General features: G+C 69.9%; 366 protein-coding genes, 1 tRNA gene and 36 pseudogenes (1 of these 403 only partly in view). 186 read left to right on the plus strand and 217 right to left on the minus strand.

All coding sequences use genetic code 11. The annotated features are described in order from the left end of the window. From SY2F82_RS15675 to SY2F82_RS15685, 3 genes are all read right to left on the minus strand, one after another. A protein-coding gene (locus tag SY2F82_RS15675) for a phosphatase PAP2 family protein (protein WP_200419687.1) crosses the window boundary here: on the minus strand, positions 1 to 1,918 show its 5' portion. Its footprint begins 5 nt before the window's first position; 1,918 of the gene's 1,923 nt are visible here — the first part of the coding sequence; its start codon is at positions 1,916 to 1,918; its stop codon lies beyond the left edge, outside the window. A gap of 196 nt (positions 1,919 to 2,114) precedes the next feature. Then, positions 2,115 to 3,224 carry a Gfo/Idh/MocA family protein gene (locus SY2F82_RS15680; RefSeq protein WP_200419688.1) on the minus strand — a complete coding sequence of 370 codons (1,110 nt, stop codon included), beginning with the start codon at positions 3,222 to 3,224 and terminating at the stop codon, positions 2,115 to 2,117. Positions 3,225 to 3,327: 103 nt separating this feature from the next. Beyond that, positions 3,328 to 4,506 carry an ROK family transcriptional regulator gene (locus SY2F82_RS15685; RefSeq protein ID WP_200419689.1) on the minus strand — a complete coding sequence of 393 codons (1,179 nt, stop codon included), beginning with the start codon at positions 4,504 to 4,506 and terminating at the stop codon, positions 3,328 to 3,330. 224 nt (positions 4,507 to 4,730) lie between these two features. Here SY2F82_RS15685 and SY2F82_RS15690 point away from each other — a divergent pair, with 224 nt between their 5' ends. The 4 genes from SY2F82_RS15690 (at position 4,731) to SY2F82_RS15705 (ending at position 9,723) form a co-directional block, all read left to right on the plus strand. Next, positions 4,731 to 6,053 (plus strand): extracellular solute-binding protein, encoded by a 1,323-nt coding sequence (locus tag SY2F82_RS15690; protein WP_200419690.1) that lies wholly within the window; start codon positions 4,731 to 4,733, stop codon positions 6,051 to 6,053. A 123-nt stretch (positions 6,054 to 6,176) separates the two neighbouring features. After that, positions 6,177 to 7,088: a carbohydrate ABC transporter permease gene (locus SY2F82_RS15695; RefSeq protein ID WP_200419691.1), complete on the plus strand. Its 912-nt coding sequence runs from the start codon at positions 6,177 to 6,179 to the stop codon at positions 7,086 to 7,088. Next, positions 7,085 to 7,987 (plus strand): carbohydrate ABC transporter permease, encoded by a 903-nt coding sequence (locus tag SY2F82_RS15700; protein WP_200419692.1) that lies wholly within the window; start codon positions 7,085 to 7,087, stop codon positions 7,985 to 7,987. Before SY2F82_RS15695 ends, SY2F82_RS15700 begins: the two co-directional genes overlap by 4 nt. Positions 7,988 to 7,989: 2 nt before the next feature. Next, positions 7,990 to 9,723 (plus strand): hypothetical protein, encoded by a 1,734-nt coding sequence (locus SY2F82_RS15705; RefSeq protein ID WP_200419693.1) that lies wholly within the window; start codon positions 7,990 to 7,992, stop codon positions 9,721 to 9,723. Positions 9,724 to 9,774: 51 nt separating this feature from the next. On the opposite strand, the gene SY2F82_RS15710 is transcribed toward SY2F82_RS15705, so the two are convergent. Further along, on the minus strand, positions 9,775 to 10,467 hold the full coding sequence (locus SY2F82_RS15710; protein WP_200419694.1) for a nucleoside/nucleotide kinase family protein: 693 nt from the start codon (positions 10,465 to 10,467) through the stop codon (positions 9,775 to 9,777). A gap of 301 nt (positions 10,468 to 10,768) precedes the next feature. Between SY2F82_RS15710 and SY2F82_RS15715 the strand changes: the two genes are divergently transcribed. Together SY2F82_RS15715 and SY2F82_RS15720 are read left to right on the plus strand one after the other, a co-directional pair. Then, on the plus strand, positions 10,769 to 11,506 hold the full coding sequence (locus SY2F82_RS15715; RefSeq protein WP_200419695.1) for a beta-phosphoglucomutase family hydrolase: 738 nt from the start codon (positions 10,769 to 10,771) through the stop codon (positions 11,504 to 11,506). After that, complete coding sequence (locus SY2F82_RS15720; RefSeq protein ID WP_200419696.1) at positions 11,503 to 13,860, plus strand: glycoside hydrolase family 65 protein; 2,358 nt, start codon at positions 11,503 to 11,505, stop codon at positions 13,858 to 13,860. The genes SY2F82_RS15715 and SY2F82_RS15720 overlap by 4 nt, the downstream gene beginning before the upstream one ends. A 59-nt stretch (positions 13,861 to 13,919) precedes the next feature. On the opposite strand, the gene SY2F82_RS15725 is transcribed toward SY2F82_RS15720, so the two are convergent. The 5 genes from SY2F82_RS15725 to SY2F82_RS15745 form a co-directional block, all read right to left on the minus strand. Further along, complete coding sequence (locus SY2F82_RS15725) at positions 13,920 to 15,662, minus strand: RICIN domain-containing protein (protein ID WP_200419697.1); 1,743 nt, start codon at positions 15,660 to 15,662, stop codon at positions 13,920 to 13,922. A 64-nt stretch (positions 15,663 to 15,726) separates the two neighbouring features. Next, a complete protein-coding gene (locus tag SY2F82_RS15730; RefSeq protein ID WP_200419698.1) occupies positions 15,727 to 16,560 on the minus strand; it encodes a carbohydrate ABC transporter permease in 834 nt (277 codons plus the stop codon). Then, entirely contained in the window at positions 16,557 to 17,540 is a 984-nt protein-coding gene (locus SY2F82_RS15735) for a carbohydrate ABC transporter permease (RefSeq protein WP_200419699.1), read from the minus strand. The genes SY2F82_RS15730 and SY2F82_RS15735 overlap by 4 nt, the downstream gene beginning before the upstream one ends. Before the next feature lie 45 nt (positions 17,541 to 17,585). Next, positions 17,586 to 18,845, minus strand: coding sequence for an extracellular solute-binding protein (locus tag SY2F82_RS15740; protein WP_200419700.1), 1,260 nt, complete (start codon positions 18,843 to 18,845; stop codon positions 17,586 to 17,588). A 56-nt stretch (positions 18,846 to 18,901) separates the two neighbouring features. Further along, positions 18,902 to 20,851 (minus strand): glycoside hydrolase family 127 protein, encoded by a 1,950-nt coding sequence (locus tag SY2F82_RS15745; RefSeq protein WP_200419701.1) that lies wholly within the window; start codon positions 20,849 to 20,851, stop codon positions 18,902 to 18,904. A gap of 251 nt (positions 20,852 to 21,102) precedes the next feature. Here SY2F82_RS15745 and SY2F82_RS15750 point away from each other — a divergent pair, with 251 nt between their 5' ends. From SY2F82_RS15750 to SY2F82_RS15760, 3 genes are all read left to right on the plus strand, one after another. Beyond that, positions 21,103 to 22,122 carry a LacI family DNA-binding transcriptional regulator gene (locus SY2F82_RS15750; protein WP_200419702.1) on the plus strand — a complete coding sequence of 340 codons (1,020 nt, stop codon included), beginning with the start codon at positions 21,103 to 21,105 and terminating at the stop codon, positions 22,120 to 22,122. Positions 22,123 to 22,367: 245 nt separating this feature from the next. After that, a complete protein-coding gene (locus SY2F82_RS15755; RefSeq protein WP_200419703.1) occupies positions 22,368 to 24,767 on the plus strand; it encodes a PP2C family protein-serine/threonine phosphatase in 2,400 nt (799 codons plus the stop codon). A gap of 117 nt (positions 24,768 to 24,884) precedes the next feature. Further along, entirely contained in the window at positions 24,885 to 26,651 is a 1,767-nt protein-coding gene (locus SY2F82_RS15760) for an MOSC domain-containing protein (protein ID WP_200419704.1), read from the plus strand. Between the two features lie 19 nt (positions 26,652 to 26,670). Here the strand turns inward: SY2F82_RS15760 and SY2F82_RS15765 are convergent, their stop codons facing one another. The 4 genes from SY2F82_RS15765 to SY2F82_RS15780 all read right to left on the minus strand — a co-directional run bounded on the left by SY2F82_RS15765 (position 26,671) and on the right by SY2F82_RS15780 (position 29,060). After that, the gene (locus SY2F82_RS15765) at positions 26,671 to 26,883 is read right to left on the minus strand and encodes a nuclear transport factor 2 family protein (protein WP_200419705.1); all 213 of its coding nucleotides are present in this window, start codon (positions 26,881 to 26,883) and stop codon (positions 26,671 to 26,673) included. Between the two features lie 119 nt (positions 26,884 to 27,002). Continuing rightward, complete coding sequence (locus SY2F82_RS15770) at positions 27,003 to 27,308, minus strand: DUF1232 domain-containing protein (protein WP_200419706.1); 306 nt, start codon at positions 27,306 to 27,308, stop codon at positions 27,003 to 27,005. Positions 27,309 to 27,430: 122 nt separating this feature from the next. Then, entirely contained in the window at positions 27,431 to 27,817 is a 387-nt protein-coding gene (locus SY2F82_RS15775; RefSeq protein WP_103843473.1) for a hypothetical protein, read from the minus strand. 322 nt (positions 27,818 to 28,139) lie between these two features. After that, positions 28,140 to 29,060, minus strand: coding sequence for a MurR/RpiR family transcriptional regulator (locus SY2F82_RS15780; RefSeq protein ID WP_236041474.1), 921 nt, complete (start codon positions 29,058 to 29,060; stop codon positions 28,140 to 28,142). A 208-nt stretch (positions 29,061 to 29,268) separates the two neighbouring features. Here SY2F82_RS15780 and SY2F82_RS15785 point away from each other — a divergent pair, with 208 nt between their 5' ends. From SY2F82_RS15785 to SY2F82_RS15795, 3 genes are all read left to right on the plus strand, one after another. Further along, positions 29,269 to 29,658 carry a hypothetical protein gene (locus SY2F82_RS15785; RefSeq protein WP_200419708.1) on the plus strand — a complete coding sequence of 130 codons (390 nt, stop codon included), beginning with the start codon at positions 29,269 to 29,271 and terminating at the stop codon, positions 29,656 to 29,658. Between the two features lie 340 nt (positions 29,659 to 29,998). Beyond that, positions 29,999 to 31,012 carry an alpha/beta hydrolase gene (locus tag SY2F82_RS15790; protein WP_200419709.1) on the plus strand — a complete coding sequence of 338 codons (1,014 nt, stop codon included), beginning with the start codon at positions 29,999 to 30,001 and terminating at the stop codon, positions 31,010 to 31,012. 113 nt (positions 31,013 to 31,125) lie between these two features. Further along, entirely contained in the window at positions 31,126 to 32,160 is a 1,035-nt protein-coding gene (locus SY2F82_RS15795) for a helix-turn-helix domain-containing protein (protein WP_200419710.1), read from the plus strand. Positions 32,161 to 32,164: 4 nt separating this feature from the next. Here the strand turns inward: SY2F82_RS15795 and SY2F82_RS15800 are convergent, their stop codons facing one another. Beyond that, on the minus strand, positions 32,165 to 33,904 hold the full coding sequence (locus SY2F82_RS15800; RefSeq protein ID WP_236041478.1) for a cholesterol oxidase substrate-binding domain-containing protein: 1,740 nt from the start codon (positions 33,902 to 33,904) through the stop codon (positions 32,165 to 32,167). Between the two features lie 134 nt (positions 33,905 to 34,038). On the opposite strand from SY2F82_RS15800, the gene SY2F82_RS15805 reads away from it, so the two are divergent. Beyond that, positions 34,039 to 35,022 (plus strand): aldo/keto reductase, encoded by a 984-nt coding sequence (locus SY2F82_RS15805; protein WP_200419711.1) that lies wholly within the window; start codon positions 34,039 to 34,041, stop codon positions 35,020 to 35,022. 60 nt (positions 35,023 to 35,082) lie between these two features. Here SY2F82_RS15805 and SY2F82_RS15810 read toward each other — a convergent pair whose 3' ends face one another. Beyond that, positions 35,083 to 35,334, minus strand: a complete 252-nt coding sequence (locus tag SY2F82_RS15810) for a hypothetical protein (protein WP_200419712.1) — start codon at positions 35,332 to 35,334, stop codon at positions 35,083 to 35,085. 285 nt (positions 35,335 to 35,619) lie between these two features. Here SY2F82_RS15810 and tgmA point away from each other — a divergent pair, with 285 nt between their 5' ends. Next, positions 35,620 to 35,811 (plus strand): putative ATP-grasp-modified RiPP, encoded by a 192-nt coding sequence (gene tgmA, locus SY2F82_RS15815; protein WP_200419713.1) that lies wholly within the window; start codon positions 35,620 to 35,622, stop codon positions 35,809 to 35,811. A 13-nt stretch (positions 35,812 to 35,824) separates the two neighbouring features. Next, positions 35,825 to 36,786: pseudogene (gene tgmB / locus SY2F82_RS15820) on the plus strand (ATP-grasp ribosomal peptide maturase). A 79-nt stretch (positions 36,787 to 36,865) separates the two neighbouring features. Here tgmB and SY2F82_RS15825 read toward each other — a convergent pair. The 3 genes from SY2F82_RS15825 to SY2F82_RS15835 all read right to left on the minus strand — a co-directional run bounded on the left by SY2F82_RS15825 (position 36,866) and on the right by SY2F82_RS15835 (position 40,924). Then, the gene (locus SY2F82_RS15825; RefSeq protein ID WP_200419714.1) at positions 36,866 to 38,488 is read right to left on the minus strand and encodes a serine/threonine-protein kinase; all 1,623 of its coding nucleotides are present in this window, start codon (positions 38,486 to 38,488) and stop codon (positions 36,866 to 36,868) included. 114 nt (positions 38,489 to 38,602) lie between these two features. Next, positions 38,603 to 39,877 carry a 4-hydroxybenzoate 3-monooxygenase gene (locus SY2F82_RS15830; RefSeq protein ID WP_236041479.1) on the minus strand — a complete coding sequence of 425 codons (1,275 nt, stop codon included), beginning with the start codon at positions 39,875 to 39,877 and terminating at the stop codon, positions 38,603 to 38,605. A gap of 75 nt (positions 39,878 to 39,952) precedes the next feature. Then, the gene (locus tag SY2F82_RS15835) at positions 39,953 to 40,924 is read right to left on the minus strand and encodes an LLM class F420-dependent oxidoreductase (RefSeq protein WP_200419715.1); all 972 of its coding nucleotides are present in this window, start codon (positions 40,922 to 40,924) and stop codon (positions 39,953 to 39,955) included. 191 nt (positions 40,925 to 41,115) lie between these two features. Between SY2F82_RS15835 and SY2F82_RS15840 the strand changes: the two genes are divergently transcribed. Next, positions 41,116 to 42,555, plus strand: a complete 1,440-nt coding sequence (locus SY2F82_RS15840; RefSeq protein ID WP_200419716.1) for a serine hydrolase — start codon at positions 41,116 to 41,118, stop codon at positions 42,553 to 42,555. Here the strand turns inward: SY2F82_RS15840 and SY2F82_RS15845 are convergent. From SY2F82_RS15845 to SY2F82_RS15855, 3 genes are read right to left on the minus strand one after another with little or no spacing between them, the layout of a single operon-like run. Next, a complete protein-coding gene (locus tag SY2F82_RS15845; protein WP_200419717.1) occupies positions 42,552 to 42,902 on the minus strand; it encodes a UBP-type zinc finger domain-containing protein in 351 nt (116 codons plus the stop codon). The genes SY2F82_RS15840 and SY2F82_RS15845 overlap by 4 nt on opposite strands. Next, a complete protein-coding gene (locus tag SY2F82_RS15850) occupies positions 42,899 to 44,359 on the minus strand; it encodes an ATP-binding protein (protein WP_200419718.1) in 1,461 nt (486 codons plus the stop codon). Before SY2F82_RS15850 ends, SY2F82_RS15845 begins: the two co-directional genes overlap by 4 nt. Before the next feature lie 22 nt (positions 44,360 to 44,381). Further along, entirely contained in the window at positions 44,382 to 46,061 is a 1,680-nt protein-coding gene (locus SY2F82_RS15855) for an FAD-dependent oxidoreductase (RefSeq protein ID WP_200419719.1), read from the minus strand. A gap of 134 nt (positions 46,062 to 46,195) precedes the next feature. Here SY2F82_RS15855 and SY2F82_RS15860 point away from each other — a divergent pair, with 134 nt between their 5' ends. Next, entirely contained in the window at positions 46,196 to 47,065 is an 870-nt protein-coding gene (locus SY2F82_RS15860) for a universal stress protein (RefSeq protein ID WP_200419720.1), read from the plus strand. A 13-nt stretch (positions 47,066 to 47,078) separates the two neighbouring features. On the opposite strand, the gene SY2F82_RS15865 is transcribed toward SY2F82_RS15860, so the two are convergent. The 4 genes from SY2F82_RS15865 to SY2F82_RS15880 form a co-directional block, all read right to left on the minus strand. Beyond that, on the minus strand, positions 47,079 to 47,834 hold the full coding sequence (locus tag SY2F82_RS15865) for a dienelactone hydrolase family protein (RefSeq protein ID WP_200419721.1): 756 nt from the start codon (positions 47,832 to 47,834) through the stop codon (positions 47,079 to 47,081). Between the two features lie 88 nt (positions 47,835 to 47,922). Next, complete coding sequence (locus SY2F82_RS15870; RefSeq protein WP_200419722.1) at positions 47,923 to 49,182, minus strand: DUF4032 domain-containing protein; 1,260 nt, start codon at positions 49,180 to 49,182, stop codon at positions 47,923 to 47,925. A gap of 245 nt (positions 49,183 to 49,427) precedes the next feature. Beyond that, the gene (locus tag SY2F82_RS15875; protein WP_200419723.1) at positions 49,428 to 51,935 is read right to left on the minus strand and encodes a SpoIIE family protein phosphatase; all 2,508 of its coding nucleotides are present in this window, start codon (positions 51,933 to 51,935) and stop codon (positions 49,428 to 49,430) included. A 112-nt stretch (positions 51,936 to 52,047) separates the two neighbouring features. Beyond that, entirely contained in the window at positions 52,048 to 53,982 is a 1,935-nt protein-coding gene (locus SY2F82_RS15880; protein WP_236041481.1) for a long-chain fatty acid--CoA ligase, read from the minus strand. Between the two features lie 187 nt (positions 53,983 to 54,169). Between SY2F82_RS15880 and SY2F82_RS15885 the strand changes: the two genes are divergently transcribed. Continuing rightward, positions 54,170 to 54,535: a cupin domain-containing protein gene (locus SY2F82_RS15885; RefSeq protein ID WP_200419724.1), complete on the plus strand. Its 366-nt coding sequence runs from the start codon at positions 54,170 to 54,172 to the stop codon at positions 54,533 to 54,535. Positions 54,536 to 54,671: 136 nt separating this feature from the next. Here SY2F82_RS15885 and SY2F82_RS15890 read toward each other — a convergent pair whose 3' ends face one another. Further along, entirely contained in the window at positions 54,672 to 55,622 is a 951-nt protein-coding gene (locus tag SY2F82_RS15890) for a TauD/TfdA family dioxygenase (protein WP_200419725.1), read from the minus strand. A 248-nt stretch (positions 55,623 to 55,870) separates the two neighbouring features. Here SY2F82_RS15890 and efeU point away from each other — a divergent pair, with 248 nt between their 5' ends. Both efeU and efeB read left to right on the plus strand, forming a co-directional pair. Continuing rightward, complete coding sequence (efeU, locus tag SY2F82_RS15895) at positions 55,871 to 57,985, plus strand: iron uptake transporter permease EfeU (RefSeq protein WP_200419726.1); 2,115 nt, start codon at positions 55,871 to 55,873, stop codon at positions 57,983 to 57,985. Between the two features lie 68 nt (positions 57,986 to 58,053). Beyond that, the gene (gene efeB / locus SY2F82_RS15900; protein ID WP_200420026.1) at positions 58,054 to 59,334 is read left to right on the plus strand and encodes an iron uptake transporter deferrochelatase/peroxidase subunit; all 1,281 of its coding nucleotides are present in this window, start codon (positions 58,054 to 58,056) and stop codon (positions 59,332 to 59,334) included. A 23-nt stretch (positions 59,335 to 59,357) separates the two neighbouring features. On the opposite strand, the gene SY2F82_RS15905 is transcribed toward efeB, so the two are convergent. The 5 genes from SY2F82_RS15905 to SY2F82_RS15925 all read right to left on the minus strand — a co-directional run bounded on the left by SY2F82_RS15905 (position 59,358) and on the right by SY2F82_RS15925 (position 64,905). After that, positions 59,358 to 60,377: an LLM class flavin-dependent oxidoreductase gene (locus tag SY2F82_RS15905; protein ID WP_200419727.1), complete on the minus strand. Its 1,020-nt coding sequence runs from the start codon at positions 60,375 to 60,377 to the stop codon at positions 59,358 to 59,360. 117 nt (positions 60,378 to 60,494) lie between these two features. Then, positions 60,495 to 61,310 (minus strand): ABC transporter permease, encoded by an 816-nt coding sequence (locus tag SY2F82_RS15910; RefSeq protein ID WP_200419728.1) that lies wholly within the window; start codon positions 61,308 to 61,310, stop codon positions 60,495 to 60,497. Then, positions 61,307 to 62,245, minus strand: coding sequence for an ABC transporter ATP-binding protein (locus tag SY2F82_RS15915; protein ID WP_200419729.1), 939 nt, complete (start codon positions 62,243 to 62,245; stop codon positions 61,307 to 61,309). The genes SY2F82_RS15910 and SY2F82_RS15915 overlap by 4 nt, the downstream gene beginning before the upstream one ends. Positions 62,246 to 62,332: 87 nt before the next feature. Then, positions 62,333 to 63,697, minus strand: coding sequence for an FAD-dependent oxidoreductase (locus SY2F82_RS15920; protein WP_200419730.1), 1,365 nt, complete (start codon positions 63,695 to 63,697; stop codon positions 62,333 to 62,335). A 104-nt stretch (positions 63,698 to 63,801) separates the two neighbouring features. After that, the gene (locus SY2F82_RS15925; RefSeq protein WP_200419731.1) at positions 63,802 to 64,905 is read right to left on the minus strand and encodes a PP2C family protein-serine/threonine phosphatase; all 1,104 of its coding nucleotides are present in this window, start codon (positions 64,903 to 64,905) and stop codon (positions 63,802 to 63,804) included. Between the two features lie 121 nt (positions 64,906 to 65,026). Between SY2F82_RS15925 and SY2F82_RS15930 the strand changes: the two genes are divergently transcribed. Beyond that, a complete protein-coding gene (locus SY2F82_RS15930; protein WP_236041483.1) occupies positions 65,027 to 66,085 on the plus strand; it encodes an NAD-dependent epimerase/dehydratase family protein in 1,059 nt (352 codons plus the stop codon). 18 nt (positions 66,086 to 66,103) lie between these two features. On the opposite strand, the gene SY2F82_RS15935 is transcribed toward SY2F82_RS15930, so the two are convergent. Together SY2F82_RS15935 and SY2F82_RS15940 are read right to left on the minus strand one after the other, a co-directional pair. Continuing rightward, a complete protein-coding gene (locus SY2F82_RS15935; RefSeq protein WP_236041485.1) occupies positions 66,104 to 67,564 on the minus strand; it encodes a C40 family peptidase in 1,461 nt (486 codons plus the stop codon). Positions 67,565 to 67,874: 310 nt separating this feature from the next. Beyond that, positions 67,875 to 72,272 (minus strand): HAD-IC family P-type ATPase, encoded by a 4,398-nt coding sequence (locus SY2F82_RS15940; protein ID WP_200419733.1) that lies wholly within the window; start codon positions 72,270 to 72,272, stop codon positions 67,875 to 67,877. A 186-nt stretch (positions 72,273 to 72,458) separates the two neighbouring features. Here SY2F82_RS15940 and SY2F82_RS15945 point away from each other — a divergent pair, with 186 nt between their 5' ends. Next, positions 72,459 to 72,842: a hypothetical protein gene (locus SY2F82_RS15945; protein ID WP_200419734.1), complete on the plus strand. Its 384-nt coding sequence runs from the start codon at positions 72,459 to 72,461 to the stop codon at positions 72,840 to 72,842. Between the two features lie 82 nt (positions 72,843 to 72,924). Here SY2F82_RS15945 and SY2F82_RS15950 read toward each other — a convergent pair whose 3' ends face one another. The 3 genes from SY2F82_RS15950 to SY2F82_RS15960 form a co-directional block, all read right to left on the minus strand. Then, the gene (locus SY2F82_RS15950) at positions 72,925 to 73,062 is read right to left on the minus strand and encodes a hypothetical protein (RefSeq protein ID WP_200419735.1); all 138 of its coding nucleotides are present in this window, start codon (positions 73,060 to 73,062) and stop codon (positions 72,925 to 72,927) included. Between the two features lie 165 nt (positions 73,063 to 73,227). Then, the gene (locus tag SY2F82_RS15955) at positions 73,228 to 74,892 is read right to left on the minus strand and encodes an alkaline phosphatase family protein (protein WP_200419736.1); all 1,665 of its coding nucleotides are present in this window, start codon (positions 74,890 to 74,892) and stop codon (positions 73,228 to 73,230) included. A 191-nt stretch (positions 74,893 to 75,083) separates the two neighbouring features. After that, the gene (locus tag SY2F82_RS15960; RefSeq protein WP_200419737.1) at positions 75,084 to 76,265 is read right to left on the minus strand and encodes a PP2C family protein-serine/threonine phosphatase; all 1,182 of its coding nucleotides are present in this window, start codon (positions 76,263 to 76,265) and stop codon (positions 75,084 to 75,086) included. Between the two features lie 179 nt (positions 76,266 to 76,444). On the opposite strand from SY2F82_RS15960, the gene SY2F82_RS15965 reads away from it, so the two are divergent. Next, positions 76,445 to 76,924, plus strand: coding sequence for an SRPBCC family protein (locus SY2F82_RS15965; RefSeq protein ID WP_200419738.1), 480 nt, complete (start codon positions 76,445 to 76,447; stop codon positions 76,922 to 76,924). Between the two features lie 63 nt (positions 76,925 to 76,987). Here the strand turns inward: SY2F82_RS15965 and SY2F82_RS15970 are convergent, their stop codons facing one another. The 8 genes from SY2F82_RS15970 to SY2F82_RS16005 form a co-directional block, all read right to left on the minus strand. After that, positions 76,988 to 78,181: a hypothetical protein gene (locus SY2F82_RS15970; protein WP_236041487.1), complete on the minus strand. Its 1,194-nt coding sequence runs from the start codon at positions 78,179 to 78,181 to the stop codon at positions 76,988 to 76,990. Positions 78,182 to 78,371: 190 nt separating this feature from the next. Then, entirely contained in the window at positions 78,372 to 79,457 is a 1,086-nt protein-coding gene (locus tag SY2F82_RS15975) for a YihY/virulence factor BrkB family protein (protein ID WP_200419739.1), read from the minus strand. Positions 79,458 to 79,608: 151 nt separating this feature from the next. Beyond that, positions 79,609 to 80,850, minus strand: a complete 1,242-nt coding sequence (locus tag SY2F82_RS15980) for a cytochrome P450 (protein WP_200419740.1) — start codon at positions 80,848 to 80,850, stop codon at positions 79,609 to 79,611. Positions 80,851 to 80,903: 53 nt separating this feature from the next. Further along, positions 80,904 to 82,298 (minus strand): NAD(P)/FAD-dependent oxidoreductase, encoded by a 1,395-nt coding sequence (locus SY2F82_RS15985; RefSeq protein ID WP_200419741.1) that lies wholly within the window; start codon positions 82,296 to 82,298, stop codon positions 80,904 to 80,906. Then, on the minus strand, positions 82,288 to 82,533 hold the full coding sequence (locus tag SY2F82_RS15990) for a ferredoxin (RefSeq protein ID WP_200419742.1): 246 nt from the start codon (positions 82,531 to 82,533) through the stop codon (positions 82,288 to 82,290). Before SY2F82_RS15990 ends, SY2F82_RS15985 begins: the two co-directional genes overlap by 11 nt. A 154-nt stretch (positions 82,534 to 82,687) precedes the next feature. Continuing rightward, the gene (locus tag SY2F82_RS15995) at positions 82,688 to 83,365 is read right to left on the minus strand and encodes a hypothetical protein (protein WP_200419743.1); all 678 of its coding nucleotides are present in this window, start codon (positions 83,363 to 83,365) and stop codon (positions 82,688 to 82,690) included. A 101-nt stretch (positions 83,366 to 83,466) separates the two neighbouring features. Beyond that, entirely contained in the window at positions 83,467 to 84,087 is a 621-nt protein-coding gene (locus tag SY2F82_RS16000) for a hypothetical protein (RefSeq protein WP_374707170.1), read from the minus strand. A gap of 61 nt (positions 84,088 to 84,148) precedes the next feature. Beyond that, the gene (locus tag SY2F82_RS16005) at positions 84,149 to 84,850 is read right to left on the minus strand and encodes a hypothetical protein (protein WP_200419745.1); all 702 of its coding nucleotides are present in this window, start codon (positions 84,848 to 84,850) and stop codon (positions 84,149 to 84,151) included. Between the two features lie 325 nt (positions 84,851 to 85,175). On the opposite strand from SY2F82_RS16005, the gene SY2F82_RS16010 reads away from it, so the two are divergent. Then, positions 85,176 to 85,862 carry a hypothetical protein gene (locus tag SY2F82_RS16010; protein ID WP_200419746.1) on the plus strand — a complete coding sequence of 229 codons (687 nt, stop codon included), beginning with the start codon at positions 85,176 to 85,178 and terminating at the stop codon, positions 85,860 to 85,862. Positions 85,863 to 85,962: 100 nt separating this feature from the next. On the opposite strand, the gene SY2F82_RS16015 is transcribed toward SY2F82_RS16010, so the two are convergent. Continuing rightward, on the minus strand, positions 85,963 to 86,451 hold the full coding sequence (locus tag SY2F82_RS16015; RefSeq protein WP_200419747.1) for a universal stress protein: 489 nt from the start codon (positions 86,449 to 86,451) through the stop codon (positions 85,963 to 85,965). Between the two features lie 335 nt (positions 86,452 to 86,786). Between SY2F82_RS16015 and SY2F82_RS16020 the strand changes: the two genes are divergently transcribed. Then, positions 86,787 to 87,638: a hypothetical protein gene (locus SY2F82_RS16020; RefSeq protein ID WP_236041489.1), complete on the plus strand. Its 852-nt coding sequence runs from the start codon at positions 86,787 to 86,789 to the stop codon at positions 87,636 to 87,638. Positions 87,639 to 87,669: 31 nt separating this feature from the next. Here SY2F82_RS16020 and SY2F82_RS16025 read toward each other — a convergent pair whose 3' ends face one another. Both SY2F82_RS16025 and SY2F82_RS16030 read right to left on the minus strand, forming a co-directional pair. Further along, a complete protein-coding gene (locus tag SY2F82_RS16025) occupies positions 87,670 to 88,680 on the minus strand; it encodes an ABC transporter permease (protein WP_200419748.1) in 1,011 nt (336 codons plus the stop codon). Between the two features lie 83 nt (positions 88,681 to 88,763). Then, entirely contained in the window at positions 88,764 to 89,798 is a 1,035-nt protein-coding gene (locus SY2F82_RS16030; RefSeq protein ID WP_200419749.1) for a substrate-binding domain-containing protein, read from the minus strand. A gap of 213 nt (positions 89,799 to 90,011) precedes the next feature. On the opposite strand from SY2F82_RS16030, the gene SY2F82_RS16035 reads away from it, so the two are divergent. Continuing rightward, complete coding sequence (locus tag SY2F82_RS16035) at positions 90,012 to 90,773, plus strand: ATP-binding cassette domain-containing protein (protein WP_200419750.1); 762 nt, start codon at positions 90,012 to 90,014, stop codon at positions 90,771 to 90,773. 24 nt (positions 90,774 to 90,797) lie between these two features. Here SY2F82_RS16035 and SY2F82_RS16040 read toward each other — a convergent pair whose 3' ends face one another. Further along, positions 90,798 to 91,988: a PP2C family protein-serine/threonine phosphatase gene (locus SY2F82_RS16040; protein ID WP_236041491.1), complete on the minus strand. Its 1,191-nt coding sequence runs from the start codon at positions 91,986 to 91,988 to the stop codon at positions 90,798 to 90,800. Positions 91,989 to 92,368: 380 nt separating this feature from the next. Between SY2F82_RS16040 and pip the strand changes: the two genes are divergently transcribed. The 5 genes from pip to SY2F82_RS16060 all read left to right on the plus strand — a co-directional run bounded on the left by pip (position 92,369) and on the right by SY2F82_RS16060 (position 97,799). Continuing rightward, entirely contained in the window at positions 92,369 to 93,331 is a 963-nt protein-coding gene (gene pip / locus SY2F82_RS16045; RefSeq protein ID WP_200419751.1) for a prolyl aminopeptidase, read from the plus strand. Between the two features lie 97 nt (positions 93,332 to 93,428). Beyond that, positions 93,429 to 93,779, plus strand: coding sequence for a class I SAM-dependent methyltransferase (locus SY2F82_RS38835; RefSeq protein WP_236041493.1), 351 nt, complete (start codon positions 93,429 to 93,431; stop codon positions 93,777 to 93,779). Beyond that, entirely contained in the window at positions 93,776 to 93,988 is a 213-nt protein-coding gene (locus SY2F82_RS38840) for a hypothetical protein (protein WP_236041494.1), read from the plus strand. Before SY2F82_RS38835 ends, SY2F82_RS38840 begins: the two co-directional genes overlap by 4 nt. 56 nt (positions 93,989 to 94,044) lie before the next feature. After that, positions 94,045 to 95,337, plus strand: coding sequence for a site-specific integrase (locus SY2F82_RS16055; RefSeq protein ID WP_236041496.1), 1,293 nt, complete (start codon positions 94,045 to 94,047; stop codon positions 95,335 to 95,337). 371 nt (positions 95,338 to 95,708) lie between these two features. After that, a complete protein-coding gene (locus SY2F82_RS16060; protein WP_236041498.1) occupies positions 95,709 to 97,799 on the plus strand; it encodes a site-specific integrase in 2,091 nt (696 codons plus the stop codon). A 65-nt stretch (positions 97,800 to 97,864) separates the two neighbouring features. On the opposite strand, the gene SY2F82_RS16065 is transcribed toward SY2F82_RS16060, so the two are convergent. After that, positions 97,865 to 99,283: a hypothetical protein gene (locus SY2F82_RS16065; RefSeq protein ID WP_200419753.1), complete on the minus strand. Its 1,419-nt coding sequence runs from the start codon at positions 99,281 to 99,283 to the stop codon at positions 97,865 to 97,867. Positions 99,284 to 99,466: 183 nt separating this feature from the next. On the opposite strand from SY2F82_RS16065, the gene SY2F82_RS16070 reads away from it, so the two are divergent. Then, positions 99,467 to 100,093, plus strand: coding sequence for an NUDIX hydrolase (locus SY2F82_RS16070; protein WP_200419754.1), 627 nt, complete (start codon positions 99,467 to 99,469; stop codon positions 100,091 to 100,093). Positions 100,094 to 100,132: 39 nt separating this feature from the next. Here SY2F82_RS16070 and SY2F82_RS16075 read toward each other — a convergent pair whose 3' ends face one another. The 4 genes from SY2F82_RS16075 to SY2F82_RS16090 form a co-directional block, all read right to left on the minus strand. Beyond that, entirely contained in the window at positions 100,133 to 100,927 is a 795-nt protein-coding gene (locus SY2F82_RS16075; protein WP_200420031.1) for a polysaccharide deacetylase family protein, read from the minus strand. 191 nt (positions 100,928 to 101,118) lie between these two features. After that, positions 101,119 to 101,952: a DUF1206 domain-containing protein gene (locus tag SY2F82_RS16080; RefSeq protein WP_200419755.1), complete on the minus strand. Its 834-nt coding sequence runs from the start codon at positions 101,950 to 101,952 to the stop codon at positions 101,119 to 101,121. A 126-nt stretch (positions 101,953 to 102,078) separates the two neighbouring features. Continuing rightward, positions 102,079 to 102,426, minus strand: coding sequence for a DUF1330 domain-containing protein (locus tag SY2F82_RS16085; RefSeq protein WP_200419756.1), 348 nt, complete (start codon positions 102,424 to 102,426; stop codon positions 102,079 to 102,081). 147 nt (positions 102,427 to 102,573) lie between these two features. After that, positions 102,574 to 102,903 carry an antibiotic biosynthesis monooxygenase gene (locus SY2F82_RS16090; RefSeq protein WP_200419757.1) on the minus strand — a complete coding sequence of 110 codons (330 nt, stop codon included), beginning with the start codon at positions 102,901 to 102,903 and terminating at the stop codon, positions 102,574 to 102,576. A gap of 172 nt (positions 102,904 to 103,075) precedes the next feature. Between SY2F82_RS16090 and SY2F82_RS16095 the strand changes: the two genes are divergently transcribed. Then, positions 103,076 to 103,804: a DUF1345 domain-containing protein gene (locus SY2F82_RS16095; protein ID WP_200419758.1), complete on the plus strand. Its 729-nt coding sequence runs from the start codon at positions 103,076 to 103,078 to the stop codon at positions 103,802 to 103,804. Positions 103,805 to 103,845: 41 nt separating this feature from the next. On the opposite strand, the gene SY2F82_RS16100 is transcribed toward SY2F82_RS16095, so the two are convergent. Then, positions 103,846 to 104,691, minus strand: a complete 846-nt coding sequence (locus SY2F82_RS16100; RefSeq protein WP_200419759.1) for an alpha/beta fold hydrolase — start codon at positions 104,689 to 104,691, stop codon at positions 103,846 to 103,848. Between the two features lie 179 nt (positions 104,692 to 104,870). Next, the gene (locus SY2F82_RS16105) at positions 104,871 to 105,596 is read right to left on the minus strand and encodes an alpha/beta fold hydrolase (protein WP_200419760.1); all 726 of its coding nucleotides are present in this window, start codon (positions 105,594 to 105,596) and stop codon (positions 104,871 to 104,873) included. Between the two features lie 384 nt (positions 105,597 to 105,980). On the opposite strand from SY2F82_RS16105, the gene SY2F82_RS16110 reads away from it, so the two are divergent. Then, the gene (locus SY2F82_RS16110) at positions 105,981 to 106,832 is read left to right on the plus strand and encodes an NmrA/HSCARG family protein (protein WP_200419761.1); all 852 of its coding nucleotides are present in this window, start codon (positions 105,981 to 105,983) and stop codon (positions 106,830 to 106,832) included. A gap of 188 nt (positions 106,833 to 107,020) precedes the next feature. Continuing rightward, positions 107,021 to 109,894 carry an AAA family ATPase gene (locus tag SY2F82_RS16115; protein ID WP_200419762.1) on the plus strand — a complete coding sequence of 958 codons (2,874 nt, stop codon included), beginning with the start codon at positions 107,021 to 107,023 and terminating at the stop codon, positions 109,892 to 109,894. Here SY2F82_RS16115 and SY2F82_RS16120 read toward each other — a convergent pair. Further along, positions 109,818 to 112,580, minus strand: a complete 2,763-nt coding sequence (locus SY2F82_RS16120) for a BREX system ATP-binding domain-containing protein (RefSeq protein ID WP_200419763.1) — start codon at positions 112,578 to 112,580, stop codon at positions 109,818 to 109,820. The genes SY2F82_RS16115 and SY2F82_RS16120 overlap by 77 nt on opposite strands. A gap of 212 nt (positions 112,581 to 112,792) precedes the next feature. Here SY2F82_RS16120 and SY2F82_RS16125 point away from each other — a divergent pair, with 212 nt between their 5' ends. Further along, complete coding sequence (locus SY2F82_RS16125) at positions 112,793 to 113,704, plus strand: AraC family transcriptional regulator (protein ID WP_200419764.1); 912 nt, start codon at positions 112,793 to 112,795, stop codon at positions 113,702 to 113,704. A gap of 54 nt (positions 113,705 to 113,758) precedes the next feature. Here the strand turns inward: SY2F82_RS16125 and SY2F82_RS16130 are convergent, their stop codons facing one another. Next, the gene (locus tag SY2F82_RS16130) at positions 113,759 to 114,814 is read right to left on the minus strand and encodes a helix-turn-helix domain-containing protein (protein WP_200419765.1); all 1,056 of its coding nucleotides are present in this window, start codon (positions 114,812 to 114,814) and stop codon (positions 113,759 to 113,761) included. A gap of 349 nt (positions 114,815 to 115,163) precedes the next feature. Here SY2F82_RS16130 and SY2F82_RS16135 point away from each other — a divergent pair, with 349 nt between their 5' ends. Then, positions 115,164 to 116,153: an alpha/beta hydrolase gene (locus SY2F82_RS16135; RefSeq protein ID WP_200419766.1), complete on the plus strand. Its 990-nt coding sequence runs from the start codon at positions 115,164 to 115,166 to the stop codon at positions 116,151 to 116,153. A 15-nt stretch (positions 116,154 to 116,168) separates the two neighbouring features. On the opposite strand, the gene SY2F82_RS16140 is transcribed toward SY2F82_RS16135, so the two are convergent. Next, positions 116,169 to 116,675 (minus strand): helix-turn-helix domain-containing protein, encoded by a 507-nt coding sequence (locus SY2F82_RS16140; protein WP_200419767.1) that lies wholly within the window; start codon positions 116,673 to 116,675, stop codon positions 116,169 to 116,171. A 107-nt stretch (positions 116,676 to 116,782) separates the two neighbouring features. On the opposite strand from SY2F82_RS16140, the gene SY2F82_RS16145 reads away from it, so the two are divergent. Further along, positions 116,783 to 117,481, plus strand: coding sequence for an SDR family oxidoreductase (locus SY2F82_RS16145; RefSeq protein WP_200419768.1), 699 nt, complete (start codon positions 116,783 to 116,785; stop codon positions 117,479 to 117,481). A 33-nt stretch (positions 117,482 to 117,514) separates the two neighbouring features. On the opposite strand, the gene SY2F82_RS16150 is transcribed toward SY2F82_RS16145, so the two are convergent. Next, positions 117,515 to 118,354: a helix-turn-helix transcriptional regulator gene (locus SY2F82_RS16150; RefSeq protein WP_200419769.1), complete on the minus strand. Its 840-nt coding sequence runs from the start codon at positions 118,352 to 118,354 to the stop codon at positions 117,515 to 117,517. A gap of 103 nt (positions 118,355 to 118,457) precedes the next feature. Between SY2F82_RS16150 and SY2F82_RS16155 the strand changes: the two genes are divergently transcribed. From SY2F82_RS16155 to SY2F82_RS16165, 3 genes are all read left to right on the plus strand, one after another. Further along, complete coding sequence (locus tag SY2F82_RS16155; protein ID WP_200419770.1) at positions 118,458 to 119,165, plus strand: SDR family NAD(P)-dependent oxidoreductase; 708 nt, start codon at positions 118,458 to 118,460, stop codon at positions 119,163 to 119,165. A 217-nt stretch (positions 119,166 to 119,382) separates the two neighbouring features. Then, entirely contained in the window at positions 119,383 to 120,654 is a 1,272-nt protein-coding gene (locus tag SY2F82_RS16160; protein ID WP_200419771.1) for an MFS transporter, read from the plus strand. A gap of 184 nt (positions 120,655 to 120,838) precedes the next feature. Beyond that, the gene (locus SY2F82_RS16165) at positions 120,839 to 121,720 is read left to right on the plus strand and encodes an LLM class F420-dependent oxidoreductase (protein ID WP_200419772.1); all 882 of its coding nucleotides are present in this window, start codon (positions 120,839 to 120,841) and stop codon (positions 121,718 to 121,720) included. 263 nt (positions 121,721 to 121,983) lie between these two features. Here the strand turns inward: SY2F82_RS16165 and SY2F82_RS16170 are convergent, their stop codons facing one another. The 3 genes from SY2F82_RS16170 to SY2F82_RS16180 form a co-directional block, all read right to left on the minus strand. Beyond that, entirely contained in the window at positions 121,984 to 122,958 is a 975-nt protein-coding gene (locus SY2F82_RS16170) for a serine protease (protein ID WP_308437768.1), read from the minus strand. Positions 122,959 to 123,131: 173 nt separating this feature from the next. Further along, positions 123,132 to 123,821 carry a GAF and ANTAR domain-containing protein gene (locus tag SY2F82_RS16175; RefSeq protein ID WP_200419773.1) on the minus strand — a complete coding sequence of 230 codons (690 nt, stop codon included), beginning with the start codon at positions 123,819 to 123,821 and terminating at the stop codon, positions 123,132 to 123,134. Between the two features lie 401 nt (positions 123,822 to 124,222). Next, positions 124,223 to 124,585 (minus strand): STAS domain-containing protein, encoded by a 363-nt coding sequence (locus tag SY2F82_RS16180; protein WP_200419774.1) that lies wholly within the window; start codon positions 124,583 to 124,585, stop codon positions 124,223 to 124,225. A gap of 170 nt (positions 124,586 to 124,755) precedes the next feature. Between SY2F82_RS16180 and SY2F82_RS16185 the strand changes: the two genes are divergently transcribed. Continuing rightward, positions 124,756 to 125,235, plus strand: a complete 480-nt coding sequence (locus SY2F82_RS16185) for an ATP-binding protein (protein ID WP_200419775.1) — start codon at positions 124,756 to 124,758, stop codon at positions 125,233 to 125,235. 364 nt (positions 125,236 to 125,599) lie between these two features. Further along, on the plus strand, positions 125,600 to 126,445 hold the full coding sequence (locus tag SY2F82_RS16190; protein WP_200419776.1) for an MBL fold metallo-hydrolase: 846 nt from the start codon (positions 125,600 to 125,602) through the stop codon (positions 126,443 to 126,445). Between the two features lie 11 nt (positions 126,446 to 126,456). On the opposite strand, the gene SY2F82_RS16195 is transcribed toward SY2F82_RS16190, so the two are convergent. Continuing rightward, positions 126,457 to 127,275, minus strand: a complete 819-nt coding sequence (locus SY2F82_RS16195) for a polysaccharide deacetylase family protein (RefSeq protein ID WP_236041500.1) — start codon at positions 127,273 to 127,275, stop codon at positions 126,457 to 126,459. A 458-nt stretch (positions 127,276 to 127,733) separates the two neighbouring features. Between SY2F82_RS16195 and rpmG the strand changes: the two genes are divergently transcribed. The 6 genes from rpmG to SY2F82_RS16225 all read left to right on the plus strand — a co-directional run bounded on the left by rpmG (position 127,734) and on the right by SY2F82_RS16225 (position 130,478). Then, positions 127,734 to 127,898: a 50S ribosomal protein L33 gene (gene rpmG, locus SY2F82_RS16200; RefSeq protein WP_200419777.1), complete on the plus strand. Its 165-nt coding sequence runs from the start codon at positions 127,734 to 127,736 to the stop codon at positions 127,896 to 127,898. Positions 127,899 to 127,945: 47 nt separating this feature from the next. Continuing rightward, a complete protein-coding gene (locus SY2F82_RS16205) occupies positions 127,946 to 128,206 on the plus strand; it encodes a type B 50S ribosomal protein L31 (RefSeq protein WP_200419778.1) in 261 nt (86 codons plus the stop codon). 43 nt (positions 128,207 to 128,249) lie between these two features. Further along, entirely contained in the window at positions 128,250 to 128,372 is a 123-nt protein-coding gene (gene ykgO, locus SY2F82_RS16210) for a type B 50S ribosomal protein L36 (protein WP_028801377.1), read from the plus strand. Between the two features lie 519 nt (positions 128,373 to 128,891). Beyond that, positions 128,892 to 129,251, plus strand: a complete 360-nt coding sequence (locus tag SY2F82_RS16215; RefSeq protein WP_200419779.1) for a hypothetical protein — start codon at positions 128,892 to 128,894, stop codon at positions 129,249 to 129,251. A gap of 195 nt (positions 129,252 to 129,446) precedes the next feature. Next, the gene (locus SY2F82_RS16220; protein ID WP_200419780.1) at positions 129,447 to 129,929 is read left to right on the plus strand and encodes a flavin reductase family protein; all 483 of its coding nucleotides are present in this window, start codon (positions 129,447 to 129,449) and stop codon (positions 129,927 to 129,929) included. Positions 129,930 to 130,055: 126 nt separating this feature from the next. Continuing rightward, positions 130,056 to 130,478 carry an Hsp20/alpha crystallin family protein gene (locus SY2F82_RS16225; protein ID WP_200419781.1) on the plus strand — a complete coding sequence of 141 codons (423 nt, stop codon included), beginning with the start codon at positions 130,056 to 130,058 and terminating at the stop codon, positions 130,476 to 130,478. A gap of 86 nt (positions 130,479 to 130,564) precedes the next feature. Here the strand turns inward: SY2F82_RS16225 and SY2F82_RS16230 are convergent, their stop codons facing one another. Continuing rightward, a complete protein-coding gene (locus tag SY2F82_RS16230) occupies positions 130,565 to 131,032 on the minus strand; it encodes a helix-turn-helix domain-containing protein (protein WP_200419782.1) in 468 nt (155 codons plus the stop codon). A gap of 91 nt (positions 131,033 to 131,123) precedes the next feature. Between SY2F82_RS16230 and SY2F82_RS16235 the strand changes: the two genes are divergently transcribed. The 4 genes from SY2F82_RS16235 to SY2F82_RS16250 all read left to right on the plus strand — a co-directional run bounded on the left by SY2F82_RS16235 (position 131,124) and on the right by SY2F82_RS16250 (position 136,875). Continuing rightward, entirely contained in the window at positions 131,124 to 131,618 is a 495-nt protein-coding gene (locus tag SY2F82_RS16235) for a PaaI family thioesterase (protein WP_200419783.1), read from the plus strand. A 202-nt stretch (positions 131,619 to 131,820) separates the two neighbouring features. Then, complete coding sequence (locus SY2F82_RS16240; RefSeq protein ID WP_236041502.1) at positions 131,821 to 134,112, plus strand: FUSC family protein; 2,292 nt, start codon at positions 131,821 to 131,823, stop codon at positions 134,110 to 134,112. 317 nt (positions 134,113 to 134,429) lie between these two features. Then, positions 134,430 to 135,626: a cytochrome P450 gene (locus SY2F82_RS16245; protein WP_200419785.1), complete on the plus strand. Its 1,197-nt coding sequence runs from the start codon at positions 134,430 to 134,432 to the stop codon at positions 135,624 to 135,626. Between the two features lie 535 nt (positions 135,627 to 136,161). Continuing rightward, a complete protein-coding gene (locus tag SY2F82_RS16250) occupies positions 136,162 to 136,875 on the plus strand; it encodes a CAP domain-containing protein (protein ID WP_200419786.1) in 714 nt (237 codons plus the stop codon). Positions 136,876 to 137,020: 145 nt separating this feature from the next. On the opposite strand, the gene SY2F82_RS16255 is transcribed toward SY2F82_RS16250, so the two are convergent. The 10 genes from SY2F82_RS16255 to SY2F82_RS16300 all read right to left on the minus strand — a co-directional run bounded on the left by SY2F82_RS16255 (position 137,021) and on the right by SY2F82_RS16300 (position 146,106). Then, the gene (locus tag SY2F82_RS16255; protein ID WP_236041504.1) at positions 137,021 to 137,560 is read right to left on the minus strand and encodes a hypothetical protein; all 540 of its coding nucleotides are present in this window, start codon (positions 137,558 to 137,560) and stop codon (positions 137,021 to 137,023) included. Next, positions 137,557 to 137,826, minus strand: coding sequence for a hypothetical protein (locus tag SY2F82_RS16260; RefSeq protein WP_200419787.1), 270 nt, complete (start codon positions 137,824 to 137,826; stop codon positions 137,557 to 137,559). Before SY2F82_RS16260 ends, SY2F82_RS16255 begins: the two co-directional genes overlap by 4 nt. A gap of 157 nt (positions 137,827 to 137,983) precedes the next feature. Then, on the minus strand, positions 137,984 to 138,343 hold the full coding sequence (locus SY2F82_RS39510) for an AzlD domain-containing protein (protein WP_308437771.1): 360 nt from the start codon (positions 138,341 to 138,343) through the stop codon (positions 137,984 to 137,986). Between the two features lie 306 nt (positions 138,344 to 138,649). Next, positions 138,650 to 138,934, minus strand: coding sequence for a hypothetical protein (locus SY2F82_RS16270; protein WP_200419788.1), 285 nt, complete (start codon positions 138,932 to 138,934; stop codon positions 138,650 to 138,652). A gap of 254 nt (positions 138,935 to 139,188) precedes the next feature. Next, a complete protein-coding gene (locus SY2F82_RS16275; RefSeq protein ID WP_200419789.1) occupies positions 139,189 to 139,737 on the minus strand; it encodes a GNAT family N-acetyltransferase in 549 nt (182 codons plus the stop codon). Between the two features lie 174 nt (positions 139,738 to 139,911). Continuing rightward, the gene (locus SY2F82_RS16280) at positions 139,912 to 140,421 is read right to left on the minus strand and encodes a YrdB family protein (protein WP_308437769.1); all 510 of its coding nucleotides are present in this window, start codon (positions 140,419 to 140,421) and stop codon (positions 139,912 to 139,914) included. 115 nt (positions 140,422 to 140,536) lie between these two features. Beyond that, entirely contained in the window at positions 140,537 to 142,687 is a 2,151-nt protein-coding gene (gene helR, locus SY2F82_RS16285) for an RNA polymerase recycling motor ATPase HelR (protein WP_200419790.1), read from the minus strand. 36 nt (positions 142,688 to 142,723) lie between these two features. Beyond that, a complete protein-coding gene (locus tag SY2F82_RS16290; RefSeq protein ID WP_200419791.1) occupies positions 142,724 to 143,935 on the minus strand; it encodes a glycosyltransferase in 1,212 nt (403 codons plus the stop codon). Positions 143,936 to 144,109: 174 nt separating this feature from the next. After that, positions 144,110 to 145,447, minus strand: a complete 1,338-nt coding sequence (locus SY2F82_RS16295; protein WP_200419792.1) for an MFS transporter — start codon at positions 145,445 to 145,447, stop codon at positions 144,110 to 144,112. After that, positions 145,444 to 146,106, minus strand: coding sequence for a transcriptional regulator (locus SY2F82_RS16300; protein ID WP_200419793.1), 663 nt, complete (start codon positions 146,104 to 146,106; stop codon positions 145,444 to 145,446). The genes SY2F82_RS16295 and SY2F82_RS16300 overlap by 4 nt, the downstream gene beginning before the upstream one ends. Before the next feature lie 117 nt (positions 146,107 to 146,223). On the opposite strand from SY2F82_RS16300, the gene SY2F82_RS16305 reads away from it, so the two are divergent. Beyond that, the gene (locus SY2F82_RS16305) at positions 146,224 to 147,126 is read left to right on the plus strand and encodes an aminoglycoside phosphotransferase family protein (RefSeq protein ID WP_200419794.1); all 903 of its coding nucleotides are present in this window, start codon (positions 146,224 to 146,226) and stop codon (positions 147,124 to 147,126) included. Positions 147,127 to 147,247: 121 nt separating this feature from the next. Here the strand turns inward: SY2F82_RS16305 and SY2F82_RS16310 are convergent, their stop codons facing one another. Continuing rightward, positions 147,248 to 147,583: a hypothetical protein gene (locus SY2F82_RS16310; protein ID WP_200419795.1), complete on the minus strand. Its 336-nt coding sequence runs from the start codon at positions 147,581 to 147,583 to the stop codon at positions 147,248 to 147,250. 269 nt (positions 147,584 to 147,852) lie between these two features. Here SY2F82_RS16310 and SY2F82_RS16315 point away from each other — a divergent pair, with 269 nt between their 5' ends. Next, the gene (locus SY2F82_RS16315; RefSeq protein WP_200419796.1) at positions 147,853 to 148,797 is read left to right on the plus strand and encodes an aminoglycoside phosphotransferase family protein; all 945 of its coding nucleotides are present in this window, start codon (positions 147,853 to 147,855) and stop codon (positions 148,795 to 148,797) included. 205 nt (positions 148,798 to 149,002) lie between these two features. On the opposite strand, the gene SY2F82_RS16320 is transcribed toward SY2F82_RS16315, so the two are convergent. Further along, positions 149,003 to 151,405 carry an excinuclease ABC subunit UvrA gene (locus SY2F82_RS16320; protein ID WP_200419797.1) on the minus strand — a complete coding sequence of 801 codons (2,403 nt, stop codon included), beginning with the start codon at positions 151,403 to 151,405 and terminating at the stop codon, positions 149,003 to 149,005. Between the two features lie 584 nt (positions 151,406 to 151,989). Between SY2F82_RS16320 and SY2F82_RS16325 the strand changes: the two genes are divergently transcribed. Then, the gene (locus tag SY2F82_RS16325) at positions 151,990 to 152,349 is read left to right on the plus strand and encodes a hypothetical protein (RefSeq protein WP_200419798.1); all 360 of its coding nucleotides are present in this window, start codon (positions 151,990 to 151,992) and stop codon (positions 152,347 to 152,349) included. 115 nt (positions 152,350 to 152,464) lie between these two features. Here SY2F82_RS16325 and SY2F82_RS16330 read toward each other — a convergent pair. From SY2F82_RS16330 to SY2F82_RS16340, 3 genes and pseudogenes are all read right to left on the minus strand, one after another. Then, a pseudogene (locus SY2F82_RS16330) lies at positions 152,465 to 152,662 on the minus strand (GTP cyclohydrolase I); the annotation flags it as partial. A 352-nt stretch (positions 152,663 to 153,014) separates the two neighbouring features. Then, positions 153,015 to 153,572: a DoxX family protein gene (locus SY2F82_RS16335; protein WP_200419799.1), complete on the minus strand. Its 558-nt coding sequence runs from the start codon at positions 153,570 to 153,572 to the stop codon at positions 153,015 to 153,017. 130 nt (positions 153,573 to 153,702) lie between these two features. After that, complete coding sequence (locus SY2F82_RS16340; protein WP_200419800.1) at positions 153,703 to 154,440, minus strand: metalloregulator ArsR/SmtB family transcription factor; 738 nt, start codon at positions 154,438 to 154,440, stop codon at positions 153,703 to 153,705. A 231-nt stretch (positions 154,441 to 154,671) separates the two neighbouring features. Between SY2F82_RS16340 and SY2F82_RS16345 the strand changes: the two genes are divergently transcribed. Both SY2F82_RS16345 and SY2F82_RS16350 read left to right on the plus strand, forming a co-directional pair. Next, positions 154,672 to 155,499 carry a ZIP family metal transporter gene (locus SY2F82_RS16345; protein ID WP_200419801.1) on the plus strand — a complete coding sequence of 276 codons (828 nt, stop codon included), beginning with the start codon at positions 154,672 to 154,674 and terminating at the stop codon, positions 155,497 to 155,499. Positions 155,500 to 155,824: 325 nt separating this feature from the next. Next, positions 155,825 to 156,415, plus strand: a complete 591-nt coding sequence (locus SY2F82_RS16350) for a hypothetical protein (protein ID WP_200419802.1) — start codon at positions 155,825 to 155,827, stop codon at positions 156,413 to 156,415. A gap of 213 nt (positions 156,416 to 156,628) precedes the next feature. Here SY2F82_RS16350 and bla read toward each other — a convergent pair whose 3' ends face one another. Then, positions 156,629 to 157,546: a class A beta-lactamase gene (gene bla / locus SY2F82_RS16355; RefSeq protein ID WP_200419803.1), complete on the minus strand. Its 918-nt coding sequence runs from the start codon at positions 157,544 to 157,546 to the stop codon at positions 156,629 to 156,631. A gap of 130 nt (positions 157,547 to 157,676) precedes the next feature. Between bla and SY2F82_RS16360 the strand changes: the two genes are divergently transcribed. After that, positions 157,677 to 158,681: a LysR family transcriptional regulator gene (locus tag SY2F82_RS16360; RefSeq protein ID WP_200419804.1), complete on the plus strand. Its 1,005-nt coding sequence runs from the start codon at positions 157,677 to 157,679 to the stop codon at positions 158,679 to 158,681. Beyond that, complete coding sequence (locus tag SY2F82_RS16365) at positions 158,678 to 159,613, plus strand: serine hydrolase (protein WP_200419805.1); 936 nt, start codon at positions 158,678 to 158,680, stop codon at positions 159,611 to 159,613. The genes SY2F82_RS16360 and SY2F82_RS16365 overlap by 4 nt, the downstream gene beginning before the upstream one ends. 264 nt (positions 159,614 to 159,877) lie before the next feature. On the opposite strand, the gene SY2F82_RS16370 is transcribed toward SY2F82_RS16365, so the two are convergent. Continuing rightward, the gene (locus tag SY2F82_RS16370; RefSeq protein WP_200419806.1) at positions 159,878 to 160,828 is read right to left on the minus strand and encodes a hypothetical protein; all 951 of its coding nucleotides are present in this window, start codon (positions 160,826 to 160,828) and stop codon (positions 159,878 to 159,880) included. Positions 160,829 to 160,998: 170 nt separating this feature from the next. After that, positions 160,999 to 161,499, minus strand: a complete 501-nt coding sequence (locus SY2F82_RS16375) for a hypothetical protein (protein WP_200419807.1) — start codon at positions 161,497 to 161,499, stop codon at positions 160,999 to 161,001. Between the two features lie 287 nt (positions 161,500 to 161,786). On the opposite strand from SY2F82_RS16375, the gene SY2F82_RS16380 reads away from it, so the two are divergent. The 7 genes from SY2F82_RS16380 (at position 161,787) to sbnA (ending at position 171,710) form a co-directional block, all read left to right on the plus strand. Then, the gene (locus SY2F82_RS16380; protein WP_374707166.1) at positions 161,787 to 162,335 is read left to right on the plus strand and encodes an RNA polymerase sigma factor; all 549 of its coding nucleotides are present in this window, start codon (positions 161,787 to 161,789) and stop codon (positions 162,333 to 162,335) included. A 7-nt stretch (positions 162,336 to 162,342) separates the two neighbouring features. Beyond that, positions 162,343 to 163,095 carry an anti-sigma factor gene (locus tag SY2F82_RS16385; protein ID WP_200419809.1) on the plus strand — a complete coding sequence of 251 codons (753 nt, stop codon included), beginning with the start codon at positions 162,343 to 162,345 and terminating at the stop codon, positions 163,093 to 163,095. Positions 163,096 to 163,466: 371 nt separating this feature from the next. After that, positions 163,467 to 165,938: a Pls/PosA family non-ribosomal peptide synthetase gene (locus tag SY2F82_RS16390; RefSeq protein ID WP_236041508.1), complete on the plus strand. Its 2,472-nt coding sequence runs from the start codon at positions 163,467 to 163,469 to the stop codon at positions 165,936 to 165,938. After that, positions 165,935 to 168,523 (plus strand): amino acid adenylation domain-containing protein, encoded by a 2,589-nt coding sequence (locus tag SY2F82_RS16395; protein WP_200419811.1) that lies wholly within the window; start codon positions 165,935 to 165,937, stop codon positions 168,521 to 168,523. Before SY2F82_RS16390 ends, SY2F82_RS16395 begins: the two co-directional genes overlap by 4 nt. Positions 168,524 to 168,543: 20 nt before the next feature. Then, the gene (locus SY2F82_RS16400) at positions 168,544 to 169,548 is read left to right on the plus strand and encodes a TauD/TfdA family dioxygenase (RefSeq protein ID WP_200419812.1); all 1,005 of its coding nucleotides are present in this window, start codon (positions 168,544 to 168,546) and stop codon (positions 169,546 to 169,548) included. Then, a complete protein-coding gene (gene sbnB / locus SY2F82_RS16405; protein WP_200419813.1) occupies positions 169,545 to 170,615 on the plus strand; it encodes a 2,3-diaminopropionate biosynthesis protein SbnB in 1,071 nt (356 codons plus the stop codon). Before SY2F82_RS16400 ends, sbnB begins: the two co-directional genes overlap by 4 nt. 51 nt (positions 170,616 to 170,666) lie before the next feature. Further along, positions 170,667 to 171,710, plus strand: a complete 1,044-nt coding sequence (gene sbnA, locus SY2F82_RS16410; protein WP_200419814.1) for a 2,3-diaminopropionate biosynthesis protein SbnA — start codon at positions 170,667 to 170,669, stop codon at positions 171,708 to 171,710. 54 nt (positions 171,711 to 171,764) lie between these two features. Here sbnA and SY2F82_RS16415 read toward each other — a convergent pair whose 3' ends face one another. The 3 genes from SY2F82_RS16415 to SY2F82_RS16425 form a co-directional block, all read right to left on the minus strand. Further along, positions 171,765 to 172,502, minus strand: coding sequence for a 4'-phosphopantetheinyl transferase (locus tag SY2F82_RS16415; RefSeq protein ID WP_200419815.1), 738 nt, complete (start codon positions 172,500 to 172,502; stop codon positions 171,765 to 171,767). A gap of 157 nt (positions 172,503 to 172,659) precedes the next feature. After that, entirely contained in the window at positions 172,660 to 173,538 is an 879-nt protein-coding gene (locus tag SY2F82_RS16420) for a YegS/Rv2252/BmrU family lipid kinase (RefSeq protein WP_200419816.1), read from the minus strand. Between the two features lie 61 nt (positions 173,539 to 173,599). After that, the gene (locus SY2F82_RS16425; protein WP_200419817.1) at positions 173,600 to 175,195 is read right to left on the minus strand and encodes an FAD-binding oxidoreductase; all 1,596 of its coding nucleotides are present in this window, start codon (positions 175,193 to 175,195) and stop codon (positions 173,600 to 173,602) included. A 117-nt stretch (positions 175,196 to 175,312) separates the two neighbouring features. On the opposite strand from SY2F82_RS16425, the gene SY2F82_RS16430 reads away from it, so the two are divergent. Together SY2F82_RS16430 and SY2F82_RS16435 are read left to right on the plus strand one after the other, a co-directional pair. Further along, positions 175,313 to 175,912 (plus strand): TetR/AcrR family transcriptional regulator, encoded by a 600-nt coding sequence (locus SY2F82_RS16430; RefSeq protein ID WP_200419818.1) that lies wholly within the window; start codon positions 175,313 to 175,315, stop codon positions 175,910 to 175,912. Continuing rightward, positions 175,909 to 177,507, plus strand: coding sequence for a glycerol-3-phosphate dehydrogenase/oxidase (locus tag SY2F82_RS16435; RefSeq protein WP_200419819.1), 1,599 nt, complete (start codon positions 175,909 to 175,911; stop codon positions 177,505 to 177,507). The genes SY2F82_RS16430 and SY2F82_RS16435 overlap by 4 nt, the downstream gene beginning before the upstream one ends. Positions 177,508 to 177,548: 41 nt before the next feature. Here the strand turns inward: SY2F82_RS16435 and SY2F82_RS16440 are convergent, their stop codons facing one another. Further along, the gene (locus tag SY2F82_RS16440) at positions 177,549 to 178,739 is read right to left on the minus strand and encodes an MFS transporter (RefSeq protein WP_200419820.1); all 1,191 of its coding nucleotides are present in this window, start codon (positions 178,737 to 178,739) and stop codon (positions 177,549 to 177,551) included. A 54-nt stretch (positions 178,740 to 178,793) separates the two neighbouring features. Here SY2F82_RS16440 and SY2F82_RS16445 point away from each other — a divergent pair, with 54 nt between their 5' ends. After that, complete coding sequence (locus SY2F82_RS16445) at positions 178,794 to 179,549, plus strand: helix-turn-helix transcriptional regulator (RefSeq protein WP_200419821.1); 756 nt, start codon at positions 178,794 to 178,796, stop codon at positions 179,547 to 179,549. Between the two features lie 152 nt (positions 179,550 to 179,701). On the opposite strand, the gene SY2F82_RS16450 is transcribed toward SY2F82_RS16445, so the two are convergent. The 7 genes from SY2F82_RS16450 to SY2F82_RS38860 form a co-directional block, all read right to left on the minus strand. Continuing rightward, entirely contained in the window at positions 179,702 to 181,954 is a 2,253-nt protein-coding gene (locus SY2F82_RS16450) for an FUSC family protein (protein ID WP_200419822.1), read from the minus strand. Between the two features lie 235 nt (positions 181,955 to 182,189). Next, the gene (locus tag SY2F82_RS16455; RefSeq protein ID WP_236041573.1) at positions 182,190 to 183,491 is read right to left on the minus strand and encodes a VWA domain-containing protein; all 1,302 of its coding nucleotides are present in this window, start codon (positions 183,489 to 183,491) and stop codon (positions 182,190 to 182,192) included. A 71-nt stretch (positions 183,492 to 183,562) separates the two neighbouring features. Beyond that, the gene (locus tag SY2F82_RS16460; protein ID WP_200420037.1) at positions 183,563 to 184,420 is read right to left on the minus strand and encodes a MoxR family ATPase; all 858 of its coding nucleotides are present in this window, start codon (positions 184,418 to 184,420) and stop codon (positions 183,563 to 183,565) included. Between the two features lie 245 nt (positions 184,421 to 184,665). Further along, on the minus strand, positions 184,666 to 185,124 hold the full coding sequence (locus SY2F82_RS16465) for an SRPBCC family protein (protein WP_200419824.1): 459 nt from the start codon (positions 185,122 to 185,124) through the stop codon (positions 184,666 to 184,668). A 604-nt stretch (positions 185,125 to 185,728) separates the two neighbouring features. After that, positions 185,729 to 185,941 carry a hypothetical protein gene (locus tag SY2F82_RS16470; protein WP_200419825.1) on the minus strand — a complete coding sequence of 71 codons (213 nt, stop codon included), beginning with the start codon at positions 185,939 to 185,941 and terminating at the stop codon, positions 185,729 to 185,731. A 650-nt stretch (positions 185,942 to 186,591) separates the two neighbouring features. After that, positions 186,592 to 186,762, minus strand: coding sequence for a hypothetical protein (locus SY2F82_RS38855; protein WP_236041510.1), 171 nt, complete (start codon positions 186,760 to 186,762; stop codon positions 186,592 to 186,594). A 10-nt stretch (positions 186,763 to 186,772) separates the two neighbouring features. After that, the gene (locus SY2F82_RS38860) at positions 186,773 to 187,174 is read right to left on the minus strand and encodes a hypothetical protein (RefSeq protein ID WP_236041512.1); all 402 of its coding nucleotides are present in this window, start codon (positions 187,172 to 187,174) and stop codon (positions 186,773 to 186,775) included. Between the two features lie 246 nt (positions 187,175 to 187,420). Between SY2F82_RS38860 and SY2F82_RS16480 the strand changes: the two genes are divergently transcribed. Continuing rightward, complete coding sequence (locus SY2F82_RS16480) at positions 187,421 to 187,984, plus strand: dihydrofolate reductase family protein (protein WP_200419826.1); 564 nt, start codon at positions 187,421 to 187,423, stop codon at positions 187,982 to 187,984. Between the two features lie 58 nt (positions 187,985 to 188,042). On the opposite strand, the gene SY2F82_RS16485 is transcribed toward SY2F82_RS16480, so the two are convergent. The 6 genes from SY2F82_RS16485 to SY2F82_RS16510 all read right to left on the minus strand — a co-directional run bounded on the left by SY2F82_RS16485 (position 188,043) and on the right by SY2F82_RS16510 (position 191,614). After that, positions 188,043 to 188,519, minus strand: coding sequence for a hypothetical protein (locus SY2F82_RS16485; protein WP_200419827.1), 477 nt, complete (start codon positions 188,517 to 188,519; stop codon positions 188,043 to 188,045). A gap of 45 nt (positions 188,520 to 188,564) precedes the next feature. Beyond that, entirely contained in the window at positions 188,565 to 189,377 is an 813-nt protein-coding gene (locus tag SY2F82_RS16490) for a transposase (protein ID WP_200419828.1), read from the minus strand. Then, the gene (locus tag SY2F82_RS16495) at positions 189,286 to 189,972 is read right to left on the minus strand and encodes an ISL3 family transposase (RefSeq protein ID WP_200419829.1); all 687 of its coding nucleotides are present in this window, start codon (positions 189,970 to 189,972) and stop codon (positions 189,286 to 189,288) included. The genes SY2F82_RS16490 and SY2F82_RS16495 overlap by 92 nt, the downstream gene beginning before the upstream one ends. Positions 189,973 to 189,978: 6 nt before the next feature. Then, on the minus strand, positions 189,979 to 190,161 hold the full coding sequence (locus SY2F82_RS16500; protein ID WP_200419830.1) for a hypothetical protein: 183 nt from the start codon (positions 190,159 to 190,161) through the stop codon (positions 189,979 to 189,981). Between the two features lie 282 nt (positions 190,162 to 190,443). Beyond that, positions 190,444 to 190,803: a nuclear transport factor 2 family protein gene (locus SY2F82_RS16505; protein WP_200419831.1), complete on the minus strand. Its 360-nt coding sequence runs from the start codon at positions 190,801 to 190,803 to the stop codon at positions 190,444 to 190,446. A gap of 25 nt (positions 190,804 to 190,828) precedes the next feature. Continuing rightward, entirely contained in the window at positions 190,829 to 191,614 is a 786-nt protein-coding gene (locus SY2F82_RS16510) for an SDR family oxidoreductase (protein WP_200419832.1), read from the minus strand. A gap of 99 nt (positions 191,615 to 191,713) precedes the next feature. Here SY2F82_RS16510 and SY2F82_RS16515 point away from each other — a divergent pair, with 99 nt between their 5' ends. Both SY2F82_RS16515 and SY2F82_RS16520 read left to right on the plus strand, forming a co-directional pair. Further along, a complete protein-coding gene (locus tag SY2F82_RS16515) occupies positions 191,714 to 192,232 on the plus strand; it encodes a helix-turn-helix domain-containing protein (protein WP_200419833.1) in 519 nt (172 codons plus the stop codon). Between the two features lie 252 nt (positions 192,233 to 192,484). After that, positions 192,485 to 192,604, plus strand: a pseudogene (locus tag SY2F82_RS16520) (AraC family transcriptional regulator); the annotation flags it as partial. A gap of 141 nt (positions 192,605 to 192,745) precedes the next feature. Here SY2F82_RS16520 and SY2F82_RS16525 read toward each other — a convergent pair. Both SY2F82_RS16525 and SY2F82_RS38865 read right to left on the minus strand, forming a co-directional pair. Then, entirely contained in the window at positions 192,746 to 193,375 is a 630-nt protein-coding gene (locus SY2F82_RS16525; protein ID WP_200419834.1) for a TnsA-like heteromeric transposase endonuclease subunit, read from the minus strand. 206 nt (positions 193,376 to 193,581) lie between these two features. Continuing rightward, positions 193,582 to 193,785, minus strand: coding sequence for a hypothetical protein (locus SY2F82_RS38865; RefSeq protein ID WP_236041574.1), 204 nt, complete (start codon positions 193,783 to 193,785; stop codon positions 193,582 to 193,584). Here SY2F82_RS38865 and SY2F82_RS38870 point away from each other — a divergent pair. Next, positions 193,684 to 193,983, plus strand: a complete 300-nt coding sequence (locus tag SY2F82_RS38870) for a hypothetical protein (protein WP_236041583.1) — start codon at positions 193,684 to 193,686, stop codon at positions 193,981 to 193,983. The two genes, SY2F82_RS38865 and SY2F82_RS38870, sit on opposite strands and share 102 nt — an antisense overlap. A gap of 569 nt (positions 193,984 to 194,552) precedes the next feature. Here the strand turns inward: SY2F82_RS38870 and SY2F82_RS16535 are convergent. The 3 genes from SY2F82_RS16535 to SY2F82_RS16545 all read right to left on the minus strand — a co-directional run bounded on the left by SY2F82_RS16535 (position 194,553) and on the right by SY2F82_RS16545 (position 197,002). Next, positions 194,553 to 195,485, minus strand: a complete 933-nt coding sequence (locus SY2F82_RS16535; protein ID WP_200419835.1) for a hypothetical protein — start codon at positions 195,483 to 195,485, stop codon at positions 194,553 to 194,555. Then, on the minus strand, positions 195,482 to 195,838 hold the full coding sequence (locus SY2F82_RS16540) for a PadR family transcriptional regulator (RefSeq protein ID WP_200419836.1): 357 nt from the start codon (positions 195,836 to 195,838) through the stop codon (positions 195,482 to 195,484). The genes SY2F82_RS16535 and SY2F82_RS16540 overlap by 4 nt, the downstream gene beginning before the upstream one ends. A 240-nt stretch (positions 195,839 to 196,078) precedes the next feature. Next, complete coding sequence (locus tag SY2F82_RS16545) at positions 196,079 to 197,002, minus strand: alpha/beta hydrolase (protein WP_200419837.1); 924 nt, start codon at positions 197,000 to 197,002, stop codon at positions 196,079 to 196,081. 195 nt (positions 197,003 to 197,197) lie between these two features. Between SY2F82_RS16545 and SY2F82_RS16550 the strand changes: the two genes are divergently transcribed. The 4 genes from SY2F82_RS16550 to SY2F82_RS16565 all read left to right on the plus strand — a co-directional run bounded on the left by SY2F82_RS16550 (position 197,198) and on the right by SY2F82_RS16565 (position 200,654). Then, positions 197,198 to 198,076: a helix-turn-helix domain-containing protein gene (locus SY2F82_RS16550; RefSeq protein ID WP_200419838.1), complete on the plus strand. Its 879-nt coding sequence runs from the start codon at positions 197,198 to 197,200 to the stop codon at positions 198,074 to 198,076. Continuing rightward, on the plus strand, positions 198,073 to 198,465 hold the full coding sequence (locus SY2F82_RS16555; RefSeq protein WP_200419839.1) for a DUF2255 family protein: 393 nt from the start codon (positions 198,073 to 198,075) through the stop codon (positions 198,463 to 198,465). Before SY2F82_RS16550 ends, SY2F82_RS16555 begins: the two co-directional genes overlap by 4 nt. Positions 198,466 to 198,852: 387 nt before the next feature. Next, a complete protein-coding gene (locus tag SY2F82_RS16560) occupies positions 198,853 to 200,052 on the plus strand; it encodes a hypothetical protein (protein WP_200419840.1) in 1,200 nt (399 codons plus the stop codon). An 11-nt stretch (positions 200,053 to 200,063) separates the two neighbouring features. Further along, positions 200,064 to 200,654, plus strand: a complete 591-nt coding sequence (locus tag SY2F82_RS16565) for a hemerythrin domain-containing protein (RefSeq protein WP_200419841.1) — start codon at positions 200,064 to 200,066, stop codon at positions 200,652 to 200,654. 394 nt (positions 200,655 to 201,048) lie between these two features. Here the strand turns inward: SY2F82_RS16565 and SY2F82_RS16570 are convergent, their stop codons facing one another. Then, positions 201,049 to 202,218, minus strand: a complete 1,170-nt coding sequence (locus SY2F82_RS16570; protein WP_236041513.1) for a glutamate--cysteine ligase — start codon at positions 202,216 to 202,218, stop codon at positions 201,049 to 201,051. 358 nt (positions 202,219 to 202,576) lie between these two features. On the opposite strand from SY2F82_RS16570, the gene SY2F82_RS38875 reads away from it, so the two are divergent. Both SY2F82_RS38875 and SY2F82_RS16575 read left to right on the plus strand, forming a co-directional pair. Continuing rightward, the gene (locus tag SY2F82_RS38875; RefSeq protein ID WP_236041514.1) at positions 202,577 to 202,882 is read left to right on the plus strand and encodes a hypothetical protein; all 306 of its coding nucleotides are present in this window, start codon (positions 202,577 to 202,579) and stop codon (positions 202,880 to 202,882) included. A 196-nt stretch (positions 202,883 to 203,078) separates the two neighbouring features. Then, positions 203,079 to 204,794 (plus strand): SpoIIE family protein phosphatase, encoded by a 1,716-nt coding sequence (locus SY2F82_RS16575; RefSeq protein ID WP_200419843.1) that lies wholly within the window; start codon positions 203,079 to 203,081, stop codon positions 204,792 to 204,794. A gap of 44 nt (positions 204,795 to 204,838) precedes the next feature. On the opposite strand, the gene SY2F82_RS16580 is transcribed toward SY2F82_RS16575, so the two are convergent. Continuing rightward, positions 204,839 to 205,744, minus strand: coding sequence for an NAD(P)H-binding protein (locus tag SY2F82_RS16580; RefSeq protein ID WP_200419844.1), 906 nt, complete (start codon positions 205,742 to 205,744; stop codon positions 204,839 to 204,841). An 86-nt stretch (positions 205,745 to 205,830) separates the two neighbouring features. Beyond that, positions 205,831 to 206,877 (minus strand): hypothetical protein, encoded by a 1,047-nt coding sequence (locus SY2F82_RS16585; protein ID WP_200419845.1) that lies wholly within the window; start codon positions 206,875 to 206,877, stop codon positions 205,831 to 205,833. Between the two features lie 206 nt (positions 206,878 to 207,083). Between SY2F82_RS16585 and SY2F82_RS16590 the strand changes: the two genes are divergently transcribed. Beyond that, positions 207,084 to 207,536 (plus strand): MarR family winged helix-turn-helix transcriptional regulator, encoded by a 453-nt coding sequence (locus tag SY2F82_RS16590; RefSeq protein WP_200419846.1) that lies wholly within the window; start codon positions 207,084 to 207,086, stop codon positions 207,534 to 207,536. A 218-nt stretch (positions 207,537 to 207,754) separates the two neighbouring features. Here the strand turns inward: SY2F82_RS16590 and SY2F82_RS16595 are convergent, their stop codons facing one another. Then, complete coding sequence (locus SY2F82_RS16595; protein WP_200419847.1) at positions 207,755 to 208,312, minus strand: hypothetical protein; 558 nt, start codon at positions 208,310 to 208,312, stop codon at positions 207,755 to 207,757. A 243-nt stretch (positions 208,313 to 208,555) separates the two neighbouring features. Then, on the minus strand, positions 208,556 to 209,221 hold the full coding sequence (locus tag SY2F82_RS16600) for a hemerythrin domain-containing protein (RefSeq protein WP_236041518.1): 666 nt from the start codon (positions 209,219 to 209,221) through the stop codon (positions 208,556 to 208,558). A gap of 176 nt (positions 209,222 to 209,397) precedes the next feature. Here SY2F82_RS16600 and SY2F82_RS16605 point away from each other — a divergent pair, with 176 nt between their 5' ends. Both SY2F82_RS16605 and SY2F82_RS16610 read left to right on the plus strand, forming a co-directional pair. Then, on the plus strand, positions 209,398 to 210,459 hold the full coding sequence (locus tag SY2F82_RS16605; protein WP_200419848.1) for a type III polyketide synthase: 1,062 nt from the start codon (positions 209,398 to 209,400) through the stop codon (positions 210,457 to 210,459). Between the two features lie 21 nt (positions 210,460 to 210,480). Then, positions 210,481 to 211,059: an isoprenylcysteine carboxyl methyltransferase family protein gene (locus SY2F82_RS16610; protein WP_200419849.1), complete on the plus strand. Its 579-nt coding sequence runs from the start codon at positions 210,481 to 210,483 to the stop codon at positions 211,057 to 211,059. 193 nt (positions 211,060 to 211,252) lie between these two features. Here SY2F82_RS16610 and SY2F82_RS16615 read toward each other — a convergent pair whose 3' ends face one another. Then, positions 211,253 to 211,792, minus strand: coding sequence for a hypothetical protein (locus tag SY2F82_RS16615; protein ID WP_236041520.1), 540 nt, complete (start codon positions 211,790 to 211,792; stop codon positions 211,253 to 211,255). Between the two features lie 189 nt (positions 211,793 to 211,981). Next, positions 211,982 to 212,962 (minus strand): alpha/beta fold hydrolase, encoded by a 981-nt coding sequence (locus tag SY2F82_RS16620; RefSeq protein WP_200419850.1) that lies wholly within the window; start codon positions 212,960 to 212,962, stop codon positions 211,982 to 211,984. Between the two features lie 280 nt (positions 212,963 to 213,242). Between SY2F82_RS16620 and SY2F82_RS16625 the strand changes: the two are divergent. Together SY2F82_RS16625 and SY2F82_RS16630 are read left to right on the plus strand one after the other, a co-directional pair. Continuing rightward, positions 213,243 to 217,416, plus strand: a pseudogene (locus tag SY2F82_RS16625) (beta-galactosidase). A 192-nt stretch (positions 217,417 to 217,608) separates the two neighbouring features. Beyond that, positions 217,609 to 218,115 carry a molybdenum cofactor biosysynthesis protein gene (locus SY2F82_RS16630; RefSeq protein WP_200419851.1) on the plus strand — a complete coding sequence of 169 codons (507 nt, stop codon included), beginning with the start codon at positions 217,609 to 217,611 and terminating at the stop codon, positions 218,113 to 218,115. A 17-nt stretch (positions 218,116 to 218,132) separates the two neighbouring features. Here the strand turns inward: SY2F82_RS16630 and SY2F82_RS16635 are convergent. After that, a pseudogene (locus tag SY2F82_RS16635) lies at positions 218,133 to 218,429 on the minus strand (RICIN domain-containing protein); the annotation flags it as partial. Continuing rightward, a complete protein-coding gene (locus tag SY2F82_RS16640) occupies positions 218,362 to 218,817 on the minus strand; it encodes an ATP-binding protein (protein ID WP_236041522.1) in 456 nt (151 codons plus the stop codon). The pseudogene SY2F82_RS16635 and the gene SY2F82_RS16640, both read right to left, overlap by 68 nt. 211 nt (positions 218,818 to 219,028) lie before the next feature. Here SY2F82_RS16640 and SY2F82_RS16645 point away from each other — a divergent pair. Together SY2F82_RS16645 and SY2F82_RS16650 are read left to right on the plus strand one after the other, a co-directional pair. Continuing rightward, positions 219,029 to 219,310 (plus strand): annotated as a pseudogene (locus SY2F82_RS16645) (winged helix-turn-helix transcriptional regulator); the annotation flags it as partial. A 211-nt stretch (positions 219,311 to 219,521) separates the two neighbouring features. Continuing rightward, positions 219,522 to 220,175 carry a response regulator transcription factor gene (locus tag SY2F82_RS16650; RefSeq protein ID WP_200419852.1) on the plus strand — a complete coding sequence of 218 codons (654 nt, stop codon included), beginning with the start codon at positions 219,522 to 219,524 and terminating at the stop codon, positions 220,173 to 220,175. Here SY2F82_RS16650 and SY2F82_RS16655 read toward each other — a convergent pair. The 4 genes from SY2F82_RS16655 to SY2F82_RS16670 all read right to left on the minus strand — a co-directional run bounded on the left by SY2F82_RS16655 (position 220,153) and on the right by SY2F82_RS16670 (position 225,201). Continuing rightward, positions 220,153 to 220,557 (minus strand): LytTR family DNA-binding domain-containing protein, encoded by a 405-nt coding sequence (locus SY2F82_RS16655; protein ID WP_200419853.1) that lies wholly within the window; start codon positions 220,555 to 220,557, stop codon positions 220,153 to 220,155. The genes SY2F82_RS16650 and SY2F82_RS16655 overlap by 23 nt on opposite strands. A 159-nt stretch (positions 220,558 to 220,716) precedes the next feature. Beyond that, entirely contained in the window at positions 220,717 to 222,240 is a 1,524-nt protein-coding gene (locus SY2F82_RS16660) for a DUF4118 domain-containing protein (RefSeq protein WP_268980392.1), read from the minus strand. Between the two features lie 382 nt (positions 222,241 to 222,622). Next, on the minus strand, positions 222,623 to 223,426 hold the full coding sequence (locus tag SY2F82_RS16665; RefSeq protein ID WP_200419855.1) for a phosphatidate cytidylyltransferase: 804 nt from the start codon (positions 223,424 to 223,426) through the stop codon (positions 222,623 to 222,625). Further along, entirely contained in the window at positions 223,423 to 225,201 is a 1,779-nt protein-coding gene (locus tag SY2F82_RS16670) for a histidinol-phosphate aminotransferase family protein (RefSeq protein ID WP_200419856.1), read from the minus strand. The genes SY2F82_RS16665 and SY2F82_RS16670 overlap by 4 nt, the downstream gene beginning before the upstream one ends. 302 nt (positions 225,202 to 225,503) lie before the next feature. Between SY2F82_RS16670 and SY2F82_RS16675 the strand changes: the two genes are divergently transcribed. From SY2F82_RS16675 to SY2F82_RS16685, 5 genes and pseudogenes are all read left to right on the plus strand, one after another. Next, positions 225,504 to 226,241, plus strand: a complete 738-nt coding sequence (locus SY2F82_RS16675) for a flavodoxin family protein (RefSeq protein ID WP_200419857.1) — start codon at positions 225,504 to 225,506, stop codon at positions 226,239 to 226,241. A 207-nt stretch (positions 226,242 to 226,448) separates the two neighbouring features. Further along, on the plus strand, positions 226,449 to 227,606 hold the full coding sequence (locus SY2F82_RS16680; protein WP_200420042.1) for a low temperature requirement protein A: 1,158 nt from the start codon (positions 226,449 to 226,451) through the stop codon (positions 227,604 to 227,606). Positions 227,607 to 227,625: 19 nt separating this feature from the next. After that, positions 227,626 to 227,817, plus strand: a pseudogene (locus SY2F82_RS38885) (phytanoyl-CoA dioxygenase); the annotation flags it as partial. Continuing rightward, positions 227,790 to 228,160, plus strand: a pseudogene (locus SY2F82_RS38890) (hypothetical protein). The pseudogenes SY2F82_RS38885 and SY2F82_RS38890, both read left to right, overlap by 28 nt. Positions 228,161 to 228,382: 222 nt before the next feature. Continuing rightward, positions 228,383 to 229,939, plus strand: a complete 1,557-nt coding sequence (locus tag SY2F82_RS16685) for an oxidoreductase (RefSeq protein WP_200419858.1) — start codon at positions 228,383 to 228,385, stop codon at positions 229,937 to 229,939. 341 nt (positions 229,940 to 230,280) lie between these two features. On the opposite strand, the gene SY2F82_RS16690 is transcribed toward SY2F82_RS16685, so the two are convergent. Further along, on the minus strand, positions 230,281 to 230,913 hold the full coding sequence (locus tag SY2F82_RS16690; RefSeq protein ID WP_200419859.1) for an ABATE domain-containing protein: 633 nt from the start codon (positions 230,911 to 230,913) through the stop codon (positions 230,281 to 230,283). 306 nt (positions 230,914 to 231,219) lie between these two features. Here SY2F82_RS16690 and SY2F82_RS16695 point away from each other — a divergent pair, with 306 nt between their 5' ends. Continuing rightward, entirely contained in the window at positions 231,220 to 232,152 is a 933-nt protein-coding gene (locus SY2F82_RS16695; protein ID WP_200419860.1) for a 2-dehydropantoate 2-reductase, read from the plus strand. Between the two features lie 143 nt (positions 232,153 to 232,295). Here the strand turns inward: SY2F82_RS16695 and SY2F82_RS16700 are convergent, their stop codons facing one another. The 3 genes from SY2F82_RS16700 to SY2F82_RS16710 form a co-directional block, all read right to left on the minus strand. Further along, positions 232,296 to 236,393, minus strand: a complete 4,098-nt coding sequence (locus tag SY2F82_RS16700; protein WP_200419861.1) for a discoidin domain-containing protein — start codon at positions 236,391 to 236,393, stop codon at positions 232,296 to 232,298. 601 nt (positions 236,394 to 236,994) lie between these two features. Continuing rightward, on the minus strand, positions 236,995 to 237,186 hold the full coding sequence (locus SY2F82_RS16705) for a hypothetical protein (protein WP_200419862.1): 192 nt from the start codon (positions 237,184 to 237,186) through the stop codon (positions 236,995 to 236,997). Positions 237,187 to 237,415: 229 nt separating this feature from the next. Beyond that, the gene (locus tag SY2F82_RS16710) at positions 237,416 to 238,255 is read right to left on the minus strand and encodes a patatin-like phospholipase family protein (RefSeq protein WP_200419863.1); all 840 of its coding nucleotides are present in this window, start codon (positions 238,253 to 238,255) and stop codon (positions 237,416 to 237,418) included. Between the two features lie 140 nt (positions 238,256 to 238,395). Between SY2F82_RS16710 and SY2F82_RS16715 the strand changes: the two genes are divergently transcribed. Next, positions 238,396 to 239,052 (plus strand): TetR/AcrR family transcriptional regulator, encoded by a 657-nt coding sequence (locus SY2F82_RS16715; protein WP_200420043.1) that lies wholly within the window; start codon positions 238,396 to 238,398, stop codon positions 239,050 to 239,052. Between the two features lie 86 nt (positions 239,053 to 239,138). Here the strand turns inward: SY2F82_RS16715 and SY2F82_RS16720 are convergent. Together SY2F82_RS16720 and SY2F82_RS16725 are read right to left on the minus strand one after the other, a co-directional pair. Further along, positions 239,139 to 239,909 (minus strand): annotated as a pseudogene (locus tag SY2F82_RS16720) (alpha-mannosidase); the annotation flags it as partial. Between the two features lie 294 nt (positions 239,910 to 240,203). After that, the gene (locus SY2F82_RS16725) at positions 240,204 to 241,532 is read right to left on the minus strand and encodes a glycoside hydrolase family 3 protein (protein WP_200419864.1); all 1,329 of its coding nucleotides are present in this window, start codon (positions 241,530 to 241,532) and stop codon (positions 240,204 to 240,206) included. 340 nt (positions 241,533 to 241,872) lie between these two features. Here SY2F82_RS16725 and SY2F82_RS16730 point away from each other — a divergent pair, with 340 nt between their 5' ends. Both SY2F82_RS16730 and SY2F82_RS16735 read left to right on the plus strand, forming a co-directional pair. Continuing rightward, complete coding sequence (locus tag SY2F82_RS16730) at positions 241,873 to 242,106, plus strand: WhiB family transcriptional regulator (RefSeq protein ID WP_200419865.1); 234 nt, start codon at positions 241,873 to 241,875, stop codon at positions 242,104 to 242,106. 512 nt (positions 242,107 to 242,618) lie between these two features. Further along, positions 242,619 to 243,077, plus strand: a complete 459-nt coding sequence (locus SY2F82_RS16735) for a PPOX class F420-dependent oxidoreductase (protein WP_200419866.1) — start codon at positions 242,619 to 242,621, stop codon at positions 243,075 to 243,077. A 73-nt stretch (positions 243,078 to 243,150) separates the two neighbouring features. On the opposite strand, the gene SY2F82_RS16740 is transcribed toward SY2F82_RS16735, so the two are convergent. The 4 genes from SY2F82_RS16740 to SY2F82_RS16755 form a co-directional block, all read right to left on the minus strand. Further along, a complete protein-coding gene (locus SY2F82_RS16740; RefSeq protein ID WP_200419867.1) occupies positions 243,151 to 244,032 on the minus strand; it encodes a restriction endonuclease in 882 nt (293 codons plus the stop codon). Between the two features lie 855 nt (positions 244,033 to 244,887). Further along, positions 244,888 to 245,376: a DUF6882 domain-containing protein gene (locus SY2F82_RS16745; protein WP_200419868.1), complete on the minus strand. Its 489-nt coding sequence runs from the start codon at positions 245,374 to 245,376 to the stop codon at positions 244,888 to 244,890. A gap of 246 nt (positions 245,377 to 245,622) precedes the next feature. Next, a complete protein-coding gene (locus SY2F82_RS16750; RefSeq protein WP_200419869.1) occupies positions 245,623 to 246,030 on the minus strand; it encodes a GNAT family N-acetyltransferase in 408 nt (135 codons plus the stop codon). Positions 246,031 to 246,142: 112 nt separating this feature from the next. Continuing rightward, positions 246,143 to 246,763 carry a LysE family translocator gene (locus SY2F82_RS16755; protein ID WP_200419870.1) on the minus strand — a complete coding sequence of 207 codons (621 nt, stop codon included), beginning with the start codon at positions 246,761 to 246,763 and terminating at the stop codon, positions 246,143 to 246,145. Positions 246,764 to 247,320: 557 nt separating this feature from the next. On the opposite strand from SY2F82_RS16755, the gene SY2F82_RS16760 reads away from it, so the two are divergent. The 3 genes from SY2F82_RS16760 to SY2F82_RS16770 all read left to right on the plus strand — a co-directional run bounded on the left by SY2F82_RS16760 (position 247,321) and on the right by SY2F82_RS16770 (position 252,372). Beyond that, complete coding sequence (locus SY2F82_RS16760; protein WP_200419871.1) at positions 247,321 to 250,737, plus strand: serine protease; 3,417 nt, start codon at positions 247,321 to 247,323, stop codon at positions 250,735 to 250,737. Positions 250,738 to 250,797: 60 nt separating this feature from the next. Beyond that, positions 250,798 to 251,127, plus strand: coding sequence for a trypco2 family protein (locus SY2F82_RS16765; RefSeq protein ID WP_200419872.1), 330 nt, complete (start codon positions 250,798 to 250,800; stop codon positions 251,125 to 251,127). Between the two features lie 309 nt (positions 251,128 to 251,436). Further along, positions 251,437 to 252,372 (plus strand): LysR family transcriptional regulator, encoded by a 936-nt coding sequence (locus SY2F82_RS16770; RefSeq protein ID WP_200419873.1) that lies wholly within the window; start codon positions 251,437 to 251,439, stop codon positions 252,370 to 252,372. Positions 252,373 to 252,562: 190 nt separating this feature from the next. On the opposite strand, the gene SY2F82_RS16775 is transcribed toward SY2F82_RS16770, so the two are convergent. The 15 genes and pseudogenes from SY2F82_RS16775 to SY2F82_RS16850 form a co-directional block, all read right to left on the minus strand. Continuing rightward, positions 252,563 to 254,422, minus strand: a complete 1,860-nt coding sequence (locus tag SY2F82_RS16775; RefSeq protein WP_200420044.1) for an RICIN domain-containing protein — start codon at positions 254,420 to 254,422, stop codon at positions 252,563 to 252,565. 225 nt (positions 254,423 to 254,647) lie between these two features. Next, positions 254,648 to 255,064: pseudogene (locus SY2F82_RS39885) on the minus strand (sugar ABC transporter substrate-binding protein); the annotation flags it as partial. A 2-nt stretch (positions 255,065 to 255,066) separates the two neighbouring features. Then, positions 255,067 to 255,285, minus strand: a pseudogene (locus SY2F82_RS16785) (LacI family DNA-binding transcriptional regulator); the annotation flags it as partial. 782 nt (positions 255,286 to 256,067) lie between these two features. Next, entirely contained in the window at positions 256,068 to 256,799 is a 732-nt protein-coding gene (locus tag SY2F82_RS16790; RefSeq protein ID WP_200419874.1) for a FadR/GntR family transcriptional regulator, read from the minus strand. Beyond that, positions 256,774 to 257,826, minus strand: a complete 1,053-nt coding sequence (locus tag SY2F82_RS16795; protein WP_236041527.1) for an aldo/keto reductase — start codon at positions 257,824 to 257,826, stop codon at positions 256,774 to 256,776. Before SY2F82_RS16795 ends, SY2F82_RS16790 begins: the two co-directional genes overlap by 26 nt. A 57-nt stretch (positions 257,827 to 257,883) precedes the next feature. Further along, entirely contained in the window at positions 257,884 to 259,101 is a 1,218-nt protein-coding gene (locus SY2F82_RS16805; RefSeq protein WP_236041529.1) for a sugar kinase, read from the minus strand. Beyond that, the gene (locus SY2F82_RS16810) at positions 259,098 to 259,727 is read right to left on the minus strand and encodes a bifunctional 4-hydroxy-2-oxoglutarate aldolase/2-dehydro-3-deoxy-phosphogluconate aldolase (RefSeq protein WP_200419875.1); all 630 of its coding nucleotides are present in this window, start codon (positions 259,725 to 259,727) and stop codon (positions 259,098 to 259,100) included. The genes SY2F82_RS16805 and SY2F82_RS16810 overlap by 4 nt, the downstream gene beginning before the upstream one ends. Beyond that, positions 259,724 to 260,485 (minus strand): SDR family oxidoreductase, encoded by a 762-nt coding sequence (locus SY2F82_RS16815; RefSeq protein ID WP_200419876.1) that lies wholly within the window; start codon positions 260,483 to 260,485, stop codon positions 259,724 to 259,726. The genes SY2F82_RS16810 and SY2F82_RS16815 overlap by 4 nt, the downstream gene beginning before the upstream one ends. 1 nt (position 260,486) lies before the next feature. Continuing rightward, positions 260,487 to 261,527: a zinc-binding dehydrogenase gene (locus SY2F82_RS16820; RefSeq protein ID WP_200419877.1), complete on the minus strand. Its 1,041-nt coding sequence runs from the start codon at positions 261,525 to 261,527 to the stop codon at positions 260,487 to 260,489. Then, positions 261,524 to 261,958 (minus strand): RbsD/FucU domain-containing protein, encoded by a 435-nt coding sequence (locus SY2F82_RS16825; RefSeq protein ID WP_200419878.1) that lies wholly within the window; start codon positions 261,956 to 261,958, stop codon positions 261,524 to 261,526. The genes SY2F82_RS16820 and SY2F82_RS16825 overlap by 4 nt, the downstream gene beginning before the upstream one ends. Continuing rightward, the gene (locus SY2F82_RS16830; RefSeq protein WP_200419879.1) at positions 261,949 to 262,851 is read right to left on the minus strand and encodes an amidohydrolase; all 903 of its coding nucleotides are present in this window, start codon (positions 262,849 to 262,851) and stop codon (positions 261,949 to 261,951) included. Before SY2F82_RS16830 ends, SY2F82_RS16825 begins: the two co-directional genes overlap by 10 nt. Then, entirely contained in the window at positions 262,844 to 264,169 is a 1,326-nt protein-coding gene (locus SY2F82_RS16835) for an L-fuconate dehydratase (protein ID WP_200419880.1), read from the minus strand. Before SY2F82_RS16835 ends, SY2F82_RS16830 begins: the two co-directional genes overlap by 8 nt. A gap of 92 nt (positions 264,170 to 264,261) precedes the next feature. Continuing rightward, entirely contained in the window at positions 264,262 to 265,305 is a 1,044-nt protein-coding gene (locus tag SY2F82_RS16840; protein WP_200419881.1) for an ABC transporter permease, read from the minus strand. Beyond that, on the minus strand, positions 265,298 to 266,860 hold the full coding sequence (locus SY2F82_RS16845; protein ID WP_200419882.1) for a sugar ABC transporter ATP-binding protein: 1,563 nt from the start codon (positions 266,858 to 266,860) through the stop codon (positions 265,298 to 265,300). The genes SY2F82_RS16840 and SY2F82_RS16845 overlap by 8 nt, the downstream gene beginning before the upstream one ends. A gap of 46 nt (positions 266,861 to 266,906) precedes the next feature. Then, on the minus strand, positions 266,907 to 267,971 hold the full coding sequence (locus tag SY2F82_RS16850; protein WP_200419883.1) for a sugar ABC transporter substrate-binding protein: 1,065 nt from the start codon (positions 267,969 to 267,971) through the stop codon (positions 266,907 to 266,909). A 468-nt stretch (positions 267,972 to 268,439) separates the two neighbouring features. Here SY2F82_RS16850 and SY2F82_RS16855 point away from each other — a divergent pair, with 468 nt between their 5' ends. The 3 genes from SY2F82_RS16855 to SY2F82_RS16865 all read left to right on the plus strand — a co-directional run bounded on the left by SY2F82_RS16855 (position 268,440) and on the right by SY2F82_RS16865 (position 272,668). Further along, on the plus strand, positions 268,440 to 270,674 hold the full coding sequence (locus tag SY2F82_RS16855) for an alpha-L-fucosidase (protein WP_200419884.1): 2,235 nt from the start codon (positions 268,440 to 268,442) through the stop codon (positions 270,672 to 270,674). Between the two features lie 243 nt (positions 270,675 to 270,917). After that, entirely contained in the window at positions 270,918 to 271,370 is a 453-nt protein-coding gene (locus SY2F82_RS16860) for a hypothetical protein (RefSeq protein WP_200419885.1), read from the plus strand. Between the two features lie 44 nt (positions 271,371 to 271,414). Continuing rightward, the gene (locus SY2F82_RS16865; RefSeq protein WP_200419886.1) at positions 271,415 to 272,668 is read left to right on the plus strand and encodes a glycoside hydrolase family 27 protein; all 1,254 of its coding nucleotides are present in this window, start codon (positions 271,415 to 271,417) and stop codon (positions 272,666 to 272,668) included. 191 nt (positions 272,669 to 272,859) lie between these two features. Here the strand turns inward: SY2F82_RS16865 and SY2F82_RS16870 are convergent, their stop codons facing one another. Then, the gene (locus SY2F82_RS16870) at positions 272,860 to 273,810 is read right to left on the minus strand and encodes an expansin EXLX1 family cellulose-binding protein (protein ID WP_200419887.1); all 951 of its coding nucleotides are present in this window, start codon (positions 273,808 to 273,810) and stop codon (positions 272,860 to 272,862) included. Positions 273,811 to 274,322: 512 nt separating this feature from the next. Between SY2F82_RS16870 and SY2F82_RS16875 the strand changes: the two genes are divergently transcribed. From SY2F82_RS16875 to SY2F82_RS16900, 6 genes are all read left to right on the plus strand, one after another. Beyond that, positions 274,323 to 277,193: a glycoside hydrolase family 3 protein gene (locus SY2F82_RS16875; RefSeq protein ID WP_236041532.1), complete on the plus strand. Its 2,871-nt coding sequence runs from the start codon at positions 274,323 to 274,325 to the stop codon at positions 277,191 to 277,193. Positions 277,194 to 277,326: 133 nt separating this feature from the next. Then, the gene (locus SY2F82_RS16880; RefSeq protein ID WP_200419888.1) at positions 277,327 to 278,310 is read left to right on the plus strand and encodes an acetylxylan esterase; all 984 of its coding nucleotides are present in this window, start codon (positions 277,327 to 277,329) and stop codon (positions 278,308 to 278,310) included. Between the two features lie 229 nt (positions 278,311 to 278,539). Then, on the plus strand, positions 278,540 to 279,940 hold the full coding sequence (locus SY2F82_RS16885; protein ID WP_200419889.1) for a GH1 family beta-glucosidase: 1,401 nt from the start codon (positions 278,540 to 278,542) through the stop codon (positions 279,938 to 279,940). Continuing rightward, positions 279,937 to 282,216, plus strand: coding sequence for an alpha-xylosidase (gene yicI / locus SY2F82_RS16890; protein WP_200419890.1), 2,280 nt, complete (start codon positions 279,937 to 279,939; stop codon positions 282,214 to 282,216). The genes SY2F82_RS16885 and yicI overlap by 4 nt, the downstream gene beginning before the upstream one ends. Before the next feature lie 109 nt (positions 282,217 to 282,325). Next, complete coding sequence (locus tag SY2F82_RS16895) at positions 282,326 to 283,318, plus strand: phosphotransferase family protein (RefSeq protein WP_200419891.1); 993 nt, start codon at positions 282,326 to 282,328, stop codon at positions 283,316 to 283,318. Between the two features lie 60 nt (positions 283,319 to 283,378). After that, on the plus strand, positions 283,379 to 283,927 hold the full coding sequence (locus SY2F82_RS16900) for a GNAT family N-acetyltransferase (RefSeq protein ID WP_200419892.1): 549 nt from the start codon (positions 283,379 to 283,381) through the stop codon (positions 283,925 to 283,927). A 149-nt stretch (positions 283,928 to 284,076) separates the two neighbouring features. Here SY2F82_RS16900 and SY2F82_RS16905 read toward each other — a convergent pair whose 3' ends face one another. Continuing rightward, positions 284,077 to 284,628 carry a hypothetical protein gene (locus tag SY2F82_RS16905; protein WP_200419893.1) on the minus strand — a complete coding sequence of 184 codons (552 nt, stop codon included), beginning with the start codon at positions 284,626 to 284,628 and terminating at the stop codon, positions 284,077 to 284,079. Positions 284,629 to 284,862: 234 nt separating this feature from the next. Next, on the minus strand, positions 284,863 to 285,726 hold the full coding sequence (locus tag SY2F82_RS16910) for a PhzF family phenazine biosynthesis isomerase (protein WP_236041535.1): 864 nt from the start codon (positions 285,724 to 285,726) through the stop codon (positions 284,863 to 284,865). Between the two features lie 91 nt (positions 285,727 to 285,817). Between SY2F82_RS16910 and SY2F82_RS16915 the strand changes: the two genes are divergently transcribed. The 4 genes from SY2F82_RS16915 (at position 285,818) to SY2F82_RS16930 (ending at position 289,691) form a co-directional block, all read left to right on the plus strand. Next, on the plus strand, positions 285,818 to 286,705 hold the full coding sequence (locus SY2F82_RS16915; RefSeq protein ID WP_200419895.1) for a LysR family transcriptional regulator: 888 nt from the start codon (positions 285,818 to 285,820) through the stop codon (positions 286,703 to 286,705). 122 nt (positions 286,706 to 286,827) lie between these two features. Then, positions 286,828 to 287,973 carry a molybdopterin-dependent oxidoreductase gene (locus tag SY2F82_RS16920; protein ID WP_200419896.1) on the plus strand — a complete coding sequence of 382 codons (1,146 nt, stop codon included), beginning with the start codon at positions 286,828 to 286,830 and terminating at the stop codon, positions 287,971 to 287,973. Next, positions 287,970 to 288,374: a hypothetical protein gene (locus SY2F82_RS16925; protein WP_200419897.1), complete on the plus strand. Its 405-nt coding sequence runs from the start codon at positions 287,970 to 287,972 to the stop codon at positions 288,372 to 288,374. Before SY2F82_RS16920 ends, SY2F82_RS16925 begins: the two co-directional genes overlap by 4 nt. 264 nt (positions 288,375 to 288,638) lie before the next feature. Further along, entirely contained in the window at positions 288,639 to 289,691 is a 1,053-nt protein-coding gene (locus SY2F82_RS16930; RefSeq protein ID WP_200419898.1) for an NAD(P)-dependent oxidoreductase, read from the plus strand. Between the two features lie 100 nt (positions 289,692 to 289,791). Here SY2F82_RS16930 and SY2F82_RS16935 read toward each other — a convergent pair whose 3' ends face one another. After that, positions 289,792 to 290,904, minus strand: a complete 1,113-nt coding sequence (locus tag SY2F82_RS16935; protein ID WP_200419899.1) for a sensor histidine kinase KdpD — start codon at positions 290,902 to 290,904, stop codon at positions 289,792 to 289,794. Further along, positions 290,894 to 291,619, minus strand: a complete 726-nt coding sequence (locus SY2F82_RS16940) for a response regulator transcription factor (protein WP_236041537.1) — start codon at positions 291,617 to 291,619, stop codon at positions 290,894 to 290,896. Before SY2F82_RS16940 ends, SY2F82_RS16935 begins: the two co-directional genes overlap by 11 nt. Positions 291,620 to 291,732: 113 nt before the next feature. Between SY2F82_RS16940 and SY2F82_RS16945 the strand changes: the two genes are divergently transcribed. The 6 genes from SY2F82_RS16945 to SY2F82_RS16970 all read left to right on the plus strand — a co-directional run bounded on the left by SY2F82_RS16945 (position 291,733) and on the right by SY2F82_RS16970 (position 297,899). Further along, positions 291,733 to 292,452, plus strand: a complete 720-nt coding sequence (locus SY2F82_RS16945) for a glycosyltransferase family 2 protein (protein WP_200419901.1) — start codon at positions 291,733 to 291,735, stop codon at positions 292,450 to 292,452. Then, positions 292,449 to 293,102 carry a DUF2064 domain-containing protein gene (locus SY2F82_RS16950; RefSeq protein WP_200419902.1) on the plus strand — a complete coding sequence of 218 codons (654 nt, stop codon included), beginning with the start codon at positions 292,449 to 292,451 and terminating at the stop codon, positions 293,100 to 293,102. The genes SY2F82_RS16945 and SY2F82_RS16950 overlap by 4 nt, the downstream gene beginning before the upstream one ends. A 116-nt stretch (positions 293,103 to 293,218) precedes the next feature. Further along, complete coding sequence (locus SY2F82_RS16955) at positions 293,219 to 293,962, plus strand: class I SAM-dependent methyltransferase (protein ID WP_236041578.1); 744 nt, start codon at positions 293,219 to 293,221, stop codon at positions 293,960 to 293,962. Further along, positions 293,959 to 295,446 (plus strand): glycosyltransferase 87 family protein, encoded by a 1,488-nt coding sequence (locus SY2F82_RS16960; protein WP_200419903.1) that lies wholly within the window; start codon positions 293,959 to 293,961, stop codon positions 295,444 to 295,446. The genes SY2F82_RS16955 and SY2F82_RS16960 overlap by 4 nt, the downstream gene beginning before the upstream one ends. Positions 295,447 to 296,075: 629 nt before the next feature. Beyond that, the gene (locus SY2F82_RS16965; RefSeq protein WP_200419904.1) at positions 296,076 to 296,879 is read left to right on the plus strand and encodes a DUF6042 family protein; all 804 of its coding nucleotides are present in this window, start codon (positions 296,076 to 296,078) and stop codon (positions 296,877 to 296,879) included. Between the two features lie 228 nt (positions 296,880 to 297,107). After that, positions 297,108 to 297,899 (plus strand): amidohydrolase family protein, encoded by a 792-nt coding sequence (locus SY2F82_RS16970; RefSeq protein ID WP_236041538.1) that lies wholly within the window; start codon positions 297,108 to 297,110, stop codon positions 297,897 to 297,899. 280 nt (positions 297,900 to 298,179) lie between these two features. Here the strand turns inward: SY2F82_RS16970 and SY2F82_RS16975 are convergent, their stop codons facing one another. Next, positions 298,180 to 298,620: a MarR family transcriptional regulator gene (locus SY2F82_RS16975; protein ID WP_200419906.1), complete on the minus strand. Its 441-nt coding sequence runs from the start codon at positions 298,618 to 298,620 to the stop codon at positions 298,180 to 298,182. Beyond that, positions 298,617 to 299,111, minus strand: coding sequence for a MarR family winged helix-turn-helix transcriptional regulator (locus SY2F82_RS16980; protein ID WP_200419907.1), 495 nt, complete (start codon positions 299,109 to 299,111; stop codon positions 298,617 to 298,619). The genes SY2F82_RS16975 and SY2F82_RS16980 overlap by 4 nt, the downstream gene beginning before the upstream one ends. Positions 299,112 to 299,397: 286 nt before the next feature. Here SY2F82_RS16980 and SY2F82_RS16985 point away from each other — a divergent pair, with 286 nt between their 5' ends. Further along, positions 299,398 to 299,676: a GlsB/YeaQ/YmgE family stress response membrane protein gene (locus tag SY2F82_RS16985; protein WP_200419908.1), complete on the plus strand. Its 279-nt coding sequence runs from the start codon at positions 299,398 to 299,400 to the stop codon at positions 299,674 to 299,676. A 345-nt stretch (positions 299,677 to 300,021) separates the two neighbouring features. Here SY2F82_RS16985 and SY2F82_RS16990 read toward each other — a convergent pair whose 3' ends face one another. Next, positions 300,022 to 300,801 carry an NAD(P)H-dependent oxidoreductase gene (locus tag SY2F82_RS16990; RefSeq protein WP_200419909.1) on the minus strand — a complete coding sequence of 260 codons (780 nt, stop codon included), beginning with the start codon at positions 300,799 to 300,801 and terminating at the stop codon, positions 300,022 to 300,024. 138 nt (positions 300,802 to 300,939) lie between these two features. On the opposite strand from SY2F82_RS16990, the gene SY2F82_RS16995 reads away from it, so the two are divergent. After that, positions 300,940 to 301,776 (plus strand): helix-turn-helix transcriptional regulator, encoded by an 837-nt coding sequence (locus SY2F82_RS16995; protein WP_200419910.1) that lies wholly within the window; start codon positions 300,940 to 300,942, stop codon positions 301,774 to 301,776. 272 nt (positions 301,777 to 302,048) lie between these two features. Next, positions 302,049 to 303,029: a DUF5996 family protein gene (locus SY2F82_RS17000; protein ID WP_200419911.1), complete on the plus strand. Its 981-nt coding sequence runs from the start codon at positions 302,049 to 302,051 to the stop codon at positions 303,027 to 303,029. An 86-nt stretch (positions 303,030 to 303,115) separates the two neighbouring features. On the opposite strand, the gene SY2F82_RS17005 is transcribed toward SY2F82_RS17000, so the two are convergent. Further along, positions 303,116 to 303,313, minus strand: a complete 198-nt coding sequence (locus SY2F82_RS17005) for a transposase (protein ID WP_200419912.1) — start codon at positions 303,311 to 303,313, stop codon at positions 303,116 to 303,118. Between the two features lie 326 nt (positions 303,314 to 303,639). On the opposite strand from SY2F82_RS17005, the gene SY2F82_RS17010 reads away from it, so the two are divergent. Both SY2F82_RS17010 and SY2F82_RS17015 read left to right on the plus strand, forming a co-directional pair. After that, entirely contained in the window at positions 303,640 to 304,098 is a 459-nt protein-coding gene (locus SY2F82_RS17010; protein WP_200419913.1) for a MarR family winged helix-turn-helix transcriptional regulator, read from the plus strand. A 328-nt stretch (positions 304,099 to 304,426) separates the two neighbouring features. Beyond that, entirely contained in the window at positions 304,427 to 305,050 is a 624-nt protein-coding gene (locus SY2F82_RS17015) for a hypothetical protein (protein ID WP_200419914.1), read from the plus strand. A gap of 602 nt (positions 305,051 to 305,652) precedes the next feature. Here SY2F82_RS17015 and SY2F82_RS17025 read toward each other — a convergent pair. Further along, a complete protein-coding gene (locus tag SY2F82_RS17025; protein ID WP_200419915.1) occupies positions 305,653 to 306,384 on the minus strand; it encodes a dienelactone hydrolase family protein in 732 nt (243 codons plus the stop codon). A gap of 197 nt (positions 306,385 to 306,581) precedes the next feature. Here SY2F82_RS17025 and SY2F82_RS17030 point away from each other — a divergent pair, with 197 nt between their 5' ends. Continuing rightward, on the plus strand, positions 306,582 to 306,803 hold the full coding sequence (locus tag SY2F82_RS17030) for an RICIN domain-containing protein (RefSeq protein WP_268980395.1): 222 nt from the start codon (positions 306,582 to 306,584) through the stop codon (positions 306,801 to 306,803). A 703-nt stretch (positions 306,804 to 307,506) separates the two neighbouring features. Here the strand turns inward: SY2F82_RS17030 and SY2F82_RS17035 are convergent. Beyond that, on the minus strand, positions 307,507 to 308,769 hold the full coding sequence (locus SY2F82_RS17035; RefSeq protein ID WP_200419916.1) for a SpoIIE family protein phosphatase: 1,263 nt from the start codon (positions 308,767 to 308,769) through the stop codon (positions 307,507 to 307,509). Positions 308,770 to 309,357: 588 nt separating this feature from the next. On the opposite strand from SY2F82_RS17035, the gene SY2F82_RS17040 reads away from it, so the two are divergent. Further along, a complete protein-coding gene (locus tag SY2F82_RS17040; RefSeq protein ID WP_200419917.1) occupies positions 309,358 to 310,071 on the plus strand; it encodes an SDR family NAD(P)-dependent oxidoreductase in 714 nt (237 codons plus the stop codon). Positions 310,072 to 310,103: 32 nt separating this feature from the next. Then, the gene (locus tag SY2F82_RS17045) at positions 310,104 to 310,475 is read left to right on the plus strand and encodes an SgcJ/EcaC family oxidoreductase (protein ID WP_200419918.1); all 372 of its coding nucleotides are present in this window, start codon (positions 310,104 to 310,106) and stop codon (positions 310,473 to 310,475) included. 453 nt (positions 310,476 to 310,928) lie between these two features. Here the strand turns inward: SY2F82_RS17045 and SY2F82_RS17050 are convergent, their stop codons facing one another. The 5 genes from SY2F82_RS17050 to SY2F82_RS17070 all read right to left on the minus strand — a co-directional run bounded on the left by SY2F82_RS17050 (position 310,929) and on the right by SY2F82_RS17070 (position 317,093). Further along, positions 310,929 to 311,873: a C45 family autoproteolytic acyltransferase/hydolase gene (locus SY2F82_RS17050; protein ID WP_200419919.1), complete on the minus strand. Its 945-nt coding sequence runs from the start codon at positions 311,871 to 311,873 to the stop codon at positions 310,929 to 310,931. 102 nt (positions 311,874 to 311,975) lie between these two features. Continuing rightward, on the minus strand, positions 311,976 to 313,106 hold the full coding sequence (locus tag SY2F82_RS17055) for a serine hydrolase (protein ID WP_200419920.1): 1,131 nt from the start codon (positions 313,104 to 313,106) through the stop codon (positions 311,976 to 311,978). After that, entirely contained in the window at positions 313,103 to 314,974 is a 1,872-nt protein-coding gene (gene asnB, locus SY2F82_RS17060) for an asparagine synthase (glutamine-hydrolyzing) (RefSeq protein ID WP_200419921.1), read from the minus strand. The genes SY2F82_RS17055 and asnB overlap by 4 nt, the downstream gene beginning before the upstream one ends. 39 nt (positions 314,975 to 315,013) lie before the next feature. Continuing rightward, positions 315,014 to 316,309 (minus strand): radical SAM protein, encoded by a 1,296-nt coding sequence (locus SY2F82_RS17065; RefSeq protein WP_200419922.1) that lies wholly within the window; start codon positions 316,307 to 316,309, stop codon positions 315,014 to 315,016. Beyond that, a complete protein-coding gene (locus tag SY2F82_RS17070; RefSeq protein WP_200419923.1) occupies positions 316,290 to 317,093 on the minus strand; it encodes a hypothetical protein in 804 nt (267 codons plus the stop codon). Before SY2F82_RS17070 ends, SY2F82_RS17065 begins: the two co-directional genes overlap by 20 nt. Before the next feature lie 537 nt (positions 317,094 to 317,630). Between SY2F82_RS17070 and SY2F82_RS17075 the strand changes: the two genes are divergently transcribed. After that, complete coding sequence (locus SY2F82_RS17075; protein ID WP_200419924.1) at positions 317,631 to 318,386, plus strand: HAD family hydrolase; 756 nt, start codon at positions 317,631 to 317,633, stop codon at positions 318,384 to 318,386. Positions 318,387 to 318,413: 27 nt separating this feature from the next. Here SY2F82_RS17075 and SY2F82_RS17080 read toward each other — a convergent pair whose 3' ends face one another. The 4 genes and pseudogenes from SY2F82_RS17080 to SY2F82_RS17095 form a co-directional block, all read right to left on the minus strand. Next, complete coding sequence (locus SY2F82_RS17080) at positions 318,414 to 319,163, minus strand: helix-turn-helix transcriptional regulator (protein WP_236041541.1); 750 nt, start codon at positions 319,161 to 319,163, stop codon at positions 318,414 to 318,416. Between the two features lie 788 nt (positions 319,164 to 319,951). Further along, positions 319,952 to 322,144 carry a catalase/peroxidase HPI gene (gene katG / locus SY2F82_RS17085; RefSeq protein ID WP_200419926.1) on the minus strand — a complete coding sequence of 731 codons (2,193 nt, stop codon included), beginning with the start codon at positions 322,142 to 322,144 and terminating at the stop codon, positions 319,952 to 319,954. Between the two features lie 247 nt (positions 322,145 to 322,391). After that, positions 322,392 to 322,954, minus strand: a pseudogene (locus SY2F82_RS17090) (arginine decarboxylase); the annotation flags it as partial. Between the two features lie 188 nt (positions 322,955 to 323,142). Further along, complete coding sequence (locus SY2F82_RS17095; protein ID WP_200419927.1) at positions 323,143 to 324,036, minus strand: helix-turn-helix transcriptional regulator; 894 nt, start codon at positions 324,034 to 324,036, stop codon at positions 323,143 to 323,145. 257 nt (positions 324,037 to 324,293) lie between these two features. Between SY2F82_RS17095 and SY2F82_RS17100 the strand changes: the two genes are divergently transcribed. Beyond that, positions 324,294 to 325,757 carry an MFS transporter gene (locus tag SY2F82_RS17100; RefSeq protein WP_200419928.1) on the plus strand — a complete coding sequence of 488 codons (1,464 nt, stop codon included), beginning with the start codon at positions 324,294 to 324,296 and terminating at the stop codon, positions 325,755 to 325,757. A 419-nt stretch (positions 325,758 to 326,176) separates the two neighbouring features. Here the strand turns inward: SY2F82_RS17100 and SY2F82_RS17105 are convergent, their stop codons facing one another. After that, positions 326,177 to 327,079 (minus strand): helix-turn-helix transcriptional regulator, encoded by a 903-nt coding sequence (locus SY2F82_RS17105; protein ID WP_200419929.1) that lies wholly within the window; start codon positions 327,077 to 327,079, stop codon positions 326,177 to 326,179. Between the two features lie 133 nt (positions 327,080 to 327,212). Between SY2F82_RS17105 and SY2F82_RS17110 the strand changes: the two genes are divergently transcribed. Continuing rightward, the gene (locus SY2F82_RS17110) at positions 327,213 to 328,499 is read left to right on the plus strand and encodes an MFS transporter (protein WP_236041543.1); all 1,287 of its coding nucleotides are present in this window, start codon (positions 327,213 to 327,215) and stop codon (positions 328,497 to 328,499) included. 81 nt (positions 328,500 to 328,580) lie between these two features. Beyond that, the gene (locus SY2F82_RS17115) at positions 328,581 to 329,624 is read left to right on the plus strand and encodes a zinc-binding dehydrogenase (RefSeq protein ID WP_200419930.1); all 1,044 of its coding nucleotides are present in this window, start codon (positions 328,581 to 328,583) and stop codon (positions 329,622 to 329,624) included. Positions 329,625 to 329,793: 169 nt separating this feature from the next. Here SY2F82_RS17115 and SY2F82_RS17120 read toward each other — a convergent pair whose 3' ends face one another. Next, on the minus strand, positions 329,794 to 330,711 hold the full coding sequence (locus SY2F82_RS17120) for an NADP-dependent oxidoreductase (protein WP_200420049.1): 918 nt from the start codon (positions 330,709 to 330,711) through the stop codon (positions 329,794 to 329,796). A 277-nt stretch (positions 330,712 to 330,988) separates the two neighbouring features. On the opposite strand from SY2F82_RS17120, the pseudogene SY2F82_RS38905 reads away from it, so the two are divergent. Further along, positions 330,989 to 331,477, plus strand: a pseudogene (locus SY2F82_RS38905) (AAA family ATPase); the annotation flags it as partial. A gap of 191 nt (positions 331,478 to 331,668) precedes the next feature. Then, positions 331,669 to 331,938 (plus strand): beta-galactosidase small subunit, encoded by a 270-nt coding sequence (locus SY2F82_RS17130; protein ID WP_236041545.1) that lies wholly within the window; start codon positions 331,669 to 331,671, stop codon positions 331,936 to 331,938. A 297-nt stretch (positions 331,939 to 332,235) separates the two neighbouring features. On the opposite strand, the pseudogene SY2F82_RS17135 reads toward SY2F82_RS17130, so the two are convergent. Beyond that, positions 332,236 to 332,674, minus strand: a pseudogene (locus tag SY2F82_RS17135) (ricin-type beta-trefoil lectin domain protein); the annotation flags it as partial. A 555-nt stretch (positions 332,675 to 333,229) separates the two neighbouring features. Between SY2F82_RS17135 and SY2F82_RS17140 the strand changes: the two are divergent. From SY2F82_RS17140 to SY2F82_RS17150, 3 genes are all read left to right on the plus strand, one after another. Next, complete coding sequence (locus SY2F82_RS17140) at positions 333,230 to 334,783, plus strand: alpha-L-arabinofuranosidase B (RefSeq protein WP_200419932.1); 1,554 nt, start codon at positions 333,230 to 333,232, stop codon at positions 334,781 to 334,783. 147 nt (positions 334,784 to 334,930) lie between these two features. Next, positions 334,931 to 336,487 (plus strand): alpha-L-arabinofuranosidase B, encoded by a 1,557-nt coding sequence (locus SY2F82_RS17145; protein WP_200419933.1) that lies wholly within the window; start codon positions 334,931 to 334,933, stop codon positions 336,485 to 336,487. A gap of 715 nt (positions 336,488 to 337,202) precedes the next feature. Further along, positions 337,203 to 337,322: transfer RNA gene (locus tag SY2F82_RS17150), tRNA-OTHER, on the plus strand. Positions 337,323 to 337,351: 29 nt separating this feature from the next. On the opposite strand, the pseudogene SY2F82_RS17155 reads toward SY2F82_RS17150, so the two are convergent. Next, positions 337,352 to 337,848, minus strand: a pseudogene (locus SY2F82_RS17155) (transposase); the annotation flags it as partial. A gap of 37 nt (positions 337,849 to 337,885) precedes the next feature. Next, a complete protein-coding gene (locus SY2F82_RS17160) occupies positions 337,886 to 338,503 on the minus strand; it encodes a TetR/AcrR family transcriptional regulator C-terminal domain-containing protein (protein WP_200419934.1) in 618 nt (205 codons plus the stop codon). Positions 338,504 to 338,570: 67 nt separating this feature from the next. On the opposite strand from SY2F82_RS17160, the gene SY2F82_RS17165 reads away from it, so the two are divergent. The 3 genes and pseudogenes from SY2F82_RS17165 to SY2F82_RS39895 form a co-directional block, all read left to right on the plus strand. Continuing rightward, a complete protein-coding gene (locus SY2F82_RS17165; protein WP_200419935.1) occupies positions 338,571 to 339,833 on the plus strand; it encodes a beta-ketoacyl synthase in 1,263 nt (420 codons plus the stop codon). Then, a pseudogene (locus SY2F82_RS39890) lies at positions 339,830 to 340,184 on the plus strand (leucine zipper domain-containing protein); the annotation flags it as partial. The gene SY2F82_RS17165 and the pseudogene SY2F82_RS39890, both read left to right, overlap by 4 nt. A 70-nt stretch (positions 340,185 to 340,254) precedes the next feature. Beyond that, positions 340,255 to 340,443: pseudogene (locus SY2F82_RS39895) on the plus strand (ATP-binding protein); the annotation flags it as partial. A 57-nt stretch (positions 340,444 to 340,500) separates the two neighbouring features. Here the strand turns inward: SY2F82_RS39895 and SY2F82_RS17175 are convergent. Further along, entirely contained in the window at positions 340,501 to 341,028 is a 528-nt protein-coding gene (locus SY2F82_RS17175; RefSeq protein WP_200419936.1) for a DinB family protein, read from the minus strand. 759 nt (positions 341,029 to 341,787) lie between these two features. Here SY2F82_RS17175 and SY2F82_RS17180 point away from each other — a divergent pair. From SY2F82_RS17180 to SY2F82_RS17195, 4 genes and pseudogenes are all read left to right on the plus strand, one after another. Continuing rightward, positions 341,788 to 342,528, plus strand: a complete 741-nt coding sequence (locus SY2F82_RS17180) for an alpha/beta hydrolase (RefSeq protein ID WP_200419937.1) — start codon at positions 341,788 to 341,790, stop codon at positions 342,526 to 342,528. A gap of 531 nt (positions 342,529 to 343,059) precedes the next feature. Further along, positions 343,060 to 343,771 (plus strand): annotated as a pseudogene (locus tag SY2F82_RS17185) (molybdopterin-dependent oxidoreductase); the annotation flags it as partial. A gap of 321 nt (positions 343,772 to 344,092) precedes the next feature. Beyond that, positions 344,093 to 344,590, plus strand: coding sequence for a VOC family protein (locus SY2F82_RS17190; protein WP_200419938.1), 498 nt, complete (start codon positions 344,093 to 344,095; stop codon positions 344,588 to 344,590). A 307-nt stretch (positions 344,591 to 344,897) separates the two neighbouring features. After that, complete coding sequence (locus SY2F82_RS17195; protein WP_236041549.1) at positions 344,898 to 346,181, plus strand: hypothetical protein; 1,284 nt, start codon at positions 344,898 to 344,900, stop codon at positions 346,179 to 346,181. Positions 346,182 to 346,573: 392 nt separating this feature from the next. On the opposite strand, the gene SY2F82_RS17200 is transcribed toward SY2F82_RS17195, so the two are convergent. From SY2F82_RS17200 to SY2F82_RS17210, 3 genes are all read right to left on the minus strand, one after another. Then, positions 346,574 to 346,984 (minus strand): hypothetical protein, encoded by a 411-nt coding sequence (locus SY2F82_RS17200; RefSeq protein ID WP_200419939.1) that lies wholly within the window; start codon positions 346,982 to 346,984, stop codon positions 346,574 to 346,576. A 154-nt stretch (positions 346,985 to 347,138) separates the two neighbouring features. After that, the gene (locus SY2F82_RS17205) at positions 347,139 to 350,297 is read right to left on the minus strand and encodes a DUF1349 domain-containing protein (protein ID WP_200419940.1); all 3,159 of its coding nucleotides are present in this window, start codon (positions 350,295 to 350,297) and stop codon (positions 347,139 to 347,141) included. Positions 350,298 to 350,518: 221 nt separating this feature from the next. Then, complete coding sequence (locus SY2F82_RS17210; RefSeq protein ID WP_200419941.1) at positions 350,519 to 351,283, minus strand: FadR/GntR family transcriptional regulator; 765 nt, start codon at positions 351,281 to 351,283, stop codon at positions 350,519 to 350,521. Between the two features lie 127 nt (positions 351,284 to 351,410). On the opposite strand from SY2F82_RS17210, the gene SY2F82_RS17215 reads away from it, so the two are divergent. From SY2F82_RS17215 to SY2F82_RS17245, 7 genes and pseudogenes are all read left to right on the plus strand, one after another. Beyond that, on the plus strand, positions 351,411 to 352,526 hold the full coding sequence (locus SY2F82_RS17215) for an enolase C-terminal domain-like protein (protein WP_200419942.1): 1,116 nt from the start codon (positions 351,411 to 351,413) through the stop codon (positions 352,524 to 352,526). Between the two features lie 153 nt (positions 352,527 to 352,679). After that, positions 352,680 to 354,047, plus strand: coding sequence for an ABC transporter substrate-binding protein (locus tag SY2F82_RS17220; RefSeq protein ID WP_200419943.1), 1,368 nt, complete (start codon positions 352,680 to 352,682; stop codon positions 354,045 to 354,047). A 12-nt stretch (positions 354,048 to 354,059) separates the two neighbouring features. Then, positions 354,060 to 354,980: a carbohydrate ABC transporter permease gene (locus SY2F82_RS17225; protein ID WP_200419944.1), complete on the plus strand. Its 921-nt coding sequence runs from the start codon at positions 354,060 to 354,062 to the stop codon at positions 354,978 to 354,980. 77 nt (positions 354,981 to 355,057) lie between these two features. After that, positions 355,058 to 355,942 carry a carbohydrate ABC transporter permease gene (locus SY2F82_RS17230; RefSeq protein WP_200419945.1) on the plus strand — a complete coding sequence of 295 codons (885 nt, stop codon included), beginning with the start codon at positions 355,058 to 355,060 and terminating at the stop codon, positions 355,940 to 355,942. A 4-nt stretch (positions 355,943 to 355,946) separates the two neighbouring features. Then, complete coding sequence (locus SY2F82_RS17235; RefSeq protein ID WP_200419946.1) at positions 355,947 to 356,279, plus strand: L-rhamnose mutarotase; 333 nt, start codon at positions 355,947 to 355,949, stop codon at positions 356,277 to 356,279. Positions 356,280 to 356,294: 15 nt separating this feature from the next. Further along, positions 356,295 to 356,807 (plus strand): annotated as a pseudogene (locus tag SY2F82_RS17240) (aldo/keto reductase); the annotation flags it as partial. Positions 356,808 to 357,224: 417 nt separating this feature from the next. Continuing rightward, a pseudogene (locus SY2F82_RS17245) lies at positions 357,225 to 357,399 on the plus strand (transcriptional regulator); the annotation flags it as partial. A gap of 201 nt (positions 357,400 to 357,600) precedes the next feature. Here SY2F82_RS17245 and SY2F82_RS17250 read toward each other — a convergent pair. Beyond that, positions 357,601 to 359,055 carry an amino acid permease gene (locus SY2F82_RS17250; protein WP_200419947.1) on the minus strand — a complete coding sequence of 485 codons (1,455 nt, stop codon included), beginning with the start codon at positions 359,053 to 359,055 and terminating at the stop codon, positions 357,601 to 357,603. Between the two features lie 741 nt (positions 359,056 to 359,796). Between SY2F82_RS17250 and SY2F82_RS17255 the strand changes: the two genes are divergently transcribed. Next, on the plus strand, positions 359,797 to 360,531 hold the full coding sequence (locus SY2F82_RS17255; RefSeq protein WP_200419948.1) for a FadR/GntR family transcriptional regulator: 735 nt from the start codon (positions 359,797 to 359,799) through the stop codon (positions 360,529 to 360,531). 71 nt (positions 360,532 to 360,602) lie between these two features. Then, the gene (locus SY2F82_RS17260) at positions 360,603 to 362,072 is read left to right on the plus strand and encodes an APC family permease (RefSeq protein ID WP_200419949.1); all 1,470 of its coding nucleotides are present in this window, start codon (positions 360,603 to 360,605) and stop codon (positions 362,070 to 362,072) included. A 496-nt stretch (positions 362,073 to 362,568) separates the two neighbouring features. On the opposite strand, the gene SY2F82_RS17265 is transcribed toward SY2F82_RS17260, so the two are convergent. Both SY2F82_RS17265 and SY2F82_RS17270 read right to left on the minus strand, forming a co-directional pair. Continuing rightward, positions 362,569 to 363,177 carry a DJ-1/PfpI family protein gene (locus tag SY2F82_RS17265; protein ID WP_200419950.1) on the minus strand — a complete coding sequence of 203 codons (609 nt, stop codon included), beginning with the start codon at positions 363,175 to 363,177 and terminating at the stop codon, positions 362,569 to 362,571. Between the two features lie 376 nt (positions 363,178 to 363,553). Then, a complete protein-coding gene (locus SY2F82_RS17270) occupies positions 363,554 to 364,033 on the minus strand; it encodes a helix-turn-helix domain-containing protein (RefSeq protein ID WP_236041550.1) in 480 nt (159 codons plus the stop codon). A gap of 59 nt (positions 364,034 to 364,092) precedes the next feature. Here SY2F82_RS17270 and SY2F82_RS17275 point away from each other — a divergent pair, with 59 nt between their 5' ends. Then, positions 364,093 to 365,544, plus strand: a complete 1,452-nt coding sequence (locus SY2F82_RS17275) for an MFS transporter (RefSeq protein WP_200419952.1) — start codon at positions 364,093 to 364,095, stop codon at positions 365,542 to 365,544. Between the two features lie 115 nt (positions 365,545 to 365,659). Here SY2F82_RS17275 and SY2F82_RS17280 read toward each other — a convergent pair whose 3' ends face one another. Beyond that, complete coding sequence (locus SY2F82_RS17280) at positions 365,660 to 366,718, minus strand: zinc-dependent alcohol dehydrogenase family protein (protein ID WP_200419953.1); 1,059 nt, start codon at positions 366,716 to 366,718, stop codon at positions 365,660 to 365,662. 313 nt (positions 366,719 to 367,031) lie between these two features. On the opposite strand from SY2F82_RS17280, the pseudogene SY2F82_RS17285 reads away from it, so the two are divergent. Then, a pseudogene (locus tag SY2F82_RS17285) lies at positions 367,032 to 367,178 on the plus strand (IS5/IS1182 family transposase); the annotation flags it as partial. A gap of 416 nt (positions 367,179 to 367,594) precedes the next feature. Here the strand turns inward: SY2F82_RS17285 and SY2F82_RS17290 are convergent. From SY2F82_RS17290 to SY2F82_RS17300, 3 genes and pseudogenes are all read right to left on the minus strand, one after another. Continuing rightward, positions 367,595 to 368,008, minus strand: a pseudogene (locus SY2F82_RS17290) (transposase); the annotation flags it as partial. Positions 368,009 to 368,253: 245 nt separating this feature from the next. Next, on the minus strand, positions 368,254 to 368,805 hold the full coding sequence (locus tag SY2F82_RS17295; protein ID WP_200419954.1) for an SMI1/KNR4 family protein: 552 nt from the start codon (positions 368,803 to 368,805) through the stop codon (positions 368,254 to 368,256). A 202-nt stretch (positions 368,806 to 369,007) separates the two neighbouring features. Further along, positions 369,008 to 369,559 (minus strand): YciI family protein, encoded by a 552-nt coding sequence (locus tag SY2F82_RS17300; RefSeq protein WP_200419955.1) that lies wholly within the window; start codon positions 369,557 to 369,559, stop codon positions 369,008 to 369,010. Here SY2F82_RS17300 and SY2F82_RS39900 point away from each other — a divergent pair. Further along, on the plus strand, positions 369,558 to 369,983 hold the full coding sequence (locus SY2F82_RS39900; protein WP_200419956.1) for a hypothetical protein: 426 nt from the start codon (positions 369,558 to 369,560) through the stop codon (positions 369,981 to 369,983). The genes SY2F82_RS17300 and SY2F82_RS39900 overlap by 2 nt on opposite strands. 189 nt (positions 369,984 to 370,172) lie before the next feature. Next, entirely contained in the window at positions 370,173 to 370,412 is a 240-nt protein-coding gene (locus SY2F82_RS17310) for an NPCBM/NEW2 domain-containing protein (protein ID WP_200419957.1), read from the plus strand. Positions 370,413 to 370,755: 343 nt separating this feature from the next. Here the strand turns inward: SY2F82_RS17310 and SY2F82_RS17315 are convergent, their stop codons facing one another. The 4 genes and pseudogenes from SY2F82_RS17315 to SY2F82_RS17330 form a co-directional block, all read right to left on the minus strand. Next, positions 370,756 to 372,027, minus strand: coding sequence for a helix-turn-helix domain-containing protein (locus SY2F82_RS17315; RefSeq protein WP_200419958.1), 1,272 nt, complete (start codon positions 372,025 to 372,027; stop codon positions 370,756 to 370,758). Between the two features lie 226 nt (positions 372,028 to 372,253). Continuing rightward, positions 372,254 to 372,373 (minus strand): annotated as a pseudogene (locus tag SY2F82_RS17320) (transposase); the annotation flags it as partial. A 55-nt stretch (positions 372,374 to 372,428) separates the two neighbouring features. Beyond that, a complete protein-coding gene (locus tag SY2F82_RS17325; protein ID WP_200419959.1) occupies positions 372,429 to 372,851 on the minus strand; it encodes an SRPBCC family protein in 423 nt (140 codons plus the stop codon). 28 nt (positions 372,852 to 372,879) lie between these two features. After that, a complete protein-coding gene (locus tag SY2F82_RS17330; protein ID WP_200419960.1) occupies positions 372,880 to 373,251 on the minus strand; it encodes a VOC family protein in 372 nt (123 codons plus the stop codon). Positions 373,252 to 373,414: 163 nt separating this feature from the next. Here SY2F82_RS17330 and SY2F82_RS17335 point away from each other — a divergent pair, with 163 nt between their 5' ends. The 4 genes from SY2F82_RS17335 (at position 373,415) to SY2F82_RS17350 (ending at position 375,825) form a co-directional block, all read left to right on the plus strand. After that, positions 373,415 to 374,230 carry a helix-turn-helix domain-containing protein gene (locus SY2F82_RS17335; protein ID WP_236041552.1) on the plus strand — a complete coding sequence of 272 codons (816 nt, stop codon included), beginning with the start codon at positions 373,415 to 373,417 and terminating at the stop codon, positions 374,228 to 374,230. A gap of 598 nt (positions 374,231 to 374,828) precedes the next feature. Then, on the plus strand, positions 374,829 to 375,326 hold the full coding sequence (locus tag SY2F82_RS17340) for a hypothetical protein (RefSeq protein ID WP_200419961.1): 498 nt from the start codon (positions 374,829 to 374,831) through the stop codon (positions 375,324 to 375,326). 98 nt (positions 375,327 to 375,424) lie between these two features. Next, on the plus strand, positions 375,425 to 375,655 hold the full coding sequence (locus SY2F82_RS17345) for a hypothetical protein (RefSeq protein ID WP_200419962.1): 231 nt from the start codon (positions 375,425 to 375,427) through the stop codon (positions 375,653 to 375,655). Then, positions 375,652 to 375,825, plus strand: a complete 174-nt coding sequence (locus SY2F82_RS17350; protein WP_200419963.1) for a hypothetical protein — start codon at positions 375,652 to 375,654, stop codon at positions 375,823 to 375,825. The genes SY2F82_RS17345 and SY2F82_RS17350 overlap by 4 nt, the downstream gene beginning before the upstream one ends. A 371-nt stretch (positions 375,826 to 376,196) precedes the next feature. Here SY2F82_RS17350 and SY2F82_RS38930 read toward each other — a convergent pair. The 3 genes and pseudogenes from SY2F82_RS38930 to SY2F82_RS17360 all read right to left on the minus strand — a co-directional run. Continuing rightward, positions 376,197 to 376,422: pseudogene (locus tag SY2F82_RS38930) on the minus strand (transposase); the annotation flags it as partial. A 491-nt stretch (positions 376,423 to 376,913) separates the two neighbouring features. Continuing rightward, complete coding sequence (locus SY2F82_RS17355) at positions 376,914 to 377,150, minus strand: hypothetical protein (RefSeq protein ID WP_200419964.1); 237 nt, start codon at positions 377,148 to 377,150, stop codon at positions 376,914 to 376,916. Positions 377,151 to 377,781: 631 nt separating this feature from the next. After that, entirely contained in the window at positions 377,782 to 378,654 is an 873-nt protein-coding gene (locus SY2F82_RS17360) for a trypsin-like serine protease (protein WP_200419965.1), read from the minus strand. A gap of 204 nt (positions 378,655 to 378,858) precedes the next feature. On the opposite strand from SY2F82_RS17360, the pseudogene SY2F82_RS17365 reads away from it, so the two are divergent. Then, positions 378,859 to 379,945 (plus strand): annotated as a pseudogene (locus SY2F82_RS17365) (IS630 family transposase). A gap of 32 nt (positions 379,946 to 379,977) precedes the next feature. On the opposite strand, the gene SY2F82_RS17370 reads toward SY2F82_RS17365, so the two are convergent. Together SY2F82_RS17370 and SY2F82_RS17375 are read right to left on the minus strand one after the other, a co-directional pair. Further along, positions 379,978 to 380,778 carry an inositol monophosphatase family protein gene (locus SY2F82_RS17370; RefSeq protein WP_200419966.1) on the minus strand — a complete coding sequence of 267 codons (801 nt, stop codon included), beginning with the start codon at positions 380,776 to 380,778 and terminating at the stop codon, positions 379,978 to 379,980. 24 nt (positions 380,779 to 380,802) lie between these two features. Next, positions 380,803 to 380,964 carry a hypothetical protein gene (locus SY2F82_RS17375; RefSeq protein ID WP_200419967.1) on the minus strand — a complete coding sequence of 54 codons (162 nt, stop codon included), beginning with the start codon at positions 380,962 to 380,964 and terminating at the stop codon, positions 380,803 to 380,805. Between SY2F82_RS17375 and SY2F82_RS38935 the strand changes: the two are divergent. Next, positions 380,911 to 381,223: pseudogene (locus SY2F82_RS38935) on the plus strand (hypothetical protein). The gene SY2F82_RS17375 and the pseudogene SY2F82_RS38935 overlap by 54 nt on opposite strands. Positions 381,224 to 381,232: 9 nt before the next feature. Here SY2F82_RS38935 and SY2F82_RS17380 read toward each other — a convergent pair. Both SY2F82_RS17380 and SY2F82_RS17385 read right to left on the minus strand, forming a co-directional pair. Further along, positions 381,233 to 381,417: pseudogene (locus SY2F82_RS17380) on the minus strand (ATP-binding protein); the annotation flags it as partial. A gap of 31 nt (positions 381,418 to 381,448) precedes the next feature. Beyond that, a complete protein-coding gene (locus SY2F82_RS17385) occupies positions 381,449 to 382,105 on the minus strand; it encodes a hypothetical protein (RefSeq protein WP_200419968.1) in 657 nt (218 codons plus the stop codon). Between the two features lie 1,181 nt (positions 382,106 to 383,286). Between SY2F82_RS17385 and SY2F82_RS17390 the strand changes: the two are divergent. Then, positions 383,287 to 383,490: pseudogene (locus SY2F82_RS17390) on the plus strand (IS5/IS1182 family transposase); the annotation flags it as partial. A 29-nt stretch (positions 383,491 to 383,519) separates the two neighbouring features. Here the strand turns inward: SY2F82_RS17390 and SY2F82_RS17395 are convergent. Beyond that, positions 383,520 to 383,773, minus strand: a pseudogene (locus SY2F82_RS17395) (GNAT family N-acetyltransferase); the annotation flags it as partial. Positions 383,774 to 383,800: 27 nt separating this feature from the next. Between SY2F82_RS17395 and SY2F82_RS17400 the strand changes: the two are divergent. The 3 genes from SY2F82_RS17400 (at position 383,801) to SY2F82_RS17410 (ending at position 387,672) form a co-directional block, all read left to right on the plus strand. After that, a complete protein-coding gene (locus SY2F82_RS17400) occupies positions 383,801 to 384,328 on the plus strand; it encodes a hypothetical protein (RefSeq protein WP_200419969.1) in 528 nt (175 codons plus the stop codon). Between the two features lie 1,327 nt (positions 384,329 to 385,655). Then, a complete protein-coding gene (locus SY2F82_RS17405) occupies positions 385,656 to 386,528 on the plus strand; it encodes an endo alpha-1,4 polygalactosaminidase (RefSeq protein ID WP_236041553.1) in 873 nt (290 codons plus the stop codon). A 283-nt stretch (positions 386,529 to 386,811) separates the two neighbouring features. Further along, entirely contained in the window at positions 386,812 to 387,672 is an 861-nt protein-coding gene (locus tag SY2F82_RS17410) for a restriction endonuclease (RefSeq protein WP_200419970.1), read from the plus strand. Positions 387,673 to 388,105: 433 nt separating this feature from the next. On the opposite strand, the gene SY2F82_RS17415 is transcribed toward SY2F82_RS17410, so the two are convergent. Next, positions 388,106 to 389,311: an Ig-like domain-containing protein gene (locus tag SY2F82_RS17415; protein WP_200419971.1), complete on the minus strand. Its 1,206-nt coding sequence runs from the start codon at positions 389,309 to 389,311 to the stop codon at positions 388,106 to 388,108. Positions 389,312 to 389,917: 606 nt separating this feature from the next. Between SY2F82_RS17415 and SY2F82_RS17420 the strand changes: the two genes are divergently transcribed. Then, entirely contained in the window at positions 389,918 to 390,733 is an 816-nt protein-coding gene (locus SY2F82_RS17420) for an SDR family NAD(P)-dependent oxidoreductase (protein ID WP_200419972.1), read from the plus strand. Between the two features lie 277 nt (positions 390,734 to 391,010). Then, on the plus strand, positions 391,011 to 391,664 hold the full coding sequence (locus SY2F82_RS17425) for a class I SAM-dependent methyltransferase (RefSeq protein WP_200419973.1): 654 nt from the start codon (positions 391,011 to 391,013) through the stop codon (positions 391,662 to 391,664). A gap of 62 nt (positions 391,665 to 391,726) precedes the next feature. On the opposite strand, the pseudogene SY2F82_RS17430 reads toward SY2F82_RS17425, so the two are convergent. Continuing rightward, a pseudogene (locus SY2F82_RS17430) lies at positions 391,727 to 392,197 on the minus strand (transposase); the annotation flags it as partial. A gap of 1,087 nt (positions 392,198 to 393,284) precedes the next feature. Between SY2F82_RS17430 and SY2F82_RS17435 the strand changes: the two are divergent. Beyond that, a complete protein-coding gene (locus SY2F82_RS17435; protein ID WP_200419974.1) occupies positions 393,285 to 393,680 on the plus strand; it encodes a VOC family protein in 396 nt (131 codons plus the stop codon). Positions 393,681 to 394,018: 338 nt separating this feature from the next. Here the strand turns inward: SY2F82_RS17435 and SY2F82_RS17440 are convergent, their stop codons facing one another. Next, a complete protein-coding gene (locus SY2F82_RS17440; RefSeq protein WP_200420053.1) occupies positions 394,019 to 395,188 on the minus strand; it encodes a cytochrome P450 in 1,170 nt (389 codons plus the stop codon). A 97-nt stretch (positions 395,189 to 395,285) separates the two neighbouring features. Between SY2F82_RS17440 and SY2F82_RS17445 the strand changes: the two genes are divergently transcribed. After that, the gene (locus tag SY2F82_RS17445; protein ID WP_374707171.1) at positions 395,286 to 395,759 is read left to right on the plus strand and encodes a transposase; all 474 of its coding nucleotides are present in this window, start codon (positions 395,286 to 395,288) and stop codon (positions 395,757 to 395,759) included. Here the strand turns inward: SY2F82_RS17445 and SY2F82_RS17450 are convergent. The 14 genes from SY2F82_RS17450 to SY2F82_RS17520 all read right to left on the minus strand — a co-directional run bounded on the left by SY2F82_RS17450 (position 395,753) and on the right by SY2F82_RS17520 (position 409,119). After that, positions 395,753 to 396,106, minus strand: coding sequence for a hypothetical protein (locus SY2F82_RS17450; protein ID WP_200419975.1), 354 nt, complete (start codon positions 396,104 to 396,106; stop codon positions 395,753 to 395,755). The genes SY2F82_RS17445 and SY2F82_RS17450 overlap by 7 nt on opposite strands. A 229-nt stretch (positions 396,107 to 396,335) precedes the next feature. Further along, positions 396,336 to 396,482 (minus strand): hypothetical protein, encoded by a 147-nt coding sequence (locus SY2F82_RS17455; protein ID WP_200420058.1) that lies wholly within the window; start codon positions 396,480 to 396,482, stop codon positions 396,336 to 396,338. Positions 396,483 to 396,551: 69 nt separating this feature from the next. Then, complete coding sequence (locus SY2F82_RS17465) at positions 396,552 to 397,019, minus strand: SUKH-3 domain-containing protein (protein ID WP_200419976.1); 468 nt, start codon at positions 397,017 to 397,019, stop codon at positions 396,552 to 396,554. A gap of 340 nt (positions 397,020 to 397,359) precedes the next feature. Continuing rightward, positions 397,360 to 398,616, minus strand: coding sequence for an amidohydrolase (locus SY2F82_RS17470; protein WP_200419977.1), 1,257 nt, complete (start codon positions 398,614 to 398,616; stop codon positions 397,360 to 397,362). Beyond that, positions 398,613 to 399,353 carry a trimeric intracellular cation channel family protein gene (locus SY2F82_RS17475; RefSeq protein WP_200420054.1) on the minus strand — a complete coding sequence of 247 codons (741 nt, stop codon included), beginning with the start codon at positions 399,351 to 399,353 and terminating at the stop codon, positions 398,613 to 398,615. Before SY2F82_RS17475 ends, SY2F82_RS17470 begins: the two co-directional genes overlap by 4 nt. 453 nt (positions 399,354 to 399,806) lie before the next feature. After that, positions 399,807 to 400,442: a maleylpyruvate isomerase N-terminal domain-containing protein gene (locus SY2F82_RS17480; RefSeq protein ID WP_200419978.1), complete on the minus strand. Its 636-nt coding sequence runs from the start codon at positions 400,440 to 400,442 to the stop codon at positions 399,807 to 399,809. 429 nt (positions 400,443 to 400,871) lie between these two features. After that, positions 400,872 to 401,312, minus strand: a complete 441-nt coding sequence (locus tag SY2F82_RS17485; protein ID WP_200419979.1) for a VOC family protein — start codon at positions 401,310 to 401,312, stop codon at positions 400,872 to 400,874. Positions 401,313 to 401,776: 464 nt separating this feature from the next. Next, the gene (locus SY2F82_RS17490; protein WP_236041554.1) at positions 401,777 to 402,559 is read right to left on the minus strand and encodes a phosphotransferase enzyme family protein; all 783 of its coding nucleotides are present in this window, start codon (positions 402,557 to 402,559) and stop codon (positions 401,777 to 401,779) included. Between the two features lie 319 nt (positions 402,560 to 402,878). Next, a complete protein-coding gene (locus tag SY2F82_RS17495) occupies positions 402,879 to 404,114 on the minus strand; it encodes an epoxide hydrolase family protein (protein WP_200419980.1) in 1,236 nt (411 codons plus the stop codon). A gap of 628 nt (positions 404,115 to 404,742) precedes the next feature. Continuing rightward, a complete protein-coding gene (locus SY2F82_RS17500; protein WP_200419981.1) occupies positions 404,743 to 405,216 on the minus strand; it encodes a diadenosine tetraphosphate hydrolase in 474 nt (157 codons plus the stop codon). 830 nt (positions 405,217 to 406,046) lie between these two features. After that, on the minus strand, positions 406,047 to 407,666 hold the full coding sequence (locus SY2F82_RS17505; RefSeq protein ID WP_200419982.1) for a cytochrome P450: 1,620 nt from the start codon (positions 407,664 to 407,666) through the stop codon (positions 406,047 to 406,049). After that, entirely contained in the window at positions 407,663 to 407,950 is a 288-nt protein-coding gene (locus SY2F82_RS17510) for a hypothetical protein (protein WP_200419983.1), read from the minus strand. The genes SY2F82_RS17505 and SY2F82_RS17510 overlap by 4 nt, the downstream gene beginning before the upstream one ends. Before the next feature lie 207 nt (positions 407,951 to 408,157). After that, positions 408,158 to 408,589: a hypothetical protein gene (locus SY2F82_RS17515; protein WP_200419984.1), complete on the minus strand. Its 432-nt coding sequence runs from the start codon at positions 408,587 to 408,589 to the stop codon at positions 408,158 to 408,160. A gap of 59 nt (positions 408,590 to 408,648) precedes the next feature. Next, positions 408,649 to 409,119 carry a hypothetical protein gene (locus SY2F82_RS17520; RefSeq protein WP_200419985.1) on the minus strand — a complete coding sequence of 157 codons (471 nt, stop codon included), beginning with the start codon at positions 409,117 to 409,119 and terminating at the stop codon, positions 408,649 to 408,651. A 356-nt stretch (positions 409,120 to 409,475) separates the two neighbouring features. Between SY2F82_RS17520 and SY2F82_RS17525 the strand changes: the two genes are divergently transcribed. Beyond that, positions 409,476 to 409,673, plus strand: a complete 198-nt coding sequence (locus SY2F82_RS17525; RefSeq protein ID WP_200419986.1) for a hypothetical protein — start codon at positions 409,476 to 409,478, stop codon at positions 409,671 to 409,673. 531 nt (positions 409,674 to 410,204) lie between these two features. Here SY2F82_RS17525 and SY2F82_RS17530 read toward each other — a convergent pair. Both SY2F82_RS17530 and SY2F82_RS38950 read right to left on the minus strand, forming a co-directional pair. Further along, a complete protein-coding gene (locus tag SY2F82_RS17530) occupies positions 410,205 to 410,501 on the minus strand; it encodes a hypothetical protein (RefSeq protein ID WP_200419987.1) in 297 nt (98 codons plus the stop codon). 54 nt (positions 410,502 to 410,555) lie between these two features. Further along, the gene (locus tag SY2F82_RS38950) at positions 410,556 to 410,996 is read right to left on the minus strand and encodes a DUF6233 domain-containing protein (RefSeq protein WP_236041556.1); all 441 of its coding nucleotides are present in this window, start codon (positions 410,994 to 410,996) and stop codon (positions 410,556 to 410,558) included. Between the two features lie 305 nt (positions 410,997 to 411,301). Here SY2F82_RS38950 and SY2F82_RS17540 point away from each other — a divergent pair, with 305 nt between their 5' ends. The 9 genes from SY2F82_RS17540 to SY2F82_RS17580 all read left to right on the plus strand — a co-directional run bounded on the left by SY2F82_RS17540 (position 411,302) and on the right by SY2F82_RS17580 (position 424,518). Beyond that, on the plus strand, positions 411,302 to 412,300 hold the full coding sequence (locus SY2F82_RS17540; protein ID WP_200419989.1) for an aldo/keto reductase family protein: 999 nt from the start codon (positions 411,302 to 411,304) through the stop codon (positions 412,298 to 412,300). Between the two features lie 257 nt (positions 412,301 to 412,557). Next, the gene (locus SY2F82_RS17545) at positions 412,558 to 413,580 is read left to right on the plus strand and encodes a LacI family DNA-binding transcriptional regulator (RefSeq protein WP_200419990.1); all 1,023 of its coding nucleotides are present in this window, start codon (positions 412,558 to 412,560) and stop codon (positions 413,578 to 413,580) included. A 72-nt stretch (positions 413,581 to 413,652) separates the two neighbouring features. Further along, positions 413,653 to 415,332 carry an ABC transporter substrate-binding protein gene (locus SY2F82_RS17550; protein ID WP_200419991.1) on the plus strand — a complete coding sequence of 560 codons (1,680 nt, stop codon included), beginning with the start codon at positions 413,653 to 413,655 and terminating at the stop codon, positions 415,330 to 415,332. A gap of 94 nt (positions 415,333 to 415,426) precedes the next feature. Beyond that, positions 415,427 to 416,404 carry an ABC transporter permease gene (locus SY2F82_RS17555; RefSeq protein ID WP_200419992.1) on the plus strand — a complete coding sequence of 326 codons (978 nt, stop codon included), beginning with the start codon at positions 415,427 to 415,429 and terminating at the stop codon, positions 416,402 to 416,404. Positions 416,405 to 416,418: 14 nt separating this feature from the next. Then, positions 416,419 to 417,339 carry an ABC transporter permease gene (locus tag SY2F82_RS17560; RefSeq protein WP_200419993.1) on the plus strand — a complete coding sequence of 307 codons (921 nt, stop codon included), beginning with the start codon at positions 416,419 to 416,421 and terminating at the stop codon, positions 417,337 to 417,339. A 3-nt stretch (positions 417,340 to 417,342) separates the two neighbouring features. Then, on the plus strand, positions 417,343 to 418,296 hold the full coding sequence (locus tag SY2F82_RS17565) for an ABC transporter ATP-binding protein (protein ID WP_200419994.1): 954 nt from the start codon (positions 417,343 to 417,345) through the stop codon (positions 418,294 to 418,296). Next, positions 418,293 to 419,336, plus strand: a complete 1,044-nt coding sequence (locus tag SY2F82_RS17570) for an ATP-binding cassette domain-containing protein (protein ID WP_200419995.1) — start codon at positions 418,293 to 418,295, stop codon at positions 419,334 to 419,336. Before SY2F82_RS17565 ends, SY2F82_RS17570 begins: the two co-directional genes overlap by 4 nt. Next, complete coding sequence (locus SY2F82_RS17575) at positions 419,333 to 420,865, plus strand: glycoside hydrolase family 32 protein (RefSeq protein ID WP_200419996.1); 1,533 nt, start codon at positions 419,333 to 419,335, stop codon at positions 420,863 to 420,865. Before SY2F82_RS17570 ends, SY2F82_RS17575 begins: the two co-directional genes overlap by 4 nt. Positions 420,866 to 420,951: 86 nt before the next feature. After that, entirely contained in the window at positions 420,952 to 424,518 is a 3,567-nt protein-coding gene (locus SY2F82_RS17580) for a GH32 C-terminal domain-containing protein (RefSeq protein WP_200419997.1), read from the plus strand. A gap of 130 nt (positions 424,519 to 424,648) precedes the next feature. Here SY2F82_RS17580 and SY2F82_RS38955 read toward each other — a convergent pair whose 3' ends face one another. Then, positions 424,649 to 425,023, minus strand: a complete 375-nt coding sequence (locus SY2F82_RS38955; protein WP_236041585.1) for a hypothetical protein — start codon at positions 425,021 to 425,023, stop codon at positions 424,649 to 424,651. A 100-nt stretch (positions 425,024 to 425,123) separates the two neighbouring features. Here SY2F82_RS38955 and SY2F82_RS39515 point away from each other — a divergent pair, with 100 nt between their 5' ends. Together SY2F82_RS39515 and SY2F82_RS39905 are read left to right on the plus strand one after the other, a co-directional pair. Then, positions 425,124 to 425,282 (plus strand): hypothetical protein, encoded by a 159-nt coding sequence (locus tag SY2F82_RS39515; protein WP_268980398.1) that lies wholly within the window; start codon positions 425,124 to 425,126, stop codon positions 425,280 to 425,282. Beyond that, positions 425,281 to 425,424 (plus strand): annotated as a pseudogene (locus tag SY2F82_RS39905) (XRE family transcriptional regulator); the annotation flags it as partial. The gene SY2F82_RS39515 and the pseudogene SY2F82_RS39905, both read left to right, overlap by 2 nt. 40 nt (positions 425,425 to 425,464) lie before the next feature. On the opposite strand, the gene SY2F82_RS17595 reads toward SY2F82_RS39905, so the two are convergent. Then, complete coding sequence (locus SY2F82_RS17595) at positions 425,465 to 426,523, minus strand: NAD(P)/FAD-dependent oxidoreductase (RefSeq protein WP_200419998.1); 1,059 nt, start codon at positions 426,521 to 426,523, stop codon at positions 425,465 to 425,467. A gap of 327 nt (positions 426,524 to 426,850) precedes the next feature. Here SY2F82_RS17595 and SY2F82_RS17600 point away from each other — a divergent pair, with 327 nt between their 5' ends. Then, the gene (locus SY2F82_RS17600; RefSeq protein ID WP_200419999.1) at positions 426,851 to 427,135 is read left to right on the plus strand and encodes a hypothetical protein; all 285 of its coding nucleotides are present in this window, start codon (positions 426,851 to 426,853) and stop codon (positions 427,133 to 427,135) included. Positions 427,136 to 427,263: 128 nt separating this feature from the next. Here SY2F82_RS17600 and SY2F82_RS38965 read toward each other — a convergent pair. The 3 genes and pseudogenes from SY2F82_RS38965 to SY2F82_RS17610 all read right to left on the minus strand — a co-directional run. Beyond that, a pseudogene (locus tag SY2F82_RS38965) lies at positions 427,264 to 427,410 on the minus strand (ISAs1 family transposase); the annotation flags it as partial. Further along, complete coding sequence (locus SY2F82_RS17605) at positions 427,389 to 427,823, minus strand: transposase domain-containing protein (RefSeq protein ID WP_236041581.1); 435 nt, start codon at positions 427,821 to 427,823, stop codon at positions 427,389 to 427,391. The pseudogene SY2F82_RS38965 and the gene SY2F82_RS17605, both read right to left, overlap by 22 nt. A 61-nt stretch (positions 427,824 to 427,884) precedes the next feature. Next, positions 427,885 to 428,168 (minus strand): annotated as a pseudogene (locus SY2F82_RS17610) (IS110 family transposase); the annotation flags it as partial. 196 nt (positions 428,169 to 428,364) lie between these two features. On the opposite strand from SY2F82_RS17610, the gene SY2F82_RS17615 reads away from it, so the two are divergent. From SY2F82_RS17615 to thrS, 3 genes and pseudogenes are all read left to right on the plus strand, one after another. Beyond that, positions 428,365 to 429,981 (plus strand): flavin monoamine oxidase family protein, encoded by a 1,617-nt coding sequence (locus SY2F82_RS17615; RefSeq protein ID WP_200420000.1) that lies wholly within the window; start codon positions 428,365 to 428,367, stop codon positions 429,979 to 429,981. A 12-nt stretch (positions 429,982 to 429,993) separates the two neighbouring features. After that, a pseudogene (locus tag SY2F82_RS17620) lies at positions 429,994 to 430,215 on the plus strand (Tn3 family transposase); the annotation flags it as partial. 179 nt (positions 430,216 to 430,394) lie between these two features. Further along, entirely contained in the window at positions 430,395 to 431,630 is a 1,236-nt protein-coding gene (gene thrS / locus SY2F82_RS17625; protein ID WP_200420001.1) for a threonine--tRNA ligase, read from the plus strand. A gap of 12 nt (positions 431,631 to 431,642) precedes the next feature. On the opposite strand, the pseudogene SY2F82_RS38970 reads toward thrS, so the two are convergent. After that, a pseudogene (locus tag SY2F82_RS38970) lies at positions 431,643 to 432,113 on the minus strand (site-specific integrase); the annotation flags it as partial. A 107-nt stretch (positions 432,114 to 432,220) separates the two neighbouring features. Here SY2F82_RS38970 and SY2F82_RS17635 point away from each other — a divergent pair. Then, positions 432,221 to 432,727: a hypothetical protein gene (locus tag SY2F82_RS17635; protein WP_200420056.1), complete on the plus strand. Its 507-nt coding sequence runs from the start codon at positions 432,221 to 432,223 to the stop codon at positions 432,725 to 432,727. On the opposite strand, the gene SY2F82_RS17640 is transcribed toward SY2F82_RS17635, so the two are convergent. Both SY2F82_RS17640 and SY2F82_RS17645 read right to left on the minus strand, forming a co-directional pair. Continuing rightward, a complete protein-coding gene (locus tag SY2F82_RS17640; protein WP_236041561.1) occupies positions 432,669 to 433,475 on the minus strand; it encodes an IS5 family transposase in 807 nt (268 codons plus the stop codon). The two genes, SY2F82_RS17635 and SY2F82_RS17640, sit on opposite strands and share 59 nt — an antisense overlap. Positions 433,476 to 433,753: 278 nt before the next feature. Then, positions 433,754 to 434,577, minus strand: a pseudogene (locus tag SY2F82_RS17645) (IS5 family transposase). Between the last annotated feature and the right edge of the window lie 50 nt (positions 434,578 to 434,627).

Below are 434,627 nucleotides of genomic sequence, written 5' to 3' on the forward strand. Positions count from 1 at the left end.
GCTTCAGCAGCCGTACGGCCAGCCCGTCCGCCGTGCACACGGGGACCGCCCGGTAGGCGTCCGACGCCACCGTGACGCGCCCGAACTGCCCGCGCAGCGACCCTGTCGCGATCACCGGGACGGTGGCGCCCGACGCCGGCGGCCGGTGCTCGTCCAGGCGGAGCGTCAGCACGCTGTCGCGGTCGAGCACCACGCGCCGCTCGACCGTCAGCGCCGCCTTGTGCCCCGCCCGCAGCGTGACGTCCAGGGCCGCCCCGGCCGCCTGCGTGTAGGAGCCGCGTACCCGTGCGGCGCCGGTCACCTCCAGCGTTCCGCCCGTCACCCGTACATCACCGTGACCCAGCGCGCTCCGCGAGGCGGCGACCAGGGTGCCGTCCTCGACGACGGTGCCGCCCGTGTACCGGTTGTCCCCGGTCAGGGTCAGGGTCCCGGTGCCGCGCTTGGTCAGGCCGCCCTGTCCGCCGATGTCGTTGCGCCAGCTGTCGTGCGCGCCGAACCCGCCGTCGGCCGCGTCCATCGTCACGCGCACGTCCGTGTCGAAGGAGCCGTAACCGTCCGCCGCCGCGAACAGGTTGAGCCGCCCCCACTGCTCGAAGCCGTCCAGCAGCACATAGCCGGAGGGCAGCGCGGTCGTCCGCAGCACCTCGCGCCGCTGCGCCGCGTCCAGGTACGGCAGCCGCGTCTCCAGCAGCACCTCGGCGCCCTTGGGCACGGTCAGGTCGCTGTGGCGCCCGTGGCGGGTCAGCACATAGGTCAACCGGGGCCCGACCGCACGGGCGTTGGTGTCCCGGTCGGCGTACGGGTCGGTGTCCGTGGCCGCCGAGTGCGCGTAGGCGTAGAGCGTGTCGGCCGTCGCGCCGGTCTTCTCCTGGAAGTAGGCGAGGGCCTGGGCGCGTGCGGCTGCCTTGAGGCCGGCGTTGGCGGGGTCGGCGAGCGTGGCGGCGGCCAGGGCGGTGGCCATGATGCGTCCGCCGATCACGTCGACGGTGGAGTGCATGCCTGCCACGATCCGGGTGTGGCTCAGTTCCAGGGCGCGGGTCACCAGCTCCTGGAAGCGCTCGGGGACCGCGTACGCGTAGGCCAGGCCCGCCAGGTGGAAGGCGTTGGTGTGGCCGCTGGGGAACCCGCCGTCGTCGGTCGGGGACGTGCTGCGCTGGCGCAGCAGCTGGGGAGCGACGACGACGTCGGACTCGTAGACCGGGTAGCCGAGCGCGTCCATCCTCCCGGTGTCGACGACCTCGCTGTCCTCGTTCATGCGCCATGGACGCGGGTACTGGTAGGCGTACTTGGCCGGGTTGCCGGACGCGTAGGGCCCGCGCAGGGTGTCGACCAGCTCGGCCACCTTGCCGAGCGCGGAGTCGTGGGAGCCGGCGCCGAGCGCGGAGCCCGCAGGGGCGTCGGTGGGCACGGCGTCGTCGATCTTGGCCGGCGGCGTGCCGTCCGGCGCGCTCGTGATCGACGTGACCGCCTTGGCGCCCGCCTTGTAGAGGTCGGCCAGCGGGCCCAGGCCGGCGATCATCGCGTAGCTCTGGTGCTGCCGGTCGTAGAGGAACGCCTCCTTCGCCTGCGCGTCGGTGCGGGCGGAGGTGATCCGGGCGCAGTAGCGCATGTTGGCCCGCAGCACCTCGGGCATCAGGGGAGTGCCGGTGTTCCAGGCGCCGCCCGTCTTCCACACGGTGCTCATGCCGCCGAGAACGCGGACGACCGCGTTGGTCTCGGGGGTGAGGTGGGCGAGCACGTTCGTCCGGTAGTCGTCGACGAACGCGGCGGGGCTCGTGGCCGCCTTGGCGTCCGCCGCGGCGAGCCAGCCGGCGAAGGTGGGCGCGGCCAGGAGCCCCGCCGAGGCACCGAGCGAGGTCTTGAGGAAGCCTCGGCGGTTGACGGACGAGGTGGTGTGGTGCCCGGCGGGTGACGGCATGCGTGAGCCTCTCTTCAGTTCTTCGGCGGTGCGGTCGGCATGGGAAGTGGCGTGCGAGCGCGTGCGACTCGTGGGCGGCTCGTGAAGGCACCCGAGTCAACTGATGCGTACGAGCGAAGATCCACGGTCGAGTCGTGTCCCGTCGGCGAGAGTTCGCCGACCGGGACGTGTCCTGTACGTGAACGAGGCCGATCCGTCAGCCGGAGCCGACACGGCTGCCGGCCATGCTGTCGTAGAAGGGCGTACCGGGAGAGACGTCCGAGGGCTTCACCGGGCGGTCGGCCGCGGCGGACGCGTAGATACCGGCCACCAGTGCGAGAGTGCGCCGGGACTCTTCGAGCGGCACGGGCGGTGGGGTGCCGTCGCGCAGGGAGGACAGCACCTTCGCGAACTGGGCCCAGTGCCCGCTCCGGGAGTTCTGCGCGGCCGCCTCGTCCCCGCCGCCGGTCAGGCCGGCCTGCCACGCGGCGAGCACGTCGTCATGTCCGGGTGCCGGCGTCACACGCCAGTCCTCGTCCCGGTACCCGTACAGGTGCGTCACCTCCACGGTGGCGTGCTCGAAGTCGTAACGCAGGTACGACTCCTGCCGCGGCGAGAGGGCGCTGTTCACCACGGAGGCCACGGCTCCGTTGGAGAACGTCACATGGGCCAGCGAGACGTCCTCGGTCTCCGTACGGCGTGCCTGCGTCCTGGTGACGGCCCGCACCTCGGTCCAGTCGCCGAGCAGGTCCAGCATCATGTCCATCTGGTGGATGCCGAGCCCCATCGTGGGGCCGCCGCCCTCGGTGTCCCACCGGCCGCGCCAGGGCACGTCGAAGTACGCCTGGTCGCGAAACCACGTGGTGTGACAGACCGCCAGCAGCGGGCGGCCGAGCAGTCCCGAGTCCACCAAGGCCTTGAGCCGGGCCTGGCCCCGGCCGAAACGGTGCTGGAACACGGTCGCGAACCACGGCGGCTCGCCCACGGCGGCGGCGATCTCGTCGAGTTCCCGCAACGACAGCGCGGGTGGCTTCTCCACCAGCACGCTGGCCCCGGAGCGCAGGCAGGCCAGTGCCTGGTCGCGGTGGAGTCCGGGCGGTGTGCACAGATAGACCAGGTCAGGGCGGGACCGGGCGAGCAACTCGTCGATGTCGTCGTAGCCGGCCGGTGACCCGTGCTGGGTCAGGAAGGCGTCCAGCCGGGTCGGGTCGGTGTCCGCCGCAGCCACGATCGTCGCGGCGACCGGACCGGGGGACGTGAGCGCGGCCGCGTGATCCATGGCGACGTCGCCGGTACCCACCACCGCAATCCGTATCATTTCGTCCATCACTCACGCTCCATCCTGGTTCGGCTGGTGGTAGGAAGTAGGGCTGTCCCGCTGCCGGCGGCGCGCCCGCCCGGTGACGTCCGGGCGTCCCACGCAGACGGCGTCATGCGAGGTACGTCGCGGAACGGGCGTGTTCGATCGTCAGCGCGCTCACGCCGGTGATCGCCGCGTCGAAGCCGAGCTCGCTCACCGCTATCCGCGGCACCCAGGGGATCCGGCCGACGAGGCGCCTGGTCAGCTGCTCCGCGGACTCCTCGCTGTACTGTGCGAACGCGCCGGCGAGCACGATGACCTGGGGCGAGAGCACGACCGAGGTGGCGACGAGGGCGAGGGCGATCGAGTCGAAGAACTCGTCGCGGGCCCGCGCGGCCTCGCTGTCGCCCTCCCGGCAGCAGGCCATCATCGCGCGGAACGCGGGACCGATGCGCTTGCCGTGCAGGCCCTCCCGGGCGGCGAACGGAAGCACCTGCGCCGCCAGGGTCGACTCGACGTCGCCCTGTTCCGTGAAGTAGCGGGCGAACGATGCGCTGGACGTCAGCAGGAAGCCGATCTCACCCGCGGCCGACCGGTGCCCACGGTAGAGATGCCCCTCGTTGATTATCCCGGCGCTCAGTCTGGCGCCCAGCACGAGCGCGACGGCACTCTGTGCGTTCGCGAGGGCTCCGCCGGTCCACTCGCCGTAGGCGGTCGCGTTGGCGTCGTTCTCGATGTGGATCGGCAGACCGCACCGTGCCGAGACGATGTCGGCGAGCGGCACTTCCTGCCAGTCGAGTTCGACCGCCTTCGACACCACCCCCGCGTGCACGATGCCGGGAACCGTGATGCCGATGGCGACGATCGGCGCTGTCACTCCCGTCTCCGGGGAGGTCAGCCGGTCGACGAGGTGCAGCAGCCCGTTGATGCGGGCGGCGCCTGCGTCCCGGCCGTCGAGGTCGAAGGTGTGGCTCTCCTCGTACAGCGTGGTTCCGCCCAGGTTGACCACGCGTCCCCGTGCCGTGTACTCGGTGACGTCGACAGCGACGATCGCGCGGGCCGACGACGCGAATCGCAGCAGCGTCGAGGGCCGGCCGACTGAGGAGCGCACCTGTCCCGCGAGTTCGACCGAGCCTTCCTCTATGAGCGCCGAGCACAGGCGTTCGATGGTGGCCGAGCCGAGCCCGGTGCGCTCCTGGATGTCACGTCGAGACAGTGGTCCGTGCTCGCGGAGTACGTCCAGGATCGCGGTCCGGTTGATCTCGGTGACGTGCCGAGTTGTCGCGGTGCGCGGCGCCCGTCGTTTCACAACCCTCCCCAATAGCCATCGGACTGAGGATAAGTCTCGTCCGCTCGTTTCTCGGCTGTGGCCCGGAGACTATCAGCCCCCCGCTGCGCGACAAGAGCGCCAGATGTGCACATGAGATGGCGCCAACCCTTGTGGGTATTCAATCACAGTGATAGGAAACGGGAACCTGCTACTGCCAGCGGCCGGTGGCCTGCTCCGTCCGCTCCGACGAAAAGGGATCGAAGATGACCAGTGTGGGTGTGCGGCGCTCCCGCCGACTCGGCCGCGGCGGCATACGCCGCGTGATTCCCCTCGCTGCCGTGGCCGCGGCAGGTGCCCTTCTGCTCTCCGCCTGCGGGTCCGGGTCCGGCTCGGGCGGGAACTCCAAGTCGCTGACGTTCTGGATCTCAACGGTTCCGGGGCAGGACGCGGGCTGGAAGAAGCTGGTGACGCAGTACAAGAAGGAAGCCGGCGTCGACGTCAAGCTCGTCAACATCCCCTACGACGGCTACACGACGAAGCTGCACAACGCCGCGCAGGCGAACTCCCTGCCCGACGTGGCGGCCGTGCCGGCGCTGGACCCGATCTGGTCGAACAAGCTGATCGACCTCAGCTCCATCGCCAACAACAAGAGCTACAACATCAACGCCAACTTCCTCGCCAAGGACTCGTCCGGGAAGGTGCTGTCCATCCCCTCGGACGTCACCGCGTCCGGACTGTTCATCAACGAGACGCTGTTCAAGAAGGCCGGCGTCTCCTTCCCGACCTCGCCCCAGAAGACCTGGACCTGGACCGACTTCATCGCGGCGGCGAACAAGGTCCGGGAGAAGACCGGCGCCAAGTACTCCCTGGCGTTCGACCAGTCGCCGTCCCGGCTCCGCGCCATGGTGTACGAGATGGGCGGGAAGTACGTCCACGCGGACTCCTCCGGGAAGTTCTCGGTGGACGACGCGACGAAGAAGGCCGTGAACACCTTCGTCGGATGGAACGACGACAAGACCATGCCGAAGTCGGTGTGGACCAGCGGCGCCGACCCGTCGGCCATGTTCCAGAGCGGTGACGTGGTCGCCTACTGGTCCGGCGTGTGGCAGGTTCCCGCCTTCGCGGAGAACATCAAGAAGTTCGACTGGGCGAGCGTCCCGACTCCCGCCCAGCCGGTGCAGGCCAGCGACGTCAACAGCGGCGGCATGATGGTGGGCTTCAACAACAACGGCGCCGCAGCCACCGCCGCGCAGAAGTTCATGTCGTGGATCTACGAGCCGGACCACTACCGCGAGCTGTGTGAGGCCTCCGGGTTCCTGCCGGTCGAGAACGGTCTGAACCCGAAGTACCCCTTCACCTCCGAGGCGGCGCAGGCGGCGTTCAAGCTGTACAACGAGGAGATCCCGCTCTACGCCCCGATCTCGGGTTACTTCAACAACGCGCAGACGGCCTGGGTGCTGAAGGGCAAGAACCTCACCACCGACCCGACCAAGACGGAACTCGGCAAGGCGATCAACGGCCAGCAGTCGGCCGACAAGGCCCTGGACAACATCGTGGCCGGCTACAACCAGCAGGTCGGCGGCTGATCGCAGGCCGACGGGCCCGGGCGGCGGGGTCGGGACACCGCCGCCCGGCGTTGGGCGCCCGCTGATGCCGGGCTCATGGCGTGAGCCCACAGGAACCCATTCCACCAGCACGGAGTCAGGAAGATGACAATTAGCGCTTCGGACGTGTCCGCGAGCCCGCCCAGGAGACGCAGCAAGTACACCCTCGCGCCGCTCGTCCTCATCGCGGCCAATGTCGTGCTCTTCGCGCTGTTCTTCGTCTGGCCTGCGGTGATCGGGCTCGTCTACTCCTTCACGAACTACACGGGCGTGGGAGTGTTCCAGTGGGTCGGACTGGACAACTACCACAACCTGTTCGGGGACTCCACGTTCTACGACGCACTGACCCGGACGCTGCTGTACACCGTCCTCTTCGTCCCGCTGAACTTCGCGCTCTCGCTGCTCGCCGCCAACCTGGTGGTGAACAAACACGCCAAGGGCTCGTCGGTCGCCCGCGTCATCTTCTTCATCCCGTGGCTGCTGTCGCCCATCGTCGTGGGCGTCCTGTGGCGGTGGCTGTTCGGTGAGAACTTCGGACTGGTCAACTACGTCATCGAGAAGCTCGGCGGGTCCGCCGTTCCGTGGCAGTCGAATGCGGACCTGTCGCTGCTGGTGGTGGTGATGGCGGCATCCTGGATGTGGACGGGGTTCACGATGCTGCTGTTCATCGCGGCGATCAAGAACGTTCCGGTGTCGTACTACGAGGCGGCCTCGCTCGACGGCGCCGGCCCGTGGCGCCAGTTCATCAGCATCACGCTGCCGAGCATCGCGCCCACCTCGTTCATCGTCATCCTGCTCAACACGATCAACGCGATGAAGGAATACCCGGTGTTCGTCGCCCTCAACAACGGCGGACCCGGATCGTCGAACAACCTGCTCGTCCAGTACATCTATGAGACCGGCTTCAAACGCGGCCAGATCGGCTACGCGAGCGCAGCGTCATTCGTGCTGATGCTCATCCTGATGGCCGTCGCGATCATCCAGCTGATCGTCAACCGGCGGGTGGAGAACCGATGACAACCACAGACATGCCACGCCCGCTCGACGCCGATGCGAAACAAGCGGTTCCAAGGAAGCGACCGCGCAACGCGGTCGGCGGTGGGCTCCGTCGGGCGGTGCCCGCGACGACACTGCTGTGGATTCTGGCGTGCCTCTACGGGTTGCCGGTGCTGTGGTTCATCCTCAGCGCCTTCAAGCCGTCCAGCGACCTGTTCTCCTATCCGCTGACGCTGGTCCCGCACAACCCCACCCTGTCGGGGTTCAGGGCAGCGTGGGACAGCGCCAACTTCTCCCAGTACTTCATCAACACGGCCATCGTGTGCGTGATCACGACGATCCTCACGCTGGGTGTCAGCTGCTGCACCGGCTACGCGCTGGCCAAGTACGACAACATATGGCTCAAGGCCTTCTTCCTGTGCATCCTGGCAACCACGATGCTGCCGGGCGAGGTCATGCTCGCCCCGGAGTTCCTGGTGGTCCGCAACCTCGGCCTCTACAACTCTTTCGCCGGCATCATCCTCCCGGCCGTGCTCACCGCGACCGGATGCTTCATGTTCCGCCAGTTCTTCCTGACGGTTCCCGACGAACTCGTGGAAGCCGCACGCATCGACGGTGCCCGAGAACTGTCGATCTTCGTGCGGATCATGGTGCCGCTCTCCCGGCCCATCATGCTGACCCTCGCCATCCTGTCCTTCCAGTGGCGGTGGAACGACTACATCTGGCCGCTGCTGATGCTGAACGACCCCAACAAGTTCACCGTGCAGATCGGCATCCAGAGCATCGTCGGCGCGCAGAACGTCAACTGGTCGGTACTGCTCGGCGCATCGGTCATCTCCATGATCCCGCTGATCGTCATCTTCCTGGTCTTCCAGCGCTACGTCATGGGCGCCGACATCAACGCCGGACTGAAGGACTGACCGTGCAGATCACGCTGGACCGCGAGTTCGTCCGCGAGGTGGCCCGCGCCGCCGACCGGCAAGCCCTCCCGTTGACTGCCCGCCCGGACGAAGAACCAGCCGGCCTGGCCCATCGCGGTCTGGCGCGCCGGGTGAAGACACTGCTCGCGGCGTACCGTTCACCCGACTCGGCACTGCACGGCAGCGAGCGGGCCGTCGCCGCCACGATGACCCACCTCGCCGCTCTCATGGCGCTGCAGACCCCCTCCGGCCTCTTCGCCGGCGGGGACAACGTGCAGTCACCCCCGGATTCCGCGTTCACCATCAACGACGTGTGCGACGCGCACGTCCTCGCGACGGGCGCGGGGCCGGAACTGCGTGAGGCCTCCGCCGCCCTCGCCGAGATCGCCGGCGCGGCCGCCGAAAGCCTCCGGACAGGCGGAGTCCACACCCCGAACCACCGGTGGGAGCTGTGCGCGGCGCTGGCCCGGCTGCACCGGTCGTTCCCCGACGGCCGGCTGCTCGACCGGATCGAAGCGTGGCTCGCCGAGGGCGTCGACATCGACGCGGAGGGCCTGTTCTCGGAGCGGAGCGCCAACTACGCGGCCCACGTGTCCAACCCGTCGCTGCTGCTGCTGGCCGACGTCCTCGGCCGCACCGACCTGCGCGACGCCGTCGAACGCAACCTCACCGCGACCCTGGACCTCATCCGCCCGGACGGCACGGTGGAAACCGTCCACTCGCGGCGGCAGGACCAGAACCAGCCGTTCCCGCTGGCGCCCTACCTGCCGCACTACCGGCTGCTCGCGATCCGCACCGGCCGGGGCGACTTCAGCCGGGCGGCGCGGCTGGCGGCAGCCTGCGGCATCGACGACCCCAACCTGCTCGCCGAGACCATCCTGACCCCGGACCTGTGCCGCGCGCTGCCGGCACCGGCGCCGGAGACCCTTCCCCGCGAGCGGTACATCGCCACGGCGCGCCTTGCCTCACGCGCCTCCGCTGCTGCGCACACCGTCGTGTACGGCGGCTCCGACGTGCCCGAGTACCGCCGCATTCGCTCGGGCCTCGCCAACAATCCGACCTTCCTGCGGCTGTTCGCGGGCGACGCGATCCTCGACGCGGTCCGGCTCTCGCGGGGATTCTTCGATATGGGGCCGTTCCGTGCCACGGGCATGCAACGCCTCGCCGACGGCCGGTACCGGCTCACCGAAACCCTGACCGCCGCCTACTACCAGCCGCTTCCGCCGACCGAGCGGCGATCCGACGGCGCCTACCGGATGGCGGACGAGGGACGTTTCTCGGCTGCGATGGCTTTCCAGGACCGGCCGCGGGACGAGGTCGCGCTGACGACCGGCATCGACGTGGACCTTCGAGAAGACGGTGCCGACCTACGGATCGACATGAGCGGACCACGGGTGCCGTGGGCACTCGAACTCACCTTCCGGCCGGGAGGCGAACTGCACGGTGCCGTACCGATCGGCGACAGACACTGGTGTCTCACGACCGGACCGATGACCTACCGGGCGGGCGACAGTGAGATCCGCGTCGAGGTCGGCGTCCACGCCGGGGAGCCGCTCGCAGAGCCGGAGCAGACCGACATCCTGCGGTACGACCCGGGTCAGGACTACACGTTGCTGGGCGGAACCGATGCGACGACCGGGGACCGGGTCTATGTCGGCGGACACGGCCCGCAGACATTGAGCGTCGCACTGCGGGCTCGCCGACCCGACCTTGTCGTGCGACCTCAACGCCGTTGACCTGGTAGCCGGCTCCGGAGGTCCTTCCAGGGCCGGCGCGCTCGCACGGCGTCAGGGGCGGCGTGACGGCTCCCGGCCCGACCCTGCCGGGGGCGCCCCGTAGGGTGCCGGCAGGGCCGTCCCCGGCACGATCAGGTCGGCGCGGTCCCGGGTCGCCGCGATCAGATCCGCGTTGTGCTGGTCGGTGCCCAGCACCCAGGCCACCGCCGCGTCGTGCTCCTTGCCGAACTCCTCGTGGCGGGCCACCAGTCGCCGGATGCGCTCCTGCTCGTCGATCTCGCAGAACCACACCTCGTCCAGGTAGGCCCGTACGCGTGCCCACGCCCCCGTACCCAGCAGCAGGTAGTTGCCCTCGGTCACGACCAGCCGCGCCGACGGCGGCACCGGGATCGCCCCCGCGATCGGCTGCTCCAGCACGCGTTCGAAGCCCGGCGCGTACACGATCTCGCCCTCCCGCTCCTCGTGCAGGCGCCGCAGCAGCGCCGCGTACCCGGCCGCGTCGAACGTGTCGGGCGCGCCCTTGCGGCCGCGGCGGCCCAGCCGGTCGAGTTCCGCATCGGCCAGGTGGAAGCCGTCCATGGGGACGTGCGCCGCCCACGGCGGCCCGTCGCCGTTCAGCTCACGGACCAGGTGCTCGGCGAGCGTCGACTTGCCGGCCCCCGGGCTGCCGCAGATGCCGAGGACAGCTCGGTGGCCGGGGCGGGTCAGGGCCGCCGCCCGCTTCAGGAGGTCGTCGAAGTTCATCGTCCCGTCATTGCACCAGAGGTCGCGCAGGATGGCGAGACCGGGGTACGGGGCGCGGGGACCGACCGGCCGTCGAGTCACCGGTGTACGTGAGGGACCGCCGGGAAGGCGCGTACCGGTCGCGGACGCCCTGGAGTACCTGCACGCGCTCGGCCGCGCCCACACCGGCGTGCGGTTCACCCGGACCTGACGCCGGGTCCGGCAACGGCGTCGTGCTGCACGCCCGCCGACGGAGTGTCGACAGGGCGCAATGTGGCACTCGCCACCCTCTGCCCGGCGTTCATGAGGGAAGGTGGCTCCTATGACGAAGCTCGGTCTTCCGGACGGTATCCAGGCCTGCCTCTTCGATCTCGACGGGGTCATCACCAAGACCGCCGTCGTCCACGCGACCGCGTGGAAACAGACGTTCGACGACTTCCTGCGTGCGCGGGACGGGGCCGACTTCCGCCCCTTCGACGACAGCGACTATGACGAGTACGTCGACGGACGGCCCCGCGCCGACGGCGTCCGCACCTTCCTGGCCTCCCGCGGCATCCGGCTACCGGAGGGCGCCTCCGACGACCCGCCCGACCGGCAGACCGTGCACGGCCTCGGCAACCGCAAGAACGAGCTGCTGCTGGAGCTGATCCGCACCCGCGGGGTCGAGGCGTACGACGGCACCATCCGTTACATCGGTGCCGCACGGGCCGAGGGCCTGCGCACGGCCGTGGTCTCCTCCAGCGCCAACTGCCGTGACGTGCTGCGGTCGATCAACGCCGAACACCTCTTCGACGTACGCATCGACGGGGTCGTGGCCGCCGAACGGCACCTGCCCGGCAAACCGCACCCGGACACCTTCCTCGCCGCCGCACACGACCTCGGCGTGGAGCCCAAGGCCGCCGCCGTCTTCGAGGACGCGCTCGCGGGCATGGACGCCGGACGCTCCGGCCACTTCGGATACGTCGTCGGCCTGGACCGCGTCGGCCAGGCGGACGCGCTGCGCGCCCACGGCGCCGACGTCGTCGTACCGGACCTGGTGAACCTGGGGGAGTGGTCGTGATCACGCACAACTCGTACACCGTCGAGCCCTGGACCCTGCGTGAACGCGGCCTGAACCTGGACGTGCTGCCCCAGAGCGAATCGGTGTTCGCGCTGTCCAACGGGCATGTCGGCTGGCGCGGCAACCTCGACGAGGGCGAACCGCACGGACTGCCGGGCAGCTATCTCAACGGCGTCCACGAGACCCACCCGCTGCCCTACGCCGAGGCGGGCTACGGCTATCCCGAGTCCGGGCAGACCGTCATCAACGTCACCAACGGCAAGATCATCCGGCTGCTCGTGGACGACGAGCCCTTCGACCTGCGCTACGGCCGGCTGCGCTCCCACGAACGCGTCCTCGACCTGCGCACCGGACTGCTCACCCGGACCTGCGAGTGGACCTCACCGGCAGGCTCCACGGTCCGCGTACGCTCCACCCGGCTGGTCTCCTTCACCCAGCGCGCGATAGCCGCCGTCGCCTACGAGGTGGAACCGGTCGGCAAACCCGCACGGATCGTCGTCCAGTCCGAGCTGGTCGCCAACGAGCAACTGCCCGGCCGTGACCGCGACCCGCGTGCCGCGATCGTGCTCGAGTCGTCGCTGGAGGCCGAGGAGAACTTCGCGAAGAGCACCCGTCTGCGGCTGGTGCACCGCACCCGGCGCAGCGGCCTGAGGGTCGGCGCCGCCGCCGACCACGTCGTCACCGGCCCCGACCCCACCACGACCGAGAGCGAGGCGACCGACGACCTCGCCCGCCTCACCGTCGCCTCCGCACTCGACCCGGGTCAGACGCTGCGGGTGGAGAAGTTCGTCTCCTACGGCTGGTCCGGCACCCGGTCCCTGCCCGCGATCAGCGACCAGGTGGACGCGGCGCTCGCCGCCGCCGCCGGCGTCGGCTGGTCGGGGCTCGTCGCCGAGCAGCGGGAGTACCTGGACGAGTTCTGGGCGCGCTCGGACGTCGAGATCGACGGGGACGAGCAGATCCAGCAGGCGGTCCGCTTCGCCCTCTTCCACGTCCTTCAGGCCGGGGCCCGTGCCGAGCAGCGCGCGATCCCCGCCAAGGGACTGACCGGCTCCGGCTACGACGGGCACGCCTTCTGGGACACCGAGATGTTCGTGCTGCCCCCGCTCACCTACACCTCGCCCGGAGCCGTCGCCGAAGCGCTGCGCTGGCGGCAGAACACCCTGCCCGCGGCCCGCGAACGTGCCGTCCAACTGGGCCTGCGGGGCGCTGCGTTCCCGTGGCGGACCATCGACGGCTCCGAAGGTTCGGCGTACTGGCCGGCCGGTACCGCAGCGTTCCACGTCAACGCGGACATCGCCGACGCCGTCGTCCGCTACGTCGCCGCCACCGGCGACGAACGCTTCGAACGCGACACCGGACTCGAACTCCTGGTGGAGACGGCCCGGCTGTGGCGGTCGCTCGGTCACCACGACCACCACGGCACCTTCCACATCGACGGGGTGACCGGCCCCGACGAGTACAGCGCCATCGCCGACGACAACACGTACACCAATCTGATGGCCCGCGCGAACCTGCTGGCCGCCGCCGACGTGGTCGAGCGGCATCCGCGCCGCGCCGGGGAACTGGGCGTCGACGACGAGGAGGCCGCGGCCTGGCGGGACGCCGCCGAGGCCATGCACATCCCGTACAACCAGGATCTCGGCGTCCACGAGCAGCACGCCGGGTTCACCCGCTACCAGCGCTGGGACTTCGCCTCCACCGGCGCCGACCAGTATCCGCTGATGCTGCACTTCCCGTACTTCGACCTGTACCGCAAGCAGGTCATCAAGCAGGCCGACCTGGTGCTGGCGATGTACACGTGCAGTTCCTTCTTCGACGCGGAGCACAAGGCGCGCAACTTCGCCTACTACGAACCCCTCACCGTCCGCGACTCGTCGCTGTCCGCCTGCTGCCAGGCGGTCATGGCGGCCGAGACGGGCCACATGCGGCTCGCCTACGACTATCTGCACGAGGCCGCGCTGATGGACCTGCACGACCTGGAGCACAACACGCGCGACGGTCTGCACATCGCCTCTCTCGCCGGCACCTGGATGGCGCTCGTCGCGGGCTTCGGCGGCATGCGCCACCACGGGCAGCGGATCGCGTTCGCCCCGCGCCTGCCGGAGAGGTTCGGCCGCCTCGCCTTCACGCTGCAACTGCGGGGCCGCCGACTGCGGGTGGAGATCGGCCGCGGCGCGGCCACCTACACGCTGCAGAACGGCGACCCGCTGACCATCCACCACCACGGCGAGCCGTTCACGGTCGACGCCGACAAGCCGCAGACCCTGGACATCCCGCCGCTCAAGCCCCGCCCCGCACCGGACCAGCCACCGCACCGGCGCCCGAACCACCCGGATGCGAACGAGGGCTGAGGCCGCACGCGCCGCTGCTCACCATGCCGTCCGGCACGGTGAGCAGCGACTGCCCGGACTCAGCGAGAGGTCAGCTTCCACAGGTGGTCGGCGGTGCCGTTGTCGGACCACTGCAGAACCTGCGCGCCGGAGGACGTGCTCATGTTGTTCACGCCGAGCAGGAGACCGCTGTTGTAGTTGGCGATCTTGTAGTAGCCGTCGCCGGACGGGACGAGCTGCCAGAGGTGGTCGTCCGTGCCGTTGTCGCCCCAGATCAGGGCCGTGCCGCCGTTACTGGTGCTCATGCTCTGGATGCCGAGCAGCAGACCGCTGGACTGCTGGACGATCTTGTAGAGGCCCCGGCCCGCGGACACCAGGGTCCAGTTCTGGTCGGTGCCGGTGGTGGAGGTCGCCTGGACCACGGACGTGCCCTGTGCGGTGCCCGCGCTCTGGGTGTCCAGGGCCAGGCCGCTGTTCTTGTTGGTGATCTGGTAGCGCCCGGCCAGTGAGGTGGAGGTGCCGGTGGGCGTGACGACGATGTGGTAGCCGTCGGACGCGTTCATCGTCACCGGCACCGTGATCGAGCCGTTCGAGACCGTGTAGTCGGTGTCGGAGATGGTGATCGGGCCGGACACCGCCGTCGTGCGGCCCTTCGAGGGCGTGTACTCCAGCTTGACGTGGACCGTGCTGCCGAAGGCCGACAGAGAGTTCAGGCCGTTGATCGTCACCGCACAGGAGCCTGTGCAGCCGCCGGCGACGACGCTGATCTGGTTGCCGGAGCCGTTGAGGGAGGCGATGCCGTCGATGCCCGTCTGGGCCGGGGGCGTGGTGACGAGCATGTTGCCGGACATGTCGCCGTACCACTTGTACGCCCAGTACGCGCCGTTGGGGGAGCCACCGGTGTCGGTGAGGGTGTCGCCGAGGGTGCCGTAGTGGTTCCAGAAGGCGAGCTCGGCGTCGTGCACACCGGCCCGCTCGAACTTGGCGACGTACCCGATCAGCGGCCCGGGCACGCCGACCTCGCTCGTGGTGCCGTACTCCTCGATGGCGATCGGGCGCGGGCTGATGCCGAGGCCGGACTCCAGGGCGCGGTACGCCGACACGTGCGCGGCGATGTTGCCCGACCCCTGCAACTCGTGCCAGGAGATGATGTCGGGTACGGTTCCGGAGGCCTTGGCGTCGGTGAGGAACTGGCTCATCCAGCTCTGGTTCCAGGCCGAGTAACTCGGGCCCTGGACGGGGGTCTTGGTGTCCTTGCTGCGGACCTCCCTGTACGTGCGGGCCCAGCCTGCGTCGAACGCCCCCGCGTTGGTGGTGTCCCAGGTCCAGTCGGGCTCGTTCCACAACTCGTACGCGGCGATGTCGGTGGCACCCGACGCCTGCACGGAGGCGACCTGCTTGTCCACGGCCGACAGCCACTCGCTCCAACTGACCCACTTATAGGGGAAGTTGGGGTACCAGTCCGGCATGCGGACGACGACCTTGGCGCCGGCCCGCGCGGCCTTGGGCGCCACGACCAGCGCGTCCCCGGCGGGCTTCGGCTCACCGTTGGGCAGCTGGGAGCCGCCCGGCGCCATCTGCACGAACGTGTTCGGCTTCAGCGGGGTGACCAGGCTGTCGGCGGGGGTGGTGTCGTCGGCGAGGCCGTAGAGGCTGCCGGTGGCGACGTGGGTGACCGGGCGGAGGGTCTGGTTCGCGTTCACCACCAGGGTGGTCGAGGACGTCGGGGACGCCTGGACGGGGGCGGCGGTGGCGAGGCCGGCGGCGAGGACGGCTGTGCCGACGGCGGCGGTCAGGCCGACGCGTCTGCGAGTGCGGCTCATGAGATTCTGGCTCCTGAGGAGAGGGAATCGGGGGGATGTCCGTCCTGGTCCGTCCTGTACGGACTCAGTCCTTCACCGCGCCCGCGGTGACACCCGCGGCCACGTAGCGCTGTGCGAGGACCAGCAGGACGGCTGCGGGGATCGACGCGACGACGGCGGTGGCCATGATCGCGTTCCATTCCTGGTTGTTGTTGCCGATGTAGTGGTAGATGCCGAGGGTGATCGGGCGCAGATCGCCGCCGCCGTCGAGGGTGTTGGCGAAGACGAAGTCGGACCAGGCCCACAGGAAGCTGAAGAGCGAGACGGTGACCACGGCGTTGCGGCTCACCGGGAGCACCACGGACAGGAAGGTGCGCCAGGTGCCGGCGCCGTCGATGCGGGCCGCGGCGATGAGCTCACCGGGGATGCCCGACATGAACGCCGTGAAGATCATGACGCCGAAGGGCACGGCGATGGTGGAGTCCGCGACGATGAGCCCCCACCAGGAGTTGAGCAGCCCGAGGTCGAGGAAGATCCCGTAGAAGCCCATCGCCATGACGATGCCCGGGATCATCTGTGCCACCAGCAGGGCGAGACCGAGGAAGCCGCCGCCCCGGGGCCGCAGCCTGGCCAGCGCGAAGCCGGCCGGGGCGGCGAGGACCAGGGTGAGGACGACCGTGCCCAGGCCGATCAGCAGGCTGGTGCCCAGGTACGGCATCTGGTCGTTCAGAACGGCCCGGTAGCCCTCGAAGGTGGGGTGCAGCGGAAGGAGGTCGGGCGGGCTCTTGCGCATGTCCTGCTGCGGGGTGAGGGACACGTTCAGCATCCAGTACACCGGGAACAGCATCACGGCGGTGAGCAGGACGCCGATGACCGTGTAGAGGCGCGAGCGCCGGGCGGAACCGCGGTGGGCGGTCATGCTTCCTGCCTCCTCTGGACGCGGATGTACAGCAGCCCGAAGACGAGGGCGATGAGGATGAGGATGTTGCCGACCGCGGCCCCGGGGCCGAACTTCGGCAGCAGCGTGCCGAAGCCCAGTTGGTAGGACCACGTCGCCAGGGTGGACGAGGCGTCGCCGGGACCACCCTTGGTCATGATCCAGATCAGGTCGAACACCTTGAGGGTGTAGACGAGACCCAGCAGCAGCGTGATCGCCGACACCGGACGCAGCAGGGGGAAGGTGACGCGCCGGAACTGCTGCCAGGCACTCGCCCCGTCCAGCGACGCGGCCTCGTACAGCTCGGCCGGGATGTTCTGCAGACCGCTGTAGAGGATGACCAGGTTGAACGGGATGCCGATCCAGATGTTGGCGATGACGACCGAGGTCAGCGCCCAGTCGGGGGAGTTGAGCCAGTCGACCGGTGACACGCCGACGAGGTGCAGGGCGTAGTTGATGACGCCGGACTCGCTGTTGAACATCCACGACCAGGTCGACGCCGACACGATCAGCGGCAGCAGCCACGGGATCAGGAACAGGGCCCGGAGCGTGCCGGCCAGCCGGAAGTGCCGGTTGAAGAAGACCGCGAGGGCGAGTCCGGCGGCGTACTGGAAGGCGATCGACACGAAGGTGAAGATCATGGTGTGACGCATGGCCGGGCCGAACGTCGGATCGTCGAGGACGGTTCTGAAGTTGTCCAGCCCGGAGAACGGCGCGTCGCCCGCCACGAACGACCGGACGGTGTAGTCGCGCAGGCTCAGGTCCAGGTTGCGGTACAGCGGGTAGAGGTAGAAGGCGGCGAGGTAGACGACCAGCGGGGCGAGGAAGGCCAGCGCGGTGAGCCGGCTCCTGCGGCGCTGACCGCGCCGCAGCGCCGACGAGTCCTTCCCGTGGGTGGCGCCGGTCGCCCCGGACCTGGCCGGGGACCGCTGGGAGCGGCGGTCGACGCGGGCGATGGTCATGCGAACTCCTGGATGCGGGTGGGTCCGGGGCGGCGGTGCCGGGGGTCAGCTCTTGCCCTTGGCGGCGGCCGTCTGCGCGGTGTCGAGGGCGTCCTTGGGGCTCTTGCTGCCGGACAGGGCGGACTGCACGGCGGTCCACATCGGCTGGGAGATCGTCGGGTACTTGGTGCCCAGACCGCCGCTGGTGCGGCCACGCGCCGCGACCACCGCGTCAACCCACGGCTTCAGCAGGGGGTTCGCCTTCACCTGCTGGGCCTGGACCTCCTGGGTGGGGGCGACGTACATCAGGGTGTTGTCCGTCGACAGCAGGTTGGCGGAGCTGGTCAGACACGTGACGATCTTCTTGCTGACGTCGTAGCGGGAGCTGTCCTTCTGCACCGGGACGGTGACGAACTCGCCGCCGGTCGGAACGGGTGCCGAACCGCCGTTCTGCCCCGGGATGCTGATGACCCCGTACGGGAAACCGGCCTTCGCCGCGTTGCCGAGCTGCCAGGTACCGTTCTCGCCGAACGCGTAGTCGCCCGTGGCGAACTCCTGCCAGCTGGTGGTCTGGGTGTTCTGCAGGACGTCCTTGGGCGCGTAGCCCTCGTCGACCCACTGCTTCCACAGCGACAGGGCGGCGACGCCCTTGGGCGAGTTGAGCTGGGTGAGGTCGCCGCCGGCGCCCCAGAACCACGGCAGGAACTGGAAGCTGCCCTCCTCGGTGTTGATCGCGGAGAACGTGACGCCCTTCTTGCCGGCCGCCTTCACCTTCTCCAGGGCGGCCGTCAGGGACGCCCAGTCCGTGATGGAGGCGGGGTCGACGTGGGCGGCGGACAGGACCTTCTTGTTGTAGTACAGGGCGAGCGTGTTGGCGCCGATCGGAACCCCGTAGGGGGAGCCGTCGATGGTGCCCGCGCCGATGATGTTCTTCTGGATCGCGGACGTGTCCAGGCCGAGGTCACTGGTCTTGTTGAGGATCCCCGCCTCCACCAGCGTGGAGACGACCGGGTTGTCCACGAGCATCACGTCGGGGGCGTTGCCCTGCTGCGCGGCCAGCAGCGCCTTGTTGCCGAGGTCCGTGGTGTCCATGCCGGTGCGCTTGACCTTGACCCCGGCGTCGCTACCGCACTTGGTGACGAGCTCGCCCCACGCCGAGGAGGCGTCGAACTGCGGGTACGGGTCCCAGAAGGTGTAGGTCGCGCCCGATTTGCCGGACGAGGACGAGGACGAGGAGGAGCCCGAACCACCGCCGCAGGCGGCGGAGGAGGCGAGGGTGCCGATCACGGCGACGGCGGCGAGCAGGGTGCGGCGGGTGTGTCTCACGGGTGACCTCGATGTCTTGGGGTGTGGCGGGCTGGGGGACGGGAGGAGGAGCGCGCTCAGGAGGTCGGCAGCCAGACGCGCATGCTGCCGTCCTGGCGGTTGGCCCAGGCGTAGTAGGGGATCGCGGTCAGCTCCAGGGGCTCACCGGCCGAGGGGTCCCCGGCGCCCTCCGCGGCCCGGTACGGCCACCAGCCGGCGTCGGGGATGTGCCGGCGGTACCCGGCGGCCACGACGGTGGTGACTCCGCCGAGCAGGTCCGGGCGGTGCTTCACGGCGAGCGGGCGGGTGGTGTCGAGGACGACGTCGTCCAGGCCGCCGCCGGCGTGGTCGACCTGCTCCAGGCAGTACACGAGCGGCCCGCGTTCGATCGCCACACAGCCGCGTACGGCGTCCACGCGCGGGTCGCCCGCGGTGAGACGGGGTTCGAGGGCGAGTTCGAGGACCACCTCGTCGCCGGGCGCCCAGGTGCGCTCCAGCAGCAGCCAGCCGTCGCTCACGGGTGCGTCGGTCTGGTCGTACGCCGTGTCCCCGACCCTGACCCGGTATTCGCGGCACCACTGCGGGATGCGCAGGGACAGCGTCCAGGGCCGCTCCTCGGGGGTCTCCTCGACGGTCAGGGTGATGGTGCCGTGCCAGGGGTAGCCGCTCTCGGCGTTCACGGCGACCGGGGTGCCGTCGATGTCGCCCGCGTAGCGCCCGGCGACGTACTGGTGGATCTGCAGGCCGTCCGCGTCCGTCGAGGTGAGGTAGTGCTCCAGGGAGGCCAGCAGCCGCATGACGTTCGGCGGGCAGCAGGCGCAGCGGAACCAGCGGGTGCGGCGGGCCGACTGGTCGCCGCCGGTGTCGGTGTGGCCGTCGCGGACCTGCAGCGGGTTGACGTACAGCCAGCGCTCGCCGTCCAGGGAGACGCCGGCCAGGAAACCGTTGTACAGGGTGCGCTCGATCAGGTCGGAGTAGCGGGCCTCGCCGGTGAGCAGGGCCATGCGCCAGCTCCACTGGACGGAGGCGATGGCGGCGCAGGTCTCGCAGTAGGCGCGCTCGTTGGGCAGCTCGTACGGGTCGCCGAAGTCCTCCTTGTCGTGGTGGGCGCCGAGGCCGCCGGTCACATGGGTCTTGGTGGCGGTCATCGCCTGCCACACCCGCTCGGCGGCGGCGCGCAGTTCGGCGTCCCCGGTCTCGGTCGCCAGGTCGGCCGCGGCGGCGAGCAGGTAGAGCTGGCGTACGGCGTGCCCCTCGACGTCGGTGGCCTCGCGCAGCGGCACGCGGTCCTGGCAGTACGCCTCGCCGCCGAGCAGGCCGTGGCCGTGGCGGTCGACGAAGTAGGCGGCGAGGTCCAGGTAGCGGCGTTCGCCGGTCTCCCGGTAGAGCTCCACCAGGGCGGTCTCCACCTCGGGGTGGCCGTCGATGCCGTCGATGGGCTTGCCGCTGCCGGGCGGACCGAAGACCGAGTCGATGTGGTCGGCGAAACGACGGGCCACATCGAGCAGTTCGGTCCCTCCGGTCGCCCGGTGGTGGGCCACCGCGGCCTGGATCAGATGGCCGGCGCAGTACAGCTCGTGGCCCCAGCGCAGGTCCTCGTAGCGCTTGCCGCCCTCGCGGAGCTGGAACCAGGTGTTGAGGTAGCCGTCGGGCTGCTGGGCATCGGCGACCAGTGCGGCGATCCGGCTCACCACGTCGGCGAGTTCATCGTCGTCCTCGTGCGTCGTCCGCTGGGCGAGCTGCCAGGAGGCGGCCTCCAGCCACTTGTAGACGTCGGAGTCCTGGAACGGGTACGTGCCCTGGAACTCGCCCTCGGCGGTGCCCGCCACCACCCGCAGGTTGTGCAGGTTTCCCGCCGACTCCAGCAGGTGGGGGCCCTGCGGGATGGAGGTGCGTGCGTTGACCTCGCGCCGGACGTGCCAGAAGCCCTCGCGGATGCCGACAGCGGCGGGCCGCAGCGCGGTGTGGGCTCCCGGACCTGGGCGGACCGGGCCCGGGGAGGGCGGGGTTGTGCGTGTGCGGGGCATGGTTCTCCGGGGTGCGTCGCGGGACGGGAGCAGCCGGCGCGGTCGCTTCGGCTGCGAGGAGACAAGAGGACGAAGAAGCGAAGCGGTGCCTGTTTGAGCAACCGTTTTTCTGCGGTGAAAGTAGTGGACGGAAGCAGGCGATGGTCAAGAGGAATGACGCGATATTTTTCCGTTTGCTCACGGGCTGGCGCGGAGGCCCGCGCTGCTGTCAGGATGATGTGCACCATTACCCCCGAGGAAAAGGTTTGCCCGTGACCTCTGCTGCAGGCATCCCCTCCGCCGGCCGGGCCAAGCTCGCCGATGTCGCCGCCCTGGCGGGTGTCAGCGTCGGCACGGCGTCGAAGGCGCTGAACGGCGGCGGCAGGATGCGTCCGGAGACCAGGCAGCGCGTGCTGGACGCGGTGGAAGCACTGGGGTTCCGGCCCAACCAGCACGCCCAGAGCCTGCACACCGGCCGCAGTTGGACGGTCGGACTGATGACGACGGACGGCATCGGCCGGTTCAGCACCCCGGTGCTGCTCGGCGCGGAGGACGCCCTCGGGGCCGGAAAGATCTCCGTGCTGCTGTGCGACACGCGCGGCGACGCCATCCGGGAGCAGCACCATCTGCGCAACCTGATGGACCGCCGGGTCGACGGCATCATCGTCACCGGCCGCCGCACGGACCCCCGCCCCCCGCTGACCGGTATCGAGTCGGTCCCCATCGTCTACGCGCTCTCGCCGTCGACCGACCCGGCCGACACCTCGGTGGTCTCCGACGACCGGGGCGGGGCACACCTCGCCGTCGACCATCTCCTGGCCACCGGGCGTACCCGGATCGCGCACGTCACCGGCCCGGAACACCACGCGGCGGCCCGCGACCGGGCCCGCCACACCATCGAGCACCTGGAGCGCTTCTCGCTGGAACTGGCGACCGGGCGGGTCCACTTCGGCGAGTGGAGCGAGGCATGGGGCCGCCGCGCCGCCGACGCCGTCCTGCGCACGGCACCGGACACCGACGCCTTCTTCTGCGGCAACGACCAGATCGCCCGGGGCGTCACCGACACGCTGCGCGAACGCGGGGTGAGCGTGCCCGGTGGCATCGCGGTCGTGGGCTACGACAACTGGGACACCATGGCCCTGGCCAGCCGCCCGCCCCTGACCACCATCGACATGAACCTCGCCGAGATCGGCAGGATCGCCGCCCTGCGCCTGCTGGAGGCCATCGACGCGGAACCGGCACCGGGTCTGCACACCGTGCCGTGCCGGCTGGTGGTGCGCGAGTCCAGCTGAGAGTCACTGGCTGCCCGGCAGTGACCGCTGACCTGCGCTGACGAGCCATGAACGCCTACCCCTGGGGCCCCTGCGGCACACTGAACCAAATTCGCCTCTTTTGCGATACTTAGGCCAATTGAGCCGATTAGGCCATTTGTCCATAAGGTGATGATTCGGTGACACATAGAGAGCAGGCCGAGGGACTGCCGTTCCATGAGCCCGCTGTGTCCGGTGTCCGCGCCGTGGCTCAGGGAGCGGCCCTGATGACTGCCGCGTTCGGCGTGGTCGGCCTGTCCGGCTGGGTCTTCGGCATCGGCGTGCTGAAGAGCGTGCTGCCCGGCGTCGCCGCGTCCATGAAGCCGAACACCGCCGTGGCCCTGCTGGCGCTGGGCCTCTCCGTGTCCATGGTGGCTCGCCGACCCCTGACGCCGCGGAAGATCAACGCGGCCCGTTCCGCCGCGGTCCTGGCGGCCGTGATCGGCGGGCTCACCCTTCTCGAGTACCTGACCAAGGTGAACGCAGGCGTCGATCAGCTCCTCTTCAGGGATGACACCGCGCGAGTGGCGACCGGGGCACCTGGACGGATGGCACCGAACACGGCCGTGGCACTGACGCTCGGGAGCGTGGCGTCACTGTGCGCGAGCACCTTCCGACTGCCCGCCTGGACGAGTCAGATCCCGGCCCTGGCCGTTCTCACCCTGGGCATGCTGCGGCTCTACGGCTTCGCCTACGCCGTGCCTCAGCTGGAGCGGTTCGGTGGTTACACCGGCATGGCCCTGCACACCGCGCTGGCCCTGGTGCTGCTCGGCATCGCCGCCTTCCTGGCCCGGCCGGACGAAGGCCCCGCGGGACTGCTGATGAACGCGGGCACCACGGGCGCCCTGGGCCGCCGGCTGTTCGCCACCATCCTGGTCGCGCCGCCGCTGCTGGGCTGGGGCGTCCTGGCCGGTGAGGACGCAGGTCTGTACGGGAGGCGTCTGGGCACCGCGCTGCTGGTGTGCGGCCATGTGATCGTGTTCGCCGTGGTCGTCTTCGCCGCCCTGGCCGTCGGCCGGCGCATCGAGGTGGCGCACGCGCGTGCCGAATATCAGGTGCGGCAGAACGAACTGCTCCAGGCGTTCATGGACCACACGCCCGCGGTGATGTTCATCAAGGACCTGGACGGTCGCCTGCTGGCGCTCAACACGAAGTTCGAGGAGAGCATGGGACTGTCCCGCGAACGGATACTGGGCCGGCGGGACCAGGAGGTCCTGCCGCCGGACGTAGCCCGTCACGCACGGGCTGCCGACCTCGACATGCTGGCACGGGGCACCCCCGTGCAGCGGCAGGAGCATTTCGACCTGCCGGTAGGGCCACGGGACTTCCTCGCCACCGTGTTCCCGCTCAACGATCCGCACGGCGCGCCCTATGCCGTGGCCGGTGTGCTCACCGACATCACCGAACGGGTCGCGGCCCAGCGCGAGGTGGAGCGGGCCAACCGGCGCTTCCTCGCGCTGCTCGAATCCGCACCCGACGCCACCCTGATCACGGACGGCGACGGTGTCATCGTCATGGCCAACGCACAGGTGGAGCCACTGTTCGGCCGTGCGCCGGCCGGCGTCGTCGGCACCAAGGTCGAGGACCTGGTGCCCGGCCCGCAGCGCCCAGTGCACAGCGCGCTCCTGCGCCGGTATCTGCAGCTGCCCGACCCGAAGCCGACGGTACTGGACACAGGCCTGTACGGGCTGCACAGCGACGGCAGTGAGTTCCCCGTGGAAGTCAGCATCAGCACCTTCCAGGCCGAACAGGAAACCCTGGTCTTCCTCACCGTTCGGGACATCACCGAACGCAAGCAGGCCGAGGCCGAACGCGCCGCGCGCTACGAGCAGCAACGACGCATCGCCTACACGTTGCAGCACAGCCTCATGGGCGAGCCGCCCCGCCTGCCGCACCTGCCCAGCGCGCACCGGTACCTGGCGTCCGTCCAGGACCCCGGGGTCGGCGGCGACTGGTTCGACATCATTCCCCTGGACCAGAAGCGCACCGGCGTCGTCATCGGCGACGTGATGGGCCGGGGCCTGGACGCGGCGGCCGTCATGGGCCAGCTGCGTGCCGCCGCCCATGCCCTGGCCCGCACGGGTATACCGCCGTGGCGGCTCATGACCGGGCTGGACGCGTTCGTCGACGACCTGGCGGACCAGCTCGTCACGTGCTGCTACCTCGTGATCGACCAGGGCGCCCGAGAGGTCACCCTCTGCTCGGCCGGGCACCTGCCGGTCATCGCAGTGAACCCCGAAGGCTCCACCCGCCTGCTGCGGGCACCGGTCAGCGTGCCGCTGGGCGTCAACGATTCGTGTGGCAGCGGGCTGTCGTTCCAGGAGACGACCCATCGGCTGCCGCCGGGCAGCACACTCGCCCTTTACACCGACGGACTGGTCGAGAGGCCCGGCACCGACATCGACGCCCAGATCGATGTCCTCGCCCACACCCTCGGCACGGCGCTGAAGGGCGCTCCGGCCGACCCGGAGATCCTCGATGAGGCCGCGGCCCGGCTGGTCGCGACCCTCATTCCGGACACGGCCGCCCATGACGACGACGTGACGCTGCTCCTGATCGGCGTGCCCGAGCCGGACGGGACCAGCGTAGGTCGGATCACAGGGGAAGGTCGGGACCGCCCCTCCTGAAAGGGTGCCGGCCGCCTCCGAACCGCTGCTGCAACGACCTGGGTCGCCATCCGGATTGCGAAGCATTGGTGCGGGGCTAGCGTGGCAGGGAGCGAGAACCCGCGAGGGAGATGCGCTGTGGCCACGTTGATCTCCGTGAACGTCGGAATGCCCAAGGACGTCCCATGGCAGGGATCCACTGTCCACACCGGCGTGTGGAAGGAATCCGTCACCGGACCCAGAATGGTCCGGCGCCTCAACGTCGACGGTGACGGACAGGGCGACCTGAACGGGCACGGTGGCGAACAGCGTGCCGTACTGGTCTACCAACTCGACTCCTACCGGTACTGGCAGGATCGACTGAAGAGGGACGACTTCACCTACGGGCAGTTCGGCGAGAACTTCACCGTCGAAGGAATGTCGGACCAGGAAGTCTGTATCGGCGACCGGTACCGCATCGGCGGCGCGATCTTCGAGGTCACGCAGCCCCGGGTGACGTGCTACCGCGTGGGGCTGCGCATGGCGGAGCCGCGCATGGCCGCGCTGCTCGTGTCCCATCACCGCCCGGGCTTCTACATGCGCGTCCTCACCGAGGGGCAGGTCGAGGCCGGCGACGAGATCGTGAAGGTCGCCGACGGTCCCGAGAAGATGACCGTCGCAGAGATGGACGCACTCCTTTACCTGCCGGGCCACTCGCGCGCGCAGCTCGAGCGCGGACTGCGCATCCCCGCGCTGAGCCCGGGGTGGAAGACCTCACTGCACGACTTGCTCGAGAGCGTGGACGGCCCGACCACGGGCAATCGAGGCCTGACCGGTGCCGCGACGAGTCCGCCACCCGCCTGGCCGGGGTTCCGTCCCCTGAAGGTGGCCCGCATGGAGCCGGAGAGCAGCAGCATCTTCTCCCTGGTCCTCGCTTCGCCGGAGGGCGATCCCCTGCCGCCGGCCCGGCCCGGGCAGTTCATCACGCTGCGGCTCCAGCCGACGCCCGAGAGCCCGCCTCTCATCCGTACCTACTCACTCTCCGGCCGGCCGGGCGCGCCCGAGTACCGGATCAGCGTCAAGCAGGAACCGCACGGGGCCGCCAGCGGGCACCTGCGCCACCACGTCAGGGCAGGAGATGTCCTCGACGTCGGTGCACCACGAGGCACCTTCATTCTTGCCGAAGGCGACAACCCGGTCCTGCTGGTCTCCGCCGGCGTGGGAGCCACTCCGGTCCTCGCCATGCTGCACGCCCTTGCCGAAGCCTTCTCCCGGCGCCCGGTGTGGTGGCTGCACGGAGCGCGGGACGGTGCCAGCCAGCCCTTCGCGCGGGAAGTCCGCGCGCTGCTGGAACGCCTGCCCGACGCTCACTTCCACGTTTCGTACAGCCGCCCCCGCGCCGATGACCGACTCGGTTTGGACTACACGGCCGCGGGCCGGCTCTCGGCGGAGCGCATAGGCGGACTCGGCCTCCCCGCTGACGCCGACGCCTACCTGTGCGGACCTGCAGCCTTCATGGACGATCTGTCCCAGGCGCTGGGAGGGCTGGGCATCGCGCCGGACCGCATCCACACCGAGGTCTTCGGCACTCTGTCCGCCGTCCGGCCGGGAGTGGTCGCAGGGGCCGCTCGCGCCCCTCACCTGCCCGCTCACCCGCCCGGCGCGGGCACAGGGCCGACGGTCTCGTTCGCGCGCAGCGGCATCACGGTGCCCTGGGACCCTGGCTACGGCACCCTCCTCGAGTTGGCGGAGGTGTGCGATGTGCCCACCCGGTGGTCGTGCCGCACCGGCGTCTGTCACACCTGCGAGACTGCCGTGCTGTCCGGGCGCGTCGACTACGCGCCTGAACCGATCGACGCCCCCGCTGAAGGCAACGCGCTCATCTGCTGCTCTCGGCCTCCGGTGGACCTGGTCCTGGACCTGTGACCGGCAAGGGCCCGGGTCCTCAACCGGCGTAGGCCTCGAACACCTTGAGGGTGTCCTCGTAGAGGTACATCTTGACGATCTTGTCGCCTGCCACCTGGAGGTGCATGGCGATGGGCATCTCATAGGTTCGGCCCGTGTTCTTGGCGACACGAGTGAAGCGTCCCAGCATGACCGCGTGATCGCCGTCGACCAAGAGGTACCGGGTGGTCCATATCGCCGATCTGTATGACATGAGGCGCCGCGTTCCAAGGAGACGCCCGGCGCAGATCGCCTCCGGGGATCAAGTCGCACGTCCTGCGGCCACTCGTCCTACCGCCGCCACGGCGCGGACGGCGCCACCCCGTCGCCCCGTCAGTCGGGCAACCTGCCGCCGTCGCGCCAGGGTTCGTGTGCCGGTACGGCGGCCCGCATCGACCTCAGCGCCAGCAGCAGGACGCCGATGTCGTCCAGGTACACGGGATCCGGCAGCAGGTCGGCGGGGAGTACCAGGTACAGGACCGCGCCCCAGAACAGCCAGCGCGGGCCGGTGGGCAGTCCGGCACGGCGCAGGTCGCGGCGCGTGCGGACCAGCCGTCGCAGCAGGGCGAGGGCCACGCCGAGCAGGGCCGCCGCGAGTACGGCGGCGACGGCGAGCGCGGCCCAGGTCGTGGAGTCCATGCGCAGCTCCGGGCATCCGTAGGAGTCGTCCTCTCCTACGGATGCCCGCTTCGCGGTGGACTGTGCGCGTGCCGGGCCGAACGCCCCGGACGGCGGCGGGGACAGGCCGTCGTGACGGTGCGTCAGTGTCCGGGGCGAGCCAGGTTGCTCTCCATCAGGGCCTGGCTGACGGCGCGTACGCTGCGCGCGATGTGCTGCAACTGCATGACCTCGGCGGCGTACATCCTGATCGTGTGCTCGATGACCGACTCCGGCAGACCGAGAGCCGGCAGCTCCGCGCGGGCCGTCTGCAGCGCGGTGCGGGCCACCCGCACCTCGTTCTGCACCTGGATCTGGGCGTGCCGGGCGAGCAGGACCGGGTGGCGGATCAGGGCCGGGTAGCTGGCGTAGCGCGCGGGCACGAGCTCCCGCAGCCACTTGGCCGCCGACCGCTCCCAGTCGTAGCTGCCGGGGGTTTTGACCTGGCACGGCCAGTCCGAGCTGATCGGCGAGTACGTCGTCAAGGCCATGATGCTTCGCTTCCGGGTCACGTCGGCTCAGGGTGCTGCGGCGACTTCGGGGGCGGCTCCGGCCTAGGGGAGGACCGGAGCCGCCACCAGGGATGCCCGCGCAGCGGGGCCCGGCCGGACACCCGGAGCCCGTGGGTAGGAGCGGACGACTCCGGTTGTCCGTACGGCGCGTCCCGGCTGTCCCGGTCCGCGATCCGCGAGAAGTATTTATATATACCTGCGGATACGCAAGGACATGAAAAAATTCATGTTCTCTTTGGGGCAAGAGATCCTGTTTGAGCGGATCCTTGGTCCGGCGCCCTTGGTCCGGCGCCCGGGCCGGTCAGTCCTTGAGGAAGAACTGGTGCTGGTCGGCGATCTGCTCGTACTCCTCCAGGCGGGCCTGCGTCCGCTCCGGATCGGCGTCGGTCATCGCCTGCAGCAGCGCCGCGGCCATCAGACCGGGGGCGGCATAGGAGTCGAACACCAGGCGGGAGCCCGTGCCGGTGGCGAACACGACGTCGGCCTCGTCCGCGAGCGGACCCAGTCCCAGATCCGTGATCAGAGCGACCTTGAGCCCCGCGCTGCGCGCCACCCGGACCGCGGTCAGGCTCTCCTGGGCGTGCCGGGGCATCCCGAAGGCCAGCACCCAGGTGCCGCCGGCCTCCCGCGACTGCAACATCGCGTCGTAGGCGACGGTCCCGCCGCGCGTCACCAGCCGTACGTCGGGGTGGATGCGCCGGGCCCCGTAGGCGAAGTACTCGGCGAGGGAGGCTGAGATCCTCAGGCCCATCACGGTCAGGGGAGTCGACTCGGACAGCGCCCGCCCGATCCGGATCACCTGGTCCGGGTCGGCGAAGTCCCGGCGCAGGTTCTCCAGGTTCTCGATCTCGGCGTCCACGGCCGCCTGCAACTCGTTGGCGCGCTGCTCCGCCGGAGTGCTTGGGCTGCCCAGGGTGCCCAGGGCGATGGACTGCAACTTCTCCCGCAGCGCCGGGTAGCCGCTGAAGCCGACGGCCCCGGCGAAACGGGTCACCGAAGGCTGGCTCACACCCACCCGCTCGGCCAGATCCGTGATCGACAGGAACGCGGCCTCGGTGATGTGCTCGATCAGGTACTGGGCGATCCGGCGGTGCCCCGGGGACAGCCGCGGACCGTCGAACAACTCTCTGAGCTGGGACGTCGGGCTGGCACCCGCTTCCGGGGCCGTCTTGCCCGCAGTGATCGCAGATGACTGCGCGCGTGCCTGCTGCGGCGATGGCACCGGACCTCCTCCGTCGTGTCCCGAGGCCTTCAACATAGCTCACGGACGGCGCTGACCAGGGGGCTTACCGCCCATATCGCGGACTGCTCCCCGACAGGCGGGCCGGGGACACGCGCCGTACCGTCGTGCATGGGCCCCATGGGGCGGGGTACCCGCGTCGGCCGTCCGGTCGGCCCATCGGTCTGCCATCGCGAAGAGAGGAGCGGCCGTGAACGCGTCCGAAACGCACGCACCACAGGTCGAAGTAGTGGTCAGCGACTGCTCGGCGACGGACGCCGGGAACCTGTTCGCCGAACTGTGCCGGCAGTTCGGCTCGGACCGCGCCGCCGAGGAGGCGCCCCACGAGGCGCACACCTCCCGGCCCACGATGTGGACCGGGACGTTCGACACATCGGCCACGCGCGGGACGGCCGAGCGCCCGTCGCCGCCACCGCCGCTGTCCGGTCCGGTCAAGGCCGAGCTGCAGGGCGAGCCCAGGGCGGTGGAGCGACTGCGCCGTGCCCTGGACGAGCTGTACGCCGTCCACCAGCTCGGCGTCGTCGCCGGGGATCAGGAGATCGACGTCGAGCTGCGGCTGGAGAGCCGGACGCGGCCCTGAGCGTCATATCCGATCGCCACTCAGAGCCGGATGCGTCCCTGAGCGCCACATCCGGGCGGCGTGCCGGCTCCGCCGCAGGGCACCAGTAGGGCGGGCGCGGACGGGACAGGACCGTCCGCGGTTGCCCTCTGTCCGAGGCTGCCCTATTCGAGGCTGCCCTCTGTCCGAGGCCTGCCCACTCCGCAGCCGCCCCCGTGCTCGGCACCGACGGCTCGTTCCAGGTGCCGCCCCGCCGTTCGGCGGGGGATTCCCGCCGAACGGCGCGTGCCGCGGCGGCGGGGCGGCGGGCACCATGAACCGCACTGGCCACAGGGGCGTGGCCACGACGCGAGGAGCAGCCATGACCGCCGAGCCGACGACCTCCACGGCACCCGCAGACGCCGAGCCCGTCTTTCCGCCGCCGCCCTTCGACCCGGAGCTGGCGGCCGCACTCGAACTGATGGGCGAGCAGTTGGCGCCGGGCTTCCCGCCCGAGGCCATCCCCGAGGTGCGCGCCGGCATGATCTTCCCGCCGCCCTCCGACGACGAGCTGCGCCGCGGCGGCGCCTTCGAGGTGGAGGAGCGGACGGTGCCGGGACCGCCCGGCGCGCCCGACATCTCCCTGCTCATCTGCCGGCCCACGGGTGCGACCGGCCCGCTGCCGGCGGTCTACCACGCGCACGGGGGCGGGATGATCCTCGGCACCAACCGGTTCGGCGTGGACGAGGCGCTCGACTGGGCCGAGGAGCTGGGGCTGGTCGTGGTCTCCGTCGAATACCGGCTGGCCCCCGAGCACCCGCACCCGGCCCCGATCGAGGACTGCTACGCGGGCCTGAAGTGGACCGCCGAGAACGCCAAGGAACTCGGCGTCGACCCCGAGCGCATCATCGTCGCCGGCGGCAGCGCGGGCGGCGGCCTCACCGCGGCGCTGGCCCTGCTCGCACGCGACCGCGGTGGCCCCGCCCTGCTGGGCCAGATGCTGATGTGCCCCATGCTGGACGACCGCAACGACTCCGTCTCCGCACACCAGATGGCTGGGCGCGGCGTATGGGACCGCACCGCGAACGCCACCGGCTGGGGCGCGCTCCTCGGCGACGCGCGCGGCGGCCCGGACGTCTCCCCGTACGCCGCCCCGGCCCGCGCCACCGATCTGTCCGGCCTGCCGCCCGCCTTCATCGACGTCGGCTCCGCGGAGACCTTCCGCGACGAGGACGTCAGCTACGCCACCCGTATCTGGCAGGCGGGCGGACGCGCCGAACTCCATGTGTGGCCCGGCGGGTTCCACGGCTTCGACGGCTTCGCCCCGCAGGCGCCGCTCTCGCAGGAGGCCCGAGCGGCCCGGTTGCGCTGGCTGCGGCGGCTGCTGAGCGCCTGACCGGGGCCGGTGCCCCTCCCCGGCGGGGCGAGCGGTCCGCCGCGCCGGGGAGGCGGCGGCGGATCCGGCCCCGGAGCTTGGCAGCCGCCGTGCTCGCCCGCAGGATGGTGGCCGTGAAAGAGCTGGCAGGACGGCTCGCGGCGCTCGATCCCGACGCGGGCGCCGCGCTGCGCGTCATCGCGTACTTCGACCGCCTGACGGAGGAGCGTGCGGGCCTGGAGGCCCTGGTGCGCGGCGCCGCGGTCCTGTCCGGCAGCCCGGCCCGGCTGGTCGACGAACGGCGCGGCGTCCGCGTCCGTGTCGAACCCGGCGGGCGCCGCCACGACACGGCGGACCCGCCCGATCCCGCCTGGCCGTGGGCGCGCCTGGCGCCGGGTTCCGATGTCCCTGCGGACGGCCCGGAGCAAGCCGGGCTGTGGCTGGAGCACCCCGGCCCGGCCGACGGCGTCCACGCCATGATCCTGGAGCGGGCCGTGGCGGCCGTCCGCCTGGTCCTGGACCGCACTCGGGGCCGGGCACCCGCCGACGACCCGGCGCTCCTGGAGACGCTGTTGGACGCCTCCGCGCCGCCCGCCGTACGGCTGAGCGCGGCGGCCCGGCTGGGACTCCACGCCGAACAGCGGGTACGGGCCGTCGCACTGTACGGCGGCGGCGCCCGCGTCGAGCCCGCCGGCACCGTGCGAGGGCCGGCGGGCCGGGAGCCGCGGGCCGGCATAGGTCCCGCCGTTGCGCCCGTACGGCTGCCCGAGTCCTGGGCCGCGGCCCGCACCGCGCTCCGCTTCACCGCCGAGGGCACCGCGCACGACCCCGGCCCGCGCACCGTCCACGCGGACGACCTGGGCGGGCTCGCCCTGCTCGCCGGGGCGGTCGGCCCGGACACCCCGCCGATCCCGGACCTGCTGGCGCTGGAGCGTGCCGTCGCCGAGGCTCCGTGGGCCGCCGTGACCCTGCATGCCGTGGCGTCCGCGCCCAGCCTGCGGTCCGCCGCAGCGGAGCTGACGGTGCACCACTCAACGCTGCAGGAACGCCTGGCCCAGCTGGAGCATGTCCTCGGCTGGGACGTGCACGCCCCGCACGGCCGACTGCGCCTCCAACTCGCCCTGGCGGTACGGAGACTGCGGCGCCCCTTGCCGGAGACCGCCGGCTGACCGCCTAGGCGAACAGCCGGTCCAAAAAGGCGTTGCCGAACACGCGGTGCGGGTCGAGCCGGGAGAGCACCTCGGACGTCTGGGCCCAGGACGGCCCGTCGCCGAACGAGTCGGGCACGGCGCCGTGCAGCACGTCCGGGTCGGACCACGCCGACTGGTCCGTGTACGCCCACCCCTTGGACCACTCCACGCGCACGAGGCCCACCCCACCGTCGTAGGTGCCGAGCAGGAACCGCTCCAGCTCCCGGCAGAACTCCTCCGCGTAGGGCGTGCCCGGCAGGGTGAGCACGTCGAGCCAGACCGCCGTGTCCCACTCGGGGTGATCGGCGCGCGGCCGCAACGCCGACAGCGACGGGGCTCGGGCGCCGGTGAGCCCGATGTCTGCGGGATCGTCGAGGCCCGTCACGCGGATCTCGACCTGGCCGTTGACCGGGAAGCGCCCGCGCGCGGCGTACGCGGTGAGCCGTTCCCGGTAGAAGGAGGTGAACTCGTGGACGACGCGCTGCACCCCGTCGCGTGAGGTGAGGACCGCGTAGCCGTTCGCGGTGACCCGCAGCGTCGTGGGTCTGATGTACAGCAGCGTGTTCTTGGACGGCCCCCACAGGTCCGCGGAGAGCGTGGCGGTCAGGCCGAGCACGGCGGCGTCCAGCTGCGCGTTGCCCAGCTCGGGCGCGAGGTACCAGGCGGCGTCGGACACCATCCGCCCCGCGAGGTCCGCCACGAGTGTGGGCACGTGGTCGGAGAACGGATAGTTGTACGGCGATGTCACCGGCCGTGAGGTGAACGGGCGCCGCGGGGCGACGCTCCACACCTTCAGCCAGGGGAACTCCGTGAAGGCAAACCAGATCGCCTCCGCCCGGCCCGTCTCGTCCAGGAACCGCGCGAACGTCCGTCCGTCGCTGCCGGGCGCCGCGAAGAGCTCGGCGGCCGGGACGTCGGTGCGGCTGACGCAGCGCAGATCGGTGTTGACGCCCACGCGCAGCACCACCTCGGTGACCAGGGCACGGCCGAGATGGGTGAGCAGCGCGGCACCTTCGCTCTCGTCGCGCCGGTACGTCCGCAGGACGTAGGCGTCACTGCTCTCGTCCCACACCACCGCGGTCAGGGACAGTACGAGGTTGCTCAGTGAACCGTAGGTGTGCCCGGGCAGCCGGTGCTCGCCGTGGGCCGGGACCGCGGTGCCGTGGGCGTCGATGGCCAGGGCACCGCCGAGGGTCAGGTCGCCGGGCGCCGGTGCCGCGGTCAGGCCCAGGCCGTGGTCCTCCAGGAATCCGAGCAGGGCCTCGAGGGTGACGCCGGTGCCGGCCCGGACGGCGGCGGGATCGGTGGACTCCAGCGACAGCCCCGTGAGATGGGCGGCGGTGTCCAGGAGCAGTACGGGCGACCCGGCCCCCGTGCCGGCGGGGATCGTCAGGGGCGACCAGCCGTGGGAGCAGCCGCGGGCGCGGACCGTCCAGCCCTGCCGCCGGGCCCAGTTGACCACGTCCACGACCTGTCGCGCGTCCGCCGGCGCACAGGCCCACAGTCCGTCGGCGGTGATCTCCCCGACCCAGTTGCGGTATGCCGTGCGGTACAGGCCGACGTCCGGCGGGAAACCGGGCAGCTCGTCAGCTGCGGCTGTGCCCTGCGTCAGGGCCGGGGAGGCGGCGGCCAGCGAGGCGGCGGTGAGCAGGAAGCCCCGGCGCGTCCAGGAGGCTTCCGCTCCGCCCATGGTGGGAGGGGGACCGGCTGGTGGTTCGGTCATGTCGCCCACCGTAGGCGGCAGTTGACACGTGTCTCCCTCCTGTCACATCAATTCACCCGTATGGGTGATTGAGGTGTATCCGGTGTGGGAGGGGCGTTCTGGGTGCGGCGGGGTGCGGATGACACACTGACCGCATGGAAGAGCGAGAATTCCGCAGGTCGGGGCAGCACGCCTCGGTGATCGGCCTCGGCACCTGGCAGCTGGGCGCCGGCTGGGGCGACGTCGACGACAAGGCCGCCCACGAGGTGCTGGAGGCGGCGGCCGAGTCCGGGGTGACCTTCTTCGACACCGCCGATGTGTACGGCGACGGGCGCAGCGAACAGGCCATCGCCGCCTTCCTGCACGGCAGGCCGGACCTGCACGTGTTGGTGGCGACCAAGATGGGCCGCCGCGTCGACCAGATCCCGGAGAACTACGTCCTCGACAACTTCCGGGTCTGGAACGACCGCTCCCGCCGCAATCTCGGCGTCGACCGCATCGACCTGGTGCAGCTGCACTGCCCGCCGACGCCGGTCTACTCCTGTGACGAGGTGTACGACGCCCTGGACACCCTGGTCGAGGAAGGCCGTGTCGCCGCCTACGGAGTGAGCGTCGAGACGTGCGAGGAGGCGCTGACCGCGATCGCCCGCCCGAACGTGGCGAGCGTGCAGATCATCCTCAACCCGTTCCGCATGAAGCCGCTGCGTGAGGTCCTCCCGGCCGCGCGGGAGGCCGGCGTGGGCATCATCGCCCGGGTGCCGCTCGCCTCCGGCCTGCTGTCCGGCAAGTACACCAAGGACACCGTCTTCGCCGCGAACGACCACCGTTCCTTCAACCGGCACGGTGAGGCCTTCGACCAGGGCGAGACCTTCTCCGGTGTCGACTTCGCCACCGGTGTCGAGGCGGCGGCCGAGTTCGCCGCGCTCGCGCCCGAGGGCTGCACGCCGGCCCAGCTGGCCCTCGCCTGGATCCTCCAGCAGCCAGGCGTGACCACGGTCATCCCCGGCGCGCGCTCCGCGGACCAGGCCCGCGCCAACTCGGCCGTCGCCAAGCTGCCCCCGCTGCCGCGCGAGACGCTCGACGCGATCCGGGACCTGTACGACCGGCGGATCAAGGAGCAGGTCGAGGGCCGCTGGTAGCCGCCCGCCGCGTCGGCTTGTTCCGCCCTCACGCCCTCACGCCCTCACGCCCTCACGCCCTCACGCCGTCAGGGCGGAACGGGTCGCGCGGGATGCGCCGCGCGCGGCGGCCCGGACCCGGTAGACGGTCTTCGACCGGTCGACCACCGGGTCGCCGAGCACGATCCGACCCGCCGCGCGCAACGCGTCGCACTCCTCGGTCGGCAGGGCCACGGGACGGCCGTCGGTCTGCCAATAGCCGTACCGGTGGCGCCCGTTGCCATGCACTGTCAGGAAGACCGCCAGACGCTGGTCCATGATCAGGCGCAGCACTTCGGCAGCACGGGAACTGAGCCGAGGGCGCGTCATGGTCGGTCAGCCTTTCCGGGGCAGGGCGGTGATCTCCCGCCGGGCAGGCGAGATGATCTTTACACCGCATTGTTGCCGAGGGCACTGACAGCGCGCATCCGGCGTACCGGGGACGCCCCTTGACGTCACGGGGTTGCGTCTCGGGTATGTGACGACCTTCACCCTCATGTGTCGGAAAGTGATGAATTCCTTACCGGGGGGAGACGTAAAGATTTGGGAAGTGGCAACCCAAGACCGTGGAGGTTTCCCGTGCGACCGTTCACCCTCAACTACGCCGTGCCCAGGGGGGTTCAGGCCACGGTGACGCCGTACCGCTTCGACGCCTCGCGGCAGTTGAACGTGCTTCCGGACGGTCGCCCCGCCGTCAATGACCGTGCACTGCTGCTGGCCGCCGGCACGACGACGTCGACGGCGGGTTCCCAGACGCACTTCGACGACTGACGGCACGGACCGGATGACGGTTCTCATCCTCACGTCGGAGCAGGACGTGACGGCCGACATGGTGGTGGCCGAGCTGCACGAGCGGGCTGTGCCCGTGATGCGCCTGGACCCCGCCGACCTCCCCGGCAGGGCGGTGCTGTCGGCCGACTACGCCCACGGAGACTTCGACGGCCACCTCTCGGTGGGCGGGCACGTCCTGAGCATGGGCGGCCTGCGCTCGGTGTGGGTACGCCGGCCCGGCGAACCGGCCGCCCACGCCGCGGAGCCCTCGACCTGGCTGACCGCGGAGACCCGCCAGGCCCTGTACGGCATGCTGTACTCGGCGTCCACACGGTGGATGAACCATCCCCGCAACGCCGAGCAGGCCCGCTACAAGCCGTGGCAGCTGCGGATCGCCCACCTCAGCGAGTTCGCCGTGCCGCCGACCGTCGTCACCACGGCGCCGCGTGTGGCTCAGCAGTTCGCCGAGGAGCACCGGGACGTGGTGGTGAAGTGAAGTCGGCGTCGGGGCCGCCGCCGGACGACCCCGAACTGGCCCTGCCGACGACGCTGATCGGCCCGGACGCCGACTTCTCCGCGGTCGCGGCCGGACCGGCCCTGCTCCAGCGCTACATCCCCAAGCGCGCCGACATCCGGCTGACCTGCGTCGGCGCGCGCCTGTTCGGCGCCCGCAAGAGAACGGCGCCCGGACAGGTGGACGGCCGGTACGGCGACACCGAGTACTCCTGGGAGCCCACCGTGGTGCCCGACCGCATCGTGAAGTCGGTCCACGAGTACCTGGCACTGGCCGGCCTCGCGTACGCGGCCTTCGACTTCGCCGAGGACGGTGAGGGCGTGTGGTGGTTCCTGGAGTGCAACCAGGGCGGCCAGTTCGGCTTCATCGAACTTCAGACCGGCCAGCCGATAGCGGAGGCGATCGCCCACTGGCTGGCCCGGCGCGTGCCCGACCGGCGGCCTTCGGAAAGCCGCTGGTAGCCGTGGAACCGAGGGACGGAGCGGATCCGCACCGTTCAGCCGCGCCGCCCCGTTCTCCTGCGGGCCCCCCGAGGCCCGCTCACTGTGCCGGCGGCCGGAACGTTCTCAGGAACACGTCCAGTGCCTGCTCGTCGGTGGTGCTCTGCGCGTCCGCCGCCGGGGTCGTCCAGCGCAGGGAGCAGCCGCGGCCGTCGCCGAGCAGGAAGCCCCGCCCGAAGGTGCGCACCCGGACGCCGTCCACTGTGGACAGCCACACCATGTCGGCGCCCTTGTGGCCCTGATAGGTCACGGCGCGGATGTCGCCCACCCGTGTGTAGTCGGCGTACGTGCTCTTCAGGGAGGGCTCCAGCTTCCGCCACACGGCGACCGGATCCGTACCGAGCCGCACGCTGTAGGTGACTGCCAGCGTGCGAGGGTCCCCGCTCGCGCCGAACGTCACCCGGTAGGTGCCCTCGGCGGCCTTGAGGGTGTCGATGGGCTTCCATCCCCGGGGCAGGTCGATGGAGAAGCCCTCCGGCGCGTCGTAGCGGCGGAAGGTCGTCGCCGGCTCCCTGGTGGTGGGCGACGACGACGGGGGCGCGGACGGTGCCGGTGCACTCGTCATGGGAGGGAGGGTGGTGCCGTCGGGGTCGTGCCCGGACGGCGCGGCCGGCCGCGAGGGCGCGACGGAGCGCGACGGCTCCGTCCCGGTCGCCGACGGCCCGCCCCCTTCCGAGCCGACCGCCGCGACGAGGATCGCGACCGAGGAGGCCACGAGCACGAGCCCCGCTCCCACGACCACCGACCGGCGTACGGCCGGTCTGCTCCATGCCCGCCCCGCCCGGTGGGCCACCAGCCACGCCCCCCTCAGGCGAGGCATCAGTGTCTCCTGCGTGGGCTCGTCGAAGTCGTCGTTCACGATGCGCACCAGGGAGGCACGCACCGCGGGCTCCGGGACCCGCTCCAGGGCGTCGCGGCGCAGCAGCCCAGTGATGGCCGGGGCCAGCGGCCCGGCGCTCAGCGGGGGGCGCAGCGGCAGCCGGTCCACGGCGCGCAGCGTCGCCTCGGCCGGGCCGCGGTCCCGGACCGGCGGACGGCCCTCCACCATCGCGTACAGCAGCGCTCCGAGCGCCCACTGGTCCGCCGCCGGCCCGGCGCTCGAGCCGCGGGCCTGTTCGGGGGAGGCGTACGACGGCGCGGTGACCCGCTGGGTGACGGACGATCCGATCAGTCCGAACCCGGTCACCACGACCTGGCCCCCCTCCTGCACGAACACCTGTCCGGGACTCAGGTCCCCGTGGGTGACGCCCCGCCGGTGGGCGGCCTCCAGGACGTCGAGGATCCCGAGTCCGATGCGGGCGGCACGCACGTGGTTCAGGGGCCCGCGATCGAGGATCTTTCCGAGGGGCGTGCCGTCGATCCGTTCCGCCACGGTCCACAGGACACCGTTGTCGTCCACCACGTCGAGGACGGTGGCGATCCGGCCGGGGCACAGCGACTCCATGGCCTCCGACTCGCGCAGGATCCGGGCGATCGTGCGGCGCGAGGTGACCTCGGGCCGCAGCGGTGCGAGCCGCGACTCGGTGAGGGTGACCGGCCGTGCGAAGTCCACGTCCTCGCCGAGCCAGACGGTGCGCCCCTTCTCCCGGTGGACGACTTCGAGCGTCCGGTACCGTCCGGCGATCAACTCCCGTGTGGAGGCCTGCCCGTGGTCCATCGTCATCCCTCGCAGCGCACCGGACTCTCCCTTTCCCGGATGTACGGCGGACGTGACGGTGGGTGTTCAAAGAAAGGCGATTTTCTACGAGCCGGTTTTCCCCGGCCCGCCATGCACCGCTCACACGTGCGAAAACGAGTCCCCTTGCCTACTGGTCGGTAGTTTACCGTCGGTTACCTTCGGGGTCGCGCCGATGTACGACTCGGCGAACGCGGCCGCCGCCGCGGGGGAGTGGAACAGCCGTCGCAGCCGGGCGATGGCCTTGCCCGCACGGAACGGATCGCCCGACGAGGGCCCGTGCAGCAGCTCCGCGAACCACTCGGAGAACTCCTGGTACTGCCACACGCGCCGAAGGCAGGCCGCCGAGTAGCCGCGCATGCCGCCGGTGTCGCCCGTGCGGTGGTAGGCGATGAGCGCGTCCGCGAGCAGCAGCGCGTCGTGCAGCGCGAGGTTCATGCCCTTCGCGGCGATCGGAGCGACCAGGTGCGCCGCGTCGCCCGCGAGGAACAGCCGCCCGTGCGCCATGGGCTGGACCACATGGTTGTGCATGTCCAGGACGCGCTTCTCGATCAGCCGCCCCTCGGTCAGCGGTGGCGCCCCGGCGACGGACAGCCGTTCGCGCAGCTCGGACCAGACACGCTCGTGCGGCCAGTTCGCCGGGTCGTCGCCGGGCGGCACCTCGAGGTAGTAGCGGGTGACCTGCGGGCTGCGCGCCATGTGGGCGGCGAAACCGCGCGGATGGACCCCGAAGACCACGCAGTCCGACGACGGCGGGGCCTCGGCGAGCAGCGCCAGCCAGCCGACCCCGTGGTCGAGCCGCGCGAGGTGCGCACGCTCCGGCGGCAGAGCGGCCCGGGTGACCCCACGGGCGCCGTCGCAGCCGGCGATCACCTCGCATGCGATGCGCCGGTGCTCACCGGAGTCCGGATCCGTGTACGACACGGACGGCTCGTCGGTGTCGACTCCGTGCACCTCGACGTCCCGCACACCGAACCGTATGTCGCCCCCTTTGACGTCCGCGTACTCGTGTACGAGGTCGGTGACGAGCAATGGCTGCGGGTAGACGAAGTGGTGGTGGCCGGAGATCTCCGTGTACGGGAACCGGAGCCGCTCACCGTCGACGCGGAACTCGCACTCGCTGTGCGTCTGCGCCGTCTCCAGCAGTCGCCCGGCCAGCCCGTGCCGCTCCAGCGCCCGCACGGCCCACTCCTCGAGGAACCCCGCCCGGGGCCGCTGTTCGATGAACTCCCTGCTCGCCTGCTCCAGGACGACACAGTCGACGGAGGCGTCCCGCAGGAGGTTGGCGAGCGTCAGCCCTGCGGGACCGGCGCCGACGATGACGACGGGAACGCGCGGCTCGGGCGGGGAAACGGGGGCGGGGGAGAAGTCGATCACCCGGTCATTATGGCGGTGTACCGTCAACCCCTCCCGCGGCACCCGTTACGCCTGCCCGCCCCCGCGCTTGCGGCCTCAGCGCAGGGCCTCCCGCAGGGCCGGCAGAAGCTCCTTGCTCGACCAGTCGATGTACTCCGGCTGCGACTCGCCACCGATCTGCACCAGCGCGATCTCCGTGAACCCGGCCTCGGCATAGGGCCGTACGGCCTCCACGAAGTCCGCCGGGTCGTCGCCGCACGGAACGGAGGCGGCCACGTCGTCGGGCGTGACGAACTGGGTGGCCGACGCGAACGAATCCGGATGCGGCAGCTCGGAATTGACCTTCCAGCCGCAGCCGAACCAGCGGAACTGCTCGTGCGCCCGCCGGATCGCCGCGTCCCGGTCCCGGTCGTAGCAGACCGGCAGCTGCCCGACTCGCGGCTTGCCCTCGCCGCCGTGCCGGTCGAAAGCGGTCAGCAGCTCCTGTTTCGGCTCCGTGGCGATGACCAGGTCGGCGAGCCGGCCCGCGAGCGCACAGGATCGCTCGCCGGAGACGGCGACACCGATCTGCGGCGGCTCCTCCGGCAGGTCCCACAACCGCGCCGAGTCCACGCTGAAGTGCTTGCCCCGCCGGCTGACGTGGCCTCCGCCGAACAGGTCGCGGATGATGCCGACCGCCTCTTCCAGCATCTCGTGCCGCACCTCGACCGAGGGCCAACCCCGGCCCACCACGTGCTCGTTGAGGTTCTCTCCGGCGCCGAGCCCCAGCCGGAAGCGGCCCTGCGACAGCAGCTGCATCGTCGCCGCCTTCTGGGCCACCACCGCCGGGTGGTAGCGGACGGTCGGACAGGTCACATACGTCATCAGCGGGATGCGCGAGGTGGCCTGGGCGGCGGCGCCCAGCACGCTCCACGCGTACGGCGCGTGGCCCTGCTCCCGCAGCCACGGGAAGTAGTGGTCGGAGGTCACGGAGAAGTCGAACCCGGCCTCCTCGGCCCGCACCACATGGTCGACGAGCTCGCGCGGGCCCGCCTGTTCGGTCATCATCGTGTATCCGATTCGCACCATAAAGCGCGGGTTCCCGGTTGGGCGGGACGAAAACTGGCCAAGGGGGTCCGTGCGACGGCACCGTGGACACCCGCGGGGCGGACGCGGAAGGATGGCGGATACAGCGATCAGTCGTCCGGTCGGCAAGCGTGGTCAGCGGTCCTGACCGGCAGTTGTCCGATCGCCGCCGAGACCGTGCAGGAGGCCGCCCGATGAGTGCCCGCCCGTTGCCCGTCGGCACACCCGCGGAGGAAGGAGTCGACGCCCGTGGCATCCAGGCGTTCCTCGACGCGGTGGAGACGGCGCCGGACATCGAGCCGCACAGCCTGATGATCCTTCGCCACGGCCGTCTGGTGGCCTCCGGCTGGTGGGCGCCGTACACCGCCGACCGCCCCCACCTGCTGTACTCGCTCAGCAAGAGCTTCACCTCGACCGCCGCCGGGCTGGCCGTCGCAGAGGGCCTTCTCGACCTCGACGCGCCCGTGATCTCGTACTTCCCCGAGTTCGAGGCTGACATCACCGACCCGCGCAGCCGCGCCATGCTGGTCCGTCACGTCGCGTCCATGGCGAGCGGACACCTCGCCGAGACCTGGACCGAGGCGCTGGCACACGACCGTGCGGAGCCCGTGCGCGGCTTCCTGCTGATCCCGCCGGACCGGGACCCCGGCACGGTCTTCGCCTACAACCAGCCCGCGACGTACACGCTCGCCGCGATCGTGCAGCGTCAGTCCGGACAGTCACTGACCCAGTACCTGCGCCCGAGGCTCTTCGACCCGCTCGGCATCGGGGAGGCCGCCTGGGTTCAGCATCCGCGAGGCCGCGACCTCGGATTCACGGGGCTGCACGCCGCCACGGACGCGGTCGCCCGCCTCGGCCAGCTGTACCTCCAGGACGGCGTCTGGGAGGGCAGGCGCCTGCTGCCGTCGTCCTGGGTGACGCAGGCGACACGCCCGCACATCGCCACCGACGGCTTCAGGGCCGGGGACCCCGTGCCGGACTGGCAGCAGGGATACGGCTACCAGTTCTGGGGGTCACGGCACGGGTACCGGGGCGACGGGGCGTACGGCCAGTTCTGCGTCGTCCTGCCCGAGCACGACGCGGTGATCGCGACGACCGCGGCGACCGAGCAGATGCAGCAGCTGCTGGACGCGATGTGGCGCCACCTGCTGCCCGCGCTCGGCCCGGCCCCGCTGACCGGCCGCGACGACGAGGACAAGGCACTCCAGCACCGCCTCGAACGCCTCGCGCTGCCCCCGGTCGCGGCGGACGCCGCACCCGGACTCCGGTCGGCGATCCGCCTGACACCGCACGGCGGCCACTGCCCGGAACAGCCGACGTTGACGGCGGTCGAGGTCACCCACGAGGACGGCACCTGGAGGATGACCCTGGTCGAAGGCGAGGACCGCCTCGCGCTCCGCCTTCCGGGCTCCGCCTGGGCCATCGAGGAGGACCCGCTTCCCACCGCGACGAGCGGCGGCTGGACGACCCCGGACACCCTGAGCGCCGATGTCCTGTTCCTGGAGACCCCGCACCGCCTGACGATCACGGGCACGCCCGGCACGGGCACGTTCACGGCCCACTGGCACACCTCACCGCTGCACGTGGGGCCACTGAACCGGCACCGGGCGCCCCGAGCGGGAGGGGCCGCCTAACCGAGCGTCTCCATCCAGTTGGCCGGGACCCTCCCCCGCGGTCCCGGCGCCGGCTGGTCCTCGGGGTGACAGGCAGGAGGAGCCAACTCGGGCCCGGCCTCGTACAGCTCGGACGTCTCGTAGTTCCAGAACCAGTTCTCGCCCGGCTCGAAACTGCGGATCACGGGATGCCCGGTGGCATGGAAGTGCGCGGTCGCGTGCTTCGCGGGCGAGTCGTCGCAACACCCGATGTGCCCGCACTGCGCGCACCGTCGCAGATGGAACCACCATCCGCCCGCCGCGTCGCACTCCACGCACCCGGTGCCGCTCGGCGGAACGCTCGGGTCGATCCCCTGCACTGTGGTCATGACGACGCCTCCGGTGCTGTCTCGGAATCCACGGCAGTGAGTGGCAGCCGTACCTGGAACCGCGTGTCGCCCGGCTCGGACCGCACGCTCAGGCTGCCGTGGTGCTTGTTGACGACGATGCGCCAGGAGATGTCCAGGCCGAGCCCGGTTCCCTGGCCGACCGGCTTCGTGGTGAAGAACGGGTCGAAGATACGGTCGCGGATCTCCTCCGGCACGCCCGGTCCCGTGTCGCGGAACTCCACGAGCAGCCGGTCGTGGTCGAGGGCCGTCCGCACGGTCAGCGTGCCCTCCCCGCCCGCGTCGTTCATGGCCGACACCGCGTTGTCGATGAGGTTGGTCCACACCTGGTTCAACTCGCCCGGGTAGGCAGGGATGTTCGGCAGGGAGCGGTCGTAGTCCTTGACGACGGTGATCCGCTTGCCGATCTTCCCGGACAGCATCATCAGGGTGCTGTCGAGGAGTTCGTGCACATCGGCCGTCCGGTACGGCGCCCGGTCGAGCTGCGAGTACTGCCGGGCCGCGTTGACGAGCGTGGACACCCGGGTCGTGGAGTCCTCGATCTCGTTCATCAGCAGCTCGGTCTCGACCGTGTAGTTGAGCCAGCGGACCGCGCCCTCCAGCGTCCGCTCGTCGACGGCCGCCGCGACCTGGTCCAGCCAGTCGGTGTCGAGTCCGGCCTGCACGAACGTCGGCGCGAGCTGCCAGCCGCCGTCGATACCGTGGTCGTCGAGCCAGTCGGTGATCGCGTCCTCGCGGTCGGAGGCCTCCACCGGGCTGACCGGCGTGGCCTTGGCGACCTGTTCGGCCGTCCGCTCCTGGATCTCGACCAGTGTCAGCAGCGCGTCCGGCTCGTAGCGTCCGGCGGCGATCACGCCCAGCTTGTGCCGCATCCCGGCGACCCGCTCGCGCAGCGCCGAGGTGGCGCGCACGGCCGCCGCGGCCGGGTTGTTCAGCTCATGGGTGAGACCGGCGGACAGCGATCCGAGCGCCAGCAGCCGCTCCCGCTGGTTGATGACCTGCTGGGTGTTCTTGGAGCCGAAGAACAGCCCCTCCAGCAGGTGCACAGCCATCGGGAACCAGTCCTGCATGATCGAGGCGAACGTCTCCGCGGGCAGGATGAAGAACCGCGAGGGTTCGGTGACCCGCATCGAGCCGCCGTACGACGCCGCGGCCCGGTCGCCCAGATACGCCTGGAAGGCGCCCGCGTACACACCGCGCTGCGACGTCCGGTTGACCTCCACGTCGTCGGCGCCGACCCGCCGCGACAGCACCACCGTCCCTTTGAGGAGGACGAAGAAGCAGGTGGCGGGCTCGCCCTCGGTGTAGACCGGGCCGGGGTCGAACTCCTCCACCCGCCCTTCCCGGCACAGCCGCGCCAACTGCTCGTCGTCCAGCTTCTCGAACAGGAAGAGCGTCTTCAGCTCCGCCCGGTCGCACGCCATCGGCCGGCCGCCCATCACCGCTCCCCGCGTCGTGGGTTCATGACTGCTCCAGATACCGGTGGACGAGCATCACGGCCATGGCACCCTCGCCCACCGCGGAGGCCACCCGCTTGGCGGACTCGGCGCGCGCGTCGCCCGCCACGAACACACCCGGGACGCTGGTCTCCAGGTGGTACGGGGGCCGGTCCAGCTCCCAGCCCTTCGGCGGCTGCCCGTCGCTCGTCATGTCGGGGCCGGTCGGGATGAACCCCTTCTCGTCCCGCAGCACGGTCCCTTCCAGCCAGTCGGTCAGCGGGGCGGCCCCGATGAACACGAACAGCCACTGCGCGTCGACGAGTTCGGTCTGTCCGGTCGCCACGTCCCGCAGAGTCAGCTTCTCCAGATGGTCCGAGCCGTGCGCCGCGTCCACCACGGTGCGGGTGCGGACGTGGATGTTCGGAGCGTCGTTGATCTGCTGGATCAGATAGTGCGACATCGACGCCGACAGCGACTCCCCGCGCACCAGGAGGTTGACCGACTTGCAGCCCCGGGACAGGTACATCGCCGCCTGGCCCGCCGAGTTGGCGCCACCGACGATGTACACGTCGTACCCGGAACAGGCGGGGGCCTCCGTCAGCGCCGAACCGTAGAACACCCCGCACCCCGTCAGTTCGGCGAGCCCCGGCGCCTGGAGCTGCCGGTACGACACGCCGGTCGCCAGGATCACGCTGTGCGCGCCGATCGCGGTCCCGTCCGAGAACCGCACGATCCGGGCGGCACCGTTGACCTCGAGAGCGGACACCTCCCGCGCGGTGAGGATCTCCGCGCCGAACTTCTTCGCCTGCCGGCGAGCCCGGTCCGTCAGTTGCGCGCCCGACACACCGTCGGGGAAGCCGAGGTAGTTCTCGATCCGGGAACTCTGCCCGGCCTGACCGCCGGTCGCGGACCGCTCCACGAGCAGCGTCCGCAGCCCCTCCGACGCCCCGTACACCGCCGCCCCCAGCCCGGCGGGCCCGCCGCCTATCACGACCAGGTCGTAGAACTCCGAGGTCGGCGTCGTCGCCAGGCCCACGTGCGCGGCCAGTTCCGGGTCCTCCGGCTCGACCAGCGGCGTGCCGTCCGGGGTGACGACGAGCGGCAGCCGCTCCCCGTCCTGCCCGGCCGCCGCCAGCAGCCGCTGCCCCTCCGGGGTCTCGACCGAGTACCAGCGGTAGGGCACCTGGTTGCGGGCCAGGAACTCCCGTACGTCCGAGGAGCGCGCCGACCAGCGGTGGCCGACCACCTTCGTGGTGGGAACCGGCCGGTAGTCGGAAGTCCGCCATGCCTCCAGCAGATCGTCCAGGACCGGGTAGAGCTTCTCCTCGGGCGGGTCCCACGGCTTGAGGAGATAGTGGTCGAGGTCGATCACGTTGATCGCGTCGATGGCCGCGTTGGTGTCCGCGTACGCCGTCAGCAGCACCCGCCGGGCGCCCGGGTAGACGTCCAGGGCCTGTTCCAGGAACTCGATGCCGTTCATCTGCGGCATCCGGTAGTCGGCCAGGATCACCGCCACCAGGTCGCCGCGCAGCTTGAGCTCCCGCAGCGCCTCGAGCCCGCTCTCTCCGGACTCGGCTCGCACGATGCGGTACGACTCGCCGTACCTGCGGCGCAGGTCGCGCGCCACGGCACGCGACACCCCGGGGTCGTCGTCCACGGTCAGGATGACGGTCCGTCCAGCTGCCCCCGCAGCCTGTGCCATAAGGTCTCCCGCCCCGAGCTCATCCACGTCTCGGCCATCGTATGTTCGATCGTCCGGTTTCGCTCCTGAACCCGGTGAGCACCTGACCGGTGGCATGATCACCTCCACCGGAGCAGCGACAGGAAGGCAGCACCATGACCCGCCCGATCACCGTGGGAGTGGACGGATCGCCGGAGAGCGTCGCCGCGGCGGCCTGGGCGGGCCGCGAGGCCGTGCGCCGGGGCCTGCCGTTGAGGATCGTGCACGCCTGGCAGTGGCAGGCCCTGGACGTCGCCATAGCGGCCGACGAGGACGCCCAGGCCGGGTGGGCCCGGGAGGTCGTGGACGCGGCCCGGGGCACGCTCACCGAGCGGCACCCGGAGCTGACCGTCACCGCCGAGGCGCTCCAGCAAGCGCCCGTCGATTCGCTGGTCGACGAGGCGGCCACGGCCGAACTGCTGGTGCTGGGTTCACGCGGGCACGGCGCGGTCGTCGGGTTCCTGATCGGCTCCGTCGGCCAGCAGGTGATCGCCGAGTCCACCCGGCCCGTGGTGCTGGTCCGCGCGGGCGACCGGCCCGCCGCCGAGGCGGCGGGCCGCGACATCGTCGTGGGACAGCACGGAGGGCCGGACGACAGCGCGCCCGCGCTCGCCCTCGCGTTCGAGACGGCCGCCGCCCGGGGCGCGGCCGTTCGCGTCGTACGGGCCTGGAGCCTGCCGCCCGTGTTCGCCTACAGCCCCGGCTCGCTCAAGCTGCTCGACGAGGCCGGTGGGCTGGAACAGTTCGAGAGGAAGGCGCTCGACGAGGCGCTGCGCCCCTGGCGGGACCGCTACCCCGACGTGCCGGTGACCGAGCACGTGGAGATGGGCAGCGCCGCCCAGGTGCTGCTCTCCGCGGCCGGCGACGCCCAGCTCGTGGTGGTGGGACGCCGTGCCACCCGGGCCGTGGGTCCCCGCATCGGATCGGTGGCGCACGCGCTGCTGCACCACGCACCCTGCCCGGTGGCGGTGGTACCGCCCGCCTGAGACGGTCTCTGACTCACAGGGCGCGGTCGAACAGGGCCAGCAGCTCCCGCCAGTGCCGTTCCGCCGCCTCGGCGTGGTAGCTGGAGGTGTCCTCCTGGGTGTAGCCGTGCGGGGCGCCCGGGTAGACCTCGCAGCGGTGGCGCACACCCGCGTCGGTGAGCGCCTTCTCCAGCCGCTCGATCTGCACGGGCGGCAGGGAGTGGTCCTGGTCGGCGTGTCCGAAGTAGGCCTCCGCGGTGATGCGGTCGGCCACCAGATGGGGGCTGTCCGGCTTGTCGGTCGCCAGCTGCCCGCCGTGGAAGCCGGCCACGGCGGCGACCCGCTCCGGATGCGTGCCGGCGGTGCGCAGGGCCAGCCGGGCGCCCATGCAGTAGCCGGTCACACCGACCGGGCCGTCGGCGGCCTGCGGGCAGTCGGCGAGCCGGCGCAGATAGGCTTCGGCGTCACGCTCGGCCCGCTCGGGCGTCACCGACCGGATGAGCGGCATGACCTTCTGGAAAAGCTCCGGACGTGCGTCCGTGTCGATGAAGGCGGGCAGCTCGACGACGGGCGCCCGGCCGTGGCGGTAGAAGACGTTGGGCACCAGCACCGTGTAGCCGTGCCCGGCGAGGCGGTCGGCCATCTTCTTCAGGGACGGGCGCAGTCCGAAGGCGTCCATGTAGAGCAGGACCGCGGGGTGGGGGCTGTGGTCGTCCGGGTGGGCGAGGTAGGCGTCCGCCGTGCCGTCCTCGGTGGGGATGTCCACGGACGTTCCACGGGTGGCGGTCATGTGTGGTTCTCCTGCCTGTCGACGTCCGGCCGGCGACGACCCCGGCCGGGCCCTGCGATCATCATCGCAACGCCGGTCGTCGGGTCGCTCAGGAGGGTCGAACGGGACCGTCCTCCTCTTCCTGCGGATCGGCCAGCGTCTCGCGGACCCTGGGCAGGATGTTGTCCACGTAGTCCTTCACGGCGACGTCCAGACCGATGTCGTGCTGGGCCCGCTCCGACAGATACCACCGGTGTTCCAGCAGCTCGTGGTACAGCTCCGCCGGATCCATCGCCCCCCGCAGCTCCGGCGGCACCGCGCGCACGGTGGGCCGGAACACGTCCCGCACCCACCGGTGGGCGAGCACCTCGGGCCGGGCGGCGAGGGGGTCGCCAGGCGCGTAGTCGTCCTGGGTGGCCATCCAGCTCTCCAGGTCGTTCAGCAGCCGCCGCGCCTGGTTCTCCTCGGCGTCGAGGCCGGTCAGCCGGAGCAGCTGCCGCTGATGGTGCCCGGCGTCGACGACCTTCGGCACGAAGGTGACGGTGTCGCCGTTGGAGGAGTGCGAGATCTGCATCTCCGCCACGTCGAACCCGAGGTCGTTCAGACGGCGGACACGGCGGTCGATGTAGTGGTGCTTGCCCGCCGGGTACACGGAGGTGCGGGTCAGCTCGTCCCACAGACCGGAGTACCGCTGGCAGATCTCCATGCCGAACTCGATCGGATCGACGGACGGGTGCAGTGCCCCGGAAGCCTCCAGGTCGAGCAGTTCACCGCTGATGTTGACGCGCGCCAGATCGAGGTCGTACTCCCGCTGCCCCGGGCTCAGCCGGGGGTGCAGATCGCCGGTCTCGGCGTCCACCAGGTACGCGGCGTAGGCGCCCGCGTCGCGCCGGAACAGGGTGTTGGACAGCGAGCAGTCCCCCCACGCGAACCCCGCCAGATGCAGCCGGACCAGCAGCACGGCCAGCGCGTCCATCAGCCGGTGCATGGTCGCGGGCCGCATGGTCGTCTCGAACATCGAGCGGTACGGCATCGAGCCGCGCAGATGCCGGGTGATCAGCACCGACTCGAGGGGCTCGCCGTCCTTGCCGGTACGGCCGGTGACCACGGCGAGCGGGTCGACCGCCGGGATGCCGAGCCGGTCGAGGTCCCGCAGCAGCTCGAACTCGCGCACCGCGGGCCGCTCGGCGAGCTCCTTGACGGCCACCACCTCCGAACCGGCGCGCGCGTAGCGCACCACGTGCCGGGAGATACCGCGGGGCAGCGGCACGAGGTAATGCTCCGGCCACTCCTCCAGGGGCAGCTGCCACGGCAGTTCGAGCAGGAGCGCGGGGTGCTCCGGATTGGTCGCGCTGATCTGCAGAGCCATCGATGAACTGTCCTCGCCTCACGGTCGGCCGACGTACCAAGGAGCATCACCGCACCAGCACGGCACCGGAGTCAACAGGCGGCCGGATCTTGGACGGGAACGTGCGGTGGCGGCCGGCCGCGTTCGGTCGGTCCGCCCGCAGGGGCGGCGGGGGCGAGGCCACCCCGGCGCCCACCGGCACGGACAGAGCCCCGCACCACCCGCGTGCCGGGTTACGGCGCGCAGGGGCCACGACCGGTCGGAGCCTACGACGCACCGTCGCCCCCACCCCGCCGCGCCGCCAGCAGCAACGCGATGTCGTCGGGCCGGTCCGCCGCGCGCCGCGCCCGGTCCGTGAGCCGGTCCGCGACCTCCGCCAGGGTGAGCCCCGCCCGCCGGTGAGACGCCTCCCACTCCTGCGCCAGCGCCGCACGCAGTTCACCGACACCCTCGTCGATGTCCGCCCCCGGCCGCTCGACCAGCCCGTCCGTGTACAGCGCCAGCACGGCGCCCGGTTCCAGCCGCAGCCACGTCACCGGATACCGGGCCTCCGGGTCCACTCCGAGCACCACCCCACCGGGCAGGTCCAGCACGTCCGCACGCCCGTCCGGGTGGCCCAGCAGCGGCTGCGGATGCCCGGCCCGTGCGGCCCGCGCCGCCCCCGTGACCGGGTCGAGACGGATGTAGCAGCAGCTCGCGAACTGCCCCGGGTCGAGTCCGATGAGCAACCGGTTCGTTCCGCTCATCACCTGGTCCGGAGAATGGTCGCCCAGTGCGAACGCCCGTACCGCGCTGCGCAGTTGACCCATGGTGGCCGCCGCCTGCACCCCGTGCCCCTGCACATCTCCGATGACCAGGGCGAGACCGTCCCCGGCCTCCACCACGTCGTACCAGTCGCCGCCCACGTCCATGCCCTGCGTGCCCGGCAGATAGCGCCCCGCGGTCTCCAGCTGGGGGTGCCTGGACAGCCGCTGCGGCAGCAGGGCCTCCTGCAGACCGCGGGCCAGGGCCGCCTCGGAGTCGTAGCGACGGGCCCGCTCCAGGGCCTGCGCGATCAGCCCGGCGAGCGCGGTGAGCACCGTGCGCTCCTCCGAGCTGAAGGTCCGCGGCCGTTCGAAACCGAGGATGCACGAGCCGACCGGCCGGCCGGAGGCGATCAGTGGCAGGAAGGCCCGCGAGCCGACATCGGCGTCCAGCGGGATGCCCGGATAGGCGGCCTCCAGCTGCTGCATCGACTCGAAGAACAGGGGACGGCCCGTGGTGAGGGTCTCGACGCCCGGCAGTTTGGCGTCCAGTGCCACCCCTTCGAACTGCCCGAGGAACCTCGGCGGGAAGCCGGTCTCCCAGGCCAGGTACAGACGCCGCTCGTGCAGCAGGTAGATGGCGAGATGGCGCCCCCCGAACGCGGGCAGCAGCTCCCGCATCACCACCTCGGACACCTGGCGGGCTGTCAGCGCCTCGGACAGCGCGATCGCGAGCACGATGGGGCGGTACACGGGGGCCAGCGCACCCTGCGCGCCGAGCGTCCCCGCGGCGGTCGTCGCCGCCGTCTCCTCCACCGAGGCCGCCTCCGCCGTGTGCCCGAGCGGCACCACCCGGCAGGTCACGACGTCGGGGCCGGGATAGACGGACAACGTGAGCCAGTCGCCGTCCCGCTCTCCGTGCGGCCCGGTCGTGGGGCGCTCGACCTGGAAGTGCACCGGCTCGGACGACAGCAGCGCCGCCCGCAGATGGTCCTCGTAGGCGGGCCGGTCCAGCCATGGCACGGCCTCCAGCAGCGGCCGGCCCACCAGTTCCGCCGGCGGCCGCCCCAGCAGGTCGGCGGCCCGCGGGTTGATGTAGGTGATCAGGCCCAGCCGGTCGAACGCGAACACCCCGTCCGGGAGCAGGTCCGTGGCGCCCTCCGCCGCCGGGCCGGGTCCCGGATCGATGACGAGACCGCCCACCCGGTGCTTGCCGTGCTCCGGCCCCTCCGTCCAGAACTCCAGCAGCCGCTCTCCACCGTCCTCGGCCCGCACCCGCAACGGCCGCACCGGCGAGCCGCCGGCTGCCGTCTCGCGCAGCGCGGACAGCACCAGGTGCGCGTCGTCGGGGGAGACGGCGCGGGCGAGCGCCTCCGGGGACCGGACGACGTCGTACGCGGAGCCCGCCGCCAGCCCCCGGAAGCTGTCGTCCGTGGTGACCGTACCGTCGGCCGGGTCCCATACGAAGTGCCCGATGCGGCCCTGCGGCCGGCCGGCCACGGGCGGTCGTACGCACAGCGACGGCCCGTCCCACACCACCGGGTCCCCGCCCGCCTCCAGGGTGGCCAGGGTGTGGCCCAGCCGGTCCGCTATGGCCGTCAGCCGGCCCCGGTCGGGCAGCGCCTCGGTCGCGGACGGCGCCGGGGGCCGCAGCACCGTCAGCACACCGTACGTAGTGGCACCGGCCCGCACGGGCACGTACACCGAGCCGAAGCGGAACGGCAGCCCGGCGGACAGCTGCGGATAGCGCCGCATCGTCTCCGTGGCGTCGCTGAGCACCACCTGCACGCCCCGGCGGTATGCGTCGGCGACGGGGAACGGCCGGTCCTGGTGCAGCCGCGACCACGGTCGGAAGAGTTTCGAGGGCAGCCCGGAGAGCACGGCCAGGCGCAGCACACCCGGCGTGCCGGAGCGCAGGTACACGCCGCACGCCAGACCGCCCACGGCACGCAGCGCGTCCACCACCGCGCGGGTCAGCGCCGTGGCCGGCGTCCCGAGTGCGCTGCCCGTGTCGTCGATGCTCCCTCGCATCGGTCTGCCCTCGTCCCCGGCCGTCGGGTCCGTACCACAGTCAGCATGCGCCGCCCCGTCGTGCGCGCGCATCCCGGCGGACCGGCGGCCCGGGAAGCGGTCACGGAAGCGGTCACCGCACGCGCCGGAACACGTCGTCGGAGTCGTCCCACGTGGGCAGCTCCTCCGGCCGCCGCTCCCGTGGAACGCGTGACGCCGACTGGTACATGGCGTCGATCTCGACCGCGTACCGGCGGGCGATGGCGTCCCGGCGCAGCTTCATCGACGGCGTCAGCAGCCCGTTCGCGACGTCGAACGGCTCGGGCAGCACCCGGAAGACCCGGATCGACTCGGACCGCGACACCGTGCTGTTGGCGGCGGCCACGGCGCGCGCGATCTCCTGCCGCAGCGCGTTCTCCTCCCGGGCGTCCCGGCCCTCCCGGCCCGGGGTGTCCCCGCGCGTGAACAGTGCGCCGCGCCAGTGCGCCACGAACTCCGGGTCCAGGGTGATCAGGGCGCCGACGCAGGGCCGGTTGTCGCCCACGACGACCGCCTGGTGAATGAGCGGATGCACCCGCAGGCGCTCCTCCAGTGCCGCCGGGGCCACGCTCTTGCCGCCGCTCGTGACGATGATCTCCTTCTTGCGGCCCGTGATGGACAGATACCCCTCGGAGTCCAGCCGCCCGATGTCTCCCGTGGCCAGCCAGCCGTCGCGCAGCGCCGTGCGGGTGCCGTGGTCGTCGCCCACATACCCCTGGAACACCGACGGGCCGCGAACCAGGATCTCCCCGTCCTCGGCCACCCGTACGTCGACGCCGGGAAGCGGGCGCCCCACCGTGCCGGACTTCTCCCGCCCGATCGGCTGCGCGGTGATGCCTCCACTGGTCTCGGTGAGCCCGTACCCGTCGTGGACGAGGATGCCGATGCCCGCGAAGAAGAGGGCGAGTTCGCGGTTCAGGGGCGATCCCCCGGACACCGCCCCGCACACCCGCCCGCCCAGCGCGGCGCGCAGCTTGCGGTACACGGCCTTGTCGTAGAGGGCGTGCTGCAGCCTCAGGTCGAAGCCGGGGCCGGGCCCGGTGCCCAGCCGCTGCCGCTCGGCCGCGAGCGCGTAGTCCTGCGCGGTGCGGACGGCCCGCTCGAACAGGGCGCCCCGGCCCGCCTGCTGGGCGGTTTGGAGGAACTTCTTGTACAGCTTCTCGAAGACGTACGGCACCGCGTACAGGTATGTGGGCCGGAACGTCAGCAACGACGAGGCCAGGGCCTCGGCGGCCAGTTCGGGTTCGTGGCCCATGAGGATGCCGCCGCGCAGACACAACTGCTGGAGCATCAGCCCGTACACATGCGAGAAGGGCAGGAAGACGAGGATGGAGGGCTGCTCACCGGGCGGTGCCGCGATGTGCCGCCAGCCTGCCAGCAGCGTGTCGCAGGGGCTCGCCAGGTTGCGGTGGCTGAGCGCGCACCCGCGGGGGTGCCCGCCGGTGCCGGAGGTGTAGGCGACGATCGCGGTCGACTCCGGCAGCACGATCCGGCGCAGCGAGTCGACTGTCGTGGCCGGGACCGGACGACCGCGCGCCACGAGATCGTCCAGCGCGCCCACGTCCAGTTGCCAGACGTGGCGCAGCCGGGGCAGCGAGCCGCACACCGACCCCACGGTCATCACGCCGTGCTCGTCCTCGACGACTACGGCGACGCAGCCGGCGTCCCTCAGGATCCACTCGACCTGCTCGTGCGAGGAGGTGGGATAGACCGGCACCACCTCCGCGCCGATCGCCCACAGCGCGCAGGCGAGCAGAGTCCACTCGTACCGGGTGTGCGCCATGATGGCCACGCGGTTGCCGGGGCGGATGCCGGAGGCGACGAGTCCCCTCGCCAGATCGACCACTTCGTCCCGTAGTGCGGCCGCCGTCATGGGAATCCAGGATCCGTCGTCGCTGCGGCGTGCCACCAGGGGAAGGCCCGGGTTCCGGCTCGCCGTGTCGAAGACACTGTCGGCGAGTCCGCCCGTCATCACGGGCCCTGACACCGGGTCCGGGGCGGCCGGACGGGCGTTCCCAAAGTCGCGCATGCGCCGCCCCCCGAGGCTTTCCTGCTTGATCGCCGATGGTTGCGGCATCGGCGGTGCTCGAATGTAGCCCAGGTTTCCGCCGGACGTGCCGGAAACGGCGACGAACCCGCCGGTCCCGCTCTGGCGGTGCCGGACGGACGGGCGGACGATGAAGTGGAAGGAGCCGTTCACTGCGGAGGGAGCGGTCATGCTCGAGGTGAAGGCAGCGGACAAGCCTGACGAGCGGCGTGATTTCCCCCGGGGTCACCTGGAGGCCGTCCATCTGACCGGACTCGACTTCGCGGTCGGGACCTTCGAGCCCGGCTGGCGCTGGTCGGAGTCCGTCGCCCCGATCGCCGGCACACAGAGCTGCCAGTTCCACCACAACGGCTATGTCGTCCGGGGGCGGATGCACATCCGCATGGACGACGGGGCCGAGGAGGAGCTCGGACCCGGCGACGTCTTCGTGTGCTCGGCCGGGCACGACGCGTGGGTCGAGGGCGACGATCCCGTCGTGGTCCTGGACTTCGCGGGTCCCATGGCACAGGACTACGCGAGGGCGGACGGCGGATAGCGGCGCAGGGAGAAGGCCTGCGGGGATCCGCCGCGCCGTACGAGGGCGCGTCCTCGCCGGGTATGGCCGCGCCGCATCCGGGGTGGGTCCCTCGCCGAGTGCCGGCGTGCCGGGTGAGTTTCCGGGTGCCGCCACGTCACCAGCGGCCGGGTTCCGTACCGGTGATCGGGGACGAGGGCCGGCCGTCCGGGCCGACCGGGACGTCCCCGGCGAGCATCACCCGGTGCATGATCCGGGGATGCTCGGGGCCGACGAGGTCGCTCGGGGCCAGATGAACGGTGGCCCGGTTGTCCCAGAAGGCCACGCTGCCGGCCTCCCAGCGGAAGCGGACCGTGTACTCCGGGCGCGTGGCCTGCTCCAGGAGCATCTGCAGGATGTGCGCGCTCTCCGCACGTGAGAGGCCGAGGATCTGCTCGACGTAGTAGCCGTTCACGAACAGCACCCGTTCGCCCGTCTCCGGGTGCACCCGCACCAGCGGATGCTCCGTGGCCACCTGGTGGTCCAGCAGATGACGCAGGTACGCGTCGTCGCCGGGCCGAGGCTGGTATCCGACGCCGAGCCGGTGTTCGGCGCGCAGGCCGTCGACGAAACGCCGGACGGGCTCCGACAGACTCGCGTAGGCGGCTGCGAGGTTGGACCACTGGGTGTCCCCGCCGTACGGGGGCACGCTCTCGGCGCGCAGGATGGTCGCGGCGGGCGGATCGACGCGGGCGCCGTGGTCGCAGTGCCAGCCCCGCAACAGCGAGTGGCGCCTGCGCCGCAGCCACTCGTCGTGGTCCATGCCGTAGCGCCCGCCCAGCTCCAGCCGGTCGGCCGTGGTCTCCACCTCCGGGACGTCCCGCGGTGAGGCGCTGCCGCGCCTGCCCAGGACGACGGGCTCGCCGAACCGCCGGGCGAGCGCGACGTGCGCCGAGTGGTCCAGTTTCTGGTCCCGGAAGAACACCACCTTCCAGCGCAGCACGGCCGACCTGATCGCGGAGACCGCCGCGTCCGGCAGGTCGCCGGCCAGGTCGACCCCGCTGATCTCGGCACCGATGTGGCCCGCGACGGGCCTCACCTCGACCTCGGTACCACTGTCCGTCGTCATACGGGCTCCGTCCGTGGTGGGTCAGGACCTCACGGGGCAAGCATTCCCCGTCGCCGGCTCGTGCGAAAGATCACACAGGCTGCGTACGAGTGACCCGTCAGCCCTTGCCACGTCGGTGCTTTTACCGTCCCATTGCCGTCCCATGGGCAATTGGCGACACAGCGGTCGTCATGATGGTTCGGCATTGGTAAGGCATGCCTTCGCTAACCTGCACGACCGACGGCGGGGGGCATGCCGGGGAGGGCCGCATGTGGGATGACGCGTTTCCGAGCTTTCTCATCGGACTGAGGGAAGGGCTCGAAGGCGGACTCATCGTCTCCATCCTCGTCGCGACCCTCGTGAGAGCCGGTGCGAAGTCCCGGCTGCCCCAGGTGTGGACCGGCGTCCTCGCCGCGATCGCGCTCGCGATGAGCTTCGGCGCGGTGCTGACGTTCACCGCGGCATCCCTGTCCGCGACCGCCCAGGAGGCGTTCGGCGGCACCCTCAGCGTGATCGCCGTCGCGTTCGTCACCGCGATGGTCTTCTGGATGCGCCGCTCCGCCCGCAGTCTCTCCGGCGAGATCAAGGAGAAGGTCACCGGCGCGCTCGCGATGGGCGCCGGCATGCTGATCCTCACCTCGTTCCTCGCGGTGGGCCGCGAGGGCTTGGAGACGGCTCTGTTCCTGTGGACCACGGCGCGCGCGGCTGGGGAGTCGGCGGGTCCGATGGCGGGCGCCGGCATCGGCCTCGTCCTCGCGGCCGGCCTGTGCTGGGGTCTGTACCGCCGCGTCCTGAAGATCAACCTGACCAGGTTCTTCACCGCGACCGGCGCCGTCCTCATCGTGATAGCCGCCGGGGTGCTGGGCTACGGCCTGCGCGATCTGCAGGAGGGCGGGGTCCTGCCCGGCGGCACCGCCTATGCCGTGGACCTCGGCGGCAGCGTCGACGCGGGCTCCTGGTACAGCACCCTGATCCAGGGCGTGTTCAACCTGACGCCGACGATGACGTGGCTGCAGGTCGTCGCCTACGCCGGATACCTCACCGTGGTGATGACGCTGTTCGTACGCGGCGTGCGCGGGGCCGGGGTCACGGCCACCGCGGCGAAGCCCGCGGCGCCCGACCGGGCGAAGCCCGTGGCGAAGGCCAAGGAGGACGTGAAGGCGCGGGAGGACCGGCCGGGGCCCGCCGCCAAGGCGCCGCAAACCCCGTCCGACGCCCCGGCCCGCCGCCGCCCCGCCTGGGCCGTCCCCGTCGCCGTCGTCGCCGTCCCCTCCGTCGTGGCCGGGCTGATCGTGGCCGTCAGCGGCTCCAAGCCCGCCGGCACCCAGACCGTCGCCGTCTCCGAGACCGAGTGCGGCAAGGGCTTCAGCGCGCCCGAGCCCGGCCGGCAGACCTTCCAGATGCACAACACCGGCGACAAGACCTCCGAGGTGTACCTGGTCGACCCGGCCAGCAACGCGGTGTACGGCGAGATCGAGGGCCTCGCCCCCGGCACCACGCGCGACCTCGTCGCCACCGTCGCGGGCGGCAGCTACGCCTGGCGCTGCGTGCCCACCGGTGGCAAGGCCGTCACCTCCAAGGCGGTTCGTGTGAGCGGCGGCGCCGGCGCCAAGGCCGTCGTCCCCGTCTCCGAGAAGGACCTCGCCGCGCCCCTGGCCGCGTACCGGACGTACGTCGAACAGGGCCTGGCCACGCTTGTGACCCAGACCCGCAAGCTCAGCGACGACATCGCCGCGGGCCACCTCGACGCCGCCCGCGCCGACTGGCTGACCGCCCATCGCACCTACTCCTCGCTCGGCGCCGCCTACGGCACCTTCGAGGACTTCGACCAGAAGATCAACGGCCGCCCCGACGGCCTGCCCGGCGGGGTGAACGACAAGGACTTCACCGGCTTCCACCGCCTGGAGTACGGGCTGTGGCACGGCCAGTTGGCGGACCGGCTCAAGGCTCCCGCCCAGCAGCTCGCCGACGATGCCGCCGGACTGCGGAAGGCGTTCCCCACCCAGACCTTCGACCCGGGCGACCTGCCCCTGCGTGCCCACGAGATCCTGGAGAACACCCTCCAGTTCGAGCTGACCGGCCACGCCGACCAGGGCAGCGGCACCGAACTGGCCACCGCGGAGGCCAACCTGGCCGGCACGCGCGAGCTCCTCACCGTCCTCAGGCCGCTGCTGACCACCCGTGCCCCGAAGCTGCTGCCCGCCGTGGACGCGGACATCGCCCGGGTGCAGAAGCTGCTCGACGCCGCCCACCACGGCGACTCCTGGACCCCCGTCGACCGGCTCGACGAGACCGCCCGTGACCGGCTGAACGGGGCCACCGGACAGCTCCTCGAGGACCTCGCCCCCATTCCGGACCTGCTCGAGATCCGGAAGTCCGCCTGATGGGCCAGCAGCGCGCCGCCAACGCCCGTACCGAAGCCGAGAACGCACACGCCGAAGGGAACCCCTCCATGCCGTCCGCCGAAACGCCCGCCCCCCAGGGCGGCTGCCCCGCCGGTCACGGTCGCCGTTCCTTCGTGAAGACGGCCCTGGGCGCAGGGGCCGCGGGCGCGGTCCTGGCGGGCGGCGGCCTCGCCCTCGGCCAGGCCGGCACCGGCGAGGCGCACGCGGCGGACGACACGAACGCCACGAAGGTCCCCTTCCACGGCGCCCACCAGGCGGGCATCATCACCCCCGCCCCGGCCGCCGCCACCTTCGTCTCCTTCAACGTCATAGCCGAGGACCGCAAGGGCCTCACCGACCTGCTGCGGACGATCACCGAGCGGGCCCGCTTGCTCACCTCCGGCGGCACTCCGGAGGACCTCGGCGTGGGTGCGCCGCCCTCCGACAACGGCATCCTCGGCCCCGAGGTCCCCGCCGACGCGCTCACCGTCACCGTAGGGGTCGGCGCCTCTCTGTTCGACGACCGCTACGGCCTCGCCAAGGCCAAACCGCGCCGCCTCACCCCCATGCGCACGTTCCCCAACGACAGCCTGCAGCCGGCCGAGTGCCACGGTGACCTGTCGCTGCAGATCTGCGCCAACCGGCAGGACACCGTGCTGCACGCGCTGCGCGACATCGCCCGGCACACCCGCGGCGCCATGCAGATCAAGTGGCGCATCGACGGCTTCCAGAACACGCCCCGCCCGAGCGGCGCCCAGCGCAACCTGCTCGGCTTCAAGGACGGCATAGCCAACCCCGACGTCACGTCGTCCCGCGAGATGAGCCGTCTCGTCTGGGTCGACGAGGGACAGGGCGAGCCCGCCTGGGCGACCGGCGGCAGCTACCAGGTCATCCGCATCATCCGGATGCTCGTGGAGTTCTGGGACCGGGTCTCGCTGACCGAGCAGGAGAAGATGTTCGGCCGCCGCAAGGACACCGGCGCCCCGCTGGACGGCGCCCAGGAGACCGACGTCCCCAACTACGCCAAGGACCCGCAGGGCACGGCGATCCCGCTCGACGCCCACATACGGCTCGCCAACCCCCGCACCGCGAAGACCGACAACTCCCGCATCCTGCGCCGCGGCTACAACTACGACCGGGGCGTCGACGGCGTCGGCAACCTCGACATGGGGCTCGTCTTCTGCTGCTACCAGCAGGACGTGCAGCGCCAGTTCGAGGCCACCCAGACCCGGCTGATCGACGAGCCCCTCGTGGACTACATCTCCCCGACCGGCGGCGGCTACTTCTTCGCCCTGCCCGGTGTGAAGGACTCCTCGGACTGGCTCGGGCGGGGGCTCATGTCCGCCTGACGGTCCCCGCCGCCACCGGGTGGTCAGCCGGCCGGCCGCCAGCCCAGTGCCGGCCCCAGGCGCGTCGCCATGTCGGTGAGGATCTGCACGTAGTCCTCGTGCTCGAAGGTGAACGGCAGGGCGAACGCCACTTCGTCCACCTCACGGAACGCGGCGTGAGCGTATAGCTGTTCGGCTATCCGGTCGGACGGTCCCACGAGGTCCGGCGCGAACATCATCCGCGCCGGGCCCTGCGGCGTCGCCGTGCGCGGCAGCCGCTTCGCCGCGTACGCCTCGTACTTGGCGCGCTGCTCCGCCGTGGCGCTGTCGGTGGGGATGACCACCAGACCCTGTGAGACGCGGGCACGCTCACCGTCCGGGTGGTGGGCGCGGAACGTGCGGATGTGGGAGAGCTGCACCTCGGCGAAGTCCTCCGACTCCTCCGCCTTGACGACGCTGGAGGTGAGCAGGTTCATCCCGTGCTCGCCCGCCCACTGGACCGAGCGCAGGCTCCCGCCGCCGTACCACAGGCGCCTGCCCAGGCCGGGGGAGTGGGGCTGCACGCGGTTCGAGAACACTTCGAAGCCCGTGACGCCGCTGAAGTCGCTGGCGGGCTTGCCGCGGACGAAGTCCAGCAGCCGCTGCACCCTCTCGTAGGTGAAGTCCTCGACGTCGGCGGTGTCCGGGTAGAGCGCCTGCTTCACCTGCTCGTAGTGCATCGGCGGGCCGACGCTCACACCGGGGTTCAGTCGGCCCCCGGAGAGGATGTCGACCGTCGCCAAGTCCTCGGCGAGGCGCAGCGGGTTCTCCCAGCCGAGCGGGACGACCGCGGTGCCCAGCTCGATCCGGCTCGTGCGCTGGGAGGCCGCCGCCAGCACGGCGACGGGCGAGGATATGCCGTACTGCAGATGCCGGTGCCGCACCCACGCGCTGTCGAACCCCAGCCGCTCACCCAGTTCGATGATCTCCAGCGTCGACTCGTGCCCGCGGCCCGGATCCGCCTCGTCGAACAGGCCGATGGTCAGGAAGCCCAGCTTCCGCAGCGGTTGCGAGGTCGGCGGCACAGGGCTTCCTCCAGGGTCCGTGGCATGTCTGCCGTACGCCGGTGCTGTGTCCGATTCTCGCAAGTGATCGTTGCACGCACGTGAACGAGCAGGTGAGAACGGTCCGGGCACATGGCATCAGGCGTCGCGGCGCCGGAGCGTCACCGCCGCCCCGGCCAGCGTCGCCAGCGCGTACAGGCAGAACACCGCGAACCCGGCCCACGGCGCCAGGGTGTGCGGCTGCTGCTGGACGTGGATGAGACCCTGGCCCGCCGTGCTCGGCAGGTACGGGTTGATCACGTCGAGCCAGGTCGACGGCAGCGCCTGGGCGAGCACGGGAAGCACCAGCAGGACGGCGAAGAGGGTGGCGATCCCGCCCGCCGTGTTGCGGATCAACGCACCGAGCGCCACCCCGATCAGACCCACGACCGTCAGATACAGACCCGCGCCGAGGACCGCGCGCAGCACGCCCGGAGCGCTCAGCGAGGTTCCCAGGTGACGACCGGACAGCGCGGCCTGACCCAGCAGGAAGGCGGCCAGCGCGGCCCCCGTCATCAGCACCCACGCCACCACCGCGTACACCAGGGCCTTCGCCCACAGCACCGGAAGGCGGCGCGGCACCGCGGCCAGCGAGGCGCGGATCATGCCCGTCGCGTACTCCCCGCTCATCACCAGGACCCCCAGCACGCCGACCGCCAGCTGGGCCAGGAAGAAGCCGCGCAGACTGACCAGCGTCGGATCGAAGGCGAACCGCTCCTGCGGCGGCAGCTCGTCCCAGCGGTGGGCGGTGAAGTAGCTGAACACACAGCCGAGTCCGACCATCGCGACGACGGCCGCGAGGAGCGTGAACAGGGTGGACCGCAACGACCGCAGCTTGATCCACTCCGAGCGGATCACCCGCAGCTGGGTGACCTCGCCCCGCTCCGCGGCGGGGATCACCGATGCCGTCGTCATGCCGCACGTCCTTCCGCGCCGACCAGGTGCGCCGCCGGCGTCCGGTACTCCACGGCGTCTCCCGTGAGTTGCATGAACGCCTCCTCCAACGAGGCCTGCTGCGGCGTGAGTTCGGCCAGCGCGATACCGTGCTCGGCCGCGATCCGCCCGATCCGCTCACTGCCGAGCCCGGTCACCGTCAGCACGCCCGGTTCCTCGGCCGTGACGGACACGTCCGGGCCGGCCAGCAGACCGTGCAGCCGCTCCGCCTCCTCGGTGCGGACCCGCACCACCTCACCGGCGGCCCGCGCGACGAACTCCGCGACCGACGTGTCCGCGATCAGCCGTCCCCGCCCGATCACGATCAGATGCTCGGCCGTGAGCGCCATCTCCGACATCAGATGTGAGGAGACGAGGACCGTACGCCCCTCGGCGGCCAGCGCCTTGAGCAGATCGCGGATCCACCGGATCCCCTCCGGATCGAGGCCGTTGACCGGCTCGTCGAGGATCACCGTCGCCGGGTCGCCGAGCAGCGCCCCGGCGATGCCCAGCCGCTGCCCCATGCCGAGGGAGAAGCTGCCGACCCGCTTCCGTGCCACCGCGCGCAGTCCCACCAGGTCGATCACCTCCTCGACCCGGCGCCGGGAGATCCCGTGGGTCGCGGCGAGCGCCAGCAAGTGGTGGTGGGCACTGCGCCCGGTGTGCACCGAGCGCGCCTCCAGCATGGCCCCCACCTGGTGCAGGGGCGCCCGGTGATCGGCGTAGTGCCTGCCGTTGACCACGGCCCGGCCGGAGGTGGGCGCGTCCAGCCCGAGCAGCATCCGCATGGTCGTGGACTTGCCGGCGCCGTTCGGCCCCAGGAACCCGGTCACGATGCCGGGCCGCACGGTGAAGCTCAGGTCGTCGACGGCGGTGCGCTCGCCGAAGCGCTTGGTGAGGGAATGGGCCTCGATCATGCCCTCCACCCTCGTACGACCGCGCCCGGCTGTCGCGCGGGACTGCTCCGGCCGGATGCCGGGCCGCTTCCGCCGTCGTGCGTGCGTCTATGCGCCGCTCTCGCGGAGCATGTCCTCCCGCTCGACGATCTTCACTCGTTCCCGGCCCTGGGGTTCACCGAGCGCCTTCTCCGCGGCGTCCAGGCGGTACCAGCCCTCCCAGGTGGTGAAACGGACGTTCCGCTCGGCGAGGAACGCGTCCACGGCCTCGGGTGCGGGCGAAGCCGGCGTGTGCAGACGCCCGTTCGCGTGGTCGTCCAGCAGGTTGGCCACCGTCTCGTTGGCGTCGCCCTTGGTGTGGCCGATGAGGCCCACGGGGCCGCGGCGGATCCAGCCGGTCACGTACGTCGACTGCAGATGCGTGCCGCCGTCCTCGACGACCCGCCCGCCCTCGTCCGGGACCGTGCCCGACTCGACGTCCCACGGCAGCTTCGGCAGGGGGTCGGAGAGGTAGCCCACGGCACGGTAGACGGCGGTGACGTCCCAGTCCCGGAACGTACCGGTCCCCTTGACGTTGCCCGTGCCGTCCAGGGCCGTGCGCTCGGTACGCAGGCCGACCACGCGGCCGTCCTCGCCGAGGATCTCGGTCGGGGACTCGAAGAAGTGCAGGAACAGCTTGTGCGGCCGGTCGCCGACGTCGCGGATGGCCCAGTTCTCCAGCGTCTTGGCGACCATGTCGGCCTGCTTGTTGCCGCGCCGGGTGGCGATCGAGCCCTCGTCGTAGTCGATGTCCTCGGGATCGACGACGACCTCGATGGTGGGGGAGTGGTCCAGCTCGCGCAGCTCCATCGGGCTGAACTTCGCCTGGGCCGGGCCACGGCGGCCGAAGACGTGGATCTCCAGGGCCTTGTTCGCCTTCAGGCCCTCGTGGACGTTCGGCGGGATCTCGGTGGGCAGCAGCTCGTCCGCCGTCTTGGCCAGGACGCGGGCCACGTCCAGGGCGACGTTGCCGACGCCGAGGACGGCGACCTTCTCGGCTTCGAGCGGCCAGGTCCGCGGCACGTCCGGGTGCCCGTCGTACCAGGAGACGAAGTCCGCCGCTCCGTAGGAGCCGTCGAGGTCGATGCCCGGTATGTCGAGGGGTCGGTCGGCCATGGCGCCGGTGGAGAAGATCACGGCGTCGTAGAAGGCGCGCAGGTCGTCCAGGCTGATGTCGGACGGGTACGTGACGTTGCCGAACAGGCGGATCTGCGGCTTGTCGAGCACCTGGTGCAGGGCCGTGACGATGCCCTTGATGCGCGGGTGGTCGGGGGCGACGCCGTACCGGATGAGGCCGAACGGGGCGGGCATCCGCTCGAAGAGGTCGATGGACACACCGGGTTCGGCGGCCACCTCGGACTTCAGCAGGGCGTCGGCGGCGTAGATGCCGGCGGGACCGGCTCCGACGATGGCTACCCGCAGGGGGCGGGGCATGATCAGGTTCCCTTCGAGCGGGGATGGACGGCTCGTCGGGAACCCTAAGCTAAGGCAATCCTAAGTTGGTACGCGGGTCCGCTCTATGACCCCATAAGGCGGGCTTATGGCTTCGGCTCTGGGGCCAGCAGGAGCATCGTCACATCGTCGCGGACACTGCCGCAGTGTTCCACGAGATCGGTCCACACGCGCTCGGTCATGACCTCGGGGTCGTCGTCGGCGAGGCGGGGAAGCCGGTCGATCAGTGGATAGAACGCGCCGGTGGAGTCCCTGGCCTCCCAGATGCCGTCGGAGGCCAGGAAGAGCCGGTCCCCCCTCCGGATCGGGCAGGTGGTCTCGTCGTACCCGCCTGCCTGGGGCAGGCCGAGCCCGAGCGGTGTTCCCGGTGTGACCCGCACCTCTGTGGCCTTGCCGTCCTGGAGCAGAACCGGTGCCGGACTGCCGCAGACGATGATCCGTACCGTACGGGCGTCGGGGGCGAACTCGAGCAGCACCACGGTCGCGAACAGCTCCCCGAGCCGGGCGTCCCCCGAGTCCACCAGGAGCCTGCGGTCGAGGCACGCGGCGACCGACGGCAGGTCGGGCTGGTCGAGGACGGCCTCCCGGAACGCGCCGAGCAGTGACGCGACCGTCGCCACGGCCGACAGTCCGTGACCCTGCACATCGCCCATCACCGCCCGTACCCCGGCGCGGCCCGCGCGTACGTCGTAGAAGTCGCCCCCGACGAGCGTCCCACGCTGCGCGGCCCGGTAGAGCCCGGTGCAGCGGACCGGTCCGACCCGCGGCGGCAGCGGGGGTGCGACGGCGCGCTGGGCGGCCTCGGCGACGGTGCGTTCGAGGTCGAGCTGGGCGTCACGGCGGCTGCGCACATACGACACGAACACGCTCAGCAGCGCCACGAAGCTGATGGTGAGCAGGTCGGTGTTGCCGGGGTGGTCGAGATGGAAGACCCGGACGTGCTGCAGGGCGATGACCAGGACGCCGAGCGCGGCGGTCGTCAACGGCCCGTAGGACAGCACGGCGAGCGGCGGAATGGCGCCGAGCAGGAAGCCGATGTCCAGGGGCTCGGGGGCGACGAGCGTGGCGACGCACACGACGATCAGCAGCACCAGCGGCAGCGCCCGCACCGACCGCGGGGGCGGCGCCCCGCGCAGCCAGCTCCGGCCGTCCGCCTCCCGGCGCCCCGGCACGGCACGCACGCTTCGCACACCTCAACGCTCCTACGCCGAGCGGCCCGCCGCACGTCGGCGCAGGGCCTCGTGCATGTGCCGGGCTGCGCGTATCGTTCCGCCGTCCGGTGCGTCAGGGCAGGCGTCGAGAGGTGACAGCGTGAGCGCGGACGGGGCGAGGACGGCTGTGGTGACCGGCGGCAGCGGATTCGTCGCAAGCCATCTGGTCCGACGGCTGCTGGAGCGGGAATACCAGGTGCACGCGACGGTACGCAGCGCCGCGCACCCGGCCAAGCTGCTGCCGTTGCACAGGCTCCAGCAGGAGTTCCCCGGCCGGCTGGCCCTCGTCGAGGCGGACCTGCTCCGGCCGGGCTCCTTCGACGAGGCGATGAGCGGCTGCCGTGTGGTCTTCCACGTCGCGTCGCCGTTCCGCATGCCGGAGAAGATCAAGGACGGCCACAGGGACATGGTCGAACCGGCCGTGGACGGCACCCGCAACGTGCTGGCGAGCGTGGAGCGGACCGCGACCGTCGAGAGGCTGGTCCTCACGTCCACCGTGGGCGCGATCTTCGGCGACTACATCGACGTACTGGCCATGGACGACCGGACACTCTCCGAGAAGTACGTCAACACCACCAGCACGGTGGAGAACAACCCCTACCACTACGCGAAGACGCTCGCCGAACGGGAGGCCCGGGCGGCGGAGGCGGCCCAGAGCCGCTGGCGGATGGTGTCGGTGAACCCCGGCCTGATCCTCGGCCCGTCACTGACCCCCGCCTCGGAATCCGGCAGCCTGTTCCTGCTCGACGAGCTGTTCAAGGGCTACTTCTTCTACGGCGCCCCCGACTTCAGTTTCACCACGGCCGACGTCCGCGACGTGGCCGACGCGCACATCGCGGCCGCGGAGCGCCCCGCGGCGAAGGGCCGGTACATCGTCGCCGCCGAGACGATGACGTCCTTCCACGAGATGTCCCGCATCATCCGCACCCGGTACCCCCGCGACCTGCGCCTGCCCCGTACCGCGCTGCCGCACTGGCCGGTACGCGTCCTGGGCCCGGCCTTCGGCCTGAGCCAGGACTACATCCGCAAGCACCTCGGCATCCGCTTCCGCGTGGACAACAGCAGGAGCGTGCGGGAACTGGGCATCACCTACCGCCCGATCGAGGAGACGCTGCTGGACCACTACGAGACCTGGCGACGGCAACGCCGGGCACGCTGAGGTCGGGGCGCCCCGGCCTCAGGCGGGCCGTACCGCCCCGTGGATCGCCGACTGGCCGGCGTAGTGGAGGGACTCCTCACGGATGTAGGCTCCCGGGCCCGGCGCGTGGATCATCATGCCGTTGCCGGTGCAGATGCCGACATGGCCGGCGCCGTCATGGAAGAAGACCAGGTCCCCCGGCTGGAGAGCGGTGAGGGAGACCGGCGTGCCCGTGGCCGCCTGGTCGGGAGCGGTGCGGGGGAGCACGACCCCGGCGGCCTTCCAGGCGGCCTGGGTCAGGCCCGCGGCGTCGTAGGAGTCGGGCCCGGTGGCACCCCACACACACGGTTTGCCGATCTGCGCCCGGGCGAAGGCGAGCGCCTTCGCGGCCTTGGTGCCGTACCCCGTGTCGGACAGGCCGACGAAGGCGTCGGCGACCGGAAGCGCGGGGACGGCGGGCGCCGGGACTGCTCCGGGTGCCGTGGCGGCGAACGGGGCCGTGGCGGCGAGGGTGTCCGGACCGGTGAGCGGCATCGAGGCGGCCGGGACGGGCTCGGTGGCCGGCGGTGCCGGCATGGTGAAGGCGGTCGTGGGGGCCGGGCCGGGCCCGGTGGCCGGCGGCGCCGGCACGGCGAATGCCGTGGATGTGACTGGGCTCGGCGTGGTGGCCGGGGGCGCCGGCACGGCGAGCGCGGTCGACGTGTCCAGGGACGGCGCGATGGGCGACGGGCCCACGGCAGAAGGAACGGAGGTGAGGGCGAGGTCCGCAGCCGGGGACATACCCGGCAGGACCGCCGCGCCTCCGGCCGTCTGTCCCCGCTGCCAGGCCTGCCCGCTGTCACCGAGCGCTTGCGGCGTGCCCCAGCCGCCACCCGCCGGGCCCTGCTGCGCCGCGTGCCGGTCCAGCATCTCCCGGGCCGCGGCGAGCTTGCGCCGGCTCCGCTCCTTGGCGGTGGTCGGCGTGGAGCGTCCCGACTCGGCGGGAGCCCCCGGCAGGGCCCGCGGCGTCTCCTGCCGCGACGCGGGCGCGTCAGGCAACGTGGCCATGGGACCGGCCGTCAGCTCGGCCACCGGCCCGGCCGTCAACTCCCTGACCGTCCGGTCCGACCCGGAAGCCGGTCCGGCGGTCAGTTCCCGCACCGGCCGGTCCGCGTTCGCCCGCTCGAGGGCGGGCAGTTCGTCCCCCGGCCGCCTCGCCGGGATCACGGGCCCGTCCCCGGCCGCCCCGTCCGGCATCCTGTCCGTCGGCAGCACCGCCGGGACGGTCGGACCCAGCTTCGCGCGCGCCGCGTCGAACCACTCCCGGACGACGTCGTCGAGCGCGGGATCGCTGTGCCTGCGCTGTCTGCCGAGGACCGGGTCGGTGCGCCTGCGGGTCCCCGTCGACATCGCGCGGGTCGCGTTGAAGTTCCCGGTGGCGGTCTCGGCCCGGTCGTAGAGGCTCTGGATCCGCCGCTGGACCTCGTCGCGGCTCGGCCCCTCGGAGTCGCGCTGCGCCATGGGGACGTACTCCTTCCGTGCTCCGCCTGCCGGGTCGGCCGTGCAGCGCCCCCAGGCCGTTCGGGGCGCTGGGAGAAGGTTCGGGCTGGAGGCTCCGGAAGGCGTGCCCTGTGGCCCGTGCCCTCGGCGGAGGCCGTGCGACCCGGCGACGTTCGCCGGAGGGAGTCGTGCGGCCTGCCGGACAACCTAGCCAACTTGTGTGCCTCGCGTGAAGATTGAGCCGCGAAATGTCCGAGACGTCGGTGTGATTTTCATCTTGTCGTTCATGAAAAGGTTTTGACGTTCCGGAAGGTGTTCTGTCGGCTACCGTCTACGCCCTGACGAGGGGCGGCAGCGGAAGCGCGGTCCGGATCCGGCCGATCAGCGGCGGCAGGAACAGCGAACTCACCGTCGCCGCCGCCGCGGTGGACAGCGCGATGCCCCAGGCGAGCGGGCCGAGCGGCGTGCAGCCGAAGAACTGGCTGAGCACCGGTGTCTGCACCACGGCCGCCAGCGCCGCCAGCGACCCGAGAGAGGAGCCGACGATCGCCCCGCTCCGGCCGCCGGCCAGCAGCGTCTGCCCGAGCTGTGTGCCCACCAGCGCGACGAGGGCGACCGTGCGGGCGCGCACCGCGCGGCCCGTGAACCGGGCGACGATCCAGGCGGCGGTGGCACCGAGGGCGGTGGCGACGGCCCGGCACACGGTCTCCTCGGTCAGGGCCGTGCCCAGGGAGACCTCCGGTCCTTCGTGCAGCATCCGCTCGGCGGCCTCGGGGCGCGGCGGGCGCAGGGCGACCGCCATGGCCGGCGCCAGGTCCGTGAACAGGTTCACCAGCAGAAGTTGACGGGCTGTCAGAGGAGAGGTCCCGGTGGCGGCCGCGCCGAGGAGGGTGAAGGCGATCTCGCCCAGGTTGCCGCCGACCAGGATCGCCAGCGCCTGCCGCACGGACGCCCACATGGCGCGGCCCTCCACCAGCGCGGCGAGCACCGTCTCCAGCCGGTCGTCCGTGACCACCAGGTCGGCCGCCGCGCGCGCCGCCGGCGTGGCGCGCGTCCCGAACGCGATGCCGACGTCCGCGAGCCGGATCGCGGGCGCGTCGTTGGCGCCGTCCCCGGTCATCGCGACGGTGCGTCCCAGGCGCTGGAACGCCTGCACCACGCGCACCTTGTGCACAGGGGTACCGCGCGCGACGACCCCGACATCGGGCAACAGGGCGTCGAGTGCCCGGTCGTCCAGGTCGTCGAGTTCGGTGCCGGTCACCACCCGCCTGCCGTCCAGGACGCCCAGTTCGGCGGCCATCGCGCCGGCCGTGCCCGGGTGGTCCCCGGTGATCATCACGATGTGCACCCCGGCGTCCACCAGGTGGCGCACCGCCTCGGCGGCGGTGCCGCGCACCCGGTCGGCGAAGGCGAGGAACCCGACGAAGTCCAGCCCCCGCACCGTCTCGTCGCTCAGCTCCTCGCCGGCCGCACCCCGCAGCTCCGCGACCGCGAGGATGCGATGGCCCTCGGCCGCCAGCTTCTCGCCGGCGGCGAGCACGTTCGCGCGTTCCCGCTGGTCCAGCGGCCGGCCGCCACGGGTGGCGCAGCGCTCGACCACCTCCTCCGGCGCGCCCTTCACCGACAGGATCCGGCGTTCCCCGAACCGGCCCATCGTGGCGTGGAAGCCGCGGCTCGGCTCGAACGGCAGACCGGAGACACGCCGCCAGCCGGGCACGTTCGTCGTCCGTCGCACGCCCGCCTCCTCGGCGCCGGCGGTGACGGCCCCGTCCGTGGCGTGCTCGAATCCGGCACCGCCATGCGGGTGAGGGGTGGCCCGCAACGCGGCGGCGAGGACGGCGCGTTGCTCGTCGCCGAGCGACTCCAGGGGCCGGCTGTCGCCGTCCGCCGAGACGGCGACGAGGGAGATCCGTCCGTAGGTGAGGGTTCCGGTCTTGTCGAAGCACAGGACGTCGGTACGGCCGGCCGCCTCGATCGTACGGGGATCCCTGACCAGGGCGCCCCGTGCGGAAAGCCTGCGGGCGGAGGCGAGTTGGGCCGCCGACACCAGGAACGGCAGTCCCTCCGGGACACTGGCCACGGCCAGCCCCACGCCCGCGCCCACCGTCTCCCGCGTCGAGCGCCCGCGCAGCGTTCCGGCCACCATCACCGCGGCGGCCGAGCCGAGGGCCACGGGCAGTGTGCCGCGGGTGATCCGTGCCAGCCTGCGCTCCACCCCGACGGCGGGCGCGGCCGCACCCCGGCCCATCACCGCGGCCCGGCTCGCCTCCGTCGCCGTACCGGTCGCGACGACGACCGCGCGGCAGCGGCCGGCCGCGACGGTGGTGCCCTCGTACACCATGGACGTGCGCTCCGCGACGTCCGAGGCCAGCACCGGCGAGACGGCCTTGGCCACCGGCAGCGACTCGCCGGTGAGCGCCGACTCGTCGGTCTCCAGGTGGTGCGCCTCCAGCAGGCGCGCGTCCGCGGGTACGACGTCGCCGGCGCTCAGGACGACGACATCGCCGACGACCAGCTGATGGGCGGGCACAGTGGTCTCCCGCTCGTTCCGCAGCACCCGGGCCATCACACCCGACTCGCGGCGCAGCCGGGCCACCGCCCGGTCGGTCCGGTAGCGCTGGAACCCGCCGACGAGTCCGGACACGGCGGTGACCGCCACGATGACGACGGCGTCGAGGACGGCGCCCACCGACGCCGACATGGCCGCCCCGGCACCGAGAACGGGCGTGAGCGGGTTGGCCATCTCGGTGAGGTACGCCCGCACGGGCGACGACGTGGGGGCTTGCTCGCCGGGTGCGGTGCCCCGCGCCTGCGCCTCCTCGTCCGTCAGCCCGGCCTCGGCGCTCCCGGTCCGCTCGAGCACGGTGCCCGGGTCCATCGCGTGCCAGGGGCCACGGGAGGCGGCGGTCACCGGCGAGGGCCGCCGCAGCAGGCGTACGGCCGACCAGACTCCGGTCCAGGTGGCGAGGGCGCCCGCTACGTTGAACGCCGTCACGCCGCGCGCCGCGGGCCGCCCCGACCGCCCGGCCAGCGCCGCCGTCGCGCCGACGGCGGCGGCCGCCTCGGCGATCCGGACCCCGCGCCGCGCACTGTCGCGGGCACCGCGGCAGGCCCGCACGATGACGACGGCCGCCGCCGGATCGGCGTCCACGTAAAGATGCGCGCCCCAGGGCGGCGTCCCGTCCGGGCCGGCGACACCGACCCCGACATCGGCCGCGCTCAGGGCCGCCCGGTCCCGGGAGATCAGCAGCACGCCTTCTCCCTCACGCTGGAGGTCCCGGACGCAGTCCACCAGTCGTTCGTCCGCCGCGCGCACCGCGTCGGCCTCGCGTACGGCCGGGTCGGCGGCGTGCGTCCCGGCGGCCACCACGTGCAGCTTGGCGGCATGCGCCGTGGGGACGAAGGTGCCGGCGGCGTCGTGCATCTGCGGCACCGCACTGATCACGGCGAGCAGCCGCCGCCCGTGTGCCAGCCCCAGCACGAGCCGTGCCCCGCCGCGGTGCAGCCGATCCCGCTCGCGCGCTCCGGTGCGCCCCTGCAGGGACAGCTGCTCGACCGGGCCCAGGGCCCATTCGCCGTCACGAGCCGGCTTCTCGGGCGCGGAACCGTCGAAGAGCCGGTGGGCCCGCGCGGCGAGGTCGCCCACGGGCGCGTCGTCGTCGAGGGGCACCAGATCGGCCAGCACATGGGACCCGGTGGCCAGAACGCCGGTGTCGAGGAGCACGGTGCCGATACGGTCCAGCCGGCGCAGCGCACCGGAGTCCGCCACGAGAACGCCCTTGCGGGCCAGGCCCCGGCCGAGGGAACAGGCGAAGCCTTCGCGGGCCAGCAGCGGTGCCTTGGGGATCGCGGCGAGCGCACCGCCGGCGGCCCTGGCCGGGCGCCGGGTGACCAGCAGCGATCCGGCGAACGACGCCGCCGCCACCAGGACGGCCTGGTCGGCGTAGCGCTCGACCGGCCCCGGCGGCAGCGGTGTCTCACGGGGCGGTGGGGCGGGCATCGGGCCATGGGACCCGGCAGCGGAACTGCCGGCCAGGCGGGGCTCGGCCGCGGCCCAGGCGGCGGCTTCCGCGTTCGCCTCCAGCACCCGCAGGGTGTGCCGGACGGTGTCCACGACGACCCCGACCACACCTCCGGAGCCCGCATGGCCCACCGCCGCCAGCAGGGGCAGCAGCAGATTGGCGTTGTCGGTGCCGATCGCCCGGTCCACCATCGCCCGAAGCCTCGGGTGGACGTCGATGAGCGGGATGAGGGCCGTGACCGACGACGGGAGTGGCGCCCGGCGGGCCAGACCCGTTACGGCGGCCAGGGGGGCGGCCGCCACCTGAACCGCCACGGCCAGGGCCGCTCGCCGGGTCGTGCGGCCGGAGGCCGGATGGTCGGGCAGCGGGTGCTCGAGCCCGTGGGCCTTCTCCACCTCCTCGACTGCGTCGATCAGGGCCGGCACCAGCTCCTCGAGGTCGAAGGAGTCGTCCGTGCCGACGACGGCATGCCCCAGCACGGTGTTCACCACGGCCCAGGTCACGCCCGGCAGCCCGGTGAGCCGCCGCTCCACCTCCTCGGCCAGCTTCGCGGCCGAGGCATGGGGCAGCTCACCGTGGCTCAGGCCGCGTACGGCGATGTGGAGACGCCCTTCGAATCGGCGTACCCGTTTGCGTGTGCCGTCCCACAGCGAGGCGGTGGCGGAGGTCACGACGGACCGCAGCAGTCGCCGTCCCGGCAGTGCCACAGCGCATCACCCGCTCCCTGCGGCCCGACACCCGCTCCGAATGACGCGAGTAGCCGCAAACCGCCTACTTCAACCGAAATACTGACAAACCTCCTATTTCCACCAGATCGCACAGCGCACGCCGGGCGAAGCGCGCGAGAATTGAAGTGGCACACCACACCGACTCCGTGAGAGGAGGACAGGGGGATGGCCAGAACAGCGGCAACGACACCGCGTGAAGAGACCCGGAAGCAGCCGGCGGAAACCCATACGCACGAGGGCGGTGGCCTGCACCTTCACACGCGTACGGTGCACCCCTCGCTGAGGATTCCGTACATCACGAGGGACGACCTGACCAGCACCGCCAGGGAGGCGACGTCGCGGATGCCCGGCGTACCGTCCGGCAAGGACCTCGTGTTCTACGGGGGGCTGACCGCGATGGCGGTCGCGGGGGCGCTGGAATGGCCGGTGGCGCTGGCCGTCGGCGGGGCCACCTGGCTGCTGCGCGGCGGCAGGACGGGCGAACGGGGCGCCGAAACGGCGGCCGGGCACAACGGTGGAAGCCGTGCCTCGGCGAGGCGGACGGCCTGATACGACCCGGCCCACGGCGCCCGGCGGCACCGCCGCCGGGCACCGACGCCTGTCGGCGGCGGACCGTGGCGGTCGTCGTGCGTCAGGCGGCGGCCGGTGTAGTGGCCGCGCGCTGGTGCCGTGCGTATGCGGCCCACAGCTGCCATACAAGGCGCAGGATGAGCGCCTCGGCCAGCGCGGCGCCGATCTTCGTCGCCACTGCTACAAGAATCTGGCCCATGTCGGTCGACTTTCTGTGCTCGGATGCGGGTGTCCGATATCCGACAATGCAGGCCTTTCTGTGGCGACGGGTGCCATAGAGGAGCACTTCTGATGTCGCTTGGGTGAACAAACGGAAAACGTCCCCGGGTGGGGCCGCGGACACCGCGACCCCGCCCGGTCCCCGTCAGCGCGTCGGCAGCACGCGGGTGTGTTCGACCCGTACCGCGTCCAGGGCCTCGGGATTCAGCCCGAGCAGCCGCAGGATCGTGGGCGCGATCTGCGTGGTCTCCACCGAGCCGCCGACCCGCACACCCTGCGGGGCGCCGGCGCCGGAAACGACGAGCGGGACGTCCAGGTCGTCGGCGTGGGCGCCCCCGTGTTCGGCGATCTTGCCCTTGCCGCCGGTGTACACGACGCCGTACTGCGTGGTGCCGAACAGGTCCGGCACACGCGCGTCGCCCGGCCGCACGTGGAAGTAGCGGGCGGCCGCCGCACCGGCGTACAACGTCTTCAGCCCGCTCGCGGTGAAGGGCTTGGCCGTGCCGTCGATCCCGTTGCCGATGCCGGACCGGGCGAGCAGGTACGCCTTGGCGAAATCGGTCGCGGCCGTGGACCGGTCGGCGAGCCACAGGAGCATCGCGTCGTCGTCCACGGCGTGCGCGACCAGGTCGCCGGCGCCCGGATGCGCGGCCTTCCACGCGGCGTTCAGGCCGTCGAGGAGCGGACCGTCGTCGATCCGTGTCAGCGCCTTCGGGTCGGTCGGCGACTGCCCGTGCTTGGCCGACAGGATGACCGTCGTACTGCCGTCCAGGTGCCGCTTGCGGAGTTCCGCGAGGAACGCCCCGACCTCCTTGTCGACGAACGCCAGGTTCTTCACCAGAAGCGGGCCGGGCACCCCCTTGGCCAGGTAACCACCCGTCAGACCGTCGGAGCCGGGCAGCTTCTGGGCGGTCGACACGGACTGGAAGTTCATGCCGAAGACCGCCGGGGTGCCCACCGTGTGCGTGCGGCTGTGGTCGTAGCCGTCGATCTCGTTGAGGACGGCCCGCACCTTGTAGTCGTCGTACTGCTCGGTCGCCGCGTTGTCCTTCGTCCAGTCGTCGCCCGCCGGATAGCCGGTCGCCGCGCTGTTGACCTCGGGGGCGAACAGGTCCTGGACACCGGTGCCGGAGGGCCCGTCCAGAATCTCGTACGCCACGTGCTTGTCGGACCAGGCGGTGCGCAGCCCCGCCGTGCGGGCCACGTCGAAGACCGTGTTCACCTTCAGGTAGCTGTGCGGGTAGACGGGCTTGCACGTCTTCGGGTCGACCGGCAGCTTCGACGGGTCGATCAGCGAGCGGGCGTCACCGGTCATGTCCAGGATGCTGCCGGGCAGTCCGGCCAGCCCCTGTCCGGCGTCCAGGGAGTCCTTGTTCCGGTCGAGGTCCTCGGTGAGGTCCACCTCGGCGCCGGGCTCGGCACCCGTGCAGCTGGTGGTCCCCGCCGGGAGGAGGGCGTTGCTGTAGGTGTCGTCGTAGTAGACGCCCGTGGTGCCCGGATTCCCGCCCGTGAGCTGGCCGATCATGCCGGGGAACGAGTCGGAGGGGACGGTGGTCCTCGCGTGGGTGTACTCCACGCCGCCCGTGGCGAGCCGTGCGAGCGCCGAGTCGGGGTGGTGGGCGACGTACCAGGCCAGGTCGGACTGGTGCAGGCCGTCGACCGACAGCAGCAGGACATGCCGGGCCGCGGCGCCCGCGCGGGCGACGGGGGCGTGCGCCGAGGCGGGTGCGGTGGCCGTGGCGGTGAGCGCACCGACGGCGGCGAGTGCGGCGGCGACCGCCGTGACGGGACGGGCAGGACGTCTGAACAAGGGGTTCTCCTCGAGCTGTACGGAGCAGGGGGAAGTCTGCGGACCGTGCACCGATATCGGAGGGGGAGAACGTGTACGGAAGGGGACTTCCGCACCGTGCCCAGCCCAAGAAACGCAACGGTGCGCGCAAAGTGGCGAAGGGCAACTGCCGGGCGGGTCCTGCGGCGCGCCCCCTTCACCCGTCGTCCGTTTCACCCGTCCGTCCGCGGTCCCGGGCGGTGACGGAAGCCGTCGGCATGGATGATCCGCCCCTGGCGGCTGCCCCGGTGGGTGACCGGGGCGCGTTGCAGGGCGACGAGAGCGGCGTCGTCGTCGAGGCGCCCGCCGGCATGGGCGAGGAGGTCGCGCCGGACGTGGTGCAGCAGCGTCTCGGGGCCGGCCTGCGTCCACTGGGCGACGCGATCCGCCAACGGATAGAAGCGGTTGAGGGCATCGCGCGCCTCGATCACGCCGTCGGTGTACAGCAGGAGGGTGTCACCGGGTTCGAAGGAGAACACGTCCAGTGTGTATTCCGCCGGCCGCCCGCCGATGCCCATCGGCGGAGCGGGGTGCACGCTCGGCACGGTGACGACATGCCCGGGACTGAGCAGCAGCGGCGGGGGGTGCCCGCAGCTGGTCATCCACGTCATCGGGTCCGTGTCGGAGACCTCCATCAGCAGGGCGGTGGCGAACCGTTCCCCGAACTCCTCGGGGGGTTCGAAGTCGGCGAGGTACCGGGTCACGCTCTGTTCCAGGGAGGCGGCCAGCTCCAGCAGTGAGGCCTGCCGGTGGGCGGCCTCCCGGAACGCACCGAGCAACAGGGCGGCCTCACCGATCGCCGACAGGCCCTTGCCGCGCACATCGCCGATCAGGACGCGCACCGCGGCGTCGGTGCGGGTCGCCGCGTACAGGTCGCCGCCGATCTGTGCCTCGTCCTCGGCGGCCAGGTACAGGCAGGCGACCCTCAGGGGGCCGATCTGCTCCGGCAGCGGCCACAGCAGGACGTGCTGCGCCGCCTCGGCCACGGATCTGACCTGGGCCAGCTGAGCGTGGTGCCGCTCGCGGATCGCGCCGTAGATCACGGTCAGCGTGGACAGCACGGCCAGGGTGACCAACTGCACGATGTGGTTGGTGGTGGTCAGCCCGCCGTGCAGAACGGCGATGACGAACTGTGCCGCCACCGCCAGCGCCCCGACGAGGCCGGTCAGCCGGGGGCCGGCGAACGACAGGGTGAGCGCCGGGGCGATCACCAGTGCCGGTCCCAGGTGGATGTCCGTGGGGGAGTGGATGTCCACCACCGTGATCACCACGATGAGCGCGATCGGGAGCAACAGCAGCGCATGGCTCGAGTGCCACAGCTGCCGCCGGCCGGGCAGGCCCAGACGGGGACCCATGCCTTCCACCCTGCCTCGCCGCCGGTGGGGCGGCCACCGCGTGCCGCTCACTTTGCCCCGCGTACCGATGTCATCCCGCAGCGGTAAAGGGACGGATCTTGGGTACCCGCCGCAATGTGCCGAGATCCATGCGGCGGGCCGACACCCCGCTGCGGTCGATCAGTGAGAAGGAGGCGCAGATGAGCACGGTCAAGGAAACGGTCGAAGTCGAGGTTCCGGTTCGCACTGCCTACAACCAGTGGACGCAGTTCGAGGAGTTCCCGAACTTCATGGAGGGCGTCGAGGAGGTCACGCAGCTAGACGACCGCCACAACCACTGGACCACCAAGATCGGCGGAGTGCGGCGGGAGTTCGACACCGAGATCGTCGACCAGCTTCCCGACGAGCGGATCACCTGGCGTACCACCAGCGGCGACACCCGGCAGAAGGGTTCGGTCCGCTTCCAGCGCCTGGACGACACCCACACCCGCGTGGAGCTCGTGATGGATGTCGAACCCGGTGGAGCCGCGGAGAAGACCGCGGACATGCTGGGAGTGATCGACCGGCGCGTCAAGGGAGACATGCGCCGCTTCAAGGAGTTCATCGAGCAGCGTGGCGGCGAGTCCGGCGCCTGGCGCGGCCGCATCCAGCCCGGTGACGCCGGTGGCCCGTCCATCTGACACCGTCCACCCCCCAAAGCGCCTCGGTCGCCTCCCGGGCGGCCGGGGCGCTTTGCGTGCCGGTCAGCCGAGCGTCGCCTCCGGCTCGCCGCGGGTCGCGTCCCGGCTCCGCTGCGCCGGGGGCGTGGTCGGCCGTCGCGGCCGACCCCGGCCGCGGGAGCGCCGGTCGCCTCGGTCGCGTACCGGCCAGAAGAGGACGTACGCCGTGGAGACGGCCACGAAGCCCAGACGGATCAGACCGCGGGCCGAGTCGTCGGGCACGACGAACACACTGCCGTACAGGGTGAGCAGCGCGATCCAGCTCCACCAGGGGACGAGGCGCCGCTGGCCGATCACGTCCCACAGCAGCGTGCCCAGCAGGACGGACGCGGTGTAGTACGTGTAGACGCTGGGGTCCAGCACGATCCGCGCGTTGGCGCCGAGCAGGACCACCGCGGCCCAGCGGCCGCGCCAGACGGCGACACAGCCGAGCGTCAGACCCACCACGGCCTGCGCGGGGCGGTCCCAGGGTGGTGTCTGGGGATCGCCGACGCCGAGCCAGCGCAGCGCGGACGCGGGCTGGTTGGGGATGGTGAAGTGCGCCGCGGCCATCGTGTGCGGGGAGCCGATGAAGAACGGCAGCCAGACGACCGCGACCAGGCCTGCGCACCACAGACCGGCCCGCAGCCACTGGTGTCTGGGCAGCGCGAGCAGCAGTGGCAGGAAGGCCAGCGCCGTCGGTTTGGAGTCCATGGCCAGGGCCATGAAGACGCCGGTCCCCGCCGCGTTGCCGAGGGTGACCGAGCGTACGGCCAGGGCGGTGAAGAACAGCGCGAGGACGTCGTCGAGGTGCCCGAAGCGGACCGACACCTCGATCCACATGGGGATGAAGGCCAGGCCCGCGATCAGCACGCGCTGCCGCAGCCGCTGGTGGTTGGTCCCCGTGCCCAGGAAGTACGAGGCGGCGCTGCGTCCGGCGAGGACCAGGATCACCAGGCCGAGCGCGGACATCAGGGCAGCGGCCAGGAACTGTCCCACGTCGTCGGGGAACGGGTTGAACACACCCGCCACCAGGAAGCTGAACGGGCCCATCTGGAGCTCGGGGTGGTGCGCGTACAGGTTCAGACCGCCGTCGCGGCCCGTGCCCTGAAACAGCAGCTTCCCGCCCTGCTGCAGATAGTGCCAGGAGAATCCGCCGTGCCGCTCCACCACGGCGAACCAGACGATTGTCCAGGCGGCGAGCAGCACCAGGTGCACCCGCTGACTGATGACCGGCACGGCCCTTCCTTTCGGCTCCTGTCCCCAGCGGCCGATCGGCTCCTGTCCCCTGCGACCGACCGGGAACGCCACGGTCCCCGAAGGAAGATGATCGAAGCGGTCCGGGGGTTCGCTCCCTTCCGACATCCGCGCGCGAACTTCCGAAACGACGGGCGGGCAACAGTGCTCTCCCGGCGGGCCGAACCGTGCTTCAGTCCACGCGGCGCCGGTCCTCGTCGTCCCACGCGCGGGTGTCCCGTGGCTCGGTGTACGGCTCCTGGTCGGGGGGCAGGCCGCCGGCGATGGCCCTCTGCCGCGCGGTCTCCGCGTCGAACTCCAGGCCCAGCAGGATCGCCAGATTGCCCATCCACAGCCACACCAGGAAGACGATGACGCCCGCCATGGTGCCGTAGGTCTTGTTGTACGAGGAGAAGGCGGCGACGTAGACCGCGAACCCACCGGACGCGCCCATCCAGAGCACCAGCGCCAGCACGCTGCCCGGTGTGATCCACCTGAGGCCGTGGACCTTGGCGTTCGGTGTGGCCCAGTACAGGATCGCCAGCATGATCGTCACCAGGGCGACGAGGACGGGCCACTTGGCGATCGACCACACCATGAGCGCCGTGTGCCCGATCCCCAGTGCCGTGCCCACCTGGTGCGCCAGTCCACCGGTGAACACCACGATCAACGCGCTCGCCAGGGCCAGCACCATGAGCACGGCGGTGACCGCCAGCCGCAGGGGCAGGACCTTCCACAGGGGCCGGCCCTCGGGGATGTCGTAGACGGCGTTCGCGGTGCGGATGAAAGCGCCGATGTAACCCGACGCCGACCACAGCGCCAACGCCAGGCCCACGAACGCCATCACGGACCCGGCGCCGCTGTGTCCCTGCAACTGCGCCACGGCCCGGGTGATGACGTCCCGGGCCGCGCCCGGGGCGAACTGTTTGAGGTTGGCCAGCACCTTGTCGGTCGCCGACCGCCCGGCGATGTCCAGCAGGGACACCAGCACCAGCATGGCCGGGAAGAGGGACAGCACCCCGTAGTAGGTCAAGGCCGCGGCCCGGTCGGTCAGTTCGTCGTTCCCGAACTCGCGCAGCGTGCCCCTGAGCACCGCCCACCACGATCGCCGGGGCAACTCGGTCGGCGCGTCCGGGGCCTTGTGCTCCACCTCCGGGTCCGGTCCGGGCGGCGCGGCGGTGGAATCCGCGGCGGGCCCGGTACGGTGGTCCGCCGCCCACCGTCGGTGGCCATGGCGCGCTCGGTGATCCTTGTCTTCTCGTTTCAGCAGGCGAGTCATGGGTCGGCGGGTAACCCGACCGCGCCAGACCACTCCGCCGGCACGGCCGACGGCAACTGTCGGACGCCCCCTGGGGCCTCTCGTTTGGATCATGCCGGGCTCGCGGGGCCTGGCACCGCGCCCTGATCCGTCCTGATCCAAACGAAAGACCCTAGGGACGCAGACCCTCGAAGCCGACGGCCAGATGGCGCGGCCCGCGCAGCACCGCGTTCTGCCGGTAGGGCGGCGGGTCCTCGAGGAGACGGGGATCGTCGAGTCTGCGGGCCAGTTCGGACAGCGCGATCTGCGCCTCCAGCCGAGCCAGCGGAGCACCGAAACACGCGTGGATGCCGCTGCCGAAGCCGAGGTGCTGGATGTCGCCCCGGTACGGATCGAACCGGTCGGGGTCCTCGAACCGCTCCGGGTCCCGGTTGCCCGCGGCCAGGACGAGCCAGATCCTCGAACCCTTCGGAATCGTCACCCCGCGCACCTCGATGTCCGCGATACAGGTCCGCTGCGGCACGAGCTGCACGGGAGGCTCGTAACGCAGCAGCTCCTCCACGATGTTCACGGCCAGGCCCGGGTCGTCGCGCAGTTTGCGCAGGAACTCGGGGTACCGCAGAAGGGTGAGCATGCCGTTGGTGATCAGGTTGACCGTCGTCTCGTGGCCCGCGATCAGCAGCAGCACCGACGTGCTGAGCACCTCCATGGTCGTCATCGGGCCGTCGGGGCCGTGGCTCGTCACCAGTTCGGACAGCATGTCGTTCCCGGGTTCCCTCCTCCGCTGCTCGACCAGCTCCGCCAGATACAGGCCCAGTTGCACCCGCGCCTCCCGCGTGGACTGCAGCCGTTCGGCCTCGTTCTCACCCGTCTGCGTCTGCGGATCCAGACTGGCGACGATCGGTTCGACCCAGGCGCGAAAGCGCGGTTCGTCCTCGCGCGGTACCCCGAGCAGCCTGCAGATGACGGTGACCGGGAAGGGGTACGCGAACTGGTCCACCAGATCGATCTGCCGCGCGTCCCCGAAGCCGTCGATCAACCCGGTGACGATCCCGGCGAGCTCACCGCGCATCGCGTCGATCCGGCGGGGGCAGTGCGGAGGCCCGAAGGACCGGTTGGCGATCCGCCGCAGCCGGTCGTGCTCCGGAGGGTCGAGGCGGATGAAGCTCGGCGGCAGCCCCGTCTCCTCCGCCCCGACCCCTTCGTCGGCTCCCGCCGCGGCGAGGTTGCCGGCGTCCGAGCTGATCCGCGGGTCATGCAACAGGCCCAGGATGTCCCAGTACGAACCGACGAGGTAGGGACCGCCGTCCTCCTCGTGCAGCACCGGAGTCCTCCGGAGCTCCTCGTACAGCGGATAGGGGTTCGCGCGGTTGGCGTAATCGGTGATCCGGTGCAGGAGCGAGGCGTGCGTCATGAGTGGTCCTAGGCGTGAAGTCCGTCAGGGCGGGGGGCGCGGGACCGTGGCGGTCAGTGGCGGGCCGGGGTGAACACCAGACGGCGGTCGCTCGGCGAGTAACCGCTGAGCGTCACGGTCGGGCCGTGCGTCGGCAGGGACGGGTCGGGGAAGTCGGCGGGCACCGGCTGGCGGCCCTCGGGACGGCGGTCGACCGTCGGGAACTCCAGCGGGAACGGCGTGGCCGTCTCGATCAGCCGCTCGTAGAACTGGAGCCACCGCGTGTTGTCGAAGCTCACCGCGGCGATGACCCGGCCCTGGTAGCCGTACACCCCGACGAACCGGCGCTCGGCCAGCGATCCTTGGGCGATCATGATCTGCTCGCCCATGGACGGGACGCCGACCGACTTGATGTTCACACCGAACTGCGACGACCAGAAGGCCGGCACCCACACGTGCGGACGCCGGTCCGCACCGCTGCTGATCATGTTGTGGGCGGCCACCTCGGCCTGTGCGACGGCGTTGCCCCAGTGCTCCAGCGACAGGAACTGATAGCCGAACAGCGGATGCGGAGAGCGGGCCACGTCGCCGGCGACGTAGACGTCGTCGGTCACGATGCCCCTGAAGTCGAAGGCCCGGCAGCCCGCGTCGGAGGCGATGCCCCGGGGCCCCGCACCGAGCCCGGAGCCCTCCAGCCACTCGGTGTTGCGGGTCGCGCCGAGGCAGACGACCACGACGTCCGTCTCGACGACGCTGCCGTCGGACAGATGGGCGGCCCGCACCCGACCCATCGAGTCGCCCTCCAATGCGGTCACCATGACGCCGGTCCGCAGGTCCACACCGTTCTCCCGCTGCAGCTCCGCGGCCACCGCGCCGATCACCCCGCCGAGGGCACCCACCAGCGGTGCGCCCCCGCGCTCCGCGAGGGTCACCGCGACGCCCTGCGCCCGGCAGGCGGAGGCGATCTCCGAACCGGTGAATCCGGCGCCGATGACGAACACCCGGCGCGGGGAGGCCTGCAGCCTCCGCAGCAGGGCGGCCGCGTCGTCACGCGTGCGCAGTACGAAGACACCGTCCAGCTGGGCCTCCGACTCCTTCGGCCAGGGCCGGGCACGCACACCGGTGGCGATCAGCAGCCGGTCGTACTCCACCTCGTCCCCGTCGGCCAGCCGTACCCGTTTGGCCGTCATGTCGAGGCCGGTCGCCGCGACACCCAGGCGCCACTTGGCGTCGATCTCGATGCGCCGGGGCAGGTCGGTGCGGTGCGGTGACGCCTTGCCGAGCAGGACCGCCTTCGACAGCGGCGGCCGGTCGTACGGCTCGTACGGCTCGTCACCGATCATGGTGAGCGAGCCGGCGAAGCCCTCAGCGCGCAGCGTCTCGGCGGCCCGCAGCCCCGCCAGTGAGGCCCCCACGATGACGATCCGGCCCTCGCGCCTGAGCCATTGAAGGAAGTCCTCAGCGGGCATGGGACGTCTCCCGCCCGGCCTCGGCGGGCTCCTCGCCCACATCGTCCAGCCCGTCGGCCAGGATGGCCTGCACCGGGCAGGCCGCCACGGCGCGCGCCAGCCTCTCCCGCTGCCCCTCCTCGGCGTGGGGGTTGTAGACCAGCGACTCCTCGCCGTGCAGGGCGAAGACATCGGGTGCGAGGAACGCGCACTGTGCGTATCCCTGGCACCTGTTGAGATCGACGACAAGCCTCATGAGCTCTCCGCCCCTTCGGCGGCCAGGTCCGCGGGGCGCCGCTGCTGCGCGGCGGAACCGTCGGACGGCGGTCAGCTCCCCCACGCCAGCATCGCCGGACCGGACGGCGCCGCGCCCGCCGGGGCGCGCCGAAGGAGTGACCGGCCGGCGCCCGCTACGACACCGCGGTGGTGCCTGGCCGGGGGCTGCGGCCCGCAGCGAAGAGGAAGGCGCCGACGAGGAGCGACCACCCTGGGAACACCAGCTCCGACCAGGGCACACCGGCCGGGACGAACAGCAGTGTCAGGAAGGTGAGGAAACCCAGCAGACTGAGCCACCGCGGCAGGAGTCTCAGGCGATGGCAGATGACCGACGTGGAGCAGGTGAAGACCGCCGCCATCCGCGTCGCGTACTCGGTCAGCAGCGTGTACGCGAAGTGGCGGCCGAAATTCCAGGCGGGCAGGCCGGGAGTGCCGCCGGGCGCGTCCGTGGTGGCCAGCACGCCCGCGGCGGCCGCGGCCGCCCCGAACAGCGTCGCCACGAAGACCAGCCCGCTGCCGAGGAACACGGTGGCGAGGAACTGGTCCTCGGCCTCACCCATACGGGCCCGCAGCGCCCCCATGAACCACAGGAAGCAGATACCGGCCAACGGCACCAGCGCGAGCGCCGCCTTCACCGCGCTGCGCCGCGTGGGGTCCGTGAGCCCCTGCAGGGTGACCGACTCCGCGCCCTGGGGGATCGACAGCCGGATCAGCACCATGGCCGCCGCGAGCAGCAGCGCGAACACGACTCCGGCCAGCCCGGCGGCCCGCGGGGTCTGCAACGCCCGCTGCCCCGCCCAGGTCTCGGTCATACGCGGCTCACTCCTTCCGGTGCCCCTGGCACCAGCAAGCCGCCGTGCGGGAAGGCTCGCCACCAGGACGCGTCCGAACGGCAGATCGTCCTCGGCGAGGCTCACCTCCTGTCCCGCACGTCGACGGCGTCGAGCACGGCGTCGGCCACCTCGACGACCGGCCGGCCGTCACCCACGTCGAGCCGGATCAGCCCGAGCCTGTCGACGGCGTCGAGGACGATGTTCTGAAAGCGTTCGGAACGGGCCACGAACTTGTCCATCACAAGCCGCTCCGACGGCGTGGCCGCGTCGTACTGCCCGGCCGCGTGCACCCGCGCCCGTACGACGGACACGTCCGCGGTGAGCCATACCGCGCCCGTGCCCGAACCCGTGCCCGAACTCAGCAACCGCGCCACGTGATCGGGCAGGAGCGCCGACCCCTCGAGAACCAGTCCGGGCCCGGTGCCGTCCTCATCGGCATGGGCCGCGATCAACTCCTCGACGCGAGGCCGGAGTCGCTCGTAGTGACCGAGCACGCACTCGGTCAACTCCTCGACCGTCAGGGCCGCGTAGTGTTCGGTGACATGCGCCGGCACCTCCCGCTCCGGAGTCCGCCACGGCCTTCCCGGGTGCCGCGCCAGCCCGTCCGTCGATCGGTACGCGAACCCGAGTCCGTCCGCCAACTCCCGGGCGACAGTGGACTTCCCGACATTCGAGGTCCCGCCGATCAGCAGCACACGCATCACACCCATACCGGCGACCCCAGCGATCGCCGGAAGGTGGCACGAGCCATACCGGGAGGCCTCAGCGGTCCTGCTCCGCCCCGTCCTCGGCCTCGCTCGCCGTGGTCGGTTCGGTGGCGTCCGGTGTGGTGTAGAAGACAGCGGTTCCCTGCTTGGTGCGCTGGGCGTGCTTCTTGGCCACGAGCCCTTCGAGCGTGGACCGCACGACGGTGGTCTTGATGCCACGCTCGGGGTGGGCCTTGCCGAGCGCGTCGGCGACCTCCGCGGCGGAACGCGGCTCACTCTGCTCGCTGAGGTGGGCGCGCACGAGTTCGACCAGCGTGGGCTGGCCCGCCTTCGTCGCCTCCGTCTTGGCGGTCGCCGTCTTGGTGGTCTCAGCCTTCGTGGCTTCCGTCTTCTTGCCCGCGGCCTTCTTGCCGGCGGTCTTCCGGCCCGTCGTACGCGTCTGCCCGGCGGCGGCCTTCTTCTTCGCCTGTGGCTGCCTGCCCGTACCGGATCCGGCAGGGGACTTCTTCCGCGGAGCGGGCACCGTGGCGCTGTCGGGCGCGGCGACGGGCTCTACGGGTGCCGTCGGAATACCGAGTGCGTTCTGCATGGTCACCAGCACCGCGTGGTCGTGCTGCAGCGTCGCCAACTGCTCCTGCAGGGCGGTGATTTCGGCACTGATGCGTTCCTGCTCCTTCACGTTGCGCTCGAGATCGCCGGCCACTTGGGCGGCGTACTGCGATGTCAGTTCGGAAGTCGCGGTCGTGGTCTCGGACATGGCGTGACTCACCTTTCTCGCCTACGGCGATGTTGCTGCACAGTGTCCCCCCGGTGCACAGATGGTACGAGCGAGAGGAGCTCCTTGTTCCTCGGTTGGTTTGTCCGTCGTCACCGGCGGGGTGCTGACGCCTCATCAGCGCTGGATGCCGGCGCTCAAGTGGGCGCTCAAGGTCTGCTGCCCCCATGGACAAATGATGAACCGTTACTCCGACAGGGTTGTTCGTCATATGGTCGGTATGTCGAATCGATCCGTATTCGCGGCGATATGTAACTTCAGTCTCGCATCGGTTCACAGCCGACGTGTCTGAGACAGGAGAAGTGACATGGCAACGCGTTCCACTGCAGTGACCGCCGCGATCGCGGCTGGTGCGGCCCTGGTGGCCACCGGTATCACCTACGCCTCGGCCGCCTCGGAGCCCGCCCGCTCGGCCGCGGTCGTCCAGCAGGCCGCCGCCCTCGAAGGCAACGGGAACAACAACAACAACGGGAACAACAACAACAACAACAACGACAACAACAACAACAACGGCAAGGGCAACGAGGGCCACGAGCACCACTACCGGCACCACCACCACCACCGCCACTACCTCGGCAGGATCCACATCAACGAGCGGGACTACCCGGCCGTCGTGGACGGCTGCGTCACCATCGTGAGCGGCCTCGGCTCCAACAGCCTGAACATCGTCAACGACAGCCACAAGACTGTCGAGGTGTTCAGCGGGGTCACCTGCGACAACGGCGCTCCCATCGCCATCGTCGGCCCGTGGAGCCAGAGCGACGGCGTGCATCCCCGGCGCGTACACGGTGGCGTGAAGGTCAAGCACGGCGTGGTGGGCAGCTTCCGAGTGATCTGCGACCGCCGCGGCGGCGGCTACGGCTACGGTGACGGTGACGGTGACGGCGACGGCTACGACCGCTGCAACTACGGCCGCGACCACGACCGCGACCACGACAACGACCACGACAACGACCACGACAACGGCCACGACAACGGCCACGACTGGGACTGACCGAGTCACCGCCTGTCATGGAGAACGAGAACCCCGGCCCGCCGGAATCGGGCCGGGGTTCCGGTCTGTCCGGGCCTCGGTGACACGGTGACTCGCTGAGTCAGCGATGAGGCGGTGGAGGCGGCGGCAACTCCGTCGACGGGGCCTCTTCCGGCCACACCAGCAGAACAGGACAGGGCGCGTGGTCGACCACGAAGCGAGTGGCGGGGCCGAGGCTGTGCGGGCCGAGCCGGGAACGGTCGCCGTCCCGTGCGCAGATCAGCAGATCCGCACCGGTGGCCTCCTCGACGACCTTCCGCTCGGTACGGCCATGGGTGAGGACCTGGCGGGCCGGGCGCCCCAGACGCCGCGCCGCGGCATCCAGCAGGCTCCGCGCGGCCGACTCCGACAGCCCCTCGATGCGGTGCCCGGGATCTCGCTCGGGACGACCACGGCCGAGGAGCCCGGCGAACGCGCCGTGCGCCGTCTCGGCGACCGTGTCGTCGCGCACGTACAGCAGCACGATCTCCTCGCCGGGGGCGGCGCGGCCGAGCGCGGCGTCCACACAGGCGGGCCAGGTCCCTTCGGTGATCCAGACGACGGCGCTCATGGGCGGCTCCGGTGTGGCGTGGTGGGTCGGGTGCCGATCGTGTGCAGAATCCCCACGACGCCGAGGGGCGGCAAGAAGCCCGGCCGGAAAGGCCACCGGCCCGAACCGCCCACCGCGACACGGGGTCCGCAACCCGGCATCACCGGGACGGGAGGCTAGATTTCAGACCCGTACAATTGTGCGCTCTGGGGGCGTTGGGGGGGAAGTCCTTGCGTCAAGGGGTGGAAAGGCCTCACAACCGTGCCGAGGACCACGGCACACGGGGCAGCGGACCACACGGCGGTAGGGCGCCGTCCGCCACAGGCGACGGCGCCTGGAACGGAGCGGCCGTCGCAGTGCGCCGGTTCGCGCTGTTCATCGTGCGCACGGTGCGGGGTGAGTGGCACGGTATCGTCGTCGATCCGGTACGGCAACTGCTGCGGCGCGGGCTGTCCGGGCTCGTGCTGGCCTTCGTCGCGGCCTTCGGTGTGATCTTCTTCCACGCGGTCGCGCAGCATCCGACCGGCGCGGCGGCGGTACGGCTCCTGGGCGGCGTCTACGCCGATCTGCCGCTGTGGCTGGCCCTGTTGCGCACCCCCGTGTCGCTGTACGTCCCGGCCCTGGACCTGCCGGTCTGGGCCGGCATCACCCAGCTGTTCCTCGCCTTCGCCCTGGCGGAACTGGCGTTGGGCCGCGCCCGCACACTGGCCGTCGCGTACGCGACCACCCTCGCCGGCACCCTCACCGTACGGGTGATGATCGCGCTGGGGCCGGGCTGGTGGGGGCTGGGACTGCCGCCCGAGATCGGGCGGGTACTCGACACGGGACCGTCCGCCGCGGTCGTGGGCCTGTTCACCTACCTCTCCGTGGTCCGGCGCGCCCCCATCGTGTTCACGCTCACCGGCGGGTCGATGGTGTGGGAGTCCATCGTCATACCGAACCTGGCCGGCCGGGAGCACCTGATAGCGGTGGCCGCGGCGATCGCCCTGGGACTGCTCCACGGACACGGCCGCAGCCTGCGACGACGGGTGTGGTCGGTACTGCGGATCGGGAGCGGGCCCGCCAAGGAGCCGGTGCAGGGCGACGGCGAACGTACCATCACCGCACCTCCCAGCCCGTATGACGAGCCGTCAGCTGTGAAGCTGCCCCAGCAGCGCGCGCTCACCGGTTCGTCGAACTCGATGGACACACCGACCGGAACACCTTGACGTCCCTCAACCGGCCGTGACGCGCCCGGCATCACCGCGGGCCGCTCCTGCGGAGGATCTGGTCCACACCGACCGCCACGACGACGAGGGTTCCGGTCGCCACATCCTGGTAGAGACTGTCGATACCCGCCTGGGTGAGTCCCGAACGCAGCACATTGACGATGAGCGCCCCGATGAGCGTGCCGATGACGCTTCCGCGGCCGCCGAAGAGGCTGGTGCCGCCGAGGACGACCGCGGTGATGGTCTCCAGGTTTGCCGTCTGGTACGAGTTGGGGTCGGCGTTCGGGATACGGCCGAGGGACTGCCAGGCGGCGACGCCGTAGAGCAACCCGGCCGTGACGTAGACCGAGAGGACCGTGCGCCGTACGTCGATGCCGGTCAGGCGGGCGGACTCCGGTGCGTTGCCGACGGCGTAGATGTGCCGGCCCCACGCGGTCTGGGTGAGGACGTACCAGAAGAACCCGTACAGGCCCACGAGCAGAAAGGTCCCCCAGGTGAGGAACACACCGCCGATGCCGAGACGGTTGCCCCAGAAGAGGAGCAGGCCGGAGGTCACCGGATAGCTGCGGGACTGCGAGTACAGTCTGGCGACGGCGTAGACGACGGTCAGCGCCCCCAGCGTCACGATGAAGGGCGGCAGGCGCAGCCGGGACACGAGCAGCCCGTTCGCCAGTCCGACGAGGGTCGCCGCGACCAGGCCGAGCACCAGTGCCGTCACGGGGTTGCCGCCGTCGAAGGCCAGTTTGGCCATGACGATCGTGGCGAGCACCGCGATCGCGCCGTTCGCGAGGTCGATGCCCGCGGTGAGGATGATCAGTGACTGGCCCAGCGCCAGTGTGCCGACCACGATGGACTGCTGCAGCACCAGCGACAGGTTCTGCGGTGTCAGGAACGTCTCCGTGGTGACCGCGAACGCCACCACGGCGACGACCAGAGCCGCCAGCGGACCGATGGCCGGCGTGCGAAAGGCGTACCGGAGCATGTCCCGCGGCCGGGGGCGCGCATCACCGCCGGCGGCGTGGGTGGTGACGGGTGACCTCATGTGCTGTTCCGATCCCTTCGACCCGCTCGGTGAGTCGGTGACTGGGTGACTGGGTGACTGGGTGACTGGGTGACTGGAGTACGTCATCCCCAGCAGTTCTGGAGCCCCCAGGCCGTGCTCTGCGAGGGCACACCGCGCACCGACCTGTCCGTGATGAGCACCGTGCCCGTGTCCGTGAAACCGGACGGCCTCTTCCCGCTCTTGGCGAAAGCGACCACCGCGTCCACTCCGTCGGTCGCCATCCTGACCGGGAACTGCATGACGGTCGCCGCGAGAGTGCCCGCCTTGACGTCACGGACCCCGTCACATGAGCCGTCGATGGAGCCGATGGTCACCTGGCGGGTCAGCCCCCGGTCCGTGACGGCCTCGTACGCGCCTCCCGCCACCGGCTCGTTGATGGTGTAGATGGTGTTGACGTCGCTCGCGCGCAGCAGCAGGTTCTCCGTCGCGGCCTGTGCCGTGTTCCGGTCGCCGTTGGCGTTCGCCTGGCCGATGAGCGCCGGTGAGCCGTCCTTGAGCCCGAAGCCGTCGAGGAACCCGTCGTGGCGGTCCTGGCTGACCTCCGAGCCCGGCGTGCCGTCCAGCATGAACACCTTGGGAGCCCGGCCGGCGAGCACCGCCTTGAGATACGCCCCCTGCAGGCGGCCGGCCTTGAAGTTGTCCGTCGCGTACGTGGCGTCGACCGCGTTCTCCGGCTGTGTCGCGGTGTCCAGCGCGATCACCATGATGCCCTGCCGACGTGCCTCCCTGATCGCGCCCAGGATTCCCGTCGTGTTCGAGGGCGTGATGAGAATGCCCTTCACGCCGCGCGCGATGAGGCTCTCCACCGCGTTCACCTGTCCCTCGTTGTCCCCGTCGAACTTGCCGGCGAGAGCGATCAACCGGGCGTCGTTCCTGTGCGCCGCGGCCGTGGCGGCATGGCGCAGCGCCACGAAGAACGGATTGGCCTCGGTCTTGGTCACCAGGCCGATGGTGATCTGGTGCGCCCCCCGGCCACCGCTGCCGTTCGCCGCGCCGCAGGCGACGGCACCGCTCACCAGCGCCCCCGCCACAAGGAGCGTCACCCCTCGCCGGCGGCGCCGCCGGGTGCGTTCGTGGCCCGCACGGTCGTGTGCCATGGGTCAGCCCTCCTCCGGCCGGAGCCGGCGTCACACGAGCCTCTGTGACCTCCATCATGAGCCGAGATTATTAGTAAATGCGCAGATAACGGGTATTCGGCGCTCTTGCCCCTCCAAGCCTTATCCGTCCTGAAAGGGGCCATGGCTCGGATACCCTGGTGATCAGTCCGGCCGTACGGCGTCACCCCGCCGTACGCAGAAGGTGAGGTTCATGTGACTGAGCCGCCTCTGCTGGCGCTGCGCGGCATCTCCAAGCGGTTCGGCGCCGTCCAGGCACTCAAGGACGTCGAGCTGGAGGTCCACAGGGGGGAGGTCGTCGCCCTCCTGGGGGACAACGGCGCGGGCAAGTCCACTCTCGTCCGGATCATCGCGGGCGTCGTCACCGCCGACCAGGGCGTCATCGAGTGGGAGGGCCAGGCCGTGCAGATCAGGACGCCCCGGGCCGCCCGCCACCTGGGTATCGCGACGGTGTACCAGAACCTGGCCCTGTGCGACGGCCTCGATGTCGCCGAGAACCTCTACCTCGGACGCGAACAGAGGCGCCCCGGCGCCCTCGGCCGTCTCCTGCGGCTGATGGACAAGGGCGGCATGCGCAGGGAGGCACGGCGGCAGCTGGACGCCATGGGCATCCGCGTCCCCGACATGCGCACCCCGGTCGCCTCCCTGTCGGCAGGCCAGCGGCAGACCGTCGCGATCTCCCGAGCACTGCTCGGCGAACCGAAGGCCGTCCTCCTGGACGAGCCGACCGCGTCACTCGGCGTCCAGCAGGCAGGCCACGTGCTCGACCTGGTCGACGAACTGCGCGAGCACGGGGTCGGTGTGATCCTCATCAGCCACAACATGGGAGACGTCAAGGCCCTCGCGGACCGTGCCGCGGTGCTGCGGCTCGGCTGCAACAACGGCTTCTTCCATGTGCCGACCACCCCCCAAGACCGGATCATCTCCTCGATCATCGGCGTCACCAGCAGCCCCTGACCGGCCACCGCGACGGCGCGACGGTCACCGCCGGTGCGGTCCGCTCTCCCCGTGGAGGTCACCGGGAAGGCGGTAGGCGGCGAGGGCGGCGGTGTCGTCGTCGAGGGTCGCGTCGCTGTAGGCCAGCAGATCCTGGTGCAGACGGTCGAGAAGTTCACCGGGAGGCAGAGCGCCCCACGACCGGACCCGCTCGGCCAGCGGGTAGAACGCCCCCGTACGGTCGCGTGTCTCCGTCACGCCATCGGTGTACAGCAGCAGCTGCTCGCCGGGACGGAACGGGCTCACCTCCACGTGGTAGTCGTCCCCGACCAGAACGCCGAGGTTGATGGGCGGTGAGGGATCGGCCGAGTCCAGCTCGGTGACCCCGTTCGGGCCGATGAGCAGGGGAGGGGGGTGGCCGCAGTTGACGATGCGGACCATGGGCTCGTGATCGGGGACCTCGGCGAACACCGCGGTGACGAAGCGCTCCGCCACTTCGCTGCCCGCGAGCTCCGTGGCCTTGCGGGTCATGCTCCGCTCGACCCGGCGCGCCACCCCGGCCAGGTCGGGTTCGTCATGGGCGGCCTCACGGAAGGCGCCGAGCATCGTGGCGGCCGTCTCCACCGCCACCAGGCCCTTGCCCCGGACGTCACCGATGAGGAGGCGGACCCCGTGCGCGGTGGGCACCGCTTCGTACAGATCACCACCGATCCGCGCCTCCGCGGCGGCGGACAGGTACAGCGTCTCGATCGACACCTGCCCCAGGCGCCGCGGCACGGGGCGCAACAGCACCCGCTGTGCGGTTTCGGCCACGGACCGTACGGTGGCGAGCGTGCGCTCCCGACGCGTCCGGCTCGCGGCCATGATCGTGCCGAGGAGGCCGACCAGCACGGTGGAGATGTACGAGGCCACGTAGTGGCGCTCCCACAGATACCCCACGGCGCGGCCCGCGCAGCACGGGGTGCCGGCCAGCAGAGCCTCGAACCCGACGGCGAAGACCGTGACGGCGGCGACGGCGGCGGGGCCGTGGGCGTACGCGGCGACCACGGGCAGGGCGATCAGCAGGAAGCTCACCGGCCACTGCACCGGAGTGACCGGCTCGAGCACCAGGACGCCCGCGACGTAGATCGCCGGCAGCCAGCGCAGCCACACAGGCGGACGCGGCATCTGCAGGCCGGTGCTGCTGAGCCGCGGCGCCCGGCGGCTTTCGGCCTCCCGGCGCGCCGACCACCTCATCGCACCCTCCCGTCGGCACGGAACAGGGGCGGCGGACATACCGCGCAACCGGGCCGGCGCGCGAGGGCGCCTCGCAGGACCGGGCCGCAGCCCGGGCGGATCCCTTCACACGGCCTGTTCACGAGAACTCCTGGCAGAGCCTGATCAAGACCACGGGCTCGGTGCGGCTCGACAGAGCCATCCGACGACCGCTCGGGCGGGGCATACCCGGATCTTCAGTGCAATCCTAGACGTTGTGATCCGTGCGAGGGATGCCGAGCCGCACCGCGCAGAACGGCAGGCCGGCGGAAACCGCTCGGCGCGGACCGCCCGGTCGTGGTGCCCCGAAGGCGCGGGAAAAGGGGGAGCGACAGTGCCCTCGCAGGCCTTACGGTGCTGCGATGGGGTTGTATCCGGAGATCGAACCGTACGACCACGGCATGCTCGACGTCGGTGACGGCAACCGCGTCTACTGGGAGGTCTGCGGAAACCCGCGCGGCAAGCCCGCGGTCATGCTGCACGGTGGTCCCGGTTCGGGATGCGGGGCGGGATACCGGCGGTACTGCGATCCGGCGGCGTACCTCATCGTGCTGCTCGACCAGCGCGGCTGCGGCCGTTCCACCCCGCACGCGAGCGCGTACGGCACCGACATGAACGTCAACACGACGTCCCACCTCATCGCCGACCTGGAGCGGCTGCGGCGGCACCTGGGCATCGAACGATGGCTCGTCTGGGGTGTGTCATGGGGCTCCGTGCTCGGGCTCCGCTACGCGCAGACGCACCCGCAGGCGGTGTCGGAACTGGTCCTGACCGCGGTCGCGACCGGCTCGAACCGGGAAGTGGCCCTGCTCACCAGGGGACTGGGGCGGTTCTTCCCGGACGCCTTCCAGCGCTTCCTGGCCGCGCTGCCCGAGGAGGACCGGGAGGGAAACCTCGCGGCGGCCTGCAACCGGCTGATCGAGTCACCGGATCCCGAGGTACGGTCCCGTGCGGCGCGGGCATGGACCGACTGGGAGACGGCGACGATCCCGGCGCCGCCGCGCTCGGTCGAGCGCTACGAGGACCCGGTCTTCCGCATGGGCTTCGCCCGCACGGTCACCCACTACTGGGGCAACGACCACTTCCTGGGCGACGGCAACGACGAGGGCGTCGTCCTCCGCGACGCCCCCCTCCTGAAAGGCATTCCCGGCACCCTGGTCCAGGGCAGTCTGGACTTCGGCAATCTGCTCGGCACGGTATGGCGGCTCCACCACGCCTGGCCGGACAGCGAGCTGATCGTGGTGGACGACGTGGGGCACACGACGGGGGCACCCGGCATGGTGGACGCGTTGGTAGCCGCGACGGACGCCTACGCACACCACTGACCGTGCCGCGCGCCGCCCCCCGGTCGCGGGACCAGCTCGCTCCGCTGTCACGCCCTGCCCTTTGACGCTGGCCCGCGCGCCGGGAAAGGACGGCACCGTGGACGCCGAACCGACGAACTCGGCAGCCTGGACCACCTACGGGGCCCATCATCTGGCCAGGGGCACGCATGTGCCCGAAGTGGACCGCCTCGCCTGGGGTTTCTGGCCGAGCGGTCCAGGAGCGGAGGTCCTCGGCGACCTGCGCGGCCGACGCGTCGCGGACCTCGGGTCGGGCCTGGGCAAGCACGCCACGCACCTGGTCCGGGACCACGGGGCGGTCGTCGACGCGGTCGAGGCCTCGCCCACCCAGCACCAGCGGGCCACCGCCCGCTACGGCCGGTTGCCGGGGCTGACCCTGATCCTGGCCGACGCCGTCGACCACCTGCGCAGGCGGAGCCGTACGACGTGATCTACTCCATCCACGGCTTCGCCTACGTCGAACCGCGGCGCATGCTGCCCGCCGTCGCGGCCGCGCTCGCTCCGGGCGGCCGTCTGGTGTTCTCCGTCCTGCACACCGACTCCGACGGCCACGGACCCTGGAGCACCGTCGCCCCCCGCCCGGAAACCCTTCCACTGGCCGGCGGCGGCCGGCTCACCGTGCAGATGTGGGTGTGTTGACCGAACTAACTCACGCGTCTTCGCAGGTCAGTTGAGGTTTCTGCTAGCTTCCCTCCATGCCCGGTGAGCAACGTCCCGGAAGGGACCTCAAGAGGTTTGTCCTGCCCGAGATCGGTCAGTTACTGGAGACGGGAGACCCCTGGGCGCCCTGCCAGCTGCTAGACCCGCTCGGGAGGCCCGTCGAGCCGGCCACTGTGTACTTCAAGGATCTGATCGCAGCAGACTGTTCGCCGCTTACGCCGCGCTCGTACGGCATGGACCTGCTGCGGTGGTGGCGCTATCTGTGGGCATTCGGGCTCGAGTGGGATCGCGCTACACGTGAGGATGCCCGGGACTTCACATTGTGGATGAAGCTCGCGGACAAGCCAGTACGCGTCCACTGGCGTCACCGTGGCAAGGACCCCTCTGAGATACCCCCGCCGTCCCGGGCTGGTCGGCCGCTGCCGGGGACACCGAACCCGGTGACCGGGAAGCCCACCATCGGCAAGAAGTACGCCCCCAGTACCCGGGCACACTTCGAGACGGTCCTGCGGTCGTTCTACGAATTCCATTTAGAGCGCAACACCGGATCACTGCTGGTCAACCCGTTTCCTCTCGTTCGCAATCGGCGCTCAGCCCGAGCCAACGCCCACCACAACCCCGAGAAGGAACACAAGAAGCAGCGCACCGGCCTCTACCGACCCACGGTGCCCAAGCGGATCCCACGCCGCATCCCCGACGACAAATACGCCGAGGTCTTCGCCGGTCTTCGCTCGCACCGCGACCGGGCTCTGCTGGCCTTTTGGGTCGCCACCGGCGCCCGCGCCGAGGAACTCCTCACCTCCAAGCAAGGCGACGCGATCGTGGGCCAGCAAACCATCGGTGTGATCCGCAAGGGCTCCCGTGAGTACCAGGAACTGCCCGCTACACCCGACGCGTTCGTCTGGCTGCGCCTCTATCAAGAGGACGCCTGGAAGAAGGGCGTCCTGCGAGGACGCAATCAGCCGCTGTGGTGGACCCTGCGCCGCCCGTGGAGGCCCTTGGAGTACGACGCGGCCCGCATGATGTTCAACCGCGCTAACGAGCTCCTGGGATCCAACTGGACCCTCCACGATCTGCGGCATACGGCGACGTTCCTCATGCTCGACGACCCGTCCATGCCTCCGGCCTACGTGCAACACATCCTCGGCCACAAACACCTGGCGACGTTGGACATCTACAACCGCCCCACCAGGGACGATGTCATCGCGGCAGGTCTCGCCCACCACGCCCGGCAGCAGCAACGACGCGACAGCCCGCCAGCGGCTCTGCCCTCGCCGACCTACAACCCCGATTCCCTCAGCGTCTTGTTCGGAGGCCCACTCACGTGACGAACCTCCTGGTCGCTTCGGATGCCCCAGCACCGGCCAAACTGAGCGGCGAGGAAGCAGCGGCCCTGCTGCGGGCGTTTCCACCTCGTCCCCGTGTGAGTTCCTGGCCGGCAACTGAAGGCTCCCGCGAAGCCGTCCTCGACCGACTCCAGCGGCCTCCCTTCCGGGCATCGACCCCAAGTGCACAGACGTCCCGGATGGTAGGCGCCCGTCTACTGCTGGGCTGGCTGGAGACCTTTCCGGGCTACACATGGCAGCAGCGATGGGAGACCAGTCCTGCCGCGGCCACATACGCCGGCTGGATCGACGGCGTCGTCCAATGGGCTTTGGCTCAGGGGAGGAGGCCCCGACGCGACGCAGCGTCCTCTGGCATGCTGGCTCTGATCAGTGCGGACATCATCCGACCCAGCCTGGAGTGGCTCTCCTCCAACGCCTCGCGTCACCTTCGGCATACCGTGCAAGCAGCGCGCGATCCGGAGGGATTCGCCCGACTGTCGGCCCAGATTCCCGCACGCGAACTGGCCACGTCCCCCGCCTCGGAGGCCCTGAAGGCCATCGCCACGATCATCGCGGCCCAAGGCGGCGGCGTCGACGACATCGTCGTCGGCGACCTGCTCGCCCTGGTCCGAATCAAGGCGAGCCAGAATGCCCAGACCAGCGCCGTCCTTCGTGCTTACACGTGGCTCCGCGGCCGCGGCCAGTTCCCGACCGACGCCCCGGCCACTCTTCACAACCTCGCGATCCGAAGCGGCCAGGTTGGGCCGGCAGGTCTCGTCGACCGATATTCCTTGCGCTGCAGGCCAGTCCGCAACCTCCTCGTCGACTACCTCACCGAGCGGCAAGCCGCGCTGGACTACACCAGCTTGAAAGTCCTGGTCAGTCACCTGGTGGGCGCATTCTGGGCTGATCTTGAACACCACCACCCGGGCATCGACAGTCTTCGGTTGCCGACGGAAGTGGCCGACGCCTGGAAGGCCCGCATCGCGGTGAAGACCACGCGCCGGCGTCAGCCGGACGGAACCATGGTCAAGATCACCGAGCCGCGGGTCAGCGCGGCGATGGTGAAGATGAGCGTGCGGGCGTTCTACATGGACATCGGAGAGTGGGCTCTCGACGAGCCGGAGAGGTGGGGTCCTTGGGCCGCGCCGTGTCCGATCAGCGAAGGCGACTGCGGCACCAAGAAGATGGAGCAGGAGAGGAAGACCAGGTCAGATCGCCGTACCCGTGAGCGGCTGCCGGTCCTGCCACAACTCGTCCGAGCAGCTGAGCGCCGCCTCAAGGAGGCCAAGGCCCGGCTCGACGCCATCGACGCCGCCCCGCTGGGGAGCACGGTCACCGTCATCGGTGAGACCTTCATTCTCCCGCAGAGCTCGCGTCGGACTGACGGGCGCCCCGGACGCGTTTGGGACGAACACGGGAACCGCAGAAACCCCCGCGCAGAAGAGAAACAGGCATTCTTCGCCTGGGCAACCATTGAGATCCTCCGGCACACGGGAATCAGGATCGAGGAGCTTCTGGAACTCAGCCACCACAGCATCATCCGGTACAGACTTCCCACCAACGGGGAAATCGTTCCGCTCCTTCAGATCGCCCCTTCGAAGACAGAGAAGGAACGTCTCCTGCTGATCAACCCGGAGCTTGCAGACGTTCTCAGTGCTCTAGTCACCCGGGTGAGGCAGCCAGATGGCAAGATTAAGTCCATCCCCACTTACGACATGCATGAAAATACCTGGAATCCTCCCATGCCTGTTCTCTATCAATGGGAAGTCAGTAGTGAACAGCGTCCCGTCTCTGGCGGGTTCATCCGCAAGGCGCTAAACGACACCCTTGAAGCATCCGGACTTCTTGACAACAATGGGGAGCCGTTGCACTTCCAGCCGCATGACTTCCGGAGAATCTTCATCACCGATGCCATCCTCAACGGCCTGCCACCCCATATCGCCCAGGTCATCGCAGGCCACGACAGTATCAGCACGACGATGGGGTACGCCGCCATCTATCCCTCGGACGTCATCGAGGCCCATCGCGCATTCATCGCTCGGCGTCGCCAGATGCGACCGACAGAGGAATATCGGGCGATCTCTCGCGAGGAGTGGGATGAATTCCTAGGGCACTGGGAGCGGCGGAAACTGGCCCTCGGTGAATGTGGCCGCGCCTACGGAACGGACTGCGCACATGAGCACGCTTGCGTCCGCTGTCCAGTTCTCATCGTTGGTCCCGACGAGAGGCCAAGGCTGGAAGAGATTTGCGAAAATCTTAGCGCTAGAATCGCCGAAGCTGAAAGGGAAGGTTGGATCGGAGAAGTTGAAGGTCTATCCGCCAGCCTCTCGGCAGCAGAAGAGAAGATCGCATTGCTAGACGCGAGACATCAACGCCAAGAATCTGCCGTATTCCTAGGAATCCCATCCCTCGATCAGCTCGCCGCCCGCACGAGCGAAACTGATAAAACGACCGAGCCATAGGGCCGCAAGCTTCGGCTAGCCCTCACAGGAGACGACATGGGAGGGACCGCTATGAATTGAATATTTCAACCCTCGTCCGGCTGCGAGCCCTGCGTGTCACGCCAATGCACCATTCCGTCAACGAAAAGTTCAACGCCCGCTTGGATCATTCCCAGAATCCTTGGAAGGTGGGAAACGAAGTCGGCGGGCTCATTGAAAAGCATTTCCGTTGACGCAGAGGCTCTTTTTATCTCTGAGTCAAAGACGATCCGCACCCCCTTGCGGCTAAGCGCCACCAAGTTGGAAAGTACCAGCACCACCTCCTCTTCCTCGTCTTGGTTCACTGTCCAGAAGTCGGGATAAATGACCCGGTAGTAGGTGACGTCGTCAGGGTCTCTAGGTACGGCGTATTTTGAGCCGTTAATTTCGAATGTGATGAGATTCCCGGAAACCTGTGGCTCGTACCCTTGCTGTCGAAGGAGCTCGGCACACTCATTAACATTCTGTTCGATGGAGGGGGTTACTTTTCCCTTTCTGCGCTTCGGCGTGGATTTTTGGGTTGAGTCCGCCGCTGCCGGCGTGAATTGCCTTCCCGCCCTCTCAATGAAAGCTACCTCGCCGCCGGGCCCCATCAGCTCTGCCTGAAGAAGGTTGATGCGCGCTTCTCTCATCTCGAATGGCTTCGCCGCAAGTCCGCTTAGTTTGAACTTGATGATGCTTTCCAGAATTTCCAGGGGGGCAGTGACAATAGTCTTCAGTCTGGCATTCTTGTACTTCATGCGATGAGTCTTCAGGTGGCAGGTATGCATGTAGAGCAATTCGTCAAGTTCATCCTTCAATTCTTGGAGGGATGAAGCTTGGACTGCCGTCTTTCGCATCCATCGGTGAAGAGAGGCTAGAGTGCCTATGGCTTCTTCGTCATCACGGAATTCCAGGATGGATTCAATGGGGGTGTCTTGCGAGGGGACAGGAAGGGCATTAAGGGTAATCTCTGCTACATCCGCAGGAGTCAGGCCGCTTCCCTCTCCTGGTCCTGTAGAGGACAAGATCGGCACAGCGTTGAGTCCCTCGAGACGGAGCTGGATGGCGGTCAGTCTCGCCCGGGCATCAATTTTGCGGCTCTCAACCGATTGAGCCTTTTCTTGTTCCTTGGCGCTTCGCAGTTCCCCCTTTGTTCGTTCTACCAATTCATTCAGTCCCGGCGGGCCGGGCAAGTTCAGGTGAATCGGTGTCGACTCTTCAACTGCCAACAGGTATTCGAGAAGTTCTTCCTCGTACTGCTCGCTGATCTCCTCTGATGGCATCCTTAGTTGGAGGATGCCTCTTTCCTGGAGGTATCGTATGTCGGCGATGCTCCGCTGCACATCTAGATCAGGCGCCATTGCGTACGCATCGAGGGCGGCTTCAACACTGTTCATTACAATGGAATCGAAAAGTAGCAAGTAGTGCTTGGGTATATCCGGATAAATTCCAACTACGGCTACGGGGCGTCCGGCTTGTGTCATAGTCGACTCCTGCTCGCGCCTAGCTTCCGAGACAAAATTGACGACTCAAGGCCATTTTAGGAGCGCATAGCAAGGCAGGCGATTCGATCTCGAGGCCGGCACGCACGCGCGACCACGGGTCAGGGTTGCGCTCGGATTCGCGCGCAACCGACGCGGCACCCTAGCGCCCTTGGTTCGGAGAAGGTGCTCGCCCCGGAGTTGTGGGAGGACCTCCTGGAGGAGCACGGCCTGATCGTCGAGCGGGTGGACATCCTGAACGCGCCGCCCGCGGACGGCAGTCCGGTCTCCTGCAGCGTGTTCCACGCACGTCGGCGCACCCGGGTCACCAGCCGGCCCCGCACCAGTACCCCGCCCCCGCCGAACACCGCCCTCGGGGTGGGAGCGATCCTTCACTCGCCCCACGGCGTTCTGCTGGGCCGGCACCGGCGACGCACCTGGGAACTGCCCGGCGGAACCGTGGAGTCGGGTGAAACCCTGACCCGGACCGTCGTCCGCGAGGTGAGGGAGGAGACCGGCTGCACGGTGCGGGAGGAGGACGTCGTACTGCTCGGCATGCTCCTGGACGACGTCGGGGATGTGGTCAGGGCGACCGTGGCCGCCGTGGTGACCGTCTGGGACGGAGAGCCCGCGGATCAGCCTGGGGAGCCGGTCGGCGACTGGCGGTGGTGGCCGCTCGACCGTCTCCCGAACGGCCTGTTCGTCCCGAGCGCCCAATGCCTCACCGCATGGCGCCCCGAGCTGCCGATCGACCATCCGCCCGCTCGCTTCCACCCGCTGGGCTCCAACGGCACGCCGTCGATGGCCGGTTGAGAAGCGGCAGACTCGGACTTCCCGTCGCGTGGGCGGCGTTCAGCGGACGGGGAAGCCGAAGGAGTATCCCTGCTGCTTGAGCCACGGCAGGAGCTGGCGCAGGGCGGCCACGGTCTGGGAGCGGCCCCCGCCCGCGTCGTGGAAGAGGAGGGTCGGACCGTTGTGGATCTCGCTTTTGACGGTGGCCACGATGGCGGCGGTGCCGGGACGCTCGAAGTCCTTGGAGTCGACGTTCCAGCCCAGTGGCCGCATTCCGTGGGATGCGGCGAGATGGCGGCTGTAGGGCGTGAAGGCGCCGCCCGGGGCCCGGTAGTACTGCGGCCGAACGCCCCCCGACGCCTTGGTGATCGAGCGTTCGGCGTCCAGTATCTGCTGCGACTGGTAGGCCTCGGACTTGGTGTTCATGGTGGTGTCGTGGGAGACCGTGTGGTCACACAACCGGTGCCCGGCCGCCACCACCGCCTTGACCAGGTCCGGGTGCGCCTCGGCCTGCGTGCCCACCATGCAGAACGTGGCCTTCACTCCGTTGTCCCGCAGCACCTGGAGCACCTGCGGCGTCCACACGGGGTCCGGCCCGTCGTCGATGGTGATGTTGACCGCGTGGGTGCCCCGGTCGGAGGCGTGGACGATGTCCGCGGACACCGGCGTCCCCGCGGCGCCCCGGTCCGGGGCGTTCGGCGCGGAGGGGCGCACCAGGACGTCCGTTCGCGCGCCGGGTTCCCCGGCGGGGCCGGCCTGCGCGGTCCACACCGAAGTGGCGGTGGCCACCGCCGTCACGCCGACCGCCGCCGCGAGCACCCGCCCGTACCATCCCCGTCCGCCACGCCGCGCCATGTCCGCCCCGCTCCTCTTCGTCCCTGTGGTCATGTGCACTCATCAGGACGGAGGAAGACCGGTGCAGGATCCGTCTGTTACCGATCACGGACAATTCCGCGGGCATTTCACGACAGAGCGGCGGCGACCATCAGGCCACGGATCCAACTGCCTTGTCTCCCCGGCGACTCCACGACAGGGAGAGCCGACGCTCAGACCCTGCGCCAGCGCGCCAGTGCGAAGGAGAAGAGGCCGAACAGCACGACCCCGGCGGCCACGAGCACCAGCAGCCACGGACCGAACGGGGTCTCGGCGAACGACCGCAGTGTGTCGTCCAGCCCCTTGGCCCGGTCGGGCCGGTAATCGACCGCGGCGCGGAGCGCGAAGGCCCCTGCCACGGCGAACACCAGTCCGCGCGCCGCGCCTCCGCCCACGCCGGCGATGTCCACCAGTCGCCTCAGACCCGGGGACATCTCGCCGAGCCTGAGGTCCTTGTGGTACTTGCGCCGGACGGCCCGGACCCCGATCCAGACCCCCGCCACGACGATGCCGACCGCGACGGCGCCCACGATCCACTGACCGGCGGACACCCCCAGAGCCCTCGCCGTGACGTCCCGGGACTGCTCGTCGCTGGATGAGCCACCCGTGCCGGAACCGGTCGCGAACGACAGCACGGAATAGGCGACGAACGCGTAGAACACGCACCGGACCAGCGCCAGCAGCCGTTTCCTCACCTTGCGGCCGTCCGGCCCGACGGCGCCGAACAGCGACTCGGACAACCGCCACACGGCCATGCCGACGAGCCCGATGCCCAGCGCCCACAGCAGTACGGCACCGAACGGCTCCTGCGCGATCTCGGCGAGCGCGCCGCTGCGGTCGGCCTGCCGGCTGCCGTCGCCGAACGCGATCCGCAGCGCCAGCACGCCGACCAGCACGTAGATCACTCCCCGGGCGGTCAGCCCCGCCCGGGCAGCGGCCTGCGTCAGTGAGCCGACCTCGCCCCCGGCCCGCATCCGTCGGGTATGGGCCATGGCACTCGTGTTCATCTCGACCTCCCCGAATCCGTGTGCCCCCGCCCCGCGTCGACACACCGGGGCGGTATTCGCGTCGGGGAGGAGCGGCGGATACGGAGGGGAGGTGAATCCCGATCGCACGCACCTCCGTTCCCCTGTTCAGGGGGTGCGCATGGCTTCCCGCATCGTCCGTGCGGTGCCGGCGGGGTCGTAGGTGTCACTGACGCCGTCGACCAGGATGATGTCGCCGTCGATGTGCCGGGAGCGCAGCGGTGCGATCTCCTGGTACGCGGGGGAGTCCCACCAGGCCCGGGCCTCTGCGAGGCCGGGAAAACCGATGACGACCACGTGTCCGGGCCAGCTGCCCTCTTTCACCTCGTGCTGTGTGGCGTGTACGAGGAACCGGCCGCCGTAGGGGGCGAAGGTGGCGGTGATGCGCTCGATGTACTCGGCGATCTCCGGGTGCGGGGCGGCTTCCTGCAGGTGGGCTATGACGTAGGCGGTCATGGCGTCCTTCCGGTCGGCCGGGCTCCGTACGCCGACGATCGTGGCATGCGCTCCGCTCCGGGTCGATGACCTCAGAGGTAAGCGGCCCTGGCCGGCGGCGTGTGCCTGCCGTCCAGGGCCGGTGACCACTTTCCCGCCGGTGCCGGCCTACGCGCTCTTGGGCGCCGCCTGCTGTACGACCTCGAAGGACCACAGCGTGGACCCGCTCGCCGCCGGCCTGGGGCGTTCGCCCCCTGCCGCGTCACCGCCCTGGTGGGCCGCCTTCATGGGGCCCTCCATCCAGGCCTGGAACGATTCCTCGTCCCGCCACCGGGTGTAGACGAGGTAGTTGTCGGTGCCTTCGACCGGCCTGAGGAGCTCGAACCACTCGAACCCGTCGGAACTCTCCACGGCGTGGGCCCGGGAGGCGAAGCGCTTCTCCAGCGTCTCCCGCTGCTCTGCGGGGACGGTCAGTACGTTGATCTTGACTACGCTCATGGTCCCATCCTGCCGCAGGCCGGCCGGCGGACGCGGAGCGGCTCGTGGCGCTCACGCGGACGGTCGGTGGCACGCCGCGCGCCCCAAGGCGTGCAGGTCCACTACGGGGCTTGTCCTCGCGCCTGGCGGGTGCCCCTGATCGGTCTCGTCGCCGTGACGTCACACTGGGGTCGTGAACGAAGAGTCAAGGGCCCTGCACGAGCGACTCGCCCGGTTGGAGGAACTGCTCACCGCGGCGCGCCAGGAGCCGGCCTGGCGCCGGCCCACTCGTGACGAGTCGCGCTGGGCCGTCAGCGCGGCGGTGCTCGCCGCGGTCACCCTGCAACTCCTGCTCCCCGAGCGGCTGGCCTTTCGGCCGGTGTGGCTCCTGCCCACGCTGGAGCTGCTGTTGCTGATCGTGCTGCTGTGGGCCTTCCGGACCGGTACGCGACGGGGGGCCTCGCTGCTGCGCGCGGGCGGGCTGGCGCTGGCCGCCCTCGTCAGCGTCGCCAACGGCTGGTCGGCGGCGCTGCTGATCCGGGGGCTGGTACGCGGTACCGAGGGCAGTGATGCCAGGGCGCTGCTGATGACGGGGGCGGGCATCTGGCTGACCAACGTCATCGTTTTCGCTCTGTGGTACTGGGAGTGGGACAGGGGCGGGCCGGCGGCCCGGGCCGCCGGACACCACGACTACCCGGACTTCCTCTTCCCCCAGATGCAGAGCGGGGAGTTGGCGCCGGCGGACTGGGAACCGGCGTTCGCCGACTACCTCTATGTCTCCTTCACCAACGCGACCGCCTTCAGCCCCACCGACACCATGCCGCTGTCCCGCTGGGCCAAGCTGCTGATGGCGTCGCAGGCATCGATCTCGTTGCTCACCGTGGCGCTGGTGGTGGCACGGGCGGTGAACATCCTCAGGTGAAGCGGCATCCTGGCCGGGGAGGCGGTGCGGGAGCGATGCGCTCAGCGCGTCGAGCGGACCGCTCTCAGGATCAGCTCGGTGACGGGGCTCGGATCGCTCACGGCGACCGCGTGCGGCGCGCGGACCCTGATGGTGTGGGCGCCGGCGCGTTCGGCCATCCACTGCTCGGCCGCCGGCGGGATGTTGCGGTCCTCGCTGGCCACGAGGTACCAGCTGGGGATCTTCTTCCAGGCGGCGGCGGTGGCCTTCTCCTGGAGCGCGGCAAGGGCGATGGGACGCTGTCCCACGGCCATCACCTGAGCGGTCGTGATCGGCACACCGGCCGCGAACTGCTCCCGGAAGAGCTTCTTCACGATGACCAGTTCCTCACCCTGCCCGCCTCCGGGCAGCGGGTAGTACTGGGCCGCGGTGGCCTGCGCCAGAGTGCTGCCGGGATACTTGTCGGTGAGCTCCAGCGCGCTCTCGCCGACCTCCGGCACGAAAGCGGCTATGTAGACGAGCGCTTTGACCCGGGGGCGGCCGGCCGCGGCGAGGCTGATGACCGATCCGCCATAGGAGTGGCCCACCAGCACGATCGGGCCCGGAACGCTGTCCAGCACACTGCCGATGTAGGCGGCGTCGCTCGTCAGCCCGCGCAGCGGCACTGCCGGTGCCAGGACGTGGTGGCCCCGCCGTTGCAGCCGTTCGACGACGGCGTTCCAGCTGGAGGCGTCGGCGAACGCGCCATGGATCAGGACGATGGTGGGTCTGCCCTCGTGCGGGTGCGGACGGGCCGGCCCGTCGGCCGCCGCCGACGAAGCCGAGAAGGCGGGCCCGGCGGTGCCCAGGGCGGCCGCGCCGGCCAGGAGGGAGACGGTGACGGTACGGCGGGAGATCGGTGCGTTCATCCTTCACTTCCTCGTGTGGTGGCAGGGTTCCTCCCCCGGGCGGGTGGACGCGCGCGTGTGAGCGCTGCCGGCCAGGGGGAGTCGGCGTCGGCTTCAGTTCGGTTCCGGACGGCCGATGGCCGCCGGGCAGCCGACGGGTGTGGCCCGCGGCCGAAGGGCGGCCGGGACGCCGGTAAGCCCTACTGAGCGGTGGCCCGGACCGCCTCGACGATCAACTCGGTGACACGCCGGGGATGGGCGAGCATCACCAGGTGCGAGGAGTCGACCTCGATCGTGGTCATACCGGCCCGCCGGTAGCCGTAGCGCTCCACGTCGGGGTTGATGGTGTGGTCGGAGGAAGCGACCAGACCCCACGAGGGCTTGGTCTTCCAGGCCGCCACCGGCGCCTTCTCGCTGAACGCCTGTGCTGCCAGCGGGCGTTGGGAGACGGCGAGGACGGCGGCGAGGCGGGGGTCGACGTCCGCTGCGAAGATGGCCGGGAACCTGTCGATCTCGACCGACACGTCGGTGCCGGGCGTGGACGAGCCCTCGACCGGGAACGGGGTGCGGACGAGCGCCTTGGCCAGGTCGGAATCGGGGAACCGTCCCTGGAGTTCGCCCAGGCTCTCGCCCTCCTCCAGCGCGTAGCCGGCCAGGTACACGAGCGCCCGGACGTTGTCCTCGGCGCCGGCGACGGTGATGACCGCACCGCCGTAGGAGTGTCCCACCAGGACGACCGGGCCCGGTATGTGGCGGACGAGCGTGGCGATGTACTCGGCGTCACCGAGCAGGCTGCGGTTGGGCACCGCCGGGGCCACCACGTCCAGGCCGTGGGCGATCAGTTCGGGGATGACACGGGCGTAGCTCGACGCGTCGGCGAAAGCACCGTGGACCAGGACGACGGTCGGGCTGCCGGAATCGGTCATGGATGACTCCTTGTCGATGGTGGTGACCGGTCGATGTGCCCGATGCCGGGACGGGCGTGATGTCCGATGGGGCGGGCTAGCGGATCACCAGGGCATGAGAGGTCCGGGGAGACGGCGGCAAGAGAGGGGTCCGGGGACGGCGGGTGCCCCGTGCCAGGAATGCCGCCGTGGGGACCCGTCGATGGTTCCGAGCCGGCGGAGAGCCGCCGGCGCCAACGCAAAGGTATGGAGGAGCGGCACATGCTTTTTGCCTGTCCGTGCACGAGGTCTGACCTGTCCGCGTCTGTCGGCCCGGGCTGAGCGCGTCGTGCGGGGCGGATGGATACCGTGGAGTTCCCGGCCAGTGATCAACTGCCGAGTGTGTCCCCGAGAAGGGAGTTCCCGATGGTCGACGAGCCGATCCTGGTGCTTGCCGCGACCGGTGGCCAGGGCAGGGCGGTGACCGAGGCCCTGCTCGCCCGAGGGGCCGGGGTCCGGGCGCTGGTGCGGGATCCCGCGCGCGGCGCCGCGCGGGAACTGGCCGACCGGGGCGCCGAAGTCGTGGCGGGGTCCCTGAGCGACCGCGCGTCACTCGCCGCGGCCATGCGCGGGGTGGCCGCGGTGTTCGCGTTCACCACTCCCTTCGAGGCCGGTTTGGAGGCCGAGGTGGCCCAGGGGCTGGCGATCCTGGCCGCCGCGCACGAGCAGCGCGTGCCGCATCTCGTGTTCAGCTCGGTGGCCGGGGCGGACCAGGAGAGCGGGGTGCCGCACTTCGACAGCAAGGCGCGCATCGAGGCCGAGCTGGTTTCGGGCGATGTGCCGTACACGATCCTCGGGCCGACATACTTCTACGACAACGCGCTGGGCGGAGCCGAGCGGATCCTCGGCGGGGCGCTCGACCTGCCGCTGCCGTCCGACCGGCCGTTGCAGCAGCTCGACCGCGCCGACCTCGGTGCCTTCGCGGCCGAAGTGCTGCTGAACGCCGGCCCGTACACAGGGCACCGCATCGAGCTGGCCAGTGACGCCCCGACGCCCGCCGACATGGCGGCCGCGCTCGGTACGGCCCTGGGACGCGAAGTCCGCCATGTGCCGGTCCCGCTGGCTGCGGTGGGCGATCCGGACATGCACGCGATGTGGACGTTCCTGAACGGGCCCGGCTACCAGGTCGACATCCCCGCCCTGCATGACGCCCATCCCGGCATCTCCTGGACCGGCTTCACCGACTGGGCGCGCCGCACGTTCGCGGGCGCCCGCTGAGGGGACCCCGCACGCTCACAGATCACGAAGTATGCCCTGATGTCTTTCATGGTTGAATGACCGTCCGATGCCCGGACCGGGACCTACGCGTCAGGTGCCGGAGCGGGTCCGGAGGCCGGGCGGTGGAGCGGCGCGGGCGTCGCGGTGGTGAAGAGGGCGGGGTAACCGAGGTCATGAGCGGTGCGGGCATGCCCGGTGACCGTGCGGCCGAACCGGTCCTGGCCGGACGGGACACCCATGTCGAGGCCATCCGCGCGGCCCTGGCGGACATCGCCTCCACCGGGACGTCGGTGCTCCTGCGCGGCGATCCCGGCATGGGAAAGACCGCACTGCTGAAGGTGGCCGAGGCCGAGGCCCGTCGCGCCGGTCTGCGCGTCCTGCGGATGACCGGCGCCGAAGCGGAGTCCGGCCTGCCGTTCGCCGCCCTGCACCAGGTGCTCTGGCCGCTGCTCGACGACGCGCAGACTCTCGCGGAGGAGCAACGCGACGCACTGGAACGGGCCTTGGGCGTACGCGAGGGCGCACCTCCCGAGGGCTTCACGGTGGCGGATGCCGCCCTTTCCCTGCTCGCCCACGCCGCCGCCCGCCGACCCGTCGTCGTACTCCTGGACGACCTGCAGTGGGCCGACCCGTCCAGCACCGCCGTGTTCGGGTACATCCAGCGGTATCTCGCTCCCCTGTCCGTCGTCGTCATCGGGGCGAGACGGCACCTGACGGTCGTGGCCCGGCGGGATCCGGTCCCGGCCCGGGAAGAAGGGAACGACACCGAGGGGCTGCCGGGCCGGGTGCTCGACCTGGAGCCACTGGACGAGCGGCAGGCCGAACTGCTGCTGAGCACCCTCCACCCGCACCTGCCCGACCAGGCGCGCCGCCGGGTGGTGCGCGCCGCCGGGGGCAACCCGCTCGCGCTGCACGAACTTCCGGTGCACATGCGGGCGGTGGCCGCGGCCGGCCCCGCCCATCTGGCAGACCCACGGGCAACCGGCGTCACCGAGCTGTTCGACGAGCTGCCCCTGGGCGAGCGCCTCGGGCGCCTGTACGAGGACAAAGTGCGCGCCCTGCCGGACGGCACCCGGCGTCTGCTGCTGGTGGTGGCACTGGGCGGCTCGTTCGCGCAGCACGTCCGCGTGCTGCGCGGCCTGGCGGACCGGGCGGCGGGAACGTCCTGGACACAGGTCCGGGACGAGATGCACGCCTCCGGCCTGGCCCACGCCGACCCGACGTCGGACCGCGTGGCCTTCCACCATCCGCTGGTGCGTGCCTGCCTGGTGCACCTCGCCTCGCCGGCCGACCGCCGGGCGGCCCACCGGCTGCTCGCGGACGCCCTCCCCGTGCGGAGCCCGCGGCGGATCATGCACCTGGCGGCCGCCGCCATCGGCACCGACGGCGAGCTGGCCGCGCTGGTGCACGCGGAAGCCGACGCCATGGCCGCCCAGGGCGGACCCGCCGAGGCGGCGGGAATGATGGCGCGCGCCGCGGGTCTCAGCCCGGACGCGGTGAGCCGGACGGCGCGCCTCGTCGCCGCCGCGGCGATGGCGGCACGGGGCGGACGGCTGCGCCTGGCGGCCGAACTCGTCGCCGAGGCCGAGACCGAGGCCCGCCCGGGAAGGCCCGAACCCGCCGACCTGTACGCCTTCGCCGTCGCCTGCACCAGGCTCCAGCTGGACGCCGACCCGGCACCGGCGATCGAATTGCTGCCCGAGGTCCTGGACCGGCCGGCCGCGCTTGTTGCCGGGCAGCAGGGCGCGGCCCTGCTCGAACCGCTGCTCTTCCTGCTCCTGGTCGTCGCCGTGCACACCGGGGACGAGCGGGCGTGGGCCGCCTGTGAACTCCGGGTGGCGGACGCCTGCGAGCCGGTGGTGCTGTGCCGGCAGGCATGGTCCGGCCCCTCCCGCGCCGTCCACGACGTGCCGCGCCGGCTGCGCGCCGCGGTCGCGGCTCTGCCCGAGCACCGGGAGACCCCCGCTGCCCGGCTCCTGCTGTGGACGGCCGCCGCCGTCGACGCCGTCGGCGACCACGACGAGTTGTGGAGCCGCTTCGGGGGCCGGCACGCGTACGCCTCCCAGGCCTTCGTCGACATCGTCCGCGCCCACGACGACTTCCTGCACGGCCGCTGGGACGCGTCCCTCGAGATCTCCCGCCGGGGCGCCGAGACCTCCGGTGCCTGCGGGTACGCGTTCAACGAGACGCTGTTCCGACTGAACTCGGCGCAGGTTCTGGCCGCCCGTGGGGACCGCGCCGGCCTCGCCGCGCTGGAGACCGCCATCGAGCCCTCGGCCCGCGAGCGGCGCCTGCGCCTCGTCACCGAGCGCCTGCAGGCGCTCGAGGTGGTGTGTGCGCTCGGCCACGGCCGGACCGACGAGGCATGGCAGCATGCGCAGACCCTCACCCCGCCCGGGACCGTCCCGTCCCGCGCTCCCTGGTTCCATCTGTCGCTCGTCGACTGGGTGCAGGCCGCGGTCGACAGCGGACGGAGGGCGGAGGCCCGGCGCCACCTGCGGGCGGTGGATGCGGCCGGAATCGCCCGCACGTCCCCCCACCACAGCTTCCTGGTCGCGGTCGCCGAGGCCCTCGCCGCCGACGACGAGGAGGCGGAGCAGCGGTTCGAGACCGTGTACGCCCTCCCGGGCGCCGACACGTGGCCCTTTCCGCTCGCCCGGGCCCGTCTGGCGCACGGCGCGTGGCTCCGGCGACAGGGCCGACCCGGGCCCGCCGCCGCTCACTGCGAGGCCGCGCTCGGCGCCTTCACCCGCCTCGGTGCCACACCCTGGGCCGCACAGGCGTCCCGGGAACTCGACGCGGTGAACGGGAGCAGCCGAACGCCCGACGACGGAACCGGACACCACCCCCTGCTGTCCGCGCGGGAGCTGAGGATCGCCGAACTGGCCGCCGAGGGCCTGACCAACCGTCAGATCGCCGAGCGGCTCGGTCTGTCACCGCGTACGGTCGGCGCCCATCTGTACAAGATCTTCCCCAAGCTGGGCGTCACGACTCGCGCAGGAGTGGCCCGTGCGCTGGAGGAGACCCGGGAAGCGCCCTGGCCAGGGCAGCGCGCGAAGTGATGCCGAGTTTGGGGAAGATCCGGTAGAGGTGCGCCCCGATCGTCCGGGGCGACAGGTGCAGGGCGGCGCCGACCTCCTTGTTCGTCAGGCCGGTGGCGACCAGCCGGGCGATGCGCAGCTCCTGGGGCGTGAGCGCGTCGGCGTCGTTCTCCGCGGTCCCGGTGGAGCGGCGGACGGCACGCAGCTCGGCCCGGCACTGCTCCACCCAGGGGGCGGCCCGCAGCTCGCGGAAGGTGCGGAAGGCGCTGCGCAGCAGCTCCTCCGCCTCCGCCCCGCGCCCCCGCCGCCCCAGCCAGGAACCGTGCGCCAGCCGCAGCCGAGCCAGCTCGAAGACCCATCGACCGGCGCCCGGCACGGCGTAGGCCGCCGCGTAGGCCGCGTCCGCCGCGTCGTCGTCGGCCGTCAGCGCGCTCGCCGCGGCCAGCAGGAAGGCGTGGTGGGCGGAGACGCCGTCCATCCGTGCCGCTCGCCCGGCCGCCACCCGGGCGAGCGCCTCCTCCCGCCGGCCGCAGCGCAGGCTCGCGACCACGAAGTCGAAGAAGGGCAGGTGGAACCGGCCCGGTCCGCGCGGCAGGGAGCCGGGCGGCATCATGCGCCGCAGTCGGTCGTACGCATCCTCGTGCCGGCCGTGCGCCAGGGCGACGAGGGCCTCCAGGTGGTCCAGACGGTCCGTGACGAAGTGCATCCGGGCCCGGGACGCGGCCGGCTCGATGCGCTCCCGCACCGCGCTCAGCCCCTGCTCGTCACCGCGGCCCGCAAGGAAGTGCGCGTGATAGAGCCTGAAGAGCAGGGCGTTGCAGTGGTAGCCGAGCTCCTCCGCGGTGTCGGCCTCGCGCGCACAGTCCTCGGCGGCATCCCAACGACCCCGCAGGAACGCCTGATGGCACCGCGCCTTCGCGACGGACCCCGAAGTGGCGTAGGCGTGTTCCCCGCCGAAGAGCCGCAACAGGTTCGCGTCGGCACCGTCCACCGCCGACGCCGCCCACAGCAGCAGCCAGGCGTTGCCCGTGTCGCGCCCGGCCGCCCGGCGCGTCACCATGGCCCGCAGCTCCGCCTCCGCACCCTGCGCCGTGCGCGGCGGGTCCGCCCAGGCGCGGTGGCACAGGCGGGCGGCGGGGGAGACGTGCTCCCGGTACCGCTCCAGCGTCTCCCACCCCCGGGGGTCGCTCGTGTACGCGGAGGCCAGCAGCAGTTTGAAGAACATCTGTTCCACGAGGTCGTCCCGGGCCGACGCGCCGGGGGCGGTCAGCGCGGCCAGAGCCCCCGGCAGCAGTGAGAACGACGACGCGAAGTCGACGTGGTGGCTCTGGTCGACGTACACGACCGCATAGGCGAACAGCGGTGCGACGTCCCCCGGCACCGGTCCCCGCTCGATCTCCTTCACCAGCCGCGCCGCGTACGCCAGGCGCCCGCCCCGGGCCGACATCACGGCCGCCCAGGTCAGCCGTCTCACCCGGTTCTCGGGGTCCACGCTGAGAGCCGCCGCGCGGTCGAGGAGCAGCGCCCCTTCCGCGTCGCCACCGCGCAGCGCGATGCGCGTGCCGGCATCCTGGAGCCGCGCGGCGAGGCGTTCCGCCGGTCCCTCGGCGGCGGAAGCCTCGTGCAGCAGCCGGCGCGGGTCTTCCTCGGGCAGCCGCTCCGCCAGCGACCGATGGGCGGCCCGCAGCTGCGACCGGGAGGCGGAGGCGATCACGGCGCTGCGCACCAGCGGATGCCGGAACACCAGCCGCCCGGTGTGGTCAAGACGCGCCAGCCCGCCTGCCTCGATCGGTTCGAGGACCCCGTCCGTGCCGTCCTGACCCGGCGCCGGCTCCCGGATCACACCGCTCCCGCCCGCGGGGCCGTCCAGCGCGGCGACCAGCAACGCCCTCGCCGCCTCCGCGGGGAGCGAGCGCAGCCGTCGTACGAAGAGCGCTTCCAGCCGTTGTCCGAGGGGCAGCCGCTCCGGCAGCGGCACGATGCCCTCGCGGTGCTCCCGCGCCAGCTGGCCGGGCAACTCGGCCAGTGCCAGAGGGTTGCCCGCAGCCTCCTCCATCACCCGCTCGGCGGTGGCGGTTGCCAGCCCCGGATGCCAGCGCCGCAGCAGCGCACGGCAGTCGTCACCCGACAGCGCCCCGAGGTCCACCGGGTGCGCGGGCCATCCGTCCAGCGCCGAGCCGTCGGGGCGGCCGGCGCACACCATGACGGTCCGCAGGCCGGTGATCCGCTGGTGCAGGAACAGGAACACCGCGGCACTGGAGGAGTCCACCCAGTGCAGGTCGTCCACCAGGATCAGCAGCGGACGGCGGCGCGCCTCCTCCGCGAGCAGAGCGAGCGCGGACGCTCCGACCATGAACCCGCCGGGGGGAAGTCCCTCCCGCAGTCCCAACGCCCCTTCCAGCGCGGCCCGTTGCGGCCGGGGCAGCGCCCGGGAGTTCTCCAGCAACGGCCGGAGCACCTGGTGCAGTGCGCCGAAGGCGATGCCGACCTCCGCCTCGCTCCCCGCTGCCCGCAGGATCGTGAAGCCACTGCGCTCGGCGCGTGCGGCCGTCCAGTCCAGCAACGCCGTCTTCCCGATGCCGGCGTCGCCCCGCAGCACCGTCGCCGAGCCGCCCGCCGAGGACCGGGCCCGCTCCAGGGACCGCTCCAGCAGCGCGCGCTCGCGCCGCCTGCCGACCAGCGCCGTGTCGCCGGGACCCCTCTCCACGACTGCCCCTCCTCACCCTCGGACAGCATGGCACGCCGGTGTTGCCTCACAGCGCACGGTTGTTGTCCCGGTGGGAAGAGACGGCCCGCTCCACCGGCTTTTTGCACCGGACACCCGGAGGCTGAAGTCCGTGGACTCGCTCCGGTGCGAGGCCCCGACGCCGGAACCGACCCGGCACCCGTGGGAACGGAACGCTCGGACGAAGGGGCCCCATGAGCCTGACACCCGTATCCGCCGGCACCGGCGGCACCCGCAGCACCCGCCGCGCCGACGGGCGTACAGTGCGCGCCCTCGGCTTTCTTCAGGTGCGCACCGTCCGGGGAGCGGCACAGAGCTACGTCCACCGCCCCGACGACGGAGCTCCCGAATCCTGTCTGCTGCTGGGCCTCCACGCCTCCGGCCGGGCGAGCCTCGTCCGTCGGGGAGCCGCGGAGGCGTGTGGGCCCGACGACCTCTTCGTCTGCGACGGAACCGAGCCGTTCACCCTCCACGAGGCGGAGGACTTCACACTGCACCTGGTGCGAATCCCTCGTCGCGCCCTCGCGCTCACCGACCACCAGGCACGGGTGCTGAGCGATCGGGCGCCCTTCACGGACGGCGCGGTGGCGCCCCTGCTCGGGCCTCTTCTGCGGGAGCTCGTCGGCGCGCTGCCGGAGTACTCGTCCCGCACGGCGCACCATCTGGCGGGCACCGTCGCGGAGTTGGTCACCCTGCTGGCCGTCGAGAACGCCGATCCCGGACCACACGATGAGCGGGAGGGCCGCCAGTCCCTGATCCGGCAGGTGCGCGCCCACGTCGACTCGAACCTGTGGGACCGGGAGCTGACCCCCGCCGGCGTCGCCGCGGCCCAGCACGTCTCGATCCGCTATCTCCACAAGCTCTTCGAAGGCCATGACTGCACGGTCGGCCGGTGGATCCAGCACCGCCGTCTGACGGAGGCACGGCGGGAACTGGCCCGGCCGGGACGGAACGACACCACGGTGTCGGCGGTCGCGAGGCGCTGGGGGTTCGCGAGCGCCACGCACTTCAGCCGCAGCTTCCGCGCGGCGTACGGGGTGTCGCCCAGCGACTGGCGGGACGAGAGGACCCGGGCGTCCCGAGGGCCCGGGAACGCCGACGGTTGACCGGAGCCGGGGCGGACGGTCGTGGGCGGGCCGTCCCCGGTCTGGGACGGCCCGTCAGGAGGCCCGCGACGGCCGGGCCGGAGCGGCGACCGCGCAATCCGGTCCGCGCTCACGAGCCGTCTCCCCACCGGCGGTTGCGGTCGTATCGGCCGCGGCCGCGCCCGCCAGACGGCGCCACTGCTGCGGCGAATGCCCGTGGACGGCCTTGAAGGCACGGCTGAAGTGCGCCGCGTTGCGGAAACCCCAGCGGGCCGCCACCACGGAGATGGACGGACTCACCCGTCCGCGCCGAGCGAGTTCCCGAGCACACTCCTCGACCCGCCGGCGCAGGATCAGCCTGCCCACGGTGACACCCTCGCCCTCGAAGAGGCGATGCAGATAGCGCACCGAGATCAGGTGCGCGCCGGCGATGCGCTCGGCCGACAGCTCGGGGTCGTCCAGATGCCGGTCGATGTACTGGCGGATGGTGACGACCAACTGGTGGCGCCCTGTCCGAGGGGTCTCCGCCTCCGCTTCCTCGGTCAGCTCCTCGACCAGGGCGGCCACCAACTCGGTCACGATGCCTCCGAATCCCTCTGCCACGGCGGGGGGCGTCCGTGCGGCGGACTTTTCCAGGTGCCGCAGGACGAGTGGCAGCAGCGCCGCCACTCCGCCCTTCGGTGTGAGGGCACGGGCGGTGACGGAGCGCAGGAGCGCCGCGTGGAGGTGCAGGGCGTGAACGGGCACGCGGAAGAACAGCATCCGCGCGTGGTCCCGGTGCTCGACCGAGAAGGGCCGGCGCAGGTCGATGAGCGCCAGTTGCCCGCTCTCCACGTGGGCGCCCCGCCCGTCCTGGGCCAGGCGCACGGTCCCGTTCCGCGGAGCCAGCAGGGCGACGGCCTCCGAGGCGTCCTGGGCGATGGAGCGGGGCCCACGGCTGAGGCGGAGCTCCAAGGCCTCACAGGCGACCAGGCGCACATAGCCGAAGTGGTGCAGGGTCACCGAGCCGCTCGCCGGGGCGTCCTGCCGGGTGTGCTCGAGGACCGGCGCGAGCCATCGCGAGACGGCGGCTCCCACATCGGTGGATGTGCCGGTCCCCGGCGAGGCGGGCGTCCCGGGTAGAGCGCTCACGACGACTCCCTTCAGCCGTCCCGTAATCGGTGTGCGGTGCGCGGGAGGAGACGGCCGCCGGTTCCACGCCCCGTCCGGCAAGTCTCAGACGGTGACCGGGGGAGTCGGTAGGTCATATGACTGCACTTCGCTCGTGCGCGGGGAGGAAGGACCGGAGGGCACCCGAAGTGTGCACGCAGCGGCACGGGTGAGTGCGGTCGCCCATCCCGCACGCCGACAACGTTGGCCTAGGGTGTGTCCCGCGTGCCGGTAGAGCCGCTTCCGGCACCGAGCGCCTGCCTGCCCGGCCGTGGGTGCGGAGCCGCTCCGAGCACGGCCCCCGATTCGCACCCCCCACGCAGGAGCTCCCGTGGAAGAAGACGTTCCGGCCTTTCGGGCGACGCCGGTTCTCGAACGACGGGCGCGTGCTTTCGTCGAGACGTACGCCTGTCCCACGGCCTCGGACTCCGACGCCGCCGCCTCCAGGGCGCGTATGGCGGCCCTGTGGAGCGGCGGCGGCCGTGACGAGCCCGACGTCGAGGAGGAGTGGCTCGCGCTGCCCGGTGTCGAAGGCGGGCGGATACGGGTGCGGATCCTCCGCCCCGCCGGCAGCGACGAGCCTCTGCCGGTGGTGCTGTACCTGCACGGCCTCGGCTGGATGCTGACCGACGCCTACGCGCACCGCAACCTGGTGGCGGACCTGGTTCTGGGAGCGGACGCCGCCGTGGTGGTGCCCGAATACGACGTGTCGGCCGACGCACGGTATCCGGGTGCCGTCGAGCGGGCCCACACGGTCGCCGGGTGGATCGCACGCCATGGCGCTCAATGCCGGCTGGACGGGACCAGGATGGCGGTCGTCGGTGTCAGCGCGGGCGCCCATCACGCGGCGGCCCTCACCCTGGTGGCCCGACGGCGCGGCGGACCGAGCCTGCGTCACCAGGTGCTGGTCTGCCCGGTGACCGACGCGGCGATGGACACCCCGTCCTACCGCCAGTTCGCGGACGGGTACTTCCTGGGGCGTGCCGCCATGAGCGGTTACTGGGAGCACTACGCGCCGGACCCGGAGACCCGGACGCAGGACATCGTCTCCCCGCTGCGCACACCGACTCACCGTCTGCGGGGCCTGCCGCCCGCGCTCGTCCTCACCGCCGAGGCCGATGTGCTGCGCGACGAAGGCGAGGCGTACGCGGCGCGACTGAGGGAAGCGGACGTCCCGGTCGTGTCGGTCCGCTATCACGGCACGGTCCACGGCTTCGTCCTGTTCGACCTGCTCCGCGGCACGCTCGCGTCCAGAGCGGCCCGCATCCAGGTGACGGACACCCTGCACGCCGCCCTGCACGCCGCCCTGCACACGTCCTGAGCGCGCCGCCCGCCCTCACCCGGCGTGCTGAGCGTCGCGTTGTTCGCGCGTGCGGATCAGGCCGGGGCCGGCGTCGAGGACCGAGTCCTCGAAGGTGACCTCATGTCCGTCCTCGCACTGCAGGACGGCGTGCACGGCGGCGCCGCACTCCTTGTGGCGTACGACCACCGGGGGTCCCTGTTCACCCGCCGCCCAGGTGTCGCCCCACTGGCGCAGCGCCACGAGCACAGGCAGGAAGTCGCGGCCCTTCTCGGTGAGTTGGTAGGCGTACCGGGTCCGCTGGCCGGGTTCCCGGTAGGGGACGCGCTCCAGGAGCCCGGCGGCGGTCAGTTCCTTCAGGCGCGCCGCGGTGGCGGGCTCGCCGATGCCCACACGCCGTGCGAAGTCGTCGAACCGGCGTGTGCCGAAGAACGCCTCGCGCATGATCAGCAGCGCCGTCTTGGTGCCGACGATCTCCAGGGCGCGGGCGATGGAGCAGTTCGCCATCGACCAGGCGTCGCGTTCCGTCAGCAGATCGCTCATGTCTCACCCTCTCACCTGACTTGCGTCCAGCTTAGCCAGGGGATAGCGTCGTAGCTAACTTCTGAAATCGTTAGTCAGCCGAGGGCGTCCGCGCCTTGGGAGGAATCATGGACATCGGCAGCGCAACCGCTCTGGTCACCGGAGCCAACCGCGGGCTCGGCAGGGCCCTCGCGCAGGAGCTGGTCGCGCGCGGTGCGACCGTCTACGCCGGGGCCCGACAGCCCGACCAGGTCGATCTGCCCGGCGTGAAGGCGATCCGGCTCGACATCACCGACCCCGCCTCCGTCGCCGCGGCGGCCGAGCAGGCCCGTGACGTCACCGTGCTGGTCAACAACGCCGGCACCTCGACCGGTGCCGATCTGCTCACCGGCAGCTGGGACGCCGTCCGACTGGAGACGGAGACCCACTACCTGGGCACCCTGCGCATGATCCGGGCCTTCGCCCCGGTCATCGAGGCCCGGGGCGGCGGGTCGATCCTCAACATCCTGTCCGTCCTGTCGTGGATCAACCTGCCCACCGTCGGCGCCTACTCCGCAGCCAAGGCGGCGGAGTGGAGCATGACCAACGCACTGCGCCAGCAGCTTGCGCCGAAGGGCATCACCGTCGCGGGACTGCACGTCGGCTACATGGACACCGACATGGCCCGCGATGTGACCGCACCCAAGAACGACCCGGCGGACGTCGCGCGCACGGCCGTGGACGGCATCGCCACCGGCGCCCACGAGATCGTCGTCGACGACCTCAGCCGCCGGGTGCAGGCGGGCCTCGCCGGAGGCGTCGCGGCCCTCTACCCGCAGCTCGGCTGACACACGGGGAGAGGGCGACGCCGCCGAGGACCGCTATCCGGCGAGTGTCTGCGTGCCCAGCACGGTGAGCAGCGCCAGGCGCTCGGCGTCCTCGGTGCCCGGCTCGGCCGTGTAGACCATGATGCGCAGATCGCTGCCCGCCACGGTGAGCACGTCGCAGTCCAGCGTCAGGGCGCCGACGTGCGGGTGGTCGATGATCTTGCGCGCGGCCTCGTGGCGGCCGACGGCTCCGGAGTCCCACAGCTCGGTGAACCGGTCGCTGCTCGTCCGCAGATCCCCGATCAGCCGTCGCAGGCGCTGGTCGGCCGGATAGCGGGCGGCGGCCGCACGCAGATCGGCCACCAGGGCCGCCTCGAAGGCACGCAGCGACTCCGGGGTGTGCCGGGCGCGGCTGCCCGGTCCGACGAAGTGCCGCCACACGCTGTTGCGCTCGTTGCCCCGCCAACCGGACGGGTCACCCATCAGGGCCGCGTACGGCGGATTGGCCATGAGCAGCGTCCAGGTCGCGTCGTACACGGCGACCGGCGTCCCGGTGAAGCGGTCCACCATCCGCTGGACGCTCGGGGTCAGATACGTGGGGACCGTGTCCGGGCCGGGTGGGACCAGTCCCGCGAGACGGAAGAGGTGGGCGCGCTCGTCGCCCGACAGCCGCAGGGCCCGGGCGAGGGCGTCGACGACCTGCGTCGACGGGTTGGAGGCGCGGCCCTGTTCGAGGCGCGTGACGTAGTCGACGGAGATGCCGGCCAGCATGGCCAGCTCCTCACGGCGCAGCCCCGCCGCACGCCGCTGCCCGCCCGCGGGCAGCCCCGCCACCTCGGGCGAGACCCGGTCGCGCCAGCGGCGCACCGCCCTGCCGAACTCCGCCGTCGCCATGCCGACCAGTGTGCCCCCGCGCCGCCCGGTGTGCCTGGTACCAGTAGTCCCAGGAACACGGGACGCCTGGCTGACCGCGCCGCCCGCCCGGAACCTTGGGGGCATGACGACAACACTGATCACCGGGGCCAACAAGGGCCTCGGACACGAGACCGCCCGTCGGCTGCTCGCCGCCGGCCACACCGTCTACATCGGCAGCCGGGACGCCGACCGCGGACGCCGCGCCGCCGAGCGCCTGGGCGCGCGGACGGTCCTCATCGACGTCACCGACGACGCGTCCGTCGCGGCCGCCGCCAAGGCCATCGAGGCCGACGGCGGACTGGACGTGCTGGTCAACAACGCCGGCATCGAGTTGCGCGGCGAAGCCAACACGGTCACCGACGCCGCGGGAACCACCGCCGACCTGATGCGGCGCCTGTTCGAGACCAACGTCTTCGGGCTCGTGCGCGTCACCCACGCGTTCCTGCCCCTGCTGCAGCGGTCCACCGCGCCGGTCGTGGTCAACGTCAGCAGCGGCCTGGGCTCGCTCACCCGAGTCGCCACCCCGGGCACGCCGGCGTACGCCTACCCCGGTGTCGCCTATCCGACGTCGAAGGCCGCGGTCAACATGATCACCGTGCAGTACGCAAAGGCGTTCCCGAACATGCGGATAAACGCGGTGGAGCCCGGCTACACCGCGACGGACCTGAACGGCAACACGGGCACGCAGACCGTCGAGGAGGGCGCCGAGATCATCGTCCGGATGGCACAGGTCGGGCCCGACGGCCCCACTGGAGGGTACTTCGACGCTGCTGGACCTCTTCCCTGGTGAGTGCGCGTCACCTTGCCGGTGCCCTGGAGACCGGCCGACTCCGGGGCACCGCCCGCGCGGGAGATCTGAACTCCTCGACAAGACGGCCGTTCCCGCCTCCGGGCAAGACGGCGGCCGTCCACCTTTTGTGCAATCGTGGCCGGTGCTTTGCTGCCCTACCGTTGTCCTGCTCTGCCACTCGTGCCTAGCCTCGCCTGCGGACTGCGGGAGGGTCGTCATGCTGAAGACCGTCAGAGACCAGGCAGCCGGGCTCACCAAGGACCAGCGCCATGCCTTCGTCGCCGCCTATCTGGGCTGGGCGATGGATGCCTTCGACTACTTCCTGGTGGTTCTCGTCTACAGCGAGATAGCCAAGGATTTCGACGTCTCCCTCACCGACATGGCCTTCCTCACCACCGTCACGCTGGTGATGCGTCCGGTCGGTGCCGCGCTGTTCGGCCTGTGGGCCGACCGTCGCGGTCGCCGCATCCCGCTGATGACCGATGTGGTCTTCTACTCGATCGTCGGCTTCGCCTGCGCCTTCGCGCCGAACTACACCGTGCTGCTGGTGCTGCGCCTGCTGTACGGCATCGGAATGGGCGGCGAGTGGGGTCTGGGCGCGGCACTGGCCATGGAGAAGATCCCGGCGGCCCGGCGCGGTTTCTGGTCGGGCCTGCTGCAGAGCGGGTACTCCCTGGGCTACCTGCTCGCCGCCGTCGCGTTCTTCGTCATCGAGCCCGCCTTCGGCTGGCGGGGACTGTTCGCCTTCAGCCTGCTGCCCGCCCTGGTCGCGCTGTGGGTGCGTACCAGGGTCGAGGAGAGCGAGGTGTGGGAGAAGAGCGTCCGGCTCAACCGCACCCCCGCGTACCAGGTGTTCAAGAACCCGGCGGTGCTGCGGCGCTTCCTGTACCTGGTGGCGCTGATGACCGCCTTCAACTGGATGTCGCACGGCACCCAGGACATCTACCCGACCTTCGTCAAGAAGGGTCTGGGCCTGTCCGCGAACACCTCGATCGCCATCGCCGTGGTCTACAACATCGGCGCCATCCTCGGCGGTGTGCTGCTCGGCGCCTACTCCGAGCGACTGGGTCGCCGCCGTACGATCATGATCGCGGCGACCGGCGGCCTGCTCGTCGTGCCGTTCTTCGTGCTGTCCACCAGCGTCGGCTGGCTGATGCTGTCCTCCTTCCTGATGCAGGTGTGCGTGCAGGGAGCCTGGGGCGTCATCCCGGCGCACCTGACCGAGATGAGCCCGGACTCCATCCGGGGCTTCTACCCGGGCGTCACCTACCAACTCGGCAATCTGATCGCCGCCCTCAACCTGCCGATCCAGGAGGCCCTCGCCGGACGCCACGGCTATCCGGCGGCGATGGCATGGACCATCCTGCCGACCCTGGCCGTGGTCATCCTGCTGAGCGCGGTCGGCAAGGAGGCCAAGGGCATCCGGTTCGGCACCACCGGCGCGCAGACCCCGGCCGACTCGGCGGCCGACGCCCCGCGCCGGCCCTGACGCGCAGGCGCATGCACACGGCGCCGGGCCCGCGCCGCCGTCGCCGCCGGGCGCGCCGCAGAGTCACCGAAGGCGCCCGCGCACGGCCTTTCGACACGCCCGATGGCCTTGACTTCGAGAACACTCGAAGATCTAGTGTCGCCAGGGTCGAGGACGTCGCGGGTGACTGTGAACGGAGACGGACATGCACGTGGGCGTGCACATCAACCGGTTCGACCACCCGGAGGGCGGCGGCGCGCTGCGCGACGAGCTGGCCGCCGCGGGTGCCGCGGCGGAGGCGGCAGGCGTGAGCTGGCTGTCGGTCATGGACCACTACTTCCAGATGGAGTTCAACGGCGGAGCCGAGGCGCCCATGCTGGAGGCCTACACCACGCTCGGATACCTGGCCGCCCGGACCTCCACGGTGCGGCTCGGCGCACTGGTCACCGGGGTCACGTACCGTCATCCCGGACTCCTCGCCAAGATCGCCACGACCCTTGACGTGCTGTCCGGCGGCCGGGCCACGCTGGGGATCGGGGCCGCCTGGTACGACCGCGAGCACCATGGCCTGGGCGTGCCGTACCCGTCGCTGGCGGAACGCTTCGAGCGGCTCGAGGAAACCCTGCGCATCTGCCTGCAGATGTGGGATCCGGAGAACAACGGTCCGTTCGAGGGCCGGTACTACCAGCTGGCCGAGACGCTGTGCGTGCCGCCGCCGGTGAGCTCCCCGCGCCCGGAGATCCTGGTCGGCGGCGGGGGCGAGAAGAAGACGCTGCGGCTGGTCGCCCGCTACGCGGACGCCTGCAACCTGTTCGCCACCACCCCGGAGGAGGTGGCGCACAAGCTCGACGTGCTGCGCCGCCACTGCGACGACGCCGGCCGCGACTACGACATCATCCGCAAGACGGTGACGTACTCGGGAGAGCCGGCCACCGTCGGCGACGTGGACGGCTTCACCAGCGACATCTCCGGCTACACCAAGCTCGGCATCGACACGGTGATCCTCGCGCCCCGCACGGGCACCACATCGCCGTGGATGGAGACCTTCGTGGCTCCCGCCGTGCGACGGCTGGCCGAGCTGGACTGAGGCGTCGGCGGACGTCGGGAGCCGTGCGAAAGCCGTACGAACCCCGGGCGTTGGGCCGTATGCGTTCCGGTCGTGGGACCGGCGGTACTCGACCGGGCACCGGACGGCACGGGCGACCCCGGACAGAAGGGGCGGGACGGCGTGTGACCTCCCCAGGAACACGCCGCCCCACCACCTGCGCCTGAGCGGCTACCCGCGCTGGTCTCGTTCATTCCTCCCCCTGGGCATCATTTGAACGCCCGTACGCTTCGCCCCTCGGAGGTTCAGTTGCCGCTGGACGCCGCTTCCTGGTAGAGGTTCTGGACGCTCTGGCCGAAGGCGACGCTGTAGGAGACGTCGGCGCTGTCGCCGCCCTGCTCGTAGCCGCCGATGACTCCCATGACCGTGCCCGGGCTGTCGCCCGTGACCCAAGGGCTGCCGCTGGTGCCGCCGGTCATGCCGGTGCAGTAGATCTCGTTCTGGGTGCTGCTGAACGAGGAGATGTGGTTGGTACAGGTCACCGGGTCCTGTGACGTCGCCGGGTAACCGGTGAGGGTGACACGACCGCCCGTACCCTCGCCGATGCCCAGGGTGTAGCCGCCGACCACCGACTGGATCGTGCGCCCGTCGAGTGGTGCGACCACGGCGAACGCCACATCGTCGTCCGGGCTGGAGTCGTCCGTCCACGCGGCGTCGACGACGACGCGCTGCAGATGCCACACACCGTAGGGAGCGACACCGTCGTGGTACGCGGGGACGAAGACGTCCGACGTGGAGCCGAGGCAGTGCGCTGCGGTCACGATCAGGTCCTCGCCAGGGCTGTTCACCACGCTCGCCGTGCAGTGATGCGACCCGCTCAAACCGCTGCTGTCGAACAACGCCCCTACTTGCCGGGGCACTTGGGGACCCGTGACCGTCCGTGAGACACCCAGGGGAGGCGCCTGGAGAGAGGGGGACGCGGTGGCGTGCGGCGAAGACCCGGCGGAGGCGGCGGAGGGGGTCGGCGAAGCGGTCGCCTTCCGATCGGCGGGGGACGGCGGCTGGTGCCCCCCGCCGCTGGAACGCCGCGGTGAGGTCGCGGTCCCCTTGGCCTTCGCGGCGTTCGCGGCGTTCAGGCCGAGGATCTTGCCGGCGGCCGCGGCGCCGCTGGTGCACCCCACAAGGCATGCGACGACACAACCCAGGATCAACGCCGGTCTGCGATACCGGGCGCGTCCACTGTGTTGCCTGCCGCCGTCCGCCGCCCCCTGCATCGTCATGCGCTCGTCCTCGCTTCCCTCGCCGTCTGCCCCCTGGTACCCCGACTTGCCGCTCCTGTGCAGGAGAATCGGGTCTCCCTGTGATGCCCGGATGGGAGACGGATGGGAATCGGATGAACTCGGCCGTGAGGCCGCCGATCTCGTCCCCGCGCAGGGGAGCCGATCGGGCCGGGTCAGGCAAGAGCGCCCTTCTCGCAGATCTGCCGCGCGACCTCACGCACTTTGATGTTCTTCTCCTGCGAGAAACGGCGAAGCACGTCGAACGCCTGCTCCTCGGTGAGGTGGTGGCTGCCCATGAGGATGCCCATGGCTTCGCCGATCGTGTGGCGCGTGGCGACGGCCTGCTCCAACTGTGCGTGGGTGCGGGCGCTGGAGAAGGCGACCGCGGCGTGGGAGGCCAGCAGCCACCCGGCGGTCTCGCTGGCCTCGGTGAACGCGCCAGGCCGGCGGGAGTAGAAATCCAGTGCGCCGAGGTCCTCGTCCTCGGTGAACAGCAGGAAGCCCATGATGCTGCCCACCCCCAGCTCGCGCACCTGTGGGGCGTAGGCGGGCCAGCGTGCATGCTCCTCGGTGACGTCGGCGATGCGGAAGACCCTCTCGCCTTCGCGGGTGCGCGCGGCGTCGAAGCAGGGGCCCTCCTGGAGGCGTTCCTGAAGCCGGTCGCTGTGGAGGACCAGGTCGTCGGTGGGGGCCAGCGACAGCACCCGTTTGCCCTGCAGGAGCAGGATGCCGGCCGCGTCGCATCCCTCCACCAGCTCGATGGCCGAGGCGGTGATCCGCTCCAGGGTGGCGTCCACCGAGTCCTGAGCGAGCAGGTCCCGCGCCATGGAGGCCATCTGCTGCGCGAACGTACGCCAGTCCATACCGCCCTCCAGGCTGTCGATGACTTCGGCGCGCCCCCGGCCGGCCGCGGATCCGGGCCGGACACCGCAGTGACGAGCACCGGCTCCGGCAGTGCCCGCATCACGCCCTCTCCCGCCACACTAGAGCGTCCGCCTGGCATAACGCCGTCTCCCCGGCGCGCCCCGGTTCGCGTCGCACCGGGGGGCCGGAGTGCTCTCCAGGTCTGCATCGGTGGCGATCTCCGAGGGTCGGCGCGCACCGGTGACCGCATGCGCGTGATCATCGGCGACGTCAGAGGAAAGGGACTGGCCGCGGCCGGGGAGGCGGCCACGCTGCTCGGCGCGTCGGCTGGTGCCGTCGGCTCACCGGTCCGAGGCGGTGGCCGCTTCGGCGCAACACCGGCCAGGTGGGAGCGTGCCTGTCACGCGTCCAAGGCGGCGCGGAGGGTGGGGTGGAAGTCGATGAGGGAGTCGAGACCGACCAGCTGCAGGACGCGCAGGACGGGTTGCCGAACGCCGGCCAGGCGCAGCCAGCCGCCCTCTCCGTGGGCCTGCTGGGCGGCGATGAGGGCGGTGATGCCGCCGGAGTCCAGGAAGGTCACGCCGCTGAAGTCCGCGACGGTCCGCGGCGCGGCCGTGCCGGAGGGAGGCGTCAGGGCCTGACGGAGAGAGCTGACGGTGTTGTGGTCGATCTCGCCTTGCACCGTGACCACGGTGACTCCGTCGACGAGAGCGCTGGTGATCGACAGGCGGTTCGGTTCTGCCAGTTCGTCGGTGTCTGTCACACGTCCCTCGACAACGCTCGGTGATCTTCAAGCCAGTGCTTCCCCGCAGATGCTGCCCCAAGATGCTACGGGGGATGCTCTCGAGGAGCCGCCACTTGTGTGCGGCAGGTCTGTACGGCCCGGGAGTGGGTATACGCGGCCGTGTGAACGGGGTAGCGAAGGTGATTCGGATGGAACCAGATGTCCTCGGGGAGGACCGGATAGCGCCACAGCGTGAGTATGTGCACATCACGGCCGCCTTGGAGGGCGATGGTGCCTGCATCGCCGAGGCCCGCCATCTGGCGGCCGACTTTCTCGCCCGGGCGGAGGCCGTCCATGGGGTGCCCGTGCCGGAGCGCACGGTGGATCTGACCCAGCTGGTGGTCAGCGAGCTGGTCACCAATGCCCGGAAGTACGCACCCGGTCCCGTGCTGCTGGAGGTGCGGATCGCCGACGGGGCGGTGGAGGTGGAGGTCTGGGACAGCGATCCGGTGCTGCCGGTGGCCCGGGCGGCCGACCCCGGCCGGGTGGGCCAGCACGGCTTGGAGATCGTGATGGCCGTCGTGCAGGGGTTCGAGGCACGACGGGAACCGGTCGGCAAGCGCATCACCGCCAGGATCGCCCTGCCGGACGAGCCGGTCGCCGACATCGTCGGACGTCACGCCCGATAGGCCCGATCACCGCCCCGGCCTGCCCCCGGGTCGCACCGTCGGCCGGAGTGGCGCCGGCAGAGCGCCGCCGGCCATCGCCCCGGCGCCCGGCTGCTCAGTGGCCGCCTTACGTCCGCCCGCGGCTGTACACACTCCATGGCCGGCCGCGGGATTCCACCGACCAAGGTCCGACCACGGAGGGCAGCCGTCCCGCAGGCCCGGGTGCACGCCGGGCCTGCGGGACGGCCGGCCCGGCGGCACGCCGCACGGTGTCGGACGCCTGGGAGGGGTACTCGGCACGAACCGGCGTCCGCAGGCGGGGGAGGACCACAGGCAGTGATACGGGAGACGGAACCGCTCCGCGATTCCGTCGGACGGGGCGGTCATGACCAAGGCCACTGATGATGCGGTCGAGATCCATTTCATCGGCAACGCAACTGTCCTGCTCCGCTACGGGGAGCTGACCCTCCTGACGGACCCCAATCTCCTGCACCGCGGCGAGTACGCCTACCTCGGGTACGGGCTGGTGAGCCGCCGCCTCACCGAACCGGCCCTCGATGCCGCCGCACTGCCGCGCCTCGATGCCGTGGTCCTCTCCCACCTCCACGGAGACCACTGGGATCGCAGGGCCCGACGGCACCTCGACCGTTCCCTCCCCGTCGTCACCACCCCCCACGCCGCGCGCCGCCTCAGGACCGTGCACGGGTTCCGCCGGGCGGGAGGACTGCGGACCTGGCAGAGCTGTACGCTCGGGCGCGGTGACGACCAGGTGCGCATCACCGCGTTGCCCGGCCGGCACGCAGGCAACCCGGTGCTGCGCCGCCTGCTTCCGCCGGTGATGGGCAGCATGCTCGAGTTCGGTCCCCCGCGCGGACCTGTCCGGCTGCGGCTGTACGTGTCGGGAGACACGCTCCTGTTCGACGGGCTCGACGCCATCGCCCAGCGCTTCCCGGCCGCCGATCTCGCCGTGCTGCACCTCGGCGGCACCCTCCTGCCGGGTGGCTTCCTGGTGACCATGGACGGCGCGCAGGGAGCGGAACTGGCCCGGCGTCTCCAGCCCCGCCTGCTCCTGCCCGTCCACTACGGCGACTACACGGTGATGCGCTCGCCGCTCGCGGACTTCCTCGCCGCGATCGCGCACGCGGGGCTGGGTGATCGGCTCGTCCGCTGCCGTCATGGACAGCGAGCGCGGGTGAGCGCGGCGAAGGACGAGGCTCCTGCCGTCTTCTGACGCGGCGTCGTTCAGCGACCGGCCGGTGGCTGGATGTAGTCCTCCAGGCGCGCCACGGCGAATCCCTGCTCCTGGATGCGCTCGAGGAGATTGCGGAACATCTCCGTCATGCTCGCGCCCTTGAGCTCCTTCGGACCCCGGAAGTGGGCCAGGATGATGTCCCCGGGGCGCAGCTTCTTGTCCGCCTCCTGGTACTGCATGTTCTTGATCTGCATGGACTCCCGCCACCAGACGATCGCCCGCGGCCCGCACTCACCCACCGCGATCCGGGTGTTGAGGTTGTACGCGCCGTAGGGCGGGCGGAACAGCAGGGGCGCGGTTCCGTACTGCTGGGTGAGGATCTTCTGGTTGCCGCAGACCTCTTCCTTCTGCCGGGCCGGCGGGAGGGTGTTCATCACCGGGTGGTGCAGGGTGTGGTTCTGTATGTGGTCACCCATGGCCTGCAGCGGCTTGAAGTACGCGTAGTCGGACTTTATGGCGTCGTTCGTCAGGAACAGCGTGATCGGGACCTTCAGGTCCCGCATCATCTGTATGAACCTGGGGTCCTTCTCCTGGCCGTCGTCGACGGTGATGAAGACGACCTTCTGCGAGGTCGGTATGTGGGTGAAGACCGGGACTGTTCCGGTGGCGGAGAGTTTCACGGGCTTGTCGACCGGAGGCTCGGGGGTCGCGGGCAGCGGTGTCAGGCCCCACTTGTGCCAGGCGTCGGCGGCGGCGCGCGGCGTGCTGCTTGCGCTGCCCCCGGTGGGGGCGGGCTGCGACGACGTGGGGGCCGCTCCGACCCCCTGTGCGTCGCCCGCGCCGCAGCCTCCGACGGTCAGGGCCGCCACGACCGCTCCCGCCAGTGTCCCGTGGAACCTGCCCCGCCCGCCGCGCCGCTTCACCGCGCGTCCCCCCACACCTGCCGTGTCCTCACTGCCTGTCGCTGTGTATGAGTACCTGGCGGCACGAGCGGTTCCTTCAACGCCGGGGTTCGTCCGGAGACCGGCCGGGGCCGTCGGCCCGGCCCCGGCACCTTTGGGAGGCAAGGGCAGCCACTCGACCGGGGCTCGGCGAGCGAGCTGAGCAGGGGGCGAGCGACGCCGGAGGAGGAGTCGGCCCCGCGTGAACGTCCCGTTCAAGGGCGTTTTCCCAGGTCAGGGAGATGGCGGCCATGTTGGAGGCTCCGGCGCGGACACGAGCGCGCGCGGTGGGCGGCGGCGGGAATGCGTGAGCGGGTCCGCTTGTTGCAGGAGGCAGCTGACATGCTCGGGCCAAATGTCCGGGGTGTGAGCGAAAGGAGGACCTCATGGCACGCACCAACGCGCGTCCCGTCGTCAGGCTGAAGTCGACAGCCGGGACCGGTGTCACCTACGTGACGCGCAAGAACCGTCTCAACGACCCCGACCGGCTCGTCCTGCGCAAGTACGACCCGGTGGTCGGCCGGCACGTCGACTTCCGAGAGGAACGCTGAACCACGCCTCCGCCCCCTGGGCGGTGGACCACGAGGAGGTACACCCCATGAGGCCCGACATCCACCCCGACTCCCGCCCGGTCGTCTTCCGCGACCGCGCCGCGAACGCCTCGTTCCTCATCCGCTCGACCGCGCACTCGGCCCGGACGACCGAATGGGAGGACGGCCGCATCTACCCGCTGATCGACGTGGAGATCTCGTCGGCCAGTCACCCGTTCTACACCGGCACCTCGCGCGTCGTGGACACCGCGGGCCGCGTCGAGCGTTTCGAACGCCGCTACGGCCGCGCGGCGGCGGCCCGCCACTGACCGCGGCCGCGGTTCCGGTTCCGCGCAGAAGGAGAGACCCGTCATGAAGGTGCGCAAGTCCCTGCGCTCACTGAAGTCGAAGCCCGGCGCCCAGGTGGTCCGGCGACGCGGCGTGACCTTCGTCATCAACAAGAAGGACCCGCGCTTCAAGGCCCGCCAGGGCTGACCGCCTGCCACGGAGAGAACGATCGGCCCGGCCCGCAGCGGGCCGGGCCGATGCGCGTTCCGGGGCGTGGCCCGGCCGGGCGCTGGCGGACCTTCCGCGTCGACCGGATCCCCCCGCGCATTCCCCACCGCGTGCCCAACCGCCGCCCGAGGTGCCCGGCTGATCCAGGGGCTCCGGGGGTCCCCCGAACGCAGGCTCTCGATCCGTTACGGACGGGAATGGGCTGATCGGGGGAGCGCGGGCGGCACGGCGGTCCGGAGCGTCTGGCGTGGTGGGCGGCTTCCCCGCTGGCCAGGGCGCGGTGGGAGCGGAGGCGGATCCGCGGTCCTGGTTCCCGAGCGGGTCATTGGCACCTACAAGGGAGCGTTACGGATATGTCGGCGTTTTGTAACGCGAACGGTGTGGTTGATCTCGCGGCGATGAAGCCCGCCAGAGTGGCGGCCTCGGCACCCAGCCGGGATCTCGGATGCACACCGGCCCCGATCGGGGGGTGTGCGCAACGCCAGAAGGGACAGCTCCATGTCTGTTTCTCGTACCGCTCTTCGGCTCATCGCCGCGTGTGTGGCATCGGGCGCCCTCGTGGGAGCGGCCGCCCTGCCCGCCCTCGCCGACGGAGGCAGTCACGTCCGTGAGCAGGGGAGAAGTTACGCTCACAGCGACCGCCTCGACACCGTCCGCGACCACGACCGCGGTTACAGGCACGGCCACGGCCACGGCCACGATCACTTCCGCGGCTGGGACCGGGACTACGGCCGTCACCACGGCTGGTACGGCGACCGTCACCACGACCGTCGTCTGGGTGACTGGCTTCGCGACCACGGCCGGCACCACGGCTGGTACGGCGAGCGGCATCACGGCCACCACCCGCACCACCGCTAGGACATGACGCCACCTGGGCCCGCGGGGGTGTGGTGGGCGACTCGCTCATCGACAGCCGGTCAGGCGGGCCCAGGCGGGGGATCGCGATCGAGACAGACCTGTGAGCCGAGGGAGAAGAGGGGCACCCGTGGGGTGACCTCGTGCCGGGCGTCGGCGGCGGGTGTCGGTCGGGTGCACTGACGGGAGTGATGGGACATGGCGGACGTCGACGCGTTCATGAGCCGGCTGAACCCCGAGATGTGCGTCGTCACGGCCGCGGCGGGCGAGGAGCGGTCGGGGTGTCTGGTCGGCTTCTCCTCGCAGTGCTCCATCCGGCCGGTGCGGTTCGTGGTGTGGCTGTCCAAGGTCAATCACACCTATGGCGTGGCCCGCGACGCGGAATGCCTCGCCGTCCATCTGCTGACCAGCGACCAGCACAAGCTGGCGGCTCTGTTCGGCGGGGAGACGGGCGACGAGGTCGACAAGTTCTCGCAGGTGCGCTGGACGCGGGGGCATGGTGGGGCGGTCGTCCTGGAGGACGCGGCGGCCTGGTTCGTCGGCACCGTCGAGCGATGCGTCGACGGTGGCGATCACGTCGGCTTCGTCCTCGAACCAGTGCAGTGCGGTCGGCGGGCCGACGGCCCCTTGCTGCGGCTCGGCGACGCCCTCCACATCAGTCCCGGTCACCCGGTGGACTGACCGTCCCGGCCGTTCTGCCGACGAAAAAGTTGAGCCGACAGGTGTCAACTTCTCGGTGGGTGCGGTATATCGGAAGTGAAGAAGGAGAAGCGGAACAGCAGGAGTACGCACGAAGGAGGGATGCAGATGCTGATGCGGACGGATCCCTTCCGCGAGTTCGACCGGCTCGCCGAACGGGTCTTGGGCACGGCCGCCCGCCCCGCCGCCATGCCGATGGACGCCTGGCGCGAGGGTGACACGTTCTGTGTGGAGCTGGATCTGCCGGGCGTGACGCCGGAGTCGATCGACCTCGACGTCGAACGCAACGTCCTGACCGTGAAGGCCGAGCGCAAGCCGGCGTACGGTGAGGACAGCGAAATGGTGATCATCGAGCGGCCTGCGGGGACGTTCAGTCGGCAGCTGTTCCTCGGCGAGACCCTGGACACCGAGCGGATCGACGCCTCCTACGAGGCGGGCGTCCTGAAGCTGCGGATCCCGGTCGCCGACCAGGCGAAGCCCCGGAAGATCGCCGTCAGCGGCGGCGGTGAACGCAGGGAGCTCAAGAGCTGATCCGAGGCGAACTCCCTTCGCCGGTCACAGCGGCAGGGTCCGGACGGCGAGCCCGGACCCTGCCGTCATGCTCGTCACGCTCCCGGTCAGGTCAGTGCGCGCGCTGAGGCGCCGGGCCGTGTGTAAGCCTGTCGCGGGCTGAGAGGCCCGTGATCGCCTGTGCAGATGACGACGGCTTCCAGGGGTTCGCCGCAGTCGCGGTGGCGGACCTCCAGGGGCGGTCCCTCCGGGTCCGCCGTGTAGCGGTCGCCCCACTGTTTGAGCGCGATCATCACGGGCCACAGATCCCAGCCCTTGCGTGTGAGCCGGTATTCATGGCGGGTGCGGTGGCCCGGCTCGCGGTACGGGACGGTGACCAGGATCCCGGCCGCGACCAGTTTGCGCAGCCGGTCCGACAGGACCGCATCGGACAGCCCCACGTGGCGGCGGAAGTCGTCGAAGCGGCGCACGCCGTTCATGGCGTCGCGCAACACCAGCAGCGACCACTTCTCGCCGATCAGGTCCAGGGTGCGCTGGACCGTGCAGTTCTCGGGGCTCGTCTCCAGCCAGGTCATAGGGCCATCGTAGGCTGGCTTCGCCATTGACAGCCAGGTGTGGCGCTGGCTAACTTTCCTTTCTGAAGCCAGCACGGGGAAGGAAGCGCTCATGACGAGGTCACGCACGTTCGAGTGGAAGGACCCCAGCGTCTCCGCTGCCGCGGTCGGGCAGGAGAGCGGGCTCGACTTCCTTCGCAGCGTGCTCAGCGGGCGTCTGCCTGCCCCGCCCATCGCCGCGACCCTCGGCTTCACCCTGGAGGAGGTCGAGTTCGGCCGTGCCGTCTTCGCCCTGGAACCGGGGGAGGAGCACTACAACCCCATCGGCAGCGTCCACGGCGGCGTCTACGCCACCCTGCTCGACTCGGCCGCCGGTTGTGCCGTGCAGTCCGTCCTCCCGACAGGCATGGGCTACACCTCGCTCGACCTGAGTCTGAAATTCCTGCGCCCGATGACCGTCGACACCGGCAAGGTCCGCGCAGTCGGCACCGTCCTCAACCACGGCCGCCGTACGGCCCTCGCCCAGGCGGAGCTGTTCGACCCCCAGGACCGCCTGCTCGCCCACGCCACCAGCAGCTGCATGCTCTTTCCCGTCACCCCCAGTTAGAGCCTCGGCGGTCGGCAAGCGCACGGTGAGCGCGCCGTCGGGCGCGCCGCCCGGGCGCTTCGTTTCGAGTGCGGCTCCTGGTGATCGCGGAGGCCCCTCCGGGCCGATGAGGCCCAGGGGTCGCGCTCGTATGGCTTTGCCCGGGCGGACCCGTCACCCTGAAGGCGGGCGGACACCTCGTCGAGTGGAGGTGCGCGGGCACGTGCGTACACCTGGCCGAACCCGGCTCCCTCCGGCCGCAGCGTGGCTGCGTGCCCGCGATCCCGACCTGGCCGCGACCCGTCGCGCCGGGCGCACCGCGATCGTCATGCCCGCGCTGTTCGCCCTGTGCGGCCAGGTGATCGGGTCGCCGACGATGGCTGCCTTCGCCGCGTTCGGCTCGTTCTCGATGCTGCTGCTCGTGGATTTCAGCGGCCCGATGGTGCAGCGACTACGGGCGCACCTGGGTCTCGCGGTGGCCTGGGCGGTACTCGTCTGCCTGGGCACGCTCGTCGCGCACCAGACCTGGCTCGCGGTGACCAGCATGGTGGTGATCGGCTTCCTGGTGCTGTTCGCCGGGGTGGTCAGTTCCGTTCTCGCCGGCACGTCGACCGCCCTTTTGCTGGCCTTCGTCCTCCCCGTGACGTCCCCGGTGCCGCTGTCGCAGCTGCCCGCCCGGCTCGCCGGAGCGGGTCTGGCAGCGGCCGCAGCCATGATCGCGGTCTGTCTTCTATGGCCTCGGCCCACCATTGATCCGCTCAGCGCGCCGGCGGCCCGCGTGTGCCGCGCGGCGGCGGCGCAACTGCGCACGGACGCCTCTCTGCTGGCCGGCGGCCCGGACGCGCCCAGCGGCACGAAGTGCCGGGCCGTCGCCGACGAGGCCGCGACCGCGGCGGCCGACCTGCGCGGTGTCTTCGACGCCACCCCCTACCGGCCCACAGGCCTGTCCGTCGGCTCCCGTGCCGTCGTTCGCCTGGTCGACGAACTGACCTGGCTCAGCAGCATCCTGGCCGACAGCGCACCCCCGCTCGACGACCGCCCGGCCTGCGACGTCGACGCCCGTGCCGTACGTCGTGCCGCCGCCGCGGTTCTGGACGAGGCGGCCGACCTGCTCGACGCGCCGCGCAACGCTCCGGACGGGTTGCGCACCGCGGCCGGCGACCTGCGTGCGGCCATGGCCCGGATGGAGCGCAACGCCACTGCACGACTGCCCGTCCACCACGCGGGAGCCGGTACGCCCGCACAGGTGCACCCCGTCATCGGGGCCCTGGACCTGTCCTTCCGTGCGCAGGAGCTGGGTTTCGCGACGCTCCAGATCGCCGACAACGTCGACCTGGCCTCGGCCGCCGAGCGCCGCAGCTGGCCCGAGCGTCTGCTCGGGCGCGAGCCCGGTGCCGTCGCCAGACCGCTGGTCGCGGCCCGCGAGCGGGCCGCCGCGCACCTTCAGCCGCAGTCCGTCTGGTTGCACAACAGCCTGCGGGGCGCGATCGGCCTGGGCATCGCGGTCGCTCTTGCGGACCTGATCAGCGTCCAGCACTCCTTCTGGGTGCTGCTGGGCACCCTGTCGGTGCTGCGTTCCAACGCCCTCAACACCGGACAGAACGCGCTCCGCGCCGTCGGCGGCACGATCGCGGGATCGATCGTCGGGGCCGGACTGCTCCAGCTCATCGGACAGCACGGCACGGTGCTCTGGTTCTTGCTGCCGTTCGCCGTCCTCCTGGCCGGCATCGCCCCCGCGGTCATCTCGTTCGCCGCCGGTCAGGCCTCCTTCACCATCACCCTCGTCGTCCTGTTCAACATCGGCCAGAACCCCGACTGGCACATCGTGCTGCTGCGCATCGAGGACATCGTGATCGGCTGCGCCGTGAGCGTGCTGGTCGGCCTGTTCTTCTGGCCACGCGGCGCCGCGGCGGCCGTGGAGCGGGCCCTCGCCGAGGCGTACACGGACAGCGCCCGTTATCTGGCGGGCGCTGTCGAGTACGCCGTCGGCCGCTGCGGCGGCGGTGTCCCGTCGGCGGAGTTCGCGCTGCAGGAGGGTCGCGAGGCCGCCGCCGCGGCGCGACGGCTCGACGACGCCTTCCGCACCTACCTCGCCGAACGCGGGCAGAAGCCGGTGCCGCTCGCAGACATGACCACCCTGGTCACCGGCATCGTCGGACTGCGCCTCGCCGCGGACGCGGTTCTGGGGCTGTGGCAGCGTGCCGCACAACCGCACGGCGAAGCCGATCGGGCGCAGGCACGCCTCGTTCTCCTGAGCGCCGCCGGAAGGGTCTCCGGCTGGTACCGGGACCTGGCCGCCGGTCTGGGCCGGGACGGCTCCGTCCGCGATCCGCTGCCGCGCAACCCCACGGCCGAGGCGCAGTTGGTCGATTCCCTGCGCCGCGACCTCAGCGACGAGCACGGGCGGGCCACGGACACGGCCGTCCGCATCATCTGGACCGCCGACCACCTCGACGCCGCGCGCCGCCTGCAGCCGAGCCTGGCGGCAGCGGCGCGGCCGGGCAGCGCGTCCTGACCGAGGACGAGCCGTTCCGGCTCGGTTCCGCCCTGCGGCCTTCGCCGAAAGCCGGTCCGTCCGGCGGCGGTACCGGCTACAGTCGGCGGGCGGTCGGGTGTTGATCCGAGGGGGGCGGACGATGACCGGAAGCATGATGATGCGATGCCCGGCGCGGACCGGGGTCCGGGTCCGGGCGACCGGCCGGCGACTCCTTGCACTCGCCGTTCCGCGCGCCGTCGGACACCGGCGGCTTCCGACCCGGCAGGCCCCCCGGGGCGCGTTCCTGCGGCGCCGCCCGGCCGGACTTCCGTCCCTGCCAGTGAGGTGGTACCTCGATGAGCATCGTTGACCTCGCCGCGCTCGGCGAGTCCTTCACCCGCGACCCCTACTCCGTGTACGCCCGCTTACGGGCCCAGGGCCCGGTGCACCGCATCCGGATGCCGGAAGGGGGCGCGGAGGCCTGGCTGGTCGTCGGATACGAGGCCGGACGCGCGGCGCTGGCGGACTCCCGGCTCTCCAAGGACTGGAGCAAAGCGTCCCCCTCTCTGCCGCTGGGGGCCGTCTCGTCCGGCCCGCACATGCTCAGGGCCGATCCGCCGGACCACACCCGGCTGCGCAAACTGGTCGCCCGCCAGTTCACCGCGCGCCGGGTGGAGGAACTCGCGCCGCGCATCCAGAAGACGACCGATGCGCTCCTGGACCGGATGCTCGCCGCCCCCGACGGGCGCGCCGACCTCGTCGAGGCACTGTCCTTCCCGCTGCCCATCTCCGTGATCTGCGAACTCCTCGGCGTTCCGGACCTCGACCGCGACTCCTTCCGGAGGTGGTCGAACGATGCGCTCGGCGCCACCGACCCCGAAGAGCGGACAGCCGCGGCGACCGCGATGGCGCGCTACTTGGCCGAGTTGGTGGAGGGCAAGCGGCACCGGCCCGGCGACGACCTCATGAGCGCGCTGATCCACGGTTCGGACGAGGACGGCGACAGGCTGTCCCACGAGGAGCTTCTCGGCATGGCCTGGCTCCTGCTCGTCGCAGGCCACGAGACGACCGTGAACCTCGTCTCCAACGGCGTGCTCGCCCTCCTCACCCATCCCGAGCAGTTGGCCGCCCTGCGCGCCGACCTCTCCCTCATCGACGCCGCGGTCGAGGAGATGCTGCGCTACGACGGCCCGGTGGAGACCCCCACGTACCGCTTCACCACCGAGCCGCTGACCATCGGCGACACTGCCATCCCCGGGGGCGGCGAACTCGTCCTCGTCGCCATGGCCGACGCCAACCGTGACCCCGCGCGCTTCCCCTCGCCCGACCGCTTCGACATCTCCCGTGACGCCCGCGGCCATGTGGCGTTCGGCCATGGCATCCACTACTGCCTGGGGGCGCCGCTGGCCCGCCTGGAGACCCGCATCGCCATCAGGACTCTGCTGGAACGCTGTGGCGACCTCGCCCTGGACATCCACCCGGCAGCGATCACCTGGCGCCCGGGGATGATGATCCGCGGTCCGCGAAGCCTGCCCGTCCGGTTCAGCCGGTAGCCCACCGGTCACCGGGCGCGGGAGAGGAGGGGAGCGGGGTTCCGGTCGCCCTCGGGCCGCCGGTGTGACTCTTGTCATGGCCGACCTCTGTCGTACGGCGACGCCTAGTAGCTCCCCGCCTCCTTCTCATTTGGTGTTCATGTGCCGCCAAGCGGACATTCCTCACCGAGGCTGTGCGGCATTATCGATCATTCCTTCATCCCGGATTTTCCTTCTTTCCTCGCTCCTTTGACGGCGTCACGGAGAATCGGGAATGCGCTGAGCGGGATTTAGCGTGCCCGTCGATGTCTGGCAAGAGTCGCGTTTTCCTACGAGAAAGCCTAGTACTCCGCGCTCATTGCCCTTGTTGCCCCGCCTTCCGAGAATGACCGGGCCGCAGGGCGTCCCGGAATCTACTGCGCCGGCTCCCGTGCAGGTGGCCGGGGTTGGCGTTGCGTACAGCGCACACCGCATGGTTCCGCACGTGGAATTGTCATGCGCCGTAAATGCCGGGGTGCTGCGAGAAGCGATGCCAATACCTAGTGAGGACGGTCGCGTGAGCAAGCACCGCAGGACATTGCACCACCGAAAGGCAGTCATAGCCGCCGTCGCCATCGCCGCCGTCGGCGTCCCGTCCGTCGCCATGGCCTGTGCGGACTCCTACAACGGACGGCCGAACACGCACCGTTCACACCATCACTGGCGCCACAGCTCCGGCAGTGCCGCGAAATGGCACCGGGCGAAGACGACCGGGAGTCCGGCGCCCCAGGTCAAGGCGAGCCCTTCGGCGACCACCGCCCCCACCACCCGGCCCACGGCTTCGAGCGCCCCGGCGACCACCGCCCCCTCCACTCGGCCGACGGCTTCGAGTGCTCCGACATCCAGTGCCCCCGCCTCTGCCACGGCGCGCGTCGTCGCGCTCGTCAACAGTGAGCGGGCCAAGGTGGGTTGTGCACCGCTGACCGTCAACTCGAAGCTGGCGAAGGCCGCTCAGGCACACAGCGCCGACATGGCCGCCCACCAGAACATGTCCCACACCGGCTCCGACGGCTCCTCCCCGGGTGACCGGATCACCAGCGCCGGATACTCCTGGAGCTCGTACGGCGAGAACATCGCCTACGGCTACAGCACCCCCGAGAGTGTCATGGCAGGGTGGATGGCCAGCCCCGGACACAAGCGGAACATCCTCGACTGCGGATTCAAGGAGATCGGCGTAGGCCTCGCCCAGCCCGGCTCCTACTGGACGCAGGACTTCGGCACCGCCCGCTGACCACGCCGCCTCGCCGACGACTCACCTGACTCGGCGGGGCGGTGGCGTTCGGCCCGCGCATATCCGGCCGCCCTGTGGGCCCATGACCCAAGGGCGGTCGGATCATCACCACCTGCGGACGGCAGGCGGCCCGTGCCCGGGGTGATCAGGGCCGGGCGCCTGTCTCCACTGCGTCCGGTGCGGTGTCCGGCGATGGCTGCGGCGTCCACTGCGACCGCAGCAGCAGTCGTACGCGGTGGAAGAGGAAGGCAGCCATCGGGAGTTCGACGAAGACGGCGAGCGCGGTGGACGTCCAGACCGCGGACGTGCCCAGGGCGAGCGAGACATCGAACCATGCGTCGCACACCAGGAGCACGGCGGTCGCCAGGGCGGGCAACACCACGGCGCGGTGGCGGCGCATTCCGAGGACCGCTGTCGCCCCCAGTGCCGTGAGGAGCAGTATGTCGAAGCCGACCCAGGTCGTGCGCCATGCGTGGACGCGGTAGTCGGACGGCAGGGTCACTCCCAGTACCACCGTCCAGGGAATCAGTCCCAGTGCCGACACCGCGAGCAACTCGAGGGTGTGCCGTCGGCGCCGCTCGAGCAGAGCGTCCCGGCCGGCCCGTCCCGCAAGTGGCGGGCGCACCGGTCTTGAGACGTCCTCGCAGGGGACGGTCTGCACCGGGTCCTGTGTCGCCCGGCTCATCGGCGCGCCGCTTCCTCGGCGACGACGGGCGAAGGTGCGGGGTACCAGGCCGCGAGGCGCCGCGTGGTGAGCCAGCCGAGACCGGCCAGGAACACGCCGAACACAGCCTCCGGAAGGTGCTGGCTCACCAGCATCACCGCGGCAGCGGAGTCCAGGCCCATCGCCAGAAGGATGAACGCGGCGCGCCGCCAGGCCTGACGCGGTGCGGTGGCTGCCACAGGACGGTCGGGCCGGCGGTGAAAGACGGCCGATGTGCTGTGGCTCATCGCGGCCACCTCTCCTGACCCGTTCGTTCTTGGTCCATGTCAGCCTCCGGAGATCCGAGAGATGACAGGCACAACCGGAGGCATATCTCCTGTTATTCCGGCCGAGGCCGTCAGGGCTGCCCTTCACGGGGTGATGTGCGGCACACCGTCGGGCGGTTCACAGGGCGTTGAGCAGGATGACGTAGACACCGATGCCGATGCCGATGCCGATGCCGGTGCCAATGCCGACGCTGAGGATGGTGCGCCGGCCGAAGCCCAGGTGCACGCCGATGGTGACGGCGACGGCGAGCAGGGCGTACCAGGCGCCGTGCGCGTCCTCGGTCATGGTGCCGTGCAGTGCGGTCACGGCGAGGATCAGCAGAATGCCCGCCGGCATCCATCCCGACAGCTGTCGCACCAGTGCCGAGCCACGCAGTCTGCCGAGCACCGCGAAGGGCACGGCCCGCAGGGCGAGGGTGATGGTGAAGACGGCCCGTAGGGCACCGGGCTCGACGATCGGGCGCCCGCCCGTGGTCAGGCGGTGAGTCCCGCGTCGCGGGCCAGGAGAGCGGCCTGGACGCCGCGATCGGTGTCGCAGTGCCGTGGGTGAAGGACAGGCGCGGCAGGCCGTACTGACCCGGGCGGACCGTGCGCCGACCGAGCCACGAGAGGAACACAACCCGTGGGCGCGTGGCGCAGGCACGTCGGCACGGTGCTGACCGCGACGCTCACGCCCGTGCGTCGAGCGTGGGCGGCTGAACTGTGCCGTGAAGTGGCCCGCTCACCGCCGGATTGCCGCCGAACCGCGCGAGCAGGCCGCCGTCGATCGGCTGCCGACTCCTCGCTATGCGGAAGCCACGACTTGGCCGGACATGACCTGGGGAGGGTTGGGGAGCAGCGACGCGACGTTGTGCCGCACGAAGGCCGCCGCCTTCTCGATCGATTCCTCGACCCCCTCCTCGCTTTCGAAGACAGTGGTCGAGATCATGACTCCGTCTCCGGCGTCGACCCAGTAGTAGGCGAGGAGTCCCGGGATCTGGCGGATCAGCGGCACGAACTCCTCACTCACCCTGCGCCCTGCCTCGGCCGGATCGGTCACCCCTTCGTACCGTCTGACGGCTGCGTACACGCTGTTCTCCTCACGAGTCCGGGGCATCATCACTTGCTGTCCGCAGACGCCGTACCCGTGCGACCCCTGCTCCGCTCGCGAGTCGTTCGTCAATCACCGGAAGGGGCCGACCCGTGGTCCGAATGGCGGCCTTCGCTGTCGCGGTTGCGCCCGACCGACTCGTAGCCGCGGAATCAACGCAACTCCGGCAACACGGAGCGCCGGGCGGCCCGCCCGCCATGGGCGCACTGCCAGGGCAATGCGTGAGGACAGCGTCAGGCGTCGGCGTCTCGGAGGCCGACTGCGTCGTGCTGCCAGAACAGCTCCGAGTACACAAGCGTTCCCGTCATCCACTCCTCGTACGCCGGGAGCCTGAGCACCTGGAAGGCGGCGTCGGGGATACGCAGGGACGGCTTGCGGAAGCCGAGCTCTCCACCGGGCACGAACCCGAAGCGTGCGTAGTAGGCCGGGTCCCCTTCGAGGAAGACAAGGGGAACCGCCCGCTGCGCTAGGATCCGCACACCGCTGCGGACCAACGCCGCCCCCACCCCCCTCCGCTGGTGACTGGGCCTCACGGCCAGCGGGCTGAGCACCTGTACGTCGACCAGGCGCCGTGGTGCATCGAGCAGGCTGCGGCTGAACAGGACGTGTCCGACCACCTGTCCCGCTTCTTCGGCGACCAACGACAACCCGCAGTCAGGGGTCAGCGTGTCCCGCAAGCCGTCCGTCAACTCGCCCACGACAGTCCCGTGATCACCGAACGCCTCCAAGTGGAGGTTCCGAACGGATTCTCTGTCACCAGGCTGCTCTTCACGAAGATCCATAGCTCCTGAGAGTAGGAGACACCGTCCTTACCGGCGAGTGGGTTGACAGCAGGCCAAAGGCCCGGGCGCAGGCAGTTCTGGCGCCCGGACACCCGCCGTCGGCAGGATCCGGCGAGATGGGCTTCTACGGGGGCGTGGGTCGCAAGACCGCTCTGTCCGCCGGTGCGTGAGCCCTCAACGGGACTCCGGTGAGCGTGTGACAGGCGCCTGCCCTGCGGGCAGGGCCACCAGGGTACGGCGAAAGGCCTCGGCCACCGCCGTGTTCGCGATGACGACGACCGCCATGGTCACTGCGGCAACGTGGTGCCCGACTCCGTAGACGGCCGCTGCGCCACCGCCCAGCACGACCGTCTTGACGACCAGAACGAGCGGCAGCCGCGGCCGCCACCGCGCCTTCGGCGCAGCGAACAACGACCAAAGCACGATCGCCGACAGGGGCGTGCCCACTCCGAGCAGGACACGACCGGCCCCGTCCGGCCCGACCGTGAATCCCCACCAACTCAGGCAAGCCGTCGCAGCGAGTTCGAGCAGGAACGCCAGCAACTCGTTGGCGGCGTACCACGGCCACCCATCGACCAGCGTGATCGAGTCGTCTTCTCCAGGCATGAAGTCCTCTCCGGGGGAGGGCGGCAGGACAGCATGGCACGCGCGAAGGGCGTCTCGCAGCAGGCTGTCGAAGCCCACGTACACCGTTGCCGCGCCACAGTCCGGTAACAAGCGGCAGGGCCCAGGCGGCGAGCCCGGGCCCTGCCGTCATGCTCACCGACTCGGCCGGGAGCGGACGTGTGTCCGGTCGACGTCAGGAGCTTGTGAGGATGACGAGTTGCTGGGTCGCTCGGGTCATCGCCACATAGCGGTCGACCGCTCCCTCGACGCCCTTGCCGAACCCCTCCGGGTCGATGAGCACGACCAGGTCGAACTCGAGCCCCTTCGCCAGCTCCGGCGTCAGCGACCGGACACGGGACGTCTCGCGGAACGTGGGGTCGCCGATGACGCAGGCGATCCCGTCGGCATGCGCGACGAACCAGGCGTCGAGGACCGAGCCCAGATCCGAAACCGACCCGTGTACGACGGGGAGGCCGTTGCTGCGGATGGAGGTCGGCACGTTGGCGTCCGGGAGTGCGGCCCGGATGACCGGCTCGGCCTCCGCCATGATCTCTTCCGGCGTCCGGTAGTTGATGCTCAGTGAGGCAAGGTTGATCCGGTCGAACCCGATACGCTCGAGCCGTTCCTGCCACGACTCCGCGAATCCGTGCCTGGCCTGGGCGCGGTCCCCGACGATGGTGAAGCTCCGGGACGGGCACCGGAGCAGCAGCATCTGCCACTCCGCGTCGGTCAGTTCCTGAGCCTCGTCCACGACGATGTGCGCGAACGGGCCCGCGAGCAGGTCGGGTTCGGTCCGCGGCAGCGCGTCCTCGTCGACCAGGCTGTTCTGAAGGTCCTGCCCGGTCAGCATCGTCATCAGCATGCCCTGCCAGTCGTCATCGGTCCTGAGCAGGTTCTCGGTGACCTGGGCCCGGTACTCACGCTCGGCGGCGACCGCGGCCTCCCGCCGGCGCCTGTGCCGGGACGCCTCCGGGTCGCCGAGCCGCTGCCGTGCCGCGTCCAGGAGGGGCAGATCGGACACCGTCCAGGCCTGGGGGTCCGCGCGTTGCAGCGTGCGGACCTCGTCGGGACCGAGCCAGGGAGCGCACATCCGCAGGTAGGCCGGTACCGACCACAGGTCTCCGACGAGGTCAGCCGCCTCGAGCAGCGGCCACGCGCGGCCGAGGGCCGCGTTCAGCTCCTCGTCCTGGCGCAGCGCCCTGCGGAACAGGTCGGGGGAGACGTCGCCGTCGTACTTGTCCCTCAGGATCGCGACCAGCTTCTCCCAGACCTGGTCGCGCGCCTCGTTGTGCGGAGTGCCCGGCTCGGGCGCCTCGAAGGCCTCGGCCCAGTCGTCGGCGGTGAGCCGGATGTCGGACCAGTCGACCGTGACCGTGATCCCCTCGGCGGGCGGCTCCTCGTAGAACCGAACGGCCTGCTCGATCGCCCTCACCATGTCCGCGGACGACTTCAGGCGGGCAACCTCCGGGTCGGTCTCGACCGTTGCTCCCGCTCCCTCGGCGACGAGGTCCCGCAGGACGCAGGTCTGCACGCCCTCCTCGCCGAGGCTGGGCAGGACGTCGGAGACGTAGGCCAGATACGGCCGGTGCGGACCGACGAACAGCACGCCGCCGCGACGGTGACCGAGGCGGGGGTCGGAGTAGAGGAGGTGGGCAGTGCGGTGCAGCGCGACGACCGTCTTGCCCGTGCCCGGACCGCCGTCGACGACGAGGGCGCCCCGGGATCCGGCCCGGATGACGGCGTCCTGGTCGGCCTGGATGGTGGCGAGCACGTCCCGCATCCGCTCCGAGCGGTTGGTGCCCAGGCTGGCGATGAACGCGGACTGGTCGTCGAGTGCCGCGTGCCCTTCGAGCCCGTCGGCGGTGAACACCTCGTCCCAGTAGTCGCTGATCCGGCCGCCGGTCCAGCGATACCGGCGGCGGCTGGCCAGGCCCATCGGGTTGGCGTGGGTCGCCGCGAAGAACGGTTCGGCCGCCGGGGAGCGCCAGTCGACCAGCAGCCGGCGGCCCGCATCGTCGGTGAGGCCCAGTCGTCCGACGTACACGGGGTCGGGGTCGTCCGCGCGGACCATGTGCCCGAGGCACAGGTCCAAGCCGAAGCGGCGCAGGGTGCGCAGCCGTCCGTTCAGCCGGTGGACCTCGATGTCCCGGTCCATCGCCTGCTGGCCCGTGCCGCCGGGCGCCTTGAGCTCGGCTTCGAGACGGTCGGACAGTTCGGCGATCGTCAGCGCGAGGCTCTCCGCGATGGCCGCGAACTGCCGCTCGTCGCGGGCGATCAGCGCCGGATCGGCCTTGGGCGAGAGGCGGTCGGGAAGGTCGAAAGCGCTGGTGGTCAGGGGGTTCACGTCATCAGCTCCGGTGTGGTCGGCCAACGGTCCTGCTCAGCCCGCCGCGTCGAGCAGGAGCTTCGCGGCCACCCTCGCTCCGTCGGTGCGGATCGTCCCGGCCACGGCGGCCGCTCGTGCGCGGGTCCCCGGGGCCAGGGCCGTCCCGAGCGCGGCCGAAAGGGACTCGAAGGTCGGAGTCGGACCGTCGTGCGCCGCGCCGATGCCCAGCTCGGCCACGCGGCCGGCCCAGTACGGCTGGTCCACGATCTGGGGTACGACCACTTGGGGCGCCCCGGCCCGGGTGGCCGTCGTCGTGGTGCCCGCGCCGCCGTGGTGGACGACGGCGGCCACCCGTGGGAACAGTGCCTGATGGTTGACCTCGCCGACGACGAAGCAGTCGTCCCGGTCGTCGATCAGCGCCAGGTCGGCCCAGCCGCGCCCGACGAGGACCCGGCGGCCCTGCGCGCGGACCGCCTCGATGGCCACCCGGGCGACGTCCGGCGAGCCGTGCATGCGCATGCTGCCGAAGCCCACGTACACCGGCGGTTCGCCGGCCTCCAGGAATGCCGACAGCTCGTCCGGCAACGGGCGTTCGTCCGGCAGGATCCACGCGCCGGTCGGTACGACGTCCAGGTCCGTGAGGTCCAGCCGCGGCTCCAGGACCGGGTCCACCGCAAGCCACGGGTGGTCGGTGAAGACGTGGTCGCGGACGTTGGCCACCGGCGGCAGGCCGATCGACGCCCGGTGGTTGTTGAGCGCCTCGCCGTACAGCGCGTTCACCTTCTCGGCGTCGAGAGCCCACAGCACCCGGTTGTCGGTCTCGCCCGGCGGGAACGGCTTGCCCGGCCGTCCCGGCGGCGGGTAGTGAGCCGACGGCAGCGAGAACGGATGGAAGCAGGCGCAGACGTAGCCGATCCCGAGTTTCTCGGTCACCGACCGCGCGCCGGCCGGCATCAGGCCGGTCGCCACCAGTGCGTCGCATCCCTCGGCCGCCTCGGCGACCGGGCCGAAGTGGGCGTCGACCAACTCGGCCGCGACCCGGAAGGCGTCCTCGGGCGTCGGCGGCTTCGTCCCGCTCACCAGCGCGCGCACCGACGGACCGAACGGCACGTGCTCCACACCGACACCGTCCAGCAGTTCGACGAACTCCTCGTCCGGTGGCGCGCACACCAGCGCCTCGGCGCCGAGCTCCCGGAGTGCCACCGCGAGTGCCGCCACGGGTTCGACGTCTCCGCGCGACCCATAGCTCATCAAAAGAACACGCACTTCGTGATCCCCCCATTTCCGCAGCATCTGACCTTCGGCCGATGATTCTGCGGTACGACGGGGGCCTTGCCGCAAGCCCCCCAGTGCGCTATACGTTGAGAGTGGCAAGGAGTGGGTGACCTCGTTGCCTTTCCCTTTTTTGCCGTCCCCTGCGGATGGACAAGCCTCTCGCCGTCATGTCGTGAGATGCGCATCGGTCCACTGGGCGTCCTCCTCAGGTCCCCCTTCCCGGGCGCCTCGCCCGCCCACGCGGTCCATCTCGCGCCATTCCGGCCGCAGCCCGGCCAGGTTGGTGGTGAGGAAGTACGCTGCCCCACCGGCGAGGAGCACCGGCACAAGCCCGGCGGAGGCCACCGCCGCCCCAGCGATCAGCCCACCCAGCGGGATACCGGCCCAGGCCAGCGAGTCACCGAGCGCGTTGACCCGGCCCAGCATCCGGCGCGGCACCCGCTCGAAGAGCACGGCCCCCAGTACCGGGTTGAGGAAGCCCGCACCGAATCCACTGACCGCGAACACGGCCAGTACCGCCCCCATCGGCGCATCGAAGGAGAGGATCAGGAATCTCGGCGCCCCGGCCAGCAGGAATCCGGTGAAGAACACAACCCGGCGCCGCAGCCGGTGCGCGGCCATCGCGGCGACCAGGCTGCCACCGACCGCAGCGGCCCCGCCCACGCTGCCCACCAGGCCGATCGCGGTGGGCCCGTTGCCGGACTCCTTGGCCCAGACAGGGATGAGCACCGTGGTGAACCCCGCGTCCAGGAGGTTGGTGACCCCGACCATGACGATGACGGTGAGCAGCAACAGCTCGCCGCGAAGGAAGGTGAAGCCCTCGCCGAACCGCCGCCAGTAGCCCGGCCCCGTCGCCCCGGCCTGCGACGAGGTTTCCTCGATCGCATGCCCCATGCCGCGAGGCAGCGCAACCGCGATGATCAACGATCCGAGCGCGAAGCAGCCCGCGTTGACGACAAGTCCCGACAGGGGGCCGAGCAGCGCCACCATTGAGCCACCGGCCGCAGGGCCGACGGTGGATGCGAGCCGCTCGGTCACGCCGGCCAGACCGGTGGCTCGTTCCAGTGGGACCCGGCCGCGCTCGGCTGCCTCCGGAACCATCACCTCCTTGGCCAGGTCGCCGGGGCCGCGAACCGCGCCGATGAGCGCGACCAGGGCGAGCAGGAGCGGAAAGGAGAGCAGATGCAGGGCATGGAACAGGGGAACCGCAGCGGCGGCGGTGGCGCTGGCCAGATCGGTGGTCCAGGAGACGGACCGTGGACCGATCCGGTCCACGAGTGGCCCGGTGAACGCCTTGACCACCACGTACGGGGCCATCTCGCAGAAGGCGACCAGTCCGGTCCGGGTGACGCTGCCGGTCGTGACGAGCACGAACCAGGGCAGTGCGACGGCCGAGACCCGCGTACCGGTGAGCGACACGGCGATGGCGGCCAGTACCCCGCCCAGCGGGCGTAAGGACCGCCTGCCGGGTATGCCGTCGGCGCCCGAGACACTCTCCGTCATGACCTCCCCGCTCCTGTCACCGTCTCAGGACTGCGATGCGGCTTCGGTGCGGGCGCGTCCAGTTCGGGCAGGAGTTGCGTGACCACACCGATCCGCTCGGCTCCATCGGGGGCGCTCGCGGCCGCCTCCGGCGTATCGCGTCGATAGCGGGCGATGACGGCCCGCAACTCCTCGCGCAGGGCCACGGCTTCTTCGGGCGTCAGCCGTAGCGCCCAGTCGCTCATGTCGAAGGTGTCCCGCCAGGCGCGCGGCATCGTCTGCAACTCGTTCAGCGCCCGCTGGGTGCGAAGGGTGTAAGTGGCGGCGACGGACTGCAGAAAGGCCAGTGTGGCCTCGGGCTCTCGGTCAGCCAGGTCCCGGTCGTTGAGTTCCGTCGCCTGATGTACGGAACGCCACCAGCGCTCGCGCGCGTTGCCGCGTGCCGTGTCCTCCTCGACGAAGCCGGCCGCCCCGAGCTGGCGCAGGTGGTAGCTGGCCGTACCGGAGTTCACGCCGAGCCGTTCCGCGAGGCGGGTAGCGGTGGACGGGCCGTACTTCCGGAGCAGCCCGACCAACTGGACTCGCACGGGGTGCGCGAGGGCGCGCAGCCCCTTGGCATCCAGAACAACCGTGTCTGCTTCGACTCGCAGGGCGTCCGGCCCGGCGCTTGTGTCAGTCATGTCGCGCACCCTAGACCGCGAACAGTTCTTCGCAAAGACTTCTTCGCGAAGAACTGTTTGCGGTTTCAGCCAGGCCTAGGATGCGAAGGACTGCATCGACCACCTGCGGGGGACGTGTTGAGAGAGTTGGCCTGCGTCGCGCCGGAGGTCCGGGACCGGCTCGTCGTGCGGTTCGGAGTCGAGGTGCTGGACTGGTGTGACGCGTTGCCGGCTCTCGTCGGCGAACTCGCTGCTCGCTGGAACCTGGATGTCGTCGCGACCGGTGGGGGAGGCACCTCACGGGTGTTCCGCTGCTTGAGACGTGACACGGGCACCTCGGCGTGGCTGAAACTCACACCGCAGCCCGCCATCGCCCGGGAGGAAGCCGAAGCCCTGCGGGCCTGGGCCAAGACGCCGTCGGTTGTCACTCTGCTGACCGACGACCTCGCCGCCGGCGCCCTGCTACTGGAGAACGTCGAGCCGGGAGTGCCGGTGCGGCAGCTCGCCTGGAACTTGCCCCGCCTCGCGGCCCTGCTGCGGGACCTTCGGGGCTCTGCTCCCGTGCCGGGGGAGCACTCGGTACTGCGGCCTCTCTCACATCGGATCAACTTCGTGTTCGACCTGACCGACCGGAGGCTGGCGGCGGCCGGCGCGGACGGTCTGTTCGCCCCGGCGGTGCTCGAACAGGCCCGGGCGTCCGCCCTGGAACTCGCCACCGGCGGACCTGTGGGACTCGTCCATGGTGATCTGCACCCGGCCAACGTCCTGTCCGGTCCGGGCGCCCGCATGGTGGCGATCGATCCGCGGCCTGCGTGGGGCGACCCGGACTTCGACGCTGTGGACTGGGTACTTGCGGGAGTCACAAGCTTCGCTGCGTTGGAGCAGCGGATCGAGCAGCTGGCGAGGATGGTTCCCGGCCAGTCTCCCCATCGTGTGCTGCGATGGTGCCGGGCGCTGGCAGCCGTCAATGCGGTCCCCGGAATGTGCGCGGGGCGGGACGACGCGGAAACCCGGTTCCTCATGCTCCTGGCCGGCGGCTGATCCGCCCGGTGGCTGTGCCGGAGCCGGTCAGTCGTTGCCTGTACCTGTCGGCAAGGCAGCCATTCGATGCCTCCGAGCGGACCGCTGAAAACGATTCCTCGACTGACCGTTCACAGGGACCTCAGTCCAGCTCCGGAGGGAAGATGAAATCGTTGAGATCGCCGTCCACATCGCCTCCGACCGAAATGTTGTTGGTCTGATTGATGGTGATGTTCTTATTGCCCTCACCGACCTGACAGGTGAGCTGCTCGGCCAGGTCGCTGCCGACCACGTTCGCCAGTTCGGGGTCCGCATCGGCTTCTGAGCATGCGCTGGCCGGTGAGGCGCCACCAAACAGGGCGAGGGCTGTAACAGCCGTTGCTACTCCAATTTTCACGTGCTGACGCACTTTTGCCTCCATGGTCATGACCTTCGAGCCGACAGGTTGATCATCATGAAGTATGACCAAATTATCCATGCACGTCGGCGTGCATTCGGGTGAAGTCAATGCCGGCCGCCGGCAGGTGTATGGCCCAACTGGTCGCACATCCCGCAGATGTGACAGGTTGACATGTTCGCAAGTGATCTCTATGGCCCGGACCACTGGCTGGGGCCTCGCCTCCCTGGCGGACATCGCTGAGACCATCCGCATCCGAGGCCAGGGCCTGAACCCGAAGAGACGCGGCTTCGCCGTGGGCTGCGGCCCGTGCTTGGCGTCCCTGGCGCGCAGGCGCATAAGGTTCCCGCATGATCGAGGTACCGGAAGCGTTCGCGCGGACCACGGTGGAGCGTGAAGGGGAGGCGGGAGCGGCATGGCTCGCCGAACTGCCGCAGCTCGCGGACGACTTGCTGCGGCACTGGGGGTGTGGGCCGGACGGCGAGGTCATGCACGGGGGTGTCGGGATCATCGTTCCGGTCCGACGGGAAGACGGCGCCACAGCAGTCGTGAAGGTGTCGTTTCCTCATCCCGGGAACGTGCATGAGCCGGATGCGTTCGTGGCCTGGGGTGGGCGCGGAGCCGTCCTGCTGCACGGGCGCGACGACGACCGTTTCGCGATGCTGCTCGAGCGGGTCCATACATCGACGCTGGCGGAGGTAGAAGACGGCGACGAGGTGGTGACGGTCGCGGGGTTGATCAGTCGCCGCCTGGCTGTTCCCGCCCCGCCCGGCCTGCCCCGGCTGCGTGATCAGGCCGATGCCTGGGAGGAGCAGCTGCGCAAGGACGCCGCGGAGCTGGCTCACGCATTGCCGCGGCATGTCGTGGACGCCGCCGTGGCGACCGTCCGAGATCTGGGTCATGCCCAGCCGGACCTTCTCCTGCACGGCGACCTCCACGCCGGCAACATCCTGCGTGGCGACCGTGAACCTTGGCTGGCCGTCGATCCCAAGGGGTATGCCGGGGATCCCGCCTACGACGGCGGCACGCTCCTCAAGTCGCGCGCCCTGGCGCTCCTCGAAGCGGACGACCTACGTCGGGCTGTCCACCGCGTCCTGGACATCTTCGCCGAGACGGCGGACGTCGATCGCGCCCGTGTCCGGCGCTGGGCCCAGTTCCACGCCGTTCAGGCCGCGTTCTGGGGCCGCCGTCATGGATTCCGCAGAGCCCGCGGTGGAGCACGACGGGACTGGCTCGTCGAATTCGCGGACCACCTGGCAGAGTTGCTGACAGAGGGAGCAGCCGTGATCCGGTAGTCGGGGCCGGCACAGAGGACGCTGCGTCCGCTGCGCGACCCGGCAGCCGCAGTTCGTCGGCGGGCCCGGAGCCGAGAAGGAACAGGACGGCCATCTGGTCACCCAGCGCACCGGGCCGCTTCCCGAACTGCAAGATCGATCTCACCGTTGACTGCTGTGCCGCTCCTACTCAGGACCGGTCTCCCGGTGCGTGCGAGCGCCCCGCTCAGTTGCCGACGTAGTCCGCGAGGTGCTCGCCGGTGAGGGTGGAGCGGGCGGCGACCAGGTCGGCGGGTGTGCCTTCGAAGACGATGCGGCCACCGTCGTGGCCGGCGCCGGGGCCGAGGTCGATGATCCAGTCGGCGTGCGCCATGACGGCCTGGTGGTGCTCGACGACGATGACCGACTTGCCGGAGTCGACGAGCCGGTCGAGCAGCCCGAGCAACTGCTCGACGTCGGCGAGGTGCAGGCCGGCGGTCGGTTCGTCGAGAACGTAGACGCCACCCTTCTCGGCCATGTGAGTGGCCAGCTTGAGCCGCTGCCGCTCACCGCCGGACAGGGTGGTGAGCGGCTGGCCGAGGGTGAGGTAGCCGAGCCCGACGTCGGCGAGCCGCCGCAGGATGGCGTGCGCGGCCGGCGTGCGCGCCTCACCGCTGCCGAAGAACTCCTCGGCCTCGGCCACCGGTATCGCGAGCACCTCGCTGATGTCGCGGCCACCGAGGTGATACTCCAGTACCGATGCCTGGAATCGCTTCCCCTCGCACTCCTCGCAGGTGGTGGCGACCCCGGCCATCATCGCCAGGTCGGTGTAGACGACGCCGGCGCCGTTGCAGGTCGGGCAGGCGCCCTCGGAGTTGGCGCTGAACAGTGCCGGCTTCACTCCGTTGGCTTTCGCGAACGCCTTGCGGATCGGCTCGAGGAGTCCCGTGTACGTCGCGGGGTTGCTCCGCCGGGAGCCGCGGATCGCGCCCTGGTCGATCGACACCACCCCCGCGCCGGCGGGGATCGACCCGTGGACGAGGGAGCTCTTGCCGGAGCCGGCGACGCCGGTGACGACGACCAGCACCCCGAGGGGGATGTCGACGTCGACGCCCTGGAGGTTGTGCGTCGTCGCGCCGCGGATCTCCAGAGTGCCGGTGCGTTTGCGGACCGTGTCCTTGAGCGCGGCCCGGTCGTCGAAATGGCGGCCCGTGATGGTGCCGCCGGCCCGCAGGCCCTCGACGGAGCCCTCGAAGCAGACGGAGCCGCCCGCCGTACCGGCGCCCGGGCCGAGGTCGACGACGTGGTCGGCGATCGCGATCACCTCCGGCTTGTGCTCCACGACGAGCACCGTGTTGCCCTTGTCCCGCAGCCGCAGCAGCAGTTGGTTCATCCGCTGGATGTCATGCGGGTGCAGGCCCGTGGTGGGCTCGTCGAAGACGTAGGTCACGTCGGTGAGAGGGGAGCCGAGGTGGCGGATCATCTTCACGCGCTGCGCCTCGCCGCCCGACAGCGTGCCCGACGGCCGGTCCAGCGAGAGATAGCCGAGGCCGATCTCCGCGAACGAGTCGAGCGTGTGCTGCAGCTTCGCGAGCAGCGGGGCCACCGACGGCTCGTCCAGGCCGCGGACCCACTCCGCCAGGTCACTGATCTGCATCGCGCAGGCGTCGGCGATGCTGATCCCCTTGATCTTCGACGACCGGGCCGCCTCGCTCAGCCGGGTGCCGCCGCAGTCGGGGCAGGCGGTGAAGGTGACCGCCCGGTCCACGAACGCCCGGATGTGCGGCTGCATCGCCTCCCGGTCCTTGGCCAGGAACGACTTCTGGACCCGGAGGATCAGCCCCTCGTAGGTCATGTTGATGCCGCTGATCTTCATCCTGGTCGGCTCGTGGTGGAGGAAGTCGTGCAGCTCGGTCTCGGTGTACTCGCGGATCGGCTTGTCCGGGTCGAGGAGCCCCGAGTCCTTGTAGAGTCGCATGTTCCAGCCGCCCGCGTTGTAGCCGGGGATCGTGATCGCACCCCCGGCGAGCGACTTGGTGTCGTCGTAGAGCTGGGTGAGGTCGATGTCGGTCACCGTGCCCCGGCCTTCGCAGCGCGGGCACATGCCGCCCGTGATCTGGAAATCGCGCCGCTCCTTCACGGTCTTCCCGCCGCGCTCGATCGTGACCGCGCCCGCCCCGCTGATCGAGGCGACGTTGAAGGAGAACGCCTGCGGCGAGCCGATGTGCGGCTGCCCGAGCCGGCTGAAGAGGATGCGCAGCATCGCATTGGCGTCGGTCGCGGTGCCGACCGTGGAGCGGGGATCGGCACCCATGCGCTGCTGGTCGACGATGATCGCGGTGGTCAGCCCGTCGAGGACGTCGACCTCGGGCCGTGCCAGTGTCGGCATGAAGCCCTGCACGAAGGCGCTGTAGGTCTCGTTGATCAGCCGCTGCGACTCCGCGGCGATCGTGTCGAACACCAGAGAGCTCTTGCCCGAGCCGGAGACGCCGGTGAACACCGTCAGCCGACGCTTCGGTATTTCGACGCTGACGTCCTTGAGATTGTTCTCGCGCGCGCCGTGCACGCGGATCAGATCGTGGCTGTCGGCGACGTGAGGCGCAGGCGACTGCGTGTCCAACTGCGTGTCCGTCCTCGTGACCATGCTCATGTGTCTCCATCTGTCGGGCGGGCCGCCTTCGCGGTCTCCGTGAGGATCGCCTGGCTCGATCAGACCGGCTTCGAGCGTAACGGCCGGCCTTCCCAGTGCCGGGCCGATCGGCGGAGCCGACCGTGATCAATGCATCCCGCCGCGTCCCACGTCCTCGCGATCCTCGAAGGAATGCCGGAATCCGTGGAGGTCACCTTAGGCGGGCCGCGGTGACCGGCGCTTCTCGAATCCTGATCCGTCACGATGGCCGGCCGGCGCTTCAAGGGCCGTGGAGGAGATCGGGGTGGCTCGGCAACCGGTACCTCGTGGTGGGTGGGGCGGCAGTGGTCCTGCCCTTCGATGGCAGGATGTCCGCCTGACCGATCGGCCGAGGTCACGGGGGCGTGAGTGGCAGGCATCGCGCTGGAGGCGCTGGACGATGTGCCCTGGGAACGGCTGGAGTCGGCGCTCGAATGCCACCCGGCCAACGACATGCGGCAGGCCCTGTGGCGTCTCGCGCTGAAGGGCGGGGCGGCGACCGAGGAGGACTGCTACCCGCCGTACGACTGTCTCGCGCCAACTGCCTCGCGCTGGGCACCGGACGCGTGGCCTCCGTCGCGACCGCCGCGCTGCCGTTCGTCGTTGCCCTCGCCGGTCATCCGGACAGGGGCGCCTCGGTCACGCTCGTCGAGCTGCTGGTGAGCCTGGCCAGGACGGCGACCGAAGCCGAACCGGCCCAGGTGGACGAGCGCCGGCACGAGGCCTGGCGGCTGCACTGCCCCGGGTTCCGGGCGCTGTTGGCGGGCCCCCGGCCCGAGGTGCGGAGGGCAGCGCTGGTGGTGCGGGCAACCCTGCGTACGGTCCGGGAGTACGACCGGCGGCTGTCGATGTACCGGGACTACCGGGCGTTCCTGCAGGACGAGGAGATCCGGTCCGCGATCGACGACGTCCTCGCCCTGCCATGACGACCGGCCGGGGGCGATCCGCGACACGACCGAGCGGTGCCGACCGAGTCACACGTCCGGGGACGTCGCATATCCGGCAAGTCGCATATGCGGACACGTCACGTATCCGGAGACCTCACGAGGCAACCCCGGTCAGGGCGAGGAATTCGCTTCGGGAGCGGGCGTCGGAACGCAGCAGCCCGAGCAGGGTCGAGGTCATGGTGCTGGAGCCGGTGGCCTGGACGCCGCGCAGGGTCATGCAGGTGTGTTCGGCCTCGACCACCACACCGACGCCCTTGGGCTCCAGATGGGTCTGCAGCCAGTCGGCGACCTGCAGGTCATCGCGGCCTCCTATTTCACTAACAAATCTTGGTCTTATTGAGGCCGGGTCGTCAAGACACCCAGACCCGTGATGTGGGGACGGAGGAACGCCTGTGCGCAAACGGGCCGGAGGGCAGCGGGTCCTGTGGCTCTTCACCACTCCGCCACCGACGCCGCCATCGACCCCGTCGGCGTTCCGAGCGCGCGAAGTCACGGCGGGTGTACGGATGTCGCCGACGTTCCAGCTGGTCGGGCGCGGGCCGGACGGCACGGTCGGGGCTGACGGTACGGTCGGGCTGACGCCGCCACCCGCGGACCGGACTTGGGCTCCCGCTCACGGGTTGCGGGTGACGGCCGCCCCGGACTCAGAGGCTGAGCGTGACGGCGGCAGCGATTCCGCCCAGGCCCAGGGCCAAGGCGCCCTCGGCCCAGCCGCCGGAACCCCAGCGGAAGAGCCGGTCGATGGCCAGCCGCCCGGGGCCGATGGCGGCGACGGCCAGCGCGACGACGGCGATGCAGACGCTGTACTCCACACCGCCGTCGGTCTCCCACGGGCCGTGGGCGCCGGTCACGGTCGCCATGGCATTGATCATCACGCCGATGAGCGCGGCGGCCGCGAGCGGGGTGAGCAACCCCACGGCCAGTCCGAGCCCGCCGAGGAACTCGGACAGACCGCAGATCGCGGCGAGGACCTTTCCCGGGCGGTAACCGAGGGCTGCGAACCCCTGCCCGGTCGCGGTCAGGCCCTTGCCGCCGAAGAGCCCGAACAGTTTCTGCGCGCCGTGCCCGGCCATCAGCAGTCCGAAGGTCAACCTGATGAGCAGGAGTCCGAAGTCGGGCGCGAACGACCTTGCTGTGGCGGTGTGCCGCACTTCCGGTTCCGCGGGAGCCGAAGCCCGGCGCACATGACTCTTGGTAACCATGAGATGTTCCCGTGAGCACGTACGGGGGGCGCCTCCCCGGCCGGACCAGGCGACGGGTCCCCTGGCCGACGACGGACACCACACGGCATCGACGAAGGATGCTCCGGGCGCGGGCCGTCCTGCCGTCGGTTCACCGCGCGCAGGCGGTTCCCGGTGCCGAAGGGCCTTCTGACACGCTGTCCGCGCGCAGTTCGACGCAGCACGCGTCGGGTCGCGGGGCGAGCACCGCTGTGGTCTTGTCGCTCCCCAGGCCGTGCAGATAGCCGGCCAGGAAAGCCTGGTTGACGGCGCAGACCAGTTCCGGAGCCTTGGCCGCCAGGGGGTGGAAGGGGCAGTTGCGCAGCCGCAGCAGGGCGGGAGCGGCGCGCTCCGGCTCGTACCCGAACTCCTCGAGCGTGTCGGCGGCCAGGCTCAGCCCCCGCTCGGCGCCGAGCCGTCCGGGGCGAGTCCGTGTGCGTTCGGCGCCGCCCAGTGTTTCCCCGCGCCTGTATGCCACGCGGAGCGCGGCGTCACGGGCGGATTCGGCCTCGGTCTCGGTCAGGACGGCCTCGGTCAGGACGTCGGCGAGCATTCCGTAGCGACGCTCGGGGATGCTCACCGAGATGGCGTCGGCCGCCGGCTCGTAGACCTTGGGCCTGCGGCCGACCTTGCGGATGCCGGTGGGGGATTCGTAGTGGGCCTGGAGGAGGCCGACCGCCACCATCTTGTCCAGGTGGAACGCGGCCAGCTTGCGGGAGATCCCGACGCTGTCGGCCACCTCCTCGCGCGTGACCGGGCGCCGCTCCTGTCGGATGAACTCGAACATACGGCGGCGCAGATCGTCGCCGAGGGCGGCGAGGGTGGTCAGCGAGGTGTGATCCAGTCCCACGGCTCCATCATATCGCCAAACAGATTGGGCGAAAACCGCCGAATCCCGTTTGTTTCGGAGAGGACCGCCTTGCGTCGGCACCGACCCCGCGGGTGAGGGTGTGAACGGCTTGCCGCACCACTCGGTAATGACATCGCCAAGCTTCTTTGAAGTCGCACTCCGGGAGTTGTTAGGTAAGGCTCGCCTGACTTAGGTTCAGCGGGTCCCCGCACGTCAGACCGGAGCGTCCCCATGTCCAGCGCGAACATCACCCTGCTCGGCGCGATCGCAGGCTTCACCATCTACCTCGGCCTCCCGATCGGCCGCCTGCGCACCCCGACCCCCCGTCTCAAGGCGGCCCTGAACGCCGTGGCCATCGGCATCCTGACCTTCCTCGTGTGGGACGTGCTGAGCCATGCCTGGGAGCCGGTCGACGAGGCGCTGGGCAAGCACGAGTGGGCAACGGTCGCGTCCGGGGGAGCCACCCTGGCCGTGGGCCTGACGATCGGACTCGCCGGGCTCGTGCACTACGACGCCTGGATGACCCGCCGTCGGACCGCCGCCGCACGGCCCGCGGGTCCCGGTGCCGCCGCCACCGCCGAACTGGCACCCAGGACGCGCAGCCAGGCCGGCTCCCTCGCGCTGATGATCGCCACCGGCATCGGTCTGCACAACTTCGCCGAGGGCCTGGCCATCGGCAACTCCGCCGCCAAGGGCGAACTCTCCCTCGCCCTCCTGCTGATCATCGGGTTCGGCCTGCACAACGCCACCGAGGGCTTCGGCATCGTCGCCCCCTTGGCCGCCGAGGGCGAACGGCCCTCCTGGCTCACCTTGCTGTGGCTCGGCCTGATCGGCGGCGGCCCCACCTTCCTCGGCACACTCGTCGGCCGGCACCTGGTCGACGACACCCTGTCGATCGCCTTCCTCGGCCTCGCCGCCGGGTCGATCCTCTACGTGGTCATCGAACTGCTGGCCGTCGCCCGCAGGGCCGGACTCAAGACCCTCACCACCTGGTGCATCCTGCTGGGTCTCCTGCTCGGCTTCGCCACCGACGCGGTCGTCACCGCCGCCGGCGCCTGAACCCGCGTCCCGTAGCCGCCATCCAGGCGCGGTCGACCTCTGGCCGTTGCGCTGCACATACCCGGATGTGAAACCGCCTCCTCGATGCAGGTCTGTCTCGGCAGGGCCGACGGCGCCGTTCCGCCGAACAGGTCCGCGAAGTGAGTGGGCGTTGTCCGGCCACCTCATCAGGCACGATGCGGCGATGGCGGGGCCGCGGGTGGATTCGCTGGGTGACCGATCGGTTGCAGACGGCCACGAGTTCTTACACGGTGGGCTCAAGATCCGATGTTCACCGAAGGGAACACCCATGTTTGGTCTGCCCTCACGACGTACCGCTTGCACCGTGCTCTGCGCCGCCTTCCTGGTCGGTGTCGCCGGCCCCGTGGCGGTGGCGGGCGACTCGGCCGGCGAGCGCAGCCATGCGGCTTCTCCGTACACACCCGTAGCCGGCGCGGACGCGCTTCTGGCACAGCTCAAGAGCCTGCGCGACCCCCGGCTCGCCCCGGTCGCCGACCTGGCGAACGCCGTACTGGAGGCCGACAACGGCCGACTGCCCGCCGCCGAGGCCGAAAGGCTCGGCGGCGCCGCGCAGGACGCCCTCGCCCAGTTGCGGGCAGAGACCTCGGCAACTGTGGCCGCGGACCCGGCGAGCGATGCGCTGGCCGCCTTGCAGAAGGCGATCGACGACCTCGTGCAGGCGCTCGGTTCCGGCGACGCCGACCAGGTGTCTGCGGCGGTCGCCGCCTTCGTGACCGCCCTGAACAACTACATCGAGGCCGTGCTGAACGGCAGCGGCCTGCCCACGCCGACTCCGACCCCCACGCCGACTCCGACGCCGACGCCCACCCCTACCGTCACCCCGAGCCCGACCCCCACGCCGACGGTTACCCTGCCTCCGCTGCCGAGCACCTCGGCCTCCGCGTCAGCCTCCTAGGCCATCTCGTTCCCGACATGGTGACGGACAGCCTGCCTCCGGCATCGTGAGGTGCCGGACTGAACGGCGGTGCCGGCGGCCGCGATGGGGACGCCGGCACCGTGAAGTGTGCACCGCGGTCAGTTCATTCAGGTCGTAGAGGTAACTGCCCCCTGGTGCCCCTGCGGCGGAGCGATCCGTCGCTCCCTGAACGGTCGGCAGCGGGGCGGTAGGTCACTCGCCCTTGGCGAGGGCGCGCGCCACAATGCGGGCCGCGGCGGCGATCAGCGTGTTGTCGACCGGGGCGTCCCGTGTGGCCTTCGACGACAGCACGGCCAGCACAATCGGTGTGTTCCTCGTCGTCCAGGCGACGCCGATGTCGTTGGCGGTCGCGTAGTCACCCGTGCCCGTCTTGTCCGCGACGATCCAGTCCTGCGGCAGCCCGGCGCGGAACCGTTCGGCGCTGGTGGTGTTGCCCTTGAGCCAGGTGACGAGTTGCCGGCGATCGGTGCCGGCCAGTGCCCTGCCCAGCGTCAGCCGTTCGAAGCTCCTGCCGATCGCCTCCGGTGTGGTGGTGTCGCGCAGGTCGCCGGGGACGGCGGTGTTCAGGTCTGTTTCCCAGCGGTCGAGCCGGCTCACCGGATCGCCGACCGAGCGGAAGAACCGGGTGAGGCCGGCCGGCCCGCCGATCTGGCGCAGCAGGAGGTTCCCCGCCGTGTTGTCGCTGTACTGGATGGCGGCCTTGCACAGGTCGCCCACCGTCATGCCGGTGTCGACGTGCTGTTCGGTGATCGGAGAGTTGGGCAGCAGGTCCGCCGGTGGGTAGTGGATCACCTTGTCCAACGGCGAGCAGCGATCGTGGTCGCGCAGGATCGCCGCCGCGGCGAACGCCTTGAACGTCGAGCACATCGCGAACCGCTCCTGCGCCCGGTGGGACACGACCCGCCCGGTGCGGACGTCACGGGCGTACACGCCCAGGCGGGCGGCGTACCGCTGCTCCAGATCGCGCAACTCGCCTTCGGGGTCGCCCAGTCCGGCGTGCTCCGCCGCCGATGCGGCCGGTGCTGCCAGGGCGGGGAGGAGTACGGCTGTGGAAACGGCGACGCCGGCCTTGAACAGGCCGCGCCGCGGCAGAGGGGTGGCACTGGTCATACGCAGAGTTCTCCCGGTGGTCCGTCGTCGGTTCCTCGAAGCTTCGACGAGGGCCAGCGAAGCAGCGGAAACCCACTCATGTCCAAGAGGGAACTTTCAAGGCTGCATCACTTATTGATATGACTGCAGCGTGGACCTGTTGGCGCATCTCGAGGCGTACGTCGCGGTCGTCGAGGAGACGAGCTTCTCGCGCGCGGCCGATCGGCTCGGGATAGCCCAGCCCCTTCTCAGCCGGCGTATCAAGACGCTGGAGACACACTTCGGCGGCCTGCTGTTCGATCGATCGCGGCGGCAGGTGGCGACCACCGAGTTCGGCGTGCTCCTGCTGCCGTACGCCCAGGACGTACTGGACCGGACTCAGCGGCTGCGGCACGTCGCGCGATCAGTCCGGCAGTCGGCGGTATGTGCCGTCGGAGTCCCGGGGGACTGCGGCCCGGCCGCGCTGGCACGCATCATCCGTGCCGGCGCCGAGCACGGCACCACCCTGGGCGTGCACGAACTGCCGCCACAGGAACGGGAGGCCCGCCTGGCCGACGGATCGCTGGCGTACGCGCTGCTGCGCGTTCCCCCGGAGAGCGCGGCGCTCAGGGTGCCGCTCGGCCTCGCGTCCGCGCCGGACGCGCCGGACGGGAGGTACGACGGCCCGGCCGAGGCCCGGCAGCGGCCTCGTCCGCGCGCGGTCCACCTGGAAGACCTGCGGCCCCGCCGCGGCCGCGACGCGACGCGCGAGCAGCGGTCGGCGGTTCCGATTCTCACGACGGCAGAGGACCAACTCCCTTACGCACAGGACCGGCTGCGCCGCGCGGCCGCGCGGGCCGGGCTTCCGGAAGGTCTGGTGCGTCCGGCCGGACCGGTGGCGACCGCGCTCGCCGAGACCCTCGCCGGGCGGGTGACGCTGCTGTGCGCCGAGCCGTTCGCACGGCGTCACGGGGCGGATTGGTCGCCGCTGGGCGACACGTCGCTGCACCGGGGATACGAACCGGGTGCCGGACCACCTCAGCGTGGCCCGGCGCCCGTGCCGGACTGGCTGGTGGCGCTGTTGGCAGCCGCGGTCGGTGCCACGACCGGGCAGCACACGGCACCGTCCGTGGCCACGGGTGAGGATGCTTCGCTGCGACTGGCGGCGCGCGGATGAACGCCCGCCCGCAGTACCGCCCTGCCCATGTCGCCGACGACGGTGACCTTCTCGACGTCGCCGAGGCGATCGCCGCGGACTGGGCGTCCCTCGGTGTCCGCGGGTCCTTCCTCGCCCGCCGGATCGACACCGGGGAGCAGTTCGGCTTCGACGTCGATGAACCGGTGCCCCTCGCCTCGGTGGTCAAGGTCCCGCTCGCCCTCGTCGCGCTGGACCGGATCGCGACCGGGGAACTCGATCCGGCTCGGCCGGTCACCGTCGACCCGGCCACGAGCAGCGTCGGATCCACGGGTCTCGCGGCGTTCGGGTACCCCGCCACCGTGGCCGTCGGCGACCTGCTCCTGATGATGCTCTCGGTGAGCGACAACGCGAGCGCTGACGCGCTGTTCGATCTGGTTCCGGTCGAGGACGTCGACGCCCGCCTGCGCGCTTGGGAGTGTGCGGGCATCCGGGTGCGGCACCGGTTGAACCGGATGTACGAGTGCGCCGCGGGTGCCGCCGGCGACGACTTCTCACTGGCCCTGGAACTGGCCGTCCGTGACGACCGCACGGGGCGGCACACCATCGAGACACTGGATCCGGCCTACGCCAACGTCGGCACCGCCACAGCACTCGTCGACCTGCTGCAGCGCGTGTGGCGGGACCGGATCGCCCATCCCGACGCGACCGCCGAACTGCGCCGACTGATGGGACTGCAGGTTTTCACGCAGCGACTGGCGAGCGAACTGCGCGCGGACACACTCCGGATGAGCGGGAAGACAGGCACATTCCTTCATCTGCGCCATGAGATCGGCGTGGTGGAGGCCGAATCCGGAGATCGGGTTGCGATGGCCGCGCTCACCCGATCCGACCGCCGGGCCGGCCTGGCGCCGGACATCGACCTCGCGATCGGAACCGCCGCACGGCGCGCCTTCGAGGCACTGCGCTGCTGAAAACGGGCAGCAAGCCATGGCGAACCAGATGCACGCCAGCTGGCCGGGGGAGCGTTTCAGCCGGCGAGTCGATCAGCGGAAACCAGCCACCGCCGGCGTGGACGCTCTGTGACGAGGGCGGGTGACGGAGGCGCGGGAATGACGAGTACGACCGGCGAGCCACGTCGGGCGGAGAGGGCGCCGTCGCCATCGTGACGGCCGCGGTCGCCGCCCGTGCCGGGGCGGGCGACTGCCCCGACCGATGATGGCCTCGGGAGGGTTCGGTCACCCGGCGGCCCTGTTCTGTGCCTGCTCGAACTCGGTCAGGGGGTCGCCGCCGGTGTGCCAGGGCCAGCCGGTGACCGTGCCATGGAGTGCCTCGAAGACCGGACGGGCCTCCTGCCATCGGTCGGCCGTCGTCAGCGCGTAGGCGAGGAGGTTCAGGTCGGCAAGGGCCGCGGCATGGCGGAAGAACGCCGGCTGGACCCAGCTGTGGGCCGCACGGTCGAGAGCCTGAGCCGCAGGCCCGTGGGACCAGTGGTTGCGCGCCACCAGCGCTTCGATTCCGCCTCGCGCGAGGACGGCGTGGTACTGCAGGACCTGGGCGGTGAGTTCCGTTGCCGCGCAGGGCGCGTTCGCGGGCATGCGGGCGCACAGGGCGTCGACGAACTCCAGCACCTGGATGCGCGAACCTGCTTCCTCGGGGCTGAGATAGCGCAGCATGCTCAGGTACGCCTCGCGGTTCCAACGGTCGCGTGCCAACACCTCGTTCCACACGGCGAACACCTGCTGCTGCGCCCAGTGCTCAAGGCGGGACACACCCAGCAGCACCACCCAGGGAGTGGGGTCTTCCGGTGCGAGCTCCGCGGCCCGGAAGCAGCTCTCGGTGACCTCGGCCGCATCCTCTAGGTGCCCCTGGGAGCGGCCTTGTACGAGCCGCGTCCATGCGTGCAGGACGAGTGCGTTCGCGTTGCGGGGCTCACGCCTGGCCCAACTCGACGGCAGATACGACGCGGACAGGTAGTCCGCCAGGACGGACATGCGGTGGGCACGGCGGTCCCAGTCGTCCGTTTCCTGGTTCATGAGGCGGGACATCTGGGCTATGCACAGGTCCGTCGTCGCGATCGTGCCGGTCTTGGTGGTCGCGACAAGGGACTTCAGAAGTCGGCGCAGGGGCTCGTCGTCGAGTTCCGGCGCCAGACGTGCCCTTCTGCGGCGGCTTGAGAGAAATGCCATGTCCGTAGGCTAAGGACGGCCAGCTGTGACACAAGGTGTACGCCAAGATCGTTATCAGTTGCCCTGCGGCCCGGCGTCGCCTGCTCGTTCGGCGAAGACGAGCCAGGAGCAGGCGCCGCTGTTCCTGCAGCGCCGGGGCCGGCAGCGGCGCTGCGGTCTGCCGTCACCGGTCAGGAGTAGGTCCAGCGCCACCTGCTGCCGCTGGGTGCGCAGGTGATGCTCGTACCGCTGGCGTCCGTCGTCGATGCTCCGTGGTCGCTGTTGCGGCAGAACTGGCCGGCGGAATAGCAGTTCCCCGAGTTGGAGACGATCGAACAGGTACCCGAAGCGCTCCGGCTGTCGCTCTCGCTGCCGGACCCGGAGTTGCTGTCGGTGGCTGCCTGCGCGGTGACGGTCACCTTGACCTGCACCGTCTTGGTCACAGTCGGCGTCGGCCTCGGCGCAGGCGTCGCGGTTGCTGTCGCTGTGGTCGTCGCAGTGACGGTTGCGGTCGGCCGCGGCTCACCGGCCGCGGTCTTGACGCTGTTGCCGTTCTGCCCGTCGGCGCCGGCGCCGATACCGAGGAAGAAGGCGAAGCCGATCGCGGGCAGCACGTACCGCTTCCGCGCCCACTTCGGGGCCGGACGGACAGGCGGAGCAGGCGGTGGCGGCGGTATGTACGGGTTGGCCATGTGTCCCCCCAGGACGAGTCAGAAGCGACGACGGTAGCGCCTGGGGTGCGACTCGCGGGAGAGGCGTGGAGAAGTAGTGATCATTCTGTGACGGCGGTGGTGGCGCCGGCTGCCCTCGGCCCACACGCGCGCCAGCCGTGCGGACGAGACAGCAGGTCGGTGCCCACCACGGTCGCGACTTCTCGGGATGCTGATCCAGCGACCCGTTGGGAGTGCGGGGTGGCGGCCGCGCAATCCCGCGGCGACTGCGGACCGTATCTACTGATGTGCAGAGGTTCCGGTTCTCCGTGGGCCGTCTCCCGGACGAGGCTCTGCTGTCCGGGCTGGCCACCGGTGATCCGGAGCTCGCCATCGGCTTCGTACGGAGGTTCCAGCACCGGGTCTTCGGTGTCGCGACAGCCGTCACCGGGGATCCGCAGCTCGCTGCGGACATCGCCCAGCAGACGTTCGAGCGGGCGTGGCGTCATGCGCAGATCTACGACTCGCGCCGCGAGTCGGTGATGACCTGGCTGACGACCATGGCCCACAACCTTGCCATCGACGCCGTCCGTTCCCGGCGGCCGGAGCCGGTGACGCCCGAGGACCTGGACGCGATGCTGGACGTCGTCAGCGAGACACCCGAGCAGCGGGCCCTCGCCGACGAGGCGTCGTCCCGGCTGCGGGCGGCGGTGGCGGAACTCCCGCCCGAACAGGGCCGTGCCCTGGTGATGGCGGGCATCTATGGAATGACGGCCCAGCGGATCGCCGACTGGGAGAAGATCCCGCTGGCCACCGCCAGGACGCGCATCAGGGCGGCGATGGGAAAGCTGCGCACCACCCTCGCGTCTCCGAAGTGAGGCGACCATGTGCCGTGACGTGACCTGCGAGCAGTTGCGGGAGGACGGTCCCGAGCTGGCTCTCGGCGTGCTTCCCGCGCGTGAGCGGGCCGGGGCGGTCGCTCATCTGGAACGGTGTGCGGACTGCCGGGAGTACATCGAGGAGCTGACCCTCGTCGGCGACCGGCTGATCGGGCTGCTGCCGTGCGGTGAGCCGCCGGTCGGGCTCGAGACGCGGGTGGCGGAGGCATTGACACAGGGCGCGTCGGCGCGCGAGGGGCGCCCGCAGGCCCGCGGGTCCGGCTTCCCGCACCGGCGCCTGCGAGGACGGGTACGGCTGAGGGCCGCCGCTGCCATGGCCGCGCTCGCCCTCGTCTTCGGGTTCGGGGGTTGGGCGGTCGGCACGGCGATCGAGGGCGTCACGACCGGGCCCTCGCACCCGGCCGAGGCGGGAGCGCGCATGCTCTGGGCGGGACTGACGTCCCCGCGGGTCAGCCAGTCGACGGGGGAGGTCTTCGCCCATCCGGGTGCGCCGGGCTGGGTCTACATGACCGTCGACCTCGCCGACGCCGGGATTCCGTACAGCGGTGCGGTCTCCTTGCAGCTGGAGCGCGATGACGGCACCTCGGTCCGGGTCGGCAGCTTCACCCTGCGCGACGGCTACGGCTACTGGGGCGGCCCGGCCCCCGTGGACCCTTCGGTGCTGACCGGCGCCCGGTTGACGTCGTCCGACGGCAGGGTGCTCGCCACGGCCCATTTCGCCGCCTCGCACCAGGCGTAGGGAGTGGGCGCCACGTGCGGTGGTGGACGGCCGAACTCAGTGCCGCCGAGCAGGGCGAGCCGGGCGCTTTCGACTCGTGGGGGCGGCCGCGCGCACCCTCCTTCACCTCTCCCTGTCCCTTCTGCTGGACGAGACGTGTGCCCGAAATGTGAGAAAAGCTACGAACGTCCAATACGTCGGTGCGTGTGATTCGTATACAAGGCATGGGGTCAGAATTGAAGCTCGTGTCCGGCGCACACGGAAACGCAACAGGCGGCAACCGGCCAGGGGGTCAGGCCGCCGTCGAGGAAGCACCGGCCGATGCGGGGCCTTCCCCGCCCCTCCAGGCAACTCGACGAGGAGAGCCGGCCGAACCGCTCGTCGCCGAGGACATGGAGCAGGCTCTCGCACAGGTGCTGGCCGAGGTCGTGGGCATCGAGCAGGTGCCGGCCGACAGTCACTTCTTCGACGACCTGGGCGCCGATTCCCTGGTGATGGCACATTTCTGCGCGCGGCTGCGCAAGAGGGCGGACCTGCCCTCGGTGTCGATGAAGGAGATCTACCAGCACCCCACGATCCGAAGTCTGGCGGCAGCGGTGCCCGACACCGCGCCCACGCCCACAGCCCCCGCGACCGCCCAGGCTCCGGCCCGGGAGACGCAGACCACGGGCGCCCCGCTCGGTGACACAGCCGGCACGACGGACTACGTACTGTGCGGAATCCTTCAGGCCCTCGCCTTCCTCGGCTACACCTACCTCGGGGCGATGGCCACCGTCTGGGGGTACGAGTGGATCTCCGCCAGGTCGGGCCTGCTCGATGTGTATGTGCGGTCGGTGCTGTTCGGCGGTGCCGTCTTCGTGGGGTTGTGCGCCCTTCCGATCCTGGTGAAGTGGACGCTCATCGGGCGGTGGAAGCCGGAGCGGATCCGGATATGGTCTCTGGGATACGTCCGCTTCTGGGTCGTGCGGACACTGATCCGTACGAACCCGCTGACGTTGTTCGTCGGCTCGCCCCTGTACGTGTTCTATCTACGGGCACTGGGCGCCGACATCGGCCGCGGTGCCGTGATCCTCTCCCGCCACGTGCCGGTCTGCACCGACCTGCTCACCATCGGCGAGGGCACCGTCGTCCGCAAGGACTCGTTCTTCCTCTGCTACCGCGCCCGAGCGGGCGTGATCGAGCCGGGCCCGGTCACGATCGGGAAGTCGGTGCTGGTCAGTGAAGCCACGGTGCTCGACATCCGGACAGCGCTGGGTGACGGAGCCCAGCTCGGCCATGCCTCCTCGCTGTACAGCGGGCAGGCCGTGCCGGAGGGCGAGCACTGGCACGGGTCCCCGGCACAGCGGACCGAGGCCGACTTCCAGGTCGTGGGCGAGACGCCGCATGCCACGCTGCGCAGAGCCCTGCACAGCGCACGGCAACTGGCGACCGCCTTCCTTGTGTACGTGCCGCTCGCGCTCGGTGGCACCATCATGTTGCTCATCGCGGTTCCACAACTCCACATGGTCATCGAGCCGGGCCCGGCGGTCCTGACCAACGGCACCTTCTACCGTGATGTGGCGGTGGTCGCCGCCGTGCTCGTCCTCGGCGGCGTGATCCTCGGCCTGTTGCTCGTCAGCGCTCTTCCGCGTGTGCTCCGTCGAGCCGTCGTACCGGGCCGGGACTACCCGCTGTACGGATGGCGCCACTCCGTCCACCGAGCCGTTTCGCGGCTCACCAACAGGCGAAACCTGACCCGTCTGTTCGGTGACAGTTCCTGCATCGTGCACTACCTGCGCGCCATCGGCTACGACTTCTCCCACATCGAGCAGACGGGGTCGAACTTCGGCACGGAAGTCAGGCACGAGACGCCCTTCATGAGTTCCGTCGGCAGCGGAACGATGGTCGCCGACGGCCTGTCGATCGTGAATGCCGACTTCTCCAGCACCGCTTTCCAGGTGTCCCGGGCGTCGATCGGGGCGCACAGCTTCCTGGGCAACCGGATCGCCTATCCGGCGCGGGCCCGCACCGGCGACAACTGCCTTCTGGCGACGAAGGTCATGGTGCCCGTCGACGGACGAATCCGGGAAGGTGTGGGGCTGCTGGGCTCACCCAGTTTCGAGATCCCCAGGACGGTCCTGCGCGACAGCCGGTTCGACCGGTTCAGGAGCGGAGAAGAGCTGCGCCGCGGCCTTGCGGCGAAGAACAAGCACAACGCGGCCACCATGGGTTGGTTCCTGCTCTCGCGGTGGATCTACCTCACGTGCGCCGCCCTGCTCGCCGCCGGGGCGGCCGACACCTATGCCCGGCTGGGCGCCCCTGCCATCGCATGCGCCGACGTACTCGTTGTCGTCTTCACCGCGGTGTACTTCGTGCTGGTCGAGCGTCTCGTCACCGCGGCGCGCCGTCCAGGTGTCCTGTACTGCTCGATCTACGATTCACGGTTCTGGTGGCGTGAGCGGTACTGGAAGGTGCCGTCCGAGACGTATCTGCGCTTGTTCGACGGCACTCCGTTCAAGAACGTGATCTGGCGGCTCCTGGGCGTGCGGATCGGGCGCCGGGTGTTCGACGACGGCTGCTACGTGACCGAGCGGCCGATGGTGAGCATCGGTGACGCGTGCGTCCTAAACGCGGGAAGCGTCATCCAGTGCCACTCGCAGGAGGACGGCACGTTCAAGTCCGAGAGCACCACGCTGGGTCGCGGCTGCACGATCGGTGTCGGTGCCCTGGTCCACTACGGCGTGACGCTGGGCGACGGGGCGGTGCTCGCCGCGGATTCCTTCCTCATGAAGGGAGAGGTGATCCCGCAGAACTCCCGGTGGGGCGGGAATCCGGCCCGCGAGCTGGAGCGGGGCCACGACGACGTGGGAAGGAGCAGCCGATGACCCTCGCAACCGACGCCCCTGTTCTCCAGCCCGGGGACGAGGAGTTCTGGCGGTCCGTCCTGACCCTCGGCGGGTTCACCACCGTTCCACGCTGGACGCTCACCCCGGTGCCGGGCGTGGCACAGCACGAGGTGCCGATCCCCCCGGACGTCATGGCCGCAGCGCGCCGGTTGGCCGACGACATGGCCGTGCCGCTCAGCTCGGTCCTGCTGGCGGCGCATGCCAAGGTACTGGCCGCCCTGTCCGGCGAGCGCGACCTCACGACCGGCTACATCGCCGAGCCGGACGCCCGGCCGCTGCCGTGCAGGCTGACGACCGATCACCCCCACTGGAGGGCACTGGCACGGGAAGCCCGACGTGCCGAAACGGACCTGCTGGCGCACAAGCAGGCCCCGGTCGAGGACCTCCAGCGCGAGTTGCAGCTGCCCGGTCCCCTGAGCGAAGCCTCCTTCGCCGCGTTCCCGGCCGACCGCAAGGCCGATGCCACCACGGCTGCTGCGCCCCGCGAGCTCCCCGCCGGCACCGTATGGCAGGTCATGTCCACGTGGAGCGACAGCGGACCCACCCTGCGGCTGCGGTACCGACGCGATGCACTGGACGCCCCGTGCGCCGCGCGTATCGTGGGCTACCACCTGACCGCCCTGACCTTGATGGCCGCCGATCCCGCCGCCCCGCCCGGGCAGCAGAGCCTGCTGTCCGCCGAGGAGGTCCGCCTCCAGCTCGACGGACTCGCCGGGCCGCGGCGCACGCTTCCGCAGCGGTGTGTCCACTCCCTGATCGAGCAGCGTGTACGGGACCACCCGAACCGCGTATCCATCGTGCACGGTAACCGGCAGTGGACGTACACCGAACTCAACGAGCGTGCCAACTACGTGGCTCGGGCCCTTCTCGGGATGGGGGCGGGGCGTGAGGACGTCGTCGCGGTGGTGACGGAACGCACCATGGACTGGGCGGCGGCCGTCCTCGGGGTCTTCAAGGCCGGGTGTGTCTACCTGCCCGTCGAGCCGCACTTCCCCGCCGACCGCATCGCGACCATGCTCTCGCGTGCCGGGTGCCGGCTGGTGCTGACCGAGCCCGGCAGCACCACCACCCTCTTGCGAGCCGTGGACGCACTGCCGGGGGTGCGGACCCTGCTGGTCGAGTCGGCCTACGGCGCGACGGACACGGCCGGTGACCTGGACCTGGACGTGCGCCTGGACCAGCTCGCCTACATCTTCTTCACCTCCGGCTCCACCGGCGAGCCCAAAGGCGCGATGTGCGAACACGCCGGGATGCTCAACCACATCCACGCCAAGATCGACGACCTGGGCATCGGCGAGGGCCAGGTCGTCGCCCAGACGGCGCCTCAGTGCTTCGACATCTCCCTGTGGCAGCTGTTGGCGGCGCTCGTGGCCGGCGGTCGGACACTGCTGGTTCCCCAAGAGGTGATCGAGGACGTCCCGCGATACCTCGACACGATCGCCGAGGGCCGCGTCAGCGTTCTGCAGGCCGTGCCCTCCTACCTCGACGCCGTGCTGTCCTCGCTGGAGAAGTGCCCGCGCGAGCTGCCGGACCTGCGGTGCGTGTCGGTCACCGGCGAGGCCCTGAAGAAGGACCTCGTGGAGCGCTGGTTCCGCGCCCAGTCGGCGATCAGGCTCGTCAACGCCTACGGGCTCACCGAGACGTCGGACGACACCAACCACGAAGTCATGGACCAGGCGCCGGACACCGACCGGATCCCGCTCGGCCGTCCAGTGAACAACGTGCGGGTCCGCGTCGTCGACGACAACCTGTCACTGGTGCCGCTCGGCGCACCCGGCGAGATCGTCTTCGCCGGAGTCTGCGTCGGCCGCGGCTACGTCAACGATCCGGAGCGGACGCGCCAGTCCTTCACGACCGATCCCTACCGCACCGGCGGCCGGCTCTACCGAAGCGGCGACTACGGCCGCTGGCTGCCCGACGGCAAGCTGGAGTTCCTCGGCCGCCGGGACAGCCAGGTGAAGGTCCGCGGATTCCGCGTCGAGATCGAGGAGGTCGAGAACGCCCTGCTGAAGGTGCCCGGCGTGCGCGCCGGCGCGGTCGCGGTCACCCGGAACGATCGGGGCGGGAGCCTCGTGGCCTTCTGCTGCGGTGAGCACCCGCCTGCCGACAACACCGTGCGACAGCACCTGAGCAGGCACCTGCCCGTCTACATGGTCCCCTCGTCCTTCCACTGGCGCGATCACCTCCCGCTGACCGGCAACGGCAAGGTCGACCGCAAGGCCCTGGCATCGCTCGCCGGGGAACTCGACCACACCGGACCTCACGACACCTGCGCCGCAGCGGCGTCGGGCACCGGCGAACCACCGCGCACACCGACCGAGGAGCGCCTGGCCGCCGCCTGGGCCACGGTGCTCGGCATCCCGCAGCACCGGATCGGTCGGCACACCCACTTCTTCGACGACGGCGGCGGCACCTCGCTCACAGCGCTCCAACTCGCCATCCGGCTCGACCGCACGGTGTCCCTGAAAGACCTCACCCACCATCCGGTGCTCGCCGACCTGGCCCGCCTGCTCGACGCCCGAGCCGCGTCGTCCCGAGCCGCGTCGTCCCCGACCGTTTCGTGAACCGCTGGAGGCAGTGAGAGATGTCGTCCTCATTCACCACACGACCGGTCGATCCGGACCTTCGGCTCGGCTCCGTACCGATCCTGACCACCGGCCCGACCGACGATCCCGACCGTTGGGCGGCCGAACACCGGGACCTGCTGCGCAGCCTGGTCACCGAGCACGGTGCCGTCATGGTGCGCGGTCTGGGGCTGCACGACGTCGCCGGAACCGCGTCGGTCTTCACCCGGCTGGCCACCGGGCTGATGGTCGAGACGGAGGCGTTCGCCGCACGGCGCAGCTACGGCACCGGCGTGTACTCGTCGTCGACGTGGCCGCCCAACCGGACGATGTGCATGCACCACGAGCTCAGCTACGCGCTGCGGTTCCCGGGCCTGATGCAGTTCGCCTGCCTGGTCTCGCCCAGCCGTGGCGGTGCGACCGCCCTCGCCGACTCGCCGACCGTACTCGCCGCCCTGCCCGAGGCACTCGTCGATCGGTTCGAGCACGAGGGCTGGTTGCTCGCCCGGAACTACAACGACGACATCGGCGCCTCCTGGACCGAGGCGTTCGGAACAGCCGACCGCACAGCCGTCGAAGACTACTGCCGCGCCGCCGCCATCGAGTTCGACTGGCAACCCGACGGCGGCCTGCGCACCAGGCAACGCCGCAGCGCCGTGATCCGTCACCCGCTCACCGGGCGGCGCTGCTGGTTCAACCAGATAGCGTTTCTCAGCGAATGGACGCTGGATCCGGAGATACGCGAATACCTGGTGGATCTCTACGGGTCGGACGGGTTGCCGTTCAACACCCGTTACGGCAACGGCGACGCCATCTCACGGGACACCGTCGACCTCATCAACGAGGTCTACCAGGACCACACCGTACGCGAACCGTGGCAGGACGGCGACCTGCTGCTCGTCGACAACCTGCGCACCGCGCACAGCCGAGAAGCCTACGAAGGACCGCGCGACGTCATGGTCGCCTTGGCCGACGCAGTGCGCCTGCCCGACTGCTCGCCGACCGTGGAGGTGATGACGCGATGACCACCACCTGCTCGCCCGCCGCCCGGCTCACCCCGTCCGGGACGCCACGGGTGCCTCCCTTCGCCGTCATCTCCGGCGCACAGGTGCAGCGCGCCCTGCAGGGGTGCGAAGAGCACATCGTGGAGCTGGTGCAGGCCGCGTACCGGCTGCACGCCGCAGGGGACTCGGTGAACCCGCCGTCCTCCTTCCTGCGTTTCCACGACCGTCCGTCCTCCCGGATCATCGCGCTGCCCGCGTCGCTCGGTGGTCGGACACGGGTGGACGGCCTCAAGTGGATTTCCAGCTTTCCCCAGAACGTCGAGGGCGGCATCCCGCGGGCATCGGCGGTGCTCATCCTCAACGACCATGACACCGGTTACCCGTTCGCGTGTCTGGAAAGCTCGATCATCAGCGCGTCCCGGACAGCGGCGTCGGCCGCGCTCGCAGCCGACTGGCTCAGCCGGAAACGGCCGCGCCCGACCCACCTCGGCTTCGTCGGAGCGGGTGTGATCGCCCGCTACATCCACACGTTTCTGGCCGGCACCGGCTGGTCGTTCGAGAACATCGGCGTGTTCGATCTGTCGCCGGACAATGCGAGGGCCTTCCGCTGCTGTCTGGAGCAGTCGGGGGCCGCGGGGCCCGTCACCGTGCACGACAGTGCCGAGCAGGTCATCCGCCTCAGCGACCTGGTGGTCTTCGCGACGGTCGCCGCGCGTCCCCACGTCCACGACCCGGCGTGGTTCGCGCACGATCCGGTGGTGCTGCACATATCGCTGCGCGACCTGGCCCCCGAGGTACTGCTCGCCTCGGCCAACATCGTCGACGACGTGGAGCATTGCCTGCGAGCCGACACCTCACCGCACCTGACCGAACAGCTCACCGGGAACCGGCAGTTCCTCGACGGGACGTTGGAGGACGTCATGTCCGGGCGGGTCACACCACCGCCGGACCGCCCTGTGATCTTCTCACCCTTCGGCCTGGGAGTGCTCGATCTGGCCGTCGGCAAGTACGTCTACGACCAGGTCGCCGAGTCCGGAGGACTCAACGTCATCGACGACTTCTTCCACGAGCTGAACCGCTACGGATGAGCGGCCCGCGGCACCGCGCACCGAGCCGCCCTTCGATCCACGGAGGCCATCGTGCCAGTCATATCCGATCCGTACAGCTTCAACGAGGAGGACCTCTACGTCGACCTGCGGTCGATCTGCGGGCAGCCGCTGTTCCTGAAGTGCGAGGGGTTCAACTTCGCCGGCTCCATCAAGCTGAAGCCCGCCAGGGAGATGGTGGAGGCCGCGGAACGGGCAGGGGTCATCACACCCGACTCGGTTCTGCTCGAGTCCTCTTCGGGCAACATGGGCGTGGCCATGAGCGTGATCGCGGCCAGCAAGGGCTACCGGTTCCTGTGTGTGACGGACTCGCGCTGCAACCTGTCGACCCGGTTGTTGATGGAGGCACTCGGCGCCCATGTCCACGTCGTCACCGAGCCCAGCCCGCACGGCGGTTTCCTCGGTGCTCGCCTCGACTACATCCGCGGGCAATGCGCTCGCAGCGGGAGATACGTGTGGCTGAGCCAGTACACCAACGCGAACAACTGGAAGGCGCACTATCACCGGACGGCCCCGGCGATCGCGCGCTCCTTCCCGGGCCTTGACGTGCTGTTCGTCGGAGCGGGCACCACCGGAACGCTCATGGGCTGTGCCCGCTGGTTCCGGCGCTGGCACCGCCCCGTGCGGATCGTCGCGGTCGACACCGTCGGTTCGGTGACCTTCGGCGGAGCGCCGGGACGCCGGATGCTTCCCGGCCTGGGGATGAGCATGCAACCGCCGCTGCTGGACGCGTCGTACGTGGACGAGGCGATAGAAGTCGAAGAGGCCGACACCATCCGGGCCTGTCACAGCCTGGCCAGGCACGGTTTCCTCTTCGGGGGCTCCACGGGCACCGTGGTCAGCGGGGCGGTCGACTGGCTGGCCCGATGTGACACGCAGGCCCTCACCGCGGTGGCCATCGCGCCGGACCTGGGGGAGCGCTATCTCGACACCGTCTACCAAACCAACTGGATCCGGGATCTCTACGGCGACGCCGTCTTGGGCGACGATGTCGTGACCAGCGATGCGCAGCTTGGTACCGATGTCCCTGAAACCAGGCCGGCATCGTCGGCCCGGTCGCCGGGCACCCTGTCGTAGGCGCCGTACGCGGAGCTCTCGGCACCTGACGGAACCGACGTGCCCCCGAGGCGGTCAGGGGGCGGTGCCGTTCCGGCCGTCACCGGTCTCCCACCCTCGACCGGAGCGGCCTGACCCGCGCGCGGTGACGGCCGTCAGCACAAGGCCGGCGCCCACCACGAAACACCCGTCGAGACCGGTCGGCACCCTCTCGTCGGCGGCCGCGCGTTCGACCAGACGCCCGTGAAAGCTCCCATCGGAAGAGTGCACGGTGACGAACACATCGGTGTAGTCGAGCCACGCATGGGTCAGCGTGAACCACGCCTTGTAGATGCTCTCCTTGGCACTGAAAAGGACCCGGTCCCAGCAGAAGGGCCCTGAGGGCAGGTCTTCGACAGCCGTCCGTTCCGCAGGGGCGCTGATCGCTTCCAGGACACCCGCCGGCAGCGCCTTGTGAGGCTCGGCATCGATGCCCACCGCCGCCAGGTCCCGCTCCAGCGCCACCGCCGCCGCGCAGTAGCCAGGACAGTGCGTGATGCTGCCGACGATTCCCCGAGGCCACACCGGTTCCCGATGCGCCCCGATCAGGACCGGGGCTGCCGGCAACCCCAGAGCTCGCATGGCGCGCCGGGCGCAGGTCCTGCCGGCGGCGAACTCCCACATCCTGGCTTGCGGGACCCCACCCAGAGCCGCGACCTCCTCGGGCAGGATCCGCACGTCGTCGTCGTGCCCCATGATCTGCGCGGCACGGGCGACGGCCGGCAGCAGCCCGCCCATCGACACCACCGGCTCGGGTACGGAAGGGACGGACATGGCACACCACCCCACCCCTCACGCACTTTCCTTCTTCGCCCCACGACCGCGCTTCATCCCACGACCGTGTTGTTCCCCCCTGCGCGCCATTATCCGGCGGCCGGGGCGGTTTCGAAGCCGGGAGGAAGCGGGCCGCACGCAGGCCGGGTCGGGATCCCTAGCAGAGCACGGCGAGTGCTCCGGGCAGCACCCGGGCCGTGACGGGAAGGACGGCGTCGACCTCGCCGTCGGCGCCGTAGGGCACTTCCCGGTCGGCCTCGATGCGAACCTCTCTTCCCTGGGCGATCCGCACTTGGGGCCGGTGGACGTGGGCACCGGACTTGAGCTCGTTCATCAGGGTGAAGAAGAGCCGGCGCGGTGCTTCGCGGATCATCACCACTTCGAGCAGTCCGTCGTCGATGCGGGCGCCGGGGGCGATGATGCGGCCGGAGCCGTAGTAGGGGGAGTTGGCGGCGACGACGGTGTAGCCGCGGTGCGCGAGTGGCTCGCCGTCGACGGTGACCCGGTAGGCGGCCGGGCGCCAGGTGGCGACGGCTCTCAGTCCGCCCGCATAGTAGGAGGCGGCGCCCTTCAGGAGTGTGGAGCGGTTGGCGTGACGGTTGGCGAGGGCGTCCACCCCCGCGTACACGCTGCCGAGGACGACACTGCGGCCATGGGCGGACTCCACTTCGATGGTGTCCACTGACCGGGGAGCGCTGTGCAGGAGTACCCGGGCCAGTGCTTCCGGGTCGGTGGGCAGGCCGAGCGCGCGGGCGAAGTCATTGCCCCGGCCGGCCGGGACCAGGCCGAAGAGTGTGTCGGTGCCGCTGAGGGCCCCACCGATGCCGCCGACGACGCCGTCGCCGCCGACCGCCAGGACCACGCGGTTTCGCCGCCCGGCCTGGCGGGCGAGCTCACAGGCGTGGGCCAGGCTGCGGCTGTACTCGGTCTCCAGCGCGGCCCCGGCCTCCCTCAGCAGCCGGGCCACGTGGAGCAGCACCGCGACCCCGGTGGATCCGCCGGCGGTGGGGTTGACGATGGCGGTGAACTGTCGCATCGGTGTGCCTCCAGAGGCGGCTGACGGCTTGTCGACGGGATGGGGGGTGGGCCGGGGTGGGTCAGTCGGCGGGCAGGAGGACGCCGGGATTGAGCAGACCTGCCGGGTCCAGTCGGCGTTTGACGGCCTGGAGGGCGCCGATGCCGAGCGGACCGGCCTCCCGGACGTACCACTCGCGGTGGTCGGTGCCCACCCCGTGGTGGTGGCTGATGGTCCCTCCGGCCGCCAGGATCGCCTCGTTGGCGGCGCGCTTCGCGTGGGCCCAGTGCGCAAGGGCGTCCTCGCCCTGAGCGGAGACCACGGTGAAGTACAGCGAAGCACCGTTCTCATAGACGTGGGAGATGTGGCACATCACCAGCGGCGGCGTGCCGGACTGGGTGAGCGTGCCGGCGAGCGCTTCGCGGACGGCGGCGTACAGTCCGGGAAGGCGGGACCAGAAGGCGGCCGTCTCCAGCGTCTCGGCGAACGCCCCGGCGTCCAGCAGCGCGTCCCGCAGGTAGGGAGCCGAGTAGCGGCCGTGGGCCCAGCGCTCTCCCGGCTCCCGGCCCAGACAGGTGCCGCCGGCGTCGCGCAGCACGGCCGCGGCCCGCTCCCGGCGGTGGGCGGTGTCCTCCTCCGTGCCCTCGTAGCCGGTGATGGCCAGACATCCGGCGTTCTGCGGAAGGCCCGAGGTGCCGATGGCGTCGGGCTGGGCGAGGCCGATCAGCGACTCCGTCTCGTCCGACAGGCGCAGCACGGTCGGCCGCGGTCCGTCCTGGGCGAGGCGCCGCAGGGCGGCTGCGCCCGCTTCGAAGGACTCGAAGCGCCATCCTTCGTGGACGCGGGTCTGGGGGAGGGGACGGACCCGGACGGTCACCGAGGTGATGACGCCGAACGCGCCCTCGGAACCGAGGACGAGCTGACGCAGGTCGGGCCCGGCCGCTGAGCGCGGGGCACGGCCCGCGTCGAGGGTGCCGGACGGGGTGGCGAGGGTGAGGCCGAGGACCATGTCGTCGAAGCGGCCGTACCCGGCGGAGGCCTGACCGCTGGAGCGGGCCGCGGCGAATCCGCCGATCGTCGCCCACTCGTAGGACTGCGGGAAGTGGCCGAGCGTGAAGCCGTGTTCGGCCAGGAGGGCTTCGGCGTGCGGGGCGCGCAGGCCGGATTGCAGGGTGGCCGTGCGGGAGACCGGGTCGAGGTCGAGCAGGGCGTTCATGCGGCGCAGGTCCAGCGCGACGAAGGGGCGCCGCGGCTCGGGGGCGAGTCCGCCGACGACGGAGGTGCCGCCGCCGAAGGGGACCAGGGCCAGGTCGTGCGTGGCGCAAGCCGTCAGCACCGCGAGCACCTCGTCGTGGCTCGCCGGGAGGACCACGGCCGCCGGGAGGTCGCTCACGTCGCCGTCCCGGATGCGCAGCAGATCCGGCGTGGACTTGCCGCGGGTGTGCCGGACGCGGGACTCGGCGTCGGTGCGCAGATGCTCTTCCCCGCCGACGGCGGTGAGCAGGGCCCGGCGCGCGGCCGGGTCGAGGAGCGGCTCGGGTACGGCGATCTCTTCCAGGGCGATCGGCTCCGCGCTGCGCGGTTTCACCCCGAGCAGGTCGCGCAGCAGCCCGATCACCGAATCGGGCAGCGGTGTCGCCCTGGCCGGATCACCCCAGCCGCTCCACAGCATGTCCATGGCGCTTGTCCTCACCGGTCGTCGCGACGGCGTCGTCGCGAGTCAGTCGTCGATCGCGGCAGTGCGGTAGGGGAGGAGTCCCGCCCCAGCACCGCCGAGGGCGTTACACTGTGACACATGACGCCTATTCGTCACAACGCCTCGGACGGCGATGCAGTGCTCGACGCGGTCCGCGATTGCGTCCTGGCCGTCGGCGTGCGGCGCACCACCCTGACCGACGTGGCCCGCCGTGCGGGCGTCTCGCGGATGACGCTGTACCGCCGCTGGCCCGATGTGCGGTCGCTGGTGGGCGACTTGATGACCCGGGAGTGGATCCAGGCGGCCACCGGCGCGATGCCCGACCCGAGGCCGGGGACGACCACGCGCACGCGGATCGTGGACGGCCTCGTCAACGGCGTGGACGCCTTCCGGAGCCACCCCCTCTTCCGCAAGATCGTCGACGTCGATCCCGAGCTGCTCATCCCCTACGTGCTGGACCGGCGCGGGGCGAGCCAGGAAGCCCTCCTGGAACTGCTCGCCGACGCCCTGCGCGAAGGGCACGCGGACGGGTCGGTACGCCCCGGCCACCCCGAACGGCAGGCGAGGTCCCTGCTCCTGGTCGCCCAGTCCTTCACCCTGTCGCTGCGCACCATGGCCGAGGAGGACGACGCCGAGCTGAGCACGGAGGCCTTCTCCGCAGAACTGCGGACCATCCTCGAGAGGACCCTCACACCATGAGCTCCAGCAGCAGTCCGGCCTCCTCGCAACGACCGGTTGCCGGTTCGTCCCTGACCGCGGGCCGTCGCCTGCGCGAACTGGCTGAGACCGCCGGCGGCGCGCCCGTGGACGTCCTGGTGGTCGGCCTCGGGGCGACCGGCGCCGGGGCCGCCCTGGACGCCGCCGCCCGCGGACTGACGGTCGCCGCCGTCGACGCCCACGACCTGGCCTTCGGTACCTCCCGCTGGAGCTCCAAGCTCATCCACGGCGGACTGCGTTACCTCGCCTCCGGCCAGCTCGACGTCGCTCACGAGAGCGCCCTCGAACGCGGCCTCCTGATGGAGCGCACGGCTCCGCACCTGGTGCGGGCGCAGCCGTTCGTGCTGCCCCTGACCCCGCTGGTCTCCCGGGGCCAGGCGGCGCTGGCCTGGGCCGGGTTCCGCGCCGGCGACACGCTGCGTCTGGCGGCACGCACGGCGCGGGCCACGCTGCCTGCACCGCGCAGGCTCTCCGCCGCGGAAACCCGTCACCTGGCTCCCGCACTGCGCGGCTCCGGGCTCCGCGGCGGCCTGCTGTCCTGGGACGGCCGGGTGACCGACGACGCCCGCCTGGTCACCGCGATCGCGCGTACGGCGGCGGCGCGGGGCGCACGGATCCTCACCCGGGTGCGGGCGCTGGAACTGACCGCGTCCGGTGCCCGCATACGGGACGAACTCACCGGTGAGGAAGGCGAGATCCGCGCCCGCGCGGTGATCAACGCCTCCGGCGTGTGGGCGGGCGGCCTGGTGAACGGGGTCCGCATACGGCCCTCGCGCGGCACCCACCTCGTCCTGCGCGCGGACCACCTGGGCTTTCTGCCGGCCGGCCTGCACATCCCGATCCCCGGGGAGACCAACCGCTTCGTCCTCGTCCTGCCGCAGGGCGACGGCCGGGTCTACGTCGGACTCACCGACGAACCCGTGGAAGGCGACGTACCGGACGTGCCCGACGTGCCGGAGACCGACATCGGATTCCTGCTCGACGTCCTCGGTTCCGCACTGGACGTCCCCGTCCACCGCGACGACGTGGTGGGCGCGTTCGCGGGACTGCGGCCGCTGCTGGACAGCACCCCGGGCGGGGACCCGGGCGCGGCGCCGAGCACCGCCGACATCTCCCGCAGACACGCCGTGCTCACCTCGCCGGAGGGAGTGGTCACCGTGGTGGGCGGCAAACTGACCACATATCGGCGCATGGCCGAGGACGCGGTCGACGCCGCTGTCGCCGCACACGGCCTGTCCGCCGGTGCCTCCCCGACCAGCGCCCTCCCGCTGGTCGGTGCCGCACCGCCCCGGGCGCTCGGCGCCCTCCGCGCGCCGCGACGCCTGATCAACCGCTACGGCACCGAGGCGCCGGCCGTCCACGCGCTGGCCACGGCCGACCCCCGGCTCGCACGGCCCATCCTGGAAGGGCACCCGGTGACCCGCGCGGAACTGCTGTGGGCCGTACGCCACGAAGGGGCACTCGACGCGGCCGACCTCCTCGACCGTCGCACCCGCATCGGGCTGGTCCCCGACGACCGAGCCACCGCGCTGGAAGCCGCACGGGAAGTACTCGACGAGTCGGGCGTCGGCGACTGACCGGTAGCGCGCCCGGGCCGCCCGCGAAGGACCCGGGCGGGTCAGACGCGGCTGGGCTCGGTGGCGTCCCCGCTGGGGTCTCCCAGCAGGCGCTTGTCCACCTGCGGTTCGGGCAGCGTGCGAAACAGCAGCCAGCTCAGGGCGGGCATCAGGATCAGGGGGGCCAGCGCCGTCCGCAGGGAGGTGGCGTCGGCGATGCCGCCGATAACCGGGCTGGTGAGGCCGCCGACACTGACCATGAGACCGAGCGTGATGCCGCTGGCCGTACCGACACGCGTAGGCAGATAGTCCTGGGCGAGGGTGACCTGAAGCGAGAACGGTACGTACAGGCCGACGGAGGTCAGGGCCACGAACAGATAGACGGCCGGGCCGGGGACGAACACGACACCGGCGACTGCGGCCACCGTGGTCAGGTAGGACGTGCTCACCACCCTGACCCGGTCCCAGCGATGGGCCAGTTTGCTCCCGAGGACCGTGCCGACCGCGCCGCCGAGGTAGAGGACGAACAGCGCGGCCGTCCCCGCCGCCGTCCCCCATCCCGTCTGCTGCCGGACCTGGAAGGCGACGAAGGTGCTCATGGCGACGAAGGTGATCGACCGGCAGACCACCGCGAGCGAAAGCCGCACGAACGAGGGCCAATGGTCCCGCCCCGCCGTGGCCGCCGTGCGGGAACCCGTGCGCGGCGCCTTCTCCACGGCGCGCAGCACCGGCAGCGTCAGCCCGCTGCCGACCAGGGCGGGCACGATCAGCATGGGTGACCAGCGCAGTCCGCCGGTGGCGATCACGACGGTGACCAGGAGGGGGGCGAAGGCGAAGCCGATGTTGCCGCCGAGGGAGAACCAGCCCATGGAAGTGTGGCTCCCCTTGGCGGCCAGCCGAGCGAGACGGGCCGACTCCGGGTGGTAGGCGGCGACCCCGATCCCGGACAACGCCATGGACATCGACGTGAGCGTGTACGAGCCGCCGATGCCGCTCAGGGCGACACCGAGTCCGGCGAGGACCGTGCTGACCGGAAGTAACCAGGGTATGGAGCGCCGGTCGGTGAGCGCACCGAAGACGGGCTGGGCGACGGAGGACAGCAGGCTTGTGGCGAGCACGATGCCCGAAGCCGCGGCGTAGGTGTAGGAGCGCTCGGCGACGAAGAACGGGATGAGGGACGCGACGGCGCCCTGGTACACGTCCACACAGGCATGTCCGACCGAGAGCAGGACGAGCGACTTGTTCCTTGGCATGGCGCCATGGTCGTCCGTCGACGAGCTGTCGCACTTCCGATAATCTGCCGAGGGATGAGGGAAATCCGCCACGTCCCGGTGGCGCCGACGGACACGCGGTGGCTGGCTCCAGGCACCGGCATCGACGCCCACCGGCACGACGACCATCAGATCGTGTACGCGGGCCGGGGCGTGGTCGCCGTCACCACCGACGCGGGCTCGTGGGTCGCCCCGGCCACCCGCGCCATCTGGGTCCCGGCCGGTACCGTCCACTCCCACCAGGCCCACGGAGCTCTCGAACTGCACCTGGTCGGTCTGCCCGCGCACACCAACCCGCTCGGTCTGGACGAGCCGACCGTGCTGAGCGTCAGGCCGCTGCTGCGGGAGTTGATCCTCGCCTGCACCCGGGACCCGGACGACGACAGCCCCGAACGCGGGCGGCTGATCGCCGTCCTGCTGGACCAGTTGCGGGCCTCGCCCCAGCAGCCGCTGCATGTGCCCACGCCCACGGCGCCGCAACTCAAGGCGCTGTGCGGGATCCTGCTCGCCGATCCTGCCGACGACCGCACCCTGGCGGCCCTGGGCCGGCAGGTCGGTGCGAGCGACCGGACGTTGTCCCGCCTGTTCAAGGCCGACCTGGGTATGACGTTCCCCCAGTGGCGCACACAGGTGCGGCTCTCCCACGCCTTGGTCCTGCTCGCCGAGAACACGCCCGTCACGGTCGTGGCGCACCGGTGCGGCTGGTCATCAGCGAGCGCGTTCATCGACGTGTTCCGCCGCGCCTTCGGCTACACCCCGGGACGCGCCTCGGGCGGGCGGCCGGCGGAGTGACAGTACGCCTGGCGGGGCCGTCGTCCGCAGCCGTGCGCAACGGCTGCCGGTGAACAGCCGAGGGTGATGCGACGGCCGGACGCCTGTCGCGATGGGTACCGGTGTCGGAAGCCGCCGCACCACCGGGGCGCCGTCCAGAAGGGCGCCGCCCGTCACGGCTTTCGGGCGGCCACCGGCACACTCAGCGGACGGGCCAGGCCGACCACCGCCTCGTCCAGGCGCTGCAGATGCCGCAGCACCCGGTCGGTGATCCGCCCGTACCGCGGTGTGCCGGCCGTGTCGGACTCCAGCAGGGAGGCGATGCTCGGCCCGGTCTCGACCTCGTCGGTGGCGTGCTGGTCCGCCACGTGCGCGCTGATCGCCGCGATGTTGTCCGTGATGCGGTCGCACGCCCGGCGCAGCCGCGGATCTGCCGCGATCGAGGGATGTGTGGCCAGGAGCTCGGCGGTCGCGGCCAGGGAGCGCGCGTGGTAGGCGCATGTCTCCAGGACCGCGACGACGTACCGGGCCGTGTTCCGCCGCGCCCGCAGAGGTGTGATCGGGTGCGTCAGCGGCTGCGTGGCCGCCCGCAGGTCGCCCAGCGCCTCGTCCAGGCCGCGCGCCTTGTCGAGCAGACCTGCCCCGGGACTGCCGCTGAGCTGGTCGACGGCGGCGTCGGTGACGTCGGCGAGCCGCTCCAGCACAGTGGCGAGCAGCTCGTTCGTGCGGCGGTCCGTGGCCACCGGAAGCACCATGGCCGCCGCGACGATCCCGCAGGCTGCGCCGAGCGCCGTCTCCTCCACGCGCAGTACCAGCACCGACAGGCTGTAGGTGTGCAGCAGCGTGTACAGCAGACCCAGCGCCGCGGTCACGAAGAACGACATCAGCGTGTACGACAGCGGGGCCGTGTAGAACATCGCGAAGACGCACAGCAGCACCAGCCCCAGCGCCGTCCACGTGTGGTGCCCCACCAGCCCCGCCAGGACGATGCCGGCCACGACGCCGAGGACGGTGCCCACCAGCCGACGGTAGCCCTTGACCAGGACCTCGCCCGTCGACGAGGTGTTCATGAAGACGATCCAGCAGGTCAGCACCGCCCAGTACCAGCGATGGCTGGAGAGGAACTCGCCACCGACGATGGCCAGGGCCGAGCCCACGGAAACCTGCACTGCGGCACGCGTGGTGGGCCGCCGCAGTCCCCTCGGCTCCTGCTGTGTCTCGCGTTCGCTCTCCAGGGCGCCCTCGATGGCGGCGTTCTCGGCGTCCAGCTCCTCCCTCGAGCGCGTCGTCGCGGGCGTGTCGTCGGACTCGTCCTGCGCTTCCTCCAGCGCGACCCTGAGCCCCAGCACCGCCCGCGCGGCTTCGCCGATGCCCCGGAAGACGTCCTGCACCGCTCTCGGCGCCGACGGCAGGTTCTCCTCGTCCCGGTAGCCGAGCAGCCGGTTGCGCAGATGGGCCACTCCCGTGCCGCCGCGCTGCCCGACGGAGCGCAGCAGGAGCAGGCGGAGCGCCTGTAGTTCGCGGCGGAGCGTGTCGATCGCCTCGTCCCGCACCGGCAGATGGCCGCCCGAGGGCAGGTGCGCGCCGGGCAGGTGCAGGGTGAGCGTGTCCGCCCGCTCGGCACTGCGGGCGTTCAGGAGCAGCAGCCCGAGCCGCTCGGCGGCGATCTCGGCGTCCGCGATCCGGCGCTGCAGCACCTGCGCCACGGCTTCGTCGGATGTCCCGTCGTCCAGCCGGCCCTGGATCATCATGGCCGTCTCGTGCAGCCGAGCGGTGCCCTCTCGAACCGCCTCCAGAGCCTTGTCCACGTCGTCGGGACCCGCGTCCAACAGCTCCAGCTGCGCCGACACGAGCTGGGCGAGACGCACGCGGAAGGCCTCGCGCAGTCGTTGCAGGATGCCCGCGGGCGTCTCGTACACGACCACGAACCGTACGAAGGCACTGCACGCGAACGCGAGGGTGATGACGCCGTACAGCCGCGGCAGCGCCGAGACCGTGGCGCCCACGAACAACGACAGGAAATACGTCTGGAAGCCGATCAGCCCCAGCGCGGTGCCCCGGTCGCCGAACCGGCGGCCGTAGACCGCGCAGAAGATCAGGAGGACGAAGAACACGTCCCCGGCCACGACGCGCGCATTCAGCAGCGCCCCCAGGGACACCGACACCAGGGCCACCGGAAGCCCCAGGGCGAGCGTGATCGCCTGTCGGCCGCGCTGCTTCTCACGGATGGCGAAGGTGGCCACCATGGCCGCGATCGCGCCGGCCACCAGATGCGGCAGGGGGGCGCGCAGCACGGCGAGCACGGCCAGGGTCAGAGCGATCGCACCCGCCGTCCGTGACCCGGCGGCGAGTCTGAGCAGCCCGGGATCCGACGCGGTGATGCGATCCCGCAACCGTGCTGCGACCGGCCGTCCCGCTGCCTTCACGCCGCCGTACTCTCCCCACTTCCCGGATGATCTGCTTCCCCAGCATGCCACCCGGTGGCACCTGACGCGGTTCCGGCCGCGGCCGGCGGCCGGTCCCCACGCTCACCGTCGTACCGTCGACCGCCGGTCCGCCTGCGTGGCCGTCCGGCGCTCTGCCGGCTAGGTCCGGAGTATTGACATAGACATGAGCTAGGCCGGCGCTAGGCCATTCCTCCCCACCCGGGCTGACGCCCGGTCAGACCGGCAGCAGCCGGGCGACGAGTGCGCTGAGCTGCCTCGCGTTGCGGCATTCGTACATCTCGATGACCTCGGCGTAGGCCGGTGCCGCCGAGTCACCCGTGCCCCACTGGGAGCGCGACTCGGGGTTCAGCCAGTAGACGCGCCGGGCTCGTTCGGCGATGTGCCGTACAGCCGGCAGATTCGGATCAGCCATATTGGTACGGGCATCGCCCAGGACGAACACAGTGGTGCGCGAGCCCACGGCGTCGCCGTACCGCTCGGTGAACTCGCCGAATGCGACTCCGTAGTCGCTGCTGCCGTGCCAGCCTGTCAGCGCCGCTTCCGAGCGGATCCGCGTGCCCAGAGCGCCGGGATCGGCCGCGCCGTGCACCAGCATCCTGGTCACCTCGTCGATCTGATTGACGAAGGCGAAGACCCGCACCTTGCTGAACTGGTCATGCAGCGCTTGCACCAGCAGCATCGTGAAGTCCGAGAACCCCGACACCGAACCCGAGACATCGCACAGCAGCACCAGCTCGGGCCGGACGGGACGACGCCGACGCAGCACGGGCCGTATCGGCACACCGCCCGTCGACAGCGACCCGCGCAGGGTGCGGCGCAGATCGATGGCGCCGCGGGCCGCGCGCCTGCGGCGCGCGGCGAGCCGGGTGGCCAGTTTGCGGGCGAGCGGCTGAACGACCCTGCGCAACTCGGCGAGTTGGTCCCGTCCGGCGGACAGGAAATCGACTCGGTCCGCCGTGGTGGCCACGGCCCGACGCGCGATCTCATCCCGGCCGCGCCGCTCGGCGACACGGCGCCGCGCCTCTGCGGCCACCTGTTCACGGAAGACTTGGATGCGCCTGCGGATCTCGTCCTCGAGCAGCCGGTCGGTGAACCCCGCCCCGGCTTCCTGAGCCCGGATGCCGTCGCGGACACGCGCCAGCAGCGTCTGCGGGCGGAGCCGCTCGAGCGTCTGGTACGACGACCAGCCGTCCGACTCCGGCGATGATCCGTACCCGCCGAAGCCGTCCACCGCCTCAACCGCCAACTGCGCCATCATTCCTCGATCGTCGGCGGCCAGTGCCTCCGCGAGCCGGTTCCGCAGTTCGTCCCGGTCCGCGGGAGCTTCGGTGGCGTGGACCCCGAACCCAACGCGAGCCGGGAAGTACACGTCGAAGACGGCATCGAACACCCGCCGCTGGCCCTCGGTGTGCAGCAGCGTGGCCGCCAGCCCCTCACGCAGCAACGCGCGGTCCGCGAGGCCCAGTACTTCCACCACCCGCGCGGCATCCAGGGTCTCGCCCGTGCCGATCCCCATGCCGTGCGAACGCAGTGCGCCGACCAGCCCCGTCAGCCGCTCGGCGACACCGGTCGCCGGTGCGGAGGCGTTCACACGGCATCCAGGTCGAGCTTCGAGGCCGCCTTCAGGACGTCCTCCTGATGCTTGAGGACCACGCCGAGGGTGTCGCGCACGACGGTCTCCTCGAGCGCGCCGGCGCCGAGGGCGAGCAGGGTGCGCGCCCAGTCGATCGTCTCGGCGACCGAGGGAACCTTGCGCAGGTCCATCTCCCGCAGCGCCCTGACCACCCGCACCAGGGACTCGGCCAGCGCCTCGTCGATGCCCGGAACCTTGAGCCGGACGATGCGATGCTCCAGCTCCGCGTCCGGAAAGCCGATGTGCAGGAAGAGGCAGCGGCGGCGCAGCGCCTCCGACAGCTCGCGGCTCGCGTTCGAGGTGAGGACCACGAAGGGGCGCCTGGCCGCAGTGATCGTGCCCAGTTCGGGGACGGTGACCTGGAAATCGCTGAGCACCTCCAGGAGCAGGCCCTCCACCTCGACGTCCGCCTTGTCCGTCTCGTCGATCAGCAGCACCTTCGGTTCGTCCCCGCGGATGGCGGTCAGCAGCGGACGCGCCAGCAGGAACTCCTCGCTGAAAATGTCCGTGCGCGTCTCGTCCCACGCTTCGTCACGGCCCGCGCTGATGCGCAGCAGCTGTTTGGCGTGGTTCCACTCATACAACGCCCGTGACTCGTCGATGCCTTCGTAGCACTGCAACCGCACCAGCCGTGCCCCGGCGACCTGTGCGACGGCCTTGGCGAGTTCGGTCTTGCCGACCCCGGCGGGACCCTCCACCAGCAGCGGCTTGCCGAGCCGGTCGGCGAGGAAGACCGTCGTGGCCACCGCGGGCGACGCCAGATACCCGGTCTCGGCGAGGCGCGCGGAGACCTCGTCGACGGATGCGAACAGCAACGGAGCCTCCAGCTTTACGCGGTACACGTCCGTCGCTATCTAAGCGCTTGCTCACTGGATTGTCACCCGTGACGGATGCATGCGTTGGCGACGGCCGTGCCCGTTGCCTGCGTTGCCGACGGCCGAGCCCGTCACGTACGACCTGCGAGGCCGGCGACCGGAAGCGGTTCGCAAAACGTGTCCTGCCCTTGCCGCCGGATCCACCTGTACGGAGCCCACCGGGGCGGCGGGCCGGGAGGCCGTCAGGCCGGCCGTGCCAGGCGGGCCGTCAGCACCCGGGCCCGGGCCTGCTGGACCGCTCCCGCCTGGGAGGCGGCGAAGCGCAGCAGGCCCGGGGGCGTCCGCAGATGCAGGGTGTCGGTGACGACGCTGCCGACCTCGTGGTGGTCGATGGCGAAGCGGTAGCTCATCCGGACCCGGCCGGGGCTGCGGACCTCGCCGGAGATCTCGGCGGAGCGGGGAAGACCGTCCGGGAGGGCGACGAGCGTGACGTCGATCATGTTGTCGTGCCGCAGGACGCCCAGGAACCGGAAGCGCTCCACGGCCGTGTAGTGGACGGTCCCGCCGCTGCGCCGCACGTCGCGGACGGCGACGAGGAGTGGTGACAGGCCGATGTAGTGCGACGGTTCGGCCAGGTGCGCGAAGACCTCCTCCGGCGGCGCGGCGATGTGGAACGTGTGTTCAAGCTCGGCGGACGGCACCTCGGATCCCCCTCGAACAGCGCGGTGGCACGGTGATCCTCCCATCGCCGGACGAGCGCGGCCGCGCCGGAGCGCAAGTCCCCGCCGACGGCAGGGCGGCCCGCTCCTTCTTCACTGTTGCTGCGCGAGCTTCAGTGTTGCTGCGCGAGCCATTCGTCGAAAGTGGTCGGTGCGATGCGGGCGCCCTCGCTCGGGGAGCAGCACGTGGTGACGGACGGCGGCCCGCTCCTCGGCGGCGAGCAGGTTGCGTGGTGGTGCCGAAGTACGCCACCGCCTCGTCCGGGTCGGCCGTCTCGGGGCTCGTGGTGTCGACGAGGGCCTCCACGCCTACGAGGGCGGCGTCGAGGCCCTCGCCGGTCGACAGGTCGACACCGGGTGAGCGGCTGATGCGCACGACGTCGTGTCCGGCCCGTTCCAGGGCGGCCGCGGTGTGGGCCCCGATGTTCCCGGTCGCACCGGCAACGGCGATTCGCATGGTCTGCACGGCGATTCCCTCCTTGCCCGCCTACGCGGCTCGGACCTGTGGAAACACCGGCCGATCCGGGCGTCCGCGGAGCCCTGGGCGGGACGGCCCGGGGTCGGTCGTCACCCGCTTCACTGCTGGTCATGGTCGCCGGTTTCGCCGCTGCCATGCGGCCTGGGGTGCGGTGCTGGTGTCCTCGTCCTCTCGGTCGGCGTGGGGCTGGCAGGTGGAGCACAGTTCGTGGCGGCCCCAGTAGGTGATCACACTGCCCCAGCCGTTGCACACTTCGCAGCCGAGGGCGGAAGCGGCGTCGGCGCGGGGGTTGGGATCGGGAGCTTTCGCTCCGTGGATCATGCGGCTCTCCTGGCGTCGAGGCTGGCGGCGGCTGGGCGTCTTCGCTAGTGCGATGCCCAGTTTAGACCGTTTATCGCCCGATTGTGTCCGTTTTCACAGTTTTTATGACCGCTTATGGTGCGGCAAGAAGGGCTGGTTCATGCGTGATCACGGTGGCACGGACCGTTACCAAGGCCTGCCGCTCAACGTGGAGCGTGAAGCAAACAGGTGATCGCCGCTCGTGATGTGCGTTGGCCGGTGGTTGGCCGGTGATTTTCGGGCGACGTTGCTGCTGCGTACGGCCCTCGTCGACATGCACGGTCCGGTACTCGACCGCATCCTGAGAACGGCCCGGTCAAGGTCCAGGAACCGGCCGAACCGGAGGGTCTGTGATCCTGCTCGTCTTGCTCCTGCCCACCCTGTTGATCATCCTCCTCGTGCGGGCGGCTCCGTATCTCATGGCCCGGCAGGGCCGGGACGTTCTGCATGATGCTCGGCGCCGGATGCGGTGCTGGCTTCCGCGCCGGCCACCGCGTTGAGGCCGCACCGGTTGCTGTCGCTGCCGACGAGGCGCGGTGGGCACCGCAACGGCTGTCGAGTGGCCGGTCGGCTTCTTCGCGGCCGGGACCCGCGGACCGCGGCGCGGGAGGTGAGCGCCGCGGTCCTTGGCTTCATGGAAGGAACTTCACCTCTGGGAAGGCCGCGCTCGGGCCGTCGAGCAGATGCCGCCCGCGGTGCCGCAGGTGCCGGTCGAAGAACGCGAGCGGGTAGGCCTGTTGGATCCGTACCGCTCGGGCCGGGTCGAGGGTGCCGATCCAGTCCTGGATCTGCTGGTCGGTCATGCCGAGGATCTCACCCGCTTGCGGGATCAGCGTCGCGTTGTCGCCAACCGCGAAGGTGCGTCCAGAACTCGGCGACGTCCGGCATGGCGGCCCGGGTGAACACGGCGGTCATCATCATGAACGGCCGGTCCAGGTCGGCGGTGATGGTCGGCTGCATCGGGCCGTCGATGCTGAGCCCGGCGCGGACGCGCCGGTCGGTGAGCATGGTGAGCGCGGTGGCTGTGCCGCCCTTCGACCAGCCGAACGCGCCGATGCACTGCGGGTCGAGGGCGCCGAGCAGGCCCTGGGGCAGTGGCCTGCCGTTGACGTCGGGGTTGCGCCCGGCGGCGAGCCCCTCCACGCAGTCGAGCAGGAACCGGAGGTCCGCGGCGAAGTCCCTCGGGTACATCGGGAAGTCGTCCGGGGTGACCACCCGGCCTGTAGGGTCTCGCCGCCGATGACATGTCGATCTTCTGTGACCTGCTGGTTCTCTGTTGTCTCACCGCGATGTCACCCAAGATCAGTCTCAGATCGATGCCATTTCCTCGGCGGAACGATGAGTCTGCGGCTGAGCCACCGAGCACGAAGACTACATGCGAGCTCAGATCGCGCTCACCGATGAGTTTCCCGCGCCGCGCCGGTCTGTACGCGTGAGGCCGACTCACGGAAGGCTGGCGCCATGCGGAAATTGATCTACGGCATGAACCTGACCCTGGACGGCTACATCGCCGCGCCCGGCGACGACATCGGCTGGAGCGTGCCGAGCGACGAGCTGTTCCAGTTTTGGTCCGACCAGTTGCAGGCAACCGACCTGTCGCTGTACGGGCGCAAGCTGTGGCAGACGATGAGCTCCTACTGGCCGACCGGCGACCAGCAGCCCAACGCCACCCCAGCGGAGATCGAGTTCGCGCGCCGCTGGCGGGACATGTCGAAGGTTGTGTTCTCCTCGACGATCGACAAGGTCGACTGGAACACCCGCCTGGTCACCGGCGACGCGGTCGCCGAGATCACCCGGCTCAAGGCCGAGGACGGCGGCCCGATGGACATCGGCGGCGCGACGCTCGCCGGGGCGGTCATGCGGGCCGGGCTGATTGACGAGTACGTGCTGGCCACCGCGCCGGTCCTGGCGGGCGGGGGCACGCCGTTCTTCACCGCGCTGGACAGCTGGGTGAACCTGAACCTGGTGGAGACGCGGACGTTTCCCTGCGGCGTGATCCTGACCAGGTACGAGACGAGGCGCTGAGCGCCCGTCCGTGATGGGGATCTTTGAATCTGGCTCTGACCACAGTTCCGTGAACCGTTCAGAAGGACCGGAAGATCCCCTCGGGATCATCGTGAGCCCATGCCGCAAACTCCTCGAAGCCCAGGTTCCCAATGCTGAGGTTCGCGTGGACCTCGTGGAGTCTTGCGGGTAGGACGCGGAAATCTCTACCGAACTCGGTCAGTTGTTCGTAGTCCTCTTCGTCCAGGCATTCCTCCCGCGTCAGCGTGGTGACCGCCAGCAGCGGGTGGCTCTTGGCCTGCATGGTCGTACGGTCGGCAAGAAAGACGACGGCCAGGCTGTCGTCGCCGCGGACCGCCGTCAGCACCTCGTCAACGGTCGCCCCTGACCAGTCCGGATCATTGATGAAGTGGACGTCTGCCTCGTACTGCCTGTCTCCCCAGGGCTCCATCAGCGCGGCCGCCACGTCCTGCCACGCCTGGTCGTCGAGGTAGTCGGTTCTGACGACCAGGGCATCGAACTCATCACGGCCGGTGACGGCGGGCAACGCTCTCATGGATCCTTCTCCTCGGTGACGATCGGTGAGCCGTGCCCGACTGTCTCATGGGCCGTTTCCGAGGATGCGGGTCCGGAGGAGTTCGAATGAGGCTCGGCCGTACATAGCCCTCTTGAGTGTTTTCACCCTGTTTACATGCCCTTCGACGACCCCAGAGCTCCAGGGCAGGGTGAGTCCGGCGGTGACGGCGTCGAGGTCCTGGCGGAGGAAGCCGGCGAAGCCCTTCATGGGCTTCGGTGCGTCCTGTTCGGCCTGCCGGATCCACTCCTGCAGCAGGTATCCGCGCTGGTGGCGGACAAGGTCGGCGAACGTCCGGGCGAGATCGCAGGCCCGAGTGATGTCCGGGCAGGCGAGCCGGACTTGAAGGAGTCGCTCGTCCTGGCTCTCGGTGAGCGTCTCCCGAGGCCGCATGATCCACGAGGTGATCTTGCGAGGGCTCGGGATGTCGGCCCGGATTGGTTCGGCGGTGCCTGCGCGGAGGGCGGCGAGGTGTTTGCGGACCACCTGTCGGCTGCCGCGGTAGCCGCGCGCCTGGATCTCCAAGAACAGTCGGGTGCTGCTGACCTGGCCCTGCGCCTCGGTGAAGCGGGCATTGAGGTATGCCTTGAACGGCTCCAGGACGCCGTTAGGGCGGCGCTCCCGGGCGGAGGCCAGCAGCTCGTCGAGGTCGGTGTCGCGGAAGCGGCGCACGGTCTTGCGGTCGAGGTTCAGACGGCGGGCGATGGCGCTGATCGTCCAGCGTTTCTCCAGCAGGCCGTGAATGTCTTCATAGCGGTGGCGGGTGTGTTCGATGATCTGGGTGCGGGGCAGTTCCGCGGGCGGTAACAGCATCGGGGCCACCGCCGGCACCTCGGTCACCGTCTCCTCCTCGGCACGTGCGCAGGCAGTCGCGGTGCTGGTGACAGGTCTTCTCCACCGCGGCCGACAGGTTCTGCAGCAAATGCCAGCGATCAGCGACTTCGAGGGCATTGGGGGCGGCTTCCTTGACCGCCTTGGTGTAGGCCGTGGCCTGGTCCCGGCAGATGATCTCGGCTCCGGGATGCTCGGTGAGCCACGCCGCGAACGTCTCGGACGTGCGGTCGGGTAGCACGTCCACGACCCGGCCGGCCTCGACGTCGACCAGCACGGTGCCGTAGGTGCAGCCCTTGCGGAAGGCGAACTCGTCCACCCCCAGCACCCGCGGAGCACGGTCCGGCACTGCCGGTGCCGTCAGCAGCCTGAGCAGCCGTGTCCGGCCCGCGGTCAGCCGCAGTCGGCGGCACAGCCGTGCGGCGGGGCGGCCGCCGAGCTCGATCGCGATCGACCGCAGCCAGCCCGCCAGCCCGATACTGGAACGGCGGTAGCGCGTGGACAGACCCGGTACCTGCTCGACGAAGGTCGTGCGGGAGCAGCTCCTGCGGTCGCAGAAGTATCGGCGCACCTGCAGCCGGATGATGACCCGACGCGACCCCAAAGGCCGTTAATCCAGGGTGCGTTGATACCTGCTGTGTACGCGGCGGGCCTGCTTGCGGCAGGTCGGGCACCGGCCTGGGCGGGCCGTCGACACCGCCTCCACGACCAGGATGCCGGAGGAATCGCCCACCCCCTCCACCCGCACATCGATCCCGAGAAACAGCACATCCTCAACCGTCTTGCTCGCCACGGCAGGAAGTACGCTGCCGAAACGATCCCGCGTTCCGGCTGCTGACCTGGGGATTCACGGACCTACAGACAGAGCCTTGAATCTCCTCACCCTGTGCTGAGGATGGCCCCGGAGTTGCTCGCCTTGATTCCTCAGGCGTGCGAGTGCTGATCTGCGGGTGGATGCCGAACTTGAGGGCTCGTTCTTGGTCGGGTGGCTGGGTGGGCACGGGGGCTGGGACGGGGCGGTCTGGGGTGGGTGGGGTCTCTCTTGCGGGCGGGAACAGGTGGTGTGGGAGCGGGTTCAGGGTTCGATGGCGAGGTGTTCGATGAGGTCGTCTCGCAGCGTGAACCGGTAGTGGAGATCGATGGTGCCGCCGGGGAAGTTGCCTTCGAGGTGGTGGGTGGCGATGTAGTGGGCCGTGTCGGTCTGCTGGGCGTTCGTGAGGTGGATGGTGTAGGTGAATTCGGTGGCGGATCGGTCCAGCCACCACTCGATCGCGGCGCTTCGCTGGTAGGTGTTGCCGTCGTCGATCACTGTGGCGTCGTCGGTGAACGTCGTGAGCGCGGTGGCGGTGTCGTGGACGCGGTGCGCTGTGAGGTAGCGGGTGATCACCGCGGGCAGGGCGTCCGGGGTGATGGTCCGGGGCTGGTTGTCGTGCATGACGTTCCTGATGGTGGTGGCGGGTTCAGACGGTGGGGGTGGTGCCGCCGTCGATGACGTGTTCGGCGCCGACGATGGCCGAGGCGCGGTCGGAGACGAGGAAGGCGACGAGTTCGGCGACCTCCTCGGGCCGGTTGGGACGGCCGAGCGGGATGCCTCCCAGGGAGTCCATGAGCCGGCCCAGCGCCGCTTCCTGGCTGATGCCGGCGTCGTGAGCGATCCGGGTGACGAGGTTGTCGGCGGCCGAGGTCTGGATGAAGCCGGGCGAGACGGTGTTGACGCGGACGCCGTGCGGGGCGACCTGGTTGGCCAGGCCCTTGCTGTAGGTGGTCAGGGCGGCCTTGGCTGCGGCGTAGGCCAGGGTGCCGTTCCACAGCGGCATGCGGCGCTGGATCGAGGTGACGTGCACGACCGCGCCCTTGCCCGTGGCGATCATGTGCGGGAGGAGTGCGCGGTCCAGGCGGACGGCGGCCAGCAGGTTCGTGTTCAGCTCCCTTGCCCAGTCGTCCTCGCTGAGCGCGGCGAATCCTCCTGCTGGTGCCTCGGAGCCGCCGAGGGTGTTGACCAGGATGTCGACGCCTCCCATGCGGGCGTCCACCTCGGAGGCGACGTGGGCGGCGCCCTGGGCGGTGGACAGGTCGGCGGTGATGAACGTCTTCTCCTCGACGTCGTCGGGGCGGCTGCGGGCGGTGACCAGCACGGTCGCGCCGGCCTCGGCGAGCCGTCGGGCGATCGCGGCTCCGGTGCCCTTGGTGCCGCCGGTGACCAGAGCGCGTCGGCCTTCGAGGGATTCGCTGATGGATGTGGTCACGTTGTGCTCCGTTCCCGGGCGCGGGTATGCGGGGCGCCGCCCCCGTCCTGACTGCTAAAATAGAACCTAATAACTTCGACTTTAGCAGTAACTGAGGGGATGGTCGCCGTGGCAAGCCGGATCAGGCTGGAGGACCGGGAGTGCCCGCTGTCCACGACGGTGGAACACGTCGGCGAGTGGTGGACGCTGCTGATCCTCCACGACGCCTTCGACGGCTACACCCGTTTCGACCAGTTCCAGGAGAGCCTGGGCATCTCCTCCAGTATGCTCACCACCCGGCTGAAGACCCTGGTCGCCGACGGTCTGCTGGAGCGCCGGCCCTACCAGACCAGCCCCGTCCGGCACGAGTACGTCCTGACCGAACTCGGGCGCTCCCTGCGCCCGGTGATCGTCGCCCTGGCCGCGTGGGGCAATGCCCGCCTCACGCCGACGGAGCGCAGCATGATCCTCGTCGACGCGCACACCGGCGAGGAAGTCGAGCCCGTCGTCGTCGATGCCAAAACCGGCCGCCGACTCGACGACAGCGCCGCCTACGTCTTCACCGCGGGCCCCGCAGCCAGCGACGCGATGCGCACCCGCTACGCGGCACGGCCGACCATTCCCGCGGAAGAGGCGTAAGACCGCCCGGAAGAGCCTCGTACAGCCTTGAGCAGGGCCGCGAGCACGGGCTGCACCTGACCAGCCTCGCGGCACCGGCTTGTCGCCGGCGTGATACCTGCCAACCCTCCCCGGTCGTTGAGAACTGGATCAAGTACGGCGGGGAGCAATACCGGTCGTTTCCAAGAATCCCCGTCATCCGGGAGTCACGGGCCATATGCTCCGCGGGTGACACCGGAGGAGCTGGCTCGATTGCGCCGCGCACGCGACCTCATGGACCGCGAGTACGCCGAACCGCTCGACGTGCCCGCGACGGTGCGGGCCGCCCTGATGTCGCCCTCGCACTTCGCCCGCCAGTTCCCCGCCGCGTACGGCGAGACGCCCTACAGCTACAGAGACAGGCGCAGCACCCGCCCCCGGCCGTCCTTCAGGACCACTTCGTTGCCCGCCGTGGTCGGGACCATCTCCACCACCTCGACGGTTTCCCCGTCATAGCGGAAACGCGTACCGACTTCGACCCGGGCCCCGCCCTGCTCATGACGCCGTCCGCAACACTCGTGAAGTGTTGAGCGGTTGGTCGAGATCAGTGAAGAGGCGGCCTGTCCAGAGCAGGTGGTGGACCGCAGGCCGCACGTGGAGCTCCGGACGGCCAGGCAAACGGCGCGGGGCCTGCCCCAACGGGACTCCATCGAGGCCAGCGCCGAGGAGCTCGTCCAGAAGGTCGGGGCTGAACAGCCAGTCCCTGCGATAGCCGGCCAGGAAACGGATGTTCTCCAGCCGTGCCGTCGGCGGCTCGCTCCACACCTCGTACTGCCATCCCCGCGACTCCACCACCCGTCGAGTCCAGTCGAAGGTGAAGGCCACCTCGGGCTTGGACAACCGGTGCAGCGGCTTGACGTCCACGACTACCGGCACCTGGTCGGTGATCAACAGATAGTCCGGGATGTGCTTGCGGGGCTTCCCATCCACTTCGGCTTTCAGCAGGAAGGGCTGGGCCACGATGCGGCGTACGGAGGGATCAAAATCCGCGAAGAGCAGCCTCGCCAATTCCAGGCGCGACTCGTAGATCACGTGGTCGCGTACCGTCGCAGACCAGTAAACGCCGGAGTAGTGCTTCTGGCCCTTGTACCAGCGGAAAGTCCGCCACGGCGTAGCCGCCTCCAAGTCCCCGACGGGAACCGTAGGCCAAACCCAGTCTTCGACGCACTCACCGATTCGACGACGAAAACTCACGGTCACAGCCACGTCCATCACGCGCCCGCAGCCCACAGGCAAGAGCCCGTGAAGCCAAGGTGTCAGCGGTGCTTCCCTCGACGGGCCGGACCAGAATCCCCGCCACCCGAAAGGGTGAAAGCTCCGACCAGGGAGTCTCACAACATCGGCATAAGTGCCACCGTTGTGCCATCACGGCTGGGACTGTGCCACGAAATCTGAGACCCTACACGGCCGTCGGGGAACTCGGTGAACGCGTCGTGGGTGTGGTCGACGGTGACCACGGCGTAGCCGTGGCCGGCGAGTTCCTGGACCATGATGGTGTGATCGCCGCGGTGGCTGCCCGAGCCGTGCGAGTACACGATGACGGGCAGGCGGTGGCCCGTGGGGTGTACGGGCGCGCCCACGTGCCCGGCGGTGAGCGGGCCGAGGGCGGGGTCAAGGGGGAAGCCGGTGTCCGCCAGGAGCGCCTGCAACGCCCCTCGGCCATCCAGGGGGCGCGCGGCAGGTCCTCGGCCTTGCGTGCCGGGTACCAGACGCTCGCCATCAACTCGCGGTGACGTCCCGGGCCGGCCACGGGATCCGGACGTGAGGTGTCGACGAGGTGGAGCGGCACCGTGCCCACCGGGTACGGCCCGGTGGGCAGAGGCAGCGTGAGTTGCGCCGGGCCGGAGGCGGTCGGAGCCGCCCATGCGCGGGATGCGGCGCCGAGCGGCACGGCAGCCCCGATCCCGGCGATCAGCGCTGCCCCGAGCATGCGACGGCGCGTCGTTGGTTCCGGGCCGGTGGACGCCGTGACGGTCATGGATCCTGCTGAGTCTGGGCTTCTTGGACGGAGCCGGGCTCGCGGCGGGCCCGCGCCGCCGACGCGGCGTGTGGCATCGTCATGGCCCCGGCGTTGGTGCGGCTGCGGCTGGTTGCGCGTTGCGGCCGACAGGCGGGGCGGGCGACCGCGTACCGGCTTGCTTGCGTTGGTGCGGTCGCAGGGGTGACCGCAGGGGAGTTGCCGCGCCACCGGCGCGGACAGCGTCGAGAAGACCCGGAAGAAGACCCGCACAAGACGTGGCTGCCAGCAGCCCCGGCAGAAGTTCTGGTCCGGTGCGGGCCTTCGACCGGGCCCCGGATCCCGCTATGTCGCGCTCGGCGGGGTTACCTGGGCGCGGCGCCTGCGCGCGTGCAGGAGGGAGACCGCGCCGCTGAGCACAACCACGAGCAGAGCGCCCACGCCCGCGGGGGAAAGCGGATACAGCAGCGGCACCGTCATCTGCAGCGCGATGGGAAGCAGGGCCACCGCCAGACCCGCGGCAGGCAACCGATCCCGCCTGACGAAGAGCAGAGCGACCGCGAAGACCCCAGCCCAGAGCGTATGGGTGATCAGAGGACCCCCCGTCAGGGGGTAGTAGACGCTGACGAGCAGTGCCACCCACAGCACGACGGCCAGAGTCGTGGCGCCCGCGATCGCGGCCCGCTGCGGCTGCGATGAGCCGAGCAGGTCCCTGGGCGCGGCGAGGACGACGGCGCCGGTCAGCAGCGGCACGATCAGGTTCAGCGCAGCTTCCGCGTAGGTGTCGTGGAAGAGGTGGGCGAGCAGGAGCAGGGGAAGGTCGGCCAGCCGCAGCAGCGTCGCCGGCACGACCAGTGCCCGGGCCGCACTCCAGCGCCCGGTCCAGACAGCCGCGAGCGCCGCCAGCCAGAACAGCGGCATGACTCCCTGGTTGGCGAGGAGGAGCACCCCCGGGAGCGAGGACGAGGGCAGGCCCCCGATACCTGGGGTGAAGAGCCACAGCAGGTTGGCCACGCTGCCACCCGTGGTGACGGCGACAGTCAGCGGGGCCGCCTGTGCCAGGACGTGACCGGCCGTCCGGTCGGAGCCCAGGCCGGTGCGCTGCCGCAGACCGTGACCGGCGACGTCGAGCGCCTCGCGCAGCCGGCCGAGTGAGCCTGCGTTCTTCGTGGCTTCGGCGTAGATCGCGGTCAGCTCGGCCTCGTGCTCGGCGCGGTAGGCGGCCGGGTGGAAACGCAGTGCCCAGCAGAGAGCGCGCGACGGGTGCCGGTCCGTCATGCCAGGGCTCCCTTCGGGCGGATGGCAGGGGCTCGGCGGGCGGCCATCCGGCGCTCTGCCTCGGCGACGACGGCGCGCAGTCGCTCCGTCTCGGCGGCCAGCACGCAGCGGCCGGGCTCCGCCAGGGCGTAGACCTTGCGGGCCCGGCCGTCGACGACCTCCTCGCGCTCGACCCGGATCAGGCCCTGCTGGAGCAGCCGGTCCAGCGCGCCGTAGAGGGTGCCCGTGCGCATCCGCACGCGGCCCTGGGAGATCGCGTCGATCTCCTGGATCAGTCCGTAACCGTGCCTGGGCTCGTCGGCCAGGGCGGTGAGCAGGAGCAGCGTGGGCTCTTGAAGCGGTCGGTCACTCATGTCGCCTATATATATCGGCGACCGGCATATGTTGTCGAGTGGCACATCGTGGTTTTGCAGCTCGAAAGCCCGAGCTGCTGTCTGGGGGGTGGTGGGGGATCGACTGGGTCATCATCGGCGGCGAGAGCGCCTCCGCTCACCGGCCGGTGGGATGGACTCGGCCGGGGTTCGCGACATTCGCTCACGGAGAGGGCGCGCAGATCACACGCCCTCGAGGCCCTTCCCCGTCGCTGAGTGTCATCAGCCGGTGGTGAGGTGAGTGGTGAAGAAGTCGGTGAGCTTGTCGACGGCGGGGTCGACGTACTGCTTCTTGTCGTAGAGGTCGACGTGGCTGGCGCCCTTGATCCAGTGGATCTCCTTGGGGCCGGTGGCACGCCGGTGGGCCTCGACGGCCATCCAGGCGGTGACGGCGCGTTCGCCGATGATCTGCAGGATCGGGCGGGGGCCGATCAGCGGGACGGAGAAGAAGGCGTCGTGCATGGCCATCCTGTCGACGCTCTCCCAGGCGAGGGTCTTCGCGGAGCGCTCGTGCCGGCCGCGCGGGGTGCAGTAGTACTCGAAGCCTTCGGCGCCGTGCTCGCCGCCCAGCGCGCGGGCCTGCTCGGCGGTTTCCGGGAACATGGTCAGCGCGCCGGGGTCCTCGCCGCGTGCGGCGGCGCTGCGGGCCGCCGCGGCGCCGTCCAGCAGGGTCTGGAAGACGGCCGGGTCCTGGGTGCCGTCGGCGCCGAGGCGGAACTGGCGGGCGGGCTCGGCGGTGGACACGGTGGCCACGGCCTTGACGCGGTGGTCACCGCCGGTGGCGGCCAGCGAATAGCTGCCGGAGGCGCAGATGCCCAGCAGGCCGATCCGGTCGGCGTCGACCTCGTCGAGGGTGGTGAGGTAGGAGACGGCGGCCTTGAAGTCCTCCACCCGCTGTGCGGGGTCCTCGAGGCCTCGCGGCAGACCGCCGGACTCGCCCTGGTAGGCGGCGTCGAAGGCGAGGGCGACGAAACCGCGCTCGGCCATCCGCTGTGCGTACGTGCCGGAGGTCTGTTCCTTCACGCTGGTGCCGGGGTGACCGACCACGAGTGCCGGCCGCGGACCCGACGCCGGCCTGTCGGGGGTGTAGAGGTGTCCGGCGAGCGGGATGCCGGCACTGTCGAAGCTGACGGTGGTCCTGGCCATGAGGCAATCTCCTTGAGACGGTGATGACGTGTCGTGGGGCACCCGCGCAGCGGGCCCGGGGCCCACACCCTGCCGGGCACACACCCACGTTCCGTCAGCCTCCACACGAGCGGGAGAGCCAGGTTTCTGCCTGGGAAAGAACTTGCCCCCTCACACATGTGCCGTGGTGGTCGCGGAGCACGGACACTTGGGAGCATGACTTCAGACTCCGACTCCCGGGCGCTGGGAGCCTTCCTCAAGGCCCGCCGGGCCCAGCTCACACCGCGGGAGTGCGGCCTCACCGAGACGGACTCCGCCCGCAAAGTCGCCGGACTGCGCCGCGAGGAGGTCGCCCGGCTCGCCGCCATCAGCGTGGACTACTACACACGACTGGAACAGGGCCGCGTCCGGGCATCCGTACCCGTGCTCACCACCCTGGCCCGTGCCCTGCGCCTCGACGACGACCAGCAGAGCTATCTGTACGAACTCGCCGGCCGAAGCGACGCCCGCCCACGCCGCCGCCGGCCCGCCCAACGCCTGCGTCCCGCCATGCGACGTCTGCTCGACCAGCTCACCGAAACCCCCGCGCTCGTCCTTGGCAAACGCCTGGACGTCCTGGCCTGGAACCCGGCCGCCGTAGCCCTCTACACCGACTTCGCCGCCGTCCCGGCCCACCGGCGCAACTACATGCGACTGCTGTTCACGAACCCGGTGGTCCGGCAGATGCACCAGGACTGGGCCCACGACGCCCGGGAAGCCGTCGCCGCGCTGCGCATGGAGGCCGCGGCCGACGCCGATGATCCCGACCTCGCCCAGTTGGTCGGCGAACTGTCCCTCCAGGACCCCGACTTCCGCACCTGGTGGGCCGAACACCGCGTCAACAGCGCCAGTTACGGCACCAAGCACTACCGCCACCACCTGGTGGGCGAACTCACCCTCGACTGCGACACCTGGACCAGTCCCGACGGCTCAGGACAGCGGCTGATGATTTTGACCGCCGAACCCGGCAGCCCCTCCCACGACGCCCTGCGCATCCTCACCTCATGGACCACCCGGCAACCGAGCACCGACCGGACGGAAGACCTGACGCGATGACGAACTGGACACCCGAAGATCTCGCCCTTCTCACCGGGTCCGAGTCCCTCGTCCTGACCGTCGGGGACGACGCTCGCCCCGGCGTGGAGATCGGTATGGTCCTGGTCCGCGGCGAGCTGTACGTCCGCGCCTACCGAGGGGTCCGGTCCCGCTGGTACCAGGCGGCGCAGAAGCACAGCCACGGACAGATCCGGGTGGGGGCCGTCACCCGCGACGTCCTCCTGGAAACCGGGGACACCGGGCCCGCCCACGAGATGGACGCCGCCTACCGGAGCAAGTACGGACAGGCGGCCGGCGCCCTCGTCGCGAGCCCCGCGGCACAGGCCGCGACGATACGGATCGACCCGACGCCCTCTGCCCGGCGAGACTGCTCGCCCAGCCGCCGGTAGTCGCGCGGAGCGGAAGCGGATCTCGGCGAACTCCGGGTGCGTTGGGATCAGGGCCCTCCGCGGCGTGAAGACGTCTCACGGAGCCGGGCGTCAAGGTGCCTCCGCAAGAAGGGGAAGTCGAGGATGACATCAGCGTCCGGGTGCCGAGGGAAAGCCATGTCGCCAACCGGGTCCTCCCCGCGTCTCGGCGGGAGGACCCGGCCGAAGGTCACGCACGCCGACCCGGTCGTCCCCGTTGTGCCGGCTGAGCCAACAGAGGGAACCATGCGGCTCCCTGACGCGAGCCACGGCCGGAACATATCGGCTCTGGACAGACTCGGTGTGCTGCCCGCCCGTCGCGGGGCTCCGCCCGCGCACGCACTCCTCCCTCCCCTGGAGGCGCCCCTCATGCCCTTCAATCCGCTCGAGCAGCGGGGCATCCCGCTGGACCGTCAGCTGCGCGACTGGCGTGAGCTGAACGTGCAGCCGATCGACCCCGACCACTGCGACCCGTACACCCGGTGCCGGATCATCACCATGAACGGCATCGAGGTCGAGGCCATCTTCTTCAGCCACCAGCTGGCCCGCAACACGATCGACCCCGAGGTGAAGCGGCAGCTCGCGCGCACCCGCTATATCGAGGCTCAGCAGCAGAAGGCCGTGAACTGGCTGCTGCCCGGTGTGTCGTCGGTGCTGGAGACGACAATCGCCTATGAGCAGGTGGCGGTGGATCTGACGGCGTGGGTGGCGCGGATGGAGCCGGACCCGTACCTGAAGCAGGCGTACCAGTTCGGTGTGCTGGAGGACTTCGACCATCTGTACCGGTACGCGAACCTGTACGAGATGATCGAGCACCGCAAGGCGGAGTCGATCGTCGACAACCTGACCGAGGTCATGCCGGGCCGCCCCACCAAGTTCCACCACCGCGACCCGGTCGACAACGTGCGCGATGCCTATGACAAGGACACCACCGACCCGCTGTCGAAACTGCACGCTCTGACGATCATGTCGGCGGAGCAACAGACGATGAATTTCTACATGAACACCGGCCCCACCTACATGGAGCCGATCGCCCGGCAGCTCTACCAGGAGATCGGGATGATCGAGGAGGAACACGTCACGCATTACGAGTCCCTCGTCGACCCGGGTGAGACGTGGTGGGAGCAGTTGGTCAACCACGAGTACAACGAGTGCTACCTGTATTACTCCTTCATGGAGCAGGAGAGCGATCCCAAGGTCAAGGCGATCTGGGAGCTGCACCTCAACATGGAGCTGGAGCACCTGCACGCCGCCTGCGACCTGATGCGCCGACACGACGGCCGCGAGCCGCAGGAGGTACTGGCGTCCGAACTGCCGAACGTGCTCACCTTCGAGCCGAACAAGCAGTACCTGCGCGAGCTGCTGGACACGCAGATGGACCTGACCACGCTGGGCGCGGGCTACGTGCGCGAGGCCCACGAGCGGTTCGAACGGATGCAGGAACAGATCCATGGCGGCGAGGAGCCCCCGAGCGAGCGGGTCATGGCGGAGCACGACGAGATGTTCGGCCGCGAGTACCGCGTGCAGTCCGAGGGCGAGCATCCCGACCCCGCCCTGCGTGAGAAGTGAGGCTGCCCCACATGTCCGACCTCCCCACTCCGCAGGCCGGCGACGACCAGGCCAAGGATGCCGACGTCATCGCCCTGTTCCTGCGCCAGCACGGCGACATCCGCAACCTCTTCGACGAGGTCGAACAGAGTGCAGGCGAGGAACGCCGCGACGCCTTCCGGCGCCTGGTGCGACTGCTCGCCGTGCACGAGACCGCTGAGGAGGAGGTCATCCATCCCTTCGCCCGGCGGGCTCTGTCCGGCGGCGACCAGGTCGTGGACGAACGCCTCGCCGAGGAACGAGCCGCCAAGCAGACCCTCGCGGACCTCGACACCATGGACACCGACGACCCGGAGTTCCTGCCCCGGCTGAGGGCACTGCGCGCGGACGTGCAGGAGCACGCCCGCGCCGAGGAACGCTACGAGTTCACCCACATGCGCCGCACCGCCGACGCCACCACCCTCGCTGCCATGGCCAACGTCATCAAGGTCGCCGAGGCCGTGGCTCCGACCCGGCCGCATCCAGGAGCCGAGTCCGCCGTGGCCAATGTGGCCCTCGGACCGGTCGCGGCTCTCATGGACCGCACCAAAGACGCAGTGCGCAAAGCCATGGGCAAGGACTGAGACCCCCTACCTATGTGGATTCCTCGGAGTCGCCGCCCTGTTCGGTGTCTGCCTCGGCGCGCCGCTCGGCGCCCGTCTCCAGGTAGCCGGGGTCGTCGGCGGCGATGCGTCCCACGAAGAGTTCGTCGGGTGCGGTTCCTGTCGTGCTGTTCTGGTCCGCTGCCTCCTCCTGCGGCCTGCCGCCCGTGTCCTCTCGCCTGCCTGAATGGACCTCTGCCGTACCGGCAGGCGCGGAGGGCCCGGTCGAGATGCCCCCAAGGTGTTCGCGGACCCACGACCACATGGACATCGTGCCTCCCGATCAGGTACCCAGCTGGAGGAACGCGACGGGACCGGCATGCCGCGCTGGTGGGGACTGCCGTGGTCCCGGGCTCGGGGCTGGTGCTTTCGGTGTTCATCGGTCCGCCGCCCATGCCTCCGGGGACCGGGCTGGGGCGGCCGGTGCCGTATGCCGGGGCCGGTGCGGGCGCCGTGGGCCGACCGCACCGCGGGTCTCTGCGACCATGAGGTCGATGCTGGCGAGCAGGTCCTCGGCCTCGGCCGCCCGCCGCAGCCGGTGCGCGGCGCTGCCGGTGGCCAGGATCTCCGCCAGGAGTTCCTGCACGACTGCCCAGTCACCGGACGCTTCCAGCGCCGGGCGCAACCGGACCAGCATGCGCTGGAGGGCCGTGTGGGCCGGGACGGCGCGGCGGGTCACCGGGTCGACCAGGGTTCCCTCGAGGCCGGAGCGGGCGGCCCGCCAGCTTGCGGCGCGCAGCCACTCGTGGTGGCCGTCGCAGGCCCGGCCGCCCTCGCGGGCCGACCGGTCGCAGGCATCCTGAACCAGCGCCCTGAAGATCCCGCTGATCAGCACGACCGTGTCCACACGGGGGCAGGCGTCGCAGATCCGCAGCTCCAGCGTCTGCTGGTGTGCGGAGGGGCGAACGTCGTAGTAGACCATTCCGGCATCGCTGATGACCCCCGAGCGGATCAGGTCCGCGATCGAGGCGTCGTACGCGGCGGCGTCCGGATAGCAGCCGGCCGGGCCTGCGGTGGGCCAGCGCTGCCACAGCATGGTCCGCCAGCTCGCGTAACCGGTGTCCGTGCCGAGCCAGAACGGTGAGCTGGCCGAGAGCGCGAGCAACGGTGGCAGCCACGGCGAGACCAGGCACATGGCGCGTACGGCGGTGTCCCGGTCCGGTACGTCGACGTGCACCTGCGCGCTGCAGATGAGCTGCTCGTCGGCGACTCTGCGGTACTCCTGCGCCATGCGCCGGTAACGGGGGTCGGCGGTGACGTCTCCCGAGGTGATCCGGGCCAGGGGGACCGTACCGGCGGCCACCACCGCGAGGCCCAAAGAGGAGGCCGCCGCGTCCAGGCGGCGCCGGGCTCCGGTCAGGTCCTTGTACAGGTCGTCCAGCGTGCGGTGCACCCGGCTGTTGCTCTCCACCATCGATCGATGGAGTTCGGTGGTGAAGCCCGGCCGGCCCAGCCGCTCGAGTATGTCCCGGGCGTGCGGCACCAGTCGGCCGCTCTCCACGTTGACCACGTGGAATTCTTCCTCTGCCCCGATGCGCAATGCCACGGCTCTTCCCTTGCCCTGAGGCTTGTCCATCGCCGCTGTTCCGATTCCTGTGGGTCGTGTGGCTTCTGGACACTGTTCAAGTGCCCCGTTGTCGCTTCCGCAAGCCTCCTGACTGCTCTCTCGTGCCATGGAGTGCTCGAATGAGCACCCCGGGCTCCCGGTGGAGGGGGCGCGCGGGGGAGACGTCCGGAAGTGGAGGAGTGGGGACAGGCGGTATCCATCGCTGGCGCCCCGGGACGCGCTCTGAGGAGGCGCGTCAAAGGGGTCTTCAGGGGCATTTTATGCCGTTCTGTACGGTCATCTATCGATTCCGCCGCTTCGAGGGTATGGCGTCCGTTGAGAGGGGCACTCGTGCCGGATGGCAAGGGCACGGCGTCACCGGGTGGCGGCTTCCGACCGCTGGTGGGACGAGGACGACGGCCGCTGGCTGCCCGGAGGCGAGGTGCACGCTTGGGAGCCCGGAGCCAACCAGACGGTATGCGGCCGTTCCCTCCACCGGTCGCGACTCGCCTCCTTCCACGGCGTCGACTGGCGCGACATCCTCCCGGAGACAGGAGGCGCCGCGGACGCCGTCCGCCGGGTCTGTCCCCGCTGTGCCTCCGTAGCGGGACGGCGTGACGTCGACGCCGGTCGGGGCTGGCGGCGCACGAACCCCCGGCCGTGAGACCAGCGGGTCTCGTCCGCGCCGCGACAATGACCGGCCGCTATGCGGCAGGGGGTCGTGGCACTCGAAGGCTGTGGTGATGCGGCTGGTTCACCTGAAGAGGGGGTATTGGGGAGAGGAAGGCAGGACGAGGCAGCACACCGCTGCGGACGGCCGCGGACGAGTGGCGCGCCCGTCGAGGACCAAGGAGGCACACGTGGCGGGGCCTGAGGTGACCGAGAGCGTCGATGACCGGAGCCTGCGGGGTGCCGACTCGGCGACGGGCCGGGCGCTGGCCGCCATCGGCACCGGGGCGTACCTGGTGGACGACAAGGGCTGCATCATCGCGGTCAACGCTCGAGCCGAGCAGTTGCTGGGCCGGCCCGCCGAGGACCTTCTGGGCCGTGACGCGCACGATCTGCTGCACAGGGACGCCCATGGCCAGCCGCTGGCGACCAGCCGGTGCCCTATGCGGCAGTCCTTCCACGCCGGGCGCACCGCCCAGGCCGAAGGGGACTGGTTCGCGCGAGGAGACGGCTCCCTGCTGCCGGTCTCGTGGTTGATCACGCAGTACGACCTCGGCGACGACGAGGCCGGCACGCTCGTTCTCTTTCACCCCGCCCACGGCCTGGCAGAAACCGGTTCGCGGCCGGAGCAGGCCGCCGCGCCGCTGTCGGAGCTCGAACGGCTGGCCCTGCTGGCGGAGACCACCACGCAGCTGACGTCCACCCTCGATGTCGACGAGGCGCTGCGCCGGCTCATGGCGCTGGTCGTGCCACGGCTGGCGGACTGGGTGGTCATCGATCTGATCACGGAGCGCGACGAGGTGTGGCGCACCGCCGTGGTCCACGCTGAAGGCGACACTCTGGTGCACCGCGAGGACCTTCAAGGACCGATGCCGCCGGTGCCGGCGGAATCCCCTATGCCGCTGTCCCGAGCCCTGCGCGGGGCCGCCTCCACCGTGGCCGGCCCGCAGACCTACCAACGGCCACCCGACTCCGGTATAGCGCTCGAACAGCGCCGCCTGTTCGAGGCCACCGGCATCCGCTCCGCGGCCATCGCCCCGATCCGCAGTACCCGAGAGGTCCTGGGCGCCCTGACACTGGGGCGCGCCGACCGGGCAGGGGACTTCACCACGGCGGACCTCCCGCTGATCGAGGACATCGCGCGCCGCGCCGCGGTCGCCCTGGACAACGCCCGCCTCTACCAGCGTCAGCGCAAGGTCGCCGAGACCATGCAGAACCACCTGCTGCCCCAGCTGCCGCGCGTGCCCGGGTTGCAGATGGTCGCCCGCTACATGCCCGCACCCGACGCCTCACAGGTCGGCGGTGACTGGTACGACGCCTTCTGCCTGTCCGACCGCTCCACCGCCCTGGCCGTCGGGGACGTCGTCGGCCACGACCTGGAGGCGGCGGCCGGCATGGCCCAGGTGCGCAACATGCTCCGCGCCTACGCCTGGTCCCAGAAGGAACCTCCCAGCCGGATCGTCGACCGGCTCGACGAGGCGGTCATGCACATCGCCGATGTGACCATGGCCACCATGATCTTCGCCCGGGTCGAACAGGCGGAAGACGGCCACTGGGAAGTCTCCTGGACCAACGCCGGCCACCCGCCGCCCCTGCTGATCAGCCAAGACGGACTGGCCCACTACCTCACCGACGGCCACGGCATTCTCCTCGGCACCGGAGCCGGCAGACCCCGCCCCGACGCCACCGCGCCGCTGCCGCCCGGATCCACCCTTCTGCTGTACACCGACGGCCTCATCGAAGCACCCGGCCACTCCCTCGACGAGGGCCTGAACCGACTGCGCCAGCACGCAGCCGCCCTCGCCCACCGCCCCCTCGCCTCCTTCACCGACCAGCTCCTGCACCGGGTCCGCCCCGCCGAGAACGACGACGACGTCGCCGTCCTCGCCCTGCGAACTCCCACCTGAACGCACGCACTGGGACGCAGCCGGCAGGCGACGGTCGGTGGGGTTCAGCCCAGGTAGAAGTCCTTGCGTTCGGCCACGAACGCCTCGATGGTCTGCGCGGGTACGCCCGTCACGCGTTCGACGTCGTCGGACGCGCGGTCGTAGCGGTTCTCGCGGTGCAGCCGGGCCATGGTGGCGATGTGCTCTTGGGTGTGCGCCGGCAGGCCCACCTTGGCGAGCACTTCCGTACGCCACTGCTCCAGCGGCACGTCCACATACGACACCGGACGCCCCAGCGCGCGTGAGTACTCGTCGGCCATCTCGTTCATGTCGACCGTGCGTGGCCCCGTCAGCTCGTAGACCTGCCCTATGTGCGGGGCCGGCTCATGGAGCACCGTGGAGACCACTCGGGCGACGTCCCGCACGGCGACCGGTGATGTGCGCCCGGTCCCGAACGGCAGCTCGATCGTTCCGTTCTTCCGGATCGACTGCGCAGGCAGCGCGGTGAACAGCGGATTGTCCAGGAACGACGTCGGCCGGATGTGCACCACCGGCAGGCCCGACCAGTTCAGGACCTGTTCCGCCAGCCAGTGCAGCCGCTGCTGGCGTGACTCGGCGGTGCTGGTGGCGGTCATCTGGGACACCGTCATTTGCGACATGTCCACCAAGGCGTCCAGTTCTCCGTGCTCGCGTGCCACGCTGGCCACCACGGTCGTTGCCAGCAGGTGGTCCGGCGAAACGGGCATGGCGAAGTACATGCGCCGGACGCCGGCCAGCGCGGGCGCGACGGTCTCAGGCCGGGTCAGATCGCCGATGACCACTTCCGCGCCGAGCGCACGCAGCTCGACAGCACGATCGTCCTCGCGGCGAAGCATGACGCGCACCGGCACGTCCAGCGTGCGCAGCTCTTCGAGGACCGTTCGGCCGACACCACCGGCGTTGGCGATGAGCACAAGGTCGCTGGCAAGCATGGTCGATCTCCTCATGAGTAGCGGAGTAGCGGATGGTGAAGTAGCTGAGTAGTGAGTGCCTGAGCGGCTGGGGGAGCTCGGCTGAGTCAGGCGGCGGCCGCCGTGCGCCGCCGCGTCAGGCGGGCACGCGCGCCGAGCAGCAGCGCGGCGACGACGGCCCATAGAGCGAGTGTGACGACGGGTGCCGCCGCGTGCGAGCCGTCGAAATAGCTCAGGTCGGTGATCGCGCGGACGGCTGCGCCGGGCGGCAGCAGTGCGGAGACGGCTCGGGCCGCGGTGGGCAGCAGGTCGGCGCCGATGGTGGCGCCGCTGGTGGCGTTGCCGACGGTGAGGAGCAGGAGGGTGGCGACCGGAAGCCCGATGGGGCCGAGGTAGGTACCGAGCAACTTCGTGGTGAAGGCGGCCGCAGCCGCCAGCAGGGTCAGGGTGAGGACCAGCGGAACGACCGGGGCCGGAACCGCTCCCAGAACGGGGCCGGCGAGGATCGCGGCGACCGTGCCGATGGCCAGGGAGGCACCGCCCAGCAGCCAGAACCGCTGCCGCAGGTGCAGGAGACCGGCCAGGCCGACGGCGTTCGAGCCGAGCACGAAACCGGCCAGGGTCACGCCGAAGGCCATGTAGAAGCCGGCCAGTCCCCGGGCGTCGAAGCGGGTCAGAGGGACGGCATCCTCGGTGGTGATGTGCAGGCCCGCACCGTGGGCGTAGGCGGCGACGAGGGTCTTCACCGCCGAGGTGGTGGATGTGCCGTTGGCTCCTGCGATCTCCAGCCGGAGCCTGCCCGGGCCGTCGTTGCTGAGCGCGGCGACGACGTCGCGGTTCTCCAGTGCCCGGCGGGCGGCGCCGGCGTCGGCGGCGGGGTGGACGTCGACGCTGCCGCCGAGGGCCTGGTGTATCTCACCCGGGAGGTCCGGGGCGGTGACGGCGATGGGAACGTGATGCGGCTGAGGGGCGCGCTGCAGGCCGATGTAGCAGGTCACGAAGGCGGCCACGACGATCAGGGCGATGACGGCCGGTTGCAGCCAGGCCCTCACCGGCGGCCGGCGGCGGGCGGCTCTGTGGGACTTGGGGGAGCGTTCCGCAGCTGTGGCGCTTGTCTGCTCACGCGCGGGTGCGGATCCGATGGGGGTGTCCATGACGAGGCTTTCTGAAGGCGGGACGTGATGCGCGCGGGAGATCAGGCGGGGGACGCACGTCACGCGAGCACATACGAGCATATGCTCGTATTAAGGGGTCGGCAAATCGGAACCGTCGATGGCCTTGTCGAGCGCTGGCGTCAGGCGTTCTGGTGCTTTACGAGTAGGTGCTCCTATCATGGGTTCCGCAACCTACGGAGGAGATCATGACCACCACGCCGACGAACCTCGCCGAGCAGTGCAACAACCTGGCACTGCGTAAAGCGGCCCGGTACCTCGGCGCGACCTATGACACGGCCCTGGCCTCGGTCGGGCTTCGTGCGACGCAGTTCAGCATCCTGCAGAAGCTCAGCGCGCGCGGAGAAATGACGATCACCGGCCTCGCCGACGCGATCGCCATGGACCGCACGACGATGGCTTCGAACCTCAAGCCGCTGGCGCGGGAAGGTCTGGTGACCGTCGAGCCGTCGCCGACCGACCGCCGCGCACGGATCGCCGCGATCACGCCGGACGGAATCGCCCGGGTGAACGAAGCCCTGCCGTTGTGGAAGGACGTGCAGGCCCGGTTCGAGGAGGCGTTCGGCGCCGACGATGCCGCCCGCCTGCGAGCCTCCCTCGCAGCCGTCCTCGACACCGGTTTCACGCCCTGGGCCGAGTAGGCGCATCCCCGCGCCCCGCCCTGGGGCCAAGGGCGTCGTAACGGGAGGGTTGTCGGCGGAGTCCCGCACCTGAGGGGCGTACGTGATCGGCTGGATGTGCGGAAGCCCTGATCGTGACGGCCCTTGTCCGTCGTCACGCCCCCGGAGGGCGTGCGCCGAATCCAGCCTTGCCGCGCAGCAGATGCGAGCTGCACCGCACGGCGACACGCCTGGTTCGCTCAGCTCCCGGCGGGGCGCGGCTGCCCGCGGTCGGTGAGCAGGTCCTCCAGCAGCGCGCGGTAGTGGACCATGGCGGTGCGCAACTGCTCGGTGTCGGCCTTGTGGCGGGTACTGAGCTCGTCGATCGCGTGGGCGGCTCGGTAGTGCTCCAGCGTGCGGCCGTGCTCGACCGAGAGGTCCCTCAGCTGTTCCTCGAACTTCTCCGTCGGGTAGCCGCGCTCTTGCATGAGCGAGGTCACCAGGCGGTCCGCGTCATGCACGGCGTCCTCGGGACGGTCCACGAACTCTTCCTGCACGGTGGTCCACTCGCGGGTGTAGCGGTCGCGGATGCTGGTGGGCAGCGGCCTGACATCCAGGGCGTCGTGCCGCTGCTCTCGCTCGACCAGTTCACGCTCGGCGGCCCGCCGGCTGCCGGTGTCCTCAACCGTCCGCTGGTACTCCGGGCCGAAACGCTCGCGGAGGCGGCGACGGCGCATGAGGAGAGAAGAACCGATTGCGATCAGGGCGATGACCACCACGACAGGGATGATGATCGCCAGAAGTGTCCCAGTTGTCATCGGGCCCACGTCCTTGCCAAGCGCCCGGATGGTTTTCTTTGATGCCATTCTCGGGCGGTCTTACATGAAACAGAAGGCGTCGGCCACGATGACGTGAGCCGCGTCAGGGGGCGGGTGGCGGGGGCGACCTCCCAGCGCCGTACGCGCTCGCCGTACGCGCTGAGCAGGGCGATCCCGCCACGCTTGCGTGACTGAGGAACGTGCCGCGCACCGGTGCCTGTGCGCGACCGGTCCTGATGATCGTCAGGAGGCCATGCGGTGGCGGACGGCGTCCAGGGTTCGGTCGAGGGGACCGAGGACTGGCGCGACCAGCTTGTTCGCGGCCTCGTTGTTGACCCAGCGGTGCGGCCGGGTCGGCGCGTACGCCTGGGTGAGCTTGACCTCGGCACCGAGCATGCGCAGCCGGGCCGGGCTCACCGCCTTTCGCAGCGCGGCGAACTCCTCCCGTTCCTCACGGGCCGCGTGCCGGGCGACGGCACGCCGCACCTGGTTGAGCCGCCGCAGATACCCGGCCCCGTCCGGACCGGTACGCCACAGCGCGACCAGCAGCTGCTTTGCTTCCTTCTCCTCGGTGAGGCGCCGCTGGGCCAGCTCGCTGCCGTGCCGCAGGGCTCGGCGCGCGACCGGGTGGACGTGCGCCTCTTCGGCGGCTTCGTGCACGGCAAGCAGGCGCATCAGCCGGTCGAAGTTCCGACGGCGCCACGGCCCGGGCAGCGCGGCCTGCAGGAAGCCGAGCCTGATCTGCCGATGCTGACGTGTGAGCACGTCGACGACGTTCTCGCCGCCCAGGGTGCGTACCACCTGCAGGGACCGGGCGGGAACGGTCTTCGCGGCCCTCACCGTGGCCTTTGCGGTGAGCAGCGGCTTCGTCGCCGTGCTCATCCCGGCCGTCTTTCTGAGCATGCCCATGTTCCCTCCTCACTCCTGAAGCCAGAAGTGGCGGGTACCCCCGCGCCGTCACCCTCACGCGCTCTGCGTTGGGTACTCGTGTTCGTGGGGCTGAGGTCACCGGTCCGCCCGCGACAACCATGTCTCAGGGCCGGCCCAGCAGCCGGATTGCCGTAACACGTCGATCGGAACCTTGTATGAGCCGCATCGTCGCCGTGCAGAAGGTCCTGGCACCCCACCGGCACCGTCAGCGGGACATCACCGATCAGGTGTGCTCGAGCCTGCCGGGGGCGGACCGGTCCTTGCTCGACCGAGTGCACGCCGCGGCGGGAGTCCGGTTCCGTCATACCGTGCTGCCGCTGGATGCCTACGCCGATCTGGACGGGTTCGGTGCGGCCAACGACGCCTTCATCGATGCCGCGGAGCGGATGGGGGCCGAAGCGGTCAGGGGTGCCCTCGCCTCGGCGGGGCTGGCGTCGGGCGCGGTGGATCTGATCGCCGTCGTCTCCACCACCGGCCTGGCCGCTCCCTCGGTGGACGCCCGGCTGATGGGCCCTCTGGGTCTGCGACCGGACGTCAAACGGCTCCCGTTGTTCGGACTCGGGTGCGCAGCGGGGGCGGCCGGGCTCGCCCGTGTACACGACTACCTGCGGGGCTGGCCCACGCACACCGCCGTACTGCTGTCCGTCGAGCTGTGCTCGCTGACATTCCAGCGGTCCGATCCCTCGCCGGCCAATGTGGTGGGCAGCGCCCTGTTCAGCGACGGTGCCGCCGCTCTGGTGGCCCAGGGGAGCAGAGCTCCGGCCGGACCGAGGCCCCCGCTCGGCCCCGAGGTGGTGGCGAGCCGCAGCCGTTTCTATCCGGGCACCGAGCGTGCCATGGGCTGGGACGTCACCGACAGCGGATTCCGTATCGTGCTGGACCCCGGAATCCCGGGCATCGTCCGTGCGCACCTCGCCGACGACATCGACTCCTTCCTCTCCGGCCACGACCTGGCCCGGCACGACATCGGAACCTGGGTGTGCCATCCCGGCGGCCCCAAGGTGCTGGACGCCATCGCGGACACGCTGAACCTGCCGTCCGGGGCACTGGACCTCACCTGGGACTCCCTCGCGGAGGTCGGAAACCTGTCGTCCGCCTCCGTTCTGCATGTACTCCAGGACACCCAGCGACGCAGGCAGCCCCCGCCCGGCACCTGGGGCCTGCTGCTCGCCCTCGGCCCGGGCTTCTGCGCCGAACTGGTCCTGCTGCGCTGGTGAAGCGAAGGGAGGAACGACCGGGTGATCTGGTACGCGCTGCTGGTCGCTGCCATCGCCGCCGAGCGGCTGGCCGAGGTGATCGTCGCCCGCCGCAACCGCCGCTGGAGCACGGCCCGCGGGGGCGTTGAGACGGGCCGAGGACACTACCGGGCAATCGTCGTGCTGCACACAGGTCTGCTCGTGGGCTGCCTGATGGAAGCACGGGTCGCCGGACGGCCATTCCTTCCGGGCGTCGGCTGGCCGATGCTGGCCCTGGTCGCGGCCGCCCAGGGGCTGCGCTGGTGGTGCATCGGCGCGTTGGGACGGCAGTGGAACACCCGGGTGATCGTCGTGCCCGACCTGCCCAGGGTGACGAAGGGCCCCTACCGCTTCCTGCGCCATCCCAATTACCTCGCGGTGGTCGTCGAGGGAGCCGCGCTGCCGCTGGTGCACGGTGCCTGGCTGACCGCGACGGCGTTCACGGTGTGCAACGCCGGGCTCCTGGCCGTACGCGTCCGCTGCGAGGAAGCCGCCCTCTCGGCAGCCGCACGGCAGGCTCACCCCCCGGACGACCGCCACGTCACCCGGCAGCGCGCCGCGGGCCGGGCGTCGCGGCGGTGACAGATCCGCGAACGCGGAGGCCTGGACGCGGCGTGCTCAGGGCAGGACGGGTCGGCCTTTCCGGCCGTTGCGGGCGCCCGGGCATGCGGTCAGGCGTACCCCGGCCGGCGCCTTCGCCGAGGAGCGGCCCAGAGCGCACCTGATCGCGAAGAGGCCCGCACGACTTCGATCGTGCGGGCCTCTTCGCGTGTCCTTACATGGCCCGCAACGCCTTCTCGGCATGCTGAAGTCGCAGTTCCTCCAGCGTCCGCAGCTGCCGCTGGGCTCGTTCGATCAGTTCGTCGAGCTGCTGCCGGTCAAGACGCCCGTCACTCTCCGCCAGCCGGCGCAGCATCCGCCATCCGGCGGCCTTGCCCTCGACTCCGAGCTGGAGGAACTCGAGTTCGACCACCGAGGTCAGCGGAGAGCGGCGGACGAGGCGGCCGTTCGGCTTCAGGCGTCCCGCCCTCTCGGCCGTCTCCGCTGCCAAGATCTTGTATCGGCGCACCGGAACGCCCAGTCGGCTCATGATCTCCAGCAAGCTCGCCCGGTCCTGGGCGATCTCGTCGGCGATCGGCCGCAACGCTGCGGCGAGCGGGGAGTCGCGCAGTGCCCGGACCGTGTAGTGGATGCGCCGGCTCCCGACGGTCGACCCTGCCAGGTGGTCGTTGAGGTAGATGCCGAGCAGGTCGGTGCGGGCTCCCCTGCCGGCGTTCTGCGTACCGATGCTGCTGCCCTGGCCGACGTCACTCATACCGGCCCTCCAAGGACGACCGGAACGGCCGACGGCCGCGGCGACAAGTACTGTGCATGGCTGGTCTCTCCCGACTGCGTGCCCGCTGATGGCCACGGGAGCGGACGAGTACCCGCATCACGGCATCCCACGTGTGACGCCTGCGCATCCGTCGCGTGTTTCGAAAGCGGTGGGCGCAGCGCGAGTGCGTCAAGCGCGCAGAGCGCTGAGCCAGTCGGTCAGGAGTCGGTTGACCTCGTCGGGGCGTTCCTGCTGGATCCAGTGGCCGCAGCCGTCGAGGACGTGGGAGGAGACCAGGCCCGGCAGCGTGGCCGGGTACGCGTCGATCGCGTCGGCCAGCCATGTCGTGGAGGCGTCCATGCCGCCGCCGATGAACAGGGACGGCTGGGTGATGGGGGCACCGTCGAAGGCGGCGAGGTCCTCCCAGTCGCGGTCCATGTTCCGGTAGCGGTTCAGTGCTCCGGTCAGGCCGGTCCGTTCGAACTCCCCGGCGTAGACGTCGAGGTCTCGCTCGCTGAGCCAGGCGGGCAGTCGGCCGATGGGGAACCGCTCACGCATCGTCCCGTCCCTGCCGACGAAGTGGGGATCGGGAGCACCGGGTGCGGGCATGGTGTCGGCGGACAGGGCCGCGTAGAGCCCCGCGAGCCAGCCGCGGACATCGGGTTCGATCTCGGCCTCGGCACGGCCCGGCTTCTGGAAGTAGGAGACGTACAACTCCTCATCCCCGCCCATCCGAGCGAAGACCTCGCTGGGGCGGGGCCCGCCGCGCGGGGTGTAGGGAACGCTCAGCAGCCCCACCGCGCGGAAGATCTCCGGCCTGAGCAGGGCGGAGTTCGCGGCGATGGGCGCGCCCCAGTCGTGGCCGACGACCACCGCCGACTCCTCGCCCAGGGCGTGCACCACCGAGACGTTGTCCTCCACCAGATCGACCATCCGGTACGCATCCGTCGCGGTCGGCTTGGAGGACCGGCCGTAGCCGCGGACATCGAGGGCGACGGCGCGGTATCCCGCCGCCGCGAGCACCGGCAGTTGGTGGCGCCAGGAATACCAGGACTCAGGGAAGCCGTGCACGAGCAGCACCAGCGGCCCGGTTCCCCGCTCCGCGAGGTGAATTCGGCCTCCCGGAGAGGAGACCAACCGGTGTGTGACCTCCGCGACGTGCTGCGACATGCGTCTCCTCCAGGACCGTCGGTCTGCTCTACGCCACCGATCATGCGCACGACGCTGCTGAGAAGGCGAGTTCGTTTGCCGATTCGGCAACCCGGTCCTCGGCGGCGGCTCCGTATCCCGTGACGAGTCGTCAGCGGCCAGGGAAATTCCTGCCGTACGGCTTCCAAGCCGCCCCAGGGGCCACCTCGACCGTGTTGCTCCCGCCCCATTGTGCCGTGCCTCGCGCCCCTTTAATGTTCGACTTTGCCTGAGTCTGTTTGATGTTGATTGCTCAGGCGGTATGGAGGCCGCAGTGCGGAGTAAACGGATCGGTTCAGAAGCTGCGAGACCGGGCCGCCGTCGATGGTGGAGGGCGGTCCTCGCGACGGCCGCGACCATCGCCCTGGCCGCGGGCACGGCCGCGCCCGTCGCGGCGCAGGACGCCGGCGGGCAGGCGCCCGCCGCCGGCCCCGGGGCGCACACGGTGAGTCTCGACGGCTACTCGTTCCTCGTCGACGGCAAGCGCACCTACCTGTGGTCCGGCGAGTTCCACTACTTCCGGCTCCCGAGCCCGGACCTGTGGCGCGACATCTTCCAGAAGATGAAAGCCGCCGGATTCAACGCCACCTCGCTGTACTTCGACTGGGGATACCACTCGCCGAAGCCGGGGGTGTACGACTTCAGCGGGGTGCGCGACGTCGACAAGCTGCTCGACATGGCCCAGGAGGCCGGGCTCTACGTGATCGCGCGCCCGGCGCCCTACATCAACGCGGAGGTCGACAGCGGCGGCCTGCCCGGATGGATGACCACCAAGGCCGGGCACAACCGCAGTGACGACCCGCAGTTCCTGAAGTACGCGGACGAGTGGCTGACCCAGATCGACCGGGTCATCGCCCGCCACCAGCTGACCACCGGCACCGGGTCGGTCATCGCCTACCAGGTCGAGAACGAGTACTACAACGGCTCGGCCGCCGGCCGCTCCTACATGCAGCACCTGGAGGACAAGGCCCCGCGCCGACGGCATCACGGTACCCCTGACCGGCAACAACAACGGCACCTTCAACTCCGGCGCGGCCGCCCTCGACGTCGACGGCCCGGACTCCTACCCGCAGGGGTTCAACTGCTCGAACCCCTCGAAGTGGAACGGCGTCCCCGACATCAGCTACGACCACCCGGCCGGCAAGCCGCTGTACTCGCCGGAGTTCCAGGGCGGCGCCTTCGACCCCTGGGGCGGACCGGGCTACGACAAGTGCGCCCAACTGATCAACGACCAGTTCGCCAACGTGTTCTACAAGCAGAACATAGCCGTCGGCGCCACCGCGCAGAGCTTCTACATGACCTACGGCGGCACCAACTGGGGCTGGCTGGGCATGCCGGAGAACTACACGTCCTACGACTACGGCGCCGCGATCCGCGAGAACCGCCAACTGGACCCGAAGTACTACGAGGACAAGCTGATCGGGTACTTCACGCAGTCGGTCGCCCCGCTGACCAAGACCGAGTCGATCAAGGCCACGCCGCCGGACGACTCCGCGGTCGTCGCCACCGCCCGGATGAACCCCGACACCAAGACGCAGTTCCACGTCCTGCGGCACGGGAACTCCACGTCCACGGCGGTCGACAAGACCCACATGGCGCTGGACTTCAACGCCCAGCCGTCCGCGGACACCACCTACACCTGGGACGACCCCGACTCCGCGCTGCAGTACACCGGTTCGTGGTCGCACGTGGCCAACCAGAGCTACACAGGCGGCGACTACAAGCACACCGAGTCGTTCTCCAACAAGGCCGGTGACACGGTCACCGTCCCCTTCGACGGCACCGCGATCCGCTGGATCGGGTCGAAGACCAACAACCACGGCTACGCCGACGTCTACCTCGACGGCGCCAAGGTGGCGACGGTCGACGACTCCGGCAGCGAGAACCAGGCGGTGATCTTCCAGAAGACCGGCCTGACCCCCGGGGCGCACACGCTGAAGATCGTCGTTGACGGGAACCACAGCTCGGGGTCGTCGGACAACTACGTGTCCATCGACGCCATCGACGTGCCGACGGCGGACACCGCGACGCCGACGTACCCGGTCGTGCCGCAGCAGCCGGGGACCGCGATCACCCTCGACGGGCGCGACTCGCACGTGATCGTGGCGAACTACCGGCTCGGGGACGCGCAGTTGCAGTACTCGACGTCGGAGATCATGACCAACGCGACGATCGGCAACCGGGACGTCGCCGTGCTCTACGGCAACCCGGGCAGCGACGGCGAGACGGTCCTTCGCTACTCCTCCAAGCCCACCGTGGTCACCGGCGACGGCACGGCCACGACCACCTGGGACGCGGCCACCGGTGACCTGCGGCTGAACTACACGCACAAGGGTCTGATCCGCATCAGCATCAGCGGCGGCGGAAAGCGCCCACTGCTGCTGCTCGTCGGCGACAAGGCCACGGCGGAGACGTTCTGGCGCCAGGACACGGCGAGCGGTCCGGTGCTCGTACGCGGCACCCATCTGCTGCGCACGGCGACCAGCCTGGACGGCGGCCACACCCTGGCGCTCACCGGGGACACCGCCGATGACAAGAACATCGAGGTGTTCACCTCGGCCGGCCAGGTCACCTGGAACGGCAGCGCGTTGGAAACCCAGGCCACCGACACGGGGAGCCTCACCGGGGAGATCCCGGTGGCCGCCCCGGTACACCTTCCGACGCTGACGAACTGGAAGCACGCCGAGGAGTCCCCCGAAGCGGCCCCCGGTTTCGACGACTCCAGCTGGCAGGTGGCCGACAAGACCACCACCAACAGCGTCTCCGGGGTCAACTCGCTGCCGGTGCTCTACGCGGACGACTACGGTTTCCACACCGGCAACACCTGGTACCGCGGCCGCTTCCGCGCCACCGGCAAGGAGACCGGCGTCCACCTGGTCTCGGACTCCGGCGGAAAGGCCCAGGCGTTCTCCGCCTGGCTCAACGGCACCTTCCTGGGCAGCTCCACCACAGGCAGCGCCGACTTCGCCTTCCCGGACGGTTCGGTGAAGTCGAAGGGCGACAACGTCATCTCCGTGCTCACCGTGAACATGGGGCACGAGGAGGACTACAACTCGACCAACGGCAACAAGACCGCGCGCGGCCTGACCAGCGCCTCCCTCGTCGGAGCGCCGCTGACCTCCGTCACCTGGCGGCTGCAGGGCGTACGGGGTGGCGAGGACCTGCAGGACACGGTCCGAGGCCCGCTCTCGACGGGCGGCCTGTACGGCGAGCGGGCCGGCTGGTCCCTGCCGGGCTACCCGGACGGCGACTGGAGCCGGGTGTCCCTGCCGACGGCCGACACCCGTCCCGGCGTCTCGTGGTACCGCACCGACGTCAACCTGGACCTGCCGCGCGGTCAGGACACCTCTCTCGGTCTGACCTTCACCGACGACCCGTCACGCAAGTACCGTGCCACGATCTTCGTGAACGGCTGGCAGGTCGGCAACTACGTCAACTACCTCGGCCCGCAGAGCACCTTCCCGGTGCCCAACGGGATCCTGAACCCGAACGGCCGGAACAGCATCGCCATCGCCGTGTGGAACCTGGACGGCAGCACGGGCGGGCTCGGCAAGGTCTCGCTCACCAACTACGGCAGCTATGCCTCGTCCCTGCGTGTCGCGCAGAACGACAGCCCCCGCTACAACCCCCGGACGTACGCCATGCCGAAGCGCCCGGGAGCGGATGTCACCTTGGACGTGCCGAACACCGCTCAATCAGGGGAGGCCTTCACGGCCGAGGCGACGGTGCAGGTGCCGAAGGACAAACCGTCCGCGTCCGGCCTGACGGCCTCGCTCTCCGCACCTGACGGCTGGAGCGTGAGCCCCACGAGCCCCATGTCCGTGGAGCGCCTGCTCCCGGGCGGATCGGCCACCTTCACCTGGAAGGTCCAGCCGCCGACCGGGCAGCTGCCCCCCGCCTCGGCCCTCACCGCCACGGTGCACTACCTGCAGAACGGACGACAGGCCGCCGGCGGTGACGAGCGCATCGTCGGCGGGATCCCGCCGGCTCCGCCGGCCGGGAAGAACGCCGTGAGCGGCCTACCGTTCTTGTCGTCCACCAACGGGTGGGGCCCGGTGGAGCGTGACAGCAGCGTCGGTGAGCAGGCGGCGGGGGACGGCCGTCCGATCACCATCGCCGGTGTCGGCTACCCGAAGGGCCTGGGCACCAACTCGATCAGCGACGTCGAGCTCTATCTCGCCGGCAAGTGCACGCGGATGACGGCGTACGTCGGTGTCGACGACGAGACAGGCGGCGCGGGAACGGTGACGTTCTCCGTGATCGCCGACGGCAAGACCTTGGTCACCACGCCGACGATCCGGGGCAAACAGGCCGCGGTGCCGATCGACGTCGACGTCAGCGGCGCGCAGGTGGTCGACCTCAAGGTCGGTGACGCCGGCGACGGCAACGGCAACGACCACGGCGACTGGGCCGTGCCGACGCTGACCTGCGGCTAGACGTGCGGCTGACGGACGCCTATGACAGTGGGTCCTGGACCTTCTGGTCGTAGGCGTTCGTCGGGGGCCGGCCGGCGGAGTGCCGTAGGCGCGATGACCCGGCCGGCCTCTGGCAGCGTGGCGCGAAGGAGACCATCAGCGGTCCGGCGTCACCAAGCTCCGCCTCCGGGGCGCCGGGCTAGGCTCGGTGGCGTGGAGCAGGTGGAAATCATTCAGCTGCTGGTCTCTCCCGTGCATCGTTTCCAGGGCCGTCCGAGCGACGGTGTCCCGGAACTGCCGCGGGAGGAACTGGTGGCCACGGCGCAGGTGCGCAAAGGGCTGGGCATCGTGGGCGACCGGTACTTCAACCGTCCCGCCCATCGCAGTGCGTCGGTCACCCTCATGGCGGCCGAGCGCCTGCCGCAGGCGGTCTCCGGGGAGGCGGACCTGTGCCTGACCCGGCGCAATGTCCTGCTGCGCGGCGTGGACATCGACGCGTACATCGGCGAGACGGTCTTCCTGGACTGCGGCAGTGGACCCGTGGTGCTGGCGGTCCGCAGGGCGGCCAGGCCGTGCGCGTGGATGGACACCACCATCGGGCCGGGCGCGCAGCGGGCGCTGCGCGGCGGCGGAGGCGTTCGCTGCCTGCCGCTGTCCGACGGGATCCTCACCGTGGGGCCCGCTGCGTTCGGGGTGTGCACGGACTCCGGCGAGGAATGACCGGCGAGCAGGCCGCTGCCTGCGTTGACGAGCTTGTAGTAGCCGCCGCCTGCGCTGGTCAGGGTCCACTGTTGCGAGGTCGCGGTCGAGGACGTGTTCTGCATGAGGGCCGCGCATGCCGAGGCCGAGGAGCCGCTGATGCCGAGGTAGAGGCCGCTGTGGACGTTCTGTGAACCGACCGGTGTGCGCAGCCGGCCACTCGTCGGCCGTCGGGTGGGCCGCGGCGAGGTGCTTCCGCGGGGTGGGTCAGCCCCTGGTGGTGATGTCGGCCCAGTGGATGGCGTGCCCGGCCTCCTGGCGGTCACCGTGTGCATCGGCGAGCAGCTCGATGATCTTGAGTCCGCGGCCGCGCTCGTCGTCGGTGCGCTCGGTTGCCTGGCCGTAGTGGGGGACGGTGGGGCCTCCGTCCGACACCTCGATGTGCACCTGCCCGGCCGTGGGGTCGCAGCACAGTCCGAAGATCAGCGGCGGCTGGGCGTGCCGTACGGCGTTGGTGACCAGTTCGGAGACGGCCAGGAGCACCGAGTCGGCCACCTCGTCGGTGACCTTCCACTGGGCGAGCAGGTGCCGGGAGATCCTGCGGGCTTCGCGCACGGCCTCCGGGCGGTGCGCCAGGGCCCAGGTGCGGCCGGGCGTCGACGTGTGCTGGGTTCCCGTCTGCTGGGGGAGGAGATCTGGAGGACAGACGTACATCGCGGCCATCACCTTCTTCGAGCACATGGTGCCGTCGGGCTCGGGGCGCTGTTTCTACTGGACCTGACCACCTTCCCGTGCATCCGTGTGGTGTGTCGTCGTGGCCAGCGCCCAACCTCTCTACCGGCCAGCGGGAATACGCGGGCCGCAGTCAGCACCAAACGGGCCCGCCGCGGACAAGGTCAGGCGGGCAGCTGCGTGTCGACGACGAAGTCGCTTGGCGTTCCTGATCATCGAGGCGCTCGGCGAGCGCACCCTGCGCTTCAGCGAGCTGCGGAACGAGGTCGAGGGCGTCAGCCACAAGATGCTCACCCAGAACCTGCGCATGCTGGAGCGCAACGGCTTGGTCGACCGGAAGGTGCACCCCACCGTGCCGCCGCGGGTCGAGTACACCCTGACCGGGCCGGGCGGGGCCCTGCGCACCACGGTCGACGCCATGTGTGGCTGGACCCACGAGTACCTCGGTCACATCGAGGACCCGCGCCGCCGCTTCGACGCCTGACAGGCCCTACGGCACCGCTGCACCACGCCTGCGTTGTGGGCGGTCCCGCGGTGGCGGAGGCGAGCCAGTGCCCCAGCGCTTCCTCGGTGAGACGGTCTTCCGAGGTCGCCGCGGGGTGCCCACCGGCTGAGGCTCACCGACAATGGAGGCATGACGGGAAGGGATCCGGACCCGCAGACCCGGGTCCGGGCGCAGTGCTGACGGACCGGTCATGAAGGATCTGCGGGTGGTCCTCGCCGACGATGACGTGCTGCTGCGCGAAGGGCTGGCCAGCCTGCTGCAGCGCTCGGGCTTGGCCGTGGTCGGGCAGGCCGGCGACGCTGTGCAACTGCTGGAGGTCGTCCGGCGGGAAGAGCCGGAGCTGGTGGTGGTGGACATCCGGATGCCGCCGGATCAGGCCACCGAAGGGCTCGAGGCGGCGCGCACCATCCGCCGGGACTTCCCCGACATGGGCATTCTCGTCCTGTCGGCGCATGTCGAGGTGGAGCACGCGATGGAGCTGCTCGCCGACGGGCGCAGGATCGGTTACCTGCTGAAGAGCAGGGTCGGTGATGTACAGGAGTTCCTGGAGGCGCTGGAGCGGATCGCCAAGGGCGGCTCGGTGGTGGACCCGGCGCTGGTCCAGGAGCTTGTGTCCGCACGCCGCCGGGCGGACCCGCTGGCGGTGCTCAGTGAGCGTGAGCGCGAGGTTCTGGCCCTGATGGCGGAGGGCCGGTCCAATGCCGGCATCGCGCGCCGTTTGTGGGTCACAGAAGGCACGGTGGAAAAGCACGTGCGCAGCATTCTGTCAAAGCTTGGCCTGCCGGAAACCGACGACGACCATCGCCGCGTCCGCGCCGTGATCACTTTCCTGGAGGCCCGCTGACCGGGGCGTCCCGGTGACCGTCCCTCCCGGCGAGCAGGTCGTGGATGGCCCCGCTGGACAGCGCCGTCTTGGCGAGGAATCCCAGCGCGCGACTCGCCACAATGAGGTCGGCGTACTCGTCCTCCGCATGACTGGAGATCAAGATGACCGGGGGCGGCGAAGGGCCTGTCTCGTGGCGCAGCCGATCGGCCAGTTCCAGGCCGCTCTCGCTACCGAGGTCGATGTCCACCAGTGCGATGTCCGGCCTGAGCTGCGTTGCCTGCTGCAGCGCCTGTGCACTGTCCGATGCCACGCCCACGACCATGATGCCCTCGCCCTCGAGCAAGCAGCGAGCAGCATTGAGGAAGTAAGGGCTGTCATCAACGATGATGCACCGCAACATGTGTCCAGGATCTCAGCGCGGGGACCCGGCAGGCATTCCTGCTAGCTGTATTCATGGCCGGTTGCCCACCTGCCTGTCATGCATGGGCTGTTCTGCCCGGTGGCCGAGCCGCCTGACCAGCATGGGTGCGCAGCTTGGCGCACGCTGCGCCTCGGAAGTTCAGTCCCCGACTTCGGCCGGCTTCAGGGAATCGCGGTCGGCCCCGGTGAGCGGGAGCTCTGCACGCAGGGTGGTTCCCACTCCGTGCGGACTCTCGACAGAGATCCTGCCGCCGAGCGCCTCCACGCGGTCCTTGAGGCCGAGGAGACCGGTGCCGCGGACGAAGTCGGCACCGCCGACCCCGTCGTCGTGGACGCACAGGCCAAGCACCCCGTCGGTGGCCTCGACCATGACCCTGACGGCCGAGGCCTGCGCATGCTTGATGGCATTGGTCAGTGCTTCGCAGACGACGTAGTACGCGCTGACCTGGATCCGCATGGGAATCCTGGTCTCGGTGTGCACCACGAGATCGACCGGCAGGGAGGAGCGCCGAGCGAGCGCCTTGAGCGCGGGAGCGAGGCCTCCCCTGGCAAGGATCGAGGGGTGGATGCCGCGCGCCATCTCGCGCAGCTCGTCCAGCGCATCCGTCAGCTCGGTGGTGACATGGTCCAGTCTCGTTCGGAGTTCGTCCAACTCGGGCGGCACTTTCGTCTGCGCCGCACCCAGGAGCAGCACGACCGAGACGAGCCGTTGCTGGACGCCGTCGTGGAGGTCGCGCTCGATGCGCCGACGGGTCTCGTCGGCTGCGTTGACGATGCGGGCGCGTGAGGCGGTCAGTTCGGCACGGGCTTCGGCGTTCTCGACGGCGGTGGCGACGAGCTCTGTGAAGCTGGTGATCTGCAACTCCGTGTTCGCCGGGAAGGGCTCCTCGCTCTTCCTCGATGCGGCGATCACGCCCCACAGGCGCGCGGCAACCATGATCGGGCAGCCGACCGACGAGCGGATGCCCACCGCACGCGCCTCCCGCGCGATCGCGCCTGGTGCGTCCGCGAAGTTCCTGATCCGGGCCGCACCGCCGGTGCGCCGGACCTCGCGGGCGATGCTCAACCCGTTCAGGTCGAAGCGCGTGCCGACGGTCAGGGGGTCCGGCACCCTGGTCCGGCTCCAGGCGGCGACGCCGGTAACGGTGCCGTCCGCCTCGTAGCGCTCCATACGGGCGAGATCGGCACCGCAGAGGAGGCCGACCTCGCGGGTCACGGCCTCGAAGACCGCCGAAGGCGGAGCCGACCGGGCGACCAGTGTCGCGACTCGGCGCAACGCGGACTGCTCCTCCGTCAAGCGCGCCGACGCCAGTGCCGCCCGCCGTAGCCGGGCCGCGAGTTCTCCCACTACCGCGGCCGTGAGGAGGAAGACCCCCAACGCGACGCCGCTCTCGGAATCCGCGAGCTGGAACGAATGGAGCGGAGGGACGAACAGGTACGCGTAGGCCAGCACGCTCAGCACCGACGTGAGCAGTGCCAGCCCTGTACCCCACACCACGGCGACGGGGAGGACTGCGAGGAGGTAGAGCACCAGGAGGTGCAGCGGCGAGATGTGCCGCCCGAGGAGTGCGATGATGCCGGTGGTCGCAGCCACCATCGCGACGCTGGCGAGCAGACCGTTCAACCACCGCCGAGTCGGCAAACGCACCCGGCGCCGAGCCATAGCGTCGCTTCCTTGGTCGAACCTGACGGGCACCGTTAACCAAAGTGTGACATATTGCGCTGGCGGGCGTAGGTGTCGATCTTGTGCGTGGCCGTCCCGCCTGCGCACTGCCCGCCTGCTCGGCCTTCCGGCCTTCTGGCCTTCTGGCCTTCTGGCCTTCCGGCCTTCCGGCCTTCCGGCCTTCCGGCCGTCCGAAGTCACCCGCCCGGGGTGGTGGTGAGCACCCCCGTCCGCGCGGCTGCTCGTGATGCCGGCCGGCCACGGGAGCGGTGCAGTACGGCCTGCCGCCGGGCGAGTCCACTGCTGCCCGTGGCACACCGCTGCCCATGGCGAGCCTGCGAGGCCTCGCACCGTGTCGCTGTCCGGCCATGGACGGTGCGGGTCAGCCCAGGACGAGCAGGACGGCCAGCGCGATGAGCAGCGAGTCGATGCGGTCCAGCAGACCGCCGGAGCCGGGTAGCCAACGGCCGGCGTCCTTTGCCCGTGCACCTCTTTTGACCATGGACTCGAGAAGGTCGCCCACCGGGCCACCGACCGCCACAGCAACTGCCGTCGGCCAGCTCAGCGCGGACAGCACGGCGAGCACGCCGAGGCCGGCCGCGGACCCGGTCAGTGTCCCGCTCCACCTTTTGGCCGGCGACAGTGGTGACAGCCGCGGCCCGCCCAGCCCTCGACCGGCGAAGTACGCCACGATGTCGGCGATCGAGACCGCGACGAACAACGCGAGCGCGCTCGCCCCGAGCGGCACCAGCGCGGCCAGCACACTCAGCCAGGCCAGCCCGAGCAGGCCGGCGCAGAGCCGTCGCAGGCCGTGGTCGGCGTCGCCGGCCAGGAGCGGCACTGCGGCCACTGCGAGAGCCCCGATCGCGACCACCCGGAGCACCTGTCCGGGCGCCAGCCAAGCGGCCATCACCACGCCTGTCACCGCCGCGCCCAGTACCACCCGGTCTGCCCGACCCAGCCGCATCAGCCCGCCGAACTCCATCACCGCAATCACCCCGACCGCGACGGCGACGGCCGCGGCGCCCGGTCGGCCCAGCCAGAACGCACCGGTGACCAGAGGCACCCCCGCGGCCCATGCGCACCACCGGACCATCAGCTCACGCCGCCGGGACGCGACCACCGCGACGCCGCCCAGCGCCAGCGCCCCACCGAGGTAGGGCGCCAGGGACGCGACGGTGATCACCGAGCGGATCCGGTAGCGGCAGCGCCCGGAGGCATCGCAGCGAGCGAAGCCGGACCCGGCCGCAGAACGTGCAGGGCGGCCTGGCACGCGGCCACGATGCGCGCGTTCTCGGCGGTGTCCCTGACCGCGATGCGCACGGTGCGTCCCTGGTACTCGGGCGACAACGGCGACAGGTCCCGCAGGTATACGTCGCGACGGCGGCACTCGTCGACGAGTCGGGCGGCGCTCGGCCCGCCGGGCGGCAGAGTCACCGTGAGAAAGTTCGCCACGGCCTCCTCGACCACCACGGTCTCGTCCAGCCCGGCCAGGGCGGCGGCCAGTTCCCGGCGCAGCGCGTGGGTACGCAGCCAGCAGTGGGCGTAGTACGCCGGGTCGCGCAAGGCCGCCACCGCGGCCAGCTGTGCCGGGAGGCTGACCGGCCAGGGTGGCGTCCATCGGCGCAGCTGCGCCGCGGTGATCGGCTCGGCAACCAGGTACGCGGCCCGCGCACCGGACAGCGCGTACATCTTGGACAACGAGCTGCAGACCACCACCCGCGGGTCCGTCGCGGCGAGGTCGGCGAGTGATTCGGTCAGGCCGGCATAGCCCAGGTACGCCTCGTCGATCCACCAGCGGGTTCGGACCGGTGCGGCGGCGATCAGCGAGCGCAGCTCTGCTGCCGGCGCGTGGCGTCCCGTCGGGTTGTTCGGGTTGACCACCACCACGAGGTCGTATCGGCCGGCCTCGACGGCAGCGGACAGCCGGGCCGGATCGATCCGCCAGCCGTCTTCGCGACGCAACCGGAACCGGTCCACCCGGCATCCGATCACCCTCTCCGTGACATGCGCGTACTCGCCGTAGCTCGGGTCCGTGAGAAGCACCCTGCTTCCCGCGGTCAGCCACTGGCCGAACGCCCTGTAGATCAAGTCGGACGAACCGGCGCCGACCGCGAGCGTCTGAGCCGGCAGCGCCCGAGCCGCGGCGATCTCCGCCAGCAGGCCCTCGGCGCCGGATGGCGGCGAGGTACGGGCGACCCAGGCCGGATCCTCCGCGAGCACCGCCCGCACCCCCGGTGCCGGTGGGAACCAGGCATCCAGTACGTCGGCCGCGACCACCCGGTGGCGCCGGTGCAGCGTGCGGAAGTCCGTGCCGATGGCGGTGAACGAGGCACCGCCGTGTTCGCAGCCGTCCGGCCGAGGTGCGAACGGCATGTCCAGCTGCCAGTCCACTGCGGACCGCATACGCTCCAGGAGGGTGCGGTAACGGTCCATCGCGACCTTCGTCAGCTCGGTCACGCTGCCGGTCAGCACCTCGAACGTCAACGCACCGCTGTCCACGGTACGGCCGACCGGGCGCAGGCCGGTGGCCAGGTACATGGTGAGCAGCTCGGTGCGCCCCATCGCCACCACCCGGCGACCGCCCCGGGCGGCGATCCAGCGCAGCGCCGCGTACATCAGCAGCGGCGCCGCTGCGCCGGCCCGCCAGCGCGGCTCAACGGTGAGGATGCGCACCTCGAACAGATCGCTCTCGGTCAGCAGCGGCAGCTCGTCGCGGGTCAGGTACTTGTCCAGCGCGTACCGCCCCAACCACGGCGGAGTCAGGCTGACAAAGCCGACACGGGCCGCTCCTCGCGCCGCGACCAGGTAGACGTTGTCACCGTCCAGCCCGTCGCGGAGCCGCCCGGCCGGATTCGGCTCATGCTGGCCCAACTCCTGTGCGTACACTCGGTGACGCAGTTCATGGATCCACTCGAGATCCTCCGGAGTAGCAACACGCAGCTGCAGGTCACGGCCCATAGGCACCTCTCTCGCGGGGGCACTCCATCGTGGGCGACACGGACCGGCCGCGTCAGGGGCCAAGTGACGCAATCAGCTGAGTACGCGTACTCAGGCGCAGGCGGGCCCCTCGTGCAGACGTACTCCACGCCCTCGGCCGCTTCAGCGCCCAAGACGCGAACGCAGATGTCGCGGTGCTCCGTCGGCCACTCGCCTCACGGACCATTCGGACGCCTGGTGGTGGCGCCGCACCGCACCGGTCCGCACGCTGGACATGGACGCGCCGCCATGCACTGCGTGGCGGCAGGACTCCGGGAGGACCTGTGACCGCTTCTTCGCCCGCCGTCGACGCACCGCCCGCCCGCTACGACGATCTGCGGGCCCTGGTGATCAACTGCACCCTCAAGCGGTCGCCGGAGCCCAGCAACACCCAGGGGCTCATCGACCGCAGCACCGCCATCATGGCGGCACAGGGAGTGCAGACCGATGTGGTACGGGCCATCGATCACGACATCGCCACCGGCGTGTGGCCCGACATGACCGAGCACGGCTGGGAGACGGACGCCTGGCCAGACCTTTACCGGCAGGTCCTCGCAGCCGACATCCTCATCCTGGCCGGTCCCATCTGGCTGGGTGACAACAGCTCCGTGATGAAGCAGGTGATCGAACGCCTTTACGCATGCTCCAGCGTGCTCAACGACGCCGGCCAGTACGCCTACTACGGGCGAGTCGGCGGCTGCCTGATCACCGGCAATGAGGACGGCGTCAAGCACTGCGCCATGAACGTCCTCTACAGCCTGCAGCACCTGGGCTACACCATCCCTCCCCAGGCTGACGCCGGCTGGATCGGCGAGGCGGGTCCCGGTCCCTCCTACCTCGACCCCGGCTCGGGCGGTCCGGAGAACGACTTCACCAACCGCAACACGACCTTCATGACCTGGAACCTGCTGCACCTGGCGCGGGCGCTGAAGGACCTCGGCGGCATCCCCGCCTATGGCAACCAGCGCACCGCCTGGGACGCGGGCTGCCGCCGTGACTACGAAAACCCCGAGCACCGGTAGGGCCCTCCTGAGCGGGCCGGCGGCCCATGCCTTCCGGCATCGACGTGGCCGACCGGCCGCACGCACGGTTGTTGACGCCCGGCGATGGGGGGAGCCGGCCGAAGTCGTCCGGCTGCTGTAGAAGAACGGGAAGGAGCACGTGCGGTGAGCGAGCGCGCCGGCGGCCCGCCGGGCGGCCGGGTTCCGGTCGAGCCTTTGCTGCGGACGATGGTCCGGCGGGACCCGACGGAAGCGCACCGCGTCGCTACACCGCTGGAGCTCTTGTTCGATCTCTGTTTCGTGGTGGCCGTCGCGCAGGCAGGTGGCAGGCTGGTGCACGCCGTGGCGGCGGGGCATGCCGGTCAGGGTGTGGCCGGCTACGCCATGATCTTCTTTGCCGTCTGGTGGGCCTGGATGAACTTCACCTGGTTCGCCTCCGCGTACGACACGGACGACGTGCCCTACCGGCTCACCACGTTGGTGCAGATCGCGGGCGTCCTCATCCTGGCCGCCGGGGTGCCACGCGCCTTCGACCGCACGGACTACTCCATCGTCCTGATCGGCTACGTGGTGATGCGGCTGGCCTTGACGACTCAGTGGGTCAGAGCGGCCCGCAGTGAGCGGGGCGACGCCCGCATCACCGCCTTGCGGTACGCCGCCGGCGTCGTCCTCGTGCAGATCGGCTGGGTGGCGTTCGGGTTCCTGCCGCACACGGACGTGAAGGCGTGGGTGTACGTCGTCCTCGCGGCCGCAGAACTCGCCGTGCCCGTGGTGGCCGAGCGTCGCAGGCCGACTCCCTGGCATCCCCACCACATCGCCGAGCGCTACGGACTGTTCACCCTGATCGTCCTGGGCGAGACGGTCGCCGCCGCGACGGTGGCCGTGCAGAGGGCTCTGGACAGGGGCGGTTCGACGCAGCTGCTTCCCATCGCCGCGGGTGGCCTGCTGATCGTGTTCGCCGCCTACTGGATCTACTTCGTCGTGCCCATCCACGAGCACCTGCGGACGAGCAGACGTGCATTCCTGTGGGGATACGGGCACTACCTGGTCTTCTCCACGGCCGCCGCCATCGGCGCCGGGCTCGAAGTGGCGATCGAGCAGGTGGCCGGCCAGGCCCACATCGGCGCCACGAGCGCCGCCGCCGCGGCCACCGTTCCGACGGCCGGATTCGTCTTCTTCACCTGGCTCCTGCACGCACGCCACGACAAGCCGTCACTGCGCCAGCAGGCTGTCCTGCCGCTGACCGCGGTCGCCATCCTGGCCTGCACGTTCGCGGGCTCATGGGCGGTGCTGATCGCCGGATTCGTCGCGGCACTCAGCGTGGCCGTCTCCTTGATCCAGCGCCACCGCTTCACCCCGTCATCAGATGCCGCAGCCATTCCCTGAGTCGCTGGGAGCGGCGCGGCAGCGGCGCCTGTGGGACACCTCCGACCTCGACGACCCACGTGTCGCAGAGAACCTCAGCGCCCACTTCCCCTGGTACGAGCACGCCACCGCACGCCTGGAGATCTACAACCGCGTCCTGCTGTGGCGCGTACTCACCGGGGACGACTCCTTCGACCTGGAGCACTGGGTGACCCGGGTCGCCAACCGCCCGCAGACGGAGGTCGCGAGAGCACGCGTCAGCAGGTCCTGGTGCTCTACCTGGCCACCTCCGCTCTGGATTCCGAGACCGTGGGCTGGTCGCGGAACGACGGCACGGCACGCACCTCGCCGACGACCGGGGACGGCGACGAACCGCCGTACAAGCCGGGCGTGCATGCCGGGAGGACGGCTGGAGGCTGTTCCAGGCCGCCCAGTTGATCCCGCCCTATCCGGGACACGAGTACGTGTCGTTTCTCAAGCATGAGTTCTTCTTCGAGACGCTCGTGGAGGTGGACGCGGGAGACGGGACCGCGCGTACGGAGTCCTCCCGGTGGCGTCCGCGTGTCGTGCCATGACGACCGGGTGTGCCACGTGCCGCGGTTCCCGGCAGACACTGAGGCAAGCCGTGGTCGGGCGCAGGGGTGCGTTCCGCACGGGCCGTACCCGATCGGTGCCGCGGACGCCCGGGCGGGACCGCAGCACCGATCAGCCGGCTGCTGCCGGCCATGGGGCCCACCCTCGGATCCGCGTGCGGTGGGGGCAAGGCGAGCGGAAAGGAAGATCACTACTCTGCATGAGTGCTCTCATACGACGAGTTGACTTCGCCAGAGCGTGAGCTGTGGGACGCGTTCCCCGAGGGACGCCGCGTGGACCTGCGCACAGGTGTGCCCGAGGACGACCGTGTCGCCGAGGGCGGACAGTGGGGCCCCGGGCGGACGGTGCGGGCTGCTGTGATCATGGCGCTGCTGCTGGGTGCGAACACCATGCAATCGGGCGCCGTGGCGTGTCTGAGGCTCGCCGGGGCACGGATATCCGGGCACCTCGACCTGGCCGGCGCGCAGATCGCTCACGCACTCTGGCTCGAGGACTGCTGGCTCGAGGAGGGCGTGGACCTCTCCGGAGCGTCGACCCAGTCGATCGGGATCGTCGGCAGTCGAGTGCCGGGCGTGGAAGCCGGCTTGATCCGTATCGAGGGGCGTCTCGACCTGCGGCGCTCTCACCTGGAAAGAGGCTCTGCCTCGCCCTTCCACCGCAGGGCCACCGCCTTGTCGCTCATCAACGCCGCCGTGAGCGGTGCCGTGAACCTCAACGGCGCCGAGATCACCGCACCTGAGGAATGGTCGGTGTCCGCTGGTGGACTGGTCGCTGAGGGCGGCGTCTACTGCCAGGACGGATTCGTCGCACACGGTGAAGTCCGTCTCATGGGTGCACAACTGCCAGGCGGACTCCATATGCGAGGCGCACAACTGGAACGCCCCGGCCGACGCGGCGTGGCGCTCGCCCTGGACAACGCCGTGGCCTCGACGCTCGACTTCTCCGACGGGTTCACCGCGAACGGAACCGTACGGCTGCGGGGTGTCCGGATCTCGGACAACCTGACCTTCGAAGGAGCCGTCCTCAACGGGCCGCCCGACGGCCATGGCCCGTCATTGGTCGCCATGCTGATGCAGGCCGTCGACTTCGACTTCACCCTCGACCGGCCACCGTCCGGCACCGTGGACCTGCGGGGTGCGCAGGTGTCCTACCTCCACGACAGCGACCGCAGCTGGCCGGACGTGGTGGAATTGGACGGCTTCGTCTACGGCTCCATCAAGGTCGACGAGGCAGGCGAGCGGCGCGAGGCAGTGGGGCGGCGGAACTCTGTCGCCCACCGTGTGGCGTGGATACGACGCAGCCCGGGCTACAACCCCCAGCCCTATGAGCAACTGGCGAGCTGGTACCGGAAGGCCGGCCACGACGACGACGCCCGCCGCGTACTCCTGGCCAAACAGCGCCATCGGCGTGAAACCCTGCCCCCGGCCATGCGTGTATGGGGACACCTGCTCGACGTGACCGTGGGCTACGGCTACCGCCCCTGGCTGGCCGGCGTCTGGCTCCTCGCGCTGACCTTGCTGGGCACGCTGTCGTTCGGCACCCACGCCCCCAACCCGGTCCAGCAAGGACAAGGCGGCTCCTTCCAGCCCCTCGTCTACACGCTCGACCTCTTGATCCCCATCGGCGGCCTGGGGCAGCGCACGGCCTGGTATTGGTCGAACGTCGGCCTTCAGTGGCTGGCCTACCTGCTGATCGCTTTCGGCTGGGTGCTGACGACCGCCGTCATCGCGGGTGTCACCCGCACCTTGCAGAAAAACTAGCGGGAGACAACGGCCATCAACACGGTGAGTGCGGCTACGGCGACGGGGCGGCAGCCCGGCGCACAGGACGGCGTCGAGACCGTCGACGCGCCGCGGTCGGCCTCCTCCGGGGGCCAACGGCCCCAGGCGCGCGCACGGTGTCGAAGAGGGTGTCGAACTCCTCCCGGGTGAGGGCAGGGCCGTTGTCCGGAGCGGAAATCCGGAGGGGCCGCGGTGGGGGGGGGCGTCGGGGCGTCCCCCGGCGCGGTCGGCGCGGTCGAAAGGTCCCTGTGGGCCGGGGGGGGGCCGGTCAGGCTCTACGGACTGCTGGTCGAACTCTGCCGTGCAATCGTGACGGCCGATCAGGGCGCAGGGAGGTCAGCGGCCTGCTCGCGGTGGCGGCGGTGCCGGGCCGCCTTGGTGCTGTTGCCGCAGCGCTGCATGGAGCACCATTTCCTGGGCCTTCCCTGCTCGGCGTCGAGATAGAGCATCCTGCAGACGTCGGAGTCGCACTCCCGCAGCCTCTGTCGTCGTATCGGATCCGAGAGCAGCGTGATCAGGTCGCGGGCGATCAGCGAGAGCAGTGCGGGAGTCGACAGCCCGGGACTGCTCGCTGCGGCGGGAAGGCCATCGGAGTCCGCCTGGAGCTGGGGGGCCGGCGGGTGTACCCGGGCCAGTTCGTTCAAGAGCCGCACCGACTCCTCCCGGGGGGCTTGGCGGTGGAGGTATCCGACCGTGACGTCGTACGCGCAGTCCCGCAGTTCGTGGAGGGCCGCGAGCAACCCCACCAGGTCTTCGCCCGGGTCAACGGCGAGCCGTACCCCGTCGCACCAGGCCCTGAGCCGGTCGATGTCGCCCATCCGTTCGACCGGCGTGATCGGGCGGCGCCCGACCGTGGCGATGAGGTTCAACGACAGGGATCCGGCGTCGAAGCGGAGTTCGCGGAGTTGTGCCGTGACCCGGGTGCGTCGGCCGTCCTGTGCTCGTTCGACCATGCGGCTATAGTAACCCTGTAAAAGGTTACTAAGGGGGGGTGGAGTCGTGGATGGGTGTCGCCCTGCTCCCCGCCTTTTCTGGTCCACCGCGCGGGGGAGCGGTCTCGGAGTCCGTGGTGACCATGGCCTTCGCGCTGCAGCAGGCTCCGACTGCCCGCGGCACCCGGGATCCGTGGGCCGATCCCTGGCGACCGCCATGCAGGGCAGGCTGCCGCAGGCACTCCTCTTCCTCTGTGCAGCCGGTGCCGTCGCCGCGCTGACCCCGGCCACAGCCACGTCATGTCCCGTAGCGGAAAGGAACACGTCATGCGCATAGCCGTAGTGGGGGCGGGCGGTGTCGGGGGCTACTTCGGCGCCCGGCTTGCCGCAGCGGGCCACGAAGTCACCTTCGTCGCCCGGGGCCGTCATCTGGAGGCCATACGGGAACGCGGACTGCTGGTACGCAGCCCGCTCGGCGACCTCGAGGTCCCGGCGGCATCGGTAGTCGCCACCATCGCGGAACTGGAACCCGCCGATGTAGTGCTCGTCGCCGTGAAACTGTGGGACACCGAGGACGTCGCGGCCCAGCTGGGCGATGTCGTGGGCGAAGGGACCCGCGTCATCTCCCTGCAGAACGGAGTCCGCAAAGACGCAGTCCTGCGCCGGCACCTGTCGACGCGGGCCGTGTGGGGCGGTGCCTGCTACATCTCCGCCGTCATCGAGGAGCCGGGCATCGTCTCCCACCGCGGTGCCATGCAAAAGGTGGTGTTCGGCCCCTACGACGACGTGGACGCCCCTCGCGCCCGCGACTTCCTCGACGCGTGCGTCTCCGCCGGCATCGAGGCAGAACTCAGCTCGGACATCGAACGGGTCATCTGGGAAAAGTTCGCCTTCCTGGTGGGGCTCTCGGCGACGACCACCGCCGTGCGTCAGCCCATAGGGGTGATCCGCTCCGACGTTCACTGCCGGGAACTGCTGCGCGAAGTGATGGCGGAGGCCGTGCAGGTCGGCCGTGCCGCCGGGGTGAATCTCGATCCGAAGTTCGCCGACGAGCGGCTGGCGTTCTGTGACACCCTGCCGGCCGCGATGACGTCCTCGATGCACAACGACCTGATGCAGGGCAACCGTCTGGAACTGCCCTGGCTCAGTGGCAGTGTCGTCACCCTGGGCCGAGAGTTCGGGATCCCCACACCGCGCAACCAGACGATCGCTGATGTCCTGGCCCCCTACGAACTGGGACGACCCGATCCCGACCGCTGACCCGCACAGCTCAAGCAGTCGCTCCGGCGCCCACCGGGTCCGGTCGACCACTGACGCGCCGCAGTCGGACGACGGAGCAGCCGCCGCCCGGCGGGCGACTCCGTGCCCCGGGGCCCGGGCGGGGGCCGGGGGCACGGAGTGTCTCAGCCGCGCAGCGTCGCGACCGGGCTGTTGTACGCCTCCGCCGTCAGCACCGGGTGCCGTGACGAGCAGGCTGCCGTCGGCCAGGACAGGCGGACCGTCCGGGACTCGCCGGGCAGCAGCCACAGATAGTTGTCGCTGTACAGCGTCGGCAGCACACGGCGGCCCTGCGGGTCCTCCAGCAGCGTGAGCCGGACCATGGCGGCCACCGCCGAGCCCTGGTTGCGGATCACCGCCGTCAGCTCCTGGCGGTCACTGGAGGGCTTGCCGGCCGACACCCCGGTGATCGCGCCCGTCAGCCTTACCTGCTTCACCTTGTTCAGAGCCCGCAGCGCGGCGGCCTCGCGGTAGCGCCAGTAGGTGTTCCGCGACAGCTCCCTGCCCCGGGATTCCTCCAGGGTCAGCCGCAGCAGGTGCAGGTCCGGCAGGCCGTCCGTCCACGCCGCGGTGAACGCCTCGGCGGTGGCCGCCCGTTCCACGTCCACCCGGGCCGTCCTGCTCCCGCCGAGCTGCCGGCCGGACAGGTCGTACAGCCGGGCGGTGACGGTGGCGCCCCGCAGGTCCGCCGACGTGTGGTTCACCGCGATGACCCGCCACTTCACCGGATCGGCCTGCACATGCAGTGGCTCGCAGGCCGAACGGGCGCCGTAATAGGTGCCGTTGACGTCGAAGTCGTAGTCGTACGTCTGCCAGACCGTGCTGTGCCAGGCCGGGTGGGACATCCACAGCATCAGGCCGGAGGCGTTGTCCCACAGGTTGGCGTTCCACGCCTCGAACATGGCGCGGGTGTTCTCGTAGTTGACGAACTGCGCCTTGCGGGCGAAGTCGTCCAGGTCGCCGGACTCGCCCAGGCGGGCCTCGATGGCAGCCTTGTAGTTCTGCGGCGCCTGGTTCCCGCGCTCGCTCCAGTCGTGGTAGTACCACGCACCGCGGATCGGCCACTCCGGCTCGTCGCCCGTCATGTTGCGGGTGCTCGCCGCGGTGGAGACGACGGGCATGCCGATCTCGGTGTGGAAGCCGAAGTCGCGGCTGCCGTAGGTCATGGGGTCGAAGTACTTCTCCGGCTCCACCCAGCCGTAGGGGCCGCCGCCCGTGATGATGCCGCCCGCCGAGTTGTTCTGGTAGAGCACGCCGGGCACCTGCTGCTCCACCGCCTCACGCATCCCCTTGTCGATGGCGGCCGGGGGGTTGCCCTCGTTCGCGCCGCACCAGACCACCACGGACGGGTGGATGCGGTACCGCAGTACGGTGTCCCGCGCGATCGCGTTGAAGGCGTCGTGGTCGGGCGGGTCCATGCCCCACGCGTTGGGGAAGTCGTTCCACACCAGGATGCCGTGCCGGTCGCAGGCGGCGAAGAACTCCTCCCGGTCGCTGCTGCCGACCCAGTTGCGGATCATGGTGAAGTTCATGTCGCGGTGCATGCGCACCGCCGCGTCCACGCGCTCCGCCGGCATCCGGCGCAGCAGTTCGTCCCAGCCCCAGTTGCCGCCGCGAGCCAGCACGCGCACGCCGTTGACGCTGATCTTCAGCGGGTCCGGCGTGTTCGACACGGACTTCACGTCGGTCCACTTCTCGCCGTCGTCGGACACCTGGATCGTGTACGACTTCGGGTATGCGGTCTCCCAGACGACGGCGACGCGGTCGAACGTCCGCGAGGAGCCGAGGTCCACCTGTATCCACTGGTGGTCCTCGTAGGCGGAGGACCAGCGGGTGTTCGGGTCTCCGTCGGTGGCGTGCGACGCCGGGTGGTCGGACTCCTCCGTGGAGGCGGTGGCCTTCTGGTGGAGGGCGAGGTCGGTGCCGGGTTCACTGCGGTCGACGACAGAGAGCGACCACAGGGAGTTGCCCCAATTGGTATTGCGCAGCCCGCAGTTGAGGCGGACGTAGCGTGCGGTCTGCCGATCGAAGTCCTCCACCTGCAGGCTGGCGTTGCCGTTGTTGAACGGCAGCGGCACCGCCCCGTTGTCCACCGACTTCACGTCGGTCCAGTCCGAGCCGTTCGAGGAGACCTGGATGACGAAGGTCTTCGCGTACGCCTGCTCCCAGGTGAGGTCGACCCGGTCGAAGGACTGGACGGAGCCGAGGTCGACGCTGATCCACTGGTCGTCCTCGTAGGCGGAGGACCAGCGGGTACCGGAGTCACCGTCGGTGGCATGGGCCGCGCCGTTGCTGTCCTGATCGGTGCTGGACGCGTCGGCGTGGGCGTGCAGCGCGAGGTCGGTGCCCGGCCGGGTGCTGTCCCCGACGGACAGGGTCCACAGCGAGCAGCCCCAGGACGTGGCCCGGGTCAGGCACCTGATGCGGACGTGCCGGGCCTGCTGCCGGTCGAAGGTCACGGTCTGCGTGTAGGCGTCGCCGGACGCGGTGAACGCGAGCGGCACCTCGTACTCGTAGCCGAACTGCCGGATGCCGAAGCGGGTGGTGCGCCGGTCGCTCTCCTGGCCGCCGACCGAGGCGGTGAGCGTGAGGTCGTGCAGGTTGGCCTCGCCCAGACCGTTCGGCCACCACAGTCGGGGGTCGCGCACCCTCAACTGCCGGAAGACGTCCGGGGTGAAGACGACGTCCAAGCTTTCGCCTGCCTTCACGGTGACGGTCTTCGAGGCCCGCACCCCCTCGAAGGCAGCCGTGACCGTCGCCTGGTGGTCGGCGGTGTCCGCGTTGCGTAGGGGAACGACGATGGTCAGCTCGGCCACCGACACATCCGGCAGCGCGGGCAGCACGGTGTCCACGCGTGGGTCGCCGATGACGACGTGCCCGGTCGATCTCAGCCGGACGTGGTTCCAGATGCCCGCCGCGCGGTCGCGCACAGCCGGCATCCAGTCCCAGCCCGAGGACGCCAGGTACGTCGGGGAGTTGAGGTTCATCTGCTGCGCGCCGGCGTCCACCCAGGACTCGCCCAGCGGACCCTTGTCACCCGGGCTGCCCGGGACCGGCATCGGCGTGATCTTCACCGCGAGCGCGTTCTCGCCGCTCTCGGCGAGCTGCCGGGTGACGTCGAAAGCGGCACGGGCGAACGGGTACGTCAGGTCGCCCACCTGCTTGCCGTTGAGCCACACATCGGCCTTGTGGTTGACGCCGTCGAACTCCAGCCAGACGTGCCGGCCGACGCCGGTGCGCAGGCCGCGCGGCAGCTCGAAGTCCCGCTTGTACCACCAGGAGTGGCGCGACAACGCCTCCGGAATGTGCAGGTTGTTCAAGCCCGCCACCGGGTCGGGCAGCTTGCCCTGCTCCACGAGTGAGCCCAGCACTGTGCCGGGAACGGTCGCGGGCAGCCAGGTGCTGGTGTCGACGGACGTCTTCGACAGACCGGCGCCGTCCGTGCCGGCCCAGTCGTCCATGGTGAGCCGCCAGCCCGACTCCACGGGCACGGTCCCGTCATCGGCGACCGTGAGCCCGGGTGCCTCGCCGTGCCGGGTGCCCCAGTCGGTCCATCCGGTGACCGAGGGGCGGTGGCCCGCGGCGGTGCCGTACACCTCGAAGCCGTTGAGGCCGAGGGGCAGCGGACTGGAGCGCTTCTGGGAGGTCATGCGCACCCATCGCGCGGACACCGGGCGGGGAAGCTGGATGTCGACGACGCCACCGGTTCCCGTCGTGGTGCTGTACACCGTGGTCCAGGACTTGTGGTCCACGGACGTCTCGACCAGGAAGACCAGGGAGAAGCTCGACTGGATCTCCTTGCCCGTGGTGCCGCTGTGCACATTACCGGTGGTGGGCGGCGTGTACACCGGATCGGAGGCGTCCGCCTCGAAGGTCAGGCGGACCTGCGTGACGTGGCAGGTCCCCTGCAGGTCGACGGCTATCCACTGCGGATCGCCGCCCTCGGCACGCCAGCCGCTGCCCCGGACACCGGGGGAGGAGAGGCGGTCGACCACGAAGGAGCCGGGGGTGGCGGCGTAGGCGGTCGAAGAGACCGAGACCGGCCGGTAGAGCGCCAGCTCACCGGGGGTGGCGGCGGAGTTGACCGGTGCGCTGTCGGGTGCGGCAACGGCAGTCGCCACTGGGAGCACGGAGCTGAGGCCGAATCCGGCCAGCAGGCTGGTACCCGTGGTGACGATGGCCCGTCGCGACGGATGGCGCGACGGATCCGACTGATCTGTCATGAGCGTGACGTCCCATCAAAAAGCGGTGCAGCCCGGAGCGACTCCGCGCCCGCCGCAGCAGGAATGACAACGTTGCCAAAGGCTGGGTTGCGCAGCGCCTCGTGTCAACCCCTGATGCGTGGATCGGTAGGTGACCGCTTCCGCCGTCTGCTGCCAGGTTCCGGTGAACCGTGGCCATAGCGAATGAGGGAACCGCGCGGCCGGCGGGCCGAGTCCATCCGGGCGGCCCGAGACGTCCTGTGCCGGAATCGGTGTGGGTGCGCGCGCTCGAGCAGGTTCCTGCGGCATCGAATGCCTGTCGTGCCGTTCCCCGTCACGGCGAGGCGTCCCCCGGGCGCAGGCCGGACGTGAAGAGTGCGCTGACCGGGTACTCACCTCTGTGGGGACGGCAGGCAGAGATCTGAACTCTGCGTGCCGCGGCCGTCATTCGGGCCATGGCCGCCAACCTTGCGACGATGTCCGCCAGGCGCAGGCGCAGATCCTGCCGGATGGCGACGAGGCGGAGCCGGCGCCCGCCTCGACTCCGCCGGGCAGTTGCAGATGCGACTGGTGGCGAACGGCGATCTGGAATTGCAACGCATCTTCTGGGGCGATCGGCGTCTTACGGGACCTGGGGTGCGGTGCCCGTGTCGTAGTCCTCTCGGTCGGCGTGGGGCTGGCAGATGGAGCACAGTTCGTGGCGGCCCCAGTAGGTGATCACACTGCCCCAGCCGTTGCACACTTCGCATCCGAGGGCGGAAGCGGCGTCGGCGCGGGGGTTCGTGTCAGGAGCGGCGTTCGCTCCTTGGACCATGCGGCTCTCCTGGCATTGAGCTGTCGGCGGTGGGTACGCGTGTTCGCTACGCAATGCCCAGTTTATACCGTTCTCTGCCTGATTGTGTCTGTTTTCACAATTTTTATGACCGTCTGTGTTGCCGCACCGAGGGTGACATCGCTGTGTATTCTCGGCCGCACTTACGGTGACCGGATCGAGGACAGGTCACGGCCGAGAAAAGATCGACGACGCGCACTCCGACCTCACGTCACCCCTGCCAGAGGTCGGTTACCGAAGGGAACAGCGCACTCGCCTGAGCGTGGCCCGCGCGGGCGGCAGCCGATCGGCGCGTGTGGTCCGTCATGTTGCGGCCCATGATGCGGCGTGCGGCACGGTCCGGGGACAGCAGGAAGACGCGCGCCCCGTTGTCGGACAGTTCCGCGGCCTGCTGTGCGGCGCTCGGATGCGGCCCGACCGCCCGCGGGACCGGCACGACCGCCAGTACCCTGCGGTACCCGCGCGCGAGCTGGAGGTTGGCGGTCGAGCGACTGCCGCCGTCCATCCAGCGTCGGCCCGCTACGGTGACCGGCGGCCATACGACGGGAACGGCACAGCTCGCCGCCACCGCTTCGAGGAGTGTCACTCCGGAGTGCGAGTCGAACACCTCGGTCTGTCCGCTCCGGGCGTCGACCGCGGCGATCCGGAGTTCCCGCTCGGGCCAGTCACGCACGTCGCCCAGGAGCGCGCCGACTGTATCGAAGACGTCCGACTCCGGGCCGGTCGGAGCGCGCAGCGCTGCCTGGGCGAGGCGTTCGATGGACCGCTGGGGATTGCGGGAGCCCAGCGCCGCCCAGAGGAAGCGCGCCGTCTGGCGCGCCGTCACGGGCAGGCGGACCGCGTCTGCTCCGGAGAGCTGGCGCTCGTACAAATCCGCAGCCGGGACGCCGGACAGGAGCCGGGATCCGAAGACGGCACCGGCGGACGTACCGATCACGACGTCGGCGCTGGCGAGATCGATCCCCGCCTCAGTGAGCCCGGCGAGCACCCCGGTCAACCAGGCCCCGCCCACCGGCCCGCCGCCTCCGAGCACGAGTGCGGTGTCGGACACGTCTCCCCCTCCCGCATGAACGATCGCGGACACTACGTCCGCCGGAGACGAAACGGGGAATAGTCCCCGGTTGCGTCGGTCGACGATAGCATCCGTACCGGGGAGAACTCCCCGGTACGGGGTGAGGAGAGGGAGAGATGATGGCTGAGCGTTCGTCGGTGGGGCGCCGCGATGCGCTGCGCAACCGGAAGCTGCTGATGGACAAAGCCCGCGAGGTCTTCGCCGAACAGGGCTTGGACGCCCCGCTCGATGAAATCGCCCGACGGGCGGGCGTGGGCAACGCCACCCTCTATCGCCATTTCCCTACTCGTGCCGCGCTGGTCGATGAGGTCTTCCGGGATGCGCTCACCGAGACCATGGCGGCCGGCGAGCGGGCGCGAACCGCCGCAGACGCATGGATGGGGCTGACCGAGTATCTACGAACAGTGTTCGCGGGCCTGGCCGCAGACCGCGGCACCAACGACCTCATGACCACGAACCTGGACGGCGTCACTTCCCTGGAGGCGATCCACGCCCACAACCGCAGGACCATCGACGAGCTGGTCCGGCGCGGTCAGGAGCAGAGCACCATCCGGCCGGACCTCACCACCGAGGACCTGCTCTTCGCCCTGGCAGCACTGGGCCGGGCTGTTCCCGCGCTCACCACGGTCGCTCCGGATGCCTGGCTCCGCCCACTCGCCCTGTTCCTCGAGGGCCTTCGCGCGCACCCGGCCGCGCCCCCTCTGCCCGCGTCGGCGCTCACCTCCGCCCAGCTCGGCACGGTGCTGCTCAATCTGGGTCCGCACAGGCGGCGTTGAGGACCCGTCGGCGTGTGGACAGGCAGCGGGAAGCCCCCCGATGGACGACACGTCGGCCCGACACGTCGGTGCACCGATGCCACACGGCACCGGTGCACCGGTCGCAGTGGGAAGTGCGTGAAGATCCGCGTGCCGTCGATGCCCTCCCAGCGGAAGGTGTGGTGCGGGAACTTGTTCGTCTGCGACCAGGAGATCTTCTGCGTCAGCAGCCACTTCGAGACCGCCGCCTTGATGATCTGCGGCAGACCGGCGGCGAAGCCGAAGGTGTCGGGCAGCCATGCCTCGTCGTTCTCGATGCCGAACTCGTCGAGGAAGGACCGCTTGCCGTGCACGAACTGCCGCGCCATCGCCTCCGAACCGGGCATGTTGGTGTCCGACTCCACCCACATCCCGCCGGCCGGCACGAACCGCCCGTCCGCCACAGCCTTCTTCACCCGCGCCCATACCTCGGGCCGGTGCTCCTTCACCCACGCCCACTGCTGCGCCTGCGACATGGCGAAGACGAACTCCGGCTCGTCCTCGATCAGTGCGGTCATGTTGGACGTCGTACGGGCCACCTTGCGCACCGTCTCGCGCAGCGGCCACAGCCAGGCCGAGTCGATGTGGGCGTGCCCGACGGCGCTGATGCGGTGCGCGGACGGCACGGCGGGGGAAACCAGGACATCCGTCAGACGGGGACGGGCCCGCTCAGCCGTGCCGTTCACGTCCTGGAGGTCGACGGCGTCGAGCGCCTTCTCCACCGCGCGCAGGATCTCCCAGCGGCGCGCGGAGTCCACGGGCAGCTCGGCCATCAGCTCGCCGAGCACCTCCAGGTCGATCACCAGCTGCCACACCGTCTCGTCGAAGACGGCGATGTCCTTCGGCTGCCGGTCGTTGCTCAGCAGACCGAGGGTGTACTCGAGCTCCGGGAAGTCGGCGAGGCCGCGGGAGACGTCGTGGGAGCACCACCAGGTGACGCCCCACAGACCGGGGCAGTCCAGGACGTGGGTGAGGGTCGCCTCGGCGAAGGCGGCTGCGTGCTCGGCGGGGACCAGCGGGGCGGGTGCGCCGACCTCCTGGAGCCAGACCGGGCGGCGCGGGTCGTCGGCCCAGGCCTTGCTGAGCTCGACGAGGTAGGCGGCGTGCTCCTCCCACGGCGAACGCAGACGCACTCAGCGACAGACGAGCAACCCCGCATCGTGCTTCGCGGCGAGGATCCGATGCACGCTGTCGTCCACCTTGGCTCGGAAGGAGGCGTCCTGCTGCATCCGGGTTTGGATCGCCTGCGCCATCGCCGGTACCGTGCTCGGCCGCACGGTCAGGATCATGTCTCCGCCTGCCGAGAGGAAGTTCAGCGCCCGCTGCGCCGGGGTGAAGGACCGTACCGCGACCGCGTTCCCGAGGTCGTCCGAGATCACCACGCCTTTGAAGCCCATGTCACGGCGCAGCAGCTGACCGATGACAGTCGGCGAGAAGGCCGCCAGGTGCTTGGAGTCGATCTTGGTGTAGGTGGCCAATGAGACCATGACGAACGGCGAACCGGCACGGATCCCCGCCCGGAAGGGCGTGAGACCGGAGCTGCCGGCGGTCGTCACCGAGTCCACGACGTTCGCGCTGACGTCGGTGTTGCCGATCACCTGGCCGAGTCCCGGAAAGTGCTTGAGTGTCGTCATCACACCCGACTGCGCGAAGCCGGCGGCGAAGGCGTTGCTGTGAGGGGTCACGGTGTCGGCGGTGTGGCCGTACTCACGGTCGAAGGAGCCGATGGGGGCGTTGCGGGTGCCCAGGCCTGCCGGGACCACGTCGGCGACCGGGGCCAGATCGAGGTCGACTCCGGCGGCCTTCAGCTGCTTCGCCCAGCCCGCGGCCCGCGTACGCAGTGTCGTGACCGGCCAGCTGCCCTGGGTCAGCCCGCTCGGAATGGCCGAGAATCCCGGGCCGCTCAGCACCTGCACCCGGCCGCCCTCCTGGTCGGTGGCGACCACCAGCCCGACCCGCTTACCGGCGACCCGGTCCGCCTGACCGCGAAAACCCTCGACCAGCCTTCTGGTCACCGTTGTGCCGGCGCTGCTGCGCCCCGTGAGCATGATGGATCCCACGTGATGGTCACGCAGAGTGCGCAGCTGGGCCGCGTCCGGGTGGGCCGCGGAGACTCCACCCATGAAAAGCTGCCCAACCCGCTGAGCCGTGGTCATGCCGGAGAAGTACCGGTCCGTGCACGTGGCAGCGGGTGCCGGCGGTGCGGTGGTCGTGGCAGCCGAGGAGGCGGCCCCGGTGGTGGCCGAAGCGGCATCGGGCGCGGTGCGGCTGGGCAGGGGACCGGCGGTGCCGGGGGTTTGCGCGCCGGGGCTGGTGGCGAGAGGCCGGGGGGAGTCGGCCGGTCCCTGCTGCGTGGCCGATTCTCCGCAGGCGGCGGCCGTCAGTGCCAGGATGATCAGCGGGGTCATGGTGCGCAGGGATGCGGTGCGCTGCCTCCCCGGCCGGCGGACACGCGTGGTCATGGTTTTCTCTCCTGCTTGTTGCTCGGATCGCCTCGGTCCGCGGGGCTTGGTAACCGCTTCCGGCACGGCGAGCTGGGGCCGGCTGTTTCCATCACACCGTACGTCGATTCGCATCGGCCTGGCGCCTCTGCCGGCTCAGCCCCGGGCACCGCTGCCCTTTCCAGTCACAGCTTGCGGTTGGTCACCTTGCGATTGGTCACCTTGCGGTGAAGAGGTCGACATATAGACGAAGTCTCAATCCGCTCTTATTTTGGACGGTGCCTTGCTGGGGCAATCATGGGCGGGACGTCATCGGTGGTGCACTGCACCGCGCCGCGTGATGCCGGCAAGTGGAGGTGCTGTGAATTGGCGTGAGATGGCCGCTTGCCGCTTTGAAGATCCTGAACTGTTCTTTCCCGTCAGCGACGACGGCTTGTCCCTTCTCCAGGTCGAACGAGCCAGGCGTGTCTGCGATCGCTGCCCCGTCTTGCGTGAATGTCGCGGGTGGGCGCTGCGCTACGGCGAGACGGACGGGGTGTGGGGTGGGCTCACACCGGGTCAACGGCGGGCGCTGGCCCAGTCCCATCGCATCTGAGGTGGCGCGGTGCCGTGCGCTCCTGGACGTGGATCTCCAGCTTGCCAGACGCCTGATGGCCGACGCGACCGCTTCTCCGGGCGGATGTCGGCGGCAGCGTCAGCCACGCTTTTGTGCTGAGGACCACTGCCGTGCTTCGGCGCTTGACCGACAAGGCACCAGGTTTGCTCCCCAGTGCACTGAACCGACCGAACAGTTCTCTATCGCCTGCTGATGCGATTCAATATTCCGAGTCCGTATGCCCGCTGTGGAACACGGCAACACCCCAGGCTTCCGGCCGAATTCCTGCGCTCATCGCCTTGGGAATCGGTTGGGTAGGGGGTGCGACGCCCGGATGACCCACCGGACGTGTCCGCCTGCCCGATCGAGCGTCTGGAGGGCGATGCACGACCCAGCGTTGAGTACCGAGGCCGGAACCGTGCTCGGTACCCCGGCGGGTGGTGTCGTCGAAGTGGGGATCGGACGCACAGTGTTGATGAAATTACCGGGCAGCCACGGGTGTTGAACAGGTCATGACTCAAGGACCAGCACCCCGCCCACTGTCCGACGAAGCCCTCTCCGAACTGCTTGCCAAGCAGCAGTTCGGTACGCTCGCCACCGTCAAGCGCAGTGGTCATCCTCACCTGACCACCATGCTGTACAGCTGGGACTCCAAGGCCCGCATGGTGCGGTTCTCGACGACGGCCGACCGCACCAAGGTCGGGCACCTGCGGCGCGACCCACGTGCCGCGCTGCATGTGCGGGGCGGTGACGTGTGGTCGTTCGCCGTCGCTGAAGGCCAGGCTGAGGTCTCCGAGATCACGACGGTTCCTGGCGACGAGGTCGGTCGGGAACTGCTCGGGATGATCCCGCACGACGCAAAGCCGGAGGACGAGGACGCGTTCCTGGAACAGCTGGTTGCCGAGCGGCGTCTCGTCATCCGGTTGAAGGTGGACCGGCTGTATGGAACGGCGCTCGACATCGACGGCTAGGACAGGTCGGGCCGCCACTGCCGGTCGTGGCGGGAGCGTACAGCGGTTGCCGGTCAAAGCCACTCGGTGAGGATCAGCGTACGTCGGTGTCCTGCGTCCGTGGCCGCCAGGGTTCCGGCCCGGTGCCGTCGCTCCACGCCTGCAGGTCCTCCCGGTCCCAGCACACGATCCCGCACTGCTCGGCGTACTCCAGCGCGGGGGCGGTGAAACCGCTGGTGGTGACGACGATCGCGACATCCGCCCCGTGGACGGTGAAGCACGTGCCGCCGAAGCGCTGGAGGTCCTGGGAACCGACCCGATTGGTATCGCCGTAGCGCTTGCACTGGATGACGACACGCCTTCCGTCCGGAGCCGTGGCCACGACGTCGGCGCCGAGGTCCCCGGCTCCGCCGACGACCTCCACCTCAGTGCATCCGTCGCGTTCGCACAGGGCGGCTGTCGCTTGCTCGAACTCATCGGGATCCAGGGTCTCGAGGTCGACGGGCCCGGTCGTCGGGTGGGCGGTCGCCACGTCGGGCGTGAGCGTGACGGCCTCCTCGGCGTTACGGGAGACGGCGGGCGTCTCGTGGGGATCCGTCCGCCCGGCGGGTACGACGAGCGGTCCGTCGGCCGTGTCGGGTGCGGCGGGGGCCCCGCCGGGAGAGGGCTCGTGATCGAGCACGTCGAGTGCCGTCCTGGTCGCCTCGTCCAGCGCGGCGGTGGCCTTGCGCGCGGTCCGTGCGACGGAGAACGGGTGCCGCCGACGCCGCCGCAGGAGCAGGGCGGCTGTCAGAACGAGTACTCCGAGGACGGCGGCCCAGGTGGGGCGCTGCTCGGCGACACTGATCGCCGTCCGGGCGGTCAAGCCCACAAGGCTGACGACGGCGGCCAGGAGACCGAAGAAGAGGGCCGTGTAGCGCAGATCGAAGGCGCGCCGAGGGTTCACTGGTCGCCTACGGCGTACGGGCGTTGCCACGAGCTGGACTCCCCCCAACGGGACCGATACGAAGATCACTTCCCGTCTGCCCTGGATCGAGGGGTTCACCACCGTTGCGACGGCCCAGCGATCTTCGCGACCAGTCACACACGCGCACTGCGCAGGACGCCGGCCGTAGCCGTCGAGCCCCGGCTCGGGTCGCGACGTTCGCGCTGTCCTTGGCCCTGAGGCCCGCCGTCACTCTGTTCGTTCCGCGCCACCGACCGCGGTAGCCCAGGGTGCCCCGACGACGCTTCAGCTCCAGCGCCAACTGGCCGTCGCCACCTATCGACCCCTCTCGATGCCCGCCTCGGCGGTTACCGCAACGGCGAGCGCAGCCTCGCCTACCCGCTGGCCGTCGCCACCGGCCCCGGCGACCTGGTCATCGCCGACCGCGGCTTCTGGTCGGTCGAGTTCGCGCACGTCTTCACCGTGGCGGGCGCGCCCATGCTGCGACACTCACCCACCCGGTCGTGGACAGTGACCGCGTCTCCTACCTGAAGTGCGTCCGCGTCATCCGTCGCAGCGCCCCTTCTCAGCTCGGAGCGACTACTGCCAAGCTCACCCGCTCCTTCGCCGAAGCCGGGTGGGAGGCACGCAGCCGGCTCCGACCGACCCGCCGTAGCCGGGACTGCCCACGTGCGATCAAGAGGCCAAACCGATGGCCGGTACTGAGGACCCGCGCCAGACGCAACACGGTGCAGCCAGGTCGCTGGGCCCACAACCCGACCGCCAAGCCAAAGAGCACCCACCGGGCCGGAAGACCGGCGCTCAAGGGAGCCCAAGACCTGACGTGACGGCGTCGACGTTCGATGTCCGAGCCCCGAAGCTCGCGGTCCTGGCGTCAGGACCCCATCACGGTGCTTCCGCGACCGGCTTCAGATCGTGGATCGCAAAGTGCAGCTGTGCGTCGTCCGTGGAGTCTGCCCAGAGGCCCTCTGCGTCGAGCACGGAAGCTGCGACCACTCGTGCTTCGGCGACGAGTTCGGGGTCATAGTTGAAGCCTGGCCACGGCAGCACCGGAAAGCCGTTCGCCTCTCCGAATCGGCGCACCTGCTCGATGTCGCCCAGGACTGCGGACGGCAGTGATTCATTGGCCCAGGCCCACAACCAGGTCTGCTGGGACAGGCTCACGCTGCCAATCATCGTGAGTCGTCCCGTGAGAAACGCCTTCCCGCTGCGGGACCACGTGATCCGCGCGTCGTCGAGTGACCAGTGGTACTGCACATCGCCCGACAGGCCGTAGCGCTCAACCATGAGCGCCTGCCGCGAGCGGGCCCGCTCACGAGCCGAGAGCACAACCCCGTCCCAGTCGGAATGGTCGTGCGGCGAGCCGTCCTCCACCTTGCCTCCTCGCGCAGAGCTGTCGGCAAGATCCTCCCATCCCCCTTCAGGTCGAGCCTTACAGGGGGCGAGCCTCATGCGAAGAGCGCAGGACCGACCTGGTCCTGAGCTCTTCTAGGGTCTGCTGTCGGCGTGCGACGTTAAGGCAACTGCATTGCCGCCGCCCGCCCCCCCGACCCCCCGACCCCCCGATCCCCCGAGCATGGCCAGTGCACGGCGCCGGGCGGCGCCGGCCAGGGCACCCGGCTACAGGGACGTCTGCAACGTCACCGACTGGGGCGCAAAGCCGTTGCGCTCATAGAACCGGATGGCCTCGGTATTGCTTGAGTATGCGGTCACCTCAGCGGCTTCGGCTTCGGCTCCTGCGTCCTTCGCCCAGCCGATGAACTCTGCGACCAGACGCCCTCCGATCCGGCCTCGGCGAAACGCGGGCTGCACATACATGCTCACCAGCGTTGCAACCTTCACCGGCTGCATCGCAGACGTGTCCCGCAGCGCACCCACGAGATGGCCCACGACCTCGCCGTCACAGTCGGCGACGAGCAACAGCCGGTTCGGATCGTCTATGCCGGTGGCGAAACGTTGGGGCCCGTGCTGACGAGGCCAGTCGATGTTGATGCTGGGATCCCGAGTCCCGGCGTCCTCAGCGAACAACGCGCTCCGAGCTGACCAGCCTGCTTGCCCCGGGCGATCGGCAGCAGAGCAGCCGACGGCGTGGGCCGAGGCAGGGGCGCGGCTGCGGCCAAGAAGCGCTTCGCGCTGATGGTCAGGGCTGAGTCGTGGCGACCTTCAGGCCGAACCCGATCAGGACGGCGCCGGTGACGCGGTCCATGCCCCGGCGCACGGCGGGCTTCTGGAAGAAGATGCGGGCCCTGGCCAGCAGCATCACGTAGCCGCCGAGCCACACGGCGGTCAGCACCGCGTGGATGAGGACCAGCAGCGCCATTCCGGTGTGGGGGGAAAGCCCGGACGGGGCCAGCGTCGGCAGCAGACCGGTGTAGAAGACGGCGATCTTGGGGTTGAAGACGTTGCTGACCAGGCCGGTCCGCCAGGGGTTGCCGACAGGTGCGGCAGGGGGCATGTCCACGGCCTGCGCCTGGGCGCCGCGGCTGTGGACAAGCGCCTGGACGCCGAGGAAGACAAGGTAGGCGGCCCCGGCCAGCTTGACCACGGTGTACGCGGTGGCAGAGGCGGCCAGGACCGCGGTGAGGCCCGCGACCGAGAGAACACCCCAGATCAGCAGCCCCACGGTGATGCCGCCGACCGTCCGCAGCCCGTCCTGCCATCCGGAAGACACGGCCCGCTTCGTCACGACGGCCATGTCCGGCCCGGGCACCATGGTCAGCACAGCGAGCACGCCGGCCGCAGCGAGGAACTGTATGAGCATGCCCTCAGTCTCACATCCCGTGGCGCGGGCGGATCACGTGACCGCGAACGTACAGGCAGGCCTTCGAACTGCCTCCCGCGGTCTGATTGTCGAGGGCCGCTGGCCGCCGGGCAAGCAACACCCAAGCACACCCCAGCACACCCGAGCACTCACACTCAAGCGCCGTTCGATGACGGACCGTTGGACACCGGTGAACCACTCAGACCGTTGCAGCTCCGTACCCGGCCACTGCATGTCATGCCCCGGAGGCGTCCCGTCTGGGGACGGAATCTCGCCGCTGTCCAAAAAAGCGGTGCTCGCGCCGCGTGAACCGCTTCCTCCACAGCCGGGTCGGCCAGTCGGAACGGCCCGCCGAACGAGGAGAACACGCCACCCGGCTCAAGCAGCGCGCGGCCCGCGGGAATCGCCGACCTGGCGGTAGTGAATGTCCTAGGGTGGGGCCGGGCGGACAGCGACGAAAGCGGTGGCGGGGATCAGGGCCGGGCCCAGCCGGCTGCTCGGGCGACTCCACCACAACAGGCAGCCACCGAACACTACTTCTGCGGAGAATGTGACCCGTGGGACCGGAACGCTTCCGCATCGCCGCCGTGCTCGGCACCCGCCAGGGCAGTGGGTATCTCCTGACACCCCGTCTCGTCCTCACCGCCGGACACGTGGTGCAGAACCGCTACCTGGCGAAGGTCGCGACACTCGGCGGTGTCGGCGAGGTCGAATGCCGCGTGGTGTGGTCGCGGCAGGACCGCGAGTGCGATGCTGCGCTCCTGCTGGCCAAGCGAGACCTGATCCCTGCCGAACTCGCCGAGCAGCTGGAGCCGGTGCGCTGGGGCGTGCCCTCCGGACTCGCGCCGATGGAATCCTGCCAAGCCATCGGCTTCCCGCAGATCCAGCGAGACGGCGAGGACGGACTCGACACGGAGCAGATCGTCGGCACGTTCAAGCCTGGCTCGCGCATGGTCCGCTCGCGCTACGTACTCGACAGCCCGTATACGCCGCCTCTCGCGCGGACGGAAGGCTCCTCGCCGTGGGCGGGCATGTCCGGTGCGGCTCTGTTCGCGCAGGGAACGATCATCGGTGTGGTGGTGACCGACCCCGTCAACTGGCAGCACGGTCGCCTCGAAGCCGTACGAAGCCGCGTCCTCTTCGGGGATCCGGAGTTCGTGGAGCGGCTGGTGAAGCACACCGGTCATCAGCCGACCGTGGACGAACTCACGGATCCCGAGCACAACCCGCACGCCGAGTTCGAGCGCCGGTACGCGGCGTACGTGGCCGAGTTCTACAACGAACTCAGGATTTTCGGGCTCGACTTCAGCCGTCAGGAACACGCGCAGTGGCCGCTGGACACGGCGTATCTGAGCCTGGAGCTGGCGCCCCGCCACAGAGGAAGGTCCGGATCGGAGGACAGGGTCGGCGAGCCGGGAGGCCGGTTCCACGATCCGGTCGGCGGCGGCCGACAGCGCGTCGAAACGGCGTTCGCACGCCGGACCCGCATCCTCCTGCGCGGCCACGCCGGTTCCGGCAAGACGACCTTGGTGCAGTGGCTGGCTGTGACCGCAGCCCGACGGGAGTTTCCCCTCGCGCTCGGGCACCTTCAGGGCTGCCTGCCGTTCGTTCTGCCCCTGCGCACCCTCACCCGGCGCGATGCGTTGCCGGAACCACAGGACTTCCTCTCCGCCGTCGGCAATCCGCTGCACTCCCTGCAGCCCGAAGGCTGGGCCGACCAGGTCCTCCAGTCGGGGCGCGGGCTCCTGCTCATCGACGGCGTGGACGAGATCCAGGAAGGCGACCGACAGCGGACCCGGGACTGGCTCAAACAGTTGATCACCCTCTACCCCGACTGCGTCTTCCTGGTGACGACCCGGCCCTCGGCGGTGGACGACGGCTGGCTCAGCAGCCAGCAGTTCACCGAGCTGAACCTGCTGCCGATGAACCGCCAGGACGTCACCGCCTTCATGCGCCGCTGGCACCAGGCAGCCGCCCGGACCGTCGAGCGCCCGGATGAACGGGCCCAGCTGGCGGAGTACGAGCAGGTGCTGGCCGATTCCCTGCCCCGCAAGAACGACTTGGGCCGCCTTGCGACCAACCCCCTGATGTGCGCGATGATCTGCGCACTGCACCGTGACCGCAACTCCTACCTGCCGCAGAACCGGCTGGAGCTCTACGAGGCCGCGCTCAGCATGTTGCTGGTCCGGCGCGACGTGCAGCGAAGGGTCGCCACGCATCTGCAGATCAACGAGAGCGCACAGCTGTGGCTGCTGCAGCAGCTCGCCTACTGGATGATCCGCAACGGCCATGCCGAGGCCGACCGCTCCAACGTGCTGCGGGTCGTCGCCGACGGCCTGCGCTCGATGCCCCAGGTCGCCGCGCCCGAGCAGGCCGCGGACGTCCTGGACCACCTGCTGCTGCGCAGTGGAATCCTGCGCGCGCCATCCCCCGACACCGTCGAATTCATCCACCGCACTTTCCAGGACTACCTCGGATCCAAGGCCGCTGTGGAGGGCCAGGACCTCAACCTGGTCGCCGCGCACGCCCACGAGCCGCAGTGGGAGGACGTGGTGCGGATGGCGGTCGGGCACGCCCGCGCGGACGAACGCGCGATACTGCTGCGCCGCCTGCTGGAACTCGGCGACATGGCCGCCCCGCCGCAGCGCGAGCGGCTGCACCTGCTTGCCGCAGCGTGCCTGGAGCACGCGACCGCTCTCGCCCCTGACGTTCGCGCCGAGGTCGAGAGGCGTGCGGCAGCTCTGGTTCCGCCCGAGAGCCCGGCCGACGCCGAGCTGCTCGCTCAGGCCGGAACGGTGGCACTGGACCTGCTCCCCTCGCCCGAGGGGCTCACCGCGGGGCAGGCCGGCGCGGTCGTCCGTACCGCCCGCCTGCTGGGCGGGGAGCACGCCTATCAGGTGCTGCACTCCTTCCGGGCACATCCGGACCAGAACGTCCGACAGGAACTCGCGGATGCCTGGGACGGCTTCGACGCCCGGGCATACGCAGAAGGCATCCTCGTCCACACACCGCTTGCAGGAGTACGCCTCACCGTAAGCAGCGCGGCGCAGCTCTCCGCGCTCTCCACGATGGGTTCGGTCCCCGTGCTCGCCTGCTCGGGCGACTTCCCGGCAGAGGCACTCTCGCCCGTGCTGCGCCGCGCCCGTCCGGACGACTTCACCCTGGATGCCAACGACGTCCTGCGCGACCTGGAGTTCCTTGCGGTGGACCTGCCGGAGCTCTCCGCGTTGTGCCTCTCCGACTGCGGCGGCCTCACGGACTACTCGGCGCTGCGTCGCCTCCATATGAACACCGTCATACTCCGGAACGTGCCCAGCGGCCCCGACCTGTCCCCTTTGCAGGACGTGGAGACACTCCACGATGCGACGTTTCGCTGGGATCGGGGCGGCGCGGCACGCCGCCTCACACTGACGGACGTCCCCTTTCCGACAGGTCTCCGACGCCTCCGGCTCCTCGGCAACCTGGCCGTCGCCGACCTCCATGCCATCCGTCGCTGGCCGCACCTCACCTCGCTCGCCCTGTCCGACGCACCGGTGCCGGCCGAAGAGCTGGCCGCGCTCAGCCGACTCCCCTCGCTGAAGGACGTGGACCTCACCATCGAAGACCTTTGCCCGTCCGACCTCTCCCAGGTGGTGCCTCTGCCCGGCGTCACCAGCGCGCAGGTGACCACCTATGCGACCGGAGACCTCTGCACCGCAGATCTCCTTGCCCGGATGCTTCCTTCGCTTCAGAAACTTCGCTTGCACGTACAGTTCACGCAGGCAGGCCGCAGGTCGGCGACCGTGGACCTCTCCGCGCTCGCCGGCATCGCCGACGTCTCGGTCACTCTGAGCTGGGCATCCTCAGGCGATCTGCGGGTCACCGGAGCCGAATGCCTGCCGCCTGGTTCGGTACGCCAGGTGCTGAGGTACCACCCCACATCCGATGCGCCGAAGTCACCGTCTCCCTGGTGGCGCCGCCTCAGCGGCCGGTGACGAGGACGGGATGGGGCGTCATGCCCTACCGTCGATCACCAGTCGACGACAGGAGGGTCAGTGCCGGACTTCCAGGACATCGAACTCGCCGCCGCGGTGAGGGCGATCAGAGACGGGTTGATGCAGGCGGCCACGGCCGGGGCCGGGGAAGCGGTGCGCTTCGACGTCGGCCCGATTCAGATGGAGTTCACGGTCGAGCTGCGTCGCGAGGCCGGGGCCAAGGGCGGCGTCAAGGCCTGGGTGGTCAACGCCGACGCCGATACGAAGGCCTCACGGACCCGTACCCATCGAATCGCCTTCACGCTCACCCCCAAGGACGCCACCGGGGGCAGCCTGGAGGTCGGCAACGACACCCACGGAGACACCAGCCGCTTCGGCTCCGTGGAGTAACAGCTGTCGGCAACCATGAGGGCGAGGCGTCCAACGGCCTCGGTCAAGTCGCCGGCGGCGTTGGCGACCTCCGGAGTGGCAACGAGGCTGAGCGACGTCAATGCAGCGTTGTACGGGGCACAGCCGGGGGCCAACCGTTGCTGATTCTGGTTGCGCCGGCCGACGACCCCACCGATCAGGATGCAGGCGACGGTTGCGGCGGCGCCGATGCCAGTGGTCACAATGGCGTCCCAGGGAGCGCTGAGCGCTGGGCGGACAACCGCAGGACAGTCCAGCCACAACCAACAGTTGTGCCCATAGGGTGTCGACATGGATCTCGACACCGTCCGGACCTTCCTCGCCGCCGCCGACGCCGGGCAGTTCCAGGAGGCCGCCGCCGAGCTGGCGGTCACCCAGCAGGCCGTCTCCAAGCGCATCGCCGCGCTGGAGCGCGACCTCGGCGTGCGGCTGTTCACCCGTACCGCGCGCGGCGCCGAGCTCACCATCGACGGGCAGGCGTTCCTGCCCCACGCGCGCGAGCTGCTGCGCGTCGCCGAGCGCGCGGCCGCGTCCGTGCGCACCGGTCACCGTCCGCTGCGCGTCGACGTGATCGCCTCGCGGGTCGCGCCATCGGGTCTGCTGCGCGGGTTTCACCGCGCCCACCCCGAGATCGACCTGGACGTGGTGATGCTGTTCGACATCGAGACGGCGGTCGCCGCCATCCGGTCGGGTGAGATCGACGCGTCCTTCCGCGCCGTCGCCATGCCCGGGCGGCCCCTCCCCGAGGACATCGCGGCCGTCCGGGTTCTCGACGAGCCGCACCAACTCCTCACCGGCCCCGCCCACGCACTGGCCCGTGCCCGGTCGGTGACCGTCGCCCAGCTCGCCGGGCACCGGATCTGGATGCCCGGCATCGTCCCCGGTACCGAGTGGGCCGCCTACTACGACGACCTCGTCGCCGAGTTCGGCCTCACCATCGAGGCGACCGGCCCCAACTTCGGTTCCGACGCACTCCTCGACACCATCGCCGACACCCCGGCCCTGGCCACCTTCACGACCGAGCAGACCCGCCTCGTCTGGCCCGCCGGCCACGGCCTGCGCCGCATCCCGGTGACCGACCCGACGCCCGTCTACCCGCACTCGCTGCTCTGGCACCGCGACAACCCGCACCCGGCGCTGGCCACCCTCCACGCCCACCTCGCCGCCACAGCCACCGGCCAGGACGCCGCCGGGACCTGGGCGCCGAGCTGGGTGATTCCGCGCTGAACGCCGCCGTGTCCTCGATCGACGTGCCGGATCGACGGACGGTGACTCGAGGCAGGCATAGCCATCGACGGAACCGGCAACGGCTCGAACAAAGTACCGGCGCCTGCTCCGGCAACGGGTCATGGGGCGGCCCCCCGCTCCCGTGCCGGAGGAGCCGGACAGAGAGCAGGGGACCGCGGGGCGGGATGTGTCAGGCCTTGCCCTGGAGGCGCCAGATCTGGTTCTTCTTGGTGCTGAGTGTGCTCCCGGAGTCGCAGGTCCACTGGTGGATCAGGGCGCCGGGCGCGGTCGAGACGTTGGAGACGTCGACGCACTTGCCGCTGTGGACGGCGACGAGTTGGTAGTCCTGGCTGTTGCCGAGCGCGGTGACGGGGTTGAGGGTGAACATCTGGTTGGTCCGGCCGTTGCAGGTGTACTGGATGACGGCGGCGCCGTCGGCGGTGGAGGCGCCGGAGACGTCCAGGCACTTGCCGCTCAGTTCATCGACGATGGTGTAGGTGTTGGCGCGACCGGCGACCGGCTTGAGGTCGAGCATCTGCTGGTAGCCGCCCTCGCAGTAGTACTGCTGGTACTGGGTGCTGTTGGCGAGGCTCAGATGGGTGTCGTCCAGGCACTGGCCGCTGTTCTCGCTCACGGCGACCGTGGAGACGGTCGTGTTGGACGGCGGGAGCAGGGTGACGGTGTAGCCGTCCTTCGCGTTCGTCCACGGGATGCTGACGGAGGCGGCGTTGGCGGTGACCGTCAGGGTGGTGTCGGAGACGGTGGTCGGGCCGCTGACGGCGGCGCCGTTGTTGTAGGGGATGCGCTGGACGACGGCGCGGACCTGGTTGTCGGACACGACGGATGTGGTGTTCAGGCCCGTGAGGTTGACGGTGACGGTGCCCGTGTTGCCGCTGCTGCCGAGCAGGATCTTGGCGTTGCCGGCGGTGTTGTCCTTGGTGGCGAGGCCGTCGGTGTTGGTGCCCGGGGTGAGGTTGACGATGTTGCCGGTCTGCGAGCCGTAGTAGCGGTACATGAACCACTCGCCCAGCGGCAGGTACTGGCCGGAGCTGTTCTTGGTGAGCAGGTTGGCCTCGTCGTCGTGCAGGGCGGTGCCGGAGGCCCAGTTGCCGCGCAGGCCGTCGGCGCCGGCGCGCTCCAGGCGGCCGATGAACCAGGCGCCGCCGCCCGGGTTCTGCATGGACAGCGTCGCGTACTCGTTGATCTGGTACGGACGGGTGTTGGTCAGGCCTGCGGCGGCGATGGTCGAGTTGGCACGGCCGACGTCGGCGGCCGGGTCACCGGGCTCGTCGTGCCAGCTGTAGATGTCGGGGGCGGCCTTGTTGGCCTTGACGTAGTTCAGGTAGGTGGTCCACCAGGTGTTGGAGGAGTTCGGCTTGCCGGCGATGCTGGGGCCGACGATGAGCTGGCCGGGGAAGTTGGCCCGCACGGCGGCGTAGAACCGTGACCACATCTGCAGGTACTGATCCTGGGACCGGGCCCAGAAGCCGCTGCCGTCCGGCTCGTTCCACAGGTCCCACTCCACCGTCATGTTGTTGGCCTTGACGTCGGAGAAGAGCTGGCTGAGGAAATTGTCGAACTGCGTCCAGTCGCCGTTGTCACCGGGGAAGCCCTGGCTGGTGGTGCCGTCGGCACCCCACAGGTCGTGCGGCAGGATGACGAACGTTCCACCGAGGGCGACGGTGCGCTTGTACTGGGCCAGGGTGGCGTTCCAGCGGGTCTGGTAGTCGGCGAGGCTGGTGGCGTAGCCGCCGCTGTTCAGCTGCGCGCCGCCGGCCCGCATGAAGTGCCACTTGATGTCTTTGAAGAAGTGGTCCTGCGGCAGCGACCCGTTCGGGGTCATGCCGTAGATCATGCCGGAGGCGTGGTAGGTGGGGGCGCCCCCGGCGGTGGAGAAGTCGACGGTGACACCGGTGTCGGCAGCCTGCGACGGGACGGCCGGCAGAACCGTTCCGGCCAGGGACGCCAGCAGTACGGCGAGGGTGGAGATGGCCCGGCGGCGGGGGCTGTCGCCGGTCCGGAGTCTGGAAAACACGCGCGGTGAGTACATGCGGCTCTCCCGAGGTGCGGGGTGAGGGGACGGGGGTTGGGTGGGTGTGCGTGTTGAGGCGGCGATCAGTGGTTGCCGGCGCTCCCGGCCGTCGTAGGGGCGGCGCCGCACCGAACGCGCGTCTCGGCGAGCAGCAGGTGGCTGCTCGCGGTCCAGGTGCAGGACGGGGTGGAGGGTCACCGGGGCAGATCTGAAGGGCCCTGCCCCGTGCCTACTTGACTGCACCTGCGCCGCAGTGAGCGGGTCCCTGGGCGACTTGGAGCCGCTGAGCGCGGACTGGGCGGCCTTCCGCATCTGCTCGGAGATCTGGGGGTGCCTGGTGCCGAGGCCGTCGCTGGTGCGTACCTTGGCCGCCTTGACCGCGTCCACCCAGGGCTTCAGTGCGGCGTTCGCGTCCACTTGCTTGGCCTGTACGGCGGCGGTGGGTGCCACCTACGACAGTGCGGTGTCCGTGTAGTAGAGGTTTTCGTCGCTGGTCAGGCAGGACACCGGCTTCTGCGAAGTGGCGTAGCGTCCGGTGTCCTGCTGCACCGGGACCGTGACGAACTCGCCACCGGTCGGGGCCGCGGCGGTGCCCCCGGCGGCTCCGGGTATGGGCAGGACGCCGAAGTCGGAACCGGCCTTCTGGGCACCTGCCGACTGATCGTGTAGTGGTTCCCGGCCGGCGGGAAGACCAGACCGATCGTGCTGGTCCGGCCGTTCGCCAGAGCCCGCGCGCCGGCGTTGGGCCGGTACCCCGGCTCGTCGATCACCTGCTGGATCCTGCGGCGGGTGTCGTCCGACACGGGGCGCTTGCCGCTCAGCGCGTAGGACACGGTGCTCCGCGAGACACCGGCCCGCCGGGCGATCTCACCGATGTTCACGGCGACTCCTCTGCTGCGCTGCGAGCGAACCGGTTCGATTCTCGCCGAGGAGGCGACAGCGCACCGGGGCTCTGAGGAACGGGTCGGGTAACGCGAGCGCCGTCTATCGAACCGGTTCGCTCAGCGATGAAGCTAGGAGGCGCCCCGTCGACTGTCAATGGTCTGTGCGGTCTTTTGCGCAACAGTCAGGCGCTGCCCAGGAAGGGTGCGCAGCGGTCTTGACCGGGTCTCGCCCCGGCTCTACGGTCTCATCGTCATGTCGAACCGGTTCCGCGAACACCGGTCTGCGCCTGGGCTCGTGACGGACTGGGACGCGGCCCGGCCACGCGGGGTGTGCGCGCGGGCGCCGGAGCGTGCGACGCACCCGCTGAGGGCGAACACGTTCGAACTGCCGGTCCTGATGGGCGGCAGCATCATCGTCGAGAGCAACACCCGGAAGCGATCCGCTTTCCCGGGGCGTTCAGCCGGGCGAAGCCGAAGCCGGCCGAGACCGAGGAGGGTGACCAGAGCAATTGGGCGCCCTGCTCCTCCCGTCGTCATGCCGCTCGCCAGAGGGCGCCCGTGCCGACTTCACGGCGGTCCGTCCGGCCGGGTCTCGGCGCCGCAGGCGCTGTGGGTACGGCTCGGGTGGGTGTGATCCGCTGCGACTGCCCCGTTCACGTGCAGTGCCGACTCCCGACGGATTCGGCACCGCCTCACCGAGCCCGCGTTCCGCCGGAACCGGCGGGTGTCTCCGGCCCAACCCGTGTCCCGGAGCGGCGCGTGTGGACGGGGGACTGGTGTCAGCTGTGTTTGCCGGTCACCGGAGTGACCTCCTGCAGGAGGGCCGTGCTCCTGAGATGTTCTCGCAGCCACTGCTCGGTGTGACTCACGTGCATCAGTGCGGCGGCCTGGCTGAGGGCGGCGTCGCGGGTGCACAGGGCATCGAAGATCGCTTCGTGTTCCGCGAGGGTCCTCCCCCCGGCCTGGTCGTCGACCAGGCCGCGCCAGATGCGGGCGCGCAGCGTACGGCCAGAGATGCCCTCCAGCAGGGTGAGCAGCGTTTCGTTGCCCGTCGCCGAGACCACGGCGCGGTGGAACGCCGCGTCGTGCGCGTTGAGCTGTTCGACGTCGTCGCGAGCCCCTCGCATGGCGTCCAGGTGCTGCTTCACCTCTGCCAGCTGGTCGTCGGAGATCCGGGTGGCGGCGAGAGCGGTGGCGACCGGTTCGAGGAGCCGACGAACCTCCATCAGATCCAGCAACGCCGCCGAGTCGCTCTGCAGCAGCTCAACCGCGCCGCCGAGGCCCTCGAGCAGCAGGCTCGGCTGGAGGCTGGTCACATACGTGCCGTCGCCCCGCCGGACTTCGAGCACGCGGGCGACGGCGAGTGCTTTGACCGCCTCGCGGGCCAGGTTGCGGGACAGACCGAGCTGGGCCGCAAGCTCCGGCTCCGGCGGCAGCTTCGAGCCCGGTGGCAGCGCCCCGGTGCGGATGAGCTCACGGATCCGCTCAATGGCCTTGTCCGTCAGCGACATCGCGCGCCACCCCTTCCATCTGCCCCGGAGTGTTCTCCGCGCTGTTTCGCGTGGGTACGTCCGGCCTGATCAGACCCTGGGTGCGAAGGTCCTGCCAGAGAGCTTCCGGCACATGCCGACGGTGGAGTTCCACGTTGCGCGCGACTTGCTCCTGATTCCTCATCCCCAGGGTGACATTGATGATACTGGGATGGCTGAAGGGGAAAGCGATCGCTGCGGCGGGCAGGGTGGTGCCGTGACGTTCGCAGACCTCGGCGATGGCCAGGGCACGGGCGGCGATGTCCGGCGGGGCGACCTTGTAGTCGTACTTCATACCCGGTGTCGGGCGGTCCCGGGAGAGCAGACCCGAGTTGAACACGCCCACCGCGACCACGCTTTTGCCGTGCTGCTGTGCGGCGGGCAGCACGTCGTCCAGCGCCGTCTGGTCGAGGAGGGTGTAGCGTCCGGCCAGCATCACCACGTCGGCGGCGGTCTCCCGCAGGAAGCGGGCGAGCATGCCCGACTGGTTCATGCCGGCGCCGATCGCGCCGATCACCCCCTGGTCGCGCAGGTCCGCGAGGGTGGGCAAGGCCTCCTCGGCGGCCTGCCGCCAGTGGTCGTCGGGGTCGTGCACGTAGACGATGTCGAGCCGGTCCAGACCCGTACGCTCCAGGGTGGCGTCGATGGAGCGGAGCACGCCGTCCCGGCTGAAGTCCCATTGGCGGCGCAGGTCGTCCCGGACGACGAACCCCTCGCTGTCGACGCCCCGCGGCTGCTCGTTGGGCACGAGCAGCCGGCCCACCTTGGAGGAGACGACGTACTGCTCGCGGGGCCGATCGCGCAGGGCGGCCCCCAGACGCTGCTCCGAGAGGCCGAGCCCGTAGTGGGGCGCGGTGTCGAAGTACCGGATGCCGCTGTCCCAGGCCGCCTCGATCGCGGCCGCCGCGTCCTGGGCCGGTGTGACCCGGTAGAGGTTGCCGATGACGGAGGCTCCGAAGCCCAGCTCGGTGACGTCGACGGTGGTGTTCGTGATCTTCCGGGTTCGCAAGGCATGCTCCTCGGGTCCTTCGGACGGACGGGTCCTACGGGTGGGAAGGGACGCCGTTCAGCGCCTGACGACGGCCGAGCCGCCCGCCACGAGCGCTTCGACCTCCGCGAGCGAGGCCATGGAGACGTCGCCGGGCGTGGTCATGGCGAGTGCGCCGTGCGCCGTGCCGTAGGCGAGGGCCCGCTTCAGACAGGCGACGGTGAGCGGGGCACTGGCCGGCTCGGCACCCGCGAGCGGCTCGGAGGCGGGACGCCGCAGCCATGGGTGCTCCGACCCGCCCAGGACGAGCGGGCCGTGCCCAGGCGCCTCGCCGCCCCGCCGGCCGAGATCCGGCCCGGGAACGGTCGCGGGCTCGTCCTCAGGGCCGGGGGCCGTCAGCAGCCCGTGGATCAGCCCGGCCGCGAAGGCGTCGCCGGAGCCGATGCGGTCCAGGACGTGCAGGCCGGGCATGTCCGGACCCGCGACGAAGCCGGTCGCCGGCGACCAGGCCGCCGAGGACCAGTCGTTCACACCTGCCGAGGGCACGGCGCGGAGCGTCGTGGCAAGTACCTTCACCCCTGGCAGCCGGTCGGCGGCCTCGGCGAGCGCATCCGGCACCTCTTCCGCGCGGACGCGCACCGCTCCGGGGTACGGTCCGCTCAGGCCGAGGGCGCCCACCACCACGTCGGCGTGCCGGGCGAGCCGCAGGTCCACCTCGCGGGCCCGTTCGGCACCGCCGCGGCCGTCCCACAGGCTCGGGCGGTAGTTCGGGTCGTAGGAAACGGTCACCCCGTGCCGTCGCGCCGCGTCCATCGCCTCCTCCGCCACGTCCACCGTGGTGTCCGACAGGCCGGCGAAGATGCCGCCCGTGTGGAACCAGCGCGGGCCCGTGGCGAACAGCGCGTGCCAGTCGACGTCCCCCTTGCGCAGCTGGGACACGGCCGTGTTCGCACGGTCGCTGACACCCAGCGCGCCCCGGATGCCGAAGCCCCGCTCCACGAAGTTCAGCCCGTTGCGGGCGGTGCGGCCGATGCCGTCGCCGGGCACCCACCGGATCAGTGACGTGTCGACACCGCCCTGGAGGATCAGGTCCTCGGTCAGCCGCCCCACCGCGTTGTCGACCAGGGCGGTCACGACGGCCGTGCGCAGGCCGAAGCAGCGGCGCAGTCCGCGCACCACGTTGTACTCGCCGCCGCCCTCCCAGACCTGGAAGGTGCGGGCGGTACGGATACGGCCCTCGCCGGGGTCGAAGCGCAGCATCACCTCGCCGAGGGCGATGACCTCGGGGACGCTCATCCCGTACTCCTCTGGACGGCCTCGGCGGTCAGCCGCCGGATCCCGTCGTAGTCGCCGCGCCGCAGGTGCCCGGTGGTCGCCATCCAGCTGCCGCCGACGGCGAGGACCGCCGGATGGGAAAGGTAGACGGGCAGGTGCGCGAGGCCGATGCCTCCGGTCGGCAGGAAGCGTGCCTGGGGAAAGGGAGCCGCGAGCGCCTCGAGGACCCCGATGCCGCCGAGCGGCTCGGCGGGGAACAGTTTGACCGTGTCGAGGCCCGCGCGCAGGGCGCGCATCAGCTCCGTGGCGGTGGCGATGCCCGGTACGACGGGTACGTCGAGCTCACGGCACGTGGCGACGACGTCCGCGTCGTAACCGGGGGAGACGACGAAGCGGGCCCCGGCCACAACGGCCCGCTCCGCCTGCTCGGACGTGAGCACGGTGCCCGCGCCGACGGCCAGGCCGCCGTGGGCCGCCATCGCCTTCACCACCTGCTCGGCGCCCGGGGTACGGAAGGTGACCTCGGCGCACCGGGCTCCGCCCGCCGTGAGCGCGTCGGCGAGCGGACCTGCGTGCGCCACGGACGGTACGGTGAGCACCGGCAGGATCCGGGCGCCGGCCAGCTCGGGGGCGAGATCGGTGGTCATCGGCCCAGCCATCCGCCGTCGACGGGCAGGACGGTGCCGTGGACATAGGCGGCGGCGTCGGAGGCCAGGAACACGGTGGCGCCCGCGAGGTCGTCCGCGCTGCCCCAGCGGCCGGCGGGGACGCGGTCCAGGATCGCCTTGCTGCGCACCGGGTCGTCCTGGAGGGCCTGGGTGTTGTCGGTGGCGATGTAGCCCGGCGCGATGGCGTTGACGTTGACGCCGTGCGGGGCCCACTCGTTGGCCAGGGCCTTGGTCAGGCCTGCGATGCCGTGCTTGGCGGCGGTGTAGCCGGGGACGGTGATGCCGCCCTGGAAGCTGAGCAGCGACGCGGTGAAGAGGATCTTCCCCCGGCCGCGGGCCACCATCGTCGCGCCGACCGCCCGAGTGAGCGCGAACTGGGCGTTGAGGTTGACCTGGAGCACCAACTCCCAGTCGGTATCCGAGTGTTCGGCCGCGGGGTGCCGGCGGATCGTGCCCGCGTTGTTGACCAGGATGTCCACCGGCCGCTCGCGGCCCGCGAGGTCCGCACCCAGCGCCCGTACGGCGTCCGGGTCGGCGAAGTCGGTGCGGATCGCCTCGAAGGTGCGCCCCGCGGCGACGACGTCCTTCTCCACCGCGCTGCCGGACTCCTCCAGCGAGGCGCTGACGCCGATGACGTCCGCGCCGGCCTCGGCGAGGGCACGGGCCATGGCCCGGCCGATGCCGCGCCGGGCGCCGGTGACGACCGCGAGCCGCCCGGTCAGGTCGAAGAGAGGCATCTCAGGCTCCCGTCGTGTCGTTGCCGCAGTCCACCAGGATCTTCATCACGTCCCCGCCCGCCTCCAGCGCCTCGAATGCCGCGGGCGCCTCGGTGAGGGGAACGACCTTGCTGATCAGCCGCTCTGCGGGGATCGTGCCGTCGGCCACCAGCGTCACCGCCTTCTCGAAGTCCGAGCGGTCGTACAACCGGGCACCGACGAGGGTGAGTTCGCGCCAGAAGAAGCGGTGCAGGTTCACCTCGCGGGGCCGGGGGTGGATCGCCACCAGACACAGACGGCCGCGTACGCCCAGCACCTCCACGGCGGTGTCGACACCGCCCGCCGCGCCGGAGACCTCGAAGGCGACGTCCGCGCCCGCGCCGCCGGTCCACCGCCGGACGAGCTCGGGCACGTCCTCGGCGGCCGGGTCCCAGGCGGTCAGGCCCGACTCCTCGGCCAGGAGGCGCCGGTGGGTGCTCAGCTCGACCAAGCGGACCTCGGCACCGGCGGCCCGCGCCACCAGCGCGATGAGCACCCCGACCGGTCCGCCGCCGACCACGACGACCCGCTCACCCTCCCGCACCCGGGCCCGGCCGACGTCGTGAACGGCGACGGCGGTGGGTTCCACGAGGGCGGCCCGGTCCAGCGAGACGGACTTGGGCAGGCGTACGAGCGTGGAAGCAGGCACCGTCCAGCGCTGCTGCATCGCGCCCGGCGAGTCGATGCCGATGAAGTCGAGGTTCTGGCAGACGTGCCGGTGACCGGACGTACACGCCGGGCAGGTGCCGTCCCAGCGCAGCGGCATCACCGTCACCGCGTCCCCGGGCTGCCAGCCCGCCACCCCCGGACCGACCCGGACGACACGGCCGGACATCTCGTGCCCCAGAACGGCGGGCGCGGCGACCCGGGCGTCCATGTCGCCGTGGAAGATGTGCAGGTCGGTGCCGCAGATGCCGACGTAGGCGGGGGCCAGCTCCACCTCCCCGGGGCCGGGGGAGGAGGCCTCGACCGGAGCGGTGTCCAGGGTGCGGGCGGCTTTGTAGCGGACTGCGAGTGTCGTCATGGGGTCAGGGTCCCTTCAGCGCGGACGCCGATGGTCAGCAGCAGGTTGGCGTACGTACGGATGTCGGCGGTGACGATCGCCAGCGCCAGGTCGGGGGAGCGTGCGGCGTCGTAGAACTCGAACCGGCCCAGCGTCTCCACCGGGGCGGGCGCCAGCCGGGCGCGGTACTCGGCGATGGCCGGCGGCTCCGGTTCGCCCTCGGGCGGCACCATCACCTGTGCCGACTCCACGGGGATCGCCCGCAGGAGGACGTCGAGCACGGTGGTGACGTCCAGCAGGCCCGGCCTCAGGTTGAGGTGGACGGTTCTGGCCCGCTCGCCGGTGGCCGTACTGGTGGGGTAGTGGCCGTCGGCGAGCAGGACGCGGGCGCCGTGGCCGGCTCCGGCCAGGGCTTCGAGGATTCCCGGGTGCAGCAGTTCCGTCAGGAGCACGGCGTCCCCTCTCTCGTCGGGACAGGCGTCAGGTGGTAGAAGGCCGTCGCGGTGCCGGCGAGCACCGCGTCGATCTCGGTGCCGGAGCAGCCCTCCAGGAGTTCGTCGACGGCGTCGGCCCAGCGGTTCCAGCCACCGGCGAGGACGCAGACCGGCCAGTCCGAGCCGAACATCAGCCGGTCGGGGCCGAAGGCGGAGAGCAGGACGTCCCACACCGGGCGGATGTCGGCGACGGTCCACTTCTCGTGGTCGGCCTCCGTGACGAGCCCCGACACCTTGCAGCGGACCTGGGGATGCCCGGCCAGTGTCCGCACCTGGTGTGCCCAGTCGGTCAGTTCCCGCCGTGCGAGAGGCGGCTTGCCCGCGTGGTCGAGGACGAGGGGCAGCTCCGGCAGTCTTTCCGCGAGACGGATCGCCTGCGGGAACTGGTGGCTGCGGATCAGCACGTCATACCCGAGCCCGCGCTCTGCGACCGCTCGCAACCCCCGCTCCACGTCCGGGCGTTGCAGCCAGTGCGGGTCGGACTCGCCCTGCACGATGTGCCGTACGGCCCGCAGGTGCCGGCCCGCCGATCCCGTCCGCAGGTCGTCGAGTACGTCGCCGATCGCGGGGGACGTCAGGTCCGCCCAGCCGACGACGGCGCCGATCAGCGGGTCGCTGTCGGCCAGGGCGAGCAGATCGCGTGTCTCGGGGACGGAGGTGACGCACTGGACGACCACCGTGCTCGTCAGCCGTCGTCCGGCGATCGGGCGGGTCGCGGCCGATCGCAGGGCGTGCACGCTGAAGCTCCGGCGGAGCGGCTCGTGCCCGGGTTCGTCCAGCCAGGGCTGCGGCCGGAGGTCCAGGTTCCACACGTGGTGGTGGGCGTCGATGAGGATTTGGCCGTCAGACACGGGCGGTCCAGACGGGTCCGTCGGGGTAGGCGTACTCCTTGAGGGACTCCGGGTGCATCTGCGCGCTCAGCCCGGGCAGCTCCGGCGCCAGGTAGTGGCCGTCGGCGATGCGCACCGGGTCGACGAAGTGCTCGTGGAGGTGGTCGACGTATTCGATGACCCGGTCCTCCAGGGTGCCGGAGACGGCGACGTAGTCGAACATCGACAGGTGCTGCACCATCTCGCACAGGCCGACGCCGCCGGCGTGCGGGCACACCGGCACCCCGAACTTCGCGGCGAGCAGCAGGATCGCGATGTTCTCGTTGACCCCGCCGACCCGTGCCGAGTCGATCTGCACGATGTCGACGGCACCGGCCTGGAGAAGCTGCTTGAAGACGACCCGGTTGGCGATGTGCTCGCCGGTGGCGACCTTGATGGGGCTGACGGCCTTGCGGACCGCGGCGTGGCCGAGGATGTCGTCGGGCGAGGTGGGCTCTTCGATCCAGTACGGCTGGTGGGGCGCCAGGGCGCGCATCCAGTCGATGGCCTGAGCGACGTCCCATCTCTGGTTGGCGTCCACGGCGATGCGGATGCCGTCGCCGACCGTCTCACGGGCGGTGCGCATGCGCCGTACGTCGTCCTCCAGGGAGGCGCCGACCTTCAGCTTGATCTGGGTGAAGCCGTCGGCGACGGCCTCACGGGCCAGGCGGGCCAGCTTCTCGTCGGAGTAGCCGAGCCATCCGGGGGTGGTGGTGTAGGCGGGGTAGCCGCGCTCCAGCAGGCGGGCGATGCGCTCCTGGCGGCCCGGTTCGGCGCGGCGCAGGATGTCCAGGGCCTCCTCGGGGGTGAGCGCGTCGCTGAGCCATCGGAAGTCGACCTGCGCGACGAGTTCCTCGGGCGGCATCTCGCCGAGGAACCGCCACACGGGCTTGCCCGCACGCTTGGCGGCCAGGTCCCAGGCGGCGTTGACCACCGCCCCGGTGGCCATGTGGATGGCGCCCTTCTCCGGACCCAGCCAGCGCAGTTGGGGGTCGTGCACGAGGGAGCGCGAGAACGCGCCGAGGTCGCCGCAGACCTCCTCGACCGAGAGGCCCACGACGTGCGGGGCGAGGGCCGCGATGGCTGCGGCCTGCACGTCGTTGCCGCGTCCGGTGGTGAAGGCCAGGGCGTGGCCCTCCAGTCCGTCGCCGGCATCGGTGCGCAGGACCACGTACGCGGCGGAGTAGTCGGGTTCGGGGTTCATCGCGTCCGACCCGTCCAGGTGCTCGGACGTCGGGAACCGCACGTCCAGGACGTCGAGGGCGGTGATACGGGCGGATGCGGACACGGCAGAGGACATGACGGCAACTCCTGTGAGAGCAGGTGGGAACACGGCCCCCTGCGGCGGAACGGGTGGCGGCGAGCGGTGTGCGGCGGTGACGACCGCCTGATTCACTCCTGGACCTTGCCGCCGGTGATGCGAGAGATGGTCAGGGCGACCAGGATGATCAAGCCGTTGAGGGCACCGATCCACTGCGCGGGGACGCCTGCGAGGGTCAGCACGTTCTGGATCATGAACAGCAGGAGGATGCCGCTGAACGCCCCGAACATGGTGCCCTTGCCGCCGTTGAGGCTGATCCCGCCGATGACGGCGGCGGCGAAGACGGTGAAGATGTAACCGTTGCCCTGTGCCGAGGCCACCGAGGCGAGCCGCCCGGACAGCAGCAGTCCGGCGAGGGCGGCGAGCACGCTGCCGGAGACGATGACGATCCACATCACCCGGTCGGTGCGGATGCCGGCCGCCTTCGCCGCGTCGACGTTGCCGCCGATGGCGTACAGCGAGCGGCCGAAGCTGGTCCAGCCCAGGACGACGATGGCGACGGCGAACAGCACCAGGCAGATCCAGATGGAGGCCGGCATCCCGAACCATTCCGCGGTGCCCAGGTAGAGCATCGACTTCGGCAGCTGGAAGAAGGTCTGGCCGCCGGAGATGCCGGTCAGGACGCCGCGCAGGACGATCAGCATGCCGAGGGTGACGATGAACCCGTTGAGGCCGAAACGGATGATCAGCAGGGCGTTGATCACGCCGACCAGCAGGCCCACGGCGAGCGTGACGGGAATCGCCCAGGCACCGGGCAACAGGCCGAGGCCGTGACCGGCACCGGTCGGCACCACGAGCCAGGCTGCCACGCCGGGCGCGAGGCCCATGGTGGACTCCAGCGACAGGTCCATCTTCTTGACGATCAGGATCATCGTCTGGGCGAGGACCAGCAGGGCGATCTCCGACATGGTCTGCAGGACGTTGATGAGGTTGTCCGCCTGCAGGAAGACCGGGTTGACGATCTGGCCGACGATCGCGATGACCACGATCGCGGGGACGAGGGCGAGATCGCGCAGCCGGGCCAGAGGTACCCGGCCGCCGAACAGACCGTTCCGCTTGCCCTTCGGCTCGGTGGTCCCGGGAGCGGGGGTGTCCGCGAGGACGGTGTCAGGCATCGAGGTCCACTCCTTCCATCGCGGCCACGAGGTCGTGGTCGTGCCAGCCGCGGGAGATCTCTGTCGTCACACGGCCCTGGAACATCACCAGGACCCGGTCGCACATGCGCAGGTCGTCGAGTTCGTCGGAGGCGATGAGCACTCCGGTGCCGGTCTCCGCGGTCTCCGCGACCTTGCCGAGGAGGAACTCCTTGGAGCGCACGTCCACGCCGGCGGTCGGGTTGATCAGGACCAGCAGCCGGGGGTCGTCGGCGAGGGCGCGGGCCATGACGACCTTCTGCTGGTTGCCGCCGGAGAGGGCGGAGACGGGCAGCTCGGGGCCGGGCGTCTTGATCGCCAGGTGCTCGATCATCCCCTCGGCGAGCCGGTCGCGTCGGCTGCGGCTGAGGAATCCGTTCCTGCGGAGCCTGCGGGGAACGGACAGTGTGGTGTTGTCCGCGATCGACATGTCGGGCACGAACCCCTGGTGGTGCCGGTCCTGCGGGACGAACCCGGCGCCGGAGGCGAGCGCGGCGGGCACGCTGCCGGGACGGGGGCGGTTGCCGGCGATCTCCACCTCGCCGGTGCCGGCGGCCCGCAGTCCCACGACGGTCTCGGCCACTTCGGTACGTCCGCTGCCCGCGGCCCCCGCGAGCCCTACGATCTCCCCGGCGCCGACCTGGAAGCTGATGTCTTCGTAGGTCTCGCCGCTCAGCCCCCGGACGCTGAGCGCGGCCGTGGCGCCGGCGTCGAGTGTGCTCGCCCTCTCCTCGCGCCGGTCGGCAGCCGCCTCACCGGTCATGGCGGCGACGAGTTCGGTGCGGGGGAGTTCGGCGACCGGCGCGGTCAGGATGTGCCGGGCGTCCCGGAACACCGTCACCATGTCGCAGATCTCGTAGACCTCCTGCAGGTGGTGGCTGATGAACAGGAAGGTCACGCCCTGCCGCTGCAGGTCGCGGATGCGGTCGAAGAGGCGGTTGATCGCGGCTGCGTCGAGCTGGGCGGTCGGCTCGTCGAGAATGATGAACCGGGCGCCGAAGGACAGCGCGCGGGCGATCTCCACGAACTGCCGTTGCTCCACGCTGAGATCAGCGGCGGGGGTCTGCGGGTCGACGTCCACGGACCAGGTCGACAGCAGGTCCTGCGCGCGGCGGCGTACGCCCTGCCAGCTGATGAGCCGGTGGCGGCCGTGGTCGTGCCGGTTCAGGAAGAGGTTCTCGGCGACGGTCAGCGTGGGGATGATCGTCGACTTCTGGTAGACGCAGGCTACGCGCTGCCGCCAGGCGTCGCGGTCCGTCAGCCGTGGCGCCGGGCTGCCGCCGAAGGTCACCGTTCCCTCGTCCGGGGCCTGCAGGCCGGTGAGGACGGAGACCAGGGTCGACTTGCCGGCTCCGTTGCGGCCGACGAGGGCATGCGTCTCGCCCGGCCTGATGGTGATCCGGGCGCCGTTGAGGGCCACCGTCGGACCGAATCGTTTGACAATGCCCGTCGCCTCGACGACGGGCGGATCCGCCGGGACCCGTCCGTCGTCCGTGGGGGCGGGTGCGGGGCGGACTCCTCGTTCCCCGTCGCTCATCTCAACCGCCTTGATGGTGTTCGCCGTTGGTCTTCGGGACGTGGTGTCAGCCGAGGTTGTTGCCCCACAGGGACTTGTCGTCGCTCTTGAGGCTGGGGATGCCGCCGTAGGTGCCGCCGTCGGCGGTGACGAGCGGGGCCGAGAGCTGGTCCTCGAGCAGCCCGTCGCGGACCTTGACGATGGTGCTGTCGTGGTCGGTCTTGCCGGGCTGGAACGTCTTCCCGTCGATCGCGGCCTTCAGGTAGTACAGGGCGTACTTGGCGTAGAGGTCGGCCGGCTGGGAGACCGTGGCGTCGATCTGCCCGGCGGCGATGTCCTTCAGCTCCTCGGGGATACCGTCGTTGGAGACGACGAACACGTGCTTCTTGTCCTTCGGGCCGACCAGCAGGCCCTTCTGCTTGAGCACCTGGAGCGTCCCGGACAGCGCGAAGCTGGACTGCATGTAGACGCCCTTGATGTCCGGGTTGGCGGTCAGGTCGGTCTGCAGCTTCTGCGCGGCGACGGCACCGTCCCAGTTGGTGGCCTCGCCGAACACCTTGATGCCCGGGTAGTTCTTCTTCATGCAGTCGTTGAACGCCTCGGTGCGGTCACGCCCGTTGATCGAGGAGAGGTCGCCCTGCAGCATGACGACCTTGCCCTTGCCGCCGAGCTTGGTGCCGAGGTAGGTGCACGCCTTCTCGCCGTAGGCGCGGTTGTCGGCGCGGACGACCATGTAGACGTTGCCGGTGTCGGGGCGGGTGTCGACGGTGACGACCGGGATCTTCTTCGCTTCCAGCTGCGCCAGGGTCGGCGCGATGGCGGCGGTGTCCTGCGGGGCCATCGCGATGCCCTTGACGCCCTGGCTGATGAACGTCTGGGCGTTGGCGGTGAGCTTGGCGACGTCGTTCTGCGAGTTGGTGGTCTTGAGCGAGAGGCCGAGCTGCTTGGCGAACTCCGGCGTGTACTTGATGTACGAGTTCCAGAAGTCGGTGTCGGAACGCGGGTAGTCGACGCCGACCAGCGGCGCGTCGCTCGACGCGGAGGCGGTGCCCGAGCCGCTGCTGCAGGCGGTGAGCAGCGCCAGGGCGGACAGGGCCGAGGCGGTGGAGCACAGGGCGGTTCTGAGTCTCATCGGTACTTCCTCGCGCTGGTCCCGAAGCGGGAGATGGTTCGCAGGGCGACAGTCGTGTGCCGCCGCATCGAAGAGATGGGATGTATGTATAGGTGGCGACTGGGTGCGCTGTCTAGGTCCCGGGAGAAGTAGCTGGAAAGTAGGTGGTTGTGGAGTTCGATGGAGTGACTGGTGGGCCAAATCAATCCCATCAATGATGCGTATTCGTGATGCGCGGACGACTTGCCTGAGGGCTTGCCGTGTGGCGTCGCACCCTTTGTGTATCGCGCAAACATTCCATGTCTGACACTCGATAAATCGGGCATAGATGCATACTCATGGATAAAATTGCGAGTGAAGAGGTGCTTTCATCCCTGCACGTCCGTTGACATGAGTGCGCCACATGGTCGAACTTCGTGCGTATCGCCTGGCACTCCGGAGCCATGGGCGTCGTGTTTTCCCTCTGTCCCCCACTCCAGGGATGTCCTCATGTCGAGTTCGTTCAACAGACGCCGGTTCCTGGCCGGCGCCACATCCGTCGCGGCGGCAGCCGTCGGAGGCGGCGTCCTCGGGGCCGGCGTCGCACACGCGGCACCGAGCAGCTACACCCCAGCGTGGACCTCGGTCGACCAGCACCCGCCCGCCCCCGAGTGGTTCCAGGACGCCAAGTTCGGCATCTACTTCCACTGGGGCGTCTTCAGCGTTCCGGCCTATGGGAACGAGTGGTATCCGCGCCGGATGTACATCAGCGGCGACGCGTGCAACCAGCACCACATCGCGACCTACGGCGACCCGTCGGTGTGGCCGTACCACAACTTCATCAACGGCGCGAAGGACCTGGCCGGCAACTTCGTGCAGTTCGCACCGAAGCTGAAGTCGGCGGGCGGCAACTTCGACCCCGACGCGTGGGCGCAGCTGTTCGTCGACGCGGGCGCGAGGTTCGCCGGACCGGTCGCCGAACACCACGACGGCTTCTCCATGTGGAACAGCCAGGTCAACGAGTGGAACTCGGTCGCCAAGGGGCCGAAGCTCAATCTGCTGCAGCTGTTCACCACGGCGATCCGGGCCAAGGGGCTCAAGCTGCTGGTCGCCATGCACCACGCGTACAACTTCAACGGCTACTACGACCACGTCCCCGCGCAGTCGGACCCGAGCCTGCAGAAGCTCTACGGGCAGTTGGGCAGGACGCAGGAGAACCAGCTCTGGTACGACAAGCTCAAGGAGGTCATCGACCTCGCCCAACCCGACATCCTCTGGGAGGACTTCGACCTGTCCAAGGTCGACGAGACCCAGCGGCTGAACTTCCTGTCGTACTACTACAACCAGGCAAACTCCTGGGGCCGCGAAGTCGTCGCCACCTATAAGGACGGCTTCAACGGCCACGGCGAGGTCTTCGACTACGAGCGGGGCGGCCCCGCCGACATCACCGCCCCCTACTGGCTCACCGACGACAGCATCTCCAGCTCCAGCTGGTGCTACACGAACGGCATCGGCTACTACAGCACCCAGCAGATGCTGCACTCACTGATCGACCGGGTCAGCAAGAACGGCAACATGCTGCTCAACATCGCCCCGATGGCGGACGGCACGATCCCCCAGGCCCAGCAGGACATCCTGCTCGGCATCGGCGACTACCTGAAGCGCTTCGGCGAGTCAATCTACTCGACCCGGGCCTGGACCACGTACGGCGAAGGTCCCACGCGGATGGGCGGCGGCGCCTTCACCGCCCCGCAAGCCGGCACCGCCCAGGACATCCGCTTCACCCGGAACAAGAACAACACCGTCCTGTACGCCACGGTCCTCGGCTGGCCGGGCAGCACACTGACCATATCGACGCTCAACTCGGCGCGGATCAATGTCAGCTCCCTGACCTCGGCGCAGTTGCTGAACCCGACCGCCGGCACGTACACGAACCTGCCCGCGCCGACGCAGGACTCGGCCGGGCTGCACGTGACCCTGCCGTCGTCGTCGGCGCCGTTCTCCGCCCTCGCCTACGTCGTGAAGCTGACCTTCTCCGGTCAGATCCCGACCCTGCAGCCACTGGCCGGGGCCGTGGTCTACCAGGACGTCAACTACTCCGGCAGCTCCGCCGTGCTCCAGATCGGCTCCTACACCGCCGACCAGTTGACGCTCGCCGGACTGCCCAGCCGCAGCCTGTCCTCCCTGAAGCTGGCCCCCGGCTACCAGATCGTCGGCTACTCCGGTGACAACTTCACCGGCACCGCCTGGACCTTCACCGCCGACAACGCCGACCTGCGCAACACCGGCAACAACGACGCCGTCGTGTCGATGAAGGTGCAGCTCAACCCCTCGGCGTGGTTCAGGATCACCAACGTCACCGACGGGCTGGTGCTGGACAGCGGCGGGAACGTCCCCAGCGGCTCCAACCTCAAGCAGTGGACCTGGAACGGAAGCACCAACCTGCAGTGGCAGGCCGTCGAGCTCGGGACCGGCTACTACAAGCTGGTCAACCGCGCCAACGGCATGGTCGCCGACGGCGGGGGCGCCACCACGAACGGCTCCGCCGCCCTGGAGGCTCCCTGGAGCGGGGGCAACACCCAGCAGTGGCAGCTCAAGTACCAGGGTGGCGGCAGGTACTGGATCGTCAACCGCGCCACCGGCCTCGTCCTCGACGGCGGCGGCAACGTGCCCTCGGGCTCCGTGACCAAGCAGTGGTCCGGGAACAGCAGCACCAACGTACAGTGGACCTTCACGGCGCTCTGACCCTCGCCCCGGCATGACCGCGGCTGCGGCGGGCGCGCTCCACGCGCTCCCGGCGCGGCCGCCGACCGGAATCACCTGCTCATACCCACCCGCGCCCCGACCGACCCACCGCGGACTCGGTCGGGGCGCGGCTCAATGATCCGCATCGATGTAAAGCGAGTTCATGTCGGGGGACGCCGGACTCGAAACGCCTCTGCTTCGACAACGCCCACGTCTGGCCCACGCTCAACTACAGTCCAGCGCATGCGCTCGGTGAACTCCGGCGACACGGCGCTTTTCACGGACGTCCGCCTGGGTTCCCCCGGTGCGGAGACGGCCCCCGGATCCGTCGCCTGGCGCCCTGAGTCCGGTGTCCGGGAGCCCGACGGCGAGGGCCTGGTCCGGCAGACGCAGAGCGGCACGGGAGCCAGGCTGTCGCTCGCGGACGCGGTGGACGGGCCGTCGTACGTCTTCGCCGTCCGGGCCCGGAAGACGGCCGGAGGCGAGGGGCTCGTCCTCGGCTTCGCCAGGACCTCCTCGCGGACCACGCTCGCGGCCCAGCCGCACGGCACGAGCAGCTTCGCACCCACCCCGGACTCCCCGGTCGAGGACCGTGCGACCGACCCGGTCTGCGACCTCGCGCCCTGCTCCTCCACAGTTCTGCGCACCCGCGCGGAAAGCGTCGTGCGCGCCCGCACCGAAAGCGATCAGCGATGACCCGACAGCCACGCCCAATACCCCCGCACCCGGCGCGTCCGCCGATGGGGTGGAACAGCTGGGACTGCTACGGCACCACTGTCACCGAGGACGAGGTGCTCGCCAACGCGGTCTTCATGCGCGACCACCTGCTCGCGCACGGCTGGGACACCGTCGTGGTGGACATCCAGTGGTACGAGCCGACGGCCCGCGCTCACGGCTACAACACGGACGCGCCCGTGGTCCTGGACGCCTACGGCCGCCAACTCCCGGCGCCGAACCGGTTCCCCTCCGCCGCTGCGGGAGCGGGCTTCGCACCGCTGGCCCAGCGGGTGCACGACCTGGGTCTGCGTTTCGGCCTGCACATCATGCGCGGCATCCCCCGCCGCGCCGTCGCCGCCCGGCTGCCCGTCGCGGGAACCGGCTTCACGGCCGACGAGATCGCCGACACCGGTTCGGTATGCCCCTGGAACTCCGACAACTACGGTCTCGACCACGACCACCCGGGCGCCCAGGCGTACTACGACTCCCAGGTCGCCCAGTTCGCCGACTGGGGGGTCGACTTCGTCAAAGCCGACGACATGCTGTTCCCGTACCCCGAGCGGGAGATAGCCGCCTACGCCCGGGCCATCGAGCGCAGCGGGCGGCCGATCGAGCTGAGTCTGTCGCCCGGCACCGACGTCTCGCTGGCCCGTCTCGACCATCTGCGGGAACACGCCACCATGTGGCGGATCTGCGACGACCTGTGGGACCGGTGGGAGGACGTCGAAGCCCAGTTCGCGCGCATGGCCCGCTGGGCTCCCTGGCAGAGTGAGCGCGGCTGGGCGGACGCCGACATGCTGCCGTTGGGGCACGTCGGCATCCGCGCCGAGCGCGGCGAGGACCGGCTGTGCTCCCTCACCCACGCCGAGCAGACCAGCCTGCTCACCCTGTGGCTGATCTCGCGTTCCCCGCTGATGATGGGCGGCGACCTGCCCACCAGCCCTCCGGAGACCATCGACCTCCTCACCAACGACGAGGCGCTGGCCGTGCTGTGGCACAGCAGGGACAACCGGGAGGTCCTGCGCGAGCGGGACCTCGTCCTTTGGACGGCCGGGGACGTGGACGGCCGCACCCGTTATGCCGCGGTGTTCTCCCTGTCCGACTCCCCGAGCCAGGTGGCCGTACCCCTCGGGGCCATCGGCGCGGGCGCCGACCACCACGTGCGGGAGGTGTGGACGCGCAGGGACGTCCCGCACGACGGACACGACCTGCGTCTGGAGTTGCCCGCTCACGGAGCGGGCCTGTTCCGCCTGACCCCGCCCGGCGGACCTGCCTGACCCTGAACCCGTGCATCGGCTACGTCCTGAGCAAGGGCCTGTTGCCCGCCGACACACTCGTCGATCTCGCCCGCCCCGAAGCCGTTGCGGGAACCGGTCAAGCCCGGGCCCGGCGTATACGGCGCACCGGGCACGAGGGCCGTACAGCGGGCGTCGCGCCGGCTGCGGGGTTGCGGAAGCGAGCGGCGGGATCAGTGCTGGGCGAACTGGACCTGGGTCGGTTGTACGACGTCCGGCCGCAGCGCGATTCCGTTGATCGTCAGCCGCTCTCCATAGATGTCCGTCAACCTGATCGCGCTGCCGCACCCGCTGCCGTCGGCGGAAATGAAGTAGTTGTAGTCGGTGCGGGGCAGTTGCCGCCAGCCGCCGGAGGTGCGGACCTCCAGCCGCGTGACCGGATTCCTGTGGCCGATCGCCTGGATGCCGCACCAATAGGGGCTGGACCCGGACTTGTACCTGATGGAAATCGTGTCGGACGTGCTGGGGCTCAGCAGGCTCCAGGTGATCGGAATCCGGCCGACCCTGAGGTCGGCGAGTTCGGCGAAGGCCTGTTGGCTGAGGTCGAGTTGCCCGGGCGCGCAGGGCAGGGGGCACTCGTTGGTGATCCGCACCGTGACGGAGTTGCCGTTGGCCGCCCGGACGAGCACGTACGCACCGCACGCCCTGGACGTCTCGTAGTCGGTGGTGTTCATCGCCGCGATCATGAGGTCGGGGCTGGGGCCGAACAGACAGGCGCCGTCCCCGTTCCCGGCCTCGTAGGCGGTGGCGACTCCTCGGTAGGTGGTCCCGGGCTGAATCCGTCCCGCCGACGAGGTCGTGGTGGACGCAGTTCGCGGGGGCCGCGGCCTGTGAGTGGGAGAGGGCTCATCTGCCGGGGTGGTCGCAGAAGCCGTCGAGGTCGGGGTGCCAGTCGGTCTCGGGGAGCCAGGAGCGGTCGGGGTAGCCGTCTTGGTTGCGGCGGTGGCTCCCACTCGGGTGGCGACGGGTGCGGCCGCCGCAGACCGTGCATCGACCTTGCGGTCGGGCAGCAACGCCACCACCAGGGTGGCGAGAACGCCCGCGGCGGTCAGCCCCAAGACGGTGCCCAGCATGATCCTGCGTCTGTGCCTGCGCTGCCGCGCGGCCCGCCTCGCTGTCTTCATCACCCGTCCGTTCGGAACATCGAGCTGATAGTGCACTGCTCAGTGACCGCAGGAAGGGAAAAGGTTGCCGGCTTCTTCATCGCTCATCCGTTCTGGAAGATCGAGCCGGTGCCCCCCTGGTGGCCGCCGGTGGGCGGGTGGTTGCCGTTGTTCACGGAGGAGTAGTAGTTGCCGCAGGTATCCGCCGGAGCCGGGCCGGGGCACCCGGAGGCGGACAGCAGGCCGCCACTGCGAGTCGATGCGCTTCGACAAGCATTAACTTAACGTCCGCTTTCACACCCCACAAGTGGTCGCCACGCAACTCGCGTTCTTCTCCCCGGCACCGGTCCGGACCTGGCCAGTCCTCAGAGTTGTCCGAGCATTCAGGCAGTTGAGACGGGTTGAGCGACGGTGAAATGCTCACCGGCCGATTGACAGCCCGGCTGCTCCATGTCACTTTCGAAGCGCTTCGACAACCTGCACTACCGCCATACGCTTCCGCTTCCTCGCTCATCGCCCAAGGGGTTGCCACCGTGAACAGCCCGTCCAAGCGCGCCCTGCCCGAAGCAGGGTCGCCGTTCCGCGATCCCGCGCTTCCGACGAGCAAGCGCGTCGACGACCTGCTCGGCCGGCTCACGCTGGACGAGCGGCTGGCCATGCTGCACCAGTACGCCCCGGCCGTCCCGCGCCTGGGCATCGCCTCGTTCCGCACGGGAACAGAGGCGTTGCACGGTGTCGCCGGGCTGGGGGTGGCGACCGTCTTTCCCCAGGCCGTGGGGCTGGGGGCCTCGTGGGACGAGGATCTGGTGCGCGCCGTCGCCGAAGCGGTCTCGGTCGAAGTGCGCGCTTTCCACCGGCACCGGCCGACCCCGACCGGGTCCGGCACCAACGGCCTGCAGATCTGGTCGCCCGTGGTGAACCTGCTGCGCGATCCCAGGTGGGGCCGCAACGAGGAGGGCTACTCCGAGGACCCGCTGCACACCGCACGCCTCGGTACCGCGTACTGCCGGGGCCTGGCCGGCGACCATCCCGACTTCCTGCGCGCCGCCCCGGTGCTCAAGCACTTCCTCGCCTACAACAACGAGAACGATCGCTGTATCACCTCCTCCGGCCTGCGCCCCCGCGTGCTGCACGAGTACGACCTGGCAGCCTTCCGCCCGATCATCGCCTCCGGCGCGGCCACCGGCGCGATGGCCGCCTACAACCTGGTCAACGGCCGCCCCTGCCACGTCAGTCCGCTCATCGAGGACGAGCTGCGGCGCTGGGCTCGGCAGACCGGCCACGAGCTGTTCGTGGTCAGCGACGAGCAGGCGCCCTCCAACCTGGTGGAGATGGAGCACTACTTCGAGGACCACGCCACGTCCCACGCCGCCGCGCTGAAAGCCGGCATCGACAGTTTCACCGACCACCGCGAGGACAGCGCGACCGTGACCGGCCGACTGCGCGAGGCGCTCGAGCGCGGACTGATCGAGGAGGAGGACGTGAACCGGGCGGTGCGCCGCCAGCTGCAACTCCGCTTCCGCCTCGGTGAGTTCGACCCCGACCTCGACCCCTACGCCGGCATCGGCCCGGAGGTGATCGACTGCCCCGAGCACCGCGCCCTCGCCCGGCGCGCCGCGACCGAGTCGGTGGTGCTGCTCAAGAACGACGGCCTGCTGCCCCTGAATCCGGAGCGAGCACCACGAATAGCCGTCATCGGGCCGCACGCCGACACCCTGTACGAGGACTGGTACAGCGGCACCCTTCCGTACCAGGTCGGCATCGCGACCGGCCTGCGCGCCGCGCTCGCGCAGGCGGGCGGCGAGGTGGTCTGCGTGCAGGGTGCCGACCGGATCGCGCTGCGCTCCCGCACCTCCGGCGAGCCGCTGGGTGCGGCCGCCTTCGACGTCCAGGAGTGGGGCGACGGCGTCCTCACCCTGTGCGAGGCCGTGACCGGCCGCTACCTCGGCCTTCAGGACGACGCCTCGCTCGTCGCCGAACAGACGCTGCTGAAGAACTGGTTCGTCAACGAGACCTTCCGTCTGGAGCCCGCCCCGGACGGTGAGGGCGGCACCTTCCTGCTCCGCAACGTGCGCACCGGCCGCTACGCCGCCCTCGATCCCGCCGACGGCCGGGTGCGCGTCACCGCCGAGAGCCCCGCGACGGCCGAGCGCTGGCAGCGAGAACTGCTGCGCGACGGAGCGGCCGAAGCGCGGGCCGTCGCCGAGGAAGCCGACGTGGCGATCGTCGTCCTTGGCAACCACCCGATGATCAACGGCCGCGAGACCGAGGACCGTACCGGGATCGCCCTGCCCGAGACCCAGGAAGCGTTGTTGCGCACGGTTGCCGCGGTCCGCCCGGAGACGGCGCTGGTCGTCATGAGCAGTTACCCCTACGCCGTCGACTGGGCCGACGCCCACCTGCCGGCCGTGCTGTGGACTTCGCACGGCGGCCAGGAGACCGGCCGCGCGCTGGCCGCGGTGCTGCTCGGCGAGGCCGACCCGGCCGGGCGGCTGCCGCAGACCTGGTACCGCGGCGACGACGAACTGCCGCACCCACTCGACTACGACATCATCAACGCGGGCTGGACGTACCAGTACCACCGGGCCGCACCCCTCTACCCCTTCGGACACGGCCTGTCGTACACCGACTTCGCCCACCGCGACCTGCGGCTCTCCGCGGACTCCATGACCCAGGACGGCTCGGTGGACGTCACGGTGACGCTGGCCGACACCGGCTTCCGGCCCGGAAGCGAGGTCGTCCAGCTCTACGTCCGGCCCCTGAACCCCCGCTACCGGGCGCCCCGGCTGCGGCTGGCCGACTTCCGCAAGGTCCGGCTCGACCCGGGCGAGAGCAGGGAGCTCACCTTCCGGCTCCCCGCCGAACGGCTCGCCCACTGGGACGTCACCACCGGAGCCTTCACCGTCGACCCCGGCGACTACGAGGTGCTGCTCGCGCGCTCCGCCGAGAACATCGTCGGCAGCACGCGGCTCACCGTGACCGGGCCCGCGCCCAGCCCCCGTGCGGTCGTCGACCGGCGTACCCTGGCCGTCGACTTCGACGACCACGCGGACATCACCCTCGTCGACGCCACCCGAGCCTCCGGCGACGCGGTCGCCCCCGCAGATCCGGCGCGCCCCGCGACGCTGCTGTTCCGCTCTGCCGACCTGACCGGAGCGGCCCGGGTCGAGGCCGAGGTCGCCCGCGAGGGCGACACTGCAGGCGAGGCGAGCGTGGAGGTGCGGGCGGGCGAGCGGAAGCTGGCACGGATCGCGGTGCCGGTCACCGGCGACCAGTACGCCTGGACCACGGTCACCACGGAACTGTCCGGCGTCGAAACCGGCCTGCACGACCTGACCTTGGTCCTCCACGGCCGCATCCGCCTCGCAGCGTTCCGCTTCGACTCGTCGCAGGCGAACGGCTGAGCGTCCGCCTCCCAGACCGGCGGCCGCTCGTCCTCGGGTGATGACGGGCCGCCGTCCACGCCCAGGAGCTCCCGTGCTGTTCACGTTCCATCACCCCGCCGCTTCACCGTCTCTCCATCCGGAGGAAGTCCCCATGCCCCTCACCGACCTCGGCCATGACGAACTCGTCGGCTACCGACCGGTGTCCACCGCACCGCACGACTTCGACGCCTTCTGGCAGCGCACCCTCGACGACGCCCGGTCACAGGGCGGAGCGGTGAAGGCCGAGCGCGTCACCGACCGGTTCCGGCTGCGCACCGTCGAAGTGGACGACGTGCGCTTCCCCGGCTGGAACGGCGAACCGGTGGCCGCCTGGCTGCTCCGCCCGCGCGGAGCCGAAGGGCTGCTGCCCGTCGTCGTCACCTACATCGGCTACTCCGGCGGCCGCGGCCTGCCCACCGACCACCTCTTCTGGTCCGCGGCCGGCTACGCCCAGCTCGTCGTCGACAGCCGCGGCCAGGGCCACGACACCCCGGACCGGACCCTGGGCGACGGCACCCAGTGGGCCGAGGGGTTCATGACCCGCGGTATCGACTCGCCCGAGAACTACTACTACCGGCGCCTGATGACCGACTGCGCGCGGGCGGTGGACGCCGTCGCGGAACTGCCCGGCCTCGACGCCCGCCGGGTCGTGGTCGCCGGCGGCAGCCAGGGCGGCGGACTGGCCCTCGCCGCCGCCGGACTCCTCGGGGACAGGGTGGCGGCGGTGATGCCCGACGTGCCGTTCCTGTGCCACTTCCGCCGCGCCGTCCAGATCACCGGCGAGGGCCCCTACCCGGAAATCGCCAAGTACCTGCGCTGGCACAGCCGCCACCGCGTGGAGCCGACCTTCGCCACCCTCGACTACTTCGACGGCGTCCACTTCGCTCAACGGGCCACCGCACCGGCCCTGTTCAGCGTCGGCCTGATGGATCCGATCTGCCCGGCCTCCACGGTCTACGCCGCCTTCAACCACTACGCGGGTGAGGACCGGACCATGACCGTCTGGCCTTTCGCCGACCACGGCGGCGGCTGCGGCTCCAACCCACCCGTGCAACTGGACTGGCTGGCCGAGCGCGGGCTCGCACCCGAGCAGTGACCTCTGCACCACAGCCACCCGTCTCCGTTCGGGGAACGACCGTCTCACCCGACCGCGAACGGCTGCTGACGCGGACGCCGCCCGGGCGTCACACCAGCGGCCCCACCGCACACACGGAGCAGCACTCCGCCCGGGCCGCCTCCGCCACCGTGCGCCGTCGGCATGTCCGCCGGCTGACCACGAGCTGGTATCAGCCACTACTTCGACGAGACCCACGAGGTGCCCCCACGTGAGTTCCCCGCACTTCCCGGTACTGCCCCCCGGCTTCCGTTTCGGCGCCGCCACCGCGGCCTACCAGATCGAGGGTGCCCACGACGAGGACGGGCGTGGCCCGTCCATCTGGGACACCTTCAGTCACAGCCCCGGGCGTACGCTCGGGGGCGCCACGGGCGACACCGCCTGCGACCACTACCACCGCCACCGCGAGGACGTCGCCCTGCTGCGCGAGCTCGGCGTGGACGGCTACCGCTTCTCGATCGCCTGGTCCCGGCTGCTGCCCCAGGGCACCGGACCGATCAACCACAAGGGCCTGGACTTCTACGACCGCCTGATCGACGAGCTGCTGGCCGCCGGGGTCTCACCCGCGGTCACCCTCTACCACTGGGACCTGCCACAGGCCCTTGAGGACCGTGGAGGCTGGCGCGCACGAGAGACCGCCGAGGCGTTCGCGCGGTACGCGGCCCTCGCCGCCGAGCGCTACGGCGACCGGGTGGACCGCTGGATCACGCTCAACGAGCCCTACTGCTCGGCCTTCGTGGGCTACGCCGAGGGGCGGCACGCGCCTGGGGCCGAGGAGGGCCGCGGCGCGCTCGCGGCCGCACACCACCTGTTGGTCGCCCACGGCCTCGCGGTGCGGGAGCTGCGAGCCGCAGGCGCACGGGAAATCGGGATCACCCTCAACCTCGACCGCATCCATGCCGCCTCCGACCGGCCCGAGGACCGTGCCGCCCTGCGTCGTGCCGAGACCCTCCACAACGACATCTGGACGGAACCGCTCCTTGCCGGGCGCTACCCCCTGCACGAGGCCGAGACCTGGGCCGGACTCGCCGACGGCCCCTGGCGGCTGCCGGGCGACCTGGACCTGATCGGTGCTCCGCTGGACTTCCTCGGCGTCAACTTCTACCGGCCCTTCACCGTGGCCGCCGCGCCGCACCGCGTGGCCGACCCCGAACAGCGCACCGCCGTGGACATCGGCGTGGCCGAGCTGGACCCGTACGGCACCCGCCACACGACCATGGGCTGGCCGGTCGTCCCGACCGCGTTCACCGAGCTGCTCTGCGGCCTCCACGCCCGCTACCCGCAGGCGCCGCCGATCTGGATCACCGAGAACGGCTCGGCGGAGGCCGACACGGTCTCACCCGACGGCCAGGTCCACGACCCCGACCGCATCGGGTACCTCGCCGACCACCTCACCGCCGTGGCCGACGCCATCGCCGCCGGTGTGGACGTACGCGGCTACTACGCCTGGTCGCTGCTGGACAACTTCGAGTGGGCACGCGGCTACGACCAGCGTTTCGGCCTCGTCCACGTCGACTACGGCACCCTGGCCCGCACCCCCAAGGACAGCTACCACTGGTACCGGGGTCTGATCGCCGCGCACCGCGCGCGCACGGAGGAACCTGCCCGATGAAGTTCACCGACGGCTACTGGCTGATGCGTCCCGGCTGCACGGCCCGCTACGCCGCCGAGGTCGCCGACGTCCGCGCCGAGGACCACCGGATGACCCTGTACGCGCCCGTGAAACACGTGAGCCGGCGCGGGCAGACGCTCAACAGCCCGCTGCTGACGGTGGAGTGCTGGTCCCCGGCCGAGGGGGTCATCGGTGTGCGGACGACCCACCATGCCGGATCGCGCCGGGGCCCGGAGTTCGCGTTGCCCGGCGCCGGTGTGCATGTCGGCAAGGTGCGCCGGGACGGAGCGGTGCTGGAGCTGGTCTCCGGCGAACTGACGCTGCGCGTGGACACGGAACAGCCGTGGCGGCTGGAGTTCACCGCCGACGGACGGGTGCTGACCTCCGCGGACGAGCGCGGCACGGGGTTCGTCACCGACGGTGAAGGCCGCCACCACATGCTCGGCCAGCTCTCGTTGGGAGTCGGAGAACTGGTCTACGGCCTGGGGGAGCGGTTCACTCCGTTCGTCAAGAACGGCCAGACGGTCGACATCTGGCAGGCCGACGGTGGCACCAGCAGTGAACAGGCCTACAAAAACGTCCCGTTCCACCTCACCAACCGGGGCTACGGCGTCTTCGTCAACCATCCGGGCAAGGTCAGCTACGAGGTCGGTTCGGAGTCGGTAGGCCAGGTCCAGTTCAGCGTCGAGGACCAGTCGCTGGAGTACTTCGTCGTGTACGGCCCCACCCCGAAGCAGATCCTGGAGCGCTACACCGCGCTCAGCGGACGCCCGGCCCTGCCCCCGGCATGGGCGCTGGGGCTGTGGCTGACCACGTCCTTCACGACCGACTACGACGAGGCCACCGTCAACCGGTTCATCGACGGCATGGCCGAGCGCGGCATTCCGCTGAGCGTCTTCCACTTCGACTGCTTCTGGATGCGCGCCTACCAGTGGTGCGACTTCGACTGGGACTCCGGAACCTTCCCCGACCCGGAGGGCATGCTGGCCCGGCTCAAGGAGCGGGGACTGAAGATCTCCGCCTGGATCAACCCGTACATCGCCCAGAAGTCCACGCTGTTCGAAGAGGGCATGCGCGAGGGCCACCTGGTGCGCCGCCCGGACGGCAGCGTGTGGCAGTGGGACCTGTGGCAGGCCGGCATGGCCCTGGTGGACTTCACCAACCCGGCCGCCCGCGACTGGTACACCGGCAAACTGCGCACCCTCCTCGCCCAGGGCGTCGACTGCTTCAAGACCGACTTCGGCGAGCGCATCCCCACCGACGTCGTCTGGCACGACGGCTCCGACCCGGAGCGGATGCACAACTACTACACCCACCTCTACAACCAGGCCGTCTTCGAGCTGCTGCGCGAGGAGCGCGGCGAGGGCGAGGCCCTGCTCTTCGCCCGCTCGGCCACCGCCGGCGGCCAGCAGTACCCGGTCCACTGGGGCGGGGACTGCGACTCCCACTTCGGTGCCATGGCCGAGTCGCTGCGCGGCGGCCTCTCCCTCGGTCTGTCCGGGTTCGGCTTCTGGAGCCACGACATCGGCGGCTTCGAGGGCACCCCCACCCCGATGGTCTTCAAGCGCTGGGTGCAGTTCGGCCTGCTCTCCTCGCACAGCCGCCTGCACGGCAGCAATTCGTACCGCGTCCCGTGGGACTACGGCGAGGAAGCGGTCGAGGTCACCCGCGAGTTCACCCTCCTCAAGCACCGCCTCGCCCCCTACCTCCAGCGCGCCGCGCAGCAGGCCCACACCACGGGCGTCCCGGTGATGCGCGCCATGCTGCTGGAGTTCCCCGACGATCCCACCGCCGCCGTGCTCGACCGGCAGTACATGCTCGGCGACGACCTGCTCGTCGCCCCGGTCTTCTCCGAGGACGGCACGGTGGAGTACTACGTGCCAGAGGGGACGTGGACGAATGTACTGACCGGCGTCCAGGTCACCGGCCCGCGCTGGGTGCGCGACCACCACGGCTTCCACACCCTGCCGCTGCTCGCCCGCCCCGACTCGGTCATCCCGTTCGCCGCCGAGGACCAGCGCCCCGTGTCGGCCTGGGCCGACGGTGTCGAGTTGCGGGTCCACGCCTTCGCCGACGGCGCGGAACGCACGCTGGTGATCCCGCGCGCCGACGGGCCGGGTGAGACGGCCCGCTTCCACCTGCGCCGCGACGGCGACCGCCTGCGGATCACCACCAACACCCCTCATCCCTGGCAGCTCCGGCTCGGCGGACCGGACGGAACCCTCCACACGAGCCCCGCCGGCACGCCGGCAGCCGACCTGCCCTACCCGCGCTGAACCGAGCACAAGGCGGTTCCCCTGTTCCCCTGCGCGAGCGCAGCGGAACCGGCTCGGTTCCGTTCGCCACTCCAGTCGATGACCCGACCGCAACCGAAAGCGTGCCGCCGTGCAGAGCCAGACCAAGCGCCACATGTCCCCCGACCAGCTCGATGCTCTGCTGCGCAGCACTGTGGGCATCGGGTGCCGCCTTGAGACGGAGCTGACCGACGGCTGGTTCAACAGCGCCTACCGCGTGCTGCTCGACGACGGCCGGCCGGCCGTCGTCAAGCTCGCCCCTCCGGCCGACGCGGCGGTCCTCCGGTACGAGCGCGGCATCCTCGCCACGGAGGCCATGGTGTACCGGCGGCTCGCGGCCCTCCCCGGCGGCAGCGTGCCGACACCGGAACTCTTCTATGCCGGGGAGGAGTTCCTCGCCCTTTCCGTCCTGGAGGGGGTCCCGTGGGACAAGGCGGCAGACCGCATCCACCCCTCCACCGGGGCGGCGCTTCGCCGCGAGCTGGGTGCGATCACCGCGCGTCTGCACACCCTGGCCCCGGAGGACGGGCGGTTCGGCTATCCAGCCGGTGAATCCGGGCTCTGCGCCCCCGACTGGCGGACGGCGTTCACCGCGATGGTGGACGCGCTCCTCGACGACGCCGATCGATGGCAGTCCCCGCTGGGCGTGTCGCCGGCCGACATCCGGGCGCTGGTGGCCGAGGGCCGGTACGCCCTCGATGAGGTCGCCGAGCCCCGGCTCGTCCACTTCGACCTGTGGCCGGGCAACATCTTCGTCGACCTCGGCGCCGACGGGACGCACGCCCGGATCACCGGACTCATCGACCACGAACGGGCGTTCTGGGGCGACCCGGCCGCTGAGCTGGTCTCCCTGGCCTTCGGCGGCGACACCGACCCCGACAGCGACCTTGTCGCCGGCTACACCGAGGCCGGAGGCAGCCTCGACTTCGGTCCCGCCTTCCGGCACCGACTGGCCCTCTACCAGCTCTACCTGGGCCTACTGCTCGTCGTCGAATGCGGGCCGCGCGGCTATGGTCCCGATCACCTCGCATTCTGCCGCGACACTCTCGCCGACGCCATGACACGGCTGCGAAGCCTGGGGTAGCCGCCTGCAGGCGCGAGCCGTGTGACGGGCTACCAGGGTGCGTACGATAGCTTGCCCGCCATGACTGAGCTGGGACCCGTCGCCTGGCCACCTGTCCCGATCAGGACCGAGCGGCTCGTGCTCCGCGAGTCCGAGGCCCGCGACCGTGCGGCGTTCATCGAGCTGTTCGCCTCGCCAGAGGTGGGCACCTACCTCGGTGGCCCGCGACCGCGTGATGAGCTCGAGCGCACGGCGCCTGAGGTGCCCGGGCGGCGCCCTGGCTTGTTCGTGATCGATCTCGACGGAGCGATGATCGGCATGGTCACGCTCGATCGGCGCGGCGCAGAGCGTCCGGGTCACATCCGTCCGGATGCCGCAGAGGCCGAACTCGGCTACATGTTCCTGCCGGAGGCGTGGGGATGCGGGTACGCCGGCGAGGCGGGCGCAGCGGCACTCGACTGGTTCGCCGACGCGCTTCCCGGCGAGCCGGTGGTGCTCTGTACGCAGACCGCCAACGACCGTTCGATGCGCCTCGCGGCGAAGCTGGGGTTCACGGAGGTGGAGCGGTTCGAAGAGTTCGGCGCCGAGCAGTGGTTCGGCGTGTGGTCCTCGCTCCCGCCGTCCGATTGAGCTCGTGCTCGACAGCGCGGATACTCGAGGCCATCGATCGGCCGTCGGCCTCGGCGCGCCGCTTGACCGTTGTGCGTGGGCGCGCTGCGGCAGTCGATGAGGTTCGTCGTCTCGTCACGCTGCTGTTCGAAAGACGTCGTTGCATTTCCTCAGTGGACGCCCCGTTGCCCCAACAGGCGAGCGTGTTCCCTCTTCAGATGGGCGAACCCCTGCCGTGCATACGCGGCGAGCTCCTCGCTGGGGAACGGCACCAACGAGAGATGCTGGTCGTATCTGCCCTGCGTCCACCTGGCAGCGGTGATCTCGTAGCCCGAGACATGGGCGCACAGTTGAAGCAAGATCGGCGGCATCTCCGGTTCCGTCAAGAGATCTGCATGCCTGATGACGAGATCGCGCATGGCCTGGATGTTCGGGAGGAACACGGTCGTGACCCACAGCCGCCACTCGGCGAGTTCTTCCTCGGTGGGGGGAGTCTCATGCATGAATGGTGATCTGCCGTCAGGGCGGGCATTGCGCTCCTTGAACGCGTGAAAGCTGCGGCTGTTGGCCTCCGTGAGGGCGAACAGAGGTCCGTAGAAGTCGCTGAGCTGGCGGTTCAGGCGGGCCAGACGTTCTTGGCGCTGTGACAGGCGTAGGCCGTTGAGATAGGTAGCGACATAGCCGACGAACGCCAGTCCGATGGTGACGACCAGTGCGATCATGGAAGGCGATGCTACTGAGCAGTGCCCCCCTCGGTCAGTCGGAGGTGGCAGATGAGGGTTGCGGCGATACCTGCGAAGGCGAGGAAGTCTCGGGCCGGCACATCCGCAATCCACGCCGAGCCAGAAGGCCCTCACCCATTTCAAGATCGGTCAGCCCGCACCTGCATGGCGTGTCCGCAACCCCGTGGTTCAGAACATCGAGCCCACCCGAATCCGCCTGGCGTCCGGTACTGATCATCCGGTGATCGGCACGGCGTGGCCGGTGACCCGTACGCGAGCGTCGTGTGGGCCTGCCTCGACGATCAGGTCGCTCGGCCGTCCCATGTCCTCGCCCTGGCGGATGGCGATCACACCCGCCGGGGGCAACAGGCCGAGCGTACGCAAGTAGCCTCCGAAGGCCGCTGCTGCCGCTCCGGTGGCTGGGTCTTCGACGACGCCGCCGACGGGGAACGGGTCACGCGCGTGGAAGTGATCGTCGCGCTCCCGCCAGACCAGGTGCACCGTCGTCCAGCCGTAGACCTGCATGACACCGGCGAGGGCCTCGAAGTCGTAGTCGAGGTCGGTCAGTCGGCCACGGGAGCCGGCGGCGAGCACCAGATGCTCGTTGCCGGCGAAGGCAACGTGCGGCGGAAGCGCCGGGTCGAGGTCGGCTTTTTCCCACCCCAGGGCCGACAGCGTGGCGTCCACCTCGGCGGCCTGTGCCGGACGGGACCAGGTGGGGACGCTGGTGAGTGTCGCCCGTACAGCACCATGCCCGTCGGCCACGGTCTCCACCTTGATCTCGCCGGCAGGCGTGTCGAAGACCAGAGGACCCGGGCCTATGCGTTCGGCAAGCGCCACCGATACGGCAACGGTGGCGTGCCCGCAGAAGGCGACCTCGGCGCGGGGGCTGAAGTAGCGGAGCGTGAACCGACGGTGCTGTTCGTCGCGCGAGGTGACGAATGCTGTCTCGGAGTACCCCACCTCGCCGGCGACCGCCAGCATGTGCTGCTCGTCGAGTTGTGCGGCGTCGAGAACGACGCCGGCCGGATTTCCCCCGTCGGGGTGGGAGGTGAACGCGGCATAGCGCAGGACATCGGTAACCGTTGAGCGAGTCATGCCCTTACCCTCCCGCCCCAACTGCATTAATGCAAACGATGATTATTGATTGAATCGATCGATGTTCACGATGGCTTGCTAGGGTTCGGTCATGGATACCCGGCTGCTCCAGACCTTCACCGCACTCGCCAGGACGGGAAGCTTCACCGGGGCCGCTGCTGAGCTTCAGCTTGCGCAGTCCACGGTCACGGTGCAGATCAGAGCCCTTGAGAACACACTGCGCACCCGGCTCTTCGATCGACTGGCCCGAGGCGCGATGCTCACCGAGGCCGGGCGACGGTTGCTCACCCTGGCCGAAGAAGTCCTGGAGGCCGAGTCACGGTTGCTCGCGGCGGCCAGCGAGGACGGCCCGGTCAACGGGACAGTAGCGGTGGGCGCGGGCGAAACATTGTGCTCTGCCCATCTGCCAGGTGTGATCGCCGCGCTGCGCCGCCTCCATCCCGATGTGGAAGTGCACCTTCAGGCGTGCAGCACCGCCGCCGCCGTTGAAGGACTGCGAGCAGGAAGACTGGACTGCGCTCTCCTGCTGGAAGAACAGGTGGACTACCCGGACGTCACGGCTGAGCGCATCACCAGCCAGCCCCTGGTCCTGCTGTGCGCCCCCGACCATCCGCTTGCCGGCCGCGAACAGCCGACGACCTGGCAGGAACTGGCGCGGGAGAACTTCTTCCTCCACGAGGAAGGCTGTTCCTACAGCGACTGGCTCGCTCAACGTCTACAGGCGGTCGCTGGTGCCCAGCCCCGGCTGACGCGATTCGGCGGCATCGAAGCCACCCGCGCCTGTGTCACAGCCGGACTCGGCCTGACCGTCCTTCCCCACGCCAACGTAGCCGAATACCTGAGCGATGGCCGTCTCTCGGCAGTTCCGGGCCCCTCGCTCCCCGATGTCCCTGTCTACCTGGCCCGCCACCGCCGCCGTCGGCCCTCCCGCGCAGCGCGCGCCGTCGCAGCCCAGGTGGTACGCCACTTCCATACGTGACGGCGCGTCGGGCTTGCCGACGAGGCCTGGGCCTGAGCTCGGCAGCTGCCGGCGCCGTGCCGACGGAACGTCTGTGTTCCGTAAGAGTTCGATGGTTCCGCGACGGTCAGGCGCCGAGTGGGATGGAGGGCATGAAACTGGGTCTCTTTCCGCCGGTGTTCAGGGGCAGACTGCACGATGCCCGCACGGCGACCTCCATCGGCCGGTGGCTGGGGGTGGCGTTCGCCGTCTGCTTCGTCACCGGACTGGTCAGTCACTTCATGCAACACCCGCCGGGCTGGCTGGCCGACAGAGTTCCGAGCCGGCCGGCGTGGGGTTATCGGCTCACTCAGGGACTCCATGTCGCCTCCGGCATCGCGGCGATCCCGTTGCTGACGGCGAAGCTGTGGACGGTATATCCGCGGTTGTATGAATGGCCGTTGGTGCGGTCGGTCAAGCACGCCTTGGAGCGGCTGTCCGTCGGCGTCCTGGTGGCCGGCGCCGTCTTCGAGCTGGCGACCGGGCTGTTGAACACGGCCCAGTGGTACCCGTGGCCGTTCTCGTTCGTACCCGTGCACTACGCGGTGGCGTGGCTGGTCATCGGGGCGCTGCTGCTGCACATCGCGGCCAAGGCGCCGGAGATCAAGGCGCACTGGGCTCGTCGGTCACCCGGGACCCTCGCCCTGCCCGCGCAGGACGACCCCGACCGGCGCTCGCTGCTGGCAGCGGTGGGCGCTGCCGTCGGTGCCGTCACACTGACCACCGTGGGCCAGTCCTTCACCCCGCTGAAGGACTTCCTCCTGTTCGCGCCCCGCCACCCGGACAAAGGCCCGCAGGCGCTGCCGGTCAACCGGACTGCCGAAGCCGCGGGGGTCGGCGGGATCACTGCCGTGGAGTACCGCCTGGTGGTGGCCGGCCCGCAGACGTACACCCTGACCCTGGACGAGCTGCGCGCCCTGCCACAGTACGAGGTCGAGCTGCCGATCGCCTGTGTGGAGGGCTGGAGCAAGTCGGCGCGCTGGACCGGCGTACGAGTCAGGGATCTGCTGGAACGTGCGGGGGCGCCGGAGCATGCGCGGGTGCGGGTGGTGTCGTTGCAGTCGAGGGGCGGTTACCGGGTGTCGGAGATGGGGCCCGAGCACGCCCGCGACCCGCTGACCCTGCTGGCCCTGCGCCTCAACGGCGAGGAACTCGACCCGGACCACGGTTACCCGGCGCGGCTCATCGCTCCCAATCGGCCGGGCGTTCTGCAGACCAAGTGGGTCGGCCGACTGGAGATGCCGGCATGAAGGCATTGCGCATGATCGCGGGTACGGCGGGTGTGGCACTGATGGGGGTCGGGGTGTTCCGGCTGATGGACGTCCACGACTTGGCGGATGTGCTGGTGTGGCTGGGCGGGGCGGTCGTCCTGCACGATGTGGTGATCGCCCCGGCCGTGCTGCTGGTCGGGCTGCTGCTGGTGCGCGGCGCCGCGCGCGGACCGGTCCGCGGGGCCCTGCTGGTCACGGGTGCGTTGACGACGGTGGCGTTGCCCGTGCTGCTACGGCCGGGCAGGCCGGCCAACTCGTCGGTGCTGCCGTTGGACTATCCGCGCAACTGGCTGATCGCACTGGTGGCCGTGGCCATAGTGACGGCGCTCTGGCTGGCCGTGCGTGGGTGCCGGCGCGGTCGCCGACGGCCTGGTGGGTGACTTCCCTGGTCCGGACGACGGACGAACGGTCTTACGGGTGCCTTACGCGGTGCGGGCGGGCGCGACGGACCGCCGGGCGGCGGCCTGCGTGACCGGATGCGCGGGCGTGTCGACCCTGCTCGCCTTCGCTGTGGCCTTCGCCCTCCTGACGGTTTCGGCGTGCCGGCCCGCCGAGGACGCGCGGGAGCCGGGAAGGCTTACGAACCCCTGACATGCTTGCACCGAGCGACCCGCCGCCAGGTGAACCGCATTACGGTCGGTGGCATGTTGATCCTGGTCACCGGCGGTGCGGGTTTCATCGGCTCGCACATCGTCACCGCCCTCATCGACGGGGGGCATGAGGTGCGCGTCCTCGACGCGCTGCTGCCCGCCGCCCACCGCACGCTCCCGCCGATCCCCGACGGGGTGGACTGGCGGCATGCCGACGTCCGTGACGGGGAGGCGGTGGCCGGCGCGCTGCGAGGCGTCGACGCGGTGTGTCACCAGGCCGCGATGGTCGGTCTCGGCAAGGACTTCACCGACGCTCCGGACTACGTGGGCTGCAACGACCTCGGCACCGCCGTGCTCCTTGCCGGTATGGCCGAAACCGGCGTGAGGCGCCTGCTGCTGGCCGGTTCCATGGTGGTCTACGGCGAGGGACGGTACGAGTGCTCGCGGCACGGTGTCGTACGACCCGGGCCGCGCCGGGTGGCGGACCTGGAAGCGGCAGGCTTCGAGCCCCCGTGCCCGCACTGCGGTGAGCCACTGGCCGCGGGCCTGGTGGGCGAGGACGCCCCGGCCGATCCACGCAACGTGTACGCGGCCACGAAGCTGGCGCAGGAGCACCTGGCCGCCGCGTGGGCGCGGGCGACCGGCGGGCGCGTCGCCGCGCTTCGCTACCACAACGTGTACGGCCCGGGCATGCCGCGGGACACTCCCTATGCGGGTGTCGCCTCCCTGTTCCGGTCGGCGCTCGCGCGTGGCGAGGCCCCGCGTGTCTTCGAGGACGGCGGGCAACGGCGGGACTTCGTCCATGTTCGGGACGTAGCCGGCGCCAACCTCGCGGCGCTGGTCGGTGTGGAGGGTCTGCCGGAGGGCGGCTTGCGGGCGTACAACGTCGGCAGTGGAGAGCCGCACACCGTGGGTGAGATGGCCGCAGCGCTGGCCGAGGCGCACGGGGGACCGACACCGGTTGTCACGGGGGAGTACCGGCTCGGCGACGTCCGCCACATCACCGCCTCCTCGCAGCGGATGCGCGACGAGCTGGACTGGAAGCCGCAGGTCGGCTTCGCGGAAGGCATGGCGGAGTTCGCGGCGGCGCCCCTGCGGGCCGGGTGAGTTCGTCCGGTTCCCGGTTGACCGCGCCGGGACCGCGCCGGGACCGGACCGGGACCGGACCGGGCTTCTCCCGCCGGGCCGTCCTGCTCCCTCGTCGTCCTCAGACCGCTGCGGGCAGGTGCACCTCGAACCGGCAGCCGCCCGGAACGTTGCACACCGTCGCGCGTCCCTGGTGGGCCTCCACGATGCCGCGCACGATGGCCAGGCCGAGCCCCGCGCCGGCCGGCGGGGTGCGGGCGTCAGTGCCGCGCCAGCCGGTGTCGAAGACGCGGGGCAGGTCCTCCGGCGGGATGCCGCCGCAGCCGTCCGTCACCGACAGCACGACCCTGTCGGCCTCACGGCGGGCCGACACGGCGACCGTGCCGTCGGCGGGCGTCCGGCGGATCGCGTTGACCAGCAGGTTGGCAAGGACACGGGACATCTCGCGGCCGTCGACTTCCACCGGCACGGGTTCGACTCCGTCGCCCACGAGCCGTACTCCGTGTTCCTCGGCCAGCGCGTCGACGCCGGCGATGGCGTCGCCGACGAGGTCGTAGACCGACATCCGGGCGGGGGACAGAGCGAGCACGCCTGCCTGGATGCGGGAGAGTTCGAACAGGTCGCTGACCATGGCGCTCATACGGCCGACCTCCGCGCGGATGCGGGTGTGGTAGTCGCGGGGATCGTCGACCATGCCGTCCTCGAGGGCCTCGGTCATCGCCTGCAGACCGGCCAGCGGGGTGCGCAGGTCGTGGGAGATCCAGGCGACGAGTTCGCGCCGGGAGGCTTCCAGGGTCCGTTCCCGTTCCCGGGAGGCGGCGAGCTTGGCGCTGGTAGCAGCCAACTGGCGGCTGAGGTGGGCGAGTTCGGCGGTGGGCGCGAGGGTGGGCGGGGTGAAGCTGCCGTCTTCTCCCAGGGCGCGGGTGGCCTCGGCCAGCTCCCGGCTGCCCTTCACGACGCTGCGGCCCAGGATGAGCGTCACGACGAGCGAGACGACCGCTGCCATGGCGCACACCATCGTCACCACCCACAGGTCATGGTCGGACAGGAACATCGCCCAGGACACCAGCATGGTTCCGGCGAGCATGGCCGCCACCGTGACGGCGGCGACCACGGCCAGGGAGACGGCGACGGACCGGTCGCGCAGCGCCCGCAGGGCTGCCGCCCCCAGCAGTCCGGAGCCCCCCGCGCCGATCGCCGCGTACAGCGCGATGAGGAGCGTGTCACCGATCATGGCCGACACCGGCTTCCTGTGACCGGGGAGGGTCGAAGCGGTAGCCGACGCCCCAGACCGTGCTGATGAGACGAGGGTGGGCCGGGTCGTCCTCGATCTTCTCGCGCAGTCGCCGCACATGCACGGTGACGGTCGACAGGTCGCCGAACTCCCAGCCCCAGACCCGCTGCATCAGCTGCTCCCGGCTCGTGGCCTGCCCGGGGTGCCGGATGAAGAACTCCAACAGGTCGAACTCGCGGATGGTCAAGGCCAGTTCGGAGCCGTCACGGGTGGCGCGCCGGGCCGTGGGGTCCAGGGCGAGCGGGCCGGCCCGCAGCCAAGGCTCGGCCGCCTCGGGCCGGAGGGCCGTCGACGCACCGGCCCGGCGGAGCACCGACTGCACCCGCAACACCAGTTCCCGGGGGCTGAACGGTTTGGTCACGTAGTCGTCCGCGCCGACCTCCAGGCCGAGGATGCGGTCCTCCTCCTCGCCTCGCGCGGTCAGCATGATGACCGGGAGGGGGCCTGCCGTACGGATGCGGCGGCAGACCTCCAAGCCGTCCATGCCGGGCAGCATCAGGTCCAGCACCACCAGGTCGGGCTGGCGGGAGGCGGCCTGAGCCACGGCAGCCGCGCCGTCGGAGGCCACGTCGACGGCGAAGCCCGCCCGGTCCAGATATCCCGCGACGACCTCGGAGACGGTCGGGTCGTCGTCCACCACAAGTACGCGTTTCACCCGACCGAGTCTCGCACCGGGATTCCACCGCGGACCGACGCACCCAACGACGTCAGCGATCCGTAAGGAGACGACATCCCTTATGTCCGTTCTGCGTCCGTAGGGTGACTGAGGTGATCGAGACATCCCCCTCTTCCGTGGACGTCGTGCTGCCCTGCCTCGATGAAGCCGAGGCCCTGCCGTGGGTGCTGGAGCGGATCCCGTCCGGCTGGCGCGCGATCGTCGTCGACAACGGATCCACCGACGGTTCCCCGGACATCGCCCAGGACCTGGGTGCGCACGTGGTCAGCGAGCCGAGGCGCGGCTTCGGCGCCGCCTGCCACGCGGGCCTCACCGCCGCCACGGCCGACGTGGTCTGCTTCTGCGACTGCGACGCCTCCCTCGACCCCGGCCTGCTGCCGACCGTCGCCGGCCCCGTCCTCGACGGCGCGGCCGACCTGGTCCTGGGCCGTCGCCGCCCCACCGCCCGCGGTGCCTGGCCCGTACACGCCCGGCTGGCAAATCTGCAGCTGGCCCGCCTCGTCCGCCGCCGCACCGGCCTACGCCTGCACGATCTGGGCCCGATGCGTGCCGCCCGCCGGGAGGCGCTACTGGCCCTGGGCCTGACCGACCGGCGCTCCGGCTATCCGTTGCAGATGGTCGTCCGTGCCGCCGACGCCGGCTGGCGGGTGGCGGAGACCGGCGTGCCCTACCGACCTCGTACGGGCCGTTCGAAGGTCACCGGCACCTGGCGCGGCACCTGGCAGACCGTGCGCGACATGCGTGCCGTCCTGGCCGAGCGGCCATCTGCGGCCCCGGCCGACGGCGCCGGCATCGCGGGAGGCGTCCGATGAACTCCCAGCGTGAGACCGCGGGTTCGGACACCCTGCTGGTCATTGCCAAGGAGCCGGTGCCCGGGCGCGTCAAGACCCGCCTCACCCCGCCCTACACCCCGCGGGAGGCGGCTGCCCTGGCCGAGGCCGCTCTGACCGACACGCTCACCATGATGCTCCAGGTCCCCGCCCGACGCCGGGTGCTGGTCCTCGACGGAGCTCCTGGTCCGTGGCTGCCACCCGGCTTCGAGGTCGTGCCCCAGGCGTCCGGTGGCCTCGACGAGCGGATCGCCGCCGCCTTCACCCTCTGCGACGGACCTTCGCTGCTGGTCGGCATGGACACTCCGCAGCTCACTCCGCGCCTGCTGACCGACGTCGGCCGCGACGGGCACGACGCCTGGTTCGGCCCGGCGACCGACGGCGGATTCTGGGCTCTGGGCTTCGCCGATCCCGGCCGCGACGGTGTCCTGGTGCGGGGCGTACCGATGTCCACTGACCGTACCGGGGCCATCCAGCGTCGCAGGCTCACTGAGGCGGGACTGACGGTCGGCGAACTCCCGCTGCTGCGGGACGTGGACACCGCCGCCGACGCCGCCTCGGTGGCCGCCTGCTGCCCGCCCGGATCCCGGTTCGCCGCCACCCTTGCCTCGCTCGCGGAGAGCGTCCGGTGAGCGGCACATCCCACGGAACGCGCACTGGCGGCACCGCAGGGACGGAACTGGTGGAGCGAAGCGCATCAGAAGAGAACGTCCTGCACGTCACGCTGCCATCCCAGCCCCAAGCCCCCCTGCAGCGCGCTGATCGGCCGGCGCCCGTCGAGCCGGGGGAGCCCTGGACGGACGACCCCTACGACCGTGCCCTGCGTGTCGGCCGCGGCCCGTTGTATCTGCGCCGCATGACACCGCCCACCGAGGTGGTGGCCGAGCTGCTGCCGCTGGACGTGGAGCGCTTCTGCGCCGCGCCCGACGCCGCTGACACAGCCGTACTGCACCGTTGCACCGGGCCCGTCCTGGACGTCGGCTGCGGGCCGGGACGTCTCGTGGCCGCCCTGGCCGCCCGGGGCGTACCCGTGCTCGGAGTGGACATCAGTCCGGCCGCCGTCGCGCGGACCCGCCACCGAGGCGGAACCGCCCTGCAACGGTCCGTCTTCGACCGACTGCCGAGAGAGGGCCGCTGGGGGACGGCCTTGTTGATGGACGGCAACGTCGGCATCGGCGGCGACCCGGCGGCGCTGCTCGCCCGCCTGCGCCGACTGCTCCGCCCCGGTGGGCGCCTGCTGGCCGAAGTCGCCCCGCAGGACGTGGACGAACGTCTCACCGTCCGCGTCGAGGACGCCCACGGCCGGCACGGACGCCCCTTTCCCTGGGCCCGCCTCGGCGCCACGGCCCTGCTGCACGCCGCCGACGCCACCGCGTGGATCCTCACCGGCCGGTGGACAACCGGCAACCGCACCTTCCTGGAACTCCATCGCCCCCACCCGGGGGCCGACGCCACCCACGCCATGCCCCAGGGAGGGCCGGACCGCCCATGACCGACACTGCCGCCCCGCACCGCCACGACCCCGGGCGCTCCGTTGCGCCCCCGCCCCCGCGTCCCACCGCGCGAGCGACACCACCCAGGGCCCGGATCCGAATCTCCGCCACCGCGGTCCTGCTTGCCGCCCTGACGGCCATTGTCGTCAACACCCTCCGTGCAGGGGACAGTCACAGCGCCCCTGGTCGCCTGCTCGGCGGATACGCCGTCGCCTGGGCCCTGTTCGCCGCAGCCGCATGGACCGTGCGCAAGGTCCCGGCCCGCGCCGCGACCGTCCTCGTCCTGACAGGTTCGGCCGCACTCGCCCTGGCCGGGCTCACCGCGCAGCCGCGCACCAGCGACGACATGTACCGCTACGCCTGGGACGGCCGTGTGCAGGCAGCCGGTATCTCCCCGTATGCCTACCCGCCCGCCGCACCTGAACTCGCACGCCTGCACGACCACTGGCTGTTCCCCACCCAAGAAGCCTGCAAGGGATGGGGGCTCACCCACACCAGCAGCGGCCTCTGCGTGCGCATCAACCGGCCCACCGTCCCCACCATCTACCCGCCCGTCGCCGAGGCCTGGTACCTCGCCGTCCACACGCTGTCCCCGCCGGACAGCCGCCACAAGCCACTGCAAGTGGCAGGCGCCGTCCTGGCCTTCGGCACGACCCTCGCCCTGCTCCGCGTCCCGCGCCGTCGAGCCGACCCGCAGGGAGCCCCGGCCCGGGCCGCGCTGTGGGCCTGGTGTCCGGCCATCGCCCTGGAGGCGGTCAACAACGCCCACATCGACACCCTCGGCGCTCTCCTCGTCGTGCTCGCGCTCGGCACCGCCACCACCGGGACCCGCCGTGGCGCATTGCTCGGCGCGGCGATCGCCGTCAAACTCCTCCCCGTCCTCGCCCTGCCCGGCGCCTTGTCCGGGCAACGCAGGCCCGCCACGGTCCTGCGCGTCGTCGCAGCCGCCGTCGCAGCCACCGCCCTCGCCTACCTGCCCTACGTCATCACCTCCGGCGCGCAAGTCCTGGGCTACCTGCCCGGCTACCTCCACGAGGAGGGCTACGAGCCCGGCCACGTACGCCGCTTCGCGCTGCTGCGACTGCTGCTGCCGGACGCCGCCGCAGGAGTGACCGCAGCCGCACTTGTGGCGCTCATCGGCCTGTACGTGTGGTGGCGCGGGGACCCTGCCCGCCCGTGGCGCGGCGCGCTGCTGCTCACCGGCACCGCCCTGCTCCTCTTCTCCCCGAGCTATCCCTGGTACTCCCTGCTCGTGATCGCTCTTGTGGCCATGGACGGCCGCTGGGAGTGGCTGACGGTGACCCTCGCCGGCACCGCCCTCTACCTCGCCGGCCGGCTCCTGCCCGGATTCCCCCTCCAGGCATGGGCCTACGGCACCGCGGCATTCGTGATCGCCGCCGGGGCGTGTCTGCGCCACGGCCGTGCACGCGAAATCCTGCGGCCCCACGTCAGCAACCGGCGCTTGGGCGGCGAGCGGACCTGACGGTGCGGCCACGGACGACACTCTCATCCGGGGCCTCCCCACCGACAACCGGTGCCGAGCAGGACGCATGGCGCTGCTCCTCATCGTGCGGCACCGCCCCGGAACGAGTGTGGACACGCCGCGGCGAGCCGGACGCCCTCCGCACGCCCGGCGAGTGAGGCGACGGGAGACGAGGTGCTCTTCCGGTGTCCCTGCTGCCGTTGGCCGACGCCACAGTGGACGGAAGGCCCCCGCGCCGGTCAGCAGTCGTCCGACCCGCGGGCGGAAACCGGCGGACGGAAGCACGCATACATGCAGCAGCACGCGTCCACTCCGGACAGCCGGTATCTCACCGCCGCCCGGCAGCGGTTCCATGAAGGCGGCTTCCCGGATGACGCAGTTGGTTCCAGCGCCCGCTGTGAGAGTGGCGATACCTGAGCATGCCGGTGGCGGTCTGAGCACCCGGATGGCGGCACAAGCTGTGACCCGGGCATTCCGCCTGCGTTGTCCAGCCGTGCCGGGTCCCCGCTCAACTCCACCTGCCTCGGCCGCCACCCCCGGGACGCCGGTATGGCGAGCGTTCGCGCCATCGGCGCCGCCGAAGCCCGAACCACCACCCACCGACCGAGATGCCGCGGAGGGAAGTCAGCATGACGACGGAGCCTTTGACCGACTGGTCGCAGGACCACCGAGAGCAGCACTTCCACAGTGTGATCGGCGGCGGCTGGCTTCGCATGCCCCCGCCCATGCTGGGGCTGTTGCTGGCGGCCCTCACCGGTAGGGGGAGGCCCTTGACGCGGGAGGAACTGCGCCCATTCCTACGCAGCAGCGTCAACCCCTCCGGTGACTGGCAGGCCTCCTGTTGGGAAGACGGAGACGAGCGTGAGGGGAAGGACTTGACGGATCTACGGGCAGCTCAGGCGGCCACTTCGACCCGCTACGCGGCTCACTACGGGTTGCCGCCGCTGTCCACGCTCAACGACATGCTGACCCTCATGATCGCCGCCGGGCTCGTTCACGAAATCCCCGACGCGGACGGTCACACTCGCCTGTACCCCGCGTTTCCGCTGCCGGCCCCTCACGAGGTCTTCCCCCTGGACGACAAGGAGTTGAGCGCGCAGCAAGCGCTGCGCCGCCACCATGCCTATGGGGGCGATTCCTCCCGGATCATCGCCTTGTTCGATCCAACGGGCCTGCGACACCAGGAGATCACTACGAATCTCGACCGCCTGGCACACGTGATCGACGGCCATGCGCACGATGCCCGCCAAGCGGTCCTTCTCCTCCTCGAGGGACCAGACTTCACGGCCACCACAAACATCTCTGAGGTCGCCCCGCACAAGGTCTTCCAGCTGCGCTGCGACTGGGACACATTCCACGCCCACCGCATCCGACGCGGGCGGCAGGGACGGATCGCGGCCACCGTCCCCACGGACGGAAATGACAGCACCTGAGAGAGGACGCCACCGCGACCGGTGGTGAAGGACGAGAACGGGGCGCTGCCTCGCCGCTGCGCCCGCCGAGGGGAACGGCAGCAGATCCGAAGGGGGCGCCGTAGGACGGTGGCTGCGGACGGCACCTACGATTAGGCTTGCGGTAAGCGATCGCTCAGCCGACTCGGCGCAGGACGGCCGAGCGCCAGCAGAGAGGCCGGGAACCTCGTGCCAGTCATCGATGCCTGGATGCAGCACCCCACGCTCTGTCACTCCAACCACGAGATGTTCGAGTCGTTGCGCAGGTGGACGGGGCTGGGGGTGCTGGAGGAGCCGTTGCCGGTGAAGGCCACCGTGGCCGCGATGGCCGCGGCCGATGTCGAGATCGGACTGTCGGCGGCCTGGTACGGCCCCCAAGGGCCGCTCATCAGCAACGACGAGTTGGCCGAGTTCGTCGCCCAGTCCGACGGGCGGCTGCGAGGGGTGGCCGGCGCGGATCTCACCCGGCCGGTCCAGGCCGTACGCGAACTGCGCCGCGCGGTGCGGGAACTCGGCTTCGTGGCTCTGCGGATCGTGCCCTGGCTGTGGCAGCTCCCGCCCACCGACCGCCTGTACTACCCGCTGTACGCCGCCTGCGTCGACCTCGGCATCCCCTTCTGCACCCAGGTCGGCCACACCGGCCCGCTGCGCCCGTCCGAGACCGGCCGTCCCATCCCCTACATCGACCAGGTCGCGCTCGACTTTCCCGAATTGACCATCGTGTGCGGACACATCGGCTACCCCTGGACCACCGAGATGATTGCAGTGGCCGACAAGCATGCCAACGTCTACATCGACACCAGCGCCTACACCACCCGCCGCTACCCCCGCGAGCTGGTCGACTACCTGCGCGGCCGAGGCCGCCGGAAGGTGCTGTTCGGCAGCAACTATCCCATGATCACCCCGGGCCGGGCACTGGAGCACATCGGCGAACTGGGCCTTGACGAGGAGGCAACCGAGCTGTTCCTGTCCGGCAACGCCCGACGGGTCTTCAGCCTCTGATCAACGCCTCGCGCAGTGGCCCCGGCGGTCGGTGGTCTGAGCCACGGCCCGTGGGTCGTCATTTCGTGGCTCCCTGAGCGAAGCCGTTGCAGATGTGGCGCTGAACGAACAGGAAGACGCCGGCGACCGGACCACCGCCCTGTCCGAGCCAGGCCTGAGCTGACCGGCTCGGTCGGGCGGCGATGCCACCGCAGTGGTCGATCTCTGCTTCAGGACGCCGCCTTGCAGAAGAACCGAATCCGGAGCGCTTCGACAGCTGCGGTACCGCCCTGACGGAACGTCAGGCCAGTGCCGCCAACTCGGCGTTGGCGCGCTCGGTGACCAGGGCGAGGACGCGGCCGGCGGCGGCGAGGTCCTCGGCGGGTATTCCGCCCCAGATGCGGGCCGAGATGGGGGCGGTCTCCGCGCCGACGGCGGCGGTCAGCTCGCGGCCTGCGTCCGTGGGGTGAACGTGCGCGCCGTCCTCGACGAGCAGCTGCTTGGTCAGCAGTTCGTCGAGCGTGGCGCGGATGTCGGCCGCATCGGCCTTGAGGGAGCCTCGGACCTGGGTGACGAGATCGCCCGGCGTCTGCGGGGCGTCGGCGGTGATGGCGGCACGCAGGATGATCTGTTGCTGGAACGTGATGCCGTGCCGGGCCAGGACGTGCTCCAGTACGCCGCGGGCGGCGTAGTGGGCCAGGCCGAGGGCGCGGGCGTCGGCGACGGGTGCGGTGGTGGTCATGGTGTTCCCCCCTGAGTGGTCTCGTCGATCGATAGGGATGGAGCGAGAGGTGCGTCGAGCAGGGCCGTCAGCTCGTGGGTGAACGCGCGCGTCCGCGGGGCGTCGACGCCACCGAGCGGCTCCAGCAACTGCTGAAGCAGTTCCTGGACCACCGCGATGGCCTGCCGCGTGACGGCCTGGCCCTGCTCGGTGAGGGAAAGCTGTACGGCGCGCGGATCGCGAGGGTCGCGGGTGCGCTCGATCAGGCCGGCCGACTCCAGGGCACGCGCCAGCTTCGAGACGTACAGCGCCTCAAGGCCGGTGTGGTCGGCGAGTCGGCGCTGACTGGGCCGCTCGCCGGTGCGCTGCATGCCGTGCAGCGACGCGACCAGCGAGTACTGCGCGTGGGTGAGGCCCAGCGGAGCCACCGCGCGATCGACCGCGACGCGCCACTTGTTGGCGAGCCGCCACACCAGGAAACCAGGCGTGGGACCCGGTGAACCCTTGCTCATGGCGGATAGATTACATGGCTACTATATCCATGGCTAGTATCAGATCGGCGGTTCAGCGGTCCGGGCCCAGCCGCCTGACCCCGCCACCGCCCAGCGCCCACCTCGGCACCGCTCCGCGACGGTGGTGAACTGCTCCAGCACAGCGGGCCGTTCTCGCCTTCGGGAGCCTGGTGTCGAACAGCGGGAGGGCGGCGTATCAGGAGCCGGCAGAAGGGACGTTTGTTCAAGCGCAGATGGTGCACCCGTTGAGCTAACAGAATCTTTATTCGACCAAGCGGAGACGTTCATGGGTATCATCGCGTGGATCATCATCGGGCTGCTCGCCGGAGCCATCGCCAAGGCCCTTATGCCGGGTAAGGATCCCGGCGGAATCATCGTCACCATGCTCATCGGCATCGTCGGTGGTCTGCTCGGGGGCTGGCTCGGCAAGGTCATCTTCGGAGTCGACTCCATCGACGGGTTCTTCGACCTCTCCACTTGGGTCGCTGCGATTGTCGGTTCCCTGATCCTGCTTGCCCTGTACCGCCTCGTCACCGGTAACCGACGCTCGCACCGTCACGCGTGACCGGCTCATAGCCTCATGCACCTGGACGGCTCTCTCCCATTCGTGGGATGGGAGCCGTCGGTGCGTCTGCCCGGGGCCTCTGCAGCCCTGCATCCGCCCCCCGGTGGTTGGCGGAGCGGTTCCTCGACAGCTCCACTCCACAGCGCTGTGACGTGTCCTGGCCCACCGCCAAGCGGTGGGCCACGGCGGCTTCTTGCCTCGCACGCAGGTCACGGCCGGAAGTCAGGCAGTTGCCGGGGCACTTGCCTCACCAGCCTCACCAGGTCGGCCGTGGGCTTCCAGGGGCCGAGCTGACGGTACCGACCACGGCGCCGGTCGTCAGGTCGTCCTGTGCATCGTCGGCGGTCAGCCGCGCACGTGCAGTGCGAAACCCGTGCGGCCCGCGGGCTCCAGACCCTCCTTCAGGTGCAGCGAGGGGATCTCGTAATCGCCGAAGTTCTGTGGCCGGAACGGGATCGGCTCGGTCGACTCCAAGGTGAGCAGACGCTGCTCCCAGGCCTTGGCGATGTCCGGGTAGTCCTCGCTGGTCATCCGGTCGGCGCCGTACAACACGAACGGCGGCAGCACCTCGATGCCCGGGTAGTAGAGGATGCCGTGGTGGATCGGGAACAGCTGATCGTCGATGGGGCCGTTGATCCCCCGAGCGGCATAATGCGACTCCGGGCCGCCGGCGGTCACCGACAGCAGAGCCTTCCTGCCCGCGAGGGTGCCTTCACCGAAGCGCTCGCCGTACTTGGTGTCGCTGTGCTCGCCGACGCCGTACGCGAAGTGATAGGTGAACACCCGGTCCACCCAGCCTTTGAGGATCGCGGGCATCGTGTACCACCACAGCGGGAACTGGAAGATGATCGTGTCGGCCCACAGCAGCTTCTCCTGCTCGGCGAGGACGTCCGGAGTGAGCGTCCCTGCGTCGAAGGCCCGGCCCGAGTCCCGGGCGACCTTCAGCCGACTTGATGCGTTCGGGCCGTAGTCCGCGGCGTCCACGACCGCCTTCCAGTTCATCGCGTACAGATCGCTCACCCGTACCTCGTGCCCGGCGGTCTCCAATGTGGACACCGCGAGGTCCTTCAACGAGCCGTTGAGCGACTTCGGCTCCGGGTGGGCGTAGACGATCAGCGTCTTCATGGGAACTCCTTCGGATCGGGTGCCTTCGATCCTGGGCGCCGCGGCGCCCGGCGTTCAGGGGCTCCTCTTCCGTCGGACGGGACTTCCTGGTAATGGCAGGACCACCTTCACGGGCGCCGCCGAAGCCATACTGGGGACATGGACGATCTTGCGACCTTCCTCCGGACCCGGCGTTCCCGGGTCGACCCTGCGGTCGTCGGCATCCCCACAGACAGCCGCCGCCGGGTCGAAGGGCTGCGCCGCGAAGAGGTCGCGCATCTGTCCGGAGTCAGCGTCGACTACTACGTACGCCTGGAACAGGGCCGCGCGACCCAGCCCTCCGAGCAGGTCCTTGACGCGCTCTCCCGCGTCCTCGGCCTCGACGAGACCGAACGCGGGCACCTCTACCGGCTCGCCCGGCAGCGCCGCCGCCGCGCGAAGGCGCCGGGCGGGCGGGTCCGGCCGGAACTGCTGCGCGTCCTGGACCTGGTCGCCGACGCACCCGCGCTGATCATGGACCACCGCATGGACGTGCTCGCCGGGAACCGCCTCGCCGGGCTCCTCTACGGCCGGCCGATGCCGGGCCTGAACACCGCCCGGCACATCTTCCTGGAGGAGGCCGAGCGCGGCCTTTACGCGGACTGGGAGAACTGCACCCTCGACGTGGTCGGGCACTTGCGCCTGGCCGCCGGCAAGTACCCCGAGGACCCTCGACTGGCCTCGCTCATCGGCGAGCTGGCGATGGGCAGCGAACGCTTCCGCCGCCTCTGGGCCCGCGCGGACGTGCGCGCCCGCACACATGGACGCAAGGCGTACCGGCACCCGCTGGTCGGACTGCTGGAACTGCACCAGGAGAACTTCGCGCTGCCGGACGAATCGGGCATGGAGCTGCTGGTGCTGTCCGCGGCTCCCGGCAGCCCCGCCGAGGACGGGCTGCGCTTGCTCGCGGGCCTGGGCGCGGACAGCGGTGACGCACATCCCGCGGCATCGCGCTGACGACGGCACTGCCCTGCCCCCGGTGGATCCGAGTACCAGCACCGCTGGTCGACATTCATGGTCAAGAATCCCGCCGAATCGGCTACAGGTCGCCGCCCCCAGTGAAACCGGGCCGTTGGATCACTGTCCTGGCCGAGGCAGGCGCAGCGGCTGCTCGCATGCCAGGCGTTCCGGTCCGATGGCCGGTGAGCCGCGCCGGGTTGCTCGATTCTTCGGCTGGGGGCAGCGTGGTCGGTATCGGTCAGTTGTCCTGGGAGGAGTGCGCTGTGGCCATGGTCTCCCATGGGGCGTCGCGGACGATGTGGCCGCGGCTGCGGGTCGCCGACTGGACAGAGACCCGGGACACACTGCACATGTGGACCCAGATCGTCGGCAAGATCCGGCTGGCGCACGCGCCCCTGGTCAATCACTGGTGGCAGGTCACCCTGTACGTCAGCCCGCGCGGCCTGACCACATCGGCGATCCCCTACCGCTCAGGGGTCTTCGACATCGAGTTCGACTTCCTCGACCATCAGCTGTGTGTCCGCAGCAGCGACGGCGCCAACCGCAGCGTGGCCCTGGAGCGGAGACCGGTGGCCGACTTTTACCGCGAGACGATGCACGCCCTGGGTGAGCTGGGCATTGAGACAAAGATCCAGGCGTCTCCGAACGAGGTGGACCCGGCGATCCCCTTCGATGAGGACTACCAGCACGCTTCCTACGACCCGAGCGCCGCCCAGCTCTTCTGGCAGCAGTTGCTGCAGGCAAATCGGGTGCTGGGGGAGTTCCGCTCGTACTTCGTCGGCAAGGTCAGCCCGGTGCACTTCTTCTGGGGTGCCATGGACCTGGCCTGCACGAGGTTCTCAGGACGGGCTGCCCCGCCGCACCCTGGCGGCGCCCCGAACTGCGGTGACTGGGTGATGGCGGAAGGCTACTCCCGCGAGCTGAGCAGCTGTGGGTTCTGGCCCGGCGGCGGTGAAGAGGGGGCCTTCTACTCGTACGCCTATCCCGAACCGGATGGCTTCGCCTCGCAGCCGGTCACCCCGGCCGACGCGTTCTACAGCCGTGACCACGGTCAGTTCCTTCTCCCGTACGAGGCGGTGCGTACCGCAGCCGACCCGGACCGGGCACTGGCCGGTTTCCTGCACACGACCTACAAGGCTGCTGCCGAACGCGGCGGCTGGGACCGGGCGGCCCTTGAAGAGGACCCGAACAGGTGGCGACAGCACCGTGGATCATCACCCACAGTGAGCGTACATGACGATCCGCAATGACCTGGCGGCAGCGGTGGACCGGCCCAGAGGTGGGGCCGTCCGGTGGCGGGGCGCTTCGCGGGGACCGGCAGCCATGGGCGTTGGCCTCACCACCTGCTGCACGGACGGTCCCACGCGGGAAAGTCCGCCGGCATGGCACGCCAGACGATGCCGCCCGCGATCAGGCGGCGGATGGCGTTGATCATCTCCCGGTGGCAGTAACCTTCCGGCTGCTCGCCCCTGCCCTCCAGCCATCCCGGCACGGGCAGCGAGTTGCGGATCTCGGCCCACTCGGCGTCGGTCATGTCCGACGGGTAGCGTCGCACACGCAGCGGACGGTCGGCCGCATTGCCGTACACGTGCGCGAGGCAACCACACCACGTGCCAAGCAAGTTGGGCGACAAGGGCGCCGAAACGCAAGCCTGCGGCACAGGGCCTCCTGACGCTCGAAGGACTTCAGCAATCTGGCACGCAACCGTCCAGCGGCTGGCAGACGCCGCGATCCCAGAAGCCCTGTTCCAGGGGCAGTGGCAGAACCGAAGAACCGAACCGGCGTTGACCTCAAGTTGAGTTGAGGTCCTATGGTCGGTCTTCGTCGATCCAGCTCAGTGCAAAGTTGGAGGTACTGGCCATGGAGTACTCGCACAGTGACGCCGAACTGATCCAGCAGCCCATCGGCTACTGGACTTGGGCGGCCTACAAGGCCACCGTCACCCGCACCCGGGCCGCCCTCGCGGAGATCGGCCTTACCCAACCGCAGTGGTGGGTCCTCGCGCAGGTCGCGCGCGCCGACACCGTCAAGACCCGCGACGAGGTGTCCAGCCTCCTCCGGAACTACCTCGACACGGGTTCGGCAACCATGGAGTCAGAGATCGACAGGACCATCGCCCAGGGCTGGATCACCGAGGACGTCGACGGACGCCTGGGCATCACGGCCGAGGGCAGGGCGTTCTACGACAAAGCCGCAGCCCTTCAGGACGAACTGTGGGCGGAACGGCATGCGGGCATCTCTGACGAGGAGTACCTGACCACCCTGAAAGTGCTGCAGCGATTCATCCACAACACGGGCGGGCAGGCCTGGCACCACTAGGGCGTGTGTCGAATGTGCTGGTCACAGCCACTCGTTGAGGGCTGCGATCGGCACGGTCGCCTCGTAGCGGGACGGCGAGCTCGTATCTCGTGGCGACCGCGCGGTGGCGCTTGGGCCGATTGATGCCGCATTCGCTCGCGGTTGGGCGCGGGCGGCGACCTCGGGCACCACCCCGCCGCACCGAGCGTGCTCGTCCATGCTCGACTTGCGAGCGGTGCTCGCGGCGCTTTCGCATCATGGCCAGGCAGGGAAGCTCTCGACTCATCAGAACCACGCCCGGCCTCTACTCACTAGAGTCAGGGGCCTTGGAGAGTCGAGGGGGAGCTTCGTGACCTTAGCTGTGGGTTTCTTCGATCTGTTCACCTATGGGATACCAGGAGCACTGCATCTATCTTTGATCATTTACGTGCTCGCACGCTTGCAGATCATCGATCTCACCAGTCTGGCCTCAGCGCCGTCGGCACTACAAGTAGTCGGAGTCGGCGTTGGCAGTTACCTGTTGGGGCATCTCGCCTATCCGCTGAGTGCCCTCCTGGACAAGGTGGCACCGCGTTGGAACTGGAGTATCGAGGACGCTCGTCTCGATTTCGTGGCCAGAGTGCCCGAGTCCCGGGACCGAGCCTTCGTGCGCGCTGACACATCTCTGCTGTTGGCTGCGGTGGAACTCCACAACAAGGAGGCAGCGGGCGAGATCACTCGGCTTCAAGGCGTCGCGTTGATGCTGCGGAACTCGGCCCTCGCCGTGGTGTTCGCGCTCGTCGTCGCGGTGATCGAGCTCATTGTGGGACCCGATCGTGTGCTGGCAGGAAGCTGTGCGGCACTGCTACTGGTGAGCCTGACTGCCGCAGTCGGACACGGGCGCCGTGTGCGGCATTGGGACCGCCTGAAGACGCTGGAGATCTGCTTCTGGATCCCAGACATCGACGACAGATTCGGCTCCAACCGCCGGTGATCGCAGGCGCGCACCCGCGGGCCTGACATGGGGGCCCACGACTGGTTGGTCGTGGGCCCTCATGTCAGGGGGTATGTGCTGGTCACAGCCACTCGTTGATTGCCGCGACAAGGACGGTCGCCTCGTAGCCGACCGCCAACTTGTCGTACCGCGTGGCTACGGCCCGGTGCCTTGTGAGGCGGCTAATACCGCACTCGACCGCGTGCCGCTGCCGCTCGCGGTAGTCAATCGGGCCGAACTTCGGCGGCCGACCGCCAAGCGAGCCACGTTTCCTGCTGTTGCGGGCCTGGTCGGACTTGTCCGGGACGGTACAGCGGCTGCCACGCCGTCGCAGGTAGGCGCGGTTCTTGCGAGAGGCGTACGCCTTGTCCGCGCGGACCCGCCGCGGCCGAGTACGGGGCCCGCCCGTCCCCAGCCGGGGAACCCGGATGCGGCCCAGGACGACCTCGAACTGCGACGATCGACATGGGCTTTTGCGCGAGCGTCCGAGGCCATGGTCGGCCGGCTCGGTGGCGGCGCCGCCGGGTGGCTCCTTCGGCAGATCCCCCCTTTCGCGCCCCGGCAGCATGCTGCGGCGCGTCGGTCACCGCGGGCGGCAGGTATCAGGCGAGGTGCCGGGAGAAGAATCTCAGCGAGCTGTCCAGCTCCAACGCCGGTATGTCCCCATGTTTACCGGGGTTCGCGTGGAGCGTCTTGTCGGCCGAGGAGAAGGCGTCGAACAGCGCGAGGCTCTGGTCTCGCGGCACGCGCTCATCGTCCCACTGCACCAGGAACTCCACCGGGACCGTGATCCGCGTGGCGTCTGCGCCCGACGCCAAGGCTCCGCCGAGGCCCAACACGGCAGCGCGGACCCGGGGTTCGGCGGCGACGAAGGGAACGCCGAGTCCGCATCCCAGCGAGACTCCCCAGTAGCCCACCGGGCCGGCGCCGACGTGGTCGAGCTGCTGGACCGCGTCCAGAACCGTCTGCCATTCCGGGACGGTCTGGCGGGCCACGAGGGCCTGGAAAGCGGCGATGAGCGGTGCCAGTTGTTCTCCAGCCTCCACACGTGCCTGGATCTCGGTCGCGATGCGGTTGTACTGCTCGTCCACAGGCCGGTCACCATGGTTCGGCACGTCGACCGCCACCACGGCAAAATGGCACTCAGTCACGAAACGGCGGGCAAGGCCCAGAATGTCGGGGGCCTTCTTGTGCTGACCACCGCCGTGTCCCATCACGATGAGGGGACGAGTACCGGCAGCACCTTCCGGCGTCCACAGAACGCCGGGAATCTCGTTGAGGACAAAGAGCTGTTCACAGACGCCGTCGGAGGACATCTCAGAGATGAAGCGCATAAGCGTTTCAAGCCTTTCGGGGTGCCTTGCGGGCACTCCCTAGGCCATGCGGTGGAGGGAGGCCCGACCTGTCACAGTGTTGATCGGTCTCACCTCCTTGAGTTCGCAGCGATGCACGGCGGCACTGAAGGTATCACGAGGTTCTTCGGCCAGGCGCGGTCACCTCGGGCAAGGCACTGACCACCGAAGGGCTGTACCTGGACGCCAGCGGCGGCGGAACGACACCGGGCACAAAGGTCATCCTGTGGACCTGCAAGGGCAGCGCCAACCAGCAGTGGACGCCCCAGCCGGACGGCACCATCCGCGGCCTCCAGTCATGTCTCTGCCTCGACGTCACCAACGGCGCCACCGCCAACGGCACACCCACGGAGCTGTGGACCTGCACCGCCTCCGCCAACCTGCGCTGGACGACGAGCTGAACCACATCAATTGACGAGCCGTTCGAAGGCCGGCCCCGCCAGCCAACCGGCGGGGTCGGCCCTCTGCCGCACGCGAACAGTGACGCCCACAGGAGACGTGTCTCCCAGGAGCCGCTGCCGTATCCGCTCCGGAGGCCGCCGTCCTCACCGAGAACGGCCTGTGCCCCCAGCTCCACCACCCACGTGCAGACGGGCGCGAGCGAATCCAGGAGGCTGTGGCCGGGGGCGGGGCATATGTGACGCGGTGATGTGACCGGCCGTGCCTCCGTCAGGTGCGGGCGGGGCGGGGATCGGCGACAAGGGCGAGGGCCGCCTGCCGGAAGGAGTCGGCTGCTTTCTTCGGGTCGCCCGGGTAACCGCCCATGTTCGCTGAGCGTGTTGGCGAACGCGTAGCGGAACTGTGGCAACGTCAAGCCGACGGCCTTGCTGCGGTTGGCCGGGTTGCGCAGTACCGGCCAGGCCGAGCGAAGCGTGGAGAGTGGGAGCGGCAGGACGCCCTTGACCCCGGCGGAGTCGATGGCCACGCCCGCGGCACCCAGCCCGCGGTCGAGCAGGAGCTGGACGATCGGCCGCGTGGCGGAGGTCAGAGCCGAGGCAGCCACCGCGGCGGATGCCCGGAACTTGTTGCTCGGGGGTATCGGCGCGGAGCAGGTCGCGGCCGGCGAAGCCGCGGTCGGCCACCATCGATTCCCATACCGGCCGATCAGGACAGGCGGGTTATTCCGTCCAGGCGGACGACGACCATGGCGATGTCGTCGTTGGCGCCGCCGGTGACGTCGAGGCGGGCCAGGAGGGCGTCGGCGAGGTGCTCCGCGCCGAACTCGGTACAGGTGGCGAGCGTGGAGGTCAGGCGGGTCAGGCCTACGTCGATGTCCTCACCGCGGCGTTCGATCAGGCCGTCGGTGTAGAGGACGAGGGTGTCGCCGGGAGCGTAGGTCGTGGTGGCCTGGGGGCGGGGGACGTGTTCGGGGCGGGCGCCCAACGGTGGGTCGGTCGCCTGGTCGAGCAGCTCGAACGCGCCGTCCGGGTGCAGCAGGACGGGCGGAGGGTGGCCTGCGCTGCTGTAGATGAGCAGATGGCTGTGGCGGTCGATGACGACCTGGACGGCGGTGGCGGCCATTGCTCCGTCGATGGAGCGCGCGTACAACCCCAGGACCTCCAGGGCTTGGGCGGGGCCGTGGACGGTGCGGGTGGCGGCGCTCAGCGCGCTGCGGAGCATGCCCATGACGGTGGCGGCCATCAGCCCATGGCCGACCACGTCACCGACCGCCACGGTGAAGCGGTCCCCGGGCAGGTCGACCGCGTCGTACCAGTCGCCGCACACGTTCAGTGACCCGGCCGCCGGCAGATACCGCACGGCGACGTCCGGGTGCCGGGCCAGGTCCGGGGAGTGGAGCATGGCTTCTTGCAGGGCGACGGCGATGCGCCGTTCACGGGCGTGGGCCTGCCGCAGTTCCTCGTTGAGCTGCTGCAGTTGCCGCGCCCGGGCGTACAGCTCGGCTTCCATGGCCGCTTCCCGGCCGGGGCTGACCGACGGCAGGTGCGCCGTGCGGCGGGCGTGGACGACGTCGGTCATGTCCTCGGACCGGTGGATGATCCAGGCGACTTTTCCGTCCGGGTCGAGGACGGGCACGTTGATCGCGGTCCACCACCGCTCCTTGAACACCTCGGGGTTGTCGGCGACCGGGATGTCGTACTTCTGCAACGCCATGTGATCGGTCTGGCCGGAGGACAGGACACGGTGCAGTGAGGCTTTCAGCGTCGTCACTCCGTCGGCTTCCGGGTCGGCGGGGTTGTCCGGGAAGGCGTCGAAGAGGTACTGCCCGACCAGTTCGACCCGGCTCCGTCCGGTCACCTCGCAGAAGGCCGGGTTGGCATCGGCGATCACCAGGTCCGTGCCGAGCACCAGGCACGGGCTCGGAAGGGCGGTGAACACCGCCGTATAGTCGACCTCCGGTGCCGCCACACGCTTTCCCTGTGAATCGCTCCTTCTTCAATTTACGAAATTCCCAGCCCCCGCGCCTGCCGGGCGTGCTCATGGGCAGCGGGTGGCGGCTCTGTACGCTCATCCGGCGCGTGATCGGGATCTCCCTGTGATGACGCTGAGTGAACGACGGCTCCCGGTCGGCACCGCCTTCCTCCCGCGCACCCGTGCCCTGCCGGAGCGGGCTGACGACCTCAAGCCGGGCCGGAGGAGTGTCGGGATCGGAGACTGTGCGGCTCGGTTACGTCAACTGGCCGCCCCCGGGCCTGACTTCGCGGACAGCCGCGGTGGCCCAAATTAACGTGGACGCCTGGGTCGCTCCCTCGCACACCCAGGCCGCAGGTCGCCGACGGCAGCCTTGACCCCGCCGTCTGTTGAGTACGCATCGAGGACCTCAAGCAGCTCGGGATGCGGGCCCGGCTGATCGGCGCCGACCGGCCGACCTCCGCTGGGAGGCTGTGCCTCCCATGCGGTAGGAAGCCGGTCCTTCCACTGCCGGACGACCCGACCTACCTTCAGATAGGTGACCGGTCGGCTAGTGAATCGGTCATCCTCCAGGAGAAGGTCAGCATGAGCACAAAGCACCAGAAGGTCGCGATCATCACCGGCGCCTCGCAGGGCATCGGCGCCGCCCTCGTCCAGGGCTACCGCAAGCTCGGCTACGGCATCGTCGCCACCTCGCGCAGCATCGCCCCCGCCGACGACGCCGACGTCCTGACCGTCCAGGGCGACATCGCCGCCCCGGCGACCGCCGAGCGGGTCGTGACAGCCGCACTCGAGCGGTTCGGCCGTATCGACACCGTGGGCAACAACGCGGGCATCTTCGTCGCGAAGCCCTTCACCGACTACACGGCCGAGGACTACGCCACCGTGACCGGCATCAACATGGCCGGCTTCTTCCACCTCACCCGGCAGGCCCTCCCGCACCTGCTCGCTCGGGGCGCCGGGCACATCGTGAGTGTCACCACCAGCCTGGTCGACAGCCCGGACTCCCGGGTCCCCTCCGTCCTCGCCTCGCTGACCAAGGGCGGCCTGCAGTCCGCGACCAAGTCCTTGGCGATCGAGTACGCCACCCGCGGGATCCGCGTCAACGCCGTGTCCCCCGGCACCATCAAGACCCCCATGCACCCGGAGGAGACCCATGAGTTCCTCGCCGCCCTGCACCCGGTCGGCCGGATGGGTGAAGCAAGCGACATCGTCGACGCGGTGCTGTTCCTGGAGACGGCGCCGTTCGTCACCGGCGAGATGCTGCACGTCGACGGCGGCATGAGCGCCGGACACTGACCGTACACCGAGTCTTGGACCAAGGAGTGGACATGACCACCACGACCGACGACGCGGAGATCCTGAGCGGAGTGCTTGACCAGTGGAAGGCCGCGGTCGACGCGCACCAGCCCGAGCGCGTCGCCGCCCTCTTCACCGAGGACGCCGTCTTCCAGGGGCTGCACCCCTACAGCGTCGGACGCCAGGGCGTCGCCGACTACTACGACTCCCAGCCCCTCGGAATGAAGGCGGCGTACCGGATCCTCGAGACCAGGCGGTACGCCGACGACCTCGTCCTCGGCTACCTCGCCGTCGAGTTCTCATTCACGGACCGGCCCCCCTTGGACGTGAAACTCTCCGTCCTTGTCGTCCGCACCGGGGACGACTGGTCCATCGGCCACTACCAGGTATCCCGCCTGGATTAGCCTGTTCGGCCAGAACACCCCGCGTTCTGGCGCGTGTTGACACCCGCTCAACGGCGACATTCGGACCCGGATCGCGCCGCACCGTGCCCACTGAGCGGGGTGACCGGTGTGGCGTAGTGGCTCTGCCTGTGACGCCTTCCCCCACTGCGGAAGCATGCCGGCCGCTCCCTCTCCGCGGCCCGAATCCCACTGGTGTTGCGGTGGCGACGCGTCGCGTTGAAAGGAGACTGCCGCAGGTGCGGGGAGAACGCCTGCTGCGGCGGTGCCGGGGAGTGTGAGGCGATCAGGTCGTCGTCGGCGGGCAGGGTCCGCTCCCTGCCCATGCGGCCACCGTACGAAGCAAGTGGCCGCCGGTAGTCCCGTCGGCCACTGGGCAACGTCCGATGCCGGAGCGCCGAAAGTGTCTGGGTTCCGCCGGCGTGGCGTTCCTCGGCTCGAGGCCGGAAGGAGATCTCAGCCGGCCTGGCCGATCGTCATGGTGCGGGATCCCGGAGCGAAGGCGCCGAAGGACTGTTCCCAGGAATCGCCCGGCCAGTAGTAGGTCACACGGCCCTCGGAGGGACGGTAATGGGCGGTGTAGACAGTTCCCAGCCCCTCGTCGTATGCGGATTGATACAGCTGCGGCTTCAGCATCGCCGCCACATCGGTGCCGGCTGCGCGAATGGCGCTCAGCCGCTCCTGGGTCCGGGAGGACTGGTCCTGCTCGCCAGGCACCGGCATGTGCTGATGGTTGGCGGCGCAGGCGTCCGGTGCCTCAGTCAGTGAGATGTCCGGCCCCACGAACACCGTCCGCGCCTGCTCGGGATCGACAAGGGTGACGTTCTGCGGGATTGAGATCGGTAGGGACTTCAGCTTGCCGACCGCCTCGTCAACGGTGGTACACGTCTCCAACAGGTAGCGCAGGACGATGAGGATGGCGAAGCCCGGGCCGTGGACGAATCGCCCACCGAAGGTGAGTGAGACCGCGAGTCCTGCGTCGTTCATCCCGTCCAGCAAGCGCCAGACGGCATCCTGCATTCCGATCACCGGTCGCAGGAAGTGGGAGTAGACAATAGTGCCCTCACACTCATCGGGGCTGAAGTCGTAGTTGCGCAGCAGAGTGCCACCGCCACCGATCTGAGTGCAGCCCGAGAAGAACGGTCGCAAGGCCGCGAGGGTGAGGAAGGTCTCTCCTTCGGGCCGGTCGAGCTGACCGGCGAGGCGATCGAGCACGGGGACCAGCTCCGGCATGTGCTCCTCGAACAGCCTCCGAGCACGGTCCGCGCCCTCTGGGGTCCGGCTCTCCTCGTTCATCCGCCCCTCCGCGAGCGGCCACAGAGCCTGTGTATGGGTGGCCCATCTCCCGTCGCTTCCGTCGCCGATCTCGATAGCACGGAAGGTCTTCTGCTGTTGGCTCATGGCTGCCGCTCCCATGCGGATGTCCGGTGAGGTGATGGCAACCTAGCGGCCGTTTTCGCTCTGCGGCTCTCCGCGGACGAACTGGCACCGTCCTCGACTCCGTTACCGGAGGTAGCCATATCCGTAGACAATCCGCCGCACGTCGCGCCAGCAGGGCAGTTCGCCGAAAGGGTGGGCATGGGTCAGGAAGGCCACGCTCAGTCGTCGGGACGGATCCGCGAATAAGAAGCTTCCCGTCGATCCCTCCCAGCCAACCTCGCCCGGCGGCAGATTCGGCGACCCGTCGTGACCGGGGAGCACCACGGCGATGCCGAGCCCGTACCCCACATGCCGGACAGCCCGGCCGGGCAAGGGCGAAAGCACTCCGGACCGCAGGTCGCGGCCGCCCGGGATGTGGTTGGCCGTGCAGCGCCGCCAGAGCGCGCGGGGCAGGAACGTGTCCGGCTGCTCGGCCAAGGCACGCGCCAGGCCATGCAGATCGGCCGCAGTGGTGATCAGCCCACCACCGCCTGACTGCGGCGCCATGGGGTTTCCCCAGTCACGCATCACGGGCTCGGCGCGCTGCCACCCGCCTGTCTCGCCCCGCCGGTAGACGACCGCCACCGGGAAGTCGCGGTTCACATCACCCATCAGTAACGAGTCCCTCATCCCCAGCGGCTCGAACACCTCGGTGCGGAGCACTTCCTGGAGTGGCCGGCCCCTTACTTCCGCCAGGACCCAGCCCAGGACATCCGAGGCGAGGGAGTAGCTCCATGCCCGGCCGGGCGGAAACAAGCGGGGGAGCATGGAGAAACGTCGGTACAGGGCCTCGCCCATGACTCCCTCGGGAGCATTGCGCACGAATCCCGCCGCGCGGTACGCCTCGGCGACCGGGCCCTGCCGCGAGCCGTAGGTGAACCCGGCGGTGTGCGCAAGCAGATGGACCAGTCGGACCGTGCCGCCGCCCCCGTCCACCCAGCCCGGCAGGTGGTCCGCCACGGGTCCGTCGAGCCTCAGTGCACGGTCAGCGACCAGACGCAGCGCGGCGAGTGCGGTCACCACCTTGGTCACGGAGTAGACCGCGAAACGCGTCTCGGCCAGGACTGGGACCCCCGCTTCAACGTCTGCGTAGCCCTCGCGGAGGGTGATGCGCCGGCTGGGGGCGGACAGTTCGAGAGCGCAGCCCGGAACCACGCCCCCGCGCACCAGGTCCGTCAGGTAGCGGCGAAGCACCGACTCCAGCGGCGTCGTCACAGGATCCCCTCCGCCACGCGGCCCCGCCGACGGTTGGTGCCGTCGTCGCCGTCCGGGTCGCCGTCCGCCAGGAAGATACGGCACCAGTACTCGAAACACAGCAGGCTCCACAGGAGATGCCGCCGCACGGCCCGGCCCGAGACATGTTCCTCCACGAAACGCCGTACGGTCGACGCGTCGAGGAATTCCCGGCTGACCGCCCGGTCGCCGAGCAGGGTGTCCCTGACCCACTCGCGCAGCTCGCCCTTGTACCAGGAGCTCTCCGGCACCCGGAAGGCCATCTTGGGCTGCACATGGACCGCCGAGGGTACCCGGTCGGCTATCGCTGCACGCAACACCGCCTTGCCCAGGCCGTCCCGCACCAGGTGGTCGTCGGGCAGCGACGCGGCGAAGTCCGCGATGCTCGTATCGGCCAGGGGAATACGCGTCTCCACGCCGTGCGCCATGCTCATTCGGTCGTCGACGACGAGCAGTCCGGGGAGGAAGAAGCTCTGTTCCACGGCCAGCAGACGGCGGACCGGGCCGGTGTGCGCCGGTAGCGCGGCGAGCAGCGTGCGGAACTCGTCCGTCGGACGTATGGCGGCGTTCGCCGTGGCCAGTTCTCCGCTGAAGAGGGCCGACCGCTCACGCGCCGTCGTCATACGCCGCTCCCACGCGGCGGCGTAGGAGGCGAGCCACTCGTCCTCGGTGCTGTGGCCGGGCAGTTCCTTGAGGCGGCCGACGTAGCCGCCGAAGAGTTCGTCCGCGCCCATGCCGGAGAGCAGCACCCGCGCCGACGGTGCCGCGGCGCCGCTGACCCGCCATGCTCCGAAGGACATAGGCATCCGGAGGTCTTCGAGATGCCGGACCAGCGCCGCGAAGGAGCCCTGAAGATCCCGGGCTCGCAACGGCACAGTGGTGTGCCGCATGCCGTAGCCGGCCGCCAGGGCCCGGGCGGCGGTGGATTCGTCGCGGCCGGCCTCCTCGGCGTCGAGGCCGGCCGGGTTGAACCCGACGGTGAAGGTGGTGGTCCGCCGACCCTGGACAGTCAACGTGCTCACGATCGCGTTGGTGTCGACTCCGCTGCTCAGATAGGCGGCGGCTCGGGGGTGCCACTGCCTGGCCACGCTCTCTTCGAGCAGGTCGCGCAAGGCCTCGGCGGCGTCGCCGAACGACGGCGGCCGGTCACCGGGCAGCGCGTCGCGAAAAGAGGCGCTGCGCAGCACACCCCCCGCCGAGACATGGACGCAGCATCCCGGTTCGACCACCGTGATTCCCTCGAACAAGGTGCGGGGCCCCAACGGTGACTGCACGGCGAAATACTCGACGGCTGCCCGGTGATCGAGGCGGGCCGTGATCCCGGGCACCGCGAGCAGCGCCTTCACCTCCGAGGCGAAGACCACCGCTGTGGAGGTCCGGGCATAGTAGAGCGGCCGTGCCCCGAGGGGGTCCCGGAACAGGAGGAGGGACATGTCCCGCAGGTCTACGGCCGCTCCGGCGAACACACCGGACAGCCGGGCCAGGCCGCGTGTCCCGTAGCGGGTGACCAACTCGGGTACGACGTCACAGTCGCAGTCGTCCGGGCCGCTGGCGATCGGGCTCCGCAGGGCGCTGTGGTTGTAGATCTCCCCGTTGACCGCCGCGACCACCCGTCGGCGCGCGTCGGTCAGCGGCTGGCGCCCCTCGTTACGCCCCCCGACGAGTGCGAGACGAGTGTGTCCGAGTGCGGCAACGTACGGCTGCGTCGGCGAGACCGTCGACCGGCCGCGCGGTGTCACGTAGCAGATGTGGCTGCCGTCCGGCCCGCGATGCCGCAGAGTTTCCACCATGGGGGAGACGATGTCCTCGGTCAGCGGTGTGAAGGAGAACACGCCGGCGATGCCGCACATACCAACTCCGAAGTCGCCGAGGGATCAGTGAGGTGGGGCTCACGCCTGAGCCCGTCCGTTGGACAGTTCCGCCAACAACCAGCCATCGTTGTAGGTGGTGTTGGGCAGTGAGCCGATGGTGAAGAGCACGGCCTTGCGGGACCGGTCGATGAGACCGCTGTGCCACACCAGCCTGCCGTACGCCTCGGTGAATTCGAGGAGGCCGCTGGACGACAGCGGTATCCGGCCGGTCGCGTTACGTCCGGACGAGTGGTACACGGTGTACGTCGGGACGATGCCCTCCTCGGCCAGCCTCCGCATTGCGGCGAGCGTGACGCGATTCTCGTCCTCGGCGTGCCAGTGCGTGGGCGGGGAGGCATCCTTGAGCGACTGGATGCCGTATACCAGGTTGGTGTAGACGCGACCCGGCCCGAAGGGGTCGATCGCGGCCTTGAGGGCTGCCAGCATGTTGTCGAGGCCGAAGCGGCTCTTGGCCGGGGCCATGGAACGCAGCAGGTTCTCGTCGAACGTCTCGACATTGAAGTAGATCTGGTTCAGCCCTGCGCCCTTCAGCTCGCTGATCAACTCCAGGTCGCGCGGAGGCATACAGGCCACCGTGGTGTCCAGGTCGGCTGTGGCGGGCCGCTCCCTGAGGCCCGCCACGAGCTGGACGTACATCCGCACTGTGGCGTCATAGTCCGCGAGTTGGCCGCCGTTGTAGGTGATGCTCGTGATCGTGTCGTCGAGGCCGGCGGCCATCTCACTGGCGGCGAGGATCAGATCACGGTTCTTCCGGTACGGCGTCCCGGGCTCGGCCTCGTCGTCGAACGTTTCGACGATCTCGCAGAACGCGCACTTCTCGTGCGCCGTGTAGTAGCTGCAGTGGTTGGTCGGTACCACGCCCAGCAGGTCGTAACCCAGGCGCTGCACCACCGTGGACAGATCGCGTCCGCGCACCCGGTACCCGCGGAAGTCCGTCACCTTGGGGATGTGCACCGGCCGTTCCCTACCGAGGCGCGCGTTGCGTAGCAACTCCGTGCCGTCACGCAGCACCAGTTCCCAGTCGGCCTTCTCGTTGTGGCGCACCCTCGCCACGATGGGCAGGCCACCGAAGCTGGGCAGCCTGGTGAGGACGAGTTCGTAGGGCAGCGGTCGGCGGGACCGGGTCATGCCGTAGTCGTAGAGGTGTCGGCGGGTCAGGTTCATGTCCTCGACCGGCAACGTGTCTTGTTCGATCCGGACCCCGTCGGTGAGGAGGTCGCACTTGAGGGCGATGGCCTCGGCGGCCGCCGTCCGCTCGTCGGTGCCCGGTGCGTTCGTGTCGGGGACGAGACCGTCACCGGTGTGCAGGCCCATGGGGGCTCCTTTCGTACCGTGCGGGTCGGGGATCGACGGGTGCGGCGCGCAGGCAGTCCGGGCAGTGCCTGGGATGCCAGGCGTGAACGACGATGTTGTGCAGGGCGTGGACCGGTGTACTCGACGGTCGGCCTGCCGGGAGGCCGCCGGGGACGATGCTGCGGATGGCGACGGCGGCGGCCACCAGGTTGCCGCCAAGAGCGGCCACCATGTCCGCCACCACGGACAGGGTGCGGCCGGAGTGGTAGGTGGAGTCCACCAACGCGGTGCGCCCACTCGGCTGTGCCCCACGAACTCCGGCGAACAACCCGGCACCGGGGGCCTTTTCCGCCACAGCCAGCGGCAGTCGCATGTACATGGCCGTCGCCGTGGCGAGGGGGACCCCGCCCACCGCCGGTGTGAGCAGGACCTCCGGGGCATAGGGGGCCAGGAGATCCGACATGCGGGCTGCCGCCCGGCGCAGACTGACAGGATCCAACAGGTAGCGGGCCGGCGTCCCCCACAGTTCGGTGTGCCTGCCCTCCGCGGAGAAGTGGCCCGGCACCACGACCCGATCGCCCTGCCCGTCACCGTCTCTCGTGGGTATGGCCGCGGACTTCCGGCTGAATCGCCAGCGTGCGTCCCTCACATGGCCCGAGAGATAGGCGAGTGCGGGTTCGGCGACGTGCCTGTAGGGCGAGAGGGAGAGTTCGAGCAGGGCGTCCTCGTGTGCGACGGGCGCACGTGAAGACGGATCGGCACCGGTCGCACCCATGCCACGGGCCGCCGGTTGGCTGGTTTCCACGGCCCTGTCGAAAACCGCGGTCTCGCATGCGTGGGACGCTTGGGTGAGCGTGACCCAGTAGGCGGCTCGATTCCCTTTGCGTAAATGAGCCGCGGCGGTGAAGTGCATGCGCCTGGCCAAGTCGTATGAGAACAGCCCCACAATGCGCTCGGTGTCACAGCAGGCACCGGATTCCACCCGTACCAACTCCCTTGAAGCTCCCGGGTCCACGGCATCGGACGGCGCCGCCGGTGGGCGGCCGGCCGGATGGAGCGCGGCACATTGCGAATTGATCTGTGCGACGCCTGGTGGAGACTGCCGACGAGTCAACAGACCTTCGGCTGTCGTGCGCAACGGCTTCGTTCGGCACCGGGAAAAGTCCGGAAAACCCATGGCGAGCAAGGTCCGCTCGTACGTCTTTGAGCTGGGCGATCCCGACAAGATCCGGAAAACCCCAGCCGCGGTCCGGACAACGTCTCCGGCCCCGGGACGGTCAGTGCCGCCCCGGACCGCGCCCAAGGAAGGCCTGCGTCGAGCCCGCTGTGCGATGCTGTCGGTATGCCAGGGGCCGGGGCAGGACCTGAGTGGGGGAGCGGGGATCTCCGCGGAATCCTCTTCGACGTCGACGACACCCTCGTTGATCAGTCGACCAGTACCCACGACGCGCTGGTCACCCATTTGATCGACTCGGATCTGCTCGAAGGGTTTTCGAGTGCCGATGAGGCGGTCGTGACCTGGCGGGAGATCACGGAACACCACTACGCTCGTTATCTCGCGGGCGAACTGACTCTTCGCGCGCAACGGCAGGCGCGGGTCCGCGATTTCCTGACCCGGGCCGGTGTGAGGGGTGCCCGTGACCTGTCCGACGAAGCCGCCTCCGCCTGGTACTCGGGTTATGAGGCGCACAAACACAGTGGTTACTTCGCGTCCGCGGACGCCGCACCCACCCTCGAACAGCTTGCGGCGCACTACCGGCTCGGCATCGTTTCGAACTCCTCGCTCGCCCACCAGACGGAGAAGCTCGACAACGTCGGCCTGTTGGGATACTTCGGGGACGCCGTCGTGTGCGCCCGGCAGCACGGGGCCGCCAAGCCCTCACCCGGCATCTTCCACGCCGGATGTGCCCTTTTGGGGCTCAAGGCCTGCGAAGTGGCGTATGTCGGGGACAGCTACCTGACCGACGCTCTGGGGGCCCGTGACGCGGGCCTTAGAGCTGTCTGGCTGAACCGGAGCGGTCAACGCCTTACAGATCCGGCCCCGGGAGTCCGTACCATCAAGTCGCTGTACGAGCTTCTCGCCGTGCTCACTGACTGACCGGTCGACGGCCCCAGGGTGTGCCCCCTAGTTTCTGCCGCATTCCCTGAGTCCCAGCGTCCCGCGGAATTCCGGGGCCATGTAAACCTGCGAAACGTAACCTCCGCGGCCGTCGTTCCATGTGCCGTAGAACCAGAGATCCGACGTCACGCCGTGTGGATTGCGTTCTATTCCGCTGGACGTCATGTCCTCGTTCGTCAGTCGCTCGCCGTGAGCCCAGCAGGAAACGACCACCTTTGCCCCGCTCCACATGGTTGTCCCCGATAACTCGCAGCCGCGGCGGGCGCAGTGGGAGATCGTCCGGGAGGACATGTAAAGCGGTGTCGTGTCCTCGACCAAGGTCGACGGGCCGATCGCCACCTTGTTCTGCACCACGACAGTGGCGAAATCACGCGGCTTGCCGTGCTCGGACGGGATGAGGAGAAGCGCGGCTGCGACGGCGGACAACACGGTGAGAAACAGCGCGATCGTCCAGTAGGGCCACACGCGCCGGGTCCCGTCTTCTTCCGGAGGTTCGAGTTCTTTCGGCGGTTCCGGTTCTGCCGGGGCTTCGAGCGGGAGTTGCCGCGCCCACTTCGGCGCGGTGGCGGAGCCATCGCCGGCCGCCCTGGCGCGCGACAGATCGGTCCAGTATTCACGCCACTCGCCGACATCGGCACCGCATGCCCCGGCGAAGGCCAGCGTGACCGGGAGGGTGGGCAGTCGCTTCCCCGAAGCCGCCTCTTGCAGGGTACTGATGGAATAGTCCGTCTTCGCGGCCAGTTGGGCGTACGTCAACCCGGCGTCCGCCCGCACCTGCCTCAACCAGAAAGCCAGCTCGCGCGCCGGTGAACCGTCACGGTCCAGCCGTATCTCAGGACGAGCCACAGTCCCCCCAGAGCCCAACCGCCGGTGGCGAAGAGTATCTGCCGGGCACTCGCGGATTGTCCAGCATGCCGACACGTGTACCCGTACGGCCCTTTAGAGCCGGATTTGGGTCGAGATCGCGACCGGTGGCGAGGTGGTACGCGTCTCGTACGGAGGCGGCCGTGCCGGCTGGTGAGGCGGATTCGGCCGACATCTGATGATTCGGAGTGCCGCCTGTCCGATCACGCGGAGTGCCCGTCCTGTGACGGGACGCAGGTCACCGCACAGAGGATTTCAGTGCCCTGGTCGACGACGTGCAACGGCCGTCCGACACCCATCCAACCCCAATCGTCACGTTCGGTGGCACGCAGGCGTCCAACTGGCCCGGGACGAACGTCTTCCTGTCGGCGGATCAGTGGCCGACAACGGCCGGCAACGGGCACACCGGCCAGCCGTGTTTCGTTCTCGCGCCGCCATCCGTCACCAGGTCGCTGCCCTTGCCCGCACCCTGCGACCAGCTGCTGGGCCGGTGCACCAGTCACATCGGCGAGAGCAGATGGCATGAACGCCACCAGCCGCTGCCGATGGGCGAGCAGGCGGCCGAAACCTCCCTGGTCTGCGCCTGCCGGAGGCTTCCGGCTGCCCACCATCCGCGCGAAGTACCCGGGCCTGGCCGGACAGGCCGCCCAAGCCGATGAGAGCCGACCGGGACGTTGGGATCAGGCGAGGTCGAACCGATCGAGATTCATCACCTTGTTCCACGCTGTCACGAAGTCACGTACGAACTTTTCTCCCGCATCCTGGGCCGCGTAGACCTCCGAGAGGGCTCGGAGCTGGGAGTGCGCACCGAAGATCAGGTCGACGGCGGTGGCGGTCCACTTGACCTCACCGGTGGCGCGATCCCGGCCTTCGAACACGTTCTCGTCCGTAGCCGACGCCTTCCACTCCGTGCCCATGTCGAGCAGATTGACGAAGAAGTCGTTGGTCAGGGTTTCCGGCCGGTGGGTGAAGACACCGTGGGGGGATCCCTTGAAGCCGGTGTTCAGGGCCCGCATGCCGCCGATCAGCACCGTCATCTCGGGAGCGGTCAGCGTCAGCAGGTTGGCGCGGTCCAGCATGAGGGTCTCCGGCGACAGCTTCTCGCCCGCCGGAAGGTAGTTGCGGAAGGCATCCGCCTTGGGCTCCAGCACGGCGAACGACGCCGCGTCGGTCTGCTCCTGCGAGGCGTCCGTACGCCCCGGTGCGAACGGAACCGTGATGTCGTACCCGGCGTTCCTCGCGGCCTGCTCGACGGCCGCGCACCCGCCGAGGACGATCAGGTCGGCGAGGGAGACCCGCGTGCCGCCGGTCTGCGCGGCGTTGAAGTCCTGCTGGATCCCCTCGAGCGTGCGCAGTACCTCCGTCACCTCGGGGAGGTCGTTGAGCTCCCAGTCCTTCTGCGGCGCGAGCCGGATCCGTGCTCCGTTCGCCCCGCCGCGCTTGTCGGTGCCGCGGAAGCTCGCCGCCGAGGCCCAGGCGGTGGTGACCAGCTGGGGGACGGAAAGGCCCGAGGCGAGGATCCTTTCCTTGAGGGCGGCGATGTCCTCGTCCCCGACCAGTTCGTGATCGACGTCGGGAACGGGGTCCTGCCACAGCTGCGGCTCGGGAATCCACGGGCCGAGGTAACGCGAGACGGGTCCCATGTCGCGGTGCAGCAGTTTGTACCACGCCTTCGCGAACGCCACCGCGAGCTCGTCCGGGTTCCCGTGGAACCTCTTCGTGATCGGGCCGTAGACCGGGTCCACCTTCAGCGCGAGGTCCGTCGTCAGCATCATGGGGGCGTGCCGCTTCGACGGATCATGGGCGTCGGGCACGGTGTTCCTGGCCGCGGGATCCTTGGGAGTCCACTGGTGGGCGCCGGCGGGGCTGCTCGTCAGCTCCCACTCGTACCCGTAGAGATTGTCCAGGTACCCGTTGTCCCACGTGGTCGGCTCGGTGGTCCACGCGCCCTCCAGACCGCTGGTGAGCGTGTGGGGGCCCGTGCCGCTGTCGTATGTGTTCCGCCAGCCGAGGCCCTGCTGCTCGATGGGAGCCGCCTCGGGTTCCGGGCCGATATAACTGGCATCGACCGCGCCATGACACTTGCCGAAGGTGTGGCCGCCGACGATGAGTGCGACCGTCTCCTCGTCGTTCATCGCCATGCGCCCGAACGTCTCCCGAATGTCCTGGGCGGCGGCCATCGGGTCCGGGTTTCCGTTGGGCCCCTCCGGATTGACGTAGATCAGGCCCATCTGTACGGCGGCGAAAGGACCGGTGAGTTCCCTGTCGCCGCTGTAGCGCTCGTCTCCGAGCCATGTGTCCTCGGGCCCCCAGAAGATCTCCTCGGGTTCCCAGATGTCCTCTCGTCCGAAACCGAACCCGAACGTCTTGAACCCCATGGATTCCATGGCACAGTTTCCGGCGAAGACCAGAAGATCGGCCCAGGAGATTTTGCGGCCGTACTTCTGTTTGACCGGCCAGAGCAGACGGCGTGCCTTGTCCAGGCTCGCGTTGTCCGGCCAGCTGTTGAGGGGGGCGAAGCGCTGCGCGCCGCTGCCACCACCGCCGCGGCCGTCGGCGATGCGGTACGTTCCCGCGGCATGCCAGCTCATCCGGATGAAGAGCGGACCGTAGTGACCGTAGTCGGCAGGCCACCAGTCCTGGGATGTCGTCATCACCTCGAAGACGTCGCGCTTCAGCGCGTCGACGTCGAGGGTCGCGAACTCTTCCGCGTAGTCGAAGTCCTCGTCCATGGGGTTGGATCGGGGCGAGTGCTGGTTGAGAACCTGAAGGTCCAGCTGATTCGGCCACCAGTCCCGGTTCGTCCTGGGCCGCCGAGTCGGCGTGGGCGTCGGTGACGGGATTGCTGGATTCTCGCTCTCACTGGCGGACATGCCCGTCCTTCTTTCTGTCTCGGTTTCGTTCTGCCGGCTGCCGCTCTTGACGTCGTCGGCTTTGCTGGTGTCGAGCACGTCGACCCACGCGATCAGCGCGCCATGGCGCCCACCGGCTGGAAAATGCGCTGGGCCGCGTCCGTATGGTCGCGCACCTCAGGCCACACCTCTATGAAACACGCAGAGCACCCCACATGACAGATGTGAAAGAAGGCTCGGCCTTTCTGCCTCCGTGCCGATTTCCGATGCAAGGCGAATCGAGGCGCAGCAGGTCGGGTGGCGCCTCGTCGAAGAGCAGCCGCTTGCCGCTCGCCGGGTCGGTCACCGTCTCCGGCTGCCGCACGCCGAAGAACCAGGGCGGACGGTCCCCGGCGGCCTCGATACGCCTGCGGATGCGCACCATCTCCTGGCGGAACCCAACTGCCTCGTCGACCAGCCAGCGCCCCTGCGGCCCGTCCATCATCGCGGTGGCCACGTCCAGCGAGGCGATCATCGGATACAGCGGCGAGGTCGTGCCGTGCATCATCAGCGTCTCGTTGAACCGGTCGTGCTCCACCGGTGCCCTGGGCGCGGGCCTGATGTGGACCATGGCGCCCTGCGAGAGTGCGGCCAGCAGCTTGTGGGTGGACTGAGTGGCGAAGACGGTGGGCCGTTCAAGGCCGGGAAGTTCTCCGGCCCCACTGACACCCCGTAACGACCGACGTACAGAGGGTGGCAGCGTGCATAGGCGAACCACGCCTCGTCGTAGTGGAGCCGGGGCGTCGTGTCGGCGAACGCCCGTGCCGCCGCGACGGCGTCACAGCACAGGCCGAAGGCACGGCAACGACGGCGTCAGCCCCGAGGCACGCGGGAATGGCCGGACGCCAGTGGATCCGGCCGCTATCCTCGGCCACTTCGGCGCACGGGGTGACGCACGACGTCGTGCAGGATGAACGCGACGCGCTCGGCCGAGGTCATCGAGAGGGCATCTGATCCATGAAGAGGTCCTGACGGCGCCGTCAGCGCCGCGCGGTCGCGGAGACGTCCTCGTCCGTCGAGCCCTTGCAGGCGGCCACGCTGCCCAGCAGGCGCAGCGCCGCCTCGGAGGGCGAGCCGGGCTCGGCGGTGTAGGCGATCAGCCGCTGTCCGGACGTACCGGGGATGACGAGGTTCTCGAAGCTGAGGTCCATCACGCCGACGAGTGGATGGTGCAGCCGCTTCACGCCCGAGGTGCAGGTGCGCACCGGGTGCCGCGCCCAGCGGGAGGCGAACTCGTCGCACTGGACGGTGAGCCGGCCGACGAGCTCGGCCAACCGGCGGTCGTCCGGGTGGCGGCCGGCCACCAGGCGCAGGGAGGCGACGGCGAGCTGTGCTTCTTCGTTCCAGTCGGCGTACAGCTGGCGGTACTGCTCGTCCAGGAAGAGCATCCGCGTCAGGTTGGGGCGGTTGCCCGGGGTGTCGGGGCTGTCGGACGGCAGGTGTCCGGCGAGCAGGGCGTGGCCCAGCACGTTCCAGGCGAGGACGTCGTTGCGGCGGTCCAGGACGAGCGCCGGCACGTCCGTCATCGCGGCCAGCAGCTGGCGTGCGGAGGCGCTGGCGTGCTCCACCCGCAGCGGTGCCGGCCGGGACGCTGCGGAGGGGCGGGCCAGGACCTTCAGGTGCGCGGTCTCGTCCTCGGTGAGCCGCAGGGTGCGGGCGATCGCGTCCAGCACGGCGTCCGAGGCGCTCGTGGCACGGCCCTGTTCGAGGCGGGTGTAGTGGGTGATGCTGACGCCGGCGAGCATGGCCAGCTCCTCCCTGCGCAGCCCGGTGACGCGGCGGCGGGTCGGATGCGGCGTGATGCCGACGGCCTCGGGCCGGAGTGCGGCACGGCGGGACTTGAGGAAGTCTCCCAGCTCGGACGGAGCGTCCATCGATGCCTCCCGTGTCGTACGTGCTCGGCCGCGCGGCCGAGCGGGCGCCGGGCGACGGTGCTTGCGGTCGTGAGCGGCTCTTCGTCCATGATGCCCGCAGGCTCCGGCAGTTGGGAGCGGTAAGGGTGGTCATGAGATGACCACCCTTGCGTTGGCTGTGCGAGACAGGGTTCTGGCTGGCCTCCCCGACGCGGATGAGTCTCTTTCCCGAGCGGTGCGCAAGACGCCCGTGCTTGAGAGAAAGGGATATCGACGTCATGTCCATCACTGATGCTGAAACCGGCGGGACCGCCGGTACCGCCGGTGCCCCTGGTGCGGCCGCCGGTACGGCCCCGGCCGTCCTCACCCCCCGGCTGCGGCTGGTGCTGGTGCTGCTGCTCGCGGCCCAGTTCATGCTGGCCGTGGACTTCTCCATCCTGAACGTCGCCCTGCCGGTGATCGGCGAGGGCCTCGGCTTCTCCCTGGCGCACCTGCAGTGGATCGGGACCGCGTTCGCCCTGTGCGCGGCCGGCTTCACCCTGCTGTTCGGACGTGTCGCCGACCTGTTCGGGCGCCGGCGGCTGTTCCTCGGCGGCCTCGCGGTGCTGGGTGTGGCCTCGCTGGCGGGCGGCCTGGCGCAGAACGCCGAGGTGCTGATCGCGGCGCGGGTCTTCCAGGGGTTGGCCACCGCGGCGGTGACCCCGGCCGGCCTGTCCCTGCTGACCACGTCGTTCCCCGAGGGGCCGCTGCGTGAGAAGGCCCTCGGCCTGAACGGCGCGCTGATGTCCGCCGGATTCACCACCGGCGCTGTCCTCGGCGGTCTGCTGACCGACCTGCTGTCGTGGCGATGGGCGTTCTTCATCAACGTGCCCGTCGCCCTCGCCGTCCTCCTTGTCGCACCGACCGTCATCAAGGAGTCCCGGCCCGACGAGCGCCCGAAGCTGGACGTGCCCGGCGCCGTCAGCGTCACGCTCGGTCTGCTGGCCATCGTCTTCGGCCTCACGCAGGCCGGCGAACACGGCTGGGGGTCGTCCTCGGCGCTGCTGCCCCTGGCCGCCGGAGTCGTGCTGCTCCTGGTCTTCTACGCCGTCGAGCGCAAGGTGGCGGCGCCCTTGGTACCGCTCGGCGTGCTCGGCAAGCGGTCGGTGGCTTGGGGCAACCTCGCCGGTCTGATCGCCTTCCTCACCGAGACCTCCCTGGTCTTCCTGCTCACCCTCTACCTCCAGGAGGTCCTGGGCTTCTCGGCGCTGGCCGCGGGCCTGTCCTTCGGCGTGCTGGGCATCGGCACGGTCGTCGGCGGATCCGTCGCCCCGAAGGTCATCGGGAGGATCGGCAGCAAGAGCACCCTGATCGCCGGCGGGCTGCTGCAGACGGTGTTCACGGCTGCCCTGCTCGGCCTCGGCGACGAGCGCGGGTGGATGTGGCTGCTGCTGGTCGCCACCTTCGCCGGTGGCGTCGGGAACATGCTCGTCATCGTCGGTTTCATGGTTACCGCCACGTCCGGGCTGGCCGACCACGAACAGGGCCTGGCCACCGGGCTGGCCACCATGACGCAGCAGATCGGCATCACCATGGGCACGCCCCTCATGAGCGCCATCGCCACCGCCGCGATGACCGGCACCGGCGCCTCGGCCGTTCTCGGCGGCCTGAAGGTCGCGATCGCGGTGAACGCTGCGCTCGTGCTCCTGGGTGCGCTCATCAGCGCCGGCTTCCTGCGCGGTGCCGCCTCCCGTGCGCGCTAACGCCCGGCGGTACGTGCCGCACGACGACCGTCCTGGCCGCCGCGAGGCCGTCGCGGCCCGCCCGGACGGCCGTCGGCTCGGTGGGCCCGCCTGGGAGGCGCGAAATCATCGGCGGCACGCACACGCCGGCAACACCCGGCTCACCACCCGGATCAGACGCCGCCACCAAGCGCACCGCCATCGAACACCGCTTCCTGCCCGCGACCTACAAGGGGTGAGGCGAGGCTGACAACTCGCCGACGCCCGTGCGGCTGTGCGCGTACTGCCGACGCAGGCGCCCCCTTGCAGGCAGCACGGCAGCCGCCGCAAGTCGCCCGGGCCGGCAGACTTGCCCTCGGTCGAAGCCTGAGAAGGCTCGGCCTGAGAGGGCTCGGCCTGAGAGGGCTCAACGGCCTGCTGAAGACACCCTGATCACCCGCTCAGTGCAGCCGGTCGGTGGGCTTCGCCTGGACGGGAGTGGCTGCCAGGCTGGCGAGGAGCTTGAGGCGCTCTTCGGAGGTGCTGCCCGGTTCGGTGGTGTAGAGGCTCAGGTCGTGCACGGTCCGGTGAGACACGGGCAGGCCCAGAGACTGGTAGGTCAGCTCCAGAAGGCCGACCTCGGGGTGTTGCAGCCGCTTGATGCCCTCGTGGCGGATACGGACGTCGTGTGCCGCCCACATGGTGCGGAAATCGGCGCTGAGCGTGGACAGTTCGCCGATCAGCTCGCGAAGGGCCCGATCATGCGGCTCACGCCCGGCCTCGGCACGCAGCAACGCGACGGTGGCGGCGGCGCCGGTGTCCCAGTCGACGAAGAAGTCCTGTGAGCCAGGGTCGAGGAAGTGGTAGCGGGCGAAGTTGGGACGGCCGCGTTTGTCGGTGGTGCGGCTGTCGAACATCGGCGCGTGCAGGGCCCTGCCGAGCGCGTTGTGGGCGATGACGTCCAGGCGGCCGTTGCGTACGAAGGCTGCGGACATCGTGATGGAGTCGAGCAACCACTGGATGCGGGGCGGGACTTCGACGTCCTTGCGGCGGGACGGCGTGCGGCGTGCGGGCCGGGCGGCGCGGGCCAGGTCGAACAGATAGGTGCGCTCGTCCTCGTCCAACTGCAAGGCATTGGCGACCGCGGCCAGCACGTCCTCGGACACTCCGCTGATATGGCCCTTCTCCAGCCGGGTGTACCACTCGGTGCTCACCCCGGCCAGCACGGCGACCTCCTCACGCCGCAGTCCCGGGACCCGGCGGCGGCCGCTGGTGGGCAGCCCGGCGTGCTCGGGGGTGATCTTCGCGCGGCGGCTGGCAAGAAAGTCCCGGATCTGCGCACGGTGATCGCTTCGGTCGTCCACGCAATCCACGGTAGCCAGCGAGGGGCGGCAAGGGAGGTCGAGCTTGTCCCCCCTATAAACACGACCTTCTCCACCTGCGCCGACTCCGGTCTCCTGGGACACGTACCCCGATCACGACCCACGGAGATGAACCTTGAGCTCGCGAGGAGGAACCCTCCACGCCCCCGCCGAAGCACGGGCCGAGCAGCCTCAGCAGGCGGCGCCCTCCCGTCTTCCGCTCGTCGTGTACGTGCTCGCGCTGGGCACGTTCCTGATGGGCACCACCGAGTTCGTCGTGGCCGGCCTGCTGCCCGAGATCGCGAGAGACCTGCAGGTCAGCGTCGCCCAGACCGGCCTGATGATCACCGTCTTCGCCATCGGGATGATCGTGGGCGCGCCATTGACGGCGATGCTCACGCTGCGGCTGCCCACACGGCTGACCCTGATGCTCGCCCTGGGCGTCTTCGCCGCAGGTCACGTCGCCGTTGCCGCCGGCTCCAGCTTCACCCTGCTGCTCGCGGCCCGCTTCCTGACCGCGATCGCCACCGGTGCCTTCTGGGCCGTGGCCAACGTGGCGGCCACCCGCGCCGCGGGCCCGGCCGCCGGCGCCCGCGCCCTCGGCGTCGTCGGGGCCGGCGCCATGCTCGCCAACGTCGTCGGCGTGCCGCTGGGCGCGTTCACCGGCCAGATCATGGGCTGGCGCAGCCCGTTCTGCGCCCTGGCAGCCCTGGCCACCGCGGCCGTCCCACTGATCGCCCGCACCGTCCCGCACGACGGCCCGGCCCAGCACACGGGATCCGTCCGCTCCGAGCTGACCGCGCTGCGCTCCGGCCGCCTGTGGCTGGTCGTGGCCGCCTGCGCCACCACCACGGGGGGCGTCCTGGCCGCGTACTCCTACATCGCGCCGCTGCTGACCGACCGCACCGGTCTGGCCTCCGGTCTGGTGCCGCTGGTCCTCGTCGGCTTCGGCCTCGGCGCCCTCCTCGGCTCGATCGTCGGCGGCCGTCTGGGCGACCGCCGCCCCCACACGGTGACCATCGCCGCCGCCGCAGGAGCCACCCTCCTGCTGCTCGCGATCGTCCTGCTGGCCGGCTCCGCCCGCGCCACGGTCGTCCTGGTCTCCCTGCTCGGCTTCTTCGGCCTCGGCGCCAATCCGGTCCTGATGGCCCTGGCCGTCCGCTACGCCGGTAAAGCACCCACACTGGCCTCCGCGCTGACCGTCTCGGCGTTCAACCTCGGCACCGCAATCGGCTCTGGGATCGCCGGCCACGCCCTCGACTCCGGCATGGGCTCCACCGGGCCCGCCGTGGTCGGCACCGCCATCGCCGCACTGACCCTGATCCCCACCACCGTCCTCGCCCTGAACCGCCACCGGCGGGCTGCGGCGTGCGGCTCGGCGGGCCTTCCGAGTGCGCCCGCCGACCGTGCCGATCAGGCTTGAGACCAGCCAGGGCGCGCACTCGCCCATGAACCACCGACAGCACCGTTCGAAACACACCATCACCGCACTGGAGAGCACCTCATGCGCGCAACCCTCATGTACGGCGCCGGCGACGTCCGCATCGAGAACGTCCCCGACCCGGGCATCAAGCACCCGACCGACGCGCTGGTCCGGATCACCGCGTCCTGCATCTGCGGCAGCGACCTGCACCCCTACGGCTCGATGAAGCCCGAGGACGGTCCCGCCCGGATGGGGCACGAGTTCATCGGCATCGTCGAGGACACCGGCTCGGAGGTGACCACCCTCAAGCCCGGCGACCTGGTCGTCGCCCCGTTCGCGATCTCCGACAACACCTGCGAGTTCTGCCGCGAGCGCCTGCACACCTCCTGCGCCCACCCGCAGGCCAACTTCTGGGACGGCGAGGCGGAAGAGGGCGGTCAAGCCGAAGCGGTCCGCGTCCCACTTGCCGACGGAACCCTGGTCAAGCTGCCCGTCGCGGCGGACTCCGCCCTCATCCCGTCCCTGCTGACCCTCTCGGACGTGTTCGGCACCGGCTACCACGCCGCCGTCGCGGGCGGTGTCAACGAGCGCACCCGCGTCACCGTGATCGGCGACGGTGCCGTCGGCCTGCTGGCGGTCCTCTCGGCCAAGCGGCTCGGCGCGGAGCAGATCATCCTCATGGGCCGGCACCGGGCGCGCACCGACCTGGGCCGCGACTTCGGCGCCACCGACGTCGTCTCGGCCCGCGGCGAGGAAGGCATCGAGGCTGTCCGTGAGCTGACCGGCGGGCACGGCACGCACGTGGTCCTGGAAGCGGTCGGCCACATGCCCGCCTACGAGCAGGCCCTCGGCGTCGTCCGCCCCGGCGGCGTGATCAGCCGCGTCGGCGTGCCCCAGTACGAGGAGGCACCCGTCGGCTTCGGCAGCCTGTTCCGCCACAACATCCGCCTGGCCGGTGGCCCCGCACCGGTCCGCGCCTACATCGAGGAACTGATGCCCGACATCCTCAACGGCACCATCGAGCCGGGGAAGGTCTTCGACGCCACCACCGGCCTCGAAGGCGTCCCGGCCGGCTACCAGGACATGGCCGATCGCAAGAGCCTGAAGGTCCTCATCAAGCCGTGACCCGAGAAAGCCAGGAGTGGGGTGCGGCCGGTCCGCACCCCACGCTGTACAGGGGCCGGTTGCAATTCCCCGCCGGCGGCCATCTGATGGGGAGTCACCTACCCGTCGGCGGTGACGCTGCGTGGGTGTTCGGCAATGCCTGCTCGATGGTCGACTCGGGCAGCTGCGGTCAGGGCCGGAGCACGATCTTGCCGTGGGTGTGCTGCTGTTCCAGCTCGCGGAAGGCGTCTCGCACCTGTTCCAGCGGGTAGGTGCGGGCGATCGGCACCTCCAACTGCCCGCGCGCGGCAAGCCGGGCCAGCTCGCCGAGCACGACCGCACACGCCGCCGCACCTTCTCCGTAGGTTCGCGCGCCGACCTTGGCCGCGGCCTGCCAGTCGCGGATCGTGTTGATTCGTTCGGGCCGCACGCCCAGCTCCACTGCCAGTGCCACGTAGCCGTCGCCGAAGGTGTCGATGAACGCGTCGACCCTGCCGCCCGACGCCTGACGGATCCGCTCGGCCACGCCTGGCCCGTACTCGACCGGGAGGACACCGCGATCCTTCAACCAAGCGTGGTTGCGCTCGCTCGCCAGCCCGATCACCGTGGCGCCGCGCCGCCGCGCGAGCTGCACGGCAAGCGACCCGACTCCGCCCGCCGCACCGGAGACGACGACCGTGTCGTCCGGGCCGGGGTCCACCGCGAACACGGTGGCGTAGGCGGTCGTGCCGGCCACGTACAGCGCCCCGGCCACCTCCCAGGCCAACCCCGCTGGACGGGAGACCAGATTCACGTCGTCGACCACGACGAACTGCGCATGGCTGGCTCGCCTGTGAGTGAAGCCCAAAACCTCATCGCCCACCGCGAAGCCCCGGACGTGCGGGCCGACCTCCACCACGACGCCGGCAAGATCACTGCCCTGCCCGGAGGGAAACGACGCCGGCCAGCGTTCGTGCAGCGCGCCCGTGCGGATGTGCGCCTCGCCGGGCTGGATCCCCGCCGCGCGGACCTCGACCAGCACCTGCCCTGGACCGGGCACCGGCCGCTCCACCTCCTCCACCCGCAGCACATCGATCCCGCCGTACTCGTGAAACCGCACCGCCCGCATTGCGTGATCACCGCACTTTCTCGTCCGGACAAGGCTTGGCCGGCCGCGCGCCGGAGGGCCGACGCCGACCGTGCCACCGTGTTCAAAGATCAAGCGCGGATCCGTATTCCCAAGAGCACTTCCGACGGCGATGCCCCGCGCAGGGCAAGTTGGACGCACACCGGTAGCACTGCGCCCGCATACGCGAGGGAAAGGTCACCCGTCTGGGCATCGGTGCCGGCGGCGTCCCGGAACTCCCCAGGCGCTGTCACGGGCGGTCGGTAGCGTGATGGCTGTGATGGTGGGCACTGAAGAAACCCGGCTGGTCGTGCTGCGCGGCAACAGCGCCTCGGGGAAGTCGTCCGTCGCGACGGGTCTCCGTGAGAGGTTCGGCCGCGGCCTGGCCCTGGTCGGCCAGGACAACCTCCGACGCATCGTGCTGCGCGAGCACGACCGGCCCGGAGCGGCGAACATCGGCCTGATCGACCTGACGGCCCGCTACGCCCTGGACGCCGGCTATCACGTCGTGGTCGAAGGCATCCTCTACGCCGACCATTACGGCGACATGCTCGCCCAGTTGCGCGCCGACCACCGCGGCCCGACCCACGGCTACTACCTGGATGTGCCGTTCGCCGAAACCCTCGCCCGGCACGCCACCAAGCCGATCGCCGACGACGTCGAGACGCAGCTGCGCGACTGGTACCGGAAGCGCGATCTGCTGCCCGACGGACTCGAGACCGTCATCGGTGCCGACAGCGCCCTGCACGAGACCGTCGACCGCATCATGCTCGGCAAGCCTTCGTCCGCCGCTGCGAGATCGGGCGTCAGCGCGGCGGCGCCGTCAGGTGCGGAACGTCGGTGGGGGAGAGGTCGGGGCGGGCACGGTGAAGGCGTGCGGGGCGGCCCGACCGGTCGGAGGCGTCGCGGGCGACGTCGACGCCTACTTCCACCACCAGCTCGGATTCCACCAGCGGCCAGGTGCTGCACCTCTTTGCACCCACCGACGTCGACCTGTCCCTGCGGCCGTGGACGGCCGAGGCCATGGACGCGGCACGGCACACCAGCGACCTCGTCCCGGACGGCACCCTCTGGCTCACCCTCGACCTGGCTCACCACGGACTCGGCAGCGCCTCCTGCGGCCCGGACGCCCTGCCCCAGCACCGCCTCCACCCCCACTCGGCGACCCTCACCGTGCGTCTCCGCACCGGCGATGCGGAAGGGGGACGGGTGTCAGCCGTAAGGAACTGATCAACCGGGCTGCCCCACTCGTCCGGGACCCGCCCTCCGGGGAGACCAGCTTCCGCGCCGGCCGTGGCGCGTACCGCCGCACGGCTTCATCGCCGGCAGCTCCACCTAAGGCATCAGGTAACCCGCGTTCCTCCACCGGAAGCCCTCGTACGCCGAGGGCGCGTACGTGGTCATGCACAGCCCCTGCTCCTACCTGTTCGCCCCCTACGACGTCCCTGCGCCGGGGGTGAACTCCACCCGCAAGATCAGAGTTGGCAGGTCCACCGCCGTGACGGGCCCCTACGCCGACAGTACGGGGCCGTTGGCCGTACAGGCGCCCGTGACGTCCAGGCACAGCCCGGACTCCACGCCGACGACCGTGCCGTCGCAGTTCACCCGCCACCGCTGGTTCGCACCGCCGGTACATGTCCAGATCTGCACCCGGGTACCGGCTGCGGTGGCGTGGCCCGGAACATCCAGGCACGTGTTGCCGTACACGGTCAGCTGATTGCTGTCCGTCAACCCCCACTGCTGGTTGGTCCGGCCCGAGCAGTCCCAGATCTGCAGGCAAGTCCCGTCGGTCTGGCCGGCGTTCGACACATCGAGACACCGGCCGGAACCAATACCGCGCAAGGCGCCGCCTGGTGGCTGCCTGAGCCGGGCTGGCGACGAGCAGCACCGCCAACGCGAACAGGGCCGCAACCGCGATGGCGAGCACCACAGACAGATGTCTGCGGCTGCACCTTCGCGTGTGCATGGGGACCTCGTAATCCTTGAGTGAGCGGTGCTGGTTGGCCCCGTAGGAGGCTGTGCAGACCGTCGATGTGATTGCGCGGTATGTTCGTGATACCGAACAAAGGTCGAACTATCGAGCAAGCTGGATCATAGAGAACCGGTGAGCGGCGTCAATACCTCTCGCATGATTCGCGAGCCGGAACATTCTCAGGACTTGCGCCGTAGACGGGCCGACCTCCGGGTTCCCTGGTGAGACGAGAGACAGGACTGGCACAGGCAGTTGGTGACCGCCGCCGGCGGATGGGGTCCGTCGTTTCCACCCTCCTGGAACGAACAGTTCGAGGTCTTGACGGCCCCTCTGGAGTTCGTTGATAGTCATGCCTTGATCCGAACGGCCGAGTGACAGCCGATGCCCCCCCGAATTGTTAGCGCTAACAATTCGGGGGCGGCCCGTCGGCAGATCCGCAGACCCCGAGGCCTCCGCACGCCCTCACGCCCCCATCAGCCCACCCTCAGCCCACCGCGAACCCCGTCGGGGCGCGGATTGCTGTCCCGATATCGATGAACAAGGGAGTTCATGGTGCCTGCGTTGCACATCTTCCGCCGACTGTGCCGGAGGCTTGTCGTCTCCTTGGCCGCGGTGGCGCTCGCCTTCGCCGGCCTCATCGCCTTCAGTGAAGCCTCGCACGCCGCTGCACAAGGGCCCTGCGACATCTACGCCGCGGGCGGCACGCCGTGCGTCGCGGCGCACAGCACCACCCGCGCGCTGTTCGCCTCCTACAACGGCCCGCTCTACCAGGTGCAGCGCGCGTCGGACGGCTCGTTGCAGGACATCGGGGTACTGTCCGCCGGGGGTGTCGCCAACGCCGCGGCGCAGGACTCCTTCTGCGCGGGCACCACCTGCACCATCACCCGCGTCTACGACCAGACCGGCGGCGGCAACACCCTGGTCTATCAGGGGCCCGGCGGGACCGGCGGCGCCGACACGGCTGCCACCGCGAACACCGAAGCGCTCAGCGTGGGCGGCCAGAAGGCTTACGCGCTCTACATCAACCCCGGCAACAGCTACTTCGCGTACAACTCCACCGGGGGCGTGCCGACCGGCAGCTCACCTGAGGGCGAGTACATGGTCACCAGCGGCACCCACGTCAACGGCGGCTGCTGCTTCGACTACGGCAACACGGAGATCGACCACAAGGCCGACGGCAACGGCGCCATGGACGCGATCAACTTCAGCACCGAATGCTGGTTCGGCGGCTGCAGCGGAACCGGACCGTGGGTGCAGGCGGACCTGGAGAACGGCCTGTTCTCCGGCGGCAGCAAGACGTGGAATCCCAACCAGGTCTCCCAGACCAGCCACTTCGTCACCGCGATGCTCAAGAACAACGGCACCACCCAGATGGCGCTCAAGGGCGCCAACGCGCAGTCCGGGAGCCTGACCCAGTTCTACAGCGGCGCACTGCCCACCGGGTACAACCCCATGCACATGCAGGGCGCCGTCATCCTCGGCAGCGGCGGTGACTGCTGCCAGACCAACCGCAACGCGAGGGCGGGCACCTTCTACGAGGGCGCCATGGTCAAGGGCTACCCCTCCGACGCCACCGACGCCGCGGTCCAGGCCAACATCGCCGCGGCCGGCTATAACACCACCACCCCCTTCACCCCGGGCGCGAAGGTATCGCTGCAGGCCACCACCCCATGCTGCACCACCGACTACCTGCAGCACGACACCAGCGACGACAACGTCGTGATCGCGCCGGTGACCTCCAGCAGCTCCTCCACCGTCAAGGGCGACGCCACCTGGATCGTCCGCGCCGGCCTGGCCAACAGCAACTGCGTCTCCTTCGAGTCGGCCAATACACCCGGCAGTTACATCAGGCACTACGCGTTCCAGCTCCACCTCCAGCCCAATGACGGCACCAGCCAGTTCGCCGCAGACGCCACCTTCTGTTCCAAGCCAGGGAACAGCGGCACGGGCTACTCCCTGCAGTCCTTCAACTACCCGGCCAAGTACATCCGCCACTACAGCTTCACCGCCTACATCGCAAGCGACGGCGGTACCAACGCCTGGGACACCACCTCACTGTGGGCCCAGGACACCAGCTGGCTCGTCGCCGCCCCCTGGAGCTGACGAGCAACCAGCCCCGGGTCCGGTGCCGAAGACGACCGAAGCCGCACCGCACCCGGAGGCGTCGACGCCACCCGCGCCACCCGCACAGCCGGACACCGGGGGTTCGTCGACGCGCACTTCACACCCCACCCTGTGAAGGAGTCCTTCATGTTCGAACGATCGTGGATCCGCCGCGTCAGACGCGCTCTCCTCGCGGCCGGTGCCACCGCCGCGCTCGCCTCCGGCCTGCTCACTGCCACGGCCACCACCTCACAGGCCGCCACCCAGGGGCCGTGCGACATCTACGCCGCAGGCGGCACCCCCTGCGTCGCCGCGCACAGCACCACCCGCGCCCTGTACGGGGCGTACAACGGCCCGCTGTACCAGGTCAGGCGCGCCTCCGACAACACCACCCTGAACATCGGCCTGCTGAGCACCGGCGGATACGCCAACGCCGCCGCGCAGGACTCGTTCTGCGCCAACACCAGCTGCGTCATCACCGTCATCTACGACCAGTCCGGCAAGGGCAACAACCTCACCCAGGCACCGGCGGGCGGAGCCGCCGGCGGGCCGGACAACCTCGCCAACGCCTTCGAAGCACCGGTCACCGTCGGCGGGCATGAGGCCTACGGCGTCTACGTCGCCCCCGGCACCGGCTACCGCAACAACAACACCAACGGCATCGCCACCGGAGACCAGCCCGAGGGCATGTACGCGATCTTCGACGGCACGCACTTCAACGGCGGCTGCTGCTTCGACTACGGCAACGCCGAGACCAGCAGCACCGACACCGGCAACGGCCACATGGAGGCCATCTACTTCGGCAACAGCAAGGCGTGGGGCTACGGCAGCGGCAACGGCCCCTGGGTCATGGCCGACCTGGAGAACGGCCTGTTCTCCGGGGTCAACCGCACCTTCAACGCGAACGACCCCACCGTCAACAACCGGTTCCTGACCGCCATGGTCAAGGGCGGCCCGAACCAGTGGGCCATCCGCGGCGGCGACGCCCAGTCGGGCGGCCTGTCCACCTACTACAGCGGCGTGCGCCCCAACGTCTCCGGCTACAACCCGATGCACAAGGAAGGCGCGATCATCCTCGGCATCGGTGGCGACAACAGCAAGGGCGCCCAAGGCACCTTCTACGAAGGCGTCATGACCTCCGGCTACCCCTCGGACGCCACTGAGAACGCCGTACAGGCCAACATCACCGCCGCCGGCTACAACAGCGGTTCAACCAGCACCGGCTCGCTGACGCCCGGCTCCCGGATCTCGCTGCAGGCCACCACCGCCCCCTGCTGCACCTCGGACTACCTTCGCCACGACGACGCCGACACCAAGGTCGTCATCTCCAACATCAACTCCTCCAGCTCGGCCACCGACAAGGCCGACGCGACGTGGATCGTCCGTGCCGGCCTGGCCAACAGCTCCTGCCTGTCCTTCGAGTCCGCCAACAACCCCGGCCAATTCCTGCGTCACTACAACTACGAGCTCTACCTGAATACGGACAACGGCGCCAGCACGTTCGCGCAGGACGCCACCTTCTGCCCCACCACGGGCAACAGCGGGGTCGGCCACTCCTTCCAGTCCGTCAACTACCCGACGAAGTACATCCGCCACTACAACTTCACGGCCTACATAGCCAGCAATGGCGGCTCCAACGCCTGGGACTCCACATCGTCGTGGGCCCAGGACACCAGTTGGCTCACCGCATCTCCCTGGAGCTGACGAGCAACCGACCTCTCTGAGCGCCTCCAGCGCATGGTGACCCACTCGACGAGGGCCGGGGGCGGGTCGAGTGCGGCAGGAGAGGCACCCAACAAAGCTCCCGTGCCGGTGGGTTGAGACTTGGAACACGTCTCTCAACGGCACGGGAGCCTCGTGCATTGCGCACCGTGCCGGCATCACCCGAGCAGTGCCCAAGCTGAAAAAAAGGCTGAGTGCGAGTGCGAGCCATTGCACCACCCCGGGGCCGCCCACCACGAAGATGCGTCGGTTCGGGGCGGCAGGGGGAGGCGGTTATGGGGTGGAGGACTGAGGAGTTCGGGGAGTCGCACGAGGGCATCGCGGGAGCGGTGCCGGTTGATGGCGGCTGGCCCAAGCCGGTGGACTTGGACGTCGGCAGCGGCTCCGCCGGCCATGAGATAACGGACCGCACTCGCCGAGCAGGCGCCGGCGGCCGCGCTGAAGGCGGTCGCGAGGCTGGAACGCCTCGCTGTCCGGCGGGCCGGGAAGCCTCTACGCTGCGGAGGCTGCCGAGTTGTCGCCGGAGACGGTCGGCAACGCCCTGGGGATTGGCGCCGCCACAGCCCGCTCCCGCATGACCCACTACCTGCTGCGCCCTTGACCCGGCGGCCCGGCGTACACGGAAAACCGGGTGGGATCACTGAGGCGAGGAGGTCTATGGTCTGGGGACCGGGATCGCGCGGTCCCGGCAGGCTGCGGCGCCGTGGCAGAGCGGTCCATTGCAATCGTCGTGCGGAAGGCCCTCCGCGCGACGACTGATGAGGCCCGGGCGGGCCCTGTCCGTCCTCGTCCGCGGGTTCGAATCCCGTCGGCGTTTGCAGCCGCCCCTTCCAACTTCGGCTGCGCCTTGGCGTCGCGGTCGGGGTCGTGGGGACCCCTTCCAGGCCTTGGTGCGCTGGAAGGCGGTGCAGCGGCGCAGGAGCAGGCACCGTAAAGCTCTGCGGCCTGTGTGGATGACGCGGCTGTGCACGCGGCGCAGGTAGGCGGCGAGCTTGCGGATCGACCAGCGGGTGAAGGGCCGGCCGAGCTTGGTGGGGCGGGTGGTGGCCGTCTGGATGACGAAGTCCTCGTCGTCAGGGGTGAGCAGGCGGGGACGGCCCCGCCCACTGAGGGTCCAGGCAGGCCAGGCCGACCTCGTTGAACCGATGGATCACATCCCGCTCGGTGTCCTCATCGGCCTGGACCAGCTGGGCGATCACCGGGACGCGATGTCCGTCGGCGGATGCCAGCAGCATCATCGCCCGCCGGTGGCGCACCGAGTTCGTACTGCCCCGGCGCACGATCTGCTGCAGCTTCTGCCCCTCCTGATCGGTCAGTCTGCACACCCGGACAGGCTCGGCCACTACACCTTCGGCGATACCGCAGGCCCGTTCGGCTGAGCTAGCCGCGCTCCGGTTCGTCGTGGATGGTCAATGCTCCGGCGAGGTCGAGGTCGGCGACAGTGCCGTGTGCCCCGGCGCGGACGAGCAGCACTGCGCCGAGCGCGGTGCTCCAGAACGTCCTGGCCTCCACGTCGAGCGGTCGACGGGCACTCCAGCCGCGACTGTCGATGAGCTGGCTCGCGAAGCGCTCGGATTGCCGGAACAGCAACTGGAGGTGCTGGTCGACCACGGGGGCGAGTTCGGGCTTGGAGATCCCGGCGGCGAGTGCGCGTGCGACCGATGGGAGCGAGGGCATGGCCAGTACGGCGCGGGCGATGTTGCACCGAAATGTCGCCGCATCGGGGGCCTGACGACCGATGCGCTCAATCCGTCGGGCGTCGTGCAGCAAGCCGAGAAAGGCGGCGTGCACGAGCAGCGAGTCCTTGGAGCCGAAGTAGTAGGTGACCTGATTGGGGAAGACGCCTGCCGCGTTCGCGATCTCCGCGACGCTCACCTCGGCGCCGGGCCGCTCCTTGCAGAGTCGTGCAGTTGCCTCGATCAGCCGGCGCCTCGTCGCGCGACCGCGGTCACGCGACCGAGCCGACGTTGATCGAACTTCGGTTCGCTTCTTCTCCACACCCAAATTGTATGTGATACAACAAGACCTGTCCCCCTTGTATCGCATACAAGAAAGGTCGAAGCGCATGCAACGGACTGAAGTCGTCGTGACCGGACTCGGCGCGATCACACCACTCGGTGCAGACGTGGAGTCCACCTGGGAAGCCCTGCTTGCCGGCGAGTCCGGCATCCGCGGCGGCGTCCTGCGAGGCCACGAGGACGCCGATCTTACCGACACCGTCGCGGGCACGATGGCGATCGACCCCGCCGAGTCGCTGCTGCCGGTACAGGCCAGGCGGCTAGACCGCTCGCAGCAGGCGGCCTTCACCGCGGCGGCCGAAGCCTGGGCCGACGCCGGCGCCCCCGAGGTGGACCCGGACCGGCTCGCATCAGCGATCGGCACAGGCATCGGTGGCCTACAGACGCTGCTGAAGCAAGACGACGTACTGGAAGCGGCCGGGACCCGGCGCGTCTCGCCGCGTACCGTCCCCATGCTCATGCCCAATGCGGCGGCGGCGCTGATCAGTATCGAATACGGTGCACGGGCCGGGGTCTACACGCCCGTCTCGGCATGCTCCTCCGGTGCCGAGGCGATCGCCTTGGGAGCCAGGCTCATCCGTGCCGGTGAGGCGGACGTGGTCATCGCGGGCGGGACCGAGGCCGCGATCACCCCGATCACCGTCGCCGGTTTCGCCCAGGCACAAGCACTGTCGCGGCACACCGCCGACCCCGCCTCGGCGTCACGGCCGTTCGCCGCGGACCGCAGCGGATTCGTCCTCGGTGAAGGCGCCGCTGTCGTAGTGCTCGAAAGCGCCGAGCACGCCAGCGCCCGGAGCGCGCGCGTCCACGCGGTACTCGCGGGCGCCGGCATCGCCGCCGACGCTCACCACATCACGGCGCCCGCTGCCGACGGCTCCGGCCAGATCTCGGCCATGCGGAAGGCCCTCGCGCAAGCCGGCTTGGCTCCCGAGCAGATCAGCCACATCAACGCCCACGCCACCGGAACCCCGGTCGGCGACGTCGCCGAGGCGCACGCGATCGGGGAGGTCTTCGGCCACGCCACCGTGACGGCCCCCAAGGCGGCGCTCGGCCATCTCTTTGGCGCGGCCGGCGCGATCGAAGCGCTCATCGCCATCCTCAGCGTGGAGCACGGCGTCATCCCGCCGACCCGCAACATCACCGCGGCCGGCGTCGGTCCCGACATCGATCTCGATGTCGTCGCAGAGCGACGAAACGCCCCCCAGGAGGCCGTGCTCACCAACTCCTTCGGCTTCGGCGGGCAAAACGTCTCAATCATCGTCACCAGCGCACGGCACCACGCGTCCCGTACAGCCGCGACCACGCCATGACCCACGCGAACGCACCATTGTCCGCGGAGGGTCGCCGCCGATTGATCGAGCGTTGCATGATTGGTCCGATCGCCCATGTCGCCGCAGAGAGGGGAATTTCCCGAGCAACGGCGTCGAAGTGGGTGAACCGGCACCGGCGATACGGCGAACTCGGGTTGATTGTTCGAGGCTGGACGCCGCACCATCAGCCAAGTGCGACACCAGTTGACGTGGTCACACGCATGGAGAAGATGCGGCGTGCCCACAAGGGGTCGGCCACTCGCATCGCCCACGAGCTCGCCGTCGACGGGAATCTGGTCTCAGCGCGGCACGGTCATCCGCCACCTGGCCGCCCTCGGTCTGAACCGACGGAGCCGGCCAATCGCAAACGACGCGGCAGCAAGGGCGGCCGCCCCAACCCCAACGTCGACCCGGCCGCTGTCAACACGAGAAGAACAGCGTCGCCACCGCCTCCAACGAGGCCTTCAGCGGCTGGACGAAGACCTTCACCGACCACCCCCGTCTCTGCGCGGGGACCGTCGACCGTCTCACTTTCAACGGCGCGATCATCCAGACCGGCACCGAGTGCTACCGCCTGGCCCACACCAAGGCCCTGGCCGAGCAGGCCGCGCCAGCTGAGACCGGGAGCCGGCCACTTGCGCGGTCCTTCCGACCGCGCAAGCACGTCTCATGCGCCGGTAACTCCGTCGATCTGCTCGCGGATGAGGTCGGCATGGCCGTTGTGACGTGCGTATTCCTCGATCATGTGCACCATGATCCAGCGCAGGGAGACCCACTGATCGCCGACGTGACCCGCTTCCTGTTCGGACAAGCGGCCGGAGTCGTCCAGCGAGGCTTCAGCGATCAGCTCACGACCTCGAGCGACCTCCGCATGCCACGCAGCCATCGCCTCGTCGAGCCCTCGTTCCGGCTGAAGGACAAAGCCGTCGAGGTTGCTCTCCCCGAAGACCGGAGGAACCTTCTGAGCTGCAAATACACGCTGGAACCAGTTGCGCTCCACCTCAGCCATGTGCTGAACGAGACCGAGCAGCGTCATCGACGAGGGTGACGCCGCAGCAAGCCGTAATTGATCATCCTTGAGGCCCGAACACTTCAGGGCGAGCGTCGCACGGTGAAAGTCCAGCCATGCTTCCAGCATGGTGCGCTCGTCGGCATGCGCGGGCGGGATAGGCCGTCCATCCGGTGTCGTATTCATGAGCAAAGCCTGGCAGCAACAGCCGTGGCCCACGACCGTCTTCGCCGGCGACGAACACGCGTCTCGTCCACCTCCCAGGCGAGCCAGTGATAACAAAACTCACGGAAATTGATCTTGTTGAGCCCTACGAAGTGACTCCTGGAACCGCCTCCATGCGTGGTCCAAGCCGACCTCAGCGAATGCCTCGCACTGGCCGGACGTTCCTGCCAGCCCCGGCACCGGCTGCCCGGCCCGCCGGCAAGGTGGCCGTTGATGCCGCGCGCACCCGGCGCCGCGCGTGGCGCCAGGTCTCCGTGGCGAAGTGGTAGGCCATCGGGTCCTCGTCACCACCCTGCGTGTGGGTGGTACCCGCAATGCGCACCACGCCAGGCGACGGGCGTCCGTCAAAGTGAAGTCACAGGCCCAGGGCTGGGGTGAGCGGTGCTCGGGGTGCTCACGCTGGTCATGGGCGGCTGTCTGCGCAGTAGGTCGTCCGTCAGCGGTTGCTTGCCGGTTTTTCGGTGCTCGAATCGGTGGCGGACGTGCGCTTCCCGACCAGTGACAGGCGTGACTCCGACGCCGTGGTGTTCGGCCACAGAGCTTCCGCAAAAACCCGTTGGCGGAGCCACGGCAGCCACTGCTAGGTTTTCGGAGGCCGTGGCAGCGAGCGAGGAGGTGGTACCCGTGAACATATCGACATGGGTGCTCCCCTCCGGGGTCACGGTCGGGCGATAGGTCGTCCGGGAGCGCCGTTCAATGGCACTCCCGAAAGGCACGACCATGCAATTCACTTCTGAACAGCGTCTCGACGACGCTGTCCTCGAGCGCGAATTCACCCTCGGCGAGATCCCCGGCATCCTGTGGACGCCCGGATCCGCATCCATGTCCGCACCGGCGCCGCTGATCCTGCTCAGCCCCCCTCCTCTGGGGCTGCGCAAGGCGTACCCCCGGCTCGTGGCCCGAGCCCGGCAATCCGCGGCGGACGGCTTCGCCACGGCCACCATCGAGCTCCCCGGAAGCGGCGACCGGCCTCGTTGGCCCGCCGCCGAGCAGGCCCTCGCCGACCTGCGCCGGGCTATGGAGACCGGCGAGCCGGTCAGCGACGAGATCATCGACGCCCTCATCCTCCCCCTGGTCGACAAGGCGGTCCCGGAATGGCAGGCCGCCCTGGACGCCCTCCTGTCGCTGCCCGAGATCGGTGGCCCGGTCGGGTACTCGGGGGGAGTGATCTCCATCGGAACCCGGCTGGCGGTGGTCGAGCCGCGCATCTCGGCCGCTGTTCTGTTCGCCGGGAGTTTCGTCCCTCGCGCCATGTTCGAGGAGGCCCGCCAGGTCACCATTCCTCTGCACGTCCTACTGCAGTGGGACGACGAAGGGAACGACCGGCAGGCGGCCCTGGACCTGTTCGACGCCTTCGGCTCCAAGGAGAAGACGCTGCACGCCAATATGGGCGGGCACACCGGTGTCCCGCAGTTCGCGGGGGACGCCGCGGCCCAGTTCTTCACCCGACACCTGAAGTGACGCCGGGCCGTCAGGCCACCAGCAGACGGTAGCCGTATGGGCCAGGATGCTGCTCATCCAGGGACAGGTCCTGGCCCTCCTCGGCTCTCTACACCACGGGCCCCGGCCAGGCTCTTGGCAGGGGCCGCGTTGGCAGAGTTCGGCTTCCGCGGCCTGGACGACGACGTACTCGACCCCGTGATCATCACCGGCTTCACCGCCACCCGCACCCGCAAAATCACCCCCGGCCAGAAGGTTGCCAACCGCGTCCTCGCCGTCGGACGCGCACCGGTCGAGCACGGGGTCCCGATTTCAGCCGTACACGGACTGAACGACACCGGGTGCGGTGGCCCGAGCATCGTGTGTGCATCCTGCGGGCCAGTCAGGAGTTTTGGGATGACGATGACGGCCAGGCGGCGCGCGAGGCTGACGCAGACCTGCGGGCTTGTATGGACGCCCTGATCGCAGCCCTTGGGGCAGGCTGGGGCGAGCCGCTCGTCGTCGACCTGTTGCCGTATCTGTGGGCCGGCGTCGAGGGGGATGCGGTGTGCGTCCCGGCAGGTGCTGGACGAGCACGGGCCGCTGGCGACGGCCTTCTACACCTCCGGGCAGTTGTTCGCCGAGGAGTATTACGCGCAGACGCTGATCGCCCGCGGCGGTATCGGGACACCGCATCTGGACGGCAACACCCGGCTGTGCACGGCCACGGCGGAGTGGGCGCTGGTGGAGAGCTTTGGGCAGTGACGGCAACCCGGGCTCGTACGAGGACATCGACCTGTGTGACACCCTGCTCCTGGTCGGGCACAACGTGGCCGAGACGCAGACGGTGCTGTGGGCTTGCATGCTGGACCGGCTGCACGGCCCGGACCGTCCCCGGCTCGTGGTCATCGACCCGCGCTCAACCTCGACGGCCCGTGAGGCGGACGCCCACGTGCCGCTCCGGCCCGGCACCAACGTGGCAGTGCTCAACGGCATCCTCCACGAACTGATCCGCAAGGAGTTCGTCGATCACCGGTTCGTCGCCGAGCACACTGTCGGTTTCAAGGAGCTCGCCGATGTGGTGGCGCCGTACACACCGGAGCACGCCGGGGCGATCTGCGGGGTCCCTGCCGACGTCATCCGGGAGGCGGCCGCGTGATCGGTACCGGTCAGCGTCTTGTCTCCAGCGTTTTGCAGGGGGTGTATCAGTCGCATCAGGCCACCGCCGCGGCTGTCCAGGTCAAACAACATCAATCTGCTGCGCGGGATGATCGGCCGGCCTGGGGACGTCGGTGGGGGAGAGGTCGGGGCGGGCACGGTGAAGGTGTGCGGGGTGGCGCCGCCGCCGGAGGCGTCGCGGGCGACCTCGACGCCGACTACGTCCTCGAACCCGAGGACGAGCACGGGACACCCGCCTAGACGATCAAGTCCGATGTCTGGCCGGCCCGTCTCGCGAGATCTCTTTCGGGAGCAGTTCGTTCGTCCTGGACGACGCTGACGGGTGACGGACGTCGTCACCGATCGAGTGCATCTAGGACAGGAATTGACCTAGAGGGGCTCTAGCGTCACACCACGTTGAGGCACTCGCACTCCAGGAGGCAGCCAGATGTCCGTCAAGCCGGTTCCCCAGGGCTACCACACCGTGACCCCGTGGATCATCTCTCGCGACACGGTGCAGCTCATCGACTTCATGAAGAGGGCGTTCGACGCGGAGGAGCTCTCGTGCCTGGCCGGCAGGGACGGAAGCATCGAGCATGCGGAGGTGCGGATCGGCGACTCGGTGGTGATGATGTTCGACGCGCGGCCGGAGTGGCCGCCGACCCCGGGCTTCCTCCGCCTCCACGTCGAGGACGCCGACGCCGTGTACCGGCAGGCCGTTGCGGCCGGCGGCACCTCGGTCACCGAGGTCACCCACCTGTTCTTCGGCGACCGCGTGGGGCGGGTGCGCGATCCGCTGGGCAACCTGTACTGGATCCAGACCCGCGTGGAGGACCTGAGTCCGCAGGAGATGGAACACCGCCTCGGCGACCCGGAGTTCACCAAAGCGATGGAGTACGTACAAAGCGCCGACTTCTTCCCAGGCCGGGCCTCCGACCTCAGCTGACGACGTACCGCCGGGATGGTCGGGATGGTCGGGATGTCGGCCCGGAGCCCGGTCTCTCAGCAGCCGAGGTGTCCTTCGCGACGCTGTTGGCGACGAACGGAATCGACATCTCCCGAACCGCACGACGTCGACGCCGCGCAGCGGTAACCCCTGACGATCGACGTCCGTCGTCGCGCTGATCACTCAGCGCGAGCCCCAGGTCCCACTTTGGCTCGGCTGCCCAGCCCCGGCCGCAGATCAGGGCCGTGAGGGAACGCATGCCGGTGAGGGCCTCGCCGCGCAGACCGGCGAGAACTACGGTGCTGGGATGACTGATCTTGAGGTAGTGGCACGTGGGCTGGTTGGCGCCGAACGCTTTTTTGAACAGCTGCGATGCCATCCGCGGCTTCCCCTGGTGGCCTGCTCGGACTCCGAGCGTCCGGCAGTCCACATCTGGGACTGCGGCGCGGGGCAGCTGCGCGAACTCGGCTCAGTGGGCCTCACGTCGAACCCCTATGGAGACGCCTTTGGGTGGGAGCGGGCAGAGCGGACGCCCGTTGTGGCGTGGCATCCGGACCAGCCACTGCTGGTCGTGGCAGGGGAGGACGGACTGCGGCAATGGACTCCTGCCGGGGTCTGCGAACCGGAAGGTGTTCCGGCCACGGCCTCCTACCGCAGTCTGGCTTTCAGCCCGGACGGGCAGACCTTGTGGGCTTCACCGTCGTTTCGCGACGAAGGCGGCGGGTGGGAGAGCTCGGACGTCCTTGACCTTGCCTCCGGAACCATCGGTGCCGGACCCCGGTGGGACACAGGAGTGGCGGAGCATCCCGGGGGCGGACTCGTTGCCACGCTCGCCAGCGACCAGGGCGCTACGCACTGCCTTTTCGCGCGCGTCGACAAGGGGACCGCACGTGCCGCGATGCGGCCGCTCCGCCGGGCGCTGATCCTGGACTGTGACGGCTACGAGACTCCGCTCTTCAGCGCGGACGGACGTCATATTGCGATACGTGGCAACGCATACGACAACTCGGTGGAGGTTTTCGAGTTTCCTTCGTTGCACCGGGTTCTGGCCACCACCCTCGGCGACCCCAGCCCTGGTTATCCGTACCCGCAGGAGTGGCTTGACCAGATGCAAGCCTGGTCGCGTCACAACATCGCCTTCGGATCGCGACCGGGCGTGCTGTGGATCGCAACGCCCGCGGGGGCGTTGGTCGAGGTGGACCTCGAAACCCGGCAAGCGGTCGAGCACGATGTGCTGACCGGGTCCCGTTTGTCCGCGCTGGCCGCCACGGCGACCGGCGAGCTTCTCGTTGCCGGCAGTGGGGGAGAGCTGGTGCTCTTGTCCGTGCTCTCCGACTCCACGCTCTCCGGCTCCACGCAGACCTGCACCACAAGCAGGGACGTCTCCAGGGCCGCAGCCATGGCGTTCTTGGAGGCCACCGCCGAGATTCCGGACGACGGCGACGACCTGGAGGCGCACCTTGTCCTGACCGACGGAACCCGCACATGGGAAGCAGACGATCTGGCAACGGTGACCGCGGCCAGCGCAACAGATCCCACCTGGCTTCAACTCCAAGCCGCCATCAACAAGGCACAGGTCCAGAGCCAGTAAGCCGCGGAGCGCGATGCACCGCCTGCGAGGGCGGTGCATCGGCCACATCCCACAAACGCTGGCCGAAATCCCCGCAAGGCTCCGCCGCTGAGCGCTTTCGCCGGTGCTCCCCGCCAACTGAAGCGCTCAGTCACATTGCGACTTGATGTTCGTGCGGCATGATGCCGGTCGTGGGTGCTGATCCATCAAAGCGCCTGGTTCCTGATGAACTCTGGCATCCGGCCGCCCCGTTGTTGCCGTCGTTCGCTGCTCGTCGAGGTCGTCCACCACGACGACAACGACGCCGTGCGGCAGAGACTGGCCGGCCAGGCCTGAGGGCGTAGCACCGGCGGCAGTGTCAGGTGTCCAGGTGCCGCCAGCAATGACCACCTACGGCTCGGATGGCGGGATCTTCAGGACGGCAGCGCCGCCCGTTGTTCGACGATCAGTTCCGCAAGGGCCGTTACCGACTCGACCCGGCTGCCGGAGTTGATGGTGATGTCGAGCCGTTCTCCCGAGACGGTGAGTGCGCCGACGGGAAGTGGGCCTGTCGGTCGGAAGTGGATGCGGCCTGTGGGGACGCCGGGATCGAGGCCGATCGTCCCGGTCATGAGGGCGACGGCTGCTGCGGCCGACCGGGCTTGTGGTCGGCAGGCGGCCGGGGAGGGGGCGGGCACGGGAGTGTCCGTGCGGGCGTCGCCGCCCCGGAGTTCCGGCAGCCGGTGGTCGAACGCCGGTACGGCGGCGGGGATGCCCTCGATCAGGCGAGCGGCACCTGTGGCGTCTTTCCAGCCACGTGCTTGCGCCGGCGATGTGGCCGTCAACGGTCTGCGCGCTCCAGGGATGGGTGGGGCGCCACCGTTGCCGGGGGCGTGGAGGTCGCGCTGCCGCGCGGAGTTCGGCGCCGACATGACGGATCTCCGGGTGGTGGTGCGGAAACCGCACCACCACCCGGAGACGATGACCCGAACTGCTCCGTCAGCTCACGGAGAACTGGCTGAACTTCGCGGTGCCGGGTGCTCCGCCGTGAGCCGTGAAGAACACCCCCGCGTCCTCGGTGCTGTTGGCACCGGTCAGCGTCGCGGTGCCCACCGTGGTCCAGGTGGTGCCGTTGGCGGAGAAGGAGCCGGTGACCGAGTCGCCGCTCCTGACCAGGCGGAGCCAGACCGGGGCGATGGCGGCGCTGCCGGTCTTGGTGGTGACGGAGTCGAGGTAGCCGTCACTGTTGGAGTCCCACGACATCGTGACACCCTTGCCCGGCGTGGCGGCGAGGACGAGGTATCCGGTGGAGGAGCCGGTGCCGGTGATGTCGTTGCGCAGCATCAGGCCGGCTTTGCCCCAGGCATTGGTGTTGTCCTGGCTGTCGACATGGACGGTGACGGTCGACGACGTTCCCGCCGCTCCCGGCTGGTAGGCCGCGGAGTAGTCGTCGTCGTGTAGCGCGCTCGTGGCCCATGTGTCGATGCCCGCGTTGGTCAGGGAGGTCACTCCCTGGCTCTGGCCCACCGCGGCCGGGATGGAGCCGTAGGCCTTGAAGGGGGAGGTGACGATCCGCAGGTTGCTGAAGGTCGCGCTGCCGACGCTGGTGCTGTGGGCGCTGTGGATGACACCGGCGTCCTGGGTGGCGGCCATGGACGGCAGGGTGACCGCCGAGCCGACCTGGGTGAAGGTGGATCCGTCGGTGGAGTAGTAGGCGGAGACCTGGGTGGCGGTGCGGGTGAGCCGCACCCAGACCGGCGCCTTGACCGTCGAGGACGTACACGACATCTGGTCGAGGTAGCCGTCCGCGGTGGAGTCCCACTGGAAGCACACGCCGTGGCTCGGGGTCGCCGTGGCGACCGCGTATCCCGGGGAAGAGCCGTTGCCGGTGAGGCTGTTGCGCAGGACGACGCCCGCCTTGGCCCAGCCGTTGGTGTTGTCGACGTTGTCGACGCGCGCGGACACCGAGGTGCCGGCGACAGCGGAGTTCGCCAGGTAGGCGGTGCCGTAGGCGTCGTCGTGTTGTCCGCCGGCGCCCCAGATGTCGGCTCCCGCGTCGGTGACGGTGAAGCTACCGCCGCTCTGGCCGGTCAGGGCGGGAGTGGAGGAGTAGCCGCTGTAGGGGGCCGTGACGGGGTCGGTGGTCAGGGGCCGGTAGAGGGGCTGGACGCCCGCGTTGTCCATGACCGTGCGGGCGCCGGAGGGCCAGTTGCCGTCGGAGACGACCACCGTGCCGCTCACCACATCACCGCGGCCACCGTTGAAGATGTCGGTCGAGGGCGTGGTCGTCCAGTTGTCCTGGAGGGTGAGGGCACCGGTGTTGTTGGTGGAGGTGCCGTTCTGATGGGACCACCGGCCCACGTTACGGAAGACGTTGTTGGTGTCCGTGAAGTTCCTGGATCCCTCGTCGTGGTAGAAGCCGTAATAGTTGTTGTTGGTGTGGCAGTAGTTGCGTTCGAAGGTGCTGCCGGGCGACGCCGACAGGGTGTACAGACAGCCGCCGTCGTTCATCTGCTGCATGACGTCGTGGATGTAGTTGTCGGTGATGTGGTTGTTCGCGGCGGTGGTGGGGGTCTGGTAGATGGGCTGGTAGTTGTACAGACCGCGGTTCACGTAGTCCTGGCTGCCGCCCGGGTCGTTGGTGCCCCAGCCGTAACCGATGGTCAGCCCCGAGTAGGGCAGGTTGTACACCTCGTTGTGCGACACCGTGGCGCCGTTGACGTAGGTGGCCAGGATGGCCGACATGTCCCGGTAGTCGAGCGCCACGTCGTGAATGACGTTATTGCTCAGTGTGATGTTCTTGTTGGTCATCCGGCTGTCACTGGGGTGATGCGCGTCCGCCTGGAGCCCGCCGACGACGATGCCTCCGCCGGCGTCCTGGGTGAAGACGTTGCCGGTGGCGGTGACGGTGTCGGCACCGAGGCCGACCCCCGTGGCGTGGGCATTGGCGTCCTGGCCGATGCCGAGGCCCACCTGCCCGAGCTGGGTGAACCGGTTGCCGGTGAAGGTGATGTGGTCGGCGGCCGACACCTGGACGGCGGCCGGCATCTGGTCCCAGTGCGGACGCGTCGCCTCGAACAGCGGACAGCCGCCTTGGCAGGAGGTCAGCGCGTCGGAGGGGCGGTCCCAGGTACCGGTGAGGTACGCGCCGGTCTGCTGGCTGGCGTAGCCGTCAGTGCTGGGGCCCAGCCAGCTGGTGCCCGAGAACTGCAGACCCGAGAACGTGATGTGGGTGGCGGGAGAGGCATAGCTTCCCCCGACGTCGACGAGCGACTGCAGCTTCGGCACCTCGACGTCCGCGGTGCTCATGTTCTGCCCGGCGAGCGGCTTGTAGTACAGCGTGCCGGTGCCGGTGTCGAGGTACCACTCCCCGGCCGTGTCGAGGAACTCGTAGGCGTTCTCGATGTAGAGCGGTCCCGACCGGAAGGGTTTGGTCAGGGTGTCGTAGCCGAAGGTGTTGTCGTCCCAGGACGGCTGATCCATGGTGATGGTGCCGTTGCTGATGCCGGACACCGGGGCGTAGCGGTCGGTGAAGGATCCGATGCCGTGGATCTCGGTGCGGCTCGGGGCGGCCAGGCTGTTGAGGTAGTTCAGCGCGGTGTTGGTGAAGGTGTAGCCGCTGGTGGTCGCGGTCAGGTCGGCGCGGTTGATCGAGGAGCGGGCCCTGGTCGCCAGGACGCCGTCGACGTACAGCTGCCGGGTGTCGAACCCGGTCCCGACGCTGGCCTGCCAGATGTTCTTCGCCGAGTCGTGCAGTGTCCAGCCCGTGGCCCGCTGCGCGCCGGTGATGACCGGACGGGCGCCCAGCGCGGCCTTCCAGATCACCGAGTAACCGCCGGTGCCGGAGTCCGCCGCAGTGAAGGTGAGGGGGTTCGTCAGCCGGTACGTGCCGTCGGCGACCTCCACGACGATGTCCCCCGTCATGGAGTTGTTCATGGCCCGGACGTTGGTCTTGGCCTGGGTGAGCGAGCACGGCTGGCTGGTCGAGCAGGCGGTACCGGTGCCGTTGGGGGACACATGGAGCGTCGCGGAAGTGGCCGCGAACGCGGGCACGGCCTGGGCGACGACAGCACCGGCAGAGGCGGTGAGGAGCGCGAGTGCGGCCAGACATGGTCTGAGCCGGTCACGCAGCGCGGTGCGGGAGCGGGTTAGGCGCATCTGAGACCTTCCGAAGGTGCGAGAGGGCACGCGCGGGTCCTCCCACTCAGGGGCATACGGCCCTGCGGTGATTGCGGAGGTGATACGGCGACGTAACGTTAGTCGTCATACGTATGCTGTCAATATGCGCCGCAGAAACAGATCTGCACCCCCAAAGAAACCCGCCCCCGGCCTGACGGCTCGGGGGCGGATTCCGGCGCACGCAACGGCGCGGGATGCGCTCAACCGGTGATACCGGGGTGCGGGATACGGCGGCGGCTCCAGGCCGCTTCGATATGGGCCGTCATGGCCTGCGCCGCACCCTGGGGGTCGCGGGCCAGAAGCCGCTCGGCGATCCGGCGGTGCTCGGCGTTCGCCTGCTCGCACGCGTGGCCGTCGGGAGTGCCGGTGTACAGGAACGTACTGCGAGCCTGGGTGTGGACGGTCCGGATGATGGAACGGCCCAGCCTGTTCCGGGACGCCTGCATGATCCGGTCATGGAAGAGCACATCGGTCTCGATGAACCGGGCGGGAGTGGCGATCTCCTCGTCGAGGCGGCCGAGCAGCCGCTCCACCTCCCGGAGATCGTCATCGGTGGCGAGCTCGGCGGCCTGGGCCGCCATCTGTGCCTCAAGGGCCGAACGCACTCCGACAAGCTGGTCCAGCACGACGAGTTCGTCGTCGTGCTGGACGGTGGCCGCCAGTACGACAGGATCCAGGAGGTTCCACTCCTCGGACTGGGTGACCGTGGTGCCTGAACCCTGCCGGGCCCGAACCAGCCCCTTGGCCTCCAGCGACTTGACCGCCTCACGGATGGTGATGCGGCTGACGCCGAACGTCTCGCACAGTTCGGGTTCGACAGGCAAGGTGGAGCCCGGGGGGATGGCACCCGAGACAATGCTGTCGGTGAGGGACTCCACCACCGCATGGGCCAGCCGCGCCGGACGCCTGGGCCAGGGTTTCAGGGCCGACGGGTCCTCGACGCCGCTTCGACCGCTCTTCGCCATATGGCCCCCTCGCCGGTGTGCACGCTCGCTGAGTCTACCGCTCCGAACACCTTGACAGCATTCGTATGACGACTTACGTTACACGAAAATTTCGCAGCACCAGCTGCCGCTGCAAGGGGTAACGACCGTGCGCATTGCCGACGTCGAGAGCTATCCGGTCCGGATTCCGGGCGCCAGTCCGCCGTTCGTCTGGCGTGACGGGTTGCTGGGCAGCCCGCCGGACGGCGAGGCCGCGGTGCTGCGCATCTGCACCGACGAAGGGGTCGAGGGCGTCGCGATGGCCCCCCGCCGGGGCAGCGCCGTCATCCTGGCGGACCTGCTGGACCGCTTCCTGCGCAAGGAGCTCGTGGGCCAGGACCCGCTGCAGCGGGAATGGCTGTGGCACCGCATGTGGGAGCTGGACCGCACCGAGGAGCTGCCCCTCTACCTGCTCGGCCTCGTCGACACCGCGCTGTGGGACCTGGCCGGCAGGCTCGCAGACCGGCCCACCTGGCAGATGCTGGGCGGTTTCCGCACCTCGATCCCTGCCTACGCCTCGACCGTCACCTACTCCTCGGTGGAGGAGTACCTGGACATCGCCGACCAGGCCCTGGAGCTCGGATACCCTGCCATCAAGCTCCACGCCTGGGGCGACGCACGCCGCGACGCCCGGCTGTCGGTGGCCCTGCGGGAACACGTGGGGGACGCGATCCCCCTGATGTTCGACGGGTCCGCCGGATTCGACCTCCCCGACGCGATCTACCTCGGACACGCCTTGTCCGACGCGGATTACCTCTGGTACGAGGAGCCGATCCGGGAGTTCAGCATCACCGCGTACAAGCGCCTCTCCGACGCGGTGGCGGTGCCCCTGCTGGTGGCCGAGACCTCCGACGGGGCCCACATGAACTCGGCCGACTTCATCCAGGCCGGCGCCGCCACCTTCGGCGTCCGCGCCTCCACCCAACTGCGCGGCGGCTTCACCGGCGCCATGCGCACCGCCCACCTCGCCGACGCCTACCGGCTGCGCGCCGAGGTGCACGGGCCGGAGATCCCCAACCGGCACCTGTGCATGGCCATCTCCAACACCACTTACTACGAGTCCCTGGTCATGGGCAATCCCATCAGCCGCGAGAGCGGCATCGACGCCCAAGGACTCGTCCACGCCCCCACCGGGCCCGGCGTGGCGCTGCCCGCCGGCCTGGACTACCCTCCCGCCCTTCAGCGGTTTGTCGACAAGGAGACTTTGACACCGCCGAAGGCCTGATCAGCCCAGTCCACCCCACTCCCGCCCCGCTCTCACGATCGCCCCGTACCCGACCCTCCACGCCTTCGGTACCTGATCCCTCCACACATCCCCGCTCCGGTGCTTGCGCCGACATCCCGCGGATCTCCGCAGAACGCAGACATGAGGTCAGTCATGAACAGCGACGTTCCCGTCACCTCCCGCCGCCAGGTCAGACGCGTTGCCGGCGCGGCCCTGGGCGCCGTCTTCCTTCTCGCGCTCGCCGCCTGCGGCAGCGCGGATCCCGGGACAGCCGGGGCGTCCTCCTCCCCCGCGACCTTCAAGCCTGTGAAGCAGGAGGAAGGAAGCCAGATCACGGTCTGGGCGGACGCCGCCCGAGTCCCCGGCGTGCAGGCCTATCAGAAGGCTCACCCGGACGTGAAGATCAAGATCGTCACGTACAGCGGGGACGCCAACGGCGCCAATGACCTGCAGACAAAGGTCCGGCTGTTCGACCGGAGCGGCAGCGGCTGGCCGGACGTCGCCTTCAGCGCCAACGTCAACGACGGCACCTGGGCCTCCCAGGGCAAGACCCCCTATGCGGCGCCCGTCGACAAGGGCCTGATCCCCGAGTCCACGCTGAAGGGCTTCGCGCACGGCTCGCTGGGCCCCTGCACCTTCAACGGCACCACCTACTGCCTACGCAACGACCTGGCCCAGAACGTGCTCTGGTACAACAAGGAGCTCCTGGACAAGTTCGGCTACTCCGTCCCGACCACCTGGGAGGAGTACGAGGCACTCGGCAAGAAGGTCGCCGAGGAGCACCCCGGTTACCTGGTCGGAACCGCCGGGGACGCCTGGAGCCCCGAGGTGTACTTCTGGGCGAGCCAGTGCCCTGCCAGCTCAGTGACCGACGCCAAGAAGGTCAAGGTCGACCTGCAGGACGCCAAGTGCACCCGGATGGCGAAGCTGCTCGACGGGCTGATCGCCAAGGGTTCGGTCTCCAAGGACACCGTCTTCAGCGCCGGCTTCATCAAGAAGGAGGCGAGCAAGGTCCTCATGCTCCCCGGCCCTTCCTGGTACGGCCAGGTGCTCTTCAACTCCACCTTCAAGATCCCCAAGGGGCAGATCGCCGCCGCCTCGCCGCTGAAGTTCGAGGGCGACGCCAAGAACTACACCGGCAACGTCGGCGGCGGGCTGTGGTTCGTCTCCTCCCACAGCAAGAACCTCAAGGCGTCCGCCGACCTGGTCACCTGGATGACGACCTCCAACGACTACCAGGCCACCGCGGGCACCTACCCCGCGTACAAGGAGGCAGCCGTCGCCTGGCTCGCCGGCCAGAAGAAGACCGGCTACTTCGCCCAGGACGTCGGCCCGGTCTTCCAGGAGGCGGCGGAACTCATCTGGCCCGGCTGGTCCGCCACCCAGTACAGCCAGGAAGCGATCTACTCCTCCACCGTGGTCCCGGCCCTGAACTCGGGCAAGACCCTCACCGACACCCTGGGCACCTGGCAGACGGCCATCACCGACAAGGCCAAATCCCTCGGATACACCGTCAACTAGCGAAGCGGACCGATGACCACCCACCTCGCAACGGAGCGGAGCGGCCGCCGCGGCGGCCGCTCGGCCCGCAACCCGGTCGGACGCGCCGGTTACGTCTTCGTCTCCGGCTACGTCCTCCTCCTGCTCGCCTTCGGCGTCCTGCCCACCGGTTACGCGGTGTGGCTGGCACTGTCCAACTCCCGCAACCAGCTCGTCGGGATCGGCAACTTCACCCGGACGTTCACCGACTACCGCTTCGGACCGGCCTTCCTCCACATCGGCCTGTACCTGGTGATCTGGCTGGCCAGCCTGATGATCCTGGTGGTGCTGCTCTCCCTGATGCTGCACGGCCGCATGCGCAGGGCCTCCACCACCCTGAGGTTCCTGTTCTACCTGCCGGGTGCCCTCGCCGGGGTGGCGAGCGTACTGCTCTTCCTGATCCTCCTCGACCCGGCCGCCAGTCCCGTCGGCTGGCTGCTCAAGGGCTTCGGCTGGAACACCCTCGCCCAGGTCAACGCCCCCGGCCACCTGCCGGTTCTCTTCACCGTCATCGCCTTCTGGACCGGGGCCGGCGGCTGGATCGTGGTCATGTACGGCGCGCTCAACAGCATCCCGGACGAAATCCTGGAGGCCGCCCGCATCGACGGCGCCAGCACGCTCCAGATCGCCCTGCGCATCCAGATCCCCATGATCACCAAGTGGATCGCGTACATGCTGATCCTGGCCTTCGCGGCCGGCACCCAGCTCTTCGTCGAGCCACAACTGGTCTCCCTCGCCAGCTGGGGCATGATCCCCGACAGCTGGTCACCGAACCAGCTGTCCTACCAGTACGCCTTCCAGGCGGGCGACTTCAACGGCGCGGCGGCGCTCTCCGTCGACCTCCTCATCCTGGGCCTGGCCTGCGCGGCGCTCGTCGTCTTCCGTACCGGCCTGTTCGACAGGGGCGAACGATGACCACGGCTCCCACGACCACAGCCCGCCGAACCCCGCCGCCCCGTACCGCCGGCGCCCGCACCAGCCCGAGGAAGCCCATGCACCGGACGCGCCGCCCACGCTCACTGGCCGCCCGGTTGGCCTGGCTCATCGTCATGACCCTGGCCGTGCTGTTCTTCTGTGTGCCGGTGGTGTGGCTCCTGCTGGCCACGACCAAGACCGACGGCCAGATCGTGCGGGACAACCCGTTCTCCTTCGGGTCCCCCACCGCGATCGCCGACGCCTGGCACCATCTCTACGCCTTCCAGGAAGGCGCCATCCTCACCTGGCTGAAGAACTCGGCGCTCTACACGTTCGGCGCGCTGGCCATCACGCTGGTGACATCGATTCCCGCCGGGTACGCGCTGGCTCTCACCCAGTTCATCGGGCGCCGGATGCTGTTGACCATCACCATGCTCGTGATGCTCATGCCGACGGCCGCGATGGTGCTTCCCCTGTATCTGGGGATGAACGCCGTGCACCTGGACGGCACGATCTGGTCGGTGATCCTGCCCTTCTCCTTCTTCCCGTTCGGGGTCTACCTCACTTACATCTACTTCTCCTCCAACGTCCCCGCCGACCTGCTGTCCGCCGCGCGGATCGACGGCTGCTCGGAGTGGCAGGTCTTCCGTCTCGTCGCGATGCCGCTGGCCAAGCCGGTGATCGCCCTGGTCGGGTTCTTCAACTTCGTCGGCAACTGGAACAACTTCTTCCTGCCTTTCGTGATGCTCCCCGACAGCTCGCAGTATCCGGCGCAGGTGGGGCTGAACAACCTGCTCGCCGCCTCGCCGCTGTTCAACACCTCCAGCGGCACCGGCAACCAGATCATGCGGCCCGAACTGGCCCTGGCCACCCTGGTCACCATCGTCCCCGTGCTGATCGTCTTCCTCTTCTCCCAGCGCGCCCTCGTGGCCGGCATGCTCGCCGGCGCGACCAAGGAGTAAGGACATGGCAGCTCCCCTCCGTGTCGGCTCTGTGATCCGGCTGCGTCCGGACAAGGCCGAGGAGTACCTCGCACTGCACCGCGCCGTCCCGGCCCCCGTGCTCGCGGCACTGCGCAGAGCGCATATCACGAACTACTCGATCTTCCTGCGGGACGGCACCCTGTTCGCGTACTACGAGTACACGGGCGAGGACTACGCCTCGGACATGGCCGCCATCGCCGCGGACCCCGACACCCAGCGGTGGTGGACCCTCACCGACCCCTGCCAGCTCCCCCTTGACAGTGCCGCCGAAGGCGAACGCTGGGTCGAGGCGGAAGAGGTCTTCCACCTTGACTGAGCGGCACGGCACCACGCGGGCGTACGCACCTTCGACACCGCCCCGCACTACGGACTTGGGTTGTCCGAGCGCCGCCTGGGTGCCGCGCTGCGCGGCCGGGACCGCGACGCGTACACCGTCTCCACCAAGGTCGGGCGGCTGCTCGAACCCGACCCGGAGGGCGGCCGCGGGGACGATCTCGCCCACGGTTTCGCCGTGCCCGACACTCACCGCCGCGTCTGGGACTTCAGCTCCGACGGCGTCCTGCGCTCCCTGGAAGCGAGCCTGGATCGCCTCGGCCTGGACCGTGTGCACATCGCCCTGCCGCACGACCCGGACCACCACGCCGAGCAGGCCCTCACCGAGGCGTACCCGGCGCTGGAACGGCTGCGCGGTGAAGGCGTCGTCAAGGCGATCGGCATCGGAGCGAACCAGTGCGCGCTCCCCGCCCGCTTCCTGCGCGAGACCGACATCGACGTCGTGCTGCTCGCCGGCCGCTACACCCTCCTGGAGCAGGAGGGGCTGGCGGAGGTACTGCCGGAGGCCGCCGACAGCAGATGATATGGATCCGCACCACCGCCCTGCAGGCCGCGGTGACCGCGCACCAGCGCGGCTCGGCTACCAGTCGTTCGCAGCCCGTGGATGCGCACAATCCTCGAGAACCTTACGCAGGACACATCAGCCGACCTCTTCTAGTCGACTGACAAGCGAACGCAGATGTTCACCACTTCGGGAGGCACCGAGAATGCGAACGGTCTGAGCCCTGCGACTGCGCAGGACTGAGGGTTCAGTCCCGCCGGTCGTTGCCCGTGTGCCACCGCCGCACCCACTCCTCGAACCCCATGCCTGACCACCGGTCGCCGGGATGACGCCGACGTCGGCGACCATCCACACCTCACCGCGACGGGGGCCGGTGGTGAGCAGGAGCCAGAAAGGCTGCCCGTCCTCGGGCCCAAGAACGATGGCCACTTCTGGCAACTCTCACCCCCGGAGGTGTCCCGGCACCTCGCCGTCCTGCGCCGCCCTGCGCCGCGCGGGCCTGCTCACGGCCCGGCGGCACGGCCGTTACGTCCGTTGCACCCTCAAGCTGCCCGACGTGACGGCGCTGGGCGCCGACCTGCTGGCGGCCGTACTGCGCTGAGTGGCTTCCGTCCATCGGAACGCGGGCGACCACCCGTACCCCGGCTGCGGCTGCACGGGCACTCAGCCCTGGTCGACCGCCGGTCCGTCCCGCAGGACATACCACCTGCAGGACGGGTGCAGCCGCGAAGCCGGTGACGCAGCGGGAGAGCCGCGTCACCGGCGGGTCGGGGCGGCCGCGGCCGTGTGCCGACCAGGTTTCCTACGACGGCATGGCCTCGCCCTTGCGGGCTTTCCGTGCCAGCCGTTCGCGGACCAGCGCGAAGGCCACCACACCGGCGGCCACCAGGGTGGACAGGACCACCTGGTCACGGCCGCCGCCCTCGGTCGTGTCGGTCAGCATGTATCCCAGTACGAATGTGATCATCGCGATGGTGGCCCAGGTGAGGTACGGGTAGAGCCACATCCTGACGATCAGCTTCTCCGGCGACTCCCGCTGGATGATTTTGCGCATCCTCAGCTGGGAGAAGCAGATCACCAGCCAGACGAACAGGGCGATGGCGCCGGAGGAGTTGAGCAGGAACTGGAAGACCGTGTCCGGCCACAGGTAGTTGAAGGCGACCGCGACGAAGCCGAAGACCACGGAGGCCAGGATGGCCGTCTGCGGGACTCCGCGTCGGGTGGTGCGGGCGAAGGCGGCTGGTGCGTCGCTGCGCCGGCCGAGCGAGAACGCCATCCGGGACGCGGTGTAGAGGCCGGAGTTGAGGCAGGACAGCACGGAGGTGAGCACGATGGCGTTCATGATCTCGCCGGCGTGCGGGATGCCGATGGAGTTCAGTGCGGCGACGTACGAGCCGTCCTTGAGGATCGCCGGGTCGTCCCAGCGCAGCAGCGACACCACGATGAGGATCGAGCCCAGGTAGAACACCGCGATCCGCCAGATCACGCTGTTGGTGGCCTTGGTGACCGCGCCTCGCGGGTCCTCCGACTCGCCGGCCGCCAGCGTGACGATCTCGCTGCCCATGAAGGAGAAGACCACCATCAGGATGCCGGTGAGGATCGCGCCCGGGCCGTTGGGCAGGAACCCGCCGTGCGCGGTGAGGTTGGTGAAACCGGACGCGGGGTGGTCGGAGCCGGGCAGCAGGCCGAAGATCGCGAGTCCGCCGATCACGATGAACGCGGCGATGGCGACGACCTTGATGCCGGCGAACCAGAACTCGAACTCGCCGTAGGAGCTGACCGAGGCGAGATTGGTGGCGGTGAGGACGACCATGACGATCAGGGCCCAGCCCCACTGCGGGACCGCGGGGATCCAGCCGGCCAGGATCTTGGCGCCGGCGGTCGCCTCGACCGCGAGCACCACGACCCAGAAGAACCAGTACAGCCAGCCGATGGTGAGGCCGGCCCAGCGGCCCAGCGCACGGTCGGCGTAGGCGGAGAACGATCCGGAGGTGGGATTGGCCGCGGCCATCTCGCCGAGCATCCGCATGACGAGGACGACGAGGGCACCGACGAGCAGGTAGGAGATCAGGATGCCGGGACCTGCAGCGGCGATGCCGGATCCGGAGCCGACGAACAGGCCGGCGCCGATGACACCGCCGATCGCGATCATCGACAGGTGGCGGTTCTTCAGCCCGGCTTGCAGGCCGGATCCTTCTGAGGCGCTTTCGTTGGTGGTCACCGGATCGGGAGCGGATACAGGGGGACGTGTTGACATCTCGGCATCCAGGGGCAGATGGGGACGGCGGAAGGGGCCTGCGGGATCGGGCGGGGGTGGCCGCGTGGATTCCACAGGATGGAGCGTGTGGGGGCGCCGGGTCGGAGGGCGGGTGGCGATCACGGTCGCGGAGCGGGCATGGTGGACCGTGGCCTCCGGGCCGGCGCCTGTCGTACCGGTCGCGTCGGCGGTGCCCAGGAAAATAGTTCAAGGCGATCAGAAAAAACAAGGGGTCCGACCGTCCGCCCGCCGCTTCCCCGGGGGACCCCCACCCCGCACACGCCCTTTCGCGGCGCGGCGCCGGACGTCGCTCACGGGCGCACAGAGACGCAAAAGCCCTGCTCAACCCCCGACTGGCGGTCCGCCGAGCCGACCCGAGCACCCGGCATCAGGACCGGTCGAGCCGGGGTCTTGTTTAACTGTTCACCTTGCTCTAATTTCTCCTCCATCGCGATCCGCTCGTTCCGTCGCGACGCCCGCACACTGCCGTCTCACGGCTGTTCCGGGCTGATGCGGAACCTCCTCCCCACGTTCCCCCTCACTCTGGGAGCCCCATGCACCACACCGTGGAATCGTCGCGGGAACCCCCGAAGGCCCCTCCCGCTCACCCTGCACGAGCCTGCCCTCGGCGGGGCACACGCCGAGAGGCGGACACGGGATGCCAACCGGCGTGATGTCCAGCCCGCGATACCCGTTCGCCGGGGGCCACGACCACGATCAGCGGGCCGTTAGGGTGGCGCCGTGGTGAATGCAGCGGGCAAGTTCGGGCCGTACAACCAGCCGGGCCCGGCCCCTACGACCCCGATCACCGGCGTGGGGCACGCCCGCGTGCTGCCCCTCGGGGGTCAGAGCGGATCGGATCTCGTCCGGTCGCGGATCGCATTGCGGGTACGCCTGCGATCCGTGCGTCCGGGGGACCGGCTGCCGGACGCCGGGGTCCTCGCCGAGGAGTTGGGAATTGGCGAGATCACCGTGCGCCGCGCACTGGAGGGTATGTGCCAGGACGGCCTGCTCGACCGCCGACGCGGACGGGCCGGCGGAACCTTCGTCGCGCAGGGCTGGGACACCGTCGTAGCCCTGATGTACGACGCCGAGGAGGCGGCTTCACTGGACGCCTTCCACCTGCTGCTCGAATGCGGACTGGTGGCGCACGGTTCGGGAGAGGTCCCGGAAGAGCGGCTGGACGGACTTCGTACGCTGGTCGAGGAGATGGAACTGGCTGACGACCCGGCACGCATGGCCGAGTTGGAGACCCGCTTCCACCTGGACCTCGCGGAGGCGCTCGGCGGCGCCGGAATCCGCGAGTTCGCCGCCGATCTGCTCGGCCGCCTGTGCCTGCTCCTGCCCGCACCGCAGCCCGAGGTGGTACAGGCGCAGAACCGCTGTCACATCGAACTGCTCACCGAGCTCGCACGGGGTGCCACCGATCCGGCCGTACAGGCGGTGAAGGCACACCAGAGTTCCTGGCGCCGCTGACGCCCTCGGCCGGCCCGACTGCCGACAACCCGCGCACCATCACGCCGCCACACCGTACGAGGAGTTGCCTCATGCCCCACCCCGGAGCCGGTTCGCTGTCCCCGCCGGGCCCCGTCGGCGGCGCGCCGCAGCGGCTGCGCGGCGGCGTCCTCGGCATGGCGGACATCGCCGCCGCCACGATGGCCAACGTCGGCCCGGCGATGAGCTTCTTCTTCAGTTTCGCCTTCCTGGCCACCACCGCAGGCGAGGGGTCTCCCCTGACCATCCTCGCCGCGGGTATCGCGGTCGCGCTTCTCGGCAACACCCTGGCGGAGTTCTCCCGGGCGCACCCCTCGGCAGGCAGCTTCATCACCTTCGTCGGCAAGACCTTCGGACCGGTGAGCGCGGTGACCACGGCCCTACTGGCGACGCTGGGCTACATCATCGCGATGGCCGGTGTCATCTCCATCTCCGGCGGGTTCGTGCAGATCACCCTGCACCACTACACCGGCGTTGACTTTCCGTGGATCATCTGGACGCTGCTGCTCACCGGCCTGGCGGTGGTGCTGATGCTGCGCGGGGTGGTGGTCTCCACCAAGTGGGCCGGCTACTTCTTCGGCATGGAGATGCTGGTGCTGGTCGTCGTGTCGGTCGCGGCGCTGGTCGAACACCGCGGCCAGCTGTCCCTCGACCCGTTCCTGCCCAGTCACATCAGCGACGGCTTCAAGGGGCTGGCGGCGGGCTTCCCCCTGGGGGTGTACACGTTCATCGGCTGGGAGAACTCGGCGGCACTCGCCGAGGAGACGGAGAACCCGCGGCGCAACGTCGGCCGTGCGGTGTTCTCCTCCGTCGCCATCATGACGGTCAGCTACATCCTCTTCGCCTACTCCACCCTGACCGGCTTCGGCTACGACGTGGAGCGGCTCGGCGACTCCGCCACCCCCTTCATCGACGTCGCCCATCACACCCTCGGCGCACTGGCGTTCCTCGCCTACCTCGGCGGTCTCACCTCCACCCTCGGCGTGCTGATCGCCGGCATCAACTCCCAGGCGCGCCTGGTGTTCAACGCCGGACGCGAGGGGCTGCTCCCGTCCTTCCTCGGCTACGTCCACCCCACCCGTCGCACACCGAACAACGCGATCGTCACCTTCACCGCCACCGCCCTGCTGATCATCGGCGGCTGGGCCCTGGTCCACCTGCTGGGCCCGGACGGCCGCTCGATGAACCCGGTGGTCTTCTTCACCGAGTCCTCGACCCTCGGCGCCACCCTGATCCTGCTGGTCTACCTCGCCTCCAACATCGCCCTGCCGCTGTACTACCGCAGATACCGCCCACAGGAGTTCCGGCTGGTCCGGCACCTCCTCCTGCCCGCGCTCGGCACGGCGGCCATCCTGGTCCCGCTGTACTACCTCGCCAAGCCCGGCCAGCCCGCGCCGTACAACTGGTTCCCCTACGCGGCCCTGGCCGCCCTGCTCGCCGCCGTCGGTTACGCGACGGTCCTGGTCCGCCGCGACCCGACCCTGGCCGAACACGTCGGCTCCATCGTCGCCGACGCGGACTGAACCCACACGGATCCGCTGGTCACATTGCCTGCGACACCCTCACGGCAAAACACCTTGTCCAACGGACTGAATCCGCTGCCCGCTTTCAATGAAGCGTTGCGTCCGGCTCCTCTGCGTCCGCACGACTGCCGCCGGCACTCCGGGCAGAGAGGGCGGGGTTCGGTGAGGCCGCATTGAGGCCGCGGGGATACTCAGTACTTCGCAGGCCGCACGACCGCAACCATGAAGGTGACTGACGACCGCGCCACAGGACGGTGCCCGGCAGCCTCCTTTTGCGTGCGTAACCCTCCGAACGCAACGAGCGCTGGGTCAGCTGGCGCCGGCGCGTGTTCCCGCCGTGGGCTTTGATCGCCTCGGTGAGTAGTTCGTTCATCTGGTCTCCTGAGGGCGACGACCGCGATACGCCCGCGGGCTCGAGGCGGGGGATGCTGCGTTCGGCACAGGCAGTTCGTCAGTCCGAGAACCGCTCGTGACCAGCAGCCACGATCACGGGACGTCAGTGCCGTGCGAGAGCTCCCGTCTGGACGGCGTGCACGGCGCGACCGACGGTCTCCTGGTTTTCACCGACGGGAGCCACGTAGTCGAGGACGTCGCGTGCGGCCTCTTCCCCGAGTGTCCGGGTGATCACCCAGGTGGCGAGGTACTGGGACGCCAGGCAACCACCCGCTGTAGCAATGTTCCCCTCGGCGTGGAACGGCGCGTCCAGCACGGTGACGCCGCGGGCTTCGACGAACGGCCGGCTCTTCCTGTCCGTGCACGCCGGCATGCCCTCCAGCAGTCCCAGCCGGGCAAGTACCAGCGCGCCGGAGCACTGCGCGCCGATCAGCTGGCGTGAAGGGTCGAGTCTCAGCCGGGAGACCAGCTCATCGTCGGCGACCACGTCCCGCGTCTTCACGCCACTGCCGATCAGTACGACGTCGGCCTCGGTCACGAACCCCATCGGGCGCTGCCCGGTCACCTCGACGCCGCTCATCGACGTGACCACCGGCGTCGGCGTCGTGATGAAGGCTTCCAGGCCGTCCTCACGGCACCGGTTGATCAGCGCGGAGGCGATGAAGCTGTCGAGTTCGTTGAATCCGTCGAAGGTGACCACGGCTACCTGCATCACATCTCCTTCAGGCGCGGCATGCGATCTGCGCTCTTGCCGGGCGCGCCGTTCCGGGGCGAGAGCTGGGTCAGCGGCCGGCCAAGGTGGGGCAACCGCACCATGCGGCGTGGGTCACCAGTATGGGGCGCCGTTGGCAAGCTGGAGCTCGCCCCGGCCGAAGGAGCAGCTCCGCGTCCAGGACCATCAGGCCTGTCGGGGATGGGTGGAACAGGGCTTCCAGTACTGCCGCGCCCTCGACGGGCGAGATGGCTTCGTTGTGCGCCACGGTAACCCACCACCCCCATCCAGCCTGCTCCTCGCTCCTGCGCCGCTCCCTTGCACCGCGCGGCGTGCCCGGACATGCCGCCGCCGTTGCGGTCGCAGCCCGCCGCTGTCATGAGGCCTGCACTGGACCGGACCGGTCCCAGCCAGGGGTCGTCTCTTCCCGGTGGATGTCCTCGGCGTGGACCCGCTCGCCGCAGGCCTCGCAGACCGTGTGGGTGACGAGTTCGTGGTCTCGGTGGAGGAGCCGAACGGGCGGTGAGGTGACGGCCCAGCGATCGCCCCAGCCGATGAGCTCGCGGGTGATGCCGGCCAGGTCGCGTCCTGCCTCGGTCAGGTAGTAGCCGCTGTGGCGTGCGTCGTCCGGCAGTGGGCGCCGTTCGAGGACGCCGCTCTCCACCAGCGCCTTCAGGCGTGCCGCCAGACGGTCCGTGGGGGCGCCGGTGTTCCTGGCGATCTGCCGGAACCGGTGGTTGCCGAGCATGACCTCGCGGATCGCCGGCAGGGCCCATCGGTCGCCGACGATGTGCAGGGCGGCGGCGAGTGAGCAGGGGCGTCCGGTCATGTCCTGGGGATCGATGCGTGTGGTCACGGACCCAGTATCACCTCGGATGGTTTGAGTTCCAAACCACCCCATGGTTCACTTGTGCCATGCCTACGACGCTTGGGTTTTCAAAGCAGGCTCGAACCGCCACTGTGGTGGTCCTGGTGGCCGTCTTTATGACCAACCTGGACCTGTGGGTCGTCAACGTCGCCCTTCCGGCCATGGGAGCGAGCTTCTCCGAGGGCGGCAGCGGCGTGACCCTCGGTTCGTTGTCCTGGGTCCTCAACGCCTACGCGATCGCCTTCGCCGCGCTGCTGGTGGTGGCCGGGCGCGCCGGTGACCGCATAGGCCAGCGGCCGGTCTTCCTCATCGGGATCGCCGTCTTCACCCTCGCGTCGCTGGGCTGTGCCCTGGCCCCGAACCTGGGGAGCCTCGTCGTGGCCCGGGTGGTGCAGGCCGCCGGGGCGTCCGCCCAGATCCCGACGTCCCTGGCCCTGCTGCTGGCGATGGTGCCGGCCGAGCGCCGTACCCACGCCACCCGGAACTGGGCTGCGGTCGGAGGGCTCGCCGCGGCCGCCGGGCCCGTCGCCGGCGGCCTCCTGACCGAGGTGGACTGGAGGTGGGTCTTCGCGGTCAACGTGCCCATCGGCATCGCCGCGCTCGTCGCCGGCCGATCGGCCCTGCCGAAGCCGCCGGCGCGGGAGACGGGGCCGCTGCCCGACATCCTCGGAGCCCTGCTGCTCATCTCGTCGGTCGCGGCACTGTCCGGGGCGCTGGTGCAGGCTCCCGACTGGGGCTGGACGAGCGGCGGGTGCGTACTGCTCCTGGCCGTTGCTGTGATCGGCGGCGCCGCGTTCGTCCTCAGGTCCCTGCGACACCCCCACCCGCTGTTCGAACTGCACCTGCTACGGCTGTCGCGCTTTGGAGCGGCGAACTCGGGCAACCTCGTGTTCGGCGTCGCCTTCGCGATCATGCTGTTGTCGAACGTGCTGTGGTGCCAGGAGGTCTGGCACTGGAGCGCGCTGCGCACCGGTGTCGCCCTGGTCCCCGGTCCCGCCCTCGTGCCGGTCGTCACCCTTCTGACCGCCCGCGCCGCGCAGCGTTTCGGGCACGGTCCGCTGATCGCCGCGGGCGGGTTGCTGTTCACCGGCGGCATGGTCTGGCGCGTGTACTTCGCGTCCGTCACGCCGGACTACCTGCGTGACCTGCTGCCCAGCCAGCTGTTGACCGGTACGGGCGTCGGCCTGGCTCTGGGCACTTTGGTGGCCGCCGGTGTGCACGCCCTGCCTGGGCACCGTGCGGCGACCGGGTCGGCGCTGGTCAACTCCGTCCGCCAGATCTCCGCCACGATCGGCGTGGCCGTCCTGGTCGCGGTGGTCGGCTCGCACGTCGGTGCGGCCTCGCGGCACGACTTCCGGATTGCCTGGTGGGCAGCCGCCGTACTGGGCCTGGCGACCTCGGCGATCGGTGTGCACCTCAGCGGCGGCTCGGGCCGGACGGCGTCCGCCACGTTGAAGGAGCCCGAGGCGGATGCGCAGGCTCTGGCGGACGCGTCCTGACCGATCACTGTCCCATCGTGCGGCGGGAGTCGGGGCGCCTCGACGGGCTTGACCAGGTTCATAGGCGGCCCTGGACGCGGCGGCCGCACCGCCGACGCACCGGTAGGGCCTCTTCCTACCCGTTGTCCCCGTCCCGGCCGTCTTCGAAGACGAAGAGCGGCTTGGTGCCGTGCGCGGGTGCCTCGGCGAGCGCGACGGCCTCGGGGAAGTGTTCGAGCGGGAACGGCCGGCCTTGGGGGATGCTTAGGACTCCATCGGCGACGAGATCGCGCACCTGTGACAGCGCGCGCAGCGCGTCCTCGGGCGAGGTGGCGCCGAACCAGCGGTTCAGCCAGAAGCCTCGGACCGTTTTGGTCTCGTAGATGACCGAGCGTGCCTGGAGCGGGATCGTCAGCGCCGCCGGGTCGGTCTGCCGGTGGGTGGAGAGCGCGCCGTAGACCACGACCTCCCCGCCCGGAGCCAGTGCCTGGGACACCTGGGCGCCCACCGGGCCCGCGACACAGTCGATGGCCTTCCGCACGCCGGCCGGTCCCGCCGTCTGGGTGACGCGCTGCAACAGGTCCTCGTCCTCGGTGCAGATGACCTCGTCCCCACCGAGTGCTTCGATCTCCTCGACGGCGGCTCGTCGCCGCACGACGTTGATCGTACGGATACCCAGATGCCTGGACAGCTGGATGACGAGCCGGCCGACGGTGGAGCCCGCGGCCGTCTGCAGCAGCCATTCGTCCGGCTGTACGTCGAGTTCGCGCGTGACGAGGAGCAAAGCGGTCAACGGGTTGACTGCGAGCTGGCAGACACTGGAATCGCTCAGGTGCTCGGGGACCGGCAGGAGCCTTTGCGTGTCGGCGACGAGGTACTCCTGCCAGGTGCCGGCCACAGGGGGGCCGGGTACCGCGGGGACCGCGGCGACCACCACGCGCTCGCCGACCGTCGGTGCTTCGGTGCCCGGGCCCAGGGCCACAACACGGCCCACGCACTCCATGGCGCCCCCGACAGCGGGGAATCCGGGGGAAAAACCGTAGCGGCCGCGCAGCACGTGCAGATCACTGGCGTGAATGGGAGTCGCCTTCACACGGATCAGCGCCTGACCGGCTTTCGGCGTGGGAACAGGCCGGGATTCCAGCCGCAGGACGTCGGTGGGCTCGCCGGCCTTCACGGCCACGAGCGCGCGCATGGATCGAGGCATGAGCGGCCCTTCGTCTCTCAGCACCCGAGAAGTTCGACGCGATGCCGACGCCGGCATCCTCTTCAGCCCCGAGCTGTCATCGGCGTCGCCCCCTGCAGGCCTTCACCCACTCACTCACGATGACCGTGAAGCACTGAGGCCCGTCATCAGGGCCACTCGCTCCAGCCCCCTCCAAGTGCAGATATCAGTCCCCCCTCATTTCACGCTACGCCCAGATCCGGAAAGATTCCCAGCAGCGGATCGTCCAGCGTGGTGCGCATGCCCGCTGCACCGATCCAGGACTGCGCCCAGAGACCTCCTGCAGCCCGCCGACCAGGTCGGGAACCGGCTGCGGCGAGGCCGCGCCGGAGGTCGCCCGCCCGGATTCGATGCCGGCCGAGGCCTACAAGCAGCACAACACTGTCGAACGACGCATCAGCCGCTCAAGCAGTGGCGCGGCCTGGCCATGTGAACGGACAAGCCTGCGTCGTGCCATGGGGATCTTCCTTTCTGGTGGTCGCCCCTGGCTGAGCGACCATGACGGTTACAGAAAACCTGAAGCTCCATCAAGAGACTTGAAATCCAGGTAAGTTGCGCCGTTTGGCTGCGTAGGTCGGAACGAAGAGCGGTTGTCTACCAAGGTGGCGCCCAGCTTCCCGTCAACCGCTACACCGAAGGTCACCTCCACCTCCTCGGGACGGCGGACGGCGGACGGGATGGGGAACGTGGGTGTTCCATTCGGTGACGACGTCGGTGGCGCGGTGGACGGTGGCGTGGCTGACACAGACTTCGCGGGTCGGGCCAGAGCGTCCGCAGGTAGGACATGGGGATCATGTGCCCGGTGCGGTGATTGTCTCGTATCACGACGATGCCGACCATGGCCTCGGTCCGCTCCACGACCCAACGGTGTCGTCCCAGGCGTCGGGATGACTCGATGCCCTTGCGGGCGAGGCGGTGCCGGATACCGGGAGAAGCGAGCCATCGGCGCAGGTGCCGGTAGCCGTAGCCCTTGTCTCCATGCAGCTTGCCGGGCCGTCGGCGTCGCGGGCCGCGACGTGAGCGGATGGAAGGGATGCCGCGGACCAGCGGGGATGAGGGCCTGGCTGTCGTGGAGGTTGGCGGCGGAGGTGGCGACGGACAGGGGCAGGCCCTGTCGGTCGACGATCAGGTGGATTTTCGTTCCCTTCTTGCCTCGGTCGGTCGGATTCGGTCCCGTCGGCTGCCCCCTTTGAGGGCCCGGACGCTGACGGAGTCGATCGCGCACCGCGACCAGTCCAGCTCACCCCCGGCACCAGCTCGTCCAGGACCAGACGATGGAGCATCTCTGCACCAAGTCAAGCCCCAAAGACGGCAAGTTACAGACAGGGGGTATGGCTTATCTGGTGTCCTTTCGTTCGTGACGTAACGCGTCACTGGCTTCGTTGATCTCTAGGAACAGCGTTTGGCGACCGGTTCCGGAGGCAGTTGGTGATCACCTGGCTCTCGGATCTCGATGAGAAACGACGGCACTGTCGTGTCCACGACGTGGGACGGCCAGCCTCTCGTCAGAGCGGCTGGCCGTCGAGGGGGTCGCCGGAGCCGGGCTTGAACGTCGTGCCGAGGTCGTACTGCGCAATCCCGAAAGGTTGAAAATCGGCATCGGCAAGGACGCGGTAGAGAAACTCGGAGGTGGACATGTCGTACCGGTGCCATGCGCTGACGTCATCGGACCGCGCGAGGACGGGGTAATCGCCCGGCCGCTCGGCATCGATCAGCCAGAAGTACTCGTCGGCCCATTCGGTGGAGCCCCACTCAATCAGCCCCTTGCCGCCCGGCGCGTAGATCGCATAGGGGTCGACGGCGGAGACGTCTCCGAGCCTGCTGTCCCGGTCGGTCGACAGGGAGACCCGCCACTGTGTCAGGAAGTCGAACGAGATGCCCTCGTCTCGTCCCAGAAAATGGACGGAATCACTGAAGACGCCGCCGCTGAACGCCTCGTAGAGCTCCTTGTAGTCCGTCGGCAGCGGGACCCCCAGCTCTCCCTCGATCGCCGCCCAGTCGACGGAGATCCCGAGCGGCTCCCACCCGGTCAGTTCGATGACTCGCTGAACCCACATACAACAATCTTTTAGTACCGGTCTTCGTTCCGAGGTTCCTCAACCCCCTCGAGGCCCGCGAGTTCGCAGGAACTGAAGGTTCTTCAGCGCGAACTCACGGGCCCAGCGGTGTGCATCAGACTGATGCATAGGTGAGTTCGGGTAACACGAGGATGCTGAGTGGTCCGCAGGCTTCGCCAGAGATGTCGGCGGACATCCTCGACTATGACGGGCGCCCGCCGAACTGCCAGTTGTGCACCTCGATGTCGGCGTACCGGTCCGGGGTCAGGATGGCACGTGCCGTGTCCGGGTCCGGTGCTCGGACCAGCGCCGCGGTGCCCAGCCAGGTTGCGCCGTTGTCGGACAGCAGCGGTCCGAAGGCGATCAGCTCGTTCCGGTCGGGCGGCACCGCGAGGTCGGCGGCCTGTCCCGTGCCGAGGCCGATCACCAGGTACCGGTTGCCGCCGGTCCGGCCGCCGGGAAAGTCCCACATGGTGCGCCCCAGCGTGTTGCGCCACCGTCGTAGCAGCACGTCCCGGTAGACGCCGGCCTGGTAGTTCGGCTCGTCGAAGGCGAATGTGCGGGCAGCGGCGGGATCGGGCAGGTCGACGATGTGCACGCTGCCGGTGGGTGTGTCGCCGTCGTCGGCGAGAGTCGGGCCCCGGGCGATCATCTCCTTCGCGTACTGGTCCATGTAGGACCAATGCTCTTCCCCCAGCTCGTAGCGCAGTGGCAGGGAGGCGGGCCGGTCGCGGTGGTAGCAGAAGAACTCCATGCCCAAGGATCTCTTCAAGGAAGTAACCAGGTCGAGCGGGTTTCACTGCGAGGGTTGCTCGGCGGCCACACATGCGGTCGGCTTCCAGGAGCGCGCGGGTGAACGCCTCGGGAGCCTCCTGCGGGACGTTGTGACCGATGCCCTTCAGCGTGCGGTGGACGTACGGTCCGGTGAACTTGCCGCGGTAGGCCGCGCCGTTGTCAGGCGGGGTGAAGGGGGCCAGCGCACCGTCGAGCGTGACGGTGGGCACGTGGATGGGTGGACCTTCGGCAAGCCTCGCCTCGAGGTCCTCGTAGCGCGGGTCGCCCGGTGCGAGCCCGAGCCGCCAGCGGTAATTGTGGATGACGATGTGAACGTAGTCCGGGTTGTCGAACGCCTGGGCGGTGCGGTCGAAGATGGCGTCGCTGAAGTGCCAGGTCGGTGAGACGTTGCGCCAGATGAGCTTGGCGAAGTCGCGCCGGTACTCCGCAAGGCCCAACTCACCCCGCTCGGTGGAGAAGTAGTACTGGTACCACCACGCCCGCTCGGCCGCCGGGGGGCAGGGGTAGGTGGTTCCTGCTCTGGGCGAAATCCGTTTGAAGACGGACCCTACCGCGCCGGCAAGTGCACGCGGATGACGGCGTACGTCGGAGTCGACGAGGAGACAGGCGGCGCGGGAACGGTGACGTTCTCCGTGATCGCCGACGGCAAGACCTTGGTCACCACGCCGACCATCCGGGGCAGACAGGCCGCGGTGCCGATCGACGCGGACGTCAGCGGCGCGCAGGTGATCGGCCTCAAGGTCGGCGACGCGGGCGACGGCAACGGCAACGACCACGGCGACTGGGCGATGCCGACCCTGACATGCCGTTAGCTGTGCGTCGGCGAACGCCTCTGACAGCGGGTCCTGGATCTGCTGTCAGAGGCGTTCGTAGAGGTCCGGCCGGCAGGACGCCGTAGGCGCGATGGCCGGCCGTACCCCGGCAGCATGGGGTGGGGGAGACCAACCGGCATCGACGCCGGCTCACCAGCGAGCCGTTGCCGCGGCGCGATGGCGGCGTCAGCACCGCCGGCCCCTGGCATCTGAGCCACGGCCAGGCCGCCAACACGGCTGCCGGCGGCAGCCGGTTCCTCTCCAGCGGCAGGCTGTGTTGAAACGTCGTCGAGTGCCGGGAGCAGCCTGACCGGTGATGTTCCTGCATGGGCGCGCTCAGGGCCTACAAGAGGGAGAAGCCCCCTGTGCCGTGTCCCGTGAGTTCGTGCATCTCGATGGCTATTTCCCCATCGGAGAACTGCTCCGCTTTCAGGGCACCCACGATCTCGGACTCCGCCTTGCCGACGTCGTTGCCGCGGATCGCCGCGATCAGCCCGACTTGCAGCTGGCGATCCCCGTCGGTCATTGCGGCCAGAGCGGCGTATCTCTGCCCTTCCGCGAGTTGGGCGGCGCACCATGCGGCTCGCAGGGGTGGACGGCGTCCGTTCACCGTGGTCGACATGACCCGTCCGAGGAACCGTGGGAGCTTCGGGTCGGCGCGACATGCTTCCAGCCAGTGCCGGACCAGGAACCTCTGCTGGATGGCTCCGCCCAGGAGAAACAGCCGCAGATCCTCGCTGTCCCACTTCCTGTTCGCAGCGAAGTACAGCTCCTCGCGACCGCAGCAGAGCGCCAGTCTGTGCCGGAGTTCTCCCGGCCTGTTCCACTTCTTGAATTTCCTCATGATCGCCCGCTCATCGACTTCGGTATCAGTGACCGCCCTGCCCGCGGTCAGCAGGCGCTGAATTTCGGCCCTGGGCATCCAATCGGTTCCGTCTGCATCCCGCAGCGGCACCGCGACGGTGTGGCCGGGCACCTTTCCGGGCCTCCCGGACGGCGCCGGGATGACGAACACCTCAGCACGGTCCTGCTCCGGAATGTCGATGAAGACGACTCTCTGCTCACCGTCGTCGGACCAGTCGACCGTGATGCCTTGCGGTGTCGGCAGGACATGCTGACGAATCAGCTTGCGTAGCTGATCAAGGTTGACTGCGGACCGCTCGAGGCCCGTGAAGCTCTCGAGCACCTCCTCGTCACCCTCCAATCGGGTGGCCATGCCCAGGACGATCAGTCCGCCACCGCGATTGGCGAAAGCAGCGACGTCCTTGGCCAGTTCTTCCACCGCCGCAGGATTGCGCGGGTCGCACGGCTGCTTCTTGGCGTCCAGCCGCTGTCCCTCACGCAACCCGCGGAGGACGGTGGGTCGTTGTGCGCGCAGTGATGCGCGGAGTTCTCCGACATCCAGGTCTCTGACGCTCCGGCCGACACTCCGTTCCGTGCCTGTGAGTGTGTCGACAGTCGTCTGATGGCTGACCATTTCGAGATCGTCGTCCGCACGGGCCCCGGCGACCGAACGCAGGCTCGGGCGCCCCGTCCGAGCATGCAGTGCATGTGGTTCGGCAGTCGGATCTGCCGAGGTCGCGCCCTGCTCGCCATGGGTACGTTCCTTGGCCACGTCCCCGTTCCCCGTCCGCCTCCGTCACCAGCCGTCCGATTCTGACAGTGTGACGAGGCAGCCGCCATCGGACAGAAGGCGTAGCGGGGAAGGACGGGACCGAGAGGGGGCAGTAGATCCACGAGCCCTGATCCGCCGCCCATCACCCCGCAGGCGAAGCCCGTGCAGGCGCGGCGCGACGCCCGGTGCCGCTCGATCTCGGCTGTGTCCGCCAGTGCGAAACCCGCCACGTGGGCGGGTTGGCGACCGCACCGTCGCGGATCTTCACGTGGATGGCGTCGATGAAGACCACCGGATAGACGGAGTCCAGAGGTCGGCTCTGCCATTCGGCCATGCCCTCCAGAACCAGCCGCAGTAGCCCTTGACGCGCCGTCCGGGCTGCACACTTATCCCGGCCGGTGTCACCGGTCAGCCGATCGGGGCGCCTCGCGGTCCAGGGTGTGCTTGATGACTCGGAGTCCTTGATCGACCATCTCGGCGATGGGCGCACCGAGGCTATCCGGCGTCACGTCGGTGATCCAGACGAAGCGGCTGCGGTTCTCCTCCTCGGCAACCACCTGCATGGAAGCGTGGTGATGCGTGGGCTCCAGAGAGCCACCGACCACCGCGTAAGCGATTCGTCTTGTCTTATCGTCGATGTCGACGATGAGTTCGCGCACCACGGCGCCGTTGGCGAAGGTGACGGTCCTGACGTCGCCGTCGACGCGGGTATCGGTGACGTACCCCGGTGCGAGGCGGTGGTGAACCTCTCCGAAGTCGCGGACCGCCGCCCACACGTTATCCGGAGTGTCTTCGATCAGCACTTCGCGGTGAATGGATGCCATGAGTCTGTCTCCTTCTCGAGTGGAGAGGTCAGTCGCCGGTCGGAGCGGCGGTGAGGCAGAACGGGGGGCCCTCGGGGTCGGTGAGGACGATCCACTGACCCTCGCCCGGCTGGAAATCGGGCCGGGACGCACCTAGGTCGAGCAGTGCCCCGGCCGCGGCGTCCAAGTCGGCGACGGTGAAGTCGAGGTGCATGTACTTCAGGCCCTCGGGCCAGCTCGGCGCCTCGTAGCCGTCCACGCGGACAAAGGCGAGCTGGACGGGGGTGCCGCCGCCCAAGGAGGCAAAATCCTGGTCGCTGTGGGTGATCTCCCACCCGGTGGTCTTCTGGTAAAACGCGGCGAGCGCGGCCGGGTCGGCGCAGTCGAAGACGACCGTGCTGAGCTGCTTTAGAGCAGACATGCCAATGACTCCTGGGAATCGAGTAGGGGGAATGAACGCAACGGCGTACGAGGAGCCCGGAAGCCCTCGCATGCTGCAAGCGTCCTCCCGGCGGCGGGATCCGGTCTTGAAGATCCTTGCAGCGGGGGCGCGGTTGTCAGACCCCCCACGTAGCGTGCGACGGGTGCTCACAGCCATTTCTGTTGCCAGCCGCCCCGACTTCAACATCAGCGCGGTGACCTGCCGTTCCGACCACGACCGCTGGTCGGCGCCGGAGGTGCGCGCCGACTACCGCGTGGTGCTCGTGCGCCGCGGCCGGTTCCGCAGGAAAGCCGCAGGCACCCCAGCCGACATCGATGCGACCCTGGCCTACCTGGGCGCACCGGGCGAGGAAGAGAGCTTCGCCCATCCCACCGGCGGCGACGTGTGCACGTCGATCAGCGTGACACCGAAGCTGTGGCGCTCCCTCGCCGGAGACACCGAGGCACCGGCCGTCCAGACCTTCTACGTCGATCCACACCTCGACCTCGCCCACCGCCGCCTGCTCACCGCCGCTTGCTCCGCAGACGTCGACTATGCGCTCACCGAAGAGCTGCTGATCCTCCTGTCGACCGCCATCGGCCGCACCGTGACCGGACCGACCCCGCTCGCTCCCACCTCCTCGGGGCGCGACCGGCCCCTCATCGCGGCCGCCCGCGAGGCGATCATCGAAGACCACCCTGCGTCGGACACGCTGTTCTCGCTCGCCAAGCTCCTCGGCGTCTCCCCCTACAGCCTCAGCCGGGCCTTCCCACGCGAACTCGGCGTGACAGTCACCCAGTACCGCCAGCGCGTCCGGATCGGCAAGGCCCTCGACCGCCTGGAGGCAGGCGAGCACAGCCTCAGCACCCTCGCCGCCGACCTCGGCTATGCCGACCAGGCCCACCTCACCCGCACGATGCGCCAACACCTCGGTCACACACTGACAGCTCTTCGCCGTCTGCTCTCCCCAACACGCTGACCCCCGTCCATGAGCACGGTTCTCGCTGAAGACCAAAGCGCTGCTCCACCGAGGCCACGGAGCGCCCTACGGCATCCCGTCCACGGGGTGTCGGCCTTCCGGCACGCAGGGAATTGCGCAACGTCGAAGTACTGCCTCTTCACCAGTAGCACGGCGAGGTGCAGCAGGGCCGATGTCTGCGCTGCGACAAGCACTTCCGGGCAACGCCGTGCACAGTCTGCGGGAGCTGCCGCATCGAGGGGACCTACGGCATCTCCGGGATCCGTTTCACGACACTGCCCCAGACCGTTGAATGCAAGGACTGCCGCAACGAGATCCCGCGCCCGACCCCGGACACGAGGGACCGTAGGAGCGCTAGTCCTCGCCCCCGAGGCTGTGGTTGAACCCTTCGAGGACGGGGTCCAGTTCGGCGGCGCGCCGCCCAGGCTGCACAGTCAGGTGCTGGGGGCCGTCCAGGGCCCGGTCCAGATCCTGAAGCGGAGCGCCGGGCGGCGCTGACGGCGATTCGCGAAGACGGCTCTGTCCGCAGTTTCGTGAATCCCATCGCCGTGGACGGCCCGGTCGTGCTGCTCTGCGCCGCGTCGTGGATGATCACCCCATGGGCTCGGTGCAACCGGATGTGACGTGGCCGTTCACCGACGGCGCCTTTCCTCAGAATCTGCTGGCGATCGTGCAGCGGACGGTGGCCGACGGTAGCCACCCGGCGCTGATGGTGATCCATGATGACGAGCAGGACTGGCTTCTCGCTGACGGGCTTCGTGATCCGAACGCGGACGGAGCGTCGATCGTCTGCCATCTAGATCACGTACTCAGCCTCGACCCATCTCTCGCGGCTTTGGCCAGCCTTCCGCCTAGCCATATTGCTGAGTCGAGGTCCTGGCGGAGGAAGCCGGCGAAGCCCTTCATGGGCTTCGGTGCGTCCTTTTCGGCCTGCCGGATCCACTCCGGCAGGAGGTATCCGCGCTGGTGGCGGACCAAGTCGGCGAAGGCGCGGGCAAGGTCGCAGGCCCGGGTGATGTCCGGGCAGGCGAACCGGAGCACACCGGCGTGCGGCAAGTCGTTGAACAGCACGTTGAGCGCCAGAGGGGCCAACTGAGATGCAGGTCGGCCAACTGAAGCACTCCGTCACAGCCATGTGGCGGCTCCGGCGCGTCGACTTGGCCAGAAAATCGAACGAGTAGCCTAATTGGGCACATGGAGCATGTCCCCTTCCCACGTGACCTGACCGAGCTTCAGGCGGACTGGCAGCGCACGTACGCGGCGCTCGCCGTGCCGCGTCCGATGCACACCACGGCACTGCGCCGCTGCCTGCAGACCTTGTCCAGCCGGCTGCTGTTTCACCCGTACTGGTCCCGCCCGGGCTGGGTGCCAGCAGCGCGGGTGGAGCTGCGCGGCCAGGCCCGCGCGCTGGGACAGCTGCCGTGACGACGCACCTGGTCCGCGTGCAGCTCGAGGCTGGTGGCCCGGCGGTCACCGGGGAGGCCGATGGGGCGACCGCCGACCGCACCAGGCGTGACTGGGTCGGGATGTACGGCAGCGACGAGAAGGTCGTCATCCGGCTCGCCGAGGACGGCGGTGGGAGCGAGCGGTGCTGATGGCGTGGAAGTGGAGACGGGATCGGACGGCGGTCACCCATCGGGCCCGCCAGGGCGTGTATCGGAAGTGGGTCTTGGAGCGGCTCGGTATCTGGGCATACAAGCCTGTCTCGCAAGATCGGCAGCGATCGGTGGGCAGGTACTGGTAGTAGTCGGCCGTGGCAGGTGACCTGTGGACCCCAGTGATTTCGATGGTCGGTGTGGCTGTAGGTGGTGCGTTGACGTATCTGACCCAGCGCACGACGCAACGGGCAGCTGACCGGGCTGAAGAACAAAGGCGGGCTGCGGCGCAGGCGGAGGAGCGACGTGCCGAGCAGATCAGGACCGTGCTGGAGTTCGCTGGTGCATCGGATCCCGCGACGTCGCAGCTAGGCGCGGTTCTTCCGGGAGGCGTATGCCTTGTCGGCGCGCACTCGATTGGGTCGGGTGCGCGGTCGGCCGGGCCCGATGCGCGGCACGCGGACCTTGTCCAGGACGGGCTCGAACTGCGGAGAGTCGCCGCGCTGCCCCCGCCGTGATGACGATCGACATCGGCTTTTGCCGCTGCTCAACAGCCAGATGCAGCTTGGTAGTCAGGCCACCGCGCGAGCGTCCGAGTCCGTGGTCGGACGGTTCGACGGTGGTGCCGCCGGGCGGAAGGCTCCGGGTGGGCAGCGGCGGCTCGAAGGAGGGCGACCTGCCCGATCGGGCTCCGGGACGACACCTTCCGCCGGTGTCAATCCGAGGGGCACAGGCGGCTGTGCGAGGTGCTGTGGCACTGGGAACTCGGCGGCACGCCCCTGGTAGGCGACGGTCGTCCCGCCCCTTGCGAAGCACGCCGGGTTCGGGGCCGCGGCCCAGGCACGGCAAGGGCTCTCAGCTGGTGGCACGTGGCGCCCGGGAGCGGTCAGTGTACGACCTGCGCGTCATCGCCGGCCTTCCGTTGCGTTGCCTATGGCGCGCCATGAACGGCTGTTGCGTGTGCAGGGGCGGGCGTGCCGTGTCGTGTGTGTGCGACTGCCCAGGTGCCACTGCTCCGCGGATGTGTGTCTGGTCGCGGCCTTGAGCAGTTCAGTTGGCTGTCAGGGGCGTCAGCCCAGTCGTGCGGGTCAGGCGTGGTCTACGAGTTCTGCTTTGCCCTGCTGACGGGCACAGTGCGCGCAGCAGAAGAACTGCCCGTCGGCCTGGAGGCCGTGACCGAGGATGCGGCATTGGCAGTTTTCACAGATCGGCGCCATCCGCTGGGCGGCGCACTCGAGGCTGTCGAAGGTGTGGACGGCTCCTCCCTTGGCGTGCACTTCGAAAGACATCTCGTAGTCGTTGCCGCAGACGTCACACACGGCCATGGACGCTCAACTCCTCACAGCTTCCCGGATGGGACCGCTGCCGGTACCTGCGACCAACAGCGTCCCTGACGGTAGTGAAGAGATGCCGACTGTCCTTGGGCGGCGCGTTGGCCTGCGCCCGAGCGGTGCACAGGAATCACTCGGCCGGGCGCGGCGGTACGCGGGCAGCCCGGGCCTGCGCCCGTCCAGCCAGAACTGCCTCCGACTCTTTGAGTGGGTGACCACGAATCGTTCGCGCTCTTGAAAGCCGGGTAGAGGTGCGGCCGCCGCCTCGGCGGTCGGAGCTGCGGCCGCCGGTGTCGGCAGCGTCGCCGCGGCTGATCGGATCGCGTTCCGTCGGCCGGGGGCCGCGGGGTCAAGTGACGCCTTGTGAGGATTTCTTGCGGAGGCTGGCAAGCTTCGCAGTGTGTTTCGCCGCCAGCGCTGACAACGCGCGACGACGCTTCCCCGCCGGGTGGGCGGGGAGAGGTGGCGCCACCAGTCGGGTGACCGGGTCAGCGCACCGCCGGAAGGCTTCCGGTCCGGTCGCCGGACGGGCCTGCCGCCGATGGCTCGTCTGAGCCGCAGTCGGCGGCGGGCCCGGTAGCGCGGTAAAAGCGCTGCGGAGGTGGCGGGCTGTGCCTGGCGGGCGCTACGGCAGCTTCACGAACGGCGCCAGGAAGGCGCGGGCGCCCGGGGTGTCCAGGCGGTACGACACGTTCGTCGCGTAGCACGGGCCGTCGCCGGTGATCGTGGTGGCCGCAAGTACGTTCCGGCCGCCGATCACGGCGAAGTTCGGGCCGCCGGAGTCGCCGTAGCAGGCGCCGCCGTTGCCCTGAGGTGCGGTCATCGCCAGGCGGACCCACGCGTCGTTGAGGGCGTCGAAGGTGACAGGCGCCTTCATCCGGACACCGCCGCCGGGGTGGGTCTGACCGCCGGGGCCGCGCTGGGCCTCCTGGGTGCCGTATCCGGCGACGAACCAGTCGGTGGAGTTCAGCGCCTGCGGGCCGAGCGCGCCGAGCTGGTTGGCGGTGGGCAGCGTGGCTGGAGTGAAGGTCCAGCGGGCCTTGACCTTGGTCGCCGGCAGCTCGATCACCGAGATGTCGTGCGGGTCGGACGCGGGCCCGGGGTAGTCGGGATGGCTGTGGGCGGTGCCCTGGACGGCGATGGCGCCCGCCTGCGCGGCCGGATCGCCAGGGTACTTCTTCGCGGCGGCGTCGAGGCCGGCCTGCACGTCCTGGTCCAGGGACACGTAAAACTTCACGTTGTCGGGCCAGTCGGTGGTGCAGTGCGCGGCGGTCAGGAACGTGTCCGCGTCGATCATGGTTCCGGAGCAGACCCAGTCGACCCGGTCGGGTGTCGTGGGGTCGCCGTCGTTGTCCCAGGTCGCGACCATTGCGCCGACCTCGGTGCGCTCGGGTGCGGGTGTCGCGTTGTAGGAGTTAATGGCCGAGGACGGCAGGGCGGTGGCTAGCACGGCGGCACAGGCTGCGGCGGTGACGGCGGACGCGCGTAGGACGGTCAAGAGAAACCCTTCTACCGATGGGACGGGTGTTCTCCTGTGGGGGGTGGAGCAGCGCCAGTGAAGCGCCTGGGGGCGGCCGCGACAAGAGCACGCCCGCCCTTCCAGGGTTTTCCCTCAGTAGTGCTCTGACCGGGAAGGTTCGCCGGGGTGGTCGTCTGGGCGGTTGGATGCACGGTGACGTCCGTTCCGACCGCTGGAGGTGTCGTGGCCGAGCCTGTGCGGGTGCGTAGGTTGACCGATCAGGAGGGGCAGAAGCTGCAGCAGATCGTGCGCCGGGGCAGCACCAGTTCGGTGCGCTACCGGCGCGCGATGATGCTGCTGGCTTCGGCCGGTGGGAACCGGGTGCCGGTGATCGCGCAGCTGGTGCAGGCCGATGAGGTCACCGTCCGCGACTCTGAACCCTCAGTGGGCGGGAGGCCGTCCCCGCCTGCTCAGCCTTGACGACGAGGACTTCGTCGTGCAGACGGCCACCACCCGCCCGACCAAGCTCGGCCAGCCCTTCACTCGCTGGTCCATCCGCAAACTCGCCGCCTTCCTGCGGAAAGTGCACGGCCGTGTCATCCAGATCGGCCGCGAGGCGTTACGGTGCCTGCTCGCCCGCCGCGGCGTCACCTTCCAGCGGACCAAGACGTGGAAGGAGTCGCCGGACCCTGAGCGCGACGCCAAGCTGTACCGCATCGAGGAGGTGCTGGAGCGTTTCCCGGACCGTGTCTTCGCGTTCGACGAGTTCGGGCCGCTCGGGATCCGGCCCACCGCCGGGTCGTGCTGGGCCGAGCAGGGCCGGCCCGAGCGGCATCCCGCGACGTACCACCGCACCCACGGGGTGCGCTACTTCCACGGTTGCTACTCGATCGGCGACGACACCCTCTGGGGCGTCAACCGCCGCAAGAAGGGTGCCGCGAACACCCTGGCCGCGCTGAAGTCGATCCGGGCCGCCCGCCTCGACGGCGCGCCGATCTACGTCATCCTGGACAACCTGTCCGCCCACAAGTGCGCCGACATCCGTCGCTGGGCGAAGAAGAACAAGGTCGACCTGTGCTTCACCCCGACCTACGCGTCCTGGGCCAACCCGATCGAGGCCCACTTCGGACCGCTGCGGCAGTTCACCGTCGCCAACTCCAACCACCGCAACCACACCGCCCAGACGCGGGCTCTCCACGCCTACCTGCGCTGGCGCAACGCCAACGCCCGCCACCCAGACATCCTCGCAGCTCAACGCCGTGAACGTGCTCGGATCCGCAGCGAAAAGGGCATCCGCTGGGGCGGCAGGCCTCCTCAAGTCGCAGCCTGACCCAGCCCGGTGAAGCCCATGCAGGCACAGCCCTAGCTTCGGCTGCGTATCATCGACATCAGCAGCCCGTGGGTCTCGTCGTCGGCGGCGACCACAAGCCCACGACCGGCCTCACCAATCGGGGCACCATCGATCCCGGTGACAACGCAGCCAGCAGCCCTACACAAAGCGATGCCAGCCGCGAAATGCACGCTCCTGGGGAAGTCGCCACCATCGGTGACATACGCGGCGCGCTTGCCGGCAGCGACCCAGGCCAGCGCCAGCGTCGTGGATACGACGCGCGGCCTGAAACGTTCGACGAACTCGGGGTGAGCCAGCAGATCCACGGCCCGGAATCCGGGCGCACTCGGGAACGGCGGATCCAGGTTGACGTCCACCAACCGGGTAGCAGGCGAGGGCGTCAGTAGTGCGTCGTCGGCCCCGTCATGCCGCACCCAGGCGCTCTCCCCATCGGTGAAGAAGACCTCGCCGCTAAACGGGTCGGCCACCGCCGCCGCCCCATCGCGCAGTGCCACGTTCACGGCTACCAGCATGTTGCCAACGGCGTAGTTCAGCGTGCCGCACAGGGGATCCACCAACCACTGGCGCACAGCGTCGACGGCGCCCTGCTGCCCGCCTTCCTCGCCGAGCACCGCGTCATCGGGCCGTGCGGCACGGATGACGCCGAGGATCGTCTTCTCGGCCTCCACATCGGCGGCGGTGGCAAAGTCCCCCGCACCCTTGTCGATGCGGTTGAGCCGCTGGCCGTACATATTGCGGACCACATCCGCGCCAGCCCGCGCCCCGGCTATCGCGACTGCAGCATCGTCTGAGCTCGCGTATGAGTTGATCACACCGTGCAGACTATCGAGGCGAAGCTACCGCCCCGGCGAACCTTCCCGGTCAGAGCAGTAGGGGCTGTGGGTGGTCAGCACGGCGCGCGATGTGGTCGCGGCGAGCCGGGCGTAGGTGTGCCCGCACCGCAGGTGGGCGAGGACGAGCAGGGCGCAGTCGTGATCGGCGTCAGCCTGCGGGATCAAGGTGATCGGCTTCGGGCGCTCGCTCGTGTGGAACCACTTTTTCGGGTTGCCGCCTCGGCCGCGCAGGCGGCCAGCAGTTCGACTGCTTCCCGGGCAGTGGGTCAGATGGCAGTTGAACTACCGGTTCACCAACGCCCTGGGAATCCGCGGCTGGTCGTACTGGCTCGACACGTTCAACATCGCTTGCGGCCCCGTCGACAGGAATGTCTTCCTGTCAGAGCCGACCGTGATCATCGATGAGTGCGCTCCGGTTGGATAGAGCATTTCTGAAGGTCTTGGTCCAACCGCTGAAGGACTCGTTGGAGGCGATGACGACGCTGTTCTTCTCCTCGCGTTCGGTCAGGACCTGGAAGAGGAGTTCGGCGCCACGACGGTCGACTTCCATGTAGCCGAGTTCGTCGATGCAGAGCAGGTCGACGAACCGTATTGGGCAACGGTCTCGGTCAGCTGCTGCCGCCGCAGCGGCAGCGTGCTGCCCGATGGCTTACTCGGCCTGGCCGGCTTCTGCCTGGCCCCGGACTGGCGTGGTCGCCTGCTCGGCCGCACCGGGGGCGGTGTAGAAGACGGAGCTGCCCTGCTTGGTCCGCTGGGCCTGGTTCTTGGCGACGAGTCCTTCGAGGGTGGTACGCACGACGGTGGCCTTGATGCCTCGCTCGGGATGCGCCTGGCCGAGCGCGGTGGCGACTTCGGCCGCGGAGCGCGGTTCGCTCTGCTCGGTGAGGTGGCTGCGGACGAGTTCGACCAGCGTGGGCTGGGCCGCCTTCGCGGCTGCGGCTTTGTTGCTGGAGTTTTTGGCCGCCGGCGCCGGCTTGTTGCTGGTCGTGGCGCTCTGTGGGCCGGCTGCCTTCTTCGTGCGCGTCCGTTTGCCCGCGCCGGGCTCAGCAGCGGCCTTCTTGCGCGGAGCAGGCACCGCGGCACCGTCCGAACCGGCTGTGGGCTGAACCGGCGCCGGCGAAAGCCCAAGGACCTGCTGCACCTGCATCAGCACGGAGTGGTCATGCTGCAGCGCGGCCAGCTGCTCCTGCAGTGCAGTGATCTCCGCATTGATACGTTCCTGCTCCTTGGCGTTGCGTTCGAGGTCGCTGCTTACCTGTGCGGCGTACTGCGATGTCAGTTCAGTGCCGGAATTCGTGATCGACATGGGTCGACCTTTCTCTGGGTTTCTTGGCGTGCATGCAGCACCTGTGGTGCAGGCGCAGAAAGCCGCGCACCTGCGTTCGCGCGCTGGGATCCGAGCGGCAGCGCAGATGACTGCTGCGCGTGGCCAGGCATAGAGATAGTACGGATGGGTGGAGCCTGTTGCTCTTCTTGAGTGACGACTATTTCTCAACCTGAGCTTCATGGTTCCAATTAATGGGGTTGCCTGGGGCATACAGCGGGATGACTTCAGGCCTGCTGGTGGGGAGTTGCCACAGGACTTCGTCGGTGTCTTGGGTGTGACGCCAGGCGGCCGGAGCGCGGCTGCTCGTCAGCCGGTCCAGCAGTTCCGCGGCCTGGTGAGGAGAGTGTTCGGACAGGCGGGCGAGGACGTCAATGTCGGTGCTGCAGTGGACCTGGGTGGAGGTGTGTAACGCGACCACGAACGCGGTCAGTGCAGGGCATGCGGTGCGGTGGGCGGCATGAGCAGCGGCGCGGGACGCAGTGCCCAGTGCGCGGCATGGTGGTGTGCGCTGCGACCTGGAACCTGATCCACGACCGCGGCATTCAGCAGCCGCACTCTGAAGTGGGCCGGCCTGAGATCCGGTATCTCGAGCCAGCCGGTGTGAGCCAGTTCCTCCCACAGTTCCCTACGGCCGCGCAACGCATGCCTCTGAGCAGATCTGCCGGCAGCCGGACGTGACCGCGGGTGTGTCGGCCCGCAGGGCGCACTGCAGGGCCAGTAGTCTGGCGGCAGATGAGGTGAACCGGGGTAGAGCGGCGGCGAGGTAGGTGAGCATCTCCCGCACCCGCACCCGCACCCACACGCGCTGGTCGAACCCGGACTCGAGTCTGTTGCGTCGGGGAGTTGACGGTCAGCGGGAAGGACGTGGCCGGTAAAGGCCGATCAGGGTGTTTGGCACCACGGCGGTATGACTCGTCGCCGCCGCGCAGGCCGCACACGTGTCAACCAACCGCCAGGTGCGGCGGCCGCGGTCGCGAGTGAGGGCGAGCAGTACCGGCCCCGCACATCCGCGATGACGCGGATGCCAGCAGCAGCCTTGCGCCCGGCACTGGCAGGTGCGCAGATGCCCCGGCAGTACATGGGCGGGTGTGGCAGGCAAGATGCGTCAGGGCTGCGGATCGCGTAGAGCTTGCCTTGAGGGGAGGAGGGTGTGCGGTGCAGTGAGGGCAGTTCAGCGGTGGCACGTCGAACGCACCCACGCCCGGCAAAACGCCTTCCGCCGGCCGGCCCCCTGCTACGAACGGCGCATCACCGTCATCGCCGCCTTCTTCGATCTCGCCGACATGAGCATCACCGTGTGCAGCTTGACCCGACGGGCATGGACCACCTACCGCTGGGACGAACGCCCCAAGCGCCGACCATGACCACACCCCTATCCGCGCCGCCTCCTAGCTCAACCGGACGGCCTGATCGAGGACCATACGACGAACCACTGCTCGGCGCCGTACTTCTCGAATAGCTCCACCTCGGTGAAACCCAGCTTCGCCGCGAGGCGTAACGAGCGGTCGCTGGCGGTCTGGATGCAGAGCACCACCGGCTCGCCGGGAAGCGCGCCGGCGAACCAGTCGAGGGCCGCTGCGCACGCCTCGGCGGCGTACCCGCGTCCCACGCCTCCGGAAGGCGCATGTAGCCGAGCTCGGGCTCCCCGGCCATCGGCTTCGATAGTCTGCGTCAGTGGCTGATGCTTCGCTGAGATTCGTGATCGACGCTGATCATGGGCAGTTCTACGTTCAAGACCTCGCCCCCTATGACGCGTGGATCGCCGAACACGCGACGGACCCGACCCTGGCACCCGCCGGCTGGACGAAGGAAGCGGTCTACGTCCATCGCATCGGCGTTGAACCGCACTCGATCTCCGTCGGCACAGCGCGGGACGACATGGTCGAGTCGTTGATCACCGTTCACCCCTCGGCGCCGACGACGGACCCGACGGCCGAGCACATCGTTGAATGCGACCTTGACGCCCCAACCGGTCAGCTCACCATGTCCAGCCCCGGTACCGACCCCGAAGATGGGCCGAGCTTGGCTGTTCCCGCTGGAATGCTACGCGTTCGGGTCTCCTACATCCCAGCCGGACCACCGCCAGTCGACACCAACGGAGGCCCCGGTGACCACTTCCTGTATCAGGTAGATCTCTGGGCATCCGACCGGGGTCGCGGACTCGTTGTCGTCAAGCAGGGGCCAGAAATCTGGGCAGGATAGCTCCTCGTCTCAGTTTCTCCCGCATAAGGGGTGGGTTGGGGTTTCCTCCGTGGAGATCAACAACATGATCCCGGAGGAGGAGCCTGTCCTCGAGGTCTCGCCCACCCCGGACGGCCAGGACTGGGTGCGGATGCGCTTGTACTGCCACGCCGACGACCCCGAGCCCGGCATCGGCGACCACGGAGAACGTCACCTCGTCCAATTGTGGCGCGCCCCGAGACGCCGCCTGTCCACCCCGATATCACCGAGGCAGACCGTCAGGCGCGCGCCGACTACGGGGCGAACATGGCCATGCCTGTTGAGGACTACACCGCCACGTACACGCAGACGTAAGCCCCGGTCGACTCGGGGGAGGGTCGACCGGGGCGGTCAGGGAGCGGGGGCGGAGGGCGGTCGCCTCTCGGCGAGTGGCTCCGTGGGGCTTCAGCCGAACGATCGTCCCCACGGGCGATAGGTGAGGCCCGGGGACACTGTCCCCTCCGCACCCGCACCCAGTTGAACCGCGAACCAACCTGGTTTGTTTCGCTGCCCTGCGTGAGCTGCGCCACTGCTTCCGAGACCAGTTGGCCAGGCAGGATCCTGGCGCATGCATGCGTAAATCCGCAACGGCACTTCCCGCCGGAGCTCCCCACACCGACCACACCACCGAGTAGGCTCGAACAGGTCAGGAACACCCGACCATGCCCCCGACCGCCGTCGTCAGGTCGACCATGGACGTAGGCCTACGCGTCGGGGTCGTGGTGCAGGTCCAGGAAGATGGACCTGAGCGGGCGCGCGGAGGTTGGACCGTCACACGGCTCTGATGCCGGTGAGGTCATCCGTCGTTCAGGGCCGCCTGCCCCGCCCCACACATCTCGTCACCGCGTACCGGGGGCCGATGGGGATCAGCGACGACTCCGAGGCCAACAGGGCCACCGACAAAGCACGAAGGGCCTACGCCAGTGGTCACGGTGCTCGCCTGCAAGTTCGTCGAGACCAGGAGGAGCAGCATCGGCACAGGACCGCAGCAAGCCCGGGCTTCACCGCAACCCGTTACCTCTTGGGCAACAGCGCTGGCCGTCGTCCTGCCTTGGCGAACCCTCGGTCAGCAAGTGAACAGCAGAACGCCGGGTCGGTGCGTATCGGGGATCCGAGGTCCGCGGGTCGCGTGACCGTGCGCCTTGACTCGGGCCGCCGTCGGACGCTTTGATCATGGCGTGCCGGGCCGTCGCTGCGATACGGCAGAGGTGGGCCCAGCCGGTAGCGGACAGGGTCCAAGTCCGGCCCGAGTCGCCAGGACTGCGGCAGCATCCGAGGCGGGGTCGTACTGGCGATGGATGGAGCGGACATGTCCGTCATGCGTGTGGCCCGTGTCGGAGCGGCCGCCGCTGTGGTGGCCCTGTTGGCGGTCGCCGGCTGCGGCACCAAGGCCGACACGGAGGGCCCCTCGGACGCGAGCCCAGGGCAGAGCCGGTCGCAGGCGTCCGCCTCGCAGAAGTCGACTTCCACCGCGGTCAGGCTCCCACCTCTGCACGCCGGGTTCGACTACCAGATCGGGGGCGCCTATCCTCCGCCGCGCGGAGTCCGCGTCGTCAGCCGAGACCGTACGGCGTCCCCCGCGCCGGGCCTCTACAACATCTGTTACGTCAACGCCTTCCAGGCCCAGCCCGGCGACGAGAAGACATGGCCCGCCGATCTGCTGCTGCGGGACAACAGCGGCGAGGTGGTCGTCGACCAGGACTGGAACGAGGCGCTGCTCGACATCGGTACGGCGGCCAAGCGCGCCCGGGTGGCGACGCGGATCAACCAGTGGATCGACGGCTGCGCCGCCAAGGGCTTCGACGCGGTCGAGCCGGACAACTACGACAGCTACACCCGCTCCGACAACCTGCTGAGCGCGCAGGACGCCACCGCCTTCATCACCCTCCTGTCGGCCCACGCGCACGCCCGCCATCTGGCCATCGGCCAGAAGAACACCCTCGGTCTGGCCGGGCAGCGCCGGCGGACCGGCCTCGACTTCGCCGTGACGGAGGAATGCGGGCAGTACGACGAGTGCGCCGCGTACGCGAAGGCCTTCGACAACCACGTCGTCGACGTCGAGTACACGGACAGCGGCCTGCGCAAAGCCCTTGCGGGCTACGGCGACCGGATGAGCATCGTGCGCCGTGACCGGGAGGTGTCCACGCCGGGCAACCCGGGCTATGTGCGCAGGACCACCTGATCTGTGAGCACGTACGGGTCGCCGTACACGAGGTCCGTTTCGCCGGGAACGACGCTGCCCATGGCGACCTGGTCGACGACCCGATCAGCGCTGCGGAAACGGAGTCGATTGTTGAGCGGACGGACGAGCGGACGGACATGCTGTTCGAAGGAGTTTCATCGAGCGGGCGAAAACGGCCGCCGAGGCTGCTGCCCGGCAGGCCCGGGAATGGGCCAGCTCCACGGCGAGCGCCAACGGCGCTGGAGTGAGCGGCGCCTGGTCTGGATCGCGTCAGGGATACTTCATGGCTGTGACGAGCGAGAACACCCCGGCGGTCAGACCGCCGCAGCCTCCGGCCAGACGTCAGATCCAGTCCTGGCAGGAGGCCGAGCACAATGCCGCGGCCTGGATGCGCCACTGGGGGTACGAGGACGCCCGTGCCCAGCCCGGCGGTAGCGACGGCGGGGTCGACGTACGCTCGCGGCAGGCGCTGGGGCAGGTCAAGTACCAGGGGGCCGCGGTGGGGCGGCCCGAACTGCAGCGCCTGTTCGGGGCCCGTGGCCGGGCCATGGACAAGGACCTGCTCTTCTTCACGGGCAGCAGCTACGCCGCCACTGCGCTCGAGTACGCCGCCGAGAACGGCATCGCGTTGTTCGTCTACGGCCTGGACGGCTCGATGACCGCGGTCAACGCCCCGGCCCGCCGTATCGCCACGGCACCGTCTCCGACACCGCCCGCGACACCGGCACCGGCCTTCGCCCCCGCGCCGCCCCTCGCCCCTGCGCGGGAGAGGCGACCCGGCACGGGCCGGATCGTGCTGGGCCTCGTCCTGACCGCCGTTGCGCTGTTCACCCCCGGCGGCGAGGGCTTCGACCCCCGCCCGAACCGGCCCCTGGTGACGCTGCTGATGCTCGTCGTCCCCGCGGTCCTGGTCGTCTCGGGCCTCCGGGAGAAGTCCCGCCGCCGCTACTGGCCGACCGGCCTGGGCCTGTTCCTGCTGGACCTGCCGGTGGCCTGGCTGACCAACGCGCGGCTGTGGCGCGGAGACACCGCCGACGTCCTGGTGCCCGCGACGCTGACCGTGTTGTCCCTCACGGCCGCGACCCTGCTGATCCGCTGGAACACCCGCGGCACAGCCGCACCCTCGGGCGAGCCGGCGACCTAGGACCTCGTGTGGATCATGCCGCGACGCGGGAGCTGGCACGCGCATCAACGCCGGGAGGAGCAAGCCGCGCGCGGGGTGACAGGACGGCCGTAAGGACAAGGTGAAAACTTACGTCTTCGCCACGAAGGTCTCGCTCGACGCATCCAAACAGGTGGCGTCGATCACCCTGCCGGTGACGGCGCGACGGGCACTGACCGCCGGTTCGCCTACGCCTTCGGCCGGTAAAGGGCACCGCAGGCACTCACCCCGGCGGGTCGTTCCCGGGCGCGAGCCCGGGAACGACCCGCCGGGGTGGTGAGACCCGGCCTCCTCGCCCCTGTGCGGGCGTCCCGGCGGATGAGGCGAGTGGCGTGAGAGAGCCCGGTCGACGCCGAGCGCGGTGCCGCTGTTGTCACGGGGTCTCGCAGGGGCCAGGACGGAGAGTGGCGGAGTGTCAGGGGGCCGTGCTGCCCGCGACCCACTCGCGCCACGGCATGTTCCAGTCGCTGAGGCCGTTGTCCGGGGCCAACAGGGTCTTGCCCTCGGAGTTCTTGACGATCACGACGTCACCGATCATCGAGTTGTCGAAGAACCACGCAGCGGGTTGTTTGTCGTCGCCGCCGCCCATGACATCCTTCAGGCCCACGCAGCCGTGGCTGGTATTGACCTTGCCGAAGACCGAGTCGGCACCCCAGTAGTTGCCGTGGACGAACGTGCCCGAGTCGGTCAGGCGCATGGCATGCGGTACGGCCTTGATGTCGTAGGCGGGCTTGCCGTCCTTCGTGAGACCGACGGTCGCACCGTTCATATGGATCTTCCTGAACTTCTCGGAGATGACCATCCGGCCGTTGTACGTCGGATGCTCGGGGCTCCCGGACGAGATCGGGATGGTCTTGATCGTCGTGCCGTCCCGTACGACGGTCATCTGCTTCGTCCTGGCGTCGACGGTGCTGATCTGGCTCCGGCCGATCTTGAACGTGACCGTCTTCCGGACGCCGTGGAGGGTGAGCTTGACGGTGACGGTGGAGCCGGGCTTCCAGTAGTGCTGGGGGCGGAAGTCCAAGCGCTTGCCGTTGAACCAGTGACCGACGACCCGCTGCCCGCTGCTCGCGCTGACCTGGATCTCCGACTCCACGGCGGCCTTGTCGCTGACCGCCTTGTCGAAGTTGACCACCACCGGCATGCCCACGCCGACGGTCGAGCCGTCCTCGGGGGAGAGGTGTCCGACGAAGTCGTTGGCCGGGGAGACCGTGGTGATCGTGGCGTAATCGGTGGTGGACCGGCCCCCGGCGTCCTGGGCCTCTGCGGCGATCTGATACCTGGTGGCCCGCTCCAGCCGGCCGTTCGGCTTCCACGAGGTACCGTCCGCGGACAGGGTGCCCTGGATCTCGGCACCGGTCGCGACGGCGGTCATGGTCACCCCCGTGAGCATGCCGTTGCTGACAGTGACTCTGACGGGGTCGTTGATTCCGACGTGGTGAGCACCTTGCCCGGGCGTGATCTTTATTCGGGCGTCGGAAGCATCCTGGGCGCCCGCGTGGTCTACCCGAGTCTGCGATTTCGGGTGATTCCCGGTGGTGCTGACGCTGGTGGCAGCGTTACTGGTGCCGGCGGTGGCCGTGAGTGCGAGTACGCCGCCGAACACGCCGGCCGTAGCCATGAGCCCGGTGCGTCGCTTACCTGCCGTGATCAAACGCTTCTCCCATGCCACTGGTCGTTGAATCCCTGGAGCTGAATACCGGAGGGCTGTTATTGGTCAAAGAACCATTTTTATGTCATTCATGTGCATTGAGGCGAGCAAATGTGGTGAATTCCACGCGCTGCGAAAGTGTCGCCAAGGCTCTGCTCGACGGCCGGATGGCGCGTAGCCGATTTGTTCTCGCCGCCCGGTGGAGGCCATGGCCCGCACGCCGCGATCGGCGTGTTCCCGGTGGCGGCGACAGCCCGCACAGCCGAGGGCGGCCGTCGAGCGCAGTGGCAACGCCTTCGTGAACGGGGTGCACGCCGCCGTTCTCGTCACCGCCGTCTGTGCGTCGTGGGCGCTCGATGCAGGTGCTGCACGCCCGCCGGAAGGCCGCCGCACCGCAAGGCGATCTTCGTCACCGGCGACCATTACGACGTCTACGAGCACCTACCACTGCGGCAACATATGGTTCATGCCACGCGCCGCACACCGCGGTGATCAACTGGATTCCGCGGCGCAGCCGAGCCCCTCTGCGTAGGATCACACAGCCTGATCGCCAGCAAGTGAGGAAACCCAACGACTATGTCGAAAACACGAGTTGTCGTCGTCACGGGCGGTGGTTCCGGCATCGGTGCGGCGACTGCCCGGTTGCTGCGGGCCGAAGGCCACCATGTCGTCATCGGTGGGCGGCGGCCCGAGCCGCTACGGCAGTTGGCCGACGAGACCGGCGCTCTGGCGTACCCCGCCGACCTCGCGGACCCGACCGCCGTCCAGGACTTGGTCGAAACCACGGTCTCCCGCTACGGCAGGCTCGACGGACTGGTCCTCAACGCGGGCATCGGACGCGGCGGCGCAGTGGGAGACCTCTCGGACGAGACCTGGGACGAGGTGATCCGCACCAATCTGACCGGCCCGTTCCTGATGCTACGCGCCGCTCTGTCGCACCTGTTGAAGGCCCGTGGCTCGGTCGTCGCGGTCTCCTCCGTATCCGCGCTGCGCAACGGGAAGGGCAACGCCGCTTACGCCACCTCCAAGGCCGCCCTCCTGCAACTGTGCCGTTCGGTGGCCGTCGACTACGGGAACCAGGGGCTGCGGGCCAACACCGTGTGCCCCACCTGGGTGCGTACTGAGATGGCCGACCGGCGCATGGCCCGGTTCGCGGAGGAGTCGGGACTGGGCGGCGGGGTCGAGGAGGCGTACCAAGAGGCCACGAAATTGGTGCCCACTGGGCGTCCGGGTGACCCGTCCGAGGTCGCCGAGGCGATCAACTGGTTGCTGTCGCCCGCCGCGTCCTTCGTCAACGGTGCGGTGCTCACCGTGGACGGCGGGATCACCGCCCTCGACCCGGGAACGGTACCGTTCGACTTCCGCCTCGAAAGCCGCGCCGGCGGTCACTGACGACGGTGTCGTCATGCGCTCAGCTCTGGTGCCCTGACCGCATGGGTTCGGGTTCGGCTTTGCTCTTGGATTCGATGGCTATGGGGGAAGTGTTCGTAGCCGCTGGCGTTGGACTTGCACGTCGCCGTGGCGTTGCACGCCGACCAGGACGAGGTGCTCCGACCGGAAACGATCAGCGGAGTGGTGTGATGGCCGGGTGTCTGCGGCGGTGGATGTCGCGCGGGTCGACTCAAGGTCGTGACACGGCCTGTCGGTCCTCTGGTCTAGGGTCGCCCGCATGGCTGAGCCCTCCTTTCTGACCGCCGTCCGCGAGTCGTACGACACGGTCGCCGCCGATTACGTCGAACGCGTCCCGCCTCCAGCCGCGTTGGACCCGCTGTCACGCGCGATGCTGGCGGGGTTCGCCGAACTGGTGCGGACGGCCGGTCTGGGGCCGGTCGCGGACCTGGGGTGCGGCCCTGGACGCGTGACGGCGCACCTGGCCGGGCTGGGAGTGTCGGCCTTCGGCGTCGATCTGTCACCGAAGATGATCGGGCTGGCCCGGCACGCCTATCCGAACCTGCGGTTCACCGAGGGCTCGATGACCGCGCTCGAGACGAGGGACGACGAGCTCGGCGGCATCCTGGCCTGGTACTCCACCCACCACACGCCCCCGCAGTGGCTGCCGGCGGTGTTCGCCGAGTTCCACCGCACGCTCGCGCCCGGCGGCTACCTGCTCTGGGGAGACTATGTCGGCGATGAACGGCTGCAGCCCACCCAGGGCTATGGTCGTCCGGTGTCCTACGAGTCGTATCTCCTGCCCCTGGACCGCATGATCGGCCTGCTGGAGCAGGCCGGACTCGTCGTCACCGCGAGGCTGGAGCAGGAGCCTGGCGGACGGGTGAACAGACCGCACGCCTGCCTGCTGGCCCGCAAGCCCCAAAAGCCCTGACGGGGCTTGTTCCTGCGGCGAAGCCGCTCGTGTCAAAATCGCCGGCGGTCACGGCGCGGCGCTCATGCCGCTGAATTGAGAGGGCGGCCCCATCGGATGCCTTTCTCGCTGCGGATACGGGCGCGTTTCCGGCGCTGGGCGGCCAGGACGTCGGGATGACGAGCGTTCCGGTTGGGCCAGTACAGGTAGCGGTGCAGGGCGCGGGTCTGGACGGCGTGATTGGGGTGGTTGAGTTGGCGAGGGTGAACTGCCGTAGCGACCCGAAGTGCGCCTCGATGGGGTTGGCCCAGGACGCGTTGGTCGGCGTGAAGCAGAGTTCGGCCTTGTTCCTGGCCGCCCACCGGCGGATCTTGCTGCCTTTGTGGGCGGATGGGTTGTCCAGGATGACGTAGGTGGGGCACCGTCCGGGCGGGCCGCCCGGATGCTCTTGAGCGCGGCGCCCGGATGCTCTTGAGCGCGGCGAGACTGTGATCGGCGCCCTCGCGACGCCGGTTGACACCCCAGAGCGTGTCGTTGCCGACGGAGTAGCAGCCGAGACTGCATCTCGCCTTCGCAAGGCAGGAGTTGGAGCCAGTTGGGCAGGTCGCAGGTCAGCGTCAGGTCAGCGCGGTGACCGTCGGCCAGATCTGGTTGACGTTCATCCTGCGGGAGGGGAGGCGGGCCGGGCAACCCGCGATACCGCCCTGTACCGGGTCTGTGACAGGCTGCTCCCGTCCAGCGAGCTCGCGACCGCGCTGCTGCGGCAGGCCGAGATGTGCAGGCGATGCCAATGCCGGGAACTGCTGTCGCCCGGTAGTCGAGGTAGCCGTGGGGTGTGTGAGGGGGGATACAGAGATGGACACGGAGCGGACGGGGCAGCCGCTCGCGGACGAGTCCGGTTCCGAGGGGGCAGAGCCGGAGTGCGTCGCCGACTCGCCGGAGCCGCGGTTGCCGAGGGAGCCAGGGGTGCTGCAGGCCGGCGGTGAGGCCGGTCCCGCGCGCGGGTCGGCCGGGGGACTCCGCGGCAACGGTCGGCCCCGTCGCGCCTGGCTGAGCTGGACCCGACGGGTCGCCCTTGGTCGCCCTCGGTCTGCTCCTCGCGCTCCTCGTCTCCACCCTCGCCGCCGGAGTCGCCCTACGGCTGAACTACGCGGGTGACCCAGCGCCGGAGACGTACACCCGGAATCGGGACGCTCTGTGGCTCGGCCACGCCTGGGTCGACGGACGTAAGCGGAACACGGACCTTGATGCGCTGGCGCGCCGCGCCTGCGCGACACCGGCATCCGCGACCTGTACGTGCACGCGGGCCCGCTGGAACACGACGGCACGCTCCCCAAGGCCGCTTACAGAAATGCGCGTCGGCTGATCGACGCCGTACACCGCGAGCTACCCGGCGTACGCGTCCAGGCCTGGCTCGGCGACGAGCTCGCGAGCGAGGGATCGGTTGGCCTGCGACTGCAACGGCAGGCGGCACGAGCTGCGGTGGTCCGTTCCGCCCGCCAGGTTCTGGCGGCCGGGTTCGGCGGCGCCCATTTCGACCTAGATGATCGATTCCAAGGGTTGGTGGGCGTAGCAATTTCGGACCCGAGGGGTGGCGCGGCCCCATAGGCTGAGCCCCCGTCCGCACTGTCTGGGGGAGTAATGACCAGTAGGTTCACCGAGTTGGTTGTCGACTGCCACGATCCGGAGCGGCTCGCGGCCTTCTGGTGCGCGGTCCTGGGCTTCAAGGTGATCGACCGGAGCGAGGGCAAGGTCGAGATCGGTTCCTGGGAGCCGACCGTCGAGGAGGTACGGGCCCGCCAGATGCCGCCCTCCCTGCTCTTCATCCAGGTGCCCGAGGGCAAGACCGTGAAGAACCGGCTCCACCTGGACGTCAGCCCGATCGACGGCAGTACCGACGATGAGGTAGCCAGGCTGGTTGGCCTTGGCGCCACAAAGGCGGACGTGGGCCAGGGCCCTGGCCGGAGTTGGGTGGTCATGGCCGATCCCGAGGGCAACGAGTTCGACGTCGTGCGCACCCTGGCACCGTCCAATTAGATGATCACTGTGGCACTGCTGCAACCGCCCCATGTCCGGGGCACGGTCGCGCATGGCCTCGCTGTCCAGGGCCAGCTCGAATACGAGACTCAATCCTTCCGCCCCGAACCGCTCGGCGAGTTGCCGCCAGTCCCGCCCCAGCTTGTTCGCCGGGGCCGTCGCCGTGGGGCTGCGACGCAGAGAGCGGTCGAAGAAGCCCATGGCGGCGGTCACATGACGCCGGACGGTCGTGTCGGGCCGCAGACATGGTCCGATGCTCATTGCGATACGGCAGCATCTTCCACGACGACACGCATGAGTCCTGACCGGAACGGATCAGGTGTTCAGGAAGCGCGAGGTCAGGACTTCCACCGCACCGGAAGCTGGTGCGGGCCCCGGATGAGCATGCCGGGGCGCCAGCTCAGGGCGGCCGGGTGCGCGTCGAGTGCGAGGTCGGGGCAGCGCTCCAGCAGGGCACGGATCGCGATCCGAGCCTCCATGCGGGCGAGCGGCGCGCCGAGGCAGTAGTGGATGCCGTGACCGAAGGCGACATGACCGCCTGCGGGCCGCCGGATGTCGAAGCGACCGGGGTCGGGGAAGCGTGCCGGGTCATGGTTCGCGTCGGCCAGGGCCACGAGGACCAGCTCACCACCGCCGGGGATCACCGTAGTGCCGATCTGGACCGCCTCGGTGGTGAACCTGAACGTCGGCGTCTCCACCGGCCCGTCGTAGCGCAGCATCTCCTCCACCGCGTTGTCGATGAGCGTCATGTCCTGGCGGAGTGCGGCGAGTTGGTCGGGATGGGTCAGCAGGGCCAATACGCCGTTGGAGATCAGATTGACCGTGGTCTCATGCCCCGCGACCAGCAGCAGCCAGGCGGTTCCGCGCAGTTCGTCCGCGGACAGCCGGTCACCGTCCTCGTCAGTGGTGCGGATCAGGGCGCTCATGAGGTCCTGGCCTGGGGCCCGGCGCTTGCGCTCCAACAAGTCGGTGAGATACCCGGCGACCTCATCCGTCGCCGCGAGCCGCGCCTCCGGGTCGGGATCGGTGAGGATCGTGCCGGTCCAGGCACGGAACGCCGCCCGGTCGAGCATGGGCACACCGAGCAGCTCGCAGATGACCGAGATCGGAAGCGGGAACGAGAGTGCCTCGACGAGATCGGCCCGCCCTTCTGGAAGCGCCACCATCGCGTCGAGCAACTCGTCGGTGATCTGCCGCACCCGCTGCGAGAGCTGCTCGATCCGGCGTGGAGTGAACTCACGGACGACCAGCTTGCGCAGCCGTTCATGGTCCGGTGGATCGGAGTTGAGCATGTGGGGCCCCGCAGACGGACTGGGGATCGGAAAGGACGGCGAGGCGTTCTCCCACTGCTTGGACAACCGCGGATCCACCAGCGCGGCCCGCCCGGCCTCGTACCCGACGACAAGCCAGGCCTCCGCGCCCTCCGGAATCCGCACTTTGTGCACGGGGCCGCGCTCCCGCAGCGCTGCGTAAACCGGATACGGATCGCGGACGAAGTCCTCGCCCATCGCCACCAGATCGATCACCTCGGCTGCCGCCAACGCCTGCCCCCGTCTCCCGGCTCGCTCCGACGCTAGCAATGGGCGGCGCTTCGGCGAAGTACGCATTCAGCCGAACCGGGCGGGGAAAAACGGCCGGCGCCGACGGTGTGCACATGGAGGCCCTTCTCCTCGATGCTGTGGTGGACGAACTGCCCCGCGCTGCAGACGCAGTTTCACCCGGACCGACTACTGCGGCCTGCTCATCGCCGCCCACCAGCAACTCGGCGCACCGATCGTGCTCGTTCGGGACAACCTGAACGTGCACAGAGACCGCCGGCTGCGGGAGTTCATCGACACCCACGACTGGATCACCTGCTACTTCTTGCCGTCCTATGCACCCGATCTCAACCCCGTCGAGGGCATCTGGTCACTGCTGCGACGCAGCAGTCAGGCCAACCCCGCTTTCACCGACCCTGACCACCTCATGAGCGCGCTTCGGCACGGTCTCCGCCAGATCCAGTACCGCAGCAACCTCATCGACGGATGCCTCACCGAAACCGGCCTCACCTTGACGACATCACGGCAACAAGGTCAGTAACCGGATGCCTCGGACCACACAGTTACCTGCGCCATTTCACCGGTGTGGAAGTCGTTGCTCGTCGATGTGACTGTCACCACGGCGATGCGTCCTGCATCAGTCTGGATGCAGAACACCGTTCCCTTCTTCACCTCCAGATGCGGCACGCTCTGGGTGGAAAGCAGGTCGGAACACTGCTGCCTGTTGGGCATGGTCGAACCTGTCCACAGGGCCAAACTGGGCTGGCTCGTCGGGTCGAAGCCAAAGACCCGGGGCGGGTCAATCAGCCCCAGGCTTACGTCTTGGCCGCTGAAGTCGAGTTTCGGCGGGTCGACGTCGAGGTCCGGCCCCGTTTCAGCGATGCGCACGGGCCCCGTGTACTGGATCGCGTCCGAGGCAGAGCTCAAGGTTGCGCTTGGAGCGGGGGAGGCCGGGGAACTCCCGGAACCCGAGTCGGGAGGCTGGTTGGCCGGCGGAGTGGTGTCGGCTGGCGGCATGGTTGTGCCTGGCATCTTTGAGGCCTGCATCGACGTCCTCGCCAAGCACGTGCGGACCTTCGCCCACGTGGTCACCGACCTACTGCCACAGTGGATCGAATCAGCCAGACCAGCTACCGGCCTGCCCAGTCTCAGCCGATTCGCTCAGCACCTCGAACGCGACCTTGACGCCGTCGTCGCCCGGACTTTCCCAGCCGTGGAACTCCGGTGTCGTCGAGGGCCATGTCAACCGGATCAAGATGCTCAAGCGCCAGATTTTCGGTCGCGCAGGATTCGAGCTCCTCCGCAAGCACGTCCTGCTCGCCAAATGACTATGTCAGCGGGCCTGATCCGACTGTCTGTGATCGTCATCGATCCTGCGGGGCATCGCGCCGAGGATCAGATTTTCGAGGGCGTGCGGCATTGGCCCGAAGCTGGCGACCCAGGTCTCGACAAGGTAGATCTCACTGTCCTCATCGATACCGAGAAAGAATCGGCCGTGATCGAGTTCGCCGAGCGGGAAGAGACGTCTCCCCAAGGAGTCGCTCCATTCGGAGAACCGGTCATCCTCTCCCCAAGCCAGCTCCGGGTCCAGCTCGAATGGTTCCCGGGCGCGGTTGATTCCCGGGCCGCCGATGCTCATGGTCAGCCCTCCGAACTCCTGGAGAAACTTCTCGGCAGCGTCGTGCATGACGATCCCGACCGCTTCGAACCTGGACCGCCAGCCGGTCGTGTCGACCCGCCTGCCCGCCGTCCATCCAGAAGCCTCCAGGACCTCCAGCACCTCCGGCGACCACTCACTCATGACAGGCCCAGCCCCCCAGCTTGAAGCATGAGGCGATCATCCCAGCAGACGACCCGAGAGAGAACAGCGTGTGACCGCACCACAAGAAGTGGACCAGAGCTCGTTCTCGTGTACACAGCCAAGCGCCGGGGGCAGGAGGCCGAGCACGATGCCGCGGCCTGGATGCGCCGCTGAGGGTACGAGGACCCGTGCCCAGCCCGGCGGTAGTGACGGCGAGGTCCGGCGCCAGGGTCTCAGAGGAGGCCGGCCTGCGGGTGGCCACGGCCCGGATGTGCGATCTGCCGGCTTCGTGCGGTGAGGGCATGGCAGTGACGGTCGGGCAGGAGAACGACGTGTGCTGTCAGGTGCCGAGCCAGGCGAGGGCTGCGACGGTCAGGGCGCTGACGCCGGTGTCCAGGGTGGGTTGGGTGACGGGGGCGAAGGTGGGGCTGTGGTTGACGGGGACGTCCTGGGCGATCGTGCCGTTCTCGGCAGCCTGGGCGTACAGGCCGGGGTCGATGCCGCCGATGCCCCAGTAAGTGAACAGCGCGCCGAACGCTTTGGGAATCTCACTCATGTCCTCGCTGGCGGTCTGCAGGTCGATGGTGTGTGCGTTGTCGCCGAAGTGGGCGGCGAATGCCTCGGCGACGCGCCGGGTCGGGGCTTCGTCGTTGACCGTGGGCGGGAAGGAGGTGATCTTTTCGATCCGGGGTGCCTTCGGTGAGCGGGAGGCTTCGCACTCGGCCTTGACGATCCGCTCGATCGCGTTCAGGACGTGGGTGCGCGAGGCGTCGTCGTAGGTGCGGACGTTGACCTGGATGACGGCGCTGTCGGAGATGACGTTGGGGCCGGTCCCGGCGTGGACGCTGCCTACGGTGACGACGGCGGGGGTGGTGGCGGCCAGTTCCCGGGAAACAATGGTCTGCAGGCGCACGACGATCATCGCGGCCATCACCACGGGGTCCACCCCGGCCTGGGGCATGGAGCCGTGTGCTCCCCGACCGTGGACGGTGATGCGCAGGCTGTCCGCGGCCGACAGGAACGGTCCGCAGCGGGTGCCGACGTAACCGGCAGGATAGGGCAGAACGTGCTGGGCGAGGACCACGTCGGGTCGGGGCGCCTTGGTCGTCAGACCATCGTTGATCATGGCGTGGGCGCCGTCGCCGTTCTCCTCCGAGGGCTGGAAGAGAACCACGAAAGTGCCCCGCCAGGCTTCTTCGGCCTGGGCCATCAGCCGTGCACAGCCGATCAGGCAGGCCACATGCACATCGTGTCCGCAGGCGTGCATCACAGGCTGCTCGGTGCCGTCCTCGCCGATGACGGTGACCGTGGAAGCGTAGGGCAGACCGGTCTGCTCACGTACCGGCAGGGCATCCATGTCGGCGCGAGCCATGACAACCGGGCCCTCGCCATTGGCCAGAATCCCGATCACCCCCGTCCCGCCGATGCCGCCGGTGACCTCGTAGCCGAAGCCCCGCAAGGCAGCGGACACCCTCTTGGCCGTGCGGTGCTCCCGCAGGCCGAGTTCGGGGTGCCTGTGCAGGTCCTTGTAGAGTTCCTCCAGATCGGAGCGGATGGACTCCAGACCGGCCAGCACGGTGCGGGCACTGTCGCTCACGGTTCCTCCTTGTGCGAGTGGGACTTACCCCCACGGCCGGTGGCGGGACGAGAGCGGCGCCGCATGAGCGAGGCCAGTTGGGAATGGGGCTGCCAGTCCAGGCCGCTGGGCAGATTCCAGCCGAAGTGCACGGCGGTGAGCCGGAAGACCAAGGCCACGGCGACACCCAGGCCGATACCGACCCCGGGAATCCCGAGGTACGAGCAGAGCACCGTGACCGCGGCGACCACCAGGGCGACAGTGGCATACAGGCCATTGCCGCCGAACACGGCAGGCACCCGGCCGAGGATGACATCACGCAGGGCGCCACCGCCGACAGCGGTGAGGGTGCCCAGCATGACGGCGGGGAGCCAGCCCAGACCGACCGCCAAGGTCCTGTTGGCGCCCGCGACCGCCCAGAACCCGATTGCCGCGGCATCGAGCACAGTGAAAAGACGGGTCCAGGACTGCTCACTGATCCGGATCAGAAAAGCGACCGCGGCACCGGCGAAGGCGACCGCCAGATAGGCGTAGTCGGTCAGCGCCACCGGAGTACCGTGCTGCAGCAGCACATCCCTGATCACACCTCCGCCCAGGCCGGAGACGACGCCGACCACCAAGAACCCGAACAGGTCCAGGCGCGCCGTGCGAGCCACAGCACCACCCAACAGCGCACACGAGCAGACACCGGCAAGGTCGAGATACCGCGTCACCACATCGATCCCGGCGGGAACCAAAGAAGCCGACATAACGGACATGGTGGACACGAGGTGAGCATAACCGACATCACGCTCTCAGCCACAAAGGCGACCACAAAGCGCGGCCGATACCGGCAGCACACCCAAGCGCATCGCGGCCGTGCCACGAGCGATGGCCGGCACGACCGGCCCCACCTGTCGGCGATGCTTCATCCGGCGATCCGATCGCCCACGACGGCCGCACCGTGGTCGCCCACCACGAACGCCTCAGCCGCCGGGGCGAGTCCCGCCTGGTCCTGGGCCACTACCTGGAGGCCCTCCTGCGCAAGCCGGGTCCCTTCCCCGCGCGACCGCACGCTCAGGCTGCCACCCATCCGCCAGCAGTTCGCCGACCTCGGCCACCGTCGACCGGCTGGCCTTCAACGGAGCCATCGTCCAGACCGGCACCGAGTCCTACCGCCTCGCCCACACCAAAGCCCAGGCCGAACGGGTCGGCGCGAGCTGACGCGACGTTCAGAACACGTTGATCGCAGTTTGTGCCCGCTCCGCGCGAGTCAGGGCCCGGAGCAGGGCCGCTTGGCCATGGCGCCGGACGGCAAGCCCGGTCAGCACCGCAAGTACGGGGTCGAGGGCCGTCCCTGGAAGTTCCGGCGCGCTGAGGCCGACACTGACCGCCAGGTCATCCATATGCACAGCGAGCTCGACCATCCGGGTCACGAGGAAATCGTCCAGGCTCAGTGCCCATCCTGTTTGCGGCATGAACACCACCCAGTCGCCCTGCACCTCCTCGATGCCGGTTCGTTGCTGGTCGAGCGCGGCGTGAACGCGCTTGACCAGCCGCCGCACGCCTTCGGACGAGATGCCTTCACCCTTCGCTCGAATCCCAGAGTTGATCTCGCCGTCGAGCGGCGCGTCGATCCACGCGGCCCGCACGTAGTGTTCGAGCACAGGGAGGGGTTCCTGCTCAGGGGCGGGTCCCTGCAGTGCCGAATCCACGCTGAAAATCTGATACGCGAGGTGGCCGGCCAGACCGCCGACGGTCCACTGCGCCAACGCGCTGGGCTCCTCCCACGAGGCTGCCACTTCCGGTGCGTCCAGCAAGGCTACGGCCTGCGCGGCGGTCTCCAAGTAGGCGTTCTTCAGACTCACAAGCCCCCCATGATCCGTCCGGAATCCCAACCCTACGCAGTGCCGCTGACAGGGGAAGCGAAATACCACACAACCTTCCACGCAGCGCACTGCCCCGCAGTTGCGTGCGCAGTGTCTGGGGCCGCCCGCTCATGGAGTGTCCGGGCTGAGCCAGCCGGTCAGGGATGCCTTCGGCGGCGCTGCGCGCCGAGCTTTGCGCAGGCTGGATGCCTGTGCCGCCCCTGTACCTGGTCGACTAGAGCGTTTCTCCTTGATGGACTGGTCAGTTGATCGGATGTGTCTGGCTGAAGAAGCCCGTGCATGTGACTGGCGTCCCCCCAGAACGGCGCCTGCCGGCGAGCCGGCGGATCGCCTGGAGGTGTTCGGTGCGGACGATCTTCCGGGATGTGGAGGCGCTTTCGACGGCCGGTGTGCGGCGGTGAAGGGCCGTTAGCTGATCTGTTCGGCCAGGGCGAGGATGATGCCTGAGGGGCCGCGGAGGTAGCAGAGGCGGTAGAGGTCCTTGTACTGCGCCACCTCGCCGACTAGTTCGGCGCCATGGCGGTGCAGCCGGGCGATGGTGTCGTCGATGTCGTCGACGGCGAACATGACCCGGTGCAGGCCCAACGTGTTCGGCGGCGGGTTGCGCGATCCGTCGCCGATCGCCGCGGGGGTGTGGTACTGCGCGAGCTCCAGCCTGCCGTGGCCGTCCGGGGTCCGCATCATCGCGATGTCGCTGCGGACTCCGTCGAGTCCGACGGCCTGATCCGCGAAGAGGCCCTCGATCTGAGCCTTGCCTTCGACCTCCATGCCCAGTTCGGTGAAGAAGGCGACGGCGGCGTCCAGGTCTTCGACAACGATGCCGACGTTGTCCATCCGCTGAAGCGTCATGACGGTTCTCCCTCTGCGTTGCGCGGCCCTTTGAGGCCACCGGTATACCGAGGACGGACCCGGCGACCGTTCTCGACACTCGGGAACGGGCTGAGTTCCGCAGGCCCGCTTCTGGCCCGCCCTGGGTTGCCCGAATCGCCGAACGAGAACCCCGCCCATACACGACACAAACGGTCAAGGAAACCCTCTATCAGGCACCCGAATGAGACACCGCAGGGAGTCCGGAGAAACGTCCCACTTGGGCGCCGCTGCCCAGCCCGGCCGTGGCTCGGGCCCGTGCATTTTTCCGCATGTCAGATCCGGTGTCCCCTGTGGACGTGATCGGTGTGGCGAAGGCTCAGCCGGCAACGCCTGGCGGTATTGCGTGTGGGGTGTTGCCTTCGGGACGGCTCACCTCCGGCCCGAACGTCATTGAAGGACGCCACGCCGTTCGACGCCGGGAGCGAGGCGCGGGTGGAAGTGCCTCAGCCGGCGAGCAGGGCGTGCACCCACTGGTCTTCGCGCTGTTCGATGTATTCGGCGTCGCTTCGCCAGGCGTCGCCGTGGCCTGCGGCCCACAGTGTTGTCCAGGGCTGGACACCCCGGGCGGCCTGGTCGCGCAGGAAGTCGTGCATGGAACGCGTACGGCGTCCTAACAGAGGGACCAGCCCTCGGCGTTCGGCTTCATCGAGGCCGTAGGCGTTGGCAAAGACTCGCAGTCGGTCGCCCGCGTCGCGGCGTTGCCAGTCAGGATGCGCGGACAACGGGATGAAACCGTGCATGGCATACGCGACGTCCCACAGACGGGAACCGGGGCCGGCGGTGTCCCAGTCGATGAAGGCCCACTGGGACTCGTCTGCGACCACAAGGTTCCATGGGGCCAGGTCGTGATGGGCGATGATGTCGCTGCCCTCGGCGGGTATCAGCACCTGCCAGTGTGCATCGGGCGGTGGCGTGAAGTCCTGTACTGCATCGTGGAAGTCCCGGATCAGGTGTGCCACGCGAGCCAGTTGCCGAGCGGGTTCCAGCAGAGAGAACCGGTAGGGCCAGACCACATGGCCCGGCACAAAGGTCAGGACTTCGCGCCCCTGGTCGTCAATGCCCAGAGGACGAGGTGCCGCCCGGAATCCCACCTCGTGCAGGTGCGTGAGCAAGGCGTGCACTGCGGGCGTCCACGGTCCGGTCGGACGGCGGACGGTATCTCCGACACGAACGACACCATCGCTGACGTTGCCACCGGACAACGGCTGTTCTTCATCATGCTGCACCGAACCAGTGTGTCTGATCAGGGCGCCATGATCACCCCGTTTTGAGGGGAGTACCAGGCGGGACCCAGAGGTGAAAGAACGAGCTGAGTGGGCCGGGGACGTCCCGTTCTCGTGAGTATCGCTCCCGGACCGATCCGGTTGCCTCCCGAAATGGTGAACAACCCGTCCCAGAACTCATGAAGATGGCCAATGGGCCGGGAATTCAGGGAGGCCGGCTCAGGCTGACGGCGCGGCGGGCGGCGCGCGACGGTCAGCCGACGCGCACGCCCCGTCAGGCAACGTTTGCCTGGCCCGATGCTGCACGAGCCCGCAGGGCCGTTCAGGGCCTGCGGCCGTGGAAGGTGCGGCACAGGTCGCCCACCCAGGCGTCGGGGTTCTCCCAGGGGATGAAGTGGCCGCCGCGGTCGTGGGCGTTGACGTTGACGTGGTTGAACCAATCGGCCTGCGGGCCGGTCTTGAACGCCCGGACGCGCTCGTTGGCGGTGTGGATGCCGGGCGGGTTCTCGTATGTGACGAAGGTGAGGCCGACCGGGGCCTGCACGACCGGGGTGCGGTCGTGGGCTGGGACCCAGGGGTGGCGGTTGGCGTTGGCGTAGTAGCGCATCGACGTGGCGATGGAGTTGTTCACCCAGTAGATCGTGGCGTGGGTGAGCATGTCGTCCTTGGTGAAGACGGACTCGACGTCGCCGCCATTGTCGCTCCAGGCGTTCCAGCGCTCCAGCAGCCAGGCGAGCAGTCCGGCGGGTGAGTCGCTCAGCCCGTGGGCCAGGGTGGCGCCGTCCAGCGTGTGCACGGCGAGGTGGGACGCCCAGCGGTGGTCCAGCTCGATGATGCGGGCGCGGACGTCTGCGGGCTGGTCGTCGGTGAGGGGCCGGTTCCGGGCGAAGTCCCAGGCGCGGGGGCCGGTGAAGAAGTCGAGGGGCAGCCCGGAGCCGATGTGGATGCCGTACAGCTCGTCGGCGTATTTGTGGCCGAGCTGGCTGGAGACGAGCGCGCCGATGTCGCAGCCCCCGGCGGCGTACTTCTCGTATCCCAGGGTCTCGGTCATCAGGGTGTGCCAGAGGTCGGCGACCTTCCAGAAGTTGACGTCCGGAAAGCCGGTGAGCGGGCCGGGGAAGCCGAAGCCGGGCAGGGACGGCACGATGACGTCGAACGCGTCGGCGGGGTCGCCTCCGAACGCGGCCGGGTCGGCGAGCGTGTCGATCACCTTCGACCAGTGCCAGAACGTCCATGGCCAGCCGTGGGTGAGAATCAACGGGATCGGGCTAGGGCCGCGGCCGGGCTTGCGCATGAAGTGCACCGGGACACCGGCGACGCTCACCTGGTAATGCTCGTAGACGTTGATGGCGGCCTCGGCCTTGCGCCAGTCGTAGCCGTCCCGCCAGTAGGCGACCAGCTTGCGGAGATAGCTGTCGGGGACGCCGTAGGACCAGTCCCCGTTCGCCTCGTCCAGCGGCGGACGGGTCAATGTGAGACGGGCGCGCAGGTCATCGAGGACCTCGTCGGACACATGGATCGGGGTGGGCTCCAGGGGGAAGGCGTGCGGGATGGTCATGCCGTGGTTCCTTACGGGATAGGGGGAAGTGGTGCCGTCGGTCTGTTGGGTAGGTGGGCAGCGAGCCTGGCCATTTTCAAGGAGTGCCGGCAGCGACGCGGCGCATGCCTGCCGGTGGTGCGGGGCGAGCCGGCTGGCTAGACGGCCGATGCGCTCCTTTCCCGTGACTCGACCACCTTTGGCACCAGCGGGCGTGATCTGAGCCGGCACCGCCTCCGCCGCCATCGTCTGTGGCGACGGATCACCGCACTCCCAGCAGTACCGCCGAACCGCCCCACCAGCCCCCACACCCCAGGTCATTCAGCCGTACCCACCTCACGGCAAGGGATCAAGAACAGCTACGGACTTCCGCCACCGCCCAAACCCGCCGCTCGCCCCGGCAGCACTCGCCCGGCCGGCGTCGAGCGTGATCTTCTGGAGCCGACCGCGACCCGCAACTGCCCGCATTGCCAGCAGCCCGTCATCATCGTCGCTCTGCTGGCCACCCCGGAAGCCGCCCGGCCAGCCATGCCAGCCGGAGTGGACATCATCCCGCTGCGGAGAACTCCCCGACTGCGCCCCCGGACGATCCCGGCTGAGCCTCACGAACACCCCGGCCGCCGACCTGCCGGTGGGCAGCCCGGACACATCAGTACGCCAGTTGGTCGAGTTCTGCACCGATTGCCTCACGCAAGACGTCGTGCTGCGGGCCGAGCGCATACCGCCCGTCGCTCCACCGCTCGCGCGGATACAGCCACACCGGCCGCCCCACGAGATCGTCCGGCTCCCAGTCGAACCGCGGCCACACATGCGCATGCAGGAACGGGTCGGTGTTTCCCAGGATCTCCAGATTGACCCGCCGGAAGGCCGGATCCAGCCGCTTGCAGGCACGCTCGACTGCCTCGCCCAGCGTGTCCATGTCGGACAGGAACGCCAACCGGTTGCCTTTCGGAAGCTCCGACAGTCGCTGTACCGAAGGATCATCCACCAGGAGCACCGAGTATCCCGGGAGGAACTGCACGTCCCCGATCACCGCGAATCCTGCCGTCAGCCTCCGGAGCACTGTGGGATTCACGCCCCGAACCGCGCTGCCGATCCGGTCCTTCCGCCAGTCATGGGTCATGATCGGCGACCCTGCACATCGCTGATCGCCCCACCACTGCGCACGTCCAAGAACAGCCTGCTCATGCTCGTCATTGTCCCCACACCGTTCAAGGCTGGAGGAACTGACGGAAAGAACATCGCTGCCGAGGTGCAAAGAGCCCCATCGACGCCCACCACATGCAGCTACACGCACCGCGGCGAAGAAGGCTGCCGCGAGCCGCTCAGCCCCGATTTCGGGCGACCTCGCGTCTGTTCCTGGGTATTCGGCCCCCACACCTGATAGCGGCACGCCTCCGCGAGGCACGCCCACGTGTGAGGCCGGCCAGTCCGCGAAAACGATCTCGTCCAAGGTCACCGCACCCGATTCATGAGGCGATCACGCTCACTCCGACATGCCGTCCTCAAGAGGAAGCCATGCGCGTGCTCTTGCTCGCCATCCGCTCCGCGGCTCATCAACGCGGTTGACACGGCCGAGTCCTGGTGCGGAGGTGCCGTCGGCGTGACGACGATGAGGTTGATGTTGGTCAGGCGGGAAGGGCCATCTGAGTGGACGCGGGAGCGGCGAAAGGCGTTCAGCCGGTTCGAGGGGGGCCATCCCGGCGGCCGGGCGCAGTTCGAGTCCTCCTCGATCTGCCAGACCACGTAGCCGTCATGATCGTCGCCCTGACAGGCGGTCAGGCCTGCTGCCCTCTGCACGGTCGTCCTGCCGCGCCGTCATCGGACTCATCCCTCGTCCCGTCCGCGCCACGGAGAACGGATCCCCGAGTAACTTCCGCACGCCCCTGCCCCAGACGAAACCGCACAGGCAGTCGTCCGCCGGTCAGGCCCGCAGGTGCGGTAAGCCGTCCTCTACGTTCCCGCTCCGTCAGGAGCCAGGGTCACAGGCAGACTCCGGTGTCCATTGGAGATGAAGGAAGGAACCGGCTTGACGCCGGTGGGGGATGGGACGAATGCGAGGGAGGGGAAGCGTTCGAACAGTGCCGGGAGCGCAGTGGCTGCCTCCATGCGGGCGAGCGGCGCGCCCAGGCAGTAGTGAACGCCGTAGCCGAAGGCAAGATGGTCCTTGACGTCCCGGGATGCGTCGAAGACGCCTGCTGACGGGCCGTGGTACTCGGGGTCCTGGCCGGCGGCCGCGTAGGACGCCAGGATGGCGTCCCCCTTCGGAATGGTCGTGCCCGCGATGCTGATGTCCTCGACGGCGTAGCGCAGGGGCAGGTGGGCCACGGGGGCGTCGACACGCAGGCTTTCCTCGATGACATCGGTCCAGGTGACTTTGCCGTTGCGGACTAGGTCGCGCTGGTCCGGTGCGGTCAGTAGCGCGTAGACGGCGTTGTCGAGCAGGTTCACGGTTGTCTCGTGCCCGGCGGCGATGATCAGCAGGAGCGTGTCGACGACTTCTGCCCCGGTCAGTGACTCGTTGGTGTCGCCGGAGGAGATCAGGTAACTCGTCAGATCGTCCCCCGGGTGCCTCCTGCGGTAGTCGATCAGGTCGTTGAGCAGGTGGTAGGTGGTGCGGTAGTTGGCGGCAGCGTCCTCTGGACCGAGTCCCGTGTTGAAGATGTTGTCGATGCAGGCGCGGATACCGACGGCCATGGAGCCTTCCGGGACACCCATGAGCTCCGTGATCACCTGCACCGGAATCACGTATGCGAAGTGCTGCCGCAGGTCCACCACACCGTCGATCGCGGTGCCAGGCAGATCGTCCAGCACACTCGCCACTATGCGCTCGACCCGAGGGCGCAGCTGGGCCGTTCTGCGGGCGGTGAAAGCCGGCGTCACCAGTCTGCGAAGCCTTCGGTGGTCGCTGCCGTAGGCGGTGAACATGTTGGTGACAGACACCCAGGCGTACAGCGGCCACTCGGGGGTGATCTCCCCGGCGATGAATCGGGGCCAGTGCTGACGGGGATCCTTCGATACCCGCGGATCGGTCAGGAGTTGTTCAAGGAGGGGGTGGCTGGTGACCGACCACGCCGGGACGTCACCGGGAAGGGTCACTTTCGTGACGGGGCCACGGGCGCGGAGCTGGGCGCCTTCGGCGCGTATGTCGTGACCTGCCGGGTCGAGAACGTACGGGTGGTGATCGTCGGTTGACAACTGCCCGCCTCTCGTCGGTGTGCAGTGGTTTTGCCGATGGCTTCGGTCTGCGACCGGGCCAGCAGCAGCGGACCGGCATGGACAGGCGGGTCCGCCGGCAGGCGCTGGATGCTGCAGTGCGATTGTGCTGTGTGGTCGACGCGTTGGCGATACCGCCTGTGGCCGGTTGGCCGGGATGCGGATCGAGCTCCACGACGGTGCGTTGGCAGAAAGCCACTTGTGGGCGACGGTGTCAGTGTCGGCGCCCTTGGCGATCTGCGTGTCGAGTCCGCCGAGTAGCCCAGCGGTGAGCTTGGCCGAAACGACATTGCAGGCATCGGCTGTGGGATGGGGCAGGACGCCCTGCTGGAACACGTGCACGACGTTCTTGGTCATGTTGACGAAGTCCGGCTCACCGGTGTCCAGTACGGCGTCCCGCCACCGTCCGCCGCGCAGCCCGGCACATCAAGCAGGCGCAAGCTCGCGGGCGATACGTACACCTCCGTGGCCGCCGTCCGCAGAGCGGATGTCCGGGTGCGGCGCCCGGGCTGCAGGGCACGCAGCACCTCGCTGTGCGTGAGGGCGTTGGCGGCCGCCGTCCGAGCCAGGTAGGAGGCCGTGGTCTCTCCGGCGATCAGCGGCACCCGCAGCGGGACGTCCACGGAGCCGGAGTGTTCCACGCCGCGGGCTCACGGGCTGGGCGGCACGGGAACGGTTCGCTCGGTTGGCCTCAAGCCGGCACCGTCATGCCCAGGTGGGCCTTGACTGGCCACGGTGTCGGGTGGCCCGGGGCATATTGCCCCGGGCCACCCGACCCTGCTGCGACATGAGGCGTCGGTGAGCTCTTGTTCGTCGGGGCCCAGGACTCGACCGCGGGCAGGGCGCGATCAGTTGTAGTAGAGCCACACGTCGGCGTAGACGCTCGCCCCTCCGTTCGGACGGGCGAGCACCATCCCGGTGAAATTGCCTCGGAAATATTTCCAGGGGCTGCACGTCTTGTGCTTCGGCCCGTAGTAGTTCGGGCTTTTCCACTTGATCCCCGAACTGGCGTGCAGGTACAGGTTGTAGCCGTCCTTGAGGTGTGATCCCCAAGCGTTGTAGCAGATCTGAGCCGAGTGGTTCGCCCACATGATCGGCGTCTGCTTGTTGCCGCCTCCGGCGTAGGAGTGGATCCGAAACGGACCGGAGGCCGAACCCGATACGGTCGGCTGCGCGGTCTGCGCTTGGGCGAGCGGCGAGACACCCGTGCCTGTGATGCTGGCTGCGAGTGCCAGTGCCGCTCCTGCGGCTGCGATGGTGGCCCGTTTACGTGCGTTCACAGTTTGTCCTTTCTGCCACATGGGCTACGTGTTTCTTCTTGCGCGTACGGCACGGAAGGTCAGGGGGCGCCGAACGCTCCGACTTCGGTGGTGTGCGCCTTGCCGACCGACGTGAGGACGAACCGCAGCGGCTGGCCGTCCCGGTAGCCGCCCACGTTCTGGACGTAGTTCATCGTCCAGTCGCAGGGCTGAGCACCGCTGTCTCCGATCCACTTGTGTGTCTCGACGTTGTAGATCCGCAGCCGTGCCTTGCTGTGGTCGCCTCCGTTCCAGCAGCGGAAGGCGCCGATGACCCGTGCCGAGTGGGCGTCGAACGACCTTGACACCCACTTCTTGCCGTGCTGGTTGAGGTAGGAAGCGGTGATCTTCGTGGGGCCCCAGAGACGGTGCCAGCCGGCCGCCTGACTGCTGTGATTCGCGCCTTGCGCTGGCGTCACCGGGACGGAGGCGGCCTCGGCCGCTGCGGTGGTTCCTGCGCCGATCGTCAGCGCGACGGCGGCTGCAGCAATGACCTTGCGCGCACTTGTCATGGGGATGCCTCCCGTTCTTCGGCCATGGAGCGTTGAGAGCGGCATCGGATGGACCAAGCCGCTCTGTGCGTGCAACCGAGGCTGCGGCCGGAGCACTCTCCGGATCCAGCGTCCGGAGCCCAGTGGAGGAATCCTGGGACGTCTCGCGCTCTGACCTGCGAAGAGGGAGCGTTCGATGACGGTGTTGCGGGACACCACCAGACCGGGATGTGTCGGCCGGCGCGACCTCCCGAGCCGCCGGCTACCGGCCTGGCAGCGGCGAGAAGGCCGGCGTCGTACTGTGCAGTGCCACAACCGAGCCCACCGGCCTGGTTCAAACCGCCCGCCCCGGCACCCGGAACCGGAGACGACGACTTTTGCCTTCCTCCCCGCAGGCCAACGGCCCATCCCGTCCCTCGCGGACCGCTGCACTTGCGGGCGCCGGCATCAGCAGCGTCGGCAGCCTTGCCGCATCCCTCGCCGGCGCACCCGGGGGCGTCGTACTCGCCGTCGCGGTCACCGGCCTGGTCACCGTGCTCGTGCAGTCCCTCATCCAGGGCGCCATACTCCGCTGACCGCCTCGCCTGGTGGCAGACCTACTGGACCCACCGACACCAGTCCGACCGCCCGAACACCCCACCCGAACAGCACCCGCCGGCTTGAGGAGCACGGCCGTCCCGGAGGACCGGGATCGCGGCGGTCGGCGGGCGCACGGGTCGGCTTGCTCCGGCAAGCAACAGCCGTGGCACAGCGACGAGTGGTACCCGCGCCGACCGATGCGGCACCGAGGCAGCCATCCTGCATCGACCTGCTGCGCGTTTGGATGTCATGAGCCATGGGCTCTCTGCACTCACGGCCGGCCTGGCTGCACGCACTGGCGCAAGCGCTGCGGAAAAGGATGGCCACGCTCAGTGGCGTCCTCTCATCCTGCCGTCTCCGCGCCGGAACGCCCTCTCTGGCGAGGACTTCCTCAACTGCGCTTCTCACCGCCGGACGGCTCGGGTGCTACAGGGGTGCTGCTTGTCCGCGTCCGCAAGCAGCGTCACACGGGCCCACCTGCGCATCCCTTGATCCATCTATCTCGAGGCCCAGCCTGCCCGGATGCGTCATGCTGTGTCGAAGTCTGACCGGGGCCGTACCTCCACGATGAAGTCCGGGTCCTCGGTGCCGTCCTTTTCGTCGTGCCAGAGGAAGACCCGCACGTGCATCGCGTGGTGGAGGCCGATCCTTTCCCACTCGGTCATCAGCTCGCCGACGATCCGGCCGATGGCCAGCTTGGCGCCTTCGGCCGAGTCGGGGGCGGTGATCGCACCGTGCCATTGCTCGGGGTCGCCATAGGGGCGCCAGCCCTCGGAGCCGTGCGGCTCGAACACCCGGTACGCCCAGTCCGTCTCGGTGTCCATAGCACCGATCCTGTCACTGCAAGGAGTCTCATGCGCCGTATCGGCTCCCCCCGATCAGCGCGGTGCGGAGCGAACAACAGCTGTCCGACGTGATCGAGCTGGGCGACGGGTCCTATTCGTCATCGGGAGGGGACCGCTCGCCGACGGCTCGTACAACCGCGAGGCGCTGCGCCGGCTCGGTGCGTCGATCGATGCCGACGAGACCGCGATGATCGTGCCGCGCGAGGTCGTGCTGCACGCCGCGAAGCAGCTGGTGGCCGAGGGGTCGTCGGGTAGGTGGGCGGCTAGCGGCAGGCGTCGATGTGCTCGCCGGGCGGCTGAGTCGAGGATGCGCAGCCGGGAGTCGGACTGACCGTGGCTGCACGCCTGCAGCCCTGTGGCGAGCAGGTGGCGTGCTTCGTCATGGTTGACGGTACGGCGTCGCTTGGCCGCCCGGTGGCAGTTGCCGGCCTGAGCCTGGACGGGTGGCCGGCCCGCACCGATGCCGAGTTCCACGATCTACTCCGGAGGCCGCGGACGGCTTCGCCGGCCGCGTTCCTGTTCGGCCTGCCGTCGCTCCAGAGCTGCGATCTTACGGTCGAAGCGCTCCGGTATTGACATGCGGTGCGAAACGCCCGTAACTTCCTCGGAACCTAGAACTAACGCGCGTTATTAAAGCGCGAAACTGGAAGCCGTGTCGCGCCTCCGCCGGTCGAAGGGGGCGGGAACTGGCCACGGAAGGGACAAGCCGTGGTGCCAGAGCGAGGTGCGGGTGCCTTGCTGGCCACGGTCTCCTTCGTCCTCGGAAAGGGACACAGAACATGGACTATCGCCATCTGGGCGGCAGCGGCATGCTGGTCAGCGCCATCGCCTACGGGAACTGGGTCACCCACGGGTCACAGGTGGACCAGGACGCGGCCACGGCCTGTGTACGCGCCGCACTCGACGCCGGCATCACCACCTTCGACACCGCCGACGCGTACGCGGAGACCCGGGCGGAGGAGGCACTGGGCGACGCACTCAAGGGCGTGCGCCGCGAGGGCGTCGAGATCTGCACCAAGGTCTACTTCCCGACCGGGCCGGGGAAGAACGACCGCGGCCTGTCACGCAAGCACATCATGGAGTCGGTCAACGGCTCGCTGCGCCGCCTGGGCACGGACTACGTGGACCTGTACCAGGCGCACCGCTACGACTACGCCACTCCGCTGGAAGAGACGATGGAGGCCCTCGCCGATGTCGTCCACGCGGGCAAGGCGCACTACATAGGCGTCTCGGAGTGGAAGCCGCAGGAGATCAGGGCCGCGGCGCAGCTGGCGCGGGAGCTGAAGATCCGCCTGGTGTCCAACCAGCCGCAGTACTCCTTGCTGTGGCGCGTGATCGAGCCGGAGATCGTCCCGGTCTGCCAGGAGCTGGGCATCGGACAGATCGTGTGGTCCCCGCTCGCTCAGGGTGTACTGACGGGCAAGTACAAGCCGGGGCGGCAACCGCCGTCCGGTTCCCGCGCCACCGACACCAACGGTGGCCGTGACGCGGTGGCCGGATGGATGCGCGACGAGGTTCTGACCCGGGTCCAGGAGCTGGTTCCTCTTGCTGCCGAAGCAGGCATGTCGCTTGCGACGCTGAGCCTGGCGTGGGTGCTGCGCAACACGAATGTCTCCGCGGCCATCGTCGGAGCGCCCCGGCCGGAGCAGATCGTCGAGAACGCCAAGGCGGCGGACGTCACGCTGGACGACGAGTTGGTCAGGCGCGTGGACGAGATCCTCGATCCGGTCGTCGAGCGGAACCCCGAGCGCATCGACGTGTTCGCCGAGCGGCCGTGAGCCGCAGCCACCGCGGGCTCGGCGGTGAGTCCACAGCCATGTCGTTGCCCTGCGGGCCGACCTCGCGAGGCGTCGCCCGGCCTCCAGAGGCGGCACCGAGGAGGCGTCTCGTTTCCATCCCTCTTCGTTACCTCGCGAGGTATTGACATGCCGCATAAGGCGGCCGTAACTTCCCTGCAATGCAGAAGTAACGCGCGTTACTAAAGCGCGAAACTCGAGGGGCGCAGCGCACCTCCACCGACCGAAGGGGACCGAAAGTGGCCACCAACAAGACGCAGCGCGTGACCATGAGCGATGTGGCTCGCCGCGCGGGTGTCTCGCGGACCACGGTCTCCTTCGTCCTCAACGACAAGCCCGGCGCAACCATCCCCGACGAGACCCGTCGGCGAATCCTGCAGGCGATCGACGAGCTGGGCTACCGGCCCAACGCCGGGGCGCGGGCACTGGCCGCCAACCGCAGCGGGTGGTTCGGTCTGATCACCGAGATCGTGACCGGCCCCTTCGCCGCGGAGGTGATCACGGGAGCGCAGAGCCGCGCCTGGAGCGACCGGAGGTTCCTGCTGATCGCCGCGAGCGAGGGCGATCCCGCCCAGGAGGCCGCCGCGCTCGACCAGATGCTGGAGCACCGCGTGGAAGGGCTGCTGTACGCCACGACCTGGCACCGGCCCGTCACCCTGCCGAAGGCCGCCCGCGAGGTGCCGACGGTGCTCGTCAACTGCTACGACGCGCAAGGGGAGCTTCCGTGCATCCTGCCCGACGAGGTGTCGGGCGGATACAAGGCGACCCGCCGGCTGCTGGACGCCGGGCACACCCGCATCGGGTTCATCAACCTCGACCCGGCGATCCCGGCCGCGATCGGCAGGCGCGAGGGGTACGAGCGTGCCCTGCACGAGGCCGGGATCACCCCCGACCCGTCCCTGGTCATCCCCGGCTGGGCCACCGCCGACGGCGCCTACACCGCCGCCTGCGAGTTGCTGGACCGCCCGGCCGCCGACCGGCCGACCGCGCTGTTCTGCGGCAACGACCGGATGGCGATGGGCGCGTACGACGCGATCAAGGAACGTGGGCTGCGCATCCCGCACGACGTGGCCGTGGTGGGGTTCGACAACCAGGAACTCATCGCCGCCTATCTGCGGCCGAAGCTGACGACGCTCGCCCTGCCCTTCGAAGCCATGGGCACCAAAGGCGTCGACATGCTCGCCGCTCTCGCAGCGGGGCAGCCGCTCGACACCCACCGGGTGACGATCGACTGCCCGCTGCTCGAACGCTCGTCGGTCTGACCGCGAATCAGTCCGCCGAGTAATCCCATCCCGTCTTCGTCCTGTGTGTTGAAGAGAGGAAGAGTCTTCATTATGGCACCCTCCATAGCCTCACGGCGGCTGCGGACCGCCCTGAGAGCGGCCACCGCGACCGCCGCCGCGTCCCTGGTCCTTGCCGCCTGCACGGGAGGCTCGGGCGCCGCCGGCGCCGGGGACACCTCCGGAAACCAGCTGCTCACCATCCCGCGCGAGGACCTGGCGACGTTCACGCGCAACTTCAACCCGCTCTCCCCGCAGGCCGCCCCGATGACCCTGCAGGCGATCTACGAGCCGCTGGTCGTGCACAGCATGTCCAACGCCAAGGACACGCCGTGGCTGGCCACCAAGTGGGAGCAGGCCAAGGACGCCAAGTCCCTCACCTTCACGCTGCGCGAGGGTGTCAAGTGGTCGGACGGCCAGCCGTTCACCGCCGACGACGTCGTCTACACCTTCCAGCTCCAGAAGAAGGTGCTGGGCGGCTTCGACTACCTCGACAAGGTCACCGCGGTCGACGCCCACACGGTGAAGTTCTCCTTCAACAAGCCTTTCTCGCCCGCTTTCTACGAGATCGGCGGCCACTACATCCTGCCGAAGCACATCTGGTCCAAGGTGAAGGACCCGGCCACGTTCACCAACCCCAACCCGGTCGCCACCGGCCCGTACACCCAGGTGGAGAAGTTCCAGAGCCAGTCGTACGAGCTGCGCAAGAACCCCGACTACTGGCAGCCCGCCAAGCAGCAGATCGCCGGCATCCAGATGCAGGCCTTCTCCGGCAACGACAGCGCCAACCTCGCCTTCACAGGCGGCGAGGTGGACTGGACGCAGACGTTCATCCCGAACATCGAGAAGTCCTTCGTCGCCAAGGACAAGAAGCACAACCACTACTGGTTCCCGGCCACCGGTGCCATGATCAACTGGCAGCTGAACACCACCAAGGCCCCCTTCAACGACCCGGCTGTGCGCAAGGCTCTCAGCACGGCCGTCGACCGCGACCAGATCACCAAGGTCGCGATGAACGGCTACGCTCAGCCCGCCGACTGCACAGGCCTGGCCCGCACCTACGACAAGTGGCGCGACACGTCGCTGGCCGCCTCCTGCACCTGGACGAAGTACAACACCGACGCGGCGGCGAAGGCCCTGGATGCGGCCGGTTACAAGGAGAGCGGCGGCAAGCGGCTGCTGAAGAACGGCAAGCCCTTCACGCTCGACATCTCCGTCGGCTCCGCCTCCTCCGACTGGATCTCGGTCGCCAACATCATCAAGCAGGACCTCGCGAAGGTCGGCATCACCGCCACCGTGAAGACACCCGACTGGTCGGCCGTCTCGGCGTCGTACAACACCGGAACCTTCGACACGGGCATCGTGTGGAGCAACAACGGCGCCACGCCGTACGAGTACTTCCGCGGCGTGATGTCGACCAAGATGCTCGTGCCGGTCGGCAAGCAGGCCACCGAGAACTACCACCGCTTCGGCGACAAGAAGGCCGACCAGCTCATCGACGCCTTCGCCGCCGCCACGGACGAGAAGACGCAGCGCGAGCAGATGAACGGCCTGCAGGAGCTGTACAACGAGGACGCGCCCGTCGTCCCGCTGTTCACCGGCCCCGAGTGGGGCGCGTACACGGATGCCCGCTTCACCGGCTGGCCCACCGAACAGAACCCGTACGCCACCCTCGGCAACCGCAACGGCAGCACGATCCTCGTGCTCACCTCGCTCAAGCCTGTCAAGGGCTGACGTCGCCGCGCGGAGCGGCGGCCGCCCTCCTCCCGGGACGGCCGCCCCCGCACACCGCATCACCGTTCACCCCCACCGACAGGGAGCACGACCCGTGCGTCTGATCCTGCGCAACCTGGGGTTCTATCTGCTCGCCTTCTGGGCCTCCATCACCCTGAACTTCGTTCTCCCGCGCTTCATGCCGGGCGATCCGGTCTCCCGGATGTTCGCGCAGGCCCAGGGCACGATGCAGCCCGACCAGATAGCCCAGCTGCGGAAACTCTTCGGCCTCGACCACCGCCCCCTCTGGGAGCAGTACCTCACCTACATCAAGAGCGTCTTCACCGGCGATCTCGGCATCTCCGTCACCCGTTTCCCGACCCCGGTCTCCGACGTGATCGGCCAGCAGATCGGCTGGACCCTGCTGCTCGGCGGCGTCGCCCTCGTCATTGCCGCGGTCCTCGGCAACCTGCTCGGCATCGTGGCCGCCTGGCGGCGCGGCGGCGTCCTGGACTCCGCCTTCCCGCCCCTGCTGATCTTCGTCGGCTCCTTCCCGTACTTCTGGCTGGCGATGGGCGCCCTGTACCTGTTCGGAGTGAGCCTGGGCTGGTTCCCGCTGCGCCACGCCTACGACGTCGGGCTGGCCCCCGGATTCAACGGCGAGTTCCTCTCCAACGTCGCCACCCACCTGGTGCTGCCGGCGCTGACCATCGTGCTGGTCTCCATCGGAGGCTGGATGCTCGGCATGCGCAACACCATGATCGCCACGGCGGCCGAGGACTACATCACGATGGCCGAGGCGAAGGGGCTCAGCCCCTCACGGATCATGTTCCGCTACGCCGCCCGCAACGCGCTGCTCCCCTCCGTCACCAACTTCGGAATGGCGCTCGGCTTCGTCGTCGGCGGCGCCCTGCTCACCGAGGTGGTGTTCGCCTACCCCGGCATCGGCTACCAGTTGCTGATGGCCGTCCAGGGCCTGGACTACCCGCTGATGCAGGGCATCTTCCTGACGATCACGGCGGCGGTGCTGCTCGCGAACTTCCTCGTCGACCTCGTCTACGTCCGCCTCGACCCGCGCGTCCGCGTTCGCTGAAGGGGGCTGTCGACATGACCGCCATCGAGATCGCGACGGCCACCACGCCGACAACCCCGGTGCGCGCTTCGCGCCGGCGTGGACTGCTGCGCCAGCTCATCGACAGCAAGAAGGCCCTGACCGGGCTGATCCTGCTCGCCGTCTTCGCGCTGCTCGCCCTGCTCGCTCCCGTCCTCGTCCCGGGTGACCCGTCCCTCATCAACTCCACCGGCAGCCAGGCCCCGTCGGCCGCGCACTGGCTCGGTACCACCGCCAAGGGACAGGACGTGCTCGCCCTCACCCTGTGGGGCGCACGCAGCTCCCTCTTCGTCGGGTTCACCGTCGGGCTCGCGGCGACCGCGGTCGCCATCCTCGTCGGCCTCGCGTCCGCTTACTTCGGCCGGATCGTGGACGACGCCCTCACCCTGGTCACCAACATCTTCCTGCTGCTGCCCGGGCTGCCGCTGCTCATCATCCTGGCCGCGTTCCTGCCGCCCGGGACCTCCACCGTGATCCTGGTGCTCGTCGTCACCGGCTGGGCGGGCTCGGCCCGAGTACTGCGAGCCCAGGCCAAGTCGATCCGGGGCAAGGACTTCGTGGCCGCCGCCGTCGTCACCGGGGAGCGCCCGCTGCGGATCATGTTCCGCGAGATCCTGCCCAACATGGCGTCCGTGGTGATGACCACGCTGCTCGGCTGCGTGATCTTCGGCATCGGCGCCCAGGCCGGCCTGGAGTTCCTCGGCCTCGGCGACAGCAGCGTCGTCAGCTGGGGGACCAACCTGTACTGGGCGAGCAACGACGGAGCGTTGATGACCGGCACCTGGTGGGCCTTCGTCCCCTCCGGGCTGTGCATCGCGCTCGTCGCCTTCGCGCTCGCGCTGGTCAACTACGCCGTCGACGAGATCACCAACCCGAGGCTGCGCAGCCGCCGTGCCCGGCGTGAGAGGAGGGGCTGAGCCATGGAACCCGTACTCGAGGTGAACGGCCTCCGCGTCGAATACCGCGGCGACGGACGCACCGTCGTGGGCGCCGACGACATCTCCTTCTCCATCGGCGCCGGAGAGGTCTTCGGTCTCGCCGGGGAGTCCGGCTGCGGCAAGTCGACCATCGCCAACGCGGTGATGCGGCTGCTGAAGCCCCCGGCGGAGATCACCGCCGGAAGCATCCGCTTCCAGGGCCGCGACGTCCTCGCCCTCGACGCACGCGAGCTACGCGACTTCCGGTGGCGGGAGATCGCCATGGTCTTCCAGTCGGCGATGAACTCCCTCAACCCCGTCCTGACCATCGGCGAGCAGATCGTCGACATCTTCACCACGCACGAGCGGATGAACAAGCGGACCGCGCGGGAGCGCGCGGGTGAACTGCTTCAGCTGGTGGGCATCGATCCAGGGCGGCTGAAGACGTACCCGCACCAGCTCTCCGGCGGTATGCGCCAGCGCGTGGTCATCGCCATGGCCGTGGCCCTGAAGCCCCGGCTGCTGATCATGGATGAGCCGACCACCGCGCTCGACGTGGTCGTGCAGCAGGAGATCATGGCGCAGATCCGCGACCTCCAGCGGGAGCTGGGCTTTTCTATCCTCTTCATCACCCACGACATGTCCCTGATGGTCGAGCTGTCGGACCGCATGGGTGTGATGTACGGGGGACGGATCGTCGAGCTCGCCGACGCCAAGGAGCTGTTCGCCGATCCCCTCCATCCGTACACCGAGGCGCTGATGAACGCCTTCCCGCCACTGACCGGCCCGCGCCGGGAGCTCACCGGCCTCTTCGACGCCCCGCGCACCGCTGACAGCTGCGGCTTTCACGTCCGCTGCCCCGAGGACCGGTCGGACTGCTCCATGAACATCCCCGACCTGCGTGAGGTCGCGCCCGGCCGCTGGGTGGCCCGCAGCCTGGAAGGAGCCCCCCGATGACCGAATCCCTGCTCTCCGTACGCGGCCTGACCAAGGACTTCCAAGTCGGCACCGTCTTCTCCCGGCGCCGCGTCCGAGCCGTCTACGACGTGTCCTTCGACCTCCCTGCCGGCCGGATCACCGCCCTGGTCGGCGAGTCCGGCAGCGGCAAGTCCACCATCGCCCGCTGCCTCGCCCGCCTCGAACAGCCCTCCGCCGGGCAGGTGCTGCTGGACGGCGAGGACGTCCTGCGCACCGAGCGGCGCCGGGCGTCACGGGCGTACCGCCGCAAGGTCCAGATGGTGTTCCAGGACCCCTTCGGCTCGCTCAACCCTGTCCACCGCATCGAGCACTTCCTCACTCGCGCCCTCGTCCTGCACGGCCACCCCGCCACACCCGAGGTGCTGCGCGAGCTGATGACGACGGTCGGCCTGACCGAGGACATGCTCCAGTCCTACCCGCACGAGCTCTCCGGCGGCCAGCGACAACGCGTCGCGATCGCCCGCGCCCTCGCCGTCGAGCCCCGGCTGGTCCTCGCCGACGAACCGACCTCGATGCTGGACGTCTCCGTGCGCGTCGGTGTGCTCAACCTGATGCGGCGCCTGCGCGACGAGCGGAACATCGCCATGCTCTACATCACGCACGACCTCGGCTCCGCGCGCTACCTCGCGGACACCACAATGGTCATGTTCGCCGGCGAACTCGTCGAGGGCGGCGACGCACTGGCCGTCATGGACGCCCCCGCCCACCCCTACACCCGGCTGCTGCTGTCCGCAGTGCCCGACCCCGAGCGGGCAGGGAGCCACGACCCGGCCGAGCGAGCCCGGCTGCGCGAGGAGATCCTCAACCCCACGTCCTGCCCGTACGGCGACGACGGCACATGCAGCCGCACCGAGCCTGTCCGCCACATCGTCGGCGAGGACGAGGGCCAGCCCCACTGGGTGCGCTGCCACCTGCGCGCACCCGCCTCCGACATCGCCCGCCGCGTGCTCAAGGCCACCGACCGGCCCGCCGGCGAGGCCACCGACGACACCGAGAAAGCGGAGACCACCGCCGCATGACCCATGACCTCACCCTCCCCTCCGGCACTCCCGTCGCCGAGGGGCTGGCCGAGCGCGCCCTGCGCGACCCCCACCGCCCCCGCTTCCACTTCACCTCGCCCGGCGGCTGGCTCAACGACCCCAACGGGCTCAGCCACTGGAGGGGCATCTACCACCTCTTCTACCAGTACAACCCGCTCGCCCCCGCCCACCACCGCATCCACTGGGGCCACGCCACCAGCACCGACCTCGTCCACTGGACCGACGAACCGGTCGCCCTTGTACCGGGCACCGACGGCCCCGACCGCGACGGCTGCTGGTCCGGAGTGCTCGTCGACGACGCAGGAGTGCCCACGATCATCTACTCCGGCAGGCACGGTGAGCATGAACTCCCCTGTGTGGCGAGGGGATCGGCCGACCTGAGGTACTGGTCCAAGGACCGGGCCAACCCGGTCATCACCGCCCCGCCCGAGGGCGTCGACATCACAGCCTTCCGCGACCACTGCGTATGGCGAGAGGGCCAGGTGTGGCGGCAGCTGATCGGCTCAGGCGTGCGAGGCGTCGGCGGGACGGCCTTCCTGTACGAGTCGGACGACCTGCGCAGCTGGCGGTACCTCGGCCCCCTGCTGACCGGCGACGCCTCGCAGAACCAGGGCGAGCTCGACTGGACCGGCACGATGTGGGAGTGCGTCGACCTCTTCCGGATCGGCGAGAGCGAGGAGGACGACGGCACAGACGTCCTCGTCTTCTCCGCCTGGGACGAGGGCACCACCCACCACCCCCTGTACTGGACCGGCCGCTACCAGGGCGACACCTTTACCCCGACCGCCGTCCACCGCCTCGACTACGGCGGACGCTACTTCTACGCCCCCCAGTCCACCCGCGACGAGCACGGCCGCCGCATCATGTTCGGCTGGCTCCAGGAGGGACGGACGGACGAGGCCAACGCACAGGCCGGCTGGTGCGGCGTGATGTCCCTGCCGAGAGTCGTCACACTCGACGCCGACGGCCGACTGCACCAGGCTCCGGTGCCGGAACTGACCCAGCTGCGGCGCGAGCGCGTAGAGGTGGCGGCGGGCCCGCTCACCGACCCCTACAGGCGGCTGCACCCCGTGCGCGGCGACCAACTCGACATCGAGACGACCCTGCGCCTAGCCCCCGGAGCGAGGGCCCGGCTCGTGGTCCGCGAGACACCCGATGGCGCCGAACGCACAGTCGTGGAGGTCAGCAGAGCGCACGACGGAACGGGCGGCATCCTCCGCCTGCACCGCGAGAACAGCAGCCTCGACCCGACGGTCGACACCGAACCCCGGTACGGCGAGCTGCCGCTGGACGCCGACGGCCGTGTGGACCTGCGCGTCCTCGTCGACCACTCCGCGCTGGAGATCTTCGCGGGCGGGCGGCCACTTGCCGCCCGCATCTACCCCACCCGCCCGGACGAGGCCGTCGGTGTCGGCATCGGTGCCGACGGCGACGTGACCCTGGAACGGTTCGACGCCTGGCAGATGGCGTCGGCCTTCGCCGAAGGACCCCGGCCACTGTGGCCGTGACGGTCTTACAGCCGGCTACGGCCCGAGGGGGAGGGGGGACGTCCCCCCGGGCCGTAGCCCACCCTTCCCTTCTCCCAGGAGCCGCCATGAGCGTGTCCCGCCGCACCCTCCTGCTCGCAGGAGGCACCGCCGCCACCCTGCTGCCTCTCGCAGGCGTCCTCCCCGCGGCACAGGCCGCCACCCCGAGCGCCGCCGGAGCACCCCCCGTGCCCATCCCCGACCCCCTCCCCGTCACCGGCACCTGGACCCGCACCTCCGACGGCGGCCAGAAGGTGACCGCCGGCACGCGCGAACGCGCGCTCGCCCTGTCCGAGCAGCAACTCGCGTCCAAGGGCACATACGCGGCCCGCATAACGCCCCAGTCCGCATCCGCCGTGGGCGCGCTGCTGTTCCGGGCCGCCCTGGACGGCTCGACCGGATACGTGGCCGCCCTCGACCCGGGCCGCGCCCGCATACGGCTCTACGACCTGGCAAGCGGCGACACACTCGCCACCGCACCACTGCCGGGCACGCAGGCCGCGCGACCCTACGACCTCGAAGTGGCTGTGGACGGACCGGAACTGACGGTGTCCGTCGACGGCAGGCGGCTCCTCCACGCCGAGGACCACCGCCACGACACCGGCTCCGTGGGCCTGCTCGCCCAGGGCGGCACCGTCACCTTCGGCCCGCCCTCCGTCTCCGCCATCACCACCAACCTCACCGGCTGGACCACGAGCGGCGGCACCTGGACGGCGACCCCGCTCGGCTGGCGCGCGAACCCGTCCCAGGCATCCATCACCCGCGCCGTCACCACGACCCGGGCCCACGACACCGCGCTCCGGGCCGACCTGCTCCTGCACGACACCTCAGCGGTCGCCGAACTGCTGGTGCGAACCGACGAGGCGGCCACCCACGGCTACGGCGTCCAAGTCGACCCGGGCCACAGCAGGCTGAGGCTCTACCGCATCGACGGGAACGTCACACTCGGCACGTACACGACCACCATCAAGGCCGACACGGTCTACCGCCTGCGCGTCGAAGCCGAGGGCACCGAACTGCGCGTGCACTGGCAGACCAACTTCCTCTCACCCGACGGCTACAGCCCCGTCATCACCGCCCAGGACTCGACCCACACGACGGGCCGACTCGCCGTCACGGCATCGGCCGCCGCGGTGTCCTTCGAAAACATCGCCGCCGCGGACCTCGCCACCAGCGTCCAAGGCTGGACGGCCCGCTCCGGCACCTGGACCCCCGACCTGCGCGGTATCCGCGGCGAGAACGGCCTGCGGACGGCTCCCTTCACCGACGGCGACCTGGTGGCCAGAGCCGACATCACCCCCGCCGGCACCTCGACGTCGGCCGGTCTCGTCCTGCGCGCGTCCGCGAACGGCTCCGGCGGCTACGAGGCACGCCTGGAAGCCGGCCGGAACGCCGTCGTCCTGCTGGACCGCTCCTCCGGCGCCCGCCTCGCCTCCACCTCCGGCCCGGTCCGGCCCATCGCGTCCGGCGGCACCTACCGCGTGGAGGCCCGGGCGACGGGCAGGACGATCGAGGTGTACGTGGACGGCGTACAGGCGCTGAAAACCCGCGTCTTGCGCACCACGGGCGCCACCGTCGGCACCACGGCCGCGCACGGGACGTCGTACTTCCAGAACGTCGAGGTCCGCAGCACCGCCGGCTACTTCACCGAGCCGTACCGCCCCACGTACCACTACTCCCAGCTCACCGGCTCCACCAGCGATCCCAACGGCCTGGTGTACTACGACGGCGAGTACCACCTCTTCCACCAGGACCAGGGCCGCTGGGCGCACGCGGTCAGCACCGACCTCGTCCACTGGCAGGCCCTGCCGATCGCCCTGCCCTGGAACGAGTACGGCAACTGCTGGTCGGGCTCGGCGGTCGTGGACGCGGACGACACCTCCGGCCTCTTCGACGGCGGCTCCGGCCTGATCGCGTACTACACCAGCTACCACCCGGACAAGCCGGGCGGAAACGCGAGCGTGCGCATCGCCTACAGCAAGGACAAGGGCCGCTCATGGCAGTGGCACGGCGGATCGGCCCCGGCCGTCCAGAACCCGGGCGGCCCCGACGCCGGCTGGACCTTCCGCGACCCGAAGGTGATCCACGACGAGAAGCACGACCAGTGGCTGATGGTCGTCTCTGGCGGCGACCACATCCGCTTCTTCACCTCCACCGACCTCCTCACCTGGACCCACGTCAGCTCCTTCGGCTACGGCGACTGGGCCACGCCGGGCGTCTGGGAGTGCCCCGACTTCTTCCCCCTCCCGGTCGACGGCGACGAGACCCGCGTCAAGTGGGTCCTCACCCTGAGCACGGGTGCCGTACGCGCCACGAACGGCTCGGCCGCCCAGTACTTCACCGGCGACTGGAACGGCACCAGCTTCAGCCCCGACCAGAGCGCCGGCACGACCTTGCGCGCCGACTCCGGCCGCGACTACTACGCCGCCATGTCCTACTACGGCCTGCCCGAGGGCCGCCGCGTCTGGCTCGGCTGGATGAGCAACTGGGACTACCCGTTCAGCGCCCCGACCGGCGCCTGGAACGGCCAGCTCAGCATCCCCCGGGAACTGACCCTCACGGACACCGCCGACGGCGTACGCCTGGCGCAGCGCCCGATCCCGGAGTTGACCGCTCTGCGCACGTCCACCACGACCCGCAAGGACCTCTCCGTCGGCCCCGACTCCGAGAACCCGCTCGCGGGCGTCACAGGCATCGCCTACGAAATCGAGGCCGAGGTCACCCTCGGCACCGCCACGGAGATCGGCTTGAGGCTCCGCGCCGACGAGGACCAGCACACGACGGTCGGATACGACGCCGAGGCGAACCAGCTCTTCGTGGACCGGTCGGAAGCGGGCCTGAGCGACTTCACCCAGTACTTCGCGGGCCGCACGACGGCACCGATGGAGCCGACCGACGGCCGGGTGACCCTGCGCCTGTACGTGGACTCGTCATCGGTCGAGGCGTTCGGCGCCGACGGCCGGGCCGCTGTGACAAGCCTGATCTTCCCCTCCCCGTCCGCCGACGGCATGGCCTTCTACGCCAGGGGCGGCACCGCGCACATCGAGTCGCTCAAGGTGCACCGGCTGGAGGGCACCCACCGCCTGGTGGACCTGGTGAAACCGCTGGTGGCTGCCCCGGTCGGCGGTGCTTTCCGCTCCGACCTCGGCGTGCTGACGATCACCCCTGCCGGTCACTGGTCCACGGACAGCGCGGGCCGCGCCGGAACCTTCGACAAGGACTCCAACGCCATGTCCGCGCGCACCGCGACGGACGTGGACTTCACCACCCTGATAAGGCTCGGTGGCCCCGCCCCGGACACCGGCGGCGCCCTCTCCCTCCTGTGGCGCGCCTCCTTTGACGGCACCAACGCTTACCACCTCAACATCGACCCCGACCTACGGGTGATCCGCCTGGTGGCCAAGGCCAACGGCTACTTCGACGACGGCGCCGCCCTCGCCCGCGTCCCGGCCCTGGTCCGCCGCGGCACCACGTATCCGGTCCGCATCCTCGCCCAGGGCGACCGCATCCAGGTGTTCCTCAACGGCGAGCAGATCATCAACGTGACGGACACGACGTACACCAACGGGCACGTCGGCCTCAACGTGTTCGGAGGGAGGGCGGCGTACCAGGACACGTACGTGAAGGAGCTGTGATCTCCGGTCAGGTCGACCAGCGACATTGACAGCGGAGGCTCCGCCCCGAGCGCCGGGGGGTGCCTCTATGTCCTTCGTCAAGCGCGCCGCCGACACTGAGCGAGCGGTGTTCGGATGCTGTACTCGCCCATCAGCTCCTGGTCGTCGGTGTGCTGAAAAAACACATGCGTCTCGTGGTCTTCGCCATGGCCCACGACGCAGGGATGCCCTTCAACCGGATCGCGGAGGCGTGTGCGCTCAAGCCCGAGCGTGTCAGCCAGATCGCCGGCGGCACCGCAGCTGTCACCGCGCTGGCCACTGTCGAGCGAATCGCCGGCGGACTGTGCTGCCGCAGCCGAGAGCTACCGGTACGGCTGCCACGGCCAGCAGCCCACGCGTCCTTGCCGACCTGGTCGCCGACTTCACGAACGGGGCGGCCACGATGCAGGCGTGCGGGATGGCGCCACCGGCCGGAGGCATCGCGGGCGACGTCGATGCCGACTTCCACCACCAGCTCGGGTTCCACCAGCGTGACGTCCAGCGTCTCCCGGCTGCCCCACCCGGCGGAGAACGACCAGCCCGTCGATGGACGACCGCGCCGCGACGGGGCGAGTAGCCCGGCGACCGTGCTGCTCGTTGTCCGGGAGAGCGTGGTGGTGCGGCTGGTGTACTGCAGGCGGCCACGGGACTGCGGACAGAGCCGTGATGAGGCGGACGGCGAGGCCGAGGAACGCGTCGTGGATGTCGTCGCGCCTTTCCCATCGGATGCGTACGCGGCGGAATGAGCAGCGTCTGATCCTCAAGCCGGGTGAAGCCGCCGAGTTCGACACCCACGTGCCGCACTGGCTCGGCCTCGATGACAACCAGACCGTCGAACTCCTCGTCCTCTTCGGGCGCCGGGGTGAACGGGCCCATCTCAGGGCCCGCACCCCCGGAGTCTTTGCCGGGCCGGCAACGGCTTCTGTCACTACCCGGCGTCGAAGAACGGCTTCAGACCGTGCGCACGCGCGCCCAGCACACGTCGGGACACCTCGGCCTCCATCCGCCCGCTGAACGCGTTCCCGTCCCCCACGCGGGAGGCGGCGGCCGTGGCGTCAGCCGTCAGCAGGTCCATGTGGATCGCGGCCGCCGCCGTCACCCCGGCCGCCGTGGCGGCCGGAACCCCCGCCAGCACATCACTGACGTTCCCGGCCGCCCACACGCCCGGTACTCCGGTGAACCCCGACCCATCCACCTCAAGTTGCTCACCCACGCCCATGGGGTGCTCGCGCACGGTCAGACCAAGACCGTCGAGGAAGCCGGCACGAGCAACGAACCGCGGGGCGACCACCAGTTCCTGCACCGGCACCACCACTCCCGAGGCCAGTCGCACCCCTGCCAACCGGTCCTCGCCATCGGCCTCAAGACCCGTGACCTCACCGTCCACGACGGCAACTCCAAGGGCGGCGAGCTGCTCCCACTGCTCGTCGGTCACCTCCGCCCCGGTGTGCCGGAACAGCGTGACGTGCTTGGACATCTGGCGGAACAGCAGCGCCTGGTGGAAGCTGCCCAGCACACCGATCGTCCTGTCGCGGATCTCCCAGCCGTGGCAGTAGACGCAGTGCACCACGTCCCGGCCCCACCGTTCGGCCAGTCCCGGCACGTCCGGCAGCTCGTCGACCAGGCCCGTGGTCGCCAATACCCTCCGCGCCCGCACGCGCTGCCCGCCCTCGGTGACGACCGAGAACGCCGCGCCGTCCCGGCGGATCTGCGCGACTCGGCCTGCGACGACCCGGCCGCCGTAGGAGAGGACCTCCTCCCGTCCCAGCCGCAGCAGCTCCAGCGGGGAGATGCCATCATGGCCGAGGATTCCGTGGACTCCGACACCGACGGCCGGAGCATTACGGGGCTCTCCCGCATCTATCACCAGCACCGACCGGCGCACCCGAGCCAGGGTCAAGGCCGCCGAAAGACCGGCGGCACCGCCCCCGACCACCACGACATCCCAGGTCTGCTCACCGGCCTGCATCACATCGAAGTCGCTCATGCCGCCACCATGCGATCGACGCAGACCAGGCAGCAAAGATTCTTGCCGTTCCAGCAAAAACAGGGGCGGCCGGTGTCTCCTCGCGCGCAGGCGCCGCACGGCCGACCAGAGCTGACCGCAGGCAGCGCAACGCTGCAGGGAAGCAGGGCCGTTCGCCGAGTCGTGGGCGGCCTGCTCGTACTCCGAACCCCTGCGGCGGCTTGGAAGCCAGTGCAGGGCCTCGGCGAAGTCGCATGATGCCCGGTCTATGATCACGGGCTCCCCGGGAGGTGAGGGGCGCCGAAAGTCGCAGGCTCCACGAACTCGAGTGCTGGTAGCTTCGCGCCCGTGATCGTGTATCCGCTGTGGCATGTCGGCCATCAGAACGAAGCTGGCGACGACGGCTCGACAGTGCACGTCGATGAGAGCGGCGTGTACTGCGACGAGTCGGACGGCGACGACGTAAAGCTGCTCGGTATCTACTCAACCCTTGAACGGGTCGAAGAGCGAGTGCGTCAGGCTCGACTGCTACCAGGCTTCCGTGATGAACCGGAGTGCTTCTACTTCGACGCCTGCGAGCTCGATGAGGACGATTGGACCGAGGGCTTCGTTCGAGTTCCGCCGGGCGAGTAGGCCCGTGGGCAGAGCCTCGATGGGATGCCGTTCCGTGGTCACGTAAGCCCCAGGGCTTGGGCGTAGTCGGGTTTGTGGTGATGTGAGTCCCAGGAGGGCGAGGGGAGTCGTGCGTCGCGGGCGTTCTATCGCAGGCCGGCGGCGATATTGGTGCTCCCTGCGAGGCGGAGGGCGCCGATGACGAGGTTGCGCCAGGTGGCCATGGCGCGAGGGGCGGTGCCGGTCCGCAGTTGGGAAGCGTCCTCGGCGAACGTTACGTCTCGAACATGGTGTAGCACTCGGTCACCGCGACCACCCGGGCCTGTGGATAGCCCATCGGACTGCGTTGGGCCAGGACCCGCAGCCCGTGGAAGAGTTCCGTGCTCCGGCCCAGCGGCCGGGCCACAGCCCGAAACAGCTCTCGCATCACCGGCCAGCCCAGCCCCTGCCTCGCCCGTGTCAGAGAGGACTTGTTCACCCCGGCCCACGGCCGAAGCGTCGGCTCGCCGGTCTTCACCAACCGCAAGGCCTCCAGGTAGTCGGCCTGCGGAAACAGGCACAGTGCGAGCACGAAGTACACCGTGAACCGGGTCGACAGCACACGCCGGCGCTTCTCCGCACACCCGACCTCGGCAACGACCCGATCCACCAGCTCAGCAGGACACGACCGAGTCAGGATGCCTAACCCCAGCCGCTCCAGACGCGACATCAACACCGCATGGCCCAACACCACGCACACCGCAAAAGCAACGGCATTGTCGAGGTCAGGACTGGGGGAGAGGGTGAGCCTCCAGCAACTGTCCGATCTGCGTTTCCAGGGCTCGTCGCTGATTCTGGACGGCCGCGAGCGAGCGGGCCAGGGACGGGATCACGGCGTCGAGTGTGCCGGTGCCCGGGATCACGACGGTTTGCTCGTCGACCGTGTCGAAGACGTCGTCGATCAGCCGCTGGGCCCTGCCTGGCGCCTTGGGCGGGATCACCTCAACCATCTTGCGGCGCCCGGCTTTACGCAGGGCGGCCGGTGACCGTAGCGTTCCAGCAGGCGGGTCACGGATGCGCGTTGTCCGTTGTGTGCGCCTTGGTTGTGGTTGCTCGTGCCCACGCGACGGAGTCGCATATCGATACGGCCCCGCGACTCTTCGGGGCGCGAGCTGGTAGAAACGTGTGGGTTACATCAATATCCATGGGCCGTAACCGGCCATTGGGAGGCTTCCCCGGTCTTCATTCAAGATCGAAAGGGAGGCCCAGTCATGGCACAGCCTCAGGTCGGGCCCGGAACGAGTCGCCGAGCATTCCTGCGCCGCGTCGGTGTCGCCGGTGGCGCCGGAGCCATGTTCGCTACCATGGGGGCACTCGGCCTCGCGCCCACGGCCGCCTACGCGGCGGAGAAGGAGGCGTCCTTCCAGGCGCCGCGCCGCAGCGACTTCACCCTTCAGGGACGTGGCGGCAAGCCCGCCAGAGTGGTTGTCATCGGAGGCGGCATCGCGGGTCTCACCTCCGCTTACGAGCTGGGGAAGGCCGGCTACGACTGTACGATCCTCGAGGCTCGGGACCGCGTCGGCGGCCGAAACCTCACCATCCGCGGCGGCGACAGCCTCACGGACATCAACGGCGTCAGCCAGACGGCCCGCTTCAGCGAGGGCCAGTACATGAACGCGGGGCCGGCGCGCCTCGCCCAGTGGATGGTCACCCTCGACTACTGCCGCGAACTCGGCGTACCGATCGAGGTCTTCACCAACACCAATGCCAGTGCGTTCATCTACAACCCGGGCAAGGGCATGACGAAGCCGGTCCGGTACCGGACCGCGAAGGCCGACGTGTACGGCTACGTCTCCGAGCTGCTCTCCAAGGCGACCAACGCGGGTGCCCTCGACGGCGAGTTGACGGCCGACGACAAGGAGCGGCTGCTCACCTTCCTCAAGAGCTACGGCTCCCTCGGCGCCGACTACACGTACACCGGCACCGAACACCGCGGATTCACCGTCGACCCCGGCGCCGCCGGCACGCCCGGCGAGGAACTCGGCGGTGTTCCGTCGCTGTCGGACGTCTTCGCCTCCAACGTGGGCCGCTACTTCTCCTTCGAGTTCGGTTACGACCAGGCGATGCTGATGTTCCAGCCGGTCGGCGGCATGGACCAGATACCCAAGGCTTTCGCGCGCGCCATCGGGCACGAGAAGATCCGCACCGGCGCGGCCGTGACCGACATCAAGAACACCACGGAAGGCGTAGTCGTCACCTACACCCAGGACGGCCGTACCCGGGTGGTCGAGGCCGACTACTGCATTGCCACCCTGGCACCGCACATCCTTGCGAAGACCCCGCACAACCTCGGCACCGAGGTGCAGACCGCGCTCCTCGCCGTGAAGCCCTCCAACGCCTCCAAGATCGGCCTCGAGTACAAGAGCCGCTGGTGGGAGAAGGACTTCAAGATTTTCGGCGGCATCACCGAGACCGACATGGACCTGGACCACATCTGGTACCCGTCCTATGGCCACCTCGGCGACCGTGGCCTGATCATCGGCTACTACAACACCGGTGCCCACTCGGACGCGTACTCGGCGCTCACTCCGGCCGAACGGCTGGAGCGTGCCGTCGCGCAGGGCGTCATGATCCACGGCGACAAGTACCGTACCGAGCTGGCTGCTTCCTTCTCCCATCAGTGGAAGCTGGCCCCGTACCTCGAGGGGGCCTGGCACTCGATGCCCGGGGGCCCCGATGCGCCGGCGTACGCACCGCTCAACACGGCGCAGGGCAACGTGTACTTCGCCGGTGACTACCTGAGCTACCTGGACGCCTGGCAGCACGGAGCGATCTCCTCGGCACGCAAGATCGTCACGGAACTCCACGCGCGCGTGCTGGCCTCCTGACACCGCGTGTGACTGGTCCTCAACGCGCTCGTGCTGTTCAACACCCGCTATATGGACGCCGGGGTCAACCAGCTGCGCGCGGACGGCTTCAAGGTCCGTGACGAGGACGTGGCCCGCCTCTCACCGTTTGTACGGCATCACATCAACATGCTCGGCCGGTATTCCTTCCAACTGCCAGATCTGCTCGGCGGCCTGCGACCCCTGCGTGACCCGGGCACTCCTGACGAGGAATGACCGTGTGGACATCGCTGCGTCCTGCTAACGTCTGCGACATGAAGCGCGCCGCTATGACGACGACGCCGGAGAGTGTCCCGGCGCGCTGACAGATGATCTGATCCGAAGCCCCGGGGCAAGTGCCCCGGGGCTTCGTCGTAGGCCCGGTCACTTGCTCCGCAACCAGCAAGGAGACCGCGATGACCACCGCGCACGACCACCGCAAGCTCGGCCGTGAACTGGGCCTGTTCGACACCGATCCGCTGATCGGCGCCGGCCTGCCGTACTGGCTGCCCGACGGCGCGGCCGTGAGGCACACCCTGGAGGAGTACATCCGTGCCGCCGAGCGCCGGGCGGGCTACCAGCACGTGTACTCACCGGTCCTCGGCAAGCGGGAGCTGTACGAGATCTCGGGGCATTGGGCTCACTACAGCGACGACATGTTCCCCCCGATGGACCTCGGCGCAGAGCAGGTCGTCCTGCGGCCGAGCCTGTGCCCCCATCACGCGGTGATCTACCGCTCCCGCTCCCACAGCTACCGCGAACTGCCCCTGCGGATGGCCGAACTGGGCGGCATGTACCGCTCCGAACTCTCGGGCGTGCTCGGTGGGCTGACCCGGGTGCGGGCCATCCAGCTCAATGACGCGCACATCTTCTGCACCCTGGACCAGGTCGCCGAGGAGGCGCAGGCGGCGCTGGAGATGATCCGCCAGGCGTACGAGGCGCTCGGCATCACCCCCACTCGGTACCGGCTCTCCCTCCCAGGGCCCGGTGGCAAGTACGTTGCCGCACCCGAGAAGTGGCAGCGCTCCACCGCACTGCTGACCGACGTCCTCGACCGCTCCGGCCTGCCCTACGAGGCAGCCGAGGGAGAGGCCGCGTTCTACGGCCCCAAGATCGACGTCCAGGTCACCGACGGCGCCGGCCGGGAGTCCACCCTGTCCACCGTCCAGGTCGACTTCCACCAGCCCGAGCAGTTCGACCTGCACTACATCGGCGCGGACGGCGCCAAACACCGCCCGGTCATGGTCCACCGGAGCATCATCGGCAGCGTGGAACGAGCCGTCGCCCATCTCATCGAACAGCACGGCGGGGCCTTTCCTGCCTGGCTCGCCCCCACTCAGCTGGTGATCCTCCCGATCTCCGACACCGAACTGCCGAACGCCGCAGCCCTCGCCCAACGCTGCACCCGGCTGGGACTGCGCGCCCAGATCGCGGGACCGGACCGCGGCAGCCTGGGCGCCCGAATCCGAGAGGCCCGCCTGGTTCCCTACCAAGCCGTCATCGGTGCCAAGGAGGCCGCTGACGATCACGTCGCACTGCGCTTGCGTGACGGACGCCGACTCGACCCGCAGCCGGTCAGTGACGCACTCACCCACATCAGCGCTCTCATCGGGGCCCACAGCACCGATCTGTGGGCCGACGCCACCTCATAGCAGGCGTCACGATCAGCGCCTGCTGTCACCTGGGGCGAAGAGACTGGTGATCTCTGCAACGGCGTCGGGCGAGGGCTTGAAGTAGCGGCGGACGTTCTCCAGCTTCTTGTGTCTCGACTTGGCCATCAGCATCAGCAGGCTGGCCCCGGCCTCGCCCAGGTGGGTGAGGCCGGAGTGACGGTATTCGTGCAGGTCCCAGCCCGTGCACGGCGGTGTGCTCGTCGAGAAGGGCGCGGGCCTGCCCGTACGACAGCCGGGCCAGCCCGGTGTCCGGGCACACGTCACGCGGGCTGACGACCTTGCCCGGCCCCGGGCGGCGGTGGGTGACGAACACCGGCCCGCGTGTGCGGCCCTTCAACAGCCGGGACAACAGCCGGGCGGTGCCAGCGTCCCAGTACACCGTCTCCAGCACGAAGTCCTCGCGTGCCTGGCCCCGGCGGCGGCCTTGCTCCGCGCACCTTTCGCCTTAGAGGTCGTTCTCTTTCCGAACCCCGTGTGCGGATACCGCTGGTCAGACATGGGATTGGGGCGGTCACGGAAGCATCGACTCGTTGCTGATCGAGTCGCCGTGGGGGTGTCGGATGCCGTCAATGCGGGCGGTTTTGGAAGCGCGGCGGAAGGCCGCGATGGTCCGGGTGGAGGAACTCGAAGCCGAACTCGACCGGGTGCGGACGGAGTTGACGGACGCCGAAGAGATCCTCAGACGCCGGGTGATCGGGCTCGAGCAGTATCTGGAGGCACTGGCCGAGGAGGAAGCACCTGCCGTGGCGGTCGGCGGTCCGTCGCAGAGAAAGCCGGTAGGCCCGCGCCGTGCGGTGCCGCATCGGGAGAACGCGGCCGGGGTCGAAGACCTGTCGGTGGACTACCAGGCGGTGATGGCCGCTGCGGCGGAGGCCGGAGACGACGGGCTGGGCGCCCGGCGGGCGGCCGTCGTGCTCGGCTGGGACAGCGCCTCCGCCTCGCGGGTCGAGGGTGCGAGAGCACGGTTGAAGAGGCTGGTGGAACGGGGCTGGCTGGTGGAGACGAAGCCCGGAAGGTTCACCCTGCAGACAGGGCAGCAGGCCGATGAGGTCGTGCGGCCAGGCGGCGGTTCATGAGTGCGATCATCGACCATCGAATGACGGCTTCGCTCGTGTCGGGGCGTCGCTCGTAGTCCCGGACCAGGCGCCGGCTGCGCAGAAGCCAGGCGAAGGACCGTTCGACGACCCAGCGGCGGGGCAGTGCCTGAAATCCCCGGACATCCTCGCCCCGGCGGACGATGTCGAGGACGAGCCCGAGATGCTGGCTGGTCCAGTCGGTGAGGTGACCGGTGTAGCCGCCGTCGGCCCAGACCCGCGCCAGCCGCCGGAAGCGGCCGGCTGCCTGCGGCAGGAGGATCCGGGCGCCGTCCCTGTCGGTCACCGATGCCGGTGTGACCAGCACGGCCAGGAGAAGCCCGAGCGTGTCGGTCAGCAGATGCCGCTTGCGCCCGTTGATCTTCTTGCCTGCGTCGAAGCCGCGTGAGGCGTGGGCGACGGTCGCGTCCGCCTTCACCGACTGCGAGTCCACCACAGCCCCACTCGGCTCCGGGCCACGACCTTCCGCCCGACGGACCGCCTGGTGCAGCCTGTCGTGCAATTCGGCCGCCAGCCCTGTGTCCCGCCAGCGGGCGAAGAAGGCGTAGACCCGCGGCCACGGCGGGAAGTCGGACGGCATCGCCCGCCACTTGATGCCGTTGTCGACGAGGTAGCGCACCGCGTCGATCATCTGCCGGTGGCAGTAGCCCTCCGGTCGGCCGCCGCGGCCCGCCAGCCATCCCGGAACCGGCAGCAGATTCTTCACCACAGCCCACTCCGCGTCGCTCATGTCCGAGCCGTAGCGGGGCCGGCGATCCGGCCGGTCGCAGGCGTTCCCGAACCTGTGGGCGAGGCAGTCACACGCAGGAGTGGACGAACTGGACCGAGCAACCGCGACCACGCGACACTTCGACAACGGGGCCTCTTGATTCTCGCTGGACTCGACAACCGCGAGCTACCAAGAGGCCCCCTCGTCCATGCCCTGGCATCGGCCAACTCACCCGATCCAGTCCGCTGTTCGAACCCACCCGACCACGCAAGCGGATAGAGAACAGGCAGTTAGAGGTCCTAACAAAGGCGTTGGACGTGGCGGTGTGTGATGAGGCAGGTGGCGAGGCCGAGGAACGCCTCATGGATGTCGTCTCGCCGCTCCCAGCGGATCCGCAGGCGGCGGAAGCCGTGTAGCCAGGAGATGGTGCGTTCGACGACCCAGCGGAAGGTGCCCAGGCCGGTGCCGTGCGGTTGCCCGCGTTCGGCGATGACGGGACGGATGCCGCGGGCCCAGAGCAGGCGACGGTACTTGTCGTGGTCGTAGCCGCGGTCTGCGAACAGCATGTCGGGTCGGCGTCGTGGCCGGCCGACAACGCCGGCCACGGCAGGAACTTTGTCCAGCAGGGGCAGCAGCTGGGTGACGTCGTTGCGGTTGCCGCCGGTCAGCGACACCGCGAGCGGTATGCCCTGCCCGTCGACGAGGATGTGGTGCTTGCTGCCCGGCCGTGCACGGTCGACCGGGCTGGGACCGCTTTTGGGCCCCGCCGGGCCGCCCGGACGTGGGAGGAGTCGATCACCGCCCGCGACCAGTCCAGCTTCTTCGCCGACCGCAGCCTCTTCAGCAGCACTGCGTGCAGCTTGTCCCACACGCCCGCCTCGTTCCACGCGGCCAGGCGCCGCCAGCAGGTCATGCCCGAGCCGAAGCCCAGCTCCTGGGGCAGGTACTCCCACTGGATGCCGGTGTGCAGCACGAACAGGATCCCGCACAGAGCCTGCCGGTCCGGCACCCGTGGCCGGCCTTCGACCAGCTTCGGACCCGGATCCGGCAGCAACGGCTCGATGAGCGACCACAGTTCATCCGACACGATCCACGGCCGCGACTGTCTCTTCCCCACGACCACACCAACGAGCGGATCAGCCGACAGTCACATGATCAACGGCTTTTGTTAGA

Source organism: Streptomyces sp. Y2F8-2 (assembly GCF_014905555.1).
Lineage (GTDB): Bacteria > Actinomycetota > Actinomycetes > Streptomycetales > Streptomycetaceae > Streptomyces > Streptomyces cynarae.

Bases quoted from the DNA above. Each gene is read 5' to 3' on its own strand.
- SY2F82_RS15680 (WP_200419688.1), bottom strand. From the start codon at position 3,224: ATGGACGAAATGATACGGATTGCGGTGGTGGGTACCGGCGACGTCGCC.
- SY2F82_RS15690 (WP_200419690.1), top strand. From the start codon at position 4,731: ATGACCAGTGTGGGTGTGCGGCGCTCCCGCCGACTCGGCCGCGGCGGC.
- SY2F82_RS15695 (WP_200419691.1), top strand. From the start codon at position 6,177: ATGACAATTAGCGCTTCGGACGTGTCCGCGAGCCCGCCCAGGAGACGC.
- SY2F82_RS15700 (WP_200419692.1), top strand. From the start codon at position 7,085: ATGACAACCACAGACATGCCACGCCCGCTCGACGCCGATGCGAAACAA.
- SY2F82_RS15710 (WP_200419694.1), bottom strand. From the start codon at position 10,467: ATGAACTTCGACGACCTCCTGAAGCGGGCGGCGGCCCTGACCCGCCCC.
- SY2F82_RS15715 (WP_200419695.1), top strand. From the start codon at position 10,769: ATGACGAAGCTCGGTCTTCCGGACGGTATCCAGGCCTGCCTCTTCGAT.
- SY2F82_RS15725 (WP_200419697.1), bottom strand. From the start codon at position 15,662: ATGAGCCGCACTCGCAGACGCGTCGGCCTGACCGCCGCCGTCGGCACA.
- SY2F82_RS15730 (WP_200419698.1), bottom strand. From the start codon at position 16,560: ATGACCGCCCACCGCGGTTCCGCCCGGCGCTCGCGCCTCTACACGGTC.
- SY2F82_RS15735 (WP_200419699.1), bottom strand. From the start codon at position 17,540: ATGACCATCGCCCGCGTCGACCGCCGCTCCCAGCGGTCCCCGGCCAGG.
- SY2F82_RS15745 (WP_200419701.1), bottom strand. From the start codon at position 20,851: ATGCCCCGCACACGCACAACCCCGCCCTCCCCGGGCCCGGTCCGCCCA.
- SY2F82_RS15755 (WP_200419703.1), top strand. From the start codon at position 22,368: ATGACTGCCGCGTTCGGCGTGGTCGGCCTGTCCGGCTGGGTCTTCGGC.
- SY2F82_RS15765 (WP_200419705.1), bottom strand. From the start codon at position 26,883: ATGTCATACAGATCGGCGATATGGACCACCCGGTACCTCTTGGTCGAC.
- SY2F82_RS15770 (WP_200419706.1), bottom strand. From the start codon at position 27,308: ATGGACTCCACGACCTGGGCCGCGCTCGCCGTCGCCGCCGTACTCGCG.
- SY2F82_RS15775 (WP_103843473.1), bottom strand. From the start codon at position 27,817: ATGGCCTTGACGACGTACTCGCCGATCAGCTCGGACTGGCCGTGCCAG.
- SY2F82_RS15790 (WP_200419709.1), top strand. From the start codon at position 29,999: ATGACCGCCGAGCCGACGACCTCCACGGCACCCGCAGACGCCGAGCCC.
- SY2F82_RS15800 (WP_236041478.1), bottom strand. From the start codon at position 33,904: ATGACCGAACCACCAGCCGGTCCCCCTCCCACCATGGGCGGAGCGGAA.
- SY2F82_RS15805 (WP_200419711.1), top strand. From the start codon at position 34,039: ATGGAAGAGCGAGAATTCCGCAGGTCGGGGCAGCACGCCTCGGTGATC.
- SY2F82_RS15825 (WP_200419714.1), bottom strand. From the start codon at position 38,488: ATGACGATGGACCACGGGCAGGCCTCCACACGGGAGTTGATCGCCGGA.
- SY2F82_RS15835 (WP_200419715.1), bottom strand. From the start codon at position 40,924: ATGGTGCGAATCGGATACACGATGATGACCGAACAGGCGGGCCCGCGC.
- SY2F82_RS15840 (WP_200419716.1), top strand. From the start codon at position 41,116: ATGAGTGCCCGCCCGTTGCCCGTCGGCACACCCGCGGAGGAAGGAGTC.
- SY2F82_RS15845 (WP_200419717.1), bottom strand. From the start codon at position 42,902: ATGACCACAGTGCAGGGGATCGACCCGAGCGTTCCGCCGAGCGGCACC.
- SY2F82_RS15850 (WP_200419718.1), bottom strand. From the start codon at position 44,359: ATGGGCGGCCGGCCGATGGCGTGCGACCGGGCGGAGCTGAAGACGCTC.
- SY2F82_RS15855 (WP_200419719.1), bottom strand. From the start codon at position 46,061: ATGGCACAGGCTGCGGGGGCAGCTGGACGGACCGTCATCCTGACCGTG.
- SY2F82_RS15860 (WP_200419720.1), top strand. From the start codon at position 46,196: ATGACCCGCCCGATCACCGTGGGAGTGGACGGATCGCCGGAGAGCGTC.
- SY2F82_RS15865 (WP_200419721.1), bottom strand. From the start codon at position 47,834: ATGACCGCCACCCGTGGAACGTCCGTGGACATCCCCACCGAGGACGGC.
- SY2F82_RS15870 (WP_200419722.1), bottom strand. From the start codon at position 49,182: ATGGCTCTGCAGATCAGCGCGACCAATCCGGAGCACCCCGCGCTCCTG.
- SY2F82_RS15875 (WP_200419723.1), bottom strand. From the start codon at position 51,935: ATGCGAGGGAGCATCGACGACACGGGCAGCGCACTCGGGACGCCGGCC.
- SY2F82_RS15880 (WP_236041481.1), bottom strand. From the start codon at position 53,982: ATGCGCGACTTTGGGAACGCCCGTCCGGCCGCCCCGGACCCGGTGTCA.
- SY2F82_RS15885 (WP_200419724.1), top strand. From the start codon at position 54,170: ATGCTCGAGGTGAAGGCAGCGGACAAGCCTGACGAGCGGCGTGATTTC.
- SY2F82_RS15890 (WP_200419725.1), bottom strand. From the start codon at position 55,622: ATGACGACGGACAGTGGTACCGAGGTCGAGGTGAGGCCCGTCGCGGGC.
- efeU (WP_200419726.1), top strand. From the start codon at position 55,871: ATGTGGGATGACGCGTTTCCGAGCTTTCTCATCGGACTGAGGGAAGGG.
- efeB (WP_200420026.1), top strand. From the start codon at position 58,054: ATGCCGTCCGCCGAAACGCCCGCCCCCCAGGGCGGCTGCCCCGCCGGT.
- SY2F82_RS15910 (WP_200419728.1), bottom strand. From the start codon at position 61,310: ATGACGACGGCATCGGTGATCCCCGCCGCGGAGCGGGGCGAGGTCACC.
- SY2F82_RS15915 (WP_200419729.1), bottom strand. From the start codon at position 62,245: ATGATCGAGGCCCATTCCCTCACCAAGCGCTTCGGCGAGCGCACCGCC.
- SY2F82_RS15920 (WP_200419730.1), bottom strand. From the start codon at position 63,697: ATGCCCCGCCCCCTGCGGGTAGCCATCGTCGGAGCCGGTCCCGCCGGC.
- SY2F82_RS15935 (WP_236041485.1), bottom strand. From the start codon at position 67,564: ATGGCGCAGCGCGACTCCGAGGGGCCGAGCCGCGACGAGGTCCAGCGG.
- SY2F82_RS15945 (WP_200419734.1), top strand. From the start codon at position 72,459: ATGGCCAGAACAGCGGCAACGACACCGCGTGAAGAGACCCGGAAGCAG.
- SY2F82_RS15950 (WP_200419735.1), bottom strand. From the start codon at position 73,062: ATGGGCCAGATTCTTGTAGCAGTGGCGACGAAGATCGGCGCCGCGCTG.
- SY2F82_RS15960 (WP_200419737.1), bottom strand. From the start codon at position 76,265: ATGGGTCCCCGTCTGGGCCTGCCCGGCCGGCGGCAGCTGTGGCACTCG.
- SY2F82_RS15965 (WP_200419738.1), top strand. From the start codon at position 76,445: ATGAGCACGGTCAAGGAAACGGTCGAAGTCGAGGTTCCGGTTCGCACT.
- SY2F82_RS15975 (WP_200419739.1), bottom strand. From the start codon at position 79,457: ATGACTCGCCTGCTGAAACGAGAAGACAAGGATCACCGAGCGCGCCAT.
- SY2F82_RS15980 (WP_200419740.1), bottom strand. From the start codon at position 80,850: ATGACGCACGCCTCGCTCCTGCACCGGATCACCGATTACGCCAACCGC.
- SY2F82_RS15985 (WP_200419741.1), bottom strand. From the start codon at position 82,298: ATGCCCGCTGAGGACTTCCTTCAATGGCTCAGGCGCGAGGGCCGGATC.
- SY2F82_RS15990 (WP_200419742.1), bottom strand. From the start codon at position 82,533: ATGAGGCTTGTCGTCGATCTCAACAGGTGCCAGGGATACGCACAGTGC.
- SY2F82_RS15995 (WP_200419743.1), bottom strand. From the start codon at position 83,365: ATGACCGAGACCTGGGCGGGGCAGCGGGCGTTGCAGACCCCGCGGGCC.
- SY2F82_RS16000 (WP_374707170.1), bottom strand. From the start codon at position 84,087: ATGCGTGTGCTGCTGATCGGCGGGACCTCGAATGTCGGGAAGTCCACT.
- SY2F82_RS16005 (WP_200419745.1), bottom strand. From the start codon at position 84,850: ATGTCCGAGACCACGACCGCGACTTCCGAACTGACATCGCAGTACGCC.
- SY2F82_RS16010 (WP_200419746.1), top strand. From the start codon at position 85,176: ATGGCAACGCGTTCCACTGCAGTGACCGCCGCGATCGCGGCTGGTGCG.
- SY2F82_RS16015 (WP_200419747.1), bottom strand. From the start codon at position 86,451: ATGAGCGCCGTCGTCTGGATCACCGAAGGGACCTGGCCCGCCTGTGTG.
- SY2F82_RS16025 (WP_200419748.1), bottom strand. From the start codon at position 88,680: ATGAGGTCACCCGTCACCACCCACGCCGCCGGCGGTGATGCGCGCCCC.
- SY2F82_RS16030 (WP_200419749.1), bottom strand. From the start codon at position 89,798: ATGGCACACGACCGTGCGGGCCACGAACGCACCCGGCGGCGCCGCCGG.
- SY2F82_RS16040 (WP_236041491.1), bottom strand. From the start codon at position 91,988: ATGAGGTGGTCGGCGCGCCGGGAGGCCGAAAGCCGCCGGGCGCCGCGG.
- pip (WP_200419751.1), top strand. From the start codon at position 92,369: ATGGGGTTGTATCCGGAGATCGAACCGTACGACCACGGCATGCTCGAC.
- SY2F82_RS16055 (WP_236041496.1), top strand. From the start codon at position 94,045: ATGCCCGGTGAGCAACGTCCCGGAAGGGACCTCAAGAGGTTTGTCCTG.
- SY2F82_RS16060 (WP_236041498.1), top strand. From the start codon at position 95,709: ATGCTGGCTCTGATCAGTGCGGACATCATCCGACCCAGCCTGGAGTGG.
- SY2F82_RS16065 (WP_200419753.1), bottom strand. From the start codon at position 99,283: ATGACACAAGCCGGACGCCCCGTAGCCGTAGTTGGAATTTATCCGGAT.
- SY2F82_RS16075 (WP_200420031.1), bottom strand. From the start codon at position 100,927: ATGGCGCGGCGTGGCGGACGGGGATGGTACGGGCGGGTGCTCGCGGCG.
- SY2F82_RS16080 (WP_200419755.1), bottom strand. From the start codon at position 101,952: ATGAACACGAGTGCCATGGCCCATACCCGACGGATGCGGGCCGGGGGC.
- SY2F82_RS16085 (WP_200419756.1), bottom strand. From the start codon at position 102,426: ATGACCGCCTACGTCATAGCCCACCTGCAGGAAGCCGCCCCGCACCCG.
- SY2F82_RS16090 (WP_200419757.1), bottom strand. From the start codon at position 102,903: ATGAGCGTAGTCAAGATCAACGTACTGACCGTCCCCGCAGAGCAGCGG.
- SY2F82_RS16100 (WP_200419759.1), bottom strand. From the start codon at position 104,691: ATGAACGCACCGATCTCCCGCCGTACCGTCACCGTCTCCCTCCTGGCC.
- SY2F82_RS16105 (WP_200419760.1), bottom strand. From the start codon at position 105,596: ATGACCGATTCCGGCAGCCCGACCGTCGTCCTGGTCCACGGTGCTTTC.
- SY2F82_RS16110 (WP_200419761.1), top strand. From the start codon at position 105,981: ATGGTCGACGAGCCGATCCTGGTGCTTGCCGCGACCGGTGGCCAGGGC.
- SY2F82_RS16115 (WP_200419762.1), top strand. From the start codon at position 107,021: ATGCCCGGTGACCGTGCGGCCGAACCGGTCCTGGCCGGACGGGACACC.
- SY2F82_RS16125 (WP_200419764.1), top strand. From the start codon at position 112,793: ATGAGCCTGACACCCGTATCCGCCGGCACCGGCGGCACCCGCAGCACC.
- SY2F82_RS16140 (WP_200419767.1), bottom strand. From the start codon at position 116,675: ATGAGCGATCTGCTGACGGAACGCGACGCCTGGTCGATGGCGAACTGC.
- SY2F82_RS16145 (WP_200419768.1), top strand. From the start codon at position 116,783: ATGGACATCGGCAGCGCAACCGCTCTGGTCACCGGAGCCAACCGCGGG.
- SY2F82_RS16150 (WP_200419769.1), bottom strand. From the start codon at position 118,354: ATGGCGACGGCGGAGTTCGGCAGGGCGGTGCGCCGCTGGCGCGACCGG.
- SY2F82_RS16155 (WP_200419770.1), top strand. From the start codon at position 118,458: ATGACGACAACACTGATCACCGGGGCCAACAAGGGCCTCGGACACGAG.
- SY2F82_RS16160 (WP_200419771.1), top strand. From the start codon at position 119,383: ATGCTGAAGACCGTCAGAGACCAGGCAGCCGGGCTCACCAAGGACCAG.
- SY2F82_RS16165 (WP_200419772.1), top strand. From the start codon at position 120,839: ATGCACGTGGGCGTGCACATCAACCGGTTCGACCACCCGGAGGGCGGC.
- SY2F82_RS16170 (WP_308437768.1), bottom strand. From the start codon at position 122,958: ATGACGATGCAGGGGGCGGCGGACGGCGGCAGGCAACACAGTGGACGC.
- SY2F82_RS16175 (WP_200419773.1), bottom strand. From the start codon at position 123,821: ATGGACTGGCGTACGTTCGCGCAGCAGATGGCCTCCATGGCGCGGGAC.
- SY2F82_RS16185 (WP_200419775.1), top strand. From the start codon at position 124,756: ATGGAACCAGATGTCCTCGGGGAGGACCGGATAGCGCCACAGCGTGAG.
- SY2F82_RS16190 (WP_200419776.1), top strand. From the start codon at position 125,600: ATGACCAAGGCCACTGATGATGCGGTCGAGATCCATTTCATCGGCAAC.
- rpmG (WP_200419777.1), top strand. From the start codon at position 127,734: ATGGCACGCACCAACGCGCGTCCCGTCGTCAGGCTGAAGTCGACAGCC.
- SY2F82_RS16205 (WP_200419778.1), top strand. From the start codon at position 127,946: ATGAGGCCCGACATCCACCCCGACTCCCGCCCGGTCGTCTTCCGCGAC.
- ykgO (WP_028801377.1), top strand. From the start codon at position 128,250: ATGAAGGTGCGCAAGTCCCTGCGCTCACTGAAGTCGAAGCCCGGCGCC.
- SY2F82_RS16215 (WP_200419779.1), top strand. From the start codon at position 128,892: ATGTCTGTTTCTCGTACCGCTCTTCGGCTCATCGCCGCGTGTGTGGCA.
- SY2F82_RS16220 (WP_200419780.1), top strand. From the start codon at position 129,447: ATGGCGGACGTCGACGCGTTCATGAGCCGGCTGAACCCCGAGATGTGC.
- SY2F82_RS16225 (WP_200419781.1), top strand. From the start codon at position 130,056: ATGCTGATGCGGACGGATCCCTTCCGCGAGTTCGACCGGCTCGCCGAA.
- SY2F82_RS16230 (WP_200419782.1), bottom strand. From the start codon at position 131,032: ATGACCTGGCTGGAGACGAGCCCCGAGAACTGCACGGTCCAGCGCACC.
- SY2F82_RS16235 (WP_200419783.1), top strand. From the start codon at position 131,124: ATGACGAGGTCACGCACGTTCGAGTGGAAGGACCCCAGCGTCTCCGCT.
- SY2F82_RS16245 (WP_200419785.1), top strand. From the start codon at position 134,430: ATGAGCATCGTTGACCTCGCCGCGCTCGGCGAGTCCTTCACCCGCGAC.
- SY2F82_RS16255 (WP_236041504.1), bottom strand. From the start codon at position 137,560: ATGAGCCGGGCGACACAGGACCCGGTGCAGACCGTCCCCTGCGAGGAC.
- SY2F82_RS16260 (WP_200419787.1), bottom strand. From the start codon at position 137,826: ATGAGCCACAGCACATCGGCCGTCTTTCACCGCCGGCCCGACCGTCCT.
- SY2F82_RS16275 (WP_200419789.1), bottom strand. From the start codon at position 139,737: ATGGATCTTCGTGAAGAGCAGCCTGGTGACAGAGAATCCGTTCGGAAC.
- SY2F82_RS16295 (WP_200419792.1), bottom strand. From the start codon at position 145,447: ATGACGGAGAGTGTCTCGGGCGCCGACGGCATACCCGGCAGGCGGTCC.
- SY2F82_RS16300 (WP_200419793.1), bottom strand. From the start codon at position 146,106: ATGACTGACACAAGCGCCGGGCCGGACGCCCTGCGAGTCGAAGCAGAC.
- SY2F82_RS16310 (WP_200419795.1), bottom strand. From the start codon at position 147,583: ATGGATAATTTGGTCATACTTCATGATGATCAACCTGTCGGCTCGAAG.
- SY2F82_RS16315 (WP_200419796.1), top strand. From the start codon at position 147,853: ATGATCGAGGTACCGGAAGCGTTCGCGCGGACCACGGTGGAGCGTGAA.
- SY2F82_RS16320 (WP_200419797.1), bottom strand. From the start codon at position 151,405: ATGAGCATGGTCACGAGGACGGACACGCAGTTGGACACGCAGTCGCCT.
- SY2F82_RS16335 (WP_200419799.1), bottom strand. From the start codon at position 153,572: ATGGTTACCAAGAGTCATGTGCGCCGGGCTTCGGCTCCCGCGGAACCG.
- SY2F82_RS16345 (WP_200419801.1), top strand. From the start codon at position 154,672: ATGTCCAGCGCGAACATCACCCTGCTCGGCGCGATCGCAGGCTTCACC.
- bla (WP_200419803.1), bottom strand. From the start codon at position 157,546: ATGACCAGTGCCACCCCTCTGCCGCGGCGCGGCCTGTTCAAGGCCGGC.
- SY2F82_RS16365 (WP_200419805.1), top strand. From the start codon at position 158,678: ATGAACGCCCGCCCGCAGTACCGCCCTGCCCATGTCGCCGACGACGGT.
- SY2F82_RS16370 (WP_200419806.1), bottom strand. From the start codon at position 160,828: ATGGCATTTCTCTCAAGCCGCCGCAGAAGGGCACGTCTGGCGCCGGAA.
- SY2F82_RS16375 (WP_200419807.1), bottom strand. From the start codon at position 161,499: ATGGCCAACCCGTACATACCGCCGCCACCGCCTGCTCCGCCTGTCCGT.
- SY2F82_RS16385 (WP_200419809.1), top strand. From the start codon at position 162,343: ATGTGCCGTGACGTGACCTGCGAGCAGTTGCGGGAGGACGGTCCCGAG.
- SY2F82_RS16390 (WP_236041508.1), top strand. From the start codon at position 163,467: ATGGAGCAGGCTCTCGCACAGGTGCTGGCCGAGGTCGTGGGCATCGAG.
- SY2F82_RS16395 (WP_200419811.1), top strand. From the start codon at position 165,935: ATGACCCTCGCAACCGACGCCCCTGTTCTCCAGCCCGGGGACGAGGAG.
- SY2F82_RS16400 (WP_200419812.1), top strand. From the start codon at position 168,544: ATGTCGTCCTCATTCACCACACGACCGGTCGATCCGGACCTTCGGCTC.
- sbnB (WP_200419813.1), top strand. From the start codon at position 169,545: ATGACCACCACCTGCTCGCCCGCCGCCCGGCTCACCCCGTCCGGGACG.
- SY2F82_RS16415 (WP_200419815.1), bottom strand. From the start codon at position 172,502: ATGTCCGTCCCTTCCGTACCCGAGCCGGTGGTGTCGATGGGCGGGCTG.
- SY2F82_RS16420 (WP_200419816.1), bottom strand. From the start codon at position 173,538: ATGCGACAGTTCACCGCCATCGTCAACCCCACCGCCGGCGGATCCACC.
- SY2F82_RS16425 (WP_200419817.1), bottom strand. From the start codon at position 175,195: ATGGACATGCTGTGGAGCGGCTGGGGTGATCCGGCCAGGGCGACACCG.
- SY2F82_RS16430 (WP_200419818.1), top strand. From the start codon at position 175,313: ATGACGCCTATTCGTCACAACGCCTCGGACGGCGATGCAGTGCTCGAC.
- SY2F82_RS16435 (WP_200419819.1), top strand. From the start codon at position 175,909: ATGAGCTCCAGCAGCAGTCCGGCCTCCTCGCAACGACCGGTTGCCGGT.
- SY2F82_RS16440 (WP_200419820.1), bottom strand. From the start codon at position 178,739: ATGCCAAGGAACAAGTCGCTCGTCCTGCTCTCGGTCGGACATGCCTGT.
- SY2F82_RS16445 (WP_200419821.1), top strand. From the start codon at position 178,794: ATGAGGGAAATCCGCCACGTCCCGGTGGCGCCGACGGACACGCGGTGG.
- SY2F82_RS16455 (WP_236041573.1), bottom strand. From the start codon at position 183,491: ATGGGGATCGGCACGGGCGAGACCCTGGATGCCGCGCGGGTGGTGGAA.
- SY2F82_RS16470 (WP_200419825.1), bottom strand. From the start codon at position 185,941: ATGATCCACGGAGCGAAAGCTCCCGATCCCAACCCCCGCGCCGACGCC.
- SY2F82_RS38855 (WP_236041510.1), bottom strand. From the start codon at position 186,762: ATGACCGACCAGCAGATCCAGGACTGGATCGGCACCCTCGACCCGGCC.
- SY2F82_RS16480 (WP_200419826.1), top strand. From the start codon at position 187,421: ATGCGGAAATTGATCTACGGCATGAACCTGACCCTGGACGGCTACATC.
- SY2F82_RS16485 (WP_200419827.1), bottom strand. From the start codon at position 188,519: ATGAGAGCGTTGCCCGCCGTCACCGGCCGTGATGAGTTCGATGCCCTG.
- SY2F82_RS16505 (WP_200419831.1), bottom strand. From the start codon at position 190,803: ATGCACGACAACCAGCCCCGGACCATCACCCCGGACGCCCTGCCCGCG.
- SY2F82_RS16515 (WP_200419833.1), top strand. From the start codon at position 191,714: ATGGTCGCCGTGGCAAGCCGGATCAGGCTGGAGGACCGGGAGTGCCCG.
- SY2F82_RS16535 (WP_200419835.1), bottom strand. From the start codon at position 195,485: ATGACGGACCGGCACCCGTCGCGCGCTCTCTGCTGGGCACTGCGTTTC.
- SY2F82_RS16540 (WP_200419836.1), bottom strand. From the start codon at position 195,838: ATGAGTGACCGACCGCTTCAAGAGCCCACGCTGCTCCTGCTCACCGCC.
- SY2F82_RS16545 (WP_200419837.1), bottom strand. From the start codon at position 197,002: ATGGCCAGGACCACCGTCAGCTTCGACAGTGCCGGCATCCCGCTCGCC.
- SY2F82_RS16550 (WP_200419838.1), top strand. From the start codon at position 197,198: ATGACTTCAGACTCCGACTCCCGGGCGCTGGGAGCCTTCCTCAAGGCC.
- SY2F82_RS16555 (WP_200419839.1), top strand. From the start codon at position 198,073: ATGACGAACTGGACACCCGAAGATCTCGCCCTTCTCACCGGGTCCGAG.
- SY2F82_RS16560 (WP_200419840.1), top strand. From the start codon at position 198,853: ATGCCCTTCAATCCGCTCGAGCAGCGGGGCATCCCGCTGGACCGTCAG.
- SY2F82_RS16565 (WP_200419841.1), top strand. From the start codon at position 200,064: ATGTCCGACCTCCCCACTCCGCAGGCCGGCGACGACCAGGCCAAGGAT.
- SY2F82_RS38875 (WP_236041514.1), top strand. From the start codon at position 202,577: ATGGCAAGGGCACGGCGTCACCGGGTGGCGGCTTCCGACCGCTGGTGG.
- SY2F82_RS16580 (WP_200419844.1), bottom strand. From the start codon at position 205,744: ATGCTTGCCAGCGACCTTGTGCTCATCGCCAACGCCGGTGGTGTCGGC.
- SY2F82_RS16585 (WP_200419845.1), bottom strand. From the start codon at position 206,877: ATGGACACCCCCATCGGATCCGCACCCGCGCGTGAGCAGACAAGCGCC.
- SY2F82_RS16590 (WP_200419846.1), top strand. From the start codon at position 207,084: ATGACCACCACGCCGACGAACCTCGCCGAGCAGTGCAACAACCTGGCA.
- SY2F82_RS16595 (WP_200419847.1), bottom strand. From the start codon at position 208,312: ATGACAACTGGGACACTTCTGGCGATCATCATCCCTGTCGTGGTGGTC.
- SY2F82_RS16600 (WP_236041518.1), bottom strand. From the start codon at position 209,221: ATGGGCATGCTCAGAAAGACGGCCGGGATGAGCACGGCGACGAAGCCG.
- SY2F82_RS16605 (WP_200419848.1), top strand. From the start codon at position 209,398: ATGAGCCGCATCGTCGCCGTGCAGAAGGTCCTGGCACCCCACCGGCAC.
- SY2F82_RS16615 (WP_236041520.1), bottom strand. From the start codon at position 211,792: ATGAGTGACGTCGGCCAGGGCAGCAGCATCGGTACGCAGAACGCCGGC.
- SY2F82_RS16620 (WP_200419850.1), bottom strand. From the start codon at position 212,962: ATGTCGCAGCACGTCGCGGAGGTCACACACCGGTTGGTCTCCTCTCCG.
- SY2F82_RS16640 (WP_236041522.1), bottom strand. From the start codon at position 218,817: ATGGCCGCGATGTACGTCTGTCCTCCAGATCTCCTCCCCCAGCAGACG.
- SY2F82_RS16650 (WP_200419852.1), top strand. From the start codon at position 219,522: ATGAAGGATCTGCGGGTGGTCCTCGCCGACGATGACGTGCTGCTGCGC.
- SY2F82_RS16655 (WP_200419853.1), bottom strand. From the start codon at position 220,557: ATGTTGCGGTGCATCATCGTTGATGACAGCCCTTACTTCCTCAATGCT.
- SY2F82_RS16660 (WP_268980392.1), bottom strand. From the start codon at position 222,240: ATGGCTCGGCGCCGGGTGCGTTTGCCGACTCGGCGGTGGTTGAACGGT.
- SY2F82_RS16670 (WP_200419856.1), bottom strand. From the start codon at position 225,201: ATGGGCCGTGACCTGCAGCTGCGTGTTGCTACTCCGGAGGATCTCGAG.
- SY2F82_RS16680 (WP_200420042.1), top strand. From the start codon at position 226,449: ATGGTCCGGCGGGACCCGACGGAAGCGCACCGCGTCGCTACACCGCTG.
- SY2F82_RS16690 (WP_200419859.1), bottom strand. From the start codon at position 230,913: ATGGTCGAACGAGCACAGGACGGCCGACGCACCCGGGTCACGGCACAA.
- SY2F82_RS16695 (WP_200419860.1), top strand. From the start codon at position 231,220: ATGCGCATAGCCGTAGTGGGGGCGGGCGGTGTCGGGGGCTACTTCGGC.
- SY2F82_RS16700 (WP_200419861.1), bottom strand. From the start codon at position 236,393: ATGACAGATCAGTCGGATCCGTCGCGCCATCCGTCGCGACGGGCCATC.
- SY2F82_RS16705 (WP_200419862.1), bottom strand. From the start codon at position 237,186: ATGGTCCAAGGAGCGAACGCCGCTCCTGACACGAACCCCCGCGCCGAC.
- SY2F82_RS16715 (WP_200420043.1), top strand. From the start codon at position 238,396: ATGGCTGAGCGTTCGTCGGTGGGGCGCCGCGATGCGCTGCGCAACCGG.
- SY2F82_RS16725 (WP_200419864.1), bottom strand. From the start codon at position 241,532: ATGACCACGCGTGTCCGCCGGCCGGGGAGGCAGCGCACCGCATCCCTG.
- SY2F82_RS16735 (WP_200419866.1), top strand. From the start codon at position 242,619: ATGACTCAAGGACCAGCACCCCGCCCACTGTCCGACGAAGCCCTCTCC.
- SY2F82_RS16755 (WP_200419870.1), bottom strand. From the start codon at position 246,763: ATGCTCATACAGTTCCTCGCTGCGGCCGGCGTGCTCGCTGTGCTGACC.
- SY2F82_RS16770 (WP_200419873.1), top strand. From the start codon at position 251,437: ATGGATCTCGACACCGTCCGGACCTTCCTCGCCGCCGCCGACGCCGGG.
- SY2F82_RS16775 (WP_200420044.1), bottom strand. From the start codon at position 254,422: ATGTACTCACCGCGCGTGTTTTCCAGACTCCGGACCGGCGACAGCCCC.
- SY2F82_RS16790 (WP_200419874.1), bottom strand. From the start codon at position 256,799: ATGTCGCTGACGGACAAGGCCATTGAGCGGATCCGTGAGCTCATCCGC.
- SY2F82_RS16805 (WP_236041529.1), bottom strand. From the start codon at position 259,101: ATGAGCGTCCCCGAGGTCATCGCCCTCGGCGAGGTGATGCTGCGCTTC.
- SY2F82_RS16810 (WP_200419875.1), bottom strand. From the start codon at position 259,727: ATGACCACCGATCTCGCCCCCGAGCTGGCCGGCGCCCGGATCCTGCCG.
- SY2F82_RS16815 (WP_200419876.1), bottom strand. From the start codon at position 260,485: ATGCCTCTCTTCGACCTGACCGGGCGGCTCGCGGTCGTCACCGGCGCC.
- SY2F82_RS16820 (WP_200419877.1), bottom strand. From the start codon at position 261,527: ATGACGACACTCGCAGTCCGCTACAAAGCCGCCCGCACCCTGGACACC.
- SY2F82_RS16835 (WP_200419880.1), bottom strand. From the start codon at position 264,169: ATGTCCTCTGCCGTGTCCGCATCCGCCCGTATCACCGCCCTCGACGTC.
- SY2F82_RS16840 (WP_200419881.1), bottom strand. From the start codon at position 265,305: ATGCCTGACACCGTCCTCGCGGACACCCCCGCTCCCGGGACCACCGAG.
- SY2F82_RS16845 (WP_200419882.1), bottom strand. From the start codon at position 266,860: ATGAGCGACGGGGAACGAGGAGTCCGCCCCGCACCCGCCCCCACGGAC.
- SY2F82_RS16850 (WP_200419883.1), bottom strand. From the start codon at position 267,971: ATGAGACTCAGAACCGCCCTGTGCTCCACCGCCTCGGCCCTGTCCGCC.
- SY2F82_RS16855 (WP_200419884.1), top strand. From the start codon at position 268,440: ATGTCGAGTTCGTTCAACAGACGCCGGTTCCTGGCCGGCGCCACATCC.
- SY2F82_RS16860 (WP_200419885.1), top strand. From the start codon at position 270,918: ATGCGCTCGGTGAACTCCGGCGACACGGCGCTTTTCACGGACGTCCGC.
- SY2F82_RS16865 (WP_200419886.1), top strand. From the start codon at position 271,415: ATGGGGTGGAACAGCTGGGACTGCTACGGCACCACTGTCACCGAGGAC.
- SY2F82_RS16870 (WP_200419887.1), bottom strand. From the start codon at position 273,810: ATGAAGACAGCGAGGCGGGCCGCGCGGCAGCGCAGGCACAGACGCAGG.
- SY2F82_RS16880 (WP_200419888.1), top strand. From the start codon at position 277,327: ATGCCCCTCACCGACCTCGGCCATGACGAACTCGTCGGCTACCGACCG.
- yicI (WP_200419890.1), top strand. From the start codon at position 279,937: ATGAAGTTCACCGACGGCTACTGGCTGATGCGTCCCGGCTGCACGGCC.
- SY2F82_RS16900 (WP_200419892.1), top strand. From the start codon at position 283,379: ATGACTGAGCTGGGACCCGTCGCCTGGCCACCTGTCCCGATCAGGACC.
- SY2F82_RS16905 (WP_200419893.1), bottom strand. From the start codon at position 284,628: ATGATCGCACTGGTCGTCACCATCGGACTGGCGTTCGTCGGCTATGTC.
- SY2F82_RS16910 (WP_236041535.1), bottom strand. From the start codon at position 285,726: ATGACTCGCTCAACGGTTACCGATGTCCTGCGCTATGCCGCGTTCACC.
- SY2F82_RS16915 (WP_200419895.1), top strand. From the start codon at position 285,818: ATGGATACCCGGCTGCTCCAGACCTTCACCGCACTCGCCAGGACGGGA.
- SY2F82_RS16920 (WP_200419896.1), top strand. From the start codon at position 286,828: ATGGAGGGCATGAAACTGGGTCTCTTTCCGCCGGTGTTCAGGGGCAGA.
- SY2F82_RS16925 (WP_200419897.1), top strand. From the start codon at position 287,970: ATGAAGGCATTGCGCATGATCGCGGGTACGGCGGGTGTGGCACTGATG.
- SY2F82_RS16930 (WP_200419898.1), top strand. From the start codon at position 288,639: ATGTTGATCCTGGTCACCGGCGGTGCGGGTTTCATCGGCTCGCACATC.
- SY2F82_RS16935 (WP_200419899.1), bottom strand. From the start codon at position 290,904: ATGATCGGTGACACGCTCCTCATCGCGCTGTACGCGGCGATCGGCGCG.
- SY2F82_RS16950 (WP_200419902.1), top strand. From the start codon at position 292,449: ATGAACTCCCAGCGTGAGACCGCGGGTTCGGACACCCTGCTGGTCATT.
- SY2F82_RS16960 (WP_200419903.1), top strand. From the start codon at position 293,959: ATGACCGACACTGCCGCCCCGCACCGCCACGACCCCGGGCGCTCCGTT.
- SY2F82_RS16965 (WP_200419904.1), top strand. From the start codon at position 296,076: ATGACGACGGAGCCTTTGACCGACTGGTCGCAGGACCACCGAGAGCAG.
- SY2F82_RS16970 (WP_236041538.1), top strand. From the start codon at position 297,108: ATGCAGCACCCCACGCTCTGTCACTCCAACCACGAGATGTTCGAGTCG.
- SY2F82_RS16975 (WP_200419906.1), bottom strand. From the start codon at position 298,620: ATGACCACCACCGCACCCGTCGCCGACGCCCGCGCCCTCGGCCTGGCC.
- SY2F82_RS16980 (WP_200419907.1), bottom strand. From the start codon at position 299,111: ATGAGCAAGGGTTCACCGGGTCCCACGCCTGGTTTCCTGGTGTGGCGG.
- SY2F82_RS16985 (WP_200419908.1), top strand. From the start codon at position 299,398: ATGGGTATCATCGCGTGGATCATCATCGGGCTGCTCGCCGGAGCCATC.
- SY2F82_RS16990 (WP_200419909.1), bottom strand. From the start codon at position 300,801: ATGAAGACGCTGATCGTCTACGCCCACCCGGAGCCGAAGTCGCTCAAC.
- SY2F82_RS16995 (WP_200419910.1), top strand. From the start codon at position 300,940: ATGGACGATCTTGCGACCTTCCTCCGGACCCGGCGTTCCCGGGTCGAC.
- SY2F82_RS17000 (WP_200419911.1), top strand. From the start codon at position 302,049: ATGGTCTCCCATGGGGCGTCGCGGACGATGTGGCCGCGGCTGCGGGTC.
- SY2F82_RS17005 (WP_200419912.1), bottom strand. From the start codon at position 303,313: ATGACCGACGCCGAGTGGGCCGAGATCCGCAACTCGCTGCCCGTGCCG.
- SY2F82_RS17010 (WP_200419913.1), top strand. From the start codon at position 303,640: ATGGAGTACTCGCACAGTGACGCCGAACTGATCCAGCAGCCCATCGGC.
- SY2F82_RS17025 (WP_200419915.1), bottom strand. From the start codon at position 306,384: ATGCGCTTCATCTCTGAGATGTCCTCCGACGGCGTCTGTGAACAGCTC.
- SY2F82_RS17040 (WP_200419917.1), top strand. From the start codon at position 309,358: ATGAGCACAAAGCACCAGAAGGTCGCGATCATCACCGGCGCCTCGCAG.
- SY2F82_RS17045 (WP_200419918.1), top strand. From the start codon at position 310,104: ATGACCACCACGACCGACGACGCGGAGATCCTGAGCGGAGTGCTTGAC.
- SY2F82_RS17050 (WP_200419919.1), bottom strand. From the start codon at position 311,873: ATGAGCCAACAGCAGAAGACCTTCCGTGCTATCGAGATCGGCGACGGA.
- asnB (WP_200419921.1), bottom strand. From the start codon at position 314,974: ATGTGCGGCATCGCCGGCGTGTTCTCCTTCACACCGCTGACCGAGGAC.
- SY2F82_RS17065 (WP_200419922.1), bottom strand. From the start codon at position 316,309: ATGGGCCTGCACACCGGTGACGGTCTCGTCCCCGACACGAACGCACCG.
- SY2F82_RS17075 (WP_200419924.1), top strand. From the start codon at position 317,631: ATGCCAGGGGCCGGGGCAGGACCTGAGTGGGGGAGCGGGGATCTCCGC.
- katG (WP_200419926.1), bottom strand. From the start codon at position 322,144: ATGTCCGCCAGTGAGAGCGAGAATCCAGCAATCCCGTCACCGACGCCC.
- SY2F82_RS17095 (WP_200419927.1), bottom strand. From the start codon at position 324,036: ATGGACGCTCCGTCCGAGCTGGGAGACTTCCTCAAGTCCCGCCGTGCC.
- SY2F82_RS17100 (WP_200419928.1), top strand. From the start codon at position 324,294: ATGTCCATCACTGATGCTGAAACCGGCGGGACCGCCGGTACCGCCGGT.
- SY2F82_RS17115 (WP_200419930.1), top strand. From the start codon at position 328,581: ATGCGCGCAACCCTCATGTACGGCGCCGGCGACGTCCGCATCGAGAAC.
- SY2F82_RS17120 (WP_200420049.1), bottom strand. From the start codon at position 330,711: ATGCGGGCGGTGCGGTTTCACGAGTACGGCGGGATCGATGTGCTGCGG.
- SY2F82_RS17140 (WP_200419932.1), top strand. From the start codon at position 333,230: ATGGTGCCTGCGTTGCACATCTTCCGCCGACTGTGCCGGAGGCTTGTC.
- SY2F82_RS17145 (WP_200419933.1), top strand. From the start codon at position 334,931: ATGTTCGAACGATCGTGGATCCGCCGCGTCAGACGCGCTCTCCTCGCG.
- SY2F82_RS17165 (WP_200419935.1), top strand. From the start codon at position 338,571: ATGCAACGGACTGAAGTCGTCGTGACCGGACTCGGCGCGATCACACCA.
- SY2F82_RS17175 (WP_200419936.1), bottom strand. From the start codon at position 341,028: ATGAATACGACACCGGATGGACGGCCTATCCCGCCCGCGCATGCCGAC.
- SY2F82_RS17180 (WP_200419937.1), top strand. From the start codon at position 341,788: ATGCAATTCACTTCTGAACAGCGTCTCGACGACGCTGTCCTCGAGCGC.
- SY2F82_RS17190 (WP_200419938.1), top strand. From the start codon at position 344,093: ATGTCCGTCAAGCCGGTTCCCCAGGGCTACCACACCGTGACCCCGTGG.
- SY2F82_RS17195 (WP_236041549.1), top strand. From the start codon at position 344,898: ATGACTGATCTTGAGGTAGTGGCACGTGGGCTGGTTGGCGCCGAACGC.
- SY2F82_RS17205 (WP_200419940.1), bottom strand. From the start codon at position 350,297: ATGCGCCTAACCCGCTCCCGCACCGCGCTGCGTGACCGGCTCAGACCA.
- SY2F82_RS17210 (WP_200419941.1), bottom strand. From the start codon at position 351,283: ATGGCGAAGAGCGGTCGAAGCGGCGTCGAGGACCCGTCGGCCCTGAAA.
- SY2F82_RS17220 (WP_200419943.1), top strand. From the start codon at position 352,680: ATGAACAGCGACGTTCCCGTCACCTCCCGCCGCCAGGTCAGACGCGTT.
- SY2F82_RS17225 (WP_200419944.1), top strand. From the start codon at position 354,060: ATGACCACCCACCTCGCAACGGAGCGGAGCGGCCGCCGCGGCGGCCGC.
- SY2F82_RS17230 (WP_200419945.1), top strand. From the start codon at position 355,058: ATGCACCGGACGCGCCGCCCACGCTCACTGGCCGCCCGGTTGGCCTGG.
- SY2F82_RS17235 (WP_200419946.1), top strand. From the start codon at position 355,947: ATGGCAGCTCCCCTCCGTGTCGGCTCTGTGATCCGGCTGCGTCCGGAC.
- SY2F82_RS17250 (WP_200419947.1), bottom strand. From the start codon at position 359,055: ATGTCAACACGTCCCCCTGTATCCGCTCCCGATCCGGTGACCACCAAC.
- SY2F82_RS17260 (WP_200419949.1), top strand. From the start codon at position 360,603: ATGCCCCACCCCGGAGCCGGTTCGCTGTCCCCGCCGGGCCCCGTCGGC.
- SY2F82_RS17265 (WP_200419950.1), bottom strand. From the start codon at position 363,177: ATGCAGGTAGCCGTGGTCACCTTCGACGGATTCAACGAACTCGACAGC.
- SY2F82_RS17275 (WP_200419952.1), top strand. From the start codon at position 364,093: ATGCCTACGACGCTTGGGTTTTCAAAGCAGGCTCGAACCGCCACTGTG.
- SY2F82_RS17280 (WP_200419953.1), bottom strand. From the start codon at position 366,718: ATGCGCGCGCTCGTGGCCGTGAAGGCCGGCGAGCCCACCGACGTCCTG.
- SY2F82_RS17295 (WP_200419954.1), bottom strand. From the start codon at position 368,805: ATGTGGGTTCAGCGAGTCATCGAACTGACCGGGTGGGAGCCGCTCGGG.
- SY2F82_RS39900 (WP_200419956.1), top strand. From the start codon at position 369,558: ATGCCCAAGGATCTCTTCAAGGAAGTAACCAGGTCGAGCGGGTTTCAC.
- SY2F82_RS17300 (WP_200419955.1), bottom strand. From the start codon at position 369,559: ATGGAGTTCTTCTGCTACCACCGCGACCGGCCCGCCTCCCTGCCACTG.
- SY2F82_RS17310 (WP_200419957.1), top strand. From the start codon at position 370,173: ATGACGGCGTACGTCGGAGTCGACGAGGAGACAGGCGGCGCGGGAACG.
- SY2F82_RS17325 (WP_200419959.1), bottom strand. From the start codon at position 372,851: ATGGCATCCATTCACCGCGAAGTGCTGATCGAAGACACTCCGGATAAC.
- SY2F82_RS17330 (WP_200419960.1), bottom strand. From the start codon at position 373,251: ATGTCTGCTCTAAAGCAGCTCAGCACGGTCGTCTTCGACTGCGCCGAC.
- SY2F82_RS17340 (WP_200419961.1), top strand. From the start codon at position 374,829: ATGGGCTCGGTGCAACCGGATGTGACGTGGCCGTTCACCGACGGCGCC.
- SY2F82_RS17345 (WP_200419962.1), top strand. From the start codon at position 375,425: ATGGAGCATGTCCCCTTCCCACGTGACCTGACCGAGCTTCAGGCGGAC.
- SY2F82_RS17355 (WP_200419964.1), bottom strand. From the start codon at position 377,150: ATGGCCGTGTGTGACGTCTGCGGCAACGACTACGAGATGTCTTTCGAA.
- SY2F82_RS17385 (WP_200419968.1), bottom strand. From the start codon at position 382,105: ATGTCGATCACGAATTCCGGCACTGAACTGACATCGCAGTACGCCGCA.
- SY2F82_RS17405 (WP_236041553.1), top strand. From the start codon at position 385,656: ATGTCCGTCATGCGTGTGGCCCGTGTCGGAGCGGCCGCCGCTGTGGTG.
- SY2F82_RS17410 (WP_200419970.1), top strand. From the start codon at position 386,812: ATGGCTGTGACGAGCGAGAACACCCCGGCGGTCAGACCGCCGCAGCCT.
- SY2F82_RS17415 (WP_200419971.1), bottom strand. From the start codon at position 389,311: ATGGCTACGGCCGGCGTGTTCGGCGGCGTACTCGCACTCACGGCCACC.
- SY2F82_RS17420 (WP_200419972.1), top strand. From the start codon at position 389,918: ATGTCGAAAACACGAGTTGTCGTCGTCACGGGCGGTGGTTCCGGCATC.
- SY2F82_RS17425 (WP_200419973.1), top strand. From the start codon at position 391,011: ATGGCTGAGCCCTCCTTTCTGACCGCCGTCCGCGAGTCGTACGACACG.
- SY2F82_RS17435 (WP_200419974.1), top strand. From the start codon at position 393,285: ATGACCAGTAGGTTCACCGAGTTGGTTGTCGACTGCCACGATCCGGAG.
- SY2F82_RS17440 (WP_200420053.1), bottom strand. From the start codon at position 395,188: ATGGGCGAGGACTTCGTCCGCGATCCGTATCCGGTTTACGCAGCGCTG.
- SY2F82_RS17465 (WP_200419976.1), bottom strand. From the start codon at position 397,019: ATGAGTGAGTGGTCGCCGGAGGTGCTGGAGGTCCTGGAGGCTTCTGGA.
- SY2F82_RS17475 (WP_200420054.1), bottom strand. From the start codon at position 399,353: ATGTCCGTTATGTCGGCTTCTTTGGTTCCCGCCGGGATCGATGTGGTG.
- SY2F82_RS17485 (WP_200419979.1), bottom strand. From the start codon at position 401,312: ATGACGCTTCAGCGGATGGACAACGTCGGCATCGTTGTCGAAGACCTG.
- SY2F82_RS17495 (WP_200419980.1), bottom strand. From the start codon at position 404,114: ATGACCATCCCGCACGCCTTCCCCCTGGAGCCCACCCCGATCCATGTG.
- SY2F82_RS17500 (WP_200419981.1), bottom strand. From the start codon at position 405,216: ATGACCCATGACTGGCGGAAGGACCGGATCGGCAGCGCGGTTCGGGGC.
- SY2F82_RS17505 (WP_200419982.1), bottom strand. From the start codon at position 407,666: ATGACCAAGAACGTCGTGCACGTGTTCCAGCAGGGCGTCCTGCCCCAT.
- SY2F82_RS17520 (WP_200419985.1), bottom strand. From the start codon at position 409,119: ATGACAAGTGCGCGCAAGGTCATTGCTGCAGCCGCCGTCGCGCTGACG.
- SY2F82_RS17530 (WP_200419987.1), bottom strand. From the start codon at position 410,501: ATGGACACCGAGACGGACTGGGCGTACCGGGTGTTCGAGCCGCACGGC.
- SY2F82_RS17540 (WP_200419989.1), top strand. From the start codon at position 411,302: ATGGACTATCGCCATCTGGGCGGCAGCGGCATGCTGGTCAGCGCCATC.
- SY2F82_RS17550 (WP_200419991.1), top strand. From the start codon at position 413,653: ATGGCACCCTCCATAGCCTCACGGCGGCTGCGGACCGCCCTGAGAGCG.
- SY2F82_RS17560 (WP_200419993.1), top strand. From the start codon at position 416,419: ATGACCGCCATCGAGATCGCGACGGCCACCACGCCGACAACCCCGGTG.
- SY2F82_RS17565 (WP_200419994.1), top strand. From the start codon at position 417,343: ATGGAACCCGTACTCGAGGTGAACGGCCTCCGCGTCGAATACCGCGGC.
- SY2F82_RS17570 (WP_200419995.1), top strand. From the start codon at position 418,293: ATGACCGAATCCCTGCTCTCCGTACGCGGCCTGACCAAGGACTTCCAA.
- SY2F82_RS17575 (WP_200419996.1), top strand. From the start codon at position 419,333: ATGACCCATGACCTCACCCTCCCCTCCGGCACTCCCGTCGCCGAGGGG.
- SY2F82_RS17580 (WP_200419997.1), top strand. From the start codon at position 420,952: ATGAGCGTGTCCCGCCGCACCCTCCTGCTCGCAGGAGGCACCGCCGCC.
- SY2F82_RS17595 (WP_200419998.1), bottom strand. From the start codon at position 426,523: ATGAGCGACTTCGATGTGATGCAGGCCGGTGAGCAGACCTGGGATGTC.
- SY2F82_RS17605 (WP_236041581.1), bottom strand. From the start codon at position 427,823: ATGTCGCGTCTGGAGCGGCTGGGGTTAGGCATCCTGACTCGGTCGTGT.
- SY2F82_RS17615 (WP_200420000.1), top strand. From the start codon at position 428,365: ATGGCACAGCCTCAGGTCGGGCCCGGAACGAGTCGCCGAGCATTCCTG.
- thrS (WP_200420001.1), top strand. From the start codon at position 430,395: ATGACCACCGCGCACGACCACCGCAAGCTCGGCCGTGAACTGGGCCTG.
- SY2F82_RS17635 (WP_200420056.1), top strand. From the start codon at position 432,221: ATGCGGGCGGTTTTGGAAGCGCGGCGGAAGGCCGCGATGGTCCGGGTG.
- SY2F82_RS17640 (WP_236041561.1), bottom strand. From the start codon at position 433,475: ATGAGCGACGCGGAGTGGGCTGTGGTGAAGAATCTGCTGCCGGTTCCG.